The organism is Bacillus tuaregi, assembly GCF_900104575.1.
In the GTDB taxonomy this organism is placed as follows: domain Bacteria; phylum Bacillota; class Bacilli; order Bacillales; family Cytobacillaceae; genus Bacillus_BD; species Bacillus_BD tuaregi.
Window position 1 is genome coordinate 1,558,865 of sequence record NZ_LT629731.1, and the last position, 461,373, is coordinate 2,020,237.

460 protein-coding genes, 2 tRNA genes, 3 other RNA genes, 6 pseudogenes, 3 riboswitches and 1 other annotated feature (2 of these 475 only partly in view) are annotated in these 461,373 nt (G+C 38.7%); of the genes and pseudogenes, 353 read left to right on the forward strand and 118 right to left on the reverse strand.

Translation table 11 applies throughout. The annotated features are described in order from the left end of the window. The 10 genes from BQ5321_RS09710 to BQ5321_RS09755 form a co-directional block, all read left to right on the forward strand. Nucleotides 1-938, forward strand: the 3' portion of a protein-coding gene (locus BQ5321_RS09710) for an NADH dehydrogenase subunit 5 (RefSeq protein ID WP_071394302.1). It extends 574 nt beyond the left edge of the window; the window shows 938 of its 1,512 coding nt (coding positions 575-1,512); the start codon falls outside the window, past its left edge; the stop codon is at nt 936-938. Beyond that, nucleotides 935-3,550, forward strand: coding sequence for a DUF2309 domain-containing protein (locus BQ5321_RS09715; protein WP_084786727.1), 2,616 nt, complete (start codon nt 935-937; stop codon nt 3,548-3,550). The genes BQ5321_RS09710 and BQ5321_RS09715 overlap by 4 nt, the downstream gene beginning before the upstream one ends. An 87-nt stretch (nt 3,551-3,637) precedes the next feature. Next, nucleotides 3,638-4,003: a Na-translocating system protein MpsC family protein gene (locus BQ5321_RS09720; protein WP_071394304.1), complete on the forward strand. Its 366-nt coding sequence runs from the start codon at nt 3,638-3,640 to the stop codon at nt 4,001-4,003. Between the two features lie 67 nt (nt 4,004-4,070). Further along, nucleotides 4,071-4,556, forward strand: a complete 486-nt coding sequence (locus tag BQ5321_RS09725; protein WP_071394305.1) for a carbonic anhydrase — start codon at nt 4,071-4,073, stop codon at nt 4,554-4,556. A 201-nt stretch (nt 4,557-4,757) separates the two neighbouring features. Beyond that, entirely contained in the window at nt 4,758-6,137 is a 1,380-nt protein-coding gene (trkA, locus tag BQ5321_RS09730) for a Trk system potassium transporter TrkA (protein ID WP_071394306.1), read from the forward strand. Further along, nucleotides 6,115-7,593 carry a TrkH family potassium uptake protein gene (locus BQ5321_RS09735; RefSeq protein WP_071394307.1) on the forward strand — a complete coding sequence of 493 codons (1,479 nt, stop codon included), beginning with the start codon at nt 6,115-6,117 and terminating at the stop codon, nt 7,591-7,593. Before trkA ends, BQ5321_RS09735 begins: the two co-directional genes overlap by 23 nt. A gap of 181 nt (nt 7,594-7,774) precedes the next feature. After that, nucleotides 7,775-8,020 (forward strand): YuzB family protein, encoded by a 246-nt coding sequence (locus tag BQ5321_RS09740; protein WP_071394308.1) that lies wholly within the window; start codon nt 7,775-7,777, stop codon nt 8,018-8,020. Between the two features lie 135 nt (nt 8,021-8,155). Next, a complete protein-coding gene (locus BQ5321_RS09745; RefSeq protein ID WP_261798758.1) occupies nt 8,156-8,812 on the forward strand; it encodes a DsbA family oxidoreductase in 657 nt (218 codons plus the stop codon). A 282-nt stretch (nt 8,813-9,094) separates the two neighbouring features. After that, on the forward strand, nt 9,095-9,934 hold the full coding sequence (locus BQ5321_RS09750; RefSeq protein WP_071394310.1) for an alpha/beta fold hydrolase: 840 nt from the start codon (nt 9,095-9,097) through the stop codon (nt 9,932-9,934). Nucleotides 9,935-9,976: 42 nt separating this feature from the next. Further along, nucleotides 9,977-10,423: a PNPOx family protein gene (locus BQ5321_RS09755; protein ID WP_071394311.1), complete on the forward strand. Its 447-nt coding sequence runs from the start codon at nt 9,977-9,979 to the stop codon at nt 10,421-10,423. 63 nt (nt 10,424-10,486) lie between these two features. Here the strand turns inward: BQ5321_RS09755 and BQ5321_RS09760 are convergent, their stop codons facing one another. Then, nucleotides 10,487-11,431, reverse strand: coding sequence for an LCP family protein (locus tag BQ5321_RS09760; protein WP_071394312.1), 945 nt, complete (start codon nt 11,429-11,431; stop codon nt 10,487-10,489). 181 nt (nt 11,432-11,612) lie between these two features. Continuing rightward, a complete protein-coding gene (locus BQ5321_RS09765; protein WP_071396852.1) occupies nt 11,613-12,149 on the reverse strand; it encodes a YitT family protein in 537 nt (178 codons plus the stop codon). 261 nt (nt 12,150-12,410) lie between these two features. Between BQ5321_RS09765 and thrC the strand changes: the two genes are divergently transcribed. Together thrC and BQ5321_RS09775 are read left to right on the forward strand one after the other, a co-directional pair. Next, nucleotides 12,411-13,823, forward strand: a complete 1,413-nt coding sequence (gene thrC, locus BQ5321_RS09770) for a threonine synthase (protein ID WP_071394313.1) — start codon at nt 12,411-12,413, stop codon at nt 13,821-13,823. A 141-nt stretch (nt 13,824-13,964) separates the two neighbouring features. Beyond that, nucleotides 13,965-14,387, forward strand: coding sequence for a DUF4395 domain-containing protein (locus BQ5321_RS09775; protein WP_071394314.1), 423 nt, complete (start codon nt 13,965-13,967; stop codon nt 14,385-14,387). 263 nt (nt 14,388-14,650) lie between these two features. On the opposite strand, the gene BQ5321_RS09780 is transcribed toward BQ5321_RS09775, so the two are convergent. Next, nucleotides 14,651-15,034 carry a globin domain-containing protein gene (locus BQ5321_RS09780; protein WP_234978383.1) on the reverse strand — a complete coding sequence of 128 codons (384 nt, stop codon included), beginning with the start codon at nt 15,032-15,034 and terminating at the stop codon, nt 14,651-14,653. A 218-nt stretch (nt 15,035-15,252) separates the two neighbouring features. Further along, nucleotides 15,253-17,220: a sigma-54-dependent Fis family transcriptional regulator gene (locus BQ5321_RS09785; protein WP_071394316.1), complete on the reverse strand. Its 1,968-nt coding sequence runs from the start codon at nt 17,218-17,220 to the stop codon at nt 15,253-15,255. A gap of 480 nt (nt 17,221-17,700) precedes the next feature. Between BQ5321_RS09785 and BQ5321_RS09790 the strand changes: the two genes are divergently transcribed. The 5 genes from BQ5321_RS09790 to BQ5321_RS09810 all read left to right on the forward strand — a co-directional run bounded on the left by BQ5321_RS09790 (nt 17,701) and on the right by BQ5321_RS09810 (nt 24,183). Beyond that, complete coding sequence (locus tag BQ5321_RS09790; RefSeq protein WP_084786729.1) at nt 17,701-19,836, forward strand: hydantoinase/oxoprolinase family protein; 2,136 nt, start codon at nt 17,701-17,703, stop codon at nt 19,834-19,836. A gap of 39 nt (nt 19,837-19,875) precedes the next feature. Next, nucleotides 19,876-22,155, forward strand: a complete 2,280-nt coding sequence (locus BQ5321_RS09795; protein ID WP_071394317.1) for a hydantoinase B/oxoprolinase family protein — start codon at nt 19,876-19,878, stop codon at nt 22,153-22,155. A 27-nt stretch (nt 22,156-22,182) separates the two neighbouring features. Continuing rightward, nucleotides 22,183-22,683, forward strand: a complete 501-nt coding sequence (locus BQ5321_RS09800; protein WP_071394318.1) for an acetone carboxylase subunit gamma — start codon at nt 22,183-22,185, stop codon at nt 22,681-22,683. A 131-nt stretch (nt 22,684-22,814) separates the two neighbouring features. Beyond that, nucleotides 22,815-23,522: a CoA transferase subunit A gene (locus BQ5321_RS09805; protein WP_071394319.1), complete on the forward strand. Its 708-nt coding sequence runs from the start codon at nt 22,815-22,817 to the stop codon at nt 23,520-23,522. Next, nucleotides 23,506-24,183, forward strand: a complete 678-nt coding sequence (locus BQ5321_RS09810) for a 3-oxoacid CoA-transferase subunit B (RefSeq protein WP_071394320.1) — start codon at nt 23,506-23,508, stop codon at nt 24,181-24,183. Before BQ5321_RS09805 ends, BQ5321_RS09810 begins: the two co-directional genes overlap by 17 nt. Before the next feature lie 104 nt (nt 24,184-24,287). On the opposite strand, the gene ahpC is transcribed toward BQ5321_RS09810, so the two are convergent. The 5 genes from ahpC to BQ5321_RS09835 form a co-directional block, all read right to left on the reverse strand. Next, nucleotides 24,288-24,851, reverse strand: a complete 564-nt coding sequence (gene ahpC, locus BQ5321_RS09815) for an alkyl hydroperoxide reductase subunit C (RefSeq protein WP_071394321.1) — start codon at nt 24,849-24,851, stop codon at nt 24,288-24,290. Nucleotides 24,852-25,119: 268 nt separating this feature from the next. Next, entirely contained in the window at nt 25,120-26,649 is a 1,530-nt protein-coding gene (gene ahpF, locus BQ5321_RS09820; protein WP_071394322.1) for an alkyl hydroperoxide reductase subunit F, read from the reverse strand. 460 nt (nt 26,650-27,109) lie between these two features. Beyond that, entirely contained in the window at nt 27,110-27,895 is a 786-nt protein-coding gene (locus BQ5321_RS09825; RefSeq protein ID WP_071394323.1) for an ABC transporter permease, read from the reverse strand. A 3-nt stretch (nt 27,896-27,898) separates the two neighbouring features. After that, nucleotides 27,899-28,690, reverse strand: coding sequence for an ABC transporter permease (locus tag BQ5321_RS09830; RefSeq protein WP_071394324.1), 792 nt, complete (start codon nt 28,688-28,690; stop codon nt 27,899-27,901). Further along, nucleotides 28,687-29,685 (reverse strand): ABC transporter ATP-binding protein, encoded by a 999-nt coding sequence (locus BQ5321_RS09835; RefSeq protein WP_071394325.1) that lies wholly within the window; start codon nt 29,683-29,685, stop codon nt 28,687-28,689. Before BQ5321_RS09835 ends, BQ5321_RS09830 begins: the two co-directional genes overlap by 4 nt. A 215-nt stretch (nt 29,686-29,900) precedes the next feature. On the opposite strand from BQ5321_RS09835, the gene BQ5321_RS09840 reads away from it, so the two are divergent. From BQ5321_RS09840 to BQ5321_RS09855, 4 genes are all read left to right on the forward strand, one after another. Continuing rightward, nucleotides 29,901-30,698 (forward strand): LysM peptidoglycan-binding domain-containing protein, encoded by a 798-nt coding sequence (locus tag BQ5321_RS09840; RefSeq protein WP_071394326.1) that lies wholly within the window; start codon nt 29,901-29,903, stop codon nt 30,696-30,698. Between the two features lie 260 nt (nt 30,699-30,958). Beyond that, on the forward strand, nt 30,959-31,159 hold the full coding sequence (locus BQ5321_RS09845; protein WP_071394327.1) for a cold-shock protein: 201 nt from the start codon (nt 30,959-30,961) through the stop codon (nt 31,157-31,159). Nucleotides 31,160-31,277: 118 nt separating this feature from the next. Then, a complete protein-coding gene (locus BQ5321_RS09850; protein ID WP_071394328.1) occupies nt 31,278-32,243 on the forward strand; it encodes an NAD(P)H-dependent flavin oxidoreductase in 966 nt (321 codons plus the stop codon). A gap of 173 nt (nt 32,244-32,416) precedes the next feature. Then, on the forward strand, nt 32,417-32,905 hold the full coding sequence (locus BQ5321_RS09855; RefSeq protein WP_071394329.1) for a hypothetical protein: 489 nt from the start codon (nt 32,417-32,419) through the stop codon (nt 32,903-32,905). Between the two features lie 172 nt (nt 32,906-33,077). On the opposite strand, the gene BQ5321_RS09860 is transcribed toward BQ5321_RS09855, so the two are convergent. The 3 genes from BQ5321_RS09860 to BQ5321_RS09870 form a co-directional block, all read right to left on the reverse strand. Beyond that, nucleotides 33,078-33,413 carry a hypothetical protein gene (locus BQ5321_RS09860; RefSeq protein WP_071394330.1) on the reverse strand — a complete coding sequence of 112 codons (336 nt, stop codon included), beginning with the start codon at nt 33,411-33,413 and terminating at the stop codon, nt 33,078-33,080. Between the two features lie 238 nt (nt 33,414-33,651). Then, complete coding sequence (locus BQ5321_RS09865; RefSeq protein WP_071394331.1) at nt 33,652-34,047, reverse strand: hypothetical protein; 396 nt, start codon at nt 34,045-34,047, stop codon at nt 33,652-33,654. Nucleotides 34,048-34,246: 199 nt separating this feature from the next. Beyond that, a complete protein-coding gene (locus tag BQ5321_RS09870) occupies nt 34,247-34,618 on the reverse strand; it encodes a DUF805 domain-containing protein (protein ID WP_071394332.1) in 372 nt (123 codons plus the stop codon). Nucleotides 34,619-34,966: 348 nt separating this feature from the next. On the opposite strand from BQ5321_RS09870, the gene BQ5321_RS09875 reads away from it, so the two are divergent. The 4 genes and pseudogenes from BQ5321_RS09875 to BQ5321_RS09890 all read left to right on the forward strand — a co-directional run bounded on the left by BQ5321_RS09875 (nt 34,967) and on the right by BQ5321_RS09890 (nt 38,448). Next, nucleotides 34,967-35,593 carry a class I SAM-dependent methyltransferase gene (locus tag BQ5321_RS09875; protein ID WP_071394333.1) on the forward strand — a complete coding sequence of 209 codons (627 nt, stop codon included), beginning with the start codon at nt 34,967-34,969 and terminating at the stop codon, nt 35,591-35,593. 25 nt (nt 35,594-35,618) lie between these two features. Then, nucleotides 35,619-36,325 (forward strand): annotated as a pseudogene (locus BQ5321_RS09880) (DNA alkylation repair protein). A 437-nt stretch (nt 36,326-36,762) separates the two neighbouring features. Then, nucleotides 36,763-37,050, forward strand: coding sequence for a hypothetical protein (locus BQ5321_RS09885; RefSeq protein WP_071394334.1), 288 nt, complete (start codon nt 36,763-36,765; stop codon nt 37,048-37,050). A gap of 222 nt (nt 37,051-37,272) precedes the next feature. Beyond that, nucleotides 37,273-38,448 (forward strand): DUF4317 domain-containing protein, encoded by a 1,176-nt coding sequence (locus BQ5321_RS09890; protein WP_071394335.1) that lies wholly within the window; start codon nt 37,273-37,275, stop codon nt 38,446-38,448. Between the two features lie 119 nt (nt 38,449-38,567). Here the strand turns inward: BQ5321_RS09890 and BQ5321_RS09895 are convergent, their stop codons facing one another. Further along, entirely contained in the window at nt 38,568-38,792 is a 225-nt protein-coding gene (locus BQ5321_RS09895) for an ABC transporter (RefSeq protein ID WP_071394336.1), read from the reverse strand. 186 nt (nt 38,793-38,978) lie between these two features. On the opposite strand from BQ5321_RS09895, the gene BQ5321_RS09900 reads away from it, so the two are divergent. The 5 genes from BQ5321_RS09900 (at nt 38,979) to BQ5321_RS09920 (ending at nt 44,417) form a co-directional block, all read left to right on the forward strand. Further along, entirely contained in the window at nt 38,979-39,626 is a 648-nt protein-coding gene (locus BQ5321_RS09900; RefSeq protein ID WP_071394337.1) for a cyclase family protein, read from the forward strand. 68 nt (nt 39,627-39,694) lie between these two features. Continuing rightward, a complete protein-coding gene (locus tag BQ5321_RS09905) occupies nt 39,695-40,657 on the forward strand; it encodes a LacI family DNA-binding transcriptional regulator (protein ID WP_071394338.1) in 963 nt (320 codons plus the stop codon). 237 nt (nt 40,658-40,894) lie between these two features. Then, on the forward strand, nt 40,895-41,506 hold the full coding sequence (gene wrbA / locus BQ5321_RS09910) for an NAD(P)H:quinone oxidoreductase (protein WP_071394339.1): 612 nt from the start codon (nt 40,895-40,897) through the stop codon (nt 41,504-41,506). Between the two features lie 342 nt (nt 41,507-41,848). Continuing rightward, nucleotides 41,849-42,787, forward strand: coding sequence for a magnesium transporter CorA family protein (locus BQ5321_RS09915; protein ID WP_071394340.1), 939 nt, complete (start codon nt 41,849-41,851; stop codon nt 42,785-42,787). 457 nt (nt 42,788-43,244) lie between these two features. After that, nucleotides 43,245-44,417, forward strand: a complete 1,173-nt coding sequence (locus BQ5321_RS09920) for a sulfite reductase subunit alpha (protein ID WP_071394341.1) — start codon at nt 43,245-43,247, stop codon at nt 44,415-44,417. Nucleotides 44,418-44,722: 305 nt separating this feature from the next. Here the strand turns inward: BQ5321_RS09920 and BQ5321_RS09925 are convergent, their stop codons facing one another. Genes BQ5321_RS09925 through BQ5321_RS09935 form a run of 3 tightly spaced genes read right to left on the reverse strand, consistent with a single transcriptional unit; the run spans nt 44,723 to nt 46,935 of the window. Beyond that, nucleotides 44,723-45,496, reverse strand: a complete 774-nt coding sequence (locus BQ5321_RS09925) for an amino acid ABC transporter ATP-binding protein (RefSeq protein ID WP_071394342.1) — start codon at nt 45,494-45,496, stop codon at nt 44,723-44,725. After that, nucleotides 45,474-46,130, reverse strand: a complete 657-nt coding sequence (locus BQ5321_RS09930) for an amino acid ABC transporter permease (protein ID WP_159433419.1) — start codon at nt 46,128-46,130, stop codon at nt 45,474-45,476. Before BQ5321_RS09930 ends, BQ5321_RS09925 begins: the two co-directional genes overlap by 23 nt. 25 nt (nt 46,131-46,155) lie before the next feature. Further along, nucleotides 46,156-46,935: a substrate-binding periplasmic protein gene (locus tag BQ5321_RS09935; protein WP_071394344.1), complete on the reverse strand. Its 780-nt coding sequence runs from the start codon at nt 46,933-46,935 to the stop codon at nt 46,156-46,158. 836 nt (nt 46,936-47,771) lie between these two features. Here BQ5321_RS09935 and BQ5321_RS09940 point away from each other — a divergent pair. Beyond that, on the forward strand, nt 47,772-48,095 hold the full coding sequence (locus BQ5321_RS09940) for a hypothetical protein (RefSeq protein ID WP_071394345.1): 324 nt from the start codon (nt 47,772-47,774) through the stop codon (nt 48,093-48,095). Nucleotides 48,096-48,522: 427 nt separating this feature from the next. Further along, nucleotides 48,523-48,987, forward strand: a complete 465-nt coding sequence (locus tag BQ5321_RS09945) for a hypothetical protein (RefSeq protein ID WP_071394346.1) — start codon at nt 48,523-48,525, stop codon at nt 48,985-48,987. Nucleotides 48,988-49,049: 62 nt separating this feature from the next. On the opposite strand, the gene BQ5321_RS09950 is transcribed toward BQ5321_RS09945, so the two are convergent. Beyond that, nucleotides 49,050-49,829, reverse strand: coding sequence for an enoyl-CoA hydratase/isomerase family protein (locus BQ5321_RS09950; RefSeq protein ID WP_071394347.1), 780 nt, complete (start codon nt 49,827-49,829; stop codon nt 49,050-49,052). A 254-nt stretch (nt 49,830-50,083) separates the two neighbouring features. Between BQ5321_RS09950 and BQ5321_RS24420 the strand changes: the two genes are divergently transcribed. Next, nucleotides 50,084-50,230, forward strand: coding sequence for a hypothetical protein (locus tag BQ5321_RS24420; RefSeq protein ID WP_187143732.1), 147 nt, complete (start codon nt 50,084-50,086; stop codon nt 50,228-50,230). Between the two features lie 108 nt (nt 50,231-50,338). Then, nucleotides 50,339-51,118, forward strand: a complete 780-nt coding sequence (locus BQ5321_RS09955; RefSeq protein ID WP_071394348.1) for a Cof-type HAD-IIB family hydrolase — start codon at nt 50,339-50,341, stop codon at nt 51,116-51,118. Nucleotides 51,119-51,267: 149 nt separating this feature from the next. Here BQ5321_RS09955 and BQ5321_RS09960 read toward each other — a convergent pair whose 3' ends face one another. Then, nucleotides 51,268-52,113, reverse strand: coding sequence for a hypothetical protein (locus BQ5321_RS09960; RefSeq protein ID WP_071394349.1), 846 nt, complete (start codon nt 52,111-52,113; stop codon nt 51,268-51,270). Between the two features lie 276 nt (nt 52,114-52,389). On the opposite strand from BQ5321_RS09960, the gene BQ5321_RS09965 reads away from it, so the two are divergent. From BQ5321_RS09965 to BQ5321_RS09975, 3 genes are all read left to right on the forward strand, one after another. Continuing rightward, nucleotides 52,390-53,373, forward strand: a complete 984-nt coding sequence (locus BQ5321_RS09965; protein ID WP_071394350.1) for a ketoacyl-ACP synthase III — start codon at nt 52,390-52,392, stop codon at nt 53,371-53,373. 541 nt (nt 53,374-53,914) lie between these two features. Continuing rightward, nucleotides 53,915-54,325, forward strand: coding sequence for a hypothetical protein (locus BQ5321_RS09970; RefSeq protein WP_071394351.1), 411 nt, complete (start codon nt 53,915-53,917; stop codon nt 54,323-54,325). 118 nt (nt 54,326-54,443) lie between these two features. After that, nucleotides 54,444-54,704, forward strand: a complete 261-nt coding sequence (locus BQ5321_RS09975) for a DUF2621 family protein (RefSeq protein WP_071394352.1) — start codon at nt 54,444-54,446, stop codon at nt 54,702-54,704. 96 nt (nt 54,705-54,800) lie between these two features. On the opposite strand, the gene BQ5321_RS09980 is transcribed toward BQ5321_RS09975, so the two are convergent. Together BQ5321_RS09980 and BQ5321_RS09985 are read right to left on the reverse strand one after the other, a co-directional pair. Continuing rightward, nucleotides 54,801-55,151 carry a DUF805 domain-containing protein gene (locus BQ5321_RS09980; protein WP_071394353.1) on the reverse strand — a complete coding sequence of 117 codons (351 nt, stop codon included), beginning with the start codon at nt 55,149-55,151 and terminating at the stop codon, nt 54,801-54,803. Nucleotides 55,152-55,310: 159 nt separating this feature from the next. Continuing rightward, a complete protein-coding gene (locus BQ5321_RS09985) occupies nt 55,311-57,596 on the reverse strand; it encodes a nitric-oxide reductase large subunit (protein WP_234978384.1) in 2,286 nt (761 codons plus the stop codon). Between the two features lie 211 nt (nt 57,597-57,807). On the opposite strand from BQ5321_RS09985, the gene BQ5321_RS09990 reads away from it, so the two are divergent. The 12 genes from BQ5321_RS09990 to BQ5321_RS10045 all read left to right on the forward strand — a co-directional run bounded on the left by BQ5321_RS09990 (nt 57,808) and on the right by BQ5321_RS10045 (nt 67,503). Beyond that, nucleotides 57,808-58,155, forward strand: coding sequence for a PadR family transcriptional regulator (locus BQ5321_RS09990; protein WP_071394355.1), 348 nt, complete (start codon nt 57,808-57,810; stop codon nt 58,153-58,155). Next, entirely contained in the window at nt 58,136-58,774 is a 639-nt protein-coding gene (locus BQ5321_RS09995; protein ID WP_071394356.1) for an HAAS signaling domain-containing protein, read from the forward strand. The genes BQ5321_RS09990 and BQ5321_RS09995 overlap by 20 nt, the downstream gene beginning before the upstream one ends. Before the next feature lie 160 nt (nt 58,775-58,934). After that, nucleotides 58,935-60,386: a DUF4153 domain-containing protein gene (locus BQ5321_RS10000; protein ID WP_071394357.1), complete on the forward strand. Its 1,452-nt coding sequence runs from the start codon at nt 58,935-58,937 to the stop codon at nt 60,384-60,386. A gap of 165 nt (nt 60,387-60,551) precedes the next feature. Beyond that, on the forward strand, nt 60,552-61,211 hold the full coding sequence (locus tag BQ5321_RS10005) for a DUF1643 domain-containing protein (RefSeq protein ID WP_071394358.1): 660 nt from the start codon (nt 60,552-60,554) through the stop codon (nt 61,209-61,211). Between the two features lie 226 nt (nt 61,212-61,437). After that, nucleotides 61,438-62,064 (forward strand): TetR/AcrR family transcriptional regulator, encoded by a 627-nt coding sequence (locus BQ5321_RS10010; protein WP_071394359.1) that lies wholly within the window; start codon nt 61,438-61,440, stop codon nt 62,062-62,064. A 16-nt stretch (nt 62,065-62,080) separates the two neighbouring features. After that, the gene (locus BQ5321_RS10015; protein ID WP_071394360.1) at nt 62,081-62,965 is read left to right on the forward strand and encodes an ABC transporter ATP-binding protein; all 885 of its coding nucleotides are present in this window, start codon (nt 62,081-62,083) and stop codon (nt 62,963-62,965) included. 4 nt (nt 62,966-62,969) lie between these two features. Continuing rightward, the gene (locus tag BQ5321_RS10020) at nt 62,970-63,758 is read left to right on the forward strand and encodes an ABC transporter permease subunit (RefSeq protein WP_071394361.1); all 789 of its coding nucleotides are present in this window, start codon (nt 62,970-62,972) and stop codon (nt 63,756-63,758) included. Between the two features lie 39 nt (nt 63,759-63,797). Further along, nucleotides 63,798-64,598 carry an ABC transporter permease subunit gene (locus BQ5321_RS10025; RefSeq protein ID WP_071394362.1) on the forward strand — a complete coding sequence of 267 codons (801 nt, stop codon included), beginning with the start codon at nt 63,798-63,800 and terminating at the stop codon, nt 64,596-64,598. A 274-nt stretch (nt 64,599-64,872) separates the two neighbouring features. Continuing rightward, on the forward strand, nt 64,873-65,196 hold the full coding sequence (locus tag BQ5321_RS10030; protein WP_071394363.1) for a BC1872 family protein: 324 nt from the start codon (nt 64,873-64,875) through the stop codon (nt 65,194-65,196). A gap of 206 nt (nt 65,197-65,402) precedes the next feature. Continuing rightward, nucleotides 65,403-66,308 (forward strand): TIGR01777 family oxidoreductase, encoded by a 906-nt coding sequence (locus BQ5321_RS10035; protein WP_071394364.1) that lies wholly within the window; start codon nt 65,403-65,405, stop codon nt 66,306-66,308. A gap of 94 nt (nt 66,309-66,402) precedes the next feature. Continuing rightward, complete coding sequence (locus BQ5321_RS10040) at nt 66,403-66,633, forward strand: hypothetical protein (protein ID WP_139187779.1); 231 nt, start codon at nt 66,403-66,405, stop codon at nt 66,631-66,633. A gap of 114 nt (nt 66,634-66,747) precedes the next feature. Beyond that, nucleotides 66,748-67,503 carry an AAA family ATPase gene (locus tag BQ5321_RS10045; RefSeq protein WP_139187780.1) on the forward strand — a complete coding sequence of 252 codons (756 nt, stop codon included), beginning with the start codon at nt 66,748-66,750 and terminating at the stop codon, nt 67,501-67,503. Nucleotides 67,504-67,578: 75 nt separating this feature from the next. Here the strand turns inward: BQ5321_RS10045 and BQ5321_RS24940 are convergent, their stop codons facing one another. Beyond that, nucleotides 67,579-68,367 carry a 3D domain-containing protein gene (locus tag BQ5321_RS24940; RefSeq protein WP_071394365.1) on the reverse strand — a complete coding sequence of 263 codons (789 nt, stop codon included), beginning with the start codon at nt 68,365-68,367 and terminating at the stop codon, nt 67,579-67,581. Between the two features lie 251 nt (nt 68,368-68,618). Further along, nucleotides 68,619-69,698: a GIY-YIG nuclease family protein gene (locus BQ5321_RS10055; protein ID WP_159433420.1), complete on the reverse strand. Its 1,080-nt coding sequence runs from the start codon at nt 69,696-69,698 to the stop codon at nt 68,619-68,621. Between the two features lie 222 nt (nt 69,699-69,920). On the opposite strand from BQ5321_RS10055, the gene BQ5321_RS10060 reads away from it, so the two are divergent. Next, nucleotides 69,921-70,682 (forward strand): SagB/ThcOx family dehydrogenase, encoded by a 762-nt coding sequence (locus tag BQ5321_RS10060; protein WP_071394366.1) that lies wholly within the window; start codon nt 69,921-69,923, stop codon nt 70,680-70,682. A 78-nt stretch (nt 70,683-70,760) separates the two neighbouring features. Here BQ5321_RS10060 and BQ5321_RS10065 read toward each other — a convergent pair whose 3' ends face one another. Beyond that, nucleotides 70,761-71,840: a PQQ-dependent sugar dehydrogenase gene (locus BQ5321_RS10065; protein ID WP_234978385.1), complete on the reverse strand. Its 1,080-nt coding sequence runs from the start codon at nt 71,838-71,840 to the stop codon at nt 70,761-70,763. 283 nt (nt 71,841-72,123) lie between these two features. On the opposite strand from BQ5321_RS10065, the gene ssrA reads away from it, so the two are divergent. The 4 genes from ssrA to BQ5321_RS24810 all read left to right on the forward strand — a co-directional run bounded on the left by ssrA (nt 72,124) and on the right by BQ5321_RS24810 (nt 77,507). Then, nucleotides 72,124-72,486, forward strand: a transfer-messenger RNA (tmRNA) gene (ssrA, locus tag BQ5321_RS10070). Between the two features lie 303 nt (nt 72,487-72,789). Beyond that, nucleotides 72,790-74,439: a ribosomal protection-like ABC-F family protein gene (gene abc-f, locus BQ5321_RS10075; protein WP_315970116.1), complete on the forward strand. Its 1,650-nt coding sequence runs from the start codon at nt 72,790-72,792 to the stop codon at nt 74,437-74,439. 285 nt (nt 74,440-74,724) lie between these two features. Then, nucleotides 74,725-76,704, forward strand: a complete 1,980-nt coding sequence (locus BQ5321_RS10080; RefSeq protein WP_071394367.1) for a flavocytochrome c — start codon at nt 74,725-74,727, stop codon at nt 76,702-76,704. Between the two features lie 272 nt (nt 76,705-76,976). Then, nucleotides 76,977-77,507, forward strand: coding sequence for a CueP family metal-binding protein (locus BQ5321_RS24810; protein ID WP_187143733.1), 531 nt, complete (start codon nt 76,977-76,979; stop codon nt 77,505-77,507). Between the two features lie 82 nt (nt 77,508-77,589). Here BQ5321_RS24810 and BQ5321_RS10095 read toward each other — a convergent pair whose 3' ends face one another. Next, nucleotides 77,590-78,174, reverse strand: coding sequence for a hypothetical protein (locus BQ5321_RS10095; RefSeq protein ID WP_071394369.1), 585 nt, complete (start codon nt 78,172-78,174; stop codon nt 77,590-77,592). Nucleotides 78,175-78,591: 417 nt separating this feature from the next. Between BQ5321_RS10095 and BQ5321_RS10100 the strand changes: the two genes are divergently transcribed. After that, nucleotides 78,592-79,962 (forward strand): polysaccharide deacetylase family protein, encoded by a 1,371-nt coding sequence (locus tag BQ5321_RS10100; RefSeq protein ID WP_139187782.1) that lies wholly within the window; start codon nt 78,592-78,594, stop codon nt 79,960-79,962. A gap of 79 nt (nt 79,963-80,041) precedes the next feature. On the opposite strand, the gene BQ5321_RS10105 is transcribed toward BQ5321_RS10100, so the two are convergent. From BQ5321_RS10105 to BQ5321_RS10120, 4 genes are all read right to left on the reverse strand, one after another. Then, on the reverse strand, nt 80,042-80,482 hold the full coding sequence (locus BQ5321_RS10105) for a MarR family winged helix-turn-helix transcriptional regulator (protein WP_071394371.1): 441 nt from the start codon (nt 80,480-80,482) through the stop codon (nt 80,042-80,044). 20 nt (nt 80,483-80,502) lie between these two features. Further along, the gene (locus BQ5321_RS10110) at nt 80,503-80,979 is read right to left on the reverse strand and encodes a glutathione peroxidase (RefSeq protein WP_071394372.1); all 477 of its coding nucleotides are present in this window, start codon (nt 80,977-80,979) and stop codon (nt 80,503-80,505) included. Nucleotides 80,980-81,132: 153 nt separating this feature from the next. Further along, nucleotides 81,133-82,131 carry an HAAS signaling domain-containing protein gene (locus BQ5321_RS10115; protein ID WP_071394373.1) on the reverse strand — a complete coding sequence of 333 codons (999 nt, stop codon included), beginning with the start codon at nt 82,129-82,131 and terminating at the stop codon, nt 81,133-81,135. Continuing rightward, the gene (locus BQ5321_RS10120; RefSeq protein ID WP_071394374.1) at nt 82,118-82,465 is read right to left on the reverse strand and encodes a PadR family transcriptional regulator; all 348 of its coding nucleotides are present in this window, start codon (nt 82,463-82,465) and stop codon (nt 82,118-82,120) included. The genes BQ5321_RS10115 and BQ5321_RS10120 overlap by 14 nt, the downstream gene beginning before the upstream one ends. 284 nt (nt 82,466-82,749) lie before the next feature. Here BQ5321_RS10120 and BQ5321_RS10125 point away from each other — a divergent pair, with 284 nt between their 5' ends. After that, nucleotides 82,750-84,264 (forward strand): catalase, encoded by a 1,515-nt coding sequence (locus BQ5321_RS10125; RefSeq protein ID WP_071394375.1) that lies wholly within the window; start codon nt 82,750-82,752, stop codon nt 84,262-84,264. Between the two features lie 73 nt (nt 84,265-84,337). On the opposite strand, the gene BQ5321_RS10130 is transcribed toward BQ5321_RS10125, so the two are convergent. Beyond that, the gene (locus tag BQ5321_RS10130; protein ID WP_071394376.1) at nt 84,338-85,399 is read right to left on the reverse strand and encodes an aromatic acid exporter family protein; all 1,062 of its coding nucleotides are present in this window, start codon (nt 85,397-85,399) and stop codon (nt 84,338-84,340) included. A gap of 65 nt (nt 85,400-85,464) precedes the next feature. Beyond that, entirely contained in the window at nt 85,465-85,710 is a 246-nt protein-coding gene (locus BQ5321_RS10135) for a DUF1450 domain-containing protein (protein WP_071394377.1), read from the reverse strand. Nucleotides 85,711-85,989: 279 nt separating this feature from the next. Here BQ5321_RS10135 and BQ5321_RS10140 point away from each other — a divergent pair, with 279 nt between their 5' ends. Continuing rightward, nucleotides 85,990-86,271, forward strand: coding sequence for a DUF2325 domain-containing protein (locus tag BQ5321_RS10140; RefSeq protein WP_071394378.1), 282 nt, complete (start codon nt 85,990-85,992; stop codon nt 86,269-86,271). A gap of 315 nt (nt 86,272-86,586) precedes the next feature. Here BQ5321_RS10140 and BQ5321_RS10145 read toward each other — a convergent pair whose 3' ends face one another. Both BQ5321_RS10145 and pdxR read right to left on the reverse strand, forming a co-directional pair. Beyond that, nucleotides 86,587-87,156: a biotin transporter BioY gene (locus tag BQ5321_RS10145; protein WP_071394379.1), complete on the reverse strand. Its 570-nt coding sequence runs from the start codon at nt 87,154-87,156 to the stop codon at nt 86,587-86,589. Nucleotides 87,157-87,333: 177 nt separating this feature from the next. After that, on the reverse strand, nt 87,334-88,767 hold the full coding sequence (pdxR, locus tag BQ5321_RS10150) for a MocR-like pyridoxine biosynthesis transcription factor PdxR (RefSeq protein WP_071394380.1): 1,434 nt from the start codon (nt 88,765-88,767) through the stop codon (nt 87,334-87,336). A 149-nt stretch (nt 88,768-88,916) separates the two neighbouring features. On the opposite strand from pdxR, the gene BQ5321_RS10155 reads away from it, so the two are divergent. The 3 genes from BQ5321_RS10155 (at nt 88,917) to BQ5321_RS10165 (ending at nt 91,834) form a co-directional block, all read left to right on the forward strand. Further along, nucleotides 88,917-90,176, forward strand: a complete 1,260-nt coding sequence (locus tag BQ5321_RS10155) for a benzoate/H(+) symporter BenE family transporter (RefSeq protein WP_071394381.1) — start codon at nt 88,917-88,919, stop codon at nt 90,174-90,176. Between the two features lie 221 nt (nt 90,177-90,397). Continuing rightward, on the forward strand, nt 90,398-90,952 hold the full coding sequence (locus tag BQ5321_RS10160; protein WP_071394382.1) for a class I SAM-dependent methyltransferase: 555 nt from the start codon (nt 90,398-90,400) through the stop codon (nt 90,950-90,952). A 120-nt stretch (nt 90,953-91,072) separates the two neighbouring features. After that, a complete protein-coding gene (locus BQ5321_RS10165) occupies nt 91,073-91,834 on the forward strand; it encodes a DUF3050 domain-containing protein (RefSeq protein WP_071394383.1) in 762 nt (253 codons plus the stop codon). Nucleotides 91,835-91,900: 66 nt separating this feature from the next. Here BQ5321_RS10165 and BQ5321_RS10170 read toward each other — a convergent pair whose 3' ends face one another. The 3 genes from BQ5321_RS10170 to rnpB all read right to left on the reverse strand — a co-directional run bounded on the left by BQ5321_RS10170 (nt 91,901) and on the right by rnpB (nt 93,557). Continuing rightward, the gene (locus BQ5321_RS10170; RefSeq protein ID WP_071394384.1) at nt 91,901-92,620 is read right to left on the reverse strand and encodes a toast rack family protein; all 720 of its coding nucleotides are present in this window, start codon (nt 92,618-92,620) and stop codon (nt 91,901-91,903) included. Between the two features lie 217 nt (nt 92,621-92,837). Next, an RNA gene (gene ffs / locus BQ5321_RS10175) (signal recognition particle sRNA large type) lies at nt 92,838-93,103 on the reverse strand. A 66-nt stretch (nt 93,104-93,169) separates the two neighbouring features. Further along, nucleotides 93,170-93,557, reverse strand: an RNA gene (gene rnpB / locus BQ5321_RS10180) — RNase P RNA component class B. Nucleotides 93,558-93,761: 204 nt separating this feature from the next. Here rnpB and BQ5321_RS10185 point away from each other — a divergent pair. Beyond that, nucleotides 93,762-94,619 (forward strand): manganese catalase, encoded by an 858-nt coding sequence (locus BQ5321_RS10185; protein WP_071394385.1) that lies wholly within the window; start codon nt 93,762-93,764, stop codon nt 94,617-94,619. A 63-nt stretch (nt 94,620-94,682) separates the two neighbouring features. Here BQ5321_RS10185 and dapA read toward each other — a convergent pair whose 3' ends face one another. Then, complete coding sequence (gene dapA, locus BQ5321_RS10190; RefSeq protein WP_071394386.1) at nt 94,683-95,591, reverse strand: 4-hydroxy-tetrahydrodipicolinate synthase; 909 nt, start codon at nt 95,589-95,591, stop codon at nt 94,683-94,685. Between the two features lie 125 nt (nt 95,592-95,716). Further along, a riboswitch (Lysine riboswitch) is annotated at nt 95,717-95,896 on the reverse strand. Nucleotides 95,897-96,114: 218 nt separating this feature from the next. On the opposite strand from dapA, the gene BQ5321_RS10195 reads away from it, so the two are divergent. The 9 genes from BQ5321_RS10195 to orr all read left to right on the forward strand — a co-directional run bounded on the left by BQ5321_RS10195 (nt 96,115) and on the right by orr (nt 106,463). Next, a complete protein-coding gene (locus tag BQ5321_RS10195; RefSeq protein WP_071394387.1) occupies nt 96,115-96,600 on the forward strand; it encodes a DinB family protein in 486 nt (161 codons plus the stop codon). Between the two features lie 339 nt (nt 96,601-96,939). Continuing rightward, on the forward strand, nt 96,940-97,398 hold the full coding sequence (locus BQ5321_RS10200) for a flavodoxin (RefSeq protein WP_071394388.1): 459 nt from the start codon (nt 96,940-96,942) through the stop codon (nt 97,396-97,398). An 821-nt stretch (nt 97,399-98,219) separates the two neighbouring features. Beyond that, complete coding sequence (ord, locus tag BQ5321_RS10205) at nt 98,220-99,281, forward strand: 2,4-diaminopentanoate dehydrogenase (protein ID WP_071394389.1); 1,062 nt, start codon at nt 98,220-98,222, stop codon at nt 99,279-99,281. Nucleotides 99,282-99,347: 66 nt separating this feature from the next. Then, the gene (gene ortA, locus BQ5321_RS10210) at nt 99,348-99,647 is read left to right on the forward strand and encodes a 2-amino-4-oxopentanoate thiolase subunit OrtA (RefSeq protein ID WP_071394390.1); all 300 of its coding nucleotides are present in this window, start codon (nt 99,348-99,350) and stop codon (nt 99,645-99,647) included. Continuing rightward, on the forward strand, nt 99,647-101,071 hold the full coding sequence (gene ortB, locus BQ5321_RS10215) for a 2-amino-4-oxopentanoate thiolase subunit OrtB (RefSeq protein ID WP_071394391.1): 1,425 nt from the start codon (nt 99,647-99,649) through the stop codon (nt 101,069-101,071). The genes ortA and ortB overlap by 1 nt, the downstream gene beginning before the upstream one ends. A gap of 112 nt (nt 101,072-101,183) precedes the next feature. Further along, on the forward strand, nt 101,184-101,555 hold the full coding sequence (locus tag BQ5321_RS10220; RefSeq protein ID WP_071394392.1) for an ornithine aminomutase subunit alpha: 372 nt from the start codon (nt 101,184-101,186) through the stop codon (nt 101,553-101,555). Further along, nucleotides 101,555-103,780 carry a D-ornithine 4,5-aminomutase subunit OraE gene (oraE, locus tag BQ5321_RS10225; RefSeq protein WP_071394393.1) on the forward strand — a complete coding sequence of 742 codons (2,226 nt, stop codon included), beginning with the start codon at nt 101,555-101,557 and terminating at the stop codon, nt 103,778-103,780. Before BQ5321_RS10220 ends, oraE begins: the two co-directional genes overlap by 1 nt. Next, nucleotides 103,770-105,167, forward strand: a complete 1,398-nt coding sequence (locus BQ5321_RS10230; RefSeq protein ID WP_071394394.1) for a GlmL-related ornithine degradation protein — start codon at nt 103,770-103,772, stop codon at nt 105,165-105,167. Before oraE ends, BQ5321_RS10230 begins: the two co-directional genes overlap by 11 nt. A 216-nt stretch (nt 105,168-105,383) precedes the next feature. After that, complete coding sequence (gene orr / locus BQ5321_RS10235) at nt 105,384-106,463, forward strand: ornithine racemase Orr (RefSeq protein WP_071394395.1); 1,080 nt, start codon at nt 105,384-105,386, stop codon at nt 106,461-106,463. Nucleotides 106,464-106,550: 87 nt separating this feature from the next. Here orr and BQ5321_RS10240 read toward each other — a convergent pair whose 3' ends face one another. Beyond that, the gene (locus tag BQ5321_RS10240; protein ID WP_071394396.1) at nt 106,551-107,207 is read right to left on the reverse strand and encodes a hypothetical protein; all 657 of its coding nucleotides are present in this window, start codon (nt 107,205-107,207) and stop codon (nt 106,551-106,553) included. Between the two features lie 210 nt (nt 107,208-107,417). Continuing rightward, nucleotides 107,418-107,963, reverse strand: a complete 546-nt coding sequence (locus BQ5321_RS10245) for an LOG family protein (protein ID WP_071394397.1) — start codon at nt 107,961-107,963, stop codon at nt 107,418-107,420. Between the two features lie 271 nt (nt 107,964-108,234). Between BQ5321_RS10245 and BQ5321_RS10250 the strand changes: the two genes are divergently transcribed. Continuing rightward, complete coding sequence (locus BQ5321_RS10250) at nt 108,235-108,708, forward strand: CarD family transcriptional regulator (RefSeq protein WP_071394398.1); 474 nt, start codon at nt 108,235-108,237, stop codon at nt 108,706-108,708. 218 nt (nt 108,709-108,926) lie between these two features. Further along, entirely contained in the window at nt 108,927-109,151 is a 225-nt protein-coding gene (locus BQ5321_RS10255; protein ID WP_071394399.1) for a YdbC family protein, read from the forward strand. A 63-nt stretch (nt 109,152-109,214) separates the two neighbouring features. On the opposite strand, the gene BQ5321_RS10260 is transcribed toward BQ5321_RS10255, so the two are convergent. The 3 genes from BQ5321_RS10260 to BQ5321_RS10270 all read right to left on the reverse strand — a co-directional run bounded on the left by BQ5321_RS10260 (nt 109,215) and on the right by BQ5321_RS10270 (nt 113,544). After that, nucleotides 109,215-110,492, reverse strand: coding sequence for an MBL fold metallo-hydrolase (locus BQ5321_RS10260; protein WP_071394400.1), 1,278 nt, complete (start codon nt 110,490-110,492; stop codon nt 109,215-109,217). Between the two features lie 175 nt (nt 110,493-110,667). Next, nucleotides 110,668-112,026, reverse strand: coding sequence for a branched-chain amino acid transport system II carrier protein (gene brnQ, locus BQ5321_RS10265; protein ID WP_071394401.1), 1,359 nt, complete (start codon nt 112,024-112,026; stop codon nt 110,668-110,670). 49 nt (nt 112,027-112,075) lie between these two features. Continuing rightward, nucleotides 112,076-112,317: a binding site (T-box leader), on the reverse strand. A 54-nt stretch (nt 112,318-112,371) separates the two neighbouring features. Then, nucleotides 112,372-113,544: an acyl-CoA dehydrogenase family protein gene (locus BQ5321_RS10270; RefSeq protein WP_071394402.1), complete on the reverse strand. Its 1,173-nt coding sequence runs from the start codon at nt 113,542-113,544 to the stop codon at nt 112,372-112,374. A 291-nt stretch (nt 113,545-113,835) separates the two neighbouring features. On the opposite strand from BQ5321_RS10270, the gene BQ5321_RS10275 reads away from it, so the two are divergent. From BQ5321_RS10275 to BQ5321_RS10300, 6 genes are all read left to right on the forward strand, one after another. Further along, nucleotides 113,836-114,660 (forward strand): electron transfer flavoprotein subunit beta/FixA family protein, encoded by an 825-nt coding sequence (locus BQ5321_RS10275; RefSeq protein ID WP_071394403.1) that lies wholly within the window; start codon nt 113,836-113,838, stop codon nt 114,658-114,660. 2 nt (nt 114,661-114,662) lie between these two features. Continuing rightward, entirely contained in the window at nt 114,663-115,697 is a 1,035-nt protein-coding gene (locus BQ5321_RS10280) for an electron transfer flavoprotein subunit alpha/FixB family protein (protein WP_139187911.1), read from the forward strand. Continuing rightward, a complete protein-coding gene (locus BQ5321_RS10285; RefSeq protein ID WP_071394405.1) occupies nt 115,681-116,976 on the forward strand; it encodes an FAD-dependent oxidoreductase in 1,296 nt (431 codons plus the stop codon). Before BQ5321_RS10280 ends, BQ5321_RS10285 begins: the two co-directional genes overlap by 17 nt. Continuing rightward, entirely contained in the window at nt 116,976-117,272 is a 297-nt protein-coding gene (locus BQ5321_RS10290) for a ferredoxin family protein (protein WP_071394406.1), read from the forward strand. The genes BQ5321_RS10285 and BQ5321_RS10290 overlap by 1 nt, the downstream gene beginning before the upstream one ends. Nucleotides 117,273-117,584: 312 nt before the next feature. Beyond that, entirely contained in the window at nt 117,585-117,947 is a 363-nt protein-coding gene (locus BQ5321_RS10295; protein ID WP_071394407.1) for a group I truncated hemoglobin, read from the forward strand. A 154-nt stretch (nt 117,948-118,101) separates the two neighbouring features. Continuing rightward, on the forward strand, nt 118,102-118,566 hold the full coding sequence (locus BQ5321_RS10300) for a DinB family protein (RefSeq protein WP_071394408.1): 465 nt from the start codon (nt 118,102-118,104) through the stop codon (nt 118,564-118,566). 63 nt (nt 118,567-118,629) lie between these two features. Here the strand turns inward: BQ5321_RS10300 and BQ5321_RS10305 are convergent, their stop codons facing one another. Next, nucleotides 118,630-119,223: a hypothetical protein gene (locus BQ5321_RS10305; RefSeq protein ID WP_071394409.1), complete on the reverse strand. Its 594-nt coding sequence runs from the start codon at nt 119,221-119,223 to the stop codon at nt 118,630-118,632. Nucleotides 119,224-119,462: 239 nt separating this feature from the next. Between BQ5321_RS10305 and BQ5321_RS10310 the strand changes: the two genes are divergently transcribed. Beyond that, nucleotides 119,463-120,038 (forward strand): LemA family protein, encoded by a 576-nt coding sequence (locus BQ5321_RS10310; RefSeq protein ID WP_071394410.1) that lies wholly within the window; start codon nt 119,463-119,465, stop codon nt 120,036-120,038. Beyond that, nucleotides 120,038-120,811: a TPM domain-containing protein gene (locus BQ5321_RS10315; RefSeq protein WP_071394411.1), complete on the forward strand. Its 774-nt coding sequence runs from the start codon at nt 120,038-120,040 to the stop codon at nt 120,809-120,811. The genes BQ5321_RS10310 and BQ5321_RS10315 overlap by 1 nt, the downstream gene beginning before the upstream one ends. 85 nt (nt 120,812-120,896) lie before the next feature. Here BQ5321_RS10315 and BQ5321_RS10320 read toward each other — a convergent pair whose 3' ends face one another. After that, nucleotides 120,897-122,168, reverse strand: coding sequence for an ATP-binding protein (locus tag BQ5321_RS10320; RefSeq protein ID WP_071394412.1), 1,272 nt, complete (start codon nt 122,166-122,168; stop codon nt 120,897-120,899). A 292-nt stretch (nt 122,169-122,460) separates the two neighbouring features. Here BQ5321_RS10320 and BQ5321_RS10325 point away from each other — a divergent pair, with 292 nt between their 5' ends. After that, nucleotides 122,461-124,197: a methyl-accepting chemotaxis protein gene (locus BQ5321_RS10325; RefSeq protein ID WP_071394413.1), complete on the forward strand. Its 1,737-nt coding sequence runs from the start codon at nt 122,461-122,463 to the stop codon at nt 124,195-124,197. Between the two features lie 431 nt (nt 124,198-124,628). Here the strand turns inward: BQ5321_RS10325 and BQ5321_RS10335 are convergent, their stop codons facing one another. Further along, nucleotides 124,629-126,296 carry an ABC1 kinase family protein gene (locus BQ5321_RS10335; protein WP_071394415.1) on the reverse strand — a complete coding sequence of 556 codons (1,668 nt, stop codon included), beginning with the start codon at nt 126,294-126,296 and terminating at the stop codon, nt 124,629-124,631. A gap of 289 nt (nt 126,297-126,585) precedes the next feature. On the opposite strand from BQ5321_RS10335, the gene speD reads away from it, so the two are divergent. Then, nucleotides 126,586-127,404 (forward strand): adenosylmethionine decarboxylase, encoded by an 819-nt coding sequence (speD, locus tag BQ5321_RS10340; protein ID WP_071394416.1) that lies wholly within the window; start codon nt 126,586-126,588, stop codon nt 127,402-127,404. A gap of 49 nt (nt 127,405-127,453) precedes the next feature. Here the strand turns inward: speD and BQ5321_RS10345 are convergent, their stop codons facing one another. Continuing rightward, nucleotides 127,454-127,642 carry a hypothetical protein gene (locus tag BQ5321_RS10345; RefSeq protein ID WP_139187784.1) on the reverse strand — a complete coding sequence of 63 codons (189 nt, stop codon included), beginning with the start codon at nt 127,640-127,642 and terminating at the stop codon, nt 127,454-127,456. 242 nt (nt 127,643-127,884) lie between these two features. After that, nucleotides 127,885-128,145, reverse strand: coding sequence for an alpha/beta-type small acid-soluble spore protein (locus tag BQ5321_RS10350; protein ID WP_071394418.1), 261 nt, complete (start codon nt 128,143-128,145; stop codon nt 127,885-127,887). 198 nt (nt 128,146-128,343) lie between these two features. Further along, nucleotides 128,344-128,449, forward strand: a riboswitch (SAM riboswitch). A 71-nt stretch (nt 128,450-128,520) separates the two neighbouring features. Between BQ5321_RS10350 and BQ5321_RS10355 the strand changes: the two genes are divergently transcribed. The 8 genes from BQ5321_RS10355 to nhaC all read left to right on the forward strand — a co-directional run bounded on the left by BQ5321_RS10355 (nt 128,521) and on the right by nhaC (nt 138,496). Next, nucleotides 128,521-128,853, forward strand: a complete 333-nt coding sequence (locus BQ5321_RS10355; RefSeq protein WP_071394419.1) for a hypothetical protein — start codon at nt 128,521-128,523, stop codon at nt 128,851-128,853. A 207-nt stretch (nt 128,854-129,060) separates the two neighbouring features. Continuing rightward, on the forward strand, nt 129,061-129,288 hold the full coding sequence (locus tag BQ5321_RS10360; RefSeq protein WP_071394420.1) for a hypothetical protein: 228 nt from the start codon (nt 129,061-129,063) through the stop codon (nt 129,286-129,288). A 105-nt stretch (nt 129,289-129,393) separates the two neighbouring features. Beyond that, the gene (adhE, locus tag BQ5321_RS10365; RefSeq protein ID WP_071394421.1) at nt 129,394-132,012 is read left to right on the forward strand and encodes a bifunctional acetaldehyde-CoA/alcohol dehydrogenase; all 2,619 of its coding nucleotides are present in this window, start codon (nt 129,394-129,396) and stop codon (nt 132,010-132,012) included. Nucleotides 132,013-132,406: 394 nt separating this feature from the next. Next, entirely contained in the window at nt 132,407-132,745 is a 339-nt protein-coding gene (locus BQ5321_RS10370; RefSeq protein ID WP_071394422.1) for a hypothetical protein, read from the forward strand. A gap of 405 nt (nt 132,746-133,150) precedes the next feature. Beyond that, nucleotides 133,151-134,317, forward strand: a complete 1,167-nt coding sequence (gene trpB, locus BQ5321_RS10375; protein ID WP_071394423.1) for a tryptophan synthase subunit beta — start codon at nt 133,151-133,153, stop codon at nt 134,315-134,317. Between the two features lie 343 nt (nt 134,318-134,660). Continuing rightward, a complete protein-coding gene (locus BQ5321_RS10380) occupies nt 134,661-136,109 on the forward strand; it encodes a tryptophanase (RefSeq protein WP_071394424.1) in 1,449 nt (482 codons plus the stop codon). Nucleotides 136,110-136,396: 287 nt separating this feature from the next. Continuing rightward, complete coding sequence (locus BQ5321_RS10385) at nt 136,397-136,588, forward strand: hypothetical protein (RefSeq protein ID WP_071394425.1); 192 nt, start codon at nt 136,397-136,399, stop codon at nt 136,586-136,588. 486 nt (nt 136,589-137,074) lie between these two features. Then, complete coding sequence (gene nhaC, locus BQ5321_RS10390) at nt 137,075-138,496, forward strand: Na+/H+ antiporter NhaC (protein WP_071394426.1); 1,422 nt, start codon at nt 137,075-137,077, stop codon at nt 138,494-138,496. Between the two features lie 78 nt (nt 138,497-138,574). On the opposite strand, the gene putP is transcribed toward nhaC, so the two are convergent. The 5 genes from putP to BQ5321_RS10410 form a co-directional block, all read right to left on the reverse strand. Further along, complete coding sequence (putP, locus tag BQ5321_RS10395; protein ID WP_071394427.1) at nt 138,575-140,047, reverse strand: sodium/proline symporter PutP; 1,473 nt, start codon at nt 140,045-140,047, stop codon at nt 138,575-138,577. Next, on the reverse strand, nt 140,037-140,189 hold the full coding sequence (locus BQ5321_RS24430) for a hypothetical protein (protein WP_187143734.1): 153 nt from the start codon (nt 140,187-140,189) through the stop codon (nt 140,037-140,039). The genes putP and BQ5321_RS24430 overlap by 11 nt, the downstream gene beginning before the upstream one ends. Before the next feature lie 49 nt (nt 140,190-140,238). Next, nucleotides 140,239-141,363, reverse strand: coding sequence for a glutamate 5-kinase (proB, locus tag BQ5321_RS10400; protein WP_071394428.1), 1,125 nt, complete (start codon nt 141,361-141,363; stop codon nt 140,239-140,241). Between the two features lie 74 nt (nt 141,364-141,437). Continuing rightward, a complete protein-coding gene (proC, locus tag BQ5321_RS10405) occupies nt 141,438-142,301 on the reverse strand; it encodes a pyrroline-5-carboxylate reductase (RefSeq protein WP_071394429.1) in 864 nt (287 codons plus the stop codon). Between the two features lie 300 nt (nt 142,302-142,601). Beyond that, nucleotides 142,602-143,414 (reverse strand): EcsC family protein, encoded by an 813-nt coding sequence (locus tag BQ5321_RS10410; RefSeq protein ID WP_071394430.1) that lies wholly within the window; start codon nt 143,412-143,414, stop codon nt 142,602-142,604. A gap of 163 nt (nt 143,415-143,577) precedes the next feature. On the opposite strand from BQ5321_RS10410, the gene BQ5321_RS10415 reads away from it, so the two are divergent. The 4 genes from BQ5321_RS10415 to BQ5321_RS10430 all read left to right on the forward strand — a co-directional run bounded on the left by BQ5321_RS10415 (nt 143,578) and on the right by BQ5321_RS10430 (nt 146,908). Continuing rightward, on the forward strand, nt 143,578-144,129 hold the full coding sequence (locus BQ5321_RS10415; RefSeq protein ID WP_071394431.1) for a GNAT family N-acetyltransferase: 552 nt from the start codon (nt 143,578-143,580) through the stop codon (nt 144,127-144,129). Between the two features lie 115 nt (nt 144,130-144,244). Continuing rightward, nucleotides 144,245-144,937 (forward strand): alpha/beta hydrolase, encoded by a 693-nt coding sequence (locus BQ5321_RS10420; RefSeq protein WP_084786732.1) that lies wholly within the window; start codon nt 144,245-144,247, stop codon nt 144,935-144,937. A gap of 89 nt (nt 144,938-145,026) precedes the next feature. Then, the gene (gene ssuE, locus BQ5321_RS10425; RefSeq protein WP_071394433.1) at nt 145,027-145,557 is read left to right on the forward strand and encodes an NADPH-dependent FMN reductase; all 531 of its coding nucleotides are present in this window, start codon (nt 145,027-145,029) and stop codon (nt 145,555-145,557) included. A gap of 187 nt (nt 145,558-145,744) precedes the next feature. Continuing rightward, nucleotides 145,745-146,908: a TIGR04053 family radical SAM/SPASM domain-containing protein gene (locus BQ5321_RS10430; RefSeq protein ID WP_139187785.1), complete on the forward strand. Its 1,164-nt coding sequence runs from the start codon at nt 145,745-145,747 to the stop codon at nt 146,906-146,908. Between the two features lie 99 nt (nt 146,909-147,007). On the opposite strand, the gene BQ5321_RS10435 is transcribed toward BQ5321_RS10430, so the two are convergent. The 3 genes from BQ5321_RS10435 to aspA form a co-directional block, all read right to left on the reverse strand. Further along, nucleotides 147,008-148,030: an LLM class flavin-dependent oxidoreductase gene (locus tag BQ5321_RS10435; RefSeq protein ID WP_071394435.1), complete on the reverse strand. Its 1,023-nt coding sequence runs from the start codon at nt 148,028-148,030 to the stop codon at nt 147,008-147,010. Nucleotides 148,031-148,179: 149 nt separating this feature from the next. Further along, a complete protein-coding gene (locus tag BQ5321_RS10440; protein WP_071394436.1) occupies nt 148,180-149,130 on the reverse strand; it encodes an amidohydrolase family protein in 951 nt (316 codons plus the stop codon). Nucleotides 149,131-149,840: 710 nt separating this feature from the next. Beyond that, the gene (gene aspA / locus BQ5321_RS10445) at nt 149,841-151,280 is read right to left on the reverse strand and encodes an aspartate ammonia-lyase (RefSeq protein ID WP_071394437.1); all 1,440 of its coding nucleotides are present in this window, start codon (nt 151,278-151,280) and stop codon (nt 149,841-149,843) included. Between the two features lie 206 nt (nt 151,281-151,486). Between aspA and BQ5321_RS10450 the strand changes: the two genes are divergently transcribed. Next, nucleotides 151,487-152,323: a YitT family protein gene (locus BQ5321_RS10450; protein ID WP_071394438.1), complete on the forward strand. Its 837-nt coding sequence runs from the start codon at nt 151,487-151,489 to the stop codon at nt 152,321-152,323. A 91-nt stretch (nt 152,324-152,414) separates the two neighbouring features. Here BQ5321_RS10450 and BQ5321_RS10455 read toward each other — a convergent pair whose 3' ends face one another. Further along, nucleotides 152,415-153,608: an MFS transporter gene (locus BQ5321_RS10455; RefSeq protein WP_071394439.1), complete on the reverse strand. Its 1,194-nt coding sequence runs from the start codon at nt 153,606-153,608 to the stop codon at nt 152,415-152,417. Nucleotides 153,609-153,842: 234 nt separating this feature from the next. On the opposite strand from BQ5321_RS10455, the gene BQ5321_RS10460 reads away from it, so the two are divergent. Further along, nucleotides 153,843-154,046, forward strand: a complete 204-nt coding sequence (locus tag BQ5321_RS10460; RefSeq protein WP_390622153.1) for a spore coat protein — start codon at nt 153,843-153,845, stop codon at nt 154,044-154,046. A 114-nt stretch (nt 154,047-154,160) separates the two neighbouring features. On the opposite strand, the gene BQ5321_RS10465 is transcribed toward BQ5321_RS10460, so the two are convergent. Then, nucleotides 154,161-154,466, reverse strand: coding sequence for a hypothetical protein (locus BQ5321_RS10465; RefSeq protein WP_071394440.1), 306 nt, complete (start codon nt 154,464-154,466; stop codon nt 154,161-154,163). A 342-nt stretch (nt 154,467-154,808) separates the two neighbouring features. Here BQ5321_RS10465 and BQ5321_RS23715 point away from each other — a divergent pair, with 342 nt between their 5' ends. The 4 genes from BQ5321_RS23715 (at nt 154,809) to BQ5321_RS10475 (ending at nt 157,794) form a co-directional block, all read left to right on the forward strand. After that, complete coding sequence (locus BQ5321_RS23715; protein WP_084786733.1) at nt 154,809-154,916, forward strand: YjcZ family sporulation protein; 108 nt, start codon at nt 154,809-154,811, stop codon at nt 154,914-154,916. A 36-nt stretch (nt 154,917-154,952) separates the two neighbouring features. Beyond that, nucleotides 154,953-155,078 (forward strand): YjcZ family sporulation protein, encoded by a 126-nt coding sequence (locus BQ5321_RS23720; protein WP_084786734.1) that lies wholly within the window; start codon nt 154,953-154,955, stop codon nt 155,076-155,078. Nucleotides 155,079-155,275: 197 nt separating this feature from the next. Next, complete coding sequence (locus tag BQ5321_RS10470; protein WP_071394441.1) at nt 155,276-156,856, forward strand: peptide chain release factor 3; 1,581 nt, start codon at nt 155,276-155,278, stop codon at nt 156,854-156,856. 161 nt (nt 156,857-157,017) lie between these two features. Beyond that, nucleotides 157,018-157,794 carry a TerC family protein gene (locus BQ5321_RS10475; RefSeq protein ID WP_071394442.1) on the forward strand — a complete coding sequence of 259 codons (777 nt, stop codon included), beginning with the start codon at nt 157,018-157,020 and terminating at the stop codon, nt 157,792-157,794. Between the two features lie 46 nt (nt 157,795-157,840). On the opposite strand, the gene BQ5321_RS10480 is transcribed toward BQ5321_RS10475, so the two are convergent. Further along, a complete protein-coding gene (locus BQ5321_RS10480; protein ID WP_071394443.1) occupies nt 157,841-158,041 on the reverse strand; it encodes an alpha/beta-type small acid-soluble spore protein in 201 nt (66 codons plus the stop codon). A gap of 221 nt (nt 158,042-158,262) precedes the next feature. Between BQ5321_RS10480 and BQ5321_RS10485 the strand changes: the two genes are divergently transcribed. The 15 genes from BQ5321_RS10485 (at nt 158,263) to mntR (ending at nt 172,673) form a co-directional block, all read left to right on the forward strand. Continuing rightward, entirely contained in the window at nt 158,263-159,621 is a 1,359-nt protein-coding gene (locus tag BQ5321_RS10485; RefSeq protein WP_071394444.1) for a TrkH family potassium uptake protein, read from the forward strand. Between the two features lie 258 nt (nt 159,622-159,879). Continuing rightward, nucleotides 159,880-160,239 carry a rhodanese-like domain-containing protein gene (locus BQ5321_RS10490; RefSeq protein ID WP_071394445.1) on the forward strand — a complete coding sequence of 120 codons (360 nt, stop codon included), beginning with the start codon at nt 159,880-159,882 and terminating at the stop codon, nt 160,237-160,239. Nucleotides 160,240-160,252: 13 nt separating this feature from the next. Then, entirely contained in the window at nt 160,253-160,549 is a 297-nt protein-coding gene (locus BQ5321_RS10495) for a rhodanese-like domain-containing protein (protein WP_071394446.1), read from the forward strand. 368 nt (nt 160,550-160,917) lie between these two features. Continuing rightward, entirely contained in the window at nt 160,918-162,015 is a 1,098-nt protein-coding gene (locus BQ5321_RS10500) for a GerAB/ArcD/ProY family transporter (RefSeq protein WP_071394447.1), read from the forward strand. 30 nt (nt 162,016-162,045) lie between these two features. After that, complete coding sequence (locus BQ5321_RS24815; RefSeq protein WP_261798741.1) at nt 162,046-162,171, forward strand: hypothetical protein; 126 nt, start codon at nt 162,046-162,048, stop codon at nt 162,169-162,171. A 28-nt stretch (nt 162,172-162,199) separates the two neighbouring features. After that, nucleotides 162,200-163,792, forward strand: coding sequence for a spore germination protein (locus tag BQ5321_RS10505; protein WP_071394448.1), 1,593 nt, complete (start codon nt 162,200-162,202; stop codon nt 163,790-163,792). A 25-nt stretch (nt 163,793-163,817) separates the two neighbouring features. After that, nucleotides 163,818-164,993 carry a Ger(x)C family spore germination protein gene (locus tag BQ5321_RS10510; RefSeq protein ID WP_071394449.1) on the forward strand — a complete coding sequence of 392 codons (1,176 nt, stop codon included), beginning with the start codon at nt 163,818-163,820 and terminating at the stop codon, nt 164,991-164,993. A gap of 1 nt (nt 164,994) precedes the next feature. Next, nucleotides 164,995-165,237 (forward strand): hypothetical protein, encoded by a 243-nt coding sequence (locus BQ5321_RS10515; protein ID WP_071394450.1) that lies wholly within the window; start codon nt 164,995-164,997, stop codon nt 165,235-165,237. Between the two features lie 64 nt (nt 165,238-165,301). Further along, nucleotides 165,302-166,414 (forward strand): GerAB/ArcD/ProY family transporter, encoded by a 1,113-nt coding sequence (locus tag BQ5321_RS10520; RefSeq protein WP_071396861.1) that lies wholly within the window; start codon nt 165,302-165,304, stop codon nt 166,412-166,414. 149 nt (nt 166,415-166,563) lie between these two features. Next, on the forward strand, nt 166,564-167,820 hold the full coding sequence (locus tag BQ5321_RS10525; protein ID WP_071394451.1) for a S1C family serine protease: 1,257 nt from the start codon (nt 166,564-166,566) through the stop codon (nt 167,818-167,820). Between the two features lie 137 nt (nt 167,821-167,957). Further along, nucleotides 167,958-168,662, forward strand: a complete 705-nt coding sequence (locus tag BQ5321_RS10530; RefSeq protein WP_071394452.1) for a response regulator transcription factor — start codon at nt 167,958-167,960, stop codon at nt 168,660-168,662. Then, nucleotides 168,652-170,064, forward strand: coding sequence for a sensor histidine kinase (locus BQ5321_RS10535; RefSeq protein ID WP_071394453.1), 1,413 nt, complete (start codon nt 168,652-168,654; stop codon nt 170,062-170,064). Before BQ5321_RS10530 ends, BQ5321_RS10535 begins: the two co-directional genes overlap by 11 nt. A 220-nt stretch (nt 170,065-170,284) precedes the next feature. Beyond that, nucleotides 170,285-171,175: a foldase protein PrsA gene (locus BQ5321_RS10540; protein WP_315970101.1), complete on the forward strand. Its 891-nt coding sequence runs from the start codon at nt 170,285-170,287 to the stop codon at nt 171,173-171,175. Between the two features lie 120 nt (nt 171,176-171,295). Continuing rightward, entirely contained in the window at nt 171,296-172,021 is a 726-nt protein-coding gene (locus BQ5321_RS10545) for a hypothetical protein (protein ID WP_071394454.1), read from the forward strand. 223 nt (nt 172,022-172,244) lie between these two features. After that, nucleotides 172,245-172,673 (forward strand): transcriptional regulator MntR, encoded by a 429-nt coding sequence (gene mntR / locus BQ5321_RS10550; RefSeq protein WP_071394455.1) that lies wholly within the window; start codon nt 172,245-172,247, stop codon nt 172,671-172,673. Between the two features lie 46 nt (nt 172,674-172,719). Here the strand turns inward: mntR and BQ5321_RS10555 are convergent, their stop codons facing one another. Both BQ5321_RS10555 and BQ5321_RS10560 read right to left on the reverse strand, forming a co-directional pair. Then, nucleotides 172,720-172,932 (reverse strand): DUF3892 domain-containing protein, encoded by a 213-nt coding sequence (locus BQ5321_RS10555; RefSeq protein WP_071394456.1) that lies wholly within the window; start codon nt 172,930-172,932, stop codon nt 172,720-172,722. Between the two features lie 154 nt (nt 172,933-173,086). Further along, nucleotides 173,087-174,424: a trypsin-like peptidase domain-containing protein gene (locus BQ5321_RS10560; RefSeq protein ID WP_234978387.1), complete on the reverse strand. Its 1,338-nt coding sequence runs from the start codon at nt 174,422-174,424 to the stop codon at nt 173,087-173,089. Between the two features lie 245 nt (nt 174,425-174,669). Between BQ5321_RS10560 and BQ5321_RS10565 the strand changes: the two genes are divergently transcribed. Then, nucleotides 174,670-175,365, forward strand: a complete 696-nt coding sequence (locus BQ5321_RS10565; protein ID WP_071394458.1) for an AIM24 family protein — start codon at nt 174,670-174,672, stop codon at nt 175,363-175,365. A gap of 85 nt (nt 175,366-175,450) precedes the next feature. On the opposite strand, the gene metA is transcribed toward BQ5321_RS10565, so the two are convergent. Beyond that, entirely contained in the window at nt 175,451-176,359 is a 909-nt protein-coding gene (gene metA, locus BQ5321_RS10570; protein ID WP_071396863.1) for a homoserine O-acetyltransferase MetA, read from the reverse strand. A gap of 131 nt (nt 176,360-176,490) precedes the next feature. Between metA and BQ5321_RS10575 the strand changes: the two genes are divergently transcribed. The 8 genes from BQ5321_RS10575 (at nt 176,491) to BQ5321_RS10610 (ending at nt 184,958) form a co-directional block, all read left to right on the forward strand. Next, the gene (locus tag BQ5321_RS10575; protein WP_071394459.1) at nt 176,491-177,012 is read left to right on the forward strand and encodes a hypothetical protein; all 522 of its coding nucleotides are present in this window, start codon (nt 176,491-176,493) and stop codon (nt 177,010-177,012) included. Between the two features lie 278 nt (nt 177,013-177,290). Beyond that, the gene (locus tag BQ5321_RS10580; RefSeq protein WP_071394460.1) at nt 177,291-178,469 is read left to right on the forward strand and encodes a coiled-coil domain-containing protein; all 1,179 of its coding nucleotides are present in this window, start codon (nt 177,291-177,293) and stop codon (nt 178,467-178,469) included. A 176-nt stretch (nt 178,470-178,645) separates the two neighbouring features. Continuing rightward, on the forward strand, nt 178,646-180,526 hold the full coding sequence (locus tag BQ5321_RS10585) for an ABC-F family ATP-binding cassette domain-containing protein (protein WP_071394461.1): 1,881 nt from the start codon (nt 178,646-178,648) through the stop codon (nt 180,524-180,526). Nucleotides 180,527-180,654: 128 nt separating this feature from the next. Beyond that, nucleotides 180,655-181,782, forward strand: a complete 1,128-nt coding sequence (locus BQ5321_RS10590) for a conserved virulence factor C family protein (RefSeq protein WP_071394462.1) — start codon at nt 180,655-180,657, stop codon at nt 181,780-181,782. Nucleotides 181,783-181,863: 81 nt separating this feature from the next. Then, nucleotides 181,864-182,298, forward strand: coding sequence for a BrxA/BrxB family bacilliredoxin (locus BQ5321_RS10595; RefSeq protein WP_071394463.1), 435 nt, complete (start codon nt 181,864-181,866; stop codon nt 182,296-182,298). A 71-nt stretch (nt 182,299-182,369) separates the two neighbouring features. Then, entirely contained in the window at nt 182,370-183,143 is a 774-nt protein-coding gene (locus tag BQ5321_RS10600; protein ID WP_071394464.1) for a class I SAM-dependent methyltransferase, read from the forward strand. 365 nt (nt 183,144-183,508) lie between these two features. Beyond that, nucleotides 183,509-184,090, forward strand: coding sequence for a YpjP family protein (locus BQ5321_RS10605; RefSeq protein WP_071394465.1), 582 nt, complete (start codon nt 183,509-183,511; stop codon nt 184,088-184,090). Nucleotides 184,091-184,199: 109 nt separating this feature from the next. Continuing rightward, on the forward strand, nt 184,200-184,958 hold the full coding sequence (locus BQ5321_RS10610) for a TerC family protein (protein WP_071394466.1): 759 nt from the start codon (nt 184,200-184,202) through the stop codon (nt 184,956-184,958). A 95-nt stretch (nt 184,959-185,053) separates the two neighbouring features. Here the strand turns inward: BQ5321_RS10610 and BQ5321_RS10615 are convergent, their stop codons facing one another. Together BQ5321_RS10615 and BQ5321_RS10620 are read right to left on the reverse strand one after the other, a co-directional pair. After that, on the reverse strand, nt 185,054-185,302 hold the full coding sequence (locus BQ5321_RS10615; RefSeq protein WP_139187786.1) for a hypothetical protein: 249 nt from the start codon (nt 185,300-185,302) through the stop codon (nt 185,054-185,056). Nucleotides 185,303-185,415: 113 nt separating this feature from the next. Beyond that, nucleotides 185,416-185,793, reverse strand: a complete 378-nt coding sequence (locus BQ5321_RS10620) for a GIY-YIG nuclease family protein (protein WP_071394468.1) — start codon at nt 185,791-185,793, stop codon at nt 185,416-185,418. A 43-nt stretch (nt 185,794-185,836) separates the two neighbouring features. On the opposite strand from BQ5321_RS10620, the gene BQ5321_RS10625 reads away from it, so the two are divergent. From BQ5321_RS10625 to BQ5321_RS10635, 3 genes are all read left to right on the forward strand, one after another. Then, nucleotides 185,837-186,538 carry an anthrax toxin lethal factor-related metalloendopeptidase gene (locus BQ5321_RS10625; RefSeq protein WP_071394469.1) on the forward strand — a complete coding sequence of 234 codons (702 nt, stop codon included), beginning with the start codon at nt 185,837-185,839 and terminating at the stop codon, nt 186,536-186,538. Nucleotides 186,539-186,646: 108 nt separating this feature from the next. After that, the gene (locus BQ5321_RS10630) at nt 186,647-187,603 is read left to right on the forward strand and encodes a thymidylate synthase (RefSeq protein WP_071394470.1); all 957 of its coding nucleotides are present in this window, start codon (nt 186,647-186,649) and stop codon (nt 187,601-187,603) included. A gap of 33 nt (nt 187,604-187,636) precedes the next feature. Then, nucleotides 187,637-188,131, forward strand: coding sequence for a dihydrofolate reductase (locus tag BQ5321_RS10635; protein ID WP_071394471.1), 495 nt, complete (start codon nt 187,637-187,639; stop codon nt 188,129-188,131). Nucleotides 188,132-188,169: 38 nt separating this feature from the next. On the opposite strand, the gene BQ5321_RS10640 is transcribed toward BQ5321_RS10635, so the two are convergent. Continuing rightward, nucleotides 188,170-188,469: a hypothetical protein gene (locus BQ5321_RS10640; RefSeq protein ID WP_071394472.1), complete on the reverse strand. Its 300-nt coding sequence runs from the start codon at nt 188,467-188,469 to the stop codon at nt 188,170-188,172. A gap of 518 nt (nt 188,470-188,987) precedes the next feature. Here BQ5321_RS10640 and ilvA point away from each other — a divergent pair. The 21 genes from ilvA to msrB all read left to right on the forward strand — a co-directional run bounded on the left by ilvA (nt 188,988) and on the right by msrB (nt 208,167). Next, nucleotides 188,988-190,256 (forward strand): threonine ammonia-lyase IlvA, encoded by a 1,269-nt coding sequence (ilvA, locus tag BQ5321_RS10645; RefSeq protein ID WP_071394473.1) that lies wholly within the window; start codon nt 188,988-188,990, stop codon nt 190,254-190,256. Nucleotides 190,257-190,422: 166 nt separating this feature from the next. Beyond that, nucleotides 190,423-190,626 (forward strand): twin-arginine translocase TatA/TatE family subunit, encoded by a 204-nt coding sequence (locus BQ5321_RS10650; RefSeq protein ID WP_071394474.1) that lies wholly within the window; start codon nt 190,423-190,425, stop codon nt 190,624-190,626. Nucleotides 190,627-190,946: 320 nt separating this feature from the next. Beyond that, nucleotides 190,947-191,708 carry a twin-arginine translocase subunit TatC gene (gene tatC / locus BQ5321_RS10655; protein ID WP_071394475.1) on the forward strand — a complete coding sequence of 254 codons (762 nt, stop codon included), beginning with the start codon at nt 190,947-190,949 and terminating at the stop codon, nt 191,706-191,708. Between the two features lie 197 nt (nt 191,709-191,905). Further along, a complete protein-coding gene (locus tag BQ5321_RS10660; protein ID WP_071394476.1) occupies nt 191,906-192,973 on the forward strand; it encodes a hydrogenase small subunit in 1,068 nt (355 codons plus the stop codon). After that, nucleotides 192,973-194,694 (forward strand): nickel-dependent hydrogenase large subunit, encoded by a 1,722-nt coding sequence (locus BQ5321_RS10665; RefSeq protein WP_071394477.1) that lies wholly within the window; start codon nt 192,973-192,975, stop codon nt 194,692-194,694. The genes BQ5321_RS10660 and BQ5321_RS10665 overlap by 1 nt, the downstream gene beginning before the upstream one ends. 12 nt (nt 194,695-194,706) lie before the next feature. Then, a complete protein-coding gene (gene cybH / locus BQ5321_RS10670) occupies nt 194,707-195,477 on the forward strand; it encodes a Ni/Fe-hydrogenase, b-type cytochrome subunit (protein WP_071394478.1) in 771 nt (256 codons plus the stop codon). Then, entirely contained in the window at nt 195,467-195,955 is a 489-nt protein-coding gene (locus tag BQ5321_RS10675; RefSeq protein WP_071396864.1) for a HyaD/HybD family hydrogenase maturation endopeptidase, read from the forward strand. The genes cybH and BQ5321_RS10675 overlap by 11 nt, the downstream gene beginning before the upstream one ends. Continuing rightward, complete coding sequence (locus BQ5321_RS10680; protein ID WP_139187787.1) at nt 195,937-196,398, forward strand: hypothetical protein; 462 nt, start codon at nt 195,937-195,939, stop codon at nt 196,396-196,398. The genes BQ5321_RS10675 and BQ5321_RS10680 overlap by 19 nt, the downstream gene beginning before the upstream one ends. Continuing rightward, on the forward strand, nt 196,391-196,747 hold the full coding sequence (locus BQ5321_RS10685) for a hydrogenase maturation nickel metallochaperone HypA/HybF (RefSeq protein WP_071394480.1): 357 nt from the start codon (nt 196,391-196,393) through the stop codon (nt 196,745-196,747). The genes BQ5321_RS10680 and BQ5321_RS10685 overlap by 8 nt, the downstream gene beginning before the upstream one ends. Beyond that, the gene (gene hypB / locus BQ5321_RS10690; RefSeq protein ID WP_071394481.1) at nt 196,747-197,412 is read left to right on the forward strand and encodes a hydrogenase nickel incorporation protein HypB; all 666 of its coding nucleotides are present in this window, start codon (nt 196,747-196,749) and stop codon (nt 197,410-197,412) included. Before BQ5321_RS10685 ends, hypB (BQ5321_RS10690) begins: the two co-directional genes overlap by 1 nt. After that, nucleotides 197,391-199,706, forward strand: coding sequence for a carbamoyltransferase HypF (hypF, locus tag BQ5321_RS10695; RefSeq protein WP_071394482.1), 2,316 nt, complete (start codon nt 197,391-197,393; stop codon nt 199,704-199,706). Before hypB (BQ5321_RS10690) ends, hypF begins: the two co-directional genes overlap by 22 nt. Further along, complete coding sequence (locus BQ5321_RS10700; RefSeq protein WP_071394483.1) at nt 199,675-199,911, forward strand: HypC/HybG/HupF family hydrogenase formation chaperone; 237 nt, start codon at nt 199,675-199,677, stop codon at nt 199,909-199,911. Before hypF ends, BQ5321_RS10700 begins: the two co-directional genes overlap by 32 nt. Further along, complete coding sequence (hypD, locus tag BQ5321_RS10705) at nt 199,883-200,995, forward strand: hydrogenase formation protein HypD (protein ID WP_071394484.1); 1,113 nt, start codon at nt 199,883-199,885, stop codon at nt 200,993-200,995. The genes BQ5321_RS10700 and hypD (BQ5321_RS10705) overlap by 29 nt, the downstream gene beginning before the upstream one ends. Next, on the forward strand, nt 200,995-201,999 hold the full coding sequence (gene hypE, locus BQ5321_RS10710; RefSeq protein WP_071394485.1) for a hydrogenase expression/formation protein HypE: 1,005 nt from the start codon (nt 200,995-200,997) through the stop codon (nt 201,997-201,999). Before hypD (BQ5321_RS10705) ends, hypE begins: the two co-directional genes overlap by 1 nt. Nucleotides 202,000-202,175: 176 nt before the next feature. Further along, nucleotides 202,176-203,021 (forward strand): DegV family protein, encoded by an 846-nt coding sequence (locus BQ5321_RS10715; RefSeq protein WP_071394486.1) that lies wholly within the window; start codon nt 202,176-202,178, stop codon nt 203,019-203,021. Between the two features lie 284 nt (nt 203,022-203,305). Further along, nucleotides 203,306-204,919 carry an ATP-binding protein gene (locus tag BQ5321_RS10720; RefSeq protein WP_071394487.1) on the forward strand — a complete coding sequence of 538 codons (1,614 nt, stop codon included), beginning with the start codon at nt 203,306-203,308 and terminating at the stop codon, nt 204,917-204,919. A 109-nt stretch (nt 204,920-205,028) separates the two neighbouring features. Then, the gene (locus BQ5321_RS10725) at nt 205,029-205,604 is read left to right on the forward strand and encodes an SCO family protein (RefSeq protein ID WP_071394488.1); all 576 of its coding nucleotides are present in this window, start codon (nt 205,029-205,031) and stop codon (nt 205,602-205,604) included. Between the two features lie 130 nt (nt 205,605-205,734). Then, a complete protein-coding gene (locus BQ5321_RS10730) occupies nt 205,735-206,565 on the forward strand; it encodes an SGNH/GDSL hydrolase family protein (RefSeq protein ID WP_071394489.1) in 831 nt (276 codons plus the stop codon). Then, nucleotides 206,566-207,168, forward strand: coding sequence for a YpmS family protein (locus BQ5321_RS10735; protein ID WP_071394490.1), 603 nt, complete (start codon nt 206,566-206,568; stop codon nt 207,166-207,168). A gap of 34 nt (nt 207,169-207,202) precedes the next feature. Next, a complete protein-coding gene (msrA, locus tag BQ5321_RS10740) occupies nt 207,203-207,739 on the forward strand; it encodes a peptide-methionine (S)-S-oxide reductase MsrA (protein WP_071394491.1) in 537 nt (178 codons plus the stop codon). Further along, a complete protein-coding gene (msrB, locus tag BQ5321_RS10745) occupies nt 207,739-208,167 on the forward strand; it encodes a peptide-methionine (R)-S-oxide reductase MsrB (protein ID WP_071394492.1) in 429 nt (142 codons plus the stop codon). The genes msrA (BQ5321_RS10740) and msrB overlap by 1 nt, the downstream gene beginning before the upstream one ends. A gap of 37 nt (nt 208,168-208,204) precedes the next feature. On the opposite strand, the gene BQ5321_RS10750 is transcribed toward msrB, so the two are convergent. Continuing rightward, nucleotides 208,205-209,293: an SGNH/GDSL hydrolase family protein gene (locus tag BQ5321_RS10750; protein ID WP_071394493.1), complete on the reverse strand. Its 1,089-nt coding sequence runs from the start codon at nt 209,291-209,293 to the stop codon at nt 208,205-208,207. A gap of 300 nt (nt 209,294-209,593) precedes the next feature. Between BQ5321_RS10750 and BQ5321_RS10755 the strand changes: the two genes are divergently transcribed. From BQ5321_RS10755 to BQ5321_RS10835, 17 genes are all read left to right on the forward strand, one after another. Beyond that, nucleotides 209,594-211,060: an NAD(P)/FAD-dependent oxidoreductase gene (locus tag BQ5321_RS10755; RefSeq protein WP_071394494.1), complete on the forward strand. Its 1,467-nt coding sequence runs from the start codon at nt 209,594-209,596 to the stop codon at nt 211,058-211,060. Nucleotides 211,061-211,164: 104 nt separating this feature from the next. Next, on the forward strand, nt 211,165-212,154 hold the full coding sequence (locus BQ5321_RS10760; RefSeq protein ID WP_071396865.1) for a S66 family peptidase: 990 nt from the start codon (nt 211,165-211,167) through the stop codon (nt 212,152-212,154). Between the two features lie 219 nt (nt 212,155-212,373). Further along, a complete protein-coding gene (locus tag BQ5321_RS10765) occupies nt 212,374-213,636 on the forward strand; it encodes an ammonium transporter (RefSeq protein WP_071394495.1) in 1,263 nt (420 codons plus the stop codon). A gap of 145 nt (nt 213,637-213,781) precedes the next feature. Then, on the forward strand, nt 213,782-214,750 hold the full coding sequence (locus BQ5321_RS10770; RefSeq protein ID WP_071394496.1) for a DUF294 nucleotidyltransferase-like domain-containing protein: 969 nt from the start codon (nt 213,782-213,784) through the stop codon (nt 214,748-214,750). Between the two features lie 62 nt (nt 214,751-214,812). Continuing rightward, complete coding sequence (locus BQ5321_RS10775; protein WP_071394497.1) at nt 214,813-215,529, forward strand: exonuclease domain-containing protein; 717 nt, start codon at nt 214,813-214,815, stop codon at nt 215,527-215,529. Between the two features lie 611 nt (nt 215,530-216,140). Next, entirely contained in the window at nt 216,141-217,499 is a 1,359-nt protein-coding gene (locus tag BQ5321_RS10780) for an aspartate aminotransferase family protein (protein WP_071394498.1), read from the forward strand. Beyond that, entirely contained in the window at nt 217,492-218,190 is a 699-nt protein-coding gene (locus BQ5321_RS10785; RefSeq protein ID WP_071396866.1) for a CoA transferase subunit A, read from the forward strand. Before BQ5321_RS10780 ends, BQ5321_RS10785 begins: the two co-directional genes overlap by 8 nt. Then, nucleotides 218,169-218,837: a 3-oxoacid CoA-transferase subunit B gene (locus BQ5321_RS10790; protein WP_071394499.1), complete on the forward strand. Its 669-nt coding sequence runs from the start codon at nt 218,169-218,171 to the stop codon at nt 218,835-218,837. Before BQ5321_RS10785 ends, BQ5321_RS10790 begins: the two co-directional genes overlap by 22 nt. A 28-nt stretch (nt 218,838-218,865) precedes the next feature. Continuing rightward, a complete protein-coding gene (locus tag BQ5321_RS10795; protein ID WP_071394500.1) occupies nt 218,866-220,134 on the forward strand; it encodes a peptidase in 1,269 nt (422 codons plus the stop codon). Beyond that, a complete protein-coding gene (gene gabT / locus BQ5321_RS10800; RefSeq protein ID WP_234978388.1) occupies nt 220,124-221,482 on the forward strand; it encodes a 4-aminobutyrate--2-oxoglutarate transaminase in 1,359 nt (452 codons plus the stop codon). Before BQ5321_RS10795 ends, gabT begins: the two co-directional genes overlap by 11 nt. Nucleotides 221,483-221,619: 137 nt before the next feature. Then, nucleotides 221,620-222,474 carry a putative beta-lysine N-acetyltransferase gene (gene ablB / locus BQ5321_RS10805; RefSeq protein ID WP_071394501.1) on the forward strand — a complete coding sequence of 285 codons (855 nt, stop codon included), beginning with the start codon at nt 221,620-221,622 and terminating at the stop codon, nt 222,472-222,474. A gap of 113 nt (nt 222,475-222,587) precedes the next feature. Next, the gene (locus BQ5321_RS10810) at nt 222,588-223,967 is read left to right on the forward strand and encodes a sigma-54 interaction domain-containing protein (RefSeq protein ID WP_071396868.1); all 1,380 of its coding nucleotides are present in this window, start codon (nt 222,588-222,590) and stop codon (nt 223,965-223,967) included. A gap of 151 nt (nt 223,968-224,118) precedes the next feature. After that, entirely contained in the window at nt 224,119-225,528 is a 1,410-nt protein-coding gene (gene kamA, locus BQ5321_RS10815; RefSeq protein ID WP_071394502.1) for a lysine 2,3-aminomutase, read from the forward strand. A gap of 1 nt (nt 225,529) precedes the next feature. Beyond that, a complete protein-coding gene (locus BQ5321_RS10820) occupies nt 225,530-225,805 on the forward strand; it encodes a YokU family protein (RefSeq protein WP_071394503.1) in 276 nt (91 codons plus the stop codon). Between the two features lie 186 nt (nt 225,806-225,991). Further along, the gene (locus BQ5321_RS10825) at nt 225,992-226,183 is read left to right on the forward strand and encodes a hypothetical protein (protein ID WP_071394504.1); all 192 of its coding nucleotides are present in this window, start codon (nt 225,992-225,994) and stop codon (nt 226,181-226,183) included. Between the two features lie 136 nt (nt 226,184-226,319). After that, entirely contained in the window at nt 226,320-226,544 is a 225-nt protein-coding gene (locus BQ5321_RS10830; RefSeq protein ID WP_071396869.1) for a YozE family protein, read from the forward strand. A gap of 111 nt (nt 226,545-226,655) precedes the next feature. After that, nucleotides 226,656-227,336, forward strand: a complete 681-nt coding sequence (locus BQ5321_RS10835; RefSeq protein ID WP_071394505.1) for a hypothetical protein — start codon at nt 226,656-226,658, stop codon at nt 227,334-227,336. 16 nt (nt 227,337-227,352) lie between these two features. Here BQ5321_RS10835 and BQ5321_RS24230 read toward each other — a convergent pair whose 3' ends face one another. Next, on the reverse strand, nt 227,353-227,523 hold the full coding sequence (locus BQ5321_RS24230; RefSeq protein WP_159433421.1) for a hypothetical protein: 171 nt from the start codon (nt 227,521-227,523) through the stop codon (nt 227,353-227,355). 145 nt (nt 227,524-227,668) lie between these two features. Here BQ5321_RS24230 and BQ5321_RS10840 point away from each other — a divergent pair, with 145 nt between their 5' ends. From BQ5321_RS10840 to BQ5321_RS10855, 4 genes are all read left to right on the forward strand, one after another. Then, nucleotides 227,669-227,842 (forward strand): YozD family protein, encoded by a 174-nt coding sequence (locus BQ5321_RS10840; RefSeq protein WP_071394506.1) that lies wholly within the window; start codon nt 227,669-227,671, stop codon nt 227,840-227,842. Nucleotides 227,843-228,268: 426 nt separating this feature from the next. Further along, complete coding sequence (locus BQ5321_RS10845; RefSeq protein WP_071394507.1) at nt 228,269-229,057, forward strand: serine/threonine protein kinase; 789 nt, start codon at nt 228,269-228,271, stop codon at nt 229,055-229,057. Between the two features lie 51 nt (nt 229,058-229,108). Continuing rightward, nucleotides 229,109-229,879: a sporulation protein gene (locus tag BQ5321_RS10850; RefSeq protein WP_071394508.1), complete on the forward strand. Its 771-nt coding sequence runs from the start codon at nt 229,109-229,111 to the stop codon at nt 229,877-229,879. Nucleotides 229,880-230,046: 167 nt separating this feature from the next. Beyond that, nucleotides 230,047-230,355: a YodL domain-containing protein gene (locus BQ5321_RS10855; protein WP_071394509.1), complete on the forward strand. Its 309-nt coding sequence runs from the start codon at nt 230,047-230,049 to the stop codon at nt 230,353-230,355. 37 nt (nt 230,356-230,392) lie between these two features. On the opposite strand, the gene BQ5321_RS24820 is transcribed toward BQ5321_RS10855, so the two are convergent. Then, entirely contained in the window at nt 230,393-230,527 is a 135-nt protein-coding gene (locus tag BQ5321_RS24820; RefSeq protein WP_261798742.1) for a hypothetical protein, read from the reverse strand. A 147-nt stretch (nt 230,528-230,674) separates the two neighbouring features. Here BQ5321_RS24820 and deoD point away from each other — a divergent pair, with 147 nt between their 5' ends. From deoD to BQ5321_RS10875, 4 genes are all read left to right on the forward strand, one after another. Further along, the gene (gene deoD / locus BQ5321_RS10860) at nt 230,675-231,379 is read left to right on the forward strand and encodes a purine-nucleoside phosphorylase (RefSeq protein ID WP_071394510.1); all 705 of its coding nucleotides are present in this window, start codon (nt 230,675-230,677) and stop codon (nt 231,377-231,379) included. A 225-nt stretch (nt 231,380-231,604) separates the two neighbouring features. Then, on the forward strand, nt 231,605-232,453 hold the full coding sequence (locus BQ5321_RS10865; protein ID WP_071394511.1) for a M15 family metallopeptidase: 849 nt from the start codon (nt 231,605-231,607) through the stop codon (nt 232,451-232,453). 167 nt (nt 232,454-232,620) lie between these two features. After that, nucleotides 232,621-234,087, forward strand: a complete 1,467-nt coding sequence (locus BQ5321_RS10870) for a lmo1851 family serine protease (protein WP_071394512.1) — start codon at nt 232,621-232,623, stop codon at nt 234,085-234,087. Between the two features lie 62 nt (nt 234,088-234,149). Beyond that, nucleotides 234,150-235,055, forward strand: coding sequence for a CobW family GTP-binding protein (locus tag BQ5321_RS10875; protein WP_071394513.1), 906 nt, complete (start codon nt 234,150-234,152; stop codon nt 235,053-235,055). Between the two features lie 73 nt (nt 235,056-235,128). Here the strand turns inward: BQ5321_RS10875 and BQ5321_RS10880 are convergent, their stop codons facing one another. After that, entirely contained in the window at nt 235,129-235,371 is a 243-nt protein-coding gene (locus BQ5321_RS10880; protein ID WP_071394514.1) for a DNA alkylation repair protein, read from the reverse strand. Between the two features lie 231 nt (nt 235,372-235,602). Between BQ5321_RS10880 and BQ5321_RS10885 the strand changes: the two genes are divergently transcribed. Genes BQ5321_RS10885 through BQ5321_RS10900 form a run of 4 tightly spaced genes read left to right on the forward strand, consistent with a single transcriptional unit; the run spans nt 235,603 to nt 239,127 of the window. Next, entirely contained in the window at nt 235,603-236,568 is a 966-nt protein-coding gene (locus BQ5321_RS10885) for a YncE family protein (protein WP_234978389.1), read from the forward strand. Between the two features lie 4 nt (nt 236,569-236,572). Continuing rightward, a complete protein-coding gene (locus BQ5321_RS10890; RefSeq protein ID WP_071394516.1) occupies nt 236,573-237,253 on the forward strand; it encodes a response regulator transcription factor in 681 nt (226 codons plus the stop codon). Further along, nucleotides 237,250-238,659, forward strand: a complete 1,410-nt coding sequence (locus BQ5321_RS10895) for a sensor histidine kinase (RefSeq protein ID WP_071394517.1) — start codon at nt 237,250-237,252, stop codon at nt 238,657-238,659. Before BQ5321_RS10890 ends, BQ5321_RS10895 begins: the two co-directional genes overlap by 4 nt. 36 nt (nt 238,660-238,695) lie before the next feature. Beyond that, nucleotides 238,696-239,127, forward strand: a complete 432-nt coding sequence (locus BQ5321_RS10900) for a FixH family protein (protein WP_071394518.1) — start codon at nt 238,696-238,698, stop codon at nt 239,125-239,127. A 97-nt stretch (nt 239,128-239,224) separates the two neighbouring features. On the opposite strand, the gene BQ5321_RS10905 is transcribed toward BQ5321_RS10900, so the two are convergent. The 3 genes from BQ5321_RS10905 to BQ5321_RS10915 all read right to left on the reverse strand — a co-directional run bounded on the left by BQ5321_RS10905 (nt 239,225) and on the right by BQ5321_RS10915 (nt 241,845). Next, nucleotides 239,225-239,710: a hypothetical protein gene (locus BQ5321_RS10905; protein ID WP_071394519.1), complete on the reverse strand. Its 486-nt coding sequence runs from the start codon at nt 239,708-239,710 to the stop codon at nt 239,225-239,227. 410 nt (nt 239,711-240,120) lie between these two features. Continuing rightward, nucleotides 240,121-240,672 (reverse strand): GNAT family N-acetyltransferase, encoded by a 552-nt coding sequence (locus tag BQ5321_RS10910; protein WP_071394520.1) that lies wholly within the window; start codon nt 240,670-240,672, stop codon nt 240,121-240,123. A gap of 393 nt (nt 240,673-241,065) precedes the next feature. Next, nucleotides 241,066-241,845, reverse strand: a complete 780-nt coding sequence (locus tag BQ5321_RS10915; protein WP_071396870.1) for an undecaprenyl-diphosphate phosphatase — start codon at nt 241,843-241,845, stop codon at nt 241,066-241,068. A gap of 235 nt (nt 241,846-242,080) precedes the next feature. Here BQ5321_RS10915 and BQ5321_RS10920 point away from each other — a divergent pair, with 235 nt between their 5' ends. The 7 genes from BQ5321_RS10920 (at nt 242,081) to dapF (ending at nt 248,831) form a co-directional block, all read left to right on the forward strand. Further along, nucleotides 242,081-242,404: a DUF4870 domain-containing protein gene (locus BQ5321_RS10920; RefSeq protein WP_139187789.1), complete on the forward strand. Its 324-nt coding sequence runs from the start codon at nt 242,081-242,083 to the stop codon at nt 242,402-242,404. 131 nt (nt 242,405-242,535) lie between these two features. After that, nucleotides 242,536-243,312, forward strand: a complete 777-nt coding sequence (locus tag BQ5321_RS10925) for a hypothetical protein (protein ID WP_071394522.1) — start codon at nt 242,536-242,538, stop codon at nt 243,310-243,312. Between the two features lie 133 nt (nt 243,313-243,445). Beyond that, nucleotides 243,446-243,590, forward strand: a riboswitch (FMN riboswitch). Between the two features lie 279 nt (nt 243,591-243,869). Then, nucleotides 243,870-244,520 carry a riboflavin synthase gene (ribE, locus tag BQ5321_RS10930; protein WP_071394523.1) on the forward strand — a complete coding sequence of 217 codons (651 nt, stop codon included), beginning with the start codon at nt 243,870-243,872 and terminating at the stop codon, nt 244,518-244,520. Nucleotides 244,521-244,572: 52 nt separating this feature from the next. After that, nucleotides 244,573-245,769 carry a bifunctional 3,4-dihydroxy-2-butanone-4-phosphate synthase/GTP cyclohydrolase II gene (locus BQ5321_RS10935; protein WP_071394524.1) on the forward strand — a complete coding sequence of 399 codons (1,197 nt, stop codon included), beginning with the start codon at nt 244,573-244,575 and terminating at the stop codon, nt 245,767-245,769. 46 nt (nt 245,770-245,815) lie between these two features. After that, nucleotides 245,816-246,286: a 6,7-dimethyl-8-ribityllumazine synthase gene (gene ribH / locus BQ5321_RS10940; RefSeq protein ID WP_071394525.1), complete on the forward strand. Its 471-nt coding sequence runs from the start codon at nt 245,816-245,818 to the stop codon at nt 246,284-246,286. 191 nt (nt 246,287-246,477) lie between these two features. Then, nucleotides 246,478-247,746, forward strand: coding sequence for an EAL and HDOD domain-containing protein (locus BQ5321_RS10945; protein ID WP_071394526.1), 1,269 nt, complete (start codon nt 246,478-246,480; stop codon nt 247,744-247,746). Nucleotides 247,747-247,850: 104 nt separating this feature from the next. Further along, nucleotides 247,851-248,831: a diaminopimelate epimerase gene (dapF, locus tag BQ5321_RS10950; protein ID WP_071394527.1), complete on the forward strand. Its 981-nt coding sequence runs from the start codon at nt 247,851-247,853 to the stop codon at nt 248,829-248,831. Nucleotides 248,832-248,910: 79 nt separating this feature from the next. On the opposite strand, the gene ligD is transcribed toward dapF, so the two are convergent. Continuing rightward, on the reverse strand, nt 248,911-250,779 hold the full coding sequence (gene ligD, locus BQ5321_RS10955; protein ID WP_071394528.1) for a DNA ligase D: 1,869 nt from the start codon (nt 250,777-250,779) through the stop codon (nt 248,911-248,913). A 137-nt stretch (nt 250,780-250,916) separates the two neighbouring features. On the opposite strand from ligD, the gene ku reads away from it, so the two are divergent. From ku to BQ5321_RS10990, 7 genes are all read left to right on the forward strand, one after another. After that, nucleotides 250,917-251,756 (forward strand): non-homologous end joining protein Ku, encoded by an 840-nt coding sequence (gene ku / locus BQ5321_RS10960; RefSeq protein WP_071394529.1) that lies wholly within the window; start codon nt 250,917-250,919, stop codon nt 251,754-251,756. A gap of 99 nt (nt 251,757-251,855) precedes the next feature. After that, nucleotides 251,856-252,515, forward strand: a complete 660-nt coding sequence (locus BQ5321_RS10965; protein ID WP_071394530.1) for a phosphatase PAP2 family protein — start codon at nt 251,856-251,858, stop codon at nt 252,513-252,515. 62 nt (nt 252,516-252,577) lie between these two features. Then, nucleotides 252,578-254,068, forward strand: coding sequence for a glycerol kinase GlpK (gene glpK, locus BQ5321_RS10970; protein WP_071394531.1), 1,491 nt, complete (start codon nt 252,578-252,580; stop codon nt 254,066-254,068). 652 nt (nt 254,069-254,720) lie between these two features. Then, nucleotides 254,721-254,921: a cold-shock protein gene (locus BQ5321_RS10975; protein ID WP_071394532.1), complete on the forward strand. Its 201-nt coding sequence runs from the start codon at nt 254,721-254,723 to the stop codon at nt 254,919-254,921. 305 nt (nt 254,922-255,226) lie between these two features. Beyond that, nucleotides 255,227-256,678, forward strand: a complete 1,452-nt coding sequence (locus tag BQ5321_RS10980; RefSeq protein WP_071394533.1) for a degradosome RNA helicase CshA — start codon at nt 255,227-255,229, stop codon at nt 256,676-256,678. Between the two features lie 113 nt (nt 256,679-256,791). After that, nucleotides 256,792-256,992: a cold-shock protein gene (locus BQ5321_RS10985; RefSeq protein ID WP_071394534.1), complete on the forward strand. Its 201-nt coding sequence runs from the start codon at nt 256,792-256,794 to the stop codon at nt 256,990-256,992. Nucleotides 256,993-257,067: 75 nt separating this feature from the next. After that, nucleotides 257,068-257,475 carry a cytosolic protein gene (locus tag BQ5321_RS10990; protein ID WP_071394535.1) on the forward strand — a complete coding sequence of 136 codons (408 nt, stop codon included), beginning with the start codon at nt 257,068-257,070 and terminating at the stop codon, nt 257,473-257,475. A 28-nt stretch (nt 257,476-257,503) separates the two neighbouring features. On the opposite strand, the gene BQ5321_RS10995 is transcribed toward BQ5321_RS10990, so the two are convergent. Further along, nucleotides 257,504-257,800: a DUF6509 family protein gene (locus BQ5321_RS10995; RefSeq protein ID WP_071394536.1), complete on the reverse strand. Its 297-nt coding sequence runs from the start codon at nt 257,798-257,800 to the stop codon at nt 257,504-257,506. Nucleotides 257,801-257,965: 165 nt separating this feature from the next. Here BQ5321_RS10995 and BQ5321_RS11000 point away from each other — a divergent pair, with 165 nt between their 5' ends. Further along, on the forward strand, nt 257,966-259,414 hold the full coding sequence (locus BQ5321_RS11000; RefSeq protein WP_071394537.1) for a bifunctional ADP-dependent NAD(P)H-hydrate dehydratase/NAD(P)H-hydrate epimerase: 1,449 nt from the start codon (nt 257,966-257,968) through the stop codon (nt 259,412-259,414). Between the two features lie 49 nt (nt 259,415-259,463). Here BQ5321_RS11000 and BQ5321_RS11005 read toward each other — a convergent pair whose 3' ends face one another. The 3 genes from BQ5321_RS11005 to BQ5321_RS11015 all read right to left on the reverse strand — a co-directional run bounded on the left by BQ5321_RS11005 (nt 259,464) and on the right by BQ5321_RS11015 (nt 261,541). Then, nucleotides 259,464-260,153, reverse strand: a complete 690-nt coding sequence (locus BQ5321_RS11005; RefSeq protein WP_071394538.1) for an LrgB family protein — start codon at nt 260,151-260,153, stop codon at nt 259,464-259,466. Next, complete coding sequence (locus tag BQ5321_RS11010; protein ID WP_071394539.1) at nt 260,150-260,518, reverse strand: CidA/LrgA family protein; 369 nt, start codon at nt 260,516-260,518, stop codon at nt 260,150-260,152. Before BQ5321_RS11010 ends, BQ5321_RS11005 begins: the two co-directional genes overlap by 4 nt. Before the next feature lie 147 nt (nt 260,519-260,665). Further along, nucleotides 260,666-261,541, reverse strand: coding sequence for a LysR family transcriptional regulator (locus BQ5321_RS11015; RefSeq protein WP_071394540.1), 876 nt, complete (start codon nt 261,539-261,541; stop codon nt 260,666-260,668). Between the two features lie 288 nt (nt 261,542-261,829). On the opposite strand from BQ5321_RS11015, the gene BQ5321_RS11020 reads away from it, so the two are divergent. Both BQ5321_RS11020 and BQ5321_RS11025 read left to right on the forward strand, forming a co-directional pair. Beyond that, complete coding sequence (locus BQ5321_RS11020; protein ID WP_084786738.1) at nt 261,830-262,699, forward strand: Cof-type HAD-IIB family hydrolase; 870 nt, start codon at nt 261,830-261,832, stop codon at nt 262,697-262,699. Between the two features lie 142 nt (nt 262,700-262,841). Then, nucleotides 262,842-262,914, forward strand: a tRNA-Thr gene (locus BQ5321_RS11025). 62 nt (nt 262,915-262,976) lie between these two features. On the opposite strand, the gene yppF is transcribed toward BQ5321_RS11025, so the two are convergent. Next, nucleotides 262,977-263,201, reverse strand: coding sequence for a YppF family protein (yppF, locus tag BQ5321_RS11030; RefSeq protein WP_071394541.1), 225 nt, complete (start codon nt 263,199-263,201; stop codon nt 262,977-262,979). Nucleotides 263,202-263,559: 358 nt separating this feature from the next. Here yppF and BQ5321_RS11035 point away from each other — a divergent pair, with 358 nt between their 5' ends. Then, entirely contained in the window at nt 263,560-263,994 is a 435-nt protein-coding gene (locus tag BQ5321_RS11035) for a hypothetical protein (protein ID WP_071394542.1), read from the forward strand. Nucleotides 263,995-264,098: 104 nt separating this feature from the next. On the opposite strand, the gene BQ5321_RS11040 is transcribed toward BQ5321_RS11035, so the two are convergent. Both BQ5321_RS11040 and BQ5321_RS23725 read right to left on the reverse strand, forming a co-directional pair. Continuing rightward, nucleotides 264,099-264,836: a hypothetical protein gene (locus BQ5321_RS11040; RefSeq protein WP_071394543.1), complete on the reverse strand. Its 738-nt coding sequence runs from the start codon at nt 264,834-264,836 to the stop codon at nt 264,099-264,101. A gap of 495 nt (nt 264,837-265,331) precedes the next feature. Further along, nucleotides 265,332-265,493, reverse strand: a complete 162-nt coding sequence (locus BQ5321_RS23725) for an aspartyl-phosphate phosphatase Spo0E family protein (protein ID WP_084786739.1) — start codon at nt 265,491-265,493, stop codon at nt 265,332-265,334. A gap of 137 nt (nt 265,494-265,630) precedes the next feature. Here BQ5321_RS23725 and BQ5321_RS11045 point away from each other — a divergent pair, with 137 nt between their 5' ends. After that, nucleotides 265,631-266,242, forward strand: a complete 612-nt coding sequence (locus tag BQ5321_RS11045; protein WP_084786939.1) for a 5' nucleotidase, NT5C type — start codon at nt 265,631-265,633, stop codon at nt 266,240-266,242. A 279-nt stretch (nt 266,243-266,521) separates the two neighbouring features. Then, nucleotides 266,522-266,707, forward strand: a complete 186-nt coding sequence (locus BQ5321_RS11050) for a hypothetical protein (RefSeq protein WP_071394545.1) — start codon at nt 266,522-266,524, stop codon at nt 266,705-266,707. A gap of 65 nt (nt 266,708-266,772) precedes the next feature. Here BQ5321_RS11050 and BQ5321_RS11055 read toward each other — a convergent pair whose 3' ends face one another. Beyond that, the gene (locus BQ5321_RS11055) at nt 266,773-267,129 is read right to left on the reverse strand and encodes a DnaJ family domain-containing protein (RefSeq protein WP_071394546.1); all 357 of its coding nucleotides are present in this window, start codon (nt 267,127-267,129) and stop codon (nt 266,773-266,775) included. 121 nt (nt 267,130-267,250) lie between these two features. Here BQ5321_RS11055 and BQ5321_RS11060 point away from each other — a divergent pair, with 121 nt between their 5' ends. Further along, complete coding sequence (locus tag BQ5321_RS11060; RefSeq protein ID WP_071394547.1) at nt 267,251-267,448, forward strand: hypothetical protein; 198 nt, start codon at nt 267,251-267,253, stop codon at nt 267,446-267,448. 107 nt (nt 267,449-267,555) lie between these two features. On the opposite strand, the gene BQ5321_RS24235 is transcribed toward BQ5321_RS11060, so the two are convergent. Both BQ5321_RS24235 and BQ5321_RS11065 read right to left on the reverse strand, forming a co-directional pair. Beyond that, nucleotides 267,556-267,732, reverse strand: coding sequence for a hypothetical protein (locus tag BQ5321_RS24235; protein WP_159433422.1), 177 nt, complete (start codon nt 267,730-267,732; stop codon nt 267,556-267,558). A 515-nt stretch (nt 267,733-268,247) separates the two neighbouring features. Beyond that, entirely contained in the window at nt 268,248-268,940 is a 693-nt protein-coding gene (locus BQ5321_RS11065; protein ID WP_071394548.1) for a Crp/Fnr family transcriptional regulator, read from the reverse strand. 376 nt (nt 268,941-269,316) lie between these two features. Between BQ5321_RS11065 and BQ5321_RS11070 the strand changes: the two genes are divergently transcribed. Continuing rightward, nucleotides 269,317-271,683 carry a nitric-oxide reductase large subunit gene (locus BQ5321_RS11070; protein WP_071394549.1) on the forward strand — a complete coding sequence of 789 codons (2,367 nt, stop codon included), beginning with the start codon at nt 269,317-269,319 and terminating at the stop codon, nt 271,681-271,683. A gap of 99 nt (nt 271,684-271,782) precedes the next feature. On the opposite strand, the gene BQ5321_RS11075 is transcribed toward BQ5321_RS11070, so the two are convergent. Beyond that, a complete protein-coding gene (locus tag BQ5321_RS11075) occupies nt 271,783-272,445 on the reverse strand; it encodes a DUF3889 domain-containing protein (protein ID WP_071394550.1) in 663 nt (220 codons plus the stop codon). A gap of 143 nt (nt 272,446-272,588) precedes the next feature. Further along, nucleotides 272,589-272,927, reverse strand: coding sequence for a DUF192 domain-containing protein (locus tag BQ5321_RS11080; protein WP_071396872.1), 339 nt, complete (start codon nt 272,925-272,927; stop codon nt 272,589-272,591). 267 nt (nt 272,928-273,194) lie between these two features. Between BQ5321_RS11080 and BQ5321_RS11085 the strand changes: the two genes are divergently transcribed. The 9 genes from BQ5321_RS11085 (at nt 273,195) to BQ5321_RS11125 (ending at nt 280,194) form a co-directional block, all read left to right on the forward strand. Continuing rightward, nucleotides 273,195-273,377: a Flp family type IVb pilin gene (locus tag BQ5321_RS11085; RefSeq protein ID WP_071394551.1), complete on the forward strand. Its 183-nt coding sequence runs from the start codon at nt 273,195-273,197 to the stop codon at nt 273,375-273,377. 96 nt (nt 273,378-273,473) lie between these two features. After that, nucleotides 273,474-273,965 carry an A24 family peptidase gene (locus BQ5321_RS11090; protein WP_071394552.1) on the forward strand — a complete coding sequence of 164 codons (492 nt, stop codon included), beginning with the start codon at nt 273,474-273,476 and terminating at the stop codon, nt 273,963-273,965. Further along, the gene (locus BQ5321_RS11095) at nt 273,965-274,345 is read left to right on the forward strand and encodes a TadE/TadG family type IV pilus assembly protein (protein ID WP_071396873.1); all 381 of its coding nucleotides are present in this window, start codon (nt 273,965-273,967) and stop codon (nt 274,343-274,345) included. Before BQ5321_RS11090 ends, BQ5321_RS11095 begins: the two co-directional genes overlap by 1 nt. 2 nt (nt 274,346-274,347) lie before the next feature. Beyond that, nucleotides 274,348-275,199: a pilus assembly protein TadG-related protein gene (locus BQ5321_RS11100; protein WP_071394553.1), complete on the forward strand. Its 852-nt coding sequence runs from the start codon at nt 274,348-274,350 to the stop codon at nt 275,197-275,199. Nucleotides 275,200-275,208: 9 nt separating this feature from the next. Then, entirely contained in the window at nt 275,209-275,733 is a 525-nt protein-coding gene (gene cpaB / locus BQ5321_RS11105; RefSeq protein WP_071394554.1) for a Flp pilus assembly protein CpaB, read from the forward strand. Between the two features lie 14 nt (nt 275,734-275,747). Then, nucleotides 275,748-276,935, forward strand: coding sequence for a CpaE/TadZ family protein (locus BQ5321_RS11110; RefSeq protein ID WP_071394555.1), 1,188 nt, complete (start codon nt 275,748-275,750; stop codon nt 276,933-276,935). 11 nt (nt 276,936-276,946) lie between these two features. Beyond that, nucleotides 276,947-278,290 carry a TadA family conjugal transfer-associated ATPase gene (locus BQ5321_RS11115; RefSeq protein WP_071394556.1) on the forward strand — a complete coding sequence of 448 codons (1,344 nt, stop codon included), beginning with the start codon at nt 276,947-276,949 and terminating at the stop codon, nt 278,288-278,290. Nucleotides 278,291-278,295: 5 nt separating this feature from the next. Then, nucleotides 278,296-279,255, forward strand: coding sequence for a type II secretion system F family protein (locus tag BQ5321_RS11120; protein WP_084786742.1), 960 nt, complete (start codon nt 278,296-278,298; stop codon nt 279,253-279,255). Between the two features lie 3 nt (nt 279,256-279,258). Beyond that, complete coding sequence (locus BQ5321_RS11125) at nt 279,259-280,194, forward strand: type II secretion system F family protein (RefSeq protein WP_071394558.1); 936 nt, start codon at nt 279,259-279,261, stop codon at nt 280,192-280,194. 175 nt (nt 280,195-280,369) lie between these two features. On the opposite strand, the gene BQ5321_RS11130 is transcribed toward BQ5321_RS11125, so the two are convergent. The 6 genes from BQ5321_RS11130 to BQ5321_RS11155 form a co-directional block, all read right to left on the reverse strand. Beyond that, on the reverse strand, nt 280,370-282,001 hold the full coding sequence (locus tag BQ5321_RS11130; RefSeq protein WP_084786743.1) for a glycosyl hydrolase family 18 protein: 1,632 nt from the start codon (nt 281,999-282,001) through the stop codon (nt 280,370-280,372). A 22-nt stretch (nt 282,002-282,023) separates the two neighbouring features. Further along, nucleotides 282,024-282,797, reverse strand: coding sequence for a hypothetical protein (locus BQ5321_RS11135; protein WP_071394559.1), 774 nt, complete (start codon nt 282,795-282,797; stop codon nt 282,024-282,026). Between the two features lie 235 nt (nt 282,798-283,032). Then, entirely contained in the window at nt 283,033-286,155 is a 3,123-nt protein-coding gene (locus tag BQ5321_RS11140) for an efflux RND transporter permease subunit (protein WP_071394560.1), read from the reverse strand. Between the two features lie 3 nt (nt 286,156-286,158). Beyond that, the gene (locus BQ5321_RS11145) at nt 286,159-286,620 is read right to left on the reverse strand and encodes a MarR family winged helix-turn-helix transcriptional regulator (RefSeq protein WP_071394561.1); all 462 of its coding nucleotides are present in this window, start codon (nt 286,618-286,620) and stop codon (nt 286,159-286,161) included. A 147-nt stretch (nt 286,621-286,767) separates the two neighbouring features. Then, nucleotides 286,768-288,204 carry a TIGR00341 family protein gene (locus BQ5321_RS11150; RefSeq protein WP_071394562.1) on the reverse strand — a complete coding sequence of 479 codons (1,437 nt, stop codon included), beginning with the start codon at nt 288,202-288,204 and terminating at the stop codon, nt 286,768-286,770. Between the two features lie 184 nt (nt 288,205-288,388). Further along, nucleotides 288,389-290,044, reverse strand: a complete 1,656-nt coding sequence (locus BQ5321_RS11155) for a Na/Pi cotransporter family protein (RefSeq protein WP_071394563.1) — start codon at nt 290,042-290,044, stop codon at nt 288,389-288,391. A 625-nt stretch (nt 290,045-290,669) separates the two neighbouring features. On the opposite strand from BQ5321_RS11155, the gene cyoE reads away from it, so the two are divergent. Further along, nucleotides 290,670-291,599 carry a heme o synthase gene (cyoE, locus tag BQ5321_RS11160; protein WP_071394564.1) on the forward strand — a complete coding sequence of 310 codons (930 nt, stop codon included), beginning with the start codon at nt 290,670-290,672 and terminating at the stop codon, nt 291,597-291,599. A gap of 138 nt (nt 291,600-291,737) precedes the next feature. On the opposite strand, the gene BQ5321_RS11165 is transcribed toward cyoE, so the two are convergent. Beyond that, entirely contained in the window at nt 291,738-293,126 is a 1,389-nt protein-coding gene (locus BQ5321_RS11165; RefSeq protein ID WP_071394565.1) for a class II fumarate hydratase, read from the reverse strand. 47 nt (nt 293,127-293,173) lie between these two features. Here BQ5321_RS11165 and BQ5321_RS11170 point away from each other — a divergent pair, with 47 nt between their 5' ends. Next, the gene (locus tag BQ5321_RS11170; RefSeq protein ID WP_084786745.1) at nt 293,174-294,106 is read left to right on the forward strand and encodes an NAD(P)H-dependent flavin oxidoreductase; all 933 of its coding nucleotides are present in this window, start codon (nt 293,174-293,176) and stop codon (nt 294,104-294,106) included. A gap of 229 nt (nt 294,107-294,335) precedes the next feature. Next, complete coding sequence (locus tag BQ5321_RS11175) at nt 294,336-295,292, forward strand: glycine-rich domain-containing protein (protein ID WP_071394567.1); 957 nt, start codon at nt 294,336-294,338, stop codon at nt 295,290-295,292. 125 nt (nt 295,293-295,417) lie between these two features. Here the strand turns inward: BQ5321_RS11175 and BQ5321_RS11180 are convergent. From BQ5321_RS11180 to BQ5321_RS11190, 3 genes and pseudogenes are all read right to left on the reverse strand, one after another. Then, a pseudogene (locus BQ5321_RS11180) lies at nt 295,418-296,977 on the reverse strand (IS1182 family transposase); the annotation flags it as partial. 180 nt (nt 296,978-297,157) lie between these two features. Then, nucleotides 297,158-298,150, reverse strand: a complete 993-nt coding sequence (locus tag BQ5321_RS11185; protein WP_071394568.1) for an NAD-dependent epimerase — start codon at nt 298,148-298,150, stop codon at nt 297,158-297,160. A 430-nt stretch (nt 298,151-298,580) separates the two neighbouring features. Continuing rightward, nucleotides 298,581-299,171, reverse strand: coding sequence for a guanylate kinase (locus tag BQ5321_RS11190; protein ID WP_071394569.1), 591 nt, complete (start codon nt 299,169-299,171; stop codon nt 298,581-298,583). A gap of 498 nt (nt 299,172-299,669) precedes the next feature. On the opposite strand from BQ5321_RS11190, the gene BQ5321_RS11195 reads away from it, so the two are divergent. The 7 genes from BQ5321_RS11195 to crcB (BQ5321_RS11225) all read left to right on the forward strand — a co-directional run bounded on the left by BQ5321_RS11195 (nt 299,670) and on the right by crcB (BQ5321_RS11225) (nt 307,160). After that, complete coding sequence (locus BQ5321_RS11195) at nt 299,670-300,038, forward strand: hypothetical protein (RefSeq protein ID WP_071394570.1); 369 nt, start codon at nt 299,670-299,672, stop codon at nt 300,036-300,038. Between the two features lie 209 nt (nt 300,039-300,247). After that, a complete protein-coding gene (locus BQ5321_RS11200) occupies nt 300,248-301,255 on the forward strand; it encodes a DUF3231 family protein (RefSeq protein WP_071394571.1) in 1,008 nt (335 codons plus the stop codon). Nucleotides 301,256-301,350: 95 nt separating this feature from the next. After that, the gene (gene uvsE / locus BQ5321_RS11205; RefSeq protein ID WP_071394572.1) at nt 301,351-302,316 is read left to right on the forward strand and encodes a UV DNA damage repair endonuclease UvsE; all 966 of its coding nucleotides are present in this window, start codon (nt 301,351-301,353) and stop codon (nt 302,314-302,316) included. A gap of 126 nt (nt 302,317-302,442) precedes the next feature. Continuing rightward, nucleotides 302,443-302,778, forward strand: coding sequence for a zinc ribbon domain-containing protein YjdM (locus BQ5321_RS11210; protein WP_071394573.1), 336 nt, complete (start codon nt 302,443-302,445; stop codon nt 302,776-302,778). A gap of 342 nt (nt 302,779-303,120) precedes the next feature. Then, complete coding sequence (locus BQ5321_RS11215; protein ID WP_071394574.1) at nt 303,121-306,321, forward strand: DEAD/DEAH box helicase; 3,201 nt, start codon at nt 303,121-303,123, stop codon at nt 306,319-306,321. A gap of 81 nt (nt 306,322-306,402) precedes the next feature. Then, entirely contained in the window at nt 306,403-306,789 is a 387-nt protein-coding gene (crcB, locus tag BQ5321_RS11220; protein ID WP_071394575.1) for a fluoride efflux transporter CrcB, read from the forward strand. Then, the gene (gene crcB / locus BQ5321_RS11225) at nt 306,786-307,160 is read left to right on the forward strand and encodes a fluoride efflux transporter CrcB (protein ID WP_071394576.1); all 375 of its coding nucleotides are present in this window, start codon (nt 306,786-306,788) and stop codon (nt 307,158-307,160) included. The genes crcB (BQ5321_RS11220) and crcB (BQ5321_RS11225) overlap by 4 nt, the downstream gene beginning before the upstream one ends. Nucleotides 307,161-307,379: 219 nt before the next feature. Here crcB (BQ5321_RS11225) and BQ5321_RS24240 read toward each other — a convergent pair whose 3' ends face one another. Next, on the reverse strand, nt 307,380-307,535 hold the full coding sequence (locus tag BQ5321_RS24240; protein WP_159433423.1) for a hypothetical protein: 156 nt from the start codon (nt 307,533-307,535) through the stop codon (nt 307,380-307,382). 324 nt (nt 307,536-307,859) lie between these two features. Here BQ5321_RS24240 and BQ5321_RS11230 point away from each other — a divergent pair, with 324 nt between their 5' ends. After that, nucleotides 307,860-308,780, forward strand: coding sequence for a DMT family transporter (locus BQ5321_RS11230; protein ID WP_071394577.1), 921 nt, complete (start codon nt 307,860-307,862; stop codon nt 308,778-308,780). A gap of 84 nt (nt 308,781-308,864) precedes the next feature. Here BQ5321_RS11230 and BQ5321_RS11235 read toward each other — a convergent pair whose 3' ends face one another. Then, nucleotides 308,865-309,689, reverse strand: coding sequence for an aldo/keto reductase (locus tag BQ5321_RS11235; RefSeq protein WP_071394578.1), 825 nt, complete (start codon nt 309,687-309,689; stop codon nt 308,865-308,867). Between the two features lie 372 nt (nt 309,690-310,061). Here BQ5321_RS11235 and corA point away from each other — a divergent pair, with 372 nt between their 5' ends. From corA to BQ5321_RS11250, 3 genes are all read left to right on the forward strand, one after another. After that, nucleotides 310,062-311,015: a magnesium/cobalt transporter CorA gene (corA, locus tag BQ5321_RS11240; protein WP_071394579.1), complete on the forward strand. Its 954-nt coding sequence runs from the start codon at nt 310,062-310,064 to the stop codon at nt 311,013-311,015. After that, nucleotides 311,012-311,335 (forward strand): HNH endonuclease, encoded by a 324-nt coding sequence (locus BQ5321_RS11245; RefSeq protein ID WP_234978390.1) that lies wholly within the window; start codon nt 311,012-311,014, stop codon nt 311,333-311,335. The genes corA and BQ5321_RS11245 overlap by 4 nt, the downstream gene beginning before the upstream one ends. Before the next feature lie 242 nt (nt 311,336-311,577). Beyond that, entirely contained in the window at nt 311,578-312,126 is a 549-nt protein-coding gene (locus BQ5321_RS11250; RefSeq protein ID WP_071394581.1) for a hypothetical protein, read from the forward strand. A 52-nt stretch (nt 312,127-312,178) separates the two neighbouring features. Here the strand turns inward: BQ5321_RS11250 and BQ5321_RS11255 are convergent, their stop codons facing one another. Then, nucleotides 312,179-312,391: a GlsB/YeaQ/YmgE family stress response membrane protein gene (locus BQ5321_RS11255; RefSeq protein ID WP_071396875.1), complete on the reverse strand. Its 213-nt coding sequence runs from the start codon at nt 312,389-312,391 to the stop codon at nt 312,179-312,181. Between the two features lie 187 nt (nt 312,392-312,578). Between BQ5321_RS11255 and BQ5321_RS11260 the strand changes: the two genes are divergently transcribed. Genes BQ5321_RS11260 through BQ5321_RS11270 form a run of 3 tightly spaced genes read left to right on the forward strand, consistent with a single transcriptional unit; the run spans nt 312,579 to nt 315,065 of the window. Further along, a complete protein-coding gene (locus BQ5321_RS11260) occupies nt 312,579-313,304 on the forward strand; it encodes an ABC transporter ATP-binding protein (protein WP_071394582.1) in 726 nt (241 codons plus the stop codon). Then, nucleotides 313,301-314,362 carry an ABC transporter permease gene (locus BQ5321_RS11265; RefSeq protein WP_071394583.1) on the forward strand — a complete coding sequence of 354 codons (1,062 nt, stop codon included), beginning with the start codon at nt 313,301-313,303 and terminating at the stop codon, nt 314,360-314,362. The genes BQ5321_RS11260 and BQ5321_RS11265 overlap by 4 nt, the downstream gene beginning before the upstream one ends. A gap of 34 nt (nt 314,363-314,396) precedes the next feature. Continuing rightward, a complete protein-coding gene (locus BQ5321_RS11270; RefSeq protein ID WP_071394584.1) occupies nt 314,397-315,065 on the forward strand; it encodes a TetR/AcrR family transcriptional regulator in 669 nt (222 codons plus the stop codon). 348 nt (nt 315,066-315,413) lie between these two features. Here the strand turns inward: BQ5321_RS11270 and BQ5321_RS24245 are convergent, their stop codons facing one another. Next, nucleotides 315,414-315,557, reverse strand: a complete 144-nt coding sequence (locus BQ5321_RS24245; RefSeq protein WP_159433424.1) for a hypothetical protein — start codon at nt 315,555-315,557, stop codon at nt 315,414-315,416. A gap of 152 nt (nt 315,558-315,709) precedes the next feature. On the opposite strand from BQ5321_RS24245, the gene BQ5321_RS11275 reads away from it, so the two are divergent. Continuing rightward, on the forward strand, nt 315,710-316,144 hold the full coding sequence (locus BQ5321_RS11275) for a GNAT family N-acetyltransferase (protein ID WP_071394585.1): 435 nt from the start codon (nt 315,710-315,712) through the stop codon (nt 316,142-316,144). 92 nt (nt 316,145-316,236) lie between these two features. Further along, nucleotides 316,237-317,190, forward strand: a complete 954-nt coding sequence (gene msrA / locus BQ5321_RS11280; RefSeq protein WP_071394586.1) for a peptide-methionine (S)-S-oxide reductase MsrA — start codon at nt 316,237-316,239, stop codon at nt 317,188-317,190. Nucleotides 317,191-317,242: 52 nt separating this feature from the next. Here the strand turns inward: msrA (BQ5321_RS11280) and BQ5321_RS11285 are convergent, their stop codons facing one another. The 3 genes from BQ5321_RS11285 to BQ5321_RS24250 form a co-directional block, all read right to left on the reverse strand. Further along, entirely contained in the window at nt 317,243-317,467 is a 225-nt protein-coding gene (locus BQ5321_RS11285) for a hypothetical protein (protein WP_071394587.1), read from the reverse strand. A gap of 97 nt (nt 317,468-317,564) precedes the next feature. Continuing rightward, nucleotides 317,565-319,139 (reverse strand): sensor domain-containing diguanylate cyclase, encoded by a 1,575-nt coding sequence (locus BQ5321_RS11290; RefSeq protein ID WP_071394588.1) that lies wholly within the window; start codon nt 319,137-319,139, stop codon nt 317,565-317,567. Between the two features lie 279 nt (nt 319,140-319,418). After that, on the reverse strand, nt 319,419-319,562 hold the full coding sequence (locus tag BQ5321_RS24250; RefSeq protein ID WP_159433425.1) for a hypothetical protein: 144 nt from the start codon (nt 319,560-319,562) through the stop codon (nt 319,419-319,421). A gap of 235 nt (nt 319,563-319,797) precedes the next feature. Here BQ5321_RS24250 and BQ5321_RS11295 point away from each other — a divergent pair, with 235 nt between their 5' ends. Next, the gene (locus BQ5321_RS11295) at nt 319,798-321,180 is read left to right on the forward strand and encodes an amino acid permease (RefSeq protein ID WP_071394589.1); all 1,383 of its coding nucleotides are present in this window, start codon (nt 319,798-319,800) and stop codon (nt 321,178-321,180) included. A 66-nt stretch (nt 321,181-321,246) separates the two neighbouring features. Here BQ5321_RS11295 and BQ5321_RS11300 read toward each other — a convergent pair whose 3' ends face one another. After that, on the reverse strand, nt 321,247-321,459 hold the full coding sequence (locus tag BQ5321_RS11300) for a hypothetical protein (RefSeq protein ID WP_071394590.1): 213 nt from the start codon (nt 321,457-321,459) through the stop codon (nt 321,247-321,249). 239 nt (nt 321,460-321,698) lie between these two features. On the opposite strand from BQ5321_RS11300, the gene BQ5321_RS24255 reads away from it, so the two are divergent. Both BQ5321_RS24255 and BQ5321_RS11305 read left to right on the forward strand, forming a co-directional pair. Beyond that, a complete protein-coding gene (locus BQ5321_RS24255) occupies nt 321,699-321,872 on the forward strand; it encodes a hypothetical protein (protein ID WP_159433426.1) in 174 nt (57 codons plus the stop codon). Between the two features lie 98 nt (nt 321,873-321,970). Then, complete coding sequence (locus BQ5321_RS11305) at nt 321,971-322,210, forward strand: DUF3892 domain-containing protein (RefSeq protein WP_390622186.1); 240 nt, start codon at nt 321,971-321,973, stop codon at nt 322,208-322,210. A gap of 78 nt (nt 322,211-322,288) precedes the next feature. Here BQ5321_RS11305 and BQ5321_RS11310 read toward each other — a convergent pair whose 3' ends face one another. Then, nucleotides 322,289-322,918, reverse strand: a complete 630-nt coding sequence (locus tag BQ5321_RS11310; RefSeq protein WP_071394592.1) for a LysE family transporter — start codon at nt 322,916-322,918, stop codon at nt 322,289-322,291. 132 nt (nt 322,919-323,050) lie between these two features. Here BQ5321_RS11310 and BQ5321_RS11315 point away from each other — a divergent pair, with 132 nt between their 5' ends. From BQ5321_RS11315 to BQ5321_RS11395, 17 genes are all read left to right on the forward strand, one after another. Then, nucleotides 323,051-323,230, forward strand: a complete 180-nt coding sequence (locus tag BQ5321_RS11315; RefSeq protein ID WP_071394593.1) for an H-type small acid-soluble spore protein — start codon at nt 323,051-323,053, stop codon at nt 323,228-323,230. Nucleotides 323,231-323,669: 439 nt separating this feature from the next. Further along, a complete protein-coding gene (locus BQ5321_RS11320) occupies nt 323,670-323,804 on the forward strand; it encodes a YezD family protein (RefSeq protein WP_071396876.1) in 135 nt (44 codons plus the stop codon). A 225-nt stretch (nt 323,805-324,029) separates the two neighbouring features. Then, entirely contained in the window at nt 324,030-324,743 is a 714-nt protein-coding gene (locus BQ5321_RS11325) for a phosphoadenylyl-sulfate reductase (protein ID WP_139187791.1), read from the forward strand. Nucleotides 324,744-324,757: 14 nt separating this feature from the next. Next, nucleotides 324,758-325,840 (forward strand): inorganic phosphate transporter, encoded by a 1,083-nt coding sequence (locus BQ5321_RS11330; RefSeq protein ID WP_315970102.1) that lies wholly within the window; start codon nt 324,758-324,760, stop codon nt 325,838-325,840. Nucleotides 325,841-325,920: 80 nt separating this feature from the next. Next, entirely contained in the window at nt 325,921-327,069 is a 1,149-nt protein-coding gene (sat, locus tag BQ5321_RS11335) for a sulfate adenylyltransferase (protein ID WP_071394594.1), read from the forward strand. 19 nt (nt 327,070-327,088) lie between these two features. Further along, nucleotides 327,089-327,688: an adenylyl-sulfate kinase gene (gene cysC, locus BQ5321_RS11340; protein ID WP_071394595.1), complete on the forward strand. Its 600-nt coding sequence runs from the start codon at nt 327,089-327,091 to the stop codon at nt 327,686-327,688. Nucleotides 327,689-327,802: 114 nt separating this feature from the next. Next, on the forward strand, nt 327,803-328,561 hold the full coding sequence (locus BQ5321_RS11345; RefSeq protein WP_071394596.1) for a sirohydrochlorin chelatase: 759 nt from the start codon (nt 327,803-327,805) through the stop codon (nt 328,559-328,561). A 327-nt stretch (nt 328,562-328,888) separates the two neighbouring features. After that, on the forward strand, nt 328,889-329,533 hold the full coding sequence (locus BQ5321_RS11350; RefSeq protein ID WP_071394597.1) for a 5-bromo-4-chloroindolyl phosphate hydrolysis family protein: 645 nt from the start codon (nt 328,889-328,891) through the stop codon (nt 329,531-329,533). Between the two features lie 3 nt (nt 329,534-329,536). Continuing rightward, nucleotides 329,537-330,697, forward strand: a complete 1,161-nt coding sequence (locus tag BQ5321_RS11355) for a toxic anion resistance protein (protein WP_071394598.1) — start codon at nt 329,537-329,539, stop codon at nt 330,695-330,697. Between the two features lie 202 nt (nt 330,698-330,899). Continuing rightward, nucleotides 330,900-331,475 (forward strand): hypothetical protein, encoded by a 576-nt coding sequence (locus tag BQ5321_RS11360; RefSeq protein WP_071394599.1) that lies wholly within the window; start codon nt 330,900-330,902, stop codon nt 331,473-331,475. A 152-nt stretch (nt 331,476-331,627) separates the two neighbouring features. Next, nucleotides 331,628-333,865, forward strand: coding sequence for a DEAD/DEAH box helicase (locus tag BQ5321_RS11365; protein WP_071394600.1), 2,238 nt, complete (start codon nt 331,628-331,630; stop codon nt 333,863-333,865). 174 nt (nt 333,866-334,039) lie between these two features. After that, nucleotides 334,040-334,459, forward strand: a complete 420-nt coding sequence (locus BQ5321_RS11370; RefSeq protein ID WP_071394601.1) for a universal stress protein — start codon at nt 334,040-334,042, stop codon at nt 334,457-334,459. Between the two features lie 350 nt (nt 334,460-334,809). Beyond that, nucleotides 334,810-335,724, forward strand: coding sequence for a catechol 2,3-dioxygenase (locus tag BQ5321_RS11375; RefSeq protein WP_071394602.1), 915 nt, complete (start codon nt 334,810-334,812; stop codon nt 335,722-335,724). A 46-nt stretch (nt 335,725-335,770) separates the two neighbouring features. Continuing rightward, entirely contained in the window at nt 335,771-336,097 is a 327-nt protein-coding gene (locus BQ5321_RS11380; RefSeq protein WP_071394603.1) for a 2Fe-2S iron-sulfur cluster-binding protein, read from the forward strand. A 14-nt stretch (nt 336,098-336,111) separates the two neighbouring features. Then, the gene (locus BQ5321_RS11385) at nt 336,112-336,549 is read left to right on the forward strand and encodes a GlcG/HbpS family heme-binding protein (RefSeq protein WP_071396879.1); all 438 of its coding nucleotides are present in this window, start codon (nt 336,112-336,114) and stop codon (nt 336,547-336,549) included. A 381-nt stretch (nt 336,550-336,930) separates the two neighbouring features. Beyond that, nucleotides 336,931-337,668 carry an IclR family transcriptional regulator gene (locus BQ5321_RS11390; RefSeq protein ID WP_071394604.1) on the forward strand — a complete coding sequence of 246 codons (738 nt, stop codon included), beginning with the start codon at nt 336,931-336,933 and terminating at the stop codon, nt 337,666-337,668. A gap of 319 nt (nt 337,669-337,987) precedes the next feature. After that, entirely contained in the window at nt 337,988-338,809 is an 822-nt protein-coding gene (locus BQ5321_RS11395; RefSeq protein WP_071394605.1) for an alpha/beta fold hydrolase, read from the forward strand. Nucleotides 338,810-338,884: 75 nt separating this feature from the next. On the opposite strand, the gene BQ5321_RS11400 is transcribed toward BQ5321_RS11395, so the two are convergent. Then, nucleotides 338,885-339,106 carry a hypothetical protein gene (locus BQ5321_RS11400; RefSeq protein ID WP_071394606.1) on the reverse strand — a complete coding sequence of 74 codons (222 nt, stop codon included), beginning with the start codon at nt 339,104-339,106 and terminating at the stop codon, nt 338,885-338,887. 255 nt (nt 339,107-339,361) lie between these two features. Between BQ5321_RS11400 and BQ5321_RS11405 the strand changes: the two genes are divergently transcribed. The 6 genes from BQ5321_RS11405 (at nt 339,362) to BQ5321_RS11425 (ending at nt 343,904) form a co-directional block, all read left to right on the forward strand. Then, the gene (locus BQ5321_RS11405) at nt 339,362-339,958 is read left to right on the forward strand and encodes a biotin transporter BioY (RefSeq protein WP_071394607.1); all 597 of its coding nucleotides are present in this window, start codon (nt 339,362-339,364) and stop codon (nt 339,956-339,958) included. A 20-nt stretch (nt 339,959-339,978) separates the two neighbouring features. After that, nucleotides 339,979-340,971, forward strand: a complete 993-nt coding sequence (bioB, locus tag BQ5321_RS11410) for a biotin synthase BioB (protein WP_071394608.1) — start codon at nt 339,979-339,981, stop codon at nt 340,969-340,971. Nucleotides 340,972-341,086: 115 nt separating this feature from the next. Further along, nucleotides 341,087-342,016, forward strand: coding sequence for a Na/Pi symporter (locus BQ5321_RS11415; RefSeq protein WP_071394609.1), 930 nt, complete (start codon nt 341,087-341,089; stop codon nt 342,014-342,016). A gap of 160 nt (nt 342,017-342,176) precedes the next feature. Next, nucleotides 342,177-342,314, forward strand: coding sequence for a hypothetical protein (locus BQ5321_RS24435; protein ID WP_187143737.1), 138 nt, complete (start codon nt 342,177-342,179; stop codon nt 342,312-342,314). Nucleotides 342,315-342,516: 202 nt separating this feature from the next. Continuing rightward, nucleotides 342,517-342,987, forward strand: a complete 471-nt coding sequence (locus tag BQ5321_RS11420) for a 2-thiouracil desulfurase family protein (RefSeq protein ID WP_071396880.1) — start codon at nt 342,517-342,519, stop codon at nt 342,985-342,987. A 143-nt stretch (nt 342,988-343,130) separates the two neighbouring features. Further along, the gene (locus BQ5321_RS11425) at nt 343,131-343,904 is read left to right on the forward strand and encodes an ABC transporter ATP-binding protein (RefSeq protein ID WP_071394610.1); all 774 of its coding nucleotides are present in this window, start codon (nt 343,131-343,133) and stop codon (nt 343,902-343,904) included. Nucleotides 343,905-343,965: 61 nt separating this feature from the next. Here the strand turns inward: BQ5321_RS11425 and BQ5321_RS11430 are convergent, their stop codons facing one another. Continuing rightward, a complete protein-coding gene (locus BQ5321_RS11430) occupies nt 343,966-346,470 on the reverse strand; it encodes an EAL domain-containing protein (RefSeq protein ID WP_071394611.1) in 2,505 nt (834 codons plus the stop codon). Between the two features lie 321 nt (nt 346,471-346,791). Between BQ5321_RS11430 and hflX the strand changes: the two genes are divergently transcribed. Together hflX and BQ5321_RS11440 are read left to right on the forward strand one after the other, a co-directional pair. After that, on the forward strand, nt 346,792-348,054 hold the full coding sequence (gene hflX / locus BQ5321_RS11435) for a GTPase HflX (protein ID WP_071394612.1): 1,263 nt from the start codon (nt 346,792-346,794) through the stop codon (nt 348,052-348,054). Between the two features lie 9 nt (nt 348,055-348,063). Then, nucleotides 348,064-349,335, forward strand: a complete 1,272-nt coding sequence (locus BQ5321_RS11440; RefSeq protein WP_071394613.1) for a methionine gamma-lyase family protein — start codon at nt 348,064-348,066, stop codon at nt 349,333-349,335. A 104-nt stretch (nt 349,336-349,439) separates the two neighbouring features. On the opposite strand, the gene BQ5321_RS11445 is transcribed toward BQ5321_RS11440, so the two are convergent. Then, on the reverse strand, nt 349,440-349,892 hold the full coding sequence (locus BQ5321_RS11445; protein ID WP_071394614.1) for a ferritin-like domain-containing protein: 453 nt from the start codon (nt 349,890-349,892) through the stop codon (nt 349,440-349,442). Nucleotides 349,893-350,106: 214 nt separating this feature from the next. On the opposite strand from BQ5321_RS11445, the gene BQ5321_RS11450 reads away from it, so the two are divergent. From BQ5321_RS11450 to BQ5321_RS11470, 5 genes are all read left to right on the forward strand, one after another. After that, a complete protein-coding gene (locus tag BQ5321_RS11450; RefSeq protein WP_071394615.1) occupies nt 350,107-350,514 on the forward strand; it encodes a MerR family transcriptional regulator in 408 nt (135 codons plus the stop codon). A 74-nt stretch (nt 350,515-350,588) separates the two neighbouring features. Then, the gene (glnA, locus tag BQ5321_RS11455; RefSeq protein WP_071394616.1) at nt 350,589-351,938 is read left to right on the forward strand and encodes a type I glutamate--ammonia ligase; all 1,350 of its coding nucleotides are present in this window, start codon (nt 350,589-350,591) and stop codon (nt 351,936-351,938) included. Nucleotides 351,939-352,212: 274 nt separating this feature from the next. Further along, a complete protein-coding gene (locus BQ5321_RS11460; protein WP_071394617.1) occupies nt 352,213-353,241 on the forward strand; it encodes a Delta(5) desaturase DesA in 1,029 nt (342 codons plus the stop codon). A gap of 72 nt (nt 353,242-353,313) precedes the next feature. Continuing rightward, nucleotides 353,314-354,435 carry a sensor histidine kinase gene (locus tag BQ5321_RS11465; protein WP_071394618.1) on the forward strand — a complete coding sequence of 374 codons (1,122 nt, stop codon included), beginning with the start codon at nt 353,314-353,316 and terminating at the stop codon, nt 354,433-354,435. A 15-nt stretch (nt 354,436-354,450) separates the two neighbouring features. Then, nucleotides 354,451-355,050 (forward strand): response regulator transcription factor, encoded by a 600-nt coding sequence (locus tag BQ5321_RS11470; protein ID WP_071394619.1) that lies wholly within the window; start codon nt 354,451-354,453, stop codon nt 355,048-355,050. A gap of 216 nt (nt 355,051-355,266) precedes the next feature. Here the strand turns inward: BQ5321_RS11470 and lexA are convergent, their stop codons facing one another. After that, nucleotides 355,267-355,890 (reverse strand): transcriptional repressor LexA, encoded by a 624-nt coding sequence (gene lexA / locus BQ5321_RS11475; RefSeq protein ID WP_071394620.1) that lies wholly within the window; start codon nt 355,888-355,890, stop codon nt 355,267-355,269. Nucleotides 355,891-356,044: 154 nt separating this feature from the next. On the opposite strand from lexA, the gene yneA reads away from it, so the two are divergent. The 4 genes from yneA (at nt 356,045) to tkt (ending at nt 359,881) form a co-directional block, all read left to right on the forward strand. Continuing rightward, the gene (gene yneA, locus BQ5321_RS11480) at nt 356,045-356,365 is read left to right on the forward strand and encodes a cell division suppressor protein YneA (RefSeq protein ID WP_071394621.1); all 321 of its coding nucleotides are present in this window, start codon (nt 356,045-356,047) and stop codon (nt 356,363-356,365) included. A 22-nt stretch (nt 356,366-356,387) separates the two neighbouring features. Continuing rightward, nucleotides 356,388-357,044, forward strand: a complete 657-nt coding sequence (locus BQ5321_RS11485; RefSeq protein WP_071394622.1) for a YneB family resolvase-like protein — start codon at nt 356,388-356,390, stop codon at nt 357,042-357,044. Nucleotides 357,045-357,351: 307 nt separating this feature from the next. Further along, nucleotides 357,352-357,582, forward strand: coding sequence for a DUF896 domain-containing protein (locus BQ5321_RS11490; RefSeq protein WP_071394623.1), 231 nt, complete (start codon nt 357,352-357,354; stop codon nt 357,580-357,582). 301 nt (nt 357,583-357,883) lie between these two features. Continuing rightward, nucleotides 357,884-359,881 carry a transketolase gene (tkt, locus tag BQ5321_RS11495; protein ID WP_071394624.1) on the forward strand — a complete coding sequence of 666 codons (1,998 nt, stop codon included), beginning with the start codon at nt 357,884-357,886 and terminating at the stop codon, nt 359,879-359,881. Between the two features lie 99 nt (nt 359,882-359,980). Here tkt and BQ5321_RS11500 read toward each other — a convergent pair whose 3' ends face one another. Next, nucleotides 359,981-360,952: a bile acid:sodium symporter family protein gene (locus BQ5321_RS11500; protein ID WP_071394625.1), complete on the reverse strand. Its 972-nt coding sequence runs from the start codon at nt 360,950-360,952 to the stop codon at nt 359,981-359,983. Between the two features lie 517 nt (nt 360,953-361,469). On the opposite strand from BQ5321_RS11500, the gene sirA reads away from it, so the two are divergent. The 5 genes from sirA (at nt 361,470) to BQ5321_RS11525 (ending at nt 364,342) form a co-directional block, all read left to right on the forward strand. Beyond that, nucleotides 361,470-361,907 (forward strand): sporulation inhibitor of replication protein SirA, encoded by a 438-nt coding sequence (gene sirA, locus BQ5321_RS11505; protein ID WP_071394626.1) that lies wholly within the window; start codon nt 361,470-361,472, stop codon nt 361,905-361,907. An 87-nt stretch (nt 361,908-361,994) separates the two neighbouring features. Continuing rightward, nucleotides 361,995-362,210 (forward strand): YneF family protein, encoded by a 216-nt coding sequence (locus tag BQ5321_RS11510; RefSeq protein ID WP_071394627.1) that lies wholly within the window; start codon nt 361,995-361,997, stop codon nt 362,208-362,210. Between the two features lie 154 nt (nt 362,211-362,364). Beyond that, nucleotides 362,365-363,072 carry a cytochrome c biogenesis CcdA family protein gene (locus BQ5321_RS11515; RefSeq protein ID WP_071394628.1) on the forward strand — a complete coding sequence of 236 codons (708 nt, stop codon included), beginning with the start codon at nt 362,365-362,367 and terminating at the stop codon, nt 363,070-363,072. A gap of 194 nt (nt 363,073-363,266) precedes the next feature. Next, a complete protein-coding gene (locus BQ5321_RS11520) occupies nt 363,267-363,626 on the forward strand; it encodes a response regulator (RefSeq protein ID WP_071394629.1) in 360 nt (119 codons plus the stop codon). Between the two features lie 233 nt (nt 363,627-363,859). Beyond that, entirely contained in the window at nt 363,860-364,342 is a 483-nt protein-coding gene (locus BQ5321_RS11525) for a CcdC family protein (RefSeq protein ID WP_071394630.1), read from the forward strand. Nucleotides 364,343-364,402: 60 nt separating this feature from the next. On the opposite strand, the gene BQ5321_RS11530 is transcribed toward BQ5321_RS11525, so the two are convergent. Then, nucleotides 364,403-364,828, reverse strand: coding sequence for a DUF2621 domain-containing protein (locus BQ5321_RS11530; protein WP_071394631.1), 426 nt, complete (start codon nt 364,826-364,828; stop codon nt 364,403-364,405). 278 nt (nt 364,829-365,106) lie between these two features. Between BQ5321_RS11530 and BQ5321_RS24260 the strand changes: the two genes are divergently transcribed. The 14 genes from BQ5321_RS24260 (at nt 365,107) to BQ5321_RS11600 (ending at nt 378,981) form a co-directional block, all read left to right on the forward strand. After that, nucleotides 365,107-365,203, forward strand: a tRNA-Sec gene (locus tag BQ5321_RS24260). Nucleotides 365,204-365,390: 187 nt separating this feature from the next. Next, nucleotides 365,391-365,969: a hypothetical protein gene (locus tag BQ5321_RS11540; protein WP_071394633.1), complete on the forward strand. Its 579-nt coding sequence runs from the start codon at nt 365,391-365,393 to the stop codon at nt 365,967-365,969. Nucleotides 365,970-366,045: 76 nt separating this feature from the next. Continuing rightward, nucleotides 366,046-366,411, forward strand: coding sequence for a hypothetical protein (locus tag BQ5321_RS11545; protein WP_071394634.1), 366 nt, complete (start codon nt 366,046-366,048; stop codon nt 366,409-366,411). Between the two features lie 194 nt (nt 366,412-366,605). Continuing rightward, complete coding sequence (locus tag BQ5321_RS11550; protein WP_071394635.1) at nt 366,606-367,082, forward strand: cell wall hydrolase; 477 nt, start codon at nt 366,606-366,608, stop codon at nt 367,080-367,082. A 22-nt stretch (nt 367,083-367,104) separates the two neighbouring features. Then, entirely contained in the window at nt 367,105-367,572 is a 468-nt protein-coding gene (gerQ, locus tag BQ5321_RS11555; protein WP_071394636.1) for a spore coat protein GerQ, read from the forward strand. A 231-nt stretch (nt 367,573-367,803) separates the two neighbouring features. Beyond that, on the forward strand, nt 367,804-368,877 hold the full coding sequence (locus BQ5321_RS11560) for a Wadjet anti-phage system protein JetD domain-containing protein (protein ID WP_071394637.1): 1,074 nt from the start codon (nt 367,804-367,806) through the stop codon (nt 368,875-368,877). Next, nucleotides 368,868-370,382: a hypothetical protein gene (locus BQ5321_RS11565; protein ID WP_234978391.1), complete on the forward strand. Its 1,515-nt coding sequence runs from the start codon at nt 368,868-368,870 to the stop codon at nt 370,380-370,382. The genes BQ5321_RS11560 and BQ5321_RS11565 overlap by 10 nt, the downstream gene beginning before the upstream one ends. Continuing rightward, nucleotides 370,379-371,122, forward strand: a complete 744-nt coding sequence (locus tag BQ5321_RS11570) for a DUF6063 family protein (RefSeq protein ID WP_071394639.1) — start codon at nt 370,379-370,381, stop codon at nt 371,120-371,122. Before BQ5321_RS11565 ends, BQ5321_RS11570 begins: the two co-directional genes overlap by 4 nt. Then, a complete protein-coding gene (locus BQ5321_RS11575; RefSeq protein ID WP_071394640.1) occupies nt 371,100-375,563 on the forward strand; it encodes a coiled-coil domain-containing protein in 4,464 nt (1,487 codons plus the stop codon). The genes BQ5321_RS11570 and BQ5321_RS11575 overlap by 23 nt, the downstream gene beginning before the upstream one ends. A gap of 172 nt (nt 375,564-375,735) precedes the next feature. Then, a complete protein-coding gene (locus BQ5321_RS11580; RefSeq protein ID WP_071394641.1) occupies nt 375,736-376,032 on the forward strand; it encodes an ArsR/SmtB family transcription factor in 297 nt (98 codons plus the stop codon). A gap of 24 nt (nt 376,033-376,056) precedes the next feature. Further along, nucleotides 376,057-377,115, forward strand: a complete 1,059-nt coding sequence (gene arsB / locus BQ5321_RS11585; RefSeq protein WP_071394642.1) for an ACR3 family arsenite efflux transporter — start codon at nt 376,057-376,059, stop codon at nt 377,113-377,115. Nucleotides 377,116-377,134: 19 nt separating this feature from the next. Next, nucleotides 377,135-377,554: an arsenate reductase (thioredoxin) gene (arsC, locus tag BQ5321_RS11590; RefSeq protein WP_071394643.1), complete on the forward strand. Its 420-nt coding sequence runs from the start codon at nt 377,135-377,137 to the stop codon at nt 377,552-377,554. A 111-nt stretch (nt 377,555-377,665) separates the two neighbouring features. Continuing rightward, nucleotides 377,666-378,670 carry a permease gene (locus BQ5321_RS11595; RefSeq protein WP_071394644.1) on the forward strand — a complete coding sequence of 335 codons (1,005 nt, stop codon included), beginning with the start codon at nt 377,666-377,668 and terminating at the stop codon, nt 378,668-378,670. Nucleotides 378,671-378,747: 77 nt separating this feature from the next. Continuing rightward, nucleotides 378,748-378,981, forward strand: a complete 234-nt coding sequence (locus BQ5321_RS11600; RefSeq protein ID WP_071394645.1) for a thioredoxin family protein — start codon at nt 378,748-378,750, stop codon at nt 378,979-378,981. A gap of 85 nt (nt 378,982-379,066) precedes the next feature. Here BQ5321_RS11600 and BQ5321_RS11605 read toward each other — a convergent pair whose 3' ends face one another. Then, nucleotides 379,067-379,609 (reverse strand): recombinase family protein, encoded by a 543-nt coding sequence (locus tag BQ5321_RS11605; RefSeq protein ID WP_071394646.1) that lies wholly within the window; start codon nt 379,607-379,609, stop codon nt 379,067-379,069. Between the two features lie 218 nt (nt 379,610-379,827). Here BQ5321_RS11605 and BQ5321_RS11610 point away from each other — a divergent pair, with 218 nt between their 5' ends. From BQ5321_RS11610 to BQ5321_RS11700, 19 genes are all read left to right on the forward strand, one after another. Further along, a complete protein-coding gene (locus tag BQ5321_RS11610) occupies nt 379,828-381,297 on the forward strand; it encodes a SulP family inorganic anion transporter (RefSeq protein ID WP_071394647.1) in 1,470 nt (489 codons plus the stop codon). A 26-nt stretch (nt 381,298-381,323) separates the two neighbouring features. Then, nucleotides 381,324-381,743 carry a universal stress protein gene (locus BQ5321_RS11615; protein ID WP_071394648.1) on the forward strand — a complete coding sequence of 140 codons (420 nt, stop codon included), beginning with the start codon at nt 381,324-381,326 and terminating at the stop codon, nt 381,741-381,743. A 193-nt stretch (nt 381,744-381,936) separates the two neighbouring features. Further along, on the forward strand, nt 381,937-382,356 hold the full coding sequence (locus tag BQ5321_RS11620) for a universal stress protein (RefSeq protein ID WP_071394649.1): 420 nt from the start codon (nt 381,937-381,939) through the stop codon (nt 382,354-382,356). Nucleotides 382,357-382,605: 249 nt separating this feature from the next. Continuing rightward, entirely contained in the window at nt 382,606-383,562 is a 957-nt protein-coding gene (locus BQ5321_RS11625) for a 3-hydroxyacyl-CoA dehydrogenase family protein (protein WP_071394650.1), read from the forward strand. A 305-nt stretch (nt 383,563-383,867) separates the two neighbouring features. Continuing rightward, nucleotides 383,868-384,131 (forward strand): hypothetical protein, encoded by a 264-nt coding sequence (locus BQ5321_RS11630; RefSeq protein ID WP_071394651.1) that lies wholly within the window; start codon nt 383,868-383,870, stop codon nt 384,129-384,131. 176 nt (nt 384,132-384,307) lie between these two features. Further along, on the forward strand, nt 384,308-385,519 hold the full coding sequence (locus BQ5321_RS11635; protein WP_071394652.1) for a GNAT family N-acetyltransferase: 1,212 nt from the start codon (nt 384,308-384,310) through the stop codon (nt 385,517-385,519). Between the two features lie 194 nt (nt 385,520-385,713). Then, on the forward strand, nt 385,714-386,190 hold the full coding sequence (locus BQ5321_RS11640; RefSeq protein WP_071394653.1) for a MaoC family dehydratase: 477 nt from the start codon (nt 385,714-385,716) through the stop codon (nt 386,188-386,190). A 108-nt stretch (nt 386,191-386,298) separates the two neighbouring features. Then, entirely contained in the window at nt 386,299-388,104 is a 1,806-nt protein-coding gene (locus BQ5321_RS11645; protein WP_071394654.1) for a M3 family oligoendopeptidase, read from the forward strand. A gap of 604 nt (nt 388,105-388,708) precedes the next feature. Next, nucleotides 388,709-389,848, forward strand: a complete 1,140-nt coding sequence (locus tag BQ5321_RS11650) for an acyl-CoA dehydrogenase (protein ID WP_071394655.1) — start codon at nt 388,709-388,711, stop codon at nt 389,846-389,848. Between the two features lie 106 nt (nt 389,849-389,954). Continuing rightward, nucleotides 389,955-390,725 carry an electron transfer flavoprotein subunit beta/FixA family protein gene (locus BQ5321_RS11655; protein ID WP_071394656.1) on the forward strand — a complete coding sequence of 257 codons (771 nt, stop codon included), beginning with the start codon at nt 389,955-389,957 and terminating at the stop codon, nt 390,723-390,725. Nucleotides 390,726-390,821: 96 nt separating this feature from the next. Then, nucleotides 390,822-391,793 (forward strand): electron transfer flavoprotein subunit alpha/FixB family protein, encoded by a 972-nt coding sequence (locus BQ5321_RS11660; RefSeq protein WP_071394657.1) that lies wholly within the window; start codon nt 390,822-390,824, stop codon nt 391,791-391,793. Nucleotides 391,794-391,872: 79 nt separating this feature from the next. Beyond that, the gene (locus BQ5321_RS11665; protein ID WP_071394658.1) at nt 391,873-393,951 is read left to right on the forward strand and encodes a (Fe-S)-binding protein; all 2,079 of its coding nucleotides are present in this window, start codon (nt 391,873-391,875) and stop codon (nt 393,949-393,951) included. Between the two features lie 148 nt (nt 393,952-394,099). After that, entirely contained in the window at nt 394,100-394,951 is an 852-nt protein-coding gene (locus BQ5321_RS11670; protein WP_071394659.1) for a 3-hydroxybutyryl-CoA dehydrogenase, read from the forward strand. Nucleotides 394,952-394,964: 13 nt separating this feature from the next. Further along, entirely contained in the window at nt 394,965-395,750 is a 786-nt protein-coding gene (locus tag BQ5321_RS11675; RefSeq protein ID WP_071394660.1) for an enoyl-CoA hydratase-related protein, read from the forward strand. A 77-nt stretch (nt 395,751-395,827) separates the two neighbouring features. Then, nucleotides 395,828-397,135, forward strand: coding sequence for an acetyl-CoA hydrolase/transferase family protein (locus BQ5321_RS11680; RefSeq protein ID WP_071394661.1), 1,308 nt, complete (start codon nt 395,828-395,830; stop codon nt 397,133-397,135). Nucleotides 397,136-397,397: 262 nt separating this feature from the next. Beyond that, the gene (locus BQ5321_RS11685; protein ID WP_071394662.1) at nt 397,398-399,278 is read left to right on the forward strand and encodes a helix-turn-helix domain-containing protein; all 1,881 of its coding nucleotides are present in this window, start codon (nt 397,398-397,400) and stop codon (nt 399,276-399,278) included. A gap of 259 nt (nt 399,279-399,537) precedes the next feature. Then, nucleotides 399,538-400,416 (forward strand): DUF421 domain-containing protein, encoded by an 879-nt coding sequence (locus tag BQ5321_RS11690; protein WP_071394663.1) that lies wholly within the window; start codon nt 399,538-399,540, stop codon nt 400,414-400,416. A gap of 156 nt (nt 400,417-400,572) precedes the next feature. Beyond that, a complete protein-coding gene (locus tag BQ5321_RS11695; RefSeq protein ID WP_071394664.1) occupies nt 400,573-401,259 on the forward strand; it encodes a hypothetical protein in 687 nt (228 codons plus the stop codon). 203 nt (nt 401,260-401,462) lie between these two features. Then, complete coding sequence (locus tag BQ5321_RS11700) at nt 401,463-402,236, forward strand: HpcH/HpaI aldolase family protein (protein WP_071394665.1); 774 nt, start codon at nt 401,463-401,465, stop codon at nt 402,234-402,236. Between the two features lie 85 nt (nt 402,237-402,321). On the opposite strand, the gene BQ5321_RS11705 is transcribed toward BQ5321_RS11700, so the two are convergent. Together BQ5321_RS11705 and BQ5321_RS11710 are read right to left on the reverse strand one after the other, a co-directional pair. Continuing rightward, nucleotides 402,322-403,485: an iron-containing alcohol dehydrogenase gene (locus tag BQ5321_RS11705; protein WP_071394666.1), complete on the reverse strand. Its 1,164-nt coding sequence runs from the start codon at nt 403,483-403,485 to the stop codon at nt 402,322-402,324. 185 nt (nt 403,486-403,670) lie between these two features. Beyond that, a complete protein-coding gene (locus BQ5321_RS11710; protein WP_071394667.1) occupies nt 403,671-405,179 on the reverse strand; it encodes an MDR family MFS transporter in 1,509 nt (502 codons plus the stop codon). Nucleotides 405,180-405,533: 354 nt separating this feature from the next. Here BQ5321_RS11710 and BQ5321_RS11715 point away from each other — a divergent pair, with 354 nt between their 5' ends. The 3 genes from BQ5321_RS11715 (at nt 405,534) to BQ5321_RS11725 (ending at nt 408,730) form a co-directional block, all read left to right on the forward strand. Beyond that, a complete protein-coding gene (locus BQ5321_RS11715; protein WP_071394668.1) occupies nt 405,534-406,406 on the forward strand; it encodes a TetR/AcrR family transcriptional regulator in 873 nt (290 codons plus the stop codon). A gap of 135 nt (nt 406,407-406,541) precedes the next feature. Continuing rightward, nucleotides 406,542-407,558 (forward strand): DUF3231 family protein, encoded by a 1,017-nt coding sequence (locus BQ5321_RS11720; protein WP_084786749.1) that lies wholly within the window; start codon nt 406,542-406,544, stop codon nt 407,556-407,558. A 218-nt stretch (nt 407,559-407,776) separates the two neighbouring features. After that, nucleotides 407,777-408,730, forward strand: coding sequence for an aldolase catalytic domain-containing protein (locus tag BQ5321_RS11725; protein ID WP_071394670.1), 954 nt, complete (start codon nt 407,777-407,779; stop codon nt 408,728-408,730). A 77-nt stretch (nt 408,731-408,807) separates the two neighbouring features. Here BQ5321_RS11725 and BQ5321_RS11730 read toward each other — a convergent pair whose 3' ends face one another. Further along, nucleotides 408,808-410,055 (reverse strand): ATP-binding protein, encoded by a 1,248-nt coding sequence (locus BQ5321_RS11730; protein WP_071394671.1) that lies wholly within the window; start codon nt 410,053-410,055, stop codon nt 408,808-408,810. Between the two features lie 249 nt (nt 410,056-410,304). Between BQ5321_RS11730 and BQ5321_RS11735 the strand changes: the two genes are divergently transcribed. From BQ5321_RS11735 to BQ5321_RS11810, 19 genes and pseudogenes are all read left to right on the forward strand, one after another. Next, the gene (locus tag BQ5321_RS11735) at nt 410,305-412,434 is read left to right on the forward strand and encodes a heavy metal translocating P-type ATPase (RefSeq protein WP_084786750.1); all 2,130 of its coding nucleotides are present in this window, start codon (nt 410,305-410,307) and stop codon (nt 412,432-412,434) included. A 245-nt stretch (nt 412,435-412,679) separates the two neighbouring features. Continuing rightward, complete coding sequence (locus BQ5321_RS11740; RefSeq protein ID WP_071394672.1) at nt 412,680-413,459, forward strand: hypothetical protein; 780 nt, start codon at nt 412,680-412,682, stop codon at nt 413,457-413,459. A 122-nt stretch (nt 413,460-413,581) separates the two neighbouring features. Next, nucleotides 413,582-414,217 carry an FMN-dependent NADH-azoreductase gene (locus tag BQ5321_RS11745; RefSeq protein WP_071394673.1) on the forward strand — a complete coding sequence of 212 codons (636 nt, stop codon included), beginning with the start codon at nt 413,582-413,584 and terminating at the stop codon, nt 414,215-414,217. A 117-nt stretch (nt 414,218-414,334) separates the two neighbouring features. Then, nucleotides 414,335-414,481, forward strand: a complete 147-nt coding sequence (locus BQ5321_RS24440) for a hypothetical protein (RefSeq protein WP_187143738.1) — start codon at nt 414,335-414,337, stop codon at nt 414,479-414,481. A gap of 826 nt (nt 414,482-415,307) precedes the next feature. Next, nucleotides 415,308-416,099 (forward strand): GTP cyclohydrolase II, encoded by a 792-nt coding sequence (locus tag BQ5321_RS11750; RefSeq protein ID WP_071394674.1) that lies wholly within the window; start codon nt 415,308-415,310, stop codon nt 416,097-416,099. Nucleotides 416,100-416,351: 252 nt separating this feature from the next. Beyond that, nucleotides 416,352-416,519 (forward strand): hypothetical protein, encoded by a 168-nt coding sequence (locus BQ5321_RS24265; protein WP_159433427.1) that lies wholly within the window; start codon nt 416,352-416,354, stop codon nt 416,517-416,519. Between the two features lie 18 nt (nt 416,520-416,537). Beyond that, a pseudogene (locus BQ5321_RS11755) lies at nt 416,538-416,858 on the forward strand (redoxin domain-containing protein); the annotation flags it as partial. A gap of 114 nt (nt 416,859-416,972) precedes the next feature. Beyond that, nucleotides 416,973-417,956 (forward strand): glycosyltransferase, encoded by a 984-nt coding sequence (locus tag BQ5321_RS11760; protein WP_071394676.1) that lies wholly within the window; start codon nt 416,973-416,975, stop codon nt 417,954-417,956. A gap of 146 nt (nt 417,957-418,102) precedes the next feature. Beyond that, complete coding sequence (locus BQ5321_RS11765) at nt 418,103-418,735, forward strand: FMN-dependent NADH-azoreductase (RefSeq protein WP_071394677.1); 633 nt, start codon at nt 418,103-418,105, stop codon at nt 418,733-418,735. A 343-nt stretch (nt 418,736-419,078) separates the two neighbouring features. Further along, entirely contained in the window at nt 419,079-420,110 is a 1,032-nt protein-coding gene (locus BQ5321_RS11770) for a Delta(5) desaturase DesA (RefSeq protein ID WP_071394678.1), read from the forward strand. Between the two features lie 78 nt (nt 420,111-420,188). Next, nucleotides 420,189-420,716 carry a response regulator gene (locus tag BQ5321_RS11775; protein ID WP_071394679.1) on the forward strand — a complete coding sequence of 176 codons (528 nt, stop codon included), beginning with the start codon at nt 420,189-420,191 and terminating at the stop codon, nt 420,714-420,716. Nucleotides 420,717-420,871: 155 nt separating this feature from the next. After that, a complete protein-coding gene (locus BQ5321_RS24445) occupies nt 420,872-421,033 on the forward strand; it encodes a hypothetical protein (protein ID WP_187143739.1) in 162 nt (53 codons plus the stop codon). A gap of 52 nt (nt 421,034-421,085) precedes the next feature. Further along, on the forward strand, nt 421,086-422,447 hold the full coding sequence (locus tag BQ5321_RS11780; RefSeq protein ID WP_071394680.1) for a citrate/2-methylcitrate synthase: 1,362 nt from the start codon (nt 421,086-421,088) through the stop codon (nt 422,445-422,447). A gap of 133 nt (nt 422,448-422,580) precedes the next feature. Further along, the gene (locus BQ5321_RS11785; RefSeq protein WP_071394681.1) at nt 422,581-424,257 is read left to right on the forward strand and encodes a spore germination protein; all 1,677 of its coding nucleotides are present in this window, start codon (nt 422,581-422,583) and stop codon (nt 424,255-424,257) included. Next, the gene (locus tag BQ5321_RS11790; RefSeq protein WP_071394682.1) at nt 424,205-425,308 is read left to right on the forward strand and encodes a GerAB/ArcD/ProY family transporter; all 1,104 of its coding nucleotides are present in this window, start codon (nt 424,205-424,207) and stop codon (nt 425,306-425,308) included. Before BQ5321_RS11785 ends, BQ5321_RS11790 begins: the two co-directional genes overlap by 53 nt. Then, the gene (locus tag BQ5321_RS11795; protein WP_071394683.1) at nt 425,295-426,524 is read left to right on the forward strand and encodes a Ger(x)C family spore germination protein; all 1,230 of its coding nucleotides are present in this window, start codon (nt 425,295-425,297) and stop codon (nt 426,522-426,524) included. Before BQ5321_RS11790 ends, BQ5321_RS11795 begins: the two co-directional genes overlap by 14 nt. A 17-nt stretch (nt 426,525-426,541) precedes the next feature. Further along, nucleotides 426,542-426,742, forward strand: coding sequence for a CLC_0170 family protein (locus BQ5321_RS11800; protein ID WP_071394684.1), 201 nt, complete (start codon nt 426,542-426,544; stop codon nt 426,740-426,742). Between the two features lie 253 nt (nt 426,743-426,995). Then, nucleotides 426,996-428,069, forward strand: coding sequence for a hypothetical protein (locus tag BQ5321_RS11805; protein WP_071394685.1), 1,074 nt, complete (start codon nt 426,996-426,998; stop codon nt 428,067-428,069). A gap of 10 nt (nt 428,070-428,079) precedes the next feature. After that, nucleotides 428,080-429,057 (forward strand): hypothetical protein, encoded by a 978-nt coding sequence (locus BQ5321_RS11810; protein WP_071394686.1) that lies wholly within the window; start codon nt 428,080-428,082, stop codon nt 429,055-429,057. A 25-nt stretch (nt 429,058-429,082) separates the two neighbouring features. On the opposite strand, the gene BQ5321_RS11815 is transcribed toward BQ5321_RS11810, so the two are convergent. The 3 genes from BQ5321_RS11815 to BQ5321_RS11825 form a co-directional block, all read right to left on the reverse strand. Beyond that, the gene (locus tag BQ5321_RS11815) at nt 429,083-429,424 is read right to left on the reverse strand and encodes a YhjD family protein (RefSeq protein ID WP_071394687.1); all 342 of its coding nucleotides are present in this window, start codon (nt 429,422-429,424) and stop codon (nt 429,083-429,085) included. A gap of 149 nt (nt 429,425-429,573) precedes the next feature. Next, a complete protein-coding gene (locus BQ5321_RS11820) occupies nt 429,574-429,843 on the reverse strand; it encodes a hypothetical protein (RefSeq protein WP_071394688.1) in 270 nt (89 codons plus the stop codon). Nucleotides 429,844-430,237: 394 nt separating this feature from the next. After that, nucleotides 430,238-431,023, reverse strand: a complete 786-nt coding sequence (locus tag BQ5321_RS11825) for an N-acetylmuramoyl-L-alanine amidase family protein (protein WP_071394689.1) — start codon at nt 431,021-431,023, stop codon at nt 430,238-430,240. Between the two features lie 343 nt (nt 431,024-431,366). Here BQ5321_RS11825 and BQ5321_RS11830 point away from each other — a divergent pair, with 343 nt between their 5' ends. From BQ5321_RS11830 to BQ5321_RS11850, 5 genes are all read left to right on the forward strand, one after another. Then, nucleotides 431,367-431,849 (forward strand): DUF3939 domain-containing protein, encoded by a 483-nt coding sequence (locus tag BQ5321_RS11830; RefSeq protein WP_071394690.1) that lies wholly within the window; start codon nt 431,367-431,369, stop codon nt 431,847-431,849. A gap of 195 nt (nt 431,850-432,044) precedes the next feature. After that, nucleotides 432,045-432,302 (forward strand): hypothetical protein, encoded by a 258-nt coding sequence (locus tag BQ5321_RS11835; protein ID WP_071394691.1) that lies wholly within the window; start codon nt 432,045-432,047, stop codon nt 432,300-432,302. A 320-nt stretch (nt 432,303-432,622) separates the two neighbouring features. Then, on the forward strand, nt 432,623-433,507 hold the full coding sequence (locus BQ5321_RS11840; protein WP_071394692.1) for a YitT family protein: 885 nt from the start codon (nt 432,623-432,625) through the stop codon (nt 433,505-433,507). 570 nt (nt 433,508-434,077) lie between these two features. Next, on the forward strand, nt 434,078-436,219 hold the full coding sequence (locus BQ5321_RS11845) for a transglycosylase domain-containing protein (protein ID WP_071394693.1): 2,142 nt from the start codon (nt 434,078-434,080) through the stop codon (nt 436,217-436,219). Nucleotides 436,220-436,407: 188 nt separating this feature from the next. Then, nucleotides 436,408-437,880 carry a protein adenylyltransferase SelO gene (locus tag BQ5321_RS11850; protein ID WP_071394694.1) on the forward strand — a complete coding sequence of 491 codons (1,473 nt, stop codon included), beginning with the start codon at nt 436,408-436,410 and terminating at the stop codon, nt 437,878-437,880. A gap of 59 nt (nt 437,881-437,939) precedes the next feature. Here the strand turns inward: BQ5321_RS11850 and BQ5321_RS11855 are convergent, their stop codons facing one another. Further along, nucleotides 437,940-438,857: a class I SAM-dependent methyltransferase gene (locus BQ5321_RS11855; RefSeq protein ID WP_071394695.1), complete on the reverse strand. Its 918-nt coding sequence runs from the start codon at nt 438,855-438,857 to the stop codon at nt 437,940-437,942. Between the two features lie 314 nt (nt 438,858-439,171). Here BQ5321_RS11855 and BQ5321_RS11860 point away from each other — a divergent pair, with 314 nt between their 5' ends. The 8 genes and pseudogenes from BQ5321_RS11860 to BQ5321_RS24825 all read left to right on the forward strand — a co-directional run bounded on the left by BQ5321_RS11860 (nt 439,172) and on the right by BQ5321_RS24825 (nt 444,595). Beyond that, complete coding sequence (locus BQ5321_RS11860; RefSeq protein WP_071394696.1) at nt 439,172-439,735, forward strand: sigma-70 family RNA polymerase sigma factor; 564 nt, start codon at nt 439,172-439,174, stop codon at nt 439,733-439,735. Next, nucleotides 439,719-440,426, forward strand: a complete 708-nt coding sequence (locus BQ5321_RS11865; protein WP_071394697.1) for a hypothetical protein — start codon at nt 439,719-439,721, stop codon at nt 440,424-440,426. Before BQ5321_RS11860 ends, BQ5321_RS11865 begins: the two co-directional genes overlap by 17 nt. An 18-nt stretch (nt 440,427-440,444) precedes the next feature. After that, the gene (locus BQ5321_RS11870; RefSeq protein WP_071394698.1) at nt 440,445-440,936 is read left to right on the forward strand and encodes a hypothetical protein; all 492 of its coding nucleotides are present in this window, start codon (nt 440,445-440,447) and stop codon (nt 440,934-440,936) included. A gap of 210 nt (nt 440,937-441,146) precedes the next feature. After that, nucleotides 441,147-441,407, forward strand: a pseudogene (locus BQ5321_RS25190) (family 1 glycosylhydrolase); the annotation flags it as partial. 191 nt (nt 441,408-441,598) lie between these two features. After that, nucleotides 441,599-442,789, forward strand: a pseudogene (locus BQ5321_RS11875) (family 1 glycosylhydrolase); the annotation flags it as partial. A gap of 117 nt (nt 442,790-442,906) precedes the next feature. Beyond that, nucleotides 442,907-443,479: a thymidine kinase gene (locus BQ5321_RS11880; RefSeq protein WP_071394699.1), complete on the forward strand. Its 573-nt coding sequence runs from the start codon at nt 442,907-442,909 to the stop codon at nt 443,477-443,479. A 251-nt stretch (nt 443,480-443,730) separates the two neighbouring features. After that, nucleotides 443,731-444,327, forward strand: coding sequence for a peptidylprolyl isomerase (locus BQ5321_RS11885; RefSeq protein WP_390622187.1), 597 nt, complete (start codon nt 443,731-443,733; stop codon nt 444,325-444,327). 139 nt (nt 444,328-444,466) lie between these two features. Continuing rightward, nucleotides 444,467-444,595: a hypothetical protein gene (locus BQ5321_RS24825; protein ID WP_261798743.1), complete on the forward strand. Its 129-nt coding sequence runs from the start codon at nt 444,467-444,469 to the stop codon at nt 444,593-444,595. Between the two features lie 71 nt (nt 444,596-444,666). Here BQ5321_RS24825 and BQ5321_RS11890 read toward each other — a convergent pair whose 3' ends face one another. Continuing rightward, complete coding sequence (locus BQ5321_RS11890; protein ID WP_071394701.1) at nt 444,667-445,677, reverse strand: M14 family zinc carboxypeptidase; 1,011 nt, start codon at nt 445,675-445,677, stop codon at nt 444,667-444,669. 351 nt (nt 445,678-446,028) lie between these two features. Here BQ5321_RS11890 and BQ5321_RS11895 point away from each other — a divergent pair. From BQ5321_RS11895 to BQ5321_RS11910, 4 genes and pseudogenes are all read left to right on the forward strand, one after another. Beyond that, nucleotides 446,029-446,181 (forward strand): annotated as a pseudogene (locus tag BQ5321_RS11895) (MarR family transcriptional regulator); the annotation flags it as partial. Between the two features lie 20 nt (nt 446,182-446,201). After that, the gene (locus BQ5321_RS11900; protein ID WP_071394703.1) at nt 446,202-446,717 is read left to right on the forward strand and encodes a spermidine/spermine N(1)-acetyltransferase; all 516 of its coding nucleotides are present in this window, start codon (nt 446,202-446,204) and stop codon (nt 446,715-446,717) included. A gap of 78 nt (nt 446,718-446,795) precedes the next feature. Beyond that, nucleotides 446,796-447,644 carry a DUF72 domain-containing protein gene (locus BQ5321_RS11905; RefSeq protein WP_071394704.1) on the forward strand — a complete coding sequence of 283 codons (849 nt, stop codon included), beginning with the start codon at nt 446,796-446,798 and terminating at the stop codon, nt 447,642-447,644. A gap of 138 nt (nt 447,645-447,782) precedes the next feature. Then, complete coding sequence (locus tag BQ5321_RS11910; protein WP_071394705.1) at nt 447,783-448,058, forward strand: DUF1292 domain-containing protein; 276 nt, start codon at nt 447,783-447,785, stop codon at nt 448,056-448,058. Nucleotides 448,059-448,149: 91 nt separating this feature from the next. Here BQ5321_RS11910 and BQ5321_RS11915 read toward each other — a convergent pair whose 3' ends face one another. Next, nucleotides 448,150-449,007: an AraC family transcriptional regulator gene (locus BQ5321_RS11915; protein ID WP_071394706.1), complete on the reverse strand. Its 858-nt coding sequence runs from the start codon at nt 449,005-449,007 to the stop codon at nt 448,150-448,152. Nucleotides 449,008-449,232: 225 nt separating this feature from the next. On the opposite strand from BQ5321_RS11915, the gene BQ5321_RS11920 reads away from it, so the two are divergent. The 12 genes from BQ5321_RS11920 to hypB (BQ5321_RS11975) form a co-directional block, all read left to right on the forward strand. Then, the gene (locus BQ5321_RS11920) at nt 449,233-449,712 is read left to right on the forward strand and encodes a 4Fe-4S dicluster domain-containing protein (protein ID WP_071394707.1); all 480 of its coding nucleotides are present in this window, start codon (nt 449,233-449,235) and stop codon (nt 449,710-449,712) included. Beyond that, nucleotides 449,712-451,514, forward strand: a complete 1,803-nt coding sequence (locus BQ5321_RS11925) for an aldehyde ferredoxin oxidoreductase family protein (RefSeq protein WP_187143740.1) — start codon at nt 449,712-449,714, stop codon at nt 451,512-451,514. Before BQ5321_RS11920 ends, BQ5321_RS11925 begins: the two co-directional genes overlap by 1 nt. A 121-nt stretch (nt 451,515-451,635) precedes the next feature. Continuing rightward, nucleotides 451,636-451,905, forward strand: a complete 270-nt coding sequence (locus tag BQ5321_RS11930) for a MoaD family protein (protein WP_071394709.1) — start codon at nt 451,636-451,638, stop codon at nt 451,903-451,905. A gap of 113 nt (nt 451,906-452,018) precedes the next feature. Continuing rightward, nucleotides 452,019-455,828, forward strand: a complete 3,810-nt coding sequence (locus tag BQ5321_RS11935; RefSeq protein ID WP_084786753.1) for a proton-conducting transporter transmembrane domain-containing protein — start codon at nt 452,019-452,021, stop codon at nt 455,826-455,828. Beyond that, nucleotides 455,828-456,790 carry a respiratory chain complex I subunit 1 family protein gene (locus BQ5321_RS11940; protein ID WP_071394710.1) on the forward strand — a complete coding sequence of 321 codons (963 nt, stop codon included), beginning with the start codon at nt 455,828-455,830 and terminating at the stop codon, nt 456,788-456,790. Before BQ5321_RS11935 ends, BQ5321_RS11940 begins: the two co-directional genes overlap by 1 nt. A gap of 27 nt (nt 456,791-456,817) precedes the next feature. After that, nucleotides 456,818-457,249 carry an NADH-quinone oxidoreductase subunit B family protein gene (locus tag BQ5321_RS11945; protein ID WP_071394711.1) on the forward strand — a complete coding sequence of 144 codons (432 nt, stop codon included), beginning with the start codon at nt 456,818-456,820 and terminating at the stop codon, nt 457,247-457,249. Between the two features lie 12 nt (nt 457,250-457,261). Next, the gene (locus tag BQ5321_RS11950) at nt 457,262-457,768 is read left to right on the forward strand and encodes a 4Fe-4S dicluster domain-containing protein (protein WP_071394712.1); all 507 of its coding nucleotides are present in this window, start codon (nt 457,262-457,264) and stop codon (nt 457,766-457,768) included. Between the two features lie 2 nt (nt 457,769-457,770). Continuing rightward, the gene (locus BQ5321_RS11955; protein WP_200798710.1) at nt 457,771-458,349 is read left to right on the forward strand and encodes an NADH-quinone oxidoreductase subunit C; all 579 of its coding nucleotides are present in this window, start codon (nt 457,771-457,773) and stop codon (nt 458,347-458,349) included. Continuing rightward, nucleotides 458,342-459,424 (forward strand): hydrogenase large subunit, encoded by a 1,083-nt coding sequence (locus BQ5321_RS11960; protein WP_071394713.1) that lies wholly within the window; start codon nt 458,342-458,344, stop codon nt 459,422-459,424. Before BQ5321_RS11955 ends, BQ5321_RS11960 begins: the two co-directional genes overlap by 8 nt. A gap of 24 nt (nt 459,425-459,448) precedes the next feature. Beyond that, nucleotides 459,449-459,790, forward strand: a complete 342-nt coding sequence (hypA, locus tag BQ5321_RS11965) for a hydrogenase maturation nickel metallochaperone HypA (RefSeq protein WP_071394714.1) — start codon at nt 459,449-459,451, stop codon at nt 459,788-459,790. Between the two features lie 28 nt (nt 459,791-459,818). Then, nucleotides 459,819-461,078, forward strand: a complete 1,260-nt coding sequence (hypD, locus tag BQ5321_RS11970) for a hydrogenase formation protein HypD (protein ID WP_084786754.1) — start codon at nt 459,819-459,821, stop codon at nt 461,076-461,078. Between the two features lie 289 nt (nt 461,079-461,367). Next, nucleotides 461,368-461,373: the 5' portion of a hydrogenase nickel incorporation protein HypB gene (gene hypB / locus BQ5321_RS11975; RefSeq protein WP_071394715.1), read on the forward strand. Its footprint extends 690 nt past the window's final position; 6 of the gene's 696 nt are visible here — the first part of the coding sequence; it begins with the start codon at nt 461,368-461,370; the stop codon falls past the right edge of the window.

Genomic DNA, 461,373 nt, shown 5'->3' on the forward strand with positions numbered 1-461,373 from the left:
AGCTAGAGTCATGGGAAAGAACCTCTATTAATCTACTATTGGTCTTATCAGTCGTGATGACAGCAGGACAATGGCCTTTCCAGGGCTGGCTATTAGACTCGGCAGTAGCGCCAACGCCTATTTCAGCGGTTATGCATGCTGGTATTGTAAATGCTGGAGGTATTCTATTAACTCTTTTCGCTCCGCTATTTACAACAGGAATCGCTCAAATCACTCTGCTTATTCTCTCGGGCATTTCGGTCTTAATGGGAGCTGGAATAATGCTTGTCCACGTAGACTACAAACGACAGCTCGTAGGCTCCACGATTGCCCAGATGGGATTCATGCTGATTCAATGTGCTTTGGGTGCCTATATAGCAGCCATTATTCATGCAGTCCTTCATGGTCTGTTTAAAGCAACGCTTTTTCTTCAGGCAGGCTCTGCAGTTCATCATCAGCACAAGTCAAAATCATCCGCCTCATTATGGGGCAAATGCTCTGGTGCTTTGATAGGGATACTAGCGGGAGTTGGGTATTGGTCCATTTCGCCGGAAGGGGCTTATCAATGGATTAGCAGCATCATTATTGGCTGGTCAGTGGGGCTGGCATGGGTGCAGCTTGTTGTGACAGGACATGGACGTATCGGAAGTTTTGCAGGTATTCTGCTATTTTTAGCAGGAGGATGGGTCTATTTCGTGATTCATTTTGGATTTCATCGACTGCTACATGAAACGATCAGGACTGGAGTAGAGCCTCCGTTAGCTGTAAGTATGCTATTTTTGCTTCTTCTGTTCCTATTTCTTGCGATTGGCTTATGGCTCGCGCGGAAGCCTTCTTCGAGAGGCTATACATTTCTTTATCTTCGGCTTGTGAAGCTAGGGGAGCCTAAGCAGGAAACAGTTGAAAGCCATCCCAAGTATTTAACGCAATACATGTCACAGGGAGGGAAGTTAAATTGAATTCCGTATTAACCTTAACTAAAACAGTCCATAGCGAAAATAAGCTTCAAGACCTGGAGCTGAATATCGAGGAGCTGGTGGAAGCAGCCAGCAGGACCATTGCGCCGCTTGGACCTATCACGACGTTTGCCGCACGACATCCTTGGGTAGGGATGGAGCATCAATCATTCGAAAAAACAGCTCGATTTCTAAAGGATATGGTTGATGTGGATCTGTACCCAAAAGAATCCTTGATACAATCTGCCTGGTCTCGTGGCGAGATTGAGGAAGAATATCTAGAAGAAAGTCTTCAAAAATGGCTTGAAGCTCAAAAGCTGGAGTTGCCGTACGATGTGGCTGAGACATACTGCAGGAATGCACTGAAAGGAGGAAAGTCAACGGCTGAATATTCAATATCTGAAGTAAGACATACAGCAAAGAAGTTAGCGCGTTATCAGCCAATAACAAGGGGGAATTATGTCGTTCAAACCTATAGTCAGCTTCTCGACAATCAGGGAAAGCTGCAGGCTACACAAGCGCTCAATTCCCATATGATTAAGTGGTGTAAACTATACTTGGATTCTCAGGCTGCTTGGTCGATGCCAAACCGCGAGAAAGGCTTCTTTTATGCATGGAAGCGACTTGTTCCGTATGATTCAGCACTAAAGCCGTCCATTCGTAAGAAGTTAAAAAACGTTCCGAATGAGGCTGAGTCTGCATTACAGGAAGTCTTGTTATCTTTAGAGGTTCCCTATCCAGACCTGCAGGCCTATCTTGAAGCCCATCTTCTTGCTTTACCAGGCTGGGCGGGCATGATGCTTTGGCGTTCACAGCAGGAAAATGAGGAAGCTACCTTGTTGACGGAATATTTGGCAGTCAGGCTCTTGCTGGAGTGGGCTCTAATCAAACCCTATCTTCCGTTGCAGCAGGTAGTAGAGAAGCAGATGCTGATAGAAGACCTTATCGCAAACTGGTTTCATTGGGGGAATATGCCTATACATGCTTGGTCACAAGCTTCTTCGACTGAAATTACAGCGCGTTTAACACTTGCCATCCGCTTTGATACCATTCTCCGACATCGGATTTGGCTAGAGGCATGGGAAAAAACGTACGAGAACCAATTGAAAAAGCTACTGACAGCAAACGTGCATTCGGAAGCTGAACCAAAGCAGTCGTCTGCATTGGCACAATTTGTCTTTTGTATTGATGTTCGTTCAGAGATTTTCCGTCGCAAGCTAGAGGCATCAGGTCCATTTGAGACATACGGCACAGCAGGTTTTTTCGGACTGCCAATTGAAGCCTATAAGCTTGGCAGTGAGCACGGTCATCCTTCCTTACCAGTGATGTTTAAACCGCAAATAAAAGTAAAGGAATTTTCAAAGGAATCCATGCTCGAACAATATCAGCAGCGCTTGGATACTCTACATGGATCGAGCAGAGCATTCAAGGGAATGAAGCAGGATGTGCTCGCAAGTCTTGTGCTGCCGGAAGTCAGCGGTCCATGGCTCACACTTCAAACACTGGCTCGAAGCTTTGTTCCAGAAAGAGCAGGGGCTATCCTTCGTAAGGCTAAGGAAAAATGGCTGAGCAAGCCTTCTGCTGAACTATCGCTCAACATACAGCATTCGGATACAGACATTTCGATTGGTTTTACTGAGAAGGAAAAAGTAACCTATGTCAGACAGGCGTTGAAAATGATGGGACTGACAGAAAAGTTCGCTCCATTAGTTGTGATTTGCGGTCACGGAAGTCACAGCACCAATAATCCATACTCGTCATCCCTTGACTGCGGGGCTTGTGGAGGAGCATCTAGTGAATTTAATGCACGGGTACTAGCAGCTTTATGTAATCTGCCGGAAGTAAGGCAGGCCCTTATTTTTGAAGGTATTGTTATTCCAAAATCTACCGTATTCATCGCTGCCGAGCATGTCACAACCACCGATGAGCTTCGTCTAATCGATGTCCCGGAGCAGACAGAGAGCGCAGTGAAAGCATTCAATCACATACAATCCGTATTGCCGCAGGTGAAAGAGGATGCCTGCAAGGAGAGATTGATGCAGCTGCCGAATATCGGATATAACGGTAAAAACCCGACACTAGAGGCTAAGCGGTTTGCGGAGGATTGGAGCGAGGTACGTCCGGAATGGGGATTAGCTCGCAATGCAGCCTTTATTATTGGAAAACGTGAGCTGACAATGAATAGTAGGCTAGAGGGAAGAACCTTTCTCCATAACTATAGCTGGCAGAAGGATCCTAACGGTACGATATTAGCTAATATTATCAAAGGACCCGCAACCGTTACCCAGTGGATTAACCTGCAATACTATGCTTCCACCGTTGCTCCTCATTATTATGGAAGCGGGAATAAAAGAACGCAAACCGTAACTTCTGGTATGGGTGTCATGCAAGGAAATTCCAGTGACCTATTGGCAGGTCTCCCGTGGCAATCTGTGATGAGCTCAGATCATGAGCTCTATCATAGTCCATTGCGATTGTTAGTGTTGATTCAAGCTCCAAAGGAGTATATTGAGAAGCTGTTAAGGCAGGATCTTGATTTTCATCAAAAGGTACAGAATGGATGGATTCGTTTAGCCTCTATAGATGAGGAGGGGAACTGGGTCAGCTGGTCCTAAGCAATTGATTAGTTGGAAAAAAAGATAATGGGCAATAATGGAGAATAATATATAAATTTTTATTGTAAAAAAGGAAAGTGAAGGATAGTGGATAAAACAAAAGGAGCTCTTGAAGCTGAAATAAGTAAAGCATTAACCCATTGGGAGAAGCAGTATCTTGGCAGGGGGTCTGTATCGGTTAAATCTGATATTTTACGCGATATGATTATTGTGAGTCTACGCGGAATCTTGACTCCTGCTGAGTATTCTCTATGTAAGGATAAAGAAGGGCTATTATCCGTAAAAGAAAATCGGAATAGCTTAGTTGAATCAGGGATAGATGAACTAAAGGAAATCATCTTCCTGACAACAGGCTTAAAGGTATTAAGCTTTTACACCGATCTTAGCACCCAAACGGGAGAACGAATTATGGTCTTTAAGCTTTCAGGTGATTTACAGCAGAAATTAGCTTAAGGCCTACTTCATCTTGTGTCAAGATGCTAATAAGCAGAAACGTAACGGTCATTCATGGAGGAGATTTATGTATAGAGGAGAAAATAGAAAAGTACTCTTTGTAGTTGGAGTAGGACAGGAAATTGAGGATGATTTTTTTACACCATGTTATCCTCTTCCTCAAGAAAATATCCACATCCTGGAAAGTGATGAATTAGAAGAAATAGAACCTTTCGGAGATACTTTGAGGGATATTCTTATACATGTCTATCAAAAAAATATAAATGAAATTGTGATTATTCATTCGAAAGAGGATTCGGAAGATATCTTTGGTAAAATGGGGAACAGTATTAATTATGAAGAGAATAATGCTACATTAGATTATCTTTTTACCCATTATCATCCAGAATTTCCAAACAGCACGTTAGGTGATTGGTTAAAGGGAAACAATAGATTAAAAGATAGTAGACAGACTGCAGCCGAAAGGATCCGCCGACACCCATTAGTTCCTCAAAATGTCAAAATAACAGAATTACCAATAAGTTTGAAGCCTGAAAAGCAGCTTAAAAAATGATCATTTTACGAAACTAACCTTATCGTTTTCTATTAATGATGAGAGAGACTGGTTTAGAAGTCTCATGACAGGGACAAGGAGCCTTTGGACTCCTTGTCCTATAATTTTGTCATATTTTTGGTCTTTACATTAATATCCAATAAGCGTAATATCATCCACATAGAAGGCCTTTCAAAACTCGTAAGATAGAGGGAGATTAGCATGAGGGTACTCATTGTTGGTGCTGGAAAATTAGGCTATAAAGCAGCGGAATCTCTATTAAATAATCATATGGAGGTAACGGTAGTCGATTCTAACGATAAGGTCATTGAACAAATGAATGATCATCTGGATATCCTTGCTGTTCATGCAAATGGTTTACAGGTGACTCTATTGCAAGAATTAGGGGTTCATCATTATGATCTTACGATTGCCTCTACGAATAGTGATGAAACGAATACCATTATCTGTACAATAGCCAAAAGGCTTGGCTGCAAAAAAGCCATTGCCAGAATCAGAAATCCGGAAAACCTGTCACAGCTGGACTTTATTAAAAAGGAATTCGGAATTGATTATATTGTGAATCCTAATTTGGCGATTGCAAGGGAAATAAGCCGCTACATTTTAAAAAATTATAGCTTCTATTCTGGTGACTTTGCTAAAGGGAAGGTTCAGATGCAGGAGTTTCATGTCCATTATCTAAATCCTATTGTTGATAAGCGGATTATGGACTTAGCTGATATGGATGAATTACTCATAGCCGCGATTAAACGTAATGGCAAGATTATCATTCCTAATGGATCGTCGAGGATGAAAGCGGATGATATTCTCTTTATTATCGGTAAAAGTGAAAGAATTAATAAGCTAGAAGAAGCTTTTGGCTTGACCATGAAAAAGATACAGATTAAAGATGTGATGATTCTAGGTGGCGGGAAAGTTGGTTATTATATCGCGAAGCAGCTGCTTCACGATCATATTAACGTCACAATCATTGAAGTAGACCGGGCTCGTTGTCTTTATTTATCAGAGCATTTATCTCAGGCAATTATTATCAATGGAGATGGGACCGATATTCGTTTATTGGAGGAAGAAAATCTCTCTAATATGGATGCTTTTATTGGTGCGACCAATATGGATGAACAAAATATTCTAATGACTCTATTGGCTAAGCAATATGGCGTAAAGAAAGGAATCACAAAGATTAGCCGGCCAAATTATAGTCAAATTATTGATAGACTTGATATTGATGTTGCTTTAAATCCTATTAATATTACTGCCAGTGATATCTTAAAATTCATCCGCGGCGGCAGAGTTGTATCAGTCTCATTATTACTGGGAGGACAAGCAGAAGTAACGGAAGTCATTCTAGAAGAAGGGTTAAAGGTTGTTGGTAGGAAAATTCATGAGCTCCATTTGCCAAAGGGAATTATTATTGGAGCCGTTGTTCGTAAAGGAGAGGTGATTATACCTAAAGGTGATACGGTCTTAAGTGCGAACGATCGATTAATTATCTTTTGTTTAACAACTCATGTCGAGGCTTTACATATTTTCTTTAAGGCAGGCAAGGGAGCGCGGTTACATGAATTATTTAAACGTCTTTAAAGTAACGGGCTTTATCCTTTTCATAGAGTCGTTTCTAATGATTCCGCCCTTATTGATATCGATGTATTATCATCAGTCAGACCAGTATGCGTTTTTGATTAGCATTATCATCATTGCCGCTATGGGTGTTCCATTAGCGGTACTGAAAACGAGCACCCATTCGATAAAAATAAAGGAAGGCTTGGCCATTGTGACGCTTGGCTGGTTGTTAACCTCTGCTTTGGGTGCGATGCCTTATGTCATATCCGGCAGCATTCCATCCTATGTAGATGCCTTTTTTGAAACAGTTTCAGGACTAACGACAACAGGAGCATCGATTGTAAATGATGTGGAGAGCTTGCCGCGTGGAATATTATTTTGGCGTTCCTTCACCCATTGGATCGGCGGGATGGGTATCCTGGTGTTTACCATTGCATTACTTCCAACCATTGGAGCTGGTGGTTTCCAGCTTTTTAAAGCGGAAAGTCCTGGTCCGATATCAGATAAAATCGTTCCCGGAATAAAAAAGACAGCGATTATTTTATACCTGACCTATTTAACATTAACTCTGCTAGAAATGATCCTGCTTGTTATCGGGGGAATGTCATGGTATGAGTCCGCGTTGCATACTTTCGGTACGGTTGGTACAGGCGGTTTTTCAACGAGAAATGCCAGTATTGCTGCATTTGACAGCAACTATATTCAGCTTGTTATTGCTGTTTTTATGGTGCTAGCCGGAGTGAACTTTTCCTTGTTTTTTTTCCTATTTAAAAGGAAATGGCGTGATATATTTGGGAATGAAGAATTCCGCTTGTATCTCTGTATTATTCTGACTACTACTGTATTAATCGCATCAAATCTCTATTTCACAGCATATGAAGGTCGGCTCGGTACATCTATAAGGGATGCTTTCTTTCAGGTTAGTTCGATTATGTCAACAACAGGCTATGCAACAGCTGACTATAATCAATGGCCAACCTTTAGTAAGAATATCTTATTCTTATTGATGTTTATTGGCGGGTCTGCTGGTTCAACGACTGGTGCTATCAAAGTACTGAGAATCCTAATCCTGTTCAAATTAATCAAAAGAGAGCTATTAAAAATTCAACACCCTAGGGCAGTGATGGCCATTAAACTTCAGAATAAAGCACTATCAAGCGGGGTTACAACAAGTATTGTTAGTTTTTTTGTTTTATATATTCTCCTGTTTATTGGTGGAACAGTATTCATCTCTCTTGAAGATATCGGGCTGGAAAGTGCCGCTAGTGCTGTTGCCGCAACGTTAGGAAACATCGGACCGGGCTTTGGTTTGGTAGGACCAACTGAAAATTTCAGCGGTTTTAGTGATTTTAGTAAAATCATTTTTTCCATCCTTATGTTGTTTGGAAGGCTGGAGCTATTCACAATACTGGCTTTTATCATGCCTTTAAACGTTCGCAAGGAGAAACATAAGGGGTTTAAAGAGTATAAGGCATAATGATTAAATGGTTTTACAAGCTTCTTTTTCTAAATGGAAAAAATAGACGACTCTTTAATAAGAAAGAATGCGTCTATTTTTGTTTGGCAAGAATATGTAAGAAGCAAAAAGTGTTTTAATCAAAGAATGAACTTTTTTAGTTGGTAACTATGAGTTGTGGCTTGGGGAAGGAGAGAGAGGCATGGGCATCGTAGTTGTTGATATCTGTGAGTCAAGCTTTATCAATGAAGTGGATGTGGAAACAATCCTTGAAACTGAATATCCCGAGGTCGCTGTGATATCAAATGACTGCCTTTCCTTCTGCGGGATGTGTGCGAAAAGACCCTTTGCCTTTGTGAATGGGAAACCCATTTTTGCTAAAACGGTTGAAGAATGTCTTAGGTTGATTAGAGAAAGAATTGAAGAGGAGCTGGCGTTTTATTTATAGTCCAGGAGATAGTGGATGTAGGCAAATTATGTGTAAATGTCAGTCAACCCCCGTATAATAGGGAGGAACAATAGAACAGGAGGGGCAGACATGCATATTGAAATGTGGACCGACTTTGCATGACCATTTTGCTATATTGGCAAAAGGCGTCTGGAGGATGCTATCAAAAAAATTGACCATCCAATTGAAGTGAGCTATCGCTGCTTTGAATTGGATCCCAATATGGAAAAAGACGTAAAGGATAATATGTACGAGGCTTTAGCCAAGAAATATGGCATGACAATCGAGCAAGCGAAAGCGAATACGGAGAACATCGTACGGATGGCAAAGGAACTTGGTTTGGACTATCAAATGGATACGCTGATTTTGACAAACACCTTTGATGCTCACCGTTTAACGATGTTTGCTAAAACAAAAGGCTTAATGAAAGAGATGACTGAGCGGATTCTCCGTGCCTATTTTACTGAATCCAAGCATATTGGAGACCACGAGACCCTTGCAGATTTGGCCGCCGAGGTGGGACTGGACCGTGAGGAAGCCCTGCATATGCTTGCAGGTCAAGAAATGACAGACTTGGTTCGAGAGGATGAAGCATTGGCACGGCAGTACCGTGTCACAGGTGTTCCTTTCTTTCTGATTAATAAAAAATATGCCCTAACAGGCGCCCAGCCAACAGAAACGTTTGTTCAAGCGTTGAAAAAAGTCATCGCCGAGGATGAAATCACGGTGTTAAATAGTCAAGACAGCTTGAACTGTGATGAGAATGGCTGTGAAGTTCCTAAAAGAAAATAAATAAAACCAAATAAAACCTGCCCGCAATAGTAAAACAGCGGGTAGGTTTTATTCGTTCCCGACTAAAATTTATAAAAAAAAGAATAGGCTATCAATTGGTGAGTTCTGTAACGAATCAAGTAATATAGTGATAGAAACTAAAAAAGGGAATAGTCTTAAAATATAGAATACTATGCTATTTTGTTATATGATAATAGGTGAAAATCCACTCTAATGGTTGTTGCTTTTATCCAAATGAAACAACCGTTTCCAAATTAAGTGTGTTTAGGGAGGAATGTTAAAATGGTAGAAATCGGGAAATATATAAATGCCAATGGAATCAATACACATTATCATGAGGCTGGACAAGGTGAACCGCTTCTATTAATTCATGGGTCAGGTCCAGGGGCATCTGCATGGGCAAACTGGCGTTTAGCTTTTCCGGCGCTTTCAGAGCAATTCCATCTTTATGCACCGGATGTGGTTGGTTTTGGTACGACTGAAAGACGTGAGGGACAGGACTATTCGATTGATGTATGGGTTAACCATATGATAGATTTTATAGAAGCGATTGGTGAAAAGAAAGTTTCTATTATCGGGAATTCGTTTGGTGGAGCGATTGCGCTTCATTTGGTTTATCGCCGCCCTGATCTGGTAAATAGAGTTGTCCTAATGGGAAGTGTAGGAAACCAGTCCACCCTTTCTGCTGGGTTAGATGCCGTTTGGGGTTATACGCCAAGCTTTGACAATATGAAAAACCTAATTAAGATTTTCTCCTATGATCAAAGCAATGCAGCCAATGATAATTTAGTTGAAATGCGCTATCAAGCGAGTATCCAGGAAGGCTTCCAAGAGGCATTTTCAAGCATGTTCCCTGCTCCTAGACAGAGACACTTAGATGCAATGGCTTTAACGGATGAACAGCTTAAGAGCATTGAGAAGTCTGTATTATTAATTCATGGGCGCGAGGATGAAGTGATTCCATTAGAAGAAACAAGCTGGGAAATCGCTCGTTTAATCCCTAATGCTGAGCTCCATGTATTTCCACATTGCGGACACTGGGTGCAAATTGAGAAAACCGAGGAATTTATTGCACAGGTGATTGGGTTTTTGAAACGTACAAAAGCAGTTAATGCTGTATAAAAGTATAAAATAAAATAGATTATATACAAGGGAGAGAATAGGATGGCAAAGGTTCAAGAAGTACTAGATTCAACTATCGTTAATTTATTAAAAGAGGAAACAATCGTTCAATTAATTACGATTAATGCGGAAACGAAAAAGCCGGAGCTGACGGTTGTATCCTGGGTGCTGGCAACAGAGGATGGTAAACAAGTTAAAATTGCCGTTGGACATAAGGGATCTAGTATTAATAATATACAAGCAGATCCAGCTGTTACTTTGGGAATCATCGGCCCTGAAAGCTGCTATTCAGTGCAAGGCACTGCATCCGTATCAGATGTTTTCCAAGGTACCATGAAGTATCGAGTCATTACCGTTGATGTAGAAGAGGTAGAAGATGTGATGTTCTATGGTGGAAAATTAACATCACTTCCTAAATATGAAAAAACGTATGATGCAGCCTTAGCGAAGAAATTAGATGACGAGGTTTATGAATTATTAAGTAAGTAATAAAAAACGGCCTGCTGTCTTTATTCAGCAGGCCGTTTTACTTTGTCTATCCATACTTAATCATCATTTTTCTTTTGCCAAAAAGGTGCGAATACTTTTCTGATTTTGCTCAAAATCAACTTCTAATACATCCCCAATTCCTTCAAAACGGTTATTTTGGAAACTGCCGTCCTCTGGAATGCGCAAGGTTTCGACACTTCCATCCTTCTCTGCTACGAGGCTTTTTCCAACCTGTAAAAGGGTAGAGGTATCGATATTCGTATCTACATATGTATGTAACAGCTCTATAAGCTTAGGAAGATTTGCGATACTATTTATGCTTACGGCTTCCTCTTTTAATTTCGCGATGACCTCCTGCTGCCTTTGGATTCGACCAAAATCACTTAGCCGGTCATGACGAAATCGAACATACCCCAGTAGCTCCTCTCCATTTAAATGCTGCTTTCCTTCTTCTAACGTCATGCCAATTCCATAGGACATTTCATAGGGTACGTCTACTTCAATTCCATTTGGCGCTAGGATATCTACCGCTTTTTCGAAGCCTTTAAAATCAACAATGGCATAATAATGAAGATCAAGCCCAAAATTTTCTTTAATTGTGCTTCGTAGTAAATCCGGGCCTCCATGTGAAAAGGAAGTATTTAATTTGTGCTGGCCATAATCAGGTATCGAGACATACATATCACGCATGAGAGAGATAAGCTTTACCTGATGGGTTTGCGGATTGTAATGAGCAACCATAATCGTATCCGTGCGGGCCTGTTCTTCGCCACGGGTGTCGCTTCCTAATAGAAGAATATTAACAGGCTCTAGGCTTTGATGCTTTACCTCACCTTGAAATGATTGATGTTGTTGCTCTATCTTTTTCAGCGGCTGGTTAAAGGCTATAATCGTTTCGCTTATGTACTGGATGATATGGAAAAGACCAACCATAAAGACACCCAGAAAAAAGAAGGCACAAAGAATTCTACCCCATCTGATTTTTCTTTTCTTTTTTGCTCGTGACAAGCTTTCACCACCTTTATGTCAGATATAACCTAAATGAATAGACTGTCGAAATCATAATTATTTCATAGAAAGATTGCAGTCTATTAAATTTATGATTACATTATGGTGAAATTATGATGACAATTCATTGATGAAGCTTAAAGAGCAAAATAGGAAGAAATGAGGGATCATCCCCTTTCCGTTACATTTCCTCATAACAGATGGACGCAAGAAAGCCAGCAGTTAATATCGTTATCGTTGAGAAAACAACACTTTGGAGGCCCAAGGTTTGATAGCCAAGCAGAACAATTAACGCATCCATGAAGGCAATAAGAAAGCCAATATTTAAAGGTGTTGCTTTTGCAATAAAATAGGCGATTAGGTCGGTTCCACCTGTACTTGTCTTATAGCGTAGCATTAAGCCGACACCTATTCCACAAATGGCACCGCCTAGAATCGCACTCAGCCAAATGGGGAGATAAAACTGAAAAGGGGCAAGTAAATCAATAAAAACAGCCGTCACAATCATCCCATAAAAGCTGCCATGAAACTGTTTTCGATCCTTGATCCATGCGTAAATAATTAATGGGACACTTAGTAATGCCGACCAAAGTCCTGCATGGACATCAAAATAATAATGAAGAATAAGAGCGATGCCAATAATACCCCCATCAAGTAATTGATGAGGAACTAAAAATCCATTAATCCCAATCCCAAGCAGAATACTTCCGATTATCATAGCTGCCACTCTAGCAAAAACTTGGACCACCTCATTTTTATTTTTAGATTATTGGTAGGTATTCATAATACCTATGATGGTTGTCCATGAACTATTCCAAATTGGTTAGCCAATTACTACCTGATTTTGGAAATTTAGGAGTAGGAGGTAGATTCTTTTCGAGAATTTTAAATTATTCAGGTATTTCAGTATAATTCTTATTGACTCTTAACCGAATTTAGGTGACGATAGGAATATATTTTTTTATTCTTGGAGGATGTTATGAAATACATTAGTACACGTGGAAATGTAAGTAAAATTGGTTTTATCGATACAGTTCTAATGGGATTGGCTACGGATGGAGGACTGTTAGTTCCGGAACAAATTCCGCAATTCCCGGAAGAGAAGCTACAGGAATGGTCCAAGCTAAGCTATCAGGAATTAGCCTATGAAATCATTTCTTATTATGTGGATGGGGAAATCCCGGAAAACGAACTAAAGGAATTAATTGAGAAGAGCTATGGAACCTTCCGTGCTTCTGAAGTAACGCCAGTTGTTAAGCTGAAGGATGACATGTATGTATTAGAATTATTCCATGGCCCAACCTTTGCCTTTAAGGATGTGGCACTGCAGTTCTTAGGAAATTTATATTCCTATATTGCGAAGAAAACAGGAGAAACCATCAATATTCTTGGGGCTACCTCCGGCGATACTGGTGCATCTGCGATTGAGGGTGTGAGAGGAAAAGAGGGCATCCGCATTTGTATTCTTCATCCGCATGGAAGAGTAAGTAAGGTGCAGGAGCTACAAATGACAACGGTGGATGATGAGAGTGTTTTAAATTTAGCGATTAAAGGAACCTTCGACGATGGACAGCGCATCATTAAGGAGATCTTCGCTGATTTGGATTTCAAAAACAAATACCATCTTCGTGCGATTAATTCTATTAATTTTGCCCGAATTTTAGCACAGACCGTGTATTATTTCTATGCGTATTTCCAAGTGGCAAAGGAACAAGACATGAAAGCTCTTAACTTTAGTGTTCCAACCGGAAACTTTGGCGATATTTTTGCCGGCTATTTAGCAAAGAAAATGGGTCTGCCAGTTGGTAAGCTCATTGTCGCTACAAATGAAAATAATATTTTAGAGCGTTTTATTAAAGAGGGAGTTTACCAGCCGGGTGAGTTCCATAGCACCTACAGTCCTTCGATGGATATTCAGGTTGCCAGCAACTTTGAGCGTTATCTATATTATCTTTTAGGGGAAAATGCAGAGGCTGTTACTTCAATCATGGAGCAATTCAAAGCTGACGGAAAAATTTCGGTCAACGAAGAGCAGCTTCGTCAAGTACAAGCCGATTTTGCAGCACACGGTGTTCAAGGTGAAACATGCTTGAACACAATTGGTAAGTACTTTAAGGCTACGAACTATTTATTAGATCCACATACCTCCTGCGGGGTTGCGGCATATGAAGCATGTAATGAGGAAGGGGAAGTGTGTGTTACACTTTCAACAGCACATCCGGCTAAGTTCAATGAAGCGATTGAGCGCTGTGAGATTGAACAAACCTATCCGGAAGAAATTCAAGCTTTATTCAATAAACCACAGCACTTGGAGGTTATTGAAGCAACCAATGAGGAAATTTATTGTCAGCTTGAAAAGCACTTTCGCTCTTCGCTGGCAGATGTGAAGTAAAGGATTGTTACATTTCAAATATCTTGATAAAAACCAGCAATGGGTAAGAAACTACCATTGCTGGTTTTTTGTTGCACTTTTCGTGACAATCATTTACAAAGGTTATATAATATATAAATCCAATTGGAAAGGTGTGATTTTATGTCCGAAATGCCTCGTTCCATTCCAAGACCACTTGTGAAAACGAATCAATCCGTGATCGTAATTAGTGTATTATTAACCTGGATTACGAAAATGGAATGGATCTTATTGATTCCTTTTCTCGCAGGATTATCAGGAATTCTATTTGGCTATAATCCAATTATGCAGCTAGCAAAAAAGTTTCTCAAAAAACCGATTAAAAGCTATATCCCTGAGGATTGGGAGCAGCAGCAGTTTAATCAGAAAATAGCCGTTTTTTGCTTAGGAGCAGGATTTATTAGCTTCTTATTAGGCTGGAATACAGCAGGCAACATCTTTACAATTATGGTAGCCCTAGCAGCATTCATCGCCATCCTAGGCTTTTGCATCGGCTGCTTCATCCTATATCAATGGAAGCAATATCAATATCGACGTGCACAGTAGTAGCATAGCATTATTGCCATACAGTGGGGTTCAAACCCCGCTGAATGAAGTTAAGCCTCCGGAGGATGTCATGGATTTTTTTTGATAGTTTATTGAGCTCAGGTAATCCGGACGCAAATTCGACGGGCGAATTTGATTGTCAAATCGTATTACTGTACTAGACAAAAGGGGATGTTATCTTTACATTTTACATATGCTCAAGAAGACCATCGATTCAAGCAAGGTTTCGCTCTTGTATTGGAGGTCTTCTTGATTAGAATGAATTATGCTGAATTTATCATAATTCCTGCGACCTGCTCTAATTTGCTGTAAAAAAGCACTCCTGCTGGTTGCTGGTTAAGTCCAACCTCTTCAAACGCTTCCTTCATACAACGCAGCCAGCACTGTGCCCGCCATGGCGTAATTTCAAAGGGGAGATGACGCTCTCTCATCGCAGGAGGTCCAAATTCCTGACTGTAGAGGGCAGGACCACCTGTAAATTGAGTAAGAAACATTCGTTGCTTTCGCATAATCTCCTGGATATCCCCTTCAAATAACGGACTCAAATCCGGATCACTGTATACCTTTGGATAAAAAGCTAGCACTAATTCCTCTATCTTTTCTGCACCGATCTGGTCAAATATCGTTGTTAAATTGGATTTACTCACTTTATTTACCCCCATATGTAGTATCTTTATATTATAAACTTACATACAACAGGGAAGTGTGATTTGCCTCATTGCTTTGCTCTACAGATTTTAATCTATGATATCGTCTATACCGAGAATAAGTTGATTTTGGACAAACCGATTCCGGTGTTACTTGATTAAAATAGAAGCAGACACATGCCTGCTTCTATTTCGGGTATAAACGGGATTTTCGTTCATTAGATAGGAGCATTTCCCACCTCCTGCAATTGATACTTTTTGAGCTTCCGATATAAGGTGGACCTAGCGACCTTCAGTTCCTTGGCCACTGCTGAGATATTCCATTTGCTTTGAATCAATAGCTTTCTGATTTGCTCCTTTTCTGTTTTTTCCATAATGGATAAGCTGCTATGTTCGGTTTTACTGGATTCTGTCTGTATGTGAAAGCTTGCGAGATAGGCAGGTAAGTCACTTTGTTCAATTTTCGCTGAAAGGCTAAAAATGACAGCATGCTCGAGGGCGTTCCTTAATTCTCTAATATTGCCTGGCCAGCTGTAGGTTAAAAAGAAATCCTTGGTTTTCTCTGCTAAACGGAAAGGCATAGGCTTGTGATATTTTTCGGCAAATACATGTAAATAGTGATTCGTGATAGGAAGGATGTCTGCCTTTCTTTCGGATAGGGGAGGAACATGAAAGGAAATCACGTTCAGCCTGAAAAATAAATCGCTGCGGAACAATCCAGCTTCAATCAGCTTCTCTAGGTCTCTATGTGTGGCGGCAATCACCTTAACGTCTGTCTTAATCGTTTTGGAAGAGCCTAATCTTGTAAACTCTTTTTCCTGAAGAACTCGTAGCAAGTGCACCTGGAGGTCTAAGGGCATTTCTCCAATTTCATCTAAAAAGATCGTTCCCCCGTTTGCTTCTTCAAATTTTCCTTTCTTTCCTTCCTTTTTTCCACCGGTAAAGGTACCGCTTTCATAACCGAATAGTTCGCTGCCAATCAGCTCCTTCTGGATGGCACCACAATTAATCGCGATAAAAGGCTTATCACATCTGGTACTTACATCGTGAATGTATTTGGCAATTAGTTCTTTTCCTGTCCCTGTTTCTCCGGTTAACAAGATTGGTGTAGTGACTGATGAAATCTGGCGGCATTTATATAAAATATCCTTCAGTTCCGCAGACTCACCAATCAACTGGTGATGCCTTGATTCGTGCAGACTGTTTGAGGCTGTTTCGGTTTTATTTTTTAAAAGGGCAACATAACCAATCTCTTCATTATTAATCACGATAGGGTCTAAATGGATGAATTGAAATGTATCTGCTTGTTTAAAGAAATGAGCTGGATTTTGTAGTAGTTTTTTCATTTTCAAATGGTTATCGAAGGTTGTTTCTTTCTTCAAATGTAAGGCAGTCAATAACGCTTGGTCGCCATTAACCAGAACGGCTTCACTGCTAATAACAAGGGCAGCGTGATCCCTCCATTTACCACTATATTGATGGTAATAGTCCTCAAGCTGAGAATATTTTCTTCGATACATAATCAGAAGCTGCTGTTCAATCATTTGGGCGAGGGAAACGGCTAACCCAAGCGTGTGAGGCTGTGTGCTTGGCCAAAATCCCGTGAAGTCAATGGCACCGATAGCATTTTTCGTATAGGGATGTATGATGGGTGATGCGGAACAGGTCATAGGGTGGAAGCCTTCACAGAAGTGTTCGGCCGAAAAAACTTGAATCGGCTTTTTAGATACAATGCTTGTCCCGATGGCATTTGTACCTGCTGCACTTTCACTCCAGTCCATTCCAGGTAAAAAATTTACTTTTTCTGTTTTTCTGATAAGGTCCTTTTCCCCTTTTAAATAAATCATTTTTCCACTTTCATCATTTAAAGTAATTAAATAGCCGGTCCCGATTAATTTATCATAAATACTATCGATAATCGGCTTCGCTGCATGATAAAGGTCAGATTCTGAAAGTAGTGCTTCAAGTTCAAATGAGGTTAATGCCGCTCTCGCCTGTTGTTGTTCTGGATTGATCCCGTTTGATTGACAACGGCTCCATGAATTTAGAATTTCTTGGCGGACAGCCTTTTGTAAATTTTCACTATTGTGAGGATTTGTGATGAAGGCTTCCCATTTATGTTTGATTTCACTCACTTTATTCGATAGATCCTGTGTGGAAAAAATAGCGAGAAAAGGGTTTTCCAACTTGCATGAAACCTCCTTCTATATGTAGTAATAATCTTTCACCGATAATCATGAAAAAAGAGGAATGTAACTCAAATACTGTGCGAAGAAGTGAGAGAATAGTCTTGTTTAATATTTTTAATATTCAGTATATTTAAAATATTAAACAAACCCATCGATGAAATCAACTGTTATTTACCTGTTTCACGAAACAAACTGTAGCGCGACAGGTGTTGCAAAACGCTACAGTTTGTTCGACTCTATATTGCACCACTTTAACTTAAGAACATCTATCGTATTTTTTCCATCGATTTTCCTAACGATGAAGTTAACTAAATCTAGCATTTGGGAATCAAAAATAAGATTTTTAAAAAAATGAGAGAATCCTATGTGTTGGCACGCTCCTTGCAAGTAAAAGAGTAACAGCAATTATATGACTGTCTTTTTTACATACATTGCTGTTAAATCCATTTACTTTCAATTGAAGGGAGAGCGTTTTATTTGGCCAAATCTCAAATTCTAGCTATTGATGCCGGCGGTACCATGACAGACACGTTTATTATTGATGAAAAAGGAGATTTTGTCGTCGGGAAGGCACAAACTACTCCGATGGATGAACACATTGGACTATTAAACTCTGCTCGAGATGCTTTGAGCCAATGGGATGCGAAAATGGAGGACGAATTCCCGAACCTTTTAGCCGGGGTTTATTCTGGGACGGCTATGCTCAATCGTCTTGTTTCAAGGGTAGGACGACGTGTGGGATTAATTGTGAATAAGGGGATGGAGGATAACCATCGAATGGGGCGCGGATTGCAGTCCTTTCTTGGCTATTCCTATTCGGACAAAATTCACATCAATACCCATCACTTTGATCCGCCGCTTGTACCAAGAAAATGGACGGTTGGCGTTACTGAGAGGGTCGATTTGTTTGGTAACGTAGTCATTCCGCTTTATGAACATGAAATTGAACCAGCGATTCAAAAATTAATTGACGAGGATGTAGAAGCGATTGTCATCAGCCTCTTGCATTCCTATAAATATCCTGCCCACGAAAGAAAGATTCGTGATATCGCAGAACAAATTGTCGCAAAGTCCAATAAAGACATTAAAGTGTTTGCCACGGTTGATTATTATCCGGTGCGTAAGGAATCTCACCGTACCAATACAACGATTGTTGAGGCCTATGCGGCCGAGCCTTCTCGTCAAACGCTGGCCAACATTGATACAGCCTTAAGGGAAGCGGGGACTGATTTCGATTTAAGGATTATGGCCAGTCACGGCGGTACGATCTCTATTAAAGCTAATGAATTGGCAAGAACCTGTGTATCTGGTCCAATCGGAGGAATGGTGGGTGCCAAATACCTAGCCGAGCAGCTTGGCTTGAAAAATGTTGCCTGCTCCGATATTGGCGGAACAAGCTTTGATATTGGTCTAATTACACAAGGAGAATTAGCAATTAATGCAAGTCCTGATATGGCGCGTCTCGTATTGTCCTTGCCTCTTGTATCAATGGATACAACCGGTGCGGGTACAGGAAGCTTTGTTCGTATTGATCCGAACTATGGAAATATTACACTTGGACCAGACAGTGCCGGTTCACGTGTAGGAGTTTGTAACCCTGAAGGCGGTTTAGACACTGTAACCGTTTCAGATTGTCACGTCGTTCTGGGTCTCATCAATCCAGATAATTTCATTGGCGGTGTCATCAAGCTTTCGAAGGCAAAGGCCTATGAAGCGGTGAAGAAACAAATTGCCGACCCGCTTGGGCTTTCAGTAGAGGATGCAGCCTACGGGGTTATCGAGCTGCTAGAATCACAGCTTCGTAACTACCTCGAATCTATGATTCTAGGAAAAGGTTATTCTCCTTCACAATATGTTTGCTTCTCCTACGGTGGCGGCGGTCCGTTACACACTGCCGGTTATACAAAGGGACTTGGCTTTGAGGATGTTCTTATTCCAGCCTGGGCAGCAGGTTTCTCGGCATTTGGCTGTGGGGCAGCAGATTTCGAGTATCGTTATGACAAAACATTGGATCTTAACGTGGATGACGGGGCAGAGGATTCCGATGTTCTTCTCGCTGGAAGAGAGTTGCAGGCTGCGTGGGAGGAATTAAAGACAAAGGTGACAGAGGAATTTAGGAAAAATGATTATCAGCCGGAGGATGTGGATTTCCGTCTTCTCTATAGAATGCAATACCAGGGTCAATTAAATGACCTTGAAATCGAGGCGCCAATCTCAGCCTTCCGTTCAACGGATGATTGGGAAAGTCTTGTCAAAACCTTTGAAGAAACATATGCCAGAGTTTATGCCAAATCAGCGCTTTCACCGGAGCTTGGCTATTCGATTACAGGTGCGATTGTTCGCGGCGTGGTTGAAGTGGCAAAGCCGCAAATCCCACAGGAGCCATTAGCCGGTGAGACACCGCCGCGTGACGCCTTCTTAGGTAATCGTCAAATCTATTGGAATGGCGAGTATCTCCAGGCTGATATTTATGAAATGGAAAAATTACTGCCAGGCAACCGGATTTCAGCGTTTTCGATTCTAGAATCCACAGCCACTACATTGGTCGTTCCGCTAGGCTTTGAAGCTTATCTCGATCAAAATCGTATCTTTCATTTAAGAGAATTGAAGTAAAAAGTTCCATTTTTAATAAATTTCAAGGGGGTACCCAATTTGGCAAATACATTTGCAGATGTTAAAGGAAAGAAAAAAGGGATTGGCTGGGATGGAAAGACGCTCAAGCAAATGCGGAAGGAAATGGATGAAATCAGTCGGGATACAGGCCATTATGCCGGTTTAGAAACCCTTCCATTTAAGGAAAGTGACCCTATCCGCTTTGAAAAAATTTATTCCAAGCTCCGCGGCGGAGTGGTTCATGCAAGGGAAACGGCGAAAAAGGTAGCCGCATCGCCAATCGTTGAGCAGGAAGGTGAATTATGCTTTAGCTTGTACACCCCTGAAGCCGATTCGATTGTTACCTCCACAGGGATTATTATCCACGTAGGAACGATGGGTGCAGCGATTAAATTTATGATTGAAAACGATTATGAGGAAAATCCAGGGATTGCGGATAAGGATATTTTCTGTAATAACGATAACCATGTCGGAAACGTTCATACGTGTGATGTTCATACACTGGTACCAATCTTCTGGGAGGGAGAGGTTGTCGGCTGGGCCGGAGGCGTGACACACGTAATTGATACAGGAGCCTCTGCACCGGGAAGTATGCCAATGGGTCCTGTGCAGCGATATGATGATGGCTATCAGGTAACGTGCCGAAAAATCGGTCAAAATGATACGTTATCAAAGGACTGGTTGCTTGAAAGTACACGTTCTGTACGTGCGGTGAAATACTGGACATTAGATGAGAAGACTCGTGTGGCTGGCTGTCACATGATTCGTGATCTTGTTTTAGATGTAATCAAAGAGGAAGGCGTCGACGCTTATAAACAATTTATGCGTGAAATTATTGAGGATGGACGCCGCGGCTTCGTCAACCAAGTCAAAACGATGCTTATTCCGGGTAAATATCGACAAGCATCCTTTGTTGACGTTCCATTTAAGGATTTAGATCTTCCATCCTTTGCCAAATTGAACACGATTATCCATACACCATCAGAAATTACCGTTCATAAGGATGCTAAATTTGAAATTGATTTTGAAGGTGCAAATCGTTGGGGCTGGCATCCATTCAATGCGACACCGGTTTCGATTACAAGCGGCATCTGGGTTATGCTTTCCCAAACCCTTGTCCCGAATGACCGTATCAATGATGGAGCCTATTACGCCAGTAAATTTGGCATTCCATATGGATCATGGTTTAACCCAGATGATATACGCTCTGCCCATTCGAATACCTGGCATGCGCTTGTGGCGGCATGGTCACCGCTTTGGCGCGGCTTAAGCCGGTCCTACTTTGGCCGTGGTTATTTAGAGGAAGTGAATGCAGGGAATGCCCATACCTCTAACTGGCTGATGGGTGGAGGCTACGATCAATATGGTCAGTTATCCGCGATGAACAGCTTTGAGACCTCCGCATGTGGTGTCGGGGCTAGTGCGGTTCAGGATGGAATCAGCCACTCGGCTGCCCTCTGGAACCCTGAGGGAGATATGGGTGACATGGAAATTTGGGAGCTCTTAGAACCGCTTATTTTCCTAGGAAGACAAATTTTACCTGGGTCAGGCGGAGCGGGTAAATATCGCGGTGGAAATGGCTGGCAATCGCTTCGACTAGGCTGGGGTGCACAGGAATGGACAATGTTTATGGCCGGTGCCGGTGTCATGGCGACAGACTGCGGGCTCATGGGAGGCTATCCAGCATCTGCAGGCTATCGCTTCCAGGCGAACAAAACAAATATCAAGGAGCGAATTGATAAAGGACTTCCAATCCCATTAGGCGGGGATGTCGACCCTGACAATCCAACCTTCGAGGAAAACATGGAGGCGGAGGTTGTCTACCGTGATCGTCAGGCGGTATCGACGCAGGAGCAGTTTGGTGATTACGATGTGATTATGAACTACCTCCGTGGGGGTCCGGGATTTGGAGATCCGCTTGAGCGTGATCCAAAGCAGGTTGAATCCGATTTGAATGAAAAATATATCCTTCTTCGCTATGCAGAGCAGGTATATGGCTGTGCGTTTACTGAAGAAAATGGTGTTTATACGCTTGATCTGAAAGCGACAAAAGAAAAGCGCAAGAGTATTCGCAAGCAGCGTCTAGAGCGCAGCCAGCCGACAAAAGAGTGGATGGAGGGCGAAAGAACAAAGATCATGAATGAAGACGCCGCTATCCAAGTGAAGCATATGTACGCTCAAAGCTTTGCCTTAAGTGAAAAGTTTACAAATGAGTTTAAGGATTTCTGGAGTATTCCAGAGGATTGGATGATCTATGAAGAGGATTTAGGTGTACCAACACTTGGGGCACACATCAATCGATTCAAAAAGAAAAAATAATCTAATTTGAACAAAGAGGTGAAGGTTATGGCAAAATACGATAAAAAAAGAATTGCTGAGTTGATTGATGGAACATTAGAGTTTTACCAGTTAAAGGATATGATGACAAGCCATAAGGACCCGGAGCGGTTTGAAATCTACCGTGAAGTCTTACAGGATCGTGTGAAATGGGATGACCCGATTCTCCTTCCATACGGCTTGCATCTATATATTGTACAAAAGGCAAACGGTGATCGGATGGTAAAATGCGATTGCGGCCATGAATTCTGTGATTATCGGGAAAATTGGAAGCTCCATGCGAAAATTTTCGTCCGAGATACAGAAGAAAAAATGAATGAAATCTATCCAAAATTAATGGCACCGGACCCTGAGTGGCAGGTGATTCGCGAATATTATTGCCCTGAGTGTGCATCACAGCTCGAGGTTGAAGCGGTTCCACCTTGGTACCCAATTCTGTTAGATTTCGAACCGGATATTGATACGTTCTATAATGAATGGCTCAAGAAACCATTGCCAGCCGTTAAATAGATGGTAAGCAGTGATTCTCTTAAGATGGGAGACCCTTAGGGGTTTCCCTCTATTTATTTTTAGCTCAGTCTTGTGAAGCAAGGAATAGTATAAGTGAGTGATTGAAAATAGTAGTGAAATGAGGGGAGAGAATGAAACAAATAGGCAGGACTGCATTGGATATAGTGAAGGATATACACGACGGTGCTGTCATCATGGTTGGGGGCTTTGGGGTATGCGGGATTCCTGAAAACCTCATTCAAGCCCTTTCAGAGACAGGTGTAAAAGACTTAACCGTCATCTCGAATAACTGTGGCATTGATGACTGGGGGCTAGGCATTTTATTAAGAAGGAAACAGATTAAAAAGATGATTAGCTCCTATGTAGGTGAAAATAAAGAGTTTGAGAGACAATTTTTATCAGGAGAAATTGAGGTAGAGCTCCTGCCTCAAGGAACCTTAGCCGAGAAAATTCGTGCTGGAGGAGCTGGGATTCCCGCTTTCTACACACCTGCAGGGGTCGGTACAATTGTGGCAGACGGAAAAGAGGTTCGATCCTTCGATGGAAAGGATTATCTCCTTGAGAAAGCCCTGAGAGCTGATTTCAGCTTAGTATCTGCCTTACGAGCCGATGAAATGGGAAATTTAATTTATAGCAAAACAGCGCAAAATTTCAATCCGATTATGGCTGCTGCTGGTGCTGTGACCATCGCAGAGGTGGAGGAGATGGGGGATATTTCTCCTTCACATGTTGTAACGCCAGGTATTTATGTACAAAGATTAGTTGTATGTAGGAAAGAGAAACGGATTGAAAGAAGAACCGTACAGAAAGTGGGGGAAGGGCATGAGTACACCAATTGAAAACACTTTAGGTATAAGAGAGAGAATTGCGAAAAGAGCGGAGAGGGAAATTGAATCAGGGAATTACGTAAATCTTGGCATTGGGATGCCGACACTCATTGCCAATTTTATTAGTGAAAATAAACGGGTCGTCCTTCAATCTGAAAACGGCTTACTAGGCATTGGTCCGTATCCAAAAGAATCAGAGGTCGACCCTGATTTAATCAATGCAGGGAAAGAAACAATTACCGCAAGCAAGGGTGCAGCATATTTTTCCAGTGCTGAGTCCTTTGCTATGATTCGTGGTGGACATATAGATGTCGCGATTTTAGGTGGGATGGAGGTATCTGAAGCAGGTGATCTTGCGAATTGGATGATTCCAGGGAAGATGATAAAGGGAATGGGTGGGGCGATGGACCTCGTTCATGGAGCGAAAAAAATTATCGTCATCATGGACCATACCAATAAAAACGGCCAGGCAAAAATTGTCCATCATTGCTCACTTCCCTTAACAGGTAAAGGGGTTGTCAACCGAATTATCACGGAAAGAGCAGTTATCGATATCACTGACGCGGGTTTAAAGCTGGTGGAAGTGGCGAAAGGGTATACAGTAGACGATATTCAAGCTGTAACCGAGCCTCGGCTGTTAGTGGATGAGCATACGGTATTAAATGCTTATTAAGAAATTCAACTGGTATGATGGTTTATGGCCGAAAGGGAAACAGAAAAAAGAAAGCTGGCATGCTACCAGCTTTCTTTTTCGTAAATAACATTAAGTTATGGTTATTAGATTTTACCTACAAGGTCAAGGCTTGGCTTAAGAGTTTCGCCGCCTTCTTGCCATTTAGCTGGGCAAACTTCGCCTGGATTGTTGCGAACGTATTGTGCAGCTTTGATTTTGTTTACAAGTGTGCTTGCGTCACGGCCGATTCCGCCAGCGTTGATTTCAAGAGCTTGGACAACGCCATCTGGATCGATGATGAATGTTCCACGGTCAGCAACACCATCTTCTTCGATTAGAACATCAAAGTTACGGCTGATTACGTGAGAAGGGTCACCGATCATAGTGTAAGTGATTTTACCGATAGTTTCTGATGTATCATGCCATGCTTTATGAACGAAGTGAGTATCTGTAGAAACAGAATATACTTCAACGCCTAATTGCTTAAGAGCGTCGTATTGGTTTTGTAGGTCTTCTAGTTCAGTTGGGCATACGAATGTAAAGTCTGCTGGGTAGAAGCAAACAATGCTCCATTGACCTTTGAAGCTTTGCTCAGATACTTCAACAAATTCACCGTTTTTGAATGCTTGGGCTTTAAATGGTTGTACTTCTTTTCCAATTAGAGACATAGTAAAATTCCTCCTAAATGTAATTGTATAATCAAGTCTAAAAGACTTATTAACTAAATTAATTATTAACTAATTATTATTATCTATAAATATTAAATGTTTGTCAAATAAAAAGCTAATTTACTTTATTTTATAATAAAAAGCTAATTAATGCTTGTATAAACATAAAAATTCTGTAAATTATTGTCGTCTTATGAGAAAGCTGGCAAATAAAGTCCCGGCATAAGCCGGGAGCAGAAACTTAATTGATTCTCAGCTAGCTTTAGAATTAATTTCTAATTAGGTAATCGAAGGCACCTAATGAAGCGGTCGCACCAGAGCCCATTGAGATAATAATTTGTTTGTAGGCACTGTTTGTGCAGTCTCCGGCAGCAAATACACCAGGTACATTTGTCGCACCATGAGCATCGACGATAATTTCGCCTCTATTGGTAAGCTCTACCGTTCCTTGTAACCAATCTGTATTCGGTACAAGACCAATTTGAACAAATACACCCTCTAATTCAATATGGTGTTCCTCATTTGTTTCACGATCGATATAGGAAATGCCGTTTACTGTCTCGTTACCGTGAATTTCTTTTGTTTGAGCATTCGTAATAACGGTTACGTTTGGCAGACTGTGAAGGCGCTCCTGCAATACGGAATCAGCTTTTAATTCAGGTAAGAATTCTATAACGGTTACATGTTTTACGATACCCGCTAGGTCAATTGCTGCTTCAATACCTGAATTACCGCCGCCAATTACAGCCACGTGCTTGCCTTCAAACAATGGACCATCGCAGTGTGGGCAGTAGGCCACACCTTTGTTTTTAAATTCAGCTTCGCCAGGCACGTTTACGTTTCTCCAGCGAGCACCAGTGGAAAGAATCACGGCCTTACTTTTTAGAACAGCTCCATTTTCAAGCTCAATTTCAACTAAATCTTTTTTCTCTAAGCGTTTAGCACGTTGTGTATTCATAATATCTACGTTATATTCTTTTACATGCTCTTCAAGGCTTGCAGCAAGCTTTGGACCCTCTGTATATTTGACCGAAATAAAGTTCTCGATTCCTAATGTATCCATAATTTGACCACCGAAGCGTTCAGCCACAATACCGGTACGGATTCCTTTACGGGCTGCATAGACAGCTGCACTAGCACCCGCTGGTCCACCGCCGACAACTAATACATCAAATGGCTCTTTATCTGACAGTTCAGACGCATCTGGACCGGTTCCCATTTTAGCAAGGATTTCTTCAATCGTCATACGACCGCCGCCAAATTCTGCACCATTCAGGTACACGGTAGGGACAGCTAAAATGTTCTTGCTTTCTACTTCCTCTTTAAATGCCGCACCATCAATCATAGTATGTGTAATATTAGGATTAAGAATACTCATGATATTTAATGCTTGAACAACATCAGGGCAGTTATGGCAGGTTAGGCTGATATATGACTCAAAATGGTATTCGCCCTCAATCTTCTTAATTTGATCAATGATATTTTGATCCACTTTCGGTGCTCTACCGCTTACTTGTAATAGGGCTAAAACTAATGAAGTAAATTCATGACCTAGTGGAACACCGGCAAAAGTAACGCCAGTATCTTCGCCAGGGCGATTCACACTAAAGCTTGGTGTTTTTGGAAGTGTCGTTCTTTCAATTGTAATTTTATCTGACATAGAAGCTAATTCATTTGCAAGTTCAATTGTATTATTTGAAACCTCATCAGCTCCGGCACTTACTTTCAGTACAATCGGCCCTTCTAACATTTGAAGGTATTGATTTAATTGGGCTTTGATATCTGCATCAAGTAACATGGAAAAGTTCCTCCTTATAATAAAAAGTCAAGGCTTGGTTTAATGTTTCCTATTATGCTTTGCTTTAATAAGTAAACCTCACCTGAATATTTTTATGACTAATGTTTATAATCTTTCCAAACGTTTTTGTTTAGTTAGATTATAATTGTTATCAACTGATTATTATTATCAATTATAAAAAGAGAAAAGTCAATCCTTATTTATAATTATTTTAAAAAAGGAATTATCCTTAATCAAGGTTAGCTACGGTTGTGTTACCAATACAATAATATGAACCTTTACTAACTTCTCAATTATCATGCAGGTTTATTCAATCAAGCAAGGAATATGCATACAGAAAATTAATTATTCGATACTAGTTCCATATAAATTACCTATTGTATTAAGGATTCTGACAGACTGGATAAAAAAAGAGCTAAGGTTCGTATAAAACCTTGCTCTTGTTATTATATTCGTATCCTCAATTCCCAGCTCCGCGATATCTTTTAACCCCTGTATTCCAAAGAAAGACAGCCAAGCCAAAAAACACAGTACCCATGACAGGGGTTAAGAAAGCATAGCCATACCATTCATTTCTTCCTAGAAAGTAAGAAGCAGGGAAGACGCCGACGAAGGCGAAGGGTAGAATCCAGGTTAGGACAAACTGAATGATTTTATTATAAATATTGACTGGATAGCGCCCGTAATTGCTGATGTTATACATCATTGGCATAATATCGGTGCGGCTGTCCGACCAAAAGCCAATCGTGGCGATTGAAAGAAAAATACCGGCGTAAATAAACATCCCGCCAATCACCATGATAAGAAACAGTAGAAGATCATACCAGGCGAAGCTTAAACCTAGATTCATTCCAGCATACCCCATTACAGCAATCCCTGTAATGACCCCGAATAACGATTCAAGCTCCATTCGCTCCATAATAATTTGGAACAGACTGTGCACAGGCCGAGTCAAGACACGGTCCATTTCTCCTTTTACAATATAACGCTCATTAAAATCCCATATGTTAAAAAAAGAATTAAATAATGCGTAGGGAACAAGGAAGAATCCATAAATAAAAATAATCTCGTCACGGCTCCAGCCACTTAACAGCGAGGTATGACCAAAGACAACTAAAATAAAAATTAAATTGACGGCTTGGTTTAATAAATCTGAAAGAATCTCAACCGCTGTATCGACACGATAGGTAAACCTTGTTTTTAAATATTGAGAGGCGTATTGAAAGAACATGGAAACGTAAAACACACTTTAGCCTCCTTGTACAATTAATTGTTTTTTTGCTAACGACCATAAAAGGCGAATCGGAATCAGCAGAATCAAGACCCAAATTGCTTGCTGCATAATCGCATTCGTAATCTCCTGACCGGTAAAGCCTTCTGTAAAAATCATACTAGGGACATAGCTGATTGCTTGAAACGGTAGATAGGTCATCAGATTTTGTGCCCACAGCGGGTAAAACGAGATGGGAAGCAAGAGCCCTGAGAACAAATCAATCACAACCCGTTTCGCGCGAATTAACCCTGCATTATTAAATAAGAAGAACGTCATAATGCCTGTCAGTAGGTTGATTTGCGTATTCACAATAAAGCTGAACACGAGCGAAACAAAGAAAAACATCCAAGTTGTCGCATGGGCAGAAAAGCTGATTGGAAAAATAAACGCCACAATAATAAGACCCGGCACAGAGAAAAATAATAAGCGAAAGATTCCTTCTCCAAGGGCCTGCATCGTTTTCATCCCTAAATAGTTATAGGGACGGATCATTTCGATGGCAACCTTCCCATCCTTAATTTCAGCGGCAATTTCACGGTCAATATTGTTAAAATAAAAGGCTCTCGCCATCCAAGAGACGGCCACATAGGTGGTCATCTGCAGAACAGACAAGCCTTGAATCTCCTCTTTGCCGCCATAGATGGCAGACCATAAGAAATAATAGGCGCCAATATTAATGCTGTAAATGAGAATGCCACTGTAATAGTTTGTCCGGTATGCAAGCATCATGAGAAAACGAACCCGAATCATTTCAATATACATACTCATGAGAGGGCCATTCCTTCTTCATAAATCTTGCGGACAATCTCTTCAGTAGAAATTTCATTGATTTTTATATTTTTGATTGGGTTCCCTTGCACGACTACACTGATTAATTGAGATACGAGCTGTTCGTCTCCATCTATATAGGCAAGCCATGTTGTAGCATCTTTTTGTTCCCATTGAACATGATCCAACTCAGGCAGCCTGCTACCCGCTATTTCGGCTAAAAATTCAAATTCAACCAGTTTTCCCTCCACCGCATGCGCTTGGAGCTGATTGAGCTTTCCATCATAAATGATTTTTCCCTCATCCAATAAAACAACCCGTTCACAAAGGGCTTCGATATCGCTTAAGTCATGGGTCGTTAACAGAATCGTTGTTTTATATTGCTTGTTTATTTCCTTTAGAAACTCACGGATTTTCAATTTTACTAGTACATCAAGTCCAATGGTTGGCTCATCTAGAAAGAGAAGGGGAGGGTTGTGTATAAGGGCGGCGGCTAATTCGCAGCGCATGCGCTGACCGAGTGATAGCTTTCGTACAGGCTTATCTAATAATGGGCCGATTTCTAACGTTTCAATGACATGACCCATATGTCGGTTATAGTCTTCATCAGATACACGATATACCTTTTTCAATAATCGAAACGATTCTTGGACAGCAATGTCCCACCAAAGCTGTGACCGTTGTCCAAACACGACTCCGATTGTTCTAACAAATTCCTCCCGCTGCTTATGTGGATTCATTCCGTTTACAAGGATGGAACCGGATGTCGGTGTTAGAATGCCTGTCAGCATCTTAATCGTTGTTGACTTTCCAGCCCCGTTTTCTCCTATATATCCGACCATTTCTCCCTGTTTGACGGTTAAGGAGATATTATCAACGGCAGCATGAATCTTATAATTTCTTGTAAATAAATCGCGAAAAGCCCCAGCTAATCCGGCTCGGCTTGAATACGACTTAAATTCCTTCCGTAAATTTTGAACCTCAATTACGTTCATATTTATCCTCCTAAGATTCTGCAAAATGCATAGTCGTATGAAAATTATTGTTTGCAAAATTTTATTTTATCGTGAGTATATTATTCTAGCAAGATTGATGCATATCACCATAGTAGAAATAGATCGTGAGTAACAGAAATAAATTGGGTGAATACATTATAAAGCCATTTCATTTCTTATTTTGGATTATAGAAAACAAAAATGGAGTGATAACGATGCCAATTATTAAGAGGAAATATACAATGTATACCGTTAGGCTAGGAGATACTCTTTTTTCAATTGCGCAAAGGTTTCGTAGTTCAGCTCAAGAAATAATGAGGATTAATCATCTGTATCCGCCGGTTACCGATCCAGGTCTTATTTATCCTGGTGATTTATTGCTTGTTCCTAATCTAACCAAATCTGGAAGGGTGTCCTATCTTGTAAATACAGGTGATTCTTTAAACTCCATTGCTTATCAATTTGGAACCTATGTTGATTTACTTGCTGGAAGCAACTCTATCGAAAATCCTAATATGATTTATCCCAATCAATTATTAACTATTCCAGTCTTTATCTATGAAGTGCAAGTGGGGGACTCCTTATTCCTGATTTCACAGAGATTTGGAATCCCTCTTTCAAGCATCATGGGTGCGAATCAAGGGCGGCTAGGATTTCAAGCAGATGTTATTTGGCCGGGTTACCACATAATACTTCCTCTCAACACCTCTAGAAATATGGTTGTATGGAACCCCTTACCAGGAACAAGAGTGGTGTCTGGACAAAAAATCGCAGGGCAGGCAAGAGCGTTTGAAGCTAATGTATTGCATCAGCTAAGGGATGCGAACGGTGTTATTGTATCAAACGAGCGTTTCACCACGGCGGATATAGGTGCGCCTGCATATGGATCCTTCAAAAGTACTTTACCCTTTGATCGAAGCCCTACTGTAAATACGGGTGAGCTTTGGGTATACACCAGAAGTGCAAAAGACGGAAGCATTCAGGATTTAGTCAGAACAATCGTTTATTATTAAGGCAAAAGGGGGATAAAAACCCACTAAATTTAGGATGTTTTTTATCCCTTATTCTGTAATATAAAAGCCATTCCTGTGAGAGGTTGCATAAAAAAGTTAAGAAAATAGAAAACCTGATTTGCTTTTTCTTTAACCATCTGTTATTCTTAAGAAGAATTATTTTTGTTCTACATCAGATTGAGAATTTTGTTTTTCGTCTAAAGTATTTGAGCAAGGATAGTAACATATTGTGTGGATAACCACACTAGGAGGCAACAATAATGGAAACAGGTAAAGTTAAATGGTTTAATGCAGAAAAAGGTTTTGGATTCATCGAGCGTGAAGCAGGAGAAGACGTATTCGTACATTTCTCAGCTATCCAAGGCGAAGGTTTCAAATCTTTAGACGAAGGTCAAACGGTTACTTTTGACGTGGAACAAGGACAACGTGGACCACAAGCTGCAAACGTACAAAAAGCTTAATAAAGCTAAAAACAGACTCTCTTTGTAGAGTCTGTTTTTTTGTTTTAACAGGATTCCTCTTTTTTTAGTCGAATATGTATCCACATACCACTAAATAGCCAAAAGGAGAGGGAAACGTTTGAAAACACGAGTAACAGATATTTTGGGGATTGAATATCCAATTGTGCAGGGAGGACTTGCCTACCTTGCCTATGCCGAGCTGGCAGCTGCCGTTTCAAATGCAGGCGGACTTGGACAAATAACAGCAGCAACATTACGGACACAGGATAAGCTGCGTGAGGAAATTCGTAAAGTCCGGTCCCTTACAAAGAAACCCTTTGGTGTTAATTTTGCTATTGCAAGACATGACGGGAACTATCAGGACCTACTTGAAGTCGCAATAGAAGAGAAGGTACCTGCCATTTCGATTACCGGAGGGAATCCGCAGCCTGTTTTGGAACGATTAAAAGGAGAAGACATTCGCACGCTTGTTCTTGTTTCCGGCGTCAGGCAGGCACAAAAAGCGGAAGAGCTTGGCGCAGATGCTGTTATGGCGGTTGGTCAGGAAGGCGGTGGACATATTGGCCGTGATGATATTGGGACAATGGTGCTGATTCCAAGGGTGGTTGATTCTATTTCTATTCCTGTCCTAGCCAGTGGAGGAATTGGAGATGGACGAGGCTTGCTTGCTGCTCTGGCTCTTGGAGCTGAAGGGATTGAAATGGGAACCCGCTTTATTGCCACACAAGAATGTATTCATGCAAATAAGAACTATAAGCAAGCGATTCTTCAGGCAAAGGAAACGGATACCGCCATTATAAAAAAATCGCTCGGTGCACCCGGACGAGTTCTGAAAACCGATTATGCCCTCGATATCATTAAACGGGAACAGGAAGGTGCAACATATGAAGACCTAAAAGAAATGATTAGCGGGCTAGCGAATTGTAAATTCATCTATGAGGGCTCTGAAACAGAGGGCTTCGGATGGGCAGGGCAGGTGATCGGTCTCATTGATACAATTCCTACCGTTCAGGAGCTATTCGATTCCATGATCTTTGCGGCTAATCAAGGCATTAGTCGTATAGGCGGATATTTTGAAGATTAGACAATGTACATAAGTAATTTGAATGCGATTGCCATTAATGGGAATCGCTTTTTTACGATTTTAGTCGGCTTTGATAATTATTTTGCTTAGTCATTACTTTGCTGTGTGTTTTTTTTACTATTTTTGGATATCCTTATGAAGAGTTGATCAAGCAGGCTGAGGTGAAGACATTTATGGCAACAAAGAGGCACTCAATCTTTAATGTGCTAATCATATTTATTCCGTGGTTATCATTATTATTAATCGGAAAACGCAGCTTCAAGCGATATTCTATAGCGGGCATATTTATTGTTATTTTTGAGATCATCAATCATCTCTATGGTCATAAGAGGAGATGGTGGAAGTTTTATGAATGGAGAAGGTCATTTATCAGAGATGAACTTCCATATAGTGTGGGTCCATATATGCCCCTTTCCATGTGGTTACTGAAATATTCCTATGGTAATTTTAAAAAGTTTATCACATTGAATGCGATCGCTGATGGAATGTTTGCCTTTATTTTAATGGATATCTTGAAAAAACTAAAAATCATCCGCCTAAATGGACTGACTCGAATGCAATTCTTTTTCTATCTGCACTACAAAGCCTACATATTATACGGCGTGCAATATTTAGTTGATAAAGTAAAAAAATACTCTCAATATGACGACTTTACTTTTTAACACTACACAATTGACAGTCATTAGAGACAATAAAAAAGTGATTCTTCGTGATAAAAGAATCGCTTTTTTATTGAATGAATATCTGGAGAATCAAGCAAATAAGAAAGGACGAAATTTTTCGGTCAAAGAAGGGGATATTTTTTCGGGTACGAATAGCTAAAGCCATTCGTAGTTAAGGTTTATTATAGATGAAATATGTTTTGCGCTTTAAGGAATGCTTTGCCCAATATTGATGAAAGGAATCCAATACTTCATAGGCAAAAGCATCTCCTTCCCCCTTCTGCCGAATAACACCATAATTTAAATTACTTTGTTTCATGGTTTGAGTAACTGTTTCACTATTTTCTAGATCCAGCTCGATAAAAAATTGCACCTCTACCCCTGCTTGATTCTTGATGGATGCAAGGTAATTACCGAATTCCTTAATAAGAATCTCAATCGTCCAGCCCTTTTTCTCGCCATCAAGTAAAAAATCCTCATATAATTGAAGAAACGTTTTCAAATTCAATATGCACACATCCTTCGTTGTTGGTAGAACCAAACTTTATACTCATAACAATAAGATTAACTGGGACTTTAAGGTATGACAGTGGCAATGAAATCATAGTCTTATCACTATATGCAAATTGATAAGCGAAAAGAAGTCGAAAGGAGTGGTTGGAGTAAAAGGTAGGAGATTTTAGTGTAAGTTCTTGTGGCAAAGGCACAGGCTATCACGGGATACTCTGTGCCTCTTAGTGGTAAAATTAAAGACTGTCTTTCACTTCGGCAACGGATTGGTTCAGTAATTCTGTTGCCTCCAGCTGTAGCTTTAGGGCTCGCGGTTTTAATAGTTCAAGAATTTCACTTGTTTCCTCTGTCGTTGATATTTTTTGACTGGTTGAAAGAGCTTGGGGAAAATCTCCGTTATCAAATAGTTCTAGACTATCCTTCATATACTTGGTATACGTGATTGCCTGCCTTACCTCATCTGTATTATCCTCTTGGGCTGCTTTTTTGAATGACTCAAGAGCCTCTTCATATCTCTGAATTTTAGCGGATTTGATTCCAGCCTTCATATTTGCTTCATAATCCATTGAATTGCATGCGGAAACTAATAATAGTACAAATATGAGTATAAGCAGGGAATGATTTTTTTTCATAACGGCACTCCTTTCTCAATGAGTTATATCTTTGAAAATTATAATCTTTTAAAATATTATTTCAATTTAATATTCCTAAAATAGTAAAAAAATACCATGTTAAGGTTGGATGAAAGACCAATTTTGAAAAAAAGTACCTCGATTGGAAAAAAGTCAAACAAAAAAATGGGGTAGGTCTGCCCCATTTCATTCACATCCATTAAAGGTGACCAGCTAGCTGCCCTAAAGTTGGTTCAGGCTTTGGCCCGTACAGATTTTCGTATGAATCGCTGTCCATACACAAGAATACGATGAGGACGATAATTCCGATGAATGGAATCAAGGAAATTAAGAACCACCATCCACTCCTACCTGTATCATGCAGCCTGCGAACGGAAACAGCTAAGGAAGGTAAGAAGATGACTAAGCCATAGAGGAGAGTTAATAACGTTTCAATACCTGCAAGACGTTCCACTGCAGAAAGGATCAGGACAATGATGAAGTTAATGAGGGTAAACATCCAAAATTCCTTTCGGCTCGCTCTGCCATGAAAGCCTAAATAATCCTGGATAACTTTAAAATACCATTCCATGCAAAATTCCCCCTTGAAATTGCATCCGATATTTTAATCTATCTCTCCTTTTATTATACCACTATTGTTCCTAATTTTTCGAAAATAAACGAGATTCCGTAAATGGTATAGTTTTACTAGAATCGATTTAATTAAAAAGGATCATTTCTGCTATTATAAACAAATAATCATGATTCAAAAGCTTCTTATGGATGCAATAGCATGGTTATGATAAAAATAGTAGTTGACTGATTGGTAAAGAAAGGCCTCGGATGTAAATAATAGGAAGTTGGATGAAAATTGAAGCTGAATAAAAAAACAGCAGGATTTTAATTTTGGAGAGCTAATATTAGAAAAGGAGAATAGGTTATGACTGAATTCTGGGAATCAAGCTTTGTAGAAAATCAAATGATGTGGGGGTTTGAACCCTCAGACTCTGCCATCCTGACCAAGGACTTTTTCCTTGAAAAGGGAGTTAAGGATTTACTTATTCCAGGTATTGGATATGGAAGAAATGCAAAGGTTTTTATCGACAACGGAATAAATGTAACAGGTATTGAGATTTCGAAAACAGCGATTGAATTAGCAAGGCAAAGTGGTCTGGATTTTCCTATTTTTCATGGTTCCGTTACCGATATGCCCTTTGATCAGAAGCAGTACGATGGTATTTTTTGTTATGCCTTGCTTCATTTGTTGAATCATCGTGATAGAGAGAAATTCATTCGTGATTGCTATCATCAATTAAAGCCAAATGGATATATGGTGTTTACAACAATCTCAAAGGATGCCCCGATGTATGGAAAGGGTATACAGCTAGATAAAGACTATTTTCAAATAAGAGAAGGGGTCAAAATGTTTTTTTATGATTCGGACTCTATTAGACAGGAGTTTGGAGACTATGGCTTGCTAGAGATCTCAGAAATAGTGGAGCCGCATAAGAATAAGGAAAATAAGCCTCCATTTACATTTCTCATGATAAAATGCCAAAAGCAATAGAATTTACCTAAGGATGGTGAACTGAATGAATTATGAGGATATCATGCAAAAGCTTAAGGAATTAGGCTCTGAGCAGACAAAGCGTGTTTTTGCCAATCATGGTATAAAGGAGCCTAATTTTGGCGTAAAAGTCGGAGATTTAAAAAACTGGTGAAGTTTGTGAAAAAGGACCACGAGCTTGCCTTGGAATTATATGACTCTGGTATTCATGATGCGATGTATTTGGCCGGGCTTTCGGTAAATCCGAAGCTCATTTCAAAGGAGACATTACAGGACTGGGTCAAAAAAGCCTATTGGTACATGCTTGCAGAATATACGGTAGCCGGAGTAGCTGCAGAAAGTGTATATGCTCTTGATTTGGCACGGGAATGGATGAAATCAGACGATGAAATGATTGCTGTATGTGGCTGGAGCACCTATGCCAGTTACCTGTCCATTACCCCTGATGAGCAACTGGATATTCCTGAAATAAGATCGTTATTGAATCAAGTGAAGGAGACGGTTCACCAAGAGCGGAACCGAGTAAGGTATGTGATGAATAATTTTGTTATTTCGGTGGGTACCTATGTTAAAGAGCTGTCAGAAGAAGCGAAGCAGGTGGCAGAATCCATTGGTAAAGTCCAAGTAGATGTTGGAAATACAGCCTGTAAGGTCCCTCTTGCAACCGAATATATAAAAAAAGTAGAAGCGAAGGACCGGGTAGGAATCAAGAAAAAGACTGCGATTTGTTAAGGTCAAATTCGCCCGTCGAATTTGCGTCCGGATTACCTGAGCTCGCTCGGGTAAACTACCTTTAAAAAATCCGTGACATCCGCCGGAGTCTTAACTTCATTCAGCCGGGGTTTGAACTCCCACTGAATCGAAGTACCATCTGCACTTGTAGAAGTGGAGGACTTCTGTACCTGTCGCAAGCTTTCGGTACAAAAAACATTTGCTGAATAAAGTTAAATAAACATAGAAAGAGAAAAATTCCAAAGATACTAGATTCTTTGGGATTTTTTCCTTTTGGGTTCTATTAAGAACCATGTTATTTATTACCTAACTGCATATTCAACACTTTCAAAAGGTTAATTAATGATTAGAATTTTCATTGACTTTATGTATGCAATTGTATACATTTAGGATAAATTAATTCGTATACATTTGTATACAGATACAGGGGGTTGATGATGAATAACAATGAATTAAACGACCGAAAAAGAATTCCACGTGATGGTCATAGAGGAAAGGGGCATTCGCATCATCATGGAGCTAAAACATTTCGACGCGGAAGAGCCATTGCTTTCTTAGAAAGAATGAAGGTGAAACGTGCCACCATTATGGAGCAACTTGATAAACCAGAGTTTGAGTCGATACAGCAGGTGCTTGTTGGTGAATTAAAAGCGATCGATATGGTCGTGAACGAGTTTAGTCAATTATTTGAAATAGAAGAAAGTGAAGTTACGGAAGTTAAGTAAATATTAGGAAAATGCAACAGGGAGGATGTTCCAAAGGAAGACCCTTTTGGATTGGTTTTATGATATTCAAGCTATTATGATGAGATTAGACGTATTAATTTAGGAGATAATACGTCTTTTTGTGTTTTTTGTGATCCGACCTATTTGATAAAAAACGAAAAATATCAAGTATTACTATTTTATTGTCTGAACAGTATAATCAAGGAATGGGAGTTGATACATATGAATAAAAAAGACATTGCTAATATCCGTAAGGAATTTAAACTAGATAATTATAAGTTAAATATTCGAGAAATTTTTAATGTATATGTGAAGAGTGAATCCGGTGAGATATACCACTATGTCAGCCAGCCCTTTGAAATGCTAGAGCAGGAAATCCAAGAGCTGTTCTTAGCAAACTTTAAAAAGGTTTTGACTGGCCAGCTAGATTCTAAATTGTTTGAGTTGAAATTTAAGCGAGATGTAGAGGACAGTACACAGACCATTCTCTACGAAGGGTTACATTCGGATACAACAGATGATTGGACACAACATATGCTTGAAATCGTTATGAAAATGTTCACGCATACTATTTATGAATTTGATACCGTGGTGACATTTATCCGCGGGGAGTATCGAAAGCCAACCCGCAAACGCGATATGGAATCAGATGAAGGCGGTGATGACGAGGTATACTCCAGCCAATTTATTCTTTGCAGCTTAAATAAAATTGATCAGCCGAAAAGAACGCTGCTGTTTGATTATATAGAGAAGGAATTTAAGCCAAATCATACAATAGATCCAATCATCAATATTGCATCACCATTATCAGGCTTTCTCTTCCCTGCCTTTTCTGACAATTCCGCGGATGTGAATCATCTTCTTTACTCAGCAGGTAAAGCGAATCAACCGGATTTTGGCTTTATTGATGAAGTTCTTAATTGTGAGGAATTTATCACAGCTGCTGAAGAAAAGGATTGCTTCGAGCTCATTCTAAAGAATGTCATCGGGGATGAAGTGGACACAAGGGTTATTTCGAATGTTTATGGTGAAATTGATAAAATGCTTCAGGAGAAGGAAGAGGAAGAAAAAGAGGAACGAGCAGAGCCTGAAGCTCCAATGCTTGATCACCGAGACATTGAACGAATCTTAACGGTCAGCGGAGTCGAGGATGTTAACACGGCTAAAGTAGAGCATGCCTTCAAAGCCGTTGTTGATGATGAAGCACATGAATTCAAAGCAAGCAGCTTAGTTCCGAAAACCATTAAAATTGAAACCAAGGTGGCCAATGTTTCCATCAGACCTAGTGATTTGAAATACATTAAATATATTACATTTGAAGGGAAACGCTGTCTATTGCTCGAGGTAGATGAGGATGTTGTTGTAGAAGGCTTTAAATTAGAATCGGAAACACTTTAAGTGGTTTCCTATAATGGATTTGATTGGTTCTCTACTTAGAGGACCAACTTTTTGCTGTGCCTTACTTAGAAAACAGTCTCTATTATAAAATAGAGACTGTTTTTTGCTAGACTGCATGTTTAGCTGCGGGCAGAGTGCCACGCTCTTTTGAAAACGTAATATCCAAAAACGAGAAAAGCAAGGAAGCCTACAAGTGCAACTAAGACGTTAATAATGGTTACTAGTACTCCTGCTAGTCCAAGTAATGCTAAAAAGCTAGTAAGGATCCCAGATACTGCAAGGTATAACCATAAAGCTCCTGTTAAAAAGCCAAGGAAAATACTGAAAGTACCAGAATTAGTCATATTATTCACCTCCTACAAGCTTATTTCTTATAAATTATGCGAAAATAGTAAAACTCGTTTCACAAAAGGACGAAAAAGGGCTACCATAAATATTTATTTGAGAAGCCAATCCACATTCTGCATAGGATTGTGAATGGTGGATGGTCAATGTTACTATTATCTTGAAGTTAGAAAGCGAGGTCTAAAATGAAAATTATCGATTTAACCCACACGATTTCTGAACACATGCCAGTTTATCCAGGTACGGAAACACCGAAATTAGAGGTGGCTAATACATATGAGGAAGATGGCTTCAAGGAGACACTGCTGACAATGTTTTCACATATTGGAACCCATATGGATGCTCCCTCCCATATTTTTGAACATCGTACAACATTAGAGGTCCTTCCAATTGGCCAATTCATCGGTAAAGGATTGGTTATTGATTGCAGTCATTTGAAAGAGGGTCAAAGGATTTCTATGGAAAGTATTGATGAAGTAAGGACAAAGGCAGATCAAGCGGAATTTCTCTTGTTCTATACGGGATGGGACAGATATTGGGGAACAGATACTTATTTCGGAGAGTACCCGGCGATTACGGAAGAAGTGGCAGATTACTTGATCAGCACTAAGAAAAAGGGTGTCGGTCTCGATGTTATTGGAATCGACCCCATTTCCGACGAGAATTTAACCATCCATCGGAAACTATTTATAGAAACTGACATTGTTGTGATTGAAAATTTAACGAAATTAGGGGAAATTGGCACCGAGCTATTCACTTTTTATGCACTGCCATTGAAGTATGAAAATGCAGATGGTGCACCTGTTCGTGCCGTCGCAGTGTTAGACGAATAGCATTCTTTAGTCCTATACTGACCATCAGAAAATCAATCTAAAAAGAAATGTCCATAGTAGGTGTTTTTATGGCAAATATTAAAGATATTGCAAAAATGGCAGGTGTTTCTGTTACAACAGTATCACGTGTATTGAATGACCATCCGTATGTCAGCGATGAAAAAAGAAAAGCGGTCATGCTTGCGATGGAGGAATGTAATTATCAGCCAAATCTAAATGCCGTTCACTTAAGTAAAGGGGAAACGCTGCTGGTTGGGGTCGTTATACCTTATATAAACCACCCCTATTTTGGCCTATTAGTGGAAGGAATTGCCAATGAGGCTGTTCAATACAACTATAAGCTTGTCTTGATTCAAACAAATTATGTCGAGGAGCGGGAAATTGAAGCGTTAAAAATGCTGCAGTTTAAGCAGATTGATGCTTTAATCATTTGCTCGAGAAAATGTGAGTGGAAGCTTATTAAGGATTTTGCAGCATATGGTCCGATTGTTTTATGCGAGGATGCAAAGGGGAAAAATATTTATTCCACTTATATTAATCATTATCAAACCTTCTCTAAAGCACTGGAGTATTTACATCGTAAAGGCCATCATAAAATCGGTTTTTGTCTTGGTAGACGGTCTGGAACCAGTAGTCAACAAAGGAGAGAAGCCTATAAGGATTTTCTGCAAAAAATAAATGAAGCCTATAACTGCGATTACATATTTTATGATAGCTATAACTTTGAGGATGGGGTCGAGATTGTAAAACGACTAAGGGAACTGAGGAGTCCGCCAACAGCATTACTAGTGACAAGCGACATTGTAGCAGCTGGAATGATTACCTTTTGTAAGGAAAAAGAAATAAGAGTGCCTGAAGATCTAGCTATTATGGGCTTTGATAATCAGCCAATAGCTAAAATTATGCATATCACCACATTAGAGATTCCCTTGGTTGAAATAGGGAAAAAACTCTTTTTACAGGCAATCGGTCATCATCAATCACAACACGAAGAAATCAAAGTAAAATTAATTGAACGAAAGACTGTCTAAACGATTGATAAAAAGGCGTACTAGTACGCCTTTTTTAGGTTAAATGTCTCGAATTGAAGAATATTTAGTTGAAAGTAAAAATAAGATACATTATTCCATTGTCATAAAAAAGAATACACCTATCTATTTTCAATGGTTACGTATAAGGACAACAGAGGTTAGAGATAATAGGAGTTGAGTAAAATGAGATTTCTATCCAAGCTGTTTTGAAATTTATCACAAAAGGGGACAGAAAAAATGTCAAATGTAAACTTAGCCGTGATTTTTTACAGTATGGGAGGTACAAACTATCAGCTGGCAAAATGGGCTGAAGAGGGTGCCAGGGAAGCCGGTGCAGAGGTTAAAGTATTAAAGGTTGAAGAGCTGGCTCCCGCTTCCATTATCGAAAAAAATGAAGTCTGGAAAAATACGGTTCAAGCTACAAAGGATGTTCCTGTTGCCACTGGTGACGATATTGAATGGGCAGATGCCGTTATTTTCAGTATTCCAACTCGGTTCGGCAATATGCCGTCACAAATGAAACAATTTCTAGATATTCAAGGTGGACTTTGGGCGACAGGTAAAACAGTTAACAAAGTAGTTAGTGCTATGACTTCGGCACAAAATCCACATGGCGGTCAGGAAGCAACTTTATTATCCCTTTATACATCTATGATGCATTGGGGTGCCATTATTGCTACACCTGGTTATACAGATCAAGTCCTTTTTGGAGCGGGAGGTAATCCATACGGAACAAGTGTAACCGTTGACCAAAATGGTAAAATGATTGAAGACGTTCAAGCAGCCGTTAAGCATCAAGCAAAGCGGACGGTAACTATAGCTGATTGGGTGAAAAAAGGGAATCAATAAAACAAAAAATGCTAATCGATCAATTCGATTAGCATTTTTTGTTGTGGAATAAACAGTGGATGGGTGATTGAGAATTTAAAAAAGGGAAAATTAATGGAATCGGTAGGAATGCTAATTCTACTAGTTACAAACTCGGAATAATAACGTACAATATGGTAGGTAGTAATCTATTAGATGAGGAGTTGAGTTTTTATGAGTAGTCAATATGTGAACGAACCAGAACCCGATTCGAACAAAGGGGAAGTCATGAATGAACCATTCCTAACAAGTTTGAATACTGGTAAAAATTCAACTGTGTATGGCTGAGATTTTTGACTTCCTCAAACTAGAGGAGGTTTTACCATGTTAAACATTTATTTATCAAACGAACAGGGTACTATTCGTGAAATTGAAAATATTGCCAATGGGTGCTGGATTCATGTTATTGCACCTACTAAACAGGAAATTGATTATCTTTCAAGCAAATTAGACATTCCGTGTGAATTAATCAAAGACCCTTTGGATGAAGAGGAACGATCTAGAATTGAAAAAGACGGGGATCATATTCTTATCATTGTGAACGTCCCCTTAATGTCAATGGACAAAAATGATATGGCAATTTATGATACGATTCCATTAGGGATGATTATTGCGAAGAATTGCTTTGTTACGGTTTGTTTGAAGGACAATCCTATTTTTCATGCCTTTTCGGAAGGGAAGGTTAAGAATTTCTACACCTATAAAAGGACAAGGTTTTCCTTTCAAATGCTATATTCAATGGCTACCTGCTACCTGAAATATTTAAAGCAAATCAGTAAAAAAACCGATGCGATTGAACAAGAGCTTCATGAATCGATGAAAAATAAAGAACTCTTTTCCTTACTGAATTTACAAAAAAGCTTAGTCTATTTTACAACCTCATTAAAATCCAACAATATCGTAATGCAAAAGATGTTAAAGAGCAATTATCTCAAGATGTATGAGGATGATCAGGAATTGCTAGAGGATGTTATTATTGAAAATCAGCAGGCAATCGAAATGGCTGAGACCCATACGTCCATTCTAAGCGGAACCATGGATGCTTTTGCCTCAGTTATTTCGAATAATGTTAATATCGTCATGAAATTTCTTACGTCTATCACGATTATTCTTTCGCTGCCAACGATGGTAGCAAGCTTTTACGGAATGAACGTTCCGATTCCTTTTCAAGGGCACCAATATTCTTTTATTATTGCCATTATTATTTCCTTTATTTTGTCTAGTATTACAGCAGTCATTTTTTGGAAGAAACGGTTTTTTTAGCAGAATCGATACAGCTAACCATGTCATAAACCCCTCGAGATTTTAGAGGGGTATTATTTTTGTTCTGACAAATACTGAATAGTACAGAAAAGTGGTTAGTACACAGAGTGGATCGTATTAAAGATGAAAAAATAACTAGAGTCTTTCAATTTGGGCATTTTTATTGAGGAAAAATAAGCATATTTGTATAATGACTATATAAATAGCGAATTCTGTCGTATAAATAATTTCGAATTGAACGAAAAAATATATCGGAATTTGTCCTCTTGTGTTATCCTATGTTTATCTAACTCTAAACGGGCAGTAAGATTTCTGTCTGTTATTGTGCAATCGTTATCAATTGGGGACGAAGTAGACTAAATATTCGACATACTCCACAACGTCTGATATGACAAGGGAATAGGTCGAAGCAACCCTATTGATGGTAGAATTTTATATTATTCTTTGAGGTGAGATTATGCAAAATACAGTAATAAATTCTGAAAATAAAAAAGCTCCAAGCACATATTCAAGAACAAATCCATTTCAAGCAAAGGTGCTTAAAAATTTCAACTTAAATGGAGAGGGTTCAGCAAAAGAAACAAGACATATTGAAATTTCATTAGAAGGCTCTGGTCTTACATATGCACCAGGTTATGCTCTTGGCGTGGCACCTTCCAATGATCCAGAGTTAGTATCAGCTATCCTTATTGAAATGAACTGGGATTCTGAAAGTGTAGTAATTATTAATAAACAAGGTGACACGCTACCGTTACAGGAAGCGCTGACATCTTATTTCGAAATAACACTTCTTTCTAAAAAAATACTACAGCAAGCAGCAGAATTAACCGATAATGAAGAGTTAAAAAAGCTTATTCTTGTGGAAAATGCAGACCAACTAAAGGAATATACGAACGGACGCGATCTATTAGATATGCTTCGTGATTTTGGTCCATGGAAGGCAGAAGCTCAAGATGTTATTTCTATGCTAAGAAAAATGACTCCGCGTCTTTATTCCATTGCCAGCAGTATCGCTGCACACCCGAATGAAGTTCATTTAACCATCGGAGCCGTACGATATACGGCACATGGACGTGATCGTAAAGGAGTTTGCTCTGTTCAGGTAGCTGACCGGATTCAGCCAGGAGACACTCTTCCAGTCTTTGTACAGCCAAATAAACACTTCCATCTGCCAGAAACAGGGGATAAGGACATTATTATGGTTGGTCCTGGTACAGGTATTGCGCCATTCCGGTCTTTTATTGAAGAGCGTGCAGTCAATCGAGCGGATGGTAAGGCATGGTTATTCTTCGGAGACCAGCATGAAGCAACAGATTACCTTTATAAGGCAGAGCTGGAATCTTATCTAGCGGATGGTGTATTAACAAAGCTTGATACAGCATGGTCCCGTGATACAGAGAAAAAAGTCTATGTTCAAAATAAAATGCTTGAAAACAGTAAAGAATTGTATGAGTGGATTCAAAACGGTGCATATTTCTATGTCTGTGGTGATAAACAACGAATGGCAAAGGATGTCCACAGTGCACTTATCGACGTAATTGAAAAAGAAGGCGGGATGTCACGAGAGGAAGCAGAAGCCTTTGTAACAGATATGCAAAAGCAAGGCCGTTATCAGCGTGATGTTTATTAATTAGAAAAGTGATTCCTGTTAACACTTCGTGGTGGCAGGGATCATTTTTTACATCCTGGATTATCTTTTTGTCAATATACCCCAATTAAATTTCATAAAATTACCACATTTACAATATATTTAAAGTAACAACTAAAAAAAGGTGGTATATGGATGGAAGCTAAGGAAAGGATGAAGTTTGTTTTTACCAGAATAGGTATCATGGTGGCTGTTGGATTAGCGGTTATGGCTGGAGGAATTTTCTAGAGGGAATAAGCGGAGCCGTTTCTTTTTTTACATTTGGAACGGCTCCGTTTTACATGTGCTCAAGCTGAAAAACTGTCTTTTTTCTGAATGGAAAATCTAGATAAAAATTGTTTTAATCGCTCTGTTTGCGGGTTCGTAAAGAGCTGTTCCGGTGGACCTGATTCAATGATATAACCATCGTCAAGGAATAGGACTCGATCTGCCACCTCTTTGGCGAAGGTCATTTCATGCGTAACGATAATCATCGTCCGACCTTCCTCTGCCAGCTGTTTAATCACTCCTAATACTTCACCAACCAGCTCGGGATCAAGAGCTGATGTCGGTTCATCCAGTAAAATAACCTTCGGCTCCATTGCGAGTGCCCTCGCGATGGCAACCCGTTGTTTTTGTCCGCCAGATAATTGATGGGGATAGCTGTTTTCTTTACCCTCTAAGCCGACCTTTTTCAAGTACTCCATTCCCATTTGAATCGCTTTTTCCTTATCGATTTTCTTCACCACAATAGGGCCTTCAATGACGTTTCCTAAAACAGTTTTATGATTGAATAAATTAAAGGTTTGAAAAACCATACCTGCATCTGCTCGCAATGCACATATCTCCGGATCATTTCGATGCTTTTTTTTCTTTTTATCAATGTGAATTTTTTTATTGTCGATCATAACATCACCTTCATCGGCAATCTGGAGAAAATTGATAATACGAAGCAATGTGCTTTTACCGCATCCGCTAGGTCCCATAATCACAACGACTTCCCCTTTATTGACATGAAAGGAAACATCCTTCAATACGTCTGTATGATGAAAGGATTTTTTAATGCCTTTGACTTGAATCATTATTCATCCTCCTTTCTAGTAGATTGACGGCTCGGTCCATCGGATAATGCAGGAGCCAGTAAATTATCGCAACTAACGTGAAAATCTCAATATTTCGAAAGGTAGATGTTGCCAGGTTTTCTCCAGTATACATTAACTCGTTTACAGCAATCACCGCTGCAAGAGAGGAGTTTTTTAATAATAGAATCGCTGAGTTTCCAATCGGAGGAAGTACATTTTTGACAGCCTGAGGCAGAATAATTCTTCTCATGGCAGTTGAATAATTCATTCCGATTGCGTAGGCAGCCTCCAATTGACCCTTCCCGATTGAACTGATTCCTGCGCGGAAAATCTCGGCAAGGTAGGCAGCCTCATAAAGGGCCAAACCAATTAAGGCGGATGAAAAGGCAGATAATTTTATTCCGAGTTCCGGAAGAACAAAGTAAATATACATTAACTGAACGAGAAGGGGCGTGCCGCGAATAATACTAATATAAATACTCGCCAGCTTATTTAAAAAAAAGTTATGGGAAATACGTGCGAAAGCGGCTATTAATCCAATGGCTAATGCAATAGCTAATGAAAGTATGGTTAACTCAATTGTAATAACAGCACCTTTTAATAGCGGTATAAGGAATCCGAGTAAATCATTCATATGATCACCCATTCTTTCTATTCAATTAGTTTAGTCCCCATTTTGCAATAATCGCATCAAGCTCCCCGCTTTCTTTTAATTGATTAATTTCATCATTAACTGCTCTCTTTAAGTCATCTACCTCTTTAGGAAGGCCGATTCCAACATCACCCGTCCAAATAGGTTCATAACTGTCTACTAATTTAATTTTGAAATCTGGATTTTCCTTTATCATATGAATAATAATTGGATAGTCAGCAAAAAAGGCATCAATTCTACCATTCTGAAGCTCTGAAACCATATCTGCAATAGATTTATAGGTTTGGGGTTGAATCTTAGGATAATCGCTTAATCCATCCAAATAGATTGTCCCTTGCTGAACTCCGACCTTTTTTCCTGCCAAATCATCGAGTGTTTTTATGGTATTATCCGTATTTGATACCACAAGTCCTTCACCATAAGAATAAATCGGTTCGGAAAAATCGATTACTTTTTTCCTTTCATCTGTAATAATCATGCCCGCAGAAATTAAATCAATTTTATCGGCTTCAATAGCGGGAATGAGGGAAGAAAACTGCATACCCTGAATCTCTGTTTTCACTTCCAGCCCTTTAGCGATTTCTTTCACAATATCAATCATCAGTCCATCAAGTTCATTTTTTGAATTCATAAAAGAAAACGGTGGTCCAGTTGTACTTGAACCAATTTTAATCGTTCCTTTTTCCTTTATCGATTCGAGTGACTTTTCAGACGTTCCAGCTGAACATGCAGTGATAACAAACACCAGACAGAAAATGCTTGTAAATATGGAGAAGAATTTTCTCATTGCTTTGAGCCCCCTTCTTTATGAAATGAAAATACCGTCAGGAAAAGATGGAACCAATACTTGAAAATAAATAGGTAGGAAGAGAAAGTGAGCTGTAAGTGAGGGAATGCAGCAGCTAGTGCATGTATTCACATAAGAGGGATAGGGTCATTTACATTACGGAACCATATGCTGTAGGATCAATGGAGAATATCTTGTAGAAATCAATCTGAGCTAGATTGTTGTTAATTGTTTAATTAAGGAACGGCTCATCATGGTGCTATTGTGAAAGTAAGATACTTAATATGCAAGGAAGTAGAGTTCCTTAATAAAAGCCGCAGCCTATGAATTTATCCCTATACAAATAATACTGCACCCCTTTTTATATTCACAGAAGTGAATAAATACTCTATATCTAATTATAATTTTAAAGTAATTTTCGCTCTATTTCAATACAATTGACAAAATTTACATATTATTTGAATATCTTTAAGGAGAAAAGGAAAAATTAAACCGACTGGTACTTTCGCTAGAGAATTTAAACAATTTCAATATATTATACTGTTATAAAGACACAAAAGATTTGGTGTTGTATAATAATTAATATAGACTAGTTATATTTAACTATTTAACTTCATTTAGCAGAATTCCTCCACTTCTACAAGTGGGGGATGAATGCAAATGGTCCTTCGATTCAGTGGGGGTACAAACCCCGGCTGAATGAAGTTAAGCCTCCGGCGGGGCGAATTTGATTAGATTGTGAAAAGCTAAATGTACCGATAGATGGATTGTTATTATATTTATTCTAATAATCTGTGATATAAATTTACAGAATAGTATAAAAGGGGAGAATGCACATGGACATGAACGGTCCTGAACGAAAAAGTTTGGCTCAAAGCTTACCAGCAGAAGATTTTTTGATTCATGTAGCAACAGAAATTGAAAATCAATTAAAGGAATGGAATAGCGACTATGAAGTAATGGTAATGAAGCTGCAAAACTATATATTTGTCGTAAAGTATCAAGACGAATATTATGAGCTTGCATTTAACGAAAATAATTTAAAAATTCTTCAAAAAAAGGACCCATATGAGTTGGATCGAATGATATGGAAGGATTTAGAAAGTAAAGGAATCGCGATTGTAAGAGGTAATGGAAGTTATATTGACATGATTATGTAGTAGTCATATTAAATGATATTTGAACCATCAAAAATTCGTCCCAAGAACATCAACCCCTTATTCGAAACGTAAATCGAATAAGGGGTTGATGTTTTTAACTTCATTCAGCAAATGTTTTTTGTACCGAAAGCTTGCGGCAGGTACAGAAGTCCTCCACTTCTACAAGTGGGGGATGAATGCAAATAGTGCTTCGATTCAGTAGGAGTTCAAACCCCGGCTGAATGAAGTTAAGCCTCCGGCGGATGTCACGGATTTTTTAAAAGGTAGTTTACCCGAGCGTGCTCAGGTAATCCGGACGCAAATTCGACGGGCGAATTTGATTATATGCACCAAACGGGTAATTTCAAGCATCAGAAATCTATAATTAACCATGGAACATACAATATCCTTGTGTCATAGGATAGATTATCCAAAGCGGGGTGATGTAGTGAAGACATGGTTAAAAGTATTCATTTTAGCATATCTTTCCCTGTTATTTTTTGGCAGCTTTATGATGGTTGGTATGTTATGGACAGGTGCTTTGGAGAAGTCTCTGCCCTTTGTTTCGGATATTGAGGTGTTTTTGTATTACTTTTTTGCCGGATCTATTGGAGGATCATTACGGCATCTGTATATGTTTTGTTCCCATTATATGAAAGGGGAATTAACCAATTATCGTGAGTGGATAATGTATGTTTTCTATCCGATTTTTGCCACTGGTACTGCCGTCATTGCTGTTTTGCTGATTGACAGCGGAATCCTCTTTATTGAGTTTACGGATTATGGGGATACTCCCTTTTTACAAATCAGTATATCCTTCTTTGTTGGTTTTGGCTTCAACCGATTTGTTAACAAGCTCAATGCTGTATCAAAAAACCTATTTAAAACAAATAAACAAAACGATATTCATTAAATAATAAAACGGGCCGCTATTTGAACGAATAGCGGCCTGTCAGTTATTATATTTGATTCCTTTTATTTACCGATATACTTAGGCGTTCTGTTCTCAAGTCGTGCGGCCATTCCTTCTCTACGATCCTCTGTCGCAAATGCCCCGTCATAGCAAGCGGCTTCAACGGTTAAGGCTGACTCAAGGTCAACATTGGAGCCCGTATTGACAGCTGCTTTCATCATTCTTAATGCAACAGGTGCTTTCTCTGCCAGCTCAAAAGCCCATTCCTTCGCCGTAGCGAGAACTTGATCATGAGGAACGATTTGATTGACGATCTGTAGCTCATAGGCACGCTGTGCATCAATGAATTTTCCAAAATACAATAATTCCTTGGCAGTACCTTGACCAACAACCTTTTGAATGCGCTGTGTACCGCCACCGCCAGGAATCACGCCTAAATTGATTTCTGGAAATGCAAATTGTGCCTTTTCAGAAGCAATCCGTAAATCACAGGTTAACGCCAGTTCAAAGCCGCCTCCACGTGCCTCACCATTAATGGCAGCAATAACCGGCTTTGTTAGGTTCTCTATTCTGGAGAAAGAAACTCTCGTAATTTGAGTTAAATTCATCATTCCAACCGTATCCAAATCAACCATTTCGTTGATATCTGCACCAGCGACGAATGCTTCATCTCCAGCCCCCGTTAGAACGATGGCCTTCACCTCAGGGTTTATCTCTAATTCCCCCATTAATTGTGTTATTTCCTGATAGACCTGCGTGTTAAGCTTATTTCCTGGTTCATGGTCAATCGTTACAACCGCTACTTTATTCTCAATCTCGCAACGTAAATATTGGTAGTTCATTATGTAAACCTCCATAGACTATGTTTATATAATAGATAATTATTTTATAAGGAAATGTACTATCCTGATAAAAATCACTATCATCCATTCTCCATGATAACAAGTGCAAAACGATTTTGTAAATGGACTTTTACGAATATTCTTATTTGTTGTGCAGAATAGGTATCTAGGAGTTAGTAAAAAATGAAAGAAAATGGAATCATATCTCATGAAATGAAAGTGAAAACTATCAAAAAGGAAGGGGCCGACAAGGGGTGAAAGATCAAATGGACCAAACGAGTGCAGGGCTCAATCAAATACTAGAAATCATTAATGCTAAAGGGGATGAGGGAGAACTTAAACAAATCATCGAACAGCCTGATTCTTACCCAAGTGAAAGCAAGGAAGAAAAAAGTGTTTGACATGAAATGGGTTTCATAGGTTACACTCATAACGATTAAGGATGGCTTGGCTCGTGTAAAGACAGCTGCAAGCATTAATCAAATAAGACTTCGAAAGTAGGACCAAGAATGACTCAACAAAGTGTAATTTTCTTCGATATTGATGGAACCTTACTAAATCATCATAAAGAATTGCCTCAAACGACAAAGGAAGCCATTTTTCGTTTAAAGGAAGCCGGTCATGTGGTGGCAATCGCAACAGGACGAGCACCTTTTATGTTTGAAGACCTGCGAAAAGAATTAGACATTCATACATATGTTAGCTACAATGGCCAATTTGTTGTATTAAATGGGGAAGTGGTGTATACCAATCCGCTTAACATCTCTTCATTGGTCCATCTAACAGAATCGGCTCTTCATAACAATCATCCAGTTGTTTTTATGGACCATGAAGACATGAAAGCAAATGTCCCTGAGCATAGCTATATTAAAGAAAGTCTTGGGACCCTTAAGCTGGACAGTTTACCTGCCCATGATCCTCACTTCTATAAAGAACGTGAACTCTATCAGACGCTCCTATTTTGTCCAGAAGGGGAAGAAACACAATACGAGCGAGAATATCAGGATTTTGACTTTGTCAGATGGCATCCGGTTTCAGTCGATATTCTGCCAAAGGGTGGTTCTAAAGCGAAAGGGATTGCGCAAATTGTCAATCAGCTGGGCTTCCCACCAGAACGGCAATATGCTTTCGGGGACGGGCTAAATGATATTGAAATGCTGGAGACGGTAACAAACAGTGTAGCCATGGGGAACGGTGACAACAGAGTAAAAAAAGTAGCCAAATATGTAACAAAATCTGTAGATGAAAATGGCATCTATCATGGTCTGCAAATGGTGGGTCTTTTATAATAATCATAATAGCTTGAGGCTATCCCACAAGGGAGCTGGCATTGGGTCTACATAGGTTTTGTTGGATATGACATACAAAGCACATTGTGTAGTATGCTGACACTCTTAGCTGTGGGAAAGCCCCATGCTCAATTCTTTAGGAGTAGTTATTATTTTTCTCTGTTTATGGATAACCATGTTCGTATGAGACCATCGACAATAGGGTTGATGACTGACTTTGCTGTCCAGTACTGACTGTGTGAAATAGGATTCCAGCCGGTAAGCAATCCCCCGACAGGAGCTTGAAGATCCTTCACATATTGACTTCCATATAATGGTTCGAGAGGAAATGCGATGATATCATCTTTGTCATAGAAGTTTATCCATTCTCCGGTATCCGGAAAGCGCTTTTGCACTCCTTTCGCCGGTACCTCAATCGGCCGATCGAATTCATCATATCCAATACTCCAAAGGGAGATGGGGCTTCCCATTGTATAGAATAAGGTTAGCGTTTCTCCGCTCACTAGCGGGTTGTCTAGTTGTTCAGCCTTTCGTTTCCCTTGCTGTAGATCATAAAAATGGTCACTGCTTATGATTGTTCCAAGGCTATGAGAAATCACACATAAAGGGGCTTCATCATTTCCAGTTTCTTCAGCCAGCTCTTTCAGTTTTTCATCAATTAGGGTATGAATGATTTTATAATAATTTTTACGAGATGGTGATTTCTGATAGGCGATGGCATCGGCTAATACATGAACCATGGCAATACGTAAAAGCCGATAGTCAAGCTTCAGTGACTTGAGCTTATCCCAAAGAATATCCTCAGGCTCTGCAAAGGTATCAGCCCAGCATATTGGCTTTATGACTAACTGTGCTTCAGGAGCTGTAATAGAAGGTTTTAGCTTTCTCAGCCGTTTTGTAAACTGCTTTTTTAATTTCTCCTCCATTTCCCACGCAAAATCATCCCTCTGTGTCCCAATGCCATGAATAATGGCCACAGCAAGTTTCTTGGACAATTAGATACCCCCTAAGCTGCGAGTTACCATCCAATAAATGGTCATTCTATCTATATGCATCAAGTTAGTCCTTTAGACCTATGAAGAGCATTGTTTTTTAGGATATGAAAAGCGAACTTTGCTATGAGATTTTCATAATAATAAAATGATGACTACAAAAAGTAAGAAAAGGGAATTATGAATAATCGGGCAGAATTATTTTTATAAATTAGTACCTACTAATAGAAATAAGTGTTAAAATCTAAGTTATAATATTCTGAAAATAGGAGGGAATGAATGATTATATCAAAAGCTCGTATTACTGCAATAGGCTCGTATGTCCCTGAAAGGAAATTAACCAATGATGAATTGGAAAAGTTAGTCGAAACGAATGATGAATGGATTGTGAAACGAACGGGTATTAAAGAGCGTAGAATCGCACGTGATGATGAGCACACAAGCGATATCGGTTATCAAGCCGCATTGAACTTAGTCGAGCGATACGACAAATCCCTTGAGGATGTTGATATGATTATTGCCTGCACAATGACTCCTGATTTTAAAACCCCAAGTGTAGCTTCGTTAGTTCAAGCAAAGCTAGGAATCAAACATACTGGTGCAATCGATGTTAACGCAGCCTGTTCAGGATTTGCATATGGACTGCATGTTGCGAACGGAATGATTTCATCCGGATTTCACAGGAAGATTCTCGTCATTGGTGCAGAAACCCTTTCGAAAATTACGGATTACGAGGATCGCTCTACCTGCATTCTATTTGGAGATGGAGGTGGAGCTGTGCTTGTAGAGTATGATGAAAAACAGCCAAGCTTTCTATCATACCATCTTGGCTCAGAGGGGGAAAAAGCTAAGAACCTATATTGCTCTGATTTATCCTCCTGTATGTTTGAAGAGGACATCATCCATACGAATAAATTTGTGCAAAATGGACGTGAGGTATACAAATGGGCTGTTACCACTGTACCTAGAGGAATAAAAGAGGTTCTAGAAAACGCGGCCATGTCATTAAGTGATGTGAATTGGTTTGTACCGCATAGTGCTAATTTAAGGATGATTGAATCGATTTGTCAAAAAACCGATTTTCCAATGGAGAAAACGTTATATAGTCTTGTAGAGTACGGGAATACATCAGCAGCGACTATTCCATTATCACTTGACATCGGTGTTCGAGAAGGGAAAGTTAACAATGGTGACATCCTGTTGCTATACGGCTTCGGAGGCGGATTAACACATGCAGGAATGCTTATTCGTTGGAATACTTAACTTCATTCAGCATTCATCCTCCACTTGTAGAAGTGGAGGATGAATGCAAATGGTACTTCGATTCAGTGAGGGTTCAAACCCCGGCTGAATGAAGTTAAGCCTCCGGCGGATGTCACGGATTTTTTAAAGGTAGTTTACCCGAGCGAGCTCAGGTAATCCGGACGCAAATTCGACGGCGAATTTGATTAAGCTAACAGAAAAAAAGCGCCAGGCTCATTGGAGTCTGGCGTTTTTTCTAATTAAAGTGGAAGCTATAGTGCTTGTAGATAGACAATATGAGAATAATGCCCCGATATGTTTAGATAATATTTATAGATGGATGATTATCATGTTGCTCTAGCAATAAAAATCATTGTACAATCGTTAAGTGTGAAAAAATTAGCATCTATAGAACTTATATGCAATATTGTTGGTAACTTCTAAAAAGTATATTATGATACATAAAGACAAAAACTATCTAGATAATGTTATAATTTATTCTATTTTGGTTCATAGGTGTTCACATTAGTATGCTAAATGTTAAGAGGAGTTGATTGGAAAATTGTATCCAAAAATCGAATTTTCACAATTAGAACAAAAGATTAAGGAAGAGGACGTCATATTGAAGCAGCCACCTGTGTTGGACGATCCGACTCTTTTGCTTGAAAGGGAAGTGCGACTGACTCCTGAGTTTAATTTAAAACAGCTGCGAATCCTTGCCCATATGCTTTCAGTTGAAGAATGGGAAGAGGCAGCCTCCTTTAAAATAAATTGGATTAACACGAATCCGAATTTGCCATTAAAGCGTTTTGTCCTTTTTTATAATCAAAAAAAACAAGTGCTTAAAAAGAAATATGTATACAGAGGCAAACGAGAAGCGTTAATTGAACAAAAGGATAATATTTTTAAACAAAAGCTGTTTGGCTCTGCTGAAAGAAAAGATGCCTCCATTCTTGGAGAAGGGTTTAAATAATCAGAAGCGATTTCATTTTCCTCTTCCTCATTATTAATATGACTATGGTACAAAAAGGAAATATTTTGTATACTAGCTATGTTGATTAAATGTATGATGTTGGAAGGGGAGGATTATTATGGAATGGGAACAGGGAGCAACAGCTCTACTTGAGGAGCTAGTTAAACCAATTCCAGTTTTTGTTCGTCCAATGGCTAAAAAGAAAATAGAGGCGATTATTCTAGATGGTGTTGTAGGGGAAGTCGTGACAGTAGAAGATGTTGTTAAGGGGTACATCGCTTCGTCACCTGGAGAGATGCAGGAGAGAGCAGTAAAGCTTCTTAAAGCAAAGGGAATAGACCTAACACCGTATGAAGAATTACTTGAACAAATAAAATAAGAAACATATATTGAAGAAGGTTTGCAGACAGCGCTGCAACCTTCTTATTACATCTAAAACCGCCTAATCAAGGCGGTTTTATTTTATACCTATATTCTAATAAGCAACCTTTGGGTTTAGACCATACTGATTTTCCCCAGGCTGGCTTTCCTGGCAGGCAAATACAATAAGTACAATGGTACCGATAAATGGAATAAAGGAGATTAAAAACCACCAGCCACTTTTTCCAATATCATGTAACCTTCGAACCAATACGGCCAATGAAGGCAGGAATACAGCCAAACCGTATATTCCTGTCAAAACGCCAGGAATCCCAATGACTAATTCCAAAACCGATAAAAGACAAGCAATGATGAAGTTAATGAGAATAAACATCCAGTATTCCTGCCTTGTTGCTCTGCCATGGAAACCAACATAATTTTTTAGTGCTTTAAGATACCATTGCATATAAGTCCGCCTCCCTGTAGTTGACGATGATGTCTATAAAATATATGTCCGAGATATCATCCATAGCACTTCAATTTTAATCTAAACCTTACAACTGATGATAAAAGCAATGCGTACAACAAAAAAGCGAACAATCAGAAGTGATTGTTCGCTGATCAGCTAATTTTTATCAATTGTTTGGTTAATCTCATTTCTTTCGTCTTTAATGGACCATCCTGTCTTTAATCCTAATATAAACCAGCCAAGTGCCAGTGCTCCTAAACCAAAAATCGTGTCTCCAATCATGCGGAGCCAAATAAAGGTTTGGATATTGTCCTGCTGCAGGAATTCAGCTGAGCGTGCATACCACATACCATGCTCGACACTTGCCCACGTTTGCAAAAGTCCGACTGGAAGCAGGCTTAATAGAACCATTAAAGCAAGTCCAATATTGATTGCCCAAAAGGCAAAGCTAAGCAATTTGGTTTTCCATACCTTTTGTCCGGTCAACCCTTTTAAGCAAAACAGCATGAGCCCGATTCCAAGCACCCCATAAACACCAAAGAGGGCTGTATGACCATGAACAGGAGTTGTATTTAAGCCTTGCATATAATAAAGCGCAATCGGCGGGTTAATGAAGAACCCGAAAAGACCTGCTCCGACTAGATTCCAAAAGGCGACGGCTACGAAACAATAGATTGGCCATTTATAGGCTTTGACCCATGGTTTCGTACGGCTATGGGTCAGATTCTCGTAAGCTTCAAAACCAATTAAGACAAGCGGTACAACCTCTAATGCGCTAAATACAGCTCCATATGCCATCACGCCCACAGGGGTTCCACTGAAGTACAGGTGATGGAAGGTGCCAATGATACCGCCAAATAAGAAGATAATCGTTGAAAATAAAACAGATGCTGTTGCCGTAGATGTACGCAGTAATCCCATTCTTGTAAAAAGAAAGGCGATAACGACAGTCGCAAAAACTTCAAAAAATCCTTCCACCCATAAATGCACAACCCACCAGCGCCAATATTCTGCCATTGATAGATGTGTCTGCTGTCCCCACAATAACCCAGGGACGTAGAATAATGGGATAGCCGTTGCGGCAATCACAAACATCATTAACAAATGACGATCCTCTTTAGATTTTTTAAAGGCAGGCAACAGGGCTCTGCCCATTAAGAATAACCAAAGGAACAGACCGATAGTTAAGAAAATCTGCCAAAAACGGCCTAGGTCTACATACTCGTAGCCTTGATGTCCAAACCAGAAGTTTGTCGCGAAATCAAATTTTTGGAAGACACCCATCCACTGTCCAATCATCGAACCAACGACAATAATTAACAAACAAACAAATAGGAAGTTGACTAATGCCCGCTGATACTTCGGTTCATGTCCGGAAACAGCCGGAGCCATAAACAATCCAGTTGCCAGCCAAGCAGTGGCAATCCATAAAATACCAAGCTGTGTATGCCATGTCCGCACGACGGAATAAGGAATCCATTCTTGAATTGGGATGCCATATAAGCCCGAGCCTTCAACCGCGTAATGGGCAGACAGCACGCCTAGCGCTATCTGAACAACAAATAATGCGGCAACAACCCAGAAATATTTAAGCGTTGCTTTCATAGAAGGGGTTGGTGATAAGGCTAGTAGTGGGTCCTTTTCCGGGTACACTTCCTCAATGTGCGGCTCCTTATGCCGTTGTACAGCAAAATACCATGCCAATGCACCGACACCAGCCAACAGCATCACAAAGCTGACGACCGACCAAACAACCATTTCACCAGTTGGCTTGTTATCAATTAGATCCTCGTTCGGCCAGTTATTTGTGTAAGTCACATCGCTGCCAGGACGATTGGTTGCGGTTGCCCAGGTACTCCAAAAGAAAAAGGTATTCATGGCACTCATCCGTTCAGAATCCTTAATGGTATTCTCAGGGATGGCATAATGATCTCTTAGCTCAGAAAAGCCCGGCTCATCCATAAACAATCCAGCATAATATTGATTTAAATATTGAAATGCATCAGCCCGATCATTTGAAATGACAAGTGTTTTTGAGCTTTTGTCAAAGGTATTTGTCCGTATTTCCTTCTTTAAGCGCGCTTTAAGCTGTGCTTGCTGCTCTTCGTTTAATTGCTCATAATTACTACCAAACTCAGCATTCCCCCATCTATCTAGCAGGAATAATGCTTCGCGGTGAAGCCAATCAGCATTCCAGTCAGGTGCAACATAGGCACCGTGTCCCCAAATACTTCCAACCTCTTGCCCCCCGATAGACTGCCAAACGTTTTGACCGTCCTTAATATCCTGACCAGTAAACAGGACCGTCCCATTTTCTGTGACAACCAAATCAGGAACGGGAGGCATTACCTGATAAATCCTACCTCCGTAATAGCCTAAAATTGCAAATGAAAGAATGATAACTATACTTAATGTTATCCATAAACGACGATAATTCATCATTACTCCTCCTCTTTTCATATGGGAAATTCCCATACGTTTTTGTTTGTAAAGCATTAATTGATATGTTTACCAAAGATGTATAAAGTATGTACATTTTAGGTAAATTTTCACACTCATAATCATCTCTTTAAGTACTTCATTAATCACTTTACAAATTCGTTGATTAGCAGTAGAATTTCTATGTACCTAAAATATCTAGGTAGGTGAGGATATGTTTGATCGAGAATTGGTAAAGGGGAGTACATCGCTTTTGCTGCTGCAGCTGCTGGATGAGCGGGATATGTATGGCTACGAGCTTGTTAAGGAACTGGAAAAGAGAAGTGGAAATGAGTTCTCCATAAAAGAAGGTACATTATATCCAGCATTACATAAGCTTGAAAAGCAGGAATATATCGAGTGCTACTGGCAGGAGCAGGAAAAAGGACCGGCCCGAAAGTATTATCGAATTACCACTGCAGGAAAAGAGATGCTCCAGGAAAAAACTCGTGAGTGGAATGATTTTGTTTCCGTCATTAACAAGGTGATAGGGAGAAAAAAACATGGAACGGCTGAAGAATGAGTTTTTGAATAAGCTCTCCGAGTCACTTGGCTGCCATTCTGAAAAAGAGACCATTCTATTGGAATATGAAGCACATTTGGATGAACTACTATTAGAACTCGATTCATTTGAAAATGAATCAGACGTACTAGACCAAATCTATTTAAGATTCGGGACACCGAACGAAATCGCCGCCATGTGGAAAGAGGAGCTGTCTGTTACACCGAGTAATATGAAATGGCTGTTTTTTGCTGTGAACATTCTATTTTTTGGTAGTGGCTCTGTCCTCACATTGGCACATAACGTGTTTGATTGGGATTGGCTGACAACTCTTTGGGCACAGCTAACATCCTTTCCTATCTTAATTGCTTTTATTTACATGTTTTTTTGGGCTTTGCTTGGCTATGAAATGGGTAAGGGCTTTGGGCATAAGGGAAAGAGACTGATGAAGAGGACTTTTCTGTTAGCATTAATTCCGAATTTAACCTTGATGGTTTTAACGGTTTTCCAGTTAATTCCGTATGAGTGGTTTTACCCTTTGTTAACCGAAACATTTATCGCTCTATGCATTTTGCTCACTATTCTTTTATATCCGATTTGTCTTATCAGTTATCAGTGGGGGAAAAAAGCTTCTATATAAGCTTTTTTTTACTCATATACCTAGTAATTCTATATAAATAGAATTACAAGAGTTAAGAATCCTTTACTAATGTGATCTCCACTTTATGTGATTGGTCATTTTCTTTTTTATACATCTACATAGAAATTCTATGTATTAATAAATCATGGAGGTATCTATTATGGAGATAAAAATGAAACAACAGGATTGGATATTCTTTTTGCTTTGTTTACTGCTTGGAATCGTTGCGGAAGAAGCCCTTTTTAGGGGACAAATCGGAGTATCGTACTTTGTTTTTATTGTCGTTTTTTATTCGATCTTTTTCTGGAGATTCCGATCGTTCTCATTTTCACATCAGCGCATCGGATATTTTTTGCTCATCATCATCTGGATCTTGGCTGCAGGCTATTATCTGTATGATACAGCACTTTTTTATGGATTAAATATCTTGGTCATTCCGGGACTCGTTATTCTGCATCTTGTTTTAATCACGTCGCCGAAAACCATGAAATGGAATCAGCTTTTCTTTAGTCCATATATTATTCTTCGCCTTATGGATGGGATTCGCTACAATTATCACTTTACTAAATCCGCTGCCGTAAAGAGTAAGGGAAACAAAGGGGAAGAGCGATTTCTTGTGTGGAAAAAAATCCTAATCGGTATTCTAATTTCAGTACCTATTTTATTTATTATTCTAAACCTATTGATTGAGGCGGATAGTCAATTTGATAGATTGGTAGGACGTCTTCCAGAGCTATTAAGCCTTCGGGTCGACTATATTTTCCGTGTGGTGATTATCCTTATCTATGCATTTGGCTTCTTCGGATTCCTGCAGGCTCTTTCTCAAAAAAGGACTCCTGTTAAGGAGCTTGCTGTTAGGCCTGTGATCATGGATGGCGTCATTACCATAACCGTATTGGTTCTTCTAGATTTGGTATACATCCTATTTGTTGCCGTCCAGTTTAAATATTTCTTCAGCGGTTCGCTTGAAGCCGGCTTCACTTATGCAGAATATGCTCGGCGCGGTTTCTTTGAATTACTGTTCGTGACACTCATTAACTTAACGGTAATAATCGGGGTGATTTGCTTGTCAAAGGATGTTCATGGATATTTGAAGCAATCTATCCGTACGGCCTTAAGCATTCTTGTCCTCTCAAGTGGTGTCATTCTTGTTTCCGCCTTTATGCGCATGGCACTGTATGAGGAGGTATATGGCTTTACCTTTACAAGGATTCTCGTTCATTCATTTATGCTGTTTTTGCTGGTTATTTTTGCTTATACTCTAGTGAAAATTTGGTTAGAGAAGCTTTCCTTGTTCCATTTTTATTTCATCGCTTCACTCCTATATTATGCAGGGATCAATGTAGTCAATATTGATCAAATGGTAGTCGATCGCAATCTGAGTCGATATGAGGAAACAGGCAAAATCGATATTCAATATTTACATTACCTGTCCTCGACCGGTAGACTGGGACTTATCGAACTTTATGAAAAGCATCCACAGACACCCGGGTTGAAGGAACTGCTAACGCAACAAAAAGCTGAAAGGGAATATTCCAATAGCAACTCATGGCAATCCTATAATGTAACTCGTCAAAGGGTTTATGAAGAGCTTAGTAAGCTAGATTTATAGTAAAACCACTAGGAAACTCTATTATTTTGAAAAAATTGTTAGATTCAAGGGCTTCATGAAGAAAATAAATCGAATAATTCATACAAGGTGTGCATTTTTTTGCACGCCTTTTGTTATATAGTTGCCTATGTATGGTTTTAGCAGAAGAAGAATGGGAGGTATGAGATGGTAGATTATGTTTATGCCGAACAATTGAAGAAAGAGTTTAAGGTCGTTTCCAGCTTTTACAACCAGAAGGTAAAGGGGAAGCTATTTCAATGCCGAAACCATGCCTATGTGATTCGGAAAGGGAATAGATTGAATCATGAAGTCAATGCCACTTTGATTCTCATGAACCCTGGAACCTCCGCACCGGCCCGTAAAGAAGCCTTTGTACCTACTCTTATTCGAGAGCTGCCAATCTGTATTCCTTATATTGAGGCGAAACCGGACCCAACACAATATCAGGTGATGCGGTTAATGAAGGTAAAGGGCTGGAATCGTGTATCCATTCTAAATCTATCCGATTTATGCGCCGGAAATACGGAGGATTTTAAAAAGCTGATTCAAGCAGCTGAAGCCTGCGGTTTTCATTTTCACAGTATTTTTACACCAGAAAGAGAGAAAGAGCTTCAATCCCAGCTCTCAACAGCAAACGGTCCCATTCTTCTCGCCTGGGGAACAAATGAAATACTTGAAACCCTGGCAGAACAAGCCTTAGAAAAACTACCCTCAGACCGCATAACTGGAATCCAATCTACCAACAAACCTTTCTACTACCACATCAACCCCATACTGAAACAAAAACAAATCGAACTCTTAACCAAAATACAGGAGATCGTTTGAAGCAGGGGTTTTTGTGCTTACATTTATCCATAAGTGCCTTACAAAAGAATGGGCTAAGAGATCTCCTCTTGGCTCATTTTTTTCTTTCGTTTGGAACAACTCCTTGCTTTTTAATTTTGGAAAAATCTTTTAAAAAAACATTGACCACAGAGGTCAATGAGAATACTATATAATTGACTGATATGGTCAATGGAAAATTCAATGGATAGGGATGGGGCTGCTGAACATGTATTCAAAGTTTTTGAACCTGGATGCAGAGAAACAAGACCGTATGATCAATGCGGCAATGAAGGAATTTGCTCAAAAGGGATACGCTCTTGCATCGACCAATCAAATCGTAAAAGAGGCAGGGATTTCAAAGGGGTTGCTTTTTCACTATTTCAAAAACAAGAAGCAGTTGTTCTTGTTTTTGTTTGATTATGGCTATGACATGATCGTCGAGGAATTTTATCAAAAGGTCGATTTATCTATAAAGGATTTTTTTGCAAGAAGCAGAGAAGCCATCATGATTAAAATGGAGCTCTTAACAGGCTACCCCGATGTCTTTAAGTTTATGGAAAATGCCCTTTTGGAGGATTCTGCGGAAATCAAGGATGAACTGGAAAAGAAGAAAAAGGAGTTTCTCAATATTAACCTGGAAAAGTTTTATGAAGGGATTGATTATTCTAGATTTCGGGAAGATGTCAATCTGAAAATTGTCCTAAAAGTTATCAATTTTACTCTAGAAAAATTAAGTGATGAGGCTCTGTATGAAGCAAAGCTGTCACCGACACATGAATTTAATTATGAAAAACTCCGTCTTGAGACAGAAGAGTATTTTGAGGTTTTAAAGCAATGCTTTTATAAACAATAATCGGGAGGACGTCAAGATGAATGTCATTGAAATCAACCATCTTACCAAAACCTATGGCAAGTCAAGAGGGATTACGGATGTCAGCTTTACTGTTGAAGAAGGTGAGATTTTCGGATTTATAGGTCCAAACGGTGCCGGAAAATCAACAACCATTCGTACGTTACTATCGTTGATTTACCCTACAAGCGGAAGTGCCAAGATATTTGGAAAGGATTGTGTTAAATACGCTCCTGAAATCAAAAAGCAAATCGGTTATTTGCCTTCAGAGGTTTTTTACTATGACAATATGAAGGTGATGGATCTCTTAAAATATTCGGCTAGCTTTTATAAAAAAGACTGCACCAGAAGAATTAAAGAATTAGCAGAAATCATGGACCTTGATCTAACGAAAAAAATTGATGATTTATCCTTAGGAAATAAAAAGAAGGTCGGAATTGTCCAAGGTCTGCTTCATGAGCCAAAACTGATTATTCTTGATGAACCGACAAGCGGATTAGATCCTTTAATGCAACAGAAGTTCTTTGATTTACTAGAACAGGAGAATCAAAAGGGAGCAACGATTTTATTTTCCTCCCATATTTTAAGCGAGGTCCAACGGCTTTGTAATCGCGTGGCCATCATTAAAGAGGGGAAAATCGTTACGGTTGAAAAAATTAAAACCTTACAGGAAAACAACTACAAAAAGTTTAAAATTGAAACCTCTCATAAGGTGGACCTAAACATCTTTCAGCTACCAGGCGTGACGAAGCTGGAAGGGGAGGGCAATACCATTAGCTTTTTGTTTAAGGGCAACCTGAATACGGTACTAAAAAAGCTCTCTGAAATCACTATTGCTAATCTCTGGATAGAAGAGCCAGACCTTGAAGAAATCTTCCTGCATTACTATGAAAAGGAGGCATAAAACAATGAATATGTTCCTGCATGAATTATGGGCCAATCGGAAATCAACCATGATCTGGACGATTTCCATCATCCTGATCTCTGCACTATACATGTCGTTTTATCCATCCTTTGCCAAGGATGCAGAGGAATTTAGAAGAATCATGGCGGGCTTTCCTGCACCGGTGCGAGACTTGTTGGGTCTAAACCTATCCAATTTGTTTACGATTCTTGGTTACTATTCCTTTACATTAACGTTTATTACACTTTGTGGCGCCATCCAAGCTATGAATCTCGGAACCTCGATTATCAGTAAGGAGGTACGAGAAAAAACAGCTGATTTTTTGTTAACAAAACCAGTCTCAAGGACGGCTGTGATCACAGCGAAGCTTTTGGCTGCTCTGACATCGCTTTTCATTACGAATATCGTCTATTTAGTCTTTGCCATGGTCATGGCATTCCAGGTTAAAACCGATGATTTTAGCTATTCTGTTTTAATTAAGCTTTCACTTACAGTGCTTTTTATACAATTGATATTTCTGGCCCTTGGTTTTCTTATTTCGGTTATTGTACCGAAACTTAAATCTGTACTTCCAGTCTCGCTTGGCACTGTATTTGCTTTTTATTTTCTCGGAATGTTTAGTGATGAAGCCTCAAAGCGATTTTTATCGCCATTTAAATATTTTGATTACAAATATATTATTAAGCACGGAAGCTATGAAGCAGCTTTTTTAATCACAATTGGAGTTTTTTTCATAGCTTCGATCATGGCCAGCTATCTGATTTATAAGAAAAAGGATATCCATTCTGTTTAAGAATAGCTTATGAATTATGAGCTAATGGAGGATTATGACATGAATATCTTTTTAAAAGAATTGAAATCCTTGAGGAAATCGTTGATTATTTGGAGTATTGGTTCCATTTTAATGGTTGTATCGGGAATGGGGAAATACGACGTCTATGCATCCCAAGGGCAATCGATTAATGAGATGCTAAGGGGCATACCAAAATCGTTAAGAGCGGTATTAGGCTTTAGTGAGGTCGATGTATCAACACTCAGCGGCTATTATTCGATTTTATTTATTTACTTATTATTAATGGCAACCATTCATGCTGTTATGCTTGGAGCTAATATCATTGCCAAAGAGGAGTGTGACAAAACGTCTGAATTCCTGTTTGTTAAGCCTGTTTCAAGAAACAGCATTGTGACAGCCAAACTGTTGGCAGCCCTAACGAATATCATCATCTTTAATCTCGTTACCGCGGGCTCGTTGTTGATTATTTTAAGTCAGTATCATACCAATGGCGAGAATGTAAATGAAATGGTTGTTAGCACCATGGTTGGTATGCTGCTTTTACAGCTGTTATTCATGGTCATTGGCAGTGCACTTGCCTCTGTGAAAAAGAAACCTAAAACAGCAGCGTCCCAAGCATCAGGTGTTCTTTTGTTAACCTATCTCATTTCTGTTCTAATTGATTTAAACGAAAACCTGGAAGGTCTTAAATATGTAACACCCTTTAAATATTTCGAGGCTAAAAACGTTATCCTGGGCAACGGACTGGAGCCCATCTATATGGTCCTCACTAGCATCCTCATCATTGGATTCACTATTGTGACTTATATCTTCTTTAAAAAACGAGACTTAAATGTATGAAGCAAAAAACGGGATGTCTGTTTATAGCAGACATCCCGTTTTTTGCTTGAAGTGGTCGAAAAATAACAAAAAGTTTATATTATTTCAAAAAATTTCAAATTAACAGTAGAAATCATTTTTATTCTGTTATATAATTTCAATAACCTTAATAAGTTGTACTATAACAATCAAACAGATAAATAAAAATAAAGTTGATGTATAACAGTTGCCAATACGTTCAAAGTAACTAGAGGTAAGGGACAAAATCATTCGATATAAAAAGGGGAAATGTAAGATGACAAAAACTGAATCAATTGCTCGTAGAATATTAGGATGGAAGTTAAATAGATGGGATAGATGGTATGATTACGAAAAAGGAATCTTTATCAATTACACAGATTTTCAACCAGAACAAGACTTAGGCCATGCCATGCTAATCGTAGAAAAACTAGAAAAAGCTGGCTATCGATTTGCGAGAAAAAGTAATTCAGAGGTTTACTTTAATAATGTTTCAGCTACAGGAGATACACTGGCAGAAGCTATTACCAACGCTGCCTACAATATCATTGAGCTCAACTCCGTTGAGGATACAAGTGACGTCTGGGCGCAGCTTTGCTAATCCAAGTAAGGGAATGTTCTTAAGCTTCCTCATCACATAAAATACCCAACAATTCTTAAATAGACAAAAAGAAGCTCACCTCGGGGGAAGTGAGCTTCTTTTTTGTGTGGTAGAAGGAAATTACAGCCAATTATAGAATAGATGTTTATTAAGATATGTAAATAGTGGACATAGCGTTATGATCAAGCAAGCAAAGGAGGGGTTAAATGAAAATCGTCATTGCCGGCGGTTCTGGATTCATTGGACAGCAATTAACTGAGCTTTTATGTTCTGAAGGACATTCGGTTGTGATACTAACAAGAAGGAAAAAGCCGTCTATCGGTCAGGTTTCCTATATCAATTGGTTAATAGAAGGTGCAGCTCCGGAAAAAGAAATAGAGCAGGCAGATGCTTTTATTAATTTGGCAGGTGTTTCGATTAATGCTGGAAGATGGAATCAAAGTCATCAAGAACAAATTTATGATAGCCGTATGACCGCAACGGATGAGCTGTTAAGAATCATTGAAGCTATGCCCAAGAAACCTTCTGTATTCATTAACGCAAGTGCGATAGGTAGGTACCCAGCCTCATTGGATCATGTATACACAGAAGCATCTACCGACCTAGCTAATGATTTTCTCGCTAGGACAGTAGCAGACTGGGAAAAGAAGGCTCAGAAGGCAGAAAAGTACTCTATTCGCACGGTTTTTGTGCGATTTGGTGTTGTGCTGGGAAATAGGGGAGGTGCGCTACCATTGATGGTGCTCCCATATAAATTGCTTCTAGGTGGAACTGTTGGTTCTGGAAAACAATGGGTTTCCTGGATTCATGTGAAGGATGTGGTACGCTCGATTCTCTTTGCCCTAGAGCATGACAATGTTAGAGGACCTGTTAATATCACGGCACCTTCGCCAATCCGCATGGAACAGTTCGGTCAGACAATTGGCCATGTTTTACAGCGTCCCCATTGGTTTCCTGTTCCTTCTTTTATCATGAAGATTGTTCTAGGGCGGAAAAGTGCACTGGTGCTGGAAGGGCAGCAGGTGATACCTGAAGTACTAATGAAGGAAGGGTTTGAATTTATGTATCCGTCCCTTCACGTTGCTTTAGAAGACTTACTTTTAAAACAATAGGCTGTACAAACTTTTCGCCAATTAGAAATAATGAATAATCCCTTATTCAAAAGTGAATCTTATAAGAGAAGAAAGATGGATAAGGAGAAGAAGCGTGGAAACATACGAAATACACAATATGATCATCGACGATGATTTTGATGGTGAAGAATACGTGACAGCAGACTTTACCCACGAAAACCAAATTTACAGTATTACCTTCAGAAAAGCAGACCTAGAAATTATAAATTGTTGGGAATTTCAGGGAGATGGAACCTCTTTACCAGCTAACCTATCTGAAACCATTATTGAATCCATTAGAGAGGATGTAAAAAAGAGAATCTGATTTAGAAGAAGCACAGGGACGGATCCATTGGAAGCAATGGACCCGTCCCTGTGCTTCTTTAAGACAAAATGGTTGTGCTTATGGTAAGATGTGCCATAAGGGGTGAATAAGTAGATGATGCTGGATTATGAAACTCAATATATAAAGCGTGTTACTCTGAATGAAGATAGGATTTCTACATATAATCAATTTCCGCTAAACTTACCTGTTATGAAAAATTTCCATGACATTCTCTTTCATCCAAATGTAACCTATATTGTGGGTGAAAATGGCATGGGAAAATCAACTTTGCTTGAGGGAATCGCCATTTCATTAGGCTTTAATCCAGAGGGCGGGTCATTAAATTTTAATTTTTCAAGTTATGATTCTCATTCAAATTTAGACCAGTTTCTACGCATTGCCAAAGGGGTATATCGAGCAGAGGATCAATTTTTCTTTCGAGCAGAATCCTTCTATAATTTAGCAACCAATATCGAGGAATTAGACAGGGAGCCTAGCATTGGCGGGAGAATTATTGATCGTTTTGGAGGGGAATCATTACACCAGCAATCACATGGAGAGGCTTTTTTCTCTGCTTTTATCGAAAGGTTTCAGGGTAGGGGGCTGTATATTTTGGACGAGCCAGAAGCAGCACTTTCTCCGCTACGACAGCTATCGATGCTAGCGAGAATTCATGAGCTTGTGAATCAAGAGTCACAGTTCATTATCTCAACGCATTCTCCGATTATTATGGCCTACCCACAGGCAAAAATACTACAGCTGACCGAAGAGGGGATTATGGAAACAATCCTTGAAGACACAAATCATTATCGGATGATGAAGCAATTCTTTGATGATAAAGAACGGATATTGCACCATTTGTTTCAATAAAATGACCAAGCCCTGCAAACAATGATTGCTGCAGGGCTTGGTCAGAAAATATTGGTCATCATATGGAGTAACTAATTAATCAAGAATCGTTACTTTTACTTCCTTTCTTCCCCATTGAAGAGCATCCTGATGATCTTTAACGTACACATCAATTTCATTTCCATCGATGGCTCCGCCGATATCCTCAGCAGTTGCAAAGCCATAGCCCTCCACATGAACCTTTGAGCCTAGAGGAATGACAGCCGGGTCAACAGCAATGACCTTTGCATCGGGGTTCGTCTTTAAGTCAACACCTGTTTTGGTGATGCCTGAGCAGCCTTCACATTCTGCTGTATAGGCTGTTGCCTCAACCATGATTTCTTTCCCTTGTGGTTCAGGTTCTGCCATAACCTCGGCCTGCACCACTGGTTCTGTTGTTGCTGCTTGTTCCGGAGCTGGTTTCGGAGCATTTTCTACGGTTGAATTAGCTTCCGATACAGCTTTTTCTGTCACGTATTCCTCTAGTTTTTCTGCTGTATGAATCTTTAAATCTAATCCAGGATGGATAAGATCAGAAGAGAGCTCATTCCATTTCTTTATATCATCAACTGATACGCCATACATTTGTGAAATATCCCATAGTGTATCTCCCTTTGTTACAAGCAATTGAATAATCGGAGATACCTCAAGAAGATCATCCGGGTGAATGATATCGCTTGAAAGCTGATTCCATTCTTTTATCGATTCAACAGTAACCTTATTTTCCTGTGCAATCCCCCATAATGTATCCCCTTTTTCTACCACAATTTGTTCGGCCTGTACTTGATTTGTTCCTACTAATATAAAAGTTGTTGCGGCAAGAGCCGATAACCATTTACGTTTCAATTTTTTTACCCCCATAGTTGTTCTGTTCGTATTGATGTGTCTTATCGTAACATAGGATGTTTACAGGAAAAGGACAGGGAGATATTAATTAGATAACGAACATAACAGAGGGATAACATGATGTAACAATCGCTATTAGATACAAGAGTCTTGTAATGTGAGGAAGAGTAGGGTAATAGAAGGTGGTTAACTATGTAAAAAAATGCTTCTATATAATAGAAGCATGTAGTAGTTCAATCGGTTTGTGGTATTCAATACTCATCCTGTGAAATGATTGAAAATAATTGACGAAGCTGATCTTTAATAGCATCCTCAGACTGATGTAATGCTTCTGAAATAATTGCATAATGGTTATTGTTTTTTAGATAATTATAGATTATTTGGGCTGAATCCACTTCGTCACGGCTAAGCTTTGCTGAAGGATACGGTGTCTGGAAATACTCGATGAGGTCCTTTGATAAATCTGTCCATAGATGATCTTCCTGTTCCTTGTTAACGGAATACATCCTACTATATAGTATTTGATTCCGTTTAATAAGAAAGAGTTTATAGCAGCCTTCTCCTATCGACTCCATCGTGACAATAGAATGATCTTCCTCGGTAAACTCGATCATTCTTTCCTTATGCACCAAAGTATTCAAATACTTCATTACATTTCTATACTTGGCTGCAGTTTCAAATTCGAAGTTGTTCGCTGCAGCATTCATTTTATCTTCCATTTCCTCAAGTAGAATCCTATCTGTTCCATTTAGTAAGGAAATAAGCTTATCAATGATTGAATGAAACTGATTTAAAGCGGCACCATCCTGGCACATGCCAATACATAAGCCAAGGGTGTAATTCAAACAGGGGGAGCTCTGATTGGGATTGCTGCAGTTAATTTTGTAGCAATCCTTAAATCCTTCGATAGCCTTTTCTACCGTGCTCTTACTTGTGAATGGACCAAAATACAGCTGCTTTTTATTTTGACTAATAGAATGACTGATTTCAACTCTATGAATCTTTTCATCCATATTAATGACAATATACGTATAGGAAAGCGGATTTTTCATAAGTTTATTAAAATAAGGCTTTATCTCTTTTATTAATTGACACTCTAGCATAAAAGCTTCAAATTCTGTATCCGTTTCGATAATTTCTATATCCTTTACCGTTTTAACCAGCCTTTCAATTTTACGGGAATGGGCTTTGGAGTGATAGAAATAGGATTGCACCCTGCTTTTTAAATTTTTTGATTTACCGACATAGATAATACCGCCCTGAGCATCCTTCATCAGATAGACTCCAGCTGTTGAGGGAAGCTTTTTGACTTTATCGTTAAGAGGATTCAATGAAATCCACCTCGTTTGTTTATGATAAATTGATTTTAACGGAATAGGGTGAAGGGGACAAGAGATGATCTTTATTGCGAATAAAAAAATGAAATTAACTGCAGCCATTTATTTAAGCTTATTAGGATAGCTAGAGAGATCCTTGTCCGTGATAAAGGACACAGTAAATTTCTATAGAAAAGCTATTATATAGGAAGAAAAGACATCACGGGGGGAACACAGATGGGCAGATATGAGAAAGAACGTAACTTTTTAAAATCAAACTTTCTAGAATTCAAAAAAATAAAAACAGACAAGATGAAGGGTGTACCGAAGCCACCTATTGTTAAGCCATATCATATGGATGCAACAATGATTGACCTGCCACAGGTGAGCGAAGAAGTGGTAACCAATTCGAATATTTATAAGTGTATGAAGGATAGGAGAAGTACAAGATTCTACAGCCAAGATTCATTGAGCCTAGCGGAGCTGTCCTACTTACTATGGGCAACACAGGGCATAACCTGCACGAATAAAGCGGGACTTACGCTTCGAACGGTTCCATGCAGCGGTGCAACCCATTCCTTCGAAACCTATTTATTCATCACGAGGGTGGAAGGCCTGCAAGAGGGAGTTTATCGTTACCTTCCTATCGAGCATAAGCTGTTATTTATGTTCGAATTACGTGAAATGGATCAGAGAATTGATGATATTACGTTAGAACAGCCTTTTGTACCTAATTTTGCTAAAAAAGCAGCTGTGGTATTTGCCTGGAGTACAACTCCTTATCGCTCCGAATGGAAGTACGATATTTCAGCACATAAAAAAATCCTGATCGACATTGGCCATGTATGTCAAAATCTATATTTAGCCAGTGAATCACTAGGAGCAGGGGCTTGTGCAATTGGAATCTATGACCAAAAGCTGATAGATGAAATATTACAATTAGACGGTGAAGAGGAATTTGTTCTATATCTCGCAGCGGTTGGAAAAAAGAAAAATTAGTTCTACTATAATAGGAAACGGACTTACCGGTTGTGGTAAGTCCGTTTTGTTAATGAAAGCAATAGAAGTATACAATGCTTAATTCTTTTCCTTGAGAGAAATTCGAAAGAGCTTATCATCATGTTCATCTGGGTCGCCGCGTCCATCTGTGTTATTGCTGACGAAATAAAGAGAATTTCCATCAATCAGCACATCCCTAATCCGTCCGAGTCCGGTAACCACTTCTTGTATCTGGCCAGTTTGTATGTTAAATTCAAGCACAGCGGCACCTCTTAAAGCGGCTGTGTACAGCTTATCCTCAAAATAATCCATCCCAGAAGGTGCCCAAGTCCTGCTATCTCCTGAAGTAAAGATTGGTGTAACCATCCCTTGTTTTTCCTCAAAACCCTCGATGAGCGGCCATCCATAATTCTTACCGGCTTCAATCCTGTTGATTTCATCATTTGCTGAGTTTCCATGCTCACTTGCATACAGGGTTCCGTCAGTGGACCATGTCATCCCCTGTGGGTTTCGATGTCCATAGCTGTATACATAGGAATTCGGAAAGGGATTATCCTTTGGAACTGAGCCATCAAGATTAAGTCGTAAAATTTTCCCGCCCAATGCTTTAGTATCTTGTGCAATGGAAGGCTCAGCCGCATCACCTGCTGTTGCATAGAGCTTGCCGTCAGGGCCTATTTTTAGCCGTCCTCCATGATGAACAGGTCCGCTTGGAATCTTATCGATTAGTAGGTTTTCTTCCTTCCAGCTGTTGTTCTTTAATTGAAGGGTTACAATCCGGTTAAATTGGCCTGAACTATTTTCATACGTATAATAGGCATAAGCTAGATGGGATTCAGTAAAATCGGGAGCCAAGACAAAGCCTAATAAGCCGGCTTCAGCAGCGGTTGATAGCTTCTTCTTAAGTTCTACCTTTTGTCTTAGCTTTTTGTTACCTTCAACCGTTACAATTGATCCTGTTCGCTCTGTTAGGTAAAAGGCTTCTCCAAGTTTGTTAATTGACCAAGGAATTTCAAGGTGATCTGCAATTATTTCAAATTCAGTTTGAGGTGAGATGGCGGCTTCTTCTTTCATTCTTTCTCGTTCATTGCTTTTTGAACATCCAGTGAAAACAATAATAGTAAACAAGGACAGTACGATAGCCAAGGCATGTTTCAATTCATGATCAACTCCATTGTTATTAGATTTCAAGCGGGATCATTAGTTGATATATGTTTTCTATCTATAAAAATAAATTCCTGCATAAATTCTATTCATTCAATCCAGCTTAAATGTATTCCAGAAACTTACAATTGAATTCAACATCATTTATGTTAAGATAATAGATGTCGGCAGGAGCTGATATGAAATCTTTGCTCGACCATTGAGCATTCCGAACGTCAGCGTGAAGAACTTGCGCGAATCGATTAGAACGTGAAGTTATCATCGATTACCTCATAATGGGGACGCTACGGATTCGACAGGGGTAGTTCGAGCTTAGGTTGCGAGTCGAGGGGATCGGCCTCGTTAAAACGTCAAAGCCTATAACTGGCAAACAACAAAACAATTTCGCTTTAGCTGCCTAATAAGCGCTTAGCGGTTCCTCCCTCCATCGCCCATGTGGTTGGGTAAGGGACTCAACTTTAGTGGGCTACGCCGGATTCCGCCGTCTCGAGGATGAAGGAAGAGAATAATCAGACTAGCTAGCCCGGACGCCCGTCGATAGGCATATGGAGCGGCGAAACAGTAAATATATCGACTACACTCGTAGAAGCTTAAGTAACGATATCTTTGGACGTGGGTTCGACTCCCACCGTCTCCACCATACATAAAAGCAGTTTTTTTCTATTGGATTGAAAGATCTATTAGGTGTTATGTATAATGCCTTGTTTCATTTCAATAAAAGCTATGTTAAAATGTAGTTATTAATGTTAAAGAGGTGATGGGTGGACGATGAAGAACTAATCTTATTTTTTACAGTTTGAAATTGCATATTTCAAATGAAATGAAATAGGATTAGTCTGCCCATTTATTGATATTTTAGACATAAGCTATTATGCGTTGATAGCTTATTTGTATGCGACTAATCCTTCCAAATAATTGGGAGGATTTTTTGATTCTCCCTGCAATGAAAGGGAATGATTTGATGAAAGTACTGCTTAAAATTCACAATCTGAGTTATGAAATAAAGGCTCAATGTCTTTTTAAAGACCTAAATGCAACGGTCCATCAAGGGGATATCATTGGAGTAATTGGGAAAAATGGTGCAGGGAAGTCAACGTTACTGCAGCTCCTAAATAAGCTCCTTATACCAACTAGCGGGCAAATACAGTGGCAACAGGAAAACGTAAGTGTCGTCACTGTTGAACAAGAGACAGAGACTTATTCCTTTGACGAAGTGACACCATTGGAGGCAGCTTTATTGGAGAAACTGGATGTCCCGACACATGATTTCTCTCAGCTGAGCGGTGGAGAAAAACTGAAGGCACGACTATCAAAGGGATTTGCCGAGGGTGCGCAGCTTCTATTGTTAGATGAACCAACAAATCATCTTGATCAGTCAAGCACGGAAAAACTGCTAAATTTAATGAAAAGCTATACTGGGACAATTATCTTTGTCTCGCATGATCGTTCATTTTTAGATGAAGTAGCAACCAAAATCTGGTCAATCGAAAATAAAAGCTTAATTGAGCATAAAGGGAACTATTCCAGCTATATGAAGGCACGCGAGCAGAAACGTTTGACACAGCAGCGTGAATATGAAAAGCAGCAAAGAATGGTCGAAAAGATTGAAGCACAGATGCAGGAGCTCACATCCTGGTCAAATAAGGCCCATTCCCAATCGACCAAACAGGAAGGGTTTAAAGAATATCATCGCGTAAAAGCGAAACGCTTGGATTCGCAGGTGAAATCGAAACGAAAACGCCTTGAAAAGGAACTGGAGAAGGCAAAGATTGAACGAGTGGAGCCTGATTATCATGTGCAATTCTCTCTGAAGGCACATCATAAAATGGGAAAGCGGTTCTTGGAGGTGAAAGATTTAAGCAAGAGTTTTGCTGGAGTTTCCTTATTTAAAAATGTCCATTTTACGATACAGTATGGTGAGAAAGTCGCTCTTATAGGTCCAAATGGGAGCGGAAAAACCACGCTTCTGAAAATCATCATGGGGCAAGAAAGTGCAGAAGGCGAGGTATGGATATCCCCTGCCGCTGAAATTGGCTATTTAACACAGGAGGTCTTTGATTTACCGCTTGAAAGGACACCTGCAGAGCTTTTCTATAAAGAAACCTTTGCTGAAAGAGGAAAGGTGCAAAATCTAATGAAGCATTTAGGGTTTTCAGCAGAGCAATGGTCTGAGCCAATAGGGAATATGAGCATGGGTGAGCGGGTAAAGTGCAAGCTGATGGTCTATATTCTTGAAGAAAAAGACGTACTTATACTAGATGAACCGACCAATCACCTCGACCTGCCGTCTCGCGAGCAGCTTGAACAAACATTAACTGATTATAATGGGACCCTTCTGGTCGTTTCACATGACCGTTATTTTCTTGAAAAAACGACAAATATTCGGTTAACCATATCAGATAGAAGCATAAGCAAACAATTAAAAATAGACTCAACTAAAACAGATGACGAGGAAGAATTACTCTTAAAGCTTGAAACAGAGCGACAGGAGGTACTTGGAAAACTCAGCTTTATGACACCAAAGGATAAAGAATATTACGAGCTTGATCGAAAATTTAATGAGCTCACAAAAATAATAAAGGATCTGCAATAAAAAAGGCCCTTATCTCTATAGAAATCAGGAGATAAGGGCCTTTTATTGAACAATCATTGAAATTGTGATGTATCCCTTACTTCAGCAAAAAAACTTCAAGGAAATGACGAATAACGTTCAATTTGTTTTAAATAATATGAATTATATTAATTGATTTCCATGGTAATATTAGGGTGTGTTAAATATTTCACAAAATATTTTATAAGAGTGGTGATTTTATAGAAGAAGCAGTAATGGAATGAAAGCTCTTTAAAAATATCATTAATTGAGAGGAGTTTCTATGCTATGAGTAAAAAACAGCTTAGAACGTTAATTAGTATGATTCTTGTCTTATTCATACTAGTATTTGCAGCAGGCTGCGGTCAAAAGGACACAGAAAATTCTGGGTCAAAGGATACGAGCACCACTTCTGAAATAACATTTGAACCGGGTACATATTCTTCTACACAAAAAGGGAACTTTGGTGATGTCCCTGTTACCGTTACCTTCAGTGAAAAGGAAATTACAAAAATTGAAATCGGAGATAATCAAGAAACCCCTGATATTTCTGGTCCTGCTTTTGACAAGATAATGGATGAAATTATGAACGGACAGACTCTTAAAGTAGATACTGTTTCTGGTGCAACGAACTCTAGTAATGCACTCCTTACCGCTGTTGAAGATTGTGTAAAACAAGCTGGCGGGGACGTTACTGCCTTGAAAGAAAAAAGCTCTGAGAAAAAGGCAGGCGAACCGATTGAAAAAACAGCTGATATAGTCGTAATTGGTGGCGGCGGTGCTGGTCTTGCTGCTGCAACTTCAGCTGCAGAGGATGGAGCAAGTGTTATTTTGATTGAAAAGGGTGTTGCGCTTGGCGGAAATACTATTAGAGCCGGTGGAGCGTTTAACTCCTATGATCCAGATCGTCAAAAATCAGTTGAAATGAATGATGCCCTTCTTAACGAGCTAAAAGGATATTTGGATGATGAGCCTAGTGAATATGGAGACTTTGCTCCAACGTTTGAGGTATTAAAAACACAAATTAAAGAGTATTTAGAGTCAGGTAATACAACAGTTCTTTTCGACTCACCTGAATTGCATGCCATCCATACTTATATTGGGGGTAAAAGAACTGATTTAAATGGTAATGAAATAACAAGTGACTATGATTTAGCAACTACTCTAACCAATAATACTTTAGCTACTATTAAGTGGTCTGAAGAAGTTGGAGTTAAATATTCTCCTAACATTAATACTGTTCTCGGTGCCCTTTGGCCAAGAACACATAATGTTCCAACCGGAGTAGCTTATATCCAGCCTTTTGAAGCAAAAGCGGTTGAATTGGGTACAGAGATCATGCTTGAAACAAAGGCTGAAGAGTTAATTATGAAGGACGGTAAAGTTGTCGGAGTAAAAGGATCTAAAACAGATGGAACTCCTGTTACCTTAATGGCTAATAAAGGGGTTGTAGTAGCAACAGGCGGTTTTGGTGCAAATCCTGAAATGAGACAGGAATATAATACGTACTGGCCTGAGATGCCACTTACAATGAAAACCACCAATACTCCTGATGCAACAGGTGACGGTATTGTCATGGGTGAAAAGGTTGGTGCTCAGCTAGTCGGTATGGGCTTCATTCAGTTAATGCCTAGCTCCCATCCAGAATCTGGTGCATTATCTGGCGGAGTATGGGGCAGTGCTGAAACACAGGTATTTGTAAACAGTGATGGTAAACGATTTGTTAACGAATATGCCGAGCGTGATGTATTAGCTAGTGCAGCATTAGAGCAGGAAGACCAGCTATTCTATATCATTTGTGATGCAAACACGGCCGGTATATCTCCTGAAGGGAAAAACGGATGGGGAGACGACATCGAAACCTTAATTAAAAACAAGAGCATCTATAAAGCGGATACATTAGAAGATTTAGCTCTTCAGCTTGGGATGGAAAAGGATGCTTTAGTGAACGAAATAGCGAAATATAATGGATATATTGAGAACAAAAACGATCCTGATTTTGGTAAAGCAAACTTTGGACCTAAGCTTGAAACAGGTCCATTCTATGCAACACCAAGATCCCCATCGGTACACCATACAATGGGTGGATTAGCGATTGACACATCTGCTCGAGTATTAAATGCGGAGAACCAGCCAATCCCTGGTCTTTATGCTGCTGGTGAAGTAACAGGAGGAATCCATGCAGGTAATAGATTAGGAGGCAACGCGATTGCCGACATTTTAACCTATGGTAAAATCGCAGGACAAAGTGCAGCCGCAGAAAAATAAAAGAATCAAAAAGACAGTCATGCTATATGGCTGTCTTTTTTGTTCAATGTGAATAGAGGCTTTTGATGCTATAAAACCTTTTATTCCAATGCATTAGGTTGTATAATAATACTACACTAATTTGATGTGTTAACAGAACATTCACAAAGATTTAGTTTGTAAAAATACTATTTTATTATAAAATAAGCTTATGATTTATGAAGAATTACATAGAAATATGTAAGGTTCATAGAGAATGGGAGAAATTATACGGGAGAATGTGTGGTGAAAACATGAAAAGATTTTTTTTAATGACAGTATTCGTATTGATATTGGCCGTTTTAGCTGCCTGCGGATCCAATGATGAAGCACAAGTAACAGATCAAGAGAATGTAAACATAAAGGAACTGGTCAACGATTATTCTTTAGGGAATAGGAAGGATCAAGCTGCTTCTATTACTTCACATGAACTAATTGTCACGAACAGTGATAATAGCCAGGAAATCTACGATATTTCTGAAGAAGAATTTTTTGTCTCAATCGCTCCTTATGTCAATGAGACACATCCATGACAAGCTCATAACTTGACAGGTTGTCAAGGGGAAATGGTAGAGCAGGAATTTGCCTTATATATTGAAAATCAAGAAGGCAAAGTGATTATGGATGAAACAGTGAAAACGCAAGCAAACGGTTTTGTTGACCTGTGGCTGCCACGGGATGACATATACCGTGTAACCATAAAGCAGGGGGATCAATCAGTTGAATCTGCAATCTCCACTTTTGAGGGTGACAATACCTGTATTACAGATATGCAGTTAAAGTAAGGATCACTACTTCGGTTGAAAATAATAAAAAACAGCTTAGTTCATGTGAACCGGGCTGTTTTTTACTTTCCATGTCCATTCATTATTTTACTTTAAAATCTACTTGAGCTTCTAATAGAACCTTTTCAGGAGCTTGGTTCGGATCTTCCTTAGGCACTAAAAAGTCTGCATACCCATTTACGACATAATATCCTGTTGGGAAACCATTTTCCATAAAGTCCTTCATAAACTTAACAAATTCCATCTCATCTTCTTCGCTATAAGCACCACTGCCTGTATATTGGATTCGAAGCGGTTCGCCTTTCTTTAATGTGGTGGAAATGAGAGGCTCAGGCATAGGGTAAGAAATATCAAATCCGCGTATTTTTTCCACCATCGGAAAATAAAAGGGTGAGGCAGCATGCTGAATCGTGATTTCTGCCTGGTCTCCAACATATTCCAATTCTGCAAATAATATCACAGATTGACCGTTCGGGTACTCCTTTTGTTCAGATACAAGCCGGTAGATAAAATCTCCATTCTGGACCTCTGACTTTGAATTGACCACATCATATTTAGCCAATTCTGCGCTAAGCTCATCACTACTCATACCATCTGCTGTACCGCAACCACTAACCAATACAAATAAGACTAAAAAACCGCCAAATAATAGCCATTTTTTTAACATTTATTCATCACCTCATAAACTTAGACGAAATGAATCACAAAAGGGTTACCAATCAAATATACTTACATTTTATATTGTCGCATAGAAGAAAGGGAAACGCTACTGAAGCAATAGTATTCAATAATAGATAGATAGGACTCTTGTTCTATATTCTTGTTGTAGAATTTTGATTAAAATTGTTAATAAGTGAGCAGTCATGAATGGGGAAAGAGTCTGTAGTCAGTAATTACTCGGAATAGAATAAATGAAAAAACTTTTGATACATATTTTTAAAAAATAAGAGATTCAAAGAATGAATTTGTAGCATCTTAATATAATGATATTATTATGCGGTTATCCTGAAAGTAATTGGTTCTATCATAAAGGGAAAACACAATCTGTTATTTTTCATAACCAATTGAAAGGACATGAAAATTATTGATAAAACGAATAGGTTGGATAATTGGAACTGTCTTGGTTTTATTTTTAATGGTAACCTATGCAGGCACCGCGCAGGAAAAAGTTGAACAATCGCCTGATGTTTCGACAGAAAAATGGGAAGCTATAGCGAATTTTCCAGATTTCCAGCGTAAAATAACGACTAGAAAAACCAGTACATACGAATATGAGATTAGTACAATATTAACAAAAAGTGAGCAGGTTAATCAGAATCTGCAAAGGTGGATTGAGAAGGAAACCGAGAATTTTCTCGCTTTAGTTGAGGGAGCTAAGCAAAATCCACATGAACAACAGCCTGCTCAATTACTAATTACAGCTGAAATTGAAACTGTAACAGATGAAATACATAGTCTTACCTTTTCAGTCAGTAACAAGGAAATACAGGGTCGGGATGTCTTTAAAATATTTAATCTAGACCTTAATAATCATAAGATATTAGCCTTAAAAGACATTTTAGAGTTGAATGAGAGCAATATAGAGGGCTTTAGTTCAATTTTCAATGAACATTCCGTCAATGATCATGAAAGCAGACTAAGTGAATGGCTGGAAAGTTCAATAAAGAACCCTGACCAATTAAATTGGAAAATTAACCAAAACGTCCTTACATTATTTTTAGACGATCAGGATGGTCAAAATCATTTGGAAATCCCTTTAGAAAAACTGACTGAGTATTTTACTGATTACACGAAAGACCTACAACAGCTTATTCCGCCAGAATCAACTGTCAGAAACCTTGACCCAGCAGAAAAGTACATTGCGCTCACCTTTGATGATGGACCAAGTCCTCAAGTGACACCGCGGATTCTTGAAACATTAAAGCAGCACGGGGCAAAGGCCACCTTTTTCATGCTTGGTAGCCGGGTTCAATATTATCCAGAGCTTGCTAAGCAAGTAGCAGCAGAAGGACATGAAATTGGGAACCATACAGGGAGCCATCCAAACCTATCGAAGCTAAATGAAGAACAAATTAAGCAAGAAATAGTCGGAGCCAGCCAAATAATCGAAGAGGTTATCGGACTTTCTCCTGCCTATTTTCGTCCTCCATATGGAGTATACAATCCGATCGTCGAAAAAGTAGCTTTCGAGCATAACTCCCCGATAGTCTTATGGTCCGTGGATTCACTTGATTGGAAAAATCGAAATCCAGAGGGGGTTAACCAATTGGTGAAGGATACTATTTCTCCTGGTTCGATTGTCCTTTTGCATGATATTCATTCATCCACAGCAGACGCTTTACCACTTTTAATGACCGAACTCAAAAAGGAAGGCTACCAATTTGTCACTGTTACAGAATTGCTTTCGTTACAGGAAATCAATGGCAACGGTCCATATTATGGAGTTGCCTATTAACCACAGGGCAGGGGAGGGATAACCTTGTCCTTTTTTGTGTGGAAAGCTAAGAGAGAAGTAAGATAACCTTGCTTCTCTCTTAGCTTTCTTTGCGCGTTCTTAATTTTTTCTGAAGCTGTTTTAATTGCTGCATAAGCTGTTCATATTCTTGGAGATCAATATGACAGGACAGAATGATATTTTTCACCTTTTGCGTTATTTTCTGCTGTTCTTGTACGGCTTTCAGTTGTAAATATAGATGCACTTTTCTCTCATCCGTTTTGGAGCGTTCTTTTCTAAGCCAGCCATTATCGGCCATCCGATTAATCATAGGAGTTAACGTACCGGTCCCAAGGTTCAATTTTTCCCCTAGTTCTTTTAACGTAACGCCGTCCTTTTCCCATAATGCCAAGAGAACAAGGTATTGAGGATAAGTCAGACCGAATGGCTGTAAAATGCTTGTATACAGTTTATTAAACTCACTAGAGGTTTCGTATACCGCAAAACAAAGCTGGTTTTCTAATGTTAAAAAATGTTCCACAGCTATCACCTTATTTGCTATTAGAGTATTTTGGTTAAATCCTCTTCAATTTTATTCGGTTCTGTTGTTGGTGCATAGCGTTCCACTACTTGTCCATTAGAATCAATAAGAAATTTGGTGAAATTCCATTTAATCTTCTTTGAAAGTAACCCTTTTTTCTGTTCCTTTAAAAAGGTAAATAGGAGATCCTCATTTTGACCGTTTACATCAATTTTCGCGAACATCGGGAAGGTTACGCCATAATTCAATTGGCAAAATTGAGTGGTTTCTTCAATATTATCGAATTCCTGGTTATTAAATTGGTCACAAGGAAAACCTAATATCTCTAATCCCTGTTCTTGATATTTATCATACATCTCTTGAAGCCCTTCAAATTGCGGGGTTAATCCACATTTGCTAGCTGTGTTTACAATAATAAGTGGTTTTCCTTCAAAGTCCTTTAATGATTTTTCCTTACCATTAGGCATTTTGACTGTGAAATCGTAGACTGAGTTCATAATAATCACTCCTGGGAAAAATTCTAATACTTGAGATTTTAAATCGTTTACGATTAAATCTTACACGATATAAAATGGTTTAGCAAGTTAAATAGGAAAAGCGAACAGTCAGATTGAACTGTTCGCTTTCATTCAAAAGATACTTGTTAAACTTTATCGGATGCGAGCCTTACGAAACCCGTCATATATCGTAATAATAGAAAAGACTATAAACATTAGGATGCTACCGCCAACTAGCCATGCTGAGAATTGCTCTGGTACGATTGAAAACAGATTGGCGCAATAGGAAACAAAATCCTTTTCTAATAGGTCCGAATTACTGAGAATAAATATGAATAAGCCAGTCGCAATCACCTCGTGGATTGTGTTTAATACGGCCATTTTTTGTATCCACTGACCCTTTATATATTTGTAGAGGTATAGAGCAATCTCAATCACAATCACAACTAAAACAGCTGGCCAGTATGAGAGCAGTACCTCTTGGTTTAAAGCGGGCATGATAAAATCTAGCCTTCCTCCACCGCCTTCATAAACTCCCACTAAATGGTCAGCATAGAAATAAATACTTGCCCATATTGCTGTCCAGAAAAAACCACCAAATACTTCAAACTTTGTAATCTCTCTTTTCTTTGGAATATAAGGGATGTCTTTCAAATCGTCAGGTGTCCACGGTTTATAATTTTTGGTCAACGGAAGATGATCATTGCTTTTATCAGCTCGTTCTATGATGGCAAAGGTTAAGGTTAACCAGAAAAAGACTTGCATACCGACCTCAATTAGTGTCCAAATACCTTTAGAAAAAATCGTGATAATCACGTTCATAACGGCTTCCTCGCCATTATAACCGACAAAATAAGCAGCAATCATGGAAATCAAGGCAACAGTCCCGGCAATTGGTAAAATCATTTTCAATAACGATACATATAAATCAAAATATCGCGGTCCTATCAGATGCATAGGACGATCCCGATAGCGGCTGGCTAACAAAACAGGACTTCCTAATTTTTCAAGTACAGCTCTGACATCTTGTTCTGAGTATTCATCTGGTAGCATATCCTCAATCGTTGACTTTAGCTCAAGTCCGATATCCTCACGATTTTTTTCCGGCAGTCTTCGAGTGACCTCTTGAATATAAATCTCAATTAGATTCATCGTCATCCTCCCCTTGTAATAATCCATACAGCTCCTTAGAACTCTTAATCCATTCCTTTTTTAGCTGTAAAAAAATCTCTCTCCCAAAATCACTTAAGACATAATACTTTCGCGGTCTGCTTTCGGACGTATCCCAGCTGCTTGTTACGAGCTCTTGCTTTTCTAATCTGCGCAAGAGGGGATATAGGGTGCTTTGGTCAATGGCAATTCCAGATTGCTCTAATAGCTGAACAAGGGAATAGCCATACTGTGGTGTACGTAATTGACTGAGAACCGCTAATGTCAACGTTCCTCTCCGAAGCTCCGTTAATAATGAATTAAGTAAAGTACTCATTCACCCACCTCATTTTTCATTACTATGTGACATACACTATATGCTTTATACTATGTATCATACACTAATATGGTTACAATAACAATTAAAATAAAATAATATCAGGAATACTTTCAATAATATATACAAGCTTCTAATTATAACAACGACAGCATAATATCGTATTAAATAGTTTATAAATAGAAGATGAAAAGCGGAAAATATAAACATATCTAACTATCATTTAGATAAATCAAATGAGAATGTTATTGTGTTGTAATTTTGATATTAAGGAGGCTCCTATCATGACTGAAAAGAACAATCAAAGCAAAAACGATGCGAAAGAGCAGATGAAAAAAATAACAACAGCTTTTGGTGCTCCTGTTACAAATGATGATGATATCAAAACAGCAGGTAAACGCGGCCCATTAGTCATGGAAGATGTATGGTTTCTAGAAAAATTGGCACATTTTGATCGTGAAGTCATCCCTGAGCGCCGAATGCATGCGAAAGGCTCTGGTGCATACGGTACTTTCACTGTAACGAATGATATTACTAGATATACAAAAGCAGCGATATTTTCAGAGGTTGGTAAGAAAACCGATATGTTTATCCGTTTCTCGACTGTAGCTGGTGAGAGAGGGGCAGCAGATGCTGAGCGTGATATTCGCGGAACAGCAATGAAGTTCTATACTGAAGAAGGAAACTGGGACCTTGTGGGGAATAACACGCCAGTCTTTTTCTTTAGAGATCCTAAGAGATTCCCAGATTTGAACCATGTGGTAAAGCGCGATCCGAGAACCAATATGCATAACCCACAGGCTAACTGGGATTTCTGGTCTTCATTACCTGAAGCACTTCATCAGGTAACCATTACGATGAGTGACCGTGGGATTCCGGCAAGCTACCGAAACATGCATATGTTTGGCAGTCATACATACAGCATGATTAATTCTGCGAATGAAAGAGTATGGGTGAAATTTCACTTCATTACTCAACAGGGAATTAAAAACTTATCCGATCAAGAAGCAGGAGAGTTAATTGGTAAAGATCGTGAAAGCCATCAAAGAGATCTATTCGAAGCGATTGAACGTGGTGATTACCCTAAATGGAAAATGTACATCCAAGTGATGACAGAGGAACAAGCTAGCAAGCACCCATACAATCCATTTGATTTAACAAAGGTTTGGTATAAAAAGGATTTTCCACTTATTGAAGTAGGAGAAATAGAGCTTAATCGTAATCCGGAAAACTATTTTGCCGAGGTTGAGCAGGCAGCCTTTGCACCGACGAACCATGTACCCGGGATTGGATTTTCACCAGATCGAATGCTCCAGGGCCGTCTATTCTCCTATGGTGATGCACAGCGCTATCGTTTAGGTGTGAACCATTGGCAAATTCCTGTTAACTATCCGAAGAATGCGAAGAACTTCCATCCATATCATCGCGATGGGGCGATGAGAATTCACAATCCATCCGAAGGAAAAGTATCCTATTCACCGAACAGCTATGGTGAATGGAAGGACTCAAAGGAGCATCAAGAACCAGCACTTGACTTGACAGGAGGTATGGATTTTTATGATTTTCGTGACGATGACGATAATTATTTTGAACAGCCTGGGAAATTATTCAATCTAATGTCAGCTGATGAAAAACAAAGATTATTCGAAAATACTGGACGAAATATGCAGGGGACAACGAAAGAGGTTCAATTACGGCATATAAATAACTGCTATAAAGCAAATCCGGAATATGGTAAAGGGGTTGCTAAGGCACTTGGTATATCGCTAGACGAGATAGAGGCAGCTAAGGAAAACTAATAACGAAAAACAACGCTCATTCCTAATGATATAGGGTGGGCGTTGTTTTATTTTGTGGATATACGTATTTTGTCTAACGAAGCAGCTGTTTGTGACGAACCTCCAAATCATGTAGCTGATTAAGCTCTTCAGCCAAGTCATAGATGGAAATCAGTTCATAAAGAATGGCTGTTTCGGATGAGATATGGTGGTGGTTTTCAATATAGTAGTCAGCATCATGCTTTAACGCCCACTGCTCTGAAAGCCATTCAGATAGCCTAATAATGAGCTGTTCATCCTCCTCTATAAACCGATCATTCTTTTCGTTAAAGATTCGCGAGAGAGATTGGAAAACAGATTTTAACAGGTCCAATTTTTGATGGTCGATTTTGACAGGCTGAAATGGCAGCTCGATAAGATTACCTAAATGATGCTCGATTTGCTGTAGGATTTTTAATTTTTTTGTGTCATAGAGGAAATCACGGATTTCGTTTCGATTTGACCGGTGAAACTTCATTTCTGCTTTATGATATTGACAATAGCGCTTAATTTTCTCTATGTCACGATGAAGCTTTTCAAATAGCTGCTGTAGATCCTTTTCGTTTTCTGGGACTTCATAAAGCTCTGCTGCTTTTTTATCTAATACATCTCCCGCATTTTTAAAAAGACCATGGATTCCCTCTGTAATCGATTTTGAATAATTGGGTGGAATTAAAAATACATTCACTAAAGATGAGACAATCAGCCCAGTACTGGTTGTACCTAACCTGATGAGAAAGGATGTCAAGTAATCATCGTGTACGGTTGTAATCATCGCGACACCTGTTAAGGTGGCCACTAGCATACCATCATAAAGCCTTAATTTATGGCAGGCAATGATGGTTAATAGGGATACCAAGGTGTAGGACACCGGACTGTCACCAAATAAAAAGGTAAAAATGACTGCAAATCCAGCCCCAATGGCAGAGGCAGGGAAACGGATAAAAGCTTTTTTGATTGAATCAGCTGCAGTCGGCTCAATAGTCACGATGGCTGTGATAACCGCAAACATAGCAGGCCAATCCAATACATGACAGATAAGTGCCGTAACCAAAACAGCTATCCCTGTTTTGGTAATTCTGCCACCTATAAATTTATAGCTTCTTGGAAGTTTCATAGAACATTCACCTATTTTGATTAAAGAATCTTTTTTTGTAAAACGTTCTTTTCGGACTTATTTAACTATAGGACTGCTTCAACTCCTAATTGTTTATAGATACGTTCGACCAATTGCTCGGAGGATTCCGCATAGATATATTCTCCGTTGACGACGGCATATAAGCTTTTCGCACATTGATGACAATTTGTCATACAACCATATGCTGTCGTTTCGATATTAAGTTCCTTTTCAATCATTTGCCGCGCTTTCTTGGAGCCATCTTTTCTTTCTAAGTTTAGCATACAAAATTCAATTTTAGGGTTTGTCATGTTATTACACTCCATATCTTGTAGGTTCTTTATATGATGAATTTATTAACACTTGTTTTCTAGTAATTTTAAGCTAATTATTCATTTTACACAATATTTTTACTATAAACGACTTGTTTTGAAAGAGGAGATTATACTTATATGAAATGTTTTAGAAAATGTTGACAATGATAATCATTTTCATTTAAAATAATAATCAGATAAATGATAATCATTTTCATTTAAAAAATTACAATACCATAAAATGAATAGACATTGATATAAATGGAGGAGATAGAAATGAATTCCCTGCTTATTATTGGTGGAGATAGCTTAGGTGTTATCCCGGATAAATTATCATCATGTGGCTTTGATAAAATCATACATACAAACGGGAGAAAGGTGAAAATGATTGATAGAAAGATTCCTGATCATATCAACTGTATATTAGTATTAACTGACTATGTGAATCACAATCTATCATCTGTAATCAAAAGAAGAGCCAAAACTAAATCGATTCCTATATTTTATGCAAAGCGTTCATGGTCTTCCATCCACCAAGCGCTAGAAGGAGTGATTTAAGGCAAAAAATTTTCAGTTTAATCGAGAATGATTATCAGTAAAACAGAAGAGCAAAACCTATTGAATATTTGATAATCGCACCCATGACAACAACCTCAAGACTATACCCACACAAAACACTTTCAGTATACAGGCGCTGCCATTTTCAAGCATTGTAAATTTTAACTTCATTCAGCAAATGCTTTTTGTACCGAAAGCTTGCGACAGGTACAGAAGTCCTCCACTTCTACAAGTGGGGGATGAATGCAAATGGTTATTTTAAAGCAAAAGAAACCGTCCAAAAATGGATGGTTTCTTTTGCTTCAATGGGCATTTTTACATATTCATATTAGAATGTGTTAATAAAAGCTTAGAGGATATTAATCGTTGTCTTACAACGACGCCAATCCAAGAAGCGAGGGCAGCTTTAATAATTCCTACAATCAAAAACGGTGTAAAACCGCTGGCAAGTGCAGCTGTCCAGGATAGGTCAGCCGATATTTTCAACCATGCTGTTCCAAATGCTAGGGTAATGACCATTCCGATTACATTGGCGATAATGGCATTTGTGAAGGTGAATCCCCATTTTTCCATATACAGGCCAATCAAGAAAGCGGCCGGGATAAAGCCGACTAAAAATCCACCGGTTGGGCCGACAAGCTTAGAGATTCCTGCGGAAAATTCAGCAAAAACAGGAACACCAGCAGAGCCGATAATCAAATATAACAATACAGCAAGTGTACCGTTCCTAGAACCAAGGATCGTTGCAGCGATTCCAATCGCTAATGTTTGTCCGGTAATTGGAACAAGTGGAAGTGGTATGGTTATTTGTGCTAGAATCCCTATAATCGCGGCAAATAACGCAATTAATATCATGGTTCTCAATTTTAATTGTTCCTTTGTCATTCTGCATATCTCCTTTATGTTAACCAAAACAAAATAAAGTTTACATATAAACTATAAAGTTGGCAGAAAAATTTGTCAATAGGAAATAGATTATTTTTTCTCATAGTCTTTCAAAATGGAAAGAAGGGGAGACCAGCCAATCTAACTGCCGGTCTTCTCTTACATGAAATCCCCATTTTAGACGTTTTTCAGTACATCCGCCAAACGTAATACGGCTTCTCTCATTTCCTCTTTTTTCAGATGGGCAAAGGTAAGACGAACATATCCATTTGGTGAGCCATACACGCTTCCAGGCATAAAGAGAATTTTCTGTTTGATTCCCTCCTCAACAAGCTTTTGATCGTCAATGTTTCGATTGATTTTACACCAAATAAAAAGACCGCCCTTTGGAATGGTAAATTCAATCTGATTGCCAAGGATTTCCTTTAATGCAGAGGTCATTTCATCTCTTCTTTCCACCAGCTCCTGGCGGAGAAACTCGAGATGCTTAGGATATTCAGATGATTGTAATAAAAGATTGGCAATCATCTGCGGAAAGACACTTAAACCAAAATCAATTTGTTCCCGTGCATCGGCAAGCCGGTTAATAACGGTTTGCGGACCAATTAGCCAGCCAATTCGTAAGCTTGAGCCAATCACTTTGGATAGGGAACCGATATACAATACATTTCCGCTTTTATCATAGGATTTAAGCGGCGTATGCTGTTCGTTATCAAAAGAGAGTAGACTGACGGGATCATCCTCGACAATCGGTATCCCTAGCTCAGCTGAGATTTCCAGAACCCTTTTTCGGCGTGAATTGCTTAAGGAACTGCCTGTTGGACTATGATAGGTTGGATTTAGAAAAATCATCCGGATCTTATGCTTCTCATATAAAGAAACGATATCCTCTGGATTCACACCGTTTGTATCAACAGGAAGACCAAAGATTCTCAAACCGGCTGACTGAAACAACGGTAATGAATAGCAATAGGACGGAGCTTCAATGGCGACTGCATCTCCAGGATTTAGCAGGCATTGTGTGATTAAATGGAGTGCCTGTTGTGCACCTGATGTGATGAGAACCGAGGAGCTCGTTGTATTGATGTCATGATATGATTTTACATAAGAAGCCATCGTTTCACGAAGTGATAACAAACCTTGGGGATGCTCATAGCCCAAATCGTTTGGAAATGTCTGCTCTGCAAGTACAGACTGTAAATATTGTGTTGGAAACAAATCTGACGATAATTTGCCACTCGCTAAATTATAGCCGTTCTCCATCACCTTGGCTTCGCTGCGGATTCTTCTAATCAAAGGATAGGAAGGAATAAAGGAGCCGCCCTCAATGTACTTGCGCCAATTGGTTACACCCTTTGGTAGAATTCCCCATTTATGTGTACTGACACGTGTTCCACTGCCTTTTTTTCTCTCGACGAGCCCTGAAGCCTGAAGCTCATCATACACATGGGCAATGGTCATCCGATTCACGTTTAACTGCTGAGCCAGCTTCCGTTCAGAAGGCAAAAGAGTGCCAGGGGGATACTCACCATAAGATATTTTTTCTTCAATATATTCGAATATTTGCTGATAAAGTGGTTTATCAGCATCACGGTCTACTTTCCATTCCATTCTATGAACCACCTCGAGCCTATAAATCTATGCTTTGGATTAATTGGATTATTAGGTAGCCATCCAATTGGATGAGTACAAAGGATAATTTTTCAACTATTATATTAAGTACATATTATCACAATCGTAATGCTAGAAAGGAGATTAAAATGAATTCATTTCGTACGAATCTTACAGATTTACGGCAAAATCTTAATGTAAATACAGTAAGTGCCGGCTTAGTGGCTGCCATCTTTGGCTGTACCGGTCCTGCTCTGATTATTATTGGCGGTGCGACAAATGGCGGATTAACCTATGCCGAGACCATCAGCTGGATATTTGCCGTTTATTTCTTCAGTGGACTACTTGGGATGTATTTAGCACTTAAATACCGCCAGCCCATTTCTGCTGCACACTCGATTGCCGGAGCGGTGCTAGTCGCAGGATCCTTAACCCATTTTACAATCGGTGAGGCAGTTGGGGCTTATTTGGTTGCTCATGTCATTGTCATTGTGCTTGGTGCGTCCGGCTTAATTGACAAGGTTATGAAGCTCATCCCGCTACCCATTGTTATGGGGATGATTGTAGGAGTGATGATTCGCTTTGCCACCGATATGATTACAGCTGTAACCGTATCACCGCTGTTAGCAGGGGCAGCGATTATTGTTTTTATGCTTTCTTCCCGGTTCCTGAAAAAAATTCCGCCTGTATTGTCCGCCTTAATCGTCGCGGTCGTGCTTGCCATTGTGACAGGCGCCTTTAGTATTCAGAATGTTCAGGATGATTTCATTTTACCACAATTAGTTATGCCTGCTTTTAGCATTGACGCGATCATTTCCATTGGGATTCCGTTAGCCTTGCTGATTATTTCTACAGAAAATGCGCAAGCAACGGGTGTATTAATGGCTCAAGGCTACAATCCGCCTAACAATGCCATGGCCTATAAAGGGTCGATTGTTGGTCTGATAGCTTCCTTATTTGGAGGTCATGCCATCAATATTGCGGGTCCAATGACAGCGATTTGTTCAGGTAAAGAGGTAGGAGAGAAGGATAGAAGGTATGCGGCATCCTTTGCCAATGGAGCGTTCTTTTCGGTATTTGGCTTATTTGCTTCCCTCGTTGTTCCTTTTGTTATCGCTATGCCGGGTGTGATTGTCACGGCTATCGCAGGACTAGCGATGCTGGGTGTACTAATCAACTCGCTAAAAACAGCTTTTTCCGATACAAAATTCCAAATGGGTGCCTTTTTTGCCCTCATCATTGGGATGTCAGGCATCACCTTTTTCAATGTTGGAGCACCACTATGGGCCATTCTTGGAAGCTTAATCGTTTCATTCCTTGTTGAAAAAGACCATTTTAAGCTAAAAGTGAAGGAAGAAAAAGAAAAGGCTAAAGCATTGAATAAAGGTAAAGTGGAAACAACGGCTTAATGAAGGAAGGTCAATTGTGGGAAAAAGAATTGCTATTTATTTAACAGGGTTAGCGATCAATGCACTGGGGATTGCACTGATTATTTTCCCAAAAGGTGCTCCTGTTAATCAGGAATAAATCACAAAAAGAACCTCCAAATTATTCGGAGGTTTTTTTGTTCTCCCAAGCATTGATGTTACAATAGTCTAACGAATAAAGGGAATAAAAGGAGAGGTAGCATATGGATGCCAAACTGAAATGGAATAGAAAATATAAAGACAGACTTTTGATAAAAGAAAGTCCCACACCAAACGAACGACTGCTAACACTGTCTGCCTCTCTTAACGGGGGCAATGCCCTTGATCTTGCCTGCGGTCTTGGCGGAAACAGCTTGTTCTTAGCAAGACATGGCTATCGTGTAGAGGCATTGGATATCTCGGATATAGCCATTGACTATCTACAAGAACAGACAGAAAAACAACGGCTCTCCATATACCCGCGTCTGGCAGATTTGACAGACCATGAAAGTCTTAAATTATTGGAAAACAGCTTTGACCTGGTTGTTGTCACCTATTATTTGGATCGTTCCCTTTTTCCATTGATTAAATCTATTTTGAACGATAATGGATTTTTCTTCATGGAAACGTTTTATCACTCTCCGCAAAACAAACAAACCGTGTCAGATTCATACAAGCTAAGACCCAATGAACTTCTTACTGAGTTTGGTGATTTTCATATTCTATATTTTGAAGAAAATGAAGAAGAGGGAAGACAAACCATTTTTTGCCGGAAGTGATAGGGTACTATCATTTTACGGTGCAAAAAATTTGAAGGTGTGGGAAATTATAGAAAAGTTTTGCTTTTTCGTTTATGATGATAATGTTGAATACATATACACAAAAGAGGAGAGTCTGCTATGAGTCTTGTACAATTGGAATCTGTCAGAACGAGATTATTACAACACCCTATTTATCAAGAAATCACCACCCCAGAAAGAGTAAAGGTGTTTATGAAGCATCATGTGTTTGCTGTCTGGGATTTTATGAGTCTGTTAAAAAGATTACAAAAATCCGTTACTTCTGTCGATGTACCTTGGTTTCCATATGAAAAGCCGCTGTTTTCCAGGTTAATTAATGAGATTGTCGTGGCAGAGGAATCTGATATTGATGGCAGAGGGGGATACAGCAGTCATTTCTCTTTATATTTGGAAGCGATGGAAGAGTGTGGGGCAGAAGCGGAAATGTTCCATTCGTTTTTAAACCCTTTGAAACAAGGCAAGGACTATTCTAGCATATTATCTGAAAACAATCAGATTCCCGAGAGTGTTAGACAATTTGTTGAATTTAATTTGAATTTAGCGATGAACGGTGAGCTATACGAGGTAGCTGCTGCCTTTTTCTATGGACGTGAAGGGTTAATTCCCGAAATGTTCAGACCGTTAGTAGACTCCTTAATGGAAACAGGAGCTTCCAGTGAAAGATTAGTATTTTATCTCAACAGACATATAGAAGTGGATGAAGAGCACCATGGTCCGCTTGCTGAAAAGCTTCTGCTTGAGTTATGTGAAAAGGATCCGGAAAAGCTGGAAAGAGCCAATGACATCGGCGGAAAATGCTTAGAGGCCAGGTCCAAGCTCTGGGATGGTGTTTTGGCAGAAATTAGAGAAAAAAATCTTTAAAGGTTTTAGAAAAGCTACAAATAAAAAAGGGACCTGACAGGCCGCATCAGGTCTCCTAAACTAATATTATTCGATTTTAAAGTGTACCTGGCCAATCCCTAATTCAGTTTTTAAGCTAATCACCACATCAGCATCCTCGTATGCTTCGTTTACATAAACTCCATTCCCTTTTGAGATGAAACCATCAAATTCTGCTTCTCCGATTCCTCTGGAGGAATCAATTTTCACACCGACATCCTTGGGTAGGATGATGGTAGACTCTCCAACTCCCATGTGTAAGGAAGCATCAAAGCTTTCTTTATAGCTGCCGCTTAGGTCAATGGTCATATCACCAACACCGGCATTTACTTCAAGCTCGGATAATTGCAAGCCATTTAAATCTAGGTAGGAGTCAGAGGCGCCGGCATTCACGCTGAGATCAAGTGGTACCTCATCATTTAGCCTAAGGTCCCAAATGTTTTTAACCTCACCAAGATTAATATTTTTGAACACTCCATCATCTTGTTTAATCACTGCGTTTCCTTTATCACCTTTACGCTTGTAGGTAATATCTGGTGTTAGTTTTTTATTTGTGTAATCAATAGTACCCTCAATCCATTCCTCTGCACCGCTGGCTACTCGTAATTCTCCTGCACCGATATTAAGCTCAAGCTCCAACTCTTCTGCTTGGTCCTGCTTAATCAGAACCTCTTTGCTTTCGTCATGACCATTGAAAAAAGGACTACATCCTGTTGCGATGAATAAAAACGAAGCGGCTATGATACTACCGGCTATTTTCTTTCTCATATTGAATTCCCCCTTGCTGATCTTACTTTTATTGTAAAGTAGCTGCAGAAGAAGAAAAAACGGCTTTAGCTTTAAATAGAAATCAGACTTCAGATGTATAACATACTAAGCCGGAATAATCATCAATGGAAACAGGGTTGGGCTATGGTATGGACAGATAATGAAAAAGAAAAAGGCCGACTTCATTCGAAGTCAGCCTTTTTTTACTATGTAAACACCGTGCGCCTGTTCTCGATAGGAACAACCAAGCGTTACTTGTAAAAGAATGCTCGAACTAGGCAACCCTACGGCACATGGAGGTATCTACTTATGGCTGCTTCCTTCCGGATCTGACCAATTTCATAGATGTCCATTGCGCAGGACCCAATTGTCAACACACCTTTTACAAGGCAGACCCTACAGGCTCAAACCTCAAACAGGCATTCAACCCCGCTATGGCGGATTGCGGGTAACAGGGCACCGCCAACTCCCCGTCTAGCACGGTATGTATAAGAAACCAACATACCTATGATATACGTTTGAAAACATGATGATTTCGGCACATGAAATGGCTGTAAGCCAGGTTCTGTTCCTGCGTGCTCAAACGATGCCAATCTTGCACTGCAGGTGTAGTCATATGACTATCGATTGAAGACAATCGATCCATCCTTTTGGTTCAAGGTTCCCGCCGGATGGTGCCCCTACCTAAATTTGGGTTGCTCGCTCGTGGGGTTTACCCCGTTCCATTTCCTCCGTTTCCAGAGGAACTACGTCACTGTGGCACTTTCAGGATACTCTCAGCATATCCTTAAGAAGGACTTAGCTTAATTTCTCCGCCGTCAGAGAATCATCTCTGCCCACCTTTGCAGATGGCACGAACACTCCGGGCATCTCAGCACCGGGCGAGCCTGGACTTTCCTCAACTCATGTCTAACATGAGCCGCGACTACTCACCATTTCATGTTTTGTTGCTCATCACTTACATGTATTAATTTATCATAAATAAGTGGATGACGTCTCTAGTGGATTTCTCCCAGAGATGGAATGTTTTAGGGATAGTTGGTTCGCATATAGTCCAATGGGGACAGACACCTAATCATGGAGTTTAAATATAATAGGTTGAAAAATGTAACTAAAAGTTCATATGATGAGGTGGTTTGCTTTGTTTTTTCATATTAAAGAATTACAGTACCATGCCAAACCAGAAAGACCTGACCCGTTGTTTGCCAAGCAGCTTCAAGAGGTGTTAGGAGGACAGTTCGGTGAAATTTCTGTAGCCCTACAATATTTATTTCAAGGTTGGAATGTGCGTGGAAACGGAAAATATAAGGATTTATTAATGGATACAGGTACAGAGGAACTGGCACATATTGAAATGCTGGCAACGATGATTGCAAGACTGCTTGACGGGGCGCCAGTAGGGGACCTGGAGGAAGCAGCGAAAAATCCTGTGATTGCTGCCATTCTTGGAGGAATGAATCCACAGCATGCCATCGTTTCGGGTCTTGGAGCCATGCCGGCAGACAGTGTTGGAAATAGATGGACAGCCGATTATATTATTGCAAGCGGGAACTTACTGGCAGATTTTCGAGCCAATTTAAATGCAGAATCACAGGGGCGTTTGCAGGTAGTCCGATTATATGAAGCCACGAACGATCGTGGTGTGAAGGATATGCTGTCTTGGTTGATAGCCCGTGACACGATGCACCAAAATCAATGGATTGCTGCGATTAAGGAGTTGGAAGCAAAGGAAAATGTGGTGGTACCAAGCTCCTTCCCGAAAGAATGTGAAAAACAAGAGGTGGCCTATACGCTTTTTAATTTCTCAAGAGGAAATAAAAGTGCAGCTGGACGTTGGGCGCAGGGACCAAGTATGGATGGATTAGGTACATTTAACTATGTGGAAAAACCAGTTCCGCTTGCGCCTAAGCCGGTATTAAATCCTGCTCCTCCATATATTCATGATACATTACCATCCGTAATCATGGGGGCTCATCAAATACCACCTAATTTAAAATAAGTTGCTGTACATGAAAAAAGCCTAGACATTTGTCTAAGCTTTTTTCGCGTGTAGCAGTCAGTCTTAACTTGCGGCTTCTTCTTTTATGTCTACATCATTTTCTTTTAATTCATTTAAAACTGCCTTTAATGAACTAAGCTCCGTATCATTTAAAGGTATCAATGGTAACCGTACGCCACCGACTGGCACACCTGCTAAATTTAATGCGGCCTTAACAGGAGTTGGATTTGGTGCAGCAAATAGAGCTTTCATTATTGGTAGCAGGTTACGGTGCATTTCTGCTGCTTTTCGATGGTTTCCACCCATAAAATGCTTAATCATAGTCTGCATTTCTTTCCCAATCACGTGGGAAGCAACGGAAATAACGCCAGCTCCGCCAATTGATAGGACAGGTAATGTGACACCATCATCACCGCTGTATAAAGAAAATCCTTCAGGAGTCTGTCTAATAATTTCAGACATCGCGTCAAGGTTTCCACTGGCATCTTTAATAGCTACAATATTAGGAATTTGTGCAAGTCGAACAGTAGTGTCTACTGACATATTAATCACACTACGTCCTGGGATATTATATAGCATGACTGGCAGTGATGTTGACTCAGCAATTGCCTTGAAGTGCTGATATAACCCTTCCTGTGACGGTTTGTTGTAGTATGGAACAACAAGCATAACACCATCTACGCCGGCATTCTCAGCGAGCTTTGTTAAATGAATGGATTCTCTCGTGTTATAGGAACCGGTGCCTGCGATAACAGGGATTCTTCCTTCTACTACATTAACGACAAATTTGAATAATTCAACCTTCTCTTCTGTTGTTAGAGTAGGTGACTCTCCAGTTGTGCCAGCTACCACTAATCCTTCAGTACCATTTTCAATTAAATAATTAACTAAGTTTCTTGTAGCGCTATAATCAACCTCACCGTTTTGATCAAATGGTGTTACCATTGCTGTTAATAATTGTCCGAAATTCATTACTTCTCCACTTCCTTTTCATCATTTTAAAAATCGAGGGAGAAGGCCACTTTATCAGTAAACGCAAAAAGCAACAACGAGGGTACGCTGCTGCAGTAGAAACATAAACGTAAAAACGTTTCTGTGCGTAAGATAGCCCTCCATATAGATACCTATATGACAGTTCTGTATTTATTCAACAGCAGAACCAGCTTCAAAAATAATGAGATTCTCTCAGCTTCGGCAAATTCCCCTTTCCACAATCATCAATAGATCTCATTATCCTCCTATTGTGTACTTATGGTCTTTGCGCCTCTATCCTTACTTCAAATTTATTGAAATAAGAAAATATGTAATTAATAAAATAATATAATAGTTTTACCGTAATTGCAATGATAAATTCAAATTTTTATAAAGAAGTGAAAAATCAGATTAATTCATTAGAATAACAGGCAAACGTTTAGCATTAGCTTTAAGAAAGTAGTTTAGTTATAATTAGCATATTGTTTTATTTAGAATATTAAGAAAGTGCGGAGGGATTCTATTGAAAGAACATGGCATACATATGCTTCAGTATGATTACTGGGCTAATATGAAGCTTTTAACTCATGTCGATAGCTTTAATGAGGATATATTTCACAAACCGCTTAAAAGTGTATTTCCTTCTATTGCTGATACCTTTTATCATATATTTAGAGGTCAGCGGATTTGGATAAAAAGGTGTATTCCGGATCTTTCAGTTAACGAAAATATAACTTCATTTCAAGATATAGAACAAGCGAAAACCTGTTTTTCCAAGCTTCATACCACTATGATTGACTTGATACATTTGTCTTATGATGAGTTAAACGAGGTTGTTTATCAAAATTCAAGGGGTACAACCTTTACAAATCACATAGATGAAATTATGCATCATCTTGCCAATCATGGTACTTATCATAGAGGCAATATTGCTTCCATGATAAGAGAATGCGGTTATAATGGGACTTCTACTGATTATATTCAGTTTTTAAGGGATATGAAAAATTAAAATAAACAGGCACACCCCGGGGTGTGCCTGTTTATTTTAACTTCATTCAGCAAATGCTTTTTGTACCGAAAGCTTGCGACAGGTACAGAAGTCCCTCACTTCTACAAGTGGGTGATGAAGGCAAACGTACTTCGATTCAGTGGAGGTTCAAACCCAGGCTGAATGAAGGTTAGCCTCCGGCGGTTGTCAGGGATTTTTTAAGGTAGTTTATCGAGCGAGCTCAGGTAATCAGGAACGCAAATTCGACGGGCGAATTTGATTTTAGTCAAAAGGTGAATAGAGTATCTTAAATAGTAGAAATTAATGATAAAGAGCTCACTCTAATGAGGGGGATTAAATATGTCAAAGGCGCTAATTGTCTATACAAGCATGACCGGGAATACGAAGACATGTGCACACATTGTGGAGGATAAATTAAAGGAACTAGGAGTAAGGGTAACAGTAAAAGATTGCACGCAGGCCGGTGCAGATGAGTTTATGGATGTGGATATATGTATTGTTGGTACGTATACCTATGGCGATTATGGGAACCTCCCCAATGAAATGGTCAATTTTTATGAGGACCTTGCTTCGCTTAAATTAAAAGGAAAGGTCTTCGGTGTTTTTGGTTCAGGAGATAGCTATTATCCCCAGTTTTGCAAAGCTGTTGATGATTTCACAGATCAATTTATTAAGACAGGCGCAACCGTTGGAGCTGATTGTGTAAAAGTGGACCTAAGCCCTAATATGGAGGATTTAGCCAACCTACATGCGTTTGCCAAATCATTAGATTGGTGGCAAAAAAGAATGGTTGTGTAAAATAGATAGGAAGATAGAATTGTTAGTTCTTTATTTTGAACACATGGTTACAACATCCTAGTTATTTATTATTTTAAAATAATAAAATTCGCATAATTATTGTATGTTAATATTTTACATAAATAGATGGTGTTTATAAAATAACCAGTATCTATGCAATTTTCAGCACATTTTGACAGTAAAACACCACAAAATGACTGAATTTGTTCAAAATTTTAAATTGGGGGACTACTATTCTGAATTGTGAACAAATTACGAAAATAATATATTTATATATTGTATATGTGAAAGCGCTATGATATATTGTTCTAGCAGGCGAACAAAACGGTTTTTTAACTTCATTCAGCAGAAGTCCTCCACTTCTACAAGTGGGGGATGAATGCAAATGGTCCTTCGATTCAGTGGGGGTACAAACCCCGGCTGAATGAAGTTAAGCCTCCGGCGAGTCTTGCGATTTTTTAAAGGTAGTTTACCCGAGCGAGCTCAGGTAATCCGGACGCAAATTCGACGGGCGAATTTGAAATTTGATTAAATGAAGGCAAAGACCTCAAACCATCTTTTGTTTACTCTCAAAAGTATGGAAGGGAGCTGATCGTATACGTGTAAAAATTGTGAACGATTTCAAAGGATTGTGATTTTTTATTTCCAAAAAAAGAAAGCGCTTCCCTAGATGATGAATAGCTTTCTTAATTCATTTATATAAAAAAATATATTTTACTTTTTATACATACTTTAACAAATTATTAATCAGACTATTTCATTCTTTAAATGTACTGGCATAGCTGTGTTTCAATAAAATGATAATTTAGGAGGAATAGGCAATGGAAAACGTGAAAGTAGTTATTTGGGGACTAGGCGCAATGGGAAGCGGTATGGCAAGAATGCTATTAAAGAAGCAGGGAGTAGATATCGTTGGAGGCATCGATATTGGTGATAAAGTAGGCAAATCACTTTACGAGGTTGTCGGTGTAGAGCAAGGTGACCGTCCGGATGTAAAGGTTGGTAACTTGGAGGATATTATTACAGAAAAATGTGCTGATGTCGTTTTATTATGTACTGATTCATTTACTGAAAAGGCATTTCCAAAGCTTAAATATATTCTGGAAAAGAAAATTAATGTCATTACAAGTGCAGAAGAAATGGCCTACCCTCAGGCGCAACAACCAGAGCTAGCGGCAGAACTAGATCGCCTTGCAAAAGAAAACGGCGTATCTGTACTGGGAACAGGGATTAATCCAGGGCTAATCATGGATTTATTAGTGGTGTTAATGACAGGCGCTTGTGAAGATGTTGAACATATTACTGCCCGCCGTGTCAATTCACTTTCTCCATTCGGAAAAGCTGTAATGGAAGAGCAAGGAATTGGCATGGAAGTAGAAGAATTTGAAAAACGCAAAGCGGAAGGAACAATGGCAGGACATGTTGGCTTCCATGAGTCCATAACGATGATTGCCGATGCAATTGGCTGGAAGTTAGATGGACCTATTGAACAGGATATGGACGCCATTGTAACAGAAGTTGACCGTAAGGCTCCATACGGAGAAGCAAAAGCTGGTCAGGTTGCGGGAGTTGCGATGAGAGGCTGGGGTAAGGTCGACGGTGAAGCAAAAATAGAAATGGATCATCCACAGCAAATCGAACCAGAGCAAGTGGGAGTGGATACTGGTGACTATGTCATTATTAAAGGTACCCCAAATATTAATCTTTCAAATACACCTGAAGTTCCTGGTGGTATCGGAACCATCGCTATGGTAGTAAATATGATACCACAAATTATTAATGCAAGACCAGGTCTACAAACCATGATCAATCTTCCTGTACCAAGAGCTATTATGGGTGATATGAGAGAATTAATCAGTGAAGAAGCTAAAATTGTTAAATAATTTATCAGGTAACAACTGTGGTTTTTACATAGATTTAGCTCACAACTAGAAAGGAAGTAGACTTCAATGGCAAAAAAAGGCGATTGGGTGATGATTCATTCTATAGTGCTAGAAGCAAAAGATAGAGCACCTCAAGTTCCGGATGATACGAAACAAGTACCACTTGAGAAATTTGTTAGAGGTTTTCTTCAAGAGGATGCAGAGATTGGTGACATAGTAAAAGTGAAAACGGTTGCAGATCGTCATGATCAGGGAAAGTTAGTAGAGGTACATCCTACTCACCGTCACGGCTTTGGAGAATTTGTTCCTGAGATTCTTCGGATAGACCAGGATCTTCGTAAAGCATTATTCGGAGGTGAAGAATAATGAGCAGCAATGCAAAGGATTTAAGCTATACATCTGTAATGGGAAGAAATACTGAAATAATTAAGAATTCAGTTGGGATTGATTATGACCAATTTGAAACCGGTGTCATCAGCTTTGACTATGAAAGAATGATGTCGGAAGCTGGATATTCAATGGAAGAAATGATTGAAATTCAATCCGCTACAGGCGTTGGTAATACACCGATTTTTGAATTGAAGAATTTGACTGCTTTAGCAAGAAAGTTTGCTCCAAAAGGGAAAGGTGCTCGTATCTTTATTAAAGATGAAGCATCAAACCCTTCTGGAAGTTTTAAAGATAGAAGAGCGGCTATTTCTGCCTACCATGCAAAAAAATTAGGCTATAAAGGTCTTATTGCCGCAACAAGCGGTAACTATGGGGCTGCGGTTGCCTCTCAAGCAGCAAAATTAGGTCTTAAATGTATTGTCGTACAAGAAACCTACGATTCAAGACATGTCGGACAACCTGAAATTGTTGAAAAGCAAAGAAAATGTGAAGCTCTTGGAGCAGAAGTACTTCAACTAACAGTTGGGCCTGAATTATTCTACGAAGCACTGAAGGTAATTGAAGAAACTGGATTCTTTAATGCCTCATTATATACACCATTTGGTATTGCAGGCGTGGAAACGCTTGGTTATGAGATTGCTCAGCAATTTAGAGCAACTGTTGGTAAAGATCCAGATGTAGTAGTGGCAACGACTGCTGGCGGTGGTAATTTAACGGGAACTGCACGTGGATTAATTAAGGCAGGTGCCACAAATACCAAGGTAATTGGTGCTAGTGTTAACTTAACAGGTCTTCATATGGCCTCTGATAATGATTTCAATCGAAAATCTTTCACAACCGGTCACACTGGTTTTGGTGTTCCATTTGCTTCATGGCCAGACCGTTCAGATGTTCCTCGATCTGCAGGTAGACCATTACGTTATATGGATCGTTATGTAACGATTTCGCAAGGTGAAGTTTTCTACATGACAGAAGCTATGGCAAATCTAGAAGGACTTGAAAAAGGTCCTGCAGGTAACACAGCATTGGCTGCAGCTTTCTCACTAGCACAGGAGTTAGACGAAGATCAAACCATCATCGTTCAAGAAACAGAATATACGGGTGCCGGAAAGCATGTCCAGCCGCAATTAGCGTTTGCTAGACAAAATGGGATTGAAATTCTATTTGGTGATCCAAAGGAAGAGGTTCCTGGTAAGAACATCATTTTACCTAAAGATCCTTCTTACATTAAAGCGGTTGATTTAGACCTTGACCGTATGAAGCGTTCATTAATTAAAAAGGCGATTTCTACGGCAAATCAAGATTTAACAGAGGTTGATTATCAATTCTTAGCAGATGAAACTCGTAAGACGGTTGATGAAGTGAAGGAAATGATTAAGAGCCTAGAACTAAATCAATAATTTCATGACTAAGCCAAGCATATGGACTGTCAAAGTATACGAAATATGCTGGCGGTCATTTACTAAATAAATAACTTATCTGTATTGGATTATGAAAAGAGGGGCTGAAAACATGAGTGAAGCTAGAGAAGATAACTACCTAGAAAAAAGAGCACACCTTGCCGGATTATCAAATGACGAATTAAAGGAAAGATTTTGGAGTTTAACGGAGCAAATTGTTGATCCTTTATTGGATTTTGCTCATACTTATACATCACCTTCCATTGAGCGCTCTGTACTACTTCGCATGGGGTTCTCATCCGTAGAAGCAACAAAAATCGTTAACAACGTGATGGACCGCGGCTTAATGGGGAAGGGCGCAGGTCATATTGTCTACCGACTTTCTAAAGAAAAGGGCATATCCGTTCGTGAGGCAGGCCTTAAACTGTACAATGACGAAATGTGGGAAGATGTTGTTGCGATGTTCAAGGGAGGGAATAAATAATGTCTGAAAAGAAATTAAATCCGAATGAAAAAATAAATCTTCATGAAATTTTAGATAATCTTGAGAACTATCGTCCGAAAAGAAGAGGCTGGACTTGGAGAACACCAAAGCCAGGATTAGAGCAGCATAAATTTACTTATAAAGATATGTCAGAGCCATTAAAGAACTATGTTCCACTTCCATCTGCTAAGTATTTTAATAATATTGATCCACAAGGGACATCATCCATTACAACAGAAATCGCTTCTGGTCGTTTTGAAGATGATATCCGCCGGATGAGAATGGCTGCTTGGCATGGGGCAGACCATATCATGGTTATTCGTACAGCTGGACAATCTCATTTTGAAGGTTTAATTGAAGGAACTCCACAGGGTGTCGGTGGTATCCCAATTACAAGAAAGCAAGTGAGAGCACAGAGAAAAGCGCTCGATCTAATCGAGGAAGAAGTAGGCCGTCCAATTAACTACCATAGCTATGTATCTGGTATTGCCGGTCCTGAAGTTGCGGTTATGTTTGCAGAAGAAGGCGTAAACGGTGCGCACCAAGACCCTCAATATAATGTTCTATACCGTAATATTAACATGGTTCGTTCATTCGTTGATGCAGCTGAATCGAAAAAGGTTATGGCATGGGCTGGAATTGCGCAAATTGACGGTGCTCATAATGCGAACGCAACAGCAAGAGAAGCTTGGAAGGTTATGCCTGAATTAATGGTACAGCATGCGATTAACTCCTTGTTCTCCTATAAAGTAGGAATTGCAAAAGACAATATCTGTCTTTCAACGGTTCCTCCGACTGCGCCACCGGCACCATCGATGTATTTGGATCTGCCATATGCAGTAGCATTAAGAGATTTCTTCGAAGAATATCGTATGAGAGCACAGCAAAATACGAAATACATGGAAGCTTCAACTCGTGAAGCAACCGTTACACATGTATTGAACCTGTTAATATCAAAATTAACTCGTGCCGATATTCAATCAACGATTACACCTGATGAAGGACGTAACGTTCCATGGCATATCTATAATATGGAGGCAGTGGACACAGCTAAGCAGGTGTTCCAAGGTCTTGATGGCTTCATGGATATGGTTGAATTGAAGAAAGACGGCCCGCTATATGATAAGGCTCGTGAGATTAAAGAAAGAGCGATTCTTTTCATGGAAGAAATCGTTCAAACAGGCGGATACTTCAAAGCAGTTGAAGAAGGCTTCTTTGTTGATTCAGGTAACTACCCTGAGCGTAATGGGGACGGTATTGCCCGTGAGATTGAAGGCGGTATCGGTGTCGGTACCATCTTCAAGAGAGATGAGGATTATCTGGCTCCTGTCACAGCTCACTATGGCTACAATAATGTGGCTCAATATGATGAGTCTGCTGCAAATGATCCAGCGAAATTAATTGATGGCAGTACTTTTGAGAACCCTGAAAAAATTATCTTCATTGACGAATTGGATGATAATGATAATGTTAACATCCGTTTGGAAGAAACAAAAGAATACCGTGAAGGCGGCATGCTGAAGCCTGAAGGAGAATGGCTGGGAGACGGCACAATCCTGATTACGATGATGCTTCCAACTTCTGCACGTGTAGCTGAATTTGCCGCGCTTGAGTATGCTAAGGAATTTGGCTTAGCAGATCCAGAGGTTATCAATAAAGAAGTCATGCAGGATGCTGAAGGTACGCGTATCGAATTGAAGGGTCGTGTAACGAAAGCCATTGACCCAACGAAATTAACGATTCCACCAGAACCAAAACTATTAACAGAAGATGAGATTCGTGAAGAAATCCAAAATGAACCTATGACGATTGTTGCTGGAACAGTTGGAGAAGATGAGCACTCTGTTGGACTTCGTGAAATCATTGATATTAAGCACGGTGGTATTGAGAAATACGGAATTAAAAACCACTACCTAGGCACATCAGTACCAGTGGAAAAGCTTGTTGATGCGGCTATTGAGTTAAATGCTGATGCGATTTTTGCATCTACTATTATTAGCCACGACGACATTCACTATAAGAATATGAAGAGAATTCATGAGCTTGCAGTAGAAAAAGGCGTACGTGATAAACTGATTATTATTGCTGGCGGTACACAGGTTATCCCTGAATTGGCAGTAAAAGCAGGTGTGGATGCAGGATTTGGTCGCGGAACAAAAGGGATTCATGTGGCAACGGCACTAGTTGAAATTCGAAGAGAAAAGAGAAAGAATAATGAAGGTTGATGTACTGGTAGCCGAAATTGGCTCTACCACTACAGTAGTAAATGCTTTTAATCATATTCATACGGAGAATCCAGTTTTTGTAGGGCAGGGACAAGCTCCAACTTCTGTCATGGAGGGTGATGTTACAATCGGCCTAAATGCAAGTATAGCTGATTTACAGAGGAGCCTGAATACTGATTCCTTAGAATATGATGAAATGTTTGCTACATCAAGTGCTGCGGGCGGTCTAAAAATGACCGTTCACGGTCTTGTCTTCGATATGACTGCAAGAGCGGCCAAAGAAGCCGCTCTTGGCGCAGGTGCTATTATTCACCTCGTAACGGCAGGGAAACTAAGAAGAGGCGACCTAAAAAAAATTCAAGACCTGAATCCTAATATCATTTTAATAGCCGGTGGTGTGGATTACGGCGAAAGAGACACTGCTTTAAATAATGCTGAAGCGATAAGAGGACTGAATTTAAATATCCCGATAATTTACGCAGGTAATATTGAAAACCAAGAAGAGATCAAATTAATCTTTGAAGATACAAAGCAAAGGGTTTACATTGTTGAAAATGTATTCCCAAGAATTGACGAATTGAATGTGGAGCCAACCAGGAAGGTTATTCAGGAGGCATTCGAAGAACATATTATTCATGCACCAGGTATGGAAACGATACGTAATGTTGTGAATGAAGCGATAACGCCAACTCCAGGAGCAGTCATGCAGGCAAGTAAGCTGCTTGGGAAATATCTAAAGGATATTATTGTCATAGATGTTGGCGGTGCCACAACCGATATTCATTCTGTTACGGTGGGTTCTGATGCCATCGCACGTATTCAAGTAGCACCTGAGCCTACTGCGAAGAGAACCGTTGAAGGTGACTTAGGAGTCTATGTAAACAGAGAAAATATCATTGACTTAATCACACGTGAAAAGCTTGAAGAGGAAGGCTTTAATGTGGATAAAATTCTCGAGGAATATCATAGCATTCCAAAGAATGACGAAGAATTTCGTTTTGTAGAACGCCTTACTGAAGTAGCCACACTCATGGCAGTTGAAAGACATGCCGGTAGAATTCGCTATGTATATGGTCCGGAAGGTAGAGCTACGTTAGCACAAGGTAAAGACTTAACGGAAATCAAATATATTATCGGTACAGGTGGGGCATTAACAAGACTGCCGGCAGGCAAAGAAATTATGATGAAAATCATGGAGCAAGATAATCCAGAACATCTACTGCTGCCTAATAAGGGTGCGGAGGTTCTGATTGATCATGATTATATCATGGCTTCGTTAGGTGTACTTTCTATGAAGTATGAGGATGCTGCTGCGAAGCTGTTAGGAAAGTCCTTAGGAATTGATTTGATGGCAATACAAAATGAAGAATCAGATTGGAGTTCCTAGTTCCTTCATTATATATGTTTCAAAATTAAGAGCAAAAATTCAGTGGGGCAGGTAAGCCTCACTGAATTTTGGTCCGTTTAAACGAAAAAGATGAAGCTGAGTTCCCGTTTGTGAAAGTCAAAACAAGAAAACCGATTACATAAAATTGAAAGCGTTCGCTATATTTCTTTATATTTTTTATTTCAATTATTGGCTAATTGAAAGGAGATTCACTTTATGCATCCAAAATTAATCATTGATTTACATAAATTAAGACAAAATATCAGTTACTTAAGCAAGAAAATGAAGGAAAAAAATTTAACAGTAGGACATGTTACAAAGGTATATTGTGCAGATCCAATTATTGTTAATGTCTTTAATGAATTTGAAGAGATTGATTATTTTGCAGATTCCCGAATAGATAACATAAAACAATACCCTGAAACGAATAAAGAAAAAATTCTGGTGCGAATCCCCATGCATAGTGAAGTATCTGATGTTGTAAAGTATGCAGATATCAGCTTCAATTCAGAAATTAGTACGATTCGTTTATTAAATAAAGAAGCAAAAAACCTAAATAAGAAACATAAAATTGTTATCATGGTAGACTTAGGGGACTTGCGTGAAGGCTACTTTTACGAGAATCAGGTCATGCAGGCTGTTGCGGAAATAGTTGAATTAGATAATATTGAATTATATGGAATTGGTGTAAACCTCACTTGTTATGGCGCGATTATTCCTGATGCAACAACACTATTAAGGCTGGTTGACTTTAAGTATAAAATTGAATCAAATTACAATGTTTCCATCTCAATGGTATCAGGCGGAAATTCAAGCTCTGTCTATTTACTTGACGAAGGTGGACTTCCTGAAGGGGTTAATAATTTAAGAGTAGGGGAAGCATTTGTAAGAGGCTGCGAAACCGCCTATGGACGCTGCTATGAAGAAATGCATCAGGATGCATTTATTCTTTCAACAGAGTTAGTCGAGTTAAAAGAAAAGCCGTCAGTTCCGATTGGGAATATTGGTGTCGATGCCTTCGGGCAAAAGCCTGTCTTTAAAGATAAAGGTCAAATGTTAAGGGGCATTGTGGCGATTGGTCGACAGGACACTGATTATGAGGGACTTATACCAGTTGATGAGAAAATTGAAATTGTAGGTGCCAGCTCAGACCACTTAATATTAGATTTCACCAATTGCGATAAGCAATATCATATAGGTGATTCCATCGAATTCAATATGACTTATTCTGCTCTATTAAACGGGTTTACAAGCCATTATGTGAAAAGAGAATATATCGGCATGAAGCCGGAGTAACCTGCAACTTAATAGCAGAGAAAATACTACAATAAAAAGGAGCTTGGGTTACCAAGCTCCTTTTTATTGTAGTATTTTCTCGTAAGATTAAGAGACTTTTGTCCGATGCGTATGGCTGGAACCATGTCTCTTCCTTTGCCAATTATCTAATAGTCTTCCAAGTGCCGGCATGACATAATAATCAAGTCCAAAGAATCGACCAGCGCCGCTCATTAATGCGATTGATGCAGGTAATGCCATGAATTTATCCATGCCAAGCATAGCGCATAGAGTAAACATCGCAAGCATTCCAACACTTACAAAGCTGAATAACCACGTGAATAATCCAATTAAAATAGCCACGCCAATAAATAACTCAAGGAATACGACCATTTTTTGCATAAAAATGGCCACTTCGGGTGTCGGCATCATCACTTTCATTATACCTTCAAACCAGCCTGGCATGGATTCTAAAATCGGAGGAATGGTCGGTACAGCCTCTGCTCCGCCTGCGGCAGCACTTGCACCCGTTGTTTCTGACTGTAGCCATGAAAACGGCATTTTTACAGACTCATCGACAAGCCAAGAATCGTTGCCTAGACCAGATGTTAGATCCTTTGTTCCCCACTTACTTTCCCCCCAAAGCTTCGCGCCAGCTTCATCAATCCAGAACCAACCAATCATTAAACGTAATGGAAAAGCCCATAACATTTTACCGAATTTTGAAATTCCATTTTGAATCACATCAATAAGCTTATCAAGCATTAACCTCACTCCTTAATGAAATTTATGAAAATATCTATAATTACTCTTTTAATTATGAATACCCTTAATAATATTAGCTATGACTTATATTACTTCAAAGATGGTAGCAACTATATGTTCCTAAAACAGACAAATTTTACCGAAATGATAAGATAATCCAAACTAAATAAGCAATGGAACATCCATTCCATTGCTTGTCTGTATACTAGTTTATTGTTGATATTGTATAAATTGATCCAGTAATCCTTCTGGCTGTTCATCTACCAATGCTAACGAACGATGTTTTTCATCCATGAAGTGTTCATCTGCTATATGATTAATTAAATTAACGATGGGATCGAAATAGTGATTGATATTTAAAAGACCAATTGGTTTATGATGAAGCCCTACCTGCGCCCATGTAAAAATCTCAAAAAATTCCTCAAGTGTCCCAGGACCGCCTGGTAATGCGATAAATCCATCAGCCAATTCACTCATTTTCGCCTTTCTCTCATGCATCGACTCTACAATGATCAGCTCTGATAGATTCTTATGGGACCTTTCTCTTTCATCAAGAAAACGAGGCATGACGCCGATTACTCTTCCTCCGGCTTCTAATACAGAATCAGCTACTGCCCCCATCATGCCTACGCTAGAGCCGCCGTATATTAGTGTAGTCTTTCGTCTTGCTAATTCAAATCCAAGACTTTTAGCTCCTTTAATATAAATATCAGATGCTCCATTTCTAGAACCGCAATAAACGGCTAAACCTTTCATCCTTACTCACTCCCTGGAAGATGTCTCTATTATTTATTATATATAATTTTGATGAAACATTGATACTAATACATTAAAGTATAGGAATATGTTTTTTGGTGTGGACGTGGAAAAAAATCTGATATAGAGGGAAGTTGAAGAAGAAAATCAGCAAAAGTGTCAGCAAAACTTTTTGTTGACATGATTTATTTCAATATGATAAAATATAAATTTTTGACTAAAAAATCTAACTGTGTTATGATATGAATTGAATATATATGGGGGTGCTGATTTGTTTCAAATTGGTGAAAAGATTTTTTATCCGAATCATGGTGCAGGTATCATTCAGTCAATAGAAGAAAAAACAGTATTAGGAAAAACACAACAATATTGTGTCATCAATATTCCGATTAGTAAAATGGATATTATGATCCCCGTTAATTCTTTAGAAAAATTAGGCGTTCGAACGATTGTTGATCAGAAAGAGATGGAAGAGATTTTATTAGACTTTCATCATATAGTGGAGCATGATACACTGCCATGGAAAGAAAGGTTTAAAATGAATTCGGAAAAAATCAGAACGGGTGATATGCGTGATTCCGTTCAGGTTGTTCAAGATCTTTTACTACGAAATAAGGAAAAAGCACTGAATGGAAGTGAAAAAAAGATGCTTCATGAAGTACAGCGTTTCTTGATTAGTGAAATGATTTTAGTAGATGAACTAACCGAAACCCAAGCAGCAGACCTTTTAAAGCTATCTAGTTAATAGTAAGAATTTTTCACCTAACAGAAGACATTTTTTTCTAATGTCTTTTACATAAAGTAAGCAGGAGGGTCATTTGACTCTCTTTTTTTATTGAATAATCTGTTATCAATAAGCGTTTATTTTTGATTTTTTTAATAGGGAAAGTTAATAATAGTAAGCAATAAGGAAGGAGCTGACGAAGAAAAAAATAGATATCTAAATAGAAGGGGGAAGAATAAATGGCTGAAATCAAATATGACATCATAAAAACCTTTGGCTCAATCTCAACATCACCTAAAGGCTGGAATAAGGAACTCAATCTAATCAGCTGGAATGGAAAAGAACCTAAATATGACTTGCGTGACTGGGCACCTGACCACAGCAAAATGGGAAAAGGAATCACGTTAACAGAGGAAGAGCTAATGGCTTTAAAAGAGCTATTAGATATAAAGGAAAAACAATAATAAGACGAGAAAAAAGCTGTTTATAAAGAAATGTATAAACAGCTTTTTATTCTGATCATTCTGTTATGACAGCCTTTTAAGCTTTCTAGCCATACGTGTTTTTATCTTTCCAAGAAGATAGAGTGCTGTATAGTATTCTCCGTGACTGTTTCGAAGCTGGATATTTCCAATACTTTTAAATGTCATAATATTTCCCTGCTCGGGGGTTTGAAACCGACCGTTGATATTCAAGGTATCCCAGCCCCAAGGATATTTAAAGCAAAATTGTAATGCTTCGGACGATAATGCGACGTCACACTCCTGTATCGAGACATTGCTTTCTTCAAAGACACCTTCTAGCACAGATGCCTTATATGCCTTTTTGTAGTCCGTAAGATAAATATTTGTGGGCTTCCTAACAATTAACAGTTTTACAAGGTAAAGATTGTTTTTCTTCTTAAACTCTTGAACGAATTCTTCGAACGTTTCTCGAAGAACAGAAGGGTCGACTGTATTCGTTTTTACTAGCTCTGGACTTTCTTCGATTCGCTTATAGTCTTGGTTGTATTTCATAATAGAAGTGTGCGAATCGTGTTCAGAAAATAATGACCAATTATCACCTGGATAGAGGATAATCGGGAAGGCTGAGGTTTGCTCTTGAATAAAACGATGGATATCACCAATTTTATTTACCGCTTTGTTCATATAATAATTCTCTTCGTGGCAGAACCAAACAAAGCTGGCAAATGGAATTAAGAACTGAGGCTGAAGTACCTCTGCCTGCATTTTTAACTTCTCTCGTTTGTTTTTGGCAGATTGTTCATTTCCTGGGTATCCAGCAAATGAAAATTGTGTCAAAAGAAGGTCTACTTTTCCAACCTGTCTCGAGATATCCCTTAGCTGCTCCTGTGTTGAAAATTCACAGTCATTGATGTTTACAATTGTGGCCGTGCTTGTTTTGTAACACATCCATGAATCATGACCAAAGGTTGCACAAATGATGTGAAAATCATCAGCAAGCATATATTTTTTATATGGTATTAATTCAATAACATCTAGAAACCCTAGCTCTTTACAGAAATTAACCACCTTTTTATCTTTTGTCTTCTGAAATAGTACTGTAATTCGTTTCCGATATTCAGCAGGGATTTTTTTGATATTAGGCGGATAAAAATGGTCTGGATGTTCATGTGAGAACCATATATGGGTAATATGCTTAAAATCTTCATAGGAAAATTTTGTTTTTGACATGAGACTCCAGCCGTTGTCAAAAACTTTGCCTTCCAGCCATGGATCGGAAATGATGCGAATATCATCTTGTTCTAATACAAAGGACGCATGGTTAACCCACTCCAACTGCACAATTTATAGCTCCCTCCATTAATTTTAAAAAATAAAAGCAATGAATTTAAATCTAGGACATTCATATATCTTCTATGGACAGTATAGTCATCGTTAAAAATTATCATACATAACTATTTTACGGAAGATTCGGATTCTTTTTTTGTGGGAGAGCTAATAAAATATAGATCAGACATTATTTGACCATGGTCATTTTTGATGCTTTTACATCGGTTACTTCTGATGAAGCTGAGTCATCCGGTTTCTTTAACTGGCTTAAAAGAACACCGATGAGAGTACCGGCAACAGCAGGAAGTACCCAATCTAATCCAACAGAGGACAATGGAAGCAGGTCACGTACTTTCTGAATTGGACCTAACTCTAAACCGAATGTATGTAAGCCGGAAAGGATGGCAAATACACTTGTAAAGAGCATCGCACTGCCGTATACGATTCTCGTATTTTTAAAGTATCGATTAAAAAAGGTTAATAACATAAGGACGATCGTTAATGGATAGGCCGATACTAGGAACGGGACAGATACTTTAAGGATTTGGTTTAAGCCTAAATTAGAGAGTGTAAATCCCACTAGAGTGACAATCGTCATGGCTGCTTTGTAGCTAACCGATGGCATAAGCTTTGAAAAATATTGCCCACATGCAGTTGTTAATCCTACAAGGGTTGTAAAGCAAGCTAATGTAAAAATGAGTCCTAGTAAAACAGTGCCACTTTTTCCAAATAAAAGGGTAGAGGCTGCCGATAGGATTTCTGTTCCGTTTTCATATGAGCCTGTAGAAGCCATCTTGCTGCCGATCATTCCAATTGTTACATAGACTGCTGTAAGTAAGCCGCCGGCAATTAGAGCTGCTTTTAACGTATAGTTAGTCAGTTGCTTTTCATCACGAACCCCTCTTTGTTGAATAGCCGTTAGAATGACAATTCCAAATGCTAGAGCGGCTAACGCGTCCATTGTATTATAGCCTTCTAAAAAGCCTTTGAAAAAAGCCCCTTCCTCATATCCACCAGTCGGTGCTTGGAGTGCTCCATTTAGATTCACAAATCCGACTGTACATAATACGACAATCGCTACGAGCAGAGTAGGTGTAATCCAGCGTCCCATATATTTTTCCATTTTTCCTGGGTTTAAGCCAACAACATAGACAAGTAAGAAAAAGATACATGAGAATAAGAATAATAATAGCTTTGGATCCCATGAACTACTGATAAACGGCATAACGCCCATTTCAAACGCAACATTGGCATTTCGTGGTATTGCCAGGAACGGTCCGATGGATAGATAAACGCTCACCATGAAAATCGTGCTAAAAGCGGGATGAACTCTATCAGCAATTGTTTTAATACCGCCTTTCACTAAAGAAATCGCAACAAGAACTAGAAGCGGAAGTCCTACTGCTGTAAGGATAAAGCCCGTCATTGCTAGCCAGAAAGAGGTTCCAGATAGAGCACCAAGAAAAGGTGGGAAAATGAGATTTCCAGCTCCAAAAAACATTGAAAATAACATAAAGCCGATAAACATGTTGTCAAACTTTTTCATTAATAATCTCTCCTTTTACTATTTTAGAAAATAAAAAACTCGTCCCTATAAAAGGGACGAGTTATTCTCGCGATACCACCCTAATTCCGATGCTAAAAAGCAAACGGCACTTAGTCAACGTACAAACATACGTGTTCCATTGTAACGGCGGAAATCCCGTCAAAGCTTACTATTTTCAGCCTTGCACCTCGGAGATGATTTTCGGATTGGTACTGAACATCGACTTTCACCATTTGTCGACTCTCTGAAGAACAGTGCTCCCATCTTACTCTTTCTCGTCATCGATTTATTATTTAAAGATAATTTATCAGATGAAAATAGATAAGTCAATCAATTTTTAATTTTTCATTTGCAATAATGGTTTTTTATTTCGTTTATTGCGGTTAGAGCGATTTTGGATATCGTCATATCGTCCATCGGTGGATTATGCAATCCAGCTCTCACATCGCGATAGTAGCGCTGTAATGGATTGGATAGCTGAAGACTTTTTGCACCAACGATTCTCATCGCCTTGTCAACAATCTTCATACTTAAGTTCGTCACGATATGCTTAGCTGCTCCAAGTTCATTGGTTATGTGAGGTCGACGTGTTTGGTCATCATACGCCCCTGCGACACTATACAAAAAATGTCTAGCATTCATTAATTCAAGTTCCATGTGACCGATGGTGGCTTGTACATTTGGTAGCTGGCTGATGGGACCATTGATACTGTTTGGAGAATAATCTGTTGCAAATTTAACTGCATAGTCACGTGCAGCCTGTGCTATTCCTAAGTAACAGGCAGGTATATGCAGCAGCCAAGCATTCACATTGTTACCTCTAGGTCTCTGATGTAGCTCAACCCAATTTTCCTCAGGAACCTCGACATTTTCAAGAACAAGGTCATGACTTTCGGTTCCTCTCATTGACATGACATCCCAGTTTTCCTCGATAGAAAGGCCTGCTGTATCTTTTTCAATTAGAAAAACCCCTATACCAGCCTTATCCTCTATCCATGCTGTTACAAGAAAATGGGTGAGGGCTGGGGACATCGTTGTAAAAATCTTTCGTCCAGTAAGTATCCACTTGCCGTTTTTTTTCACTGCACGAGTTACAGGGCGACCGCCTCTAGTTGGGCTGCCAGTTTGTGCTTCACTCGCTGCTCTGTTCACCAATGCCCCGTTGCATACTTCGGTAGCAAAAGAGGAAAGCGTTTCTTCCTGCCATAGCTTTTTCTCAAATAGTTCACCGACGACACTTTGATGCCAGCCAATCGCTAAACCAGTTGCCCCGTCATAGCTCGAAACAGTTTCCTGCAACAGGACTAAATCGGTTATGGAAATTCCTTCACCTCCGTATTCCTTTGGTAACGGTAATTTAGAAAAACCCAACTTTACAAGAGCATGGATATTTTCCTTAGGGAATTGAGCTTTTTCATCTGTTTTCCGTGAAATGCTCCTAAACGCTTGCTCCTGCTGTGCGAGTTTTTCCATCCATTCTCTTTGAAAGTCATTTTGAATAAATAATTTTTTTGACAAGTCCTACACTTCCTTTAAAAATGTCCGCAACACGGTTCATATTCCCGCTTTAGAAAAATGAAGGTGTTTGAAACTAATCTATTATTATTATAACAGCTTTTCTTTTACGAGAAGGATATCAGACGACAACATTGCCATGGAAAAAGTTTCGAGGCCCAGCATTTAGAAAAAATTATCTAAAAATTCCGCATGTAAATGAAGTTTGATTAATAAAGTTAATGTAAACAGGCTTTATATGTTTCGTATTCTTTTTGAGAAACAAGAGGCTATTGACGAGATGGAGGGGGTTACATGCTACATATTGTTGCCTGTATTAAGCAGGTACCTGACACCAAGATCATAAAAATGAATCCAAAAACCAATACAATGGACCGGAGGACAGCACCCGCTATATTAAATCCATACGATGCCCATGCGGTCGAAGAAGCCGTCCGGATAAGAGAAAGGTATGGTGGAACCGTATCCGTTTTATCAATGGGACCGCCACCTGCGGTTAAAGCGATAAAAAAATGTATAGAAATTGGTGCGGATGAAGGGTATTTGATTACGGACCGCCGTTTTGCTGGAGCCGACACATTAGCCACTAGCTACGCACTTACGAAAGCAATAGAAAAAATATCAAAGATTAAGCCTGTTGATTTAGTGATTTGCGGAAAAATGTCCATAGATGGTGACACAGGTCAAGTTGGTCCGGGAATTGCCCGGCGGTTGGACATACCTCCATTAACTTCTGTTAATAAGGTAGTTGAGATCAATAAAGTAGCGGGCTATGCCATTATTCATCGGAAGCTAGAGAATGGGCATGAAGTCGTTCAATCCAAGTTGCCATGTCTATTCTCTGTGGAAAAAACCATTAATGAAGTGCCATATTCACCATTCCAAAACATGTTGAAGGCAGCTAAATATCAGCCGCATATATGGTCTGTTGATGACCTCGAGGATGTTGATATTAAACAGCTTGGATTGAAAGGATCACCGACCATTGTCTCAAAAGTGTGGGCACCACCAAAACCAGAGGGAGGAACAATCATTGAAGGAAATCCGCAGAATCAGGTGGAGGAATTGCTATCGATTCTGCTTGATAAGAAAGAATTATTCAGCATAAAGGAGGGATAATGGTGGGTTTTAGAGATTATAACGGTGTTTGGGTATTTATTGAAGAAAAAGATGGCGTCATCTCCCAGGTTTCACTGGAACTCTTGGGGGCTGGACGAAAACTTGCTGATAAACGCGGTGTGGAGCTGGCTGGAGTCATAATCGGCGAAAATATCAAACAGCTGGCTAAAACTATCTTTGAATACGGTGCAGATACAGCCTATGTCTACGATCAGCCTATATTTAAACACTATCGGACAGAATCCTATATGAAAGCGCTTCTTGAATGTACGAATAAATACAAACCGGAGATTATTCTCTTTGGTGCCACCTCAACAGGGAAGGACTTAGCAAGTGCGGTGGCAACAGATTTGCCGACAGGGCTGACAGCTGATACAACAGAGCTTGATGTAGATGAAGAAACCGGTCTTTTGCTTGCCTCTAGGCCGGCCTTTGGCGGCAATATTATGGCGACTATCTTATGTAAAAAATATCGTCCACAAATGGCAACAGTCCGAGCTAAAGTGATGAAAGCACTGGAACCTCAGCCAGGCAGAAAAGGAACGATCATTGAAGAAGAGATACCATTACGGGAAGAGGAAATTCGGACAAGAGTCTTAGAGATTGTGGAAGCGACGATAAAGAAGGTACGAATTGATGAAGCAGATATTATTGTCGCTGGTGGTAAAGGCTTGGGGAGCAGTGAAGGTTTTCAGCTAGTTCATCACCTCGCAGAAGTACTGGGTGGGGCAGTGGGGGCAAGCCGGGATGTGGTCGAAGCTGGTTGGATTGAGCATCCTCATCAGGTTGGACAGACAGGAGTCACGGTCACCCCGAAAATATATATTGCGATTGGAATTTCAGGAGCCATTCAACATATTGTCGGGATGAAGAATTCTGGTTTAATCATCGCAATTAATAAGGACAGCGAAGCACCTATTTTTAATACCTGTCATTATGGAATAGTTGGTGATGCCTTTGAAATTGTCCCTTTATTAATCGACCAGTTTAAAAATGCGTTAAGAAGGGAGGGGCTGACACATGTCAGAGAAGTTTGATTGTATTGTCGTTGGAGCGGGTCCAGCAGGGATTTCCTGTGCCTTTGAGTTGGCCAAGGGTGGAGCCGATGTATTATTGATTGAAAGAGGAGAGTATCCAGGTTCCAAGAATGTCATGGGTGGTGTTCTTTATCGGAAAATGATGGAGGATATTATCCCGGAATTTTATAAGGAAGCGCCACTTGAGCGTCCAATTGTTGAACAAAGGTTTATGATGATGGATAAGGAGTCTGCCATTACAGTGGGATATAAAGGGCTGGAGTGGGCCCAGGAGCCTTATAATAATTTTACTGTCTTAAGAGCAAAGTTTGACCAATGGTTTGCTGATAAGGCAGTTGAGCAAGGCGCCGTTCTCATAAATGAAACTGTTGTATTAGAATGTATTGTAGAAAATGGGAAGGTTGTCGGGGTTCGGACCGACCGACCGGGAGGTGATGTTTATGCAGACGTTGTAGTGTTAGCTGACGGTGTAAACTCCCTTTTGGCACAGAAGCTCGGTTTTCATAAAGAATACAGACCGGATGAAGTGGCATTAGCTACAATGGAAGTTATTAAGCTTGATAAAAAAATTATCGAAGATCGCTTTAATTTAGAGGAAAATCAAGGCTGTACCATTGAGCTTTTTGGAGATGCAACGAAGGGAATCCTTGGCACAGGATTCGTTTATACCAATAAAGAATCGATTAATATCGGGGTCGGGACACTGCTTTCTGGCTTAATCAAGCATAAAATTAAACCGTATGAACTGTTAGAGTATGTAAAAGGCCATCCGATGATTCGCCCCTATATTCAAGGTGGAGAACCACAGGAATATTTAGCACACCTTATTCCTGAAGGTGGATATAAATCAATGGGTAAAATTGTCGGGGACGGTGTTATTGTCATTGGTGATGCCTCACAATTAGTCAATGCCATTCATCGTGAGGGCTCTAATTTGGCGATGACTTCAGGACGATTGGCGGCAGAAACGATTCTTGATGCAATGGAAGCAGAGGATTTTTCTGAAGGAAAGCTAGACAGCTATAGAGTGAACCTATTAAATGGGTTTGTTGGGCAGGATCTTAAAAAATACAAGGATTCAACCCATCATTTTGATAAGTTTCCTCAATATTTTGAGCAATATATTCCAATGGCAAATAAAGCCTTCAGTCAAATGTTTACTGTTGATGGCACATCCAAATGGCAGAAGCAAAAGAGTATATTAAGTAACCTTGGTGGAGCAAAGGATAAAATGAAGCTGGCGCGCGATATGTATAAGGCCTGGAAGGTGATAAAATAATGAGTGAACAAAAAAACTATCAGTCTATCGAAGAAAAGCAGTATCTTGTTCGCTTTAACGCTGATACAAAATCACATCTCCATGTAAAAGATCCGGATATTTGTCTGACACAGTGTCCAGATAAAATTTGTACCATCTTTTGTCCTGCTGAAATTTATAAATGGGAAGATATCCGGATGCACGTCGGGTATGAAGGCTGTCATGAATGCGGTAGCTGCCGTATCGGCTGCCCGCATCAAAATATCCAATGGGAGTATCCAAAAGGTGGTCATGGTATTGTCTTTAGATTAGGTTAATCTTTAAGGGTGATTTGGGCTAACGTCATGTTAGCTCTTTTTTATTTGACCCGTTCATATATTGACCATATTGGTCAATATAATAGGATGGATAATAGGGTATAAGGTATTAATTTCGGAACTATGCTAAAGCTTTTAGACTAATTATATTGAATTATTAGAAAATATTTTCCGGGAAATAGATAATGATTTTCCAAAAATTAAAATCAGCTAATACCATAATAGAAAACGAAATATTTTTCATGATTGGATAAAAATCAACTCTCTTAGGCAAAATATGTCAGTATTAAAAACTAGGGAGGACGTAAGGACATGACTGAAACATTGTATGATAAAGTTGGTGGAGAAGAAGCTATTGCAAAGGTTGTTGATTATTTTTATCATGAGCTCGTGCTAAAGGATGAGACGGTTAATCAATTCTTTGAAAACACAGATATGGAAAAACAACGAAGACATCAAACAAAGTTTATCAGCTTTGCTTTAGGGGGGCCAAATCAATATTCTGGTCAATCGATGGCAAAGGCACATGAAGGCATGAATCTGCAGCCAGAGCATTTTCAAGCTATTGTCAATCACCTCCATGACGCATTGGCTCATTTTGGCGTAAATGAAAGTGATATTGATACCGCTTTAACGAAAGTAGCTACTTTAAAGGATGATATCATATATAAATAGATTTGGATGCCGGCATTCCTTAAGGATGGCCGGCATTTTTAGTGATAAAGAAGGCTTTGAAAGGACAAATTGATTCAAGTTCTGATATAATAGTTTTAATATTATGTAAAAATCATTATAATACATATTAGTAGTAGAAGATGGAGGTATCACAATGGGACAAGTAATAAAAAAAGAATTCGAAATTATTAGAACCAGATTACATGCTAGACTAGCAGAAATACCTGAAAACATGGCGGACATTCAACCAGAAGGCTTTAACAATAATATTCGTTGGAATATTGGGCATTTATTATTAGTAACTGAAAATTTCCTCTTTCCAGGAGAAGGAAATCTTCCAGCCTTGTATACTGAGTTATTTGCGCCGCGTACTAAGCCTGCTGACTGGTCTGGTGAGGTTCCAACGATTGCAGCACTTGTACAGAATTTAGAAGCACAATATAATCGTATGCTGAAAATTCCTAATGAAAAGTTTGATGAAAAGCTAGCTGAGCCTATCTTAGGTAATGCTACAGTCGGTGAACTAGCTGTTTTCGGCTGTTTCCACGAATCGTATCATTTAGGACAAATTATGGCCATGAAACGAACCATTGAAGCTGCGTTAGCTAAAACAGAATAATACCGAAAGGCTGAATTCAACTTTGAATTCAGCCTATCATATTTATATTTGATTGCGCTTTGATTAATCCCAGCCTGCCTGAGCATTCAATTTCGTTCTTGTCACATCCTCATTGTTTCCTCTCCACAAGGAGATGCCAAGCAGTAAAAAGGCAATCCCGGCTAACGCCTGAGAAATCCACAACCCAAATGGCGCTAATACAGCGATGACAGCAAGGACAAGAAGAGCCAATCCCCACCTAGTGTGAACACCCTTCCAAAAGGAAATCACGGCGAATAATAATAGGCCAACTAATACAGTATAAAGGGAAAGATTCACCCCGAAAACCGTTGTATGCAACCCAGATTCCATTAATTCAGGGGCACTCTGCTTAATATCTGCCACCACAAAGGTTTCAAACCATTTATAGCCCAGCCAGAGAAAGGTACCAAGTGATAAAAAAATAAAACTAAAAAGACCTAATCCGCCAAAGCTTTTATACTGTGAAAGATATAGACCTAAGATACCAAAGGCCATTAAACTGTACCCAACCTGGTTAAAATAGGTTGCGATAAAAGAATCTTGGTCAAAATAAAACCATACCTGAACAAGTGCAACTGCCCCCCCTCCTATAATTGAACTTAATCCAAAAAGGCGAAGCATGATGGAAAATGTCATTTTAATCACCTCTATACGGATTTATGTGTACTGTACAGTTCATTATATGCTCCTGCATTTCTATTTATGGTTGAGTGATATATTGAACTTAACTGGCGATAACAGGAAGGATACGTTCGTTTAGATATTGTTGGAAAAGTATTTCCAAAGTGATATATACTATATGGAGAGATTGATTAGAAGAAACTTCACTCTTTGAAAACAATCTGGAAAGTATCGATAGGAAGGAGTGTATGATTATGAAAAAGGGCTTTCTTGGATTAGGATTAATAGCGGCAGTGATTGTCATTTTTGGCATCATGTTAGCCTCTAGCTACAATGGCTTTGTTGATTTAGAGGAAAACGTGGATCAATCCTATGCGCAAATTGAAAATCAACTGCAAAGACGGCTTGATTTAATTCCAAATCTTGTGAATACAGTAAAAGGATACGCTTCACATGAAGAAGAAGTATTGACTGAGATTTCTGATGCCCGGGCGAGACTTGCAGGTGCCGGCTCACCAGAGGAAGAAGCAACGGCAAATGCTGAATTATCAGGTGCCTTAAGCCGATTACTTGTAGTGGTAGAGAATTATCCCAATTTAAAAGCGGACCAACAGTTCACGCAATTAATGGATGAATTGGCAGGGACAGAGAATCGAATCTCAGTAGCCCGTAAAGATTATAATGATCAGGTGGCCGTCTATAACAAAAAGGTAAAAAGCTTTCCGGGTGTGATCGTGGCAAATGTGACCGGATTTGATCAGAAAGAATATTTTGAAGCGGATCCTTCAGCAGCGAAAGCGCCAAGTGTTGACTTTGGAGATAATCAATAATGAAAGCACTGCGGATCTTCAGCATTTTATGGCTGCTACTCCCTTTTATAGGAGGGAAGGCAGAGGCTGAAGAAATTCAAATTCCTCCACCGGTCGGAGATATCTATGTTCAAGATTTTGCGGGTGTTTTAACTGAGCAGGAAGTTCTAGAATTGCGAAGCATCGGCAGGTCACTTGAGGACCAAACGACAGCACAAATTGTTGTGTTAACGATTGATTCCATCGGCGATAGTACTGTCGAAGAATTTGCAAATGAGGCGTTCCGGCAATACGGAATTGGAAATGCAGAACAAAATAATGGGATATTACTACTCATTGGGATGAATCCTTCTCCAGGAATGGAGGATCGGCCGTTAAGAATTGAGGTAGGCTATGGCTTAGAAGGTCGCCTTCCTGATGGAAAGGTTGGTCGGATTCTTGATGACATCACAATACCCTATTTGAAAAATGAACAACTTGGATTTGCTATTACGGAAACCTACAAGGTTTTAGCTAATGAAGTATACAGTGAATATGGAATTGAAGGAGCACAACAATCTGTTGAAGTTCCGTTAGTTGAGACAACAGAAGATGAGGGAGTCGGAATTCCCTCATGGCTGTTGCTGATTATTGTTGTAATTGTTATATTTTTAGATTTTAAATTTTTTGGTGGATTCCTAACCCATATTTTATTATCTATCCTGTCTCGTGGCGGGGGCAGAGGTGGAGGAGATGGTCCACGCGGTGGGGGAGGAGGATCCTCTGGAGGCGGTGGTGCAAGCAGGGGGTGGTAACTAGCAGATCTGTATGGTCGCGCTTAAATAAAAAAGTCTTGATGATGGGAGTATCGTCAAGACTTTTTGTTTTTCCTAATTATTGTTAAGCACTGAAGCTTTCATTTTCAAAGATTGGGAGCTTTAATGTAAAACAGGTTCCTTTTCCATACTCGCTGCTTACCTGGATGGTCCCATGCATGCTTTTTATAATACTATAGGAGACCATCATGCCTAAGCCGGTTCCTTTTTCCTTTGTTGTAAAATAAGGTTCGCCAAGACGATTAATTTGCTCTTGTGTCATGCCGTTTCCTTCATCCTGAATATTTATTTGAACCTGATTGTCGATATAACCATTCGTAATGGTTAGCTCACCATTGGATTTCATCGACTCGATTCCATTCTTCAAAATATTAATTAAACATTGCTGGAATTTTTTTCTTTCTCCTTTTGTAAAATAATCATGGTCCAGGAGCGTTAGCTTTATTTCCACCCCATTCATGGTTGCTAAAGGAATCACAACCTTTACAGCATGCTGAATTTCTTCGTTTATGTTGATTTTTTCTTCCCGATCTGGTGTAGGCTTTGCAAAGGTTAAGTAATCGTTTATAACCTCTGTTGCTCGGTCCAATTCTTTTAAAGCGATGTCACTATACTGTTTTCTTGAATCCTCATTGATATCATCTGATAATAATTGAATAAAGCCCCTTGCTGCTGTCAGAGGGTTACGTACCTCATGTGAAATGCTTGCGGCCAAATGGCTGACCGTTTGTAATTTCTCTGCTTTAATAAGCTTTTGCAATACCTGGAAATTGGTTTTTATTCCTTCCCATAAAAAGGTTGCCATTGACATGGCAATGGTATGGATAATGGATAGCTGTAACCAAAACTTAATACTAATTTCATAATTAAATTGAACCTTTGCTAGCAGCAGCGTAAAGGAAATTCCGATAAATGTTAGGATTAAATTTAAAATGACCTTATGCTTCAGCAGCAGCTTTGAGTAAAACTTCGAGATGAAAATAATGATAAATCCCAAAATCGTAAAGGATACTAGTGAGGAATAAAAACCGTCACCACCCTGAACATAACGAATGATAAGCGTTAAGATCATCATCAGATAACCCAATTTATATCCACCGTATAGTCCGCCTAAAATAAAAGGAATCCATCGTAAATCCCAAATGAAATTTTCATTTGTGTATACAGGAAACATCATACATAAGATGAGAGAAATGATTGGAAATAGAGAAAGAGTCCAGTCTCGTATGCTTTCCAAACGGTATGCATATTTAAACATGTATAGGATTTGCATTAGGCATAACGCCAGCAGAATAAATAAAAAATTGATAAGTAAATCTTTTGTAACAAGATCCATAGGTGCACCGTGCCTTCAAGAATTTTAAATTTTCACAAATTATAATAAAATCATACCAAGAGACGGAATTTTTTGCTAGAAAAAAATAACAAAATACTAGTTTTGTTCATAAGGTTTGAAATTAGCTGCGATATATTTTTTTCTTTAAGTAGAGAAGTCCTCGAATTTTAGGGTTAAACAATCTAGCTGTGATATATATCACTTTAAATGCGGTAGAAAAGTACTATTCTGAATTTTGGAGGAAATAGAGAACAATTAATTCAACTAGCAGCAAAGAGGAGAGAATAGGTGGATGAAAAGAGGAATTACATGGCAGCTTGGTATGATGATAGTTTGTGTACTATTTGTTTCAATGTTGATTACATCTGTATCTAACTACTGGGTAACGTATAAACATACATATAGAGCTGCGGGAATTGAAGCAGTTGGATGCGCTAACATCACAACAGGTTTAATTTCACCAGGTGATATTGAGAAAGCAATCAATGGGGATATAATAACACGTGAAGCATTAGAAAAGACGATTAGCTGGACAGTCGAACATAAACAAATTTTTGAAAATCAATATATCATTCAAATGGATGGGACAATCCTAGCAGCTGATGAGAGTATGAAAAAACAAGGATTTAAGGCTGGGGATACTTTCTACATTGATGAACAACTAATCGAGACGCTAAAGGAAACAAAGCATCCACAATACTCTGATATCTATGAGTTTGGCGGTATGAAACGTTTAACCGGGTACGCTCCGATTTTTAAGGACCATGATCCTAGTAAAGAAATCATTGCATTAAATGCTATTGACTTCGATGCAAAAATCGTAACTGAAAGAACCTGGGAGTCTGTGAAGGGAACTGTTATCTTGGGTCTGTTGCCAATGATTATCGCATGTTTGATCACTATCTGGATGATTAGAAGAAGAACAAAACCAATCACTAGTTTAATAGAGTATGCAAAATGCATTGCAGACGGTGATCTATCTGTTGAAAATGTTAATACGAAAAATAATGATGAAATTGGCGAATTGGGTAATGCCCTTAATTTTATGGCAAAAAATTTACGTGAACTGATTCAGCAGGTTAGCTCCAGTGCCGAACGTGTAGCTACTTCCTCCGTGGACTTACATCAAATAGCAAAGCAAACGAATCATGCAACAGAGCAGATTTCCATATCGATGAGTGAAATCGCATACAGTGTTGACAAACAAGTTCAAAGTGTAGAAGAAACTGCTCAAACCGTAAGTGAAATTTCAGCTGGAGTCAATGTAATTTCCGATAATGCCCATAGTGTTACCATGACTGCAAAGAAGACCTCTGAAAAAGCGGAAGAAGGCGGTCTAGCCATCAAAACAGCCGTAAATCAAATGAATTCCATTCAGGAAACAGTTAATGGGCTAGCCGAAGCGGTAAAAGGATTAGGAGTCCGATCAGAGGAAATTGGTCAAATTGTTGAGGTAATTACCGGGATTGCAGCTCAAACTAATTTACTAGCCTTAAATGCAGCAATTGAAGCAGCCAGGGCAGGGGAGCATGGACGAGGTTTTGCCGTTGTAGCAGGTGAAGTTCGAAAATTAGCTGAACAATCAGCTATGTCAGCAAAACAAATTTCAATCTTAATCTCGACGATTCAGGATGATACGAGTAAAGCAGTTCTTTCGATGGAAGTGGTTTCGAAAGAAGTAGCATCAGGAATTGAAGTGGTTCATACGGCAGGCGGCTCCTTTGAAATTATTGAGGAATCGATTTTTGAGGTAACAGAGCAGATTCAAGCCGTATCTGCAGCAGTTCATCAAATGGTAGCAGGTACGGAGCAAATGGTTCAATCTATGCGATTTATTACAGATGCTGCGGAAAATGCTGCATCGGGCACACAGCAAGTGTCGGCAGCAACCGATGAACAGCTGGCCTCAATGGAAGAAATCTCAGCCTCTGCAAGTATCTTATCTAATATGGCAGAGGAACTCCAGGTAATTATCAAGAAATTTAACTTCATTCAGCAGAAGTCCTCCACTTCTACAAGTGGGGGATGAATGCAAATCGTACTTCGATTCAGTGGAGGTTCAAACCCCGGCTGAATGAAGTTAAGCCTCCGGCGGATGTCACGGATTTTTTAAAGGTAGTTTACCCGAGCGAGCTCAGGTAATCCGGACGCAAATTCGACGGGCGAATTTGATAATTCAATAATAAAAAGAGGAATACTTTCAACTAAATGGTGGATAGAAAAGGCGATATCATTTTCTTGTAATCTAACTGCTAAATCTAGAGGCAAAACTAGTTGATTCATGTTATAATCTTTAAACATAAGGACCCTTCTTTCTGATTTTATTTGGTGTGGTAACTTAATTTTATCAGAAGTGGTCCTTATTTAATGTAAAAATATTTAAAACCGGTGAAATTTTACTTGTCGTAAAATTTCACCGGTTTTTTCATTTCAGAGGAGGGTTTTGTCCCAGCCTCTTTTTCACATTCGACCAGATTTGAAGATGGCATAAAGGATAAATAAGAACATGAGTGTGGCAACAATCGAGCCGACTTCAATGGCTGGAAACTCCCATAATAGGTTTCGCTGGCCAGCAATGGCGCCGCCAATGATAAGTCCGACCATGAGAATACTAAAAGATAAAAGAATGATACTAAAGGCAAGCCTGTTACTGATTTTATCCAGTCTGAGCAAAAATTGCTTGAATTCAGGTACGCTGATTTCAAAATGCAGCTTTCCTTTTTGGATAGTAGCTGTTAAGTCCTTAAGATTTTTTGGAACCTTTGATAATAATTGCATATTTTCAACAAGTTCGTCCCACGAGCCTTTAATGACCTTTTTGGGTTCAAAGCGATGCTTCAGAAGCTTTTCACCAAATGGTTTGACTGTATCCATGATACTGAGATCAGGGTCCAGATCCTTTACGACACCTTCAATAATAAGCAGTGTCTTACCTAAAATGGTCAAATCTGAGGGAATCTGGATTTCATGATGGTGAATGATTGTAAGCAGATCGTTCAAAGCAGCCCCAATGCTTAGTTTGCTCAATGGGATATCCGAGTATTTCATGACAAATTCATCAATTTCAATATATAAAGAGCCTAAATCGGTTTGATCTGATTGGATTCCCATGGAAGAAATGGCCTTTAACAAGCCCTTTGTATTTCTTCGCTGAAGATTGATGACCAGTGAAGCAAAATGATATTTCGTATCTTCACTTAAACGTCCTACCATACCAAAGTCTAAATAAGCAATGTGATTCCCTGGCATAATATAGATATTGCCTGGATGCGGATCTCCATGGAAGAATCCTTCTATCAAAATCTGATGAAGCATGGATTCTGTAATTCGTTTGGCAATCAATTTACGATTGTAGCCTTCTTCGTCAAGCTTTTTGATGTTATTGACCTTTATTCCATCCACATAGTCCATGGTTAGTATTTTTTTTGTAGAAAGACTCCAGTGGACCTTTGGAATAACAATTTCCGCTTTTTGAGTGAATTGGTGAGCAATTCGTTCACTATTTCTTCCTTCGATTTGATAATCAAGCTCTGCTCTTAAACAATTAGAAAACTCTTCAATAATCCGTCGAATCTGATAGTGTTTTGCCCAGGAGATTTTATCCTCCATAATTCTTGCTAAATCATCGAGTATTTCCAAATCTGTTTCAACGATGGGTTTAATATCAGGCCGTTGTATTTTAACGGCTACCCGTTCTCCTGTATGTAGAATCGCCTCATGTACCTGGCCGATAGACGCACTTGCAAGCGGAGTTTCGGAAAAAGAATGAAAAAGAGTATGGATGCTTTCTCCTAATTCTAATTCAATCATGCTGCGCGCCTGTTGGTAGGAGAAGGAAGAAACCTGATCCTGCAGCTTTTCCAACTCTTCGGCGATTTCAATTGGTACAAGGTCACGTCTTGTGCTGGCAATTTGCCCAAGCTTGATAAAGGTGGGCCCTAAGCCCTGTAGCACTTCTCTGAGCTTTATTCCGGCATATTTTTTACTTAATTGCGAACTTTCCTGATTTTTAGGTAGGTGATGCTTTGTGAGTCCTAAGCGATATACTAAATGACTGAAACCGTTTCGTAAAAAAGCGTTGCTAATTTCCTGATATCTTTGTGCATGTTTTAGTCTTTTGCCAAGCATGTATGTTCCCCCAAGCCCAAATTTTCAATTTAGATTCTATATCACACGAATATTGTGTAGAATTTGTCTGTTATAGGGTTAGTCTAAGCTGACCTTCCTTTTTATGATACAACATTTTTCTTCATCCGTATCCTACTTCATAAAAAAGTGATTGTCTATTCTTTGCTGACAATGCGTGCTTTTCATAGGAGTTGGGCAATATACTACTATTTAAGATTATTCAGCAGGTGACCTTTCCTTCTATTAGTGGGGAATCTAAAAAGGCGATTTGCAGAAAGGGGAATAGGTTATGAAATTAACACCAGAACAGCGAATTGAGCTTCATGGTTTTAATAATTTAACGAAGTCCTTAAGCTTTAATATGTATGATATTTGCTATACAAGAACGCGAGAAGAACGTGAAGCCTATATAGAATATATTGATGAGCAATATAATGCTGACAGATTGACCAAAATATTAAAGCACGTTGCTGATATTATTGGAGCGCATGTCTTAAATGTGGCTAAGCAGGATTATGTACCACAGGGTGCTAGTGTCACGGTTTTAGTTTCTGAGGGACCGGTTGTGGAAGTGCCGACAGGGTCCTTTGAGGAAACGCCAGGCCCGCTTCCTGATAATGTCGTTCTGCAGCTTGACAAAAGTCATATTACCGTCCATACATATCCAGAATATCATCCGGAGGAAGGTATCAGTACTTTTAGGGCTGATATAGATGTGTCAACCTGCGGCGAAATCTCTCCACTTAAGGCATTAAATTACTTGATTCATTCTTTTGAAACGGATGTAATGTCGATTGATTACAGGGTAAGAGGCTTCACAAGAGCAAAAGACGGACACAAGCTATTTATCGACCATGAGATAAACTCCATTCAAAATTATATCCCGGACAATATTAAGGAATTATATGACATGATTGACGTCAATGTGTATCAAGAGAATATCTTCCATACGAAATGTAAATTGAAGGAATTTGATTTAAATAATTACTTATTTGGTTATTCAAAGGATAAGCTGAATCCTGAGGAAATGAAGGAAATTTCAGCCAGCTTAACTGCAGAAATGCATGAGATTTTTTATGGGAAAAATATGTCTCGCCATCTTCAATAGGGGTCATGAAATAGTAAAAGCTGTTGAATAAACAACAGCTTTTACTATTTTATGACCGCTGGATCATCGAACTGGAGTAATTTTTAACAAGCTTCTGTAAATTTCGATGGCTTTCTCTTACCTTTATCGATTCATCAATAATTTTTTGAAAACCCTCTAAATCTTTATCGTTGGCATTGAGAACGGATCTTGTCACACTTTCAGCGATTTGTTGTAAGGTTGGTTCTGAGCTCATCATAATGACCACCTTTCCTTATTTTGCTCCTTAATAATTTATCGAAAGGGGCTCGATTCTCCTGCTGGGAAACTTGTAAACTTATCTACATTTATCAGCAAATTCATTTTAATTTAGTGATGGTTCAACAGGGTATCTATTATTTGGAGCAAATAAACAGAAACAGCCATCCAAATAGCGAGTTTCCACCTTTGGTTGGCTGTTGGATGGTTGATTGTTGTTGCTTAAGGGAAAGGGCATTCCGATTACGGCTGGTTGCTGATGTTTTTCTTGGCCATATCGACTAATTCCTTAACCATACTGCCCCCAAGCCTTCCTCCAATTTTACCGGCCTGCTCGGATGTCAGCTGACCGTTATATCCATTTTTTAATGGTACACCGCCTTCTTCGGCCGCTTCAAATTTTGCATCCTCCGGTTTACTACTTCCAGCCACTTTTGCTTTTAGTTGATCAAGTCCTTTTCTTGCATCGGGTATAAGGATTTTATTTTTATTTTTACGTGTCAAAGTAATTCCTCCTTTAGGTTAGAGTTTCCTTAATCGCTATGGAATAACTAAGCATAATAAGTTTCATGGGAAAGAAAAAAATATGAGCATTTAAATTGTATGTTTTTTATGAGTAGTGCTATTATTTGCATAATAACTCTTGGCAACACGAAGCGTTTTAATAGGTTAGAAAAAAACATGTAGGATCGATTATAAAATATCTTATCAAGAGAGGTGTAGGGACTGGCCTGATGAAGCCTCAGCAACCGCAGATATATTTTGAATGGTGCTAAATCCAGCAAAGCTTGGCTTTGAAAGATAGGGGGAGATTTCTTTTTTATACAAAAAAGTTCTCTTCTAAAAAGAAGATGATTTTTGTATGGGAAGGGGAATAAGATGAAAAAACTACTAACAGTTGATGAATATTTAGATTTGTATCTTCTAGCAGGAAAGCTTGGCGATCCATCCTGGCAGAACGAGATAATGGATAAGCTAAAAAAAGGGGAATATATAGCAGAGCAAACGTTGAAAATTCGTAATCTTTGGAATAAATATAAAAAGGTTAATATGGAAATGCTGGATCTGTACCGACAACTACAGAAGGATGCATCGAACGAAGCTGTTACGGAAAAAATCCGCGCCTTAAAGCTACAGCGAAGCACCATCAATAAACAAATTCAACAAGAACAAAAGAAATCTCAGCACTCGCACTCCAAATCAACCAAATAAGCACTTTTATAGTCATAACTACAATAGGGGATTGTTCTCTGACGCATTAAAGCGCCGGGGGACAGTCCCCCGGTACGTTAATAGGGTAATGGGTTGATTTGGCGAAGAAGAATGTGAAAATAGTTCATAATTTGTTCAATATTTCACAATCTATGATGGATTTTATGTGTTATTCTAATACCATAGAAAAACAAAGGAGTGATAAACATGATGGTTTGTAAATGGATGAACTTTTCTACCGACACAGAAACGTATACACAGGATGATTTCGAAGGATTAGTGGGAGATCGTTTTGAGGCGATGGTTATAAAGGAAAGCACTAAGCTTCCTTCTTATATATGGACAAATAATTTTGTAGTGATCGTTAAGAACAATTCGAGTAAATTCTCTGATATATCATTCGAGAAAATACCAAGAAACCCTGTGCGGGAATAATCATCCACAACTGCAAGCCCCATCAGGTGACACATCATGTTTTTTATTTAATTATTTTTTTTTGACAACTAATGTGAAATACTTCACAAATTTGGAGGTAAACAAATGGCTGTAAAAGAAAGAGAAGTTATGGAAAAAAGTAAAGTAGAATCACCATCAGTACCTGAAATGATTGATACTCTTGTGGATAATGGCTTAAAGGCATTAAAGGAATTTCATTCATTCGATCAGGAAAAGATTGATGAAATTGTAAAAAATATGGCTGTTGCCGGTATTGACCAGCATATGCCTCTTGCCAAGTTAGCTGTAGAGGAAACGGGTAGAGGCGTTTATGAAGATAAAATCATTAAAAACATTTTTGCAACTGAATATATCTATAACAATATTAAATATGATAAAACAGTAGGCATTATTAATGAAAATGAGTTGGAAGGAACCTTCGAAATCGCTGAACCAGTTGGAGTGATTGCTGGTGTAACACCGGTTACAAATCCAACATCAACTACATTATTTAAGGCTATAATTGCCATAAAAACCCGTAATCCAATTATTTTTGCTTTCCATCCATCTGCGCAAAAATGCAGCAGTGAAGCAGCGAGGATTGTGAGGGATGCTGCGATTCTAGCAGGAGCTCCTGAACATTGTATTCAATGGATTGAAAAACCGTCATTAGAAGCAACAAGATTATTGATGCACCATGATCATATTTCACTTATTTTAGCTACTGGCGGTTCTGGCATGGTTAAATCAGCTTACAGTTCAGGAAAACCAGCGCTTGGAGTAGGACCTGGTAATGTTCCTTGTTATATCGAAAAGTCTGCCAATCTTCATCGCTCAATAAATGATTTGATTTTATCTAAAACCTTTGACAATGGAATGATTTGTGCCTCAGAGCAGGCCGTTATTATAGATAAAGAAATTTACGCAGAAGCCAAAAGTGAATTAATAGCCAATAACTGCTACTTTTTAAATGAAGAAGAAAGAGCCAAGGTTGAGAAACTGGTTATCAATGAAAAATCATGCGCCGTTAATCCCGATATTGTCGGAAAGCCTGCCCATTTCATTGCGAAAATGGCTGGTGTAAACGTGCCAGAGGATACGAAGATTCTGATTGCAGAATTAAAGGGTGTCGGTGCCCAATATCCGCTGTCACGAGAGAAGCTAAGTCCAGTCCTTGCCTGCTTTAAGGTAAATAGCCTTGAAGAGGGTCTTACAAGAGCGGAAGAAATGCTCGAATTTGGCGGTCTTGGTCACTCAGCCGTTATTCATACAACAAATGAAGAAGTTGTAAGGGAATTTGGTACAAGAATGAAGGCCTGCCGTATTATTGTCAACGCACCATCTTCTCAAGGGGGAATTGGAGATATTTATAATGCGTTTATGCCTTCTCTAACACTTGGCTGTGGTTCATATGGCGGTAACTCCGTTTCATCAAACGTAGGGTCTATTCATTTGATTAATAAAAAGAAAGTCGCAAAAAGGGCAGTCAATATGCAATGGTTTAAGGTTCCACCGAAAATCTACTTTGAAAAAAATGCTATTCAATATTTAGCTGCGATGCCAAATATCTCAAAAGCATTTATTGTTACAGACCCTGGTATGGTAAAGCTTGGATATGTGGATAAAATTCTCTACTATTTAAGAAAGCGCCCGGATTATGTTCACTGTGAGATTTTCTCTGAGGTTGAGCCAGATCCATCAATCGAAACGGTTATGAAAGGTGCAGAAATGATGGCACACTTCCAGCCTGATGTTATCATCACACTTGGTGGCGGATCTGCAATGGATGCTGCAAAAGGAATGTGGTTATTTTATGAATATCCAGATACTGAATTCTTTGGCTTAAAGCAGAAATTTATGGATATTCGCAAACGTATCGTGAATTTCCCTGATTTAGGAAGAAAAGCCCGTTTGGTTGCGATTCCAACAACTTCAGGAACAGGCTCTGAGGTCACCTCATTCTCGGTTATTACAGACAAGCAGGCGAACATGAAATATCCGTTGGCAGACTATGAATTAACACCTGATATTGCGATTATTGATCCGCAATTTGTGATGTCACTGCCAAAATCTGTTACAGCAGATACCGGTATGGATGTTCTGACACATGCGATAGAGGCTTATGTATCTGTCATGGCCAATGACTATACAGATGGACTAGCTCAAAAAGCAATCCAGTTAGTGTTTGAATATCTGCCAAGAGCGTACCGAAATGGTAACGATGCAGAGGCTCGTGAAAAAATGCATAATGCATCTGCCATTGCCGGAATGGCGTTTGCCAATGCCTTCCTTGGCATTAATCACAGCTTAGCGCACAAGCTTGGAGCAGAATTCCATATTGCACACGGTCGTGCCAATGCGATTTTACTGCCACACGTTATCCGTTATAACGCAACGAAACCAAAGAAATTCACTGCTTTTCCAAAGTATGAAAAGTTCATTGCGGATAAGCGATATGCAGAGATTGCTAGAATGCTTGGATTGCCTGCTCGCACAACCGATGAAGGTGTTGAAAGCTTAATTCAAGCAATTGTAAAACTAGCTAAAGAGCTTCAGGTACCTATGAGCATAGAAGCAAATGGTATAGATAAGAATTTATTTGCTAGTAAGGTAGAGTTTTTAGCTGAAAAAGCATTTGAAGATCAATGTACTACAGCAAATCCTAAGCTGCCGCTTGTAACTGAACTAGCAGAAATTTATCATCTAGCATATAAAGGTGTTTAATATTATCAAAATGAATTTGTAAATGAATAAGTAAATGAATAGAGAAAAGCCAGCTTACATTCACAGTGAGCTGGCTTTTTTTCTATAAGAATAGAAAATCAAGATAAAATTGAATATTTTTTGACGAAAATGTGACAAATTTGAGTCAAAACACTTTAAATTAAACCATAATTAAGGTTATAATAAGATTAATAAAAATGAAAGCGCTTTTACAAATAAGAAAATAGATTAAGGACTGTCTTAATAATAGGTTAATAGCTTAGTTTGTGTAGATGCTGTGGATGGCAGAAATCTAATAGAAACCTTCTTTGGAAGGATAAGAAGAGATCTCTTTTATACAAAAATAGTTCTCTTCTTTAGAAGATCATTTTTGTATATGAAAGGGGAAAATACCATGAATGCAAATAAGGTAAATTTAGAAATTGATGATTATTTAGATTTGTTCCTCCTTGCAGGACAAATGGGAGATAAAGAATGGCAGCAGGAGATAATGGAAGTACTTAACCATTATGAGGAAAATAAAGCAAAAGAAGATCCTGTATTAAGGATTCATAACCTTTGGTTAGAGCATCGAAAGATTAATACAGAGCTTATCGACCTCTATCGTCAATTACGACAGGAACCAGATAATGAAATATTAAAGTCAACTATCTCTGTTTTGAAAAAACAAAAAATAGCTGTATGTCGAAAGCTTTACAGTGATGAAAAGAAAAGCCGGCATTATATTTTGTAATCATTAGATCGATTGATTAAGCGCTTACATTTTGTGTGCCATGATGGTTCGTGTGCATATTAAAACCACTTTCTTTTCAGAAAGTGGTTTTTTATCGGATCATACTATTTGATTTTGAATAAAAAATATTTGGAATATAGATAATTTACCGCTATAATGTAATTGTTAATTATTTTAACTTCATTCAGCAGAAGTCCTCCACTTCTACAAGTGGGGGATGAATGCAAATAGTACTTCGATTCAGTTGGGGTTCAAACCCCGACTGAATGAAGTTAAGCCTCCGGCGGATGTCGCGGATTTTTTTAAGGTAGTTTATCGAGCGAGCTCAGGTAATCCGGACGCAAATTCGACGGGCGAATTTGATTAGTCTAGAAATTTAGTTATCTAAAAGGAGTCGAGTTGAGTATGGCAAGCATTAGCGTAGAGAATAAGGGATATTTTGGTGAGTTTGGTGGAAGTTTTATTCCAGAGGACCTTCAAAAAGTAATGGATATTATTGAAGAACAGTTTTTAAGGTATAAAGATGATGAGGAGTTTCAACAGGAATTAGATTATTATTTGAAAGAATATGTAGGCCGTGAAAATCCATTAACTTTTGCGGAAAATTTAACGAAGAAAATCGGCGGCGCAAAGATTTATTTAAAGCGTGAAGATTTAAATCATACAGGATCACATAAAATTAACAATGCACTTGGACAAATATTATTGGCAAAAAAAATGGGAGCAACACGAGTGATTGCCGAAACTGGAGCAGGGCAGCATGGAGTAGCAACCGCAACAGCATGTGCGATGTTTGGTCTTGAATGTGTCATTTATATGGGAAAGGTAGATACAGAACGTCAGGCGCTTAACGTATTCCGTATGGAGCTACTTGGTGCAAAGGTTGTTCCTGTTGATAAAGGACAAGGCAGATTAAAGGATGCTGTTGATGAAGCTCTAAATGACCTAGTAGAAAACTACGAAAATACTTTTTACTTAATTGGGTCTGCTGTTGGTCCACATCCTTATCCGACAATTGTAAAGCATTTTCAATCTATAATCAGTAAAGAGTCTAAACAACAAATTCTGGAAAAGGAAGGCAAATTACCGACTGCAGTTGTTGCCTGTACAGGTGGAGGCAGCAATGCAATTGGATCGTTTGTGAATTACCTTGAGGATAAAGAAGTTCGTTTGATTGGTGCAGAGCCAGCTGAAGCGCCAACTATGTCTGAGGGAGTGCCGGCTGTTCTTCACGGATTTAAGAGCTATACGTTACTAGATGAGAATGAAAAGCCAAAACCAGTATTCTCCGTTGCAGCAGGATTAGATTATCCTGGTGTTGGTCCGGAGCACAGCTACTTAAAGAAGAGTGGAAGAGCTGAATATGTTACGGTTACGGGGCAGGAAGCATTAGAAGCCTTCCAAACATTATCAAAAGTAGAAGGAATCATTCCAGCATTAGAAAGTTCCCACGCTGTAGCGCACGGAATCATGCTGGCTAAAGAACTATCTAAAGATGACGTTATCGTTATAAACCTATCTGGACGTGGAGATAAAGACGTTGATCAAGTTTATAAAATGCTAAACAAATAAGCCAAAAAATAGTAAGATATAAACGTAAACGCCTATCGACGATAGGCGTTTTTTAGTGCTTTAAAGGGTTGGGGGACAGTCCCCCAACCCTTTAAAGCACTATAGAGATATTGAAGATAGTAATTTCTACAATTTTCGCTATATTTCGATATATTTTTTCGCCAAACTCTTCCAAAAATTTTAAAAATATAGTAATATTTTAATTAGAGTTTTTTACACAAACGCTTTAACGCAGTATGGTGTTAAATGTATAGATTAAGCATCATGTACGATTAATAAATTTAATATAGTGATAGTCCATTAATCTTATTTCGGATTAATCAATTAATAGGAGTGGGAAGCAATGTCAAAGATTAAGTTTTATTATGGTAATGATATACCGTTGGAGATGCATAAAGTACGTATTGTGCAAAAGCTAAATTTACCTCCTGTCGAACAACGTTTAGAAGCGATTACAGACGCTGGTAATAATACTTTCTTATTAAAAAACAAAGATGTATTCATGGATATGTTGACAGACAGTGGAGTTAATGCGATGAGTGATAAACAGCAGGCTGCAATGATGGAAGCAGATGACTCCTATGCAGGTTCCAGTACCTTTACAAAGTTAGAAAACAAGATTGAAGAAATTTTTGGTAAGAAATATTTTCTTCCTGCCCACCAGGGAAGGGCCTGTGAGAACATATTATCCAAAACATATGTAAGAAAAGATTCTGTCGTTCCAATGAATTATCACTTTACAACGACAAAATCACATATTGTCATAAATGGTGGTCGTGTAGAAGAGCTTTTTAAAGATGAGGCCCTGAAAATTACAAGTGATGACCCGTTCAAGGGGAATATGGACATTGCAAAATTAATAGATGTTATTGAAACAAATGGTAAAGAAAATATTCCCTTTGTACGTCTTGAGGCTGGTACTAATTTAATTGGCGGACAGCCATTTGCACTTGAAAACATGCGTGAGGTTCGTAAAATTTGTGATGGGTATGGGATTATGCTGGTTCTAGATGCGAGTTTGTTAGCGGACAATCTTCATTTTATTAAGACACGTGAAGAAGACTGTAAAGACAAGAGTATTCGCGAAATTACACGTGAAATGGCAGACCTTTCTGATATCATCTATTTCTCCGCACGCAAACTAGGCTGTGCACGAGGTGGTGGTATTTGTACAAATAATGAGGACATTTACATGAAGATGCGTGAGTATATTACTCTATATGAAGGATTCCTAACCTATGGAGGTATGTCTGTTCGTGAAATGGAAGCCATTGTTGTTGGATTGGATGAAACAATGGACGAAGAAATGATCAATCAGGGACCACAATTTATCGCCTATATGGCAGAAGAACTACAGAAGAAAGGTGTGCCGGTCGTAACACCACCAGGAGGTCTAGGCTGCCATATTAACGCAATGGAATTTGTAGATCATATCCCACAAAATGAATATCCTGCAGGCGCACTGGCTGCGGCACTTTATATTGTAAGCGGAGTGCGTGGCATGGAAAGGGGTACGCTGTCTGAGCAAAGGGACGAAGACGGTAATGAAACATTCTCCAATATGGAGCTCGTTCGCTTAGCTATGCCAAGACGTGTTTATACATTATCACAAGTAAACTATGCTATTGATCGAATTGGCTGGCTCTATGAAAATCGACATCTGATTGGCGGTTTAAAGTTTGTAGAAGAACCAAGTGTATTGCGTTTCTTCTTTGGTAAATTAGCAACGACATCTGATTGGCAAGATAAATTAGTAGCAAAATTTAGAGAAGATTTTGGTGATAGTCTATAAAGATATAGTCATCTTTATATAGTTCATTAATGAAAAAGTCAGGGGATAAACCTTGGCTTTTTTTCAATATAAATTTTTTTAAAATACTTAACACTATCTCAATGTTGTTAACTATTTTAAATATTTTGAAAATTTAATTGACGGTAAATACCTGATTTTGATAAAATTAGAGCATAATAACTCGTTTTCTATATCGATTTTTCTTGTTTTGTTATAAAATAACAAAATTTTTTCTATTAATCCAAATTGTAAATTATTATATTAATAAAATAATTGGAGGGTTCGAAATGATTTTAGTATGTAGAAATCACGTGACTGATGGTTTAAAGGAAATCTCAGCACCTCACATTGAAAAACTGACATCTGAGGAGCAAAATTACTGTGAATTTTGTGAGGACAAGGCAGTATATCGGTTGTTTTATTTTAGTCCAATTCCAGCAGTAGAAAAGAGAGAGCTGCGTAATAAGTCCTACTGTTAATAAGTTAAGCCATAACATTAAATAATTTCTTCTTTTTTTAGTCTGTAATTATAGCAGTCGTAAACTGTGATTCTCCGGAGTCTTGCGTTTTAACCCCCCAAAAACTTACTTGCTTTCCTCCATCAAGATATTTCCCATAAGTCTTTTGTCTGTTTGTTCCCTATACTTCACGCATATTGAATCGTATCATAAAAAACTAGGGAACCAAGGCAAAAGAAGTTTTGCTTACGCAATATATGTACACTATTTCACAAATCAATTCATAAAGTTTTCACAATATAATATAACCGCTAAAGAATAGGCTTTTTTACATTTATATCTATCAGTATCATAAATTCAATAAAATTACTCTTTGACAGCGCTTTCAATAACATGCTATATTCCTAGTGTAAGTTATAAAGCTTTTTTGGTTATGAAAAAATTAATATATTAGTATAACAAAAAAGTAGTAGTAGTACAACTAGACGAAAACGCGGAGGGATTTCGATGACTGAACAAAAAGTACCACAAATGAAATTTGGAGTTGCCATACTTCCATTAATCATCATGATAATTGCCATGGTAATTTCAATTGTTGTTCTAGAGCAAGGCCCGCATATTCCTTTATTAATTGGTACAGTCGCAGCTGGTTTAGTGGCTTGGAGATCCGGATATAAATGGGATCACATAGAAGAATCCATGTACAAAGGGATTCGACTTGCACTACCTGCAGTGGCTATCATTATGCTGGTTGGTCTTATCATTGGAGCATGGATTGGTGGCGGTATTGTAGCTACGATGATTTATTATGGATTAAAGGTGATTACACCTGCATTTTTCTTATCTGCGATTTGCATCATTTGTACAGTGGTTTGTTTAGCAATCGGTAGTTCTTGGTCTACAATGGCAACAGTAGGGGTTGCCGGAATGGGTATTGGATTAAGTATGGGAATTCCTGCTCCAATGATTGCTGGGGCAATCATTTCAGGTGCATATTTTGGAGATAAAATCTCACCGTTATCAGATAATACAACGCTTGCAGCTGGTTTAACTGAAACAGATTTATTTGAACATATTAAAAACAGTCTTTATACAACAGTTCCAGCCTGGTTAGTTGCTGTTGTGGTTTACTTTTTTATCGGTAGACAATTTGCCGGATCGCAAATGGATAGTGGAAGTATCAGTCAAACGATGCGCGTACTAGAAGAAAGCTTTGTTATTTCACCATGGTTACTATTAGTACCAGCAATTGTTATTGGCTTGGTTGCCAAAAAGGTACCGGCACTTCCTGCCTTATTCGTCGGAGTTGTTTTAGGATTCTTATGCCACGTGTTTGTTCAAGGTGGAAATATTACAGATGCAGTAGCTGCGCTTCAAAGTGGCTTTGTGATTGATACAGGAAATGAAATGGTTGATAATCTTTTCAATCGTGGTGGTTTGGACTCAATGATGTATACGGTTTCAATGACGATTGTTGCCATGACATTTGGCGGAATTCTGGAGCATGCAGGAATGCTACAAGCAATTGTTGATAAAATTTTAAAGCTTGCAAAAACAGCAAAGGGACTTATTACTTCAACGATTCTTACATGCTTTGCTACAAATGTTACTTGCTCTGAGCAATATATTTCAGTCGTTGTACCCGCACGTATGTATGCCAATGCCTATAAGGAAAAAGGGCTGCATTCAAAGAACCTATCTCGTGCATTAGGTGACGGCGGTACGTTAACATCTGTATTCGTTCCTTGGAATACATGTGGTGTGTTTATTTTTGGAACACTTGGAGTTCATGCATTTGAATATGCTCCATATGCCATCTTAAACTGGATTACTCCTGTCATCTCAATCATTTTTGCTATCACTGGCTTTACCATTGCGAAAATCGCAACAACTAAACCAGGTGAGGATGAAATATCTAAAGCGGTATAATTTAATAAAAGATAATGGTAATTGATATCTATAATTTTAAAAAAGTGAAGGCGAATTTCGCCTTCACTTTTTTCATAGTTAGTTTTCTTTTAAAATAGTTTTATACGTATCGAATTTCTCTTGAACCGCTGTTGAAGGAACCTTATCAATCAAGCTGACGATAATGATTGCCAAGACACCAAATAAGAAGCCAGGGGCTAACTCGTAAATATCGAACATTCCTCCTGTCAGCTGTGCCCAAATAATAACAGTTAGAGCGCCAACTACAATCCCTGCAATAGCACCGTTTCGAGTCATCCGTTTCCAAAACAAGCTAAGAACGATGACAGGACCGAAGGCTGCTCCAAAGCCTGCCCATGCATAGCTGACAAGTTCAAGAACTTTACTATCAGGACTATAGCCTAATAGAATCGCAATGATTGCGATACCAAAAACAGCAATTCTGCCAACAATCATTTCTTCCTTCTTGGAAGCGTCCTTTTTAAATATTGACTTGTAGAAATCATTAGCTAAAGCACTTGAAGAAACGAGCAGCTGTGAGTCAACCGTACTCATGATTGCTGAAAGAATGGCTGCAAGTAAAAAGCCTGCTACCCAAGGGTTAAATAATACCTGAGAAAACATAATAAAAACTGTTTCGGAGTTTTCTAATGGTGAATCAGCAAAGTAGGAGATACCAGCGAAACCAACAAAGATTGCACCAAATAATGAAAGAATCATCCAAGCCATCCCAATTAAACGAGCCTTAGGAATTTCACTAGTGGATTTTATTCCCATAAATCGAACGATAATATGTGGCTGACCGAAATAACCTAACCCCCATGCTAATAGTGAAATCACGCCAATAGCCGTTGCTCCGGAATAGACATTCAAGTGAGAGGTATCAATATTTCCAATCATTTGCACCGTTTCATTCCAGCCACCTAACTCATAAATTGCTACAGCAGGAACAATAATTAAAGCGAGAAACATTAAGATTCCTTGAATAAAATCAGTCCAGCTTGCTGCCAGAAAGCCGCCAAATAAAGTATAGGATAGAATGACAGCTGCTCCGATCCAAAGTGCAAGCTCATAGTCCATGCCAAAGGAGTTTTCCAATAGTATTGCTCCGCCTACTAGACTAGAAGATGTGTAGAATGTAAAAAATAGAAGTATTACGATGGCTGATACAACGCGGAGAATTTTAGAATTGTCACCAAAACGATTTTCAAAATAGTCTGGGACAGTAATCGAGTCATTTGCCACTTCTGTGTAAACACGCAATGGCTTCGCAACAAATTGCCAGTTTAAATAGGCTCCAACTGCAAGACCGATAGGAAGCCAGATTTCACTCATACCGCCTATATACATAGCTCCTGGCAGTCCCAATAACAGCCAGCCGCTCATATCAGAAGCACCAGCACTGAGTGCTGCAACTCCACCGCCTAGCTGACGTCCGCCAAGGACATAATCAGATAAATCTTTTGTTTTTCTTGCCGCAATAATTCCAATAACCAGCATTCCGATTAGATAAATGATGATTGAAATTAACGTAGGGACATTAATATCCATTTTGGTTAACCCTCTCCTTTTCTACTGTAAAGTTTGAACTCTTTTTCTCAGAAAAATAGGTAATAACACTGAGAATAATTAATATTGGCATGGGAATAAGTAACCAAGCCCATGTTGCAGCTGTTAAGCCAAACTCTTCCATTTTATCACCTCCTTTAAAGCATAAGATATTATATGATTAAAAATAGACACTAAACGGTGATGGGGACATCTAAATGACATACAAATTGACTAATATCCATTACATACGGTTGACCAAAGGAAGAATCTGTTTCATGTGTTTGCAGTTGAAGTAATTCTTCATTGGAATAATTAACAACTCCACACCCTAGCTCATAACCTGTCTCATCCTTAATTCGGATAACAGCACCTTTTTCAAATTGACCGTTTATATATTGGATACCTGACGGTAATAGGCTTTTATGCTCCTCCAGGATACGTGACTTTGCCTGATGGTTAATAATAATTTCACCTGCAGGACGCGAATGAAAAGCAATCCATTTTTTTCGTTGATTTAAATTGATTGAAGGCGCTTCAGCTGTAAAGTAGGTTCCTCTTGCTTTTCTATTAACAGCATCAACGACAATATTTTTTTTGCTTGCATTTCCTAAGAAAGTTGTGATGCCTGATGCCATCGCAATTTTAACTGCTTCGATTTTCGACTTCATGCCGCCGGTGCCAACCGAGCTACCTGAACCACCTGCAGTTGCTTCAATTTCAGGTGTAATTTCATTTACATGCTCCACCAAGGCTGCGTGTAGATGCTTACTGGGGTCTGCATCATATAGTCCATCAATATCGGAGAGTATGACTAGTTGGTCTGCATCAATGAGTCCAGCTACTTTCGCTGAGAGTGTATCATTATCACCGAATTTTAAACGATCAATTGTCACGGTATCATTTTCATTTACGATTGGGATAATGCCGCGTTCTAAGAGAACATTTAATGTGTTTCGCATGTTTTTGTAACGATCCTCATCAAGGAAGTCACTTCTTGTAATTAAGATCTGTGATGCAACATAGCCGTTTGATAGAAATAACTTCGAATATGATTCCATCAAGAGACCTTGGCCAATAGAGGCAGCTGCCTGTTTTTCTGGCAATGATTGTGGCCGTTTTAGACATCCTAGCCGACGGTATCCAGCTGCGATAGCGCCCGAGGATACAAGTACGACCTCATAACCAAGATCCTTTAATTTCACTATTTCATCAGCTAATTTTTCTAGTTTTTTATGGCTTATTTCACCATGACGGCTGGTTAACGAACTACTGCCTATTTTTATGACGATCCTCTGAAGCTCTGTGTTCGAGGTCATCTAATCACCCCTGTACAAATTTTTATAAATAAGCTCCATGTTGAAGCGTTATAACTCATGAATCGATAAACACTTTAATCTAATGGCACATTTTGCTTTGTCGGTATTCGTATTTTAACTAGTTGTGTCGTTATTTCGTGTGAACGCTCAGCTGCTTCTGAAATAGCCATTTCAATAGCCGTTCCTGCACCATGAATGTGCAAGGCCTGTAGTCCTGCAGCAGTTGTTCCATTGGGTGAAGTAACTTTTTTTCTTAATACAGTCGGTGTTTCCTTTGTATTCTGTATCATTTTGGCTGCACCTAGGATGGTTTGGGCGATAATTTCACGAGCAGTAGCTTCGGATAAGCCGTCATTTGCAGCCTGTTTTTCCATATGTTCCATTAAGTAATAGAAATAGGCAGGTCCACTTCCTGCAAGACCGGTAAAAATATCCATCTTATCTTCTGGAATACGGTATACTTTTCCTATGCTTTCCAGCAATTTCTCGGCTATCACCATATTTTCATCAAGAGTGTACTTTCCGGAAGATATGCCTGTTGCAGATTCTCTAATCATACTGGAGGTATTCGGCATGACACGAATCACCTGTTGACCTGTTGGGAAAAAATTTTCAATGAATGAGGTTGTAATTCCAGCTAAAACAGATAGAATGATGTGATGTGGTTGTATGAAGTCACGAATTGATTGTAGAGCTGTTTCTGCATCCTTTGGTTTCATAGCGAGGATAATCATATCCATTTGACAGTGTTGTAGTTCATCACTTGTAACTCCATTTATTCCGTAAGCTTCTTCAAGCTGTATAAGACGTTCTCTATTACTACGATTTGAAACAATAATTTGATTTGCTGGAATCTTTCCGGATTGAACGATTCCTGCTATCATCGCTTCTGCCATCGATCCTGCTCCGATAAAAGCGATTCTTTTGTTTTCTAACATGTAACCTCTCCCGTTGTGTTCGTATTTTTGTTCTTGTTTTCTTTCAATGCTCTTATACTATCAATCAAAAAAAACATTATCAAGGAATTTTAAGAAAGTTATGAGTATTTGATTCAATTAGTGAGGATATGTGAAGAGACGTACTGTTAGCTAAACATAATCCGCTCTCAAGGCTGATTTTCACTTCTCAGCACTGAATATCAAGGTTAGAATTTGTGAATTATCCCGTTCTTCATCATTTGGCTTGTCCTTTTTGTATGGTGATAAATGACAAAAGAGTCTTGGTTCCTGCTAAGGAAATCAAGACTCTTTTGTGGTTTGAATAGTGGAAAGTCTGTCGATGATTTTTCTCTTTCGGTATAGCATCATACCTGCTTCAGCGACATCATTTATAGCCGAGCGATTGATAAAGGCACCAAAAATGAGTCCGGCTAGGGGAATCATTTGAAATAGCTTTTTCCAACCTAGTTGATCTCTAAAAGTAAAAACGACTTCCCGCCAGCCCTGGAGCTCTGATAACACCTCGCGTTTTACCGATACATCCTTATCATCAAATTTGGATAATTGTACAAGGATAGCGTTCTTACCAACAATGTCTGCAGATACAAACTGAAGGCATTTAACAATAAATAAACGCTCTTCCTTTTCGTAAGGATTATAGCCATAACAAATGGCAATATCCTGCAGTGTTTTTAATTGCAAACCGAGTAGGAGGGGGATATCGATGGTTAAAGTGAATATCCCACCAATCCCTGTGCTGGCACCTTGTATAGCTGCCAGTTTTTTTCTGCTGATTGATAGTTTTTCGACTGCCTGATCCATGGTAGTAATAGGAAGTTTGGCTGTATCCTCTAAAGATTGTATCGATTGGTCCGGATAATAGGAGGATAGAGATGACACCGAGCTTAGATAGCTACCACCTGTTTGAACGTATTGACCCAATTCATCTATCATCACACCCATTTTTTCTTGAATAATGGCTGGTGTCCATTTATCAATCAACTTAAAAGGCAGTCTTCCAAGCCTTTCCCAGAACCATAAATCACTTTGGTCTTTTTCCCAAACCTCCACTTTTGTCAGCTCTTCTGTTAACCATTCTTTCGTTTCAGTCACCTACAATTACTCCTTTTGAATAGAATATCTAGTATACGTAATATTAAATGGAAAGTTTCATTATGTTTTTAATCTTTAATTAGGTAATAATGGAATAAATATAGGTAAAATGAAAGTTGTTGTATTTATATTTTCTTTTTTCATGATGAATGGAGGATAACCTGTGAAATCACAATTACAAGCAGGCAGGATTAAGCTTGTCCAAACCGAACGAAAGCATGCTCCAGCATTGTTTTTGTTCTGGTCAGATCCGGATGTAACCCGCTATATGAATATTGAAACGTTTACAAATGTCGACGAAGCGATTACGATGATTGATTTATTAAATAAGCTAGCAGCCAAAAAACAAGCGAATCGATATACTATCATGACGGGGCAGAATGATACGATCGTCGGCAGCTGCGGCTTTAATTATTTCGATTATGATAATGAGAAAGCAGAGATTGGCTATGATTTAGGGAAAGAGTATTGGGGAAAAGGGTTTGCGAGTGAAGCAGTAACTATTTTACTGCAATATGGATTTCAGGAGTTGAATTTGAACAGAATTGAGGCAAAGGTCGCCCCAGAAAATGCACGTTCAAAAAAACTATTAGAAAAATTGGGATTTTACTATGAAGGGCTTCTTCGTGAATCTGAAAAGACGAAGGAGGGTTTTATAGATGCTATGTTGTATTCTATCCTACAAAAGGATTTTCAAAGTAAAATCTTCAAATAAAAAGCTCAAATAAAAGGAGTTTTGTCTAAATTTATGGAATAATTAGTATTGTAAGGCTTTTTTTGTCAGGGGAAAATCAATGTAACAATTAATTTTTCATATAGAGGAGGAAGTCATGATGAATAGTCCCTATGAATATAGTATTACTTTACCAGAGAAAATGGAAAACGGAAGAAAATATCCGGTTATCATTGCGTTGCATGGAATAGGATTTGATGAACAGTTTCTAATGAAGGCAGTTAGTGAACTGCAGGAGGATTTTATTATCATTGGGGTACGAGGGGATTTACCGTATGAAAAAGGCTATGCCTATTATTACTTAAAGGGGTATGGCAATCCGGAACGCGATCAATTTGACAGCTCGATTGAGAAGCTTAAGGAATATATTGACTATTCCATCGGAAAATATCCAATTGATCAAACTAAAGTATATCTGATGGGGTTTAGTCAAGGTGCTATCCTCAGTATGAGTCTTGCCCTAATATTAGGAGAAAAGGTAAAAGGGATTATCCCAATGAACGGTTATATTCCGGAATTTATCAAATTTGAATACCCTTTAAAACCCATTGATCATTTGAATGTGTTTCTGTGTCAGGGAGAAAATGATCCTATTTTTCCATTGAATGTGGGACAGGCTAACTATAATTACTTCCGTGATAAGGCAGAATCGGTTAAATATACGATTTATCCAACGGAACATAAAATAACAAAAAATAACCAGTATGATGTAGTGGCATGGCTTCGTCATGAATTAGAAAAGATAAGCAGTCCGGAAAGTAAATCAGGCAAATTGGTTTCCAAAGAGTAACCTACCATGTAGGATTAATATGATATAAGGATAGCAATTCGTTTGTAGTGTTATCTGGGATAAGATTGTTATAATAAGGAGAGATTTTCTTGAAGAAGGTTGTCATAATCACAGGGACTCCAACGAAACCATCCCGTTTACATGGTGTCGTTGACTATGTTTCAGAACAAATAAAGGAGCTAGGATTAGACGTTCATCATATTGATGTGGTTGATATGCCAGCCGAGGATTTGCTACATGCAAATTGGAATAGTCCGGTTATACAAGCAGCTAACCAACAAATATCTAAGGCCGATGCGGTAGTTATAGCAACACCAATCTATAAGGCATCCTATACAGGGATACTAAAAGCATTTCTAGATTTAATTCCGGAAAAAGGCTTAGAAAATAAGCTATTACTTCCTATTATTATGGGTGGAACAAAGGCACATTTACTTATGATGGAATATGCGCTTAAACCTGTTCTATCCGTCTTAGGTGCTAATCAAATTGAAGCAGGTGTATTTATCCATGATTCAGAAGCGCGATGGGCTGATGATGGGAAAGTCATAATAGATACAGAAGTTAATAATCGTTTAACGGTATCTGTGGAGAAACTATGTAAAAATATTATGAAATAGTGGATTAGAATTGCTACTTCTTTTTCCATAAAAGGGAACAGACACTTAAAAGTCTGTTCCCTTTTTCATACTGTGAACCGATTCGTTATTACGGCAGCTTCAGAGTGACATAAGTTACATGAAGATGTAAACTCTTCATTTAAAATGAAGAAATAGACTAACATAATAATGAAAAGACTGGTGATTAATGATGGTAAATAATATACATCATCCACATGCACATATGCACGGCAAAAAAATTGATTATAATGAAAACCCTTTTATTGTGATCTGGGAGGTCACTCGAGCTTGTCAGCTGAAATGCGTTCACTGTCGGGCTGACGCGCAGCTAACGCCGGATCCTAGGGAATTAACTCACGATGAAGGGCTTAAGTTAATTGATGAAATCTATGAAATGAATAATCCAATGCTTGTTTTTACAGGCGGAGATTGTATGCTGAGAGAGGATTTATTTGAACTGGCACAATATGCCATCAATAAAGGTATGCGGGTTTCTATGACGCCAAGCGCAACGGAAAATGTGACAAAAGAAAAAATGGAACGGGCAAAGAAGGTTGGACTTGCTAGATGGGGCTTTAGTCTTGATGCACCGACCGCTGAAATTCATGATCAATTTCGCGGTACCCCTGGTTCATTTGAACTGACAATTGAAAAAATAAAATATTTAAATGAATTGAAAATGCCTGTCCAAATCAACACCGTTATTTCACGCTATAATTATGATCATTTAGAGGAAATGGCTAAATTAGTTGCGGAGTTAAAAGCGGTAATGTGGTACATCTTTCTGCTGGTTCCAACTGGAAGGGGACAAATAGGTGCCTGTATTAGTCCTGCAGAGCATGAACAGGTATTTCGTTGGTTGTATGAATTAAGCAAAACGGCTCCATACGATATTAAAACAACCGCGGCACAAGCCTATCGCCGTGTAGTTCTACAGCAAAAGATGCGTGAGCATAAAATCGATAAGGGCGAAATTCATTATGAAGATACGATTACGACCGATATGGCTTCAAGAAATGATGGCTTAAAGCGGGCTCCGAAAGGGGTCAATGATGGGAACGGATTTGCCTTTATATCTCATATTGGTGATGTTATGCCAAGCGGCTTGTTACCAATAAAAGCTGGTAATGTAAGGGAGACACCACTTGCCGAAATCTATCGAGAAGCAAAAGTATTTAAAGAATTAAGGCAGCCTGACCTTTACAAGGGAAAATGTGGTGTATGTGAATACAGGAATATTTGCGGCGGGTCTAGATCAAGAGCTTATGCGGTAACAGGTGATTATATGGAAAGTGAACCCTTCTGTGTCTATATACCGGAGATACTCAGAAGTAAAGAGCATAAGATTTAAAAAAATTCATTACATACCGTTTTTTATTGGGTATGAATAGAGTACATTGTAGGGGAGGCTTATCTTAGTGCCTTTACAATGTACTCCGTTTTTTTATTGCTATTCATTAAGAATATCTGAAATAATCTTGAATGAACGTAATCGTGCAGGATGATCGTATATTTGACTATTGACCATTATCTCATCAGCCTGTGTTTCCTCTATAAATCGTTCTAGCTGTAACTTTACGGTTTCAGGTCCACCGATAATAGATTTGGCAAGCTTCTGCTCAAGGTAGGCTTTTTCATAGCTGTTACAAATACTATCGATATGATCGACGGGTGGTTCCAGAGGACCGCGAGTATTTCGAATAATATTTAAGTGATACTGCTGTAACGTAGTGGCAAGTCTTTGTGCTTCCTCGTCAGTATCTGCAGCAATTACATTTACACATACCATGGAATAGGGTTTGTCTAAGTCCTTTGATGGCTGGAAGCTATTTCGATATAGGGCAAGAGCAGGCAAAGTATTTTCTGGAGAAAAATGACTGGCAAAAGAAAACGGTAAACCCAATAAGCCAGCTAGCTGTGCACTAAAACCACTTGAACCCAACAACCAGATTGGAATTTGTAATCCGAGTCCGGGAATCGCTCGAACCTTTAGTTCCTTCTCGTCTTTATTTGGCTGAAAGTATTCACGTAATTCGGCTAATTGCTCTGGGAAATCCTGACCATCACTTCGATAATCTCTCCTCAGTGCTTGTGCAGTCAGCTGATCGGTGCCTGGGGCGCGTCCTAATCCAAGATCAATTCGGTTAGGGAACATAGATTCAAGTGTTCCAAACTGCTCTGCCACAACAAGAGAAGAGTGGTTTGGTAGCATAACCCCACCTGAACCAACGCGGATCTTAGAAGTATTTGCGGCAACATGGCCGATTAATACAGGAGTAGCAGAGCTGGAAATTCCAGGATTATTGTGGTGTTCAGCCAGCCAGTATCGTTTATATCCCCATTTTTCTGTATGCTGAGCAATATCGACTGTGTTTTTAATAGAGTCTCCTGCAGTGCCGCCCTTTAACACAGGAACTAAATCTAAAACAGAATAGGTTAAGTCCCTTAACTTTTTGCGAGCTTGATTTTCCATACTTTCATCTCTTTTCTATGTTGTGTTCATATTGTTACAAATTATATCAAATATTCTCATAATATTTCAATCTATTGAAACGTCCTGCCAGGTAAAAAAACACCCCCAAAAAAGATATTAGGAAAGAATCTTTTTGGGGGATGATAGGGTTATTTTATGTTTACAGACTCAGCTAATAGCGAATGAACGCCTTTATCACTTATATTTAAAGCGCTTTCCCAAAGGGATACATTAGCATCTGAACCTGGGATAACACGGTCTTCACCAACTGTTTTGATGAGAAGCTCAATGCTTTCCTGACTGCCTAATACTGCATCATACCAAAAGCGTTTTACATATTCAGAAGGTGGTGCTTGTAAATTGGCTGACACAACCTCCCATTGTTCATAGCCTTTATCTAATCGTCCGATTTGGTATGGAAGGAAGCCTCCACCGTAGGCAAATACAATTTTTACATCTGGATATTTATCTGCGAAACCGCTTAAAACTAAATCAGTGGCACAAACGGTTATATCCCATGGTTCTCCAATTAGATTCGGCATCATTCTTCGCTTTAATCTAGGGTCATTGTTGGCTAACGGGTGTATGTATAGAATAGCTTTTAATCGGTTTGCTTCTTCAAAGAATGCTTTAAAGAAAGGATCAGTCAACATCTGATTTCTTACTCCAGGTCCAATCATCACACCCTTTAAGCCAAGTTGAACTGCTTCCTTTAATACCTGTGCTGCTTTAACAGGGTTTGCCAAAGGAACTGTGCCCAAAGCTGAAAGCTTTCCTGGATGCTTAGCCGCCAATTGAGCCAATGCTTGGTTGTAAATTCTCGAAAGCTCTGTGCTCACATCGACAGGAAAGTCATACAGAAAAAGCTGTGGAACTGGCGAGAGCATCGAATGACTTACACCTACATTTTCTTGACCTTGTATAAAGGCATCAAAATTAACTAAGTTTTTTTTCAATTGGATTCGGGTTTTTTCCTTAATCACGAGGGATTCTTCTATCGAATCTTCTTTAACGACCCAACGAGCATTAATCGTATCACTGTTATTGTTTATCCATTCTAGTACTTCACTAGGGATGTAATGAGTATGAAAATCGTGCATGTGTGAATCCACTCCTTATAAAGAATTTAAGATGTTTTGAAAGAGGTTAGAAGCGTTGTTTAAAATTACAAAAAAACTTAAGAAAATAAAAAATATTTTGTATATTTAACAGACACTTTTTTTATTTAATTGTAGTGGAAAGATATCTTTTCTTATAGATAAAACTATACACCAAAAACAATATTTTGAAAAGCAAATATTCTAAAAATTTTAAAAACAAGTAGAATTTCATATAGATAGCGTCAAATTGATTGAAATTATAGCTATTTATACACGAATTAATAGGGATTAATGAAAAACGATGATTATGCTAGAAAAATCAAAATAAAAAAGAATGTATTTATTTTGTAATAAATTCAAAATTATTATATAATAACCTTGTCATAATAAATACGTGCATAACAAATGGGATATTTTTTTAAAAACAAGGGGTCGTGGTTCTATATGCTTGGGGAAGCGTAAACCACAAAGAATGGATGATCAACAACTGTACGGAATAAAACGTAGCATAATGAATGAAGAAGAACTGTTTTTTGCAGGGAGATTGAATGATTCAAAAGCAAAAAGGATGACTTTTAAAAGTCATCCTTTTTGCTTTTAACTTCATTCAGCAGAAGTCCTCCACTTCTACAAGTGGGGGATGAATGCAAATGGTACTTCGATTCAGTGGGTTACAAACCCGGACACAAATTCGAAGGGCGAATTTGATTCTAATCACGCTCTAGTAAGGAAGCTCCAGCAATGCCTGGATTGGTCATCTCATATGGATTTAAGATAAGATCAAGTTCTTCCTCGGTTAAAACATCATATTGAAGACAAAGATCACGGACTGAACGCCCATTAACAATCGCTTCACGTGCAATTCTTGCTGCCACTTCATAACCAATGTGCGGATTTACTGCCGTAATTAGCCCGACACTCTTATCTACATATTCCTTTAAACGAGCTTCATTTGCTTCTATAGTCTTTAGACAGCGGTCCGTAAAGACACGAAACGCATTGTTCATAATACTGATTGATTGATGAAGATTAAAGACAAGCACAGGCTCCATAACATTCAACTCTAATTGTCCTGCTTCAGATGCAAGACTTATTGTATGATCGTTGCCAATGACTTGAAAAGCAACCTGATTGATCATTTCAGGCATGACAGGATTCACTTTTCCTGGCATTATGGATGAACCAGGTTGCCTTGCAGATAAAGAAATTTCCGCTAACCCTGCCCGTGGACCTGAGGCCATTAAGCGTAAATCATTAGCTATTTTTGACATATTAATCATGCATATTTTTAATGCAGAGGAAACCTCTGTATAGGCATCAGTATTTTGTGTGCCATCGACAAGATGCTCTGCTTTTTTCAATGGCAGCTTGCTAATGTCTGCCAAATATTCTACTACATATTCGATATATTTAGGCTCTGCATTAAGTCCTGTTCCAACAGCCGTGGCACCCATATTCACTTCATATAAATGCTGACGGGATTGTTTAATCCGATTAATATCTCGATTTAGCACCCGTCTATAGGCTTCGAATTCTTGTCCAAGTCGAATTGGTACGGCATCCTGTAAGTGTGTTCTTCCCATTTTAATAATAGGGTCAAACTGCTTTGCTTTTTCCTGGAATGCAGTGTGCATATATTCCATGGTCTCAAGAAGTTCCGTCAGTAGATTCAAGGTAGAAATATGAATCGCAGTGGGGAAGGCATCATTAGTGGATTGGGACATGTTAACATGTGTGTTTGGACTTAATTGAGTGTAGTCACCTTTATCCTTACCTAATATTTCTAGAGCACGATTGGCAATGACTTCATTCGCATTCATATTGATGGATGTGCCCGCACCACCTTGTATCGGGTCAACAATAAATTGGTCATGCATGCTTCCGGCAATCATTTCATCTGTTGCTTGAACAATGGCTTTTCCAAGCCCTTCATAAAGTCCCTTAGTTTTCATATTTGCTAATGCAGCGGCTTTTTTCACCATTGCTAAAGCACGAATTAATTCCTTATGTAGAGGATACTGTGTGATCGGAAAGTTCTCGGCCGCACGTAAGGTTTGAATTCCATAATAGGCATCAAACGGAATTTCTTTTTCCCCTAAAAAATCTTTTTCAATTCTTTTTTTCGAGCCATTTGATACAGGTAACGACAAGAAAAGCTCCCCCTTTTAACTATTCATCAGTTATGCCATTATCGTAACTCATTTTACTTTTTTTTAAAAGCGTTTGTACTTTATGATAAGTGAAAATATTGTTATATATCATTATATTAAAAATATTAAATTACGTTAATAACCTAGCATTTTAGGCAAAATATAAAAGTGGAACGTTTTAGGGATGATTGCAGGGGAGAGATTAGATGAAATTGGGAAAAGGCAGAAATGAACTATTGTATTTAAGTCTCGTTATTGTAGGTACATTGATTATCAGTGCAGCCTTTAATTTGTTTTTTATTCCACACCAGATTTTAAGCAGCGGCTTAAGCGGGATTGCCATTCTGCTAGGCTTAATTACACCGTTTGAAACGGGATTAATCAATTTTGTTTTAAATCTACCATTGTTAATCATAGGCATATTTAAGCTTGGAAAGCGATTTATTGTTTATACGATTATTTCTGTCGTTGTGATGACGTTTAGTTTGTATGTCATCCCAGTTGTAGCCATTTCCTCAGAGCCTATATTATCTTCTATATTTGGGGGAGTACTTGCGGGTCTTGGAGGAGGACTGATTTTTCGAGCATCTGGTTCATCGGGTGGATTTGATATCATTGCGGTACTGCTGACGAAAAAAAGGGATTTTCCGCTTGGAAGTATACTATCGGCATTAAACGCTGTTGTCGTCATTTTTTCTGGATTCATTTTTGGATGGGATGCCGCCTTACATACACTGGTCGGAATTTATGCCGCAGGAAAGATGGTTGATATGATTCACACGAAACACATCAAGCTGACACTAATGATTGTGACCCAAAAAGGGGATGAAATAAAGGAAAAAATGCTCACTAATTTATATCGAGGGATCACTATTTGGGATGGTGAAGGAGCCTATACAGGTGAGAAGAAGAAGATTTTAATGATCGTCATTACCCGTTATCAATTAACGGATGTGAAATTACTAATAAATGAAATTGATCCACACTCTTTTGTTAATATAACCCAGACACAGGAAGTGATGGGGGCATTTGACAGGAGTTAGACGACCTTTTTCAATAATCATCTATCACACGGAAAAACAACAAAACGCTGCTTCTTTTGTTGTTTTTGCGTGTATCAGAAAGGATATTATGTTAATTTGTTCTATTCGCTGCTCCGCGCACAACCAGGAAAAGATAGATAATTATAGAGATAAGAATCGAAACTGCGGCGGAGATATAGACACTTTGATAGCCAAATAAAAAGCTGATTTGACCAAAAAAGATTGCACCGAGGCCAATTCCAACATCAAAAAAGGAATAGAAGGTGGCATTGGCCATTCCGCGTCTATGTACAGGCGTTTTTTCAACTGACCAGGCCTGTAATGCCGGCTGGACAGTTCCAAACCCTAGTCCATATAAAATGGCAGCAGTTAAAAGGATACCATTATTCGGTAGCCACGCTAGTAAGAGCATGGCAATCAAAATAAGGGAGGTGCCTGGGATGAAAATAAACCGGTGTCCTTTTTTATCATATAGTTTACCAGCAAAGATTCTAGAGACCATAAGAGCCATAGCATATAAGAGAAAATACCACTGAATCCCTGTAATGCCTTTCTCAGCTGTATATAATGGTAAAAAGGTTGCAATTCCACCAAATGTCACGGTAATAAACATGATAAGCACTGCGGGCTGAATCGCACTTTTTTCATATAAATCCCATTTCTTAGTCTTTGGTTGCTCATCGTTAGGAATGACTTTTTTGTATTTAATAAAAGATGATGAAAGCAAGGCGGCTAAGCCGAGACCTGCACAAATAAAGAAAAGATGCTGAAATGGAAGAATACCGGCTAAGGTCAGTCCGAGCGATGGCCCAATGGCAAGGGCAAGGTTCCCGGATAGACCATAATAGCCCATGCCTTCACCACGTTTTTGCGCTGGAATTAAATCAGTCGCAATGGTTCCAGAGGCAGTGGTGGATAGTCCCCAGCCAACTCCTTGAACAATCCGCATCATAAACAGGAAAGTAATGCTCATGGCAAAAGCATAGGACCCAACTGAAATAACAAAGATGGCCAGACCTGTTAAGTAAACAAAAGCTCTGCCTTTAGATTCCAAAGCATGTCCGGCAAATGGACGAATGATTAGCGCAGAAAAGGTAAAAATTCCTACCACGAGTCCAATTAATTGATCATTTCCACCTAGGTGCTCAATAAAGAGTGGAATGGTTGGTAAAGTCATTTGAAAGCCTAAAAAAATAAAAAAGTTAGCAAGGACAATTAAAGTGAAGTCTTTTGTCCAGATTTTCCCAGAGATTTGAGCGCTTTCTTTTAGTTGGATATTTTCCATATATAACAGAGGACCTCCTCTTAGTTCGTAGCGATTCTATTGTACATCATTTATATAAATACCTGCTAATAATAACGCGTCTATTAACAGGATAATTTGTATGATTCTTTAAAAAGGGAATGATTTGACTAACTTTTTTCAATCCTGGTTTAGACTCCTGCCCAAGATGTTTTGAAAATGGAGCATATGATTTATGGAGATAAAAAAGTATTGGGAATGAGGAGGGAATGTGCTATGAACGATGAAATGATGAGAATATATGGTTATGGTAGGCGCCCCTTTGGTTTTTATGGTAGACGTCCGTTCGGGTTTGGCTATGGTTTTCCACTTGGTTTTTTAGGAGGTTTAGCAGCAGGTGCATTGATTAGACCACCATATTATCCTTATTACCCACCATATCCACCATATCCTTATTATCCATACGGGTATTTCTATTAATATTTAGTCGTAATTAACTGACAAAAAAGGTGTCCCATCTGGTGCTAGGGCACTCACAAGAATTAATATTGTGGTGCCTGGCACTTTTTCTAATAGGACAATCCATTTTAAAATTTAATCCCAATCCTGTTGAACGATTGTTCCACCTGTTAAATCAATGGTGTTGATTTCTCCTTTATATAGAAGCCTTCCTTCTTCCTCGACAATCAGGTTTTCGTAGGTATAAACAGTTTTTCCAGTCGGCAAGGTGATGATCACCTTTTCACCCAGCTCTTGTTTTGGCGCCTCAACCCTTATTAAGCTTTGTGAATAAAGATAAAGCCCAATTAGAATGATGATTAAGAACCCAAGTACATAAACAGACCAAAGCTTAAACCATGGTTTTGTTTCAGTGAACACCTGCTCATTTTGACTTAACATTTCATCATATCTCCTTTAATATAATCGTTCGGTTCCTGCTTAATCAGCCGGAAAGTAATAAATCCCAACAATACGATATGCTGACAAAGATTAAGAGATGACAAAAAAGTGCAGAAATATATTTTAAAGAATATTTAGAATTATTAAAATTATAGTTTAAAATTGACGAAAAATAAAGTATGAGTGTTGAAGAATAAAAATTTTGTTACGTATAAGGAAAAACAGCTGACGATGTGCTTTTTTTGCTTCTTGGGGAAAAAACCTAAAATTGTGTATTTGTCTATCGCATAATGGAGCGAAGGTGAATAGGATATAGGGAAATGAAAAAAGGAGGTTTTTTCAATGTCTGGTGAACATCATGGTTACGGCGGCGGTTTCGCCTTATTAGTTGTATTGTTTATTTTGTTAATAATTATCGGAGCTTCTTGGGGCTATGGTGGATTTTATTAAGTAAAGGATAAATATCTTTGAAAGGAGGCCGATATTATGTACGGATACGGAGGATATGGTCATGGCGGTTGCGGCGGTTATGGATATGGCGGCGGTTTTGCGCTAATCGTTGTACTATTTATTCTATTGATTATTGTAGGTGCAGCTTGCTTTAAATGGTAATCTTCTTGAAATACAGTAATGAAGAAAAAGAGACAGCTACTGAGCTGTCTCTTTTTCTTCATTATATTTTCATTGTTAAGGTACTGTTTTGAAATTAGCAAATGAATTTCTCTTATTTTTTATTGCAAACTAAGACCTATAGAGATAAGATTTTATTTATGAGTAAAATTTGATTGGAATAAAGTGAGGAATTCTTGATGTCGAAAAAATTTATAGATGAAGTGCTTTCACGCCGCACTTTTGCTATCATATCTCACCCGGATGCAGGGAAAACGACATTAACGGAAAAGCTTCTTCTTTTCGGAGGAGCCATTCGTGATGCCGGAACAGTAAAAGGGAAAAAAACGGGTAAATATGCTACAAGTGACTGGATGGAGATTGAAAAACAAAGAGGAATTTCGGTAACGTCCAGTGTGATGCAATTTGATTATGATGGTGCAAGGGTCAATATTTTGGACACCCCAGGGCACCAGGATTTCAGTGAAGATACGTATAGAACGCTCATGGCAGTTGATAGTGCGGTCATGATTATTGATTCAGCAAAGGGGATAGAGGAGCAAACTCTAAAGTTATTTAAGGTGTGCCGCTTAAGAGGGATTCCCATCTTTACCTTTATTAATAAATTGGATCGTGATGGCAGGCCGCCGCTTGAATTGCTGGCCGAGCTTGAGGAAGTCATGGGAATTGAATCCTATCCAATGAATTGGCCAATTGGGATGGGAAAAGAATTTCTAGGGATATATGATCGCTTTCATAATCGCATTGAGCAATTTCGTGTCGAAGAAGAAGAGCGCTATCTTGCTTTAAATGAGGATGGTGAAATGGAAGGCGACCATCCGATTAAACAAAATGCCTTGTATGACCAAACACTTGAGGAAATTCTTCTTTTAAATGAAGCAGGAAATGAGTTTTCAAGAAAGCGTATTGCGGACGGATCGTTGACACCTGTATTTTTTGGCAGTGCATTGACAAACTTCGGCGTTCAAACCTTTCTGGAGACTTATTTACAATTTGCTCCAGCGCCACAGCCTAGAGAGTCAACAATTGGGAAAATTGATCCGCTATCGGAAAATTTCTCTGGTTTTATCTTTAAAATTCAGGCGAATATGAATCCTGCTCACCGTGACCGGATTGCTTTTTTGCGTATTTGCTCAGGCAAATTTGAACGGGGTATGACAGTGACTCTACCAAGAACAGGAAAGCAAATGAAACTCGCGCAATCAACGCAGTTTATGGCAGATGATCGTAGTACGGTCAATGAAGCGGTTAGCGGAGATATAATCGGCTTATATGATCCAGGTACGTACCAAATTGGGGATACCATTACAGCAGGAAAGGAATCCTTCCAATATGAAAAGCTACCGCAATTTACACCGGAGCTATTTGTACGTGTAACAGCAAAAAATGTAATGAAACAGAAGCATTTTCATAAAGGAATCGAACAGCTTGTACAAGAGGGTGCGATCCAATTATATCGAACCGTTAAATACGAAGAAATTCTGCTTGGTGCAGTCGGACAATTGCAGTTTGAAGTCTTTGAGCACCGGATGAAAAATGAATATAATGTGGATGTATTATTGGAGCGGCAGGGATCAAAAATTGCCCGCTGGATTGAAAATGAGGACATTAATGATTCCCTTTCAAGTTCACGTAGCCTGCTTGTTACGGACCGTTATGGTCAAAAAGTCTTTTTATTTGAAAATGATTTTGCCTTAAGATGGTTTCAAGAGAAAAATCCGGATGTTAAATTATATAATCCAATGGACTCATCCTCCTGATTAAACTGTATATGAGCTTTCATAGAAGATAGTCTATAGATGATGATTTAGGAAGACCTTTGTCAGCCGGCAAGGGTCTTTTTTTGCCCAACGGACCATTTCCACCAATTGCTATATTGTCTTTCGTGCTAATGATGAACACTAATATCGGAGGCGATAATGTGGAAGCAAACTTGTTGTTGGAATATGGCTGGGTCTTATTAGTATTAGTGGGCTTGGAAGGAATCCTGGCTGCTGATAACGCCGTTGTAATGGCTGTAATGGTCAAGCATTTACCGTCTGACCAGCAAAAAAAGGCATTATTTTATGGTTTGCTGGGTGCTTTTGTTTTCCGTTTTGCTACACTATTTATGATTTCGTATTTGGCTGATGTTTGGCAGGTTCAAGCAATCGGAGCATTATATTTACTATTTATAGCTGCTCACAATTTATATGGGAAGCATGGGAATAAGGAAAAGGAGCATAAAGTCAAAGTGAAGAAGGAATCCTCTTTTTGGATGACTGTATTTAAGGTGGAGCTGGCTGACATTGCCTTTGCGATTGATTCCATGCTGGCAGCGGTTGCACTTGCCGTTACTTTACAGCCTACAGGTTGGTTTACAATAGGTGGAATTGATGGCGGACAATTTTCTGTTATGTTTCTAGGTGGAATCATAGGGTTAGTTATCATGCGCTTTGCAGCCACTTGGTTTGTCAAATTACTTCAAACAAGACCAACATTGGAAACAGCTGCTTTTCTTATTGTAGGCTGGGTTGGGGTGAAGTTAGCGGTATTTACTTTGGCACATCCAGAAATCGGTATACTAAATGAGCATTTCCCTGAATCAAAGGGATGGAAGCTAGTCTTCTGGACCGTTTTGATCCTTATGGCAGTAGGAGGCTATATTTTGTCAGGTAAAAAGGGCAAGAAAATTGGTGATGAGGCAACGGAAGGATAAAAAAAGTCCGGTATATCCGGACTTTTAACCATTCCATTATTCTGTTTTATGATTGGTTTCTCCCTGCTAGCTGGGACTGTGCTTGTTGTACTAATCTTTTTGTTATTTCACCGCCAACAGACCCATTGGCACGTGATACCGTATCAGAGCCTAAATGAACACCGAATTCTTGGGCAATTTCAAACTTTACTTGGTCAAGGTATTGCTCTATACCAGGAACAAGTAGCTTATTGCTGCTTCTTGACATTATTTTCAACTCCTTCATGACTATTTTTTACATACAGAGAAAGTATTCTCTGTTTTAGTATTATGAGTATTGGACTAAAAAACATAAGTGGTAAAGTTTTTCGAAAATGGTAATACTTCTTATACAGAATTGGATTTTTCGTGGCAGATTTCAATATTCCTTTAAATAACGGGGAATCTTCATTAAGATAGGGTTAGTTACTTGCGAAAGGAAATCATAACATGTGGAAAAAGCTTAGACATAAACTGGATAACATTACACCTGCACAGGCAATCATCTCATTTTATTTTCTTGCTGTTTCTGTATCAGTCCTGTTGCTACGAATACCTGCAGTGCATCAAGAGGGTGTAGAGGTTTCGTTAATGGATACTATTTTTACAGCCATAAGCTCTGTAAGTGTGACAGGTTTGACGGTAGTTAATATATCGGAAACGTATAGCACCTTTGGGATATTTGTATTATTATTTGTGTTTCAATTTGGCGGCATTGGTGTGATGACTCTTGGTACTTTTTTTTGGTTAATTTTAGGCAGGAAAATTGGTTTGCGAGGAAGACAGTTAATTGCTGTTGACCATAATCAAACAACCTTAGCAGGTTTAGTTGCACTTATTAGGGAAATCTTAAAAATTATCTTATTGGTTGAATTGGTTGGAGCGCTCATCCTTGGATTTCATTTTATGCAATACTATCCGAGTGCAAAAGAAGCCTTTTTACATGGTTTATTTGCTTCCATTAGTGCGACGACAAATGCCGGACTAGATATTACAGGTGAGTCGTTTATGCCTTATGCAAACGACTATTTTGTGCAATTAATAACCATTATTTTAATTACATTGGGTGCAATCGGTTTTCCTGTTTTAATTGAATTTAAGAATTATCTTTTTCAGAAGGATACACAGGGGCTGCCATTTCGATTTTCCTTATTTACAAAGCTTACAACGATTACCTTTGCTGGCTTGCTCGTGTTTGGTACAATCATGATTCTTCTTCTTGAATTTCAGCATTACTTTAAAGATATGGCCTGGCATAAAGCTCTTTTCTATGCCTTTTTTCAATCAGCCTCGACTAGAAGCGGTGGATTAACTACGATGAATATTAATGATTTTTCTGATCCAACATTGCTTGGCATTAGCGTTTTAATGTTTATCGGAGCTTCGCCAAGCTCTGTGGGAGGGGGAATTCGAACTACCACTTTAGCGTTAATCATTCTGTTTCTGTTTCACTTTGCCCGTGGGAAGCGGAATATTAAAATCTTTAAGCGTGAAATCCATGAGGATGATATATTAAAGGCGTTAGCTGTAACGATTTTAGCGGGAATTATCTGTATCACGTCCGTCATTATTCTCGTGATCACAGAGCGGCATTCCCTTTTAAGTATAGTTTTTGAAGTTTGTTCAGCTTTTGGTACAACAGGATTATCAATGGGTATTACACCTGATTTATCTACCATCGGTAAATGGGTCATTATGACGTTAATGTTTATTGGTCGGATTGGGTTAGCCTCCTTATTATTAATGGTTCGCGGAAAAGAGCAGGATGTCAATTACCATTATCCGAAGGAAAGAATCATCATCGGTTAACGGAAGGATAAACAATCGGGCTGTTCAGCACTCCATAGTGGTGACTGGCTGCCCGATTTTTTAAAGGTAGTTTATCGAGCAACCTCGATAAAAATCCGGACGCAAATTCGACGGCCGAATTTGATAAACTATTGACAGAATCCTCTTCTGCATTTATCATACCCATATAGGTATAAAACGCTGTAAGACGCTATTTTTTTGGTCTTTTTTATACTATTAGGGGTATTTTGGGACTTTATTATATGAAAGGGTGTTAACATGAGTATCGAAACGATTGTCATTATTGTTTTATTAGCTGCCTTTATTATTTGGCGTCTTCGCCCTGTTAAAGGTATAAGGAATATTACAACAGCACAACTAAAAAATGAATTAAAGGATAGGAATAAACAGTTTATCGATGTACGTACACCAGGAGAATTTCGAGGTAATTCAATTAGAGGCTTTAAGAATATCCCATTAAATCAGCTGTCTGCTAAAGCTGCAAGCTTGTCCATGGATAAAGAAGTTGTCCTCATTTGCCAAAGTGGGATGAGAAGCAGTCAGGCAAGCAGAATCTTAAAAAAAATGGGCTTTCAAAAAATCACAAACGTTAAAGGCGGTATGAATGCCTGGATTTAGGAGGAAGGAACAAATGAATCATTTATCGGCAAAACAGGTAAAGGAAAAAATGCAAAACGGAGAGGAATTAAATATCATTGATGTTCGTGAGGCATATGAAGCAGCAATGGGGAAGATTCCCACTTCAATTAATATTCCATTAGGTTTAATGGAATTTAAATTGCCCGAACTTGATAAAAATAAAGAATATATTATGGTATGTCATTCGGGTGCAAGAAGCTCGTTTGCTTGTCAATTTCTAGAAGCCCGTGGTTTTCGTGTCACAAATATGGATGGCGGTATGATGTTCTGGCAGGGACAAATTGTCTAAATTATTGACATGATGGAGTTGAATACACTTGGATAAAGAACCTAAAAAAGTCTCCAACTGCACTAGCAATTCTTGAGGAATTAGCAATCCGCAAACGTCTGATAACCAGAAGCAAAAGAAATTGCCTTTACCAATATGACCTGGGACGTTTGCCTGGCTCCTGGTAGGAGTCATTTATATCATTAGTAAAATCTTTACCTAGACTAAAATATTCCTTCGTTAAAAGCCGAACTTTCTTTCGGCTTTTTTTATTGTTCATATCGCAAATGGAAATATTCGTATAGTTTGTCATGTTAGGGAGAATATAAAGGATAATTCCATCAATGGAAATTTCCATTTGGTCATGCAAAAAATAAAGGTGTTTTTTTATGGAGCGTATTTCACTTTCCCAGCTATTTACATTAACTGTTTTCTATCAGATTGGTACGACCATCATTTTTGGATTTGGTGCTTCTGCAGGGAAGGATGCCTGGATTGCTACCATTATTTCTATCTTATTAGGTACATTAGCTATAGGTATCTATCTTACCCTTGCATATCTACAGCCTGGGTTATCATTAGTGGAATGGTTTCCGGCCCAATTTGGTAAATGGATTGGTACCCCAATTGCCTGGATGTACCCGCTCATGTTTTTATATGAAATGGCGAGAGGCTTAAATGATGTTAAATATTTAACCACTTCATTAATCCTAGAAGGTACCCCGCATTGGGCCATTATTGTTTTATTTCTGATTGCAGTTATGGTTCTTCAGCTATGTGGTATTGAGGTTTTAGGAAGAGTCGGTGAAATTTTCCTGCCTTATTTTTTAATTATGATCCTATTGATTTTTATTCTTTTATTTGTTGGAGATTTTATAAAAGCTGAAAATCTTCAACCAGTAACTGCAAATGGGTGGCAGTCAATCTGGAAGGCTGCATTTCCGCTTGGTGCCAGTCAGGGCTTCGCTCAAACATTAGAATTCGCTATGATATGGACGCTCGTTCATGCTAATCATAAAGATATCGTGAAAACGACTTTTTCTGCCTGCTTAATCTCGGGCAGTGTCATTCTAATAACCGTTTTCATGATGATTATGGGGTTAGGTGAGTATTTCTTTAAATTAGACATTTTCCCTCTATTTTCACTTGTGTCAATGGTCGATATAGGAGATATAATAAAAAATTTAAATATCTTTGCAGCGTTACTGTTTATTATTTCTGCTATTTTTAAGATTACTTTACATATGTTTTTTGCCATGAGAAGTATTCAATTACTAGCAAAAATTGAAAATAGCCGGATACTCATCATACCAATGCTCATCCTGTCCATCTATCTAGGTCATAGTCTATCTGACAATATCCAGGAGCATTTACAGGTCGCTTTTGCAATCTTCCCATATAATTTATGGCTTATATTTTTATGGATACTTCCTGTTATCCTTTTAATTGTCACTCTTATAAGAAGTGCGGTTAGAAGAACAACATGAACTTCGAAGATCTAAAGGAGTTGCTACAAGATGGAAAACTGGTTATTTCCATGGGAGTCACATGTGATGCTTTCGAACCCTATCGCAATGCCTGTATTTATGCTTATGGTTTCTATCGTGTTATCCATTTTTAGTTGGATAAGACAACGAAAGTGAATTGCATGAAGCTAGGAGAGTTTTGTAAATGAAGCTAAGAGACCTTTTTAAAAGTAAAAAAAATAAAAAGGATAAATGGAATCAGATGGATATTTCTGTTGATGCAGTTCATATTCCATCCAATGTTTCAGACGCTTTGGATAACGTAAAGAAAACGATGGGCAACAGTACTGATATCATTACAAGAAAATTCAAAACCGGGAAAAAGGGATGGATTGAATTTGGGGTTGTTTACACAGATGGTCTAGCTGATAAAAACTTTGTTCAGGATTTTATTATTGAGCCGTTAATGACAGATTTAAGGTTAACGGAGTTAGATACAGAGACGCTAAATCAAACTAACCTGTTTGAGGTTTTAAAGGACTTTAATGTACCAGGAGGGGATATGAAGGTTATTTCAGATTTGAAGTCACTTTATTCACATATGCTTTCCGGGGATACCGTTATTGTCGTAGGCGGATGTTCAAAGGGATTCGCTGTTAGTACGCGAGGCTGGGAAATGAGAGGCTTGGAGGAACCCTCTTCCCAGACGGTTGTAAGAGGACCAAAGGAAGGTTTTACTGAGACGTTAAGAATTAATACTTCACTTATTCGAAGAAGGATAAAAAATACGAATTTATGGGTAGAAACGCTGGCGGTAGGGGAACAAACACAAACAGATGTTGCACTTCTTTATATTAAGGGAATTGCAAACGATAAGATTATTGAAGAGGTTAAAAATCGAATAGATAAAATTAACATCGATGCTATATTAGAAAGCGGCTATATTGAAGAATTAATTCAGGATGAAACCTATACCATCTTTCCAACCATGCATAATACTGAGCGGCCGGATGCAGCCTGTGGAGCTTTATTAGAGGGGCGCATTATTATCATGGTGGATGGAACACCGTTTGTACTTATGGTCCCAGCTTTATTTATCGAATTTTTTCAATCAAGTGAGGATTATTATCAGCGGGCAGATATCAGCACGCTTTTAAGGATATTACGATTTATTTGTTTGTTTTTGGCTTTATTAACACCGTCAGCTTATATTGCGGTGACGACCTTTCATCAAGAGATGCTGCCGACACGCTTATTAATCAGCTTAGCTGCTCAGCGTGAAGGCGTTCCGTTTCCGGCTATTGTAGAAGCAGTTATGATGGAAATCACGTTTGAAATATTGAGAGAAGCAGGCGTTCGAATGCCAAGAGCTGTAGGTCCTGCTATTTCAATTGTAGGTGCATTAGTGCTGGGACAGGCAGCTGTAGAGGCAGGGATTGTATCAGCCTCAATGGTTATTATTGTCGCTTTGACAGCCATCGCCAGCTTTGTCAACCCGACCTTTAATATGGGAATTGCAATTAGAATACTCAGATTTGGCTTTATGTTTTTAGCAGCGACTTTCGGTTTATTTGGTATTATTATCGGTTTAATCATTATGGTGGCCCATTTGGCAAGCTTGCGTTCCTTTGGGGTGCCATATTTATCCCCAATGGCTCCATTTATTACGTCTGAACAGAAAGATGTCATTTTTAGAATTCCTTTATGGGGAATGTTTTCTAGACCTCGTTTAATTAGTCAACAGAATCGCATACGAGAAAGGTCAAGTCGTCCTTTGCCACCTAAAAAAAATCATTAATACAAGTAAAGTAAGGAGATATTATATGAAAAAAATAGCTCCTATTATTCTTTCTATGTCTTTTGTATTATCAGGCTGCTGGAGTTCGAAGGAATTATCAGAAATTGCTATTGTTACCGCGCTTGGTATTGATAAAGCTGAGGCAGGATATCGAGTCTCGATTCAGGTAGTTAACCCTGGCGCAATCGCTGCCAAAACAGGTGGTCAGGATTTAGGAATGTCAGTTTATACTGCAGAGGGACATACCATATTAGAAGCAGTCAGAAAGCTGACAACGGTTGCACCTAGAAAGCCTTACTTTGCTCATTTAAGGGTTGTTATTTTCGGTGAAGAAATAGCCAAAGCCGGGCTTAGAAAGCCATTAGATTTTTTATCACGGGATCACAGTATGCGGACAGATTTTGTGATTACCATTGCAAAAGGAATGAAGGCAGAGGATCAACTGAAGGTCTTGACTCCAATGGAAAAAGTATCTGCCAATAAAATATTCTCATCGATTGAAACGGCTGAGGAAAATTGGTCGCCAACGAAAATTGTATTGTTAGATGAATTAATTAGTTCATTAGTCAGCGATGGAAAGGAGCCGGTTATTACTGGTCTTGGAATAATTGGAGATCCGCAAAAAGGGAATAAAAAAGAAAATCTTGAAACGGTACAAGCCCCGGTTTCGATTAAAACGGAGCAAATTGGTGTCCTCAAGGAAGATAAGTTTGTCGGCTGGTTGGATGAAAGTGAAAGCAAAGGCTTCAATTATATTACAGATAATATTACGAGTACCGTTGGTTATATTGAATGTGATGATGGAACTGTGACACTGGAAACGATCCGAAGTAAAACGGATATGAAAGGTAGCTTTGAAAAGGATAAACCGAAAATCAAGATTCATGTGTCTACTGAATCTGATATTGCAGATGTGGAATGTCCTATTGAAATCTCTAATATAAAAACGATTAAGAAATTGGAAAAACAGTTTAATCAGAAAACGGAAGCCATTATCATGTCTAGTATTGAAAAAGCAAAAGAATTAAAGTCAGACATATTTGGTTTTGGTGAGGCTTTGAGTCGAGCAGATGCTAAGAAATGGGAAAAAATAAAAGATAATTGGGATGAGGAATTTACCAACCTGAACGTTGAGGTGACGATTGATGTGAAAATTAGACGCACTGGTACAATAACCGAATCCTTTCAGGAGGTAGAGTGACATGTGGAATGTAGTAACCGTTATTGGAGCAGCCCTAGCTGTCATCTTGCTTGAAAAAAAACAGTTGAAAAATAGTTGGCAAAGAAAAGAAAAAGTCGTATTTTTTACATCCTTAATAATTGGAACATTCCTATGTGTGGGCTGGCAACTGAATATCCGTTTGATTAACCCAGTAGAAATAATTGAAGTGATTTATCGTCCAATCTCAAAGCCATTGACTTTGTATTTAGGACAATTTAGGTAGTAGATTTCGAAAGACCATTCACTTTTTCAATTGTCATAAAAAGGAGGGATGAACAGTGGAAAAAATGAAAATTAGTGTTTCCCAATTTACGCTATTAGTCCTTATGTATACAATTGGAAGCTCTATCCTTGTTATGCCATCCTCACTTGCCTTTATTTCGAGGAGTAGCTCTTGGATTTCGTCCTTGTTGGTATTGCTCATTGGGTTAATTTTTATTTTTATGTATGTCAAAATTTCTGCTGCTTATCCTAACATGACTTTTGTTGAAATTAATAAAGCCGTATTTGGAAAATGGTTGGGTACTAGCTTTTCCATTTTATTTTTAGTTGCTGTTTTCATTATGGAAATTGGCGTTCTTCGGGATATTGGAGATTTTTTTATCACACAGGTTATGGTAGAAACCCCCATCCATTCGATTCTTATTCTATTTTTACTGGCTGCTATCTATGTGATTCGAAAAGGAATTGAGGTTTTATCAAGGAGCTGTGAAATTTTTTTTCCTTGGACGGCAACTCTATTATTGATTCTCTTATTATTTCTTCTACCAGAAATGGAGATGCAAAATCTACAGCCTAATACGGCAAAAGGATGGGATCCCATTATTGGGGCTGTCATCCTACATATTAGTAACCCATACAGTCAATCGATTGTGTTTTTAATGATTCTTCCATCTGTTAATAATGTCGTAAAGGCAAGAAAAGGATTTTTTGTCGGTGTTATTTTGGGCGGATTAGTGATTACAACTATTACAGCCATGAGTATTGCTGTATTAGGAGATGATTTTACAGCTAGGAATATGTATCCATCTTACGTGCTAGGAAAAAAGATTAGAATAGGAAATTTCGTTGAGAGAATCGAAGTATTTGTTGCGATCAGCTGGGTGTTTAGTATTTTCTTTAAGTTTACCGTTAATTATTTTGTTTTGGTGCTCGGTCTTAGCCAAATATTGAAATTGAATGATTATAAACCACTTGTTTATCCACTGGGCTTTTTTTTAATCGTTTATAGCATGGTCAGTTTTCCAAATACCATATATATCAAAAAATTTGCATTTGAAACATGGACTCCATATTCCTTCACATTTTTTATCATCCTGCCATTATTCGTCTATCTCACCTCATTCTTTAAAACAAGAATCAAAAAACAGGCTAGAGAAAACAACAGTTCTCCACCATAATCGATCGTTTTTAGAGAGCAGGCTGACTGGCTTGCTCTTTTTCATTAATCTTTTTTCTCTATTAATGGTTTGTTAATAATTTCGTCATATTTATTTCCTATGATGGAATTAAGCAAGTTCAGCGGTTAATGAGATAAGGAGGAAGTAACATGAACGATGAAAAAAACAATAGTCAATTAGAAAAAGAGAAAAAATCAAATAAACCCAATAGATTACGCTTTAAAGGGCTCATGAATACTCTTGCAGGTGGAATCATTGGTTCAGTACTTACGATAACGATTCTGCCACAAACGAATTTTTTTGAGGTGGCCTTTTCATCGAGCCCACTGACAGCAGAGCAAGCAAGTAGTCAATCGTCTCAAACCAATGCAGTGACTGTACAAAAAACGGCTGCAGGAAGTGGGGATGCAGCTTCCGCTTCAGTAATTGCAGACATGGTCGAAGAGTCTTCAAAATCAATTGTAGGAATTGTTAATATGCAAACCCAAACAGAAAATTTTCGTTTCTCAAATGGAGAAAATAATCGTTCAGAGGCAGTAGAAAGTGGTTCAGGTACGGGAGTTATTTATAAAATTAATGACAAAAATGCCTTTATTGTAACTAATAATCATGTGATTGAAGGAGCGCAAGAAATTGCTGTTACAGTATATGGAGGAGAAAAAACAACGGCAGAATTGGTGGGGGCAGACCCGCTGACAGACATTGCCGTTCTAAAAATCGACGCGAAATATGTGACTGCAGCTTTAGAATTTGGGGATTCAAGTACGTTACGAGCCGGTGACACAGTACTGGCGATTGGGAATCCTCTTGGTTTGGATTTATCGAATACGGTGACACAAGGAATTGTCAGTGCTGTAGACCGGACTGTATCTGTATCGACATCTGCAGGAAATTGGGATTTAAATGTCATCCAAACAGATGCTGCCATTAACCCAGGCAATAGTGGAGGTGCTTTAGTTAATACAACAGGACAGGTTATTGGAATGAATAGTTTGAAAATCGCAGAAGATGGGGTAGAAGGCTTAGGTTTTGCCATTCCAAGTAATGATTTAGTCCCAATCATAAATGAAATCATGGAGAAAGGTCAGGTCGAACGTCCTTATATAGGTGTTGGGCTAGCAAATCTGGAAGAGGTTCCGCAAATGTATACACAAAACCTTCCTAATGAGATTGAAGGAGGTGTAATGGTCACAAACATTGATCCTGGCTCTGCGGCCGCAAAAGCAGGTCTTCAAGTCCAGGATGTCATTGTATCAATTAATGATAGGAAAGTTGAGAACTCTGCTGACCTAAGAAAATATTTATATAGTGAACTGGAAATTGGAGAAACGGCTTCCTTAAGTATTTACCGAGGAAGTGAAAAAAAATCAATTGAAGTGTTCTTAACAAGCAACAACTCTAATTAGAAGGGAGCAATCTTGCTTCCTTTTTTTACTGTTTGATTATAATGATTGATTTTAACTCTTTTTTAGAAGATAGTTGATTAAAAAAGGATTTCGTTTTAAGTTGGAAACATAGAAAGTCTGATTAGGAGTTGTAGTAAATGAAGGTATTAGTGATTGAAGATAATGAAAGTGTTGCTTCCATGCTGGAGATGTTTTTCATAAAAGAAGGGATTGAAGGGGAGTTTATTGCCGACGGGTTAGAAGGCTACAATCGCTATAAATCCGGTGAATGGGACGCACTCATTATTGATTGGATGCTCCCAGGAATGGATGGAATGACTATCTGCCGGAAAATTAGAGAAGAGAAAAGCTCTGTACCTATTATAATGCTGACTGCGAAAGACAGTGAGTCAGATCAGGTATTAGGTCTTGAAATGGGGGCAGATGACTATGTGACAAAACCCTTCAGTCCGTTAACCTTAATGGCGCGAATCAAAGCGGTTACCCGTAGGTATCGTTCAAACCAGCAGAATCAAGCTGAAAATGGTACATTAAAAACCATTCATTTTCATATCAACAAAGATACGAGAGAGGTTTTTCTTAATGGAGAAGAGGTTACAAATTTAACGCCAAAAGAATTTGAGCTTTTATATTATTTTGCTCAGCATCCGAAACAGGTTTTCTCGAGAGAACAGCTGCTTGAGCATGTTTGGGGATATGAATTTTATGGTGATGAGCGTACAGTTGACGTACATATTAAAAGACTTCGTAATAAAATTGGTATACCGAATCAGCCTTTTTTCCATACGGTTTGGGGGGTAGGCTATAAGTTTGACGAGGTCGTGACGGCTAATGAAAATTAAGTATATTTATCAGCAAATCATCAGCCACATCAGCATCCTTGTCGTGGCTTTCCTCGTCCTGAGCATATTGTTTACTCATTATATTGAAACACTTGTCTATACCAATAAAGCGGATGAATTATCCGAGTATGGTGAAAATATCATTCATGATCTCCAGCTGAGCAGGGATGGCGGAGAGACAGTATTGAATGAATATAATCATGTCTTGAGTGGCAGGAACATCCAATATATGATTTTTGATGGTACTCGAAGAATAGTATATCCTACCGGCGGACGTATACTATTAAAAGATGAGGAATGGAATAAAATACAGGCTGGACAGACCGTTACCGTGAAACAAGAAAGAAACCGTTTCGAGCAGGCCGTTACGTTTGTGCTTTTGCCTTATATAGAGCATGGTTCCTTTATAGGCGGAATTTTACTGACTTCCCCTATTAGCGGCTCTAGAGAAATGATTTCACAAATCAATCAATACCTGTGGTATGCAGTCGTAGCCGCTCTTATTGTGGCAATCCTTTTAAGCTGGGTATTATCGAAGGTCCATGTGAACCGGATTAAAAGGCTTCAAGAAGCGACATCTTTAGTTTCCACAGGGGATTACAGTGTTAAGCTGCCTGCTTCAAATTTTGATGAAATCGGTGAATTAGCAGAGGATTTCAATGAAATGGTACATAAATTGAAGGAATCGAATGAAGAAATTGAAAGCCTTGAAAACAGAAGGCGTCAATTTATGGTAGACGTATCCCATGAACTTCGAACCCCATTAACAACGATTAACGGTGTCATTCAAGGGCTAAAAAATAATATGATACCAGAAGCAGAAAAAGAAAAAAGCATCAGGTTAGTCAGTAAGGAAACAAATCGTTTAATCAGACTTGTGAATGAAAATCTTGATTATGAAAAAATTCGCTCTAACCAGGTGAAACTGCAAAAATCAAACATAGAACTCCTAGATGCGCTAGAAATTATTAAAGATCAATTAGATATATTAGCAGATAAGAAAAATAATATCATCACAGTTGAAAGTGAACCACATGTCATGATTTATGCAGATTATGACCGATTAATTCAGATCCTGATTAATATTACTAAAAACAGCATTCAATTTACTGAAAATGGGATTATTTCTTTAAGAGGGAAAGCTGGCTATAAAGAAACAATCATTGAAATTGAAGATAACGGAATAGGAATTGATCCAGAGGATGTTGAAAGTATTTGGCGTCGTTTTTATAAAGCAGACTTATCAAGGACGACAAATCCATACGGTGAATTTGGATTAGGTCTTTCGATTGTAAAAAAATTAGTACAACTTCATGATGGAGAGATTGAAGTTATGAGTGAAAAAGGAAAGGGAGCAAAATTCATCATTCGTTTTCCCATTCGCGATCTTCAGAATGGATAAAAAGGCTGCATGCCTCTATGCAGGCCTTTTTTTCAATTGGGCATTGTTGATAGGATTCGGAAAAGGGAATAAGAGTCTAAAAGTTGCAAATTGTGTCCGAAAAGACCTATACAAGTTTGTGATTTAACACCTCATTCAAAACTTGTTAATAGTTTATTCATATTTTAACGATAAGCTTGGTTAATGTTTAAGAATAATGGATGACATGGAGGTATTTACTTTGAAGAATTTGGTGAATAAAAAAACAGTAATGACTATTGCCGGAGCAGCAGTCATTCTATTAGCTGTTATCTTTGGGACGGCTTTTTCTAAAAAGGATGTTATTGCAAGTGTTGAAGGAAGCCCGATTACGAAGGATGAGTTATATGATGCGTTAGTCAAACAATATGGGACTAGCACGATAAGTTACTTAATAGATAACAAAATTGTGGAGCAGGAGGCGGAGAAGGAAAATATAACGATTTCTGAAGAGGAAATAGAAAAAGAAATGCAAACGTATATAGATGCTAATGGTGGGGAAGAAGCATTTAATAATGCCATAGAGCAGTCTGGCGTAACAAAAAAGGATATTGAAAAGGAAATCATAAACTATTTAAGTATAGTCAAGCTCCTCGAATCTAACATTGAGATTACCGATGAAGAAATTGAAACTTATTTTGAGGAAAACAAGGAATCATATAACGAGCCTGAGCAGGTTGAGGCAAGTCATATTCTCGTTGTCGATGAAACCACTGCAAATGAAGTAAAGGAAAAGCTTACAGCAGGAGAGGATTTTGCAGAATTGGCAAAGGAATATTCGACAGATGCTTCTAATGCAGAAAATGGTGGAGAACTAGGATTCTTTTCAAGAGGAGAAATGGCTGAAGCGTTTGAAGAAACAGCCTTTTCAATGAATAAGGGGGATATAAGTGACCCTGTTCAAACAGACTTTGGATTTCATATTCTCAAAGTGACTGATAAAAAAGAAGCAAAAGAAGCGATGTTAGCGGATTATAAAAAGGAAATAAAACAAACTATTTTTGATCAAAAGCTGCAAACTGAATATAGTACTTGGATGACTGAGAAAAGAGAAAAACTGAAAATAGAAAACACATTGTCAAAGGAAGAATAAGAAACGCATGAGAGAAGAGCTTTTGCTTTTCTCTCATTTTTCATCGTCAGTTCATTTTTTTCTATTTTTTGGGCAATCTATCATTTGTAAACAAAACCAAATTTTAGGAGGATTTTACAGATGAAGAAGTTGTTTATTATGTTGATTTTGGCTTGTGGTTTAACAATTGGATACAATCATGCAGATGCTATAGAAGAAAATAATAATACAGATTTCAACGATAGAATAGAACATCGAGAAAAGCTCAAACATAATAGTGAATTTATTAAAAAGCGCGCACAAGAATTGGGAATTAATTTGGATGGAAAAGATACAGAAACCATTGTGAAAGAAATAAAAGCCGTTTATTTAGTAAAGCAAGCAAAAGCATTAGGAATTGAGACAAACGGGAAGGATACGGACACGTTAGCGAAGGAAGTCAGGGATGTATTTATTAAGAAGAAGGCAACCGAACTAGGCCTTTCAACGGAAGGGAAGGATAATCAGCAGCTAGCACAGGAAGTAAGAGAAACAACGATAAAGAATAAAGCAAGGGAGCTAGGTATTTCTGTTGAAGGGAAGGAGCTATCAGATTTATCCCATGAAGTCCATAAAGCCTCTATTATTAAGGAAGCGAATGAATGGGGAATCTCTACAGAGGGGAAAAAACTACACCAGCTCGCACATGAGGTTCGTGAAAAAAGAATTCTAGAAGGTGCCAAAAAATTAGGCATAAAGACAGAGGGAAAAGCAATCCGTGAAATTATAGAAGAAATCTTCACGAATCACCGAGAAGAAGCGGTTAAACTCAAATTATTTCCATTCCATGAAGAACGTTATCTCATGCTTGATGAGCAAAAAGGATGAGAATACTAAGGTGAATCTAAATAATTTGGTGTAAGCTCTCTGGTTGTAAAAGATTGTTGCCTTAAGCCAACAATTTGGGTTTATTCTTGTCTCCCCTCCATTTCTATAGTAATATTTATTATAGAATGAACCTCTTACGGATATGATGTCAATTGCTTCTGCTTTAATGTGATGACCTCGTAGTTTCGTTGAAGTCTTGGTTCTTATATGGAGGGGAAAATTGTTGCCGACACCCAGTATGGAAGACTATATAGAGCAGATTTATCTTTTAACAGAAAAAAAAGGTTATGCACGAGTATCTGATATAGCTGAGAATTTATCAGTGCATCCCTCTTCCGTAACAAAAATGGTCCAAAAGCTGGATAAGGATCAATATCTTGTGTATGAAAAATACCGAGGATTAAGTCTGACATCTAAAGGAAAAAAAGTAGGTCAACGTTTAGTCTATCGCCACGAGCTGCTTGAACAGTTTTTACGTGTTATTGGTGTAAAAGAGGAAACAATTTATGAGGATGTAGAGGGAATTGAACATCACTTAAGCTGGGAGTCTATTGATCGTATCGTTGACCTTGTTCAATATTTCGAAGAAGATGAAAAGAGAATGATAGATCTACGTAATATCCAATTAAAAAATGAGGATCAACAGCCATAGCATGAAAAGAAATCCACCTGTGTAAAGGTAAAGGTGGATTTTTTTATTAAAATAATGGATATTCATCAAATGAGCTGAGCATTCCAGGAGTTAAATAGTTGCTTCCATCATGCCCTTCCATAATATCGACTCCGTCAATGATTCCTTCCTCCGCTTCCTGTAGAGCCTTTCGATAGGAAATCACTCTTCCTGTAGAGGTTTGGAAGCTGATAATATCTCCCAAAAAATTACGTTGAATTGCCACTAATTGTTCAGCCATCGTATTCCTCCAATCCATTTTCTTCTTTTCATTAGATTATGTTAGGCAAAATCTCTTTTATTCATTCAATATTGAATATGAAAAGAAAAAATATATGCGTCGAGAAATAAAAAAAGTCCCAAGTGAAGCTGGGACGTTTCATGATCAAACTTGGTTATTCATTTTTCTTTTCCTCGTCCTCATCCTGTTGTTTCTTCAGAGCAAGTAAGACATCCTCCATATCAATCTTACCATCTCCATTTAAATCAGGGATGCTGTCATTTGGGACTGATTGGACAACTGCTTGCTTTGGTTTCAAGACAAAGGTAAATATCATTAAGAAAATAATGATAAGCGCTGCAACACCATCGATAATATAGAACATCATTTTATATTTTGACCAGAGAATTTTACTGTCATCTGCTTTTTTCTCTGAGTTAGAAATATAGTGTTTAATCTCAGAATGATTTGGGAAAATTCTAGCTACTGCTTCAAATTTCTCCAATGCATCTTTATAGTAGCTGCCCCAATAGAGTTCTAATCCTTCTTTAAAGAGCTTATCTGTGCTGCTGTTTTCATTTTTGGCTCCTGCCTGATTGACAAATTCCTTTACAGTATTAACTGGGACTGCAAAATTAAAGCCTTGAACCTCAGGACCAAATGTTAATAAACCAATGATTTCACCTTTGTCATTAATAACAGGTCCACCGCTATTGCCGTGGGTGGCAGCAGCATCAATTTGAATAACAGGGCTTCCACCTTGCTGGAGTGTCTTGGAAGTAGCTGTAATTTGACCGGCGTTCATGGAGGACTCCAATGCCGAGTCGGGTGACAGAAGCTCTGAATCAGCAGCCCCAGGATAGCCGATAACCCAAATATTATTCTGGTCTTCAATTGTTTCAGAGTCCCCCAGTGTTAAGGTAGGTAGGTTTTTTCCTTCAATTTTTAACACTGCTACATCTTTTCCTTCATTAAAAGGGGCACCGTAGCTTTTTACTTCACCATCCAGAACATCTCCACCAGGTAAGACAACCTTCTGTACTCTTGTGACCGTTGTGTACACAAGGAAATTCCACAGATATTCATAGGCAATACTATAATCCTCCTGGTAATACTCTGCGACAATCGCTGCCAGCTGTTCCAAACCGGCTGTTGCGATATCGACATCCTCCATTTGGGAGGTCTCGACCACATGGGCATTCGTGACAACGTAGCCGATAGGACTAATAATGGCTCCAGACCCTGAACCGCCAACTATTGTTTGATAATTCAACTCCTGTAAAATAGCATCAACCTCAAGACCTACTTCGGTGTAATAGTCGTAAAACTGCCAATCTACAATGGCGTAATCAATAATACGGACAACAGCTGGCTTTGAGTATTCTGATAATTTTTGAGCCTGCGATATTTTAGAAGTATCAGGCTTGATATTGATCAAGAAAAAGGACGTAACAATTACGGCGATAAGCAAAATGCTGATGGGTATCGTATAAAGGGCTCTTTTTTTCATCATGCTCACCTCTTTAAGCAGATTATGGGCACTTATAATCAAATACAATATATTCAGTAAGTCCGAGAATTAAATTTTGTACACGTAAATAAATAAGCAGTTTTGGATAAGGCTAAGAATGGATATCTAATAAGTATAAAATATGGACAAATAGGCTATGAAGAGGAATCTGTGACTGTAGAAAGAATATATAAGAAAGGCTAGTTAAGGTAATTAGGGGATTATTATAGTATGAAAGGCGGAGGAGAATGAATAGATACTCAGTAGAGGAATTTGTTAACGAAACGAAGCAACAGGACAGAGGTGAGGGACTGTTTGAACTAGAAACTCAAAGGCTATTGGAGATTAATTTAACAGATAAAATATGGACAAAAGCCGGTGCAATGGTTTCTTATCGCGGCAATATTAAATTTGAAAGAGAGGGTGTTTTTGAACACGGTATAGGGAAAATGTTAAAGAAAACACTAACGGGTGAAGGATCCTCATTAATGAAAGCAAGCGGGCACGGGAAATTGTATGTCGCAGACCAAGGGAAGAAAATCTCGATTCTTCAATTAAATGGTGAGTCTTTATTTGTGAATGGTAATGATCTTTTGGCCTTTGAACCGAGTATCAATTGGGATATTAAATTAATGAAGAGAATAGCAGGAATGCTGTCGGGAGGCTTATTTAATGTAAAGCTGGAGGGAAGAGGGTTAGTGGCCATAACGTCACATTACGAGCCGCTCACCTTACTGGTCACACCTGATAATCCTGTTTTCACTGACCCCAATGCGACAGTAGCCTGGTCAGGCAGTTTAGAGCCAGAATTTGTCACGGATATTTCCTTCAAAACCTTTATAGGCAGAGGAAGCGGTGAGTCGATTCAAATGAAATTTTCTGGAAATGGGTTTGTCGTCATCCAGCCGTTTGAAGAGGTGTATTTCAAGCAATCTAATAATTAAGCACATAAAAAAATCCCTTGGTTTCGATCGGAATCAAGGGATTTTAAGTGTTGGTCTACATTAAACGCACAAGCTTCTTACCTTTTCAATTCCACTCATATGGCGTTTCTTGGTATACATAATAATTAAGCCAATTCGAAAACAGTAGGTGTGCATGTGATCGCCACCGGTTCAAAGGCTGTTTTTTCGGGTCATTTTCGGGAAAATAGTTTTCCGGAATTTTAACGTCAATTCCCCGTTTACAATCACGTTCGTATTCCTCTGCTAATGTTTGGGCATCGTATTCTAAATGACCTGTCACCATAATTTGCTTACCGCCATTTGCACACATAATAAATGGTCCAGCCTCAGGAGAGGAGGATAAAATTTTTATTTCAGAACATTTTTCCAGGTCCTCAAGTGCCACATCCGTATATCTAGAATGGGGGGCAAGATACAAATCGTCAAAACCTCGTAATAATTTTTCAGAATGATCATTAATGATATGTGAGTAGATACCAGAGCATTTCTCTGGAAGTTCAAATTTATTGATATCAAAATGATAAAATAATGCGGCCTGTGCTCCCCAGCAGATATGCAATGTTGAGGTGACATTGGTTTTTGTCCATTTCATAATTTCAATCAGTTCATCCCAATATTCGACGTTCTTAAAGGGCATCATTTCAACAGGTGCACCGGTAATGATCATACCGTCAAATTTTCGATCCTTAATATTTGCGAACGTAGTGTAAAACTGTTCTAGATGCAACGGACTGGTATTTTTTGATTCATACGTGGCTGTTTTAAGAAAGGAAATATTAACCTGTAAAGGAGTGTTTCCAAGCAGCCTAAGTAATTGTGTTTCAGTTTTTTCTTTTTCCGGCATTAAGTTTAGTATAACTATATTTAAAGGACGGATATCTTGTTGACTTGCCCGTTCATCATCCATGATAAAAATATTTTCATTTTCAAGTATTTCCCGCGCAGGTAACAGTTTCGGTAGTTTTATTGGCAAGGAATCATCCCTCTTTTCCTTTTTTTCAATAAATTTATTATAATAACCTTTATTCAATGTCGCAATCTTAAACGTTCAAGTAATGTGAAATTTAATAATAATCTTATAAATAAGTAAACGAGGGGTATTATATGTTTGATCCAACTGCATTTGAAAATATGAGAGTCGTGATGGAAGGATGTTTTTATGACAAGGATTTGAATGGAGAAATTTTGATTACTGACCGGAATGACTATATGAACAGTGCAAAATTATCCCGTACATACAATCTTTCTTTTCAATTGGCAAAGCCAAATCCAGTAGGGACCTGTCGTTTTTGTCTAAAGGCAGATTTAACAAACTTATCAGCTGAACTGCTTCCTGCTAAACATTTAGACATGTATTCAGGCTGTAAGGTAACGATTGAATTTATGTTTGAGTCCGGCTTCGAGAAAGAAGGACTTGAGAGAATTGCTAACATCCTCAAAGAAGTATGGGGTGAAAGAACCATTAAGCTGACATGCTCCTATGAACCATTAATGTTTAAACAAATAGCAAACTATCATGCGCTCATTTCATTTGATCGAATTTTGACAGAGGAGCAGATAGATGATTTGGTTGTTATGACAGATTATATGCTCCTAACTCTAGAAAAATTAGAAGCATCCCTGTAAATGCTAGCTATTGTTAACCTTTTGAATTTTGCGAACTATGTCGAATCTAGTAGAAATTGAAATATAATTGTAATATTTCTATTACATAACTGATAAGATAGAATGCTATACTAGCACTGTTGTGAAAAAACAAATTGCAAAAAATGAGATTTGCAACTATTGATCAATGATATGGAAGCGGTAAATCTTTAATACATAGTGAAAAAATGAGACAAGTTCGGCAAAACATACTTGATTATTTTAAAAGGTTTGGCTGCAGAGCGCAGGGAGGATTTTGTGTGAAGAAAAAATTAGTTACCCTAAGTACCACTTTTATGCTAGGTATGGGAAGTTTAATTGCCGTACCAGCAGTGAAGGCAGATACGATTGATAGTATTAAAACAGAGATTTCTCAAGCACAAAAAGATCTTACTAGCATTCAAGCGCAAAAAGCGGATTTGGAAGCACAGATTGCCCGTATGGAACAAGCAATCAAAGATAATAGTGTGAAAATGGAAGAAGCAAACATACAAATGGCTGAAACTCAGGTGGAAATTGACCGTTTAAATAGTGAAATTACTGTTATTGAAGAGCGAATTGCTAGTCGTACGGAAATTTTAAAAGAGCGAGCTGTATCATTTCAAGAGAACGGCGGGGATGTAAACTATTTAGAAGTCATTCTTGGTTCAAAAAGCTTCGGAGACTTTATTGATCGAATTGGTGCCGTTGTTACAATTGTTGAAGCCGACCAGGGTATCATACAAGACCATGAAAATGATAAGAAAGAATTAGAGGTTATGCAGTCGTCAGTTGAGCAGAAAATGACAGACTTGACTAATCTTAAAACTGAACTCGAGGGAATGCAAAGCCAAACAGAAGAGCAAAAGGCTCAAACTGAGGAGTTAAAGGCTAAATTAGCTTCTGAGGAAACTGATAAATTGGCTGATATTGCTAATTATCAAGAGCAAATAGCTGAATTACAGGCCGCTGCAGCCGCTGCGCCTACGTCTTCGAACAACACAAAGAATAGTACAACGAATACAGGGGCAACGGTTCCAACTGGTAATTCTAGCTCTGTCGTTGGTTCTGGTAGTATTTCAACTGTTATTAATGCAGGCTATAAATATATTGGAAATTCCGTCTACGTATTCGGTGGTGGTCGAAATGCTTCAGACATTGCAAATGGTCGTTTTGACTGTTCAGGATTTGTATCATGGGCATTTTCACAAGCTGGTGTGAAGGTAGGCGCTAGCACAGAGGTATTGAAAAACACAGGTACACGTGTTCCTGCTAGTGAAATGCGTCCCGGAGATATGGTATTCTTTAACACGTATAAAACAGATGGTCATGTCGGAATCTATATCGGCGGCGGGAAATTCATTGGTTCACAAAGCTCTACAGGTGTAGCGATTGCTAACATGTCAAGTGGTTATTGGGCTCAAACCTTTAACGGTCGTGTTATGAGAGTTATAAATTAGTAGATTGATAGAAAAGGCAGGGGGGCTACTCCTGCTTTTTTTGTTATTTTTGCATTCTAAACCATTTTTACCTAAAAGATTTTGTGGAGCCAAGGTTTCCTTACTCATCTCCTTGTCATTACGTTATAATAGATAGACTTACACTAATATTAATTACTATGAATGGAATGGTTCTAATGAAAACAATTTCGATTGAGAATGTAACAAAAACATATGGAGAAAAAACCTTATTTCAAGATATTTCTTTTGTCATTTCCGAAAAAGAACGTGTGGGTCTTATTGGAGTAAATGGGACAGGCAAGTCGTCGTTGTTACGATTAATTGCCGGAATTGACTTACCAGATGAGGGAGAAATGGTATATGGTAAGGATTATCAGATTTCATACCTTGCCCAGAATCCTGAATTAAATTCAGAATTAACCGTTCTCGAACAAATATTTGAGGGCGATGCTCCTATCTTCCGTTTATTAAAAAATTACGAGCAAACTCTGATTCAATTAGATGATGAGCCTGAGAATAAGGAAATACAGGAGAGGCTCTTTCAACTGCAAAAGGAAATGGATTCATTACATGCATGGGATATCAGTACAAATGCTAAGACTATCCTAACAAAGCTTGGGATTGAGGCATATAATCATAAGATTGGTGGCCTATCAGGTGGACAAAAGAAGCGTGTCGCGCTTGCTCAAGTATTAATTCAATCACCTGATTTATTAATTTTAGATGAGCCGACAAACCATCTTGATTTTGAATCAGTGAAATGGCTTGAGGAATATTTAAGTCGCTATCAAGGTGCAATTCTTCTTGTTACACATGACCGCTATTTCCTTGATACCGTCACCAATCGTATATTTGAACTGGATGGAGGAAAGCTTTACAGCTATAAAGGAAACTATGCCGATTTTCTTGAGGCCAAAGCAATCCGTGAAGAAAATGAAGCAGCAACTATTGATAAACAAAAGAATCTTTTTAGGCAGGAGCTCGAATGGATCCGAAGAGGTGCAAAGGCTCGATCGACAAAGCAAAAGGCGAGGATTCAGCGCTTTGAACAGCTCGATGAAGAGCTTTCGGGTGTGAAGACAAGTGAAAAGTTAGATATTTCACTTAAGGGAAGCAGATTAGGAAAACAGGTATTCGAATTAAAGGATGCTTCAAAACGGTTTGAAAATCGCAGCATCATCAATCATTTTAATTTGCTCGTAAAGCCAGGGGATCGAATAGGAATTATTGGCAAGAATGGAACGGGAAAATCAACCTTATTGAATATCCTGGCCGGGAAGATTGAGCTAGATTCCGGAGAACGTATTATTGGTCAAACTGTAAAGGTAGCATACTATACTCAGGAAAGCAAAGATATGGATGAGAATAAGCGGGTGATTGAATATTTAAATGAAACCGCCCAGGTGATTCATACAACAGATGGAAAAACCATCTCTGCTTCACAAATGCTTGAACGGTTCCTTTTTCCTTCTTATTCACACGGGACGCCAATCCGTAAGCTGTCAGGTGGAGAAAAAAGAAGGTTGTATCTTCTGAAAATCTTGATGCTGGAGCCAAATGTGCTTCTACTTGATGAACCGACAAATGATTTAGACACGCAAACCTTAACCGTTTTAGAGGATTATTTAGAAGACTTTGCAGGAGTTGTTATCACGGTTTCCCATGACCGCTATTTTCTTGATAAGGTGGCAGAACAGCTTATTGTCCTTAAGGGAGAAGGGCAGATTGATACCTTCTACGGAAATTACTCTGAATTTCTCGAAAAGCAGGTCGTAAAACCAGAAAAGAAAAAAGAAGAGTCAAAGGAAGTAAAAGGGATTGAAAAGCCAAAGAAAAAGAAGATGTCGTATAAGGAACAAAAGGAATTTGAAACTATTGAAGACGATATTGCAGTGGTTGAAAGCAGATTGGAGGAAATTTCCGTTGAGTTAAATAATACCGGTAGCGACTTTGAAATGGCGCAAAAGCTGGCAGATGAAGAAACAGAGCTTAATGACAAACTGGAATATTTAATTGAAAGATGGACCTATTTAACCGAACTGGCCGAACAATTATAAAACTGCAGAAAAAAACGAAGAAAACAGCCTGGATTCAGCACCTCAGGCTGTTTATTTTTAGCGACTCTTTTCTTTATGTTAGAATAAACATGATTAATACTATGAATATGTTATGAAGGATGATGGGATTGAATATCAAATCAATTGAACCAACACCAAGCCCAAATACAATGAAAGTCATTCTGGATCAAGAATTACCGATGGGAAAAAGCAATAATTATAAAAAGCATCAGGCTGAAGGCGCACCCTCTGTGATCAAGGACATTTTAGAAATAGATGGGATAAAAGGTGTGTACCATGTAGCTGATTTTTTAGCCGTGGAACGTAACGCAAAATTTGATTGGAAGGAGATATTACAAAAGCTTAGGCAAGCTTTTGGGGAGGAGGTAGAAAAATCAACTTCTCAGACAGCTGTCACGGATGAATTTGGTGAGATTAAGGTTCAAGTTCAAATGTATAAAGGAATCCCAATCCAAGTGAAGCTTACGAACGGACAGGAAGAAAAGCGACTTGGATTACCAAACCCATTTGTTGAAGCCGTCAATAAGGTTCAGCTTCCAGGAGAAAATTATATCCTTGGGAGAATATGGAAGGATTATGGCAATCGCTATGGAGACATGGAGCAGGTTGGCAATGGTATGATTGAAGAAATTCTTGCGGCATATCCAATCGATCGTCTGAACACGTTAGTAGAGATTGCCGTTAACCCGGAAAGCCAAAAGGAAAATCAGCTTAAATTGAAGAGAAAGGTTCAGTTATCCGATTTTGCTGTGGAGGACTGGAAAGAACGTTATCGGTTACTCGAGCAAATGGAGGATCCGAAAATAGAGGATATCCCTGTTCTTGAAAAGGCATTACAGGATGAAAAAGCATCGATTAGAAGATTGGCCGTCGTTTATTTTGGTATGATAGAGGATAAGCTAGTCCTGCCTTATCTATATAAAGCCTTGAAAGACAAAAGTGTAACGGTAAGACGAACAGCAGGCGATACCTTGTCAGATCTGGGATATATTGAGGCAATGGATGCCATTATGGAGGCATTAGAGGACGAAAATAAACTGGTTCGCTGGCGTGCTGCAATGTTCTTATATGAAGTGGGTAATGAGCGAGCATTGCCTGCTTTAAAATCAGCTGAGCATGATTCTGAATTTGAAGTGAGTCTGCAAATTAAACTAGCTATTGAACGAATCGAACAAGGTGAAGAAGCAAAAGGATCTGTCTGGAAGCAAATGACAGATTCTAGAATAGATAAATAGCATCTTATAAAGGGATAACATTGCTTATTATCCATACATTATAGTATGCTTATATTGAAAAAATGAGGAGGAATGGGAATTATGTCCATGGCATATGAAGAATATATGAGACAAATGGTCAAACCAATGCGTGAGGAGCTTGTACAGGCTGGATTTAAAGAATTGGAAACAGCAGAAGCTGTTGAGCAGTTTATGGAAAATACAGAAGGAACAACGCTAGTTGTTGTAAACTCTGTTTGTGGCTGTGCTGCTGGCTTAGCGCGTCCCGCAGCAACTACTGCTGTGGCAGAAAGCGAGAATAGACCGGATCATCTTGTTACAGTGTTTGCGGGTCAAGATAAGGAAGCAACAGCCAAAATGCGTGAATATTTCGGTGACATCCCGCCGTCTTCGCCTTCCATGGCGCTGTTAAAGAGCGGAGAGGTTGTACACTTTATTCATCGTCATGATATCGAAGGACAGCCAATTGAGGTTATTATGGAAAATATACAGACTGCATTGGCAAAATACTGCTAAAATAAAAAGGGTGCCAGGCACCCTTTTTATTTTTTATGACATTCGAAAATAGTGGAAGGGAATGTACGGAAATGATTATTACAACAGCCGGACGGACTAATCTAGAAATGATTCAGGAGGCTGAGGATACGGCAAGAAGGCTAAAAGTTCCATATATCCCAAGATGGAAACGGTCTATACAGGCGCTTCAACAGGAGGTCCATGATGATTGTCTTGTGGTTGGAAAAAACCGACTTGAAATTTATCCATTAGGTGACCAGGAACCATGCTTTTTCCATCCAAATTCAGCTATGTTTCGGATAAAACGGTTACAAAGAGGTGAAATGGACCCGTTCATTGCTGCCAGCAGACTGACATCTGGCAAAAAGCTGCTTGATTGTACCTTCGGGCTTGGCTCTGACAGCGTTACAGCAAGCTATATGGTCGGTGAGCAGGGAAGTGTCACAGGCTGTGAAGGGAATCGATTTCTTGCTCATCTTATGCAGAGGGGTTTGAATGCTTGGGATGACGGTTCCCCTGAACTACTAGCCTCCATGAAACGAATCCAATTAAAGCCCTGTCTGGCGTTACCCCTTTTAAAAACACTGCCTGCTGACAGTTATCATTGCGTTTATTTTGACCCGATGTTTGAAGAGAATATTTCTGAATCACATGGTATAAAAGGTATCAAAAAGCTAGCTGTGTATGAGCCTTTAACAGAAGAAACGATTCATCATGCGTATCGAGTCGCTAAGGAAAGAGTAGTGTTAAAGGACCATTTTCGCAGTGAGCGATTTAAGCAATTTGGATTCCGTGTCCAAATCAGAAAAACAGCTAAGTTTCATTTCGGTGTTTTGGAGAAATAGGACAAAATAGCCTCTTTATGGAAATGAATATCATTAATCAGCGTATGATAAATAGATAAAGTAACCCATTAATAATAGCATCCCGATTATTAATGTAACAGACCAGTCCATTACCCAACCTCCTTTTTAATAGTTGTCTAAGTGATGTCACTGATAGAAAAATCAGTCAATTATCGAAGCGCTGGAGTGATAAATCAACAACCTATCTCTTTAACATTTCATTACATATCATTTTTATGCACGCTATAAGAAAAAAATGAAACTATCCTATTTTTTATTCGTAGTAATAGAGGTAAATATAGTACAATAATGACTATAGGTAGTATATTAACTCTTTCGCCGGAGAAAAAAGGAGATGAAATCAAATGCCAAAATGGCTTCGGAAATCGCTTCTGGTTCTTGTAACAATTGCAACATTTGGACTAGTTACGCCACAAGCATTAATGAATGAATCTCCTAATGAAGACAAACAAGCGAAGCGGGATACCTATGAAACCAATCCCTCCATTACGGAAGACTATTTTGAGACGGAAATTTCCGAGAGGGATCAATTTATTAATGAAATGGTTAAAGTAGCCGAGGAGCAGTCATATGTTAAATTCGGTATGAGAATAAAGCCAGTTATCCAGGATGAATTTAAAGAAGTCATTTTACCGAATATGGAAAAGGCGATAGCCGAAGTAGCTGCACAGTATCCTGATGAGGATCTAAGTCAATTAATGGTTAGTGAAGTTCCTAGCGGTGGTGTATCAGAAAGAATTTTTCATATCATGGACAATCAAACAAAGATGGATATTATCCGTTTCCATGTAAGAAGAGACCATCCGCCTCAAGAAGAATATATGTTTAACTTTCACTATCATACAAGTCATGACCAATTTCAAGCCCATCATGATTTAGGTATTATTAATTGGAATAAAAATACACCTCCTAAATGGATGACCTGATAGATTTTTGATGAATGTATGAGTGTTAAAAGTTAAGACCCGCCTTCAGCGGGTCTTTTTCGGGCGGTTATAGCTTTGTTTAAGTTGATAAATTAGGGGGAACAGATAGATGTTACAGGGATTCATTGAGACGTATGCACAGTTTTTTAATTGGGAGATGTGGGTCACCGTTTTAACCGATCCGGTAAGCTGGGGCCTGGTCGGGTCATTAGTAATCCTTGAGGGTTTACTTTCAGCTGATAATGCCCTTGTACTAGCTGTTATGGTCAAGCATTTACCCGAAAACAAACGAAGAAAAGCTTTGTTTTATGGGCTGATAGGTGCCTACACTTTTCGTTTTATTGCAATTGGCATTGGCGTATTTTTAATTAAGCTGTGGTGGGTAAAGGTTCTTGGGGCAGGATATTTAGCCTGGCTCTCGATTAAATACTTTATTAATCGTAGAAAAGAACAGCAGATAGAAGCGGGGGAAGAAAAAGGTCTCAACCAAAATGGCATCTTGATTCGAATGTTCGGTACGTTTTGGGGAACTGTAGCTTCTGTAGAGTTAATGGATATCGCTTTCTCTGTTGATAGTGTTTTGGCGGCTTTTGGTATTAGTGATCAAGTATGGGTACTCCTGTTAGGCGGCATGCTCGGCGTGCTTATGATGCGGGGTGTGGCAGGAGTGTTTTTAAAATTAATTGACCGGATTCCTGAATTAGAGACATCAGCCTATGTATTAATTTTAATTATTGCTGGTAAAATGCTACTAAGTGTCTTTAATATTCATATAAGTCATGAACACTTTTTCCTTCTCATTCTATTAACCTTTGTAGCTACCTTTATTATTCATATACGTAATAAGAAAAAGGGTTATCAATCTTAATGGCAATTTTGAAAATGCTGTAAAAAAGCAGGCGGAGTCAACTTTTAGAAGTCACTCTGCCTGTTTTTTTCTATTTTTCATTCGCTACGAAACAGCTAGTCTTTTAATAGGTCCCTTAGAAATAAAAAAATGCTAATGCCTGATAAATAATAACAGCCAAAAATGATGGCGGCCATTAGAATAGAGTGATGAGCGGGAGTCGTAAAAATCGTTAGCAGTAAAGCCCAAAATAGTAAATCAATAACCATAAAGTAACCTGAATTTAACGCTTCTATGACACTATTTAGATCGTTTTGCAATTCCTCCCTTTCAGCACGTTTAAACATAAACCTCATTGAATTCACCCTTTATGACATCCTCGTAAATATCGTTTTCATTATTGGTTATTAATGAATTAATGTATTCATTGTTATAGGAGTATATGTCTAATTCCTGTAAACGGTGAATCAGGAGCTGCCTATTTTTCCTCGATAAACAGAAGGTGGGACTTACATTTACAATCTGAAGAACCAAACCCATTGATTGGTATAGCGGCCATTTTTTCTTTCCTAATATTCTCAGCAAGCTCGCACTCTCGTAAGCTATTATCATATGTTATAATTCTAGTAATGGTTCCGAATGGACGTAAATAATCAAAGTGCCAATGATGTTTCTTGTTGATTTTTACATGACGTTCAATTCTCTGTGTAATATTTCTTTTGGCACTGCCCACATAAATATACGTTCCCTTTTGAAAAGTGAATGTCCCCAGTTTTCCAACTGTAATTTGCTTACTTTCCACCAAATTTAAATGAATGGCATAGAGTGTATGATCTGAATGAATCGATTCAATCATAGATTTTTAACCTCCTAGAATTCACATGACAAGGATGATGCAGATGAAACATAAACAATTTCTTTATATATTGGTCATGCTGTCATTACTATTAATGGGAAATTCCCAGGCTGCAAAAGAAGGTATAGTACTCCTTAAATTCTCCGAACATTCCATATTAAAACAGTCATTGGATTTAGTGTCGGATAAGATTCTTAGTCATATTATTATCCTTCCTGCGACCCCCTTTAATCAAGAGGAAGCGGCAGAAATGATTACCCGTATAGATGGACTTCCTGCTTCATTATTAGAAAAAATATATGAAAATGGCGTTTTGATTCAATTATTTACTGGTAGGTTAACAGAAAATAAGGCTGCAGCACATCTTTCTAACCTGGTACCTCGCGGTTATGTTCATAAGACTACCTGGGATGATGTCCCTGGAATGGGGGGAGGAAGGACTGTCCTTGTAAAGATTGGAGCAAGTGATCGAGGTAAGGGCCATAGCTCTGTTAATTTAGAACTTCATGAATTAGCTCATTCGATCGATAGGCTTGTCTATGATGGACTAAGAAGTAAACACAGTTATTTAGAAATTTGGAACCTGGAAAAAGAAAATATGTTTCCTGGCAGAAGCTATTTTTTACAGTATCCAGAAGAGTATTTTGCTGAATGCTTTGCCTACTATTATCTAGGGGGTCAATTTCAGGAGGAATTAAAAAGAAAAGCACCGAGAACCTTTCAATTGATTCAAAAATTATCTTAGTTTTTGTTACAATAGATAAGTGTATTGCTTTTTATATCTTAAAATAGGATGATGAGAAAGCGGCAACAGTCGTAACAAGTCATGAGTTTCAAAAGGGAGTGTAATGAATTGCTGCATCCAGAGTATGAGTATTTAAATATGTGCCGATATGTTTTAGAAAACGGCAATAAAAAAAGTGACCGGACAGGCACAGGAACCTTATCTGTTTTTGGTTATCAAATGAGATTCGATTTGGAAAAAGGCTTTCCTCTATTGACGACAAAGAGAATTCCTTTTCGTCTAGTCGCAAGCGAATTACTATGGTTTATTAAAGGGGATACAAATATTCGTTATCTGCTTCAGCAAAATAACCATATATGGAATGAATGGGCCTTTAAAAACTGGATTGAAAGTGATGAGTATAGGGGTCCAGATATGAAGGATTTCGGCTTGAAAAGTCAGAATGACGAGGCTTTTCGTCAGCAATATGAAAAGGAAATGGAATGGTTTATTAATCGAATCCTTGTGGATGATGATTTTGCCGCTCAATACGGTGAGCTAGGACCTGTCTATGGCAAGCAATGGCGTGCTTGGGCAACCACAACAGGTGAGACGATTGATCAATTAAAGGATTTGGTTGAGCAAATAAAAAAAAATCCTGATTCAAGGAGACTTATTCTCTCTTCTTGGTCACCTGAATTCACACCGCAGATGGCACTGCCTCCATGTCATACATTATTTCAATTCTATGTACATGATGGGAAATTAAGCTGTCAGCTCTATCAAAGAAGCGGTGATATTTTCCTAGGTATACCATTTAATATTGCCAGCTATGCTCTTTTGACACATTTAATTGCACATGAATGCGGGCTAAAAGCAGGTGAATTTGTTCATACCATCGGGGATGCGCATATATACAGCAACCATATCGAGCAAATTGAAACACAGCTTTCACGAGAGCCAAAGCCTTTTCCTCGTATTATTATCAATAAAGAGAAACAGTCTTTATTCGAAATGGAAATGGAGGATATTTCCTTGGAGGGATACGACCCACATCCATCCATTAAAGCTCCTGTTGCTGTGTAGAAACGGAATAAGAAGTGTATGAGGAGGTTTAGGATGATTTCATTTATAGTAGCTATGGATCAGAACCGGGTTATCGGAAAAGATAACCAGCTGCCATGGCATTTACCAGCAGATTTGAAGTTTTTCAAGAAGGTGACGATGGGGCACCCAATCGTTATGGGGAGAAATACTTACGAATCGATTGGGAAGCCTTTACCAGGTCGAGATAATATCATTGTCACACGCAATCAAGACTATAGCCAGGATGGTTGTACAGTTATACATTCAATTGAGGATCTAAAACAGTTTGCCGACGATGATGAAGAGGTGTTCATTATAGGAGGTGCAGAGCTATTTAATGCAACCTTTCCATTGGCAAAACGCCTTTATATTACGAAAATAAAGGATACTTTTGCTGGTGATACATATTTTCCTGAGTTTCCTGAATCCGATTGGAGATTGGTATCAGAGGAAAAAGGTCTAAGGGATGAAAAAAATCCATATGATTACTTTTTTGCGGTTTATGAACGAAGTACAGAAGGAAAATAAAAAGAAAGCAGCCGAAGGGTTGCTTTCTTTTTATTAGATTATCGTGTAATACGAATGTAAGCGACGCCATATGGTGTTAAATAAGTATGATCTGCATCGATTACCATATATTCAGCAAGTGATTTTGCATTTAGCTCCTGCATTTCCTCAACTGTCACGGAAGCTAGTTTTTGTATTAATTGTTCTTGTGTATATGGTCGGAGCGGGTTTTCTTCTGAAAGGAAAATCCAATTAAAGGCTTCGTCAATGGTTTTAAAATATTCAATTGCTTCAACTACATATCCATAATCCAATCCAACCATATCTGCAACCATTTCTGCTGTTTTAAGCTTACTCATTTCATATATCCTCCCAAACATTTACTATATTACTATTATTATAAACGATTAATAGATATAGATAATTAAAAATATTTTTACCTTGTATAACATATATATCACATATTAAAGGTATAATTCAACGAATTCAGACATTTTTCTCTGTAATCAAACCTATCATTCATAGAAAATATTATTATATATTTCTAAATGAACGTTATTTTAACTGCATTCAGCAGAAGTCCTCCACTTCTTCAAGTGGGGGATAAAGGCAAATGGTTCTTCGATTCAGTGGGGTTCAAACCCCGGCTGAATGAAGTTAAGCCTCCGGCGGATGTCACGGATTTTTTTTAGGTAGTTTATCGAGCGAGCTCAGGTAATCCGGACGCAAATTCGACGGGCGAATTTGATAAATATTAATACTAATAGCTAACAGAATTTTATTTATATTATGAAAGAGTAATGGAAAATCTCAAAATTCATGTTATAATGTACTGATTAAAATATTAGGATACACAGAATGAATTGAGGGTGAAGGTATGGAACAGAAAGTTATGAAAAAGAAATGGTTGCAAGTGGAGGATATTCTCATAGCATACCAGCATCTGAAAGATATCGTTACCCAAACGCCATTGCAAAAAAATGAACGATTATCCGAAAAATATGAGTGTAATATTTATTTAAAGCGCGAGGATTTACAGGTTGTTCGCTCTTTTAAATTGCGCGGAGCGTATTATTCCATTAAAATGCTTCCACAAGAAAAGCTTGTTAACGGCGTTATTTGTGCAAGTGCGGGAAACCATGCTCAAGGTGTTGCATATGCATGCAGAAAATTGAAAATTAAAGGAAAAATCTTCATGCCAACAACAACTCCAAAACAAAAGATTAGCTCTGTTGAGATGCATGGAAGAGAATATGTTGAAATCGTCTTGGCCGGTGACACCTTTGATGCTTCCTATAATCAGGCTGTTATTTGCGCGGAAGAAGAAGGTCGAACGTTTATTCATCCATTTAATGATGAAAAGGTTATGGCAGGTCAAGGTACGGTAGCTGTTGAGATTTTAAATGATTGCGAGGAAAAAATTGACTACGTTTTCGGTAGTATTGGTGGCGGCGGATTAATGTCCGGGATGAGCACCTATATGAAAAGCGTATCGCCAGAAACGAAAATGATTGGAATTGAGCCCGCAGGAGCTCCTTCAATGAAAACTTCGATTGAAAATCATCAAGTTACACAGCTGGATTCGATTGATGGCTTTGTCGACGGTGCAGCAGTAGCTTGTGTTGGAGAAAAATCCTTTGCGGTTTGTGAAGATCTGTTAGATGATATTATTGTTGTTCCAGAAGGAAAAGTATGTACATCTATTTTAGAATTATATAATCAACATGCGATAGTCGCTGAACCTGCAGGTGCACTGCCTGTTGCTGCACTTGATTTTTATAAGGATCAAATAAAAGGCAAGACAGTTGTATTGGTGATTAGTGGAGGCAATAATGATATCGGCAGGATGCAGGATATTAAAGAAAGATCGCTTCTATATGAAGGGTTATTACATTATTTTATCGTTAATTTTCCACAACGTGCAGGCGCACTAAGAGAGTTTTTAGATGAAGTTCTTGGACCAAATGATGATATTACTCGTTTTGAATATACTAAGAAGAATAATAAAGACAATGGGCCTGCGTTAGTTGGGATTGAATTGAAAAGTAAAAATGATTATAATGGATTAATTGACAGAATGCAGAAAAAAGGCTTTTCGTATACTGAAATTAATAATGACAGCACGCTGTTCCATTTATTAATCTAACGGCAGATTTTCATGAATAATAAAATGATAATCATCACACATTGTAAAGGTTTTATTTACTTTGTGAAGATTACATGAAAATTTACCGTTCATTTCCCAAAAACAGTAGGCAATGTAATATAATCATGGTAGTAAGACAAGTAATAACAAAGGGAGATGTTATGATATGTTATCAAATATAGGTGTTCCCGGTTTAATATTAATCCTTATTCTAGCACTTATTATTTTTGGACCAAAGAAGTTACCTGAAATAGGGCGTGCATTTGGTCAAACCTTACGTGAATTTAAAAAATCTACACGCGATCTTACAAGCGATGTTATGGATGAAGTAGAAGATGTAAAAAAAGAAGTGAAAAATGTGACTAAATAAGGTGTAGGATTATTCTTACACCTTTTTTCTTCTATAAAAAATGGTATTTTACTTCATTTTGGGACAGCTTAAACTTTAACTTCATTCAGCAGAAGTCCTCTACTTCTACAAGTGGGAGATGAATGCAAAAGGTTCTTCGATTCAGTGGGGGTTTAAACCCCGGCTGAATGAAGTTAAGCCTCCGGCGGATGTCACGGATATTTTAAAGGTAGTTTACCCGAGCGAGCTCAGGTAATCCGGACGCAAATTCGACGGGCGAATTTGATTAAGTTACAGGTCCTACACTTTTTCGGTAGAAAAGAAAAAAGCAGGGGAAGTAGATGGAAGATAAAGAATTAAATGTAGTTGATCATTTAGATGAATTAAGAACACGACTCATTATTACAGTTGCTGCTTTTATTGTTTTTTTCATTGTCGGCTTTGTTTTTGTTGAAGAGCTCTATCAATGGATGACAAAAGATTTGGATGTCAAGTTAATTGTACTGGGACCTAGTGATATCCTTTGGGTTTATTTTATGATTGCCACTGTTATTTCTATTGCAGGAACCATTCCAGTGCTGGCTTTACAAATTTGGTTGTTTGTCAAACCAGCTTTGAAGCCGATTGAAAGAAAAGTGTCACTATCATACGTACCAGCCTTGTTTTTCTTATTTATATTAGGACTTTGTTTCGGTTATTTCGTCATTTTTCCAACCATTATGAGCTTCCTAATAGAACTTGGTGGAGATATGATGGCTACTAATTTTACAGCTGAAAAATATTTTCGTTTCATTTTAACAACCACAGTACCGTTTGGAGTACTTTTTGAACTTCCTGTCGTGTTAATGTTTTTAACATCTTTAGGTATAGTGAATCCATACGTACTGACAAAGGTTCGAAAATATGCTTATTTTGCTTTAATCGTAGTTGCAATCTTCATTTCACCGCCAGATTTCATGTCGGATTTTCTTGTGGCCGTTCCATTATTATTTCTATATGAAATCAGTGTGAATTTGTCAAAGTTCGTATATAAAAGGAAACTAAAAAAGGAAAAGCAGCGAGCAGCAGAACTTGGCTATGATGATGATGTAATAAATGAATAAAATAGAAAAAAGACTTCGATATGGATCGAAGTCTTTTTTCTATATTTATAGAAGTTAACAATATAAACAATAGAAAAATACAGTTAAGAACAATAAGTTACAAAATTTTGAATTTAATTTAAATGTTTCACAAATATGTTAAATTTAGGATGATAGTAGAAAATTTCAAATAAACTTACAGAAAGGGGATCCCGGTCATGAAAAGACCAACAGTTTATGAAACTGCTTTGGAGCATGGCATATCAAGAAGGGACTTCTTGAAGATGTGCACCGCGTTAGCAGCAACGATGGGGCTAGATTACACGCAGTCAAACAAAGTAGTAAACGCATTAGAAACAAACGCCAGAGTGCCGGTTATTTGGCTCCAGTTTCAGGATTGTACCGGATGTTCAGAATCCTTTATTCGCTCTACACATCCAAAGACAGAAAGTGTATTATTTGATTTTATTTCGCTTGAATATTCGGAGGTATTATCTGCAGCTTCCGGCTTTCAGGTAGAAGAAGCACTCAAACATGTCATCGAAAACTATAAGGGCGAGTATGTGCTAGCGGTGGAAGGCAGTATACCTGATTCTGGCTATACGATGATTGGTGGCGTTGATGCAAAGGAAAGCCTTTTGGAAGTAGCTGCAGATGCAAAAGCCATTATTTCCTATGGTAGCTGTGCTTCGTGGGGAGGAATTCCGGCCGCAAAACCAAATCCAACTGGTGCAAAGCCATTAAAGAGCATTGTAAGTAATAAACCTGTCATTCTCGTTCCAGGCTGCCCACCAATTGCTGAAGTGATGACTGGGGTTATTGCCCATATTATTACCTTTGGCGAAATTCCTGAATTAGACTCAGCAGGAAGACCGAAGGCATTTTATCGACACCGTATTCATGATAAATGTAATCGGAGAGCCTATTTTGATGCTGGCTTATTCGTAGAATCCTTTGATGATGAAGGAGCAAAGCAAGGCTATTGCCTATATAAGATGGGATGTAAGGGTCCAACCACCTATAATGCTTGTGCAGAAATGAGATGGAATGGCGGTGTAAGCTACCCAATTCAGTCTGGTAACCCTTGTATTGGCTGCTCAGAAAAAGGCTTCTGGGATAATGGACCATTCTTTGTTAGACGGGCTAAGATTCCAGGTACGCAAACAACGGCAGATATCGATAAAATCGGTCTTGCTGCTTTAGGTGTAACAGCAGCTGGTGTTGCTGCACATGCAACTGGAACGGTCATAAAGAAGAAAAGTGATGATCGACGAGGTGAAGAATAATGAGTGAGAGAATAGTAGTTGATCCAATTACAAGGATAGAGGGTCATCTTAGAGTAGAGGCTGACATAGATGATAGCGGAGTGATACAAGATGCATTTAGTTCTGGTACCGCAGTCAGGGGAATTGAGCTGATTGTACGAGACCGAGATCCTCGTGATGTATGGGCTTTTGTGCAGCGGATTTGTGGTGTCTGCACGTCCACTCATGCATTGGCGTCCGTTCGTGCAGTTGAGGATGCGCTAGATATTAAAATTCCGGAAAATGCTGAGCTTATTCGAAATATTATGAATGAGGCTATATTTGTCCATGACCATGTGGTCCATTTCTATCATTTACATGCCTTAGACTGGGTAGATGTTGTGAGTGCATTAAGTGCTGATCCAAATGAAACAGCAAAAATTGCTCAGTCCATTTCAAATTGGCCGAAGTCTTCACCAGGCTATTTTCGGGATATCCAAAATAAAGTCAAAAAGGTTGTTGACAGCGGACAACTTGGAATCTTTGCTAACGGTTACTGGGGACATCCAGCCTATAAGCTTCCTCCAGAGGTAAACCTGTTGGCAGTTGCTCATTATTTAGAAGCTCTTGACTGGCAGAAGGAAATCGTGAAAATCCAAACGATTCTTGGCGGGAAAAACCCACATCCACATTATGTCGTCGGTGGCATGGCTACTCCAATCGATATTAACAGTGACAATGGGATTCATGCAGAACGACTCATGCATATTTCTCAATTAATTGATCAGGCAAAGGAATTTGTCAATCAAGTCTATATTCCAGATTTATTAGCAATCGGTTCATATTACAAGGATTGGACTTATGGTGGAGGAATAAATAATTATCTTTCATATGGTGATTTTTCAATGGGTGACCATTATGACAAGAGTAAATACCGAATGCCAAGTGGAGTCATTTTGAATGGCAATATAAATGAGATACATGAGGTGGATTTAAAGGATGCATCTCAAATTCAAGAATTCATCGACCGTTCCTGGTACACCTATGATGGAAAAGACAGCAAGGAAGGAAAGCATCCATCAGAGGGCGAAACTTCGCTAAATTATACGGGTCCTAAAGCGCCTTATAAGAATTTAAATACAGATGAAAAATACAGCTGGATTAAGGCGCCACGCTGGAAAGGACAGCCAATGGAAACAGGTCCGCTTGCACGTATCATGATTGGCTATGCAGCAGGGAAAGAAGAAATTGTGAACCTGGTCGATAGTACATTGCAAAAATTAGAATTACCGATTAGCGCTCTGCATTCAACATTGGGACGAACCGTTGCCCGTGGTCTTGAATCCGTTTTGATTAGTGATTGGATGAGAAACGATATGGATAAGCTGCTAGCCAATATTAAAAATGGTGATCAGGTTACGTTCAACAGTTCTAAATGGGAGCCTAATACATGGCCGAAAAATGCGAAGGGTGTTGGCTGGATAGAGGCACCACGGGGAGCATTAGGCCATTGGGTTGAAATTGAAAATGGAAAAACGAAAAACTACCAAGCTGTTGTTCCAACCACTTGGAATGCTACACCACGTGATGCAGAAAATAATATTGGTGCTTATGAATCATCCTTAAAAGGTACACCGCTGCTTGTTAAGGATCAACCGCTTGAAATTATTCGGACTATTCATTCCTTTGACCCTTGTTTAGCGTGTGCAGTTCATTTAACTGACTTAGAAAGTAATGAATTGACGGAAATAAGGATTGGCTAGGAGGGCTGTAAAATGTCAATGCCAACACCGCTTCAAAGAAATAAAAAGGTTGTAATGAAAAGAAGCAGAGAACCAAAGGTAACAGCTGTTAAGCATGATGTGGTGAAAGTGTATGTCTGGGAGCTACCAGTAAGAATCTTTCACTGGTTAAATGCTATTGCTATCTTCCTTTTAATGGTCACTGGCCTATTTATTGGAAATCCAATTATTGGTGCGTCAGTTCATGAAGAAGCCTATTATTCTTTTGTCATGGGATGGGTAAGGTATATTCATTTCTTTGCTGCTTTTCTCTTTTCTGTAAATCTATTATTTCGTCTTTATTGGACCTTAAAAGGTAATAAATTTTCCACCTCGAATCCATTTAAAGCAAGTTTTTGGAAAGAGACTTTGGAAACGGTAAAATATTATCTATTTTTGAAAAATAAAAAGCCGCATTATGTAGGTCATAATCCGCTGGCACAATTAAGCTATTGGATTTTTATAGGTCTTGGATCGATTATTATGATTCTTACCGGTTTCTCGATGTACGTCGAGCCCCAGCCTGAGTCTTTTATCGGAAAAATATTTGCCTGGGTTCCATCTATATTTGGGGGCAGCAGTTATGACGTGCGTTCGTGGCACCATATAGCAGCTTGGGGATTTATGGTTTTTGTTGTTGTCCATATCTATATGGCATTCCGTGAAGATTACATGCAACGCAATGGGACTATGTCCTCCATTTTTACTGGATATAAAACTGAATCGAAAAAGGTGCTAAATGATGGTGCATCAGATGAAGAGTAATCAACAGGATATTAGAATTACCATTCTAGGTATTGGCAACACACTTTATCAAGATGAGGGAATAGGCATTCATGCCTTACCCCTCATCGAGGAGGCATTAGAACATATACCAGGAATAGAATATATTGATGGTACAACTGACGGACTGCGTCTTTTAGGACCGGTAGAGGATACCAATTATTTAATTGTCATTGATGCGATTAATGCTGGAAAAAAAGGCGGTACAATTATTACACTGCTAGGTGAGGACATTCCAGCTTATATAGGCTTGAAAATGTCAATCCATCAGCTAGGCTTTCAAGAGGTCTTATATGCTGCCAAGTTAAGGAACCGATATCCAAAGCATATTGCCTTAATAGGAATGCAGCCTACATGTTTAGAGCTTGGCGTTGGGCTTTCGCCAATGAATGAACAGCAGCTTCCGTATCTAATTGAGCGTATTAAAGAGCAGGTTCATGAATGGAGAATATCACAATGAATCGGTTGGATTTTCTAAAGGAAATGAAGACAGGTTTTCTTAAAACAGTAAATGCTGTGTACGAGCCGATACTAGAGGATGATATCGTCAAAATGAATCAGGCAGCAGATCAGTTACTTGGTGTCGAGTGGTCTTTTCTAATGAACGAGCAGCCTATGGCTGAAGGGTTGGAACAAAAATTTGTAAAAGGGCAGCCAGTGATTGTTATGCATAAAGCGAAAACACTATATGCATACAGCGGTGTTTGCCCGGCTTGTTCTCAGTTACTTCATATATCGATGCAAGAAAAAATCTGTAAATGCTTGAACTGTGAAAAGCATTTATCAATCGAAAATAAGGAAGAGTTTGATAGTCTAATATTAAAAGAGTACCCCTTGAAAAAGAAAAAGGACGGCTATTATATCGCGTTAAAAAATAGAGTACAGGATGATTCATATGCATGAAATGGCATTGATGGCTGATATCTTAAACATTGTTCAAGAAGACGCCCATTCAAAGGGAATTAAGAAATTAACCGTAGTTGAAATCATTGTCGGTGAATTGAGCAATGCCATGCCTGATGCCTTACAAATGGCATTTGCTGTATACAAGGAACAAAATCCTAGTCTATTCACGACTAGTGCAACATTACTAATACATATAGAAGAAGCTCTGGCTGAATGCGTATTATGTCATACCATTTACAAGCCGGGTCAAAAACTGTCGTTTTGCCCTCAATGTCATTTTCCTTCAGGGAAAATGACAGCAGGAGAAACGTTTCAAATTCTATCTTATGAAGGAGAGAGGCAATAATGAAAGTCACCTTAAGAACAGATATCCTGACAAACAACAACAAAGCAGCTGAATTTAACCGGGAGTTATTTAAAGAAACCAATACACTGGTTATTAATATTATGAGTTCACCTGGTGCTGGGAAAACGACATTATTGGAAGAAACCGTCAGAGCCTTATCTCCTCGCTATCGAATTGCCGTCATAGAGGGTGACCTGGCAACAGAGCGTGATGCAGACCGAATAAGGGTTCTAGGTGCTCAGGCAGTGCAAATTAATACACATGGGGGCTGTCATTTGGATGCACGGATGGTTGCGGCCACCTTGGCTGAATTCGATTTAGATGATATCGATTTATTATTTATTGAAAATGTTGGTAATCTCGTATGTCCGTCAGGCTATGACTTAGGAGAGAATCATAAAGTTGTAGTACTTAGTGTCCCTGAAGGAAATGATAAAATTCCTAAATATCCAATCATGTTTATGCGGACAGAATTAGTATTATTAAATAAAGTGGATTTACTGCCATATCTAGATTTTGATGTACCTACTGCAATCTCTGATTTAGAGGGAATCAACCCTGCCTCCAAGCTTCTTAGTGTGTCTGCAAAAACAAAGGAAGGCCTTAGCAGTTGGTTTTCCTGGATTGATGAGGCTTATCGTCTATGCGTGAAGCAAGAAAAGTAATTATCCAAGGCAGAGTGCAGGGTGTTGGTTTTCGTCCGTACATTTTTCAACAAGCAGCTAAATGGTCTTTAGCTGGAACCGTTCAAAATAATATGGATGGTGTAAAGATACACATCGAAGGCAAATTAAAGGACATAAATGGTTTTTTAGCTGAGTTAAAACCGAGTAAACCACGGCTCTCTAGGATAGATGATGTACAGGTGGAGCTAGCAGAGTGGCAGAATGTAAATACCTTTTCGATTATTGAAAGCGAAAGAAAAGGTACCTCCATGCTTGTGATTCCAGTTGATTCTGCAACCTGTAACGAATGTCTCACTGAAATGAAGGACCCACAGGACTTTCGCTATCAGTATCCCTTTATAAACTGCACCCAATGTGGACCAAGGTATACAATCATAGAAGAACTTCCTTATGATCGTCCATATACATCTATGGGATCATTCGCATTTTGTCCTGAATGTGAGAAAGAATACCAGGATCCGACTAATCGGCGCCATCATGCCCAGCCAGTTGCTTGTCCAACCTGTGGCCCGCAGGTAAGTCTACTTTCCATTGATGGTGAAGAAATCATAACAGCTGATCCAATTGCATTGACTTCAGTGCTGTTAGCTGAGGGAAAGATTATAGCCATTAAAGGACTTGGAGGCTATCACCTCTGTTGTGATGCCTCAAACGAACAAGCAGTCCAGTTATTACGTGAGCGAAAAGGCAGACCGGTGCGTCCGTTAGCTATCATGAGTGCTTCTCTTGATGAAATAAAAAGGTTTTCTATTTTGTCTAGTGAAGAGGAAATACGATTGACAAGCCCTGAGGCACCTATTGTTGTTTTAAGTAAAAATAACCAAGATATTTTGTCATCTGAAATTGCGCCAGCAATGAATACAGTTGGCGTAATGCTACCGTATACACCGCTACATCATTTGCTGCTTCAAAGCAGTCAAGTGAAAAACGTGGTAATGACCAGCGCCAATCCGTCTGGATTACCAATTTTGTATAAGGATCTGGAAGCCTTTCATTATTTACATGGAATCGCAGATTATATCTTGACACATAATCGAGAAATTCTTCATCCAGTCGATGACTCCGTGCTGCAGGTAGCCTCAGGCGGTATAGATTTTTTTCGGCGTTCACGAGGCTATGTTCCAGATCCCTATACAACTGAACAGGATGTTCATGGAATCGTTGCTTTTGGAGGACAACAAAAAACGACGTTTACAATCGGTCGTAATCAACAGGTTTTCATTGGACCGCATATAGGTGACTTAGAAAATGAAGAAACACTTAATCATTACAAGCAGGAGCTTGATCATTTGTTAAAATGGATCAGCATTCCATTAGATACAGCTGTTATCGATATGCATCCCTATTATAATGTTCGTTATTTAGTAGAAAAGTATCCATTTAAGAATGTGCTTGAGATTCAGCATCATCATGCCCATATGGCCGCCTGTATCGCTGATAACCAATTGGATGGAAAGGTATTTGCCATCATATTGGATGGGACCGGTTTTGGCTTGGATGGCAATATTTGGGGTTTTGAAGTATTTTATGGTGATAGTAGTGAGTTTGAGCGGCTTGCTCATTTAACGTATACACCACTGCCGGGAGTTGAAAAGTGTATCAAAGAGCCTTGGCGAAATGCAGTGGGGATGATACTGTCACTACATGGCGAAGAAGGAAAATCAATTTGTTTAGAAAGATTTCCCGAGCGGGAGCATGAAATTAATGTTTTACAGAATATGATAGAAAAGCAGGTTAATACAGCCCATGCAGGAACGTGTGGCAGACTGTTTGATGCAGTAGCAGCGCTAACTGGAATCTGTAAGGTTTCGACGTATGATGGAGAAGCAGCCATTCGGCTTTCAGAATATGCGGATATTGAGGGAGATAAAACGGTCTACGCTTATCGTCTTGATTCATCTGACCGCCTTTTGCGGTTTGACTTTTCTTCTATGCTTCTAGAAATCTGCGAGGATATTAGTAAGGGGCGTGACCTAGTTAGTATTAGCACGTCTTTTCATGAAACACTTGTTCAAAGCATTACCCGCTGCTTAATCCAGTTAAAACAATGTCATCCAGATTACACTAATCGTGTTGTCTTATCGGGTGGCAGCTTCCATAATCGCTATTTAAGGAAAAGACTACAAGAAGAACTAAAGAATATGCATTTTGAACCTTTTGTTCATCAGAAGGTTCCTTGTAATGATGGTGGTTTATCGTATGGACAATTAATGGCTGCAGCTGCAAAAAGGAGGGCTGAAAATGTGTGTAGGAGTACCCGCGAAAATCATTGAGTTATCTGAGTACAGTGCACAAGTCGATGTCATGGGTTCGCAGACAACTGTTGGCATTATCTTTGTTCCCGAAGTAAAGGTGGGTGATTATGTCATTGTCCATGCAGGGCAGGCAATGTCGGTAATTGATGAACAGTATGCAAAGGAAAGTGCTGAGGAATGGAGGAAGTTTTCAAATGCTCGAAACAGTGCTGCATTCGAATAATCCAGAAATTTGCAGACCCATGTTAGAGGCTGTTCTGCAAAAAGCGGAGCACTTTCAACAGAAATACGGACGGGCGCCCGTTTTTATGGAGGTATGTGGTTCCCATACAATGGCGCTGGCTAAAACGGGTGTTAAGCAAGCGTTAATGGATAAAGTTCAACTCATTTCGGGACCAGGCTGTCCTGTCTGTGTTACAGCACAGGAATCTATTGATAGTATGATTGGACTTGCACAGAATGAAGATACGATTATTTGTACATTTGGAGATATGATGCGTGTACCTGGGTCAAAAAGATCATTAATGGAGGAGAAAACGGCTGGTAAAGATATTAGAGTTTTATATTCTCCTATAGACGCGATTGCCATTGCGGAGGCAAATCCTGAAAAAGAGATCATTTTTCTCGGAATTGGCTTTGAAACGACCATTCCCATCCTTGCTTTATTAGTCCAAACAGCAGAGAGAAAGCAAGTAAAGAATTTCTCAATTTGGATGACGACTAAGCTGGTTGAACCCATCTTACGATTTTTACTAAATGCGGGGGAAATACAGCTTGATGGGTTTATTCTCCCAGGGCATGTATCAATTGTGCTCGGAGAAAATGCGTACCTTTTTTTGCCTCAGGAATATCAAATTCCAGGGGTTATAACCGGCTTTGAGCTTGCGGAGCTGTTAAGTGGTATCAATAAGCTGCTTGACCTTTCATTATCTCAAAAAGCAGCTATTCTAAATGACCATTCCTCTGTTGTCACAAAAGAAGGAAATAGAGTAGCACAGGGTTTGATGAATCAATATTTTACTACCTGTGATGAAGCATGGAGGGGAATTGGAATTATTCCAGCAAGCGGTCTGGATTTCAAGGCAGAATACGATTTCTATAATGCTAAAAAGAAATTTCCTATACATAAGGTAACGATTAAAAAAACAAAATGTCGTTGTGGTGAAGTGATTAGGGGAATTATTGAGCCTAATCAGTGTCCATTATTTGCAAAAGCTTGTCATCCGTTACATCCTATCGGTCCTTGTATGGTGTCATCAGAAGGAAGTTGTTCAGCATATTATCAATATATGAGGGAGAGTTTATAATGGATAGAGTAATTAGTCTTGCCCATGGAGATGGTGGAGAATTAAGTCACAGGCTTATTCGTGATTTATTTGTAAAGAATTTTGGTCATGATAAGGAAGCAATGTTTGATGCTTCCTATTTGCAGCTGCCGGTTAATCAAATTGCTGTGACAACAGATTCCTTTGTTGTAAAGCCGATATTTTTCCCGGAAAGCTCCATTGGGAAGCTAGCCGTAGCAGGAACAGTCAACGATCTTGCTGTGAGTGGGGCTAAACCGTTATACTTAACCTGTGGTTTTGTAATAGAGGAAGGATTTTTAGTAAAGAATTTAGAGTTAATCGTCAAGGATATGGCAAAAGAAGCAAAAAAAGCAGGCGTATCCATTATTGCTGGTGACACGAAAGTAGTGGAAAAAGGCAGCTGCGATGGAGTATACATAAATACAACAGGAATAGGTATTATTGAAGAACTAAGCGTCAGACCTTTCTTTCAAGAGGATGATGCGATTATTTTGACCGGGACGGTAGGGGATCACGGAGTTGCTATTCTGACAGCACGCGGTGATTTAGGAATCCAGGCACCGGTTGTAAGTGATTGTGCGTCATTAAATACCATGTTGGAGGCAGCTGTTAAGGCGGCAGGTGAAGTGCGGATTATGAGAGATCCGACTAGAGGGGGCCTTGCCACTACACTTGTCGAGATTGCTGAGGATTTTGCCCTTACACTAGTAATGGATGAAAAGTCAATTCCAATTAAGGAGCAGGTTCAAGGTGCTTGTGATTTACTTGGCTTCGACCCGCTTTATTTAGCTAATGAGGGTAAAGCCATCTTAATTGTGCCAAATGATAAAGTAGAAGCTGTTATCCAGACGTTAAAAGCTCATCCCGAAGGAAAGGATGCCGCATGTATTGGCAGGGTTGTTAGGACAGATCAGGCTACTGGTTACTTGTTATTAGAAACTCCGCTTGGTACAAAGCGGAGATTAAATCGGCTTGCAGGTGTTATGCTTCCTCGAATATGCTAGTACTCGAAATCATAGAATTATTTTATAAAAATATAATATATCTAGTTTTTATCCGTGGAATAAAAAAGCACCGATTTTTTCGGTGCTTTTTTGTATCTATACTTGAAAAAGTTATTTCCCTAAAATTATTATTACTTGTATAATGGTAGTTGATTCAAAATAAGGAAGTGAATGGTTTGACTAATAAAATTAAAATTGTAACAGACTCAACGGTGGATCTAACCCAGGCGGAACTAGCTAGCTTTGATATTGAAGTGGTCCCATTAACCATTAGTATTGATGGTGAAACCTTTACGGATAGAGTGGATATTACACCTTCTCAATTTATGGAGAAAATGAAGGAATCTAAAGAATTACCTAAAAGCTCACAGCCTTCAGCAGGAGCCTTTATGGAAGTGTATGATCGGCTTGGTTCACAGGGCTATGAGGTTATTTCTATTCATATGACAGGTGGGATGAGCGGTACCGTCCAGTCGGCAGAGAGTGCAGCAAAAATGACCAATACAAAGGTAACCGTTGTGGACTCGCGGTTTATTTCGAAAGCGCTATCTTTTCAGGTGTTAGAGGCTGCAGCTATGGTGAGAGAAGGAAAAAATGTACCAGCTATTCTAGAACGGCTAGATAAAATTCGGAGCAATACTCGGCTTTATGTTGTTGTGGATACATTAGAAAATTTAGTCAAGGGGGGCAGAATTGGAAAAGGAAGAGCGATCATTGGCTCTTTATTAAATATTAAACCAATTGCTTCATTAGAAAATGGAGAATATACTCCTGTTGCAAAGGTTAGAAGTCATGCCCAAGTAGCCAAATACCTTGCTGCTCATTTCGCTGAAGATTTAGAAGGTAAAATAACGAAGGGGGTAGGGCTTGTTCATGCAGACGGTATAGGTTTAGCGCAAAAAATAAAACAAGCTGTTTATGAAAAGACAGGCTACGGAGAAATAACCATTGAAGAAACAACACCGATCGTCAGTACCCACACAGGCCCTGGTGCAATAGGTTTCATGTATTACTTTGAATAAGGAATACCAGACCATTTGAAACAGCTCAAATGGTTTTTTTTTTGAGTTATAGATAAATTAGATGATTTAGTCTTTATTTCCTTTGGCTGAGAAAACAGATAATGGTAGAATGAAAGTTACATAAATTTAATCGATAGTTTATCAGATGATAATTGTATGAATAAAAATAAGTCGAATTAAAGGAATTATATCTAGGATTGTCGAATACCCTAAAGAAATATTTTTAAATATTCGCAATTGTTTAATAGGATATAAACAAGTGAAAAGGAATTGAGGACAAGCGTATGAAAGAATTTCTCAAAAATATATCACTGTTTAAAAAGTTACTTATATTATCTTTTTTTATTACTTTTATGATTGTAGCGATTACCTCAGCCTTTAGCTATTATTTGCAGTCCAAGCAAATGGAAGAACTCCTATCAGATCATGCAATGGATGTTGCAGCAATTTGGAGCACTACTATCCACTCTGAGGACGTTGAAAGTGTACTGAATACGAAAAATGAGCGGCATGATGATTTTATTAAATTGAAAAGGAGCTTGTCGAATTTTACGAATCAAAATATTCTTTATTTAAATAGTTTTATTGTTGACAGTGAGCAGACAAAAAGAGATGAAGTGTTTATTATTACATCCGATGAACAACAGAAAAAGAATGGCTGGCTATCGTTATCAAGCTATAGAGCGAATGAAGAATGGCTTGAAGGCTATCGAAAAGTTGTCCAAACAAAAAAGTCTGCCCACAGTGAAGTGTATGAAGATGAGCATGGAGCTTGGATTACTGCTTTTACACCTATCATGAACCATGATGGTCGTATGATTGCTCTATTTGGAGTTGACATTAATGCAGACTCCATCATAACTGCCCAAAAAAAATATGTATACTTTTTAATTGGTCTATTTTTACTTATGACTCCATTTATTTTCTTTATTTTGAAGCAAGGATTTAACAAGGCATTAGAACCGGTCCATGCACTTATAAAGGGATTTAATGAAGTAAGCAATGGTAATTTCCAAGTCCGACTAAAGGTAACCGATAATTCAGATTTAGGGTTACTTTGTGATCGTTTCAATCAAATGGTTAAACAGCTGTCCGTTCTAGTTGAGAAGCTTCCTGCTACTTCTGAAAAAAAAGGTTCCTCAGACGAGCCGAACTCCTTGCATAATTTAGAAGAGGTGTTTGATGAAGTAGAGCATATTATCGAAAGCTCAAAGTTGATTCGTGAATTACAGCGGGCAGAAAAGATGAATGCGATTGGACAATTAGCTGCATCTGTTGCCCATGAAATTAGAAATCCGATGACGGTTGTAAAGGGGTTTCTGCAAATTTTTCTTGCTAAAGATCAAATGAGTGAAGAAGAACGTATGTATATCCGGTTAATGATTGATGAAATGAATCGGGCTGAAACGATTATAAATGACTATCTTTCCTTGGCAAAACCGGATATGGAGCAGTCAGAGATGATTGCCGGAAAAGAGCTTGCAGAGAAAGTCATGGATTTAATGAATTCCTATGCCATGATGTCGAAGAATATCATTATGATGACACCTGTATTAGAAAACATTTCAGTTAAAGGGATTAAAAACGAGCTTCAGCAGGTATTGATTAATATGCTGAAAAATAGTATTGAGGCAATGAAGGATGGTGGAGAACTACGATTAAGCTTATATCAGGCTGGTCAGTATGGTGTATTTGAAATCAGTGATACGGGCATCGGCATGACGAAGGAAGAAATGGAGAGACTTGGGACTGCTTTTTATTCATTAAAAGAAAAAGGTACGGGAATGGGACTTACAGTTTGTTATCAAATTATAGAGAGGATGAAGGGCAAAATAGAAGTAGAAAGTGAAAAAGGTGTGGGAACTACATTTAAGATATTCGTTCCTATCTGTGAATAATATAACTCTATTAAATACATATTCACAAATCGGACAATGTTTTTTCTTTTTTCTTTCATTAAATTTTGCTAAAATAATAACAATTAAGAATCGTTCAAACGGGGGTTGCATGGTGAAATTACGGATTCTTTTGTTCGTTTTAGTATCAACTACTTTATTGTTAGCTGCCTGTGGCGGGATTAAAGATCCTCATAATTGGCCTGTGTCCGATTTTACGCATACAGATCAAAATGGAGAGTCTTTTGGTTTAAAGGATTTAAAAGGCAAGGTTTGGGTAGCGAATCTTATTTTTACACACTGTGAGGATGTTTGTCTTCCAATGACGGCAAATATGAAAAAATTACAGGATGAAACAAAAAAAGAAGGAATTGAAAATATTCAATTTGTATCCTTTAGCGTCGATCCAGAGTTAGATACACCCGAAATATTACATGAATTTGGGAAAGGTTTTAATGCGGATTTTGGTAATTGGCATTTCTTGACTGGGTATTCACAGGCTGAAATAGAACAATATGCCTTAGATACGTTTAAAACAATAGTTAAAAAACCTGAGGCAGAAGATCAGGTAATCCATGGGACGAGCTTTTATTTAGTGGATGGGGAAGGTAAGATTATGAAGGATTATTCCGGACTGGCTGATATCCCAATGGAACAGATTATTAAAGATATTAAAAGCTTACAATAGGCCTTTTCTAGGTCTATTTTTTTATTATTGCTCTGTTAGAAAGTAAAACGAAAAAGAAATACTTCTAAATCATTTCAGCTAAAATTAATCAGATGATATAATGTATTTACTTATGAAGGTGGGTGATGAGATGAAAAAATTCATCTTTCTAATTCTAACCCTTCTTTCGTTACTTGCTGGTATAGCAGTCTATTTTATGTTTCTTTCTGGAAATGAATCACAAAAGACAACCCAAGTGATGAAGGCAGCTCCAGAAACCATCAAACCTCAGCCTATAAAAATTGTTGCTTTAGGAGATTCATTGACAGAAGGAGTAGGAGATATTTCGGAAAATGGTGGCTATATCCCTTATCTGGTGTCATTACTCGAGGATGAAAACAATATTAAGAAAGCTCAGATTGATAATTATGGTGTGAAGGGCTTTCGTTCAGAACAATTAGTGAGTAAATTACAATCAGATGTGGAAGTACGGACCGCTATTCAGGAAGCTGATCTAGTCATCGTTACCATTGGAGGAAACGATATGATGAAGGTGGTTCGAGAGAATATTACCAATTTAAATATGGCAGACTTTCTAAATCAAAGAGATTTATATAAAGAAAATTTGTCCGTTTTACTTAAGGTAATCAGACAGGAAAATAAACACATTCATATCGTGCTTGTTGGATTATATAATCCCTTTCATCAGTGGTTTCCGGAAATAGAAGAAATGAATGAAGTGGTGAATGAATGGAATAAGCATAGTCAAAAAATATTAGCACAGTATCCTGACACTTACTTTGTTGATATTATGAATCTTTTTAAGGATGATGAAGAGGAATTGTTATACACCGATTATTTTCATCCGAATAACCGGGGCTATGAATTAATTGCTGATAAAATATATCAGGTATTACATCATGCTGCAATCGATGATGTAATGGAGAAGAAATGGCTAGTTCAAAAACAGGAGGAGCTTTAATTGAAAGCTGGCAATTGGAAAAGGTGGTTTTATATACTCCTTGGAATAAATGCGACGATAATTGTTGTCCTTATTGTCTTGTTCATATTATTGTTCAGCAGTACGGCTGAACCAGTGGAAATTCCAAAGTCAACAGAGGAGCAAAATGATGTTTATTTTCAAGTAAAAACCAATAGAGAGGATTTAAATAAAGTAATTAATCATTATTTAGAGGAAGAGCTTTCTGGGCAATTCGACTATCAGCTGATTCTTACAGATGAAGTGGAGCTATATGGAACACTGCCTGTCTTTAGCAGCGAGGTGGAAATGAAACTAACCTTTGAGCCCCATGCACTTGAAAATGGTGATATCGAACTAGAGCAGAAAACGATGTCAATCGGAAGGTTGTTGCTCCCAGTACCGCTTGTATTAAAATTTGTTCAAAGCAGCTATGAAGTGCCTGAGTGGGTGATGATCCAGCCGAATGAAGAACGTATCTATATGTCATTACAAAATATGAAATTAAAAAGTGGGTTTGAGGTAAAAGTAGATAAATTTGATTTAAAAAAGGATGATATTTCATTTTCCTTGCGAATACCGATGAATGAGAGTATGAAAGAATAACAACAGGGAAAAAAGAGCATAAGAGGTGGAGTAAATGCATAATGAAAACTATGAATTAGCAACCTTTTCTGGCGGCTGTTTTTGGTGTATGGTAAAGCCCTTTGATGAGCAGCCCGGCATCATAAAGGTTGTCTCAGGGTATACCGGTGGAACAAAGGAAAATCCAACCTATGAAGAGGTATGCTCAGAAAAAACCGGACATTATGAAGCGGTCCAAATTACCTTTGACCCGTCTATATATTCTTATGAGAAGCTATTATCAACCTATTGGCAACAAATTGATCCGACAGATGCGGGTGGACAGTTTTATGACAGAGGTCAGTCCTATCAAACGGCGATTTTTTATCATCATGACGGACAAAAGCAGGCAGCAGAAAGGTCAAAGCGGGAGCTGGAATGGAGTGGTAAATTTCTTAAACCGATTGCAACAGCTATTCTTCCTGCTAAAAGCTTTTATCCTGCTGAAGACTATCACCAGCATTACTATCGGAAAAATCCGGCTCATTATGAGCGGTACCAGCTTGGCTCTGGAAGAAAAGCCTTTATTGAAAAGTATTGGGGGAATAGTTAATGGCTAATAAGGACGAATTGCGTAAGAAATTAACGCCAATTCAATTTGAAGTCACACAAAATAATGGTACAGAGCCTCCGTTTCGGAACGAATATTGGAATGAATTTCGCGAAGGGATTTATGTGGATGTTGTGTCAGGTCAGCCTTTATTCTCATCGAAGGATAAATTTGACGCTGGATGTGGATGGCCTAGCTTTACCAAGCCGTTGACAAAGGATGAAATGGTCGAAAAATCGGATTTTAGTCATTTTATGGTTCGAACAGAGGTTAGAAGTAAGAGTGCTGATTCACATCTTGGTCATGTGTTCAATGATGGGCCAGAGCCGACTGGATTACGCTACTGTATCAACTCAGCATCATTAAAATTTATCCCAAAAGAAAAGCTCGAGGAAGAGGGCTATCAGGAATATATCAAGCTGTTTGAATAAGAAAAAAGGAGTGAACCCCAGAGTCACTCCTTTTTTCTTATTCAAACACAACAATCGATGAAAGCTGAATGTTTTGCGTAGTCGTTTGATTTTTAGCTGATTGAGTACCTGTAGCAACGAAGGTGACTTCATGCTTTCCTGGCTGTAGTCCACTTGTTACATATAGAACCCGTTCTTTATTAATCGGCCACCAGGTCGAAATCCTTCTGATAAACTGACCATCAATAAATACGTCCATTTCTCCTCCCTGCACATGCTTTAGGACTTTGACGCCTAGATTTGTTCCGTCAAAAGAGTAGCTTATACGGGCACCTTTTTCAGATGTTTGATAATACCCATTGTTAAAGTGAAATAACTCATTTTTTTCTTTAAAATGGTCTTGTTCTTTTATGGACAGCCTCTTTTTATATAAAAGCGGCTCTCTTAAGACTACTATCTGTTTGTTTGATTTGATGCCTGTTTCTAATTCCTTTGTGATGGCTTCGGCATATAGCTTATAGCCTAATTCATTTGGATGGATGTTATCATCGGATAAGTCTTTGAGAAGGGGTGAATTCTTCTTAAATGGAATACGCATATCAATATGGACTGCATGGTAATGCTCTGCGAGATTTTTGATAGCCTCGGCAAACAACTCTTGTTCTAAGCAGCTCTCAGTAATCAATACTAATTCCGCTTTAGGATAAGTTGTTTTTATTTCATAAATAAGCCCTTCGTAATAAAAGGAAAATTGTTTTTCGTTCATATATTTTCGATCATTTTCACCAAATATCAAGAAGACTAAATCAACAGTCGATAGTGGTTTTGCGTTTCCTATTAAATAAAGCCCCTCATATGCCGTAGCGCCGCTCTGAACAATGGAATGTCTTATTAAATCTATGGGATACTTCTGTTTCATGGCTTGCTCCCATTGTGAAAACCAAGTATGTGACCTGTTTTCAACACCAGCACCTCTGCCAATACTATCGCCGACAATTAAATAGTGAATATCAAGCTTTTGAACGACTTTTTCGTAAACAGGTAAGGATTTACTGATAGCCTTTTCATGAAAAATGAGAAACAGCAAACTAAAACAAAGTGTAAAAATCAGGATTAGGGCAGCTAAGCTTTTTCTTTTTTCTTTCATCTAATGCCTCCTATGCAGAATAGAGCTATGAATGGATTAAGGGCATTTTTCTTGAAGTCCTTATTATTAGAATACCGTAAGCTGACTGGTAATATCAGCCTTTTTCCTTTAGAAATTAAAATGTGATAATTCCAAAATTAAGGCAGGTAAAGGGGAAGGGTACTTTTAAAAAGACGAACATTAAATCTTGTTATGATTAAATTATTCGGATTTTTGTTGACGAAACCCCTTTCTTTTGGTATATTAACGGATGGTTATGGCATTTATTCTAGAATTGACATCTAGGGGGAAGAAGAGCACATGAAGAAAACGTATGATGTGATTGTTGTTGGCGCCGGCCCAGCAGGGATATTTACCTGCTATGAGCTATCATTGAAAATGCCGCAGGCAAAGGTGCTGTTAATTGACAAAGGTCATGATATATATAAAAGAAACTGTCCAATACTAGAAAAGAAAATTGAAAAATGTCCACCTGCAGCTGGTAGGAAAGAGTTTGCCGGTTGTATGCCTGCCTGCTCCATCACAAACGGATTTGGTGGTGCGGGTGCCTATTCAGATGGTAAGTTTAATATTACTAGCGAATTTGGCGGATGGATGACAGATTATCTTGCTGATTCAACTGTACTAGAACTTATCAAATATGTAGACGAAATTAATTTAAAGCATGGTGCAACGAAAAGTATTACCGATCCAATGACGGAAAAGGTTCGTGAAATTGAAAGACGCGGGTATGCTGCAGGTCTAAAGCTATTAAGAGCTCAGGTTCGTCATTTAGGTACAGAGCAAAACTTGGAAATCATGAAAAGTATTTATGAATACCTTAAGGATAAAGTGGATATGGCTTATAAAACAGAAGTCGAGGATTTACTGACAGATCGTACTGCGGACGGCTGGAAAATAACCGGAGTACAGCTTAAAACTGGAGAAGAAATACTGTCGGATAAAGTAGTTATCGTACCTGGACGGGACGGTTCAATATGGCTTTCAAAGCTTCTCAAGAAGCGCCGCATCCGCATGTATAATAACCAGGTTGATATCGGTGTTCGGGTAGAAACATCAAACATTGTCATGGAAGAAATCAATGAACATTTATATGAAGGTAAATTCACGTTTAATGCATCGGTTGGTACACGAGTTCGGACATTTTGCAGTAATCCATCTGGGCATGTTGTGGTTGAGAATCATTCCGGAAGTATGCTGGCGAATGGCCATGCCTATCGTGACCCAAAGCTTGGTAGTCCAAATACTAATTTTGCATTACTTGTTTCGCATGTTTTTTCAGAGCCGTTTGATAAACCAAATGAATTTGCCCATGCTATTTCAAAGCTAGCTAACAGCTTATCCAATGGCGGGATTATTGTGCAAAAATATGGAGATATATTAAAGGGAAGAAGATCGACAGAGAAAAGGATTAAAGAAGGCTTTGTTGAGCCAACATTAAAAGAAGCAGTACCGGGAGATTTAGGTCTTGTTCTTCCATATAATACACTAAAAAGCTTAGTTGAAATGACAGAGGCCTTGAATCATGTTACTCCAGGAATTGCATCAGAGCATACATTATTTTATGGGGTAGAAGCGAAGTTTTATTCAGCTAGACCAAAGCTAAATGATCGATTTGAGACCGAAATTGGCGGACTATATGTTGGTGGTGATGGTGCAGGTGTTACCCGCGGTTTGGCCCAAGCGAGTGCTTGTGGTGTGTGGATTGCCCGAGATATTATCGAAAAAGTGAAAGCCGCAGCAAAAAAAGATACGGCAGCTGTATAACAAGGAGTCAGGCGCACAAAAAAGTCATTGGACCATTTTGTGTGCCTGACACTTTTAATATTCATGTATAATAATGGTAGAGGAAGAAAAAAGGGGTGGATATTGTGTTTGCTGAACGATTAAAGCCTGGAGATGAAATACGTATTATTGCGCCTTCTGCCAGCATTGCGTTATTGAAAGAAAAGCAAATGGAATTAGCGGAGTCCCGGTTAAAGCAGCTTGGTTTTCATGTTACATTTGGTCAACATGTGTACAAGCATGATGAGTTTTATAGTACGTCAATAGAGGAACGGGTACATGATTTACATGATGCCTTTCAAGATAAAAAAGTGAAAGCGATTTTATCGGGCTTAGGCGGTTATAATGCGAACCAACTTTTACCCCATCTTGATTATGATTTGATTAGCAGAAATCCGAAAATTCTTTGTGGTTACGGTGATATGTCTATATTAAGTCTCGCCATCTATCAAAAAACAGGCCTTGTTACATATGTTGGTCCTGATCTTTCTGTGCTTGGCTATAGACATGGTGTGGAGTACACAATAGACATGTTCGTTTCGGCTTTGACGAATGATGCTCCATATGAGATCTATCCTTCAACACATTGGAGTGAGGATCATTGGTATAAGGAAAAGGAGCAAGTTAACTTTCATAATCAGGATGAATATTTAGTCTTACAACCAGGAAAAGCAGAAGGCAGAATGATAGCAGGAAATCTAACGAGTCTGACAATGCTACAGGGTACAGGATATATGCCTTCGTTAAAAGAATCGATTTTAATGATTGAGGATGACAGGGAATCATATCCACAAACCTTTGATCGTGCCCTGCAATCCCTGCTGCAGCAGCCAGGTGCAAACGACATAAAGGCCGTGTTAATTGGACGCTTCCAAACAGAATCGAGCATGACTGAAGCATCGCTACGAAAGATCATTAAATCAAAAGCGGAGTTAAGTCAAATACCGATTATTGCTAATGTTAACTTTGGTCATGTTCACCCAATGGCGACGATTCCAATTGGAGCCAAAGCTTCAATAGCCCCTGGTGAGGACGGAGTTGAAATGATCATCGAGCAGAAAGAAGAATTTAAATAGAGCTAACGTTGAAACAGTGTGAAGCGAACTAAACCTTTACACTGTTTTTCTTTGTTTATCATTTTAGAATCATAAGAATTTCATGTAAGGTTTTCTAACATAAATTTTCAGAAATCATTGACAACGGAGGAGTTTCTGAATAAAATAAGAAATATAAAATAAATGTTATAAATCCTAACATAAGTTGTTAGGTAGATGACGAAGAGGGGAGAAGGTAAAATGGATCCAATATTTTTATTGAACAGTGTATGGGTCATGCTTGGAGCAATATTAGTCATTTTTATGATTGGGGGTTTCATTCTTCTTGAAGCAGGTTCAACTAGAATGAAAAATGCCGGACATATTGCCGGGAAAACGATTTTTACATTTGGTTTAGCTTCTCTTGTTTATTGGGCAGTTGGATATGGTTTTACATTTGGTGATAATGCTAATTTCTTTGTCGGCTTAAGTGATTTCTTTTATTCAGGAACACAACTAGAAGATGCTGGATTAGCCACTTCTGTCTTCTTTGTCTTTCAGTTAGCTTTTGCAGGGATTTCCATAACGATTGCATTAGGTGGTTTTGCAGAACGAGCAAAATTCTCCGCCTATGTCGTATTTACCATACTTTTTGGAGTTTTAATCTACCCGGTTATCGCACATTGGATTTGGGGTGGGGGCTGGCTTGCTGAACATGGAAAACAAGACTTTGCCGGTTCCACAGTCGTTCACTTAACAGGGGCAATGGCAGCCTTAGCAGCAACGATTCTGTTAAAACCACGTATCGGAAAATATAATGCCGATGGAACGGCTAATAATCTTGCCGGACATAATCAAGTGTACACAGCTTTAGCCGTTTTAATTCTCTGGGTAGGTTGGTTTGGCTTTAATGCAGGCAGCACAGTATCTGTTGATGATGGATTTTTCGGATTTGTTGCCTTGAATACGAATCTAGCCGCTGGTGCAGGTGCGGTTGCCGCCACGTTGATTTCCTGGGTTGTACTTGGTAAACCGGATGTACCGACCATTCTGAATGGGGCTTTGGCCGGTCTTGTAGCAATTACAGCATCATGTGCTTTCGTCGATACCTGGGGAGCGGTAGTGATTGGATTTATCGCTGGAATCATTGTATTCTATAGTGCAAGATTTTTTGAAAGAAAAAGAATTGATGATCCAATCTATGCTTTGTCTGTTCATGGTACAGCAGGTGTTTGGGGAACACTTTCAACCGGTTTCTTTGCTACACCAGAGCTTGCTTCAGTTGGGCTTCCAGGATTATTCTATGGTGGTGGTTTTGAACAGTTAGGTGTTCAATTTATGGGAGTCGTTACTTCTGGTCTATATGCCTTTGCTGCCTCCTTCATCATTTTGTTTGTGATGAAGAAACTTGTTGGGATTCGTGTAACAGAAGAAGAGGAAATCATGGGACTTGATATGAGTGAGCATGGTAGCTATGGGTATCCAGAACAAATTATGGCTAGTGAAACGAAATTACCTTCCTAAACAAAACAACAGTCTCCTAACAGGAGGCTTTTTGTTTTGTTAGATTCCTGTATTTACAAGCCGTTCTATTGTAGATACACTTACACAAAAGTATGAACTCTAGGGTGATGACCAATCAGCCTTATGGTAAATAGAGGTGATGTGGATGACAAGGGATTTAGAAAGTTATGAATCGATACGAAAGTGGAAGGAAGCCCATATTGAAGAGCATGCTATGGATACCCTTTTACTCAATAAATTCCATGATTATGTTATGTGTCTAGTATTTGAGGCTGCTGTTGCTGCACTAAATGTAGGCAGTCCTCCCAGTGATTATTGCTGGTTTATTACAGGAAGTGGCGGAAGGATGGAGCAAGGGGTTTTCAGTGATCAAGATCATGGAATTATTTTTGCTCAAAATAGTAAAGAAAATGAAGCCTTTTTTTTGGCGCTCGGAAAGGAAATCTCTTATGGACTTCATGTAGTCGGCTATCCGTACTGTGAAGGCAAGGTGATGTGCTCAAACCCAATGTGGTGTAAATCCATCGCGGCATGGCGTGAGCAGCTAGGCGATTGGATGGAGGATAGGAGCTTAGAGTCCATTCGTAATTTGCAAATATTTTTTGATGCAAGGTGCTTACTTGGAAAAGGTGATTATATAAAAGAGTTGAAAAACGATATTTTTGAATATCGTCGTAAACAGCCGCAGCTATTAAGCCGGCTAATGGAAAGTGTCATGCATATCAAAAATGCCATAGGCCCATTAGGGCAGCTGATCCCCATTAATCAAGGTAAATATCAAGGCTCGATTGACTTAAAGTACACAGCCTTTCTCCCTTATGTTAATGGTATTCGTTTATTAGCTATAAAGGAAGGTTTGGATGAAACCTCCACTCTTGGGAGGATTGATGCATTATTAGAACATCCGATGTATGCTGAAGTGTTATCGAAAAGCAAACAAAATTTTAAGCGGCTGTTATTTTATCGACTTTCTATGTCAAATAGGAATTCCTATGAAGACACTCATTTTTTAATGATAAAGCATTTAGATAAATGGAATAGGAAGGAAATAAAACAAATTCTTAAGGATGGGAAAAGGCTTCATCAATATATCAGCAGACATTTACTGTCATAGAACATCTGGTTCAAGGTGAGTCCCTAAAGTGTTTTCATATTGGTTGAAAAAGGGTGTTGATTATGGCATTTGAATCATTTATCCATTTAATGAAAGGGTTGCAGGGAAAGGTCGGCCTCGGTTCTTCAAGTGGAACCAATCTACGGCAAGCGGCATATGTCAGAAATCTGCAAAAGGAATTGAAGCAGCAGGATTCATTGTTCGTCCCGTTAAATCAATTAAATGTAGTCATTTTTGATTTGGAAACAACTGGATTTTACCCTGAGCAGGGTGACAGAATTATTTCTATCGGAGCGGTGAAAATGATTGGTGGTGAAAGATGTGAAGAATTTTATTCCCTTGCTCGCTATGAAAACGAGCTCCCGCCAGTCATTGAGCAATTAACAGGGTTAACCCCAGAGCAATTATCGAATGCACCGGCTCTTACGGATGTATTAGTACAGTTTTATCGCTTTGCACAGCATTCCACCCTTGTGGCCCACCATTCAAAACATGATAAAAGCTTTTTACAAAATGCAAATTGGAAGCTTTTTCGTTCCCCGTTTAAACATCGAGTCGTTGATACTTCCTTTTTTTATCGAATTGCCGATCCGGATTGCTCATTTAGCAGGTTAGATGAGCTTTGTGAGTATCATCAAATTCCGATCATTGACCGCCATCATGCATTAGGGGATGCAAGGCTGACTGCTGAAATATGGCGTATTTATATAGAAAAAGTCCAGGCTCTCGGCTGTAAAACCCTACACGATGTATATAGGCGGATGGCTAATAAGCTTTAACTTCATTCAGCAGAAGTCCTCCACTTCTACAAGTGGGGGATGAATGCAAACTGTACTTCGATTCAGTGGGGGTTCAAACCCGGGCTGAATGAGGTTAAGCCTCCGGCGGATGTCACGGATTTTTTAAAGGTAGTTTATCGAGCAAGCTCGATAAATATCCGGACGCAAATTCGACGGGCGAATTTGATTTTTTCTACCTTCGGAGTAACTATGCTTTATTCTTTTTACTTTTTCTTTTCAAGTCCTGTAGATAATAAGAAAGATTTCTCCTCATTATTCATACAATTTAGTAATTGACACCAAAATGTATTAACTTCATTCAGCTGAAGTCCTCCACTTTTACATGTGGGGGATGAAGGCAAATGGTCCTTCGATTTAGTGGGGGTTAAACCCCGGCTGAATGAAGTTAAGCCTCCGGCGAGTCTTGCGATTTTTTAAAGGTAGTTTACCCGAGCGAGCTCAGGTAATCCGGACGCAAATTCGACGGACGAATTTGATTTTTTTCGTATAAAGACTGAAGGAACATGCCTGTACTCCATGAAATGTTTTTTCGTTTCATGCTTTGTGGGCGCCCTTCTGCTTTTGTTTTTTTAGACATGGAGAGTGAGAGGATGAAGCGTTCGTTTTTAATTAAGCCAATGCTAGATGAAAATTATCCGATTATTGATTTTGGCAAGGGTGTATATTTATATGACATTGAATTCAAGGAATATCTTGATGCCTCCTCTGGAGCTGTGACAGCTAACATCGGTCATGGTGTGAAAGAAATCATCAATGCAATGAAAAAGCAGGCGAAAAAAGTATCATTTGTCTATCGGTCACAGTTTACAAGTGAACCTGCTGAACAACTGGCGCAAAAAATTGCTGAACTTGCCAGTGGGGATTTAAATTGGAGCTTTTTTGTGAGTAGTGGCTCGGAAGCAACTGAAACAGCAATGAAGGTGGCTATACAGCATTGGCAGGAAAAAGGCTTGAAAACAAAAACAAAAATATTGTCTCGTTGGGTCAGCTACCATGGAATTACTTTAGGTGCTTTATCGATGTCAGGTCATTCTGCTAGAAGGGAAAGATTTACACCGCTCCTTGAAGATTTTCCTACTATTCATCCTCCTTATTGTTATCGTTGTCCATACAACAAAACTGCCCCAGAGTGCGGCTACCTCTGCGCACGAGAACTAGAAACCGCCATCAGACGAATTGGGGCAGAGCATATTGCGGCTTTCATTGCTGAACCGGTAATTGGTGCAGCAGGCGGAGCCATTTCTCCACCAGAACACTATTATCAAATAATCAAAGAAATATGCGAAAAATACCAGATTCTTTTTATTGCAGATGAAGTCATGACTGGTTTTGGCCGCACTGGAACCATGCTTGCCTGTGAGCATTGGAATGTAATCCCTGATATTGTGGCGCTCGGGAAAGGGATGGGTGCAGGTTATACACCTATAGCTGCAACTCTTGTCAGTGACCGTGTTATGGAGCCCATTCTATCAGGATCAAAGGTAGTCATGAGTGGTCACACCTTAAGTGCTAATCCTCAAAGCTGTGCAGTATCATTAGCTGTTATGAACTATCTTGAGCAGCACGATATTATGAATATGGTACCTGAAAAAAGTCAATATTTATTTACTAGACTACAAAAACTAAAATATCAATTTCCTTTTATTGGGGACGTAAGAGGCTTAGGATTGTTGATTGGTATCGAATTTGTTCAAGACGATAAACAAAAGCTTCCGTTTCCTAGGTCTTTTGCTTTTACTAAAAGAGTGATTAAAATGGCCATTAATAATGGATTATTATTATACCCGGCAGGAGCAGGGATGGATGGAATCGATGGCGATGCCATCATTATTTCTCCCCCTTTGACGATAACCAATGAAGAATTGGATGAATTAATTGAAAAATTCACCGTAACCTGCCAAGAACTTTATGAATCGCTCCAATTGGGAGGGATGATGAATGATGGATAATTCTTTTGGTAAAATCAAGGATATTAGTTGCGTAATGGAGCATTTTGCCGATGGAATGACCGTTATGTTTGGTGGCTTTGGTGGTGTAGGTACGCCGCCTAGCATAATCGATGCGATGATCGAAAAGAATTTGCGCCATTTAACGTTAATCGGCAATGATGCTGGATTTCCACATATTGGGATTGGGAAAGTAGTTAGTAGGGGAATGGCAGACCGCTTAATTGCATCGCATATTGGCTCAAATCCTGTAGCTGGAAAGCTCTTAACAGCTGGGAAGCTTACTGTCGAATTTTCTCCGCAAGGAACTCTGGCTGAACGGATCCGGGCAGGTGGTGTTGGAATTCCGGCATTTCTGTCAGATATTGGCATGGATAACGAATGGGTAGCAGGTCAAAAAGAAATCTGTGTCATAGACGGAAAATCATATTTAATTGAAACGGCTCTAACGGCAGAAGTTTCGATTGTCTACGCGAAAAAAGCAGATCCCTTTGGCAATCTTATCTATGACAAAAGTGCCCGTAATACGAATCCCCTTGTTGCTATGGCAGGTAACGTTACCATTGCAGAGGTTGAGGAAATTGTCCCGCTCGGTGATATTAAGCCTTATGAAGTAGTGACACCAGGTGTCTTTGTTGACTATATCGTTCCATCCGAGGGGGTGAATTGGAAATGGGCATGGCAAACTCCATAAGAAATAGAATTGCGAAAAGAGCTGCGGCTGAAATTACAAACGGAATGGTTGTCAACTTAGGTATCGGCATTCCTTCCCTTGTTCCCAATCATCTGGCTACAGATATTCAAGTTATGTTTCATGCTGAAAACGGAATTGTTGGGATGGGGTCTAGTCCCATGAAAGGTGAGGAGGATGAAAATCTTTGTAATGCAGGCGGGCTTCCGGTTACCGTCATTGACGGTGCTTCCTATTGTGACAGTGCAGTTGCCTTTGCGATGATACGCCGAGGCAGAGTAGATATGACGATACTCGGAGCATTACAGGTAAGTGAAAAGGGAGATTTGGCCAATTGGTTAGTTCCGGGTAAAAAAATTCCTGGAATGGGAGGTGCCATGGAACTGGCGCAAAAGGCGCGAAAGGTTATTGTTGTGATGAATCATACGGATTCTAAAGGGAATTCAAAGATTGTCCAAAGCTGTACATTGCCCTTAACCTCGAAAGGCTGTGTAGATTTGATTATTACGGATTTAGCCGTTTTTGAGGTGGGCTCAAAGGGTCTGATTCTACGAGAATATTTTGCCGGTCATTCGGTTGAGCGAATTAAAAGCTTAACAGATTGTCAGTTTACCGTTGCTGAAAAGCTTCTTGTTATTCCACTAGAGTGATAATAAATAAACAAAAGGAGGATGTCTGTTGGAAAAGCTTGAGGAGGATATAAAAGTATGGCTCACGGTAAACCAAGCTGCTGGCACTAGATTATTACAAAGGCTTGTTCAAGAGCGGAGTATCCGTGGTGAGGAAAGTAAAGCGCAGGCGATCATCATTGAAAAGCTGCGTCAAATTGGCTTGCAGCTTGATATTTGGGAGATTGGCGGCAAGGAGTTAATCAGTCATCCGAAGTTTTGCAGTGACCGAACAGAATTTAGTGGAAATCCAAATGTAGTGGGAATCTGGAAAGGGACTGGAAACGGAAAATCAATGATATTGAATGGTCATATTGATGTTGTGCCTGAAGGAGACCTGGATGAATGGGAGCATGATCCGTACAGCGGTATCATTCGGGCTGGGAAGCTTTACGGACGTGGTGCGACTGATATGAAGGGCGGGACGGTTTCTCTCCTTTTAGCTATTGAAGCGCTCAAAAGTTGCGGAGTCAGGTTGAAGGGGGATGTTATTTTTCAGAGTGTCATTGAAGAAGAGAGTGGAGGGGCTGGAACCTTAGCTGCTGTCTTACGAGGCTATAAAGCAGACGGTGCTATCATACCTGAACCGACAAATATGAAGCTGTTCCCAAAACAGCAGGGTTCGATGTGGTTTCGGATAAAAGTCAAGGGTCGATCGGCTCATGGTGGGACTCGATATGAGGGTGTCAGTGCAATTGAAAAAATGATGCTATTGATTAAGGAGCTCCAGCAATTGGAGCTAAGAAGAAATCAGCAGATTGATGATCCGCTTTATGAAGAGACGCCGATTCCAATACCTATCAATATTGGTAAAATCTACAGTGGGCAATGGCCGTCTACTGTTCCTGACCTGGCGGTCATCGAAGGTCGGATGGGAGTTTCGCCAAATGAGACAATGGAGAATGCAGAAAAGGAATTGGAAGCCTGTTTGAAAAAGTTAGCTGAAAAGGATTTATGGTTTGCAGAATATCCTCCGACGATTGAGTGGTTTGGCGGAAGGTGGCAGCCGGGCACCCTTGATAGGGGTCATAGGTTAATTGAGACAGTTACTGCGGCCTTTCAAAAAGTTAAAGGAAATCCTCCGGTTATTGAAGCCTCGCCGTGGGGAACAGATGGCGGAATATTATCCAATACGGGACAGACGCCGGTTATGGTCTTCGGTCCAGGTGTCACAGAGGCTGCGCACGATACAAATGAACATATCATTCTAGCGGATGTTTTTGAAGCGGCTGAAGTAATTGCTTTAACCTTGATAGAATGGTGTGAAGTTGAAAAATAAGGAGGGAAAAACAATCGGTTCGATTAATATAGTCACTGCGATTCCGGGTCCAAAGGCAAAAGCACTATTAGCTAAAAAGCTGCAGCATGTTCCAAAAGGCCCCTTTAATACAGTTGAAACCTTCGTAGCAAAAGCAGAGGGTGCATTAATCACAGATGTAGATGGAAATACCTTTATCGATTTTGCAGGTGCAATTGGTACCCTTAATGTGGGACATCGTCCAACGCGGGTTGTGCAAGCTCTTACAGAGCAAGTAAATCAATATCTTCATACCTGCTTTCATGTCATGATGTATGAGCCCTATATACAACTGGCAGAGATGTTAAATGAAATAACGCCAGGCGAGCATGAAAAGAAGACATTTTTTTTATCAAGCGGAGCCGAAGCAGTTGAAAATGCCATAAAGCTTGCCCGAAAATATACTGGGCGTAAGGGGATTATTTCATTTGAGCGCGGTTTTCATGGTAGGACATATATGGCGATGTCTTTAACAAGTAAAGTAAAACCATATAAATATGAATTTGGTCCGTTTGCACCTGAGACCTATAAATGGTCCTTTCCATATTATTTTTATTCCTCCTTAACCCCGCTGGAATTAGACAATCGTTTATTGAAGCAGTTTGAGAGGTTTTTTCTAAGTGAGGTTCCACCAGAAGAAATTGCAGCCATCATTATGGAGCCTGTTCAAGGGGAAGGCGGCTTTGTCATTCCTTCAGCCTATTTTGTTCAACAAGTAAAAGCTATTTGTGAAAAATATCAAATTTTATTCATTGCCGATGAAATTCAAACCGGCTTTGGCAGAACAGGGAAAATGTTTGCCATTGATCATTTTGGGGTTGTGCCTGACATAATAACGATGTCAAAATCATTAGGTGCAGGAATTCCAATCAGTGCCGTTACCGGGAAAGCTGAAATAATGGATGCAGCAAATCCTGGCGAGATTGGCGGTACTTATGGGGGAAGCCCGCTAGGTTGTGTTGCTGCACTTGAAGTGATTAAAATGATAAAAGAGCAGGACTTATTAAAAAGGTCGCTCGAAATAGGAAACGCTTTCAAACAAACATTTACAGGTCTTCAGAATCAATGTAAACAAATTGGCGAAGTTCGACAGTTAGGTGCAATGTGTGCAATCGAATTTATCAAGGATCCGGTAACGAAAGAACCGAATAAGGAACTTGTGACAGATATATTAGCAAAGGCCCAGCAAAAAGGTCTCATCCTTATGAGTGCAGGGCTTTATGGAAATATTATTCGGCTTCTTACTCCGCTAGTTATCACAGATGAACAGCTGTTGGAGGGGTTTACAGTTCTTGCTAAAACGATACTTGACTGCTGCAGAGGTACGTGATGAAAAATGATAGTACTATTCTGATGATTGTACAAAATAATGCTATTATAATAAACTGAGAGAATAACAAACAGGATATGACTGACTTCAGAAGTAAAGAGGTCAGTCTTCTTTTATAGCGGAAGGGAAGAAACCGGATGGAAGAAGCATATGTGAGAAAGATAACAAACGAGCATTTTTATTTGGAAATCTTTATTGACCCCTTTAATAAACGCCTTCGTGTTGAAGATTATCGTGGTGAGGTACAAATGGTCATTCGAGAAGCGGTTGAAATGTCCCGTCAACATAAGGTGGAAAAACTGATTTTTATCTGTCGGAGTGAGCATTATTCATTACTAATGGAGCATGCCTTTCAATGTGAAGCGATGGTGGATTATTATTTTAGAGGTTCTGCTGGCTTTTATTTCACTAAATATTTTACCAATCACCGGAAAGAAAGCGAACATTGGCTAACAGAGGATGGAATTATTGACAATGTCAGTAAACTTCCACATCTAAAGCTGAAACAGAACATTCCAGCAGGCTATGAATTAAGGAAGCTGAACAAAGAGGATGGTGAACGGCTGGCTCTCTTATATCGAGAGGTGTTTCAAGTTTACCCAACACCCCTTCACGATCCAGAATATATTAAGAAAACGATTGAGAATGGAACGATTTATTATGGATTTATTTGTGAAGGACGAATTGTCAGTGCGGCCTCCGCTGAGGTGAATAACAGCTATGCAAATGCGGAGCTAACAGATTGTGCAACGGTAAAAAATCATCGTAAATTTGGGCTTATGAAATTTATCTTAGCTAAATTGGAAGAGGCTTTAAAGGAACAAGGCATTTTCTGTGCCTATTCGATTGCTCGTGCGCAATCGTTCGGTATGAATGCTGCTCTACACCAGCTTGGCTATGCTTATCGAGGAAGATTAGTAAACAACTGCTACATCTTTAATCATTTAGAAAATATGAACATGTGGGTGAAGAATCTTTCTATGCCGTCTTAATCACTGTCTAATCCATAACTGCGCTAAGTTTTCGGCATTCTGATGACAAATATTCGGCACCGGCTCATAGGATAGTAATATGAGAGGGGGGAGAAAGATTGCATCAGGAAAACATGATTTCAAAGGAAATTCTTTCGGCCATATTACAGGGGATTGATGAAGGAATACATGCCGTTAATTTATCTGGCGAAACCATCTTTTATAACCCTATTGCAGCAGCGCATGACGGACTTGTGGTTGAGGAAGTAATTGGAAAATCGATCTTGGAGGTTTTCCCTTCACTGACAAGGCATTCAAGCACATTGTTAAAGGTCATTCTGACAAAAAAGCCGATATATAATCAAGTGCAGCGTTATGTCAATCTTCATGGGAAAAAGATTGAAACCATAAATACAACGCTGCCTATTTTTATCGATGGCGAGTTAGCGGGAGCTGTTGAAATCGCAAAGGATTATTCCCGTTTGAAAATGCTATCGGAAAAGCTGCTTGATTTGCAGCAAAGGATGCAGAAAAGATATGGAAATAATGCTGGTTCGAAAGGGAGTACTGCTTATCAATTTTCGAGCCTAAAAAGTATCAATCCTGAGTTTATTAGCATGATAACGGGAGCGGAAAGGCTAGCGAAATCGGATTCACCTATTCTGGTATATGGCGAAAGCGGTACCGGAAAGGAGCTTTTTGTCCATGGTGTTCATCACGCGTCAGTACGAGCACAGGGACCTTTTATTGTTCAAAACTGTGCGGCAATCCCGGAAGCCTTACTTGAAAGCCTGCTGTTTGGGACATCAAGGGGAAGCTATACAGGAGCCGTTGAAAGAGCTGGCTTATTTGAATTGGCTGACGGTGGGACCTTGTTTCTTGACGAGCTTCATGCGATGCCAATTGAACTGCAGGCGAAGCTCCTTCGGGTGATTGAGGATGGAATGATACGAAGAGTTGGCAGTACAAAATCCCACTATGTCAACGTCAGGGTGATAGCAGCAATGAATATCTCGCCTAATGAAGCACTGGAAGCGAGGATGCTGAGACCTGATTTATTTTATCGCTTAAACGTACTCATGTTCAGACTACCACCGCTACGGGAGCGAAGCGAGGATATCCCTTATTTAACAGATTATTTTCTTTCCCTCTATAATAAAAAGCTACAAAAGCAAATAACAGTAATCGATAAGCAGGTTCGACAGCTGTTTCTCTCCTATAGCTGGCCTGGAAATGTACGTGAACTGAAGCATGCCGTAGAATATATGATGACGGTTTGTGAAGGGAACGCGCTGACTCTGGAGGAGCTGCCGATTATGTTAAAGAAAAATTGGCAGGTGACAGAAGAGCGGACGATGGAGCATCAGGTTTCCCTTCGAGAAAAGATTGACCAGTATGAAAGAAGCATGATTCATCAGGCTATGCTGCAGAGTGAAGGAAATATCCAAAAAGCGGCAAAGCTTCTCTGTATCCCACGTCAAACTCTGCAATATAAATTAAAAAAGCAGAATTGAAAAGAGCCAAAAAATTGGCAGCTGCTAGAAGCAATTATTTTTAAACGGGCTAAATAGCTGGATTATCCCCTCCTTTTAGCATTGGCATTAAACTTGCATATAAATAGTGTATGTCATGTTTATTGTGCAATAGCGATGAGGAGGAATCGATTTGAAACCGTTCTTATATAAACCTAAACGACATTGGAAGGATATCGAGCTGTGGAAGGATGTCACCGATGAGCAGTGGAATGATTGGCTATGGCAGCTAACGAACACGATTCGAACGTTGGAGGATTTAAAAAAAGTAATTCAGCTTACACCTGAAGAAGAAGAGGGCGTCCAGATATCCACGAAAACCATTCCGTTAAATATCACCCCATATTATGCTTCACTCATGAATCCCAATGATCATAGATGCCCTATCCGAATGCAATCAGTCCCCATTGAGAAGGAAATATACAAAACGAAATATGATTTAGAGGACCCTTTATACGAAGATGAGGATTCGCCGGTACCTGGGTTAACACATCGATATCCGGACCGTGTTCTGTTTCTCGTCACCAATCAATGCTCTATGTATTGCCGATATTGTACTCGGCGCCGCTTTTCGGGTCAGATAGGCATGGGTGTTCCGAAAAAGCAGCTAGATGCTGCGATTGAGTATATCCGCTCTACACCCGCTGTCCGTGATGTTCTCATTTCTGGCGGTGACGGTCTTTTAATCAACGACCAAATATTAGAGTATATCTTAAAAAATCTCCGTGGTATTGAGCATGTCGAAATCATTCGAATCGGTACAAGAGCACCGGTAGTATTTCCGCAGCGAATTACAGAAAATTTATGTCAAATCCTAAAAAAATATCATCCCGTTTGGTTAAATACACATTTTAATACGTCGATAGAAATTACCGAGGACTCGAAAAAAGCCTGTGAAATGCTAGCAAATGCAGGCGTGCCGGTTGGAAATCAATCGGTTATCTTAGCCGGAATTAATGACAGTGTGCCGATTATGAAAAAATTAATGCATGATCTCGTAAAAATCCGGGTGAGACCTTATTATATTTACCAATGTGATTTATCTGAAGGAATTAGTCATTTTCGTGCACCGGTTTCAAAGGGTCTTGAAATTATTGAAGGGTTGCGGGGACACACTAGCGGGTATGCGGTGCCGGCCTTCGTCGTAGATGCTCCTGGCGGGGGCGGTAAGATTACCTTGCAGCCGAATTATCTTATTTCGCAGAGTGCAGATAAAATAGTACTACGAAATTATGAAGGGGTTATCACAACCTATCCCGAACCAGAAAATTATATACCAGGCCGTGCAGAAGCTTATTTTAAGGAGACCTATCCAGAAATGGAGGAGAAACGTTCCAATACAGGAATTTCTTCACTATTGAACGATACTCAGTTTAATTTGATACCAGAGGGTCTAAACCGTATCAATCGAAGGAAGGAGTATGCAGAGAATCCGCGGCATCAAACCTTAAAGGATAAGCGGGAAAAGCGTGATGAATTAAAAGAGAAAAAGTTTCAAGCCCAACAAAAAAAGAGCACACCGAAAGTGAAGGAGGATGAGTAGCATGGAAATTTGTCCATGGTGTGAGGTGGGGAAGCTTTCATCGGTAACGGATACCGTGTATTGGGAATTACCAGATGGAACAAGGGCTGTTGAAATCAATGAAACACCATCCTTTTATTGTGATAATTGTCGTGCGTTATTTCAAAGCGATGAGCTTGTTAAGCAAATTGAAGACCAGTTATTTTTAATTGATACAAAACAACTTGGTAAGCAGACGACGTATGATGAATTAATGAATATGAAAAGACTATTGAAACGCAATTATTTTGATTTTTGACAAGGATGAAATCGGGAAGGCTGAGTTTTAACGGCCTTCTTTTTTGTGTTCTCTAGCTCTGTTTAAGCATTCATTACTTTTTCGAAAAGAGTTGTTCACATAATTTTCATACTTTTTTCACAAAGGTTATTCTTTCCATCTCTATAATATAAAAGGGATTGTTTTTTGAAAATGGGAGGAATAAGAATGAAATTGGTCTTAATGCTATTACTTGCCTTGGCAATGTTTGTGTTATTTTTTTGCGGATATTATACAGGGGTCATTAAAGAAAAGTATGGGAAAAGCTGGCTTCAAGCGGTTCCAGTTACAGTTGCGATCTTAATGTTTAATGTGATTTGGGCATTGACTGAATTGGCAAAGACCGACAGATGGCAATAATGATAGGAAAGTGATTCAGCCCGGGGAAATCCTCGGGCTGTTTTATGTAGCTTTTTTTTGCAAACTAGTGGACGAATTACAGTGTTTTCCTTTATAGTAGGAACAATCAAGTTTTATGTAAGGGGAGTAATTGATGATGGCCAAATCGTTTTATCATTTTTTGATGAAATATCGTCATCCTGAGCCGAAGGATGACATTAGCTTATTTGCAAACCATGCCTATCGAGACCATAGTTTTCCGAAGACATATACAAATTATGATCAATTAAGTTCCTACCTCGAATTAAATGGTTCTTATTTGAAAAGTATGAGAGTGTTTGATGAAGCCTGGGAGCTATATTTATTCCATGAATATGAGTGAAGCTGTACCTTTTGAGTGAAATTAAGTGTTTATGATTATTTCCATATCGACTGCTCATGCATATACTATGTTAACTACCTTAAACGGCTTGACCATGAGGAGAGGGATGATATGGGAAGAAGAAGAAAATCGAAATATCAAATTGGCGACACTGTCGTGATTACACTATACGGTACGGTTGGCAAAGTGACAAAAGTTCAATGGCTAGATGATACTTATGTTTATGAGGTTAATAAGAGCGAAGAATTGTATAAAGAAACAAGTCTGCAATTGTTAGAAGAATATGATGGTGAAATATATGAAAAAGAACATATTGACATTGAATATAAATTTTTTATTGGTGATATTGTTCAAGTAAAGGGTCAAGGATATGACCTCTATAAGGTGGTTGGTTTCCGAACGGAAATATGGCGTTATAAGGAAAGCTCTTGGGAAGACATTATCTATGAATTGGCACGTATTAATGATGGAGAATGGCTTGAAGCCAGTGAATCAGATTTAACATTGCTGGCAGATGAAGAGAACGCAGAGGCATTTCTACAGAAGCTAGGTCTCTTATACTTCATCAAAAACCAGAATGGGCAGCCCGTCAAAGAAATAGCCTTTTCCCTTGAAAATAAGGAAGCCCCAGTCGAAGATAAACGAATGGAACAAATCAACCGCTTACTTGATATCTATAATGACTATCGTTTTCTATATGAATGGTTTAAGGATGAAGAATATCGTCAAATCATGCGGGCGGCGATTCTTGAATTGAAAAAATTAACAATGGATGATAAGAAACCATCTTAATTGACTTATATATCGCTTACGGAAGCTTACCAAATGATATCAGCACATAAATAAGAAAAGGGATACCTAGCAACATGGTCAGCTGGAAGCTTGTTTGTAAAACCCGGTTGAAAATTGTAAGCGTCATACTTTCTTCATTATTCACATCTGCCTTTATGAACTCAATCATTTGGGTAATCTTCACCATTATTCCCCCTCTTATACTTTTTCCTGTACTTCAAATGTATGCTTGTCATACAGAAAAATGCTTTTCAATTTTTATGAAATAAAAATCCTTTTTCGGTCTATCTAGATTTATAGGCTCATATATTTTTTATAAAGGGGGCGACGCTGTGAAAGAAATTGAGGTCATAATAGATACCGATGAAATTGCTGAGTTTTTCTATCAGGAGTTATTAAAAAGAGGCTATGTTCCTTCAGAAGAAGAATTAGATGACCTCGCTGATATCACTTTTGACTATCTCATAGAAAAATGCATTATAGATGAAGAAATTAATGAAGAATAAATCTGATGATGAATGAAACCGAAAAGAACCGAATCGATGTTAACCGGTGCTTTTAATAGGTTTTTTGAATAAGTTGAATAAAGAGAAAGGACAAAAATGACGAGCATTTGTTTCGTCATTTTTGTTCTTTTTTCTGAAATCATTGAAACCTATTGGCTAGCTGTAACGTATAGAAGGCAGAGGATTTCAAGGGAGGAACCATTATGTTAAAAAAATTATTAAGGTCCATCTTAAATCAATCATCACACCACCGTAAATACAACAGTTCCAGTCATGCCTTTCGGCGTCATAGTCATCGCCACCACTCACATAGGGGACATGGATATTATAAAAAGAGTCGAAAAAGCAGTTTTTTCTCAAGTATGAGCGGATTTTTCAGCAGTTAATGATTGACCAAGAGTTACTGACAAAAAGGGAATATAATCCATGTTAAGAGGTGCTTTACTATTTACGGTAAATGTTCTTGAAAAAAAATTACCTAATGGGATGGTTATTAATTCTCGTTATAAAGTTAAAGATTTTCTTGGCAGGGGGAGCTATGGAAGCAGTTATCTTGTTTATGACACACAAGAAAAGTCACAAGTCGTATTAAAGTTATTACGAGTGCATAGACGATGGAAAAAATCAGGTAGATTAGCTTTCGAGCATGAGCAGGAGCTACTGAAGGAAATCAATCACCCATACTTTCCTAAATTTTTCGAAAAGGGTGAATATAACAGCAAGCCTTATTTTACAATGGAGTATGTGAATGGCAAAACCTTTGAGGAATTGATATTTGAGGAAGGTAAAGTCTATGGTGAAAAGGAAGCATTTCAAATCGGTTTAGAACTACTGAAAATGATGGAATGGCTCCATGACAATGGAATTATTCATCGTGATATTCGAATTCCAAACGTCATGCTTTGTGAAAATCGTTTACGACTGATAGATTTTGGCCTTGCACGGAGGTTTGAGAAGAAAAAGCTTGGTCCTTTTTCTCTCAATCAGATCAAGAGGATTTTATCTCCAATTAGTGATTTTTATGCTCTTGGTCATTTTTTATTATTTCTATTATATTCATCCTATGAAGTGAAGGAAAATGAACAGGAAAGAAGCTGGGAGGATGAGCTGGACATATCTATTCAAGCAAAAGGTATTATCCGAAAATTATTAGCCATCGATGAACCCTATCAATCCTGTCAAGAAATTGCCCAAGACGTTATGCAATTGACGTAGACTTAAAAAACAAAGCGTTTTATGTTGCTGAGCATAAGGGAGGAATTGAATATGTCTTTTTTTAATAAGGTGCTAGCGAGTGTTGGAATTGGAGCGGCATCAGTTGATACAAAGCTTGAAAAGGATCGGGTTTATCCTGGTGAAGAGATTAAAGGGGTGGTTGAAATTCGCGGCGGCAATGTTGAGCAGCAAATTGATGATATTTATCTGTCTGTTAACACCCAATATATTAAGGAATCAGACGATAAAAAGTACTATGCTACAGCAACCATTGAGCGGATTCGCTTAGCCTCCGGTTTTACTGTTGCCGCTAAGGAAACAAGGGCCATTCCATTTTCCTTTCATCTGCCCATTGAAACACCTGTTTCAATGGGCAAAGCGAAGATATGGGTAGCAACTGGACTTGATATTAAAAATGCAGTGGACCCTTCTGATAAAGATTATTTGAATGTTAAGCCAAGTGCACTATTAGATGGTGTGTTAAATAGTATTACATCATTAGGCTTTCGTTTACGTGAGGTAGAATGTGAACAAGCCCCTTATCATTTACGTGGAAAACAGCCATTTGTACAGGAGTTTGAGTTTGTTCCAACCTCTGGGCCATTCCGCGGACGTTTAGATGAGCTTGAGCTCGTCTTTCTTCCTACATCCCATAATACAGTTGATTTGTATTTCCAAGTAGACCGAAAAGCACGTGGATTAGGCGGTTTTCTAGCTGAAGCGTTAGAAATGGATGAAACGAATGTCCGCTTGTCCATTACGACAAGTGATTTAGCAACCTTACCGCAGAGCTTACGGTCTCTTTTAGAAAAATATTCATAATAAGGTAAAAAGGATGGTCGATGAAGATCATCCTTTTTATCGGTAATTGAAAAAATAACCAATCGACAAAAATAGAAGAAATTCCTCAAAGGAATCGACAAGGCTTTTCGCTAATATCTATAGTTAAAAAATATATGGATATTTTGAAAAGCTTGGGGGTAGGCAAAATGTTGCTGGAATTATTGCGAACAAGAAAAAAAGAGTACGATGTAACGATTTTTCAAACACCCATATTTAGGCAAAAAAAAGGCTATCAGCAGGTATATAGACTTCAAATTGAAGGAGCAACTCATAGTGAATGTTTAGAGGAAGTGTTCTCTCGATTTAATATAACTGACCGCATTCCAGCTGATTTTGAAGGCCGATTCATTGGTACAGGAGACATCTGTTTTATTGATGAGGGTAGAAGAGGTCAATTCTATTATCAATTAAAGCCGGGCGGCTGGGTAGAGGTCAATCGCATCCACGTTTGCTAATCGTAAAAAGGAGGGGGGCCCCTCCTTTTTACGTTACTTATGGATTGTTTTTTCTTCCCCCGGTTGCCCTATTTTCTTTTCCGTGTGCTTCCTGCTCAGCAACAATGGCTTCTGGTGGGATATGGTTATTTTTCTTTGGTGAATTAATGCGATTACGATGTTTCTTACCCATAATATCCTCCTAAATAAAGAAATGAATGTATGGTTACAAGGTTGCTACAAATAATAGTATTGACTGGAGGACCCATCTTCATGCAGATGTAAGTGCTTGGTCAAATATGGTATAGTGATGAAAAAGATACATATGGAGGTTGTGTGAGTGAGCATACATATTGGTGCAAAGGAAAATCAAATAGCGGAAACGGTTCTATTACCAGGGGATCCACTAAGAGCCAAATATATTGCTGAAACGTTTCTAGAGGGAGCCGAAAAGTACAACGATGTTCGTAATATGTTCGGCTACACAGGTACCTATAAAGGGAAAAGGGTCTCCGTTCAAGGAACAGGGATGGGAGTGCCGTCGATTTCTATTTATATTACAGAGCTGATGCAGGAATATCAGGTGCAAAATTTAATTCGAGTAGGAACCTGCGGGGCTATTCAAGCAGATGTTAAGGTTCGCGATGTTATATTAGCCATGAGTGCTTCAACAGATTCGCAAATCAACCGTATTACCTTCTCCGGTGTTGATTATGCTCCAACAGCTAATTTTGAGCTGCTGAAAAAAGCGTATGATACGGGAATGGAAAAAGGCTTGAATTTAAAGGTCGGGAATGTTTTAACCGCTGATCTCTTTTATAATGATAATTCTGAGTTGGAAAAATGGGCCAATTACCAAATTCTAGCCTTGGAAATGGAGACAGCAGCCCTTTACACTTTAGCGGCCAAATTCAAACGCAAGGCCCTTTCCGTATTAACCGTTAGTGACCATATTCTCACTGGAGAAATTACGACCGCAGAAGAAAGACAAACAACCTTCAATGATATGATTGAGGTGGCATTAGAAGCAGTCAATAAACAATAAGAGGGAGCCAGTGGCTCTCTTTATTTTTTGCTCTAGGTCATGATAACTATTCTTTCTATCAACATAATTATCTCTCGTAATTACGAGGAAAAATGATAGAATAGAGTTTGTAGTTAAAGGCTCCGGCAGATGTCACGGATTTTTTTATGATCATTTATCGATCGAGCTCGATAAAAATCCGGGTGGAAATTCACCGGGGCGAATTTGATTAGATAGGTGGTAAACATGAAGAAAATCGCAATAACTCTAGGCAGCATAATCCTCCTCGCAGGCTGTAACGGAAATCCCTTTACAGAAAAAGGGGATGTAAAGCAGGACGAGCAAGCATCAACCCAGAATCAGAAGGAAATCGATGGAATAGAAAATGATGCTGGGGAAAATAAACAGAATAACAATGACGTTTCCAACCCAGAAAGCACAAAAGAAGATTTGGTTTTGGAATCGGTATTTTTTAATGAAATAGCAGATGTTAATGGAAAAAAAGTGATTCAAAACCCAACCAATCGGATGGTTCTTGTTAATAAAGAATATGCGTTACCAGATGGCTATGAACCGGAAGACCTTGTCCGCCCAAACGTGGCTTTTTCATTTGGTGATCAAGATATTGAAAAAAGCTATTTGCGAAAAGAAGCTGCTGAAGCTTTAGAAAAAATGTTTACAGAGGGTACGTCCAATGGAGTCCATCTTTTTGCCGTTTCAGGCTATCGTTCCTATGATCGACAGCAGCAGGTATTTACCGCAGAAGTTGGTAGAGTCGGTGAGGAGCTAGCTGTTCAAGCTGTTGCGGTTCCGGGCTATAGCGAACATCAGACCGGTTTATCAATGGACATTTCCAGTGAAAGTGCTAGCTTTGGTCTTACAGAGCAATTCGGTGAAACGACTGAGGGTAGATGGCTGCAGGAAAACGCTCATCGATTTGGTTTTATTTTACGATATCCTAGTGGGAAAGAGAGTATTACAGGCTATCAATATGAATCCTGGCATTATCGTTATGTAGGAGTAGAAGCTGCAACAGAGATTTTTGAGAACAATCTAACCCTAGAAGAATACTTCAATATAGTGAAAAAAATATAAAAACACTTTAGAGTGTCTTCTGAGCAGCCGATGGAGGACACTCAATTGTATCCTGCTTTTATGAGGTCGTACATTTTTTTGTTAAAATCCTCTTAAAAATGTTATTCTAAAAAGTAAGGAAAGGTGTTTATCCTAGTTAGTTTGAAACATGAAAGTGGTGAACTTGGTTGGAGAATGAAAATGTAAACAAAGAAACTCAGGAACAAAAACCCGGGTTTATTCGTATCAAAAGATTCCATTTTATTATGCTTCTATTTTTTATTGTCTTTACTTCAGCAGGGATCACAACCGTTGCTCTAGCGTTTGGAGACGAGAAGGCAGTCACGGTTGCTGCTGACCGAAGTGAATTTGACAAGCTGTTTGCAGCGTTCGATACGTTAAAAAATAATTATTATGAAGAAGTTGATAAAGAAAAAATGATTAACGGAGCCATTAATGGAATGGTCGAATCACTTAATGATCCTTATTCTGATTATATGGATTCAAAAGAAGCAAAAGGTTTTCATGAGAGCATTTCTTCTTCCTTTGAAGGGATTGGGGCCGAAATTCAAGAACAGGATGGTTATATTACCATTGTGTCTCCAATAAAAGACTCTCCAGCTGAAAAAGCAGGCTTAAAGCCAAATGATAAAGTGATTAGTGTGGATGGGAAGAGCCTTCAAGGGATGAGTGCTACTGAAGCCGTATTATTGATTCGTGGGGAAAAGGGAACGACCGTTCAATTAACTATCCAACGCCCCGGGGTCGAAGAGCAAATGGAAGTGCCTATCGTAAGGGATACGATACCAATTGAAACGGTTTATGGTGAAATGCTTGAAGATGGGATTGCGAAAGTACAGATTACATCCTTTTCAGAAAGTACTTCAAAAGAGCTGTTAAGTACATTACAGGATATGAAAAACCAAGGCATGAAAGGATTAATTCTTGATTTACGCCAAAATCCAGGCGGCTTATTAGACCAAGCCATTACCATTTCAAGTCTATTTCTGCCAGATAATGAAGTTGTCTTACAAGTAGAGGATCGTGATGGCAATAAACAGGAAATGAGATCCTCGACCAGTAAGGATAACCCGGATGTTCCATTAGTAGTTGTCATTGATAAAGGGAGTGCAAGTGCATCTGAAATACTGGCAGGTGCCGTAAAGGAATCAGGTAACGCTACGCTTGTCGGCGAAACCTCATTTGGCAAGGGTACTGTCCAAAAGGCACAGGATTTCTCTGATGGCTCCAATTTGAAATTTACAACAGAAAAATGGTTAACACCAAAGGGAAATTGGATTCATAAAAAAGGGATTAAACCAGATATAGAAGTTTCATTACCTGAATATGCATCCTTAACACTGCTGAATCCAGCAACAGAGCTTAAGCTTTCTAGTTCTTCTTCAGAAGTCAAAAATGCTCAGCAAATGCTATCTGCACTTGGATATGATCCTGGTAGAGTGGATGGATATTTTGATGAAACAACAGAATCAGCTGTTAAGGCTTTCCAAACTGAAAAGGGTCTTGAGGCTACCGGTGTTTTAACAGGTGACTCGACAACCGCATTAATGGAAGCCCTGCGTGAACAAATTAAAGCAAATGATACGCAGATATTAAAGGCGGTTGAGATATTAAAAGGTAAAATAGCTCAATAAAAAAACTCTCCAGATGGAGAGTTTTTTGCATCATCGAATGAATAAAATAGGAGGGTTCAACTTTGAATAAGACAGAGATCTACTTATTATCAGGCTTTCTCGGGAGTGGGAAAACAACCTTATTAAAACAATTACTGCAACAGGAAAAACAGGATGGACGAAAAGCAGCCGTCTTAATGAATGAGCTTGGCAGTGTTTCAATTGATTCTGACGCTGTAACAGATGTGCCTTTAAAGGAGCTTTTAGATGGCTGCATTTGCTGCACCATTTCCGATAAGCTTGAAGCCCAGCTGCAGGGGCTTTTAATGGAAAATAATCCAGAGGTCATCTATATTGAAGCAACGGGTGCCGCTCATCCAGTAGAGGTTCTTGACGCTGTTGTCTCACCATTATTTGCTGATAGGATTGATTTTAAAGGAATCATCACAACCGTTGATAGTCGTCGCTGGCTTGATCGTAAAAAGCTAAGTCCACAAATCCAGCAGCTTTTGTTAGAGCAGGTTAAGCATGCTAATTTATTGCTGTTAAATAAAACAGATGAATTGGACGAAGATAACCAAGCAAGAATCAGTTCGGAAATTTCGAATATAAATCCTCATGCTTTTTCGGTTCTTACGACATTTTCAAAGGTTCCGATGAAAGAGATTCGAAAAATGGGCTTCATACAGAAGCCGCGTGACCATGTCCATATCGATTTGAGCTTACGTAGCTTCATCTATCATTTTAAAAGCCATATCAAGCAGGAGGGATTCGAAAGCTTCCTGAAAAATATGCCTGACTCGATATATCGGATAAAAGGCTATGTAAAGTTTTCTGAATCTCATTATCCATACTTATTCCAGTATTCCTATGGCATGCCATTATATATGAAAGAATATATGAATATGCCATTAAATCTAGTTTTTATTGGTGAAAATGTAGATTGGACCGTTCTGGCTGCACAGCTTAAGGAATTAGAAGAAAATTAAAAGCCTAAACTGTCTTGCTTGCACGACAGTTTAGGCTTTTTACTACTTAAGCGATAGTGATAGAATACATTGATTATTTCATTTCACCAAACTTAACAAAGGTTTTTTCATCTTCAATTAATCCACAGGCAGCACACTGAACTCTAAGCTCAGGTCCTCGATAAGGCATATGGAATGCAGTTAAATTTTCGGAGGAAAACTCCTCGAGTATATTACCGTTATTCGGGTCCATTTTGACAGCTTGTGGTAATTGTCTAATCAGGTTAAAACGGCTCTTATTTGTTTTGCAATTTGGACAGCGATAGGGTGTAGTCATTCGTATTCTCCCTTCCAAATATAGTCGTAATTATTTTTTGCAAATAGTTTTTTATTTATGTAAAAATAGTAGTAAGAAGCATGATAATATGTAGATGAAGGAATAAGAATATGCTCGATTATCATTAATAGAAGAATTGAATAAAAAGTAATAATGGAAAAGAGAAATTTCACAGTTTTCTCACAAGTTATTTATATAATGCTAGGATAAAATAGAGTCAGGAGTATAAACATGAAAAAAGTATTTGGACTTTTCATAATCCTGTTATTATTGATTCTAGCGGCCTGTTCAACTAAACAATATATACCGATATCTAATGATCTGGATTTAATTATTACCATAAATATTAAGGATTCAACGATTTCTTTTATAGATGCTAAAGAGAGAAAGAACCTGGAAAGATGGAAATTAGACAAACCATATTCAGGAGGAATGCTATTTCCGAATGGTGATACTTTATTGCTATATGGAAAACAGCTAGACACGGTAGACCTTTATTCACTTTCTTCAGGGAGGATTATTTCCAGTTGGCCTGTTGGCAAAGGCATCGTCAATGCCTATTTGTTAAATAATGAGGAGGAAATAGTATTTGCCGATCAGGAAAGAAATTTAGCGAGGTTTTTTACACTTGAGGGACATGAAATCGTGTCTGTGTCGACTGAAGCAAAGCCGTATACCATACTCGAGGGGGAGGACCGGCTCTATGTATTAAATATCAGTGATGATATTTTAAATGTGATTAACTTAAAGAATAAAAAGAAACAGGATAATATCAATATACATTCCTATGCGGCCGGTGCTTTACTACTAAAAGAGAAAAATGAGCTCTGGATTGGCGGACATGGACTTGGAACGAATGTAGAATCGAATATTCATGTTTATGATAGTTCAAATGGGAGCTTGATCAATACCTATTATGCACCTATGATGCCGATTAATTTCGCAGAATGGAATGATCATATATTCGTTCTCAGTCATGGCTCGAATACACTTTATAAGTTAACAAAGGCTGGTGAACAGGAAAAGTCGATTCAGATTGGTGCTAATCCGTTTGAATTACTCCTCTATCAGCATGATTTAGTAGTTGCAGGCTATGATAGTAACGATATCTACTTTTTAAATCCTATTAATCTAGAGGTTATACAAAAGCTTAATGTGGGAGAAGGCCCTTTTCAAATGATTGTGAGGGAGAGGTAACAAAATGACAAACTATCGAATTTTAATCGTTGATGATGAAGAAGACATGCGCCATTTAACACAAATGTATTTGGAAAACTCAGGATTTACCTGTGTACAGGCTGCTGGAGGTAAAGAAGCTTACGAGATACTTGAGCAGGATAATATTGATCTTATCCTGCTTGATATTATGATGCCGGAGGAGGATGGCTTTCAAGTATGTCAAAAAATTCGTGAAAGCTATGATATTCCGATTATTTTTCTCTCCGCAAAGGGTGAAGAATGGGATAAAGTGCGTGCTTTTCAATTAGGTGGTGATGATTATATTGTAAAGCCCTTCAGTCCTGGTGAAATGGTGGCTAGAATTCTAGCGGTATTGAGACGGTTTCATCAACATCATCATCAGGATGAATTGCAGAAAATTGGCAATATCACGATCAACCAACATGCCCGCACAGTGATGGTAGACGACCAGATAGTACCGTTAACATTAAAGGAATATGAATTACTGCTATTTTTAATGGAACATCAACATCAGGCATTAAGTAGAGAACAGCTATTAGAGCAAATCTGGGGAATGGACTATATTGGTAGTTTAAGAACCGTTGATACTCATATAAAAACACTTCGAATGAAGCTGGGACTGGCTGACTATATTCAAACAGTTTGGGGAATTGGGTATAAATTTGAGGTTCAAGAGGCATGACACAGATTTCCAATAGTCTGGCGAAAAAATTATGGATTTCCATATCCGCTGCCATCTTGATTACGATTATGTATTCTTATTTTTTATCCTATTTCTTTTATGAAAAATTATATGTTGAAAATATTGAAACCGCTCTATTAGACGAAGGATATCGATTGGCAACGGATTATCAAGGAGGTTCGTTAACAGACGAATGGAAAAGTAAAATGGAATGGTATAATTCAAAATCTGAAGTAGAAGTATTTGTTGTCAATAATCCAAAGGAACTGAGCGCCTGCTTGCCTTTTGAAATGGATACTCAGGCGTTAATTGGCGCAGAGGAAAGAGAACAATTGCTTGCTGGAGAAACGATTGAAAAGGTAGGCTATGAAGAAAGGTTTGACCGCAAAATTATTTCTGTCATTATCCCATTATTAGATGGCCAGCGTTTAGAAGGAATTATTTATATGTATATGCCGCTGGCCAAAATTACTGAGCTGACAAAGGAGTTCGCTTACCTTTGGTTTATTGCAGCCTTATTATTTCTTGTTATTGCTTTATTTGTCGGAATAAAAGTGATTCAAAAATTAACGAATCCACTAATAGAAATGAAACAGGCTGCTGAACAGGTTTCACGGGGGAATTATTTCACGAGATTGGCCATTCAGTCTCAGGATGAGGTTGGTGAATTGGCCGCAGCCTTTAATCATATGGCTGAGTCAATCCAAAAGGAGGATGAAAGAAAAAAGGAATTTCTAGCGAATGTATCTCACGAATTAAGAACTCCCATCAGCTATGTAAAGGGCTATAGTGATGCCATGCTCTCTGGTTTAGTACAGACTAAAGAGGATGAGGAACAATATCTGCAGCTCATTCATCGGGAAGCAGGAAGAATGGAACGACTTGTAGGTGATTTGCTGGATTTATCAAAGCTTGACACGGATGAGTACCAGCTTGTGAAGATGCCATTGCCGCTTGCTCAGCTGATTGAAGAAGCAACGGTAAGATATATTCCTGTTATGAAGGATAAAGATCTTGTATTACAGCTTGATTTAGACCCAGATATCATTATTAATGGTGATGCAGGACGAATGGAGCAGATTATCCTAAATGTTATGGATAATGCATTAAGATATACAGAAAAGGGAGTAATAAAAATAGCATTAAAAAAAGCGGGGAATCAATGTTTTATCCGTGTTAGTGATACCGGAAAAGGCATCCCTGCAGAGGATATTGATAAAATTAAACAGCGCTTTTATCGTGTGAATAAAGCAAGAACTCGCTCGGATGGGGGAACAGGCTTAGGACTTGCCATTGTCGATAAGCTAGTCATTCTTCACGGGGGACATGTAGAGATTAGTAGTAAATTCGGAAAAGGCACGATGGTGGATATCTACCTACCTGTGCTTGATGATATGGAAGTATAGGTAGAATTTATAATATTAAGATAGGGGTATATGAACATGAAATGGAAAATATCAGTTGTAGTAATCATAATGCTAGCCATACTTACTGCTTGTTCAGGAGGTCAGGAAAGAGAGGAAATGGTTCCACAATTTCTTGATGTTCAGTTAACGGTAAATCCTGAGCAGGGAAACGTCAATGAGCCGGTGACATTTGAAGCGAAGGTCACCTATGGTGATAAAGAAGTGACAGACCCTAATGAAATTGACTTTGAAATTTGGCGTGCAAATGATGAAAACCATGAAACATTTATTCCAGAGCATGTAGGAAACGGTGTATTTAAATTAGAAAAGACCTTTACAGAAGAAGGCACATATTATGTATTCTCCCATGTAACGGCTGAAAATATGCATAACATGCCAAAGAAAGAATTTGTCATTGGAACACCTAGTGATCCGGAGGATAGCATTACCTCTACAATAATGGAATAATTTTGAAGTAAAAAGAACAGTCTCGTGATACTTGAGTCTGTTCTTTTTTGTTATTGACTATTTGGGAAGCGATGGATGCTAGAGGAACTGATGTGATTTAGAAAATGTCTGTCACATTTACTTCAGCATAGTTTGTATCAATTTCTTTCGACAATTTTATTTCAAGTGTTTGATCCTTATAGTGGGCAGTAGTCCCTCTTTTTTTTACCAGAGAGGGAAGAGGAATAGAATGTTTTTGACCATTTTCCGGGATATGTTCAAGTAAAAGCAGATGTGACGTATGGGATAGCTTTAATCTTGTTAACCAGTCTTCTGATTCGATTATGATTCGGACAAAAATAAAGTCATGTGTCTCAAATACAGAATGTTGAATGGGCGCTTCAACTGTTGTGTCATCATCTTGTGCCTGAGGAAATACTTGAGCGTGTTTCATCATATCCTGCAGAGTCATCTGGTTCGGAAAAGGAGATTGAAAGACTTTTCCAAGCATACTTTGTACATATTGATTAACCTCTTCCGGCTTCATGTTCTTCATTTTTGACTGGATGTTTTTGTCAAAGGGAAATAAATTCCACGGGAACATCTTATACTTCCTTTCGTGTATACTAACAAGAATATTTCATGGTTACTCATGACAATCAAAGCTTACTCTGGAAATATACTATGCGAAAAAAGAGCAGACAGTTAATATTTCTTTTCTCCTCATGAACAAAAAAATAAAAAAAATATGTAAAATAGCGGCTGACCAACGTCTGGTCAAGCCGCTTTTAACTTCATTCAGCAGAAGTCCTCCACTTCTACAAGTGGGGGTTCAAACCCCGGCTGAATGAAGTAAAGCCTCCGGCGGATGTCTCGGATTTTTTAAAGGTAATTTATCGAGCGAGCTCAGGTAATCCGGACGCAAATTCGACGGGCGAATTTGATGCTTTCGTATGCAAAAATCATGTTTTCTAAACAAATACCCAAAATATGCGATACATGAACAAGCTATAGCTATGCTTCCAATCTTTGAGTATCCTCGATGGTTGTTCTTTTTGTATGCAGCGTATAAAGGTCCTTTGGAATTTCAAACAACCTGTAAATGTCACCATTTGAGTTTAATTGCTCGAAAAGGGATTTACGGGATTCCTCAGCATTGATGGTGTAGGGAAGTTTTTCAGCGGCTTTTTGTGAGCGGATATTTTCTGTACGGATACGCATAAAGACTGTTTCAATGTTTAGCTCATAGAAGAGTTCCTCAAAGAAGGCAGCTTTTGCACGCTGATTATATCCTTTTCCGTGAAAGGGCCTACCAAGCCATGTTCCTAAGAAGCCGGCATTTTCCTGGATATCATATAGGCTGATTGTGCCGATTGGGGCTCCCCAATCATCAAGAATGGTTCTAGAGATTAGTTCGCCACGCTCTTCGGCCTCAATGGTTTGCTTTGTGATAAATAAAAATTCCTCATAGGATCGAGCTTTATGGCGCACAAAAGGGAAGACATCAGGGTGTATCATCAAGTCATATAATTCATGGCATTCATGTAGTTCGCGTTTCTTCAGCATGGTTAACCCCTCCAATTTGAGGGCAGTTTTTCTCCATGACAAAGAGTTATCGCCCACCCTCGAAATTTTTTATAATCTTACTAAAAAATTTCGGGGTGGGAATCGAACCCACTAGAACCAGAATGACTGGTGGCGCACCATTTGCCTTCCCAATTACCTTTAACACAATATAATATTTTCTGACTGAACATAAGCAACATCGTATCGATGTTAACTAATATCGTCTCCTTTGAAAAAAATTCAAGTTCAAATAAATGACAGATTGAATAACATCTATTCGTATTTTACATAAAAAAATCAAAAAAGAAAATGTTGTTTTTGTAAATTATCGATAAAGATTATGGACAATTTTTGACAAGAAATCATACTATTGTAAAAAAATGATATGTTGTGTTAAAAGGTACCAGACAGCTGTAAGGCGAGAACAATAAAACCTAATATCCATACATAAATAGCAAAGACTTTTAATGAGTTTTTTTGTAGATATCGAATCATCCAGACAATAGCTGCATAACCAAATAATGCAGATGCTAATGTGGCAACTAATAATGAGCTGAAGGAAATTGCCTCAACCTGTCCTGACGCTAATTCACCAAGCTGAAAAACAATCCCACCAGCGATGGCCGGAATCGATAGTAAAAAGGAGAACCAGGCTGCGGTTTCACGGTCAAGCTTTCTAAAAAGACCAGCTGCAATGGTCAATCCTGATCTAGAGACGGCGGGAAAAATGGCAGCAGCCTGAAAGGTTCCGATAAATAAGGCATCCTTGTAGCTGATTTGCTCCATTTTTTTACTGCCTTTCTTTACACCATCTGCCATCCATAGGATAAAGCCCGTAAACAAAAACTCCCAGCCGATTGTTGCGCCAGATTCCGAAATCGAATCAAATAAATCGTTTAACACCAGGCCAACAATAACGGCGGGAATCGTTCCAATTATGAGTAGCATAGAGAGATGACCAAAGGGCTTTCTCAGGATTTGCAGCAACTCCTTCTGATACACAACCAAAACAGCTAACAAAGTCCCAACATGCAGCATCGTATCAAGAAACAGACCTGCTTCATCCAGGCCAAATAAATGCCTTCCTAAATATAAATGACCTGTACTAGATATAGGTAAAAATTCTGTTAACCCTTGGATTATTCCTAAAATAAATGCTTCTATCTTAGACATCATCTAAATCACCCTCTGTTCAATTCTAAATATGTAAAATAAGCATAAATAAGGTTGTCTACCACAAATATATTCATCATTACGTAAACAAGAACAACTAAGAGAAAAGAAGGAGAAAAATATGAATCCTTTCTTGGTGAAATACGTATTATAGATAGGAATCCTCTGAAAACTAGGTTTTTGGAATTATTGATTATTATTCGAAAAATAAATGTTAGGAAATGGGGGATGGCAAATGCCGACAAAGGAAGAAAGAGTATTAGCTGCAGTCCTTTATGTTGCGAGTTTTTTTACCGTCTTTATTGGCCCACTGATTATATGGCTGATTAAAAAAGATGATTCAGCATTTATTGATTATCATGGAAAGGAGTATTTTAACTTTTTAATTTCCTATACCGTATACACGGTAATCAGTATTATCCTGATGATTATATTAATTGGTATCCTCACGATTTGGCTGGTAGGAATCTATGTCTTCATTTTTACGATTATTGCCGCTGTAAAGGCATATGAGGGAGAGGTATATAGGATTCCGTTAGTATTTCGAATTATTCGTTAATAAGCCCGAAAAGCTGTTCTTGTATGAGAGCGGCTTTTTTTGTTTAATTATTTTCATAAATAGAGGCTGTGATTAATAGAATCATAATAATGAATCTAAAAATTGATGTTTTGTGGACAAGGAGTACTTTTATGAATATCCAACAATACTATCAGCAATCAGCCGCCGTTTCTTTAAATGCAGGTCTCGCTGCATTCATCCCATCAATCGTTATCCTTATTTACGTCTTTTTTATTTCACATTTCTATCAGCTTATTATACTAGTTAGTCCATTTCTTATTTATAGTTTTTTCTGCTATCAAAAATATCTATTAAATCAAAAACGAGCAAAAGCAGTAAAATGGTCATCGACTAGCCTCGAATCATCGGACCAGAACTTATTTGCTGGAAAACTATTATTTGCCTTTCTGCCAGCTCCTTCGCTAAGACTGCTCCTGTTCACACCAAATGGAAAAAAAGCAGGAGAGATCAGAGATCAATCGTTTTCTTGGATTAAATGGTTTACCCCCAACTTTCTGGATCGCTTGTTTGTGAATAAGTATATACTGATTGATGACTCAGACCAGCCAATCGCCTTTTTTCGTGACTTAAAAGATCGAATAGAGATTATTTCTCCAGCAAACGAAAAAGTAGTTGTTTTCAAACTGAACGGAGGAAAAAAGAAAGAGTACTGCTTGGAAAACAAGCGTATTACTATTAAAAATAGCAGCTTACAAGACTATTATTTTTTACTACCTGATGAAACGATACTAGCGGAAATTCAAACAGGCTGGATGCCGATAGAGTGGGGAGATCGCTTTGTTGACAGTAATACACCTATTCTAACAATGAAGGGGGACTGGTCGGAAAGAGAGATCGTTCAACTATTTTCACTCCTAGTTTGTCTCTATAAATTTAGAAATCATTAACAGGCTAAAAACAATCATAGTCAGTTACTATATATTCAGGTTAGACACAAAAATTTAACAATAAATGACTATTGATTAGCGTAATACATTGTCTCTTATTTTGAACTATGATACTATAATGTTAATTTAATAAGGAATCCTTCGGGGCTGGGTGAAATTCCCAACCGGCGGTGATGAGGTGATGCCTCTTAGTCCGTGACCCGGTTTCAGTAATGAAAACGGTGGATTTGGTGAAATTCCAAAGCCGACAGTGAAAGTCTGGATGGGAGAAGGATATGGAAGCGACACGTTAAAAAATGAGAGTATACTAACGTTTATTTAGTGTTCCGTTTTTTATGGTATTGCATGATGAAGCCCTGTACAAACTAATTGTATGGGGCTTTTTTAAGTTTTTACCACCAAAATGATCATGGAAATAGTCTGTCATTAATTAACCGCATTTTATGATCTCCTCCAATGTGTTTTATTATCCTTTTCTCCTGCAAAAGTTACCCCACAGCGAACGGATACCGATAAATTTCCCCATATATACTACAGCTAAAAGGAGGAAAACTGCCTTGTTCACTGGACTCATTGAAGAGTTAGGAACGATTAAAAGAATCAATGCAAAAGGACATACATTGGCTCTTGTGATTGAAGCACAAAAAATCATGAATGATTTAAAGCTTGGCGACAGTATCGCAGTTAACGGGGTTTGTTTAACTGTTACAAATTTCGCGAAAACTCAGTTTGAAGCAGATGTGATGCCAGAAACCTTTAAAAACACCTCACTTTCCTCGTTAAAGGAAGGTTCAAAGGTTAATTTAGAGCGAGCGATGCTGGCAAATGGGCGTTTTGGCGGACATTTTGTCACTGGCCATATTGATGGAACAGGTCGTATTCGTAAGCGAACGAATATGGAAAATGCGATTCTGGTTGAGATAGAAATCCCTGAAACGGATGCAAAGTTTGTCTTAGAGAAAGGTTCGATTGCGATTGATGGTACATCGCTTACTATTTTTAAAACCGGAAAAGATTCAATTACTGTCTCCCTCATTCCTCATACAGCAAAAGAGGCCCTGCTTGGCTATAAATCCGAAGGGGAAATAGTGAATCTAGAATTCGATGTTATGGCAAAATACTTTTATTCATTTATGAATCATCAGCAAAGTGAAGAAAAACCAAAGGGATTAACTGCCGACTTCTTAAAAGAAAATGGGTTTTACTAGAAGAAATGCAGCTGGGGATACGAGAAAAGTATTCATTTAAGGAGGAAAAAGGATGTTTCATACAATTGAAGAAGCGCTTGAGGATTTAAAAGCTGGTAAAGTGATTATTGTTGTTGATGATGAAGACAGGGAAAACGAAGGTGATTTTTTGGCGCTTGCCGAATTCGCTTCACCCGAGACGATTAATTTTATGGCCAAGGAGGGAAGAGGGCTGATTTGTACACCAGTGACAGAAGAAATTGCCAGCCGTTTTAATCTCCATCCAATGGTGACGAACAACACGGATGCAAAGGAAACGGCTTTTACAGTGACAATTGATCATAAAGACACAACGACAGGCATCAGTGCTTACGAACGTGCTTTTACGATTGAAAAGTTGCTAGATCCCCATACAAAAGCAGAGGATTTTAATCGTCCAGGGCATATCTTCCCGCTCATTGCAAAAAATGGCGGTGTCTTACGGAGAGCAGGTCATACGGAGGCAGCCATTGATTTTGCCAGACTTGCCAATGCGGCACCTGTAGGAATTATTTGTGAAATCATGAATGATGATGGTACAATGGCCCGCCTGAATAGTTTGAAACAGGTAGCTGAAAAATTTGACCTTAAGCTTGTATCGATTGAACAGCTAATTGAATATCGCTTAGCACATCACGATACAAACGTAAAGCAGGAAGTCGAAATCACACTTCCAACTGAATTTGGTGAATTCAAGGCATTTGGCTATACAAGTATCCTGGATGGGAAAGAGCATGTTGCGCTTGTTAAAGGAGAAATTAATGGTGCTGAGCCTGTCTTATTACGAGTACACTCAGAATGCCTAACGGGAGATGTGTTCGGTTCTAAACGCTGTGATTGTGGTCCACAGCTAGCAGCTGCCCTTCATCAAATTGACGAAGAAGGTAGGGGAATCCTCCTGTACATGCGGCAAGAAGGCAGGGGCATCGGACTGATCAACAAATTGAAGGCATACAGACTTCAAGAAGAAGGCTATGATACGGTGGAGGCCAATCACAGGCTTGGCTTTGATTCAGACTTGCGGGATTATGGAATCGGTGCTCAAATCCTCAGGGATTTAGGTGTTAAGAAGATGAAGCTATTGACCAATAACCCGCGAAAAATTGCTGGCTTAAAAGGGTATGGACTTGAGGTAGTAGAACGCGTTCCGCTGCAAATGCCGACTGAAAAAGAAAACGAGCGCTATCTTAAAACAAAAAAGGAAAAACTAGGACATTTACTAACCTTTTAACAAGAATAAAAACACTTAACACATATACCTAAAGGAGAGAAGTATAATGAAAAAAGTTATTGAAGGACATTTAATTGGAACAGGACTTAAGATTGCCATTGTTGTAGCTAGATTCAATGAGTTTATTAACAGCAAATTATTATCAGGTGCAGAGGATGCTTTAAAGAGACATGGAATCCAAGATGAGGATGTAACCATCTATTGGGTTCCAGGTGCCTTTGAAATTCCTTTAACTGCACAAAAATTAGCAGAGAAGGGCGAATATGATGCAGTGATTACGCTCGGCTCTGTCATCAGAGGGGCAACACCACATTTTGATTTTGTTTCAAACGAAGTAGCAAAAGGTGTTGCACATGCTGGAATGCAGACAGGAGTACCGGTTATTTTCGGAGTTCTAACAACAGATTCGATTGAGCAGGCAATTGAACGTGCGGGTACAAAAGCTGGCAATAAAGGCTATGATGCTGCGATGACGGCAATCGAATTGGCGAATTTATATCGTGAAATTGCCCAATAGGGATAGAAAATAGTGCTTTATAGAGGCTTTTTGTCATCTGTAGAGGCATGAACAAGGGATGTCGCATGATTGTGACATCTCTTTTTTATTTTTCTGATGCATAGTACAATTTTCGACACGATTATTGGTTTGAATAAGGTAAACTGTTCATAAATGTAAATTACACATATAAGAAAGTCGGAGGGAGTCATATGGAGGTTTTTGTAGCTAGACAACCTATCTTCAATATTGAGGAAGAAATTGTTGGATATGAGCTTTTGTATCGAAAAGACCTGACAAATGTCTTCCCCTTTATAGACGGTGATCAAGCCACAGCAGAGGTTATTATTAATAGTTTTCTGAATATCGGGCTTGAACGCTTAACAGAAGGGAAAAAGTTTTCTATTCATTTTACAGAAAATTTACTAGAACAAAAATTACCCACCTACTTTAGTCCAGACGAATTAATGGTAAAAATATCAAAGGAAGTCATGGTATCTAATAAATTGGTAACGATTTGCCGCGAGCTCAAGGAACGAGGCTATTTAATCATTATTGATGATCAAGTTCTGTTTCACGAACATCCGGCGATTGAAGAGCTCTTACCCCAAATCGCAATGATAAAAGTCGATTTTCGTAAAGAATATTCTCATCTGCTTAAACAGATTGAAGGAATGACGGCGAAATACCCTATAGAGCTTTTTGCTGAAAAAATCGAGACAGCAGAGGCGTTTAGTGAAGCAAAAAATAGAGGCTACGTTTATTTTCAAGGCTATTACTTTTCGGAACCGTTAATTGAATCGACCTATGACATACCGACAATCTTTTCTTCTCATTATCATGCAATACAAAGTATGTCATTAGAAGAAATAGACGTTGATGAATTAGCTGAATTAATTGAGAAGGACCTATCTCTTTCGATTAAACTACTAAAATTAATTAATACCTCGTCATTTGGTTGTGATCACAAAATATGTTCGATTCGGGCTGCTATTGCCTTACTTGGTGTTGATAAAATAAAAAATTGGGTACATGTCCTGTCTACACGGGAGTCATCGGGCGAGCCCTCAAGATTATCTGATCGATGTACACAGCTGATGCTGACTAGAGCAAAGCTTTGTGAAACCATTGCACGGCAAATCGGCACAGAGTATCCATCGGGTTATTATATGGCGGGATTAATTTCAACGATAAAGGAGCTGGTAAATCTCTCAATGGAAGAAATCCTAAAGGATCTACCACTAAAACAAGACATTCATGATGCATTATTGGGAAAGGAAAACAGCTACAGAATGGTGTTAGATTTAGTAGAGGCAGTCGAACAAGCAAAATGGAAGGAAATAAACCATATATGTAAACGGTTAAACATAACAGAACGGGACTTGTTTAGAATCTATGCAGAATCATCTAATTGGACATCGGAGATGATTCGCGAGGAAAAAAAAGCACATAATGGTCAGGACACAATCATTTTAAAGTGAACATGAAAATAGTTGAGAATCTAACTATTCTGCTATCTCCTTATCTGGAAAATATGGTACAGTAAAACCATAACAATCAGATAATTATACGGAGGTAGTATTGCGTGAATATTGACTTAATTAAATGCCACGGTTCAGGGAATGACTTTTTATTAATTGATGAAATGGATGGAAGGCTTTCGTTTTCCGAGGAGGAGCGGGCGAAGCTAGCGCTTTCACTATGCAATCGTGAGTCAGAATTAGGGGCAGATGGAATATTATTTGTATTAGACAGTGAAGAATCGGATGCTAGAATGCGTGTCTTTAATGCAGATGGCTCTGAAGCTTCAATGTGTGGAAATGGACTGCGTTGTGTTGCACGATATGTTTGTGAAAAATTGAATAAAGATGAAGCTGTAATTGAGACGATGAAGGCCCATTTACAGGTGAAAAAACAACCAGAGCTTTTCCCTGAAATTCCAACTTACATGGTGGAGATTTCACCGGTTTCTTTTCAATTAAAGGACCTGCCATTAGAGCTTGAGCAGGATACATTGATGAACCAACCAATCCATGGGTTATCAGACCTAGCGTTCACAGCGCTCTCGGTACCTAATCCACATATCGTGTCGATTGTTGAATGTGATGATATACAATCAGATAGTCAAAAAAAGATTAGTGAATATGTGAATGGTCCCAATCCTTACTTTCCAGATGGTGTGAATGTCAGCTTTGTTAAAAGCCTGACAAAAGGGGCTATCTATGTAAGAACCTTTGAAAGGGGTGTAGGCTTTACAAATGCATGTGGCACTGCCATGTCAGCATCAAGTCTTGTGACATGTTTACATGGTTTAAATGTAAAAGAGCAGACCATCGAAGTATATAATAATGGTGGTAAAGTACGCTGTGTGGTTCATGAAACGGAAAATGGTTATTGGATTGAATTAATTGGTAATGCTACTTATGTTTACCGAGCGACTATTCAATTGCCAGATTTGAGCGAGGGCAGTTTTACTGTATCGAGCAAAGATGAGTTTGAGGAGGAAAATGCTCAGTACGCCAAATTAGGGGAAGAAGCGCAAGCGTTTATCCGCCAGTATATGTAAATTGAGCAGGTGTAAAAGGATAGGTCCATATTTGGCCTATCCTTTTCAAAAATCATATAAACGTGTCATTTGCAATGAATTATTTCGTCTTTAAAAATTGCAGGACTGGATCAAAGTTTTGTTTCTGCTTTGCTTCAAAAAAACCGGCAAAAGGGTTGCCAACGCGATCCATTCTTTCAAGGATGGTAGGGATCTGAAAGGATTCCATCGTTAATCCTTTCTTTACCTCCTCCCAATAAAGCGGAGCAGCTATCGTCGCCTTCGGATTTCCTCGCGGAGAAAAGGGGGCAATAATCGTTTTACCTTCTGCATGCTGTACATAATCGACATAAAGACGGCCACCTCGTTTCTTTTTCATCCGCTCTACAGTAAAGGAATCTGGGTCCTTGACAATTAAATATTCGGCCATAAAGGCCGTAAACAGTCTGGTGTCATCAAAGCTATACTGATTATCTGGAAGTGGAATATAGATTTGAATACCTTTATTTCCTGAGGTTTTCACAAAGCTGATTAAATGGAGGCTGTCGAGTACCTCTTTAATCATATTGGCTGCTTTAATAGCTAATGAGAAAGCATCCTTTGAAGGCGGATCGAGATCAAAGACAATCTCACTTGGACTTCCATTTCCCTCGATTGTTTGAAAAGGAATATGAAATTCAAAGGCCAATTGGTTCCCTAGCCAAAGAAAGGTTTCCAGGTTATTGCAGACGATATAATTAATTCCCTCGGATTCTTTCGTTTGAACAAAACCGGGTGCATAATCCGGACAGTTTTTCTGGTAAAAGGGATCGCCAAACATGCCGTGTGGATAACGAATAACCGTTAATAGGCGATTATGTAAAAACGGTGAAATATAAGGGAAAATCCCGTGTAAATATTCAATGTATTGTTGCTTGTTTATGGCTGGCTCTTTCCATAAAGGTTTGTCAGGGTGGCTGATGTTCTCTTCCTCTGATAACGACGTTGCTTGTTTCGCTTTTGGCTGTTTTATAGCTGCTTGCAAGTCATCAGGCAGCATGCAATCCTTGGCAGGTATTTCTGTGAAGGCCTGGATACTTGGCTGCCTAAGTGTTTTTCCTTCTGGCCATTCAATATATTGTACCTTAACAGTCAGCTCAGGACGAACCCATATCGCATCCTTGATTCTCTCTGGTTCATTATAAAAGGGTTTATCCGCTAATTTCATCGCTTCAACTTGATTTGTAAGCTCCTGCCAATCCTTCCTTGACATTTTACCTGTCCCACAATGCCCGATATACCATAAATGTCCTACATGATCATATAAACCAAGTAATACAGAGTTTACGACTTCTGCGCGATAGGTAACACCCGCAATTACGGCGATAGTATCTTGATAGTTTTTCACCTTCTGCCAGCTTGCATCCTTACCGTCGATGGTGTATGAGCTATTAAGGTTTTTGCAGACAATTCCTTCTAAATGATGCTCTTTCGCTACTTTCCATAGGGCGACAGTGTCTTCTTGTGAAGGGACAAGTTGAACATGGGCATGGGGGCGTACGCAGTCATGCAAAATGGAAAGACGTTCTTTCAACGGTCGGTCATGAATCCAGCTTCCATTGTAGTAAAGGATATCAAATATCATATAAAAAATCGGTACTTCATGTTTAACAAGCGGAATGCGATTCATTTTTCTTAACCCATCCCGCCGCATGACTTGATGAAAGGAGGGATTTCCTTTTTCATCAAGGGCGATCACTTCCCCGTCAAAGATCACGGACTTTCCCTTAAAATAATCAGTAATGGCTGTGATTTCAGGGAAATGCAACGTCCTTTCACGTAGCTTGCGATTAAATAATTGAATCTCATTCCCGTCATAATAAGTTAATATTCGAACCCCGTCCCACTTAATTTGCGAAATCCACTCTTTGCCGCTTGGAATTTTTTCTGATGAAACAGGTTCAAAGGGAATGATTGGTTTTAGATCCATTAGGTTAACTCCTTTTTTCTTATTGTTGCCTTCCTACACTAGGTATCATTCACTGGGATTACTGCAATAAATTACTTTGTATTTGTCTGTATGTACTACACAAATTAATAAAAATAACTAGGAATGGAGCATCAGCTATGCACACAATTTGGAAAGGAAGTATTAGTTTTGGGCTTGTCAATATACCGATAAAACTGCATTCAGCAACAGAAGATAGAGATGTTAAGCTAAGAACACTCCATAAGGAATGTCATTCGCCGATTAAATATGAAAAGGTATGTTCTGCTTGTAATGTTGAGGTTAAGCCGGAGGAAATTGTGAAGGCTTATGAATATACAAAAGGCAAATATATCGTATTAGATGAAGAGGAGCTCGAAAAATTAAAGAAGGAAAATGAGGACAAAGCGGTTGAAATCATTGATTTCGTAAAAATGGAGGAAATTGACCCAATTTATTATGATCGCAGCTATTATATGTCACCTGGGGAAAATGGAGGCAAAGCCTATTCTTTGCTACGTAAAGCTCTAGCAGAAGCAGGGAAGGTCGGAATGGCAAAAATCATGATCAGGTCAAAGGAACAAATGGCTGTTATTCGTGTTCTTGATAACACAATGGTGATGGAAACGATTCATTTTCCTGACGAAGTGCGGCCAGCGATTGATGTGCCCAATGTTCCTGAAGAGGACAAAGTAACGAAAAAAGAGCTTGATACCGCGATTATGCTAATTGATCAATTAACGACGGAGTTTGATGCTAGTAAATATACCGATGAATACCGGACAGCGCTACTTGATTTAATTGAATCGAAGCGGAGCGGCCAGGAGGTTGTTACTTCCTCTCCTCAGAAGGAGGTAAAAGCGAATGTGACGGATTTAATGGCTGCACTCCAGGCGTCAATCGACCAAACAAAGCCAAAGAAAGAACCGGTTAAGAAGAAGCGTACAGCAGCAAAACCAAAATTGAAAAAGGAAGCCTAACTCATTGGCCATTTGCCAAAGCGGATGAATTTCATCCGCTTTAATAACGATTAGCAAGTAAAAGCTTCAATTGACACATACATATGAAGGGATGAGAGAATGGAAACGTATGTACGTTCAGGAAAGAAGCTACAGTATTTAGGGGTTGCTGCTCTTCTGTTACTTCTTTTCCTCTATGGTTTTATTAAAATGTCCCAGCAGCTGAGCGGATTCGATATACAAGTTTTTGATCATCAAATGATAGCCTATATTCAATCGGCCATTTCCCCACAATTAACAGCCTTGATGCTAGTGATTACTTTTTTGGGCTCTGTCGGATGGATAACCTTTATTGTTGTTGTGCTTGTAATCGTTTTTCTTGTGAAGAAAAAGAGGGCATTAGCACTTTTTTTTGCTGCTTCGAGTGGCATCGGTGCATTATTTAATATGCTGCTGAAATGGCTGTTTAAAAGAGAAAGACCTGATATATTGCCCCTCATTAGTGAAGAAGGCTATAGTTTTCCCAGCGGTCATTCAATGGGTTCTTTGATTTTTTATGGATCCCTTGCCTATGTTTTACTTCATCTAGTAACTAAAAAGAGTCTTCAAACTGCTATCGTTATTGTCAACAGCATGACCATCCTTTTCATTGGATTATCAAGAATATATTTAGGTGTTCACTATCCAAGCGATATTGTCGGCGGCTTTTTAGCCGGGGGCGTCTGGCTGCTATTCTGTATCATTCTTTTTCGATATTACGAATACCGGCATGACTTATAGTATATTCAACGGATTAGGAATGATAAACTAAAGAGAGAAAGCATGGCTGGAGGGGGAAACCGATGGAAACTTATATTTTAGCATTAGACCAGGGAACAACGAGTTCTCGGGCAATTTTATTTAATAAAACTGGTGGGATTGTCCATACTGCACAAAAGGAATTCACGCAATATTTTCCAAATCCTGGCTGGGTCGAGCATAATGCGATTGAAATTTGGGGGTCGGTTTTGGCGGTTATTGCCAGTTGTTTAACAGAATCAGGGATTAAACCGGAACAAATAGCAGCTATTGGCATTACAAACCAACGCGAAACTACGGTGGTTTGGGATCGTCATACTGGGATGCCTATTTATCATGCAATTGTTTGGCAATCAAGACAAACAAGTAGTATCTGTGATGAATTAAAGGAAAAGGGATATAATAACTTATTTCGCAAGAAGACCGGCTTACTGCTTGATCCTTATTTTTCGGGGACTAAAGTCAAATGGATTCTCGACCATGTAGAAGGAGCACGTGAGAAAGCGGAGAAGGGTGAACTATTATTCGGGACAATTGATACCTGGTTAATTTGGAACCTTACAGGCCGGACAGCGCATGTGACGGATTATTCCAATGCTTCAAGGACATTAATGTTCAATATTTATGATTTAAAGTGGGATGATGAGCTATTAGACATTTTATCCGTAAAGAAAAATATGCTGCCAGAAGTCAAGGCGTCATCAGAGTTGTATGGATATACGGCTGAGGAGCATTTCTTCGGAAAAAAGGTTCCTATAGCCGGTGTTGCAGGAGATCAGCAGGCTGCTCTATTTGGGCAGGCATGCTTTGAAGAAGGAATGGCCAAAAATACGTATGGTACTGGCTGCTTTATGCTGATGAACACGGGTGAAAAGGCAGTCCAATCCGAGCATGGATTACTGACGACCATTGCATGGGGTATCGATGGGAAGGTTATCTACGCACTAGAAGGAAGTATTTTTGTCGCCGGTTCAGCGATTCAATGGCTGCGAGATGGGTTAAGAATGATTAAAACGTCAGCAGACAGCGAAAAATATGCAAAAAAAGCAGCTTCATCAGATGGAGTCTATGTCGTACCGGCATTTGTTGGATTAGGAACCCCTTATTGGGATAAGGATGTAAAGGGGGCTGTGTTCGGATTAACTCGCGGTACCACAAAGGAGCATTTTATCAGAGCAACTCTAGAATCACTTGCTTACCAAACAAAGGATGTTCTTTCGGCAATGGAGGCTGATTCAGGAATCAATTTGACTACCTTACGTGTTGATGGAGGAGCAGTGAAAAATAACTTTCTGATGGAGTTTCAAAGTGATCTATTAAATGTTCCTGTTCAAAGGCCGCAAATTAATGAAACCACTGCATTAGGTGCAGCATATTTAGCCGGTATTGCTGTTGGTTATTGGAGCGGGAGAGAGGAAATTGCTAAGCAATGGGCTATTGAGCATACCTTTTTACCTAAAATGGATATAAATCTGCGAACTCAACTTTATGAAGGGTGGCAAAAGGCGGTAAATGCGGCAATAGTATTTAAATAATATCATAGGCGAGTCTGCACGTTCAAAAGCACAGGCTCGCTCTGTTACTGGAAGAGAATTGACAAAAGAAGAAAAAACCCTTATTCTTAAGTAGGACATATTTTCGTATTGAACGAAAGTAAGATGTTTTGCTGTACTAGAGGACCATCGCAAGTAAGTACTATCACCTTCCAATAATACTTCCTTACATGAACGAATGTAATGTATCTTCGTATATCCAACACTCTTTGTAAAAAATCTCAAATCATCTTTTTATCACATTATAAGCAAAACCTGATTCCTATTGGCGCGGTCTCGGAACCGTATAGATGGAAGAGAGGCAGGGCTTCTGTTGTATTAGGTTTATTAATGATTCTAACTGAAAATATATTAATATAGATATGTCTAAAAAGGATGATCACAGGAACATGGTCATCCTTTTCTAATTTGATAAGCTAGATTAGATAATTTATGTGTTGACATTAATGGCAATAGCGATTATAGTAAAGATACGCTATTAAGTTCGGATATATATTTTTGGATAAGTTGTCGTAGCTGCGAAATCTGTAGTCGATGTTTATTCCTACAGATAAATATAGGCTACGATTTTTTTTATGGTAAATATTATATGTAAAACTTAGAGTGAATTTTTTATTTTTTCGGAGGTAACACAATGAACACAGGTAAAGTAAAATGGTTTAATGCAGAAAAAGGTTTTGGATTCATCGAATCTTCAGAAGGACAAGATGTATTCGTACACTTTTCCGCTATTCAAACTGAAGGCTTCAAAACTTTAGAAGAAGGCCAAGACGTTTCTTTTGAAATCGTTGAAGGTAACCGTGGACCACAAGCTGCTAATGTAGTGAAAGCATAATAATTGCTTATCTGGGTGATGCACTAAAAGATGCATCACCTTTTTCATGTGATTATTACTAGTACCTATTCTTTATAGAGGAATCCAAGCTGGATGATTCTATAAGGTCAATGGTGAGCTATTCACCGTTAATAAACCCGTTCGGACAAGCTTTTTTAGGTGAATGAGCAATATCCAATGGTTTTCTAGTACGGCTGTTTACTTTTTCTTAGCTAATCATGAAAAAAAGACAGGGGAAATGGAAACCATAGTATCGTACAGTGGGAATGTTACGATTTTAGTTATTTAAAGGAGGAAATTAAATTTTGACAACTTTTTCAGATTTCGGCTTATCAAGAGAACTTGAACAAGCCGTTTATAATATGGGCTTTGAGGAGCCATCACCGATTCAAGCGCAAGCCATTCCAATCGCATTAAGCGGTAAGGATATGATTGGGCAGGCGCAGACAGGAACCGGTAAGACTACTGCTTTCGGTGTACCTCTTTTAGAGAAGATAAGTGTTGATGCAGGCATTCAAGGACTTGTTGTTTGTCCTACCCGTGAACTTGCAGTCCAAGTGGCAGAAGAGCTTAATCGGATTGGGCAAGTAAAGGGAATACGCACCCTGCCTATATATGGTGGACAGGATATCGGACGACAAATTCGAGCATTAAAGAACCGTCCACAGGTCATTGCAGCTACACCAGGCCGCTTAATCGACCATATTGAGAGAAAAACGATTCGTCTAGACCATATTAAAATGGTGGTGCTAGATGAAGCAGATGAAATGCTGAATATGGGATTTGTAGAGGACATTGAAAAAATCCTAGCCAAAGTACCTGATGAAAGACAAACGCTGTTATTTTCTGCTACTATGCCAAGACGAATCCAGGCATTAGCAGAAAAATTCATGGTAGAGCCTGAGCTTGTCAGAATCAAAGCGAAGGAAATGACGGTAACAAACATTGAGCAGCATTATATCGAAGTACATGAGAAGCAAAAGTTTGATGTTTTATGTGGTTTGCTTGATATTCAATCGCCAGATTTAGCAATCGTTTTTGGCAGAACAAAAAAACGGGTTGATGAGGTTGTTGAGGGGCTAATTAAAAGAGGTTATTCTGCAGAAGGAATACACGGTGATATTCCACAGGCAAAGCGAGACACCGTCATTCGCCGTTTTAAAGAGCAATCAATTGATATTATGGTTGCCACAGATGTTGCTGCTCGTGGCCTTGATATCAGTGGAGTTTCTCATGTGTACAACTTTGACATTCCACAGGACCCAGAAAGCTATGTCCATCGTATCGGCCGAACAGGGCGTGCCGGGAACAAAGGGAAGGCAGTTACGTTTGTCACTCCAAGAGAAACGGATCATTTAAGAATTATTGAAAACATGACAAAAAAGAAAATGATGAAAATGCCAATTCCTACAACACACGATGTATTGGCTGGTAACCAAAGGGTAGCCATTAATCAATTGTTGGAGACAATTGATAATAACGACTACCAGGAATATAAGCGATTAGCAGAAAATTTACTTGAAGATAAAGATTCTGTTACCCTTTTAGCCGCAGCCTTAAAATTAATTACGAAGGAGCCCGATGCAACTCCGGTTAAGCTAACGGCAGTTGAGCCATTGAGATCGAAGAAGCCAAAAGGTGACTTTAGTAAGCGTCGCGGTAGTAATGATAGAAATAGTCGTAATGATAAAGGCAGGTCTCGTGATCGGGACCGTAGAAGAGGTAGAAATCGTCCTTCTAACGAAAGAAATCGTTAAAAAAGATAAAATTTATGAGAAAAGCATTATAAAATTCGAGAAAATTACCCATATTATTAAAGACAGAATTTCATTCTGATTTTTTTAGTTATTTGATTTAGGAGGAAAAGTAAATGGCAACAGGTAAAGTAAAATGGTTTAATGCTGAGAAAGGTTTCGGATTTATTGAAGTCGAAGGTGGAGACGATGTATTCGTACACTACTCAGCAATCCAAACTGACGGATTCAAAAGCCTTGATGAAGGTCAAGAAGTTAGTTTTGATATAGAAGAAGGTCAACGTGGACCTCAAGCAGTAAATGTAAATAAAATATAATGAATGATAAAGCCCGCTTTATAATAAAGCCGGGCTTTATTTATGGAAGTTTGATTAGAGAACGGAGGAAAATATATGAAAACATTCAAAGTGCAGTTTCACCAGGAAGATCAAATGGATACGATGACAGTTCAAAAATTAAGTGAAGAAGATTTTAACAATCGAACAGAAGGTGGTACAAGGCATTTATTTGAGCTTGATACCAATGTTGGCTTTTTCATTTTCTTTGATGCGGTGGACAAGGATGGTAGAGAGTCCTATCTAGTTCTTCAATATGAAGAAGAAAGCGAAGATCCTAGTGCTTGTTTTGGATTTGAATTAAGTGACTTTTATCAATTTACAGCATTATATTTAAATGATTTAGAATTTCAAGAGGAGCTTGAAGAGGGTGACGACGAAGCAGAAGAAGTATATACGCCAATCCACCATCTTGCCCATCTAATGTATCATATCGTTGAAGAAGGAAAACAAATTGAAGCATAAAAAAAAGGGATCCGGACGGATCTCTTTTTTATGCTTCTTCTGTCTGGTCATAGTGGGTAATACAAAAATCATGGACCATTTTCTCTTCTTCATCCTCAAGAGCAAAATCCAAAAATTTATTTTCAATGCTGTCATAGAAGTGATAATTTAATATTTTGGCTTCGGCACCTTCAACAAAAAAGAGCACCTTTAATTGTAGTCCATGTTCATTGTAAAGCTCATCATCCTCAGGCACTTCAATGGTAAGAAAAAATTCATAACGCTCCCCAGCTAAAATCCCGGTTGGATCTTTTATTTGCTCAACTGTATATTCAGTAATATTCACTATATAATGCATCCTTTCGCGGTAAACTCATCATGTATAGCCTTATTATTATTGGTAAGACCTTTCTCATTATACACTAACTAGCTTGTCATGAAACTGTTTTTTCTCATACGAACAGTAAAAGTATTATAATGATTTTAGACTTGTGGGAAAGAGGGGAAGAATATGCATCTTTATAATGGTCAGCAAATTAAGGAGATTGACAAAAAAGCAGAGCATATGGGAATGTCTTTATTTTCACTAATGGAGAATGCAGGAGCTGGTCTATTTCGTCAGCTGGCATCATTTATTAAAAGAAATGAAAAAATTCTGATTTTAGCCGGGAAAGGAAATAATGGAGGAGATGGAATTGTTCTTGCTCGTTATTTAAAAAATCACCATTATCAAGTTTCCTTAGTGTTTCCGATGGGAGAATCCAAAACAAAAACAGCACTAGAACATCTTGCCTACTATCAAGCCTGCGGCTATGACATAGATATATACTCATCAGATTTACAGGCTGATTGGGTGATTGATGCTTTATTAGGAGTTGGGAGTCAATTACCATTACGAGCTGATGTAGCTGCAGTGACAGATTGGATAAACCATACAGGTGCAAAGGTTGTAGCAGTAGATATTCCGACAGGTGTTTCCGCTGATAGTGGGGATATGGATGCTTATGCTATTCATGCTGATTATACTTATGCTTTGCATGGCTATAAACCGTCAGCTTTCTTATTTCCAGCTAGTGAGCATTATGGAGATGTTTCAGTCATTGATATCGGAATTCAGCAAACTAGCAGCTGGAAGGTGTGGACAGCAGACGATGTTCGAAAGACATGGTCAAAGCCAACAGGGAATACCCATAAAGGGACCTTTGGGACAAATTTATTGATTGCCGGCAGTGATGAAATGCCTGGTAGTGCTGCTTTAGCTGCAATCGGTGCCCTGCGCTTTGGAACAGGCAAGCTGACTGTTGCCACGACAAAGCATGCTTCCACCATTATTGGTTCGTTTGCACCTGAAGCGACTTTTTCCTATGAAACAAATTATCATGATATGGCCAAGCATTACTTATCAGTGGCAATTGGACCAGGTCTTAATCCCGATGATAAGCTCGAGAGCATGATTCAAGATCTATTGAAACAGCCTGTCTCGCTTATTCTTGATGCAGGAGCATTGAGCAAACGAAGCTATCAAAAGAGAAAAAATCCAACCATCTTGACACCGCATCCTGGTGAATTCAGTCGTTTGACAGGTATAGCTACAGCTGAAATACAAGGTAATCGTATTCGGTTAGCCTCACAATATGCTGTTGAGAATGGATTAATTGTTGTTTTGAAAGGGAAAAATACGGTTATTGCGTATCCTGATGGGACAGGTGTTATCAATAGAACTGGTAACCGTGCCTTATCAAAAGGGGGAACAGGTGATACATTGACGGGAATGCTTCTAGCAAGCGTTGGAATTCAGCAAAATACTAAAGCTGCAATTGCTAATGCTGTTTTCATACACGGGGCTTGTGCTGATTATTGGATAAAAGAGAATGGGGACCAAGCCATGTCTGCGCATGATTTCGACCAGCTGCTTCCGAAGGTATGTCGGCATTATGCAAGTAATATCGATGAGCTGTAGAGGGTTATATAAAAATGATGCTTTGGTAGGGAAAATGATTTCCAAAGCATCATGGCATGATTGTCATTAACGTAGGAATGAGAGAGTTGACCCAAAATAGTGATATCCAGGCTGCAAAAATCATCGCAATCATTGAAAAGGTTGCCTCCTTTTCGCCATATTCCATCGCGGCGCTTGTACCTGAACCGTGTGCCCCCATACCAAGAGCCAAGCCTCTGGCAATTGGGGATTTAATAGAAAACCACTTAATAATGTATGGACCAATTATACCCCCAGTTATTCCGGTTACAATGACAAAAATGGTGGTTAAGGATGGAAGACCACCAATGTCCTTTGAAATTTCAATCGCAACTGGTGTTGTGATTGATCGAGGTAACAAACTTAATAAAAGGTCTGACTGTAAATGAGCGATGATGGCTAAGATAAAAGAAGAAATAATTGCCACAAATGTACCGGATGTGATACTGACAAGAATATTTCCAATATATTTTTTTAGTAATGGCAAATGCTTATAGATTGGAATGGCAAAGGCAACTGTTGCAGGACCTAGCATATGTGTAATAAATCTTGCATCTGAAATATAGCTGTTTACCGGAATATCAATGAGCGAAACCAACCCAATAATGATCAATGTACTGATGACTAGCGGATTGAATAAAGGAAAGGACCATTTTTTGTAGGCTTTTTTTGTTAGGATATAAACAATAAACGTAACAGCAGTGGCAAACAAAATATTCATTCTTGTTCCCTCACTTTCCAATTATTGATTTTTTCGGCAATGTATGCAGTTGTGCCGATGACGATGAAGGTACTTAAGCCTACTAATAATACGGATTCAATTCCCTGCCAGCTGAATAATTCATCATAATTAACAATACCAACCGCCGAAGGAATAAAGAAAAGTAAAAGCTCAGCTAACAACCAGTTACCGCCCTGTTCAATCCATCCTAATTTGACTATTTTAAGCATTAAGGCTGCTAAGAGAAGTAACAGCCCTACCATCGAAGCGGGAATCGGGATGGGGAATACCGATTTAATCAACGATCCAAGTAAGAGAAATAGATGGATAAATAGGATTTGTAACATAATCGTCATGGCTTTCATTTTCTTCACTCCTTCAACATTCCGTTTGGTTACTTATACTATAATGGGAATGCTGCTTACGGTAAAATACCATTATTTTATCATTGGCATAACTAAAAGTTATGAAAGGGCTTTTTATTATGAGAAAATGTTTTCATAAGATGGAACCTATTTTTGGTTGAGAATGAAGTTCATGAATGTTCTAGCCGCATTTGATATATATTTGTCCTTTTTCATCACAACGGCAAGATTCCAGGGAGTGGCTGGTAATAAATGAATCATTTTGATCTGTTCATTATCTATCCGGTTACAAATAGATTCAGGCATAATCGTCACCCCTAAGTTGGCTGCCACAATTTCAGCTATAAAGTCCCATTGTGAACTTTTAAAAAGAATATTTGGTGCAAACCCTTCGCTAATACATTGCTTCCAGATAATATCGTGGAGCGCAAAATCCTCACTGAAGAAGATAAATTCCTCCTGTTCAAGCTCCCTTAAATAAACAGCTTCCCGGTAAGCTAGCGGATGATCCTTTTGTACAAGTAGCTTGAGCTCTTCACTGACAATTGGCAGGATCTCAAGGTCATCCTCCTGCACGGGTAAGACGGCAATACCAAGTTCAATTTCTCCCTCAAGCACCTTTTTGGTCAATCTAGGTGCTGCATACTCAGTAATATTTATTTTTATATTGGGATATGCCTTATGAAATGCAGCTAACACCTTAGGGAAAAATAGACTCCCGGCAATTGGAGGTATCCCAATCTGAATCATTCCTCTTTTTAGATTAGACATGTCCTCTAATGTTGTAGACATTTCATCAAGCAGGGCTAGCATTTTCTTGGCGTATTCCATCACAATATAGCCAGCATCTGTAACCTCGCTCGATTTATTACTGCGGATAATTAATGTCATGCCAAGCTCTTCTTCAAGACCTTTTATCATTTTGCTAAGAGCGGGCTGTGAGATATGAAGAATCTCTGCCGCCTTTGTCATGTTTTTCTGTTTAGCTACCTCAAGAAAATAGATTAATTGACGTATGTCCATTTATATAACCACCATTTCACATTAAAACTTTACATTAATGATACTATTTAAGCGGACAAAATGCTTTTAACTTCATTCAGCAAATGCTTTTTGTACTGAAAGCTTGCGACAGGTACAGAAGTTAAACCTCCGGCGGATGTCTCGGATTTTTTAAAGGTATTATCGAGCGAGCACGATAAAAATCCGGACGCAAATTTGACGGGCGAATTTGATCAAATAGGCGTTAAGCGAAATCAGTTGGTTTTTCTGGCTATTTTTGTTACATTACGTAGGTAAGGAGAGGGTTAAATGATTAAATTACTTGCTATTGATCTTGATGGTACATTACTTGATAAAGGAAAATATATCAGCAAAAGGAATATTGCAGCCATTCAAACTCTAAAGCAAAGGGGAGTAGAAGTGGTGATCGCAACGGGCAGGGCGAACTTTGATGCTCAGAATATATTCAAGGATATTCCCTTCGACCCTTGGATTATTGGGACGAATGGTGCGACGATTCATAAGCCAAGTGGAGAGTTATTCCAATCGATTCCACTTGAAAAATCATTAGCGCTGACAATGCTCGAGACATTGGAAAAGGAACAGCTTTATTATGAGGCCTTTATTGAGGGAGAAATATGTGCACCGGAGTATGGACGAAAGCTATTGTTCCAAGAGATGGATCGTCTTCATAGCGGGAATCCAGACCTTGATATTGATTTACTCCGTCTGGAGGTCGAAATCCAATTTGGACAATCTTCTTTTCAATTTATTCCTTCCTATCAGAAATTACAGGATATAGACAGCGATATTTACAATATCTTAACTTATTCCTTTGACGATGATAAGCTAAAAAAAGGCTGGTCACAATTTACGGATATTCAGGATGTCACCATCGTTCAATCAGGAATCCATAATTTCCATCTTCAACATAAACAAGCATCCAAGGGGAATGCCTTAAAGCTGCTTGCTGAAGAGCTGCAGATTAATCTATCAGAATGTGCAGCAGTCGGTGATAATTATAATGATTTGTCTATGTTAGAGATTGCCGGACTGAGTGCTGCAATGGGGAATGCTGATAGAGAAATTAAAGAAGCCTGTAGCATTGTCACGAAGTCAAATAATGAGGATGGTGTGGCACACTTTATCGAAGCATTTCTTCTGGAAAATAGAGGATAAAAGAGCAGAGCTAATGAAGCTTCCCTTGGATTTGTAATTGGTACAAATATTTGAACAAATAAAGTACTCTATTTACTATTTCTATTGATACGCTATAATGAAAACGTCCATAAAAAGAGACCATTAAGGGCTTCCATAGGCTGCTGGTGTAGCTCAGTCGGTAGAGCACTTCACTCGTAATGAAGAGGTCGCAGGTTCAAGTCCTGTCTCCAGCACTCATAAAAAAACAAACAACCACTTGATCAATTAGTAAGGGTGAAGTGGTTGTTTGTTTCTTTTAGCTTGTAAAATAATATATTTCATATGGATTGCTTTTAATAAAATAATTTTCAGGCTTTACGGCATTGCGTTGATCCAGTTCAGAAAAAATCAGCTTGTATTCTGAAGCAGAGAGTTCGCCATAAAGATAAGCTTTTTGCGTATAATCGAGCAGTTCATTGACATGTAACGGTTTTCGTTTCTTTTCAAGTGTAAAGCGATAAATGAGGTTTTCAATTAACATTGTTGTTTCCCCTCTTTCTTTTACAATTGATTTATGTAATGTGTAATGATTTCTAAATCAAGTATAACATGTTGAGTTGATTAAAATTATTTTTATAAAATTCAAACTTACGACACATTTTTACAATAATATTGCTTGAATGGAAGTGAAGAACCTTAATAACATGTCTGTTAAGTCGTTTGTGCCGTATCAAATGATAAAAAAGAAACAGAAGGTTTGTTGAATTTTGTCGAAAATACTAATTTATGGACGTTTTAAGTATAAAGTTAGCTTGAAATCAGTGGAAAAGTACACCAAATATGTAAATATTTATCCGTTACTTCCTTTATCATGGTAAAATGTCATGAGGAGGGGAGTTATGAGAATCAAAATCATTATTAGCATTTTACTCTTGATTTCAGTAACAGGATGTCAATCTCTAATCCAGATGTCAACTAAAAATGAGGATCAGGATAAGCTTAACAGCAGGGAAATGACGGAAGAAGAACAAGCATATATTGAATTTTTATTAACCGAGGAATATGATGAGTTAATTTCTATAACCGAAGATCGAAAGTCAGAGGTAAAACAAGACTATTATCTTCTCGCAGCTTCACTGAAGCAGTATGATGAAGCAGAAGAAAGAAAACAGAATCCGGATGTAACCAATGAAGAACTTGAATTACGCTATTCACTTATCCTGCAGCAATTAAGAAAAGTATCTTATATTCCGACAGAGATTAAAGATCAAATTATAGAAGTAAAAAAGTTAGCATTATACCAAAAAGAATATTATGCAAATCAGCAATTATAATAGGATACATAGAACTCAAAAGTTTGAAATTCTTTAATCCTTGCTGGCTTATTAAGAATAGCCGGCAAGGATTTTTTACTGTTATTCCATGGGATAAAAGGTGTTTATTTTTGAATTTTTACATCCTGTAGGGTTAAATATTGGCCATCTGAAACCGTAATATACATATCAGCCTGAACATTTTCATTGGTTACAACACTCGTCAACTGATGACTGCTGTCAGAGCTCACCTCTAAATACCCCATACCAATTGAACTGTCTAGAATAACCTTGTATTCTCCAGCAGGAATATCTTGTCCTACCTTAAACATTCCATTATCGTATATTCCATCTTCTGGTATAACTGAGGGTGCAGAGGATATGGGATACATTTCTGCGTCCTGCAGCTTAAAATATTCTCCTTCGTGTAAAGTTACATAGGTATGGGCGCCATTACTTAAATTTTCATTAAATAGGATGCTGTCTAACTGTCCTGTGCTGTCTGATGCACTTTCAATATAAGCAAATCCCTTTGCAAAAACTAAATATTCACCGACTGGTATGTCTGTACCTACCTTATAGGTTCCTTTTGTGATTTTTTCCTTTCCCTTCTCTTCAGCAGGCGGCGTAGATTTCTTTTCCTCATTTTCAGGAGGTGCATCTGGAGTAGTAGTGTTTTCATTTTGTGCACTGTCCGCTGTTAGTTGATCCAATTGTTTATCGTGATTTAGATTTTCATTCTCTAGCGCCTTGTCACGGTCACCTTCATCAAAAAAGGCTGGGAGTGCAAAAATGAATAAGAGTGCGAGCAGCCAAACCCACCATTTCTTGTAGAATGGTTTTTCCTTTCTTTCGCTTGCCATGCAGTTACCTCCAAAGTTTAGAATTAGTGGCTTTCGTACGTATTTTGGTCGTAAGAGGCTAATTCAATGCATTGAATAAAGCGTACAAGAAATAAAACGTAATCTACCTCCATTTTATTAACTATTAAGTATGTATATAGATTTATGTCGAAAATTGATATACGGAAATAATTGCAGGTGAAAGCGCTTTCTGTTAAGATAAAGTTAGGTTGGATGGCACGCGTGGCCATCATCGTATTTAGCGTAGGCGGGGCTAAATACAGGGGATAGCTTTTGAAATCATAATGATTGGTCAGTACCTTTTAATAAAAACTTGAAATGTATTTTGACAGGCTGGTTATCTGATACACTATGTGTATGGCGATTAAAGGAAGCTGTCTCTAAAATATGAAGGTTCTATTTAAACTTTAGAACATTTATGGGCAAAGCCTATTCGTACAAAACGGATAGGTTTTATTTATTGGTGAGAGTTGAGGATGTTACTCCATGTACTGGCTATTGGTTTTGTTTTTGATATTGCACAATTAATTCATCAAGCTTTTGACTTGCAGTAAGGGTCTGGACGCTATTGAATCCATGCTTTAAGCCTGTTTCAATTAATACTTTTCGATGTAATTCAATCATTGATTCGATTTTTTGATTATATATCATTCTCATTAGACTAACCTCTTTTATTAAAAAATCAACATTATCAATTTTACAGTTAAGATAGACAATTGTAAATTTGTAATTTCTATAGATAACTATTGATATAATAGATGCTACTTTTGACTAAGCAGCTACAGCCTATTAAAATGAATGTATGTACGTTAAATACAGCTAAAATAAGGATAATTGAGGGAAATACTATGAAATTTGGATTTGATATTGATGATACATTAATTAATTTACGTGAGCATGCCTTTCATATTTATAATAAAAAATTAAACACGATGGCTTCTTTAGAAGAATTTTACGCTTTAAAACGGGTGGAAATTCATGAACCTTTTGGTTTATCAGATGAAGAGGGGAAGGAGATGTGGAATCGTTCGTTAGAGGATATTTATTATACGGATTGTCCTGCATTTCCTGATGCAGTGGAAACCTTGAATAGATTAGTCATGGAAGGCCATGAAATCTACTATATAACATCAAGACCTAAAGAACATGGAGAACGAACAAAGGAATGGATGAAAAGGCAGGGATTTCCGATAATGGATGATCGGTTTTATTATGGTATGCAGGATGATGAGAAGGTCGGAATTATCCAAAGCTTACAGCTTGATTATTACTTCGACGATAAGCCTGCCGTATTAAATACACTTTCTTCCGATTCATTAAAGGTCATTGTAAAGGATCAATCGTATAATCGTGATGTTCAATTCCCTCGTCTCATCCACTGGAATGAGTTACAGAAGATATTATAGTAAGCCGATGAAACGAATGATAAAATCCGCTGCTTATTCTGCGGATTTTTCGTTCTCTTCTGCGCAAGTAAAACAAAGCGTTATCTTGTCATCTGTATGAATCCCATTGAAAAATCCATCTATACAATAAATCGCTTTACCACACCTGCTACACTTACTGACTATTTCGTTCATTAAGACACTCCCTTTTTGGTGAGATGGATAAAAATGATAGACATATTTTCTAGACATCATGGAGAAGATAAATGTTAAATGCACTGTAACTAGGAGGTTGAAGGGATGAATAATCAGTGGCAAGGCCTTCGTGAGGATAAAAGACAGCAATTGGCTGAACAAATATTCCATGAGATGCAAGAAGGTTATTATCAATCCACGATGGATTTTTGTCAGGAGATTTCGAAGGAATTAGACGGCACCATTCATGCATTAGACTTGACTGTTAGACAGAAACAAAACTACGACTAATACTAGTAATGAAAAAGGGAGGGGACGCTCTCATTTGATTTAGATGCCCGAAACTCCCTTCTGGCCTATTTAAATAGCTTTTGATAAATAATATTAGCATATTCTCGAAATTTCGAATTGAACCGCAGTTTTCGCTCATCGACCATTTCATCGAATTTCATTCTTCTTTCGTAATGGCCTTTTTCAAGTCCATCTGTTGCACAGTGAATTAAATCCTCGAACGTGATCATTGGATTTCTTTTATCCTTCTGCTCTGAGAGATAGCCGGCATTTTTAAGCATTCGGTAGCCCATTTTTAATTCAGGTGATAAACCCGGTAGGTCATCTGAATCGTCTAAAGGTTTTCCTATACCTGGAAGGTCATTAAACTCGCCATTATCTACTGCTTTTTTTATTTTTTCCTCAACAAAGTAATAATACATCTTGCTCAGCTCCCTGCAAAACCAATTGGAAGGTATTTAGATTATGTATAAAAGAAATGAGACTGTCAAAAATATAACAAAAGTCAATTAGTAACCCATAATAAATAGGTGGAGGAACGGTATGGAAAACGATCAAGTGACTGCAAAGACAGAAGTTTATGGTTTGGATCAGCAACGTCAGCAGCTCGAACAATTTATGTATCAAGAAGCACAGAGGGCTGGATCTCCCGCTTCGATGGACCTATACAAGGCCGTATCGCAGGAGTTAAACAATATGTCTGACAGGGGAATTGAAATTATGCTCCGTCATAAGCATTAACTAAATGGGACAGAGCTAGTTCTATAAATAAAAGCCAGGAACTTGTTCGTCAGTCCTGGCTTTTAGTGTGTATAGGCGGATTCTTTTTCTGAAGCAGGTTTGAGTGATTAACCATCCACTAAATTAGCATAGGATTCAGAAATATCCTTGAATTCACCTTCTGTCGTAATAAATCCAGGATTTTCATCGAAACAATCAGCATGTGTCAGTTTACTAAAAATATCTAATACTACTTGATCATCATCTTTAAATACAGCTTGGCATTTACTGCAAATGTTATTCATTTTCCATTCCCTCTTTCTTTTGTTGTTGAGATTATTCTAACATGGAAGTGCTTACATAAATTTGAATAAATAAAGAAATTAATATAAGCAAGTTAAAAATAATAGAATCAAGCGAAAATGGAGCGCTTAAGCCAACAATCAATAGGGAATGAATTCAATGGTAGATAGAAATAATTTTGAACATTTTGTGTCTAAATTATATGAAAATTCAATAAAAGTGAAATTTATATGAGAAATATGTGAAATATTATTTCATTAATATACTTAAATGAATAAAAAATATATAAATAGTGTTAAATATAAAAACTACAATTATAGTGATATTGTACATGAGATTCAAAGTTAAAGAAAGGTTTTTCGGTAAAAAAACAAAAAATGTTTTATAGTTGTTTTTTGCTGAAAAATAAGATGTTTACTAGGAGTAAGACAGGTTTTATATTAATGGATTGAATGTTCTACTCAAATCCCTAAAAAAACCCAAAACCTCTTAAGAAGTCTCTAAAGAGGTTTTGGGTTTAGGCAATAATTTCTTGTTGGAGATGTACAGGGTTTAAAATGAGATATCCATCTTCATCCAGTCTCAAAAATCCTTTTTTCTTAAGCAGGTTTACGGTTCTGCTAATGGTTTCACGTGAGGTTCCAATCATATGAGCAAGTTCACGGTTTGTAAAATGGGTAGTAAGTTTGTAATAGTCTCCATACTTTACTCCATTTGATTTACATAGTCTTATAAACAAGAGAATAATTTGTTCATACGTATTATGTAGTATTTGTTCTTCAAGACGTGCATGGAGATCGACGATTTTCTCGCCAAGAATATTAAATAATTTAATACACATTTCTGGGTTACTTAACAGTATTTTTTCAAATTGATAAATAGGTAAAATTGTCATATGTACTTCTTCTATAACCTTTGCAGTGGCAGGGTGTTTTCCACTTCTGAAAAATCCAACATAAGGAAACATTTCACCGGCTTCTAAGAAAGACATAATTTGCTCTCTTCCTAAAGAGTCACTTCTGAAAAACTTCACCTTACCAGAATGAAGAATAAAAATTTTAGTCAGGGGAGTCCCTTGCATACATATATACTTTTTTGGTTTATAGATACGATATTGCGCTATTTTATAGATATTGGCAGTCTCATTATCTGATAATTCATTAAATAACGGAATGACTTTTAGCTTCGTCAACCAATCTTCAAACTTCAAGGATGCCACCTCTTTTCATACATTTAACTTCATTCAGCAGAAGTCCTCCACTTCTACAAGTGGGGGATGAATGCAAATGGTTCTTCGATTCAGTAGGGGTTCAAACCCCAGCTGAATGAAGTTAAGCCTCCGGCGGATGTCACGGATTTTTTTTAGGTAGTTTATCGAGCGAGCTCAATAAAAATCCGGACGCAAATTCGACGGGGCGAATTTGATTTGTCAAAATTATATCAATCTACTAAGTACAATTGTGTGACGCTTATCATAGAAACTGATTGGAATGTGACAAAAATCATATCTATCTATTGAGTGACGTCACTTTGTCAATAATTGATTCGATATATGATAGCTGTATCAAATAGGAGGTGGAAATAAAATGGGACTAAAACAGGAAGTACAAGTAAGTCAAACTGAACCAGCAAGAAGAAAAAATGGACTATTAAAATCAATTCTTATCATAACAATTCTTGCTAGTTTTACCGTTTTATTAGTAGGGGGCTATTGGATCTTTAAAGACCAAGCACCTCGTCCCTTAGAAATAACGAATGTACAAGGTGAGGTTATCTTAACAAAAGAAACGATCATGGGAGGTCAGGCAGTCTTTCAAAAATATGGATTAATGGACTATGGGACTGTTCTCGGACATGGTTCTTATATGGGACCGGATTATACGGCTGAAGCCTTACAAGTGTATACAGAGGGAATGCAGGATTTTATGGCAAAAGAGAAATATGGTAAACCGTTTGCTGAGATTTCTAGTGAAGAACAATCTGTTATCCGTGATCTTGTCATAGAAGAAATGCGAGTAAACAGATACGATGCAAAATCCGATACGATGGTTCTAACTGATGCTCAAACCTATGGTTATGAAAGAGTAGTCGAACACTATCAAATGGTCTTTACAGAAGGTGACGGCTGGGGCCTAAAACCAGAGTTAATTAAAGAAGAACATATGCCACAGGAGGGAAGAGCATACGTTGCAGAAGGTGATCAAATCGAACAGATTTCTGCATTCTTTTTCTGGACAGCTTGGCTATCAAGTACGGAACGAATCGGTGATGATATTACCTATACTAATAACTGGCCGTATTTTGAGGATGCCGGTAATGTGCTTTCGTTCTCTGCCATTTGGTGGAGTGGTGCTAGTGTGACAATCCTAGTATTATTCCTTGGGATTATTTTGTTTATCTTTTATCGTTATCATTTAGGTATGAAGGAAGCGTATACAGAAGGGAATTTTCCTAAGATTCATCTACATAAGCTTCCCGTTACATCCTCGCAGCTGAAAACTGGAAAATACTTTTTCGTCGTTACAGCCTTGTTCTTTGTTCAGGCTATGTTCGGGGCACTCTTGGCTCATTATTATATAGAACCTGACAGCTTTTTTGGCATGAAATGGATTCATGATATCCTTCCGTTTAATATTGCGAAGGGCTATCACCTGCAACTGGCCATCCTTTGGATTGCAACCGCATGGCTTGGTATGGGGATTTACGTAGCTCCATTAGTCGGCGGACGCGAACCGAAAAAACAAGGATTATTAGTAAATATTTTATTTTGGGCTTTAGTCGTCTTGGTTGTCGGAAGTATGCTAGGGCAATGGCTAGGGGCAAATGGTTATTTAGGCAATAATTGGTTCCTGCTGGGTCATACCGGCTGGGAGTATATTGAGCTTGGCCGCGTGTGGCAGATCATCTTGGCAGTAGGAATGGTCATTTGGTTGTTTATCGTCTACCGAGGAATTAGGAGCGGATTAAAACGGGAGTCAGATAAAGGTGGATTGATTCACCTGCTATTCTATTCTGCTATCGCCGTACCTGCATTTTATATTTTTGCCTTTTTAATTAACCCTGACACAAGCTTTACTTTTGCCGATTACTGGCGTTGGTGGATTATTCATCTTTGGGTAGAAGGAATCTTTGAGGTCTTTGCGGTGGTAGTAATTGGCTTCTTAATGGTACAAATGGGACTTGTTACAAAAAGCTCTACAGTTAAGGCTTTATACTTCCAATTAATTTTGTTATTAGGAAGCGGTGTAATCGGAATTGGTCATCATTACTACTATAATGGCTCTTCCGAGGCCTGGATTGGCTTAGGCGCTGTTTTCTCAGCCTTAGAGGTTGTACCTTTAACGCTATTAATCTTAGAAGCATATGAGCATTATAAAACGATGAAAGCTGGAGGAATTGATTTTCCTTATAAAGGAACATTCTGGTTCTTAATTTCAGTTGGGATTTGGAACTTGGTTGGTGCTGGTGTACTAGGATTCTTAATCAATCTTCCTGCCGTCAGCTTCTTTGAACACGGACAATTTTTAACACCTGCACATGGTCATGGTGCCATGATGGGTGTTTATGGTATGTTTGCGATTGCTCTTTTACTTTATTCTTTGCGTAATATTGTAAAACCTGAGAAGTGGAATGAAAAATGGGTGAAAATTAGCTGCATTCTGTTAAATGTCGGTCTTGCCGGTATGGTATTTGCTTCATTGCTTCCAGTTGGATTCATGCAGTTAAAAGCTGCATACGTAAACGGATATGCGGCATCTCGCTCGGCGGCCTTTCTAAAACAGGACTTAGTGCAAACCATATTAACATATAGAGCAATTCCAGATACAGTCTTCTTAATTGGTGTACTGATTTTACTAGTCTTTAGTTTAAAAGCAATGTTCAACCTCCGAAAAGTAACACATCAAGAAGGCGAGCAGCTTCCAGTTAAAGATTTATCAGCAGACGAAGATTAACAATCATAAATTATGCTGAAAAAACCACACTCCTTTGTCAGTGTGGTTTTTTCTATGGATAATAATACTTTAAAGAATGTACTATCATTAATATTTACATTACTGTTCGTTTAGGTCAAATGAAATGACCCGATTTGTGTTTGGATCATACAGAACATTTCCTTTAACCTTTATGGTTTCCTGTGGGGACTGTAATACAAATTCATAGCTTTGTTTTGTTCTTGTTGGGGACTCAGAAGATTTTCCTATATACTGATAATCCGTAACCCGATAACCTGGGTAGGCAGCTTGTGTGATTGTGATTAAATATCTGCCCCATTCTTCCTGCTCTATTTCTGGTGAGTGGGTAATTTCAATATGAATAACACCTTCACTTGGCTTTGCTCCGAGTGCCTCAAATGCTCTTCGATGTAGATTAATTTTATTTACTGGATAACCTTGTACCTGATCCACTACATTAACCAATATTTCTTTCTGTGTTGATGGATTCAGTATCTTTAGCGTCTGACCGCAGCGGTATGGGGAACTGGCTCCAACTGCTGCCGTCATATATTCATTATTTGACCAGGGAATATTGCATAGTGTGACAGGACCGCCATCGGTCCACGTTGCCTGACCTCTTACAGGCTGTTGACGGTTAGAAGTGTAAGGGTCATAGGGATAACCTCGGTTATATTCATAGGGTTCATTGTGATAAACTGGCCATTGATAATAAGCATTTGGCTGTATGCTTGGGACGTAATAGGGGTGTCTTGGAAACATCTATTTTCCTCCTCAGTCAAAACTCTTTAATACCCTATGAATCGACATGGTTGACCTGTGACATAAATTGAAGTAAATCCTTTACCTTCTTTAAGAAATGTAAACGATATGGGGGAAAGGAATAGAATCTGAATAAAGATAAGCTACCAATCAATGGTGTCCCCAATTTGAAATGAGTAAGTAGAAATGGTCCCGTTAGGCAATTCTAATACAGACACTGCCTTTTTTACCGGCGGAATAATGGTCCATGGTTTGACGTTTTTCTTGAAAGAAATAATTTGTTGATTCTCATTTAAAAAAACTACATCTATGGCAAAAAACATAAAGAACATATGTATGGAATTACAGGGATGAAGCCAAATTCCTTCGTTTACAATGGGTTTTATGCGAAACATTAAGCCGATTAATCGTCTTAGAAAGGTATCATGGTTAATAATTTCAATTGGTATATTCTGGATATCTTTGTCAGTAATTAACTTCATAAAAAATTCACTGCCTTCACATAATAATACTGAGCAGCTAAAACAAAAAAATTCCAAAAGAAGGTTTTCCAGTATTAATCAATACAAGAATTATTTTGTGATTGTTGCTCGAAAAATGGCGTGGTAATATCACCTTACAAACAGCGATGCAACCCTATAAAAGGGAATTTAATCGTTGTTTCATGTACGAATCGCTAGATACTATTGTTTTGGTTTAAGTATCTTTTTATGCATAGAATTTTTCAAACATGAAAGGTGGTCACATCCATGAGAAACCCAGTGAAAAGATTTTTGCAGGATGAAAAAGGACAAGGGATGACAGAGTACGGTTTAGTGTTAGGTGGGATTGCGGTTGTTGCAGTAGCAGTGGCAACAATTTTTGGTGATACAATTAAAGAAAAGTTCTCTGAATCAGCAGTAACTGGTTGGTTTGAGAAAAAAGGAGAATAATTTTTCCTTTAAAAAGTATTATTTCTTAAGAAAATAATGCCCCTACTTTCACTCGGCTTACTATGAAAGTAGGGGTTTTTTAAAAGGTGATCATACATGACAACATTTATTCTATTTACAGCGTTAATCATTTCTTTCTTTACGGATGTAAAAGATAGAAGAATCTTTAATATTATTACTTTTCCAGCGATGATCATTGGTATTCTCATCCATACCATGACAAATGGCTTGGATGGCTTGGTCTTCAGTATGATGGGATTAGGGACAGGCTTTGCATTACTTATTATTCCCTACGCTTTGAAAGGCATGGCCGCAGGGGACGTAAAATTACTAATGGCCATCGGAGCATTAAAAGGAACAGCATTTGTTATTGGATCCTTCTTATATATTGCCATTGCTGGAGGAATAATAGCGTTAGCAATTTTAATTATAAAGAAGGAATTAATAAGCTCCTTAGAAAGGATTCTTTTTTCAGCTCGCATAAAAACATTGGATACCTTAAATAAAGACGAGTTGCATCATGCCTTTCCATATGGTGTTGCCATTGTGTTAGGGACAATAGGCTATTACGGAGTGAATGTGTTTTGATGAAATCGGAAAAAGGACAGGCAACTGTCGAATTAGCCTTTTCATTAGTCATCTTAATTTTTTTCCTTTTTGCGATTATTGATTTTGGAAGGATTTTTCATGCTTACTTAACACTTGAACATGCCGGACGGGAGGCTGCACGAATAGCAAGTATTGGTGGGACAGATTCTGATGTATGGATAAGAGCGAAAGAATCCGCTTCGACACTAACCATAGATCCAAGAAATTTTTCTGTGTCTCCCACAGAACAAAATCGAAAAAGGGGTACATATGTAACGGTAAACATATCCTATCCCGTTTCTTTTTCCACTCCGCTAATTCAAAGTGTTTTGCCAAATCCGCTCATGTTACAGGCTAAAACTGTGATGAGGGTGGAATGAGAATGAAGGCTTTCCTTCGGAATGAAGCAGGGCAGGTAATGGTTTTTGTTGCAATCCTAATGACTGTTTTTATTGGCTTTTTAGCATTAGTGGTTGATTTTGGCTCACTCTACTTGGAAAAAAGCAGGCTGCAAAAGACAGCAGATGCTGCAGCACTTGCAAGTGGTCAAGAGCTTCCTGGTAATAATCAAAGAGCGATGGAAGAGGCTATAAGGTCCATTCAACTAAATGATGAAAATCCAGATAATTTCAGCATCATACTTAAGGATCAACCAACCGCGATTGAAGTTCATGGGAGTAAAAAAGTCAGTCTATATTTTGCGAAATTATTTGGTGTCTCTGAGCAAACAATCACAGCAACTGCAAGAGTAGAACTAGAAGCAGGTCCGCCGATTAAATCTGCGACAAATACAGTTCCACTGGGTTTCCCTAAGTTAAACTATTTAAAATATGGCTCATCCGTCATCTTTTTTGGCAAAGAGACGGTACATATCAATTATAGTGGTAAAAGTAATACCTTCAAAGAGGAATTAGAAAACGGTTTTAAGGGCAATATCAGTGTTAATAAAGTTTATGAAACCTACAATGGAAATCAATTAGGCAATATAAAAACAGCCATTGATGACCGGATTGGCGATTGTCCTCATGCTACTTATCGTCATTATCCTTCGGGATGCAAGCGAGTGGTGCTCGTCCCACTTTATGAGTCGCTGCCTAATAGTGACAATGTTCGTATTGTTGGTTTTGCATCCTTTTTCTTAAAAAGTGTTTCAAATACAAGTGCTGATGTAGAAGCCGTTTTTTTAGAAGAACTGACAGATCCTCCAACATTTAAACTCACTAAGGTTGAATAGGTGATAGTTGTGAATACAAAAAAAATATGGCTATTAGCCATTCTCTTTGGCTTATTGATGTCCTTCACTTTTTTCATATTGACATCAAATAAGGGTAATACTAATGGTGTGGATGAAAATGCGGAACAAACCGAACAAGTCGAAGAAATGGAGAAAGAAAAAGATACACAGATAACCCCATTGGAGATTCGTGCAGGGAAAAGGGCGATATCCATTGCCGTTGAGGAAGAACAGGGTGTTTCCGGTTTTATTAGACCTGGCTCATTTGTTGATATTGTAGTGGTAAATAATCTAACGGATCAAGACATGGTATCAAACATCTTATTAGAAAATATTAGAGTGTTAGCAGTTGGCAATACGGTTACTGTTACAGAGGAAGAAGAACAAGAGCCATATCGTTTGGTTACGTTAGAAGTAAGTCCGTTAGATGGAGCAAACCTTGCTCTCGAAAAGGAGAGGGGAACCGTTACACTTATGCTGAGAGGCGTGAGTGAAGATGTACCAGCGATTAACGACATTCCTAAGAAACAATAAGGAAAGATGCCTTTATGAACTATTATATTCATTCTGAAAAAAGAATGTATTCTACTGCAGTAAAGCTGATGCTAGACGAATTAAATAAAAGCAGTAAAATCTTTGATCAGTTTCAAGATTTAGTATCAGCCCTTTGCGAGGCTAAAGGAAGTATTGTTATCTTAGGACCGAATCAAACGATAGATCCTTTTGAAGCCTGCCTTGAAATCTCTCGGACCCAACAGCTTACAGCAGTTATTTTATTAGTTAACAAGGAAGAAATTGACTATAAAAAAGCCATGTACTCTGGAGCAATTGATGTATTAGATATTGAAAGTGATGAAGATGAGGTCATTGAAGCGATTTCAAAAGCTGAAAGTGTTGTAAGTCTTAAGGTAAAAGGAGATAAAGCGAATAGGATAGTAGATAAGGAAGCAAAAATTATAACTGTCTGCAGTACAAAAGGTGGTGTCGGAAAAACAACTGTCAGTGTGAATACGTCAGTCGCTTTAAATAAACACAATCTAAAAGTAGCAATTATTGATTTAGATCTGCAATTTGGTGATGTCTCACTGTTGTTTGATATTCAGCCTTCAGTCACAATCTACGATTGGGTCAAGCAGTCCTATGAGAATGGGGATAAATCCATCGAGGAGTATATGTTAAGACATAAATCAGGAATTGACATATTGGCTGCCCCAACACAGCCGGAGTTTTCAGAAATGGTAACGGGAGAACATATTTCCTACTTAATTGAAGCCATGAAACAGGAATATGACATGATAGTTATCGATACTCCTCCTGCGTTTGTTGAAACAAGCTTAGTCGCTATGGAACTATCCGATATGATTTTGTTAGTCGCTTCACTAGATTTACCAGCACTTAAAAATGGAAAACTCGCAATTGAAACACTTAATTTATTAGGTCTGAAGAATAAAGTACATGTTATCTTGAATCGAGATTCTGAGACGGAAGATATGACGAAGGAATTAGTAGAAGATGTACTAGGGATGAAAATAGAAGGAAGCATTCCAAGCGATTATCGAACAGTTATCTCCTCTATCAATAAGGGAGAATCCTTTGTCACACTAAACTCAAAAAGCGCTGTCGCGAAATCTGTCATGAAAATAAGTGAACAAATTATCAATGACAACCTAAGTGAGTATCTAACAAGGAAGAAAGAAAAGAAAAAAGGCTGGTTTTTTTCAAAAAGTAAAAAATAGAGGAGATTTTCATGTCATTATTAAAGAGGATAAATGAAAAAACCCTTACGACCATTCCTGTTGAAGGGAAACAGGAAACACAGAAAAGGGAAGTAACGAGGCCCATTGAAAATGAATTAAAAAAACAGCTTCATATCCATTTAGTTACCGAGCTGAAAAAGCTGCCCGCTCTTTCCGATAAGGAGCAGCTCGAGCTAATTGAGAAAGAAGCGATGAAGTTTTTCAATGAGAAAAATGACCGCTTGACCTTTGAAGGTAGAAAAGAATTAGTCGATATGGTCTCCAATGAATTAATTGGCTTTGGGCCGATTACACCTTTATTGAATGATCCCGAGGTATCTGAAATTATGGTAAATGGTCCTTATCAGATCTATGTAGAAAAAAGCGGGAAATTAACGTTAAGCGATAAATATTTTCGCGATGATGAACATGCGTTACAGGTCATTGAGAAAATTGTTTCCCCGCTAGGAAGAAGAATTGATGAAAGTAGTCCGATGGTGGATGCTCGTCTTCCGGATGGCTCGCGGGTAAATGCTATTATCCCTCCCTTATCATTGGTTGGACCATCGATAACGATTCGGAAATTCCCCCAAAACCGGCTGAAAATGCCGGATTTAATTAAATTTGGTTCCTTAACAGAAGAAATGGCAAAATTTCTTGATGCTTGTGTAAAAGCTCGGTTGAATATTTTTATCAGTGGGGGTACAGGGAGCGGCAAAACAAGTTTATTAAATGTTTTGTCTTCATTTATCCCGCATGATGAGCGAATTATCACGATTGAAGATGCGGCGGAGCTCCAGCTGTTACAGGATCATATCGTTTCATTAGAAACAAGACCACCTAATATAGAAGGCAAAGGGGCCATAACGATAAGGGATTTAGTGAAAAACTCGCTACGGATGAGACCGGACCGAATTGTTATCGGAGAGGTTAGAAGCGGTGAGGCGTTAGATATGCTCCAGGCAATGAATACGGGACACGATGGCTCCTTGGCAACTGGTCACTCTAATTCTCCTCGTGAAATGCTTTCTCGTCTTGAAACGATGGTACTGATGGCTGGAATGGATCTGCCGATTCGTGCAATCAGAGAGCAAATAGCAGGTGCAATTGATTTAATCATCCAACAATCGAGATTAAAGGACGGCAGCAGAAAGATAGTCAATATAACAGAAGTAATTGGGATGGAAGGTGAAACCATTATTTTACAGGATTTGTTCACTTTTAATCAAACTGGAACTTCCGCCAATGGGAAAGTAATTGGTAAGCATGTATCAACAGGTATCCGGCCGCATTGTTCTGAAAAATTAGCACAGTATGGCTTCGAGCTTCCTTCTGAATGGTTTAATGGAGAGTGACTAGTATGATCTTTATTATTTTCATTTTATCAACCATTCTTTTCGCATTTATTTTAACGAAATATGTTAATAAGAAACAAAAGGTCAGAAGAAGAATACAGCAATTAACAAAAGTGGAAATAAACACGGTAGAGGCTGATTCAAAAGCTGAAGGACCAATGACATCTCCTATTAAAAAAATCCTCTCTATTCTATCTAAAAGCATAAAAACAACGGAAACGAAACGGATTAAAATAGAAAGTGAATTAGAGGGTGCAGGTATTCCACTTAAAGTGGAGGAGTTTATTACTATTAGACTTGTTATGTTTACAATCGCTTTTTTCTTTTCTTTCTTTTTTGGCTTTCATTTACTAGTGGCTCTTTTGTGTGCAGTCCTCGGCTGGAATCTGCCATCATTCTATATTCGAAGAAAAAAACAATCTAGATTAAATGCTTTCACAGCGCAGCTTCCAGATGCTTTAGAAACAATGGCTAGTGCGATTAAATCAGGCTTTAGCTTTATGCAGGCGATGCAGCTGGTTTCTAAAGAAATGGATCCGCCAATCGGTATTGAGTTTGCCCGGACAAACAAAGAAATTAACCTGGGGATTTCAATGGAGACGGCCTTTGGGAATTTGTTAAAGCGGATGCCAAACAAAGATTTAGAAATTGTCGTTACGGCGGTTTTGATTCAACGCTCTACAGGAGGCAATCTTGTACAAATGCTTGAAACCATCCATGCCACTATTTCTGAGAGAGTCCGTATGAAGGACGAGTTAAAGGCTTTAACCTCTCAGGGGAGGATGTCTGCCACCGTTATTTCCCTGCTGCCGGTCGCTCTAGGAGGTATTTTATATCTTATGGATCGCAGCTATTTTAATCCGATGCTATCTCATCCTATTGGAGTAGTGTTAATTAGTGCTGGTATCATTTCAGGGGTCATAGGCTGGCTCTTGATTAATAAGATTGTAAAGGTTGAGGTATAGAAGATGATCTCATTTTTATTCGTACTCTTTACTTTTTTGTTTTTTACCAGCGTTGGCTATCTTATACTACTACAGATATTTAAAAATAAAATGGTGATTTATCAAAGAGTCTCACCATGGCTGACGAGCAAAAACCAACTTGTATCACTTGAAACAAATGATGAGGACATTAGAAATAAATCCCTTTATATTCGGTTTGTTCAACCTGTACTGATAAAGGGACGAATGTTTTTCGTCAAGCGAATGCCGAAACAAAAAATGATTCAATTTGAAAAAAAGCTTCAAGCAGCAGGAAATCCTTTTGGAATTTCAGCAGGTGATTTTGTATTAATCCAATATTTGTTGCCAGTTTTCTTATTCCTCCTTTTTATGTTTCTCCTTGGGCCTGCAACAGAGGATAAATTAAGGTTATTTATTGTCGCTCTCTTTGTATCTTTTGCCTCTTATGGATATATCCATTACTACTTAATTGTCAAAAGCAAACAGCGCACAATGCTTATTGATAAAGCGATGCCTGACTTCTTTGATTTATTAAATGTTTCGATTGAGGCAGGGATGGGGTTAGATGGAGCCTTAAGAAAGGTGGCTATGCAAATGAACACACCGTTATCTAAAGAGTTCTTGTCAACGTTAGAGGATATGAAGCTTGGTAAATCTAGGAAACAGGCATTTGCAGAGCTTAGGGAACGTGTACCATCTGATTTCTTCAAAAGCGTTATGAGCTCCATTATCCAGGCCGATCAAATGGGAATTGGCATGAGTAAGGTGTTGAGGGCTCAAACGCAAAGAATCAGGGAAAAACAGCGCTTCAATGCAAAGGAACAGGCTATGAAGGCACCGGTAAAAATGTTGATCCCAATGGTGATTTTTATTTTTCCCACCTTGTTTATTGTTCTCCTTGGACCTGTTCTGATTAAGCTAATAACAGAGTTTTTGTAAAGCTATGATGAATTCATCATAGCTTTTTTACGTAAGCCTTTAACTATGAGCTATATGTAGTGGCAGACATAATCTTTTTTAGAAGGGTAACGCCATTGAAGACACTTTGAAGGGGGAGTGCTATATTAATAAGAACAAGGGTTTCCTGACTTCTTTCAGGAAACCCTTGTGGTGCTTATTGAGCGTTTGCCTTAGTCTCAAATTCTTTAGACATTCGCTCCATTAAAGCAGCCATGTGAGCTCTTTTTGATGTTTCATTCGGACGGAAGGTTCCATCATCATAACCACTGATAAAGCCTTTCTGTGCTAAGGCTTGGACAGCATTATATGACCATTGACCCTCCTGTATATCTTGAAAAGGATTTTCTGTATCTGGAATAGGGTAACTGAAGATATTATATAAGATTTGAGCTAATTCCTGTCTCTTTAATGGTGCATTTGGATCGAATTTATTTGGTTCCTTACCATTTACATATCCTAGTTCCCTGGCAACTTCAATTTCTTTTTGGGCCCAGTGACCTTTCGTATCAGTAAATTGATATTGGTCCGGTAGTTTATTTGCCTTCCCTAAAGCTCTTACAAGGATAACAGCACCCTGTGCTCGTGTAAGTGTCGATCCTGGAGAAAAGGTTGTACTAGTAGTGCCATGCATCCAGCCTTTCTCCGAGACAAGGTCAATACTTTTTTGAGCCCAGCTAAAGCTTGCTGTAAGGTCTACGAAGAATTGTTTATTTAACCATAGAGAGTAATAATGCCACATTTCAGGTAATTCATGCTGTAAAGCCCAAGACCCTGTTCCTTTTATCCCATATTTTTTCGGCAGAAGAAGCTTGGCTTTTATTGACTGTTCATTTTCATACCAAATGACATATTCACCTTGTGTTAGTTTTGTTTTATTAATAATATAGTCTTGCCCCTTTGGAATCTTAAATGAAACCATTGGTGACTGAGTCTTTTCATCAAATTTAACGGTTCCATTGTACTCTTCTGTTAGGGATTTTATTCTTGAGCTTGATACTCCCATCCCATTGATTTTCTTATTTTCCAATGTAGGACCGTCTGTTTTCCACATCCTGCCGTAAAAAGGCAGACCTGCTACAATCTTATCCTTTGGAACTCCTTGATTGAGCGCGTATTTAATGGATCTTTCAAAAAAGGATATACTGGATACCGGTCCAATTGGACTTTCCGGTGATTCCCAGCTTTCATCATAAGCCATAATCATTAAATAATCACAATGGTCAGACAATCCTTTATAATCATAGAAGCCGTGCCATCCTCCCGACCAGTTGTTAGGATTAGCAGCAACTGCTACAGAAACTTCTTTATTGTCCGGTATTTTTTTCCGTAATAAACGGATAAAATCGGTATGTTCATCACGGAAATCAGAGCTAACGCCTTCAATATCAACATTAACCCCATCTAAATGATACGTTTTAATCGCTTCAGCAATGCTTGTGGCCAGCTGCTCACGTTTTTTTAGCCCATTTATTCCAGCCGTTTTATTCCAGTGATTGGCTAAGAATGGGACGACTTTTATTCCTCTTTTTTTCATTTCATTAATAAATGAATCATTTAGTGTCCAGGTGACTTCTAATTCTCCATTTTCAGCAATATCAAAATAGTTCGGCGAAACAACATTTAGGCTTCCTTGTGTTTTGTTTACTTGAGAGAGGTACGAATTTGGCACTCCAAAAAATAAATAAGACATATTAAATAAGCCGGTATTTGCATGCATGGGTGTGCTTTTCTGTAGTGCAGTAGAAAGTCCTAACATAAGAATCGTGAGGAATATCAATCGCTTCATAGGTGCACCTCATTTCTACATTTTAAATTTCATCGGTAATAATAGCAGTGAAGTTAAATCCCCGGTCCGTTCGTGTAATGGTGTACTTAATATTTTCGTATGTCATCGTCGTATTCTTAACATTTTGTAAATCTGCATTAGGTCTGACGCCAATTTGATAGAAAAAGTCATCGACATCAAACATTTGAACCTCCGGATGTAATAGAAGTATAATTTGACCCCAGCCGCTTAACATCGAGTACACAGCAGAAGAGGATGAAGGATTGGATGTCACGAAAGCAATTTGGTGAATATTACCTTCTTGAACCTGGATATTTAGTTGATGATCCTTATTTAACGTCGCGCTATAGATTGTTTTGTCTTTCTCTACCTTTTCATTAAGTTGTTTAATGTATAGCTCTGACAGTTGATCATCTGAAATTGCATTCCATTTTTCCTTGAAATCTTGGAATGGCAGCTGTTCAAGTTCTTTTTCCATATCGTGATCAGCCTTATTTGGTTCTATCTGTGTGTGGGGGCGACTATGTAGTGAATCAGTAATTTCCTCAGCTTGTAGAGTTTTTTCAACTTGCGGTATCGGATCCTGTTCTTTTTCTTCCGTTTGTTCACTATCTGATTCTGTCATAGGTTGTTCCTGTTCTTTCGTATAGTTATCTGGGATTGTTATCTGTTCTTCCGTTGATAGCTTTATATAGGGATTTGTTTTATTTTGACTAGATTCTTTCTGTGTCGTACAAGCACATAAGAATAAAATTAGTACTGTAAGCTTAGCTGTAAAGGTAAAGTATTTATACACATTATCACGTACCTTTCAAGAGAAAAATAAATTGACAATAAGCAGTTAATGTTTGGATAGGGGACTTAAGTAAACTGGTTATGCTAGTTCTTAAGGTGAACTGTTTGGAAGATTATTATGTATTGGAAATAGAGAACCTACTATATAGTTGAGATTTAACATAATAATATTATGTAGACTAAAAAGATAAAAGAGGAAATCCCCATCCGAGGAGGGGATTTTCTTTCTTTTTTAACTATTGAATTGGACGTTTAAACGGCCACCAGTTTGCTTTTCCAAAATTTTTCACCATGACCGGTACAAACAACGGTAGGATGATAAAAGCATAAAGGAGCAAACCGGTTAAGATAATGGAAGCGATCTGCAGCAGGGATAGCATACCGGATGGCATCATAGCAGCAAATGTACCGCCTAGGATGACAGCAGCCGAAATGATGACAGTTCCCATTTTCTTCATCGCTACATGCATCGCTTCTGTAACAGACAGATCTTTATATTCATTGAAACGGTCCATTAAGAAAATACTATAGTCAACACCAAGTGCCATCAGAATAACAAAGGCAAAGAACGGAACAGCCCATGATATACCGGTATAGCCAAGTATATTCATAAAGATGACTTCATTGATTGATATGGCCGTATAATAGGTGAGAATCAATGAACCAATTAAATAAACAGGCATAATGATTGAGCGGAATAAAAAAACTAAGATTATCGAAATCCCGAGAAGCATATAAACAACAGTTTTCGAATAATCTCCATTGGACATCGTTTGTAAATCTGCATTCGTACTTGTGATACCACCAATAGCTACCTTGGCATTTTCTAATTTGGTTCCCTTTGTTGTTTGTTCTACGATGGTCTTAACCTCTTCAATGGAAGCCATCGCTTCGTTCGAATAGGGATTCGCTTGATACACAATATCCATCGTCATGACTTTTCGGTCAGGCGAGAAGTAGGTGTCTAATACTTGTGAAAACTCTTCACTTGTTAGCATTTCCTCTGGCAGATAGAAGGCAGAAGCTTTTGAGAGACCTGATAAATAATCCTGTGCCGATGTTAGTCCCTCTGACACTTGATCCAGTCCGTCTGCACTTTTTCCCAGCCCATCTGTTAACTCATTCATTTGCTCACCTAAGCCGCTAAAGCCATCAAGTAGTTGCTGCTGTCCATTATTTAGTTCTGAAAGGCCATCAGTCACAGCAGGGAAGTGGTTGACAATCTGTCCTTGACCATCCGCCAGCTGCTCTAAGCCGTCCTGTTGGGCTCCAATCCCATCGATTAGTGCCTGAAGGCCTTTTGCTAATTCATGCTGGCCGGCAATAACGGCTTCATAATTAGTATTGGCCGTTCCAACACCCTCTGAAAGGGGAGCTAGACCACTGTTAAGCTGTGCAATCGAAGCACTTAGCTCTGCTAACGGTCCCTGTACACCTGTGATGACCCCCTTAATTTTGCCGTATTCAGGTGAGTAGAGGATTTCCTCATAGCTTTCTTCAAGTGTTGTAAAATCCTCTGGCTTAATCTGTGATAGATTGCTAGATAAAAGGCTTAAACCCTCACCAACCTGCTGATAGCCACTATTTAAGGCCGATAAATTGGTTCCTATATCCTGATAAGCCTGTAACAGCTGCTGCTGACCGTTTAATAATTCTTCAGCACCTGCCTTCGCCTCAGCAAGACCAGCCTTAATTTGCGTCGATCCGGCAGTCCCCTGACGGATTCCTTCTTCAATTTTGGCTAGATTTGCCTCGATTTCTGACAAACCGGATTGTAAGTCACTTGTACCTGATACCAAGGTGCCGATTCCATCTGTTGCCTTCTTAAGTTCAGGGGCAGAGGAGGTAAGCTCACTTTCAGCCTCATGTAAACCTTCACTAATTTGTTCAATACCGTCTTTACCTTCACCAAGACCATTTTCCAACGTTTCTGCTTGGCTAGAAAGGTAAAGCTCTTCAATTGTTTCCCCAACCGGTCTTGTCGCTGAGCGAACTTTATCAACTAAGTCAACCTTTTCGAGATTTTGAGATAGAGCTTCGATGATTTCAAGGTACTCAATCGAGTCCATTTTCTCATCATTTTGGAGAACAATTTGTGTTGATAGGGCTTCACCAGGACTGAAGCTGTCAGATATCACATTAAAGCCTTTGATGGCTGGAACATCGTCACTAACTTCTTCAAGTGAATTAAAGGAAAGTGTGCCATCATAGGTGAAAAGGAATGGGACACAAATGACCGCTACCAGTAATAATGATAAAACCGGTCTTGAAAGTGAGAATTTCCCTGCAAGTCCCCACATTCTGCTTTCCCCATGCTCTGCCGCCTTTTTAGACGGCCAGAATAGCTTAGCTCCAAGTGTGGCCATGAAAAAGGGAACGACTGTAAATAAAGCTAATAAAAGCACGGCCACACCGACAGCAACGGCTGCTGCAGATTGATAAAGCTGGAATTCGGAAAATCCAATCGCTGCAAACCCAATCATAACAGCCAATCCGCTAAACAGGACGGTTCTTCCTGCATTTCGATAAGTCGCAACAATGGCTTCCGCAATCGTGTCGTTAGCCGATAATTCCTCTTTAAATCGGCTCAATAGCAAAATACAATAGTCTGTTCCAATCCCAAACAATACTGCTACTAAAAAGATTTGTGTATAGCTTGAGATAGGGAAGTCTACTGAATCCACTAAAAAGGCTACAATCGACTGTGATGTCAGATACGTGATACCAACTGTCAATAATGGAATAAAGGGTGCAATGAATGATCTGAAAACAAGGAGCAAGACAATTAAAATAAAGACAACCGTAATACCTTCCGTTTTCTTTAAGCCCTCCTGTGAGCTTGTAATCATCGCTTCACTAATCATCCAGCTACCTGTGTAATAATGCTCTACTTCTATATCTTCAATGGTTTCATAGTACAGCTGGCGTAGCTCCTGTTCACTCATATCATCATTCCAAGTATGCTGAATCGAAACCATTATGGTTTTTCCATCCTCTGAAACGAGCTGGTCCTTTAAGGATTCTTGATGAAAATGAGTTAAAATCTCTGTTATTCCAAGCTTTGCTTCATTTTTCTCAAGCAATTTTATCGCTTTTTCAGCTTCCGAAAGATCCTTAGCTGTCAAACCTTTCTCATTATGGAAAACAAGTGCAAGGGTTGAGGTGTCTCCAGTATCCTCTTGTTCCTGCACTTTTTGTAATATTTCTCCTGCTAATGTAGAGGAATAACCGTCTGGTACGGTTATATCTCCTTTTTCGCGAACAAGTTCTCCCATATTTGGCGCTAGTAAAAATAAGCTAACAGCTGCCGCAATCCAGAGAAGCATGACAAGCCATTTGCCCTTTATTATTGCTTTCACACATTATTCCCCCAAGTTTTTATCTTTTGCCGCTAGAATGATTTGATTTAGCTTTTCGTATGTCTTCATAAAGGCTTCAATTTCTTCCTGATCAAATTGCGTGATAAATGATGTAACTAATTGATGGATTCGGACTTCAGATTGATTAAATACTTCTTTCCCGGCTTCCGTTAACGTTAAATAAATCATCCGACGATCCTTATCATCACGAGTTCGTAGGATAAGCCCTTTATCCCACAAGCGATTGATAATGGCGGTAATGGCACTTTTTTTAACATTAAAAATTTCCGCCAGCTCTGAAGAGGTACAGACTCCGACCTTGTTTATGTACCTGAGCATATACTGCTGGTCATTGGTTAAATCACTGCTTATTTGTCCTTTTATTAAACTCTCTACATTTTTTTCAATGAAGAAATTCAAGTCAATATACTGGTCGACAAGCTTTTTAATAGACGTATCATCCAAAAATGGTTCACCTCTCTAATAGTTAAATAATTGAACTATTTACTTGGTAAACTATAATACATTCTTTTGTTTTTGTAAACATAATAAATAAGTTAATAACAATGAAAAAACCTGACTCTCATCAATATGAAAATCAGGTTTTTGGCGTCATCCATTTTCTTTTTTTGTTTCGTCTTTTTCAGTCCTTTCTTGTTGTTCCTCTGTATCATTTTTGTTTTGAGTTGTATCTGTTGTCTGAAGGGTAACAGAGACCTTCCTTTTTAACTTATCCTCTAAAATTCCTTCAATCGTTTTAATGAATTTTTCATCTAAAGTCTTTTCACTATTGATTTTTAGAAGCAGCTTATAGGTGCCTGTGCCTCGTTGATACTCAAAACTAAAATCAGTTAATTTACCACTGAATAGCTGTAGCTTCTCAGTTACCACTTGTTCAATGATTTCCTCAGGTGTGCTTGTTTGCGTTTCAATCACTTCTACTACCTCTTTTTCAGGCTGAGGCAGTAACGACTTGTATCCGTCAGTGGAACCTTCATTATTTACCTTTTGGATAATTGCAATATCGGCGCTGAGCTGTACGGGTGCGGTTAATTTATATTCAAGACTGTTTTCTAATTTTCGAATGTCCTCAGGGAGAATGACCTGTGCGGAGTTAAATTCAGTGTCAATGAGAAAAGTTCCTTCTTTTTCAACAAAATGAAGTGAAATAATCTTTGCATCTGGTGCTAATACACTTAGACCTTCATCGAGTGCTGAGCGGATGGTCTTTTCCTTTCGATCACCTTCAATTGAACTATTTAAAAGAATAACTAGTGGAATAGACACAAGTAATAGAAGGGTAACAGGATAAATAATTTTATTTTCTACTAACCGTGAGAACAAAGTATTGCGTTCATTATTGATATCGAGATTTAGATAGTTAGATATGGATGGAGTTGTAAATCCTGCAAATTTAAAAATTACGATAGCAATGACATTTATTGCAATCATGTTGGCAATAAAGAGTAATAATGCTCCGCCTGCCAATTGATATTCTTGTTTGGCAAGGGAAATCCCGACAACACATAAGGGCGGCATTAAGGCAGTCGCAATAGCCACGCCAGGAAGTGTTGCCCCCGATCGGTAACAGATGGCATAGGTACCTGCTGCCCCGGACGCAAGTGCAATGATTAAATCAATTAATGTAGGTTCTGTTCGAGCTAAAATTTCAGGGGTTAGACCTGAGACAGGTAATAATAGGGTTAATAGGGTGGAGAGCACAATCGCAATAAATGCTCCAATCAATTCAGCTTTAATTGTGACTTTTAAAAGATAGTTATTACCGGTAATGAGTGCAAGTCCACCGCCGAGGATTGGGTTCATTAATGGAGCAATCAACATGGCACCAATGATAACAGCGGTACTATTTGACAGAAGTCCGTAGGTAGCAACCGAGCAGGATAAAACAACCATAATGTAATAATACGTATCAGGCTGTGAATCTGCCTGAATTTTTTTGGTGATTTTATCACGGACGTCACCTTTTAATTGGTATCTTCTTTTTTGCTTTACATCAGCTAAATGCTGAGGATCAAGAACGGGTTCCATGGATATACAATTCCTTTCATTAGGGCCTACATTCGTATTATAAAGGAGGAACATCGAAAAACCAGTAGTAAATAATAGAATCATTCAAAATAAAAAAGGATAGATGGCAGGAATAACACCCTGTATCTATCCTTTTCGAAATGGAAGCATGAATGACTATAGAGAAGGGGAAGTTCCATTCTCATCATTGTGCATAGTAATTCGTGGTATTAGCGGATGAACTGATAACCGCTTCAGCAATATTGCAGGCATGATCTGCAATTCTTTCCAAGTTACTAATTATATCCACAAATACAATACCAGCATCTCCTGAACAGAGTCTTTCGTTTAAACGCAGGATATGACGCTTCCTAAGGACTCTTTCCATTTTATCAATTTCTTCTTCTTTCGATAATACATCCTTTGACATTTCTAAGTTGTTCTCAAAAAAGGCAGTTAAGGCAGTTTGTAGTGTATTAGTTGTCAGTTCATACATCTCTCTTAATTCACCATAGGCTTCTTCGGAAAACAGCACCTTTTTATTGATTTTATAATCAATTAATTCAACAATATTTTCCATATGGTCACCGATTCTTTCAATGTCTCTAATTGAGTCGGCAATATCTGAAAAATCATCTCGCTCTTTATTGGAAAGGGATTTCGATGAGATGGCTAACAAGTATTCGGTTATCTTTCTATCTAAATGGTTGATTCCTGTTTCATATTGAAGAGCATTTTCAGCATATTTCTTGTCATTAGTCTTTAAATAAGTAAAGGCATCCTCTAAGCCAGATAATGAAAACTCTCCCATTCTTTTTAATTCTTCTTTTGCTTGGCCGAGTGCGATCGCTGGAGAATGCTCGATTAAGGTTGGATTCAAATGTTGTGGCTTCGTATCAATGAACTCATCCTCGCCGGGAATAATCTTAGTGACGATCCACGCTAGTAGGGCGATAAATGGAAACTGAATAATAGTATTAGAAATATTAAAGGTTCCATGGGCAAAGGCAATCGTCATCTCCGGATTAAGATTTAACATGTTCTGTAAATTAGTGATTAAAGCTGTAAAAGGTACAAGAAGTATAACGAAAATGATCGTACCAATGATGTTAAACGTAACATGGACTAGAGCAGCTCGTCTTGCGGAAATAGAAGCACCGATAGACGCGATAATGGCAGTAATCGTCGTCCCAATATTATCACCAAAAAGAACTGGTAAAGCGGCATTTAGTGAAATGGTTCCCTCTGAGAATAGTCCCTGTAAAATCCCAATAGTAGCACTTGAGCTTTGGACTATCACGGTGAGTACCGTCCCAACGACAACACCTAAAATGGGATTATCACTCATGCTTAGTGTAAGCTCCCGAAAGGCATCCAAAGAACTTAGTGGTTTCATGCCATCCCCCATTAACTCTAAGCCAAAGAAGAGAGCGCCAAACCCGAATACGACCTGTCCAAGGGCTGTAATCAACCTATTTTTAAAGAAAAAGAGGAAAATTGCGCCGAGTGCAATAATTGGTAGGGCATAGGCGCCAATATCAATCCCAATGATAAAGGCTGTTACTGTTGTCCCAATATTAGCTCCCATTATGACACCAATGGCTTGTCTTAAGGTCATAAAACCAGCACTAACTAATCCAACCGTTAAGGCAGTTGTGCCTGAGCTTGATTGGATAAGAGCTGTAACAATAATACCTGCTAAAACACCCATAAACGGATTCGTTGTAAACCGGTCTAAAATGCTTTTTAATCGATCACCGGCGGCTGACTGCAATCCATCTCCCATGTATTTAATTCCGAATAAAAAGATCCCTAATCCACCAAAAAAGTGAAATAACATTTCCTGATAGTTAATTTCCAAGGCTGAATCCACTCCTAAATAATAAAAAATAAAACAAAACCTTAAACATAGTATCAATTAAAACGCGTGTTTTTACGCATTTAATTAAATCTTTACACTAAATTTACAAAACCTTTACAATTCAATATTCGAAAATATACGAGTAATCTATTTAACTTCATTCAGCAAATGCTTTTTGTACCGAAAGCTTGCGACAGGTACAGAAGTCCTCCACTTCTACAGGTGGGGGATGAATGCAAATGGTACATCGATTCAGTGAGGGTTCAAACCCCGGCTGAATGAAGTTAAGCCTCCGGCGGATGTCACGGATTTTTTAAGGTAGTTTACCCGAGCGAGCTCAGGTAATCAGGACGCAAATTCGACGGGCGAATTTGATTAAAGTAAATCTAAATAGAGGAGTATTTTGAAAAGAATAATATAGAAAAATGCTGTCGAAATGAGTTATAATATATCATAATAATGTTGTTAAAGTTATTTATTTCATATAGTGAAATTTTCGAGTCAATTTGGTTTGAAGGAAAAAGAGCTCCAATTCAAATAAAATTTGTCCGCTTAATCTAACGTTAAAGCAGGATAGAGAAACTCCTAGATAGACATAGTGAGAAAACTCAGGGGGAGAATTCAAATGAGGGAAACGGTAACAACTGCATTAGAAAGAAATGAAAAGTCCTACCAAGTAGAAGAACGATCGTTAAAATCAACCATAGTGGACCTGGCTTCACTTTTAAAAGGGCTAGTTTTGGTTGTCAATGTGCTTCCAGTCCTAACCGGGTTTTGGTTGGCGCTACACTTTACAAATGCCTCTATCGTAGACTATTGGGGAGATTTGGTCCTCACCATGATTGGAAGCACACTGGTTATCGCTGGTGCCTTAGCGCTAAATAACTGGTATGAAGTTGATTTAGACCGAGTTATGGAAAGAACGAAAAATCGACCGACGGTGACAGGAAACTTTTCTATGAAGGTAGTATTAACTTTAGGGATTGTTTTTACGATTATCGGATTTGCCTTTTTGTTTTTAACAACCATTGAAGCGGTCATATATTCCTTTATCGGCTGGTTTACGTATGTTGTTTTATATACGATGTGGTCGAAAAGAAAATATACACTTAACACGATGATTGGAGCGGTTTCAGGTGCTGTTACCCCATTAATGGGCTGGACAGTTATTGCCCCGGGCTATCATATGGTTCCGATTACCCTAGCATTAATTGTTTTTATTTGGCAGATGCCGCATACGTTTGCGATTGCAATGAGAAGATATGATGAATATAAGCGGGCTGGAGTAGCAATGCTACCGGTTGTATATGGCTTTGAAGTGACGAAGCGTCAAATCGTTGTTTATATCTTATGTCTGTTGCCACTGCCATTCTTTTTAGTGTCACTTGGCACAACCTTTGTTGTTATTGCAACATTGATGAACATAATCTGGATTGTAACAGGAATCCGTGGTCTCTATACGAGAAACGATATGAAATGGGCTAATCAAATGTTTATTTATTCGGTTAACTACATTCTAATCCTTTTTATCTTAATGATGATGGTTACTTGGTAATAGCTATAGAATAGACTATTTAAGGAACCTTGACTGTGATGAAACACACAAAATAGGAAAAGACCTCGAATAATGAGGTCTTTTTTTGTGTGTTACGCATGGCTGAAAATAATAGAAAATCATTTACGAAGCTCCTCGTTACACCATTTTTCGCGGATCAAGCTTTTTTTCAATCTCCTCTGTTAACAATCCGTTTTCTTTTAGCACCTGTTTGATTGTCTTATTTTCTTCATCTGCTTGTTTTCCAATTTGAGATGCTAGGTCATAGCCCATTGTCGGACTAAGGGCTGTAACCAATGAAAGGCTGGCTTCCATCCATTCTTGACATTTATCTCCATTCGCTTGTATGCCGTTAATACACTTTGTAACAAGTGTAGAAAGAGCATTTGAAAGCAGCTCAATGGAATGTAGTAATGTATAGGCAATCACGGGCATCAAGACGTTTATTTCCAGTTGACCTGCCATTCCGGCTGTTGATATCGCGGTTTCAAAGCCAATAATTTGACAGCAAACCATATGTGTCATTTCTAAAATGGCAGGATTTACTTTACCAGGCATGATGGTGGAACCAGGTTGCACCGAGGGAAGAGTAATTTCCGCAAGTCCAGTTCTAGGACCGGAGCTTAATAAACGTAAATCACTGGTTATTTTAATTAAATGAATGGCTAATTCCTTAAGAGCCATAATGGTTTGAATAGGGGCGTTCGTATTTTGCATGAATGTAAACATATTAGGAGGCTCTTGAAAAGGCAGCTTCGTTCGTTGACAGATTTCCTTCATTACTTTCGGGATGTATTCAGGATGTAAATTGATTTTGGTGCCAATCGCATTTCCTCCCATGCCAATATTATATAAGGATCCTAAGCAGCCTTCAATACGTTGGGACATGTCACGTATGGTACCCGCATATCCAGAAAATTCCTGTCCAAGTCGCATAGGGACGGCATCATGTAAATGAGTCCGACCTGATTTTAATATAGGCATAAGTTCTTCAGCTTTTTTATGCAAGGCCTGCTCTAGTTGCGAAAGAGCAGGGAGAAGGTGTTGCACAAGACCTTCTGCAGCTGAGATATGAATAGCCGTATGGTAGGTATCGTTCGTGGATTGTGACAGATTGACATGATCATTTGGATGGACTTTTTTATTACTAGAATCCAAGGCGTCACCTAAAATTTCTGAGGCACGATTAGCAATCACTTCATTTGTATTCATATTAAACGAGGTACCTGCACCGGCTTGGTACACATCAACGAGAAAATGCTCATCCCATTTTCCAGCTATTACTTCCTCTGACGCTTGAATAATGGCTATCCCAATTGGTTCAGACAACTTACCCAATTCAAGATTTGCCGTAGCAGCGGAAGCTTTAATGATGCCTTGTGCCTTAATAAATGGACGTGGCATACGAATTCCGCTAATTTGAAAGTTATCAACGGCCCTTTGGGTTTGTGCGCCATAATACGCATGAAAAGGAATCTTTATTTCACCTAATGGATCCTTCTCCTTACGGAATTGTTTGAATGTCATTTTATTCTCCTTGAAAACATTGTCATAGACATCATGATAGAGCAATCATGCAGGGAGGGATGGGAGTTGGAATAAGTTTGAGTAAGCTTGCTTCGGCTGTTGCTAACGCTGGAGGAATCGGTATTATTTCAGGAACAGGAATTTCTGTAGATGAAATGCGAAAACATATCAAATTGGCAAAAGCTGCATTGACAGGACCTGGTTATATTGGTGTTAATGTACTGTTTGCTATGAATGATTTTGCTGAAAAAATGAAAGCAGCACTGGAGGAAAAAGTGGATTTCATTATTTCCGGTGCAGGAATATCAAGAGACATGTACGCATGGGGAAGAGAAGCGGGAATTCCAGTCCTATCGATTGTCTCATCCGCTAAATTAGCAAGAATTTCACAAAGACTTGGTGCAGCAGCAGTAGTTGTGGAAGGATTTGAAGCTGGTGGACATTTAGGAACTGACCGGCCAATGTTTGATATACTGCCTGAGGTGATAGAAGCTGTATCTATTCCAGTAATGGCTGCGGGCGGGATTATGACAGGTGAGGATATTAGGAAAGCGCTTGAAATGGGGGCTTCAGGGGTTCAAATGGGAACAAGGTTTGTAGCCAGTTATGAATGTGACGCACCATTAGCCTTTAAACAAAAATATGTGGATGCCCGACAAGAGGATACACTTCTTGTCAAAACAACTGTAGGCTTACATGGGAGAGTGATAGCCAATTCATTCTCGGACATGATTACCAGTGGAAATAAAGTAAAGATAGAAAAATGTCTTGATTGCTTAAAGAATTGCTCTTATCGATTTTGTACATTAGACTCATTGTTTAAAGTCGTTGAAGGCGATGTGGACAATGGCTTAGTATTCGCCGGAGCTAGAGTACACGAAATAAAGGAAATTCTTACTGTTCAACAAATTATGGATAAGCTTACAAAGGAATATAAAAATAGCGGTAATACGATAAACCAACCTTTAGTCTATTCTTAAATTGATTATCATATAGGAAAAATAAAAGCACCTGTTTTACTAGGTGCTTTTAAGTTTTTAATCATATGAAACTTTCCTTCCTTTCATTCGTATATTTTGTATAATTGTTATTTTTAGATATTTCAGATATATAATGATTCATCGCAATTGGTTTTCTACATATGACCAACTTTAATGTCATGATAGTTAGAAATAATAGCATTGAATCATAGCAGAAAGGGGAGAGTAAATGCTTGATGGACTTTTAGGTTTATTTGTATTTATTTTAATTGTCTTAATGATCGTGACTGTCATGGCCTCTAAAAGGAAAAAAAGAACGATAAAGAATCTTCCACTCCCAGAGTATCTTGGTATTCGAGATGAGAGATATCTTCCGATTGTTCAAGAACTGGAACAATCAATGTCGGACTCGTATAGGGTTGCTTTTAAAAATCGTTTACTAAAAAATCATCCTGAATGGACTGATTATGAATATGAGTGGGTTTTTTTTGAACTGAAACGATTTTTTTTAATCAATTATTTTCTTAAATCTGTTCCAATGTTCAGTACTCAGGTGGATGAAATATGGCATGAAATGCTGATGTTTACAAAAGATTATGAAGCATTTTCTAAAAAGCTTTACCAAAAACTCTTACATCATATTCCAAATACTGAAGAAAATTTAATGTCAAACGAAAGAGGTTTTTTTGATTGGGTTTATCTAACGCTTTTTGATTCTACCCCAAATAGCCGAGTCATTTGGGGAGGATTTCTGCAGCAACCGATTAACCGGATGGCACTTGATGATTTTCGGAAGCTGTCGGAGGTGGATATATTAGCGAAGTACTTTCGAGGAGAGCAGGACCCGCTCGAGTTGAAAAGAAATATGATAAAAGATATGAAAAAAATCATCTTTCAATCAGATGATATAAAGCAAGGCAAAAAATCACTTGGTGTGCCATCTTCTTCCTCTGAACAGCATTTTTACCAATATGCCCTTGGAGCTGCTGTTTTTTATTCCATATATGAAGATGATCAATATCATGAGCAAATGAACGAATGGCAACAAAGTGAATATTATAAGATCCATCCAGCAGGCGCTTCCTCCTGTACGGGTTTTGCCTGCAGTACCTCGAGTGAGCATGACTCTGGAGGAGGACATGGAGATGCAAGCTGTTCCAGCTGTAGTTCAGGCTGCAGCAGTTGAACAGTCTTATCGTAAAAAGAGGCTGGGACATAACTAGCTTCTATAAATGAAAAAGGTGAAATCGCGCAGTCGATTTCACCTTTTTCATTTTATTCTTGGTTTATGCGACTGAGGGGTTACCCCCTTGCCGCATATTTTCTTAAATTCACGGCCATCAATGCGAGACCGATTTCATTCTCAACCTTCGGTTTTCCACGAACTGAAAATCGTGTGAAACCTAAATTAGCCTTCAGGAACCCGAACACTGGTTCTACATCAATTTTACGTTGACGATAAATTGAACCGGTTTCTTCTTCTGAAAGCTTATTTCGTACATATTCTTTTTGTTGTTCCCATTTCTCATTTACCATGAGCCTACGATTCGTACCTTCTCTCGCTTTTGTACATAATGATCGCAACGGACAATCTGTACACTCTTCGCATTCATAAACCTTAAATTGACGCTGGAATCCTGTTTTATCTGTACGTGTTGAATGGTATTGAAACGTCAGTTGTTTCTCATTGGGACACGTGTAGGTATCACTCGCTTCTTCATAAGCCCAGTTACTTGTTTTGAACGGATCCTTTTTGAACTTTCTTTTCTGCTCATTTAAGTAGTGATTGTATGTAATCAATGGCGTTCTATTACGTTTCGATAAAATATCTTCATAATTCTGTTCACTGCCGTAACCGGCATCCGCCACAATATGTTCTGGTAATTCAAAGTACTGTTCTTCTATTTGATCAAGGAAGGGCGTTAATGTTTTCGTATCGGTTGGGTTAGCGAAAACACCGTACGCTAATGTGTATTGCCTTTCGGTTGCGATTTGTACATTATAGCCGGGTTTTAGTTGTCCGTTTTTCATATAATCGTCTTTCATTCGCATAAACGTCGCATCTTTGTCTGTTTTTGAATAGCTGTTACGTGTGCCAAAAATCTCAAAATCCTTTTCGTACTTCTGCTTACGTGTAATCCAGTCATATACTTGTTTCACGATTTGCTTGGGTGTTTTTCGTTCACTACGTAATTGTTTACGCATAGCGACATCATCGGAGCGGTCAATTTTTTGTGAATAGTCCTCGACAACCTCTTCTAACTTTTTAGCGATTTGTGTGAGCTCTTCAATCGACAGCTGCTCCTCATCTTCACGTTTTATTTCTGGAATGATTTGTTTTTCAAGTAGCTCGTTGTACAGTTGATTTGATTTTTCAACGAGATTATTGTGATGCTTCTCCACAGCTTTCTTCCAAGTGAACGTGAATTTATTGGCATTCGCTTCAATTTTCGTACCATCAATAAAAATAGCCTCTTGATCAATGAGCTTTTCTTGGACCAATTGACAACGGAACTGGACAAAACATTGGCGAATTAGCTCTTTCATATTAGGATCAACTCGGAAACGATTAATCGTACGGTAACTTGGCTCGTAGCCTTGTGCCAACCACATCATACGGATACTGTCTTTCGTCAAGTCTTCAATTTTACGACCTGAAAAGGCGGATTGCGTATAACCACATAAAATAATTTTAAGCATCATGCGTGGGTGATAGGATGGACAACCAGTATAACGGACGAAGGAATCGAAAGCTTCGTGAGGAATACTTTCAACTAAATGGTGGATAGAAAAGGCGATATCATTTTCTTGTAATCTAACTGCTAAATCTAGAGGCAAAACTAGTTGATTCATGTTATAATCTTTAAACATAAGGACCCTTCTTTCTGATTTTATTTGGTGTGGTAACTTAATTTTATCAGAAGTGGTCCTTATTTAATGTAAAAATATTTAAAACCGGTGAAATTTTACTTGTCGTAAAATTTCACCGGTTTTTTCATTTCAGAGGAGGGTTTTGTCCCAGCCTCTTTTAATCGTTTTTATGCAAAATCACTATGAAAGATTGTAATAATCTTTGTACCATTGAACAAACTTTTTGATACCTTCTTCAATAGAGACAGTCGGGGTAAACTGAGTATCTAGTATTAAATCATCGATATTGGCAAAGGTTTCAGGAACATCTCCAGGCTGAATCGCCACATAATTCTTAATCGCTTTTCTTCCCAATTGATCCTCTAGCAGCTTAATCATGTCAGAGAGCTCTACTGGCTGATGGTTTCCAATATTGTAGACCTTGTAGGGAGGCTTTGATGTTGCTTGTGGAGGTCCAATTTTCATAAGCTGGAAGATGGCTTCAATTACATCATCAATATACGTAAAGTCTCGTTTCATCTTGCCATAATTATAAATATCAATAGGTTTTTGCTTCATAATAGCATGGCTAAAGGAGTATATGGCCATATCCGGTCTTCCCCATGGACCATACACAGTGAAGAATCGTAATCCGGTTGTAGGGAGTTTAAACAGATGACTGTACGTGTAAGCCATGAGTTCATTAGATTTTTTCGTAGCAGCATAGAGACTGATTGGGTGATCGGTACGATCGTTGACGGAAAATGGAATTTTATTATTTCCACCGTATACTGAGCTGGAAGATGCATATAAAAGATGTAGTATCTTATACTTTTTACAGCATTCCAATAAATTAAAAAAGCCTACAAGATTGGATTGGATATAGGTGTGGGGATGGGTTAAGCTGTATCGTACACCTGCTTGTGCTGCGAGATGGATAACGATTGCTGGATTATGGTGTTCAAAAACACTTTCAAGTAACTCTAGATTCTCCATCGACCCTTTGAAAAATGTAAAATGGGGATATTTTTCTAGGAGCTTTAATCGGTTTTCTTTTAAGCTTGTTTCATAATAATCATTGATATTATCAATCCCGATTACTTGATAACCTTCGTCTAACATGCGTTTTGCTAGATGGAAGCCAATGAAGCCTGCGCAGCCGGTGATAAATACCTTGCTTGAGGTGCTTTGCATAATTCACTTCCTTTCCGTTTGAATTCCTGCTTTCCTATTATAATATGTTTAGAATGTCAATTGGTACGAGCCATTTATCTAAAGATAGTGGGCGAGAATATAATTAGGTTTCTTCACTGGGGAATGAAAGTTTAGACAAGGAAAGCTGCCCTGTCTATTCATATAAGTGTGATTTTTTCGGATTCGAAGTGGTGGATATAAGAAAAAGAAGCCGTATCCGATATACGGATACGACTTCTCTTGTTAGGGATAATAAATTGTTAGATGAATACTGGGGGATGCATTAGAGGTAAAGCATTCATTAACTAAAGTTTTGAATAAGGATTAGTCATGGATCATTTGAAAGGATGGACTGGTACGTTGTCCCATTCAATTAGGGACGCTGTACCGTCACAGTACCTTTATTGTTTTTTAGTGAAAAGCTTTAAACTTAATAATCGGTTACAATGATGTCTCGATCAAGAAACTTTTCAATGACCTCACTAATTTGGAATGAAACCTGAGGCAAATCAAAGTTTTCAAAGCTGTGCTCACAGCTGTTCTTATAAAGCATAATGTCATGGTAGTGGTTCATATGGCGGATGATGTCTTCATCACTTTCATTTCTTGCCTTCAAACGATTTAAAACCGTATCACGATCCGCATAAATGAAGAATCTCATTACCCGATCTCCATACATTTGCTTTAATTTATCAGTTCCTTCTGGATTTAATGTTAAATAGACGAGGTTATGATTCTCGAACGCTTTCACAACGTCTTCTTCACGTATCCCATAATGGAATCCATCAATTTCTACGCTTTCTAAAAATTCTTCTTTAGCCTCCATCTGCTTGAAGGTTTCTTCGTTAATAAAATAATAATCTTCACCATCCTGCTCGTAGTGACGAGGCGGGCGTGTTGTATAAGATAATACCGTTTCCATATCAAAAGTAGTCGCAACCATTTTGGCGATTGTTTTTCTTCCAGACCCATCTGGACCTGTATAGATAAATAATTTTTCTTTTCCTTTGATATTGTACATAGATGTACCTCCTTTAATCTTTTATGCAAAAGCCGCAAAGCGGCATTTTGGTAATGGAAGAGTTTATACGGTAAAATAGAAAAAGATTTGTCACAATTCAGAGGGATATTACTAGTTTGCCTCAAAAACTATCTATATTAGAGCTTGGAAAATGCTATTCTAATAGTGATAGTTACGGTGTTAATTCATAGCTAATTCATAGCTTTTCATGGATAAAAGTGGTTTTTTTCTTTCTTTTTTCTAATCGATGGTCCTTCTTATGAATTTGATTTTTATGGTAATAAATACATTATAACAGATATTTATGAAAAAGTTTAATAATTCTGATTATTTAATATAAAAAATATCCAAATTTTTTATATTCTACAATTGTTACTATTATCACAAATATTTTTGTATAAAAGTACTTGCATGAAAATATTGGAAATACAAAGGGCTTATCGAGCATATCATGATTAACATTGAAATAAATCATGACATTTTGACTGAGGTGTAATTATGGCAAGGGTATTACATTTTAGTGATGAAGAGTTAATTTTAAAATTAAATGGATTTATTGCCTGTTTAGCGTTAAAGCGTAAAATCATTATGCCTTATCGCATGATTAGGAATGTGTATGTTGATCAGTTTCAAGCACATCAAATGATGCTGAGAATGCCTGGCACTTCTATTCCGCCGTTGAATATTTATGAAGGGAGCTTTAAGTATGGTAATGAGTGGTATTTTCTTTCCTACGAAAAAATACAGCCATTAATACTTATTGAACTCCAGGGACATGAGAAATATCGATATGTTATCTTTCAAATGGAGAAACCAACCGCAATGGCGGCTGAAATACGAAGACATTTAATTAAATATCGGGATTAACCGAATTTGAAAAGGAGAAAACTCGTTTTATTCATTTTGAATGCGCTTAACCTACTTGTGATACGTCAATTCCTCTTATTTCTCCGCCTATTGTATCCTTTACATTATGTACATCCCCATAGTGTCTTATAAAACCTATTTTTTGAACATAACATATTATTTCTCCTGTAGGGCAACTTATCAGAGTACGCTATACAGGAGGTTAGGAGATGGAGCATAATCAATATAATGTTGAATTAACTTCAGTAGAGCTTGGAAAACTTTGGGCAACCTATACAGGAAATACGATGGCTAAATGTGTTTTAGGGTTTTACCTTAGACATATTGATGACGAGGATATTAAAAAAGTGTTAGAAAACGCACTAGAATTATGTGAAACCATCATTGATAAAATCTTTGATGTATACAAACAAGAAAATATCCCGGTTCCAATCGGTTTTACAGAAGAGGATGTTAACTCCGATGCGCCTAGATTATTTTCAGATAGGTTTTATTTGCATTATCTGAAGTATACGTGTAAAGCTGGGATGAATATTTATTCCACTGCCATTCCATTAATCGTTCGTAATGACATTCGGGACTTTTATATAGATATACTTCAAGCAACCACCAAGCTTGTTTCACAGGTTAATGATTTACTAATGGAGAAGGGGTATTTTGTGAAACCGCCTATCATTCCCATTCCAGATAAAGTGGAGTTGGTCAAAAAACAAGGCTATCTAAACGGTTTTTTTGGCAATATCAGACCTCCACATGCATTAGAAATTACCCATCTATACGACGATATTGAAAATAACGTCACGAGTAAAGCGCTCCTAATCGGTTTTAGTCAAACAGCTAAATTCGAGGAAGTACAGAGGTTCCTGCTTAGAGGTAAAGACATCACGACCAAACATATTGAGTCCTGTGCACAGCATTTACATAGAGATCATCTGCCGTCTCCGCCCTTATTGGATGATGTCGTTACGACTAGCACCTATGCTCCTTTTTCAGATAAATTAATGATTTGGCATAAAATTGATATGTTTTCGATGAAAATAAGAGCATATGCGAATGCTTTGTCTCTTAACGGCCGAAAAGATTTAGGGGCCATGTATGCTAAATTTCTGGCAGATATTGGTCTCTTTGTTGAAGACGGTGCAAATATCATGATTGATCATGGATGGATGGAAAAAGTCCCGCAGGCGGTTGATCGGGAAAAATTGAAAAATGAATGAATTTGTTAAGCTATCTAAAGGTGTTAATGGTCATTTACTTTCATCATTGTCTAGTCCAGTGTTAATTTCGCCATACTGTAGTTGAGGTGGATATCATGACAGTTGTTCGACTTGGTTATGTGGCCATGAGTATGGAGCTGCAAAATGCATCGCCGTCACAAACGATGACCTTTACGCAGTTTCAAAAAATTAGGGACCGGGAAGCAGCGATTCGTAAATTAGAGCGGATTGCCATCTCTAATTTAGAAAATACACTAAGGCTGCTTAGACATAATGCATTTAGCGAGATTCATTTTTATCGGATAACTTCACGGCTAATTCCATTAGCCAACCATGAGGAGCTCCTTGATTGGGATTATATGAAACCGCTAAAAAAGAATTTGCAGGAAGTCGGGGAGTTTGCAAAGAGTAACGCTATCAGAATTGATTTTCATCCAGATCATTTTGTTGTAATTAACTCTGCTAAAAAGGAGGTATTAAAGAATTCAATCAAGACACTTAAGCTGCATTATTTACTGTTAAAAGGAATGGAGATTGATCCCGAACATCGTTGTGTCCTGCATGTTGGTGGAAACTACAAAGAGACAGATAAATCACTGGAGCGTTTTGTCGATAATTGGATGCTAGTCCCTGGTCCTATTCAAAAAATGATTATGCTTGAAAATGACGATACATCCTTTACAGTCGATGATACTTTGTATTTATGTGAAAAATTAGGAATTCCACTTGTGTTTGATTATCACCATCATCTCGCACACAATCATAATGAAAATTGGCAGGACAATTGGGAGAGAATCACGGCTACTTGGCAAAATTCTCCGTTGCCAATAAAGATGCATATCTCTAGTCCGAAAAGCGAAGCGGAATTTCGACACCATTCGAATTATGTTGATATCGACATGTTCTTTCGTTTTCTAAATGAAATGAAAGGGTCAGTCTCCCAAATTGATTGTATGATTGAGGCAAAGAAGAAGGATCAGGCTTTATTCCGATTGATGGAAGAAGTTAAAAAAAGAACGGACGTTGAAATCATTGATGGGTCATCCTTCCGATTAATGTAAGACGGAGTCATGGATTATCCACTCATTCTAAAAATTATCGAGATATTTCCTTCAGAGCACGTTATAATAGACAGGTTGATGTCATTCTGTATCATCAAATATTCAAATGTTATGGAGGAAATAATCATGTCAAACTTACCAAACTGTCCGAAATGTAATTCTGAATATACATATGAAGATGGAAGCCTCTTAGTTTGCCCGGAATGTGCTTATGAATGGACTGTAGAAGAGGAAAGCAATGAAGATGTGAAGGTTATTAAGGATGCTAATGGTAATGTGCTCACTGATGGAGATACAGTGACAGTCATTAAGGATCTGAAAGTAAAAGGATCCTCGTCCACACTAAAGCAAGGAACAAAGGTTAAAAATATTAGGTTAGTTGATGGCGATCATGATATAGATTGCAAAATTGATGGATTTGGAGCAATGAAATTAAAATCTGAATTTGTCAAAAAGGTATAACTTCATTCACAAATGCTTTTTTACCGAAAGCTTGCAACAGGTAAAAAAGTCCTCCACTTCTACAAGTGGGGTTCAAACCCTGGCTGAATGAAGTTAAGCCTCCGGCGGATGTCACGGATTTTCTAAAGGTAGTTTATCGAGCGAACTCGCTAAAAATCCGGACGCAAATTCGACGCGCGAATTTGATTGAATAGAAAAAACCGTCTGTAAGGTAAAAACTATACAGACGGTTTTTCTTTTATCTATAAGCTTCTTATCTTCGTTTTGTTTCAATTTTTCCTTTAAAGAGTGATATAATGTTTTTTTGTTAGATAGATGGAAACCTCAAGAGGAGGAGACAGGATGAGGCTTAAGTTAAGTGAAAAAATAATTAAAGAAATGTGCGGTACAGTCTCCTTCAAAAGAGGGGATGCTTATTTCCGCAATAAAAAAGTAACGTTTACAAAATATAGCCATAACTCTTATCAAGCAGTCGTAAGCGGGGCAGAGAATTTTTATGTAACGATTGACAGCGATTCTTCACAAAGAATAACAACCTCGTGTAGTTGTCCAACGCTCGCTTCCTTTCAAAAGGATTGTCAGCATATCGCTGCCGTTTTACTGGCCATATCTCATTATCAGAAACAAGGTATAACACCTGTTCTTGATGAAGAATATACAGGAGACGTAAATCAAGAGTTGACGGAAGGACTATTGAAGCTTTTTAATCAACAGAAAACACCGTCAATCAGTAAAAAACGTCATTTCGAGGATAGAGACATTCTTGAAGCGGAATTTATCTATAAAATATTATCTGTTGGCAGTGAATTCATGCTGGCTATTCAAATCAAAATAGAACAGATAGTCATTGAGAATATTCGTGAATTTCTTAAAAAGATAAAAGACGGGGACACCTATAGGCTATCCCATTTTGTCACCTATAATCCAAGTCTTCATTGCTTTCGAATCGAGGATGATGCTGTATTTCGCCAGCTGTTTATGATTATGGATCATGAACAAATGTATTTAAAAACGGTGAGAAATGACCAAGAAGAGGGCTTTTGTAAAGAATTAATGATTTCTCCCACAGCATGGGAATCACTTCTCCCAACACTTGATAGGGCTTCGAATGTAAAGCTTGAGTATAATGGAAATAATGTTAATAGATTAAATGTATTAGACGAAGCCCTTTCCCTAAAGTTTCAGTTTGTTGAAGATCCTAACAATGGCTTCCAGCTGAATGTAGAAGGTTTACATAATCTAATTATGTTAACATCTTACCATTTAGTATTATCAGAAGGAAAACTAATCCGACTACAGCAGGAGGATTTTCAAAGGCTTGTTGAATTAAAGGACATGCTGATCTCCACTGGGACGAATAGAATACCTGTACCGAGAGAGCAGTTGTTTTTGTTTATGGAAAAGGTCATCCCCGGATTGAAAAGATTAGGGGAGGTACAGCTTCCTGACAGCATGACGCAAGATCTGAATAAGACAACATTAAAAGCAAAACTATACCTAGATCGTGTCAACAATCGTCTTTTAGCAGGTCTTGAGTTTCATTATGACCAGATTGTAATCAATCCATTGGAAGAGCGTCCCATTAGGGCATTTATTGCAAGAGACAGTGAAAAGGAGAAGCGAATTCTCCAAATCATGGAGGATAGTTCCTTTGCAAGAAATGATAGCGGCTATCTATTATATAATGAAGAATTGGAATATGAGTTTTTATATCATGTTCTTCCTAAGCTGAAAGGATTCGTACAAATATACGCGACCACTGCAGTTCGAAATCGTCTGTATAGAGGGAATCCTCGTCCTCGAATCAGAGTAAAGGCTTATAAGGACCGCATGAATTGGCTGGAATTTACGTTTGATTTAGACAGTATTCCGCAAAATCAAATCAAGGATGTTCTCGCCGCTTTAGAAGAAAAAAGAAAATATTACCGCTTAAGAGATGGCTCATTGCTGTCCTTGGAGACGCGGGAATTTGAGACCTTGAAGAAATTCCTTTATGCACTTCCGGATGAGTTGGATTTTGAGGATGGAATTCAGGTTAGCACGATTCAAGGTCTTCGCATGCTGGAAGCAGTAGATGATCAAGAAATTTTGTCATTAGAAGAATCCTTTCGTCGGTTCTTAGAGAATATCGAGCATCCAGAGCGGTTAACTTTTAAAGTTCCGGAAAAGCTCGACTCCATTATGCGTGAATATCAAAAGCACGGCTACAAGTGGATGAAGCTGCTTTCACAATATGGATTTGGTGGGATTTTGGCAGACAGTATGGGACTAGGAAAAACCTTGCAGGGAATTGCCTTTATCCAATCAGAGCTGGCCGTTATTCGCGAGAAGAAAACACCTGCTCTCATCATCTGTCCTTCATCCTTGACTTATAATTGGGTGAGTGAATTGTTAAAGTTTACCCCGGATATCCAGGCCATTGTAGTGGATGGGACTGTACAAGAAAGAGCAGAGATTATGAAAGAGGCAGTGGAGCAGGATGTTATCATTACATCCTATCCTTTACTGCGCAAAGACTGTAAATGGTATGAAAAGCAATATTTCCACACCGTTTTTTTCGATGAAGCACAGGCCTTTAAAAATCCAACGACGCAAACAGCCAGAGTGGTAAAGAAAATCCAAGCTGGAAACCGTTTTGCGCTTACCGGTACTCCTGTGGAGAATTCACTTGAAGAGCTATGGTCTATTTTCCATGTGGTCTTCCCTGAGCTATTCCAGGGACTTAAGGAGTACAGCAATCTGACAAGGGAAATGATTGCTCGAAGAATCCGTCCCTTTTTACTCCGCAGGTTGAAGGAGGATGTATTGGCAGAGCTTCCAGCAAAACTGGAGTCCATCGAAGCGGTTGAGCTCTTGCCGGAGCAGAAAAAGCTATATGCTGCCTATTTGGCAAAGCTGAAGCATGACACGTTAAAGCATTTAGATAAGGATACGATTCGAAAAAATCGCATTAAAATCCTGGCCGGCTTAACACGTCTGCGGCAAATATGCTGTCATCCAGCCTTGTTTGTGGACGGATATAAGGGTAAAGCGGCTAAGTTTGAAAGGCTGCTGCAGCTTCTTGAGGAAGCGAAAATGGCAGGGAGAAGAGTATTGATTTTTTCACAGTTTACGAAAATGCTAAGGCTTATCGGCCGAGAATTAGCAGAGCAGGGAATTCCTTTTTTCTATCTTGATGGGCAGACGCCTTCAGAAGAACGAGTGGATTTTTGCAATCGATTTAATAGGGGGGAACACGATTTCTTCCTGATTTCATTAAAGGCAGGAGGAACAGGCTTAAATTTAACAGGTGCAGATACTGTGATTTTATATGATTTATGGTGGAATCCGGCTGTTGAGGCACAGGCCGCTGACCGTGCGCATCGGATTGGACAGGAGCAGGAAGTACAGGTCATAAAGCTTGTTGCACGGGGGTCGATCGAGGAAAAGATCAATGTATTGCAGGAAAAAAAGAAGGATTTAATAGAAAAAGTGATTGATCCCGGGGAGAAAGGGACCTTTTCCCTAACAGAAGAGGATATACGTGAACTATTAAATATCTAGCAGTCATATGTTTTTCTAAAGAATGTTTTTTCAAGAAAAGGGAGTCATCATTCGTCGTTGATATCCAGAAGGAAGGATAGTATGAAGGTGTTTTTCGTCATGCTTGGAGGATTTTTAGGAAGTATTTCAAGATATAGTGTAGGAGAGTGGATTCATATAGATAATGGTTTTCCACTTGGAACCTTATCTATTAATCTAATCGGATGTTTTATCCTTGGCTGGTTTTTTACTATTGCTGGCCGTTCAAGGAAGGTGAGGGCTGAGGATTCCCTTTTGATTGGAACTGGTTTTATTGGCTCGTTTACCACTTTTTCAACCTTTTCCGTTGAGACAATGCAATTATTCCAACATGGTTTATTCGGACAAGCATTTCTATATATTCTGGCTTCCACGATTGTAGGTATTCTGTTAGCCTTTTTAGGCTATCGAATAGCCTTATCGAGTAAAAGAGGGGCGGAAGAAAAATGATATGGTTAATCGGAATCGGTGGAGCTCTAGGAAGTGCACTACGTTATTTATTAGGCAATTATATGAAAAGTCGTTTTCATCAAATCGTATTTTTCCCATTAGGAACATGGGTGATCAATATGACGGGGTCTTTCATATTAGGAATTTTAATCAAGCTTCATATGGAAGACATCATCAATGATGGGATGTGGTTTCTGATTGGAGTTGGCTTTTGTGGTGCCTATACCACCTTTTCCACCTTTGGATATGAAACCCTTACTTTAATAAGGGTAAAGAAAATACATCTCGCATTGGTTTATGTTATCGTATCGATACTTGCTGGGGTACTGGCTGCGGGAACTGGATATGGTTTGATAAATTTTGTGATTTAGTCAGAAAAAATATGCTTGAAATGAAATCAAGATGTTGTTTAACGAGCGAGCTCGATAAAAATCCGGACGCAAATTCGTCCGTCGAATTTAATCTAACAACAGTATGTGCTAAATACACATTAAATAGTAATGTTTCCCGCAAATTACAAAGGGATGGAACCTTTTGTTCGCACACGATCAGTTCTACTAAATAAAGCTGCCTCTTTGGCAGCTCTATTTTTAGTGACTTGTTAAATGCTTCATTTTATTCTCTTTAATCGGAACATGCTTTGGTCTTTTTGGATAGCCTGATTTACCAGCATCGTCAGGACCTGTAAGTGTATTTCGTTGGTCGAGTACTTTACCTGTAAATTCAATTGGAGTTCTATCTGCCATTCCATCCACCTCCATTAAATAGGATGGTTGAAAAGACCAAGGCTAATAGCAGGTAAATTTTCCTTTTGCAATTGAATGAAGAAATTTGTCGTGATGTATGGAGCATTATTTTATTTCAACTAGCTATATTTAGATTAGGACATTTCAATTAAGTGCGAAAGTCGCTTTATCCTATCTTAAAACAGTGGATAAAGTCTTTTTATTGTTTGTCATTAATTTATTCATTCCAATCATGATTATATTTCAAAAAATATTGAACAAAAGAAAACGCTTTATTGATATAATAATATTTATGGATTATAACTATAGAAATGGAGTGTACCTATGAAAAATAATACTAGGCGTGGTGAGCTTCTTCTCACTATAACAGCGCTGATTTGGGGTACTTCGTTTGTAGCTCAGCGTGTTGGCATGGAATATATCGGACCTTTTACGTTTACAGCGACAAGATTCATAATTGGGACGCTATCATTAATTCCTGTGATTTTTATTATGGGCAGGATTCATAACAAGCCAAAAAGTAAAGCATCGAATGGAACTAATAAAGACTTGCTTATTGGCGGGTTAGCTTGTGGGATTGCCTTGTTTTTTGGAATTTCCTTTCAACAGGCTGGATTAGTGTACACGACTGCTGGAAAAGCAGGGTTTATCACGGCATTATATATTGTTTTAGTACCGCTTTTCGGTCTCTTTATCCAAAAAAAAGTAGGGAAGAGTGTTTGGATTGGTGTGGTTTTAGCCGTTATCGGGCTGTATTTATTATGCATGACAGAAGGCTTTACGATTTCAAAAGGTGATTTAATTGTTTTATGCGGCACTGTATTTTGGGCCATACACATATTAGTTGTGGATCATTTTGCACCAAAGGTAGATGGACTAAAAATGTCATTCATTCAATTTTTTGTGGCAGGAATCCTATCTCTTCTAGTAGCTATCTTTGCAGAAAATATTGAATTATCTTCCATTCTAGATAGTGCTGGACCGATTCTATATACCGGTATAGTCGTAGTCGGGATTGCTTACACATTTCAAATATTGGGGCAAAAGGGAACAAGCCCCACTGTAGCAGCGATTATTCTAAGCATGGAATCCGTATTTGCAGTCATCTCAGGAATGATTATACTAGGAGAAAGTATGTCACTTAAAGAAATAATCGGCTGTGTCATTATGTTTATCGCGGTAATTATCGCTCAGCTTCCAGCAGAAGTGGAAACAGATACACAAGCTAAAAAGAATGTAATCTAAAATTCAAAAAGTGTAATCGAAAAAAAATATATGAGCAATAAAAAGAAGCGACGATGATCGCTTCTTTTTCGATTTCACAGATGTTTATCTTAGATTAAAATCATTTGGTTCAGGACCTTTCCGGCGGTTACGGTTAAGGCTGTTTATTTCATCCATTTCTGTTACGGATAATTCAAAATCAAATACCTGGAAGTTTTCTTCAATCCGTGATGAGGTCACAGATTTAGGAATCACAATGGTTTGATTTTGCAAATGCCATCTTAGAATTGTCTGGGCCGTTGATTTTTTATGTTTTTCAGCTATTTGTTTAATAACCGGATCCTGCAACGCTTCTCCGCCTTGATCAAGCGGACTCCAAGCCTCGACGTATATATTATGTAACTGACAATAATCCTTCAGTTCTTTCTGTGAGAGGTAAGGGTGACACTCTACTTGATTTACCACAGGAGTTACGTCACATTCAGTGATAATTCGTTCAAGATGCTCCTTGTTAAAATTACACACCCCAATCGCCTTTACGCGCCCATCTTGATAAAGTTTTTCTAAAGCCTTGTATGTATCAACGTACTGATCATACTGTGGTGTCGGCCAATGTATGAGGTAAAGATCAACGTAGTCTAATCCCAATCTTTCCAAGCTTTTCTCATAAGCCCGAATAGTATTGTCAAAGCCCTGATCAGTGTTCCAAACTTTAGTTGTAATAAAAAGTTCTTCACGTGGAACAGTTGATTCATTGAGCGCTTTTCCAACACCTTTTTCATTTTCATAAATCATCGCAGTATCAATCGAGCGGTATCCCACTTCAAGTGCCTTAGCAACGGCAGTAGCTGCTTGATCATCAGGAACCTGCCATACACCAAAGCCTAGCTGCGGCATTTTCAGACCATTATTCAAGGTTGCAAAATCCATCGTCTTATTTCTCTCCTTCTTTACTTAGCTTTTCTTTTTACCTATTTAGATTAACGCTATAGTGAGGTAATTTCAAATTTTGGATAGAATAAGCCTTAAATGTAAATGATAAAACGCTGAACGAGCTATTTAACTTCATTCAACAGAAGTCCTCCACTTATACAAGTGGGGGTGAATGCAAATGGTTCTTCGATTCAGTGGGGTTCAAACCACAGCTGAATGAAGTTAAGCCTCCGGCGGATGTCACGGATTTTTTTAAGGTAGTTTATCGAGCGAGCACGATAAAAATCCGGACGCAAATTCGACGGGGCGAATTTGATCTGTTGAAATCTTCCTCGAATATTCTATCTATTAAGGAAGGTTGTGCACTGCATGATACGAGTCGTTGGAATTACATTTGATTTTGAATTAGAAACAGCTAATACCCTTAATCATGTAGATTTTTCTCGTTATAGATGGTATTGGGTTGATTTTAATGGACCAAGTCATGATGAAATAAGCCATTTAACTAATACATTTCAATTTCATCCACTAGCGGTTGAAGATTGTATTCATAGACCTCAGCGCCCAAAATTGGATTATTATGATAACTATACTTTTTTTGTAACTCATATTGTGAAGGAAAAGAATAAGGAAATTGAGAGGGAGGAGTTGAATTTTTTCATAGGAGACTATTATATCGTTACCTATCATCGTGAGCCTGTCCTGGAGGTCAATCAAGTATGGGAGAGGCTAATGAATAAAAAGAATTTAGAGCAATGGGATCCCTATTATGTGTTTTACGACATTCTAGATAAGCTAGTGGATAATTACTTTCCTCTGATGTATAAAATTGAGGACGAACTAGACAAAATTGAAAATAATACCCAAAATAATTCGATGGAGAGTTTGATGAATGAGCTTTTTGATACAAGACATATGCTACTGAATTTAAGACATTCCATAAACCCAATGAGAGATTTGCTTTATCGTATGTTAAATTCGCATCATTTACAGGGCATTAGGGATCGATGGGAATATTTCTCTGATATTTATGATCATTTACTTAAATTATCGGACATGGTCATGTCCAGCCGAGAGTTGACAGCGGACATCCGTGACAGTTATTTGTCGTTAAATTCACATCAAACCAATAATGTTATGCGAATATTGACCATTATTACTTCTATTTTTGCACCATTAACCTTTATTGCAGGCATATACGGTATGAATTTTAAGCACATGCCTGAGCTTGCATGGAAATATGGCTATTTTTTGGCACTGATTATGATGGGAGCAGTGGGTGTGGCGCTGTATTTTTGGTTCAAAAAGAAGGGATGGTTTTGAATCGATATGAATGGGTTAGAAAAGATGAAAAGGCGGCTAGATGTGAGTTATGCGGTCGTCATGGCGTAGAAACAACCGTCCACCATTTACTGCCAAAAGAAATGGGCGGTACCTTTGGTGATACAGCTCTGCTATGCATACCCTGTCATAAGCAGATTCATGCCTTATACAGTAATACTGAAATAGCAGCTAGGCTTTCAACATTACAGGAACTAAGAAATGATGAAAAAATATCCTCGTTTATCAAGTGGCTCCGGAGGCAACCTCCAACGAAAATAATGAAAATAAAAAAATCTAAAGAACGCAGGAAAAAGAGATAAATACTGGAGAATGTTTGTACACATTGAACCTACCTAACTACATAGAAATATACAGTAAGCTTGAATATATTAATTCAAGCTTTTTCATTTGTTTAAATAATAATTCTATTATTTGGAGCGAGACGATTGTCCCTTTGTGTTTCTTTTAAAGAGGGTAAAAAAGACTATTTAGGCTGTATTACCGTATTTTATTAGAAAATTTGATATAATTAAAATAGTATTAATAATAGGGGGCTATCATCATGAAAAAGGGGATTTCATTTCTGTTTATCTTCATTATCCTTATCAGTATTACAGCCTGTAGTTATCGTACAATGAACGAGGCCATTCCTTATAAGGTCAATCAAATTATACATACTGAGAAGCTAGAGGATATTTCGATTGTGCTTTACGATACAATTGTTGAAGTAGAGAATTTTTCTGATCAAACAATGCCTGTTTTAGGTGTCGCATTCTTAAAGGGTGACAATGATGAGGGTTGGGACAATGTTGGACCTAATGGCTGGAATCATAAGGATAATGATCAAATTACCATTTATAAAGAGGACTTTCGTGACTATGATAAGGAAGGTAAAGTCCTATCAGATCTCTCAATTATTTATGGTGAAATACATAATCCAGAGATTAAGAAAATAGAGACATTGGCTATGGGTGAAGATGAAAATTATAAAGAGGCATTCATCATAAAAAAAGATAAAAAGCAGTATTATTTGGCAATCGGTGCGAAAAGTAGTATTAAAGCTCTTTCAGAAAACGGGGAAATTCTATACCAGGAGGACTGGGCAGAATAAGGGCACTAGAGTAACAGGAAAAGGGAGACTGATGTCTCCCTTTTCAATTATATTAAAACAACTTAGCTATTAGTCCTGCTACAACAACAATTATTACGGCACCAATGAGTGCAGGAATTAAATAAAAGCCGGCAATAGCAGGCCCCCATGTACCTAATAATCCATGACCAATCCAAGCTCCTATAAATCCAGCAAGAATTGACCCAAAAAAACCTCCTGGCATATCAAAAGGTACAAGCTTTTCCGCAACATAACCAATCATCATCGCAATGATAACAGAAATAATAAATGCGGTTACACTCACTATACAAAACTCCTTTCTTATCAAACTATGCTCATGCAAGTGTTTTTGTTAATAATAAGTAATGACTCATTTTACTATTGACAATATGAAATATATTCCATAATAATAAAGTGAGTGGTTACTCATTTTTTTAAGGAGGTTTTAATAAATGAGTGTCAGTATTGAAGTGGCAAATGTTAGTAAGAGCTTTAGTAAGAAGCAGGTCTTAAATGGAATAAATTTAATCATTGAGGAAGGTACATTATATGGTTTTATCGGTCCTTCTGGGGCAGGAAAGACGACCTTAATTAAAATGATTGTCGGAATGGATCAACCTGATAACGGAAGTATTCATGTATTAAAGAAGAAGATGCCAAATCTAGGTATTCTTAAAGAAATCGGATATATGGCACAATCAGATGCACTATACACAAGCCTATCAGGTAAAGAGAATCTTACTTTTTTTGCAGCCTTATTTGGTTTAAAAGGGGAAGAAATGAAGCAACGTTTAGCGTATGCTGCAGAACTTGTCAATCTGACAGATGATTTAAATAAAAAGGTTTCGGCTTATTCTGGAGGAATGAAGCGTCGGTTATCACTTGCCATTGCATTAATTCAGAACCCTAAAATCTTAATTTTAGATGAACCTACCGTTGGAATTGATCCTGAATTAAAGGCTGGAATTTGGAGTGAATTGCTCCGCCTAAAAAATGATGAAAAAAAGACAATCATTGTCACAACTCATGTTATGGACGAAGCCGATCGATGTGATTTTATTGCCATGATACGAAATGGAAGGATCATTACAAATGGGACACCGGATGAATTGAAGTCAGGATATCAGGCAAACAGCTTGGATGAGGTATTCCTTAAAGCAGGGAGGAAGGACTCATGAGAACGATAGCGGTAGTGAAAAGGATTTGTCTTGAAATGTTTCGTGATAAACGAACATTGGCCTTGCTTTTTGTGGCTCCATTACTCATCCTATCTTTAATGTACTTATTGTTTAATGGGGACACAATAGAGCCGACGCTTGGAGTTGTGGATGTAGACCAGGCTCTTGTTACACAATTGAAGGATACTAATATGTTGATAAAAGAATATCAAGCAGTGGACGATACGGATGGAACAGTGGTTAAAGACCAGCTCGACGGTATTTTGCAGAAGGAGAATGAGCAGTATATTTTAACCCTGCAAAATCGTGACCCTAGTACGGCAAAGTCATTGCAAATGAAGGTATCGCAAACAATTGCTGCCTATACTCAGTCTATATTTGTAAGCCAAAGTGCAATGGAAAGACAGCTTCCAAAGGTACAGATGGAAACGAATTATATTTATGGAAGCAGTGAAACGGTTTATTTCGATGTATTAAGTCCGATTCTCATTGGCTTCTTTGTTTTCTTTTTTGTATTTCTGATTTCAGGAATTGGTCTATTAAAGGAGCGAACAACCGGTACACTTGAAAGACTTATGTCTACTCCCATTAGGCGGGGAGAAATTGTCTCGGCCTATTTAATTGGTTTTGGGATGTTTGCCATTATTCAAACCATTATTGTCGTTTTTTATTCCATCAGCGTATTAGATATTGTCCTAGTAGGTTCCATATGGAATGTTATCCTGATTAATCTATTGTTGGCGTTAGTTGCGTTATCCTTAGGTATACTGCTATCTACTTTTGCAGCATCCGAATTTCAGATGGTTCAGTTTATCCCGATAGCCATCATTCCACAGATTTTCTTTTCCGGCATTTTACCACTTGAGGGAATGGCCGATTGGCTTCAAGCACTTGGGAAAATCATGCCTTTATACTATGCTGCAGATGCCTTAAAGGGTGTTATGTATATGGGACTTGGTTTAAAAGAAATCAGTGGGGATTTAATCGTATTAGCAATATTTGCGATTATCTTTATTATCCTCAATATATTTGCCATGAAACGATATCGAAAATTATAACAAACTAGATAAACTAAAGGTGGTGGACATCATTGTGTCAAAAAATAGCTTACTGGAAGAATTGATGGCTCAACCAGTGTTAAGCAAAAAAATGACGGTAAAACAGCAGAAAATAGTCGAAACAGCAGTCAAAATGTTTGCTGAAAAAGGGTATGCTAATACATCAACAAGTGAGATTGCAAAGGCTGCGGGAGTGGCAGAAGGAACTATTTTTAGACATTATGGTACGAAGGATCGGTTATTACTTGCTGTGATTCTGCCATTTATAAAGGAATCACTTCCATCAATGGCTGAAAATGTTTTTCAAGAGGTTTTCTCAAAGGACAAAAGCTTTGAGGATTTTTTACGAGCCTTTATCAAAAACCGCTGGCAGTTTCTGGATGAGAATAAGGAGCTTTTTAAAGTAATAGTCAAGGAGCTTTTGTACAGTGAGGATCTAAAACATGATCTGCTACCCTTCTTTAAGGATGCTGTATGGAACCGTTTAATAAACGTAATAGATCATTTTAAAAATCGGGGAGAATTGCTTGATCTTCCAAGTGAGACTCTGTTAAAAATGATGTTTACAGTTATTGCTGGAAGTTTTGTTTCGGATTTAGTCTTATTCTCAAACCCCTCCACCCCTGCAAAAGATGAAGTAATTGAAGCCATGATTCGATTTATCATGGACGGAATGAGCAATAAAACTCCAAATGATGAATAAGACAGAATGAAGGAGAGCAATAGTCAATATTGCTCTCCTTCTGTTACTTCAATGAAAATTAGGTCATACTTTTTGAATATTCAACTTATTGTGTTAGTGATGGTACTCTCATTAGGCTTCTTAATTTAGAAATGAGATGACTAAATCGAATGCCCGCTCGAACAATCATGAAAAAAAGTGTAGGAAATAAGCGAAAGAGAATATTCAAAGTATATCCCTCCACATTGAATTATTGTGTTAGCATGCTGCAACACTACTCATAGTATTTGCTATATTTTTGCGTTCATTACAATTTCAATATTATTTTTATATTAACATTATGATGCGTTTCTATCCCACACCGAAATGCTATTTAAGATTATTTTTCTGTGCATTTTCAGTCAAAAGATTTCTTACATCCTTCACCATCTCATCAAATGTCTGATTCACTTGATTCATAATGGAATCTTGTGGAGTATTCTGATTGGCTTGTTCAGAATGATCTTTTTTCATCCTATTCACCTCCGCTATGGATAGAGTGTGTAAATGATAGAAAAATATGCCATGAAAAAAGTGTACATTATTAATTTTTCTCAAGGATTCATGAACCAGGAGTCTAAATATAGTATATAATTAGACTAAATTTTCAGAAAATAGGGAAAGGGATGAAAATGATAACAATAAAAGAACTTTCTTCAAAGGATGAGATTTTATTGGCTTTTCCAGTTATGAAACAGCTGCGAAAGCATCTAGATGAAAGCACCTATGTAAAATTAGTGCTCGATGCACAGGCAAATGACCAATATAAATTGCTTGCCCTGCTTGAAAATAGTGAAATTGTGTCAGTAATCGGATATCAACCAATGATTACGTTATATTATGGCAGGTTCATATGGGTTTGTGACTTGGTGACGGATGAACATAAGCGTTCTAAAGGCTATGGAGAACAGCTATTGTCCTATGTTCAAAAATGGGCTTCCGAGAATGATTATGAAAGCATTGCTCTATCCTCTGGTTTACAACGAAAGAATGCTCACCGATTTTATGAAGAAAATATGAAATATGATAAAGTAAGCTATGTATTTAAAAAAACGTTATAGGCTATTTTTTATCGATCGGGGAGAACTTTAAGTCTATTCGAAATCTATTATATATTTTAAGGTCTTTTTGGATTGAAAGGAGATTAGTGGGAATGTCTCAATATGAATATGCTACATTTGCCGGGGGTTGCTTTTGGTGTATGGTTGAGCCGTTCGATCAGCAGCCTGGAATTAAAGAGATTATATCAGGCTATACCGGTGGACATACAGAAAATCCAACATATGAGGAGGTTTGTTCGGAATTAACAGGTCATTATGAAGCTGTTCAAATCACGTTTGACCCGGTTGTCTTTCCCTATCAAAAATTACTGCAATTATACTGGCAGCAAATTGATCCAACTGATGCGGGAGGTCAATTTAATGATCGTGGTTCGTCCTATCGGACAGCTATCTTTTATCATCATGAAGAACAACGTAAGCTTGCTGAAGCCTCGAAAGACAAGCTGGACAAAAGTGGCCGTTTCAAACACCCAATTGTCACTGAAATTCTGCCAGCGGGAGTTTTTTATCAGGCAGAAGAAAAGCATCAGTATTATTATAAGAAAATTCCTTTTCACTACAATTTATACAAAGAAGGCTCAGGAAGAGCTAAATTTATCCGTGAAAACTGGAGAACAAGAAAAAGTGATGAAGTGCTGCTCCAGGAACTGACACCAATTCAATATGAGGTTACACGGAATAATGCAACAGAACCTCCATTTCAAAATGCATTTTGGAATCATACTGAAGATGGAATTTATGTAGATGTTATTTCAGGAGAACCGTTATTTAGCTCGCGGGACAAATATGATGCAGGCTGTGGCTGGCCAAGCTTTACCAAGCCATTGCGGAAAAATGAATTGGAGGAAAGGTTTGACACCTCTCATGGTTTACGCAGAATTGAGGTACGGGCAAAAACATCCGATTCACATTTAGGACATGTCTTTGATGATGGTCCTGAGCCATACGGATCACGCTATTGTATAAACTCGGCAGCGCTACGTTTTATACCGAAGGAAAGACTTGAAGAGGATGGCTATGGTGAATTTAAAGCCTTGTTTACATAGAAATTGGAAAAACACACACTTCTATTTGAAAAGTGTGTGTTTTCTGACTGTGTTAGTAAATGTATAGATGGCTTTCAACAAACTGACACACATCATTAATATTTAATGTGTTTTTCTTTAATTCTTTTTCTGCTTCCTTAATATAAGGCAGATAGTCTGGAATAGTATGCAGTTCTTTGATGGAAATTTCTCCGCTGACTAATTGTAAAGCTGCTTTTTGTATTTCTTCATTTTCTACTTGAAATAACAGAAAAGCAAGACAACTAATTCGATCCATTTCATTTCCACCCTTCCAAAACATTTGTTCTTGTATATTCTTACATAGTTCTACAAAACCATAAGAAAATCCTTCCAAGAATTTGGAAAAAAGATTGCTAATTATATCGATAGATGGTCGTTCTATTTTTCCCATTTAGCTTCGATTGATATAGCGCTTTATCTGCTCTTATCAGGATTTCTTCCGGACTCTGATCGCTTTTAGGATGAAATGAGGATATTCCTAAAGAAACCGTGATGGATTCTCCAGTTGGATTACTCGAATTCGCTATTCGCATACGCAGTTGTTCCGCAGTAATAAATGCACCTTCCTCATTCGAATTCTTTAATAGGATAGAAAATTCTTCGCCTCCATATCGATAGAATAAGTGGTCTTCACTAGTATTGGCCCTCATCATTGAGGCAATGAACTTTAATAGATCGTCTCCCGTTAAATGTCCATAGGTATCATTTACTTCTTTAAAATGATCAATATCAATCATGATAATGGAAAAAGGTATCTTTTGCTGAAACCATTCATGAGTAGTTGCATCAAAGGCTCTGCGATTTCCTAATTCTGTTAAACCATCTAATTGGACTTGAATATTTAATTCTTTAAGGTGATTTTGTAAGTGATTATAAAGCTGGCTGACTTCATAAATATTTGATTTAATCGGAGGGACAGATGCCTTTGGAAAATTGGCTGCGTTCTCAGCATACTCAGCTAGTTTATTGATCGGCTTCGTAAAACTATTTGTTAAATACCAGGCAATGACTAAAATTAAACATAATAGCGGTAGGGATTGAAGGATGACTTTCCCAAGTAATTCTTTTAACGGAGCTTCAATAACCGATAAAGGAGTCTGTGATACGATTCCCCAGCCAGAATTTTCCTCATAAGCATAGCCAGCAAAAAACTCCTTTCCTTCTGAATTGATAATGATTTGGCTACCGCTTTTTCCCTTTATAACCTTTTGGACCATCTGATTGGACGTGACTTCATGATTGATGCGACTTGAATTCGGATGGTAAATAATCGCACCTCTCTGATCGACAACAAAAACATAGGAGCCGTCAGCCACTTCACGATCATGATGATTCAGTAATGAATTAATTACATTATCACTTTCTAGATGTATTGCCCCTGCCACAAGTCCTTGAAATACACCTTCTTGATTAAAAATAGGTGCGGATACGAGTACAATTAATTCTCCAAATGCGGCGCGATAGGGCTCTGAAATAAAAGGCTTTTGAATGGTCAGCGCTTTTTGAAAGATTTTCGATTGAATTTGTATTCCTGTAAGAAGGGTAGTCCCTGTTGCTTCCGTTTCAATATTCTGATTAATACTTGGGCTAATGAATTGAATGACACCGTTTTCATCCGTGATAAATAAGGAACTGAAATATTTTTCATTTGCTGCACGCCATTCATCGATATCTATTTGATGAAAGTTATCATGGGTAAGGATTCTTGCTAATGCATGGACGTTTTTTTGCATATGTGTCAGCATATCACTTGTGCTTAAAGCCAGTTTGCGGGCATATTTTTGATTACTCTCCAAGTAATTTGTTGACAAAGTGTCTCTTAGTGCTTGTGCAGAGGAATACCAATTTACACTAATTGTCAAGAGAATAGCCAGGGTGACAAGGCTGCTAATTATGATTTGTAGTTTGATTCCCTTTTTACCATTCATTGGGTATATTACCTCTTTATTCATATATTAATATATTTAAATTTATTGATATTAAATATTAATACGGTCATTTTACCATAATGTTTATAATAGCACTATTACGATGTTTGTAATGGGTTTATATATTTTTTTATAAGGAAATAGTAATGGATTATACATACGAGGGAGGTGTGGAAGAAATAGTATGAAGAGAGATCACTTTGAATATAGAGATCGCCCAGCACAGTGACAGAACAATATAAGCATCACTATGGCCAGGCAGAATCATTTAGATTTAAACTACAGCACTTGAATTTCATTTTCTTTTACCAGCACCACTTTTCTTGGTGATTGCTCACTTCTTATTTCATAGAGTCCGTTTTTATAATCGTATAAAATAACATAAATATCTCCAGCAAATAAAACCTTGTCATTAATCGTCATATAAAGTCCTCCTATTTATTAATGTTAAAATTTGCAGTTATTAACTTATGTAATATTATCTTACATGAAAATTATAAGATGTGAAGTCTGTTTTTGTATATTTTGTGTAAAAATTTAAAAAATAAAGTCGTTTACTGTCATTCATTTCAGAAGGAAGCGAGCGCCTTTAAATTTTACTGTACATAGAAATGTATCGTTCCTCTCAAAATAATATGGATGTTAAGGAGGTTTTGGAATGAAAAAAGCTACTTGTGGTCCCGATGAAAAAATGATGGCCTGGTGGCAGCTGTCGTTAGTCGGTGTTGGCTGTATTATTGGGACGGGGTTTTTCCTTGCTTCAGGGATTGCAATCAGATTAACAGGCTCTTCTGTGCTTCTGGTTTTTATCGTTGCAGCTATCGGTACTTATGTTGTAGGGGAGGCACTTGGGAAATTAGCTGCACATGACCCGCAGAAAGGATCATTTCGGACCTATGCGAAAAAAGCATTTGGAAGATGGGCAGGTTTTGGAAGCGGATGGGTCTATTGGAGTTCAGAAATTCTCATTGTCGGCAGTCAGTTAACGGCTTTATCCATTTTTACCCGTTTTTGGTTTCCCAATATTCCTATATGGATCTTTGCATCTATCTACGCCGTTTTAGGCATCATTGTCGTATTGTTAGGTGCTAGTGGCTTTGAGAAAGCAGAAAATATTTTTGCTATTACTAAGGTTTCAGCTATTCTAATGTTCATCTTATTAGCCCTTGCAGGAATTATTGGTTGGATTCATGGTGGGGGAGAAAAGCTATATATTCCAAATAATACAAATGAATTTTTTAAGGCCGGATTAATCGGCTTTTGGTCGGCCTTGATATTTGGCTTTTACGCGTTTGGTGGAATCGAAATTATGGGGATGATGACGCCTAGATTGCGGAAAAAAGATGATGCTCGAAAGGCTAATTCAGTTATGCTCCTAATGTTAACGTCGATTTATCTAGTATCAGTGGGACTTGCTGTTCTTTTAGCAGCGAATAATAGGTTTACTCCTGATGAAAGCCCGTTTGTAGTAGCAATGGATCGCTATGGACTAGCCTTTTTCCCACATGTTTTTAACGGAGCTATTATTGTTGCTGGTTTTTCGACCATGACTGCATCATTGTTTGCGGTTACTAACATGCTAGTAACCTTATCAGAGGATGGAGATGCTCCAAAGATTTTTTCCAGAAAGGGTAAGCTTAAAGTTCCTCCTTTTGCACTTTTTCTCACGATTTGCGGGTTAATCGCAAGTATTGTAACCGGACTGCTTATGCCGGATACGGTGTATGAGTATATTACGACTGCTGCAGGTCTTATGCTTCTATATAACTGGATTTTTGTGTTATTTGCATACCCAAGAATCTTAGAATTAACCACATGGGAAAAAGTAAAGCAGTGGATAGGCTTTCTGCTTATTCTATTAGCTGTCAGCGGTACATTATGGGAAAAAGCAAGCAGACCCGGTTTTTTCATCAGTTTAATTTTTATCGCTGTTATTGGTCTTGTGTTACTAATCATGCAACATCGCTGGAAAAAGGAAGATAAGAATAAGGAACCAAAATCTCCTCATATGTGGGAGCACCTTGAATTTGCCAAAAAATAATTTGAAACTAAAAAAATGCCATCCACCATATTCAGATCTACAGGTGGACGGCATTCTTAGTCATGACTATTGTTGTAATTCTTGATCAAATAGCTCCTTCTGTTTTGTTATAATATCGATGGCTTGATCGGAGATTTGACTTAATTCTTGATATAGGGCATTTGAGGAACGATTATCGCCTTCCTGTACCTCTTCAAAAATTTGCTCTGCTAATTGTCGCCTTCTATGGCCAATTTCTCTTAGCTCATCACCGAGTTTTTCTAATTGCTTGCGGTCCATACTCATCCTCCTTAAACAACATACTGTTCGCATAAGCTTGTCAATTAATATGCCAACAGCATTGTAAGCATATAACTGTAATATGACCGTCTGTCTTTCTTTTATTCGATACATGGAATAATTTCGTCCATCTTTCTTTTATAGGCTATTTTCTCTACGCCCTGTATGTTTCAAAAAACTTAGAGCATGCTAAGCTTTGAAGTATCTTTAATTCGTAATAAGAATGGAGGAGTTACATCGTGGATGAAAACCATAGTTCAAGTGATGCTGCCGAACATCACAAAATGAAATCTGTTCGTGAAGTCATTGAAACGAGTTCCACAGGGTATGGATTAGAATCCGTTTTAGAACCAAAGAAAGATAATAAGGAGGTAACAGATAAAAAAATTCTTGTGGAGGACTATAACCATTAATCCTTTCAATGGGGGTCTATCAATTGAATAGTAATGATTATAACCAAATTTATCAGGAATATAAACAACAGGCTCAAGTGCAGGCCAGTACGGAAGCGATGAACTCTGTGGATTCTGGAAAAGAAGCAATCGTTGCAGTACGTAAAAATGATGAAGGCGATATCATTGCCTTCAAGACAGACAATGGACGAGAATTAGATTATCTATCGGCACTAAATGAAGCAAAAGCAGGTAGGCTGGCACATGTGGACGTTTTTCACAAATATGGAAGAGACATTATCCGCAGTGAACCTGACGGCATAAAAGAGAATAATTTAGATCATCTACCTACTTTTTAAGCACCGAAGAATCATCTAAGAAGAAATTCCCTATTCCTAAAGACCTGAAAGGGCTTAGGATAGGGATTGAACTTATTTTTAGAGAAATAAGAGCTTTAGGGCCTCATATCCAAAATAAATTCCAAATCCAATTAATGAGATTCCTGAAGTGATGGAAATAATAATGAGTATTTTTGCCGTTAATAGCTTTCGAAATGTGCTGGCTAAAAGAGCCATGAACAAGTCCCAAATAGAGATTCCGCAAAAAATAGCAAAGCTGTATAGAAATAACTGACCTGTATCATATGTATGGACCGTTTTAGCAAGAACCGAACCGTATATACCGAGCCAGAAGAGAATTGTTAATGGATTTGATAAAGACATAAAAAAACCAGATAAAAATGATTTCAAATATGATTCGCCTTTGCTCTTTCTTGATTTGGATACGATTTTGCCTGCACCGATAAAGCATTCAATCCCTGAATAAACAAGGATAAAAAAACCAAATAGCCAAAGAAAGCTTTTCACAATTGGAATTTCCAAAAATTGAACCACACCCATATATACGGCAAGCATATAAAGCATATCGGCTATCATCGCTCCGACTCCGACCATCCAGGCATTGAAAAAACCCTCTTTAATCCCTCTATCCAACTGTGCTGCATTTATTGGCCCGATAGGTGCGGCCAGTGATAGTCCTAAGAAAATATAGCTCAAAAAAATACCCATGTTTTCACCCCATCGATTATCTGCTTGTACAATGTTTATTCAATGGCAAGTGGTTGTACAACCACTTTTTTGTATAAGAATTACTTGATGTGTGAACACTATACTGATGATGATGAAAAAGGAGGTCATACTATGGATGTTAGCAGAGTAAAACAAATACTATCTTCTTCAGCTAATATTGAAGTAAAATATCAGGGGTCATCAGTTTGGATTGACCAATTGAGTGAAGATGGTACAACCGCAACCGTCCATCTAAGAGGTCCGTTAGAAGAAAGAACAACGGTTCCTGTTGCAGATTTATTGGAAGAATAGACGTTACACCTTTTTATCGAAACCTCTCATTTATAACAGTATCCTTCAAGTGTAGAAATTAATTCTTGAAGGATACTGTTTTTCATTTAGTCTGAAAATAAGTCAAATTAGGGATTTACCAAGTGAAATAGGATATGTTATCATAAACACAGATTTTAATTCCGAGTATTCTAATAGTAAAACTAAAAAAGAGTGTTTTTAATTCCGAGTAATTTCATAGAAAAACTCATTGACAATGTTTGGATTTGTGTTAAAATTTTAAAAAATAAGTTAAACCCTTTAATACGCTGCTAAATCTAAACAAGTCAAAAATTAGCTTGGAAGTGGGGTAAAGTGTTTACCCATCCCATCTTTCGCAAGTGGAAGTTTTTCGCTCTATCTTGACGATTAATGGCAATCGTTTCCGCTTTATTGGAGGGGAGGAGTTTAGGTGGTAGACATGAATACAAATGAGAAGATGTTCGAGCAGCTCAAACGAATGCTCCAGGATTTGAAATATGGTTCGATTACCCTTGTTGTTCAAGATGGTAAGGTCATCCAATTAGAAAAGGTAGAAAAGGTACGGCTAAAATAAATGATTAATTGCTGACTAGAAAAACTAGAGGCAGTTTTGACCAATGTGAAATCGGTTAAGACTGTCTTTTTTCGCATAAAAAGACGGTTTGAGCAATGAAAATGATTTGACATACGATTTTGTGCTGCACCATACTGAGCTTATCATTGTGGAGGAATATGGATCGTACCTATTTCAAAGGGAAAATATTATGAAGATATGTATTACTGGAAGGTGGGGAATGAGATGGAAGAGATAGTAACCTATGAAAATGTAGATGAATTTCCATTAAATGAATTTGCAGTTGATGATGAAACCAAAGGAGCACTTGAAGTATTAAGATGGGGTTATTCTCATTATGGTGAAAAATTAATTTATGCTTGTAGCTTTGGGATAGAGGGGATTGTTCTCATTGACTTGATTGCAAAAGTAAATGAGAAGGCAAAAGTGGTTTTTCTAGATACAGGACTTCATTTTTCAGAAACATATGAATTAATTGAAAAAGTGAAGGAACGCTACCCAGCATTACAAATAGAATTGAAGAAGCCTAGCATCACGTTAGAGGAGCAAACCATACAATATGGGGAAGAACTTTGGAAAAGTAATCCGAATAAATGCTGTGAGATTCGTAAAGTCCTCCCATTGAACGAAGTTTTGTCAGGTGCGACAGCCTGGTTATCCGGTTTAAGACGGGAACAGTCACCATCGCGCCAAAATACCCAGTTTATCAATAAAGATAATAAGTTTAAATCAATAAAGATTTGCCCGTTAATACATTGGACATGGAAGGATATTTGGCGCTATGCTCACAAACATCAGTTAGCATACAATACGTTACATGATAATGGGTATCCAAGCATCGGTTGCAGTCCATGTACGCAACCAGCTATTAATGTAGATGATTTGCGGTCAGGAAGATGGACCGGAACAATGAAGACTGAATGTGGACTCCATCTATAGAATGAGGGAAACTTATGACGATATTGACATATGTAGCAGGTATTGTGGCACTTTTTCTAGCGATGAACATTGGCGCAAGCGGTGCTGCAGCTTCTATCAGTGTGGCATATGGATCAGGAGCAATCAAGACTAGAAAAAATGCACTTCTTATTTGTGGGGTGGCTATACTTTTAGGAGCTGTGATAGGTGGCAGTGAGGTTGTGAAGACAATCGGCTCTGGCATCATTCCTAATGGCATCCTAACAGCAAAAATTGTAGTGATTATTCTTTCCTCTGCAGCACTTTCATTGTTTATTGCCAACCTAATTGGAATTCCACTATCAACCAGTGAAATAACAGTAGGTGCGATTGTTGGTGTTGGTATTGCCGAGCAGGCTCTTTATATAAATAATATTCTTGTGATTGTATCTTTTTGGGTAATTATACCTGTTGTCGGTTTTACCATTGCTTTTCTTTTAGGAAAGGTCATTACCATGGCAGAAAATAAATATCCACAATTACAAGAGAAAAAGACCAAAAAGGTTCTTACTATTTTTGTCATCATTGTTGGTTTTTTTGAAGCATTTTCTGCCGGCATGAATAATGTTGGAAATGCAGTTGGTCCTTTGGTTGGGGCAAATTTAATTCCAATGAGCACAGGTACAATCCTTGGCGGCTTTTTTATCGCTCTAGGTGCTATTGTATTAGGTGGAAGAGTACTAGAAACAAATGCCAAGAAGATTACCAGATTTTCACTACTTGAAGGCGGTACAATTTCAGGAACAGGCTCCCTGCTTGTCATTATCGCATCCATTTTTGGTTTACCTGTACCACTGACTCAAGTGACCAGTACAGCAATCATGGGGATTGGGGCAGCCAAAAAAGGTAAAAACCAAGTAAACAAAAGAGTCATTAGTAAGATTGTAAAAGTATGGCTAGTATCTCCCGTATTTTCTTTAGTTATCTCATACGGTTTAATGAAGCTATTTGTGGATAGTGATATGTATACGATTGTTGTTTTAGTTAGTGTAAGTGCAGCAACATTTGGCGTCTTAAGTTTAATTAAAACAATACGAGAAGATAGTCGGTCTTATTATGAAAATGGAGAAGGAATCTAATGTTCTTCAACATAACTTAAAAAGTATAAATTTAAATCATACTAAATAAATAAATTTAATGTAATTAGGAGGAATTTATTATGGCTTTAAGTATCCCACATGGTGGAAAATTAATTAATCGTTGGAACGCAGAATATGATTATTCTACTATCGAAAAGTCAATAGAATTGGATAATATCAGTTTAAGTGATTTAGAGCTTATCGGAACAGGTGCTTACAGCCCTATCGAAGGCTTCCTTGGTGAAAAGGATTATGAATCTGTAGTGAACAACATGCGTCTTGCTTCTGGTCATGTTTGGAGTATTCCAATTGCCTTACCTGTGACTACTAATAAGGCCAGCACTATCTCTGTTGGAGAAGAAGTTCGCTTAGAGTTTAATGGTTCAACATATGGTGTTATTACAATTGAAGATATTTATGTTCCTGATAAAGAGAAAGAAGCAGCAAATGTATATGGAACTACTGAACTTGAACATCCAGGTGTTAAGAAAATGTTTGACCGCGGAAATGTTTACGTTGGCGGGAAAATTATTCTGGTTCAACGCATTAAAAGAGAGCAGTTTGGTGAATTTCATCTAGATCCAGTTGAAACAAGAAATACATTCCTTGAAAAAGGCTGGGAAACAGTCGTCGGTTTCCAAACAAGAAACCCTGTTCACCGTGCTCATGAATATATTCAAAAAACAGCACTTGAAACAGTGGATGGTTTATTCTTAAATCCGCTTGTTGGAGAAACAAAATCCGATGATATTCCTGCAGATGTAAGAATGGAAAGCTATCAAGCACTATTAAAAAATTATTATCCATTAGATCGAGTTTTCTTAGCGGTATTCCCGGCAGCAATGCGTTATGCTGGACCGAGAGAAGCGATTTTCCATGCTATGGTTCGTAAAAATTACGGATGCACTCATTTTATCGTTGGTCGCGATCATGCCGGAGTAGGTAACTACTATGGTACATATGACGCGCAAAAGATTTTTAGCCATTTTACAGCAGACGAATTAGGCATAACCCTATTATTCTTTGAGCATAGCTTCTATTGCACAAAATGTGAAAATATGGCGTCATCTAAGACTTGTCCACATGATAAAGCCGATCATGTTATTTTATCGGGAACAAAGGTTAGAGAGATGCTCCGTAGTGGTCAAATACCTCCAAGTACGTTTAGTCGTAAAGAGGTAGTTGAAATATTAATTAATGGATTAAAGCGTCACGCTGTTCAATCATAATAATTAGGAGGGGAATCCATTGAGTAAGAGTACGAATGTTGTTTGGCATGAACAATCAATTGGAAAAGCAGACCGTCGTCAGCAAAATGGTCATTATAGCTTTGTCCTATGGTTTACTGGACTTTCGGGGTCAGGGAAATCTACCCTAGCTAATGCGATAGCCAGCCGTTTATATAGTGAAAAAGTGCGAAATTATGTATTAGACGGAGATAATGTCCGTCACGGTTTAAATAAAGATTTAGGCTTCTCTGAAGAGGACCGTACGGAGAATATTAGAAGAATTGGTGAGGTGTCTAAGTTATTTGTCGATGCCGGTCAGGTTGTTCTAACCGCATTTATTTCACCATTTCAAGCAGACCGTAAGCTAGTTCGTGAACTACTGGATGAACAGGAATTCATTGAGGTCTATGTCAAATGTCCAATTGATACATGTGAAGAGCGTGATCCAAAGGGGCTTTATCAAAAGGCTCGTCAAGGAATTATTAAAGAATTCACCGGCATCAGCTCTCCGTATGAAGAGCCGGAAAATCCCGAGATTGTGATTGAAACAAATAATGATACAATTGAAGACAGTGTTGAAAAAGTTATTCAGTATTTAAAGCAAAAGGGTTTGATTTAAGTATTTTAGCTTGTATCAGGTTTATAATAGAAAAAAGAGGAAGATTTATCCTTCCTCTTTTTTCTATTATGGCTTTATTTTAATCGAAATGAAATGCAGGTGACGAACAAAATTATGAATGCTATCTTGTACATTTGTCATGGCAGTCGAGTGAAACAGGCAGTAAAGGAGGCGGGAGCCTTTATCGATAGAGTTATGAAAAAGGTTGAGGCACCGATTCAGGAATTAGGCTTTCTTGAGTTAGCTGAACCAAGCCTAGAAGAAGGTTTCAAACGCTGTGTTGAGCAGGGGGCTTCAACCATTATGGCTGTACCCGTTTTGTTATTAACAGCAGCCCATGCAAAGGAGGATATCCCATCTGAACTTCATGCATTACAAGCACGGTTTCCAAACATAGAGGTTCGACTTGGTCATCCAATTGGGGTACATGAAAAAATAGTTGATGTCCTGTTAGAGCGGATAATCGAGACATCGATTCCAGTTAAAGAGAATGCAATGGTCCTTTTAGTTGGTCGCGGTAGCAGTGACCTAGATGTGAAAAGAGACTTAACAAAAATCGCCAACCTATTTTCCGAGAAATCAATGATCAAGCATGTGGAAGTTTGTTTCCTAGCAGTGGCAGAACCAAGCCTTGACCATGCTCTTGAGAGGACAAAGCAAGTAGATGTTGAGCAGGTATTTGTGATTCCATATCTGTTTTTCACCGGTATATTAATGAAAAAAATTGAGGGAAGACTTGAAAAAATAAACGAAAAAACGGGACCTGATTATATACTTTGTCAATACTTAGGCTATCATCCGCTTGTTGAAGATATTCTGATTGAACAGACTAGGGAGCTGTTGCATAAAAGGGGAATAAATCATGGCAAATAAAGGGCGTATGTTAGACGCTCCTTTTTAACTTCATTCAGTAAATGAAAATCCGGACGCAAATTCTGCGGGGCGAATTCGGAGGAATCCCTGCATTTAATAATCTCAGCCTCAAGACTTAGACATACATACTGCTTAATATCCAAATTTACTTAAACAAGTAGCAATTATCGACAAGCTCGCTTAAAATAAAGATGAAAGTGAAACCTTCTTATGTCTTTTTCGTATTAATGATTATCAACCTCGAATAGATTTTGATAATGGTCGTTAAAAAGGGTTTTAGCAGCCAACATTAATGTTAAAGATCGATAGAACAGGAGTCGATTTGTTATGAAATCTTTTTTTCAATTTTTATTCCGCTCGTTTGCTGGAGCTTCCACTCTTGTTATCGTGTGGCTGGTCAGTTTTCTGGCATTTGAACAAACGTTTGTTACCTCACTACTATACGGTTTATTAGGTGGAGTGGTTATAGCAATCTTGTTAAAGTGGTATCATCGTTCCCAATTTTTGCGGGAGAATGGCTTATCAAGAAGAGAATATCAGTATATTAAGAAGAACTTAAAGGAAGCTAAGCTCAAAATTAATCGGTTACAAAAAGCAATGTTCCGGACTAGAAGCCTATCAAATATGAAGCAAAATCTTGAAATTGTCCGTATTGCGAATAAGATTTACGCGATTACTAAGAAAGAACCAAAGCGTTTTTACCAAGCTGAAGGCTTTTACTTTAAGAATTTAGATTCACTTGTTGAAATATCGGAAAAATATGCCTTTTTACATTCTCAGCCAGCTAAGACACCTGAGTTGACCCATTCCCTGCAGGATACTCGAATAACGATGAACAGACTTGCTGATACGGTAGAAAAGGATTTATATGCTGTTTTGGAAGATGATATTGACAATTTAAACTTTGAATTAGATTTTGCAAAAAGAACGATGATTCAGAGTCCAACAGATCATGATAACAAGGGGCGATAAACAATGTCTGAACGAAAAACGTCATCGGAGATAGATAGTATATTGGACAATCCGTTTGGTGAACTTGAAATTGCAAGCAACTCAACGGAGCTTCAAAAGGAAGCAGAGAGACCGATGAGGGTACTCGACACCCTGACAGAAGAAAACAGACAAAAGGCAATGGGTCTTGCGGAGCAAATTGATCCACGAAATCATCAGGCGATTGCTCTTTATGGAACACAGGCACAATCAAAATTGTTGAACTTTTCTCACTCCATGCTGGAGCATGTTCAAAATAAGGATGTCGGTGAAATAGGTGATATATTATCCGACTTAATGAAAAAGCTTGAACAGGTTAATCCCGACGAGCTACAGCCGGAAAAGCGCAATTTTTTATCTAAGCTGTTTGGGAAAATTTCTTCTTCGATTAATGAGGTCCTGTCTAAATACCAAAAAACAGGTGCTCAGATTGACCGCATTACGGTAAAGCTTGATCACTGTAAAAAAGCACTTATGACCGATAATATGATGCTCGAACAGCTATATGAAAAAAATAAAGAGTACTTTTTAGCACTCAATATTTATATTGCAGCAGGTGAATTGAAGTTAGAGGAGCTTAATCAGAAGTCTATTCCTGAGCTGAAAAGAAAGGCTGAAATGAGCCAGGACCAAATGGACTTTCAGGATGTCAATGATATGCTCCAGTTTGCCGATCGACTCGAAAAACGGATGTATGATTTAAAGTTAAGCAGGCAAATTACAACACAAAGTGCACCACAGATTAGACTCATTCAAAATACAAATCAAGCATTGGTAGAAAAAATACAATCCTCGATCATGACGGCTATTCCTTTATGGAAGAACCAAATTGCGATTGCGTTAACATTAATACGGCAAAGACAAGCAGTTGAGGCCCAGAAACAGGTTTCGAAAACCACTAATGAATTATTATTAAAGAATGCTGAAATGCTTAAATCGAATACAATTGAAACAGCTAAGGAAAATGAACGCGGTATCGTTGATATTGAGACGCTTAAGAAAACTCAGGAAAATCTAGTTACTACATTGGAAGAAACCTTGCGTATTCAAGCAGAGGGACGGACAAAACGTCATCAAGCTGAGCAAGAATTAATTTCAATGGAAAATGAATTGAAGCAAAAATTATTGAACCTTCGTAATCAATAAAGGAAATAACAGTTGGGAGACAGAATGCCGAGAGGGTATACGTCTCCCTTTTTAATTTTGCCTGATTTTCACCTTGCTATCATAGAGACCTATTTATCTAAGCGTATCATTATAGATTGTCTGATCAATTTGATATACTTAGACTACCATTTTCATTGTTATATAACAGTGAAAATGCTAGAATATGCTCGGAGGTGGCGAAGTGGGTTCATTTATTAAAAAAAATTGGGGCGTAATGACATTCGGGTTATGTTTAGTTATGGCCGCGGGTATTTGGTCAATCGCTACGAAAATGGAACAAACCTCACTAAATGGCAATCTATCAAAGAGCCAAGCTACGATAACGGATGGAGAAGACAATGGTCAAAAACCATTAGAAATTGCTTCAGAGCCATTTGTTAGTCCAACAGAGTTTATTCAAAAAGGACATCAGTTTTATAATGATACAGCTGGTTGGGGAAGAATTGAGTCTTTAAATTGGGGTGACCAACAGAAGTTTGCACAATTACTATTAGATTCAATCGAACAATTGGAGGAAAATGAAGCTCTACAAAAGGATTTTTCACATATTCAATCGTTAGCCATATTTATTGTTGAAAACAGTAATGATAAGGATCATGTCCTTTTACTACATCGAATATTTCATGACTTAGATATTGATTTCAATCAATATGAGCATGAAGATTATTTTGATGTGACTCAATATGGGGAAGGTAAGAAAATAAAGGAGGTTGTCAAGCATATAAAATCTAATTCTGAGTCCAATTCTGATGTGTAGGTGTGACAATGGATTTTACGCCTTTCATTTTGTTATACTAATGAAGCTCAATCTTTTTAGATTGGGCTTTTTGCCTTTTCTTGTATGATTCAAGCTTTATTGTTGCTGAATGATAATACCCTCCTATATCGATATAAAAAGGAAGCTGTAGCATGACAAACACATCAACCTATATTAGAGCCTGGCAAAAAGCATTACAAGCGGAGATTATTTATTTGAGAAAATATGGAAGCAACAAGTTTGCTGTTCAGAACGGACGTTTGCTAAATCAAAAAGATAACTATACCTACTATTTTGAAGCTATGCAGCCCATGGTGATTCCCATTGGTTCAATAGTCCGGATTGAATGGGGTCAGACAAAGACAGAAGGAAGAGTCCTTTCTTCTGAGGGACATAATATGATCGTGAAGGTGGCGAAAACGCTCGGAGACATAGTATCTGAAGCCATCATTTGGCATGATCCATGGGAGTTACTTGATCAATTGATGCAGCGCTTAGAAGAAGTAAGAAAAAGCAAGCGGAAAAGGAGAAGAGTTATGCGGCTTATGGAGCCTTCAATGCCTGCCAAGCATCCAACAGAGGTTATTCAATCAAATGTTCATGAGTTAATTCTTCGTTCCAAGTACAATCCAATTACCTTTGTCTGGGGTCCACCAGGAACAGGTAAAACCTACACGCTGGCAAGAGTCGCTGCTAATAAATATTTCAAAGAAAAAAAGGTCTTAGTACTTGCCCACAGCAACCAGGCAGTTGATGTATTAATGACTGAAATTTCCTCCTTTGTGGAGAAAAAAGGTCGCTTTAAGGAAGGAGACATGATTCGTTATGGATCACAGCTGAGCGTGTCGGTCGAGCGACAATGGACTATTCATATCAATCAGCTTATCATGAAACGGCAGCCAAAATTGGCTGAAGAAAAGATGCGTCTTCTGGAGGAGAGGAAAATCCTCAAGAAGGATCTATCCTCCTCCTTTAGTCATCGTGATTCTGAACAATTATTACAAATTGAAAATAAGCTAGCGTCAATATTGGAAAAGATTCATCAAAAAGAATTACAATTTCTTAAGGAAGCTGATATCATTGGGACCACGTTGGCTAAAGCTGCTGGAGATCCAGCTATATATGAAAAAGAATTTGATATTGTGCTAGTAGATGAAGCTAGCATGGCCTATGTCCCTCAAGTTGCATTTGCCTCCTCGTTGGGAAAAAGAGTAATTGTTTGTGGTGATTTTAAACAGCTGCCGCCCATTGCCTCCTCTAATCATAAACTTGTCAAAGAATGGTTGAAGGAAGATATTTTCCATAAAGCAGGGGTGACAGAGTCTGTTACATACGGTAGCCTTCATCCACATTTATTTCTACTTAAAGAACAAAGGAGAATGCATCCTGAGATATCTTCCTTCACAAACCAATATATTTACCAATCCTTAGTAGGGGATTATAAAGGGGTTGCAGAGCTTCGACAGGAGCTGGTTGCGAAACACCCGTTTCCAGACCGCGCTAGTATTTTACTCGACACAAGCGGGACAGGTGCCTACTGCTTAACAGAAAGCTCGTCTCGTTCGCGATTTAATTTATGGCAGCTACTACTCTCTTTTCAATTGATCCATGAAGCATATCAAGCAGGACATCGTTCGATTGGATATACGGCACCATACAGAGCACAGGCACAGTTAATGAAAACATTACTCACAGACCTCTATGAGACGGAGTTGATGGAAGCAGATATTGCCGCTTCAACCATTCATCGTTTTCAGGGCAGTGAAAGAGACGTGATGATTTTTGATACTGTAGACAGCTACCCTGAGGGGCGTGCCGGCATGCTCCTAATCGGAAGAGAGAATGAACGACTAATCAATGTTGCGATTACGAGAACGAAGGGTAAGCTCATTCATGTCAGCAACAGAGCCTTTTTACAAAATAAAGTGTATCCATCTAAGACGGTATATAAGTTTTTAGACCATCAACTAAAACAAAATCAGGCTGTCTATCCGCATGAAATAGGAACTTGGATTAAACACCAGCACCCCCGTCTGCAATGGATGCATGCTAAAAAATTGCTTGGAGTCATGAGGGATATTCGTTATGCAAAAAGGTCAGTTGTGATGGCTATGGCGAGTAATCAGGAGCCTTCGGAGGAATGGAAGCAGGCGTTAACAAAAAGAAGTAAGGCGGTAAAGCTGACCTATATATCTGAGTATGAACCAGTTGGTTTATCTATTAACCAGTATTTGAATAAGGCCGCAGCTTTTCCCTTTGTTCTAATTGATGAACAAATTCTGTGGCTAGGACTGCCATTAGAAGGCGCAACGCTTGTAAAACCACCCTATGTCACAATACGGCTAGATTCAATGGCTATCAGTGAATATTTTTTGTCTCAAATTATGTAACAATGTAGGTCCTTCATTAAGCATATGAAGGACCCATGACAGTAGTATTCCAAGTAAATCTGGCGGCAATTGAAGACTTTAGCTATTGCAAAATAATATATCAAACGTGAAATACTTTAAGAAATAGGCTATAATGAGAGGTAAGTATTACCATTTAATCAGGGGGTTGAGTCAATGTATAAAAAAATATTATTAGCTTCTGATGGCTCGAATTTTGCGCTACGGGCAGCTGACCAAGCCATTAAACTTGCTTTATTATCGGCGGATGCTGTTATTGAAGTGATTTATGTTGTCGATTTGGACACGTCAAAGCAAGACGCTATTAATTATATGGATTCAGACATTATACAAAAGGAAAGAAAGATGCGTTTGAAGTTAACAGAAGAGAAGATTAAGGCATCAGGTGTTAACTATCACTCCTCCATTTTATATGGGGAACCAGGCCCAATGATTGTTTCTTACGCCAATGAAAATCAGTTTGACATTGTTGTACTAGGAAGCAGGGGATTAAATGCACTGAAGGAAATGGTATTAGGTAGCGTAAGTCATAAAGTGGCAAAGCGTGTTAAGTGCCCAGTTATGATAGTGAAATAATTTCAACGAAATTATTGATCAGTATAGTACATAAGAAAAAAACAGTAATGGACATACTTTAATGGATATCATCATTGATTTTAACCTGACAATATTAGAGGGTAAATTAATTGAATAAAGCGACGAAAGATTATAATCGATAATTTCGCATTATTTACTATTATTCTAACAAAATACTTTTCTTTTAATATTATAAAATATATAATGATAGTGTTAATAGAAATAAGCGGTATCACTAGAGGTTTTTATGATAAGGCATTTTATGAAACCGATTTCTGAAATCGCTTCCGTGAAGTGCTCTAAATATTTCTTTTTCTTGCATCTAAATAAAAAAGTAGGAGGAATAACGAATGCCTAGAGTCATGAGAATTGGTCGAGTAGAATTAAAGGTACTAGATTTAGAGAAATCAGTTGAATATTATACAAAAATAATTGGTTTGCAGGAAACTGGACGTATGGGGAACAGTGTATACCTGAAAGCCTGGGATGAATTTGACCATCATAGTGTCATTTTAACAAAATCAAATACGGCTGGGATAGCCCACCTAGCATTTAAAGTAGAAACTCTTGAGGACCTTGCTTACTATGAAAAACAAGTGGAAAAATTCGGCTGTACAACAACAAGAATTTCAAAAGGAACAAGGTTAGGAGAAGGGGAGGCTGTTCATTTTATTCTGCCAACTGGCCATCATTGTGAATTATATACAGAGATTGAGTTATTAGGAACAGCTGTAGGAACTTTAAACCCACATCCATGGCCGCTAGGTGCTCAAGGGATTGCACCACATCGTCTAGACCACTGCTTACTTACAGGTGATGACCTTAAAACCGTTACAAGATTCTTTATTGAAGCGCTAAACTTTAGACAAAGTGAAAGAATCACCTCTGTAGATGGAGAAGAACTATTAGGAAGCTTCTTATTTACAACAAATAAAGCGCATGATTTAGCCTTTGTTAAAGGTCCAGATGCAAAGCTTCATCACGCTGCTTTCTTTGTTGATTCTTTGCATGATGTATTTAAAGCTGCTGACCTTTTATCCATGTATGAGGTACCATTTGATGTTACACCGACACGTCACGGTATTACGAGGGGAGAAACGATTTATTTCTTTGATCCATCTGGTAACCGTAATGAAGCATTTGCAAACGGCTACATGACATATGCAGATATGCCAACCATTACGTGGACAGAAGATAAGATTGGACAAGGTATTTTCTATCACCGCCGTGAACTGTCTGAATCCTTTATGAAGGCGTTAACTTAATTTTTTCTACCATAATAATCCGATTTAAGAAAGGAAGGAGAGTTCAATGGTGAAAGTGACCTTAAAAGCAAGAGGCCAGCAGTTCGAATATGAATGCACGCCAACTGAGACTCCGCTAGCTGCTGCGCGTAAGCAGTTTATTCCGATTCCAACTGGATGTGTCCGAGGCGGCTGTGGGATGTGTAAGGTAAAGGTATTAAGTGGAGAATATGAGCAGGAGTTAATTCGCTCACATGATGCCCTTTCTGATGAAGAATTAGAGAATGGCTTTGCATTAGCCTGTTGTATGTCGGCGAAAAGTGACCTTGAAATTATTACCGTTGAAGATTATGTTAAATTAGTAGATAGTGCTAATTTGGAGGAGGCTAAATAATTGTGAGTTCTGAAATGATCTATCAAAAGTATGCTTTAACCCAATCTCTAGCATTGAAAGTGCTAGAAGCGGTTACAAACAAGGCTGATGAATTAGGAATACGAATCAACGCCGCGATTGTGGACGATGGCGGTAATTTAAAAGCCTTCATTCGCATGGATGAAGCCGCCTTGTTAAGCTCTGGAATAGCGCAGAACAAGGCGTATACTGCAGCAGCCTTCGGTAAATCTACTGAAGAATGGTATCCAATGATTAAAGACGAACCATCACTATTAACAGGAATTGTTCATACAGAGAAGCTCGTTGTTTTTGGTGGGGGGATTCCGTTAATTTTTAACGGGAAAATAGTCGGAGGTGTTGGGGTCTCCGGAGGAACAGCTGATGAGGATGTACAATGTGCAACTGCAGGTGTTCAAGTATTTGAAGAATATGTACAATCTCTTGTAAAATAACAAATTAGGTTATAGATAAATAGATATTGATAAATATGATTAAATGAGTCGGCTTGTTTTCATCCTTGAAATTTGCCGGCTTATTTTTTGTGTTGGAAAATTCATACTATATCTATTGAAAAAACTTCCTATTTGAAATATTATAATTATGAACGAATTATCAAACTATTATCTAAAAATAATTTAAAAAAGAGTTCACCGATTTTCCTATTTTTCCAATTGGATAAAAATTTTTGCCTATCATTTAGGTATGATTACCTAATACCTATTTCCTTTACAAAATACAAATAAGACTAGCATGAATTAACACCACGATCTGGGATATTTATATCAAAGGAGTTAGGAGAAACGATATTATAATCTATGGTATGAGGTGTTTATATGATTAACTCTGTCAATAATGCGGTAAAAATTATTGACTGTTTCACAACTGAGAATCCAGAATTAGGAGTTTCAGAGATTTCAACTAAATTAAATATGAATAAAAGCACAGTTCATCATCTTATTAGGACCTTGAATAAAGTAGGGATTTTAGTAAAGGCCTCTAATCGTAAGTATCGCTTAGGCTCTCGCCTGCTTAGATGGGGGAACTTGGTCTCAAAGTATTACCAAAAATATTATCCTGCCATCCCTTATTTAAATGAGCTCGTGAAATTAACTGGCGAAACGGTACATATGGCTGTGCAGGAAAATCAGTGGGTGAGCTATATTGCAAAGGTTGAACCAGAGAAATCAGTCAAAATACAGACCGCTATAGGTTCATATAAACCCATTCATTGTACGGGTCTAGGAAAAATGCTACTCGCTGGATCCCTTGGTAGGGACAATCATCATATTTATCAACTAATACTTGATAAGTACACAGATAGTACCATCACTGAGCATGAAAAACTTATCCGTGAACTAAAGCAGATTCACGAACAAGGCTATGCGATTGATAACGAGGAATATGAAGTAGGGCTTTACTGTATCTCGGCTCCCATTAAGGACAGTCTTGGTCAAACGGTCGCAGCAATCAGTATTGCCGGTCCAGAATGCAGAGTATATGCAAACAAAGATCAGTACATTGCATATCTTATTTCAACGGCAGAAACAATTTCAAACAAATGTGATTTATAAAAAGGATGCCTATAGGAAATTCATTTAAAAATATAAAATTCTTGCGTGTTGCTGTCGAAGTATTGAAGGATTTGATAATTTTTTGTCGAATTCTTATAACAGAACTAATCAAAAAACTTCTTTAAATTTTGTTGTGGGTTAATGATGAAAGGTTATACATCAAGATGGTTTCAATCACTGGCTTTGTTGAGGGGTTTGTGGTAGAAAAGCGCAAGTTCTTTAGTGTGATTGTTCATTCAGTTGTCTGCAGATGCTGAAACAAGGTCATATTGATCATAAAAGAGCTATACCTAAACCAAAAATGGAAGGAGCTTGTATAATGGTTGAAGCAGGAAAATACAGTGATGTAAAAGGAATCAATACGCACTATCATGAGGATGGACAAGGTGATGAAAAAATACTCCTTATTCATGGATCAGGTCCGGGAGTATCCGCATGGGCTAATTGGCGCTTAGTTTTTCCAATTCTCTCCGAGCATTTCCATCTATATGCACCAGATGTAGTAGGTTTTGGTTATACAGACAGACCAGAGGGTGTGAAGTATTCAATCCATGTTTGGGTAGATCATATGATTGATTTCATTGAAACCGTAATAAAGGATAAAGTATCTATCATTGGTAACTCCTTTGGTGGGGCCATTGCCCTTCATTTAGCAAAAAAACGTCCTGATTTAGTGAAAAAGTTAATGCTTATGGGAAGCATGGGTACTGCCCATCCTATTGCAGACGGATTGGATAAGGTTTGGGGCTATGAACCAAGTCATGAGAATATGAAAAATCTCATTAGGATTTTTGCATATGATCAAAGTATGGCTGAGAACGGCGATTTAGTCGAAATGCGCTATAAATCTAGTATCCAAGAAGGATTCCAGGAATCATTCTCTTCAATGTTCCCAGCTCCACGGCAAAGACATGTGGATGACATGGCGTTAACAGAGGAAGAGTTAGCTGCGATTGATTTTCCAGTACTATTGGTTCACGGAAGAGAAGACAAAGTAATTCCAATCGAACATACCAGCTGGGTACTTGCACGTGCACTCCCTAATGCTCAGTTCCATACATTCCCTAAGTGCGGACACTGGGTACAAATTGAACGAGCAACAGAATTTGCCGGTCAGGTAATCGAATTTATGAAACAATAGAAGGATAAAAAACAGGAGCTCTTGACTAGGAGCTCCTGTTTTTTATCCTGTTCTTGACATAGTTTTTCATCATAGTTATGATGTTTTTTCTTCTTGGTCATTTATTTGAATTAAGGAATTTTTCCGAATCCAGTAGTTAAACGAGTCTCTTGGAAAAACCCCTCTGCAGCCTGCTTTATCCATTTGAACAATAACACTGGCATCTGTCACCTCGATGATTTTTAGAGTATCCGAATTGCTAAAGTTTGGAATAAAACTACTCTTCATCTCAAATTCCATATTATTATGTAATTCCACTTTTCTAATCCTCCTGATATAAGCACATTTATTTCATACTAAATAATATCTCCAAAATTAACATTATTAACCAAAATTTACTATTGACGATTATTATCTTGAACTTATCATAAATACAACTTTTGGGCAAATCGTTGACACATTTTAGCAAGAAGTGTTGAAAATGCAATCATATTGTTAACCATATTTAAATTATAGTTGACATATTAAGTGGGTTGAATTATCTTTATATTGCGAATAAGAGGAGGAGAGAACATGTATCGGAAAGGAAAAACTTTAGAATTAACTCTAGCAAGTATGTTTGTCGTTTTGATAGCTGTTGGTGCTAATTTGACAACCATTATTCCATTTTTAGTTGTCGGTGGTGTACCGATTACATTACAAACATTTTTTGCTGTTCTAGCTGGTCTCGTATTAGGGGGGCGTCTAGGAGCTATAACTACAAGTACATATGCATTTATAGGCTTAGTAGGGATACCGGTGTTTGCTCAGTTTGGTGCCGGATTAGGAATGCTCTTTAAACCAACATTTGGATTTATTCTCTCTTTTATCCTTGCTGCCTACTCGGCTGGAAAAATCGTCGAAAATAAGAATAATGTTGCTCCGTATATTATGGCTTCATTAACTGCTACCGCAATCAATTATTGTATTGGGACCAATTGGATGTATTTTGCCTATAAGCTATGGTATGAAGCTCCTGAGGGTTTCACTTACGGTATGGCATGGTTATGGATGCTTGCCCCGCTGCCAAAGGATATTATATTAGCAGTTTTTGCGGGTATTATGGCGCATCGTTTAAAGGTAACCGTGCTTTCAAAGGGTCAATTCAAAAGCTTACATTTAGGTGCATAAATTAATAGGGGGATGAGAAAATGGGGAAATGGAAACAGCTTGCCATGGATGTGTTGAATGGAAGAGAGCTTACGAATGAGGAAGCATTGGACATATTATTGGCTCCTGACCTGGAGCTACTCGAACTATTGAATGGTGCTTACACTATTAGGAATCATTATTTCGGCAATAAAGTAAAGTTAAATAAAATCATTAACACAAAATCTGGACTATGTCCTGAAAATTGCGGGTATTGTTCCCAATCAAGTATCTCAAGTGCATCAATCGAAAAATACACGATGATGGACAAAGAGACAATCCTTAAAGGAGCTAAGAATGCTTATCAGCTAAAGGTTGGCACCTATTGCATTGTGGCAAGTGGACGCGGACCTAGTAATAGGGATATTGATACCGTAGTAGAGGCAGTTAAGGAAATAAAAGAGCAATTCCCTTTGACCGTGTGTGCCTGTCTTGGACTATTAAAGCCTGAGCAAGCTTCTCGATTAAAGGAAGCGGGCGTTGACCGTTATAATCATAATATTAATACTTCAGAAAAACACCATGAATATATAACCACTTCTCATACCTTTCACGACAGGGTAAACACTGTTGAAATGGTGAAGGAGGCAGGTATCTCTCCTTGTTCAGGTGTGATTATTGGAATGAAGGAATCGAAGCAGGATATAGTTGATATGGCCTTTAGCTTAAAGGCATTAGGGGCTGATTCTATTCCAGTGAATTTTCTACATGCGATAGAGGGGACGCCGCTGGCAGGAACAGATGAACTAAATCCACGATACTGTCTGAAGGTGATTGCGCTTATGCGTTATATTAATCCAGCAAAGGAAATCCGTATATCAGGAGGTCGTGAAGTGAATTTGCGAAGCTTACAGCCTTTAGGTTTGTATGCAGCCAATTCTATTTTTCTAGGAGATTATTTGACAACCTCTGGACAAGAAACCATGGCCGATCATAAAATGCTTGAAGACCTTGGTTTTGAAATTGATTTTCGTTCTGAGATTGTTACAAAGTAAAGGAACTAGCTAGCATAGTCTAAGCAGGATTCAGATTTGATTCCTGCTTTTTTATATTATTGCCTTTTAGACATGTCCCCTGCCGACCATCCATATGATAAGTATAGGAGGTGGGGTGTTGGTTCTAATTGTTTTTATTCTATTAATCTGCTTATTTATTTTTGGGATGTATCTGTTGAGAAAGGGATTGTTACATCTTTCTGGAGAATCATTGAAAATTTGGTTAACAAAAGTGACGGATACACCTTGGAAGGGTGTTTTGGCAGGTATTATGGTAACCTGTATATTGCAGAGCAGCTCGGCTGTGATGATTATAACGATTGGGTTGATTGCCACTAGAATGCTGACATTTCCGCAATCAATTGGAATCATTTTAGGAACCAATATTGGCACGACCTTTACGGCGGAACTAATTACCTTTGATATCCAATCATTTCTAATCCCACTAATGGGACTGGCACTTTTGTTATTATTCACTGGGAAAAAGAAGCCTCAAAGTATTGGTATGGTGTTATTAGGTATCTCTTTTTTATTTACCGCAATGGGGGGATTTGAATTTTTAGCCGGACCATTAAAGAGGATAGGCATTATTGATCAATTGCTGCTTTCGCTGAAGGATAGTTATCTTCTCAGCATATTAGCAGGAGCTGTCATTACAGGGATTATTCAGTCGAGTACAGCAACTACTGGTATTATTATGGGATTCCTTACTCATGGTGCTATTGAAATTGATACAGGTGTTGCGATATTGCTAGGGTCAAATATTGGAACCTGTGTTGATGCTTTATTAGCAGCAATTGGCAGCGGTAGGGAAGCAAGATTAACAGCTTATGCCCATATTTATTTAAATGTGATTGGGGTAGCGGTGTTTTATCCCTTTATTGATATCCTATCGACATGGGGAACAAAGGTCGCAACATCACCTGATGTTCAATTAGCCCATATTAGTGTTCTATTTAATGTTATTTGTTCATTACTTGTGCTGCCATTTGCTGAGGGATTTGGGAAATGGATTATTCGCTTGCATGATCAAAACAGTACATAAATATAAACAACCGAGGCTAGTTTGTTTTTCATTGTGGATACCAATTGGTTCCATAAATAATTAGACTATTTTAAAAATGGCATTGACACCTTCAACTTAACTGTTATATATTATTAATAATCATCATAAACTGTTATATAACATAAAAGGAGGAGATATAATGGAAATGTATCAAAAAGCCTATAATCATTATAAATCAATGTGCGAAAAGTATGGAATGGAGTCCATGAATTATCATCAATTTATTAAACAATTAACCGAGGAACAGCTTACTGAATTCAGTAAGTGTGCCAGTTAGGAGTATCTCATGGAAACGGATAAAGATAGCGACGTTATACCCAACCCTGTACGTTTTGTAAAAAAACAACGGGGTTGAATTTTGTTGTTGTTCTATTAAACGCTTGGTCAAGTCTTCCTATGATTCTATTTCTTTAAAATAACGATATAATACATAGTGGTTAATAAGTAATAAACATTAAGGGAATTGGGTGGGTGAGGATGTGATAATCGTGAGTGCTTGTTTTGCTGGCTTTGATGTAAAGTATAACGGTTCTAATAATGTGAATGTAAAAATAAAAGAGTTATTTGATAAAGGAATGGCCATTCCTGTCTGTCCTGAGGTACTTGGAGGATTGTCGATTCCAAGAGAGCCGGCTGAAATAGTTGGTGGAGATGGGGATGATGTACTGGATGGCTCTGCAAAAGTGCTGACAACAACCGGGAGAGATGTGACGGAGCAATTTTTGAAGGGAGCATATGAAACATTAAAAAGAGTGAAAGAAGCAGGAGTCACAATGGTTGTGTTAAAGGAACGCAGCCCTTCATGCGGCAGCACCATGATTTACAGTGGAAAATTTAATGGCAGCAAACGGCCTGGAAATGGCGTTACGTCTGCTTTATTAAAAAGAAGCGGAATTCAAGTAGTTTCTGAAGACCATTTTATTGAGTATCTTGAGAGAATGGATATTTGAAAGGGAGTTTTAAAAAGGTGCAGATCTTTTTAAAACTCCCTTTTTTTGTTTTATGACACGTTTCACAATAAAATTACCCATATTTCTATTATTAGCTAGGCAAAAAATTGTAAAATAAAGAGAGTAAAAGGGGGATAGACCTTATGGTACTACATATGGAAAATGTTTCGTTAAAAAGAGATGGCGCTTGGATATTACAAAATGTGTCCTGGGATATTAAAAAGGGAGAGCATTGGGTTCTATTTGGGTTGAACGGGTCAGGAAAAACAGCGATATTAAATATGTTAAATGCTTTCCATTTTCCTTCTAACGGTCAGGTAACTGTACTAGGCAAGAAATTTGGGAAGACCTATCTTGGGGAAGAGCTGCGCAAGAGGATTGGATTTGTTTCATCAGCACTTCAAGAAAAGCTTCACCAGCATGATAATGCATTTGAGATTGTGTTAAGTGGAGCGTTTGCCTCCATTGGTTTGTACGATCGACCGACGGATAGGATGAGAGAAAGGGCTATTGATCTATTAAAGCAGTTAGGTTGTTTTGAATATGCGAATCGTAATTACAATACTTTATCACAGGGAGAAAAACAGCGGGTTCTGATAGGACGTGCTTTGATGGCAGAGCCTGAGCTGCTCATATTCGATGAGCCAACGAATGGATTAGATTTTATAGCTAGAGAACAGCTGCTCGATACCATCCAAGCCATCGCTCAAAGACCAGATTCTCCTACCATGATTTATGTAACACATCATGTTGAAGAGATTTTACCTGTTTTTAACAAGACACTGCTATTAAAAAAGGGACAGGTGTTCTCCGCTGGGAATACTGAAAAAATGATATCCAGTCAACAGCTTTCTGAGTTCTTCAACATACCTGTTACTGTATTTTGGCAGAACGATCGACCATTTATATCAAGATAAAGATTATGAAGCGGCAAAGAAACAAGCTTAACCGTTTAGTGGGTTAAGCTTGTTTTTTGCATCAGTGATGAAAGAACTGAGCACGATCAGTAATTTTAATAAAGCTGCAGTCGGGTAGCAGTAGCTCCTTATTATATTCTAGCTTTAATTGATCCATAAGGGGTACCATACCGTATTTTTCGAACTCCTCTGGATTAAACTTAAATCCGTATTGAAAGAGCCCGTCATCAAGTGATTTACACCAGACATTTTTGCCTTGTAATGACAAATCTTTCTCAAAGAGTGTAGTTGTAATTCCTAGGATAATCTCTTTATTAATGGGAAATTTAATATTTGATACATAACATAAACCTCCTGCTCCAATATCTTCAATTAGAATGGAGCTGCTCCCGATTGATACATGCTTATCATGTAAATAATGAATCGTTAAAGAGCCTAGGAGTGGATATTTAAATAAAATCCTAAAAAACTGTCTTCGATTTGGAACCGTTTTTTTTAGCGAAAGAAAGGTGTCAGCTCTCCCAAGCTTGCCGTGTGTGATTAATGCTTCAAAATCCTTGGCAAGAAGTGGCTTACTTAGGTAATAGCCCTGGATATAATCACAATGATGCTCTTGTAAAATATCAAATTGCTTTTTGTTTTCTACACCTTCAGCCACTACCTTCATATCTAACTGATGGGCCAATTGAATGGTTGCTTTTGTAATTTGGAGACTATCTGCGCTTGATTGAATATCCTTTATAAAGGAACGGTCTATTTTTAATTGGTCGAAATTTAATTGTTTTAATGTTTTTAGTGAAGAATAGCCAGTGCCAAAATCATCGATAGAGAACCTAATGCCTTTTTGCTTCAATATCACCATTTTCTGCAAAACATCTTCATAGCTATCAAAAATAATATTCTCCGTAATTTCAAAATCGAGTAATTTGGGATTAACTTTCGTTTCTTTTAAAAGGTCAAAGATAAAATCAGTAATCTTCTCATCGGAAAATTGAATGGGCGAAAAATTAACAGAAATAGGGACTAAATGCAAGCCTTTTTGTTTCCATTCCATCATTTGATAGCAAACACTTCTTAAAATCCATTCACCTAATCGGATAATTAAGCCGGTTTCTTCTGCAATGGTAATAAATTCGTTTGGGGACACAGTACCCCATTTAGGATGCTCCCAGCGGACTAACGCTTCCGCACCGATAACTTTTTGACTCGTATTGAATTTCGGCTGGTATTGAATAAAGAATTCATTATTTTCAAGTGCTGTTTGAATATCATTTTGCAGGTTCAACTTTTTATAGGATTCAACATCCATTAAGTTTTGGAATAGATGATAGTGATTTTTTCGAATTGCTTTTCCCTTTGCTAAGGCAATACCTGCTTTTTCGATTAAATCCACTCCATTTTTTCCATCAGTTGGGAATAAACTGATACCGATGCTAGCTGTAACGGATAAGGATTCTTCCTGTAATAATATTGGCGTATTAATGATTTGCAGTATTCTTTCTGCCAATTCTATTGCTTGACTTATATTCTGTAAATCTCTTAATACAATAATAAATTCGTCACCACTAAAATGAGAGACAATGTTCTCAGTTGTTTGTCTGATTGTTTTTAGACGATTAGACACTTCAATTAACACTTGATTCCCAGTTTGAAAGCCATAGTGATTGTTAATATATTTAAAGAAATCAATCCCGATATTTAATACAGCGAAGTCTCCTTGTTTTTGACACAGCTTATCTAATTGTAATTCGATGCTTCTTCCATTAGGTAAATGGGTCAATGGATGGTGGAAATTTAATTCATACAGCGTTTCTTCGTATTCTTTTTTCTTCGTGATATCTTTTCTAATGGCAATAAATTGATATGGAGTTCCATTCTCATCTAATAGTGGGACAATGGTACTATCTGCCCAATAGAAGCTGCCATCCTTTGATTTGTTTTTAATCTCCCCGTGCCAGACCTTTCCCTGGGTAATCGTCTCCCACATTGCTTTATATACTTCATCATCATGATAGCCGGATTTAATAATTCGATGATTTTGACCGATTAATTCTTCCAAACTATATTTTGAAAGCTCGCAAAACTTGTTGTTTGCATAGAGAATGGTCCCCTCGGAATCCGTAATGGTAACTTCAGAGGTTAAATGAAGTGCATTTGTGATTACCTCTAGATTCTTCATACTGGATACTAATTGGTGTTCAGACTCTTTCAGCCCAGTAATATTGATCGTAATTCCAAACACATGCTCGGCACCTTTGAAAAAGGTGCGGCTCATCAGCCAACGAATTTTTCCATCGGGACGGATGATGCGATATTCATACAGATTTGCTTTCCCATCGGATAATTCTTTTTGTAGTCCTAAAAAGATATTGAGATCCTCTGGATAGATATATTTCTGCCAGAGTGAAGGGGATTGTATGATTGTATCGAAAGGAATTCCTGATATTGTTTCAATTGTAGGAGATAAATAAGTGATTTTATGGCTTTCGAGAGACATTTCCCATACACAAACATCCTTATATTCAAATAAGTATGGGCTTGGCTCATTTTTATTTAAAAAATTCATAATTAATCCCCCATAAAAAGATAAAAAAGATCGGAAAAATTTAATAAAGATTTTAGTTCTATTATACTATATTTCCAATTTTTATCTATGAGAAAATTCATGTTTTTTACTAAAAATCTGAATATATGTGTAATTTAAAAATTATTACATTCATATTATATACGAATAACATGGAATATTAGAATAATTCACTAATAAAATTATATCAAGAAAATATAAAAATAATAACAGAAATAAAATTTGTCCCCTATTAATGGAAAATTAGAGTTTAAATGGGATATTTGGTATGATGAAAAAAAATGCCAGAAAGAAGGGGTTAAGATGGAGCAAAAGCTGGAGCAAGAGAAAGTCATTCTTGTAGGCTGTCAGACAGCAGAGGATGATCTGCCATTCCAATACTCAATGGAAGAATTGGCATCACTGACGGAAACCGCAAATGGAAGGGTACTATCTCAATTAACCCAAAAAAGAGAGAGAGCAGACAATGCAACCTATATTGGCAGAGGCAAAGTAGAGGAATTAAGTGCCCTTGTGGATGAATTGGAAGCGAACTTAGTGATTTTTAATGATGAATTATCACCTAGTCAGGTTCGTAATCTAGCTGCTAAAATAGATGCGAGAATTATTGACCGAACTCAATTGATTCTTGATATTTTTGCGCAAAGAGCAAGGTCGAAGGAAGGAAAGTTACAGGTAGAGCTGGCCCAATTGCAGTATTTATTACCGCGGCTTGGTGGACAAGGCACACAGCTTTCAAGGCTTGGGGCTGGGATTGGTACAAGAGGTCCTGGTGAAACAAAGCTGGAAGCAGACCGTCGCCATATTCGAAACCGCATCCATGATATTGAGGCGCAGCTGAAAGGGATTGTTGAGCACCGGGAAAGGTATCGTGAAAGACGTAAGAAGAACCGTGCCTTTCAGGTTGCGATTGTTGGGTATACGAATGCCGGAAAATCAACCTTATTTAACCGTTTAACTGAGGCGGCTTCACTTGAAGAGAATCAGTTATTTGCGACTCTCGATCCTATGACCAGAAGATGTATTTTACCAAGCGGGTTTACGGTTCTCATGACAGATACGGTTGGTTTTATTCAAGATTTACCGACAAGCCTGATTGCTGCCTTCCGTTCAACTTTAGAGGAAGTCAAGGAAGCGGACCTCATCCTTCATGTAGTGGACTCATCAAACCCAGATTATTTTCAGCACGAGCAAACAGTTAATGAACTGCTAGAGGAGCTAGAACAAGGACAAATCCCGCAGATAACGGTGTATAATAAAAGGGATGTCCAGCATCAGGACTTTGTGCCTTCCGCAAAAAATCAATCGATTCAAATAAGTGCATTAGTGGAGCAGGATCGTATCGCATTAAAACAAGCGATTGAAATGAAAATGATTGGTATGATGAATTATTATCATGTTGAAGTACCTTCAACAGAGGGGAAATTGCTGTCACAATTAAAGAATGATACGATTCTAAGGGAGCTGACCTTTGATGAAGAGAACCAATGGTATGTTTGCAAAGGTTATTCATTAGCGGATCATCCCATTGTTGGTCAACTGCAACAATATACTGTAAAGAGATAGGGGAAAGACATGTTTTTATCATTAACTTATGGGGAAGTATTACAGCCGCTTGTAGCAGAAGTGGAGCAGCAAATTAAAAATAAGCATGCAGAAATTGAACAAAGAATAGATCGCAATCAGTTTCGGGTACTGCAAAGCTTTCAACACAATAAAGTAAGTGATTCTCATTTCATCCCATCTACCGGCTATGGTTATGATGATTATGGCAGAGATACACTTGAAAAAATTTATGCAGAGGTCTTCGGAGCTGAAGCTGGATTGGTTAGACCTCAGATTATCTCTGGAACCCATGCGATATCGATTGCATTATTCGGTGTGCTCAGACCGGGAGATGAGCTACTATACATAACAGGAAAACCGTATGATACCCTCGAGGAAATAGTCGGTTTACGAGGAAAAGGAACAGGTTCTTTAAAGGAGTTCGGCATCACGTATAATAGTGTGGATTTATGCGAGGATGGACGTGTTGATTTTCAAAAAGTTTCAAAAGCTATGAAAGCAAATACAAAAATGATTGGCATTCAGCGTTCAAAGGGATATGCAACAAGGCCGTCCTTTACGGTTGCTGAAATAAAAGAAATGATTCAATATGTGAAGGAGATAAATCCTGAAGTAGTGGTATTTGTTGATAATTGCTATGGGGAGTTTGTAGAGGATATAGAGCCCTGTCATGTTGGAGCCGACTTAATGGCAGGTTCACTAATCAAAAACCCAGGCGGGGGCCTAGTGAAAACTGGCGGCTATATTGTTGGTAAGCAGCAATGGGTAGATGCCTGCTCATATCGCTTGACATCTCCTGGGATAGGAGCGGAGGCTGGAGCTTCGCTATATAGTTTACTTGAAATGTATCAAGGTTTTTTCCTTGCTCCACATGTTGTTGGACAAGCTTTAAAAGGTGCTGTATTTACAGCTGCCATGCTTGAACGAGTTGGGATGAATTCTAATCCGAAATGGGATAGTAAACGAACTGATTTGATTCAGTCAGTACAATTCGATGATCGTGATAAAATGGTTGCCTTTTGTCAGGCTATTCAATTTGCATCGCCAATTAATTCCCATGTAACCCCATATCCTGCCTATATGCCAGGCTATGAAGATGATGTTATTATGGCAGCAGGTACATTTATTCAAGGGGCAAGCATCGAGCTTACAGCTGACGGTCCAACAAGATCTCCGTATGTTGCTTATGTACAGGGTGGTTTGACCTATTCACATGTTAAAATGGCTATTTGTATCGCATTAAATTCATTGCTTGAAAAAGGTCTCGTTCAGTTGAAATAGATTTAGTGTATAAGAACCCTACCTGATACGAGGATTATTAAAAGGAAGAATAGTTAAAATTCTTCCTTTTTATATAAAATCATAGAAGAATACCAAAGGGTGAATCAGGTTCTGAGCCAATTAAGATTTACTAAAAAATATAAGAACCAGACAGCGTGATTTTGTTCGTCTGCGGCTGCACGTCGAAAAACATCTTTTACATATGGATAACTGCTTTTATCTGCTATTTCTAAATAAAAACTAACGATAGATTGCTCATTACGTATAGCGAGCTCAATTCCTTTGCGATAAGAATTGGGACCATTTCCATTTAGCTTAGGCCTAGGCTGCCTACCTGTTAAAGAGGAGTAGATCTGAATAAATTGTCTATAATGCTTTTTTTCATCGCTGAGAATTTTAAGTATTTGTTTTCTTTCTTTTTCAAAACGTGCTAGTTTTGAAATTTTTTCGTAGTAATGGATGGCATTGTATTCATCATTAATAGCCTGTTCAATGTCTTTAATCAGCTGCTTCGTTTGCCTCTGATAACAATAATGCAGCGAATAGGATGGATACATAATTTTTACCTCCTCAACGAAAGCTAGGATAGTATATGGACTTTCGGGTATTAAGTGCAGGTCTGAAGATCAGTTGTCCTTGTTTCATTGTTAAAAAGTGAAAGAAAAAAACTTTATAAATACGATGTAAGAATTTCTAACATTTGATTGACGTATTTTCTGACGTGGCATATAATAATTTTAAGAATAAGAAAAAGGAAATGGGGAAATGCCAATGACAGGAAGTCAAATTCGTCGCTCGATGCCACTCTTTCCAATGGGGACAGTGATGCAACTTACTGATCTAACTGCTCGGCAAATCCGCTATTATGAGGAACACGGTTTAGTGAATCCTGAAAGAAGCGAAGGTAATCGCCGGCTCTATTCCTTAAATGATATTGATACTTTATTGGAAATTAAAGATTTAATTGACCAGGGTGTAAATTTGGCAGGGATTAAAAAAATTTTTGCCGTTAAAGAAGAACAATCAATAGAGCATGAGCTGCAGAAACAAGCCATTAAAGAAAAGCGTGAGCTATCTAATGAGGAAATTAGAAAGCTGCTCAGAAAAGAATTAACAAATGCTGGTCGATTTAACCGTCCATCAACACGCCAAGGAGATATGTTCCGCTTCTTTCACTAGATTGATTGAAAGAAGTCTATGCAGCAAAACATGTAAAATTCAAATGCAGAAGATTCTGGGAGGAAAATTGTAGTATGGCAAAGTACACTAAAGATGATATTAGACGCATGTGTTCAGAACAAAATGTTAAATATATCCGACTTCAGTTTACGGATATTTTAGGTGTAATTAAAAACGTGGAAATACCGGTTAGCCAGCTTGAAAAAGCAATTGATAATAAAATGATGTTTGACGGTTCTTCCATTGAAGGATTTGTACGGATTGAAGAATCCGATATGTACTTATATCCGGATTTAGACACTTTTGTTGTTTTTCCATGGACGGCAGAAAAAGGCAAGGTAGCTCGTTTTATTTGTGATATTTATAATGCAGATGGTACCCCATTTGCTGGGGATCCGCGTAATAACCTAAAACGAGTATTAAAGGAAATGGAAGAGTTAGGTTTTACTGATTTCAATCTTGGACCTGAGCCGGAATTCTTCCTGTTTAAGCTTGATGAAAAAGGGGAACCAACATTAGAACTCAATGATAGTGGAGGCTATTTTGATTTAGCACCTACTGACCTTGGTGAAAACTGTCGTCGCGATATCGTTCTTGAGCTTGAAGAGATGGGCTTTGAAATAGAAGCTTCACATCACGAGGTTGCGCCAGGACAACATGAAATTGACTTTAAATATGCGGATGCAATCACAGCTTGTGATAATATCCAAACATTTAAATTAGTCGTTAAAACAATTGCTCGTAAACACGGTCTACATGCAACATTCATGCCAAAGCCATTATTTGGTCTAGCGGGCTCTGGAATGCACTGTAATTTATCTTTATTTACTAATGGAGAAAATGCGTTCTATGATCCTACAGCAAACATAGAGTTAAGTGAAACAGCCCATCAGTTTATTGCAGGTATTGTTAAGCACGCTGAAGCCTTTACAGCCATAACAAACCCAACAGTAAACTCGTATAAGCGTCTTGTTCCAGGATATGAAGCACCATGTTATGTTGCGTGGTCAACAAGCAATCGGTCCCCATTAATTCGTATTCCGGCATCTCGTGGCTTAAGTACACGTGTAGAAGTCAGAAGCGTTGATCCAGCTGCCAATCCTTATCTAGCGTTAGCGGTGTTATTAAAAGCAGGACTCGATGGAGTGGAGAATAAATTAACCCCTCCAGCGCCAGTGGATCGCAACATCTATGCAATGGATAAGGAAGAACGTTTAGCAGAAGGCATTACTGATCTTCCAGCAACACTTGCACAAGCTATTGAAATTTTAAAATCCGATGAAGTTATCGTATCAGCTTTAGGTGGCCATATCTTTGAACACTTTATTGAAGCGAAAGAAATTGAATGGGATATGTTCCGTACCCAAGTACATCCTTGGGAACGAGAGCAATACATGAGCGTATATTACATGAGCGTATATTAATAGAAATTCCCCTCTCAGCGCAAAACGTTGAGAGGTTTTTTTGTTAAAGAAATCATTATTCACCGAACAAAGGATTTCCTCACAAAGATTCAATTTAACAGTTAAATGCTCATCATTACAAATCTTTCCTTATTTGGATTTTTACTTATAATTTCTCCAAAGAAGAACAAACTACCAATGATAATAATTTATTAGTCTTACTCAATGCTCGTCATTAATAACAATAAAATCACTATATACTACAGACTTAATCATTAGGAGGACATATTAAAGTATGACAAAACAATTGCAAAAGGAATTGAAGAAGACTATTGCTCCTTTCGAGAATGCGAATCTCAAAAATAGCATGATCCAGATACTGAATACCGTCATGCCTTTTTTTCTTTTATGGTATCTTGCGTATGAAAGCCTCTCCTTTTCCTATCTTATAACCATTCCAATAACCGCAGTTGCGGCAGGCTTTCTTGTAAGGATTTTTATTATTTTTCATGACTGCTGTCATCAATCCTTTTTTAAAAATAAAAAAGCAAATGAATGGGTTGGAACCATTACTGGAATATTAACATTATTTCCTTATCATCAATGGAGGCATAGTCATAATATCCATCATGCAACAAGTAGTAATTTAAATAAAAGGGGAACAGGCGATATATGGGTTATGACGGTAAAAGAATATCAAGAAGCTTCTTTTTGGAAGCGAATGGCCTACAGACTATATCGAAACCCGCTTGTAATGTTTGGATTAGGTCCTTTATATTTATTTTTGATTTCAAATCGTATCAATCGCAAGGCTGCACGTTTAAAAGAACGACTCAACACATACTTCACTACAATAGCGGCACTATTACTATATGTACTAATGTGCGGGCTAATCGGCTGGCAGGCTTTTTTCATGATCCAGGGGCCGATTTTATTTATATCAGGTTTCCTAGGTATTTGGTTATTTTATATTCAACACCATTTTGAGGATTCATATTTTGAAGCAGAAGAAAATTGGGACTTTGTAAAAGCAGCAGTTGAAGGAAGTTCATTTTATAAACTGCCAAAAGTACTTCAGTGGATTACAGGAAATATAGGCTACCATCATGTACACCATTTAAGCCCGAGAGTACCGAATTATTACCTTGAGGAAGTACATGACCATAATCTACCCTTAAAAACAGTGCCAACTGTTACCATCCGTTCAAGCCTACATGCCATTCATTATCGACTGTGGGATGAGGGAAGCAAGCAGTTTGTCAGTTTCCGGGATATCAAAAAAAGAGCCGTAAGACAAAAATTATTTCATAAGATGGTGGATTAAAAGGAAGTTTATTTAAGACTTCCTTCTTTTCTTTTGTTATGATAGTACTATCCTAAATAAAGAGGTTTCTGAATGAAAAAAAGATTGCAATTGTTCTCAAGTAGTACAGGAGTATCACCGTATATATGGTCGCTGTTTGCGGTTTTACCGTTTTACTTCATTTTCCAATGGTCCTCGATTGCGCAAATTGTAACAGGGATAGTGCTGTCTGTTTTCTTTTTTGTTTCCTATCGGTTTGCTTTTATTTCAACTACCTGGATGAAATATCTGTGGACTAGTTTACTAATGGTTATTTCTCTTACAATGACAACCTTCTTAGGCTATGTCTATTTTGCTTTTTTTCTGGCTTATTTAATTGGGAATTTTAAAAATAAAGTAGCCTTTGTTACCTTTTATGTTATTCATTTGGTAACTTCAACAGTGGCCATAAATTATAATTTTATTATTCAAGATGAGCTTTTTTTAAAGCAGTTCCCCTTTATTGTCATTATTTGGATTAGTGTGATACTATTGCCATTTAATATTTATAATCGAAAAAAACGAGAGCAATTAGAAGCTCAGCTAGCCTTTGCTAACAAGAGAATTTCTGATTTAATTGTACAAGAGGAACGGCAGCGTATCGCCCGTGATCTTCATGACACATTAGGGCAAAAGCTTTCGCTCATTGGTTTGAAAAGTGACTTAGCTAGAAAAATTATGGATAAGGATTCTGCACAGGCACGGGCTGAATTAAAAGATATTCAACAGACGGCAAGGACAGCTTTAAATGAGGTTCGGAAAATGGTCTCTAATATGCGGGGTACAAGGATAAAAGAGGAGATTAGCCATATTAAGAAGCTACTTGCGGCTGCGGAAATTAATGTGAAAATAACGGGTGAAAACTCACTCTCCAATGTATCATTATTTTTAGAAAATATATTAGGAATGTGTTTAAAGGAAGCAGTAACGAATGTTGTAAAACACAGTAAAGCCTCTAATTGTTGCATTAGTTTTCATCAGTCGAGTAAGGAGATTATCATTACCATTAAAGATGATGGAATAGGCATGGCATCTGAAGATGGTATGGAAAAGGGAAATGGACTAATTGGAATGAGAGAAAGATTAGAGTTTGTAAATGGCTCTCTGGAAACAAAATCCGAACAAGGAATGAACGTAATTATAAAGGTGCCGAATGTGGTAAAGCAATCTGAATAGTGGAGGTGCAATTAAATGATTCGTATTGTGATAGCTGAGGACCAGCAAATGATGTTGGGTGCACTAGGTTCCTTACTTAATTTAGAGGAGGATATGGAAGTAGTAGGGAAATCTAGTAATGGGGAGCAGGCAGTTGAACTTGTACATAAATATCAACCAGATGTTTGTATAATGGACATTGAAATGCCGATAAAAAGTGGTCTAGAAGCAGCTGAAGAACTGAATGGACTTGGATGCAAGGTCATTATCCTTACAACATTCGCCAGAACTGGATATTTCCAGCGCGCATTAAAAGCTGGTGTAAGTGGTTATTTATTAAAAGATAGTCCAAGCGAAGAATTAGCTAATACTATTCGTAGTGTAATGGCGGGTAAACGGGTTTATGCACCGGAGCTAATGGATGATTTCTATAGTGAAGAAAACCCATTAACTGAACGAGAGAAAGAAGTGTTAGAGCTTGTTGCTGACGGGAAGAATACGAAAGAAATTGCGGATGAGCTTAGCATTAAATCTGGAACCGTTCGAAACTATATTTCTACTATATTAGATAAATTAGAAGTAACGAACCGGATAGAAGCAATAAAAAGGTCAAGGGAAAAAGGCTGGTTTAAGTAGTAATGGGGCGTAAGTATCTCTTTGTGGGAATCTTACGCCTTTTTTAACTTCATTCAGCAAATGCTTCTTCGATTCAGTGGGGGTACAAACCCCGGCTGAATGAAGTTAAGCCTCCGGCGGATGTCTCGGATTTTTAAAGGTAGTTTATCGAGCGGGTTCGATAAAAATCCGGACGCAAATTCGACGGGCGAATTTGATTTGTTAGTACTTTAAGAATCAATGAATATGACGATATACCCCAATTACTTTTCCTAATATGGATACGTTTCGAAGAATAATAGGATCCAAAGCAGAATTTTCCGGCTGAAGTCTAAAATAATCCGTTTCTTTAAAGAAACGTTTTACCGTCGCTTCATCTTCATCTGTCATTGCCACAACAATATCCCCATTATTGGCAGTGCTTTGCTGTCGAACAATCACATAATCACCATCAAGAATTCCAGCTTCAATCATACTATCTCCCATCACTTCGAGCATAAATAATTGTTCATCAGAAGGCGCAAGGCTTTCTGGCAATGGAAAAAACTCTTCAACGTTTTCAATTGCTGTAATGGGTTGTCCTGCTGTCACTTTACCGACTATAGGTACATTAATGACATTGCTTCTTGGAATATGAGCATCTTCATCTATATCAAGAATTTCAATGGCTCTAGGTTTTGTTGGATCTCTTCTTATTAATCCCTTTGTTTCAAGACGGGCTAAATGACCATGAACTGTTGAACTAGATGCAAGTCCTACTGCTTCACCGATTTCTCTTACGGAAGGTGGATACCCTTTTTGTTTGACTTCATTTTTGATGAATTCGAGGATATCCTGCTGACGTTTTGATAGTTTTGCCATCTATATCACCCCTTATTATTTTCTTATTATATTAATAATAGCATGAAATAGCTTTGCATACAAACATAAGTTCTAAAAAAAGTTGACACAAAACAAATGTTCGTACTATAATGGACACATAAAGAGAACGTATATTCGAAAATGAGGTGCGAACATGAGAAAATTGTGGAGTAAATACTCATATGCTATTATTCTAGTTGTTTTATGTATGATTTCCTTAGTTGTTATTAAGGTTAATTTGCCTCTTTCACATGATCATTATATGACTATAACAGTATCAGCAGGAGAATCACTTTGGGAGCTATCACAAAAATATGAAGAGCAGCATGGTTTATCGGAAAGGGAATTTATCAAATGGGTGGAGCATTACAACGGAATCTCAGGAGATCACATCTTTGTTGGCGATAATCTCACCATTCCGATTAAATCTGGCCATGCAGAGTTGGTGGAGATTCAAGATTTAGCAAGTAATTAAAAAGTAAAATCGGGGAGGAACCATGAAAGCAATCGTTTACTGCAGGGTTAGCACAGAAAAAGAAGCGCAGGAAACATCTCTTCAACGTCAGGAAATAGAGCTGCTTGAATTAGCGAAAATAAATCACTTTGACGTCGTGAAAGTGATTAAAGAACAGGCAAGTGGTTATGATTTAGAGCGGGATGGAATACTAGAGCTGTTATCCCTTATAAGTAGCAAACAGGCTTCAGCCGTTCTAATACAGGATGAAACTAGATTAGGACGAGGCAATGCAAAAATTGCCTTGCTTCACTGTATCTTAAAGGAACAGGTAAAACTTTACAGTATTGCACATAATGGTGAATTACAGCTTTCTGATTCAGATTCAATGGTATTAAAAATTGTCAGTATGGTAGAAGAATATCAGCGGAAATTACATAATGTAAAAATAAAAAGAGGTATGAATAGGGCGATAAATAATGGCTACCAACCGCAAAAAAACCTTAAACATCAAGGGAAAAATGCTGGACGTGAAAAGATTGTTGTGCCATTAGAGGAAATTATTCGTCTTCGAAAAAACGGACTGACCTTTTCAGAAATTGCTGCAACCTTAAAGGGCTTTGGATATTCTATTTCAAAAGCAACGGTTCATCGCAGGTATCAGGAATTCATGGAGGAAAGTGAAAATACGGCAAAATAGTTGTCAATCAGACTAGTTTTTAGTATTATGTCTTGTATCCTATTGATTAGAATTTAACTTCATTCAGCCAATGCTTTTTGTACCGAAAGCTTGCGACAGGTACAGAAATCCTCCACTTCTACAAGTGGGGGATGAATGCAAATAGTTCTTCGATTCAGTGGGGGTTCACACCCCGGCTGAATGAAGTTAAGCCTCCGGCGGATGTCACGGATTTTTTTAAAGGTAGTTTACCGAGCTAGCTCAGGTAATCCGGACGCAAATTCGACGGGCAAATTTGATTCAATGTTTTTGGAGTAAGGAGGACAAGATGCTTTCTAAAGAAAAATTGGCAAGGATTAATGAATTGGCTAAAAAGTCAAAGGAATCAGGACTAACCGAGCTTGAAGCAAAGGAGCAGTCAAAGCTACGCGGTGAATACTTACAAACATTTCGTTCATCCATGTTAAATACGTTAAAAACGGTCACAGTTATTGATCCTAAAGGCAATGATGTAACCCCTGAAAAATTAAAAAAAATGCAGCGTAAAAATTTGCATTAATTAAGTAGAGCGAACTTTGTTAAGTGATTACTATTTGAAGGATCACCATCAGAGTTAGCTCTTTTTTACATAGATTTTTTGATTAAGGATATCCTAAGCAAGTCATTCAGATTTCGAATAAATAAAATACTTCTTCATATTACATCATTTAGAAATGGTCAATATGAAAAATATTGTTTTTTTCTCAGATTTTGTTGAATAAAAAACCTTCTCACTATAATATTAAAAGCGTAGTCATTTGCGAATGGATTACTATTAAGGTATGACCATTCAATATAGATTGGAAAGGATGTTAATTTTTATGTTTGATCAAGTCGATTCGTTAGCCATTGCGTCAATTCGAACATTATCCATTGATGCAATCGAGAAAGCCAATTCCGGTCATCCAGGTATGCCAATGGGTGCTGCTCCAATGGCCTATACTTTATGGAGCCGTTTTATGAATCATAATCCTAAAAACCCTCAGTGGTTTAATCGTGATCGTTTTGTTCTCTCAGCTGGTCATGGTTCTATGCTGTTGTATAGTATGCTTCATCTATCAGGTTATGACGTAAGCATGGATGATTTAAAAGAATTCCGTCAGTGGGGTAGTAAAACTCCTGGTCACCCTGAATACGGTCACACTCCTGGTGTAGACGCTACAACTGGTCCGCTTGGACAAGGAATTGCTATGGCTGTTGGGATGGCAATGGCTGAAAGACACCTTGCAGAGGTGTATAATAAAGACAATTATAAAGTAGTTGATCATCATACATACAGTATTTGTGGCGATGGCGATTTAATGGAGGGTGTATCAGCTGAAGCAGCTTCACTTGCTGGTCACTTAAAATTAGGCCGTTTAGTTGTTCTTTATGATTCTAATGATATCTCACTAGATGGTGATTTAAACCAATCCTTCTCAGAAAGTGTAGAAAACCGTTTTAAAGCTTATGGATGGCAATATCTACGTGTAGAGGATGGAAATGATCTTACAGAAATTGCTAATGCTATTGAAGAAGCGAAGAAGGATGAACTTAGACCAACATTAATCGAAGTACGTACGGTTATTGGATACGGCTCACCAAATAAATCTGGAAAATCTGCTTCACATGGTTCTCCACTTGGTTCAGATGAGATTAAGTTAACAAAAGAAGCATATAATTGGACATTTGAAGAGGACTTCCATGTCCCAGAAGAAGTCTACGACCAATTTAGAAAGTTAATTGTTGAACAAGGTGAGAAAAAAGAAAAAGAATGGGCTGAACTATTTGCTCAATATAAAAATGAGTTCCCTGAATTAGGTAAAGAGCTTGAACAGGCTATCCATAATGAATTACCTTCGGATTGGTTAAAAGACCTTCCGGTATATGAAGAAGGTAAAGCACTTGCAAGCCGTGCATCATCAGGTGAAGCATTAAACGGAATTGCAAAAAATCTCCCTTCTTTATTTGGAGGATCTGCGGATTTAGCGGGCTCCAATAAAACGTTGATTAAAGGAACTGCTGACTTTTTACCTGGATCTTACGAGGGTAGGAATATTTGGTTTGGTGTTCGTGAATTTGCAATGGGTGCTGCCTTAAATGGTATGGCATTACATGGTGGATTAAAAGTTTTTGGCGGAACGTTCTTTGTGTTCTCTGATTACTTACGTCCTGCTATTCGATTAGCTGCTCTTATGTCATTACCGGTAACATATGTATTTACACATGATAGTATTGCGGTAGGTGAAGACGGTCCTACACATGAACCGATTGAGCAATTATCTGCCTTACGTGCTATGCCAAATCTTTCTGTAGTCCGTCCTGCAGACGGTAATGAGACAGCGGCTGCTTGGAGACTTGCAATTGAATCAACTGATAAACCAACTGCGCTTGTTTTAACAAGACAAGACCTTCCTACTATTAAAGGTTCTGCTCAAAATGCCTATGAAGGAGTATCTAAGGGTGCATATGTAGTGTCGCCAGCAAACAAAGATACAGCAGATGTATTATTAATTGCCTCTGGTTCGGAAGTAAATCTTGCAATTGAGGCACAAAAAGCGTTAGAAAGTGAAGGTATCTATGCTTCTGTTGTCAGCATGCCTTCATGGGACCGCTTTGAAGCACAATCTAAAGAATATAAAGAAAGTGTTATTCCAAAGGCAGTTAAGAAGAGATTAGCAATAGAGATGGGATCATCTCTAGGCTGGCATCGTTATGCTGGTGATGAAGGTGATGTTCTAGCAATTGATACATTTGGAGCATCAGCACCAGGTGAAAAAATTATGGAAGAGTATGGATTCACAGTCGAGAACGTTGTAGCAAAAGTAAAGGCTCTATAATTCTTTCTAGAAAGCAAAATGAGGAGAATTAAGTAATCTCCTCATTTTGCTTTTTTATTGGCTCTGTAAACGTGGATGTTGATTTCCGTTCCGATGATATTAGATGCTAACCCTTTTCTTTTCTTCCGTATTTTGATAGGCAAAATGACGATCAAGAAAGGCTCCGAAAATGGAAGCTAATATTTGTTGGAAAAGCATAGATACTACAACAGGAATAATAACGGCAGATGGAAAATATGCCATTGCGATTACGGCTCCAGAGCTTATGTTCCTCATTCCACCGGAAAAGGTATAGCTGATAATTGTTTCTTTATCATAGTTTAATAGCTTTCCTAAAAAATATGAGAAAAGATAGCCAGTAAAGGCAATGAAAAAGACCACTAAAACAATGAATAGGAGTTTAAGTTGAATGTTCATTAAGTAGGGAGCAACAACTGCTCCATTTAACATAACGACCAAACCAAGAAAAATCTTCGAAATTGGTGACAATCTTGGCTTCCAAACATCCTTTACCTCTCCTTTTGTCAGCTCGTTTAATGCCATCCCAAGTACAGAAGGAAGGACAATCATAAAGAAGAGACCTTTCATCATATTGATAGTATCTAAGTCTACTTGCTGACCAACCATCAGCGATAAGCTGAAGGGAACAATAAAAGGGGCAATTAACGCATCAATTAGGATTAGAGCAATAGTTAAAGCGGTATTGCCTTTTTTCATAGATACCCAAATAAAGCTAGTTACTCCTGTTGGAATGACCATCCCTAGAATAATTCCCGTAATGGTCAGTGCATCTCCATTAAAAGCTAATTGTCCAACTATCCAAGCCCAAAGTGGCATGACAATGTGGATGAAGGATAGAAGGATAATAACTGGTAGTGGATGTGTAACAGCACCCTTTAATGATCGAAAGTTCATACTCAAGCTTCCTTCAAATGTCATAAAAGCGAAAAGCCATGGAACTAAAAATGCGAAATCCTTTACATAATAAGAAAAGATAATTCCTAAAAAGACACCAGTCGGTGTAATAAAGGGCATCATTTTTTCAAGTCTTTTATTAATCTGCTGCAGCATATTAGTCTCTCCTTCAAAAATCCTAGATTCCCTTTATGATTTAACATGCACAAGAATTTATATGACCATAATTCTAACCTATTTTCTAAGTGTTTTGTAAAGTTTTTCGCCATTATCAGGTGAATTTTTAAAGTAAAATGAATAATGGGTTGATTCGTCTGGTGCAGTGATTAAATTTTACTAGCATTAGTTCTGTTAACTTCATTCAGCAAATGCTTTTTGTCCCGTAAGCTTGCGACAGGTCCACTTCTACAAGTGGGGGATGAATGCAAATGGTACTTCAATCCAGTGGGGGTAAAAACCCCGGCTGAATGAAGTTAAGCCTCCGGCAGATGTCACGGATTTTTTAAAGGTAGTTTACCTGAGCTAGCTCAGGTAATCCGGAATCAAATTCGAGGGACGAATTTGCTTATGATGCTTTCGACAAAAATAGGTTAATTTCTTGACAGGAACAGACATCCTCTTTAGTTGTCCTTTCTTATAATAATAGAAAAGGGTAGTTTAGAGGAGGATTAATGTGAGAACATATCAGCTTTATTTGATTGATGATGAGTTTGCCTCCCATTACTTCGGAAAAGAGCGGATGGTCTATCAGCTTTTTAAAGATTATCAAGAGGCATTTGGAGAATATAAAAAGCTACTTGAAAAACAGATTCACTATATTCTTAAGCCTATTCAAGAACTTAAAGTCCACCAATTTGTAACGCAATACCTACAAAATAGCCATGATTTTTATACCAATAATGGAACATACTATATTGAAATAGGAAAACGAAGTACGGCAAAGTTAGAAGTACATGAGCGATACTTAGTGTTGAAGGCCAATGGGAATTACGAAGCAGAGACCATATTTTTTGAAGTCCTGAGAAAGACAGAAACGTCATTCATCGCAATCGATCTGGATCATCAGAGATGTGGTTGGCTGAAGCCAATTAAAGAAAGAAAATTTGTCTAGAAGGTAGAGAAATCATTTTGATTTTATTGTATAATAACCTTTGGTCTAGTACACTGTATGATAGACAACATGAAGGAGGAAGTTTGAATGGGTATGTACATTCTAGTCGGTGCATTAGCATTGATTGCTGGTGTAGCACTAGGATTTTTCATTGCTCGTAAGTACATGATGAGCTATTTGAAGAAAAATCCACCAATTAATGAACAAATGCTAAAAATGATGATGATGCAAATGGGTATGAAACCATCGCAGAAAAAAATCAATCAAATGATGCAAGCCATGAATAAACAACAAGGCAAGTAATTTTGACAAGCACTCAGACTATATGAGTGCTTTCTTTATGAGAAAAAGACAATAAATATTCATTATTGTCACAAAACATTCACAGTTCAAAAAATATCATTTCTTGTCAACCTTTGGTAGAATGGATAAAGATTCACGAATGGGGGACGGAATCATGTCAGATTTAAATGTTTTTATTGCAATGGGAGCAGGTTTTTTAAGCTTTATTTCACCATGCTGTCTTCCACTATACCCAGCGTTTCTTTCCTATATTACAGGGATGTCAGTGGGAGAACTGAAAAGTGATAATGGGATGTTGCAAAGACGAAGCATGCTACATACACTCTTTTTCTTAATTGGTTTTTCTATAATCTTTATAGCCATTGGCTTTGGCACAACTGTTGTTGGCAGCTTCTTTATGAATTATCAGGATTTAATTCGTCAAATTGGTGCCATTTTTATCATCATATTCGGTTTAATGACCGTGGGGATCTTCAAACCTGAGTTTATGATGAAGGATCGTCGTTTTGAATTTAAAAATCGACCTTCCGGGTTTATTGGATCAATCTTAATCGGAATGGCCTTTGCGGCCGGCTGGACTCCTTGTACCGGTCCGATTTTGATGTCAGTGATATTACTTGCAGGAAGTAACCCTGAATCTGGAATGCTGTATATGATTGCCTATACCTTAGGCTTTGCTATTCCTTTTTTCATTCTGTCCTTTTTTATTGGGAAAATGGGCTGGATTCGGAAACATAATATGAAAATTATGAAAATCGGCGGCTGGCTGATGATCATTATTGGGGTTTTCTTATTTTTCGATTGGATGACCGTGATTATTTCTTTATTATCCGCTCTTTTTGGTGGCTTTACAGGTTTTTAATAGAAAAATTATATTCATATATTCCTTGAAAAAATGCATGCATGAATTGTAAATCAACATAGGTTCCTTTATATTTAGTAATAGGAAAAGGTTTTTAACGAGCGAGCTCGTAAATATCCGGAGGCAAATTCGATGAGCGAATTTGATTACTATCTTTATATAGATTCCGTTTGACTAATGAGGAGGAACACATTTTGGCTAGAATATTAATTGTTGATGATGCAAAATTTATGAGAATGACTTTATCTACTATTCTTACAAAGGCAGGACATGAGATTGTTGGCGAGGGTGAGAATGGCAGAGAGGCTGTTCGCTTGTACCGTGAACTACAGCCTGATTTAGTCACATTGGATATTACAATGCCTGAAGTAAGCGGTATTCAAGCCATTAAGGAAATAAAAAATGAATTCCCAAACTCAAAGGTCATTATGTGTTCGGCTATGGGGCAGCAAAAAATGGTGGTAGAGGCGATTGAATCGGGAGCAAAGGATTTTATTGTTAAGCCATTTGATGCATCACGTGTAGTGGATGCTATCGATAGAGTACTTAAATAGTACAGGTAAAGCTGGCAGCTGTAAAATGGTTGTCAGCTTTTCATTATTATGGATGTATTTTAATATCCCTTAGGATTTAAATCACATTTAGAGATGGTTGGCTGTGATATGATTGATTATAACATTACGACCACTAATTCCCCATTAGGAATATTGCAAAATGGTTTCATCGAGTGGCTTGGATGAGATATAATGTTATTGCGTTTTGATTTAAACAAAAAGGGATGAAAAATATGGATTTAGTCCTTGTATCTTCAGTAGGTGCTGTCGGCATGGCGATTTTTGCTATGTTTGTGAGAATGAAGGCAGCAAAAAAACCTGCGTCAATTAAAAAAATATTATTGCCTCCTGTATTTATGAGTACAGGCGCCTTAATGTATGTTTTTCCGGAATTTCGATTAACCTCAATGGAAATAATCGAGTCCATTGTTATTGGTATGTTGTTTTCGATATTGCTTATAAAAACAACCAAATTTGAAATCAAGAATCAAAATATTTATCTAAAACGTTCGCGTGCATTTATGTTTATTCTACTAGGGTTATTTGTTATCAGGCTTGCCGCAAAGATTATCCTTAGCTCCACCATTGATTTCGGCGAACTAAGCGGGATGTTCTTCTTGTTGGCATTCAGCATGATTGTGCCTTGGCGCGTGGCCATGTATACAAGCTTTCAAAAGTTGTCCAGAGAACTAAATGCTTCCGCAGCAACTAAATAAGTTAATGAAAGCATATAAAAAAGGCATCTAGGATTTTTAATCCGATGCCTTTTTTATATGTTAAAATAAATGGCTATAAGGAGTCAGCTCTATTTGTTTTTCTTCCAATTTCTTACGCAGGAATTTATGGTCTCGCTTTGGAGTAGCCATAATATATCCTCGAATCACTAAATCCTGATCAACTCTATCTACTTTTTCCTTCAAGGCAAGCTCACCGATTTTCCCGGCAATTTTATGCTTGGCTACGTCACGAAACAGCTCTGGAACTGGTGATACTAAATCAGTAAGCAAGTCCTTCTCCTCCTGGTGCCAAAGATGAATCGTGTTATTAACATAATAATCTTCCCAGTCCATATCTGATTTTCCATCTTCCTTCGGCAGCTTTTTCAAAAACTTTCGGAACATAAAGAAGCCACCAATTGCAAAAGATCCTATTAAAACAATAACCCAAAACAGGATGAACCATAGAAACCAACCATCTAGCATATTATTCACCTACATCATTATTCTATCATTCTAATTATATAATTTTTCTTATTTTCAGACAAGGTAGAATGATTGCGGAAATAATCGTTCTATTTTTTGACTATTTCCAATCGGTTCCATGAGGTTCACGGTAAATAAAGAGAAAGTAATGAAATTTAGGTGAGATTAGTCTGTTTTTTTCTATAAGATTCTGAATTCATACATAGAATTGTCAATATATTCTTCGCTCTAGGGTGTTGAGAAGTCATTGTTTTTTTAGTATACTAATCAATGTAAACGGGGCTCAATGGGGTACTGGTGTCCCCCGCGGTCTTCAAAACCGTCTGTGAGGCACGTGTTGTCTTAGCTGGGTTCGATTCCCAGGGGGTCCCGCCAATTTACATAAACTATTCAGGAGCTGCTCTTTTTTTAGGGCAGCTTCTTTTTGCGTCGTCTAGTTACAATATCTGTTCACTCTTAAAAATTAAGATTTTCTTAAGAGATCTATTAAGTATTTCTTATGGTGTGGTTTGTATATTGAATATAGAAATTGTTACTTTGATAACAGAAGAGGAGGATGATTATGACGGAGAATAAAGTATATATTCTTTTAACAGATACGAGTTCATTTTTTACAAAGATAATAAAACTCTATACTAAAAAACCTTATAATCATGCGTCCATATCCTTCGATCCTGAATTATCAGAGGTATATAGCTTTGGACGAAAAAAGGTTGGGAACCCATTTCATGGGGGATTTGTAAAAGAAGACGTGAAGCAAGGTCTATTTAAACAAGCAAAGTGTGCCGTTTATTCACTTACAGTAACTGAAGAGCAAATACAAATAATGAAAGACTATATAGAGGAAATTAAGGGACAAAAGGAAAGTTATCGCTATAATTTTTTAGGCTTATTGGGATTTATTTTGAATAAGCCAATAAAAAGAAATAAGGCATTTTTCTGTTCTCAGTTTGTTGCATCGGTTTTAAAAAGGAGTAACACCCTAGATTTTGAGAAGCCTCTTTCACTTATTGCGCCCTATGACTTGCAGGAAGTACCTGAATTGAGGCTGGTCTATGAAGGAAAGCTAAAGGCTTACCATCAAAGAAGAGAAGGGAATGAAACGTGTGTTCCAGTTTCTTGGTTCTCAGTGCCATTGTAATCGTTCATATATGAGATGAACATAGTAAAAAAGAAAGTGTACTAGATTAGTACTTAGTAGAAAGGGAAGTGAAACTATGGAAAATATTTCAGAAGTTGAGAAATTAGAATCATTAAAATCATTCCAATCTACGATCAGAAAAACCGAAAAGGCATTAGCTCAAATGACTGTGAAAGGCGCAAATACTACCTTAGTAAAAAAACGGCTCAATGCTTTTAATATCGGATTAGCTATGCTCGAAAACGTTTGGAATCAAAAACCTTATCATTACACCAATGAAGAATTAGAAGCAGCGCGTAAGGTTCTGATTGGTCTATTGCCATCGATTGAGAATATTTATACTAAGTCTAAAGCAGGTAGTCCGCAAAGAACGCTACTAGAAAGAAGAATAGAATCATTGGAGCTGGCTATTCATGCCATTGATGAGCTTGCCGAACATTAAACTTAACCTCAATATATTTTCATGATGCAGTTGCTCGAAAAAATGAGCAGCTGTTATTTTTTTTGAACAATTTTAATCGCTTTTTTTCTTAGACAACCTCCAAATAGTCTTTTCAGAAGAATGGGCTGATAGGCAAGCTACCAAATACCGGTTCAGAAAATAAGTTGCCTATATAAGCCGAAGGGAGTAAAGAAATGGGCAGACGAATAAAACACAATGCAAGTGATGTGGAGGAATTAGCGAGACTCATGTTGGCCGAAGCGATTGGTGAAGGAGCCCAAGGAATGAATATGGTGGGATCCGTTGTGGCCAATCGGGTTGAAGCAGACTGTGCTCCAGATTTTAAAAATCTCCGCAATATTAGACATGCGATTTATCAAACCATACCAGGAACAAGTATTCCTCACTTCGAGCCAGTCTTAAATGGCAGTTTATATACACAACGTCCGACAGAAGAGGATCTTCAGAGGGCAAGAAACCTATTGCATGGTCATAGAGATCCTAGAGCAAGAATGAATTTATGGTTTTTTAATCCAAGTCCGGGGCAGAGATTCCGTGCTCCATGTTCTCCCACCATGCCAAGGTCCCCGATGACACGGTTTGATTTTGCACACAAAAATCATTGCTTTTATTTGGCGGTACCGGGCTATTGCCCAGAATTTTATCGATAATTAATAAGGAGTTGATCTTCTCATGTGTTGTGGAGATTCAAATTATTATTCAATGAACTATTATCCTGGTTACTATCCAGCCCCAATGATGCGGGGCAGTGGCGTACAACAACAAACTAACGGCTTCCCGGCGACCATGCATTCAGGACCCTCATTCTCTGTTCCAGTGGTGCCGATTGGCACGGGTCAGCAGCTACCTACTGGTGCGATAGAAGAATCCTTTATTGAGAATATCTTACGCTTTAACAAAGGTAAAATGGGAACCTTTTACTTTACTTACCAAGGAAACAATAAGTGGAATGCGATGGTGTATCAAGGGATTGTCGAAACGGCTGGTCGTGACCATATTATTATCAGTGATCCATCCAGCGGTAAACGATATCTGCTCTTGATGGCCAATCTCGACTGGGTAGAATTTGGTGAACAAATAAATTATCCTCTTACGGAAATAAATCCGAATATCCAGGCCTCTATGACGACATCGGAGTGAGTTTATCGACAGCAAAAGCCCGTTTATTTTCAAATTGGAAAATGAGCGGGTTTTAAGTTTATTAGCCATAGTCTAAAAGTCAACGATGAAAGCGGATAATCTCTCTGCTTTGGCTGCCACCCTTCATGTAGCAAAGAAAATTCATTATCCACCCATAATATTTCTAGTTTATAATAGTAGGATGTCCTATTTTATTTAAGGCCATTTCTATGACACTAATAAGAGAAGCAGGTGAGTACAATCGATGTCATTGAAAAACGAGTGAGGGGCTTTATTGCTGATATTCAGCACCCTAATCAAAAAAAGAAGATTAATATAAACGATCTAGAATTGCAGCTGCGCAGGCTTTTAGATGATTATTTTGAAATGGACGGTTATTCGCTATTCTATCGTGCAATCGAAGTATTGCAGGAGGAAGGACAACTGAGCCCGATACATAATCATCAATACAATGGAAGAACCCCAGAACTTAGTCTCTATTACTGGGTCAATGTAAAAATGGAGGAAACTCACTGGGATCGGCTTGAAATGATGAAATTGGGTGATTTATTTGATTTTTCCTATTATGAACGGCATCCTGAATGGCAAACCAATGAGGAATGGATGCGGATTGAAAGCTTATATCAATTTCTCCAAACCAGTCATGAACGGGAAACAGTGTCTGTTGAGGAAAGAAGTCTCGAGCTGTTTGGTCATGAGAAATTTTTACTAGATGGAGATCGTTACCCAGATGGAAGCCGTTTTTTAGCGAGGATTGGGATATCTGAAGACAAGCTGAAAATTGTGAAATACGAGGAGCCTTTTGTTTTTTGGATGAAACAAGGCAAAGAAAGAAAGGATATTCAACGAATCCTGATTGTCGAAAAACTCGCTTTCTTCCATACTTCTATTCAACTGCTAGAGACCAACCAGCTTGACTATGAACCTGACCTCATTATCTATGGAGAAGGGATAAAAATTGAACAGAGTTTCTCCTTCTTCTTTCGAATGTTTCCGCAAAAAAACTACCTTTTCTACTATGCAGGTGATCTTGATGTCGAGGGATATGGAATCCTAATTCGCCTCATGGAGAAATATCCTGACTGCTGTATTCAGCCTGCCTTGAAAATATATCGAAAAATGCTTGAATGTCTGGGACAAAGAAATGACCAGAAAATGGTCAAACGCCAAAACCTTAAATACCGTGATTCATTCCTTCAATGGTTTACGGAGGAGGAGCAGGAGATATTACAGAAATTATGGCAGGAAAATAAGCGTATACCACAAGAGGTTTTAACTATCGAGACATGGAGGAAATGGCTGTGAACGAATCATGGGAAGGCTTTGCCCAGAGAATGCAACGATTAAATCCTTTGTTTGAGCTTGGGAGGGGGATGGAGGTAGGCGATCTGAAGCCGCATATCCAATCGATTCTTATGCAGGTACTTCTTACCATCTTTTATCGAGAACTAAATGATGATGATCATCGACATAAATCAGATATCAGATATATCGTCGAGGATACAATCAAACAAATGAAGTTGTTAGCAGATGATAAGCAAATAGAACGGATTACGAGTGGACTTTTATATCAAGGAAAAGAAGAATACAGTAAGCCGTTCGAGGCCTTGTATTATGATGAAATAAAGCAATCGTGGGAAACTCAGGTCTTTCGTTATGTGACAATGGATGAATTATATACAAACCTAGAGCTAGGTGGTTCGATTGTATATAAATTGACTGATGTATCACAGGAAATGATCTTTATGAGCAGAGAAATGGCAGAGGAATTCTCCATTACGATAGAGCAGCTCTATAGTATGCAGTTGATTAAAAACGGCAATTTTCGAAAAGCTACGCGAAACCTCGATCACCTCATTTCAAGAGTAAACCGCTTAATGGCGAAGGAATATTCCTTTCAAAAGGAAATGATTAATAATCCTAAGATTCTATTAATAGAAGAAGAATGGCAAAGAGGCGATAATCGTGTAGAAATTGAAAAGCAATTTGAAGAAGAAAAGAGCCACTTCCGCACCATTGCTAATATGATTGAAAAAACGAAACGAAGAAATGAAGAGGATGATTATATTCAGAGGGAGTTGATGCTCCTTCAGGAAAAAATTGGACACACAAGGCAATTACATGATCGTTTTGCCAAGCTTGTGATTCAAAATATTTCCTATGAAATGAAGCTGAAAGCGGACAACCCTTCTTTGTTTTGGGAAGCGAGCCTCGTATCCTTTCGAGAACAAATATATGAAAATTGGTTCATGAAGAATGGGGTCTATCGTTTTGAACTGGTCGAGCATTTACTTTCTCCATTATTTTCTCCAAAGAATGAATTTATTTTGCCCTTAGATTGGATATGGGGTGAGCAGGAATTTGATGAAACGACACATCAGGATGCTGTAATGGAAGAGGAAGCGGAGGAAGCGATGACCCATATTCGGGTGACGAACTGGGATTCTGTCATTAAAGCCTGGAGCTATGTTTTTCAATACTTACAAACATACGGAGAGTTTTCGCTAGTAGATTTGCAGGAGCTGCCGTCAGAAGTACAGAACCTCTGGTTTGAGGAATCAGAAACGATTGATTTATGGATGATGTTTGATAAAAAGCCATTGAAAGTTCAAGTGCTGCATCGGAAGGAAGTGACATTAAGTGATGAGAGGGAAATACTCCTATATAAGCTTATGCAGGAATATCCACAATTCCAAGTATTCGAAGGCCTGAAAATTTATACAAAATTTGATCCTAAGGCCGAGCCTTTCCTCTGGCAGCGAATGAAAATTACACCGTTTAAGATCTGTGTACAGGAGGAGAAATCATGAGCGCTGAAGTAACAAAAAAAGCATCGGCTGTCTATTTTTCATTATTAAAAGAAAAGGTTATTGATGAAAATAGTGAACACTTTCAAACGTACTTTGATCCCGAAGTCAGACAAATTGTTCTTCTATTAGCTGACGAATCAGGTACATTTATCATTGAATCACCTAAACGGATTCAATTAGTTGTTCAACCGACTGGTTCAGTCTTTGCGACAAATTTTACCCATATGAAAGAAAAGCATCGCCAAATTGAAACGAAGAAACATTTTCATTTGATTAGTGTGATCCTGATGTCTTTTTTAGCAGCTATCGATCGCAACCAAGCGGCTAAAATCCGGACAAAGCGCGAAGGAGTTAGTTTTTATGCCTTAGAACGCCAGGTGAATGAAGTTATCATGAATTGGGATAAAATTCTTAAAACGAACCCATCCTTCGGTGAAGAAGAACGAATCGATATGAAGGAAGTGGTATCAACCTGGAAATATATGGAGGTTGATACAGAGGATTTTGGAGTTAAAAAAAGTAATAAACGGACCAGGATTGGTTTAATGGCCATTGCCATGCGCTTATTGGAGACAGAAGGGCTTGTTGTCATACTTGATCGCGATGATATTCCAAAGGCGATACCCAAACAAGAGCTTTTTGAACGGATTGAATACTTGTATCACGATTATGACCGCTATGAAATGTTTAAGCAAATGATTTCGGAGGTGGATGAGTATGCCGAAGATCAATCGAATTAGAATTGTCGGCCTGAAGTATGACGGGATGCAAAAGCAATATAAGGATACAACCTTTAACTTCCATAATGAAGAGACTTCAACAAATGGACTTATTGCCATGATGAATGGGGGAGGCAAAGGAGTTTTCCTGCAAACTATATTCCAAATTCTAAAGCCAGGAACCTCGTGGGGAAAACAAAACAATCGTTATTACCAGCAGTTCTTTTTTAATAATCAAGAGCAATTTATTCCCTATACCTTTCATGTCGTCATTCAATGGGAATTGGATGGGACAGACCACCGTCATCTTGTAACAGGCGGGATGTTCTCAGCTGAACAGCGGATTTCTCTGAATGACGAAGGTGGAAATGAAAATAAAACCTTAGAGCAGGAAGCGAGAATTATTCCGAATATTACCTTCTATACAAGAGAATTTGAGCGGAAGGAGGAGGCAGCACTGGAGCATATCCCTCTCTATGAAAACGATGAGGTTGCTGAAACGGAAGGCTTGAAGGATTACTTAAAATGGAATGGTTTTGATGTTTATCGGGATACGAAAAAGCACTATCGTATACTTGATACATATGGAATTAACCGTAAAGATTGGGATATTATGAAGGATATTAACAAGGACGAGGGCGGTGTTGGAAAATACTTTGAGGGTGCTGAGGATGACCATTCCCTGTTCCAGAAAAGGATTATTCCGACGGTTAGTCAAACCCTCCATCGTACGGAACAGCAAAAAAATGACCTTGTTGAAATTTTCAAGAGTCAAGCAAGTATAGCGAAGGACCTACCCATTTTGCTAGAAAGAGAGCAGGCCCATAGAGAGTTCTTAGAGGATATTGTCCCCTTTGAAGACCATGTGACTAAAGGGCTAGAGCATAAAGAAATTGTGAAGGTTAGCATTAAGGAAGGAAGACAGCTGCTTGGTGCTTTAGAGCATTTAAAGAAAGTGGAAGAGGAGACATTGCTTTCTTTAGAGAAAGAAATGGAAAAACTGACACGCAAGCAGACCGAATTACGCTTTCAAAAAGATAATTTAGAATATGCAAAGGCCCATAGAGAAGTACTAGATTGGGAGAAAAAATTATTAATAGAAAGAGAAAAGCATACTACCTTACAAGATAATGTAAAAGGAAAACAGGAAGGGAAAGATCAACTGGTTTTTCAGGCATTATTGAAGGAGTGGTATGAAACAGAACAAACGGTCCGTACTTTTACACAGCAGATGGCAACGTTAGAGCAAAATAGCGGCTTAGAGCAAGTGAATCAAAGAATGGATGAAATCAAGCATGAAGCAGAAGAACGGTGGAAACAATCTCAGTTCTCTATCCATGAAGCCGTTAAGCAATATAAGGGATATCAAAGTTACCTAAAGAAAAAAGTAGCGGAGCTGTCTCAGCAGGATAAACATAAGACAAAAGAAATGGTTCAGCTTAGTACGGAAATCGATTTACTCGGTACAAGGATACAGAGCTTTGAAGCGAAAGAAGCAGCCCTTATCAAAGAGTACGGCGATCGATTAACCTATGATATGGATGGCTATATCGATAGTCTAACTACTCAAATAGAAGATAAAAAGGCTGCGCTAGAGGAGCTGCAGATTCAAGTAAAGGAATCTACTGAAAGACAGAACCAACTCGCCACTTCACATGGTACACTTGTCCACTCGGTTCAATTTTCTGCAGGAAAATGTGAAGAGCTCAAGCAGGCCAATGAAAATCAAAAGCAAAAAGAGGCCAAGCTATTCGAGCGACTTCAAGGGGTACTTGACGATGTGACGGGTCCGTTCACCCATGCCCTTCTTTCGAAATATGCTATCGAGGTTGAAGACCTACTAGGTCAAAACCGAGAACAGGGTGAACAGATTAAAAAGGATCTTTGGGAAATCCAACTGGACCAATCCTTAAATGATGAGCACTTCTGGATTCCTAATAAAGATGTGAAGGAATTAAAGGAATGGATTGATGAAAAGACCGGAATTGATGTGTTTTATGGTACCCAATATCTTCAATCATTAAGAAATGACGAAGTGCCGAGCTACCTTATCGCATATCCGCTTCTTCCATATGGTTTAGTTGTTAATCAACAGCAATGGCTTAAAATTAACCAGCAGGTTCTTTCAGGAAGAATGTTTAATAGCCCTGTACCGATTTTCTTACGTGAAGATATGACCAGTAATCAGCACCAGCCTTCATTTGTCCTTATAAACGGAACAGAGCGAGAGCTGTTATCAGATAAAAACCAATTCACGAAATGGAAAATAGAGATTACGAAACAAATAGACGAAAAGAAAGAGACGCTCATTGAAATTGAAAAAACAGAAAACTCCTTACGCCGTCTTTTAAAAGAGACTGATCGACTAATCTCAAGCGAGCTTTCTAGTGACTTGGAGAAAGCTATTACTCAAGAGCAAAACCATCTTCTATCTGAGAAAACAAAATTACAGGAAGTTATCTTACAAGAAGATAAAGAAAAGGAAATACAGCTCCAGCTAAAAGAAAAGCTGGCAAAAACGAAGCGGAAAATTGGACAGTTGGTAAAAGATATTGAGGCATTAGAGACTTATAAGATTGAAAGGTCTCTTGACCAAGAAACTAAACAGGAGAAGCTAGCGAAGGAGAAGCAAAACGAAGCGTTAAAATTAGAACAGCTGAAAATAGAAAAAGAGCTTCAAAATACGGTTGAGCTAGAAAATGAGTGGAATCAAACCTATTTAGAATGGAAGGTTGCGATTGAACAAAATATTAAGGAGATAGCCTCCTTTATTGAAGATGCCGTATTTCCAGCTGATGAAAAAGCCGAACTTAGTGAAGAGATTCCACGCTTATCACCACATTTATTAAAAGAAATAAACGGAAGTATGGACGAGTTAAAACAGCTTCAAAAATCAAAAGAAGAACAAGCTAGAGAATTACTTGTGCTGCAGGCGAAAAAAGAAACGGAACAAAAGCAGCAAAAGAAATTAGAGAAAAAGCTTAAGAGTCATAACAAGGAATGGAAGGAAGCGGCGGAGCCGGATGAACCCATCAGTATTTTGGAAAATATGCTGCAAACAGCACAGAAGGAATTAAAGGCTGTGGAAAAGGAAGAACGTGAACAGGGGACGTCCGTAACTGTTGCCGAAACCTCCTTACAGCATGCTGTCGAGCAGCGTGAAAAGGCAGCTAAAAAGATAGCGAAGCATGAAAAACAGCCTGAGGAATGGGAAGCGCTTGACTTAGAAGTAAAGGAAATCGAAATAAAAGACCAAACAAAAATGACCAAGGATAAAATAAAAAAGGCTGAAAAACAACAAAAAGAAACAGAAGCAAGCATTACCGGCTATGAGGGGGACCTGTTAACCTTATCTGTTATCCTAAAGGAGGAAGCGGCAGCATTCACAGACGAGGCTGTTGAAAAAATTAAGAATCAAGGTAAGCAAGGTATCCTCTCTTGGTGTGAACAGCATCAAGCCATCCAGGAGGAAGGCAAGGAAAAGAAGGCGAAAATTGATCAATCATTACGGAATCTAAAGCTGACAATTGAAGGGAAAGGTTGGGAGATTCGTTTTAAAAATGAAGTATTAACGACCCTTGACCATATGGATACGAGACATTATGATCATATTCAAACCATCGTAAAAAATATGAAGCGCTTCTCACAAAGTGGCTTAGAGCAATTAGAACGAGATAAAGAAAGAGCAGAAAAGGCACAAAGCTTCTGGGCCAGCCGTGCCAGTATGAAGGTCATGAGCATTTCAGAGGCGATTCGTTCAATGATTGCGAAAATGAAGCTGAAAAATGAACGGGGCTCCTTTCCGCTTGTCCAGCTAAAGGAAGACATTCTACCTAAAAAGGCTGAAGAAATAGAGCCGCTATTAAAGCAGCATTTTGTATCGGCAATTAATAAAATTACGAAGCAATTTGACAGAATCGATGACTATAATCGGTCGTTAGATGAGGAAATAAAACAGCTCATTAGTGATGAACAGATTTTATTTGTTTCTCTACGAAATCGCTATCCAGAGCTGCTCGTTTATAATATGAGAACGGATAATGCCTTTATGTACGGAAAACCACAAAAAGAGCATTACTCAACCTGGCAGACGATTAATCAAGGCTCGAAGACAAAATCGGATGGAAGCGGGGGACAAAAGCTTTCCGCTCGTATGGTTATGATGATGATGCTATTATCTGTTAAAAGTGAAACAGACCATAGCTGGGTTCCGTTAGTGTGTGACAATCCATTTGGTCAAGCGGCATCAGCGCATGTCCTTGATCCGATATTCGCAGTAGCCGAAAAGCTGAAGTTCCAATTTATCGTCGTAACTCCACCAGAGTTGGTGAAAACAGAAATTAGTCAAAGGTTTGATGCCTATTATAAATTGGACTTCATTCGTGAAAAAGGGAAGGAAATTGTTTCCGACACCATTGTGCCAGCCTATCGGATTTACCAGGGAGAAATGGTTGTTCAATAGTGTAATATATAAGGATCAAGCTGCCGAGGACGCTTTTAAAGTGTTTGTTCGGCAGTTTTCTTTATTTATGTAAAAAAAGTTCAAAAGAATACTTGCAAAATAGTAACACAAAGCTTAATATAAGCAATGGATTATATAAGGGAATGGTTATTTAGGCAAGGAGGTAAATACTATGGAGAATATAGAGTTGATGGCAAAGAAGCTGAAAGCCATTAGTGATCCCAATCGTTTAAAGCTATTGGCTTGTCTAAAAAATGGAGAAGTATGTGCTTGTGATTTTGTTCATGTGTTAAATATTTCACAGCCTGCTGTCAGTCAGCAATTAAAAAAGCTAAAGGAAGCCGAAATCATTCTAGAGCGGCCAGCGGGTACATGGAAGCATTATCGATTAAACGAAAAGCAGCCACCTTATATTCAAGCCATAATTGATCATTTGGAGAAAATCACCATCATTAAATGTGATTGTTAAATCACCTATTAGGAGTGAAGTAGTATGCCTAAAGAAAGTTTAACTAAAAAGTTATCCTTTTTAGATCGATACTTAACATTATGGATTTTTGCGGCAATGGCGGTTGGGATTCTGATAGGAGTCATGTCACCGAATTTTAAAAAGGTGTTGGATACTTTCTCGGTTGGAACAACGAATATTCCGATTGCCATCGGGTTGATTATCATGATGTATCCACCGCTTGCAAAAGTAAAATACGAAGAAATGTGGCGCGTTTTTAAAGATTGGAAAGTGCTTATTCTTTCACTGTTACAAAATTGGCTGCTTGGCCCTGTTTTAATGTTCTTTTTAGCCATTATCTTTTTGCGTGACTATCCAGAATATATGGCAGGCCTTATTATGATTGGTCTTGCCCGTTGTATCGCGATGGTTATCGTTTGGAATGATTTAGCACGCGGCGACCGCGAATATGTGGCAGGCTTAGTTGCCTTTAACTCAATCTTTCAAATCCTATTTTATTCTGTTTTTGCCTATTTCTTTTTAAATGTACTACCTGGCGTTTTTGGATTAGAGAATTTGACTGTGTTTATTTCAATGTGGGAAATTACAAAGAGTGTACTAATCTATCTAGGTATTCCATTTTTTGCTGGAATGCTAACACGTTATCTAGGGTTAAAGATAAAAGGGAGGGATTGGTATGAAGGGAAGTTCCTACCTAAGATTTCTCCGTTAACGTTAATTGCTTTGTTATTTACAATAGTCATGATGTTTTCTTTAAAAGGCGATCAAATTATTGCTTTACCAATGGATGTAATTCGGATTGCAATTCCGTTGCTAATCTATTTCTTAGTTATGTTCGCTGTCTCCTTTTTCGCTTCACGGAAAGCAGGCGCATCCTACCCTGTAACAGCTGCCCTTTCCTTTACAGCAGCCAGTAACAATTTTGAATTAGCCATTGCCGTTGCGGTAGCCGTATTTGGGATTAACAGCGGAGAAGCTTTTGCAGCAGTGATAGGACCGCTAGTAGAGGTTCCTGTCCTCATTGCCCTTGTTGGAGTAGCCTTACGTTGGGAAAGAAAATATTTTCGAACATCCATACAATAATAAACAAGGAGGATGAACAATGACGAAAAAAACAATCTATTTCTTATGTACCGGAAATTCCTGTCGCAGTCAAATGGCTGAAGGCTGGGCGAAAAAGCATTTAGGTGATGAATGGGAGGTTCACAGTGCAGGAATTGAAGCACACGGTTTGAACCCGAATGCAGTCAAAGCGATGGCAGAAGCAGGAATTGATATTTCCAATCAAACATCCGATATAATCGACCCAGATATCTTAAATAACGCAGACTTAGTTGTTACACTATGCGGTGATGCAGCTGATAAATGTCCTGTCACACCACAAAAGGTGATGCGTGAGCATTGGGGCTTCGACGACCCAGCTAAAGCAGAAGGAACAGATGCTGAAAAATGGGCTTTTTTCCAGCGTGTTCGTGATGAAATTGGAGATAGAATTAAGCGTTTTGCCGAGACTGGAGAGTAAGAAAAAGCAATACCAAGAAGATCCACTTGGTATTGCTTTATCAGCTTGCAAATAAAGGAGCATATCCTATTAATATTATCATTGTTTGATAGAATGTTTGGAGATGATCCCATGGAAATCTTTGAATGGCTGAATAATCAGCTCCTCAAAATGGAATGGTTAAGCGACTTAGTTACTTTACTAGTGGAAAATGCTTTTGGTCTAAATGTAGGTAATAGGGTAGGGGGCAGCATTCATTTTTATATTTATGACGTCATTAAAATCTTTATCCTACTTTCCATTTTGATTTTTTTCATTTCCTATATTCAAAGCTTTTTTCCACCGGAGAGGACCAAAAAAATCTTAGGCAGATTTAAAGGAACAACAGCTAATTTACTTAGTGCATTACTTGGTACGGTAACACCCTTTTGCTCTTGCTCATCTATTCCGCTATTTATTGGATTTACGAATGCTGGTTTACCGATTGGGGTTACTTTTTCCTTCCTTATTTCTTCACCGCTAGTTGATTTAGCTTCCGTTATTTTACTGGCAAGTATTTTTAACTGGAAAATAGCACTTGCCTATGTAGTGGTAGGGCTGGTGCTTGCGGTAGTTGGCGGTACGACTATTAGTAAACTGAAATTGGAGAAATATGTAGAACCATTTGTTTTTAATAATAAAATGATGGCTGCTGCCCAAGAAGAACTGACAACAAAGCAGCGATTAGTATTTGCAAGAGACCAGGTTATAGATATTATCAGAAAAGTTTGGCTCTATATTCTCATAGGCGTCGGCATTGGTGCAGCTATCCATAACTGGGTTCCAGAATCCATTATAAGCTCACTTCTTGGACAAGATAAGTGGTATTCTGTTCCTTTAGCCACCATTGTTGGAGTACCGATGTATGCAGATATATTTGGCACATTGCCGATTGCTGAGGCACTGGTTGCAAAGGGAGTAGGACTTGGCACGGCGCTAGCTTTTATGATGGCGGTAACAGCATTATCCCTGCCATCCCTGATTATGCTAAAAACAGTGGTTAAGCCAAAGCTTTTAGCCGTATTTTTTAGTATTGTTACGATCGGTATTCTTATTATCGGCTATGCTATTAATAGTTTTGGTTTCCTTTTATTGTAAGTAAGCTGACTTAAAGGAATCTAGCTTTGCTGGTTTCTTTAGATAATTAATTAAGCTATAAATAGGAGTGACTGACGATGATTATTAAAATTTTAGGTACCGGATGTAAAAATTGCGTGAAATTAGGAGAAAATGCAGAAGCAGCAGTGAAGGATTTAGGAATTGAAGCGGAAATAGTAAAAGTAACAGATATGAAGGAAATCATGGCATATGGAATCTTGTCAACGCCAGGGTTAGTTGTGGATGAAAAGGTTGTTTCATTTGGAAAAGTCTTAAAGCCTAAGGATATTGTAAAAATATTGGCTAAATAGGTCAGATCAAATTTTTACATGTAATGTAAATCAAAAGTGGTAAAAAATAAACATACTAAAAATAGTATGTTTATTTTTTATAAGATTATTGTTCCAAATAACGATATAATGTAGATTTACTGATACCTGTTGCCTCTTTAATCTCAGCAAGAGTATACTTTTTACTTTGATACATAGCTATGGCACGATCGACATTTTCGTCAGATTTTCTTGGCCGCCCTGCAATAATCCCTTTTTGTTTTGCTTCAGAAAGTCCTTTTTTCGTTTTCTCACTAATGACGTCACTTTGAAAATCTACTAAATGCTTGACCGTGTCCTTGAAAAGTGAGCCAGAAGCAGTACTCGTATCAACTTTCTCCTTCAAAGAGTATAAATATGCCTCTTTCATGTTCATAGATTCGAGCAGATCAACTAAATGGCGTGTGGAATCAGCAAGGACAGATAGCTTTGTTACGATGATTTTGTCTCCTTTATTAAGGCCGTTGATCATTTTTTTAAGTTTAACCCTTTTTTTAGCAGAAGAATGTTCCTCCTTGATAATGAGATTACATTTAAGTTTTTCTAAAGTAGCCTGTTGTATTTCACCGTTTAGGTCGTCCTGTAACGGTCTAATATACCCGATTAGCATGGCATTCTCTCCTACATCTCCTTACTTGCTTTTATCATACCATATCATTCTATTATAAATAAAAGCTTCAAATTCTCTCTTTTTCTGCAAAAGTAATTTTACTGGCGATAAATTGTCCCAAAATAGTTCCTTTTTGATTCGAAAGGTGATAGACTGTTCAAGTAAGTTTTTCGTTGTTATTATCATGTTTAATTAACATAAAAAGTATTTGGGGGAAGATGAATTTGGTTGAAAGAATACAAAAAGAATGGTTTTCGAATGTGAAGGGGGACTTGCTTTCTGGTATTGTTGTTGCACTAGCCTTAATTCCAGAGGCGATTGCCTTTTCGATTATTGCAGGGGTAGACCCGATGGTTGGTTTATATGCCTCATTTACGATGGCTGTTATTATTGCATTTGCAGGTGGAAGACCTGGGATGATTTCAGCGGCAACAGGTGCCATGGCATTAGTAATGGTTCCATTGGTTAGTGAGTATGGACTTCAGTATTTATTTGCTGCTACGATTTTAACCGGAATCATTCAGATTCTTTTTGGCGTGTTTAAAGTAGCAAAGCTGATGAAATTTATCCCACGTGCCGTTATGATAGGATTTGTAAATGCATTGGCCATTCTAATCTTTATGGCACAAGTGCCGCACTTCATTGGAATTTCCACTTTGACTTACGTATTTGTTGCCATTACGTTGGTTATAGTGTATGTCGTACCTCGTTTTTTCAAAGCGATACCAGCCCCTTTAATCGCTATTTTGGTTTTAACTGCTGTTGCGATTTTTTCAGGAGCAGAGCTTAGAACAGTCGGAGATTTGGGCGCGATTACACAATCTTTGCCGCATCTATTATTTCCAAATGTTCCATTTACATTTGAAACACTAGCTATTATATTTCCCTATTCTATCTCCTTAGCGATAGTAGGACTACTAGAAAGCTTGCTTACAGCCTCGATTGTAGATGATATGACCGGAACAGAGAGCAATAAAAATCAAGAGGCAAGAGGGCAGGGTCTAGCTAACATTGTAACGGGGTTCTTTGGCGGGATGGCTGGCTGTGCCATGATTGGTCAATCTGTTATTAACGTGAAATCAGGTGGACGTGGTAGATTATCGACCTTGATTGCTGGATTATTTTTAATTTTTCTGATTATTGTATTGGGTGATTGGGTTATACAAATACCCATGCCTGTCCTTGTCGGTATTATGATTATGGTCTCGATTGGCACTTTTGATTGGTCATCTTTTTCTTATTTAAGAAAAGCACCCCTAACAGATGCGGTCGTCATGCTTGTAACGGTTTCAATTGTCGTTGCTACACATGATTTGTCAAAGGGAGTTATTGCAGGGGTTATTTTAAGCGCCATTTTCTTTGTCGCAAAAATTTCTAAATTGAAAGTGATAAAGCAGGAAGAGAACAGCCAAGTACATTATGAAGTCGAAGGACAGTTATTCTTTGCATCTGTTGACGGATTTGTCGATGGATTTGATTTCACTGTAGAAGATAAAAAAATAGTGATTGATTTTTCAGCAGCGCATATTTGGGATGATTCGGCTGTTGGTGCGATCGATAAAGTTGTCATGAAATATAGGGAAAATAACAATTTTGTTACCCTTCATAATCTAAATGCAGCAAGTAAAAAGCTAGTTGATAAATTGGCTGTCTTTAATGATACGGACGCAAGGCTGTCCATGCATTAATTCATGTGAGAATGGAGTCGAATGGAATGTACAATAGAATATTATTAGCTGCAGATGGTTCAGATCACTCAGTAAGGGCTGCCAAGGAGGCTGTTAAGCTTGCCGCTTTAGGACGTGAATGCAAGATAACCCTTGCGTTAGTGGCGGATTTCGCAAAATCAAAAAATGAAGTTTTACATTTTTATGGAAAAGAAGAGCTTGATTTTGCTAGAAGGAAACGGCTCCGCGCTGTTGAAGTGGTGTTGAGAACTCATCGTACAGCCTATGATATTAAAATTCTACACGGTGACCCAGGACCTACTATCGTTGATTTTGCCAATAACGAAAAGTTTAACATGATTGTAATTGGCAGCAGAGGGCTTAACTCCTTGCAGGAAATGGTTTTAGGCAGTGTAAGCCATAAAGTGGTGAAACAGGCGAATTGCCCGGTCCTTATTGTTAAATAAATGTTGTTTCATCAAACAGTCTACTATTTATGTAGGCTGTTTTTGTCTATTTTATAGAGTTTCTGTCTTAATTATTTACAGATAAAAGCTGAACCGTTAATATGTTTGTAAACGCTTACTATCCTTGTGATTGACATGAAGACAAAATGATTCAAGATAAACTAGGTTTTCCTATTACTAGGGAGGGAATCAATTGTATAAGTGCATATTGCTAGCAACAGATGGCTCAGAACACTCTAAGCGAGCTGCGGAGAATGCGATACATATTGCCAAAAACAGTGCTGAACATAAAGTGGATATAATCTATATTGTGGATCCTAGTAAAGCAAAGTCTGAAACACTTAGCCATTGGAACTCAGACAGCTCTGGTGATAGGAGGAAAAAAAGAGTAGAAGAAGTGGAAAGAATGGCGAAAGAGTCCGGTATTTCTTATGAGATAAACTTTTTAACTGGAGACCCTGGTCCAACCATTGTAGATTATGCACATAAAAAAAACGCGGATATTATTATTTTAGGTAGCAGGGGTTTGAATGTTTTACAGGAGTTTGTACTTGGCAGTGTAAGTCATAAAGTGGCTAAACGGGCTCATTGTCCAGTATTAATAGTTAAATAGTAAATGAGCAGCTTCTTATCAGGGAGCTGTATTTTATGTGTGATCGTTTCTATTTACAAAACTTATTATTTTAATATAAAAAATAGGATAAAATTTTCTTAATAGATTGTAATCTAGATTACAATCTATTCCACATTGCTAGTGTTATAATGAGTAAAACAAACAAATATTAAATGACCTTAGGCATCTATCCACATGAAGCACTTGAGTCATAATTTGAAACTACATGAAACGAAAAGGGGTATTCACATGCAAAATATGGCCGTACTTGGAGCAGGAATCATGGGACATGGTGTTGCTCAATTATTTGCCCAAGCGGGTAAAAATGTAAAAATCCAAGCAAGGAGAGAATCTTCTTTAGAAAAAGCTAGAGAGCTGATTACGAATAGCCTTCAAATTATGGTAGAAAAAGAAATGACAACTGCCATAGAAATGAATCAGGCATTAGCACGTATCACCTATACAACAGATTTACGTGAAGCGATTGACGGTGCAGACTTTATTCTTGAATCGATTCCTGAGGTTCTTGAGACAAAATTAGCGACATACGAAATCATTGAAAGCGTTGTCTCTGAAAAAACGATCATTGCTTCCAATACATCAACGTTTCCATTAAAGGAATTAACACAAAACGCAAAGCATCCGGAAAGATTCATAATTACACACTATTTTAACCCGCCACAAATTGTACCGGTAGTGGAAATTGCTCAATTCGAAAAAACGGACCAAAAGGTAGTTCAAGCTACTTATGATTTAATGAAAGAAATTGGTAAAGCTCCGGTTGTGCTACAAAAAGAAATTACAGGCTTTATCGTGAACCGTGTTCAAGTAGCTTACCTGCGTGAATGCTTCAATTTAATTGAACAAGGAATTTGTACAGCGGAAGATATCGATATCGCAACAAGAGGAAGCATGGGCTTTAAATGGGCTTTCTGTGGACCTTTAGAGAGTCAGGATTTAGCTGGACTTGAAACAACAAGAGCGATGGTAGGCAACATCATGAAGGATCTTTCCAATACAAGAGAGGTTCCAGCCTTCTTAAATGAAATGGTAGAAAACGGGGAACACGGAATCCGTACAAATAAAGGCTTCTACGAATATGACGATCATGGAGCAAAAGCCATTCATACACGTGATGATCACTTCTTAGATTTGGCTAAATTAATCCAGCAAAAAGCAGAAAACAATACTGTTCCTGCAAAATAAAAAGATTCGACCTTTACCATTTTAAACCTTTTAGCTGAAAACCATTTTACTTTACCCACCTTTAATAATAGAAGATAGAAAAGGGAGCTGCTTTAACTCGAGAATCAGCTCTCTCTTCTTTTTGTCCTGATACAAAGCATCGTTCATTGAAAATTCGAAAATGAAGCAGGAACCTATATTGTAAAATAATAATGAGGATGCTTTAATTATCTATATAGTCATTTTATTTTTAGTCTAATGAATAAATTGCATGAGATTATGTGAATTGTTTAACATATGACTTATAGTCCATAAGGAGGGTGATTATGACCATTTCAACGAAAAACATCCGAAAAAATAGAATAGGTTTATCAGTCAGAGATCAGATTATTGATGAGATTAGTAATCTCATTATTGTGATGGATATTCATCAATTAAATGGCTGGGAGGATATCGAGTTTGCTCAAATCGATAATCTGAGAAACTCTATGATTTCGACAGAAGAGCTTTATGTATTACGGGAGCTATTGGACAATAAATATGAGGAAATGCTCTATCAATTGTATTTAGAGGAATATTATCTTCAATAATATGACTGTATGCTCAAAATGATGACAAGTTGCCCCCTTATAAGGCAGCTTTTTTTATTGGGTTAGATGTTGAATACCTTTGCAATATGTAAGCGTGCTGTATATAAGTATCTTACTTTTGTTTAAAATAGATAGAGAAGAAAAAGAAATGTACATACATTTTTGGAGGGAATATCATGAGTCGATTGGATAGGCTCAGAATGGGGAAAGTGGAAACAAGACATTTTCAACAATTCAATGAGTTATTACGCTATGTATTTCAAGTCACGAAAAAGGAACTACAAATGGTTGGCTGGGAGGAGCGAGAAATTGCACTTGCCAAACTGCCTGTTTTGGAAAAAGCAGATGTACTTGGCTGGTTTGATGGTGAAACATTGATATCGCAACTGGCTGTATACCCTTTCCGGGTGAATATTTTTGGCCGTACTTTTGAAATGGGTGGACTGACAGGTGTTGGTACATATCCTGAATATGCGAACATGGGGCTTATGAATAAGCTGCTACGACAGGCCCTTTTGGATATGCAGGAAAGGAAACAATCGATATCCTATTTATTTCCTTACTCATTTCCCTTTTACCGCCGAAAAGGCTGGGAAATCATTTCTGATAAGATGACCTTTGAAATCAAGGACTACCAGCTGCCAAAGGCGAGAAAGGTACCTGGCTATGTTGAAAGGCTGGACACAGAGCATCCTGATATTCGCCAGGTTTACAGACATTTTTCTGGCATGCGTCATGCGGCTATGATTCGAAATGAATTAGCATGGGATGAATATTGGAGATGGGATTTGGACGATCTAACAGCAGCTGTTTATTATGATGGAACACATCAGCCACTGGGTTATTTGTTATATTGGATATCGAAGGATGTATTACATGTGAAGGAAATGGTTTATATAAACCAGGAGGCAAGGATTGGTCTTTGGAATTTCATTAGTGCCCATTTTTCAATGGTATCTAAGGTGGTGGGAAGCACGTACACAAATGATCCTTTAGCCTTCTGGCTCGAGGATGGGGATATAAAGGAAACGATTGTTCCTTATTATATGGCAAGGATTGTCGATGTTAGACAGTTTATTGCCCAGTATCCATTTAGGGCTCTTGGAACAGAAATCCGTTTAACATTTGAGCTAGATGACCCCATTTTGGAATGGAATCAAGGGATTTACACGCTCCATATATCTGAAACAGGTGAAGGAAAGCTCGTTCAAAGTGAAGAACTGCCTGATTTTTCCTTAAATATCCAAACGCTGACAACCATGCTACTAGGTTACAAGCGACCATCCTATTTAGCTGTCATCGGTCGTCTTACAGGAAACAAACAAACGGTAGAGAGATTAGAAAGCTTGATTGAACGGGATACACCCTATTTTTCAGATTATTTTTAAACAAATCTATGTAAAGATAAACTATTTTATACAACGGACAAAACAATAGAATTCCGCCGCACAGTGATATTTTCGCCTGTGCGGTTTTTTATTAATATACTATTCTAAATTTTCTAATGTAAATTAAAGGAAATATCGTTTTGGGTATAGAAAGTATCTATATAATAGGATTGATTTAAAGGAGAGGAATACTTATGCAAAAAGAATTAACTTATGAAGACATTCAGATAGGGGATCAAGCTGTTTTTTCAAAAACCATTTCGGAATTTGATATCTATCAATTTGCGGGCATAACAGGGGATTTTAACCCGATGCATATTGACGAAGAGTTCGCGGATAAGACGATTTTTCAGGATAGGATTGCTCATGGTCTCTTAACAGGTAGCTTTATCTCTACAGTACTTGGTATGAAGCTTCCAGGCCCCAATTCCATCTATTTATCGCAGAGCTTTCGCTTTACAGCTCCTGTCAAGGTAGGAGATACCATTAAAGCGGTGGTAGAAGTGATTGAAAAACAGGATCGTAAAAAATTTATTAAATTAAAAACACAGGTATGGAATCAACGTCAAGAAATGGTTGTAGATGGAGAAGCACTCGTGATGAAAAAACAATTAGAGATAAAAAAAGAACAGTCTGATATTGATAAGGTCTCAACAGGCGGAAAGCAATAAAATAGAGCTTTTAGTGAAACGAGAAGATTCTTGAGGTGATTTCAGGGTTATTTTTTTCCTTCGCAGACTAAAAAGTATAAAATGGTAAGTAGAAAAGGAGTGAAATAGATGAAATACATTGATACATGGGATTTAGATACTATTTTTCCAGGAGGAACGAAATCACCTGAATTACAGGAAAAATTACATACGATTAAAATAGAAATCCAAGATTACCAAGAGCTGATTCAACAATGGGACCATCATGGAACTAATTCAGCGGAGTCTCTGAAAGTACTATTAACAAAGCAGGAATCAATTGAAAAAGGCTTAGGTCAAGCTGGCTCCTTTGTCCATATGTGGCAGGATGCCTATACAGATGATGAATATGCTAATGTAGTGATGGGACAAGTAATGGACCTAGCAAGCGAAATGGAAAAGCTATCGACCGTTTATACAAAAAAGCTCGTTGCTATTGAGGACGAAAATTGGCAAACATGGTTGAATGATCCTGAATTATCCGAGCTTTCCTTCGCGTTAAATGAAATTCGTGATCAAGGAAAGCGGCTGTTGTCCGAAGCTGAAGAAAAAATCATTACAGAATTAAATAATGATGGGATTGCCGGCTGGAGCCGTCTCTACGATACAGCTGTTTCCATTATGACCATTCCGTTTACGGATAAAGCGGGGAACAAAAAGGAATATTCAGTCGGTCAGGCAATGAACCGCATGTATTCGGATCCTGATCCAGAGGTACGAAAACAGCTATTTGAAAATTGGGAGGCTGCATGGACTAAGTTTGCTCCTATTTTCGCTGATACGCTAAATCATTTAGATGGATATCGGATTACGCTGCAAAGAGCACACCAGCGTGAAAGCTTCCTTGATGAGCCTTTGGAATATAATCGTATGTCGAAGGAAACCCTTGATGCGATGTGGGCAGCTGTTTCCAATCATAAACCGTCGTTTGTGGACTTTTTAACACAAAAGGCGAAAATACTTGGTATGGAAAAGCTGAGCTGGCAGGATGTAGATGCCCCTGTTGCCTTGGGGGATGCGAAGCCGCCAAGCTTTTCATACGATGAAGCCTGTGATTTTGTGATTGAAAACTTTGCAACCTTTGGACCACAATTAGCACAGTTTGCACAACATGCCTTAGAAAACCGCTGGGTTGAGGCGGAGGATCGTCCGAAAAAACGTCCAGGAGGATACTGTGAAGAGCTTCCTGAATTTCAAGAATCCCGTATCTTTATGACGTTTACCGGCTCATCGTCTGACACAAGTACGTTAGCTCATGAATTAGGCCATGCCTTTCATAGCTATGTGATGAGAGATTTGCCGAATTTAAATCGCGGCTATGCTATGAATGTCGCAGAAACTGCCAGTACCTTTGCTGAAACCATCATTAGCAATGCAACAGTAGCTAATGCGAAAACAAAGGAAGAAAAAATTTCGTTGTTAAATACGAAAATGGAAAATGCGATTGCAATGTTTTTCAATATCCATGCCCGTTATCTATTCGAAAAGTCCTTCTATGAGGAACGTTCAGAGGGGATTGTTTCAGAACAAAGATTGAATGAATTAATGGTCAATGCCCAAAAAGAGGCATACTGCAACAGCTTATCTAGCTACCATCCACATTTCTGGTGTAGCAAGCTACATTTCTTTATTGACGATATTCCATTTTATAATTTCCCTTATACCTTTGGGTTTTTATTCAGCTTGGGTATTTACGCCGAATTCCTTAAGGAACCAAAAGAGTTTGAAGAAAAATATATTGCTTTGCTACGAGATACTGGTTCAATGAAGGTAGAAGATCTTGCACTGAAGCATCTGGGGGTTGACTTAACAAAGCCAGCTTTTTGGGAAGCTGGTATTGAATTAATGGAGAGAGATGTAGAGGAATTTATTCGTTTGACGGATGAATTGTTATAAAAGAATAACGATTTTTGGATCCCTCCAGTTGGAGGGATCTTTTTGGTTCAGATTTTAAGTTTACTCATAAAAGCTATTTAACAAAATAAATCTATCTGAATTTATAAGTTCATTGTTTTTATCTATTCTATTTAAATCAGCTAGATTTTTTATTGTTTTTATTATTTTATAAGTTATTAGACCTATTACTAAATGGGGACTAGTTGTAACTTCTTCTATAAATATAATTATAATCATGCAAATATTATTAATATCTTTCGTTCTATCTCTTTATCACTATATAAAATCTACAGTATTTTTAATATATTCCATAGATTCGTGTTATTGTTTAAAAAATTGTGATTTTTTAGAATATTAATAGAGGAGCTATTCTAAAGACTCTTCTACAAACAGGTACATACAAGGGACAAATAGTGAAGGCTTGCAGACTAGTCATAACTAAAATATGGATAGCAATGATACATCTTTAACAGATGATGTCTTTATTATTTGTTTTTTCCTTCATGTGGTTTGAAAGACGATTCATAGCCAAGTAAATGAAATATTGTCTTTCCTAGTTTTTTGTTCGTTATTCATAATTCAATTTGAGGGAGTCGAGACACAAATGATTTTTAAACTGTCAGAAGAACATGAAATGATTCGTAAAATGGTACATGACTTTGCAAAAAATGAAGTAGAGCCAACCGCAGCACAAAGGGATGAGGAGCAACATTTTGACCGTGAAATCTTCAATAAAATGGGTGAGCTTGGATTAGCTGGTATACCTTGGCCTGAAGAATACGGCGGTATTGGAAGCGATTATTTAGCGTATTGTATCGCGGTAGAAGAGCTATCCCGCGTGGATGCATCTGTTGGTGTTATGCTTTCTGCACATACATCACTTGCTGGATGGCCTGTCTTTAAATTTGGTACGGAAGAACAAAAACAAAAATATCTTCGTCCAATGGCACAAGGTGAAAAATTAGGTGCTTACGGTTTAACAGAGCCTGGAAGTGGTTCTGATGCGAGTGGTATGAAAACAAATGCTCGTCTAGAAGGGGACCATTATGTGCTAAACGGCTCTAAAATCTTTATTACGAATGGCGGAGAAGCTGAAATCTATGTTGTGTTTGCCAGCACCGATTCATCGAAAGGTACTAGGGGGATTACAGCCTTTATCGTTGAAAGCGATTACCCAGGCTTTTCTATTGGTAAGAAGGAAGATAAGATGGGCATTCGTTCGTCACCAACAACAGAGATTATTTTTGAGGACTGCAAGGTACCAGTTGAAAATGTGTTAGGTAATGTGGGCGAAGGCTTCAAGATTGCGATGATGACCTTGGATGGTGGTCGTAATGGTATTGCAGCACAGGCTGTTGGAATTGCTCAGGGAGCGCTTGATGCGGCAACCAATTACGCGAAAGAACGTGTTCAATTTGGAAAACCAATTTCAGCACAGCAGGGTGTAGCCTTTAAGCTTGCCGATATGGCGACAAATGTAGAGGCTGCCAGACTATTAACCTATCAAGCTGCTTATTTAGAATATGAGGGACTTCCTTACGGTAAAGAATCTGCAATGTCTAAGCTATTTGCTGGTGATACAGCGATGAAAGTCACAACAGAGGCTGTACAAATTTTTGGCGGCTACGGCTATACAAAGGAATATCCGGTTGAACGTTATATGCGCGATGCCAAAATTACGCAAATTTACGAGGGAACACAAGAAATTCAACGCTTAGTTATTTCTAGAATGCTGACTAAGTAAGTTTTACCGCCCCACCCCCGTCTTTCGGTTTTACCATAAGAAGGCATCCTCTAGGGAGTCTGCTTGTAAAGCCGAAAGACGTATAAATAGAAATGGAGGAATACAGATGAATATTTATGTAATCATGAAACGCACCTTTGATACAGAAGAAAAAGTTTCGATTCATAACGGACAAGTAAGTGAAGACGGCGCGACATTTATTATTAATCCTTATGATGAATATGCGATTGAAGAAGCTCTTACATTAAAAGAAGCTCATGGCGGTGAAGTAACGGTTGTAACTGTTGGTGATGAAGAATCACAGAAAGAACTTCGTACGGCATTGGCCATGGGTGCAGATAAAGCTGTTCTCATCAATGATGAAGACGTTGAAGAAGGAGATGCATACTCCACTGCCAGTTTGTTAAGTGCCTTTTTTAAAGAGAAGGAAGTGGATATCATTTTAGCAGGAAATGTGACTGTTGATGGCAGCTCTGGCCAAGTAGGGCCTAGACTTGCGGAGGAATTAGAGATATCAGCAGTTACGACCATAACCAAGCTAACCATTGATGGAGCGAAAGCAACTATTGAACGCGATGTCGAAGGGGATATTGAAATCATTGAAACACAGCTTCCGATATTAGTTACCTGCCAGCAAGGTCTAAATGAACCGCGTTACCCTTCACTTCCAGGGATTATGAAGGCGAAGAAAAAACCACTTGAGGAGCTAGAGCTTGATGATTTAGACCTTGATGAGGACGATGTGGAAGCAAAAACAAAAACGACTGAAATCTTTCTGCCACAGGCAAAAGCGGCCGGTCGAGTCCTAGAGGGCGATCTTTCACAGCAAGTAAAGGAGCTGGCCTCCTTACTAAAGGCAGAAGCGAAAGTGATTTAACATCATTCAGCAACCGGACGCAAATTCGACGGGCGAATTTGATTCGAAACCATTATTTGAAAAACAAATGTACAACTAAGGGAGGGACCCACCAATATGGCAAAGGTATTAGTGTTAGGTGAAATACGTCAAGGTGAATTACGTAATGTAACGTTTGAAGCGATAGCAGCTGGAAAGAAAATCGCCAATGGCGGAGAAGTAGTCGGAGTATTATTAGGTGAGAATGCAGCACTTCTTGCCAATCAAATGATTCAATATGGTGCAGACCGCGTGCTGGTCTCTGAACATGGTGACCTGCATTCCTATACACCGGATGCCTATACACAGGCATTGCTTCAGATCGTGGAGGATGAAAAGCCTGAAGGGTTTATTCTCGGACATACGTCAATGGGAAAAGACCTATCACCACGATTGGCAGCAAAGCTTCAATCAGGCTTGATTTCAGATGCGGTCAGTCTTGAGGTCAATGGGGATGAGGTTGTTTTCACTCGTCCAATCTACTCTGGAAAAGCATTTGAGAAAAAAGTGATAGAAAACGGTCTTATTTTTGCCACGATTAGACCAAATAATATCACGGCACTGGAAAAGGATGAATCACGTAGTGGTGAAGTGACACTAGTGGAGGTTGAGATTAAAAATTTGCGCACCATTATCAAAGAAGTGGTTCGTAAAACGACCAATGGTATTGACCTGACGGAAGCGAAAATCATTGTTTCTGGCGGACGGGGCGTGAAGAGCAAAGAAGGCTTTAAGGTATTACAGGAGCTGGCGGATGCGTTAGGCGGAGCAGTCGGTGCTTCTCGTGGTGCTTGTGACGCAGATTTCTGTGATTATGCGATGCAGATTGGTCAAACAGGAAAGGTCGTAACACCTGATCTCTACATTGCGTGCGGAATTTCTGGTGCTATTCAACACGTAGCCGGAATGTCTAACTCAAAGGTGATTGTGGCGATCAACAAGGATCCAGAAGCGAATATTTTCAGTATCGCTGACTATGGAATTGTTGGAGATTTATTTGAAGTCGTTCCGTTATTAGTCGAAGAATTTAAAAGCTTAGCAATCAATTAATTTTTACAATCAAAATCAATCTATTCAAAGGGAGGATGTTGCTCCTCCCGTTGATTTCAACTAAGAAGGATGAAAAAGAATGATATCATTATTAAACCTACTTGCTTTCCTAGCTGTCGCAGGATATGCAGTCTATTTATTTATTAATCTGGTCTATACTCGCTATCTGTTTATCAAGCTTGGTAAGCAGGCAGAATTCGAGCCGAAATTGAAGGAAAGAATCCAGCTGATTTTACAGAATGCCTTTGGTCATTCTAAGCTCTTTAAGGATAAGAAAAGCGGACTGATGCATATCATCCTATTTTATACCTTTTTTATCATTCAGCTTGGCCTTATTGAACTGATAATAAAAGGCTTTATTAAAGGCTATGAATTTCCGCTTGGAGCAGCGCATAAATATTTCAGTCTTCTTCAGGAATGGGCAACGTTTCTTATGCTGTTGGCCGTTATATACGGTTTTTACCGACGATATGGTGAGAGGCTACAACGTCTACAATGGAAGCGGAATGGAAAAGCTGCATTTGTGTACATCGCCTTAGCTACGTTAACCTTATCAATTCTCTTAACATTGGGTTTTGAAGCGATTATGCTCCATCATCAACCAAATCTCGTCTATGCTCCATTCTCCGGCACTATTGCAGGGTTGTTCTCTACTATAGGAACAACAGCAGGTACTGTGCTATTTTACCTATTTTGGTGGATTCATATGATAACCGTCTTCACCTTCCTTGTCTTTGTCCCTCAGTCAAAGCAATTTCATGAATTGTTTGCGATGGTCAATATTTTCTTTAAAAAACAAGGCCCGGTTGGAAAGTTAAAAAAGATTGACTTCGAGGATGAAACAGCAGAGGAATTTGGTGTTGGAAAAATTGAGGATTTCACGCGAGCACAGCTGATTGATTTATATGCTTGTGCGGAATGTGGACGCTGCACCAATATGTGCCCTGCTTCTGGAACAGGAAAGACCTTATCACCAATGGATCTCATTGTCAAAATGAGGGAGCATCTGACCGAAAAAGGAGCAGCTGTTACCTCGAGACAGCCGTGGGCACCTGCCATTGCTTTTAAAAATACTAGAGCGAATCAGTTGGCACTAGCAGGAAGCGGGGCAGAGGAAGTAGCTGCCACCATGGAAAGTGTGAGTTTAATAGGTGATGTCATTACTGAAGAGGAAATTTGGGCATGCACGACGTGCCGTAACTGTGAGGATCAATGTCCTGTTATGAACGAGCATGTCGATAAAATTATTGATTTGCGCCGTTATCTTGTTTTAACAGAAGGGAAGTTGAATCAGGATGCACAGCGGGCGATAACGAATATTGAGCGCCAGGGAAATCCATGGGGAATGAACCGTAAAGAAAGAGTCAATTGGCGCGATGCCGTAGAGGAGTTTACTGTGCCGACGGCGAAGGAACTGAAAAAAGCAGGGGAAGAGTTTGACTATCTATTCTTTGTCGGCTCAATGGGCTCCTATGATAACCGGAGCCAGAAGCTAACGCAGTCCTTTGTACGAGTACTGAAGCATGCCGGTATAAAGTTTGCTATTTTGGGGAATGAAGAAAAGAACTCTGGTGACACACCGCGCCGAATTGGGAATGAATTCTTATTCCAAGAGCTAGCTAATGCCAATATAGAAACCTTTAATAAGTACAATGTGAAGAAAATTGTGACGATGGATCCACATGCCTTTAACACACTGAAAAATGAGTATCCTGAGTTTGGTTTGGAGGCGGAGGTATTCCATCATACAGAATTACTTTCTGATCTGATAAAGGAAGGAAAATTAGTGCCGAAAAATTCTGTTGATGAAATGATTACCTTCCATGATTCCTGTTATTTGGGACGCTATAATCAGGTATTTGATGCACCACGTGCTATTCTGCAAGCGATTCCTGGTGTTACACTCGTTGAAGCAGAAAGAAATAGAGAAAATGCCATGTGCTGCGGGGCAGGTGGTGGCCGGATGTGGATGGAAGAAGATACAGGGACAAGAATCAATCTTGCCAGAACCGAGCAGCTTCTTGAAAAGAATCCAACCGTCATTGCAAGCGGATGTCCCTATTGTTTAACGATGATTAGTGATGGAACAAAAGCAAAAGAAGTTGATGAAAAGGTTCAAACCTTTGATGTAGTAGAAATTTTAGAAAAATCACTATAACACATAATCTGTTAGGGGGATGCTGTCGAGCGATGTAACAGACAGTACCCTGACAGCGAAGTGATATTCAGATTTTTTATCTCATGAAAATTCATACTATTCATAATAGTATTTCGAAAATGCAGGTACACAATTGGAGGAAAACAGAATGAAAATAGAAAAGGTTATGGTAGTGGGTTCCGGTCAAATGGGAAGCGGAATTGCCCAAGTACTAGCACAAACAGGCTATCAGGTAGTGATGAATGATATTAAAGAAGAGTATGTTCAAAAAGGAATCGAGAAAATCTCGAAGCAACTGGACCGTGATATTGAAAAAGGCCGGAAAACAGAAGCTGAGAAAAACGAGTTGCTTTCAAGGATCCTGATTTCTACCGATCTTGAAGATGCAAAGGATGTTCAGCTGGTGATTGAAGCTGCCACGGAAAATAAAGAAATTAAACTGAACATTTTCCGAAGATTGGATGAAATAGCGCCAGAACAGGCCATTTTGGCTTCCAATACTTCTTCCCTATCTATTACGGAAATAGCAGCCGTAACCAATCGTCCTGAAAAAGTAATCGGGATGCATTTCTTTAACCCTGTACCGGTGATGAAGCTAGTGGAAGTGAATAGAGGACTGGCTACATCAGAGGAAACCTTCTCACACATAGAGGATTTAGCGAAGGAAATGAAAAAGGTACCAGTGGATATTAAGGATTTTCCAGGCTTTGCCGTTAATCGGATCTTAATCCCAATGATCAATGAGGCTATTTACGCTGTATACGAGGGAATCGCTTCACCAGAAGGAATTGATGAAGTAATGAAGCTTGGTGCGAATCACCCAATGGGGCCGATAACGTTAGCCGATTATATTGGGCTTGATACCTGCCTTGCAATCATGGAGGTTCTCCATGAAGGCTTTGGCGATCCGAAATACCGTCCATGCCCGCTGTTAAGAAAATATGTTGAAGCAGGCTGGCTTGGTGTGAAAACAGGACGTGGATTTTATGTCTATAACTAAAGGAGAAGTAACAATGAAAGAATTTAATACTATCACCTGCTCGGCAGAAGAAAATATTGCCATTATTACGATTAATCGACCAAAATATTTGAACGCCCTTAATACTGAGGTATTACAGGAATTATCAGAGGCTGTTGATTTTATTGCTGTGAATAAGGAAATTCGTGCAGTCGTATTGACAGGTGCTGGTGAAAAGGCATTTGTTGCCGGAGCAGATATTGCAGAAATGCAATCCAAAAATGTGCTAGAAGCCCGTGAATTTTCAAGCTTAGGTAATCGTATTTTTTCAAAGCTTGAAAACCTTTCTATTCCGGTCATTGCTGCAGTAAACGGTTTTGCGCTTGGCGGCGGCTGCGAGCTGGCTATGGCATGCGACATCCGTATTGCCGGAAGCAAAGCTAAATTTGGTCAGCCTGAGGTCGGTCTTGGAATTATGGCTGGTTTTGGGGGAACACAGCGGCTTGCACGTCTTGTTGGAGCAGGAATCGCTAAGGAATTATTGTATACAGGTGAAATGATTTCTGCAGATCGCGCCTACGAAATTGGACTTGTAAATAAGGTGGTTAATTCAGTTGAAGTACAAGAGGAAGCGATAAAAATGGCGCAAATGATCGCCTCTAAATCTCCTTTAGGCGTAAGCTTCACGAAAAAAGCAATCAATGATGGGGTCAACCTAGACCTTGAACGAGCGTTATCCCTTGAAGCTGAATTATTCGGAGCCCTATTCTCAACAGACGATCAAACAGAAGGAATGACGGCATTTTTAGAAAAGCGGCAGGCTGCCTTTAAAGGAGAATAAGGTTAATAATAAAAAACGGCGATGAAACACTGGGGATATATAGATGATAAATTGTGAACTAAATGGGGAGGCTATATATGAGTGTTCAAAGGATGTATCAAGCAAAGGTTTGTATGGCAGAGGAAGCAGTTCAATTTGTGGAGCCAGGTGAGGTGGTTGTTTTTCCAATCAACCCTGGTGAACCTCCTGCTCTGTTGCAGGCACTGCCAACCAATCAAAAGCTAATGGGGAATACACTTTTCCGGATGTTGCCTGGGTATCCGCTTATCGAAACGGAATCGGAAATCATTAAACAGGTTTCAATCTTTTTAAGTGGTCATGACCGTAAGGCATTTAGCGAAGGAGTGAGCGATCTACTTCCTAACCATTTTTCAGACATACCTGCATTATTAAAAATGTCATCACCGACACCAGTGGTGATGGCGGCAGTATCACCAATGGATGAGGAAGGTTATTTCTCACTTGGTACAAGTGTCAGCTATGTGGGTGATTTACTAGATCAGGCTAAGTCTATTATTCTGGAAGTCAATCAAAAAATGCCGCGAACCTTTGGCGAACAAAATAAAATTCATATCAGCCAGGTAACAGCGTTGATTGAGAATGATTTTGATTTGCCCTCACTGCCAGAGCCGATTTTGAATGATAAGGATACGAAAATCGGTCAGACGATTGCAGACTTAATTCGTAATGGCGATACATTGCAAATTGGGTTTGGCTCGATGCCGAATGCGGTAATGGAATACCTGAAGGACCACCGTGACCTAGGAATCTATACTGAAATGTTGCCTGATAAAGTGGTAGATTTATATGAAAAGGGCGTGATCACAAACGCGAATAAGAAAATCTACCGAGGTAAGACCACGGCTACCTTTGCTTTAGGGTCTAGAAGATTATACGATTTTATGAATAACAATGAAGATATTTTCATGCTCCCATGCCAGGTCAGTAATGATTTACGAAATATTTCTCAGCTTGATCATTTGGTCTCAGTAAATTCTACAGTTGAGGTTGATTTCCTTGGTCAGTGTAATTCCGAGGTTATTGCTGGAAAATACTATTCTTCTACTGGAGGACAGGCGGATTTTGCCAAGGGAGTAAGAATGACAGAAAATGGGCGTGGAATTATTTGCCTATACTCAACAGCTAAAAATGATAGTATTTCAAAAATTGTTCCCTTGCTTTCACCCGGATCTGTTGTGAGTACAACGAAAAACGATGTTGATTATGTCGTAACCGAATTTGGTAAGGCGGAGCTTCGTGGGAAAACTGTTCAAGGACGAACAGAAGCGTTGATAAATATTGCCCATCCAAAATTTAGAGAAGAGCTTACTTTTGAAGCAATAAAAAGAGGCTTTCTTCCTAAGAAGAATTTTTTCATGATTTAGAAAAATAACAGGGGGAATCCTTCATTACTTGCATATGCAGTGGGGAGGATTGCCTCTTTTTCATATAGTAAGGGGAGATTAAAATGAAAATAAATGGTAATAGAAGGCTGAGGTGAAGGTTGAGCTTCCAATTGTATACGAAATATTTTTAACAGATATGACTAAAACCCCTTTCATATATTATCAGAGAATATTATTATAAGAAATATCTAAATGTTTAATTTATCTAAATACTCTTTTAGGTAGAGGGGATGCAAATGGAATGAATCAACTGATTAAATTGAATGATTTATTATACATTAATCAAAAAAATGATCTTCTTTACGTTAATGCTGAGAGACATCTTTTGATTCCAAGCAGTTCATTTGGGGTATTACAGCGTGATTTAATTGACAATATCGGAATGGAGCGGATGAAGTCCTTTTTCTTTAAACATGGCTGGAACCTAGGAACAGATGATGCAAAAGAGATTATGAAGAATACTTCCATGAGTTTAGAAGAAAAAATATCATACATACCCGTATTTCATTCTAATAAAGGACATGTGAAAGCAACGATTATGGAGAAGGACCTCCAAATGGAGCAAGGGCGAGTGACATCCTTCCGTTTAAAGGGAGTATGGGAGGATTCTTACGAAGCTGAGCAGCATATACACAATTTAGGCTATACAGATCATCCTATTTGTTACACCCTTACAGGCTACGCGAGTGGGGCTATCTCACTGCTTTTTGGGGAAAAGGTATTTTTTAAAGAGATACAATGCAAGGGTACGGGGGCTTCCCATTGTGTATGGGAAGGAAGATTGCTTTCTGAGTGGGATGAAGAAGTGGTAGAGGGCATTTTTTATCGAAAGGAGCTTCCCATTTTAAAGGAGCTTGAGCAAACCAACGCGAAGCTGCTCCATGAAAAAAATAATCTATCTCTTGTGATGGAAATGGAGCAGGAGCTCACAGACAGAGTTGCGAAGGGCATTAATATAAAAGAAATGCTTGATATTGTTCAAAAGCAAATCAAAGTGCCTGTTGTCGTAGAGGATTTATACCAGCAGGTTGTCCTAGTGAGGGGAATGACAAAAGAAGAATATGAGCCGATTAAAAAGGATTTCTTTGCTTTCATCAAAACAGAAGCACCCATTCAGACCATTGCGAAAATCCAGCATGCCGAATGCATGAGACTTGTTTCTCCTATTTATTTGCAGGAAAAAATCGTTGGCTATTGCTCCTTTTTATATAAAGACAAAACATGTCAATATGAAATCGATTCGATGCTTATTAACCGGGTTTCCTCTGTGTGCTCTGTCATTTTATTAAATGAGAAGGTTAAGCTGGAATCGACGGAGCGGATGAAGGGTTACTTCTTTGAAGAAATAATGAATGGAAAATACCGTTCTGAGCAAGCCATTATGAGTAAGGCCTTTTTTATTGATTTGGATTTTACTGGTGGATATTATGCTATTCATCTGAAATATACCGTTTCCAACAAGCAGCAAAAATTAAATCCGACATTACATAATGAAATCTATGAATCCGTCACGAAATATATGTCAGATAAAGGTATTCATGTCCTAATTGGTGAAAAAACCGATAGCTTACTACTGCTGTTACCGGTAAAACAGCTGGGAGAAAGAAAAGTAGAGTATATTATTTACCCGTTTATGACCTATTTACGAAAAAGGCTTCATGATACATTTTGGTTTGCTGGGATTAGCTCAATGCATAATCGTGTAATCGATGAGGTCAAGGATGCTTTTAAAGAGGCTCATACTGCCGTTAAGCTGTCTTCGACAGATACTCCCATTACGTTCTTTCATGAATTAGGCATTCTGGGAGTTCTCGTCAATGATGAAAATAGAGTAGCCATCAAGAAGCTTGCGGCATTTACATTGGGAGATTTATACAAAAATCTTGATCAGAGTAAAGCGGAATTAATTGGGACATTATATGCCTTTTTGACAAACGGTGGTAACTTTGAGCAAACGGCCGAGCAATTAGCAATATCCATCAGTGGACTACGCTATCGTTTGAATAAAATCACTAATTTACTGGGCGGCGACCTGCGTGATCCAGAACGAAGATTTCAACTGCTTCTATCATTAAAGGCATTAATTGTGTTGAATGATGAATGGCTCGAAATAGAGCAGTAACCCCTTTTGAATATGACATCTATAAGATATTGGAGTATAAGGGACTGGATTTTAGTGGGATGTGTTTTAACTAACATTATAGGGCTTTCCTAAGAATGGATTCATTATCCATTTTCTTAGGGGAGTTTTTTTATTATAGGAGTATTTTTATATTTGATTATTTTAAGTCTTCCCACCTAGTAATTAATATAAATTGACAATCATTTTTCTGCTTGTAGAGGGAAAGCTACTTACGATAATGATGGTTTTGGAGGTTGCTATGCCCGAATATGTAATGGTAATTGGTCGTTCTTTCTTGTCTTTTATCGTTTTGTTTATTTTGGCAAGAATCCTTGGAAAAAAGCAAATATCCCAATTAACCTTTTTTGACTATGTGGTTGGGATTGTGATTGGCGATATGGCATCCACGGTTGCGATTGATGCAGACATGAAATATCTTCATGGTGTGATTGGATTGGTCGTGTTTACTCTTTCTTCATTACTTTTATCTTTCGGAGCGATTCGGTCCTTTAAATTTAGAGATTTAGTTGAGAGCAGTCCGACCATTATGGTGAAGAACGGAAAAATTATGGAGGAAAGTCTTAAAAAGCATAAGATGACCTTTGATGACCTGTTAAATGGATTACGGGTTCAAGGAGCGTTTAAGCTTTCTGAAGTTGAAATCGCGATTTTAGAAACAGATGGACAAATTAGTGTCATGAAAAAACCACAGTATGAATCGTTAACCCCAAATGATATCGGTCTGGAGACGGAGGAGGACCATGCACCTTCACTTGTTATCATTGATGGGAAACTGTTAGAAAAACGACTTCATTATCTTGGATATAGTCAGGAATGGTTGCTGGATGAAATAAAAAAACAGGGGGCTGAAGAGGTCAAGGATGTCTTCTTTGCCCAGTTGAATTCGGATGGCAGTGTTTATGTTGATTTATATGATGACAAAGAAAAGAAGAAGCAGGAAAAGCAAAAACCACAGCTTGCGGCTTCATTAAGAAGAGTACAGGCTGATATAGAAAGTTTGGCAACAAAGGCTAAGGATCGAAACGCGAAGCAAATGTACTATAACCAATCAATGGAGCTGCAAAATGTAATTAAAAAGATTAACCCTTATTTAAATGGAAAAACGCAAGACTTTTAAAGCAATGATTTTTCTCATTTTGGGAATAACTAAATAGTGATGCCATAGATGAATATTTATGAGCTTTTCGTTAAATGATAAAATATCATCCATTCTGTGAAGAAATAAACGTAAGACCATGTATTTTGCATAAATGGAGTAATCGGGAGGACAACAATGAGAAGGATTAATCCAGGTTCCGTCAATTCTTACATTAAATATGGAAATCTTAAAATACCGAAGATTATTCAATGTGAGTGCCCGGGCTGTAGAAAGACAACTGAATTTATGCTTAATGCAAACTACCAGAACAGTAAGAAAGGTATTGTAACGGAATGCAGCTGTCCTGAATGTAAGAAGCAGTCCGCTTTTATCATCATGACAAGAGAGTGTGTGGATGAAAATGGTGAATATGCTGATACGTATATTTATGACCTGCAGGATTCGATACACCCCATTCATCAAATAGAAAACTTACCCAATATCCCTAAGGATCTAATTCGGGCGTATCGCTCTGCCATTAATGTCCATCAATCACGAGAAACCTCTGCAACCGCCGTTATGTCAAAACGTGTAATTGAAAGTATTTTGAAGCATTTTCTTGCAGAAAAAAGTAAAGCTCAGCCGCTGTCACAGCAGCTAGAGCTACTGCCGGATTATGTTGATTTAGATCGGCCGATTCATTCACTAGCAAGGCTCCTAGAGACAGACAAGACTCTGCATCGGATGCTCGAATTGGAAGCAGAAATGGATTACGAGACGACCTCATTATTAATGGATCTATTAGAAAGCCTGATAGAGTATCTCTTCATTCTACCTGGTAAAATAGAGGTAACCAATTCAAAATTAGCAAAAAAATTTTAATAAGTAGAGAAAATCAATACATAAATCGTAGAAGCTGCCGAAAGGACGACAGCTTCTTTTTGTGGTTAACCAATCCATAATTCTCAAAACGTTCATTCGACTTTTTAATAGAACAATGCTATAACTAAACTGAATATTAATTATATTTTAATATCATTATTGGAATAAAAACTGAAAATATTACATGAGAGTGGTGAGGAGTAATGAGGAAGAATACCTTAAAGGAAAAAATAGATCAGAAGCAAAAGGTCTTTGGGACCTGGCTAATGACGAACAGTCAGGATAATGCTGAAATCCTCGGACACACTGGCGTCGATTTTATTATGATTGATGCTGAACATGGCTCCATGGATCTAGAATCAGCGGGACGAATGGTTTCGGTCATTAGAGGTACGCAGGCAACTCCGCTTCTCAGGGTTGCGGGAAACGAAAAGTCACTAATAAAAAAAGGACTTGATACAGGGGCTTCAGGAGTTATGATTCCAATGGTGAATACGGAGGAGGAGGCAAAGGATGCCGTGAGCTATTGTAAATATCCTCCTGTTGGCGTTCGCGGAATGGGGGCTGGACGGGCGGTCTTATTCGGTGCTGCTGCGGAGGAATATGAGGACTATTATGCACAGGCCAATGAGGAAGTATTGGTCATTGTCCAAATCGAGCATTATGAGGCCGTTGAAAATATTGCTGAAATTCTCTCTGTCCCGAATATCGATATTGCTTTTGTTGGACCATATGATTTAAGTACGTCAATGGGATTGCCAGGGCAGGTGAATCATCCTGATGTGATAAAGAACTTTCAGAAGGTCATCACAGCCTGTGAAAAATTCAATGTTACTCCGGGCATCATGACGTGGACAGATGGAATTGAGCAGCATCTTGAAATGGGCTTTAAGTTTCTTCTCGGAGGCATGGACGGAGCGATTCTATATAATGGAGTCAAGCAGTTAGTGACTGAATTTAATGGATTTACTAAATAAGTGAAGTGGTGTCAGGCACCACAAATGGACAGATTTCATGTATTTGTCTTTTTGTGGTGCCTGACATCATTATGTGTATGTAACGTTACAGTGCTAATTTTAGAATGTGGAGGACGTCTTCTTTATGCAGTTTCACAAAGTTCCCCAGTGGACCGGATTCAGTTCCTTTTCTTGCCATTTCTTCTAAGTGCGTATCATCAATTTTAATTTCCTGTAGTCTAATGGGCATGTTAATTGATTGGAAGAATGCTTCCAATTTTTCGATTCCCATTAACGCTGTTTTCTCCAGGTTGTTTAGATTCATTTCAACATCCCAAACTCGGTGGGCGAATTGGGCAAAGCGATTAATGTCATGTTTGTATACATATTTCATCCAAGCTGGAAAAACAATGGCTAAGCCGGCACCATGTGCGATATCATAAATCCCACTTATTTCATGCTCAATGTCATGGCTACCCCAATCCCCAATTCTACCGGTGGATAGTAAATCATTATGGGCAATGGTCCCGGACCACATAATTTCGGCACGTGCCTCATAGTTTTCCGGATCGTCTAAAACAGTGTGTGCATTATTAATAATGGTTCTTAATGTGGCTTCACATAAGCGATCGGTTAGCTCAACATTCTTTTCATTCGTGAAATATCTTTCCATAATATGGGCCATCATATCCGTAATACCACAAGCGGTTTGATAGGCTGATAAAGTGTAGGAAAGGACTGGATTTAATATCGCAAACTTCGGACGCATGGAAGGATGTCCTGTTGATTTCTTATACCAGCCGTCTTCATTTGTAATAACAGAACCACTGCTTGATTCACTTCCTGCTGCTGGAATAGTCAAGACGACGCCAAGCGGCAGGCAGTCTGTAATCTGACCTTTACCGTCAAAGAAATCCCAAACATCCCCATCATATTTAGCTCCGGCTGCAATAGCCTTTGCCGAATCAATGACACTGCCACCACCAACAGCGAGGATGATATCGATGTTCTTTTCTTTACATAGGCTAATACCCTCGCGGACAAGGCTTACTCGTGGATTTGGCATAACTCCACTCAATTCGAAAATCTCCATTCCCTTCGCTTTAAGCGACTGAATCACTCGATCGTATAAGCCGCTCTTTTTAATGCTGCCGCCTCCGTAATGCAGGAGAAGACGTTTCCCATAAAGGGCTGCTTCCTGTCCAACCTGCTGCTCTGTATCCTGACCAAAAATAATTTTCGTACTATTTTGAAACACAAAATTTTTCATGATCAACCTCCTAAAGCATTCTTCGAATATTATATTATTATAACAGTTTGTAAAAAGAAATAAATTCCACTTACTGTAACAGAATTTTATGCTCTTTCAATTGAAAATTAATCTATAAATAAAGTAGAAGTCAAAAAGAAAAGCCATTAAAACATCCTGAACATGTTTTAATGGCTTTTTTGTTATTATTTTACAGCGGCACCAGATGGGGTTGGTTGATTTTCAATTTTACTGACAGCCTCCGCACTAGTATCGACGCGCTTCACAAATAATGCTAGGACTAGGGCAACAATATTTACGATAAACGTTACATAGAACGAATATTGAATACCGGCCAGTAATGCCTGTTGGGTCAATGCAGCAGTTGTTGCTTCCGTCATTGTTGTTGGATCAATGCCAGACATTAAGCTTGTCGCTTCTGATTTCGTCACAGTATTCATGATCGTTACTAGAACAGCGGTACCAAGAGAACCGGCAACCTGTTGGGCTGTGTTGTTGATGGCAGTACCGTGTGGATTTAAACGAGTAGGAAGCTGGTTTAATCCGTTTGTCATAATCGGCATCATCACCATGGACATCCCGAACATTCGTAAAGTGTACACCAGAATAATATACGTGTAGCTGGAATCGAGCTGCAGATGGGCCAGCATAAAGGTGGAAACAGCCATTACCACAAGCCCGACAACCGCTAATATTCTTGGTCCAAAGCGATCAAATAATTTTCCTGTAATGGGTGACATGATTCCCATAACGATGGCACCCGGCAGCATCATTAAACCAGAATCTAGAGGTGAAATCCCTCGTACACTTTGTACATAAGCAGGTGTTAAAATCATTCCGGAAAACATGGCTACTGCGTTGACAATTGCAATAATAGAAGCAAGGGCAAACATAGGATACTTATAAACTCGTAAATCTAATAACGGAACTTCCAATTTTAATTGGCGCAGGATAAAGGCGATTAAGGCGATTCCACCAACAATTAAGGTTGTTAAGACAACTCCGTCTGTCCAGCCGTCTGAGCTTGCTGAACTACATCCATATAATAATCCGCCAAATCCAATACAAGATAAGATTACTGAAGCATAATCAACAGTTGCGTTCTTATTCTGCTCCATTACATTCTCGGCCTTCCAAATAGCCAATAGAAGACTGATAATAGCTAATGGCAGAATCATTTCGAAAAGCACGCGCCAATCATAATATTGAACAATATATCCGGATAGAGTAGGTCCAATGGCTGGTGCGGTAATCATCACTAAGCCGAAAATCCCCATGGCTGCTCCACGTTTTTCACGAGGAAAGCTGATTAACATAATATTCATTAAGAGTGGACCCATAACCGAGGAACCAGCTGCCTGCACCATACGGCCAGTTAGCAATATCGAAAAATTGGGCGCAAAGGCAGCTAAGGCAGTCCCTAAAGTAAAAATCGCCATCGAAGTAATGAATAAGCTACGATTCGAAAAGCGAGTCAGTAAAAAAGCGGATGCTGGAATTAAGACACCGCTGACAAGCATATAGCCGGTAGCCAGCCATTGAACTGTTGAGTAATCAGCTATTTCTAAATCAATCATAATGGACGGTAATGCAACGTTTAATAAGGAATTATTTAAAAATGATACAAACGCCCCTATAAATAAGACGACAATCATTAAATAGGGTGTTTTTTTTTTCTGTAATGTTGAATCCATGTTTCTCATCCCTCTAGTCTTTTTTCATTTATTTATTTTTCACTTGGTTATTTTATACCGATAGTTCAAAAAGTGCAACTGATTTGTACTTATGGTATAAATAAGTTAAGATTTTAGTATTTGGCTCTGTTAAACGTGGATGTTGATTTTCGTTCCAGGCACTTCGCTTTCCGCAGGCGACCGACGAGCCTCCTCGACACTTCGTGTCTGTGGGGTCTCGCCTGTCTCGCTTCTCCTGCAGGAGTCTTCGTGCCTGGAACGAAAATCAACCTGCTAAAAAACAACACTGTGCTTTAACAGAGCCTAGTAAATAAAAGGATAAACTATGATAGATTGCCATTTCAGGAGGCCGTCATGAATAATCGAAAAAGAAAAGTAGCAGATATTGCATTAAAGTTGTTTGTTGAAAAGGGGATTCAACAAACCTCTATTCAGGAAATCATTGACAAAGCAAACATCTCAAAAGGGACTTTCTATAACTATTTCTCGTCTAAAAATGACTGTATCAGCGATATTTTAGAATTTCTTCGATATGATGCAAGTCAGCAGCGAATTGCCATACAAATTGGCAAGGATAAGAAGGATCGCGACGTTTTTATTGAGCAAATTTCCATTTTGCTTCGATTGAACGAGGAACGGAATTTACAGCCATTATTTGAGGCTATTTTATCTACAAATGAAGCCGATTTAAAAAAGCTGGTGCTGCAGCATCGTGTATTTGAAATGGAGTGGTTGGCAAATCGGATGATTGAAGTGATGGGGGAGGAAATACGGGACTATGCATTCGAAGGGACGGTACTGTTTTACGGAATGCTGCAGCATATGCTGTTTGCCCTACGCATTACGAATACCACCTATTCGATCCATCATTTAGTCGAGGTGATTCTGTCTTATACGGAGCTAATCTTTCCGAGTATGATAAAAAAGGAATTTTCGTTATTAAGTCATTCTGCGATTGATTTCTTTAGTACAAGTGTCAATAAAAAGCTCATATCAAAAACAGAGCTCATTCATTTAGGAAATCAGCTGCAGGAGCAATACCAATTTAATGATGAACAGCAGGATTTATATGAGGCGATCATGTATGAATTAGAGCGGGACCGGGTACGTAAAATCGTTCTCGGGCATCTTTTAAAGCCTTTTCAGCATCTATTTAAAGAAACTTCCATGGCTTCCCAAGTGGAGACCTTTACAAATATGGTCTGGTTTTATTTGCAGACCATATAACGGTAAGAATGGCGTTTGTATTAACGTCATTCTTACTTTTGTAAAATGAACCAGACCCTAAATCATCTCCCAAACACATCTGCATACTACCCAATATAATTGGAAATTCTATAGTACATAAGATTGAGGAGGCAGATGATGGACAGGCACAGTATAAAACTAACAGCTCCTGAAATATCAAGTCTTTGGACACAATATCTATTTGATTCCATGTCTATATGCTTTTTTAAATATGCACTTGAACACCTCGAAGATGAAGATATTATTGATACTTATAAATTGGCATTAGACTATTCAGAATTACATGTTCAAAAAATTCAAGAATTTTTTAAAGAAGAAAATTTCCCTGTACCACAAGGTTTTACAGAAGAGGATGTTGACATCCATGCTCCCCGTCTTTTTCAAGATCCTTTTTATCTGCAATATATGTATATCATGACCCTCCAAGGCATAACAGGATATGCCCTTTCACTTAGTACGTCCGTTCGTTCCGATCTGAGAAAATACTATATAGCCTGTAATCACGAGGTGACAAACTTATTTGAAAAGACGCTTGATTTATTGCTATCAAAAGGTATATTTTCACGTCCGCCAGTGATTACACCGGCTCAGTCGATTGATTTTGTTGATCAGCAAAGTTTTTTAACAGGTTTTCTTGGCAAACGGCGTCCCTTAACGGCCATGGAGATTGGTGATATTACGTTTAATATGAATAAAATGAATTTGCATGTGGCCTTAAAGGTGGGATTCAGTCAGGTTGCCCATTCAGAAAAGATCCGAGAGTACATCGTAAGAGGTATGGAGATAGCCGATAAACATATAGAAGCATTTGATTCGGTATTCCGTGAAGAAAAGCTGAATTCTCCAGTTTCATGGCAATCGTATGTTACCAATTCAACGACATCGCCTTTTTCTGATAAATTCTTAATGTATCAGGTACAACTTTCAACCCAGCTTGCGATTGCCTATTATGGAACAGCATTAAGCGTAACGTCAAGAAGAGATCTTGCCATTAAATATGTATCGCTTACAGCTGAACTTTTACGCTTTGCAGAAGATGGAACGAACCTGATGATCGAGAATAAATGGCTAGAGGAGCCTCCATCTGCCAGTGATCGCAGAGCGCTATCAAAGGATATAAGGATTAAATGAAGGAACTCTAGAAACAGTAGAGTTCCTTCATAATCATTTATTAAATAGATGAAATAATACTATCAGGTTCGCCTGTATCTATTTTATTTCCTGAAAATTGGAATTTTCGGAAAATAATTTGCACTTTCACGGAAAGAATGGTATAAACATAATAAGTATTTTTCGTATATTATGTAAAAATATCAGTATACGTGTTGAAACAGGGGGAAATCACTACTATGGAAAATAAAATTATTGACTGTACAATTCGCGATGGAGGATTAGTAAACAATTGGGATTTCAGCGTTGAATTTGTTCAAGATTTGTATAATGGCTTGAGTGAAGCTGGCGTTGAGTATATGGAAATCGGCTACAAAAACTCTGCAAGACTATTGAATGCGACAGAGCCTAATCCATGGAGATTTCTTGATGATAATTTCCTAAAGGAAATCATTCCTGAGAAGAAATCGACAAAGCTTTCTGCGCTTGTTGATATCGGTCGTGTGGACCCAAATGATATTCTTCCTCGTGAAGAAAGTATTTTAGATATGATTCGTGTCGCTTGCTATATCCGTGAAGTGGACAAAGGTTTAGAACTTGTGCAAATGTTCCATGACCTAGGCTATGAAACTTCCTTGAACATTATGGCACTATCAAGTGTACCTGAGCGTCAGCTGATTGAAGCATTTGAAATGGTAAAGGAAAGTCCAGTGGATGTTGTCTATATCGTTGACTCCTTTGGAAGCCTAGACCCTGCAGATATTGAACATCAAGTGAAGAAATTTCAAGCGATGCTTCCAAACAAGCAGCTTGGTGTGCATACACACAACAATATGCAGCTAGCATTTGCAAATACGATTACGGCTATGAGAAACGGAGTTGTTTTCCTAGACTCATCGGTATATGGAATGGGCCGTGCGGCAGGAAACTGTAATACAGAGCTTCTTGTCAGCTATATTCAAAAATCAAGCTATGAGATTAAGCCAGTATTAGGAGTCATAGAGAAACATATGCTTGGCATGCGCGAAAAATGGGAGTGGGGCTATATCATTCCTTACATGATTTCTGGTTCATTGAATGAGCACCCACGTGTAGCGATGGCTTACCGTAACAGCGATGATCGTGATAAATTTGTTCAATTCTATGACAAAGTAACATCACCTGAAGCTAGTCTGGCTCCTTCAGCAAGATAAGGTTAAGGAAATCTAACTAAAAGCACCTCTATAATAGGGTGCTTTTTTGTGTGAACTGTTTTAGTGATGAATGGGTTTCAATGATGTGTAAGGATGGGCAGAGAGATAATGAAGGTCGTTCCTTGTCCCTTTTGACTGTTGACCGTAATATGTCCATTGACTTCTTCAATCACTCGATAGGCAACCATCATGCCAAGGCCGGTGCCTTTTTGACCTTTTGTTGTAAAGTATGGTTTACCCAATCTTTCCATTTGATCCTCATCCATACCAATTCCAGTATCCTGAATGAGGATTTCACCATTAATATGATGCTTAATCATTGAAATGGTTAAGCTGCCTCCGTCTGGCATAGCTTCAATAGCATTTTTTAAGATATTTAAAAAGGCCTGCTGAATCGTCTTACGTTCTCCTGTAATCCAAAAAGCGGTTAAATCCTTTTGGATTTCTATTGAATTCATATTTGTTAGTGGACTGATTAATTCAATTGAATAATGAATCAAATCTTCCATATCGATTTTTTCTACTTTCTCTGGGGCAGGTTTAGCAAAGGTTAGGTAATCACGAATAATACTTTCAGAACGTCCCAATTCCTCTAGTGCAATATGGATATAACGTTTCTTCTCTAAATCATTTTCCATTTCCTGCAAAAGCTGCATGAATCCCTTTGCACCTGTCAAACCATTTCGGATTTCATGTGAAATGGAGGCACTCAAATGGCTTAAAATTTCCATTTTTTCCATGTCAATGATGCGCTGCTTAATTTTATAATTTAATCTAATTCTTTCTAAAGTGAACATGCATAATGTGACACATGAAATTTTAATGATAGCCCCCAAGAGGATAATATTCAATTCTGTGTGGGAAATGAAAATGTATGAATAAATGACATTGCTGAAAATTAAATGTAAAAGAACCAGTAGTAACGAAATGATGAGCTTTTGGCTTAGTTTTGCGCTGCGAAATTTTTGATAGACTATCCATGTTGCAAGCGGGATAATCGCATAATTAATCATCGAACCCCAAAAACCAAGATCAAACCCTAGAATAAATCGATAAAAAACAATGAATAGATACAAAGCTAGGCTTGTAAGCGGTCCTCCATACAAGCTAGCTATAATAAAAGGTACAATTCGGATGTCAATAATAAATCCTTGATTTACAGGTAAAGGAAACGTCATGCAAAAAAAGATAGCTGTCAGACCTGCAATCAATGCAAATATTGCAGTATAACGCTTGGTTATTTTTCTTGGCCACACCTCCACCACATGCTGGGTGATGAGCAGCACAACTAATAGAATTAATACATTAATTAATATTTCATTCATTGATAATACCTCTAATCTAAAATAACTAGATGTATTGTACCATATATCCCGAAAATAAAAATATAAATTTTTATAATATTGAGATATTTTATCGTGGACTTTGAATTTGATTATTAAACAGGAGCATAATCGATAAAAAACAAATAAATATGGTTTTGAATAACATACATAGAAGTAGTAATCTATATTTATATGAAGGGCTGTACTGCTAGAAATGGATTGGTTCCATAGGAAGGAGGTGAGGCATGGATGACCTCAGAGCAAGTAAAAACAAACCATGAAGAATCCATCACCTATCGTGTTCAAGGTTTCTCCTGAGCAGGCTGTGCCAAAACGTTCGAGGAGAACGTGAAGCTCCTGGAGGGAGTTTCCGATGCGAAGGTGAATTTTGGTGCTTCTAAAATTACGGTTATAGGAAAGACAACGTTGGAAGAGCTGGAAAAAGCGGGTGCGTTTGAGAACCTGAAATTACGACATGAACGAGAAAAGCGAGTCGAAAGGGAGCCGTTTTGGAAGCAAAAAGAAAATTTCAAGGTGCTTGCTTCAGCTATTCTTTTAGTCATTAGTTGGTATTTAGGAGAAAGATTGGGCGAAGGTTATGGCCTTGTAACGCTAGGTTATGCTGCCTCCATGATTATTGGTGGTTACGCTCTTTTTATTAAAGGGTTTAACAATCTATCCCGCCTTAAGTTTGATATGAATACGCTCATGACAATAGCGATCATTGGTGCTGCCCTCATCGGTGAATGGGGTGAAGGGGCAACTGTTGTGCTCCTTTTCGCTATTAGTGAAGTGCTCGAGCGTTATTCAATGGACAAAGCACGACAATCACTTGAATCGCTACTTGAAATGGCCCCAAAGGAAGCTTTAATCCGCCGGGGAAAGCAGGAAATGATGGTGGATGTGGAGGACATCCGCATTGGGGATGTCATGATTGTCAAGCCTGGAGCGAAGCTTGCGATGGATGGAATGGTCATCAAAGGGATTTCGACCATCAATCAGGCGGCGATTACCGGTGAAAGTGTTCCTATCACAAAGACGGTTGATGATGAGGTATTCGCCGGAACCTTGAATGAAGAAGGGCTACTTGAGGTGAAAATTACTAAGCTTGTAGAGGATACGATGCTCGCTAAAATTATTCATGTTGTGGAAGAAGCTCAAGCTGAGCGTGCACCTTCGCAAGCCTTCGTGGATCAATTTGCGAAATATTATACGCCTGTTATTGTGGCAGTAGCCTTTCTTATTAGCATGTTACCACCTTTATTTGGCGGGGACTGGAGCGAATGGATCTACCAGGGGTTATCTGTGCTGGTCGTCGGCTGTCCTTGTGCCTTAGTTGTTTCTACGCCCGTTGCGGTGGTGACGGCGATCGGAAATGCGGCTCGAAATGGAGTCTTAATTAAAGGCGGAATCTATTTAGAAGAAGCTGGAGCACTTAAGGCGATTGCATTTGATAAAACAGGAACACTGACAAAAGGAATCCCAACTGTGACCGATATCGTTACGTATTCCGGTAACGAAAAGGAGTTATTCATCACCACGGCGGCGATTGAAAAAGGCTCACAGCATCCACTTGCCTCCGCCATTTTACGAAAAGCTGAAGAGTGCGGTTTAGATTATTCAGCCGTAAAGGTCGATGAATTCCAGTCGTTAACAGGTAAGGGGGTTAAAGCGAAAGTACGAGATGTCCAGTATTATGTAGGCAGTCCAATTTTATTTGAGGAGCTCCACAAAACAGTGGACACCACAATAAGAGACCAGATAACCTCTCTTCAAATAGAAGGAAAAACCGTTATGGTAGTGGGAACAGAAAAAGAAATTCTGTCCTTGATTGCAGTAGCAGATGAAATGAGGGAATCTTCTCAAGAGGTGATTCGGAAATTAAAGCTACTTGGTGTGGAGACAGTGATGCTGACAGGGGATAATGAAAAAACGGCCGCTGCTATCGGAAAGCAAGCAGGTGTTTCTGAAATCAAAGCAAATCTGCTTCCTGAGGATAAGCTTTATTATATAAAAGAGCTGCGGAAAAAATACAAGCGTGCAGCGATGGTCGGAGATGGTGTGAACGATGCACCGGCACTTGCCGCGGCCACTGTCGGCGTCGCCATGGGCGGGGCAGGTACGGATACCGCTTTAGAAACAGCTGATATTGCCCTCATGTCCGATGACTTAAGCCGACTGCCCTATACCATTAAATTAAGCCGCAAAGCGTTAGGAATCATCAAGCAGAACATTATCTTCTCCTTAGCGATTAAAGCTTTAGCCCTTCTTTTGGTCATACCAGGCTGGTTAACACTGTGGATCGCCATTTTTGCTGATATGGGAGCCACACTCATTGTGACATTAAATAGCTTACGACTGTTAAAGGTAAAAAAATAAAGAGGGGAATTTCCCCTTTTTATTTTTTGGCTATTTTCCATCCATTTAAGAAAAAAACACTTATAGGCTTATTTGTCCATTCACATAATTAACTTCCTCCTATAATATTAGAGGTAATTGAAAATGTGGTTTCTTAACAAAGAAACCGAGAGTCCATTATCATGATAGATTGGTCATTTCTCCTACTAATTCCAAGTAGCTAACTCTCAACATTCATAATCATTATTCGGGAAAGGAGGAACCCTGTGAACACAGATCAAGCATTTGAGTTATTAAAAAACGCAGGCGTTGCAGAGGATGTTTGCATTACTACAGTTCGACGCTGGCTGCGTGAAAGAAAAATTACCTATGAGGGAAGACAAAGTAGTTCTAGTGTCATACTAGATGATACCGATCAAGCTCTTCAGCTCTTGAAGGATGCAGGAGTTGCTCCAAGTATTGGTCTTCTCGCCGTTCGACGTTTAGTACGTGAAGGAAAAATCCAGCAGGTAGGAAATGGGGAGAACAAAGAATACATACCGAAGGAACCGAGCCCAACCCGGACGATTCAACCTTCTACCGAGGATAAGAGAATCCGTCAATTAAAAGCGAAAATTAAAGCACAGGATGATCATATAAAAGGAATTGAAGAGCTTCACCAATCCTCAATTAATACATTAATTCAGCAGAGGAATAAGCTAAACCAAGAAAAAATGCTCTTAGAAAAAGAAAAAAATGAATTGCAACGGGAAACGAGGAAGCTGCTAAAAGAAAATCTCGACCTTCGAAATGAGCTGTTAAAAATAAAAGAAGAATATTCGAAAGGAAATAAAGCAGATCCTGAAAAGACCGTGCCTGTATCGTCAAAAATCTATGACCCCCGTCCAAAGCTCGGTCTCTCGAAAACAGCAGGTTCAAAAGATATTTTAGCAGGCTATAAAGCGTTATTAAAAACAACACACCCTGACCGCGGAGGCAATGCAGAATTGTTTCATTTTATTAAAATGGATTATGATGCCTTTCGGAACAGCCTGAAGGATAAATGAGTATCTGTGATAAATAATCCTCGCATGAATGCGGGGGTTTTTTTCGTGGATGAATAAATTCTGTCAGATGCCGAATATTAATAAAGTCTTGAAAATAATTGATGGAAAAAGGTGAAGGGTTCATGACAAAACTATTGTATATTACAGCGCATCCACATGATGACACACAATCATTCAGTATGGCAGCAGGAAAGGCCTTTATTGAGACCTATAAAGAGGTTCACCCTAAAGATGAAGTGGTGCACCTTGATTTGTATAAAGAAAACATCCCGCAAATTGATACGGATGTTTTCAGCGGATGGGGCAAGCTTCAGTCTGGTAAAGGCTTCGAGGAGCTTTCGAATGAGGAAAAAGCTAAGGTGGGGCGCTTGAATGAACTTAGTGACCAGTTTGTAACTGGAGATAAATTTGTATTTGTGACACCCTTGTGGAATCTATCCTTTCCTCCGGTTGTAAAGGCCTACATCGATTCTATTGCCGTGGCAGGTAAAACCTTTAAATATACCGAGAATGGTTCGGTTGGTTTATTAACGGATAAGAAGGTTTTACATATTCAGGCCCGAGGTGGTATTTATTCAGAGGGACCTGCTGCAGCATTCGAAATGGGACATCGCTATTTACAGGTTATTATGGGCTTCTTTGGTGTTCCTTCGGTTGATGGCTTATTTATCGAAGGACATGCAGCGATGCCTGATAAGGCAGAAGAAATTAAACAGAATGGGATCGCTCGTGCTAGAGACTTAGCCCATACTTTCTAATCTTTCTCCATAGATTAAATATTGTTAAAATAGTGAAAATAGTGTAATATCTGAAATATATAGAAATAATTCTACGATAACCCAATAAAAAATATGACAGCTACGGAGATGGGAATTATGGAAAATAAGACAATGTATTATGATGGCAGTGTCGAAATGGTTAATGAACCTAGTACGAAATCTGTTGAATATTCTAATGAGCCAGTTGAAGTAACAGATGAAGCAAGAAAAAATATGGGTGGCAATCCGTTCTTAGCAAAATAGCTTATAAGCTCGAGGTATAAACGTACACAAGGGACTCTCTTGTGTATTTTTTTAGTTAATATTATGAAGCAACAGGATCAAGAGACAGACAGAGTCCTTTAACTTCATTCAGCAAATGCTTCTTGTACCGAAAGCTTGCGACAGGTACAGAAGTCCTCCACTTCTACAAGTGGGGGATGAATGCAAATAGTTCTTCGATTCAGTGGGGGTTCAAACCCCGGCTGAATGAAGTTAAGCCTCCGGCGGAGGTCACGGATTTTTTTAAGGTAGTTTACCCGAGCGAGCTCAGGTAATCCGGACGCAAATTCGACGGGCGAATTTAATCGTATGTATTAAATCGGTTAATCGCAAACTACCTTTGAGACTCCCACGTCTATAGACGCAAGCCCTAAACCTTACGGTTTAACGGGTGGGATTCTTGAATGACTAAGCGTTCGCAGTCCATTTCTGTTTTGAACAGCCCTCAAGGTTGGGGCATCCCATTGCCCCTCCCTATCCAGTGCTTATAGCAGATAGTGCTACGCTACTATGACCATAGCGTACAGCTTTTGTTCGTATGTGTTTTAGCGTCTTGTACTTGACGACACATATCGTTTTACGGACAACATGAATTGAGTTGTCCAACCTCATACGATATTCAATTATCAACGAACGAGAATGTTTTAGAGACTTTTACTTGTCTATGTACTGATTATAACGTATTTTCAGACAATTAAGGTAGCGAAAGCTACCCCTGTCTGACCGAACTATCATTCCATGTCTAAAGACGGTCTGCGACCTGCATGGGCTTTCCCGTTCGGAAAATCTGTAAAAAGGGGGAAGTTAAATGACTACTATTCACCTTGACGAAAAGGTCCTTACTATTTTAAAAGATAAAATTCGAATTATTCCCAAAACCAAAGGCAATCTTTATCTAGTCGGACCGATTCGATTGCCTGTTAAGTTATATTCGGAAACGGTTATTTTCAATTGGTATTGCTGGTTAAATTGTGAGGATGTCACAGAGATTGACTGTAAGGAAGTGAGGGACTATAAAAAAATTATTGAAAGGCTTTCCTCTTCTAATTTAGCCCTGTACCAGCAGTCTAGTCTTTTGATTTTCGGTGACTTTGAGCATGCCGATGATGTTTTGATCCGATTCCATTCGATTTGCCATACTGGTGATATTTTTGGAAGCAAGAGATGTGATTGCGGTTTTCAGCTGAAGCAATCGATGAAAATGATTGTCGAGCATGGGAATGGTGCTTTATTTTATTTAGCTAATCACGAAGGCAGAGGGATTGGACTATTCAGCAAGGCCATGGCTTATGTTCTCCAGGAAAATGGCTATGACACAGTAGAGGCAAACATCAGCCTCGGTTTTGTTGATGATTCTCGGAATTATGAGGATGCGATTTTAGTGTTAAAAGCCTTACGGACAAAGCCAGTTACCCTTATGACCAATAATCCGAAAAAATTGGATGCTTTAAAAAGTGCAGGCCTGGATGTTTCTGGTAGGGAACCATTATGGGGAGATGTATCAACATACAATGAAAAATATTTGCAAACCAAAATAAAAAAGTCAGGCCATCTTGAGGAAGGAGAAGATTGGCAAAAAGGCTGTTGTAATCAGGAATGATAATTAGGGTTGGATACACTTCTACAATGACCATGTTGTGGAAGTTTTTTATTCGAAATACTCGAAACAGATTTTTGGAGAACAATGACAGAATAGTCTTGCGCAAAAAAAGATTAAATTGTAAAGTTTATTCATAAGCGTGATATTTTACAGTAGAGTCAGAATTATAGTAAAATAATGCAGAAAAGACGAGCTCTGTTAATAGGTTAGAATCGTGCTCGCGATAGATAAATAAAAAGAAAAGGAGATCCTATGAAACTTAAAATCTTTTTCATCATGGTAGCAGCAATGTTTCTATTAACGGCTTGTGGGACCAAGACCATTGATGAGTCCATCACATTACTGGACCACGAAAATAATGAAGTGAAAATTCCACAGGACAAGCCGGTATTATTATTTTATATAACTACTTACACCTGAGGACTCTGCCAAACGCAGCTAGTTGAGCTGCATAATAATCTTCAAGAGCTAGAGGGTCTGGACATGCCAATGTATGTGATCAGTAGAGATCTGCCCGAGGAACAAAAGTTACTCTATGACGAGCTAGAAAAGGAATTAGGAATCAGCCTTCCATTTATCTCTGATCCTGAGTTGCAGTTAATCGATGCCACTGGGATGAAAAATGAAGATACTGCCTACAGGGGATATGCGATTATTGCTCCAAATGGAGAAGTAGTGCTCAAGCAAGTTAATGATCATTGGGGCGAGGAACTAGATAAAACGGTGAAGGATATAAAGGAAGCGTATAAGGGGTTATAGGAAAAGGGAGGTTAGTTGACCTCTCCTTTTCCTTTTTTACCCAGTTCATTAGGTGTACTTGTTCTGAGAATGGGAGCCATACTAACGTAAAATAAATCAAGCTGGTGAATGGACATGCATATATTATTTTTAGCACCCTATTTTAATCAACCAAGAGGAAATTCAACGACAATCAAGAGACTTGTCCATTTTTTAGATAAACAGGATGTCAATCTTTCTGTTATTCCTTACTTAGAAAATGATAATTGGTTTTGCTCCGAGCCAGATATCTACCATATTTTACATGCGACGAGGTATTTACAATGGGCGAAGGAGACTCATTTTCGCTTAAATCGGCCTTATATCGTTACAATGGGTGGAACAGATATTAATATTGATTTACAGAAGGGTGTTACTGAAGATATATTTACTTTTCTACAAGGAGCTGCTTATATTACGGTCTTTACCGAGGATGCGAAGAGAAAAGTCATTCAATTAGATCCGAAATGGGAAGACAAAACAAGGGTTATTCCTCAGGGGATTTGGCTGCCTTGGACTATTTCAAAGAAATGGGATGAGCTAGACCCCCATATTTTATTGCCTGCAGGATTGCGTCGCGTAAAGGATGTTTTACATGTAATACCGGCGCTTGATCAGCTAATTGTTCAATATCCTATGATGAAGTATACCATTCTTGGCGCCAACTTGGACGAAAGGGTAAAGCAAGAGGTACATAAAAAGACTGAAAAGCGTCCTTGGATGAACTATGCTGGAGTGGTCCCATATGAGGTTATGAAGGTATGGTATGAACAAGCACAAATTATTATAAATACCTCCCAATCAGAGGGGCAATCATTGGCCGTTATGGAAGCGATGGCAATGGGAAAGCCGGTGATTGCACGTAAAAATGAAGCCAATCTGCAGCTTGTAACCCATGAAACAACAGGCTGGTTATATGAATCAATGGATGAATTTAAACACGCGATTCATTCTATTATTCATAACCCCTCATTGCGGGAGAGTGTTGTCGAGAAAGCAAGGCAATGGATTGTGGAACACTATTCACCAGAAAAAGAAGTCCAGACTTATTATCAATTATATAAAACAATATACTACTAGAAAATCCTCCTTCATGTTTAGAAGGAGGATTTATTTACCGTTATTGATAAAACTTCTTCTTTGACAATTATTCTAGTTTATATTATATTGAGTTCAAGATATTTTATCTAAAAATATTTCAATATAATAAAAGGAGTTTCATATACATGAATATATTAGTAGTTAAAGCCAATAACCGTCCAGCTTCTGAGGCAGTATCAAGTAAAATGTACGAGACATTCATAAATAATCTTGAAAATGTTAACGTCACAACCTTTGATGTATTTTCAGAGGACATGCCCTACTTTGGACAGGATTTATTCAATGCATTTGGTAAAATAGAATCTGGCGAAGAAATGACGGATATTGAAAAACGCATTTTAGCAGCGAAACAAAAGGCGATGGATGCTTTAACAGCAGCAGACGTAGTCGTATTTGCATTCCCATTATGGAACTTAACGATTCCAGCCCGTTTACAAACATTTGTTGATTATGTGTTCCAAGCTGGCTATGCCTTCAAATATGATGAAAACGGCCAGGCTGTTCAGCTCATGACGGACAAGAAAGCCATTATACTAAGTGCACGTGGCGGCATTTACTCCACACCAGAAACAGCTCCACTGGAAATGGCGGCAAGCTATATGAAAAACGTATTTGGCGTCATGTTCGGTATGGAAATCATTGATGAAGTCATTATCGAAGGACATAATGCAATGCCAGACCAAGCGGATACGATTATTGCTGAAGGACTTAAAAAAGTTGAAGCAGCTGCGAAAAAACTTTCTGCTGTAACAGTTTAACTTCATTCAGCAAATGCTTTTTGTACCGAAAGCTTGCGACAGGTACAGAAGTCCTCCACTTCTACAAGTGGGGGATGAACGCAAATTTATCGAGCGAGCTCGATAAAAATCCGGACGCAAATTCGACGGGCGAATTTGATTTAGAAGGAAATAGGATTCAAAAATGACAGCTCCTGATTGTTGGAGCTGTTTTTTTGCGTTCAAATCACCTTACTCTCACAGGCCTTTTCCCTCTGGTGTGACATTTGTCATATTTAGTACATGACACCTGCTACTTACACCCATCACTTCCTTTCTATATACTTTGAAATAACGATTCAAAAGAGAAGGGAATTTAAAGCTTATGACGATAAAAAAAGCAAATTCTTTAAAAAAACAAGTGGCTCCGTTTGAAAAGTCGACGATGAAAGAAAGTTTATGGCAGCTAATGAACACCGTCATCCCGTTTATCGGCTTATGGTACCTTGCCTATATCAGCCTTTCTGTATCCTATTGGTTAGCGCTTTTACCGATTATTATCGCTGCTGGGTTTTTGGTGCGGATATTCATTATTTTCCATGATTGCACACACTATTCATTTTTTAAAAGCAGACGTCTGAATCGAGTAGTTGGAACTGCGATGGGTGTGTTAACGCTATTTCCTTTTGATCAATGGGGACGTGATCATTCTATTCACCACGCAACCAGTGGCAATCTGGATAAACGTGGGACCGGTGATATTTGGACACTTACGGTCGATGAATATATGAAAGCTCCGCTAACCGTTCGCATCGGCTATCGGTTATACAGAAATCCATTGATTATGTTTGGTCTTGGACCGATTTATCAGTTCCTTTTGAAAAATCGTTTTAATCATAAAGGCGCTAAAAAGAAGGAACGAATGAACACCTATCTAACAAATGCTCTGATCGCTGCATTATTTAGCTTACTTATCTGGGCAGTTGGCTGGCAGTCGTTTGTCATAATCCAGGGCTCTATTTTCCTCTTATCAGGTTCAGCGGGGATTTGGTTATTTTATATTCAGCATACGTTCGAGGATTCTTATTTTGAAGAGGATCAAAATTGGGAATATGTGAAAGCAGCGGTAGAGGGGAGCTCCTTTTATAAACTCCCTAAATTTATCCAATTCTTAACTGGAAATATTGGCTACCATCATGTACATCATTTAAGCCCACGGGTTCCAAACTACAAATTAGAAATGGCACACAACAGCACACCACCATTACAGAACGTACCAACGATTACACTTGCGACAAGCTTGAAGTCTTTACGTTTCCGTCTCTGGGATGAGAAGAAAAAAGATTTTGTGAGCTTTAAGGACATTAAGGAATTACAGAAGAAGCGTATATCTACACAGGTTAAACCTGAACTATAAGCTATACCTATCCGCTCCCCTTTTTGTGGGGAGCTTCTATTTTTTATGGTGTCGGGCTAGGAAGAGAGGAGAACGAAGATGATTCGAATTGTCATTGCTGAGGATCAAGAGCTGTTGCTTGATGTCATCGGTTCACTGCTTAATCTTGAGGAGGATATCGAAGTAGTCGGGCAAGCAAAGAATGGCTTAGAGGCTCTTAGTCTCGTCTATCGGCTACAGCCGGATATTTGTATCATGGATATCGATATGCCTGTTATGAATGGTTTGGATGCCGCAGATGCGTTAAGGGCAACAGGCTGCAGAGTCATTATGATGACTACCTTCGCAAGAGCAGGATATGTCGAACGAGCCCGTAAAGCGGGAGTCAGAGGCTATTTGTTAAAAGACAGTCCAAGCCATGAATTCATTTGTTCGATTCGCTGCATCATGAATGGTAAGCGAATCTTCTCTCCTGAATTAATCGAGCAGGCGTCTAAAGTATGCCGACAAAGGGAGACAGGCATCGAGGAATTCGATAATCAGAGCAATGCTGACTTCCCCAGCAGGCGGTCACACCATATGTTTAAATGGATCAGAAGTCACTTCTTATCCATTATTGTAAAATGAAATTACCAACGGGTTAAACTGAATAGCTGCATGATTCTTAAATAATTAAGCTCCTTTTTTTGAAAGGAGTTTTTTGCTTTTATATTTTTAGCCTAATGAATTAGGCAGGGCTCCTTGATGGAAACTAAGCGAAAACATATAGGAGGCAGCTATTAATGAATAACGGGCATAAGGTACATAATACCTATACTGTGGTAGGTACGAATATAGAGGAAGTGAAGAGACAAAATGCAAGCTCGGGCATGTCCTATAATGAGGTAAAGGCGTTGCTGGTACAACAAAGGAGAAATAAAGAGCAACCAAATATTATCGAGTAGGGATTATTAAAAAAGGATACATGAGAATCAACTTTCAGATGGGTGGGCGACGATGCTGGAGAAAAAGGAAATCATTGAAAATTATACCTATCAATACAGTCGTATTTTAAAGAAAAACAGTCAAATCGATCCAGAGTTATTTGATGAATATGGAGTAAAGCGCGGACTTAGAGACAAGAATGGCAGGGGGGTACTCGCAGGTCTCACGAAAATTTCAACTATCGAATCAACAGAAGAGCAGGATGGAAAAATTGTACCAATTGAAGGAAGGTTGTATTATCAGGGCTATCATATCCATGATTTAGTAAAGGGGTTTGTCAATAAGCGATATGGCTTTGAAGAGATCACGTATTTACTTTTATTTTCATCATTGCCTAATCAGGAAGAATTGTCTGCTTTTAGGGAGGTTCTTCGGGACTCTCGCAATCTGCCTAAAAACTTCACAAGAGATGTAATTATGAAAGCGCCTAGTCAAGACATTATGAATTCCTTGACAAAAAGTGTCCTGACCCTGGCATCCTATGATGAAAGAATTAATGATATGTCACTGGAAAACGTTCTTCGTCAATGTTTAATGCTGATTAGTGTTTTTCCCATGCTATGTGTATATGGCTACCATGCTTATAACCATTTTGAATGTGATGACAGTCTATACATTCACAGACCGGATGAGAAGCTTTCGATGGCAGAAAATATTCTAAGAATGCTACGACCTAATAAACACTATACGGAGGTGGAGGCTAGGGTGCTGGACGTCGCCCTTGTGCTGCATATGGAGCATGGCGGCGGGAATAACTCAACCTTTACGACAAGAGTCGTATCCTCTGCTGGCTCTGATACCTACTCGGTAATTGCAGCAGCGCTTTCTTCATTAAAGGGGCCAAAGCATGGCGGGGCCAATATTAAGGTAGTCGAGATGATGCACAATATTAAAGCACATGTTTCCGACGTAAAGGATGAAGAGGAGATTAAAGCCTATTTAACCAAAATCCTCAATAAAGAGGTCTTTGATAAAAGAGGCCTAATCTATGGAATGGGTCATGCCGTATACTCCATTTCGGACCCTCGTGAGCAGGTTTTTAGAGGCTTTGTCCAAAATCTAGCCGATGAAAAAGGTAGAAGTGAGGATTTTGAGCTCTATTCGATCGTTGAAAAAATGGCACCGGAAGTGATTGCGCAGGAACGCCGTATCTATAAAGGAGTTAGTGCCAACGTCGATTTTTATAGCGGATTTGTATACAGCATGCTCGATATCCCAGTAGAGCTTTATACCCCTATTTTTGCGATGGCCAGGATTGTCGGCTGGAGCGCCCACCGTTTAGAGGAGCTCATTAACGTAGACAAAATTATCCGCCCAGCTTATAAAAGCATTGGAGCAGAAAAACAATATATTGACATCGATCAGCGAAAATAAAGCAGGAGACGGTTCTTTTGTTTCTTTTTACAGTCATCAAAAAAAGAAGCAGAAGAACCTTCCCTGCTTTTACATTTATAGGAATAATTAAGGAAATCTAGTGCATTCTAAAGGTAAAAAAAGTGGTGAAATTATGGGATTATTTCGCCGTCGTAGACAAAGGAATGTACGCCGCAGTGATGTTGTAAAAGAAATACCAAGCAAGGCCTTAGAGGAGAATGAAAAAGATAAATTGACAGGATCAATCGAGAGTACAGTTCTATTTATGCAGGATATGCTAGGTGATAGTGATGACTTTGTTGTCAAGCACTTCCAAATCTTTGGCCGTTTCCGTGCGGTTTTATTCTATGTGAAAAACATAGCCGATTCTAACCGGATTAATAATGAAATATTGAAGTCTTTAATGTATGTACCGGAGCATTTAATGCAAAGGGAATGGGTTAAGCAAGAAATGTTAAATATCCTCGTAGAAGAAACCCTTTATGACAGTCAGACTAATCGGGAACAAAAGCTTGATCAACTAATAAATGTCATCCTGCGCGGAGAAACTGTCATAGTCATGGAGGGCCAAACAGAAGCCATCCATATCGATACAAGGATGATTGAAAAACGCTCAATCAAATCGCCTGAAACAGAACAAGCGATTCTAGGGTCAAGGGAAAGTTTTATTGAAAGCATTGCCACTAATATTGCTTTGATTCGTGCCAGATTGCCGACCCCTGACCTTTGTATTAAAACAATGGAAATTGGTCGTTTAACGAAGTCAAAGGTTTCCATTTGTTATATGAAAGGAATTGCCGATGTAAAGCTAATCAAAGAAGTAGAGAAGAGATTATCAGAAATTGATATCGATGTCATTTTGGATGTTGGGTATATCGAACAATTTATAGAAGATAATCCATTTTCTCCTTTCCCGCAAACACAAAGCACGGAAAGACCTGATAAAACGGTCGCTAATCTCGCTGAAGGCCGTGTCGCGATTTTAGTCGATGGTTCACCGTTTTCTCTCATCGTTCCTGTTGTATTTAATCAGTTTTATCAGACCTTTGATGATTATTCTTCAAGGTTTCTCATGGGTAGCTTTGCTAGACTGGCCAGAATGCTAGCTTTAGTCTTTTCCCTTATCTTTCCCTCACTTTATGTATCGTTTATCTCTTTTAATCCTGAACTACTGCCAACCGAATTTGCTGTCGCCGTAGCAGGAGGTCGGGCCGGTGTTCCCTATCCAGCCGTGATAGAAGTGCTGATCATTGAGGTTGCTATGGAGGTTCTGAGGGAGGCAACCGTCCGAATGCCGAAGCAGGTTGGCGGTGCCCTATCCATTGTAGGTGTCCTCGTTGTCGGGGAAGCCGCCGTCAATGCCGGTCTTGCCAGTCCCATCACCGTTGTTGTGATTGCCTTGACCTCTATCGGTTCCTTTGCAACACCAGCCTATGTGGCAGCTTTTGCCCTTCGAATGCTGCGGTTCCCAATCCTTTTTTTAGCAGGAATTTTTGGTCTTTACGGAGTCGTAATCGGAATCATCTTTATTTTTAACCATATGCTTTCGTTAAAATCCTTTGGCGTACCTTATATGTCACCCGTATCACCCGGAAACTCTCAGGGCTTGAAGGATATTATTATTAGAAGTCCATTATGGTGGATGTCAAAACGACCTGTTTTTCTTCACCCATCCAATCGTGACAGGCTGGGAGAAGTGAAAAATAAAGTGTTACAGCATAGTAAAGTTGGAAATGACCAACGGGAGGAAGCACAGAATGGAGGAGACAAAAGAGGTCACAACGGTTCAAGCGGCGACAACCCTAATTAGTACGATCATTGGCGTAGGTGTACTGCCGCTGCCGTTATTTGCTGTAAGGGCAGGGGAGACAGGAGCTCCGTTTATTACACTTTTAGGAATTGGGATCGCAGTACTTGGCTTATTGATTGTCACAAAGCTGGGGATTCGACATTCAGATCAAACAATTATTACCTACAGTGAAGACATTATTGGAAAATGGCTAGGTAGATTCTTTAGCCTTTTTGTTATTCTGTTTTTTACCATTTTAACCGCTCTTGCTGCACGTGAATTTGGGGCAGTCGTTATCACGGCTGTATTACTTGAAACCCCTTTAGAGGTAACGGTCCTCGTGATGCTCTTGTTAGCGGCCATTAGTGCAAGAAATTCGATGAATACCTTTGCTTATATACACAATTTTTACATTCCCATCATATTAGCACCGGTATTAATTATTGTCGCTTTATCACTAAAGAATGCCAATTTCCTTTACGTTCGGCCGATAATCGCTAGCGGGTTCCGGGATAGCTTTTATGGTGCCTTAACCATCGCTGCCTTATTTCAAGGGTCCTTTATTATGACATTATTGATACCGTCCATGAAAAAACCTCAATCAGCTATGAAAGCCGGCTTGTGGGCGATTTTTATTTCCGGTGGATTATATTTATTAATTGTTCTAGCAACTGTGGCGATTTTTGGAGCAGAAGAAATGAAAAAACTCTATTGGCCGACATTAGAGCTGGCTCGAACAACTTCGTTACCAGGAAATATATTACAGCGATTGGATGTTATCTTTATTTCCGTCTGGGTTATTGCTGTATTTACAACGATATTTGCCAGTTATTTCTTAACTATTCATTCGATTAAGCAGTTATTTCGTTTACAGGATCATAAAATGCTTGCTTATTTTATGCTTCCTTTTATCTTTGTTTTAGCTATGATCCCACAAAATATTGTCCAAATGTATGAAGTTATTAAAATGATTGGACGTGCAGGTTTAATGGTTACTATCCTATATCCTATGCTTTTATTCCTTGTAGATGTGATGAAAAGGAAGAGGAGGAAAAAGAGTGAAGCCACATAAATATAGCTGGAAAAAGTATGTAGTATTATTTTCTGTATTTTTCCTTCTATTACCTCTACTAACAGGGTGTTGGGATAGCCGTGAAATTGAAAAACGCGCTACGATATTAGCAATTGGTATTGACATGGCTGAACCCGGTGCAGAAAATCGGGAGGAGGAAGTAAGTCATTCGAAAAAAAATATTCCGATTCATGATGAGCAAATGATCGAGTTAAGTGCCCAAATTGCCATTCCAGGGCGTATTCCGCTTGGTCCTGAAATCGGCGGCGGAGAGCAAAATCCTGTATTAGTTGTACGTGTCATTGGTCATACGATTGAAGACTGTCTCCTGACCATTCAACAGGAGGTGGCTGAGCAAATCTTTTTAGGACATTTACGATTAATCATTTTGAATGAACAGGTGGCTAGAGAAGGCGTAAGTCGTTTTAATGATTATTTAAGACGTAATCCGCGAATCCGTCGAACAGCTTCCTTAGTGATATCAAAGGAAAAGGCCTTAACGTATATGAAGCTAAAGCCGGAGCTTGAGCGTGTTCCATCCCTATATTTAGCGGAAATGGTTGATAGTTTAATCCAGCTAGGGAAGTTTCCTCCCTCCTTTATCGGTTTGTTTTGGAGTACTCTCTCCAGTCAGGGTCAGGAAGGCTATTTGCCATACTTTCAAATTAAAGGAAAATCAAATATTCAAATTAACGGACTTGCCTATTTCAAGGATGATAAAATGGTTGGAAAAACCACACCGAACCAGATTGGAATTTTTATGGCAGGAATTGGGGCTGGAAAAGGCGGTTATGGTGTGATGTTAAAAATACCAGAAATGGAACAAACAGCACTAGTCAGGGCGGTTGAACGAAAAACGAAGCTAAAACCAGTTTTTAAAAATGGAAAACCTCATGTTACATTAAAGGTCCATTATGAATGTGAAATGGAAGAGGTGGAAAGCACCACCTCCTCTAACATAGGAGAAAAAGACCTTAAAAAATTGGAAAAGGGATTTTCTGAGGATATCGTCCAAAATTTGGAGGAATTAATCAAGGAAACGCAAAAGGAAAAGTCCGATGTTTTCGGGTTTGGTGAGCATTTTCGAGCAAAGCACCCGAAATATTGGAAAGAAAAGGTTAAAACAAAAGAGCGATGGCGTGAGATTTATGGTGACCTTTCGTATGATATAAAAGTCACAACCTATATTCGCCGTACTGGGATGAAAGCCAAATAGAAAGGAAATAAGATTACATGATGTTAGGATTCCTCGGATATGCCGTTCTTGTTTTTGAAGTAACCGGTTTCTTATTACTGCTAGAGGATGTAAGAGCCTACAAAAATGCCCAATTAAAAAAAGAAAAAACAACTGCCATCCTATTAGGCTGGACCAACATCTCATTAGGATTCTTAATCTTCCTCTCCAATTGGATTTATCAACAGGTATCCTGGTAAATAGGGGAGGATGTCACTATCATTTGGATTAATCAAAAGGGAAGGGAGGCGTTAGAAGCTTCCCTCTGTTCTTTTATGAATAATTGCTTAAATAGGTGTTCATCCTGTTTACCTTTATGATAGTTTGATGGTACAGTCATTAATAAGAACATTATGGATATTTTTTATATTGAATATAGTACTATATGCAGAATACCACTGAATAAAGTTCAAAAACTCACATATGCAAGAAATTACTATGGAGTTGACGATTTTGATGAATAATGTCATAAAAGATTTACATCATAAACGATATGAATGGGCTTTACATGCAAAAAAAGAATTCCTTGATCAATTTGTGCGCTTAGATGTGGAGAAGGTTCATTTATTACATCCTGTACAAGAAAAAAACAGGAGTTCCGATTATTTATGGCCGTTTTTAAGCTTAACGAATTGCTTTAAGCTAGTTGAAAGTGAGAGACAGCAGGAGAATGAGAAAAATAAAAAGGATTTAGAGAAGCTGGAACAAATGATTTCTGAAAAAAAGACCTTGCTGAACGAGAAATTGAACTTTTTTCACATGAAGAATCACGAATTTTCAAGTAAAATAGAGAAATATCATGAGTTATTAGCAGATATAGAAGCGGTCCTTCAAGAAATGAAAAACGTAGATAGAGAATATGTGAAGTATTTCTTGAACTATGACGTAAAACAAAAAAAGGCAAGTATTCTAAATCAACAAGCTATAAAACTGCAAATCACAATGGAAAAGAAGTTAGAAAATCAGCTTACAGGAATAATAGAAAGGGCAGACCGCTTTCACTTGGTGCAGGACAGCCATTTAAGGCTACCTAAGCTCGAGCCGATTCCGAAAATCCACCAAAAAATGGACTCCTATTGGTTAAAAAGCCGATATGATAGGGCATATAATCATTTATTTGACAATGCAATGAAATGGGTAGAGCAAATGTATATGGCATATAGTGAAGTTTTAGCCCCTGTATTAAATGAGGCTTTCATGCAACGCAATCAACTATTGAATGAAGCAGAAGCTTTACAATTGGAGAAAGAAGAAAATATAACCAACATACAGATTGATCTGTCCGCTATGGAGGCAAAACGAGAAATATTATGTGAAAAGCATTCACATGTGAATCGATTGTGGGAACAGGATTATCAGCATGCCAAGCAGCTTCAACGGTATTTTATGAAGCATTGGCTCCTATACAAGAAAAAACTCCAACAGCAGCTGTTAACAGATAATCCAGAGGAATGCTGGGCAGCTTTTCAATATTTGCAGCTTTTGCAGCAGGATGGTGAAAACATTATTGAAACTATAAATATATGAGGGGATCATAATGGTTAATACCGATTTACCAACAAAAAAGGAATATGAAGAGGCAGTTAATGAGCTAAAAAAGTTAAATGATGAGCTTTTTTATGATGATTTTAAAATAAAAATAAAACAGCTGGAAAATCATGTAGAGCATTTGACAAATAACCACATTCAAGGCTTTAAAAATGAAGCAGGAAACCTGATTAGTCAAGCAGATGATTTATTCCGTCGACTTGAAGGCCAGCGGATTGAAATCGAGAGTTTAGTAGAGTCTCAACAGCAAACTATCATTCAAGCAAACCAGGACTTCATTGAAAACGAAAGAACGCAACTCCTGTCCGTTTATGAAAGGCTCCAAAACAGTATAGGCGAATTTACAGAGCATAGTCAGGCTCTGCAGCAGAACATCGAAAAGAATAATAAGGAATTAATCTCTGAAGCGATTAAGGCCGTATCAACTGTCTCAGATCATATTAACGAGTTTATTCAAAAGCTGTCCTTAGCAGACGAAAAAAACAAGGAATTTATTGAGCAAAATCGAGCCTATGTCGCTCTCACGAAAAAACAAATTGCTGAAACAGAAGAAAAATTAACCATCATGGGGGAAACGCTTCAGCAGATGGATGAGCGCTGGGAAGAGCTGTTCAAGTCCTATGAAAAAAAGTATCAAATCCATGAACAAGCGTTGAAAAATTTGTTGGTAGTCCGCGAGGAAGCCTTAATTAACAAAGTAACACAGCTTCTTGAAAACTGGAGTATACAGCAATATCACCATGATGAAAATCATAAATCCGAAATCTTAGATTGGCATGAACAGGTGGCAGCCCAAATAAAGGTCCAAAACAAACAAAACGAAAACCTGCTAGAAACCATAAAAACCAATCTGTCCAGCAAGGCTGATTTGGCAAAGGCAGAGAAAAAACAGTCCCTCAAAACGAATATCCTGCTAGCAGCCGTCGCAATCGAAGCACTTCTCATCGGCCTACAGTTTTTCATGTAAGGAAGCAGAGGGACGCCCATGCTTCCTAATGATGAAACCGTTTCTTTAGCTCGTATTTCATGGCGTCCTTCCAATATCGCATAAAGCCTTCTTTGAAACCGCCGTTTACTTTGACGTAGTAGTTATACTGGATAAAGATATCGTCTTTGATCGGCTCGAATATTTTTACGTTTTCTGCTCTTAGCTGTTGATTAGCCTGTTTTAGCTTTTTCAATGAAAGGTCTAATCTTTCTTGGAAAAAGGGAACTTGTGCAGTAGTCTTTTGTGTTGCTTCATTGAGACGTTTGGTCAGGATGTGCACTTCTAAGTCAAGATAGATTTTCTCATTAATTAGTTGTTCAAGCTCCTCAGATATATTTGCTTTCATCCTATTCACCTAATAAGAACGTATGTTTGTATCTGTAGTATAATATAAATGGATGATAAAAACAAATCGATCGTCCTAATAAAGGCATGACTGTGCATCAAGTTTGGAGCAACCTGTAGAAGGGCTATTGTCTATCGTGTAGCTATCGACTATGTGAGCTGTTCGAACGTATTTCCCTCATCTGCTAGGTGCTCAAAGAAGCCAAGGGCATATTTGATTCCTTCTTCAATCTCTTTGGTTTCATAGCCAGCTAAATCTTCATGAAAAATATCTAATTTCGTACCAGTCAGTGAATAACCACTGTCCAGATTAATATCAAGTAAAACCTCATATCCAAGTTCAGTCTGCTTTACATCTATAATGTCATAATCACGGATAGCGGTTCCTGTTTCGTAATGCACGGGTTCTAATTCAGACATCCTGTTATCCTTCCTTTTTCTATGTTATTTGTGTTTTATGTAGATATTGCATAGGTACATATGGTATTGTTCCTGAAAATCTTCTATATATGCGAGAATCTTGTCGTTCAAATCGGGAAGATTACCCAAACACATATAGTCATGATTACATACATATATAGGGGTGGGTTTTAGTCATATAAGAAGAACCCTTTGACCGCATATTATATGCGGTTTTTTCACGTGCTTTTACCTATTGCTAGGAAAATACCTGCAACGAACAGAAAAAGGGCTGTCCTAAAAACTATGGTGCCGGCACCACTAGCCACACTATCCAATCTCTCTTTTCTATTTGACATTGGATATCAATCATAGATGGTCTACCTGACACCATAGGGGACAGCCTCTTGCTTAGTTATTTTTGCTGACCATACGTACGATCATAGCCTCTTCTTTTGAACTCGATGACAAGGTTTTTGGCATTTTCATAATCGGTCGTAATGATAAATTGGTACGGATCATTTTCAGCAGGAGCTTCATTGGGTCCATAATTTTTTAATGCTACACCTTTGGCATTATAGCCTTTTTGTTGGTATTCAGGTACCAAGGCTCGAGCCTGCCAAAAGGCTAGATTAGGGATAATGACATCATAGGACGGATTTTTTCTTTGTAAATTAAAGGCTCGTTCCAGTCCCTTTACATGGGCTCTTCCAACAGCTTGAATCCAGCTTGGATCCTTCATTTTTCCAGAATCCAATGGGTTGTCAATAAAACCAGCTTCTGTTAACAAGCTTGGCATGTTACTTTCGCGTATGACGTGGAAATCGCTTTGCTTTCTTCCGCGGTTATTCAGGCCAATCACCTTCATAATTTCCTCATGAATCAGGTTTTGATAGGTAGTTGTTGGCGGTCCTACATTCGGATACACAAAGCTTTCAAAACCTGTGCCGCCTCCAGAGTTAATGTGAACGGATAGATAGAAATCAGCTCCCCATTTATTGGCTTCATTTGTCCGTTGACTTAAAGTAGGGAAGGTATCTCCTGTACGACTCATCTTGACTTCAACATCACTATACTCCGCTGTCAATACATCGTGAATAACCTTTGAGATTGCTAAAGTGATATCCTTCTCCTGTAATCCATTACCAACAGCACCTGGGTCGTTGCCTCCGTGACCTGGATCTAAGAATAATTTAAACATATCTCATCCTCCCTCGATTTTTTATATGCAAAAAAAAGAAAAAAGGTGTGGACTATATAATAAATAATCCAAATTCGCCCGTTAAATTTGTGTCCGGATTACTTGAGCTCGCTCGATTAACTACCTTAAAAAATCCACAGACATGCCGTTTCAAAGTAAGTCATTCCTGAATATGATGTGAGAAACGGAGAAAAAGGAAAAAAAAGACAGAATGAGCACTAAATAATGTCAGAAGCCTCCCTAAATGTGATTTTTTAAACATATATGGCTCATTTTGTTGGTTTTTCGTTGGAAGCGTTTTCATGATAGTTGTAATAGAATAATTGTAAGGAGGGTGATTCTTATGGCTTTTAATTGGTTTAAAAAAAAGAAAATGCAAGAATATTATCCGATAAAAGAGGTATCCATCGTTGAGATGAGGGCAGCTGTAAGGGAATTTGCATGCAATATGCGTGAAGGAATCAATCTCAGTGTCATCATAAATGACGATAATTCCATTAATATAGATTATATAAAGTCATACTTAAAATGCATCCCGACAAAGTCTTTTTATATGTCGAGAGAAACGTACGAAATTTTCGAAGAAGAAGAAAAGGAAATGGCTATTTATTCAGATGTTATACAAGCTGCGGTTGACCTTTATATTGACTCGACAGGTGAACTTCCAGTGATAAAGGATAATCCGTATCAGAAAATAAGCTATAAAAAGCTGTCTGAATGGCTGGAGGATCCACCCGATATCGAATTCTACATGACCGATTTAGAAAATCTGATTTCACATAAGAAGCCTGATTTATCGAAAAAGAAGCATAGGAGAAGTATCTAATCCTGAACCTCTCAGCTTTATGCCATTTTGATGGATGAATTAGGTGTTTATTACTATCTTATTCACATAGATTCTGCTGCGCACTTCAGACGAAACGATGAGAATTTGAGAGTTCCTCAAATGTTCACAAATAGCTTAGGTAAACGCTTTCAAATTCAGCTATGCTTAAGATAATACATTTGGGAGGTGCTGTTATTGTATAAATTACAAATTCAAAATGCTGAAACCCAAGAAATCCTTCGTGAAAAAACGTATAAAAAACCTGATTTGATTTTCAGTTTGTTAGAAACTGCTGAAAATGGACATGAATGTTTTTTATTTGATGAGGAGTGTAAAACCTATAAAGGCGACTATGTTACCCATTCGACATACAAGGAAGAGGACACAGAGGTAATTAAAATCCTTTTCCACGTGGAATTATCGGATATCCAAGCGAGAATCGCTCAATTATAAACACAAGCCAAGTAATAAAGGAGGAATTCACCACCTATCGGGAGGGGAATTCCTCTATTTACATATTCATAGTTTTATTTTTTTGAATTTGAAGTAAGTATACCGTAACATATCAACGTTAGCTCGTGATATAATATTAGTTGTCATTTCAATAGTATACCGTTAAGAAAATGTAGGATGAATAAGCTTAGATGGGTACTTATATACAATACTTACTTCTTTCTTAGTAAATAGCATGACCCAGGTTGCACTGTGCAGATTAACAAGCTTGATGATTCGTTCCGTAGCCGAACATGTTATGAGCTTACTGGGGGAATTTGATGAGTGAATTAGCGTTAAAGAAAAGCAGTCATAAAGGATTAGCTATAAGAAGTATTATTAAACGGGCCATATTCATTACAATCGGAGCCATTATTATGGGCTACGGTCTTGAGGCGATATTAATCCCTAATCAAATGATTGACGGCGGTGTAACCGGTTTATCGATGCTGCTCAGCCATATCACGCCCATTAACCTAAGTGTTTTTCTTGTGCTATTAAACCTGCCTTTCTTTTTCTTAGGTTACAAGCAAATTGGAAAAACCTTTGCCATTAGTATGCTGTATGGAATTATTGCCTTATCGGTGGCGACTTCTTTTATGCATCATGTAGAGCCAATTGTCCATGATGAATTATTAGCAGTTGTATTTGGCGGAGTAACATTAGGAATTGGAGTGGGTTTGACGCTTCGAAATGGTGGAGTATTAGATGGAACGGAAACCCTAGCGATTCTAATTGAAAAACGCTTACCGTTTTCTGTCGGTGAAATCATCATGTTTGTCAATGTAATCATCTTCGCTATTGCAGCCTTTGTCTTCGGATTAGAAAATGCCCTATTTTCCATGCTTACTTATTATATTGCCTTTAAGACGATAGATATTGTCGTAAAAGGAATGGAAGATATGAAATCAATGTATATCATAAGCGATCATACGACGGAAATAGCGGATGCCATAACGGAACGCTTAGGACGTGGTGTTACCTACCTACATGGCGAAGGCTCATATAGCGGTGAGGATAAACGTGTGATTCTTTGTGTATTTACAAGACTTGAGGAAACGAAGATGAAGGATATTATTAGAGAAATCGATTCAGGAGCCTTTACGATTTCAACAGAAGTAGCGGAAGTCCGTGGCGGTCGATTTAAGAAACGAGACATTCATTAAAAAATTTTTGGACATCGTTAACTAGAGCTACGAATAATGGGGATAAGAGAAAAAAGCGGTATGACTTTGAATGAGCAAAAGTACATTCACCATAATATTTCTCGGCTACATAACGAATCATCGACTATTTGGAAAACTATCGTACTATATGATGATAGAAAATTCGAATAAAAAATAGGACTGTACCAAAGGATGTCAGGCATCCACAATACAATATCCAGTGCACTTTAGGCGAAGTGAAACTAGATATTGTATTGTGTGTGCCTGGCATTTTCTTTTTTAACTTCATTCAGCATTCATCATCCACTTCTACAAGTGGGGGATGAATGCAAATCGAACTTTGATTCAGTGGGGGTTCAAACCCCGGCTGAATGAAGTTAAGCCTCCGGCGGATGTCACGGAAATTTTAAAGGTAGTTTACCCGAGCGAGCTCAGGTAATCCGGACGCAAATTCGACGGGCGAATTTGATTACAAGGGTATTATAAAAGAGCTAGACTTATGGCACATTGACGAATTGGTATTTCTATTTCACAATAGGTTTTTGGATATGCAATAAGGTGGGAAGAAACATGGGAAGAATGGAAAGAAGACAGCAGCAGAAAACGTCTAAGCAGGCGTTGTGGGGAAGGCTTCGATCCAGCAGTCTGCTAAAAAAAATACTCTGGATTTCCCTCTCTATCATGCTTATAGGTGCATTGATTTATCATATTTTTATTTGGACAAGTGACGTTAGTAAGCTAGAGACACCGGTCCCACAGCCAACAACGATTTATGATCAAAATGGCAACATAGCCAGTAAAATCTCCAATTCAAGCATTGAAGGGGTCAACATCAAATCGATACCAATAAACGTCATCAATGCTGTCATTTCAGTTGAGGATCAACGTTTTTATCAGCATCATGGCGTGAATTATTTTGGAATTCTACGAGCCTTTTTTCAAAATACCGCAAGCGGTGAGGTTGTTGCTGGTGGCAGCACCATTACACAGCAATTAGCCAAAAATCTATTTTTAACACATGAAAGAACCTATACGCGTAAAGCAAAGGAATTAATCTTAACGAAAAAAATTGAACGTACCTATTCAAAGGATGAAATCATTGAACGATACTTAAATTCGATTTATTTTGGCGAGGGTGCCTGGGGAATTCAACGGGCAGCACAGGTTTATTTTGGTAAAAGTGTCAGTGAATTAACGTTGAGCGAATCAGCCATACTTGCCGGATTAATCAAAGCGCCGTCAAGATATTCACCGCTAAAAAATTTCGAAAAAGCGATTGAAAGACGAGACCTTGTACTGTCGCTCATGAAGGCTGAGGGATATATTGATCAAACAGACATTGATAAAGCGATGGAGCAGGAGCTTGTATTAGAAGGAAGAAAAATGGATGATCAATACAAAGGGAAATATCCTTACTATATTGATTATATTATTGAAGAGGCCATCAAAAAATATGGTCTGACCGAAAAAGAAGTACTATCAGGCGGTCTTCATATTTATACAGAGTTAAATCCTGAAATCCAAAAGAATCTAGAAGAAGTCTATCAAAATGATAGCCTGTTTCCAAAAGGTCAATCACAACAAATCGTACAAAGCGGGGGAATCTTTATTGATTCATCAACCGGTGGAATTCAGGCGCTTGTCGGCGGCAGAGGGGAGCATACCTTCCGCGGCTTCAATCGTGCGTCCCAATTGGTCCGCCAGCCGGGCTCGACAATGAAACCTTTAGCTGTCTACACGCCGGCCTTAGAGCAGGGCTTTGAGGCATTTGATTGGTTAGAGGACAAGCCCCTCAATATCGAAGGCTATCAGCCAAAAAATTACGATAAAAAATTTCGCGGTGAAGTGACGATGTATAATGCCGTTATCCAATCCTATAATGTACCGGCGGTGTGGTTATTGGATAAGCTGGGCTTAAAATATGGAGTGAATGCTGTGGAGCGTTTTGGCATTCCACTGCAAGAGGATGATCAATCACTTAGTCTTGCACTTGGCGGTATGTCAAAGGGGACCTCTCCATTGTTAATGGCCCAGGCCTACACCGCATTTGCAAACGATGGACTAATGGTCGATGCACATGCGATTCAAAGAATAGAAGCCGCAAACGGTGAGCTGTTAAGTAAATGGCAGAAAAATGCCAAAAGGGTTACGGACCAAGAGGTTGCACAAAAGATGACCTATATGTTAAGAGGCGTTGTGAAGGAAGGAACCGGAACAAAGGCAAAGGTGAATCATTATGAAATTGCTGGTAAAACCGGAACCACACAGCTTCCGTTTGAAAAGGACGGGGCGAAGGATTATTGGTTTGTCGGCTATACACCTTCGTTAACAGGTGCCATTTGGCTGGGCTATGACCGCACAGATGAAACCCATTACTTAACTGCCGCAGACAGCGGAACGGCTATGATGCTATTCCAAAAAGTGATTTCGATGTCTGCTTCAGAGCTTTCGGATAAATCCTTCGATTTATCCTTGATTGAGAAAACATACAATCAAGAGTGGAGCAGTATGAAAAAGGAAGAGGAAAAGAAACAAAAAGAAGAAGAAAAACGGGAAAAAGAGGAAGAAGAGAGAAAGAAGAAAGAAGAAAAAAAGCGAAAAAAAGAAGAAAAGCATAAGGAAAGGAAGAAAGAAAAAAAGGATGAAGACGAGGAAGAAGAGGATGAGAACGAGGAAGATGCAGACGAGTCTAGCTTCTACTTTTGGCGCTAGTTTTTTGCCAAAGCAAATGGCATGAGAAAGTTCAATCTTCTGTACAGACGAAAGTATAATAAACCAGCCTAATCAAACACTATAAAAAGCTGATTTTATCCTGAGTATGGAAACAAAAGCATTATTGAACACTTATCCATCAATGAATGATAAAGTGAACATAATATGCTAAAAGAAAAGGGGATATCATGATCAATCAAAACTCAAGCAATGCTGGTTGGAATTTTGACAATAGCTACGCCCGGCTCCCTAAGTTATTTTATAACAAGCAAAACCCGGTTCCGGTTGATTCACCGCGATTAGTGGTGTTAAATGAGAAGCTAGCTGCTTCACTTGGCCTGGACGCTCAATCGTTAAAAGAGGAAGAGAGTATCCATGTGTTTTCCGGCAACCGACTTCCTGAAGGAGCGGCACCGCTTGCGCAAGCCTATGCAGGACATCAGTTCGGACATTTTACGATGCTGGGTGATGGTCGCGCCGTCCTCTTAGGTGAGCAAATCGACCATGGGGGTAATCGTTTTGATATCCAACTAAAAGGATCTGGCAGAACACCTTTCTCGCGCGGGGGAGACGGTCGAGCTGCACTAGGACCGATGCTGCGAGAGTATATTATTAGTGAAGCGATGTATGGACTGGGGATTCCGACGACCCGGAGCCTGGCAGTTGTCACGACCGGAGAAAAGATTCTTCGTGAAACAGAGCTGCCGGGTGCTATTTTAACCCGTGTGGCAGCCAGTCACATCCGTGTTGGTACCTTTCAGTATGCGGCCGCATGGGGCAAGGATGAGGAAATTAAGGCGCTGGCAGACTATACCATTAAGCGGCACTATCCAGACATTGAAATAGATGATGACCGTTATCTTACCCTGCTGCGTGAAGTGATGAAAAAACAGGCGGAACTGATCGCAAAATGGATGCTGACAGGCTTTATCCACGGTGTCATGAATACCGATAATATGGCCATTAGCGGTGAAACAATCGATTATGGTCCTTGTGCTTTCATGGATACTTATGATCCGGCAACGGTATTTAGCTCTATCGATCGGGAGGGGCGTTATGCCTATAGCAATCAGCCGATTATTGCTGGCTGGAATCTTGCTCGGTTTGCAGAAACTCTATTGCCGCTTCTAGCTCGTGATGAAGAAAAGGCAGTGGAAATTGCTCAGGAGGAGCTTTCAAGCTATATGGACATGTATCGAGCACACTGGCTAAGCGGGATGAGAGCAAAGCTCGGCATCTTGAATGCAGAACAGGAGGACCAGGCTCTGATCGAGAAGCTCCTAGATATGATGCAAAAGCATCGGGCTGATTTTACCAACACGTTCCGTGCTTTGACCTTGGATAAGCCAGAGGATACGGTCATGAAGGGTATCAAGGCATTTGACGATTGGTATAGCATATGGAAGTCTAGGTTAAAGAGGCAGGAGGGTACGCTAGAGGAGGCCCAGCAGCTGATGCGCCATTCCAATCCTTCTGTCATACCGCGTAATCACCGCGTGGAAGAAGCACTAAAGGCTGCAGTGGAGGAGAATGACTTCAGCGTGATGGAAAGGCTTGTCAATGTCCTTTCAAAGCCATTTGCTTACACTTCTGAACACGAGGAATATTGCACCCTTCCAGAGTCATCAAACATACCTTATCGAACCTTTTGTGGTACCTAATAGAAAAGGCTGCTAGGAGCTCTAGCAGCCTTTTATATATATAAGTTTGAAATAATGGCTTATTTTTTAACAGCATGGATAAAATGAATCGTTTCGAAAGCAGACAAATAATCGGTGCGTTTCTGAAAGTAACGCTCTTGTATCATGGTTGGAGTTACATGCTCATAAATCAATAAACCGGAGTCTTCTAAAAGCTTCTCGATTTCTTGATAAGCATAACACGATTTCATTGGTTCACCGCCGGCAAAGGCCATTTTTATCATGTTTTCAACTCGGTTAGACCTTCCTTTTTCCGCAAAAAGCCTTTCATCTGCATAATCAAATACAATGGAGCTTCCCGGTGGCAGCTCTGAAAATAAATGTTTTAATAAGCTTGATAATTCATCTTTTGTCAGATAATAGGACACCCCTAATAGGCTAAAGAAGGTTTTTGCTTTTGTAGTAAATCCTTCATCCTTTAAGCCTTGAAATGAGATGGCACCGCTAAAATTCTTAGCAGAAAAGTGAAGATTCCTCGGGAGTGAAAAGCCGGCTTCCTGTAATCTTTGCTTTTTAAACTTCTGGGTAGCGGGATGGTCCATTTCAAAGATTTCAAGACTTGGCACTAATTCCGGGTGACGGAAACTAAAGCTATCAAGACCCGCTCCCAAAATGACATATTGCTTAACACCGAGCTCTATTTCATGAAGTAAGATGTTTTCACAAAAGGCAGCCCGCGCTAAAGGCGTGGGCGCAAGCTGAACCTGAATAATCCATCTTAAGATTTCTTCAGGATTGCCCTCATACTTTTCAGCTATCTCTTGATTGAAAAAATGGATTCCTTGTATCATATTTTGACTGATGTCTAAGTATTCCTGTTCGGTAATGAGCTGTTTCGCGATCGTATCATCGAAAATTTTAGGTGTGTCATTGCAGCTATGGTAAGCTCGGCTAAAAGCAGACACTAAGGATGTAATACTGGACTCATTTTGTTTCACTCTTTTTTCCTCCCGAAAAAAAATTCCCCTGGCCAGGAGAATTTAATCATACAGGGAAAATATTAAAAAGTAAAATTATAGCATAAAAATTTTTATTTGTCAATATGAATTATTTTTAAATTGAAATTTTGGAATGAAATAATAAAGGTTTTACATAAAGAGGCATGATTAGCGAATCTTAAGGGCTAATCATGCTTTTTTATTTTTTCTAAAATCAACACACTCATGTTTAACAGAGCCTTTGCTAAAAAAAGTTTTTGCTGGAACGTAACGTATCTAAAAGTATGCTCGTCTATTAGTTTGGAGGTGATGAAATGGGGAGTACTACCCAATTAGATCATCATTCAAAATTCCCAGAAGATCCTTCCGATGCACTTGAGGAAATGATGTCTCGATATGGTTCACTCGTACTGCGTACAGCTTATTTTTACCTCGGTGATAGGTTTCTGGCAGAGGATGCGAGCCAGGAAGCATTTATGAAGGCCTATAGAAATTGGAAAAAGTTTCGCGGAGATAGCAGTGTGAAAACATGGATAGTTAAAATTACAATTCATGTCTGTTATGACAAATTAAGAAAAAAGTCATCCAAAGAGCAGCCTATTGATCCAGCTGAAGTGATGACTCCTGTTCATTACGATCTGGAACAAGAAGTAATAAAGAAAATGGAGAGTACACAGATATTAAAATATGTCCTTCAATTACCACCACATTATCAAGAGGTTATTTATCTCTATTACTATCTTGATTTCAACACTTTGGAAATAGCCAAAATGACAGGAACACGAGACGGGACAATTCGGACAAGACTTCATCGGGCAAGGTCTTTAATAGAGGATCTTATCACAAAGGAGGACTTGATACATGAAGGGTCCAAATGATGAAAAATGGAACATTTTAAAAGAAGAAGCAGATCAACTACTATTTCACCAGCTAGAGTTTACGGATCAAATGAAAGAAAAGGTGAGGCAGAAAAGCAAGGAAGGTTCTACTAAAAGATTTTTCGTTCTAACAAAATGGAAAAAACGGATGCTGATGATGACATCAGCTGCTGCAGTAATGGTTCTTATTTTTATTTCGACAATGACTATAAGAAATACAGAGAAAATTGATTCACCTAATGAATTGAACATCTTTATGGAGGAGGCTGAAAATTCTCAAATTGCTGCTGATCTACCAGCTATAAATAACTGGACATTAGAGGGATTAGAGAAGGTCAAGCACTCGTTTCCTGAAGCGGTTTTGATCCCAACCTATATACCAGAGCCCTTTACTATAGGAGAGATTCATGCTTCTGGTCCAAACCAGGGAGAAGCCAATCAAGTTGTTATCACCAATATCTTTGAGGACCAATCCTACCTGGTGATCATTGAAAAGTTGATACCAGGCCTTAATGAGTCACAGGGATTTGAACAAGTTGATATTAATGGTGTAAATGGATTGATGAGAACGGAAGACGGAAATGATTATATGGATACAGAGGTACGGTGGGTGCTTGATGACTACCAATATTTAGTGATTGGAGCACTTTCTCCCGAAGAGGCACTGAAGGTGGCTCGATCATTCGAATAGGAGAATGGAGGAAACAAAATGATGCGAAGGCTATTGACTTCCATTTTGATAGGGCTGTGTTTAACGTTTATGATGACAGCGACCGTTTATGCTACGACAGAGGAAATGTTTGAAAAACAAGCAGAAATAGACCAAATCTTATTTGAGGAAAAAAGTGGAGAGCTTGAAGCAAAAGGTATAATCGTCACACATACAGCTTCCTTGGAGGATAAAATCGAAATTGGAATAGCTGATTTCACTAAAGAAAAAGCGCAATATTTCTATGATCTACTAGGAAAGGAGGAGGTCATCATCGTAGCAGGGGAACAGGCCGTTGCATTTGGTGCAGACGGTGGACCAGCAGATAACAACTTGGTGGAAGATAATGCTGCGATGGAGGCAACTGAAGAAGGAGCAGCAGCAAAGGAGAAAGAAAGCTCCAAAATATTATATGTCCTTGGGGCAGGCGTAATTGTGTTGGGAGCAGGGATTGCTTTTATTCTTCGTAAAAAAACAAATGTAAAAGGTTAAGTACTTTTATGGACAAGGGATAATATAATCCCTTGTTTTTTCTTTTATGCCTATTGTTCATTCGTGAAATGACTGAATATATAGACCTCGTCACGTGTTGTATAAAAAGCTAATGATGATTGAACATTAAGAATGTGGCATTTATGGGAATTTTTATTAAGGATAGCATTGGCAAAAAATTACTTGCTTGTTTAGTAGGAGGAGTACATCATGAGAAGTTTACCAAAGAATTTTTTATGGGGTGGTGCATTAGCAGCCCATCAATTTGAAGGTGGTTGGAATGAAGGAGGGAAAGGCCCAAGTGTTGTCGATGTAATGACAGCAGGAGCGCATGGGGTTCCACGACAAATAACCGAGACTATTGAACCAGACAAATTTTATCCAAATCATGAAGCGATTGATTTCTATCATCGCTATCAAGAAGATATCGCACTATTTGCAGAGCTGGGGCTAAAATGCTTAAGAACATCGATTGCCTGGAGCCGAATTTTTCCAAAAGGGGACGAAGCTGAACCAAATGAAGCAGGTTTGCAGTTCTATGATCAAGTATTTGATGAATTATTAAAGCATGGAATACAGCCTGTTATTACACTATCTCACTTTGAAATTCCATTACATCTGGCCAGAGAGTATGGCGGTTTTTTAAATAGAAAACTTTTANGATTGCCTGGAGCCGAATTTTTCCAAAAGGGGACGAAGCTGAACCAAATGAAGCAGGTTTGCAGTTCTATGATCAAGTATTTGATGAATTATTAAAGCATGGAATACAGCCTGTTATTACACTATCTCACTTTGAAATTCCATTACATCTGGCCAGAGAGTATGGCGGTTTTAGAAATAGAAAGCTTGTAGATTTTTTTGTGAAATTTGCTGGGGTTTGCTTTCAACGATATAAAAATAAAGTGAAATACTGGATGACATTTAATGAAATCAATAATCAAATGGATGTTAGTAATCCGATTTTTTTATGGACTAACTCAGGTGTGACAGTCAAAGAAAACGAAAATGCAAGAGAAGTCATGTTTCAAACGGCACACCATGAATTACTTGCCAGCGCATTAGCTGTTGCAAAGGGGAAAGAAATAAATCCCGATTTCCAAATCGGAGCGATGGTTGCCCATATCCCGATTTATCCTTATTCGTCAAATCCTGAAGATGTTATGTTGGCGGAAATACTCATGAGGGAACGCTATTTCTTCCCGGATGTACAAGTACGTGGCTATTATCCAAGCTATGCTCTGAAGGAATTCGAAAGAGAAGGGTATCAGATACATTTCGAAGCTAAAGACGAAGACATATTAAAAAACGGAACCGTTGACTATTTAGCCTTTAGCTACTATATGTCTAATACAGTGAAGGCTGAGGTTGAAGGTGAGGTTGAGGGTACGTATTCTCGCGGGATTGTAAATGGGTCTGTTCCTAATAGTGTTGAGAATCCTTTCATTCAAGCGAGTGATTGGGGTTGGGGGATAGACCCGACTGGACTTCGTTATACATTGAATCGTTTATATGACCGCTACCAAATCCCTTTGTTTATCGTTGAAAATGGATTTGGTGCGGTCGATACGTTAAAGAAAGATGGTTCGGTCCATGATCCAGAAAGAATGGAATACTTAAGGTCACATATTGAGGCCTTTAAAAAAGCGGTCATGGAGGATGGTGTTGACTTAATCGGCTATACACCATGGGGCATTATTGACATTGTCTCCTTTACAACAGGAGAAATGAAAAAACGATACGGTCTGATTTATGTGGATCGTGACAATGAAGGAAACGGCACTATGAAGCGTTATAAAAAGGATTCATTTGAATGGTATAAAAATGTCATTGGTACAAATGGTGGAGAGTTATGATCGCTACTCAGCAATTCCACTAGTCGTGACAAATATTCTCTCGCTTTAAATCATTACGCTTTATGTATATAATATTAAAATGTGTTTTGATAGTTCACGGGTAAGGAGAAGAGATAATTGGCACAGTTATTCTTTAAATATGGAGCAATGAATTCAGGTAAATCGATTGAAATCATTAAGGTGGCACATAATTATGAGGAGCAGAATAAGCATGTGATGATTTTTACTTCAGCACTTGATGATCGATATAAATCAGGTTTTGTATCCTCTAGAGTGGGGCTGCAGCGGGAAGCTACCCCTATTTATGAAGAGACAAATATTTTTTCTGTTGTTAGCGAATCCTCTTTGCGATTAAGCTGCGTGCTGGTTGATGAAGTGCAATTTGTCTCCAAGGACCATGTTCTGCAAATGGCCAGAATTGTGGATGAACTCGACATCCCTGTAATGGGATTTGGCTTGAAAAATGACTTCCAAAATGAATTATTTGAAGGCAGCAAATATATGCTCCTTTATGCAGATAAAATTGAAGAAATGAAAACCATCTGTTGGTTTTGCGAGAAAAAGGCGATTATGGCTTTACGAGTAGATGAATATAATAAGCCGGTTCGGGAGGGCAGTCAAATTCACATTGGTGGTAATGACAGCTATTATCCAGTTTGCCGCAAGCACCACAAGCAACCGCCATTATGATTTAAATGTATTCAACATCGTTTTAAGGCTTAATTGGATAAAGGAAAAGTTGTCAGAACTAGGGCTGAGTTCTGACAACTGCCAACGGAAAAAACCGCAAACTGTCACAATAAACGATCATCCCAGAACAAACAACTCTTCCCATCAATTCTCCAACTTTGCTATGATACATACGAGGAGGTAGAAGATATATGTTATCACGTACGAAACTATTCTATTTTATTTTTACAGCCATTCTAGCAGCTTTACTAATGACTAGCTGCGGAACTCAAGCAGAGAATGAACAATCGGCCGAAAATAAGGAAAGAAACGATTATTCATCAGAGGTTGCGGAAAATCCTATTGTGACCATAACGATGGAAAACGACGAAAAGATCGTACTAGAATTGGAGCCAAAGGTTGCGCCCAATACGGTTGCCAATTTTATTTCTTTGGTGGAGCAGGGCTATTATGATGGACTGATTTTCCATCGCGTCATCCCTGATTTTATGATTCAAGGGGGAGACCCGGAAGGTACTGGTACAGGTGGACCTGGTTATACCATTGCAGGAGAATTTACCTCAAACGGATTTGAAAACAACCTAACGCATGAACGCGGAGTGATTAGCATGGCGCGGACTGGTGATCCTGATTCGGCTGGATCGCAATTTTTCATCATGACGAAGGAATCGCCGCATCTTGATGGTGAATATACCGCTTTTGGTAAAGTGATTGAGGGAATGGAAACAGTTGATAAAATTGTTTCAGCTGAGCGAAACAGTGCGGACAAGCCATTAGAGGATCAGAAAATGAAATCCGTAACAGTGGATACAAAGAGTTATGATTATCCTGATCCAGTAAAGCAATAAGTAATTACCTGTCTATCGGGCGTCCTTAGTGACGTCAAATGGGCAGTTTTTTTTATATATAAATAGACAATGTACCCAAACAAACACTACAGCGTATAGTAACTTCTGTGTGAGAATATTTCGAAAGGAAGGAAGTACAATGGCAAATCTTCAAATCAATCAACAAGGTAAAACCCATTCAGAAAATGAATTTAAAGTTGTTAAAGTGAATCTAACAAATCCATCGGAAAGTATTTATGCTGTATGCACACCAATCAATTTGAAGTAATTCATGCAGCAATAGAATAACCATCTCTCCCAAGCTGTACTTTAGGATGAGATGGTTATTTTTCATGATAATTATGGATTCATTTGCCTCTCAAGAGCTTTGGCAGCTAAGAATAAGCCAACCATTTTATTTCTTTCCCAAATGTCGGGAAACTCGTCAATCGGAAGGCTGCTGTCTTCGATCAATTGACCAATTTCAACCGTAAAAGCGGGTTTAGCAAACTCCTCGATGAACCAATCTGTATATCCTCCGCCCTGTTGATGGGATTTGGGCTCTTCAATGGGATATCTAGTTAGTTCAGAGACTTTTTCAGCGATTGAATAATAATCCTTCATAAACTCTGTTGTATGAGTGATTCCCCATTGGTGATAGCCCCAAAAAATCATATTTCCAGAGGAATGGTACGAAACGGCGATTTCTGGCATTACCTCGTACGTGAAATCGACAAGAGCTCTAACCTCGTCAGCTTCGAGCGGTCGGGTACCTTTGTAAAATTGGTAGCTTGGCTTTGAGTGAACTCCTTTTAAATAAGACCAATTTGCAGGATACTGCCGATTTAAATCAATCCCTGATAAATTGGCTTTCCATCTGTTAAAATTCAAAGAGCCCTGGTTCATTTCAATGAGAAAAGGATGAAGGATGTCAGGTGTAGCTTGGAGACCCCATTGCTGGAGTGACACTCCATCTGGATTGACCATCGGAACAAACCAAATCGAAACCTTATCTAATACTTTAGAATGAAAACCTTCTACAGTTTGCTGGTTGTCATAGGCAGCTGCATAGGTTTCAATCATCTTCATTAATAGAGTACTCGTTAACCATTCACGGGCATGGTGTGCACCATTCATTAGAATCGTTGTTTCACCTTGACCAAGTTTAATTCCCCATACTTCTCTTCCAAAGGAGGTCGTAGTTAAGGACTTGTATGTGATTAGGTCAGGATGTTTTGTAGCAAGCTCTACCATATCCTGTGATAAAGCTTCATATGTATAGATTTTCTCAGCCTCCACAATCTCGGCCTTTCCTATTGTCGGAAAGAAGGTGAGCCATAAAGGAATAAGTAAGTAGGTAAGCTTCCGCATTATGTACTTCCTCTTTTTAATAGATAGTGTGGATAATTGAGATGTTTTTCATGAACAAATTTTGTGATTTTTACAATCGGTGTGTGTATTCTAAAAGAAAAACAAAAACCACTCTATACAGAATGGTTTTTATCTGCTTGACGATAAGAGGAAAAAATAGTTGGTCCTAGTAGGCTGTCTAACACTTTTTCCGTTTTCGGCATAAAGAAATTTAAAAGGAGACCTCCTAAGCATACGGTTAATAACATTCCAATGCCGATGGGTCCATGGAATAGGATGGCCAATATCAAGAAAACGAGATAGATGATGGTTCTTGAAAAAAATAGACTGATTCGCGTTAATTCCTTTATGATTAAGGTTGAAAATAATCATTCTAATCATGTTGCACTAGAGGGGTTTTCTGAAGGAAAAATAGAAACCATCTATCATCTTTTACAGAAAGTAAGAAAGAATATCGAAAAAGACTGGGAATTTGTCAAAAAAGGAAACAAGAGAAAATATTAATAGACGGAGGGGACCGATAGATGAAGATCCATTTTAAAAAATGTACTCTTAAGGATTTAAACACACTTCAAACCATTAGCTATGAAACCTTTAATGAAACCTTTAAGGATCAGAATTCACCGGAGAATATGAATGCCTATTTGGAAAAGGCATTCAACTTAAAGCAAATAGAAAAAGAACTGACCAATCTTTCTTCTGAATTCTATTTTGTTTTTGCTGGGGATGAAGTTGCTGGATATTTAAAGCTTAATTGCCATGACGCTCAGTCGGAAGAAATGGGTGACGACGCACTTGAAATTGAGAGAATTTATATAAAACGAAAGTTTCAAAAGCTTGGGCTTGGTAAGTATCTTCTAGATCAAGCGATTAATATCGCATTGGAACGTCAGATGAAGAAAATTTGGCTAGGTGTATGGGATCAAAACGATAATGCCATCGCTTTTTATGAGAAAATGGGGTTTGTTCAAACCGGAGCACACGCTTTTTATATGGGCGATGAAGAGCAGGTAGATTACATCATGACTAAGACACTATAATCGCTTTTTATAGATCGATTTGTTTGACTAACAAAAACTAATTAGACTGCACAACACAAAAAAGGAGGGACTCAAACCTTGATATACATAGGCCTTGCAGGCTGGGGCGATCATGATTCCCTTTACCGTGACGGCATTAGACAGCGGGATAAATTAGCGCAGTACAGTAGCCATTTTCCAATAGTTGAAGTGGATTCTTCTTTTTACGCGATTTCACCGCTTCGAAATGTGGAAAAATGGGTCAGTGAGACACCGGAAAATTTCCGCTTTGTGGTGAAAGCCTATCAGGGGATGACGAAGCATCGGCGGGGAAAGGATATTCCTTTTACCAGCGTCACAGAGATGTTTGATGCCTTTAAAGCTTCCTTGAAGCCCTATCAGGAAACAAATAAATTAGCGATGGTCCTGTTTCAATTTCCGCCCTGGTTTCATTGCCGGAAGGAGAATGTGGCCTATATCAGATCCTGCAGGAAAATGATGGAGGATATTCCCGTAGCTCTTGAGTTTCGCCATCAATCCTGGTATAGCGATGCTTATCGGGAGGGTACGTTACGCTTTATGAAGGAGGAGGGCTGGATTCATTCAATTGCAGATGAACCGCAATCAGGAGAAGGCTCCGTTCCACTCGTACCTACTGCAACAGATTCCAATTTGACTTTAGTACGTATGCATGGCAGAAACACACAGGGCTGGAACAAGCAGGAGGGGGTCGACTGGCGTGAGGTTCGCTTTTTGTATAAGTATAACGAGTCAGAGCTACTGGAGATGCAGCAGGTTCTACAGCAATTGTCCCAGCAAACAAAGGATATCTACGTCATTTTTAACAACAACTCCGGTGGAGACGCAGCCTCTAACGCCAAAGAATTCCAGCAGCTTTTAGGTATCGAATATGAAGGACTAGCTCCAAAACAGCTTGGGTTATTTTAGGTGTCTACACCAAAAAAACAAAATAACGCAAACTGTCCATTTACGGTGCCTGACACCGATTGTACAACTGTTTGGATTGAATGAATGCCCACTTTTTTGGGAATAAATGAAAGGAAACTATATTTAGGGGGTATTGTCATGGAAAAGATTGAAGTGGGAGAGGTTTTTACGATTACGGATGAAAATGATGAAGAGCTGGAAGTCGAAGTGCTAGCTTCCATGAATATTGAAGGGACCGACTATGTGGCCGTTGCTTTTGCGGAGGATGTCCGTGAAGAAAGTGATGAGGATATTGATATTTTCTTCATGAAAGTCGACCAGGATGGTGATTTTTCAGCAATTGATAGTGAAAACGAATTTGACAAGGTTTCGGCAGCCTTTGATGAAATCATGGAGGATGACGACGAGGAATAACAACATTCAGTAAAATCTACTGTTGTATAAAATAGAGTAGGCGCGTGTATAATGATGCGCCTGCTCTATTTTTTTACGTAAAAGTTCATCCCTAATATTTATAGATAACCGGAGCGTTTCCAATGCTTTTATAATGCTTCGGTGTCATGCCGTATTTATTTTTAAACAGAGCGATAAAATGTGATATATTTTCGTATCCCAGCTCGTATGCTACTTCCGTTACATTATGGAGCTTTAGCAACTCCTTTGCTTGCAGCATTTTAAGGTTTGTTATGTATTCCTTTGGGGTTAGACCGACCACCTTTTTAAAAGAATTACAGAAATTGGTCTCGGACATGTAGATGTCTGAGGCAAGCTGTTTAATACTGATGGGCTGTTTAATATTTTCTTTTATGTATTTGATTGTTTGAAAGATGGGATGATCCTGCTCTATATTAATAATTTGATGAACACCTTTGATCTGAACTAAATGATAGACAAGCTCCTGTGCGTAAAGGTCAATGAGAAACTCCTTATTTTTTTCTGCCTTAGTTGAAATATCCATCAGTTTATCCAAGCTTTTCCCGAGCAGATGAGTGATGGTTCCCAGGAAAAATCTGTCCTCCAATAGAGCATCATAATCCGCTTCAAAATCTAAGCTAATCTTTTCCGTTACTCCTTTTAAAAGGGTATCGTTGAGCTCGAAGACAAGCGCCTTTGTCGAGGTATCAATATTCATATGGACATTTGAATGGGGTGGAAGGAGGATAAATTGTCCAGGCTGATAGGTAAACTGAATGTCTTCATTAACGGATACATGCTTCCGGCCATCAAGAATGGTACAAAGTCTTGTGTATTCGTAGGTTTTGTAATCGCAGTCCATAGGAGAAAGGTCATAAAATAATATTTTCATATAATCTGTTTCTAAGCCATCTGCTAATTCTACATCTCGTTTAAAATTAGTCAGCATTCCATAAACACCTCAAAATCTTTTATTTGATGGTCCTGTTGTATACTGCTATCGTACTACTTGCACCAATTTTTGGATATGGATAAATATTGACAAAAAATAGCATTACTTTTTAAAGAAGTTTGTTAGTTTTTTCACAAAATTAATATTAAAGTTAAATAGAGGTAATATTATGTAATTTGAGGAGGTGTAACTGGCATCGCGATTGCGGTAACCAGGATAATCATGAGTAAAATATTAACGATTTCTCCTGAAAAATGCACGAACTGTCGCAGCTGTGAGCTGATTTGCTCGTTTAACAAAACAGGTGAATTCAATCCGAGGGAAGCTGCTGTACATGTACTCTTTTATGAAGAGGCTGCTATATCTGTCCCTGTCATGTGTATGCAGTGTGAAGACCCATCCTGTATGAAGGTGTGCCCTGTTAATGCATTTTCGAGAGATGAAAGCGGCGCAGTGGTCTCAAATCCAGACAAATGTATTGTATGTAAAATGTGTATCAGTGCCTGTCCGTTTGGGAATATTTCCTTCAATTCTGTCAAAAAGGAAATTGTCAAATGTGATCTATGCGGTGGGGATCCAAATTGTGCAAAGGTCTGTTTAGCAGGAGCCATTCAGTATGTCGATGGTTCAACAGGTAACATTCATAAGAAAAGAGTCATCGCAGAAAAATTTAAGGATTTGTTTGCAGAGGTGAATAGTTGATGAACGGCTGGAAGGGAAAGCTCATAAGAGTCAATTTAATAAATGAAACCATTACAACGGAAGCACTGGATTTTCGGGAAGCAAAGCAATATCTTGGAGGCAGGGGTCTAGGGACCAAACTTTACATAAACGAAGTGGATCCAAAGGTAGACCCGCTTAGTCCTGAAAACAATCTCATCTTTATGACGGGACCGTTAACAGGTACTACAGCCACTTCGGCCGGAAGGTATGAGGTGGTAACGAAAGCGCCTTTGACAGGCACAATCGGGGCTAGTAACTCCGGAGGCTATTTCGGTCCCGAATTGAAATATGCAGGCTACGATGGCATCATTTTTGAAGGAAAAGCGAAAAAGCCAATCTATCTTTATATTAATGATGACCATATCGAATTAAGGGATGCCAGCCATTTGTGGGGCAAGGAAGTACCGCAAACAACAGATGAGCTGTTAAAAGAAACGGATGAGGATGCGAGAGTTGCCTGTATCGGACCTGCAGGTGAAAGGCTTGTCCTGTTTGCAACGATTATGAATGATAAAACAAGAGCAGCAGGACGTTCTGGGCTTGGTGCTGTCATGGGCTCCAAAAATCTAAAGGCTATTGTGGCGAAAGGTACAAGATCGGTAACGGCCGCCATGCCTAAGGAGTTTATGGATGCCTGCATGGATTCACTTGTGAAAATTAAAGAAAACCCTGTCACTGGTGCTGGACTTTCAGCCTACGGCACAGAGATTCTCGTGAATATCCTAAATGAGTCAGGTGGACTCCCAACAAGAAACTGGCAGGAATCGGTATTCGATAAGGCAGATGATATCGGCGGTGAAACGTTGGCTGATAAATATTTGATTCGGAACAGAGGCTGCTTTGACTGCGCGATTGGCTGTGGCAGGGTAACTAAGCTCGAGCGATCTAAGTACACTGATTTTGGAGAAGGACCAGAATATGAAGCAGGCTGGGCATTTGGAGCTTCCTGCGGTGTAAGTGATCTGCAGGCAGTCTGTGAAGCCAACTTCCTTTGTAATGAGCTAGGCATGGATCCGATTACCATGGGTTCAACGATTGCCTGTGCAATGGAATTATATGAAAAGGGCTTTGCAACGAAAAAGGATATGGGAAGAAATCTATTATTCGGCGATTCGGATGCCATTGTCGAGTTGACGAGAATGACTGGTTACAGGGAAGGCTTCGGGGACAAGCTGGCCTTAGGCTCTTATAGAATGGCAGAGGAATTTGGTCATCCAGAGCTTTCAATGACGGTTAAAAAACAAGAAATGCCTGCTTATGATGGACGTGCCCTACAGGGGATGGGACTGGAATATGCTACTTCCAATCGTGGCGGCTGTCATGTGCGCGGTTATTTAACCTCTCCTGAGATTCTTGGTTTGCCTGTCAAAATGGATCCACTTGTCACTGAAGGAAAGCCTGCGATGCTTAAGACCTTCCAGGATCTTACGGCTGTTGTCGATTCGGTTGGAATGTGCCTGTTTGTCACATTTGCCATCGGGTTGCCAGAGATCTCCGAAATGCTTAGAACCTGTACGGGCATTGATTATAGTGATGAAGAGGTCCTTCAAGCAGGAGAAAGAATTTGGAATCTAGAAAAACTGATCAATATGGAGAACGGGTTCTCGAAAAAGGATGACACGCTGCCTCCAAGACTATTAAAAGAACCAATTACCAAGGGACCTGCTAAAGGGAAGGTAACTGAGCTGGATACGATGCTTCCTGAATACTATTCCTTAAGAGGATGGGATGAGGAAGGGGTACCGTCAGAAGATAAAAAAGAAGAGCTTTCGCTATCTTAAGTGAATTATTTCACATATATAATGAGAGATTAGTAGCCATACAGTTTTTTGAAAAATTGAATCCCGGCAGGTGTGTAACACAAATGAGCTTGCCGGTGTATTCAATCTTAGGTGATGCGAAATGATGATTAAGTTTTTTGCTTATGTGCGTGATTACACTCACAAGAAAGTAATAGAAATGGAGCCGTGTGAAACGGTTGAAGAGCTTTTGAAGGTTCTTTCCAGCCGATACGGGAAGCCATTTAAGACAAACGTCTTTCCGGATAATAAACTTAGTGATGAAATGATCATTCTAGTAAATGGACGGCATATCGATCATTGTGACGGGGTTCATACAAAATTAATGGATGAGGATGTTATTTGTATAATTCCAGTTGTTGCAGGAGGTTGATGGCGATCAACCTTTTCTTTTTTAAAGGTAAATGACCGAGCGAGCTCAATAATAATCTAGACGGAAATTGGACCAGGTGAATACGAACATGATTATGAAGGGAGGTACGAATAGTGAATACACAACTGCTTTTTGGTGCGATGATTCTCCTGCTATTTGAAGTTATGGCTGTCATGAAACCAAGAAAAATAACGACCTTACTCGTCTATTCGACGATTGCTGAGCTTGGCTATATCCTATTAGGCTTTGCTAGTGGTACCTTCGTAGGGCAGACAGGAGGATTACTCCATCTTGAATATCAGCTCATTATGCGGGGCTTAGTCTTTCTGACAGTATTTGTAATGATTCAACAGAGTAAGACGTCATACATAGAGAATTTAAAGGGATTTGGCAGAACTTCACCACTGATATCTACGATGTTTGCCTTTGGTATCTTTTCGGTCATGGGTCTTTCCCCTTTTAAAGGGTCCATTAGTAAATTTTTAATCGTCTATTCCTGCATCGAAGCGGGTCAAATGATTTATGCTGCAGCGGCAATAGTAGGTAGCATCATTGAAGCCTGGTATTTTATCAGAATCCTGCATCATATTTGTTTTGCTGAAGATGAGAAGACTGAACAGGACTACGGTAAAAATGGAGACTCCATAGTCCTCAATAAGATGACTACAGGAGCTATCATGGTTCTTGGAGGTCTGACAGCACTATCGACCCTTTTTCCGGAACCATTCATAGAATTTAGCGAGAGGTTGGTAGGCTCATTATTTGCAACGGCAGTTAATGAACTGCCAGTTATTGACTCTCCATGGCCGGTAATGGTCTTAGTACCATATATCGGCGCGTTTGTTGTATTTATCATTGGCCATTATTTGCCTAGCTTAAGAGGGTTACTCGCTATGATCATCGGCGTCACAACTGTCGGGGTCGTATGGATGGACGGAACAGTCGACAGCCTTTCCAAGCTGTTTGCCTTGATTATTTCTGTTATGACGCTGTTAGCCATCATCTATTCGATTGGTTATTTTAGGGGTGAAAAGCATAACAACCGTTACTTTTTCTTTTTACTGCTTACGTTAGGCAGTCTGATTGGTGTTGCTACGAGTACAAAATTGGGTAATTTCTATGTGTTCTGGGAACTGATGACTTGGGCATCGTATCTGCTTATCATTCATGAACCTTCACAGAAGACCTTAAAGGCTGGATTTTTGTATTTTATGATGTGTACAAGCGGAGCCTATATCATGCAGTTTGGGATTTTATCGCTGCAGAATAGTATTGGAACCCTTGATATGGCAGTAGTATCACAACAGTTGCCAATGATGGCACCGGGGCTATTAATAGCTATCATTGTAATGTTTGTGATTGGAACGGCTGTCAAAACAGGTCTTGTACCAGTTCACAGCTGGCTGCCTGAGGCTCATCCGCAAGCACCATCACCGGTATCAGCCTTGCTCTCCGGCATCCTGACGAAAATTGGGATATATGGTTTGTTAAGGGTTGTATTTGTCGTTTTTGGAATGGGTCTCCTATCGCAATTAGGCTCGGTCGGAAACCTACCCTATACCGGACTTGCCCTAACCCTTTTAGGAATCATCACGGCACTATATGGGGAAATCATGGCCCTGCGCCAAAAGGATATCAAACGGCTTTTAGCTTTTTCCACAATGGGACAGATTGGCGAAATTGTCACCGTCCTTGGTTTGGGAACCTACCTTGGCATGGTGGCTGGTCTTTATCACATTTTAAATCATGCCATGATGAAGGGGCTTCTATTCCTTGCGGCGGGTTTATTAGTGCATAAATTAAAGAGCCGAGATTTGGCCGCCTTGAAGGGTGCCGGTAAGGTAATGCCAATTACAGCAGGCTGTCTTGCCATCGGTGTCCTTGCCATCATGGGTTTACCGCCATTCAACGGCTTCATTAGTAAATTTCTCATGCTGTACGCCGCTGTTGACTCAGGCTATTGGTATATTGCCGCACTGCTTCTATTTGGAAGCATCCTTGCTGCCATCTATTACATCAGACTGATTAAAACGATCTTCTTTGAAAAATATGAAGGGCCAGAAATAACGGAAGGACATTGGACCATGTTGCTTCCAATTGGTGTCCTTGCAGGTTTCGTTATTTTTAACGGCTTTCTTCCTCAGTATGCCTTAAAGCTGGTTATTTCGGCCGCTGATACGATTGCCGAATTAGGAGGATTAGTAATTACTTCTATTCCTCAGATTCAGGTAAGCTGGCCTATGGTCATCCTGATTCCAATGCTTGGCGGACTCTTAGCCTACTTTTTCGGTAAAGGTTCAGCAAAAACAGCAGGCTGGATTTCCGTATTCGTGATGATGACAACGCTTGGTACGATTGTCCTATCACACGGAAAATACGATGTATTCTCATTAAGCTTTGCCTTGTTGATTGCATTCGTAGGACTATTAAATATGCTGTATTCGTTGGGTTATATGGGGCATGGACATGCTCAAAACCGCTATTACTTATTTTTCTTAATGATGATTGCCGGACTGATTGGTGTGGCAGTCAGCAGTGATTTCTTTTCTTTCTTTCTTTATTGGGAGATTATGAGCAGTTGGACATTGTATTTCTCGATTATCCATGAGGAAACGAGAGAAGCGTTAAAAGAGGGCTTCAAATATTTCATTTTTAACTATATTGGCGCAAGCTTTGCCTTTTTAGGCATTCTTTTATTAACAGCAAAAGCTGGAACCTTTGACATGTCTTTACTGGCAAATCGTTTAGGAGAAATGGAGCTAGGTGTGGCTGGATTAGGTCTGACTCTTATCACAATTGGCTTCCTTATGAAAGCAGCAATCCTATCGTTCCGCATTGATTATCAGATGCATCCTGCCACAGCACCAACACCTGTGAGCGGCTATATCTCATCCGTACTATTAAAAAGTGCTCCATATAGCCTTATTAAGCTTTTCTTTATCATGAGAGGAGCAGTAATTGCTGGTCGTATGAGTATGGTATTGAACAGTTCGATTCTCCTTTACATTGTGGCATGGATTGCCGGGCTAACCATTGTGGGTGCAGGCGCTATGGCACTCGTACAAAGAGGCATCAAACGGCTTTTAATCTATAGTACGGTCAGCCAAATTGCTTATATCATCCTGGGCTTGGCCTTAGGAACAACACTTGGATTAACAGGTGCGCTATTACATTTTGTTAATCATATGTTCTTTAAGGATCTGCTCTTCCTTGCTGCAGGAGCGATTATGGTCCAAGCACACTGCAGAAATCTTGATGATGTTAGCGGACTTGGCAGAAAAATGCCGTGGACGTTAGGCTTTTTCATGGTAGGCGCTCTGTCACTTGCCGGCGTACCTCCTTTTAGCGGTTTCACGTCTAAATGGATCATTTATGAAGCGGCAATGGAGCAGGGAGAGGTCCTGCTTGCCATCCTTTCATTAGCAGGAAGCGCTATGACGATGGCTTATTTTGTAAAATTCATGCATTCAGCATTCTTTGGTGTCCCAACCTCACAAATAGAGCAGGTTAAAGAAGCACCATGGACGATGCTCGTACCGATGGGACTATTGTCTGTCATCAGTGTCGTTTTCGGTATCATGCCAGGCTTACCACTTATGGTCATTTCTAAGGTTTTAGCACTGGCAGGTTTTGCCCAGCCTTCCTTTACCTTATTCAGGGTGGATACGCCAATTGGAACCTGGCAGGTTGGTGTCATCACCATTGCAATTCTGCTAGGGCTTGCAGTCGGCTTAGTTCTGCTGTTATCGGGAAATAAAAAGGTCAGGTATACCGATGCCTATACATGTGGAGTCACAGACCTTGACGCAGACAGTATCAATCCAGATGCACAAAATCTGTATGAAACTCCCACAAAACTAGTGAAGAAGCTGCACCAAGGGATTGTACCTGTATTTGGTAATGGTGAGGAGGAAGAGGAGTAATGGAAATAGTAAAGCTGCTCATTCATATTTTAATTTTTCCAGGAGGCCTTTTCGCCATTATCTTCGGTTTATTTCTTAGCGGACTTGATCGAAAAATTTATGCACGGCTGCAAAGAAGAGTAGGACCGCCTATTTATCAGCCTTGTATTGATATTATAAAACTTTCGCGAAAAGAAATAGTCGTACCGAGAACCGCCAATTATACCGTATTTCGATACGCACCATTGCTTGGTTTCGCAGGCATGCTGACGGCTATTAGCCTTATACCTGTAACCGGCATTTATTCCGGATTGTATCAATCGGGAGACCTTTTGGTGCTCTTATATTTATTGGCTACTCCAGCATTAGCCCTAATGATTGGGGCATCGGCTTCCGGCTCACCGTACAGCTCGGTTGGGCTTTCCCGAGAAATGGTGATTATGCTGGCCTATGAAATACCGTTAACCATCGTTCTCCTGGCAGTCGGAATGAGAGTCGGCATGGGTGAAGGGGGAACGGCCTTGTTTTCCTTGAACAGGATTGTTGATTTCCAGCTCAAGAATGGAGCCTTGCTCTTAGATTGGCAGATGCTCCCAGCATTTATAGCCTTTTTATGCTGTATTCCCGGAACCATTGGGGTCGTGCCCTTTGACATACCGGAAGCGGAAACGGAAATTGCAGAAGGACCTCTATTAGAGTATTCAGGCATGGGACTTGCCCTGTTTAAGCTGACCGGAGGCTTGAAGATTTTTGTGTTGTCATCACTCGCTGTTGCTCTGTTTTTCCCTTCAGGTATTGGGGGCTTTTGGTTCATCAATCTGCTATGGTTCATTTTGAAATGTATTATGGTTACTTTTTTCACGATTACATTGGTGCGTGCGACAAGAGCGAGAATGCGGATGGATCAGGCATTCAAATTCTATTTGTTGATACCGAGTGTTTTAGCACTAACTAGTCTTGTTCTCCTCTTCATTTCATTTTGAACCAAATCTTTTTGAAGGAGAATCGCTATGACAAAATTACTTCAAAACATCATAAAAAAGTCTCCTTGGATCTACCGAATCAATGCCGGGTCCTGTAATGGTTGTGATGTGGAGATGGCCACCACCGCCTTGATTCCCCGCTACGATATCGAGCGGCTTGGCTGCAAGTATTGTGGAAGTCCAAAGCATGCCGACATTGTGCTGATATCCGGACCGGTTACAGCAGTTGTAAAGGAGAAAGTTTTACGTGTATACAATGAAATACCCTATCCGAAGGTAGTGGTAGCGGTCGGGATTTGTCCAATATCAGGAGGCGTTTTTCGAGACAGCTATGCCATCGATGGTCAGCTGGATACTTATATTCCGGTGGACGTCAATGTTCCAGGCTGCCCACCAAGGCCACAGGCTATTATCGATGGAGTGGCCATGGCGGTTGAAATTTGGAAAACCAGATTCTAGGGGGGAGAGGTCATGAGTTCTATATTAAAACTGGTTCTACACAATCTCATCAAAGGACCATCTACCATTCAATACCCCTTTGCAGAAGATTTGGCACCGGCAAAGCTGAGAGGGAAAATAAAGCATGATCCGGAGCTTTGTATGGCCTGTCATATGTGCGAATATGTCTGTGCAGGCGGCGCGATAAAGCTACAGGAGTCTGATGATCAAGAAGGAATCCACTTTGTTGTCTGGCATAACACGTGTACGTTTTGCGGTTTGTGTGAGCATGTCTGTCCAGTTAAAGCGATTCACTTAACAAATGATTACCATACAGCGCATGTGCAGGAGGAGAAGTACACCTATACCGAAAGAACGTGGATTCCAAAACAGCCATGCACCTGCTGTGGTGAACTGTTTCTGCCGCTTTCACCCATCCTAGTGAAAAAGCTGTACGGTGAGGACGGGGACGTGAAGGGACTAACTAAAATGTGTGAAAAATGCCGCAGAAAAGAGACTTGGAAGGGTGGTGTGTTTTAAATATGTTAAAAGAAGACGCCATGAATCATTTCAGACAAAAACTGACTGAAAAAATAGGAGAAACCTACAGCCTGAAATGGGATCAGGATAAAAAAGGAGTTGTTTGCGGTTGGTGCAAACTGGAAAATCCAGAGGATCTCTATACCGTTGCAGAAATTATTGCCGGATATAAGGGAAGAGTGATGACCATATCGCCTTTAAATACACCCGCTGAATTTGCCAGTCCGTCCGAGGTGAGTCGTGTTGAGGATAAGCCTATTACTTTAATCATCAATTATCATTTCTATTTTTTAGGACTTAACTGCACCGTCAGGATTACGCTTCCTTCACTTGAGAGAAAGGTCAATTCGATTACTCCTGTGCTGAAAAGTGCCGACTGGCATGAGAGGGAAATGCAGGAGCTATACAATATTAAGCTGCAGGGTCATCCAAACTCCAAGAGACTCTTTCTTGAAGAAAATATCTATATGACCGATCATACAATGATTCCCCTGTCTGAAGCGATGAATGGTGCAAGCACAAGCACATTATGGGAAAAAGTTATGAAATCTGATGGAAAGGAAGCGACAACCATTGAGTAGCTATACCATTCCAATTGGTCCAGTCCACGTCGTCCTGGAAGAACCCATCTATTTCAAGCTGCAGGTCGAAGGCGAAACGGTGGTTGGTCTTGACATCAATGCCGGCCACGTCCACCGCGGGATCGAATTTCTAACGATGCAGCGAAATTTTTATCAAAACCTGACACTAACGGAACGAGTATGCTCGCTTTGCTCGAATAACCATCCGTTTACCTATTGCATGGCGGTTGAAAAGATAGCCGGAATTGAAATACCGGTAAGAGCGGAATATTTGCGAACGATAGCAGACGAAATCAAACGTATTTCCTCCCATTTGTTTAATATTGGCTTGATTCCTCATATTATCGGCTTCGACTCTCTTTTCATGCATGCCATGGAGCTAAGAGAAAATATGCAGGATATTAAGGAATCTGTGTTCGGAAATCGGATGAATTTATCCGCCAATAGTATCGGTGGCGTGAGATACGATATTTCAAAGGAACAGACAAAGTACATCCTGAACACGCTTGAAACGTTAAAAAAACCACTTGAGGAAATTACGAAAATTTGCCAGTCTAATGCTTCGATCCGCCGCCGGACGGAAGGAATTGGGGTTTTATCGAAAGAAAAGGCTGCGGAGTACGGTGTGGTTGGACCGGTGGCAAGGGCATCAGGTATTGACTATGATGTAAGAGTAGACAACCCGTATGCAGCGTATGACAAGCTTAATGTACATGCAGTAACCATGAAAAATGGAGATGTTTTCTCAAGGCTGATGGTGAGGCTTGGTGAGGTTGTAGAGTCTATACATATGGTGGAGCAATGTTTACAGGAGCTCCCAGATGGTCCGGTCTGTCTGGATTCTATGCCTGATATCCCAGGTGGAGAAGCGATTGCTAAATCGGAGGCTCCGAGGGGTGAACTGATTTATTTCGCCCGTACGAACGGCACTGATATTCCTGAACGGATAAAATGGAGAGTCCCTACGTATCCAAACTGGGAAGCACTAAATATCATGCTTCCTGGCAGTAAAATTGCGGATATTCCGGTTGTAGTTGGCAGTATTGATCCATGCATCTCCTGTACTGAGAGATAGTTACCGTAAAGGAGGCTCCGTACGTTGCATGAACTGGCAATGGTGAGAAGTATTTATGAAGTCATAAACGAGAAAGTAACAGAATATGGCGTAAAACGGGTAAAACAAGTCAAATTAATCGTCGGTGAATTAACCGGTATAGAGGAATCTATCATGAAATCCTGCTTTGAGATATATGTTCAGAGAACACCTGCAGAAGGAGCGAACCTGATTATTGAATATGTTCCGATTCGAGTTATGTGCCGGGATTGCAGCCATGAATTTGAAACCAGCATACCGTTTTCAGATTGTCCTCATTGCGGAACGAAAAAATTTCATATTCTGTCAGGGAAGGAATTATATATCGAAAGCATGGAAGTGGAGTAATTATTATAGTCAGCGTAGGTGATAACAAATGTGTGTTGCAGCTTTTGGAATGGTAACGGAGCGTGTTGAAGGAAGGGCAGTTGTCAGCTTTAAAGGAGCGTTGAAGGAGGTTTCCACTGCGCTGCTTCCTAATGTGAAAATCGGAGATACCGTTGTGGTTCATGCCGGCTTTGCCACCGAAATTGTCAAAAATCCGCATAAAATCTATCGTGATGTGGTGGCAACAGACGCCTATGCCAGACAGCTTTTGGACGGGATAGAAAAAGAAAATAAACGTCTTCGTGAGCGGGAATTAAAGATTATGAACTTTTGCGGAACCCATGAAAATACGATTGTTCAATATGGTCTTCGTGAGCTGTTACCCGCCAATATCCAATTAATCAGTGGGCCTGGCTGTCCGGTTTGTGTGACACCCGAGGAGGAAATTGCTTTAGGCATAGAGCTGGCAAACAGAAAAAATATCATTCTCACAACCTACGGAGATTTATTAAGGGTTCCGACAAGATGGGGCACGCTCGCTCAGTTAAAGCAAGAAGGGAAAGACGTTAGGATTGTCTATGATATTTCACAATCATTAGAACTAGCTAAAAACACTGATTCAGAGGTTGTACATATGGCGGTTGGCTTTGAAACCACTGCCCCAGGAACAGCTTCCGTCATACAGCAGGCAGGAAGTCTTGAGAACTATTCAATTCTTTCTTCGCACCGGATTACACCTCCTGCCATGGAAGAGGTCCTTTTACATTCCAATATGGATATCCTGCTTTGTCCCGGACATGTGGCGATGGTGACAGGCACGGCTCCTTTTGATCTTTTAGTTAAAAAGTACAGGATTCCATGTGTTATTAGCGGCTTTGAACCTGTTGATATCCTGCATGCCATCCTTCAGGCTCTGTATCATTATGACCGTCATGACTCCACTGCCATCAACCAGTATCAGCGGGTAGTAAAAGATAAAGGGAATGGCATTGCCCAGAATCTGATCCAGAGTACCTTTACCCTTACGGATGCTAATTGGCGAGGTGTAGGCTTTTTACCACAGTCTCGCCTTGTTTTAAAACATGAATTTAGTCAGTTTGACGCAGAGATTAAATATAACTTGAAGCTGGCAGGAAAAGAAAAGGACCTCATGCAGACTTGCCTTTGCGGTGAGGTTCTAAAGGGGATGAAGCCCCAGCTTTGTCCTAACTTTGGTCACAATTGTACACCTGCCACTCCCACAGGACCCTGCATGGTCACACAGGAAGGTGCTTGTAGCATTGCTTATATGAATCTTGGTGTATATTAACTTCATTCAGCAAATGCTTTTTGTACTGAAAGCTCGCGACAGGTACAGAAGTCCTCCACTTCTGCAAGTGGGGGATGAATGCAAATGGTCCTTCGATTCAGTGGGGGTGCAAACCCCGGCTGAATGAAGTTAAGCCTCCGGCGAGTCTTGCGATTTTTTAAGGTAGTTTACCCGAGCGAGCTCAGGTAATCCGGACGCAAATTCGACGGGCGAATTTGATTCATGCAGATTCTATGAAACCGGTATATTTTCCAGACAAAATATTATAAAACAGATATGGGGTTTTCATATGAAT

Bases quoted from the DNA above. Each gene is read 5' to 3' on its own strand.
- BQ5321_RS09725 (WP_071394305.1), top strand. From the start codon at position 4,071: ATGTATAGAGGAGAAAATAGAAAAGTACTCTTTGTAGTTGGAGTAGGA.
- trkA (WP_071394306.1), top strand. From the start codon at position 4,758: ATGAGGGTACTCATTGTTGGTGCTGGAAAATTAGGCTATAAAGCAGCG.
- BQ5321_RS09735 (WP_071394307.1), top strand. From the start codon at position 6,115: ATGAATTATTTAAACGTCTTTAAAGTAACGGGCTTTATCCTTTTCATA.
- BQ5321_RS09740 (WP_071394308.1), top strand. From the start codon at position 7,775: ATGGGCATCGTAGTTGTTGATATCTGTGAGTCAAGCTTTATCAATGAA.
- BQ5321_RS09750 (WP_071394310.1), top strand. From the start codon at position 9,095: ATGGTAGAAATCGGGAAATATATAAATGCCAATGGAATCAATACACAT.
- BQ5321_RS09755 (WP_071394311.1), top strand. From the start codon at position 9,977: ATGGCAAAGGTTCAAGAAGTACTAGATTCAACTATCGTTAATTTATTA.
- BQ5321_RS09765 (WP_071396852.1), bottom strand. From the start codon at position 12,149: ATGATAATCGGAAGTATTCTGCTTGGGATTGGGATTAATGGATTTTTA.
- thrC (WP_071394313.1), top strand. From the start codon at position 12,411: ATGAAATACATTAGTACACGTGGAAATGTAAGTAAAATTGGTTTTATC.
- BQ5321_RS09775 (WP_071394314.1), top strand. From the start codon at position 13,965: ATGTCCGAAATGCCTCGTTCCATTCCAAGACCACTTGTGAAAACGAAT.
- BQ5321_RS09800 (WP_071394318.1), top strand. From the start codon at position 22,183: ATGGCAAAATACGATAAAAAAAGAATTGCTGAGTTGATTGATGGAACA.
- BQ5321_RS09805 (WP_071394319.1), top strand. From the start codon at position 22,815: ATGAAACAAATAGGCAGGACTGCATTGGATATAGTGAAGGATATACAC.
- BQ5321_RS09810 (WP_071394320.1), top strand. From the start codon at position 23,506: ATGAGTACACCAATTGAAAACACTTTAGGTATAAGAGAGAGAATTGCG.
- ahpC (WP_071394321.1), bottom strand. From the start codon at position 24,851: ATGTCTCTAATTGGAAAAGAAGTACAACCATTTAAAGCCCAAGCATTC.
- ahpF (WP_071394322.1), bottom strand. From the start codon at position 26,649: ATGTTACTTGATGCAGATATCAAAGCCCAATTAAATCAATACCTTCAA.
- BQ5321_RS09830 (WP_071394324.1), bottom strand. From the start codon at position 28,690: ATGAGTATGTATATTGAAATGATTCGGGTTCGTTTTCTCATGATGCTT.
- BQ5321_RS09835 (WP_071394325.1), bottom strand. From the start codon at position 29,685: ATGAACGTAATTGAGGTTCAAAATTTACGGAAGGAATTTAAGTCGTAT.
- BQ5321_RS09840 (WP_071394326.1), top strand. From the start codon at position 29,901: ATGCCAATTATTAAGAGGAAATATACAATGTATACCGTTAGGCTAGGA.
- BQ5321_RS09845 (WP_071394327.1), top strand. From the start codon at position 30,959: ATGGAAACAGGTAAAGTTAAATGGTTTAATGCAGAAAAAGGTTTTGGA.
- BQ5321_RS09855 (WP_071394329.1), top strand. From the start codon at position 32,417: ATGGCAACAAAGAGGCACTCAATCTTTAATGTGCTAATCATATTTATT.
- BQ5321_RS09865 (WP_071394331.1), bottom strand. From the start codon at position 34,047: ATGAAAAAAAATCATTCCCTGCTTATACTCATATTTGTACTATTATTA.
- BQ5321_RS09870 (WP_071394332.1), bottom strand. From the start codon at position 34,618: ATGGAATGGTATTTTAAAGTTATCCAGGATTATTTAGGCTTTCATGGC.
- BQ5321_RS09875 (WP_071394333.1), top strand. From the start codon at position 34,967: ATGACTGAATTCTGGGAATCAAGCTTTGTAGAAAATCAAATGATGTGG.
- BQ5321_RS09885 (WP_071394334.1), top strand. From the start codon at position 36,763: ATGAATAACAATGAATTAAACGACCGAAAAAGAATTCCACGTGATGGT.
- BQ5321_RS09890 (WP_071394335.1), top strand. From the start codon at position 37,273: ATGAATAAAAAAGACATTGCTAATATCCGTAAGGAATTTAAACTAGAT.
- BQ5321_RS09895 (WP_071394336.1), bottom strand. From the start codon at position 38,792: ATGACTAATTCTGGTACTTTCAGTATTTTCCTTGGCTTTTTAACAGGA.
- BQ5321_RS09900 (WP_071394337.1), top strand. From the start codon at position 38,979: ATGAAAATTATCGATTTAACCCACACGATTTCTGAACACATGCCAGTT.
- BQ5321_RS09905 (WP_071394338.1), top strand. From the start codon at position 39,695: ATGGCAAATATTAAAGATATTGCAAAAATGGCAGGTGTTTCTGTTACA.
- wrbA (WP_071394339.1), top strand. From the start codon at position 40,895: ATGTCAAATGTAAACTTAGCCGTGATTTTTTACAGTATGGGAGGTACA.
- BQ5321_RS09915 (WP_071394340.1), top strand. From the start codon at position 41,849: ATGTTAAACATTTATTTATCAAACGAACAGGGTACTATTCGTGAAATT.
- BQ5321_RS09920 (WP_071394341.1), top strand. From the start codon at position 43,245: ATGCAAAATACAGTAATAAATTCTGAAAATAAAAAAGCTCCAAGCACA.
- BQ5321_RS09925 (WP_071394342.1), bottom strand. From the start codon at position 45,496: ATGATTCAAGTCAAAGGCATTAAAAAATCCTTTCATCATACAGACGTA.
- BQ5321_RS09930 (WP_159433419.1), bottom strand. From the start codon at position 46,130: ATGAATGATTTACTCGGATTCCTTATACCGCTATTAAAAGGTGCTGTT.
- BQ5321_RS09935 (WP_071394344.1), bottom strand. From the start codon at position 46,935: ATGAGAAAATTCTTCTCCATATTTACAAGCATTTTCTGTCTGGTGTTT.
- BQ5321_RS09940 (WP_071394345.1), top strand. From the start codon at position 47,772: ATGGACATGAACGGTCCTGAACGAAAAAGTTTGGCTCAAAGCTTACCA.
- BQ5321_RS09950 (WP_071394347.1), bottom strand. From the start codon at position 49,829: ATGAACTACCAATATTTACGTTGCGAGATTGAGAATAAAGTAGCGGTT.
- BQ5321_RS09955 (WP_071394348.1), top strand. From the start codon at position 50,339: ATGACTCAACAAAGTGTAATTTTCTTCGATATTGATGGAACCTTACTA.
- BQ5321_RS09965 (WP_071394350.1), top strand. From the start codon at position 52,390: ATGATTATATCAAAAGCTCGTATTACTGCAATAGGCTCGTATGTCCCT.
- BQ5321_RS09975 (WP_071394352.1), top strand. From the start codon at position 54,444: ATGGAATGGGAACAGGGAGCAACAGCTCTACTTGAGGAGCTAGTTAAA.
- BQ5321_RS09980 (WP_071394353.1), bottom strand. From the start codon at position 55,151: ATGCAATGGTATCTTAAAGCACTAAAAAATTATGTTGGTTTCCATGGC.
- BQ5321_RS09985 (WP_234978384.1), bottom strand. From the start codon at position 57,596: ATGATGAATTATCGTCGTTTATGGATAACATTAAGTATAGTTATCATT.
- BQ5321_RS09990 (WP_071394355.1), top strand. From the start codon at position 57,808: ATGTTTGATCGAGAATTGGTAAAGGGGAGTACATCGCTTTTGCTGCTG.
- BQ5321_RS09995 (WP_071394356.1), top strand. From the start codon at position 58,136: ATGGAACGGCTGAAGAATGAGTTTTTGAATAAGCTCTCCGAGTCACTT.
- BQ5321_RS10000 (WP_071394357.1), top strand. From the start codon at position 58,935: ATGGAGATAAAAATGAAACAACAGGATTGGATATTCTTTTTGCTTTGT.
- BQ5321_RS10005 (WP_071394358.1), top strand. From the start codon at position 60,552: ATGGTAGATTATGTTTATGCCGAACAATTGAAGAAAGAGTTTAAGGTC.
- BQ5321_RS10010 (WP_071394359.1), top strand. From the start codon at position 61,438: ATGTATTCAAAGTTTTTGAACCTGGATGCAGAGAAACAAGACCGTATG.
- BQ5321_RS10015 (WP_071394360.1), top strand. From the start codon at position 62,081: ATGAATGTCATTGAAATCAACCATCTTACCAAAACCTATGGCAAGTCA.
- BQ5321_RS10020 (WP_071394361.1), top strand. From the start codon at position 62,970: ATGAATATGTTCCTGCATGAATTATGGGCCAATCGGAAATCAACCATG.
- BQ5321_RS10025 (WP_071394362.1), top strand. From the start codon at position 63,798: ATGAATATCTTTTTAAAAGAATTGAAATCCTTGAGGAAATCGTTGATT.
- BQ5321_RS10030 (WP_071394363.1), top strand. From the start codon at position 64,873: ATGACAAAAACTGAATCAATTGCTCGTAGAATATTAGGATGGAAGTTA.
- BQ5321_RS10035 (WP_071394364.1), top strand. From the start codon at position 65,403: ATGAAAATCGTCATTGCCGGCGGTTCTGGATTCATTGGACAGCAATTA.
- BQ5321_RS10045 (WP_139187780.1), top strand. From the start codon at position 66,748: ATGATGCTGGATTATGAAACTCAATATATAAAGCGTGTTACTCTGAAT.
- BQ5321_RS10060 (WP_071394366.1), top strand. From the start codon at position 69,921: ATGGGCAGATATGAGAAAGAACGTAACTTTTTAAAATCAAACTTTCTA.
- abc-f (WP_315970116.1), top strand. From the start codon at position 72,790: ATGAAAGGGAATGATTTGATGAAAGTACTGCTTAAAATTCACAATCTG.
- BQ5321_RS10080 (WP_071394367.1), top strand. From the start codon at position 74,725: ATGAGTAAAAAACAGCTTAGAACGTTAATTAGTATGATTCTTGTCTTA.
- BQ5321_RS10095 (WP_071394369.1), bottom strand. From the start codon at position 78,174: ATGTTAAAAAAATGGCTATTATTTGGCGGTTTTTTAGTCTTATTTGTA.
- BQ5321_RS10110 (WP_071394372.1), bottom strand. From the start codon at position 80,979: ATGAACTCAGTCTACGATTTCACAGTCAAAATGCCTAATGGTAAGGAA.
- BQ5321_RS10115 (WP_071394373.1), bottom strand. From the start codon at position 82,131: ATGAATCTAATTGAGATTTATATTCAAGAGGTCACTCGAAGACTGCCG.
- BQ5321_RS10120 (WP_071394374.1), bottom strand. From the start codon at position 82,465: ATGAGTACTTTACTTAATTCATTATTAACGGAGCTTCGGAGAGGAACG.
- BQ5321_RS10125 (WP_071394375.1), top strand. From the start codon at position 82,750: ATGACTGAAAAGAACAATCAAAGCAAAAACGATGCGAAAGAGCAGATG.
- BQ5321_RS10130 (WP_071394376.1), bottom strand. From the start codon at position 85,399: ATGAAACTTCCAAGAAGCTATAAATTTATAGGTGGCAGAATTACCAAA.
- BQ5321_RS10135 (WP_071394377.1), bottom strand. From the start codon at position 85,710: ATGACAAACCCTAAAATTGAATTTTGTATGCTAAACTTAGAAAGAAAA.
- BQ5321_RS10140 (WP_071394378.1), top strand. From the start codon at position 85,990: ATGAATTCCCTGCTTATTATTGGTGGAGATAGCTTAGGTGTTATCCCG.
- BQ5321_RS10145 (WP_071394379.1), bottom strand. From the start codon at position 87,156: ATGACAAAGGAACAATTAAAATTGAGAACCATGATATTAATTGCGTTA.
- pdxR (WP_071394380.1), bottom strand. From the start codon at position 88,767: ATGGAATGGAAAGTAGACCGTGATGCTGATAAACCACTTTATCAGCAA.
- BQ5321_RS10155 (WP_071394381.1), top strand. From the start codon at position 88,917: ATGAATTCATTTCGTACGAATCTTACAGATTTACGGCAAAATCTTAAT.
- BQ5321_RS10160 (WP_071394382.1), top strand. From the start codon at position 90,398: ATGGATGCCAAACTGAAATGGAATAGAAAATATAAAGACAGACTTTTG.
- BQ5321_RS10165 (WP_071394383.1), top strand. From the start codon at position 91,073: ATGAGTCTTGTACAATTGGAATCTGTCAGAACGAGATTATTACAACAC.
- BQ5321_RS10170 (WP_071394384.1), bottom strand. From the start codon at position 92,620: ATGAGAAAGAAAATAGCCGGTAGTATCATAGCCGCTTCGTTTTTATTC.
- dapA (WP_071394386.1), bottom strand. From the start codon at position 95,591: ATGAATTTCGGACAATTATTAACAGCAATGGTAACACCATTTGATCAA.
- BQ5321_RS10200 (WP_071394388.1), top strand. From the start codon at position 96,940: ATGTCAAAGGCGCTAATTGTCTATACAAGCATGACCGGGAATACGAAG.
- ord (WP_071394389.1), top strand. From the start codon at position 98,220: ATGGAAAACGTGAAAGTAGTTATTTGGGGACTAGGCGCAATGGGAAGC.
- ortA (WP_071394390.1), top strand. From the start codon at position 99,348: ATGGCAAAAAAAGGCGATTGGGTGATGATTCATTCTATAGTGCTAGAA.
- ortB (WP_071394391.1), top strand. From the start codon at position 99,647: ATGAGCAGCAATGCAAAGGATTTAAGCTATACATCTGTAATGGGAAGA.
- BQ5321_RS10220 (WP_071394392.1), top strand. From the start codon at position 101,184: ATGAGTGAAGCTAGAGAAGATAACTACCTAGAAAAAAGAGCACACCTT.
- oraE (WP_071394393.1), top strand. From the start codon at position 101,555: ATGTCTGAAAAGAAATTAAATCCGAATGAAAAAATAAATCTTCATGAA.
- BQ5321_RS10230 (WP_071394394.1), top strand. From the start codon at position 103,770: ATGAAGGTTGATGTACTGGTAGCCGAAATTGGCTCTACCACTACAGTA.
- orr (WP_071394395.1), top strand. From the start codon at position 105,384: ATGCATCCAAAATTAATCATTGATTTACATAAATTAAGACAAAATATC.
- BQ5321_RS10240 (WP_071394396.1), bottom strand. From the start codon at position 107,207: ATGCTTGATAAGCTTATTGATGTGATTCAAAATGGAATTTCAAAATTC.
- BQ5321_RS10245 (WP_071394397.1), bottom strand. From the start codon at position 107,963: ATGAAAGGTTTAGCCGTTTATTGCGGTTCTAGAAATGGAGCATCTGAT.
- BQ5321_RS10255 (WP_071394399.1), top strand. From the start codon at position 108,927: ATGGCTGAAATCAAATATGACATCATAAAAACCTTTGGCTCAATCTCA.
- brnQ (WP_071394401.1), bottom strand. From the start codon at position 112,026: ATGAAAAAGTTTGACAACATGTTTATCGGCTTTATGTTATTTTCAATG.
- BQ5321_RS10275 (WP_071394403.1), top strand. From the start codon at position 113,836: ATGCTACATATTGTTGCCTGTATTAAGCAGGTACCTGACACCAAGATC.
- BQ5321_RS10285 (WP_071394405.1), top strand. From the start codon at position 115,681: ATGTCAGAGAAGTTTGATTGTATTGTCGTTGGAGCGGGTCCAGCAGGG.
- BQ5321_RS10290 (WP_071394406.1), top strand. From the start codon at position 116,976: ATGAGTGAACAAAAAAACTATCAGTCTATCGAAGAAAAGCAGTATCTT.
- BQ5321_RS10295 (WP_071394407.1), top strand. From the start codon at position 117,585: ATGACTGAAACATTGTATGATAAAGTTGGTGGAGAAGAAGCTATTGCA.
- BQ5321_RS10300 (WP_071394408.1), top strand. From the start codon at position 118,102: ATGGGACAAGTAATAAAAAAAGAATTCGAAATTATTAGAACCAGATTA.
- BQ5321_RS10305 (WP_071394409.1), bottom strand. From the start codon at position 119,223: ATGACATTTTCCATCATGCTTCGCCTTTTTGGATTAAGTTCAATTATA.
- BQ5321_RS10310 (WP_071394410.1), top strand. From the start codon at position 119,463: ATGAAAAAGGGCTTTCTTGGATTAGGATTAATAGCGGCAGTGATTGTC.
- BQ5321_RS10315 (WP_071394411.1), top strand. From the start codon at position 120,038: ATGAAAGCACTGCGGATCTTCAGCATTTTATGGCTGCTACTCCCTTTT.
- BQ5321_RS10320 (WP_071394412.1), bottom strand. From the start codon at position 122,168: ATGGATCTTGTTACAAAAGATTTACTTATCAATTTTTTATTTATTCTG.
- BQ5321_RS10325 (WP_071394413.1), top strand. From the start codon at position 122,461: ATGAAAAGAGGAATTACATGGCAGCTTGGTATGATGATAGTTTGTGTA.
- BQ5321_RS10335 (WP_071394415.1), bottom strand. From the start codon at position 126,296: ATGCTTGGCAAAAGACTAAAACATGCACAAAGATATCAGGAAATTAGC.
- speD (WP_071394416.1), top strand. From the start codon at position 126,586: ATGAAATTAACACCAGAACAGCGAATTGAGCTTCATGGTTTTAATAAT.
- BQ5321_RS10345 (WP_139187784.1), bottom strand. From the start codon at position 127,642: ATGATGAGCTCAGAACCAACCTTACAACAAATCGCTGAAAGTGTGACA.
- BQ5321_RS10355 (WP_071394419.1), top strand. From the start codon at position 128,521: ATGAAAAAACTACTAACAGTTGATGAATATTTAGATTTGTATCTTCTA.
- BQ5321_RS10360 (WP_071394420.1), top strand. From the start codon at position 129,061: ATGATGGTTTGTAAATGGATGAACTTTTCTACCGACACAGAAACGTAT.
- adhE (WP_071394421.1), top strand. From the start codon at position 129,394: ATGGCTGTAAAAGAAAGAGAAGTTATGGAAAAAAGTAAAGTAGAATCA.
- BQ5321_RS10370 (WP_071394422.1), top strand. From the start codon at position 132,407: ATGAATGCAAATAAGGTAAATTTAGAAATTGATGATTATTTAGATTTG.
- trpB (WP_071394423.1), top strand. From the start codon at position 133,151: ATGGCAAGCATTAGCGTAGAGAATAAGGGATATTTTGGTGAGTTTGGT.
- BQ5321_RS10380 (WP_071394424.1), top strand. From the start codon at position 134,661: ATGTCAAAGATTAAGTTTTATTATGGTAATGATATACCGTTGGAGATG.
- BQ5321_RS10385 (WP_071394425.1), top strand. From the start codon at position 136,397: ATGATTTTAGTATGTAGAAATCACGTGACTGATGGTTTAAAGGAAATC.
- nhaC (WP_071394426.1), top strand. From the start codon at position 137,075: ATGACTGAACAAAAAGTACCACAAATGAAATTTGGAGTTGCCATACTT.
- putP (WP_071394427.1), bottom strand. From the start codon at position 140,047: ATGGATATTAATGTCCCTACGTTAATTTCAATCATCATTTATCTAATC.
- BQ5321_RS24430 (WP_187143734.1), bottom strand. From the start codon at position 140,189: ATGGAAGAGTTTGGCTTAACAGCTGCAACATGGGCTTGGTTACTTATT.
- proB (WP_071394428.1), bottom strand. From the start codon at position 141,363: ATGACCTCGAACACAGAGCTTCAGAGGATCGTCATAAAAATAGGCAGT.
- proC (WP_071394429.1), bottom strand. From the start codon at position 142,301: ATGTTAGAAAACAAAAGAATCGCTTTTATCGGAGCAGGATCGATGGCA.
- BQ5321_RS10420 (WP_084786732.1), top strand. From the start codon at position 144,245: ATGATGAATAGTCCCTATGAATATAGTATTACTTTACCAGAGAAAATG.
- BQ5321_RS10430 (WP_139187785.1), top strand. From the start codon at position 145,745: ATGATGGTAAATAATATACATCATCCACATGCACATATGCACGGCAAA.
- BQ5321_RS10435 (WP_071394435.1), bottom strand. From the start codon at position 148,030: ATGGAAAATCAAGCTCGCAAAAAGTTAAGGGACTTAACCTATTCTGTT.
- BQ5321_RS10440 (WP_071394436.1), bottom strand. From the start codon at position 149,130: ATGCACGATTTTCATACTCATTACATCCCTAGTGAAGTACTAGAATGG.
- BQ5321_RS10450 (WP_071394438.1), top strand. From the start codon at position 151,487: ATGAAATTGGGAAAAGGCAGAAATGAACTATTGTATTTAAGTCTCGTT.
- BQ5321_RS10455 (WP_071394439.1), bottom strand. From the start codon at position 153,608: ATGGAAAATATCCAACTAAAAGAAAGCGCTCAAATCTCTGGGAAAATC.
- BQ5321_RS10460 (WP_390622153.1), top strand. From the start codon at position 153,843: ATGAACGATGAAATGATGAGAATATATGGTTATGGTAGGCGCCCCTTT.
- BQ5321_RS10465 (WP_071394440.1), bottom strand. From the start codon at position 154,466: ATGTTAAGTCAAAATGAGCAGGTGTTCACTGAAACAAAACCATGGTTT.
- BQ5321_RS23715 (WP_084786733.1), top strand. From the start codon at position 154,809: ATGTCTGGTGAACATCATGGTTACGGCGGCGGTTTCGCCTTATTAGTT.
- BQ5321_RS23720 (WP_084786734.1), top strand. From the start codon at position 154,953: ATGTACGGATACGGAGGATATGGTCATGGCGGTTGCGGCGGTTATGGA.
- BQ5321_RS10470 (WP_071394441.1), top strand. From the start codon at position 155,276: ATGTCGAAAAAATTTATAGATGAAGTGCTTTCACGCCGCACTTTTGCT.
- BQ5321_RS10480 (WP_071394443.1), bottom strand. From the start codon at position 158,041: ATGTCAAGAAGCAGCAATAAGCTACTTGTTCCTGGTATAGAGCAATAC.
- BQ5321_RS10485 (WP_071394444.1), top strand. From the start codon at position 158,263: ATGTGGAAAAAGCTTAGACATAAACTGGATAACATTACACCTGCACAG.
- BQ5321_RS10490 (WP_071394445.1), top strand. From the start codon at position 159,880: ATGAGTATCGAAACGATTGTCATTATTGTTTTATTAGCTGCCTTTATT.
- BQ5321_RS10495 (WP_071394446.1), top strand. From the start codon at position 160,253: ATGAATCATTTATCGGCAAAACAGGTAAAGGAAAAAATGCAAAACGGA.
- BQ5321_RS10500 (WP_071394447.1), top strand. From the start codon at position 160,918: ATGGAGCGTATTTCACTTTCCCAGCTATTTACATTAACTGTTTTCTAT.
- BQ5321_RS24815 (WP_261798741.1), top strand. From the start codon at position 162,046: ATGGAAAACTGGTTATTTCCATGGGAGTCACATGTGATGCTTTCGAAC.
- BQ5321_RS10505 (WP_071394448.1), top strand. From the start codon at position 162,200: ATGAAGCTAAGAGACCTTTTTAAAAGTAAAAAAAATAAAAAGGATAAA.
- BQ5321_RS10510 (WP_071394449.1), top strand. From the start codon at position 163,818: ATGAAAAAAATAGCTCCTATTATTCTTTCTATGTCTTTTGTATTATCA.
- BQ5321_RS10515 (WP_071394450.1), top strand. From the start codon at position 164,995: ATGTGGAATGTAGTAACCGTTATTGGAGCAGCCCTAGCTGTCATCTTG.
- BQ5321_RS10520 (WP_071396861.1), top strand. From the start codon at position 165,302: ATGAAAATTAGTGTTTCCCAATTTACGCTATTAGTCCTTATGTATACA.
- BQ5321_RS10525 (WP_071394451.1), top strand. From the start codon at position 166,564: ATGAACGATGAAAAAAACAATAGTCAATTAGAAAAAGAGAAAAAATCA.
- BQ5321_RS10530 (WP_071394452.1), top strand. From the start codon at position 167,958: ATGAAGGTATTAGTGATTGAAGATAATGAAAGTGTTGCTTCCATGCTG.
- BQ5321_RS10535 (WP_071394453.1), top strand. From the start codon at position 168,652: ATGAAAATTAAGTATATTTATCAGCAAATCATCAGCCACATCAGCATC.
- BQ5321_RS10545 (WP_071394454.1), top strand. From the start codon at position 171,296: ATGAAGAAGTTGTTTATTATGTTGATTTTGGCTTGTGGTTTAACAATT.
- BQ5321_RS10555 (WP_071394456.1), bottom strand. From the start codon at position 172,932: ATGGCTGAACAATTAGTGGCAATTCAACGTAATTTTTTGGGAGATATT.
- BQ5321_RS10560 (WP_234978387.1), bottom strand. From the start codon at position 174,424: ATGATGAAAAAAAGAGCCCTTTATACGATACCCATCAGCATTTTGCTT.
- BQ5321_RS10565 (WP_071394458.1), top strand. From the start codon at position 174,670: ATGAATAGATACTCAGTAGAGGAATTTGTTAACGAAACGAAGCAACAG.
- BQ5321_RS10575 (WP_071394459.1), top strand. From the start codon at position 176,491: ATGTTTGATCCAACTGCATTTGAAAATATGAGAGTCGTGATGGAAGGA.
- BQ5321_RS10585 (WP_071394461.1), top strand. From the start codon at position 178,646: ATGAAAACAATTTCGATTGAGAATGTAACAAAAACATATGGAGAAAAA.
- BQ5321_RS10595 (WP_071394463.1), top strand. From the start codon at position 181,864: ATGTCCATGGCATATGAAGAATATATGAGACAAATGGTCAAACCAATG.
- BQ5321_RS10600 (WP_071394464.1), top strand. From the start codon at position 182,370: ATGATTATTACAACAGCCGGACGGACTAATCTAGAAATGATTCAGGAG.
- BQ5321_RS10605 (WP_071394465.1), top strand. From the start codon at position 183,509: ATGCCAAAATGGCTTCGGAAATCGCTTCTGGTTCTTGTAACAATTGCA.
- BQ5321_RS10610 (WP_071394466.1), top strand. From the start codon at position 184,200: ATGTTACAGGGATTCATTGAGACGTATGCACAGTTTTTTAATTGGGAG.
- BQ5321_RS10620 (WP_071394468.1), bottom strand. From the start codon at position 185,793: ATGATTGAATCGATTCATTCAGATCATACACTCTATGCCATTCATTTA.
- BQ5321_RS10625 (WP_071394469.1), top strand. From the start codon at position 185,837: ATGAAACATAAACAATTTCTTTATATATTGGTCATGCTGTCATTACTA.
- BQ5321_RS10635 (WP_071394471.1), top strand. From the start codon at position 187,637: ATGATTTCATTTATAGTAGCTATGGATCAGAACCGGGTTATCGGAAAA.
- BQ5321_RS10640 (WP_071394472.1), bottom strand. From the start codon at position 188,469: ATGAGTAAGCTTAAAACAGCAGAAATGGTTGCAGATATGGTTGGATTG.
- ilvA (WP_071394473.1), top strand. From the start codon at position 188,988: ATGGAACAGAAAGTTATGAAAAAGAAATGGTTGCAAGTGGAGGATATT.
- BQ5321_RS10650 (WP_071394474.1), top strand. From the start codon at position 190,423: ATGTTATCAAATATAGGTGTTCCCGGTTTAATATTAATCCTTATTCTA.
- tatC (WP_071394475.1), top strand. From the start codon at position 190,947: ATGGAAGATAAAGAATTAAATGTAGTTGATCATTTAGATGAATTAAGA.
- BQ5321_RS10660 (WP_071394476.1), top strand. From the start codon at position 191,906: ATGAAAAGACCAACAGTTTATGAAACTGCTTTGGAGCATGGCATATCA.
- BQ5321_RS10665 (WP_071394477.1), top strand. From the start codon at position 192,973: ATGAGTGAGAGAATAGTAGTTGATCCAATTACAAGGATAGAGGGTCAT.
- cybH (WP_071394478.1), top strand. From the start codon at position 194,707: ATGTCAATGCCAACACCGCTTCAAAGAAATAAAAAGGTTGTAATGAAA.
- BQ5321_RS10675 (WP_071396864.1), top strand. From the start codon at position 195,467: ATGAAGAGTAATCAACAGGATATTAGAATTACCATTCTAGGTATTGGC.
- BQ5321_RS10680 (WP_139187787.1), top strand. From the start codon at position 195,937: ATGGAGAATATCACAATGAATCGGTTGGATTTTCTAAAGGAAATGAAG.
- BQ5321_RS10685 (WP_071394480.1), top strand. From the start codon at position 196,391: ATGCATGAAATGGCATTGATGGCTGATATCTTAAACATTGTTCAAGAA.
- hypB (WP_071394481.1), top strand. From the start codon at position 196,747: ATGAAAGTCACCTTAAGAACAGATATCCTGACAAACAACAACAAAGCA.
- hypF (WP_071394482.1), top strand. From the start codon at position 197,391: ATGCGTGAAGCAAGAAAAGTAATTATCCAAGGCAGAGTGCAGGGTGTT.
- BQ5321_RS10700 (WP_071394483.1), top strand. From the start codon at position 199,675: ATGTGTGTAGGAGTACCCGCGAAAATCATTGAGTTATCTGAGTACAGT.
- hypD (WP_071394484.1), top strand. From the start codon at position 199,883: ATGCTCGAAACAGTGCTGCATTCGAATAATCCAGAAATTTGCAGACCC.
- hypE (WP_071394485.1), top strand. From the start codon at position 200,995: ATGGATAGAGTAATTAGTCTTGCCCATGGAGATGGTGGAGAATTAAGT.
- BQ5321_RS10720 (WP_071394487.1), top strand. From the start codon at position 203,306: ATGAAAGAATTTCTCAAAAATATATCACTGTTTAAAAAGTTACTTATA.
- BQ5321_RS10725 (WP_071394488.1), top strand. From the start codon at position 205,029: ATGGTGAAATTACGGATTCTTTTGTTCGTTTTAGTATCAACTACTTTA.
- BQ5321_RS10730 (WP_071394489.1), top strand. From the start codon at position 205,735: ATGAAAAAATTCATCTTTCTAATTCTAACCCTTCTTTCGTTACTTGCT.
- msrA (WP_071394491.1), top strand. From the start codon at position 207,203: ATGCATAATGAAAACTATGAATTAGCAACCTTTTCTGGCGGCTGTTTT.
- msrB (WP_071394492.1), top strand. From the start codon at position 207,739: ATGGCTAATAAGGACGAATTGCGTAAGAAATTAACGCCAATTCAATTT.
- BQ5321_RS10750 (WP_071394493.1), bottom strand. From the start codon at position 209,293: ATGAAAGAAAAAAGAAAAAGCTTAGCTGCCCTAATCCTGATTTTTACA.
- BQ5321_RS10755 (WP_071394494.1), top strand. From the start codon at position 209,594: ATGAAGAAAACGTATGATGTGATTGTTGTTGGCGCCGGCCCAGCAGGG.
- BQ5321_RS10765 (WP_071394495.1), top strand. From the start codon at position 212,374: ATGGATCCAATATTTTTATTGAACAGTGTATGGGTCATGCTTGGAGCA.
- BQ5321_RS10770 (WP_071394496.1), top strand. From the start codon at position 213,782: ATGACAAGGGATTTAGAAAGTTATGAATCGATACGAAAGTGGAAGGAA.
- BQ5321_RS10775 (WP_071394497.1), top strand. From the start codon at position 214,813: ATGGCATTTGAATCATTTATCCATTTAATGAAAGGGTTGCAGGGAAAG.
- BQ5321_RS10780 (WP_071394498.1), top strand. From the start codon at position 216,141: ATGAAGCGTTCGTTTTTAATTAAGCCAATGCTAGATGAAAATTATCCG.
- BQ5321_RS10785 (WP_071396866.1), top strand. From the start codon at position 217,492: ATGGATAATTCTTTTGGTAAAATCAAGGATATTAGTTGCGTAATGGAG.
- BQ5321_RS10790 (WP_071394499.1), top strand. From the start codon at position 218,169: ATGGGCATGGCAAACTCCATAAGAAATAGAATTGCGAAAAGAGCTGCG.
- ablB (WP_071394501.1), top strand. From the start codon at position 221,620: ATGGAAGAAGCATATGTGAGAAAGATAACAAACGAGCATTTTTATTTG.
- BQ5321_RS10810 (WP_071396868.1), top strand. From the start codon at position 222,588: ATGATTTCAAAGGAAATTCTTTCGGCCATATTACAGGGGATTGATGAA.
- BQ5321_RS10820 (WP_071394503.1), top strand. From the start codon at position 225,530: ATGGAAATTTGTCCATGGTGTGAGGTGGGGAAGCTTTCATCGGTAACG.
- BQ5321_RS10825 (WP_071394504.1), top strand. From the start codon at position 225,992: ATGAAATTGGTCTTAATGCTATTACTTGCCTTGGCAATGTTTGTGTTA.
- BQ5321_RS10830 (WP_071396869.1), top strand. From the start codon at position 226,320: ATGGCCAAATCGTTTTATCATTTTTTGATGAAATATCGTCATCCTGAG.
- BQ5321_RS10835 (WP_071394505.1), top strand. From the start codon at position 226,656: ATGGGAAGAAGAAGAAAATCGAAATATCAAATTGGCGACACTGTCGTG.
- BQ5321_RS24230 (WP_159433421.1), bottom strand. From the start codon at position 227,523: ATGGTGAAGATTACCCAAATGATTGAGTTCATAAAGGCAGATGTGAAT.
- BQ5321_RS10845 (WP_071394507.1), top strand. From the start codon at position 228,269: ATGTTAAGAGGTGCTTTACTATTTACGGTAAATGTTCTTGAAAAAAAA.
- BQ5321_RS10850 (WP_071394508.1), top strand. From the start codon at position 229,109: ATGTCTTTTTTTAATAAGGTGCTAGCGAGTGTTGGAATTGGAGCGGCA.
- BQ5321_RS10855 (WP_071394509.1), top strand. From the start codon at position 230,047: ATGTTGCTGGAATTATTGCGAACAAGAAAAAAAGAGTACGATGTAACG.
- BQ5321_RS24820 (WP_261798742.1), bottom strand. From the start codon at position 230,527: ATGGGTAAGAAACATCGTAATCGCATTAATTCACCAAAGAAAAATAAC.
- BQ5321_RS10865 (WP_071394511.1), top strand. From the start codon at position 231,605: ATGAAGAAAATCGCAATAACTCTAGGCAGCATAATCCTCCTCGCAGGC.
- BQ5321_RS10880 (WP_071394514.1), bottom strand. From the start codon at position 235,371: ATGACTACACCCTATCGCTGTCCAAATTGCAAAACAAATAAGAGCCGT.
- BQ5321_RS10885 (WP_234978389.1), top strand. From the start codon at position 235,603: ATGAAAAAAGTATTTGGACTTTTCATAATCCTGTTATTATTGATTCTA.
- BQ5321_RS10890 (WP_071394516.1), top strand. From the start codon at position 236,573: ATGACAAACTATCGAATTTTAATCGTTGATGATGAAGAAGACATGCGC.
- BQ5321_RS10895 (WP_071394517.1), top strand. From the start codon at position 237,250: ATGACACAGATTTCCAATAGTCTGGCGAAAAAATTATGGATTTCCATA.
- BQ5321_RS10900 (WP_071394518.1), top strand. From the start codon at position 238,696: ATGAAATGGAAAATATCAGTTGTAGTAATCATAATGCTAGCCATACTT.
- BQ5321_RS10905 (WP_071394519.1), bottom strand. From the start codon at position 239,710: ATGTTCCCGTGGAATTTATTTCCCTTTGACAAAAACATCCAGTCAAAA.
- BQ5321_RS10910 (WP_071394520.1), bottom strand. From the start codon at position 240,672: ATGCTGAAGAAACGCGAACTACATGAATGCCATGAATTATATGACTTG.
- BQ5321_RS10915 (WP_071396870.1), bottom strand. From the start codon at position 241,845: ATGTCTAAGATAGAAGCATTTATTTTAGGAATAATCCAAGGGTTAACA.
- BQ5321_RS10920 (WP_139187789.1), top strand. From the start codon at position 242,081: ATGCCGACAAAGGAAGAAAGAGTATTAGCTGCAGTCCTTTATGTTGCG.
- BQ5321_RS10925 (WP_071394522.1), top strand. From the start codon at position 242,536: ATGAATATCCAACAATACTATCAGCAATCAGCCGCCGTTTCTTTAAAT.
- BQ5321_RS10935 (WP_071394524.1), top strand. From the start codon at position 244,573: ATGTTTCATACAATTGAAGAAGCGCTTGAGGATTTAAAAGCTGGTAAA.
- ribH (WP_071394525.1), top strand. From the start codon at position 245,816: ATGAAAAAAGTTATTGAAGGACATTTAATTGGAACAGGACTTAAGATT.
- BQ5321_RS10945 (WP_071394526.1), top strand. From the start codon at position 246,478: ATGGAGGTTTTTGTAGCTAGACAACCTATCTTCAATATTGAGGAAGAA.
- ligD (WP_071394528.1), bottom strand. From the start codon at position 250,779: ATGGATCTAAAACCAATCATTCCCTTTGAACCTGTTTCATCAGAAAAA.
- ku (WP_071394529.1), top strand. From the start codon at position 250,917: ATGCACACAATTTGGAAAGGAAGTATTAGTTTTGGGCTTGTCAATATA.
- BQ5321_RS10965 (WP_071394530.1), top strand. From the start codon at position 251,856: ATGGAAACGTATGTACGTTCAGGAAAGAAGCTACAGTATTTAGGGGTT.
- glpK (WP_071394531.1), top strand. From the start codon at position 252,578: ATGGAAACTTATATTTTAGCATTAGACCAGGGAACAACGAGTTCTCGG.
- BQ5321_RS10975 (WP_071394532.1), top strand. From the start codon at position 254,721: ATGAACACAGGTAAAGTAAAATGGTTTAATGCAGAAAAAGGTTTTGGA.
- BQ5321_RS10985 (WP_071394534.1), top strand. From the start codon at position 256,792: ATGGCAACAGGTAAAGTAAAATGGTTTAATGCTGAGAAAGGTTTCGGA.
- BQ5321_RS10990 (WP_071394535.1), top strand. From the start codon at position 257,068: ATGAAAACATTCAAAGTGCAGTTTCACCAGGAAGATCAAATGGATACG.
- BQ5321_RS11000 (WP_071394537.1), top strand. From the start codon at position 257,966: ATGCATCTTTATAATGGTCAGCAAATTAAGGAGATTGACAAAAAAGCA.
- BQ5321_RS11005 (WP_071394538.1), bottom strand. From the start codon at position 260,153: ATGAATATTTTGTTTGCCACTGCTGTTACGTTTATTGTTTATATCCTA.
- BQ5321_RS11010 (WP_071394539.1), bottom strand. From the start codon at position 260,518: ATGAAAGCCATGACGATTATGTTACAAATCCTATTTATCCATCTATTT.
- BQ5321_RS11015 (WP_071394540.1), bottom strand. From the start codon at position 261,541: ATGGACATACGTCAATTAATCTATTTTCTTGAGGTAGCTAAACAGAAA.
- BQ5321_RS11020 (WP_084786738.1), top strand. From the start codon at position 261,830: ATGATTAAATTACTTGCTATTGATCTTGATGGTACATTACTTGATAAA.
- yppF (WP_071394541.1), bottom strand. From the start codon at position 263,201: ATGTTAATTGAAAACCTCATTTATCGCTTTACACTTGAAAAGAAACGA.
- BQ5321_RS11035 (WP_071394542.1), top strand. From the start codon at position 263,560: ATGAGAATCAAAATCATTATTAGCATTTTACTCTTGATTTCAGTAACA.
- BQ5321_RS11040 (WP_071394543.1), bottom strand. From the start codon at position 264,836: ATGGCAAGCGAAAGAAAGGAAAAACCATTCTACAAGAAATGGTGGGTT.
- BQ5321_RS23725 (WP_084786739.1), bottom strand. From the start codon at position 265,493: ATGAGAATGATATATAATCAAAAAATCGAATCAATGATTGAATTACAT.
- BQ5321_RS11045 (WP_084786939.1), top strand. From the start codon at position 265,631: ATGAATGTATGTACGTTAAATACAGCTAAAATAAGGATAATTGAGGGA.
- BQ5321_RS11050 (WP_071394545.1), top strand. From the start codon at position 266,522: ATGAATAATCAGTGGCAAGGCCTTCGTGAGGATAAAAGACAGCAATTG.
- BQ5321_RS11055 (WP_071394546.1), bottom strand. From the start codon at position 267,129: ATGTATTATTACTTTGTTGAGGAAAAAATAAAAAAAGCAGTAGATAAT.
- BQ5321_RS11060 (WP_071394547.1), top strand. From the start codon at position 267,251: ATGGAAAACGATCAAGTGACTGCAAAGACAGAAGTTTATGGTTTGGAT.
- BQ5321_RS24235 (WP_159433422.1), bottom strand. From the start codon at position 267,732: ATGAATAACATTTGCAGTAAATGCCAAGCTGTATTTAAAGATGATGAT.
- BQ5321_RS11070 (WP_071394549.1), top strand. From the start codon at position 269,317: ATGGGACTAAAACAGGAAGTACAAGTAAGTCAAACTGAACCAGCAAGA.
- BQ5321_RS11075 (WP_071394550.1), bottom strand. From the start codon at position 272,445: ATGTTTCCAAGACACCCCTATTACGTCCCAAGCATACAGCCAAATGCT.
- BQ5321_RS11080 (WP_071396872.1), bottom strand. From the start codon at position 272,927: ATGAAGTTAATTACTGACAAAGATATCCAGAATATACCAATTGAAATT.
- BQ5321_RS11085 (WP_071394551.1), top strand. From the start codon at position 273,195: ATGAGAAACCCAGTGAAAAGATTTTTGCAGGATGAAAAAGGACAAGGG.
- BQ5321_RS11090 (WP_071394552.1), top strand. From the start codon at position 273,474: ATGACAACATTTATTCTATTTACAGCGTTAATCATTTCTTTCTTTACG.
- BQ5321_RS11095 (WP_071396873.1), top strand. From the start codon at position 273,965: ATGAAATCGGAAAAAGGACAGGCAACTGTCGAATTAGCCTTTTCATTA.
- BQ5321_RS11100 (WP_071394553.1), top strand. From the start codon at position 274,348: ATGAAGGCTTTCCTTCGGAATGAAGCAGGGCAGGTAATGGTTTTTGTT.
- BQ5321_RS11110 (WP_071394555.1), top strand. From the start codon at position 275,748: ATGAACTATTATATTCATTCTGAAAAAAGAATGTATTCTACTGCAGTA.
- BQ5321_RS11115 (WP_071394556.1), top strand. From the start codon at position 276,947: ATGTCATTATTAAAGAGGATAAATGAAAAAACCCTTACGACCATTCCT.
- BQ5321_RS11120 (WP_084786742.1), top strand. From the start codon at position 278,296: ATGATCTTTATTATTTTCATTTTATCAACCATTCTTTTCGCATTTATT.
- BQ5321_RS11125 (WP_071394558.1), top strand. From the start codon at position 279,259: ATGATCTCATTTTTATTCGTACTCTTTACTTTTTTGTTTTTTACCAGC.
- BQ5321_RS11130 (WP_084786743.1), bottom strand. From the start codon at position 282,001: ATGAAGCGATTGATATTCCTCACGATTCTTATGTTAGGACTTTCTACT.
- BQ5321_RS11150 (WP_071394562.1), bottom strand. From the start codon at position 288,204: ATGGAACCCGTTCTTGATCCTCAGCATTTAGCTGATGTAAAGCAAAAA.
- cyoE (WP_071394564.1), top strand. From the start codon at position 290,670: ATGAGGGAAACGGTAACAACTGCATTAGAAAGAAATGAAAAGTCCTAC.
- BQ5321_RS11165 (WP_071394565.1), bottom strand. From the start codon at position 293,126: ATGACATTCAAACAATTCCGTAAGGAGAAGGATCCATTAGGTGAAATA.
- BQ5321_RS11170 (WP_084786745.1), top strand. From the start codon at position 293,174: ATGCAGGGAGGGATGGGAGTTGGAATAAGTTTGAGTAAGCTTGCTTCG.
- BQ5321_RS11175 (WP_071394567.1), top strand. From the start codon at position 294,336: ATGCTTGATGGACTTTTAGGTTTATTTGTATTTATTTTAATTGTCTTA.
- BQ5321_RS11185 (WP_071394568.1), bottom strand. From the start codon at position 298,150: ATGCAAAGCACCTCAAGCAAGGTATTTATCACCGGCTGCGCAGGCTTC.
- BQ5321_RS11190 (WP_071394569.1), bottom strand. From the start codon at position 299,171: ATGTACAATATCAAAGGAAAAGAAAAATTATTTATCTATACAGGTCCA.
- BQ5321_RS11195 (WP_071394570.1), top strand. From the start codon at position 299,670: ATGGCAAGGGTATTACATTTTAGTGATGAAGAGTTAATTTTAAAATTA.
- BQ5321_RS11200 (WP_071394571.1), top strand. From the start codon at position 300,248: ATGGAGCATAATCAATATAATGTTGAATTAACTTCAGTAGAGCTTGGA.
- uvsE (WP_071394572.1), top strand. From the start codon at position 301,351: ATGACAGTTGTTCGACTTGGTTATGTGGCCATGAGTATGGAGCTGCAA.
- BQ5321_RS11210 (WP_071394573.1), top strand. From the start codon at position 302,443: ATGTCAAACTTACCAAACTGTCCGAAATGTAATTCTGAATATACATAT.
- BQ5321_RS11215 (WP_071394574.1), top strand. From the start codon at position 303,121: ATGAGGCTTAAGTTAAGTGAAAAAATAATTAAAGAAATGTGCGGTACA.
- crcB (WP_071394575.1), top strand. From the start codon at position 306,403: ATGAAGGTGTTTTTCGTCATGCTTGGAGGATTTTTAGGAAGTATTTCA.
- crcB (WP_071394576.1), top strand. From the start codon at position 306,786: ATGATATGGTTAATCGGAATCGGTGGAGCTCTAGGAAGTGCACTACGT.
- BQ5321_RS24240 (WP_159433423.1), bottom strand. From the start codon at position 307,535: ATGGCAGATAGAACTCCAATTGAATTTACAGGTAAAGTACTCGACCAA.
- BQ5321_RS11230 (WP_071394577.1), top strand. From the start codon at position 307,860: ATGAAAAATAATACTAGGCGTGGTGAGCTTCTTCTCACTATAACAGCG.
- BQ5321_RS11235 (WP_071394578.1), bottom strand. From the start codon at position 309,689: ATGGATTTTGCAACCTTGAATAATGGTCTGAAAATGCCGCAGCTAGGC.
- corA (WP_071394579.1), top strand. From the start codon at position 310,062: ATGATACGAGTCGTTGGAATTACATTTGATTTTGAATTAGAAACAGCT.
- BQ5321_RS11250 (WP_071394581.1), top strand. From the start codon at position 311,578: ATGAAAAAGGGGATTTCATTTCTGTTTATCTTCATTATCCTTATCAGT.
- BQ5321_RS11255 (WP_071396875.1), bottom strand. From the start codon at position 312,391: ATGATGATTGGTTATGTTGCGGAAAAGCTTGTACCTTTTGATATGCCA.
- BQ5321_RS11260 (WP_071394582.1), top strand. From the start codon at position 312,579: ATGAGTGTCAGTATTGAAGTGGCAAATGTTAGTAAGAGCTTTAGTAAG.
- BQ5321_RS11265 (WP_071394583.1), top strand. From the start codon at position 313,301: ATGAGAACGATAGCGGTAGTGAAAAGGATTTGTCTTGAAATGTTTCGT.
- BQ5321_RS24245 (WP_159433424.1), bottom strand. From the start codon at position 315,557: ATGAAAAAAGATCATTCTGAACAAGCCAATCAGAATACTCCACAAGAT.
- BQ5321_RS11275 (WP_071394585.1), top strand. From the start codon at position 315,710: ATGAAAATGATAACAATAAAAGAACTTTCTTCAAAGGATGAGATTTTA.
- msrA (WP_071394586.1), top strand. From the start codon at position 316,237: ATGTCTCAATATGAATATGCTACATTTGCCGGGGGTTGCTTTTGGTGT.
- BQ5321_RS11285 (WP_071394587.1), bottom strand. From the start codon at position 317,467: ATGGATCGAATTAGTTGTCTTGCTTTTCTGTTATTTCAAGTAGAAAAT.
- BQ5321_RS11290 (WP_071394588.1), bottom strand. From the start codon at position 319,139: ATGAATGGTAAAAAGGGAATCAAACTACAAATCATAATTAGCAGCCTT.
- BQ5321_RS24250 (WP_159433425.1), bottom strand. From the start codon at position 319,562: ATGACGATTAATGACAAGGTTTTATTTGCTGGAGATATTTATGTTATT.
- BQ5321_RS11295 (WP_071394589.1), top strand. From the start codon at position 319,798: ATGAAAAAAGCTACTTGTGGTCCCGATGAAAAAATGATGGCCTGGTGG.
- BQ5321_RS11300 (WP_071394590.1), bottom strand. From the start codon at position 321,459: ATGGACCGCAAGCAATTAGAAAAACTCGGTGATGAGCTAAGAGAAATT.
- BQ5321_RS11305 (WP_390622186.1), top strand. From the start codon at position 321,971: ATGAACTCTGTGGATTCTGGAAAAGAAGCAATCGTTGCAGTACGTAAA.
- BQ5321_RS11310 (WP_071394592.1), bottom strand. From the start codon at position 322,918: ATGGGTATTTTTTTGAGCTATATTTTCTTAGGACTATCACTGGCCGCA.
- BQ5321_RS11315 (WP_071394593.1), top strand. From the start codon at position 323,051: ATGGATGTTAGCAGAGTAAAACAAATACTATCTTCTTCAGCTAATATT.
- BQ5321_RS11320 (WP_071396876.1), top strand. From the start codon at position 323,670: ATGAATACAAATGAGAAGATGTTCGAGCAGCTCAAACGAATGCTCCAG.
- BQ5321_RS11325 (WP_139187791.1), top strand. From the start codon at position 324,030: ATGGAAGAGATAGTAACCTATGAAAATGTAGATGAATTTCCATTAAAT.
- BQ5321_RS11330 (WP_315970102.1), top strand. From the start codon at position 324,758: ATGACGATATTGACATATGTAGCAGGTATTGTGGCACTTTTTCTAGCG.
- sat (WP_071394594.1), top strand. From the start codon at position 325,921: ATGGCTTTAAGTATCCCACATGGTGGAAAATTAATTAATCGTTGGAAC.
- BQ5321_RS11345 (WP_071394596.1), top strand. From the start codon at position 327,803: ATGAATGCTATCTTGTACATTTGTCATGGCAGTCGAGTGAAACAGGCA.
- BQ5321_RS11350 (WP_071394597.1), top strand. From the start codon at position 328,889: ATGAAATCTTTTTTTCAATTTTTATTCCGCTCGTTTGCTGGAGCTTCC.
- BQ5321_RS11355 (WP_071394598.1), top strand. From the start codon at position 329,537: ATGTCTGAACGAAAAACGTCATCGGAGATAGATAGTATATTGGACAAT.
- BQ5321_RS11365 (WP_071394600.1), top strand. From the start codon at position 331,628: ATGACAAACACATCAACCTATATTAGAGCCTGGCAAAAAGCATTACAA.
- BQ5321_RS11370 (WP_071394601.1), top strand. From the start codon at position 334,040: ATGTATAAAAAAATATTATTAGCTTCTGATGGCTCGAATTTTGCGCTA.
- BQ5321_RS11375 (WP_071394602.1), top strand. From the start codon at position 334,810: ATGCCTAGAGTCATGAGAATTGGTCGAGTAGAATTAAAGGTACTAGAT.
- BQ5321_RS11380 (WP_071394603.1), top strand. From the start codon at position 335,771: ATGGTGAAAGTGACCTTAAAAGCAAGAGGCCAGCAGTTCGAATATGAA.
- BQ5321_RS11385 (WP_071396879.1), top strand. From the start codon at position 336,112: ATGATCTATCAAAAGTATGCTTTAACCCAATCTCTAGCATTGAAAGTG.
- BQ5321_RS11390 (WP_071394604.1), top strand. From the start codon at position 336,931: ATGATTAACTCTGTCAATAATGCGGTAAAAATTATTGACTGTTTCACA.
- BQ5321_RS11395 (WP_071394605.1), top strand. From the start codon at position 337,988: ATGGTTGAAGCAGGAAAATACAGTGATGTAAAAGGAATCAATACGCAC.
- BQ5321_RS11405 (WP_071394607.1), top strand. From the start codon at position 339,362: ATGTATCGGAAAGGAAAAACTTTAGAATTAACTCTAGCAAGTATGTTT.
- bioB (WP_071394608.1), top strand. From the start codon at position 339,979: ATGGGGAAATGGAAACAGCTTGCCATGGATGTGTTGAATGGAAGAGAG.
- BQ5321_RS24435 (WP_187143737.1), top strand. From the start codon at position 342,177: ATGGAAATGTATCAAAAAGCCTATAATCATTATAAATCAATGTGCGAA.
- BQ5321_RS11425 (WP_071394610.1), top strand. From the start codon at position 343,131: ATGGTACTACATATGGAAAATGTTTCGTTAAAAAGAGATGGCGCTTGG.
- BQ5321_RS11430 (WP_071394611.1), bottom strand. From the start codon at position 346,470: ATGAATTTTTTAAATAAAAATGAGCCAAGCCCATACTTATTTGAATAT.
- hflX (WP_071394612.1), top strand. From the start codon at position 346,792: ATGGAGCAAAAGCTGGAGCAAGAGAAAGTCATTCTTGTAGGCTGTCAG.
- BQ5321_RS11440 (WP_071394613.1), top strand. From the start codon at position 348,064: ATGTTTTTATCATTAACTTATGGGGAAGTATTACAGCCGCTTGTAGCA.
- BQ5321_RS11445 (WP_071394614.1), bottom strand. From the start codon at position 349,892: ATGTATCCATCCTATTCGCTGCATTATTGTTATCAGAGGCAAACGAAG.
- BQ5321_RS11450 (WP_071394615.1), top strand. From the start codon at position 350,107: ATGACAGGAAGTCAAATTCGTCGCTCGATGCCACTCTTTCCAATGGGG.
- glnA (WP_071394616.1), top strand. From the start codon at position 350,589: ATGGCAAAGTACACTAAAGATGATATTAGACGCATGTGTTCAGAACAA.
- BQ5321_RS11460 (WP_071394617.1), top strand. From the start codon at position 352,213: ATGACAAAACAATTGCAAAAGGAATTGAAGAAGACTATTGCTCCTTTC.
- BQ5321_RS11465 (WP_071394618.1), top strand. From the start codon at position 353,314: ATGAAAAAAAGATTGCAATTGTTCTCAAGTAGTACAGGAGTATCACCG.
- BQ5321_RS11470 (WP_071394619.1), top strand. From the start codon at position 354,451: ATGATTCGTATTGTGATAGCTGAGGACCAGCAAATGATGTTGGGTGCA.
- lexA (WP_071394620.1), bottom strand. From the start codon at position 355,890: ATGGCAAAACTATCAAAACGTCAGCAGGATATCCTCGAATTCATCAAA.
- yneA (WP_071394621.1), top strand. From the start codon at position 356,045: ATGAGAAAATTGTGGAGTAAATACTCATATGCTATTATTCTAGTTGTT.
- BQ5321_RS11485 (WP_071394622.1), top strand. From the start codon at position 356,388: ATGAAAGCAATCGTTTACTGCAGGGTTAGCACAGAAAAAGAAGCGCAG.
- BQ5321_RS11490 (WP_071394623.1), top strand. From the start codon at position 357,352: ATGCTTTCTAAAGAAAAATTGGCAAGGATTAATGAATTGGCTAAAAAG.
- tkt (WP_071394624.1), top strand. From the start codon at position 357,884: ATGTTTGATCAAGTCGATTCGTTAGCCATTGCGTCAATTCGAACATTA.
- BQ5321_RS11500 (WP_071394625.1), bottom strand. From the start codon at position 360,952: ATGCTGCAGCAGATTAATAAAAGACTTGAAAAAATGATGCCCTTTATT.
- BQ5321_RS11510 (WP_071394627.1), top strand. From the start codon at position 361,995: ATGGGTATGTACATTCTAGTCGGTGCATTAGCATTGATTGCTGGTGTA.
- BQ5321_RS11515 (WP_071394628.1), top strand. From the start codon at position 362,365: ATGTCAGATTTAAATGTTTTTATTGCAATGGGAGCAGGTTTTTTAAGC.
- BQ5321_RS11525 (WP_071394630.1), top strand. From the start codon at position 363,860: ATGGATTTAGTCCTTGTATCTTCAGTAGGTGCTGTCGGCATGGCGATT.
- BQ5321_RS11530 (WP_071394631.1), bottom strand. From the start codon at position 364,828: ATGCTAGATGGTTGGTTTCTATGGTTCATCCTGTTTTGGGTTATTGTT.
- BQ5321_RS11540 (WP_071394633.1), top strand. From the start codon at position 365,391: ATGACGGAGAATAAAGTATATATTCTTTTAACAGATACGAGTTCATTT.
- BQ5321_RS11545 (WP_071394634.1), top strand. From the start codon at position 366,046: ATGGAAAATATTTCAGAAGTTGAGAAATTAGAATCATTAAAATCATTC.
- BQ5321_RS11550 (WP_071394635.1), top strand. From the start codon at position 366,606: ATGGGCAGACGAATAAAACACAATGCAAGTGATGTGGAGGAATTAGCG.
- gerQ (WP_071394636.1), top strand. From the start codon at position 367,105: ATGTGTTGTGGAGATTCAAATTATTATTCAATGAACTATTATCCTGGT.
- BQ5321_RS11565 (WP_234978391.1), top strand. From the start codon at position 368,868: ATGGCTGTGAACGAATCATGGGAAGGCTTTGCCCAGAGAATGCAACGA.
- BQ5321_RS11570 (WP_071394639.1), top strand. From the start codon at position 370,379: ATGAGCGCTGAAGTAACAAAAAAAGCATCGGCTGTCTATTTTTCATTA.
- BQ5321_RS11575 (WP_071394640.1), top strand. From the start codon at position 371,100: ATGCCGAAGATCAATCGAATTAGAATTGTCGGCCTGAAGTATGACGGG.
- BQ5321_RS11580 (WP_071394641.1), top strand. From the start codon at position 375,736: ATGGAGAATATAGAGTTGATGGCAAAGAAGCTGAAAGCCATTAGTGAT.
- arsB (WP_071394642.1), top strand. From the start codon at position 376,057: ATGCCTAAAGAAAGTTTAACTAAAAAGTTATCCTTTTTAGATCGATAC.
- arsC (WP_071394643.1), top strand. From the start codon at position 377,135: ATGACGAAAAAAACAATCTATTTCTTATGTACCGGAAATTCCTGTCGC.
- BQ5321_RS11595 (WP_071394644.1), top strand. From the start codon at position 377,666: ATGGAAATCTTTGAATGGCTGAATAATCAGCTCCTCAAAATGGAATGG.
- BQ5321_RS11600 (WP_071394645.1), top strand. From the start codon at position 378,748: ATGATTATTAAAATTTTAGGTACCGGATGTAAAAATTGCGTGAAATTA.
- BQ5321_RS11605 (WP_071394646.1), bottom strand. From the start codon at position 379,609: ATGCTAATCGGGTATATTAGACCGTTACAGGACGACCTAAACGGTGAA.
- BQ5321_RS11610 (WP_071394647.1), top strand. From the start codon at position 379,828: ATGAATTTGGTTGAAAGAATACAAAAAGAATGGTTTTCGAATGTGAAG.
- BQ5321_RS11615 (WP_071394648.1), top strand. From the start codon at position 381,324: ATGTACAATAGAATATTATTAGCTGCAGATGGTTCAGATCACTCAGTA.
- BQ5321_RS11625 (WP_071394650.1), top strand. From the start codon at position 382,606: ATGCAAAATATGGCCGTACTTGGAGCAGGAATCATGGGACATGGTGTT.
- BQ5321_RS11630 (WP_071394651.1), top strand. From the start codon at position 383,868: ATGACCATTTCAACGAAAAACATCCGAAAAAATAGAATAGGTTTATCA.
- BQ5321_RS11635 (WP_071394652.1), top strand. From the start codon at position 384,308: ATGAGTCGATTGGATAGGCTCAGAATGGGGAAAGTGGAAACAAGACAT.
- BQ5321_RS11640 (WP_071394653.1), top strand. From the start codon at position 385,714: ATGCAAAAAGAATTAACTTATGAAGACATTCAGATAGGGGATCAAGCT.
- BQ5321_RS11645 (WP_071394654.1), top strand. From the start codon at position 386,299: ATGAAATACATTGATACATGGGATTTAGATACTATTTTTCCAGGAGGA.
- BQ5321_RS11650 (WP_071394655.1), top strand. From the start codon at position 388,709: ATGATTTTTAAACTGTCAGAAGAACATGAAATGATTCGTAAAATGGTA.
- BQ5321_RS11655 (WP_071394656.1), top strand. From the start codon at position 389,955: ATGAATATTTATGTAATCATGAAACGCACCTTTGATACAGAAGAAAAA.
- BQ5321_RS11660 (WP_071394657.1), top strand. From the start codon at position 390,822: ATGGCAAAGGTATTAGTGTTAGGTGAAATACGTCAAGGTGAATTACGT.
- BQ5321_RS11665 (WP_071394658.1), top strand. From the start codon at position 391,873: ATGATATCATTATTAAACCTACTTGCTTTCCTAGCTGTCGCAGGATAT.
- BQ5321_RS11670 (WP_071394659.1), top strand. From the start codon at position 394,100: ATGAAAATAGAAAAGGTTATGGTAGTGGGTTCCGGTCAAATGGGAAGC.
- BQ5321_RS11675 (WP_071394660.1), top strand. From the start codon at position 394,965: ATGAAAGAATTTAATACTATCACCTGCTCGGCAGAAGAAAATATTGCC.
- BQ5321_RS11680 (WP_071394661.1), top strand. From the start codon at position 395,828: ATGAGTGTTCAAAGGATGTATCAAGCAAAGGTTTGTATGGCAGAGGAA.
- BQ5321_RS11685 (WP_071394662.1), top strand. From the start codon at position 397,398: ATGAATCAACTGATTAAATTGAATGATTTATTATACATTAATCAAAAA.
- BQ5321_RS11690 (WP_071394663.1), top strand. From the start codon at position 399,538: ATGCCCGAATATGTAATGGTAATTGGTCGTTCTTTCTTGTCTTTTATC.
- BQ5321_RS11695 (WP_071394664.1), top strand. From the start codon at position 400,573: ATGAGAAGGATTAATCCAGGTTCCGTCAATTCTTACATTAAATATGGA.
- BQ5321_RS11700 (WP_071394665.1), top strand. From the start codon at position 401,463: ATGAGGAAGAATACCTTAAAGGAAAAAATAGATCAGAAGCAAAAGGTC.
- BQ5321_RS11705 (WP_071394666.1), bottom strand. From the start codon at position 403,485: ATGAAAAATTTTGTGTTTCAAAATAGTACGAAAATTATTTTTGGTCAG.
- BQ5321_RS11710 (WP_071394667.1), bottom strand. From the start codon at position 405,179: ATGGATTCAACATTACAGAAAAAAAAAACACCCTATTTAATGATTGTC.
- BQ5321_RS11715 (WP_071394668.1), top strand. From the start codon at position 405,534: ATGAATAATCGAAAAAGAAAAGTAGCAGATATTGCATTAAAGTTGTTT.
- BQ5321_RS11720 (WP_084786749.1), top strand. From the start codon at position 406,542: ATGATGGACAGGCACAGTATAAAACTAACAGCTCCTGAAATATCAAGT.
- BQ5321_RS11725 (WP_071394670.1), top strand. From the start codon at position 407,777: ATGGAAAATAAAATTATTGACTGTACAATTCGCGATGGAGGATTAGTA.
- BQ5321_RS11730 (WP_071394671.1), bottom strand. From the start codon at position 410,055: ATGAATGAAATATTAATTAATGTATTAATTCTATTAGTTGTGCTGCTC.
- BQ5321_RS11745 (WP_071394673.1), top strand. From the start codon at position 413,582: ATGACAAAACTATTGTATATTACAGCGCATCCACATGATGACACACAA.
- BQ5321_RS24440 (WP_187143738.1), top strand. From the start codon at position 414,335: ATGGAAAATAAGACAATGTATTATGATGGCAGTGTCGAAATGGTTAAT.
- BQ5321_RS11750 (WP_071394674.1), top strand. From the start codon at position 415,308: ATGACTACTATTCACCTTGACGAAAAGGTCCTTACTATTTTAAAAGAT.
- BQ5321_RS24265 (WP_159433427.1), top strand. From the start codon at position 416,352: ATGAAACTTAAAATCTTTTTCATCATGGTAGCAGCAATGTTTCTATTA.
- BQ5321_RS11760 (WP_071394676.1), top strand. From the start codon at position 416,973: ATGCATATATTATTTTTAGCACCCTATTTTAATCAACCAAGAGGAAAT.
- BQ5321_RS11765 (WP_071394677.1), top strand. From the start codon at position 418,103: ATGAATATATTAGTAGTTAAAGCCAATAACCGTCCAGCTTCTGAGGCA.
- BQ5321_RS11770 (WP_071394678.1), top strand. From the start codon at position 419,079: ATGACGATAAAAAAAGCAAATTCTTTAAAAAAACAAGTGGCTCCGTTT.
- BQ5321_RS11775 (WP_071394679.1), top strand. From the start codon at position 420,189: ATGATTCGAATTGTCATTGCTGAGGATCAAGAGCTGTTGCTTGATGTC.
- BQ5321_RS24445 (WP_187143739.1), top strand. From the start codon at position 420,872: ATGAATAACGGGCATAAGGTACATAATACCTATACTGTGGTAGGTACG.
- BQ5321_RS11780 (WP_071394680.1), top strand. From the start codon at position 421,086: ATGCTGGAGAAAAAGGAAATCATTGAAAATTATACCTATCAATACAGT.
- BQ5321_RS11785 (WP_071394681.1), top strand. From the start codon at position 422,581: ATGGGATTATTTCGCCGTCGTAGACAAAGGAATGTACGCCGCAGTGAT.
- BQ5321_RS11790 (WP_071394682.1), top strand. From the start codon at position 424,205: ATGGAGGAGACAAAAGAGGTCACAACGGTTCAAGCGGCGACAACCCTA.
- BQ5321_RS11800 (WP_071394684.1), top strand. From the start codon at position 426,542: ATGATGTTAGGATTCCTCGGATATGCCGTTCTTGTTTTTGAAGTAACC.
- BQ5321_RS11810 (WP_071394686.1), top strand. From the start codon at position 428,080: ATGGTTAATACCGATTTACCAACAAAAAAGGAATATGAAGAGGCAGTT.
- BQ5321_RS11815 (WP_071394687.1), bottom strand. From the start codon at position 429,424: ATGAAAGCAAATATATCTGAGGAGCTTGAACAACTAATTAATGAGAAA.
- BQ5321_RS11820 (WP_071394688.1), bottom strand. From the start codon at position 429,843: ATGTCTGAATTAGAACCCGTGCATTACGAAACAGGAACCGCTATCCGT.
- BQ5321_RS11825 (WP_071394689.1), bottom strand. From the start codon at position 431,023: ATGTTTAAATTATTCTTAGATCCAGGTCACGGAGGCAACGACCCAGGT.
- BQ5321_RS11830 (WP_071394690.1), top strand. From the start codon at position 431,367: ATGGCTTTTAATTGGTTTAAAAAAAAGAAAATGCAAGAATATTATCCG.
- BQ5321_RS11840 (WP_071394692.1), top strand. From the start codon at position 432,623: ATGAGTGAATTAGCGTTAAAGAAAAGCAGTCATAAAGGATTAGCTATA.
- BQ5321_RS11845 (WP_071394693.1), top strand. From the start codon at position 434,078: ATGGGAAGAATGGAAAGAAGACAGCAGCAGAAAACGTCTAAGCAGGCG.
- BQ5321_RS11850 (WP_071394694.1), top strand. From the start codon at position 436,408: ATGATCAATCAAAACTCAAGCAATGCTGGTTGGAATTTTGACAATAGC.
- BQ5321_RS11860 (WP_071394696.1), top strand. From the start codon at position 439,172: ATGGGGAGTACTACCCAATTAGATCATCATTCAAAATTCCCAGAAGAT.
- BQ5321_RS11865 (WP_071394697.1), top strand. From the start codon at position 439,719: ATGAAGGGTCCAAATGATGAAAAATGGAACATTTTAAAAGAAGAAGCA.
- BQ5321_RS11870 (WP_071394698.1), top strand. From the start codon at position 440,445: ATGATGCGAAGGCTATTGACTTCCATTTTGATAGGGCTGTGTTTAACG.
- BQ5321_RS11885 (WP_390622187.1), top strand. From the start codon at position 443,731: ATGACTAGCTGCGGAACTCAAGCAGAGAATGAACAATCGGCCGAAAAT.
- BQ5321_RS24825 (WP_261798743.1), top strand. From the start codon at position 444,467: ATGGCAAATCTTCAAATCAATCAACAAGGTAAAACCCATTCAGAAAAT.
- BQ5321_RS11890 (WP_071394701.1), bottom strand. From the start codon at position 445,677: ATGCGGAAGCTTACCTACTTACTTATTCCTTTATGGCTCACCTTCTTT.
- BQ5321_RS11900 (WP_071394703.1), top strand. From the start codon at position 446,202: ATGAAGATCCATTTTAAAAAATGTACTCTTAAGGATTTAAACACACTT.
- BQ5321_RS11910 (WP_071394705.1), top strand. From the start codon at position 447,783: ATGGAAAAGATTGAAGTGGGAGAGGTTTTTACGATTACGGATGAAAAT.
- BQ5321_RS11915 (WP_071394706.1), bottom strand. From the start codon at position 449,007: ATGCTGACTAATTTTAAACGAGATGTAGAATTAGCAGATGGCTTAGAA.
- BQ5321_RS11920 (WP_071394707.1), top strand. From the start codon at position 449,233: ATGAGTAAAATATTAACGATTTCTCCTGAAAAATGCACGAACTGTCGC.
- BQ5321_RS11925 (WP_187143740.1), top strand. From the start codon at position 449,712: ATGAACGGCTGGAAGGGAAAGCTCATAAGAGTCAATTTAATAAATGAA.
- BQ5321_RS11930 (WP_071394709.1), top strand. From the start codon at position 451,636: ATGATGATTAAGTTTTTTGCTTATGTGCGTGATTACACTCACAAGAAA.
- BQ5321_RS11940 (WP_071394710.1), top strand. From the start codon at position 455,828: ATGGAAATAGTAAAGCTGCTCATTCATATTTTAATTTTTCCAGGAGGC.
- BQ5321_RS11945 (WP_071394711.1), top strand. From the start codon at position 456,818: ATGACAAAATTACTTCAAAACATCATAAAAAAGTCTCCTTGGATCTAC.
- BQ5321_RS11950 (WP_071394712.1), top strand. From the start codon at position 457,262: ATGAGTTCTATATTAAAACTGGTTCTACACAATCTCATCAAAGGACCA.
- BQ5321_RS11955 (WP_200798710.1), top strand. From the start codon at position 457,771: ATGTTAAAAGAAGACGCCATGAATCATTTCAGACAAAAACTGACTGAA.
- hypD (WP_084786754.1), top strand. From the start codon at position 459,819: ATGTGTGTTGCAGCTTTTGGAATGGTAACGGAGCGTGTTGAAGGAAGG.